Origin of the sequence: Neoalteromonas arenosi (assembly GCF_030362855.1) — a bacterium.
In the GTDB taxonomy this organism is placed as follows: domain Bacteria; phylum Pseudomonadota; class Gammaproteobacteria; order Enterobacterales; family Alteromonadaceae; genus Alteromonas_E; species Alteromonas_E arenosi.
Genome location: NZ_JAUCBP010000007.1, coordinates 1 through 461,373 on the forward strand (window position 1 = coordinate 1; position 461,373 = coordinate 461,373).

General features: G+C 45.6%; 391 protein-coding genes, 3 tRNA genes, 1 rRNA gene, 1 other RNA gene, 1 pseudogene and 1 other annotated feature (1 of these 398 only partly in view). Of the genes and pseudogenes, 240 read left to right on the forward strand and 157 right to left on the reverse strand.

Translation table 11 applies throughout. The features are described 5' to 3' along the window. The 11 genes from rrf to QTP81_RS06555 all read left to right on the forward strand — a co-directional run. Positions 1-109 (forward strand): 5S ribosomal RNA (gene rrf, locus QTP81_RS06505); the annotation flags it as partial. An 814-nt stretch (positions 110-923) separates the two neighbouring features. Beyond that, positions 924-4,046, forward strand: a complete 3,123-nt coding sequence (locus QTP81_RS06510) for an efflux RND transporter permease subunit (RefSeq protein ID WP_289364523.1) — start codon at positions 924-926, stop codon at positions 4,044-4,046. A 17-nt stretch (positions 4,047-4,063) separates the two neighbouring features. Beyond that, positions 4,064-5,158, forward strand: coding sequence for an efflux RND transporter periplasmic adaptor subunit (locus tag QTP81_RS06515; protein ID WP_289364525.1), 1,095 nt, complete (start codon positions 4,064-4,066; stop codon positions 5,156-5,158). Positions 5,159-5,313: 155 nt separating this feature from the next. Beyond that, positions 5,314-5,796, forward strand: coding sequence for an HvfA family oxazolone/thioamide-modified RiPP metallophore (locus QTP81_RS06520; protein WP_289364527.1), 483 nt, complete (start codon positions 5,314-5,316; stop codon positions 5,794-5,796). An 88-nt stretch (positions 5,797-5,884) separates the two neighbouring features. Further along, the gene (locus QTP81_RS06525) at positions 5,885-6,727 is read left to right on the forward strand and encodes an HvfB family MNIO-type RiPP peptide maturase (protein ID WP_289364528.1); all 843 of its coding nucleotides are present in this window, start codon (positions 5,885-5,887) and stop codon (positions 6,725-6,727) included. Continuing rightward, positions 6,724-7,464 (forward strand): HvfC family RiPP maturation protein, encoded by a 741-nt coding sequence (locus QTP81_RS06530; protein ID WP_289364531.1) that lies wholly within the window; start codon positions 6,724-6,726, stop codon positions 7,462-7,464. Before QTP81_RS06525 ends, QTP81_RS06530 begins: the two co-directional genes overlap by 4 nt. 115 nt (positions 7,465-7,579) lie before the next feature. After that, positions 7,580-7,708 (forward strand): hypothetical protein, encoded by a 129-nt coding sequence (locus QTP81_RS06535; protein ID WP_289364532.1) that lies wholly within the window; start codon positions 7,580-7,582, stop codon positions 7,706-7,708. Between the two features lie 11 nt (positions 7,709-7,719). After that, a complete protein-coding gene (gene apt / locus QTP81_RS06540) occupies positions 7,720-8,256 on the forward strand; it encodes an adenine phosphoribosyltransferase (RefSeq protein ID WP_289364533.1) in 537 nt (178 codons plus the stop codon). Between the two features lie 8 nt (positions 8,257-8,264). Beyond that, complete coding sequence (gene dnaX / locus QTP81_RS06545; protein WP_289364534.1) at positions 8,265-10,445, forward strand: DNA polymerase III subunit gamma/tau; 2,181 nt, start codon at positions 8,265-8,267, stop codon at positions 10,443-10,445. A gap of 14 nt (positions 10,446-10,459) precedes the next feature. Next, the gene (locus QTP81_RS06550; protein ID WP_289364535.1) at positions 10,460-10,786 is read left to right on the forward strand and encodes a YbaB/EbfC family nucleoid-associated protein; all 327 of its coding nucleotides are present in this window, start codon (positions 10,460-10,462) and stop codon (positions 10,784-10,786) included. Positions 10,787-11,006: 220 nt separating this feature from the next. Continuing rightward, the gene (locus QTP81_RS06555; protein WP_289364536.1) at positions 11,007-11,573 is read left to right on the forward strand and encodes a biliverdin-producing heme oxygenase; all 567 of its coding nucleotides are present in this window, start codon (positions 11,007-11,009) and stop codon (positions 11,571-11,573) included. Here the strand turns inward: QTP81_RS06555 and QTP81_RS06560 are convergent. Further along, a complete protein-coding gene (locus QTP81_RS06560; RefSeq protein WP_289364537.1) occupies positions 11,570-14,578 on the reverse strand; it encodes an ATP-binding protein in 3,009 nt (1,002 codons plus the stop codon). The genes QTP81_RS06555 and QTP81_RS06560 overlap by 4 nt on opposite strands. Positions 14,579-14,993: 415 nt before the next feature. On the opposite strand from QTP81_RS06560, the gene recR reads away from it, so the two are divergent. The 4 genes from recR (at position 14,994) to QTP81_RS06580 (ending at position 18,870) form a co-directional block, all read left to right on the forward strand. After that, positions 14,994-15,599: a recombination mediator RecR gene (gene recR / locus QTP81_RS06565; RefSeq protein ID WP_289364538.1), complete on the forward strand. Its 606-nt coding sequence runs from the start codon at positions 14,994-14,996 to the stop codon at positions 15,597-15,599. Positions 15,600-15,726: 127 nt separating this feature from the next. Beyond that, the gene (htpG, locus tag QTP81_RS06570) at positions 15,727-17,649 is read left to right on the forward strand and encodes a molecular chaperone HtpG (RefSeq protein ID WP_289364539.1); all 1,923 of its coding nucleotides are present in this window, start codon (positions 15,727-15,729) and stop codon (positions 17,647-17,649) included. A 173-nt stretch (positions 17,650-17,822) separates the two neighbouring features. Beyond that, positions 17,823-18,467 (forward strand): adenylate kinase, encoded by a 645-nt coding sequence (gene adk / locus QTP81_RS06575; RefSeq protein ID WP_289364541.1) that lies wholly within the window; start codon positions 17,823-17,825, stop codon positions 18,465-18,467. Positions 18,468-18,471: 4 nt separating this feature from the next. Continuing rightward, complete coding sequence (locus QTP81_RS06580; RefSeq protein WP_289364544.1) at positions 18,472-18,870, forward strand: MAPEG family protein; 399 nt, start codon at positions 18,472-18,474, stop codon at positions 18,868-18,870. A 78-nt stretch (positions 18,871-18,948) separates the two neighbouring features. On the opposite strand, the gene QTP81_RS06585 is transcribed toward QTP81_RS06580, so the two are convergent. From QTP81_RS06585 to hisG, 12 genes are all read right to left on the reverse strand, one after another. Further along, on the reverse strand, positions 18,949-19,386 hold the full coding sequence (locus QTP81_RS06585) for an Hsp20 family protein (RefSeq protein WP_289364545.1): 438 nt from the start codon (positions 19,384-19,386) through the stop codon (positions 18,949-18,951). A 159-nt stretch (positions 19,387-19,545) separates the two neighbouring features. Beyond that, positions 19,546-20,181, reverse strand: coding sequence for a signal peptidase I (lepB, locus tag QTP81_RS06590; RefSeq protein WP_289364546.1), 636 nt, complete (start codon positions 20,179-20,181; stop codon positions 19,546-19,548). Positions 20,182-20,280: 99 nt separating this feature from the next. Continuing rightward, entirely contained in the window at positions 20,281-21,621 is a 1,341-nt protein-coding gene (locus tag QTP81_RS06595; protein ID WP_289364547.1) for an NAD(P)/FAD-dependent oxidoreductase, read from the reverse strand. A gap of 3 nt (positions 21,622-21,624) precedes the next feature. Continuing rightward, a complete protein-coding gene (locus tag QTP81_RS06600) occupies positions 21,625-22,236 on the reverse strand; it encodes a GNAT family N-acetyltransferase (RefSeq protein ID WP_289364549.1) in 612 nt (203 codons plus the stop codon). Positions 22,237-22,257: 21 nt separating this feature from the next. Then, positions 22,258-22,887 carry a bifunctional phosphoribosyl-AMP cyclohydrolase/phosphoribosyl-ATP diphosphatase HisIE gene (gene hisIE / locus QTP81_RS06605; protein WP_289364550.1) on the reverse strand — a complete coding sequence of 210 codons (630 nt, stop codon included), beginning with the start codon at positions 22,885-22,887 and terminating at the stop codon, positions 22,258-22,260. Between the two features lie 11 nt (positions 22,888-22,898). Beyond that, positions 22,899-23,687, reverse strand: coding sequence for an imidazole glycerol phosphate synthase subunit HisF (gene hisF / locus QTP81_RS06610; protein ID WP_289364552.1), 789 nt, complete (start codon positions 23,685-23,687; stop codon positions 22,899-22,901). Continuing rightward, entirely contained in the window at positions 23,669-24,406 is a 738-nt protein-coding gene (gene hisA, locus QTP81_RS06615; protein WP_289364554.1) for a 1-(5-phosphoribosyl)-5-[(5-phosphoribosylamino)methylideneamino]imidazole-4-carboxamide isomerase, read from the reverse strand. Before hisA ends, hisF begins: the two co-directional genes overlap by 19 nt. Next, complete coding sequence (gene hisH / locus QTP81_RS06620) at positions 24,406-25,017, reverse strand: imidazole glycerol phosphate synthase subunit HisH (protein ID WP_289364556.1); 612 nt, start codon at positions 25,015-25,017, stop codon at positions 24,406-24,408. The genes hisA and hisH overlap by 1 nt, the downstream gene beginning before the upstream one ends. Further along, positions 25,014-26,084, reverse strand: a complete 1,071-nt coding sequence (gene hisB / locus QTP81_RS06625) for a bifunctional histidinol-phosphatase/imidazoleglycerol-phosphate dehydratase HisB (RefSeq protein WP_289365603.1) — start codon at positions 26,082-26,084, stop codon at positions 25,014-25,016. The genes hisH and hisB overlap by 4 nt, the downstream gene beginning before the upstream one ends. Continuing rightward, the gene (gene hisC, locus QTP81_RS06630) at positions 26,081-27,163 is read right to left on the reverse strand and encodes a histidinol-phosphate transaminase (RefSeq protein ID WP_289364558.1); all 1,083 of its coding nucleotides are present in this window, start codon (positions 27,161-27,163) and stop codon (positions 26,081-26,083) included. The genes hisB and hisC overlap by 4 nt, the downstream gene beginning before the upstream one ends. Continuing rightward, a complete protein-coding gene (gene hisD / locus QTP81_RS06635; RefSeq protein WP_289364559.1) occupies positions 27,163-28,464 on the reverse strand; it encodes a histidinol dehydrogenase in 1,302 nt (433 codons plus the stop codon). The genes hisC and hisD overlap by 1 nt, the downstream gene beginning before the upstream one ends. A gap of 15 nt (positions 28,465-28,479) precedes the next feature. Then, a complete protein-coding gene (gene hisG / locus QTP81_RS06640) occupies positions 28,480-29,379 on the reverse strand; it encodes an ATP phosphoribosyltransferase (protein WP_289364561.1) in 900 nt (299 codons plus the stop codon). A gap of 38 nt (positions 29,380-29,417) precedes the next feature. Then, positions 29,418-29,531: a sequence feature (His leader region), on the reverse strand. A 243-nt stretch (positions 29,532-29,774) separates the two neighbouring features. On the opposite strand from hisG, the gene QTP81_RS06645 reads away from it, so the two are divergent. The 3 genes from QTP81_RS06645 to QTP81_RS06655 all read left to right on the forward strand — a co-directional run bounded on the left by QTP81_RS06645 (position 29,775) and on the right by QTP81_RS06655 (position 31,837). Continuing rightward, a complete protein-coding gene (locus QTP81_RS06645; protein ID WP_289364563.1) occupies positions 29,775-30,137 on the forward strand; it encodes a hypothetical protein in 363 nt (120 codons plus the stop codon). 92 nt (positions 30,138-30,229) lie between these two features. Further along, positions 30,230-31,399 (forward strand): GGDEF domain-containing protein, encoded by a 1,170-nt coding sequence (locus QTP81_RS06650; protein ID WP_289364565.1) that lies wholly within the window; start codon positions 30,230-30,232, stop codon positions 31,397-31,399. Between the two features lie 18 nt (positions 31,400-31,417). Beyond that, positions 31,418-31,837, forward strand: a complete 420-nt coding sequence (locus QTP81_RS06655; protein WP_289364566.1) for an ACT domain-containing protein — start codon at positions 31,418-31,420, stop codon at positions 31,835-31,837. Here QTP81_RS06655 and QTP81_RS06660 read toward each other — a convergent pair. The 3 genes from QTP81_RS06660 to QTP81_RS06670 form a co-directional block, all read right to left on the reverse strand. Beyond that, positions 31,831-32,433 carry a glutathione S-transferase family protein gene (locus QTP81_RS06660; RefSeq protein ID WP_289364568.1) on the reverse strand — a complete coding sequence of 201 codons (603 nt, stop codon included), beginning with the start codon at positions 32,431-32,433 and terminating at the stop codon, positions 31,831-31,833. The two genes, QTP81_RS06655 and QTP81_RS06660, sit on opposite strands and share 7 nt — an antisense overlap. Positions 32,434-32,435: 2 nt before the next feature. After that, a complete protein-coding gene (locus QTP81_RS06665) occupies positions 32,436-33,290 on the reverse strand; it encodes a TraB/GumN family protein (protein ID WP_289364570.1) in 855 nt (284 codons plus the stop codon). Positions 33,291-33,367: 77 nt separating this feature from the next. Beyond that, positions 33,368-33,613: a DUF6482 family protein gene (locus QTP81_RS06670; protein ID WP_289364572.1), complete on the reverse strand. Its 246-nt coding sequence runs from the start codon at positions 33,611-33,613 to the stop codon at positions 33,368-33,370. A gap of 100 nt (positions 33,614-33,713) precedes the next feature. On the opposite strand from QTP81_RS06670, the gene QTP81_RS06675 reads away from it, so the two are divergent. Continuing rightward, positions 33,714-34,628, forward strand: coding sequence for a pirin family protein (locus tag QTP81_RS06675; protein ID WP_289364573.1), 915 nt, complete (start codon positions 33,714-33,716; stop codon positions 34,626-34,628). A 21-nt stretch (positions 34,629-34,649) separates the two neighbouring features. Here QTP81_RS06675 and QTP81_RS06680 read toward each other — a convergent pair whose 3' ends face one another. Further along, positions 34,650-35,870 (reverse strand): saccharopine dehydrogenase family protein, encoded by a 1,221-nt coding sequence (locus QTP81_RS06680; RefSeq protein WP_289364574.1) that lies wholly within the window; start codon positions 35,868-35,870, stop codon positions 34,650-34,652. A 205-nt stretch (positions 35,871-36,075) separates the two neighbouring features. Between QTP81_RS06680 and QTP81_RS06685 the strand changes: the two genes are divergently transcribed. After that, the gene (locus tag QTP81_RS06685; protein ID WP_289364576.1) at positions 36,076-37,158 is read left to right on the forward strand and encodes a DUF2855 family protein; all 1,083 of its coding nucleotides are present in this window, start codon (positions 36,076-36,078) and stop codon (positions 37,156-37,158) included. On the opposite strand, the gene QTP81_RS06690 is transcribed toward QTP81_RS06685, so the two are convergent. Then, a complete protein-coding gene (locus QTP81_RS06690) occupies positions 37,155-37,667 on the reverse strand; it encodes a DUF2244 domain-containing protein (protein ID WP_289364577.1) in 513 nt (170 codons plus the stop codon). The two genes, QTP81_RS06685 and QTP81_RS06690, sit on opposite strands and share 4 nt — an antisense overlap. 104 nt (positions 37,668-37,771) lie before the next feature. On the opposite strand from QTP81_RS06690, the gene QTP81_RS06695 reads away from it, so the two are divergent. Next, positions 37,772-38,671 (forward strand): sulfite exporter TauE/SafE family protein, encoded by a 900-nt coding sequence (locus tag QTP81_RS06695; RefSeq protein ID WP_289364579.1) that lies wholly within the window; start codon positions 37,772-37,774, stop codon positions 38,669-38,671. Positions 38,672-38,678: 7 nt separating this feature from the next. On the opposite strand, the gene QTP81_RS06700 is transcribed toward QTP81_RS06695, so the two are convergent. Continuing rightward, positions 38,679-39,032, reverse strand: a complete 354-nt coding sequence (locus QTP81_RS06700) for a hypothetical protein (protein WP_289364580.1) — start codon at positions 39,030-39,032, stop codon at positions 38,679-38,681. Between the two features lie 145 nt (positions 39,033-39,177). Further along, positions 39,178-39,300: a hypothetical protein gene (locus QTP81_RS06705; RefSeq protein ID WP_289364582.1), complete on the reverse strand. Its 123-nt coding sequence runs from the start codon at positions 39,298-39,300 to the stop codon at positions 39,178-39,180. Positions 39,301-39,485: 185 nt separating this feature from the next. Between QTP81_RS06705 and QTP81_RS06710 the strand changes: the two genes are divergently transcribed. After that, positions 39,486-40,829, forward strand: a complete 1,344-nt coding sequence (locus QTP81_RS06710) for an alpha-amylase family glycosyl hydrolase (RefSeq protein ID WP_289364583.1) — start codon at positions 39,486-39,488, stop codon at positions 40,827-40,829. Here the strand turns inward: QTP81_RS06710 and QTP81_RS06715 are convergent. Beyond that, entirely contained in the window at positions 40,804-41,577 is a 774-nt protein-coding gene (locus tag QTP81_RS06715) for a DUF1330 domain-containing protein (RefSeq protein WP_289364587.1), read from the reverse strand. The two genes, QTP81_RS06710 and QTP81_RS06715, sit on opposite strands and share 26 nt — an antisense overlap. Before the next feature lie 99 nt (positions 41,578-41,676). Between QTP81_RS06715 and QTP81_RS06720 the strand changes: the two genes are divergently transcribed. From QTP81_RS06720 to QTP81_RS06770, 11 genes are all read left to right on the forward strand, one after another. After that, positions 41,677-42,552 (forward strand): LysR family transcriptional regulator, encoded by an 876-nt coding sequence (locus QTP81_RS06720; RefSeq protein WP_289364588.1) that lies wholly within the window; start codon positions 41,677-41,679, stop codon positions 42,550-42,552. An 86-nt stretch (positions 42,553-42,638) separates the two neighbouring features. Next, on the forward strand, positions 42,639-44,615 hold the full coding sequence (gene yoaA / locus QTP81_RS06725; protein ID WP_289364589.1) for a DNA repair helicase YoaA: 1,977 nt from the start codon (positions 42,639-42,641) through the stop codon (positions 44,613-44,615). Beyond that, a complete protein-coding gene (tsaB, locus tag QTP81_RS06730) occupies positions 44,602-45,312 on the forward strand; it encodes a tRNA (adenosine(37)-N6)-threonylcarbamoyltransferase complex dimerization subunit type 1 TsaB (RefSeq protein ID WP_289364590.1) in 711 nt (236 codons plus the stop codon). The genes yoaA and tsaB overlap by 14 nt, the downstream gene beginning before the upstream one ends. A gap of 137 nt (positions 45,313-45,449) precedes the next feature. Beyond that, positions 45,450-45,770 carry a hypothetical protein gene (locus tag QTP81_RS06735; protein WP_289364591.1) on the forward strand — a complete coding sequence of 107 codons (321 nt, stop codon included), beginning with the start codon at positions 45,450-45,452 and terminating at the stop codon, positions 45,768-45,770. 140 nt (positions 45,771-45,910) lie between these two features. Beyond that, positions 45,911-46,792, forward strand: a complete 882-nt coding sequence (locus QTP81_RS06740) for an alpha/beta fold hydrolase (RefSeq protein WP_289364592.1) — start codon at positions 45,911-45,913, stop codon at positions 46,790-46,792. A gap of 127 nt (positions 46,793-46,919) precedes the next feature. After that, on the forward strand, positions 46,920-48,572 hold the full coding sequence (gene fadD / locus QTP81_RS06745) for a long-chain-fatty-acid--CoA ligase FadD (RefSeq protein ID WP_289364593.1): 1,653 nt from the start codon (positions 46,920-46,922) through the stop codon (positions 48,570-48,572). A 9-nt stretch (positions 48,573-48,581) separates the two neighbouring features. Then, the gene (gene rnd / locus QTP81_RS06750) at positions 48,582-49,763 is read left to right on the forward strand and encodes a ribonuclease D (RefSeq protein ID WP_289364594.1); all 1,182 of its coding nucleotides are present in this window, start codon (positions 48,582-48,584) and stop codon (positions 49,761-49,763) included. After that, a complete protein-coding gene (locus tag QTP81_RS06755; RefSeq protein ID WP_289364595.1) occupies positions 49,760-50,074 on the forward strand; it encodes a YcgL domain-containing protein in 315 nt (104 codons plus the stop codon). Before rnd ends, QTP81_RS06755 begins: the two co-directional genes overlap by 4 nt. 1 nt (position 50,075) lies before the next feature. After that, positions 50,076-51,053, forward strand: a complete 978-nt coding sequence (locus QTP81_RS06760) for a lytic murein transglycosylase (RefSeq protein WP_289364596.1) — start codon at positions 50,076-50,078, stop codon at positions 51,051-51,053. Then, complete coding sequence (locus QTP81_RS06765; RefSeq protein WP_289364597.1) at positions 51,050-51,718, forward strand: fumarylacetoacetate hydrolase family protein; 669 nt, start codon at positions 51,050-51,052, stop codon at positions 51,716-51,718. Before QTP81_RS06760 ends, QTP81_RS06765 begins: the two co-directional genes overlap by 4 nt. A gap of 14 nt (positions 51,719-51,732) precedes the next feature. Continuing rightward, positions 51,733-52,242, forward strand: a complete 510-nt coding sequence (locus QTP81_RS06770) for a YcgN family cysteine cluster protein (protein ID WP_289364598.1) — start codon at positions 51,733-51,735, stop codon at positions 52,240-52,242. On the opposite strand, the gene dsbB is transcribed toward QTP81_RS06770, so the two are convergent. Beyond that, entirely contained in the window at positions 52,216-52,737 is a 522-nt protein-coding gene (gene dsbB, locus QTP81_RS06775) for a disulfide bond formation protein DsbB (RefSeq protein ID WP_289364599.1), read from the reverse strand. The genes QTP81_RS06770 and dsbB overlap by 27 nt on opposite strands. Positions 52,738-53,049: 312 nt before the next feature. Between dsbB and fadR the strand changes: the two genes are divergently transcribed. From fadR to QTP81_RS06790, 3 genes are all read left to right on the forward strand, one after another. Continuing rightward, the gene (fadR, locus tag QTP81_RS06780; protein WP_289364600.1) at positions 53,050-53,760 is read left to right on the forward strand and encodes a fatty acid metabolism transcriptional regulator FadR; all 711 of its coding nucleotides are present in this window, start codon (positions 53,050-53,052) and stop codon (positions 53,758-53,760) included. Between the two features lie 119 nt (positions 53,761-53,879). Continuing rightward, positions 53,880-54,239 carry a phasin-related domain-containing protein gene (locus QTP81_RS06785; protein WP_289364601.1) on the forward strand — a complete coding sequence of 120 codons (360 nt, stop codon included), beginning with the start codon at positions 53,880-53,882 and terminating at the stop codon, positions 54,237-54,239. Positions 54,240-54,369: 130 nt separating this feature from the next. Then, complete coding sequence (locus tag QTP81_RS06790) at positions 54,370-54,933, forward strand: hypothetical protein (protein ID WP_289364602.1); 564 nt, start codon at positions 54,370-54,372, stop codon at positions 54,931-54,933. Positions 54,934-54,984: 51 nt separating this feature from the next. Here the strand turns inward: QTP81_RS06790 and QTP81_RS06795 are convergent, their stop codons facing one another. Then, positions 54,985-56,340: a hypothetical protein gene (locus QTP81_RS06795; RefSeq protein WP_289364603.1), complete on the reverse strand. Its 1,356-nt coding sequence runs from the start codon at positions 56,338-56,340 to the stop codon at positions 54,985-54,987. Beyond that, positions 56,337-57,824, reverse strand: coding sequence for a DUF3336 domain-containing protein (locus QTP81_RS06800; protein WP_289364604.1), 1,488 nt, complete (start codon positions 57,822-57,824; stop codon positions 56,337-56,339). Before QTP81_RS06800 ends, QTP81_RS06795 begins: the two co-directional genes overlap by 4 nt. 206 nt (positions 57,825-58,030) lie before the next feature. Here QTP81_RS06800 and QTP81_RS06805 point away from each other — a divergent pair, with 206 nt between their 5' ends. From QTP81_RS06805 to QTP81_RS06815, 3 genes are read left to right on the forward strand one after another with little or no spacing between them, the layout of a single operon-like run. After that, positions 58,031-59,239: a DUF445 domain-containing protein gene (locus QTP81_RS06805; protein WP_289364605.1), complete on the forward strand. Its 1,209-nt coding sequence runs from the start codon at positions 58,031-58,033 to the stop codon at positions 59,237-59,239. A 9-nt stretch (positions 59,240-59,248) separates the two neighbouring features. Next, positions 59,249-59,890 (forward strand): TetR/AcrR family transcriptional regulator, encoded by a 642-nt coding sequence (locus QTP81_RS06810; RefSeq protein WP_289364606.1) that lies wholly within the window; start codon positions 59,249-59,251, stop codon positions 59,888-59,890. A 9-nt stretch (positions 59,891-59,899) separates the two neighbouring features. Then, positions 59,900-61,378, forward strand: a complete 1,479-nt coding sequence (locus QTP81_RS06815) for a wax ester/triacylglycerol synthase domain-containing protein (protein WP_289364607.1) — start codon at positions 59,900-59,902, stop codon at positions 61,376-61,378. 72 nt (positions 61,379-61,450) lie between these two features. On the opposite strand, the gene QTP81_RS06820 is transcribed toward QTP81_RS06815, so the two are convergent. From QTP81_RS06820 to QTP81_RS06835, 4 genes are all read right to left on the reverse strand, one after another. Beyond that, positions 61,451-63,403 carry an alpha/beta hydrolase family protein gene (locus QTP81_RS06820; protein WP_289364608.1) on the reverse strand — a complete coding sequence of 651 codons (1,953 nt, stop codon included), beginning with the start codon at positions 63,401-63,403 and terminating at the stop codon, positions 61,451-61,453. Further along, positions 63,403-64,332 carry a hypothetical protein gene (locus QTP81_RS06825; RefSeq protein WP_289364609.1) on the reverse strand — a complete coding sequence of 310 codons (930 nt, stop codon included), beginning with the start codon at positions 64,330-64,332 and terminating at the stop codon, positions 63,403-63,405. The genes QTP81_RS06820 and QTP81_RS06825 overlap by 1 nt, the downstream gene beginning before the upstream one ends. 142 nt (positions 64,333-64,474) lie before the next feature. After that, complete coding sequence (locus QTP81_RS06830; RefSeq protein ID WP_289364610.1) at positions 64,475-64,717, reverse strand: hypothetical protein; 243 nt, start codon at positions 64,715-64,717, stop codon at positions 64,475-64,477. 93 nt (positions 64,718-64,810) lie between these two features. Next, positions 64,811-65,539, reverse strand: a complete 729-nt coding sequence (locus QTP81_RS06835) for a DUF1439 domain-containing protein (protein ID WP_289364611.1) — start codon at positions 65,537-65,539, stop codon at positions 64,811-64,813. Positions 65,540-65,732: 193 nt separating this feature from the next. On the opposite strand from QTP81_RS06835, the gene QTP81_RS06840 reads away from it, so the two are divergent. Next, positions 65,733-67,349: a GMC family oxidoreductase gene (locus QTP81_RS06840; RefSeq protein ID WP_289364612.1), complete on the forward strand. Its 1,617-nt coding sequence runs from the start codon at positions 65,733-65,735 to the stop codon at positions 67,347-67,349. Here the strand turns inward: QTP81_RS06840 and QTP81_RS06845 are convergent. Then, on the reverse strand, positions 67,342-67,959 hold the full coding sequence (locus QTP81_RS06845; RefSeq protein WP_289364613.1) for a TetR/AcrR family transcriptional regulator: 618 nt from the start codon (positions 67,957-67,959) through the stop codon (positions 67,342-67,344). The genes QTP81_RS06840 and QTP81_RS06845 overlap by 8 nt on opposite strands. 82 nt (positions 67,960-68,041) lie before the next feature. Here QTP81_RS06845 and QTP81_RS06850 point away from each other — a divergent pair, with 82 nt between their 5' ends. Next, positions 68,042-68,914, forward strand: coding sequence for a crotonase/enoyl-CoA hydratase family protein (locus tag QTP81_RS06850; RefSeq protein WP_289364614.1), 873 nt, complete (start codon positions 68,042-68,044; stop codon positions 68,912-68,914). Positions 68,915-68,952: 38 nt separating this feature from the next. Continuing rightward, on the forward strand, positions 68,953-71,001 hold the full coding sequence (locus QTP81_RS06855; RefSeq protein ID WP_289364615.1) for an NADPH-dependent 2,4-dienoyl-CoA reductase: 2,049 nt from the start codon (positions 68,953-68,955) through the stop codon (positions 70,999-71,001). A gap of 19 nt (positions 71,002-71,020) precedes the next feature. Here QTP81_RS06855 and QTP81_RS06860 read toward each other — a convergent pair whose 3' ends face one another. The 5 genes from QTP81_RS06860 to QTP81_RS06880 all read right to left on the reverse strand — a co-directional run bounded on the left by QTP81_RS06860 (position 71,021) and on the right by QTP81_RS06880 (position 76,668). Continuing rightward, a complete protein-coding gene (locus tag QTP81_RS06860; protein ID WP_289364616.1) occupies positions 71,021-72,730 on the reverse strand; it encodes a hypothetical protein in 1,710 nt (569 codons plus the stop codon). Between the two features lie 48 nt (positions 72,731-72,778). Beyond that, complete coding sequence (traF, locus tag QTP81_RS06865; protein ID WP_289364617.1) at positions 72,779-74,080, reverse strand: conjugal transfer protein TraF; 1,302 nt, start codon at positions 74,078-74,080, stop codon at positions 72,779-72,781. Between the two features lie 216 nt (positions 74,081-74,296). Beyond that, positions 74,297-75,463, reverse strand: coding sequence for a retropepsin-like aspartic protease (locus tag QTP81_RS06870; RefSeq protein ID WP_289364618.1), 1,167 nt, complete (start codon positions 75,461-75,463; stop codon positions 74,297-74,299). A 12-nt stretch (positions 75,464-75,475) separates the two neighbouring features. After that, the gene (locus QTP81_RS06875) at positions 75,476-75,931 is read right to left on the reverse strand and encodes an acyl-CoA thioesterase (RefSeq protein WP_289364619.1); all 456 of its coding nucleotides are present in this window, start codon (positions 75,929-75,931) and stop codon (positions 75,476-75,478) included. After that, the gene (locus tag QTP81_RS06880) at positions 75,931-76,668 is read right to left on the reverse strand and encodes an FFLEELY motif protein (RefSeq protein WP_289364620.1); all 738 of its coding nucleotides are present in this window, start codon (positions 76,666-76,668) and stop codon (positions 75,931-75,933) included. The genes QTP81_RS06875 and QTP81_RS06880 overlap by 1 nt, the downstream gene beginning before the upstream one ends. A 115-nt stretch (positions 76,669-76,783) precedes the next feature. Between QTP81_RS06880 and QTP81_RS06885 the strand changes: the two genes are divergently transcribed. From QTP81_RS06885 to QTP81_RS06910, 6 genes are all read left to right on the forward strand, one after another. Continuing rightward, positions 76,784-77,368 (forward strand): elongation factor P hydroxylase, encoded by a 585-nt coding sequence (locus tag QTP81_RS06885; protein ID WP_289364621.1) that lies wholly within the window; start codon positions 76,784-76,786, stop codon positions 77,366-77,368. Beyond that, positions 77,358-78,512, forward strand: coding sequence for an ATP-NAD kinase family protein (locus QTP81_RS06890; protein WP_289364622.1), 1,155 nt, complete (start codon positions 77,358-77,360; stop codon positions 78,510-78,512). Before QTP81_RS06885 ends, QTP81_RS06890 begins: the two co-directional genes overlap by 11 nt. Further along, complete coding sequence (locus QTP81_RS06895) at positions 78,509-78,790, forward strand: YfcL family protein (RefSeq protein ID WP_289364623.1); 282 nt, start codon at positions 78,509-78,511, stop codon at positions 78,788-78,790. The genes QTP81_RS06890 and QTP81_RS06895 overlap by 4 nt, the downstream gene beginning before the upstream one ends. 138 nt (positions 78,791-78,928) lie before the next feature. Further along, the gene (locus QTP81_RS06900) at positions 78,929-79,555 is read left to right on the forward strand and encodes a FlgO family outer membrane protein (RefSeq protein WP_289364624.1); all 627 of its coding nucleotides are present in this window, start codon (positions 78,929-78,931) and stop codon (positions 79,553-79,555) included. 32 nt (positions 79,556-79,587) lie between these two features. Further along, positions 79,588-80,346 (forward strand): FlgO family outer membrane protein, encoded by a 759-nt coding sequence (locus QTP81_RS06905; protein ID WP_289364625.1) that lies wholly within the window; start codon positions 79,588-79,590, stop codon positions 80,344-80,346. 2 nt (positions 80,347-80,348) lie between these two features. After that, complete coding sequence (locus tag QTP81_RS06910; protein WP_289364626.1) at positions 80,349-81,095, forward strand: FlgO family outer membrane protein; 747 nt, start codon at positions 80,349-80,351, stop codon at positions 81,093-81,095. An 8-nt stretch (positions 81,096-81,103) separates the two neighbouring features. Here the strand turns inward: QTP81_RS06910 and mnmC are convergent, their stop codons facing one another. Continuing rightward, on the reverse strand, positions 81,104-83,140 hold the full coding sequence (gene mnmC, locus QTP81_RS06915; protein ID WP_289364627.1) for a bifunctional tRNA (5-methylaminomethyl-2-thiouridine)(34)-methyltransferase MnmC2/FAD-dependent 5-carboxymethylaminomethyl-2-thiouridine(34) oxidoreductase MnmC1: 2,037 nt from the start codon (positions 83,138-83,140) through the stop codon (positions 81,104-81,106). Between the two features lie 193 nt (positions 83,141-83,333). Here mnmC and fabB point away from each other — a divergent pair, with 193 nt between their 5' ends. Then, positions 83,334-84,545 carry a beta-ketoacyl-ACP synthase I gene (fabB, locus tag QTP81_RS06920; RefSeq protein ID WP_289364628.1) on the forward strand — a complete coding sequence of 404 codons (1,212 nt, stop codon included), beginning with the start codon at positions 83,334-83,336 and terminating at the stop codon, positions 84,543-84,545. 8 nt (positions 84,546-84,553) lie between these two features. Here fabB and QTP81_RS06925 read toward each other — a convergent pair whose 3' ends face one another. Continuing rightward, a complete protein-coding gene (locus QTP81_RS06925) occupies positions 84,554-85,252 on the reverse strand; it encodes a Crp/Fnr family transcriptional regulator (RefSeq protein ID WP_289364629.1) in 699 nt (232 codons plus the stop codon). A gap of 82 nt (positions 85,253-85,334) precedes the next feature. Between QTP81_RS06925 and QTP81_RS06930 the strand changes: the two genes are divergently transcribed. The 11 genes from QTP81_RS06930 (at position 85,335) to purF (ending at position 98,657) form a co-directional block, all read left to right on the forward strand. Then, on the forward strand, positions 85,335-86,084 hold the full coding sequence (locus QTP81_RS06930) for a class II aldolase/adducin family protein (RefSeq protein ID WP_289364630.1): 750 nt from the start codon (positions 85,335-85,337) through the stop codon (positions 86,082-86,084). Further along, entirely contained in the window at positions 86,084-86,974 is an 891-nt protein-coding gene (locus QTP81_RS06935; protein WP_289364631.1) for an alpha/beta fold hydrolase, read from the forward strand. Before QTP81_RS06930 ends, QTP81_RS06935 begins: the two co-directional genes overlap by 1 nt. A 25-nt stretch (positions 86,975-86,999) precedes the next feature. Continuing rightward, positions 87,000-88,163: a 4-phosphoerythronate dehydrogenase gene (locus QTP81_RS06940; protein WP_289364632.1), complete on the forward strand. Its 1,164-nt coding sequence runs from the start codon at positions 87,000-87,002 to the stop codon at positions 88,161-88,163. A gap of 31 nt (positions 88,164-88,194) precedes the next feature. Beyond that, positions 88,195-89,211: an aspartate-semialdehyde dehydrogenase gene (locus tag QTP81_RS06945; protein ID WP_289364633.1), complete on the forward strand. Its 1,017-nt coding sequence runs from the start codon at positions 88,195-88,197 to the stop codon at positions 89,209-89,211. Positions 89,212-89,417: 206 nt separating this feature from the next. Further along, on the forward strand, positions 89,418-92,768 hold the full coding sequence (locus QTP81_RS06950; RefSeq protein ID WP_289364634.1) for a FimV/HubP family polar landmark protein: 3,351 nt from the start codon (positions 89,418-89,420) through the stop codon (positions 92,766-92,768). Between the two features lie 71 nt (positions 92,769-92,839). Continuing rightward, positions 92,840-93,628, forward strand: coding sequence for a tRNA pseudouridine(38-40) synthase TruA (gene truA / locus QTP81_RS06955; RefSeq protein ID WP_289365604.1), 789 nt, complete (start codon positions 92,840-92,842; stop codon positions 93,626-93,628). A gap of 86 nt (positions 93,629-93,714) precedes the next feature. Further along, the gene (accD, locus tag QTP81_RS06960) at positions 93,715-94,557 is read left to right on the forward strand and encodes an acetyl-CoA carboxylase, carboxyltransferase subunit beta (RefSeq protein ID WP_289364635.1); all 843 of its coding nucleotides are present in this window, start codon (positions 93,715-93,717) and stop codon (positions 94,555-94,557) included. A 3-nt stretch (positions 94,558-94,560) separates the two neighbouring features. Beyond that, positions 94,561-95,853, forward strand: coding sequence for a bifunctional tetrahydrofolate synthase/dihydrofolate synthase (folC, locus tag QTP81_RS06965; RefSeq protein ID WP_289364636.1), 1,293 nt, complete (start codon positions 94,561-94,563; stop codon positions 95,851-95,853). A 31-nt stretch (positions 95,854-95,884) separates the two neighbouring features. Next, positions 95,885-96,502: an SPOR domain-containing protein gene (locus QTP81_RS06970; protein WP_289364637.1), complete on the forward strand. Its 618-nt coding sequence runs from the start codon at positions 95,885-95,887 to the stop codon at positions 96,500-96,502. Positions 96,503-96,637: 135 nt separating this feature from the next. Next, complete coding sequence (locus tag QTP81_RS06975; RefSeq protein WP_289364638.1) at positions 96,638-97,123, forward strand: CvpA family protein; 486 nt, start codon at positions 96,638-96,640, stop codon at positions 97,121-97,123. A 16-nt stretch (positions 97,124-97,139) separates the two neighbouring features. Then, on the forward strand, positions 97,140-98,657 hold the full coding sequence (purF, locus tag QTP81_RS06980) for an amidophosphoribosyltransferase (protein WP_289364639.1): 1,518 nt from the start codon (positions 97,140-97,142) through the stop codon (positions 98,655-98,657). A gap of 63 nt (positions 98,658-98,720) precedes the next feature. Here the strand turns inward: purF and QTP81_RS06985 are convergent, their stop codons facing one another. The 5 genes from QTP81_RS06985 to QTP81_RS07005 all read right to left on the reverse strand — a co-directional run bounded on the left by QTP81_RS06985 (position 98,721) and on the right by QTP81_RS07005 (position 106,307). Next, on the reverse strand, positions 98,721-99,320 hold the full coding sequence (locus tag QTP81_RS06985; RefSeq protein ID WP_289364640.1) for a Yip1 family protein: 600 nt from the start codon (positions 99,318-99,320) through the stop codon (positions 98,721-98,723). 222 nt (positions 99,321-99,542) lie between these two features. After that, positions 99,543-100,583 (reverse strand): glycosyl hydrolase 53 family protein, encoded by a 1,041-nt coding sequence (locus tag QTP81_RS06990; protein WP_289364641.1) that lies wholly within the window; start codon positions 100,581-100,583, stop codon positions 99,543-99,545. A gap of 125 nt (positions 100,584-100,708) precedes the next feature. Next, the gene (locus tag QTP81_RS06995) at positions 100,709-101,503 is read right to left on the reverse strand and encodes a LytR/AlgR family response regulator transcription factor (protein ID WP_289364642.1); all 795 of its coding nucleotides are present in this window, start codon (positions 101,501-101,503) and stop codon (positions 100,709-100,711) included. An 8-nt stretch (positions 101,504-101,511) separates the two neighbouring features. After that, entirely contained in the window at positions 101,512-102,660 is a 1,149-nt protein-coding gene (locus QTP81_RS07000) for a sensor histidine kinase (RefSeq protein ID WP_289364643.1), read from the reverse strand. Between the two features lie 167 nt (positions 102,661-102,827). After that, positions 102,828-106,307, reverse strand: coding sequence for a 1,3-beta-D-glucan phosphorylase, GH149 family (locus QTP81_RS07005; protein WP_491712951.1), 3,480 nt, complete (start codon positions 106,305-106,307; stop codon positions 102,828-102,830). A 385-nt stretch (positions 106,308-106,692) separates the two neighbouring features. Here QTP81_RS07005 and QTP81_RS07010 point away from each other — a divergent pair, with 385 nt between their 5' ends. The 7 genes from QTP81_RS07010 (at position 106,693) to miaE (ending at position 117,393) form a co-directional block, all read left to right on the forward strand. Beyond that, on the forward strand, positions 106,693-108,894 hold the full coding sequence (locus QTP81_RS07010; RefSeq protein WP_289364645.1) for a glycoside hydrolase family 3 N-terminal domain-containing protein: 2,202 nt from the start codon (positions 106,693-106,695) through the stop codon (positions 108,892-108,894). Further along, the gene (locus QTP81_RS07015) at positions 108,895-110,790 is read left to right on the forward strand and encodes a glycoside hydrolase family 3 protein (protein WP_289364646.1); all 1,896 of its coding nucleotides are present in this window, start codon (positions 108,895-108,897) and stop codon (positions 110,788-110,790) included. 20 nt (positions 110,791-110,810) lie between these two features. Continuing rightward, the gene (locus QTP81_RS07020) at positions 110,811-112,376 is read left to right on the forward strand and encodes a sugar porter family MFS transporter (RefSeq protein WP_289364647.1); all 1,566 of its coding nucleotides are present in this window, start codon (positions 110,811-110,813) and stop codon (positions 112,374-112,376) included. Between the two features lie 96 nt (positions 112,377-112,472). After that, complete coding sequence (locus tag QTP81_RS07025; RefSeq protein ID WP_289364648.1) at positions 112,473-113,228, forward strand: hypothetical protein; 756 nt, start codon at positions 112,473-112,475, stop codon at positions 113,226-113,228. Between the two features lie 39 nt (positions 113,229-113,267). Next, positions 113,268-115,694: a DUF305 domain-containing protein gene (locus tag QTP81_RS07030; protein WP_289364649.1), complete on the forward strand. Its 2,427-nt coding sequence runs from the start codon at positions 113,268-113,270 to the stop codon at positions 115,692-115,694. 29 nt (positions 115,695-115,723) lie between these two features. Then, positions 115,724-116,554 carry a phytanoyl-CoA dioxygenase family protein gene (locus tag QTP81_RS07035; protein WP_289364650.1) on the forward strand — a complete coding sequence of 277 codons (831 nt, stop codon included), beginning with the start codon at positions 115,724-115,726 and terminating at the stop codon, positions 116,552-116,554. A 71-nt stretch (positions 116,555-116,625) separates the two neighbouring features. Next, positions 116,626-117,393: a tRNA isopentenyl-2-thiomethyl-A-37 hydroxylase MiaE gene (gene miaE, locus QTP81_RS07040; RefSeq protein WP_289364651.1), complete on the forward strand. Its 768-nt coding sequence runs from the start codon at positions 116,626-116,628 to the stop codon at positions 117,391-117,393. Positions 117,394-117,434: 41 nt separating this feature from the next. Here miaE and QTP81_RS07045 read toward each other — a convergent pair whose 3' ends face one another. Continuing rightward, positions 117,435-118,232 (reverse strand): helix-turn-helix domain-containing protein, encoded by a 798-nt coding sequence (locus QTP81_RS07045; protein ID WP_289364652.1) that lies wholly within the window; start codon positions 118,230-118,232, stop codon positions 117,435-117,437. Between the two features lie 129 nt (positions 118,233-118,361). Between QTP81_RS07045 and QTP81_RS07050 the strand changes: the two genes are divergently transcribed. Beyond that, positions 118,362-118,673 carry a DUF2834 domain-containing protein gene (locus tag QTP81_RS07050; RefSeq protein WP_289364653.1) on the forward strand — a complete coding sequence of 104 codons (312 nt, stop codon included), beginning with the start codon at positions 118,362-118,364 and terminating at the stop codon, positions 118,671-118,673. Positions 118,674-118,757: 84 nt separating this feature from the next. On the opposite strand, the gene QTP81_RS07055 is transcribed toward QTP81_RS07050, so the two are convergent. Both QTP81_RS07055 and QTP81_RS07060 read right to left on the reverse strand, forming a co-directional pair. Continuing rightward, entirely contained in the window at positions 118,758-119,486 is a 729-nt protein-coding gene (locus tag QTP81_RS07055) for a UDP-2,3-diacylglucosamine diphosphatase (protein ID WP_289364654.1), read from the reverse strand. Between the two features lie 50 nt (positions 119,487-119,536). Then, the gene (locus QTP81_RS07060) at positions 119,537-120,028 is read right to left on the reverse strand and encodes a peptidylprolyl isomerase (protein WP_289364655.1); all 492 of its coding nucleotides are present in this window, start codon (positions 120,026-120,028) and stop codon (positions 119,537-119,539) included. 136 nt (positions 120,029-120,164) lie between these two features. On the opposite strand from QTP81_RS07060, the gene cysS reads away from it, so the two are divergent. Continuing rightward, entirely contained in the window at positions 120,165-121,541 is a 1,377-nt protein-coding gene (gene cysS / locus QTP81_RS07065) for a cysteine--tRNA ligase (RefSeq protein ID WP_289364656.1), read from the forward strand. On the opposite strand, the gene QTP81_RS07070 is transcribed toward cysS, so the two are convergent. The 3 genes from QTP81_RS07070 to gloB all read right to left on the reverse strand — a co-directional run bounded on the left by QTP81_RS07070 (position 121,538) and on the right by gloB (position 125,067). Then, the gene (locus QTP81_RS07070; RefSeq protein WP_289364657.1) at positions 121,538-122,572 is read right to left on the reverse strand and encodes an ion transporter; all 1,035 of its coding nucleotides are present in this window, start codon (positions 122,570-122,572) and stop codon (positions 121,538-121,540) included. The two genes, cysS and QTP81_RS07070, sit on opposite strands and share 4 nt — an antisense overlap. An 11-nt stretch (positions 122,573-122,583) precedes the next feature. Beyond that, a complete protein-coding gene (locus QTP81_RS07075; protein WP_289364658.1) occupies positions 122,584-124,176 on the reverse strand; it encodes a lytic transglycosylase in 1,593 nt (530 codons plus the stop codon). A gap of 99 nt (positions 124,177-124,275) precedes the next feature. Then, the gene (gene gloB, locus QTP81_RS07080; RefSeq protein WP_289364659.1) at positions 124,276-125,067 is read right to left on the reverse strand and encodes a hydroxyacylglutathione hydrolase; all 792 of its coding nucleotides are present in this window, start codon (positions 125,065-125,067) and stop codon (positions 124,276-124,278) included. 90 nt (positions 125,068-125,157) lie between these two features. Here gloB and QTP81_RS07085 point away from each other — a divergent pair, with 90 nt between their 5' ends. Together QTP81_RS07085 and QTP81_RS07090 are read left to right on the forward strand one after the other, a co-directional pair. After that, complete coding sequence (locus QTP81_RS07085; protein WP_289364660.1) at positions 125,158-125,904, forward strand: methyltransferase domain-containing protein; 747 nt, start codon at positions 125,158-125,160, stop codon at positions 125,902-125,904. 92 nt (positions 125,905-125,996) lie between these two features. Beyond that, entirely contained in the window at positions 125,997-127,040 is a 1,044-nt protein-coding gene (locus tag QTP81_RS07090) for a methyl-accepting chemotaxis protein (protein WP_289364661.1), read from the forward strand. Positions 127,041-127,100: 60 nt separating this feature from the next. Here the strand turns inward: QTP81_RS07090 and metG are convergent, their stop codons facing one another. Then, the gene (metG, locus tag QTP81_RS07095) at positions 127,101-129,149 is read right to left on the reverse strand and encodes a methionine--tRNA ligase (protein WP_289364662.1); all 2,049 of its coding nucleotides are present in this window, start codon (positions 129,147-129,149) and stop codon (positions 127,101-127,103) included. Between the two features lie 100 nt (positions 129,150-129,249). On the opposite strand from metG, the gene apbC reads away from it, so the two are divergent. Further along, entirely contained in the window at positions 129,250-130,362 is a 1,113-nt protein-coding gene (apbC, locus tag QTP81_RS07100) for an iron-sulfur cluster carrier protein ApbC (RefSeq protein WP_289364663.1), read from the forward strand. A gap of 87 nt (positions 130,363-130,449) precedes the next feature. Then, positions 130,450-131,040: a dCTP deaminase gene (gene dcd, locus QTP81_RS07105; protein WP_289364664.1), complete on the forward strand. Its 591-nt coding sequence runs from the start codon at positions 130,450-130,452 to the stop codon at positions 131,038-131,040. 120 nt (positions 131,041-131,160) lie between these two features. Here dcd and trhA read toward each other — a convergent pair whose 3' ends face one another. Then, the gene (gene trhA, locus QTP81_RS07110; protein WP_289364665.1) at positions 131,161-131,811 is read right to left on the reverse strand and encodes a PAQR family membrane homeostasis protein TrhA; all 651 of its coding nucleotides are present in this window, start codon (positions 131,809-131,811) and stop codon (positions 131,161-131,163) included. Positions 131,812-131,973: 162 nt separating this feature from the next. On the opposite strand from trhA, the gene QTP81_RS07115 reads away from it, so the two are divergent. Further along, positions 131,974-132,050: transfer RNA gene (locus QTP81_RS07115), tRNA-Pro, on the forward strand. A gap of 234 nt (positions 132,051-132,284) precedes the next feature. Here QTP81_RS07115 and QTP81_RS07120 read toward each other — a convergent pair. After that, positions 132,285-132,977: a CPBP family intramembrane glutamic endopeptidase gene (locus tag QTP81_RS07120; protein WP_289364666.1), complete on the reverse strand. Its 693-nt coding sequence runs from the start codon at positions 132,975-132,977 to the stop codon at positions 132,285-132,287. Between the two features lie 443 nt (positions 132,978-133,420). On the opposite strand from QTP81_RS07120, the gene QTP81_RS07125 reads away from it, so the two are divergent. Beyond that, positions 133,421-134,401, forward strand: coding sequence for a GGDEF domain-containing protein (locus tag QTP81_RS07125; RefSeq protein WP_289364667.1), 981 nt, complete (start codon positions 133,421-133,423; stop codon positions 134,399-134,401). A 436-nt stretch (positions 134,402-134,837) separates the two neighbouring features. Beyond that, entirely contained in the window at positions 134,838-134,966 is a 129-nt protein-coding gene (locus QTP81_RS07130) for a hypothetical protein (RefSeq protein ID WP_289364668.1), read from the forward strand. 36 nt (positions 134,967-135,002) lie between these two features. On the opposite strand, the gene QTP81_RS07135 is transcribed toward QTP81_RS07130, so the two are convergent. Both QTP81_RS07135 and QTP81_RS07140 read right to left on the reverse strand, forming a co-directional pair. Next, the gene (locus QTP81_RS07135) at positions 135,003-135,368 is read right to left on the reverse strand and encodes a toxin-antitoxin system YwqK family antitoxin (RefSeq protein ID WP_289364669.1); all 366 of its coding nucleotides are present in this window, start codon (positions 135,366-135,368) and stop codon (positions 135,003-135,005) included. A 342-nt stretch (positions 135,369-135,710) separates the two neighbouring features. After that, the gene (locus QTP81_RS07140; RefSeq protein ID WP_289364670.1) at positions 135,711-135,953 is read right to left on the reverse strand and encodes a hypothetical protein; all 243 of its coding nucleotides are present in this window, start codon (positions 135,951-135,953) and stop codon (positions 135,711-135,713) included. 592 nt (positions 135,954-136,545) lie between these two features. On the opposite strand from QTP81_RS07140, the gene QTP81_RS07145 reads away from it, so the two are divergent. The 4 genes from QTP81_RS07145 (at position 136,546) to QTP81_RS07160 (ending at position 141,458) form a co-directional block, all read left to right on the forward strand. Further along, complete coding sequence (locus QTP81_RS07145; protein WP_289364671.1) at positions 136,546-136,893, forward strand: copper resistance CopC family protein; 348 nt, start codon at positions 136,546-136,548, stop codon at positions 136,891-136,893. A 42-nt stretch (positions 136,894-136,935) separates the two neighbouring features. Further along, entirely contained in the window at positions 136,936-137,811 is an 876-nt protein-coding gene (locus QTP81_RS07150; protein ID WP_289364672.1) for a copper resistance D family protein, read from the forward strand. A 17-nt stretch (positions 137,812-137,828) separates the two neighbouring features. Next, positions 137,829-138,620 carry a DUF4198 domain-containing protein gene (locus QTP81_RS07155; protein ID WP_289364673.1) on the forward strand — a complete coding sequence of 264 codons (792 nt, stop codon included), beginning with the start codon at positions 137,829-137,831 and terminating at the stop codon, positions 138,618-138,620. A gap of 360 nt (positions 138,621-138,980) precedes the next feature. Continuing rightward, positions 138,981-141,458 carry a heavy metal translocating P-type ATPase gene (locus tag QTP81_RS07160; RefSeq protein ID WP_289364674.1) on the forward strand — a complete coding sequence of 826 codons (2,478 nt, stop codon included), beginning with the start codon at positions 138,981-138,983 and terminating at the stop codon, positions 141,456-141,458. 132 nt (positions 141,459-141,590) lie between these two features. Here QTP81_RS07160 and QTP81_RS07165 read toward each other — a convergent pair whose 3' ends face one another. After that, positions 141,591-141,950 carry a response regulator gene (locus tag QTP81_RS07165; protein ID WP_289364675.1) on the reverse strand — a complete coding sequence of 120 codons (360 nt, stop codon included), beginning with the start codon at positions 141,948-141,950 and terminating at the stop codon, positions 141,591-141,593. Further along, a complete protein-coding gene (locus QTP81_RS07170; RefSeq protein ID WP_289364676.1) occupies positions 141,928-143,475 on the reverse strand; it encodes a sensor histidine kinase in 1,548 nt (515 codons plus the stop codon). The genes QTP81_RS07165 and QTP81_RS07170 overlap by 23 nt, the downstream gene beginning before the upstream one ends. Positions 143,476-143,811: 336 nt before the next feature. Here QTP81_RS07170 and QTP81_RS07175 point away from each other — a divergent pair, with 336 nt between their 5' ends. Next, entirely contained in the window at positions 143,812-144,270 is a 459-nt protein-coding gene (locus QTP81_RS07175) for a globin family protein (protein WP_289364677.1), read from the forward strand. Between the two features lie 127 nt (positions 144,271-144,397). On the opposite strand, the gene QTP81_RS07180 is transcribed toward QTP81_RS07175, so the two are convergent. Then, positions 144,398-146,587 carry a TonB-dependent receptor plug domain-containing protein gene (locus tag QTP81_RS07180; RefSeq protein WP_353059719.1) on the reverse strand — a complete coding sequence of 730 codons (2,190 nt, stop codon included), beginning with the start codon at positions 146,585-146,587 and terminating at the stop codon, positions 144,398-144,400. Between the two features lie 176 nt (positions 146,588-146,763). Between QTP81_RS07180 and QTP81_RS07185 the strand changes: the two genes are divergently transcribed. Beyond that, the gene (locus tag QTP81_RS07185; protein ID WP_289364679.1) at positions 146,764-147,300 is read left to right on the forward strand and encodes a YfiR family protein; all 537 of its coding nucleotides are present in this window, start codon (positions 146,764-146,766) and stop codon (positions 147,298-147,300) included. Next, the gene (locus tag QTP81_RS07190; RefSeq protein WP_289364680.1) at positions 147,297-149,528 is read left to right on the forward strand and encodes a response regulator; all 2,232 of its coding nucleotides are present in this window, start codon (positions 147,297-147,299) and stop codon (positions 149,526-149,528) included. Before QTP81_RS07185 ends, QTP81_RS07190 begins: the two co-directional genes overlap by 4 nt. 598 nt (positions 149,529-150,126) lie before the next feature. On the opposite strand, the gene QTP81_RS07195 is transcribed toward QTP81_RS07190, so the two are convergent. After that, on the reverse strand, positions 150,127-150,825 hold the full coding sequence (locus QTP81_RS07195; RefSeq protein ID WP_289364681.1) for a hypothetical protein: 699 nt from the start codon (positions 150,823-150,825) through the stop codon (positions 150,127-150,129). Positions 150,826-151,096: 271 nt separating this feature from the next. Here QTP81_RS07195 and QTP81_RS07200 point away from each other — a divergent pair, with 271 nt between their 5' ends. Continuing rightward, complete coding sequence (locus tag QTP81_RS07200; RefSeq protein ID WP_289364682.1) at positions 151,097-151,378, forward strand: hypothetical protein; 282 nt, start codon at positions 151,097-151,099, stop codon at positions 151,376-151,378. On the opposite strand, the gene QTP81_RS07205 is transcribed toward QTP81_RS07200, so the two are convergent. Then, on the reverse strand, positions 151,347-155,093 hold the full coding sequence (locus tag QTP81_RS07205) for a two-component regulator propeller domain-containing protein (RefSeq protein ID WP_289364683.1): 3,747 nt from the start codon (positions 155,091-155,093) through the stop codon (positions 151,347-151,349). The two genes, QTP81_RS07200 and QTP81_RS07205, sit on opposite strands and share 32 nt — an antisense overlap. A gap of 190 nt (positions 155,094-155,283) precedes the next feature. Here QTP81_RS07205 and QTP81_RS07210 point away from each other — a divergent pair, with 190 nt between their 5' ends. The 3 genes from QTP81_RS07210 (at position 155,284) to QTP81_RS07220 (ending at position 159,672) form a co-directional block, all read left to right on the forward strand. Further along, positions 155,284-156,552, forward strand: a complete 1,269-nt coding sequence (locus tag QTP81_RS07210) for a threonine synthase (protein ID WP_289364684.1) — start codon at positions 155,284-155,286, stop codon at positions 156,550-156,552. A 20-nt stretch (positions 156,553-156,572) separates the two neighbouring features. Beyond that, entirely contained in the window at positions 156,573-157,955 is a 1,383-nt protein-coding gene (locus QTP81_RS07215; RefSeq protein WP_289364685.1) for an NAD(P)-binding protein, read from the forward strand. Positions 157,956-158,025: 70 nt separating this feature from the next. Further along, on the forward strand, positions 158,026-159,672 hold the full coding sequence (locus tag QTP81_RS07220; protein ID WP_289365605.1) for a sodium:solute symporter family transporter: 1,647 nt from the start codon (positions 158,026-158,028) through the stop codon (positions 159,670-159,672). Here QTP81_RS07220 and QTP81_RS07225 read toward each other — a convergent pair. Further along, positions 159,635-160,936: an amidohydrolase family protein gene (locus QTP81_RS07225; RefSeq protein ID WP_289364686.1), complete on the reverse strand. Its 1,302-nt coding sequence runs from the start codon at positions 160,934-160,936 to the stop codon at positions 159,635-159,637. The genes QTP81_RS07220 and QTP81_RS07225 overlap by 38 nt on opposite strands. Then, entirely contained in the window at positions 160,933-162,351 is a 1,419-nt protein-coding gene (locus QTP81_RS07230; protein WP_289364687.1) for an amidohydrolase, read from the reverse strand. The genes QTP81_RS07225 and QTP81_RS07230 overlap by 4 nt, the downstream gene beginning before the upstream one ends. 239 nt (positions 162,352-162,590) lie before the next feature. Here QTP81_RS07230 and QTP81_RS07235 point away from each other — a divergent pair, with 239 nt between their 5' ends. Continuing rightward, complete coding sequence (locus QTP81_RS07235; protein WP_289364688.1) at positions 162,591-163,034, forward strand: hypothetical protein; 444 nt, start codon at positions 162,591-162,593, stop codon at positions 163,032-163,034. Positions 163,035-163,219: 185 nt separating this feature from the next. On the opposite strand, the gene QTP81_RS07240 is transcribed toward QTP81_RS07235, so the two are convergent. Both QTP81_RS07240 and QTP81_RS07245 read right to left on the reverse strand, forming a co-directional pair. Further along, the gene (locus tag QTP81_RS07240; protein WP_289364689.1) at positions 163,220-166,330 is read right to left on the reverse strand and encodes a glycoside hydrolase family 16 protein; all 3,111 of its coding nucleotides are present in this window, start codon (positions 166,328-166,330) and stop codon (positions 163,220-163,222) included. A gap of 220 nt (positions 166,331-166,550) precedes the next feature. After that, positions 166,551-167,261, reverse strand: a complete 711-nt coding sequence (locus QTP81_RS07245) for a DUF6445 family protein (protein ID WP_289364690.1) — start codon at positions 167,259-167,261, stop codon at positions 166,551-166,553. A gap of 256 nt (positions 167,262-167,517) precedes the next feature. On the opposite strand from QTP81_RS07245, the gene QTP81_RS07250 reads away from it, so the two are divergent. From QTP81_RS07250 to QTP81_RS07280, 7 genes are all read left to right on the forward strand, one after another. Continuing rightward, positions 167,518-169,608: a tetratricopeptide repeat protein gene (locus QTP81_RS07250; protein ID WP_289364691.1), complete on the forward strand. Its 2,091-nt coding sequence runs from the start codon at positions 167,518-167,520 to the stop codon at positions 169,606-169,608. Between the two features lie 210 nt (positions 169,609-169,818). Next, complete coding sequence (locus tag QTP81_RS07255; RefSeq protein WP_289364692.1) at positions 169,819-172,797, forward strand: TonB-dependent receptor; 2,979 nt, start codon at positions 169,819-169,821, stop codon at positions 172,795-172,797. A 69-nt stretch (positions 172,798-172,866) separates the two neighbouring features. After that, entirely contained in the window at positions 172,867-174,423 is a 1,557-nt protein-coding gene (locus QTP81_RS07260; protein WP_289364693.1) for a tryptophan halogenase family protein, read from the forward strand. 2 nt (positions 174,424-174,425) lie between these two features. Continuing rightward, complete coding sequence (locus QTP81_RS07265) at positions 174,426-175,145, forward strand: SapC family protein (RefSeq protein WP_289364694.1); 720 nt, start codon at positions 174,426-174,428, stop codon at positions 175,143-175,145. Further along, positions 175,146-176,168: a cupin-like domain-containing protein gene (locus tag QTP81_RS07270; RefSeq protein ID WP_289364695.1), complete on the forward strand. Its 1,023-nt coding sequence runs from the start codon at positions 175,146-175,148 to the stop codon at positions 176,166-176,168. It abuts the gene before it with no gap. 21 nt (positions 176,169-176,189) lie between these two features. After that, on the forward strand, positions 176,190-177,683 hold the full coding sequence (locus QTP81_RS07275; RefSeq protein WP_289364696.1) for a tryptophan halogenase family protein: 1,494 nt from the start codon (positions 176,190-176,192) through the stop codon (positions 177,681-177,683). A gap of 115 nt (positions 177,684-177,798) precedes the next feature. Continuing rightward, positions 177,799-179,697 carry a S9 family peptidase gene (locus QTP81_RS07280; protein WP_289364697.1) on the forward strand — a complete coding sequence of 633 codons (1,899 nt, stop codon included), beginning with the start codon at positions 177,799-177,801 and terminating at the stop codon, positions 179,695-179,697. 134 nt (positions 179,698-179,831) lie between these two features. On the opposite strand, the gene QTP81_RS07285 is transcribed toward QTP81_RS07280, so the two are convergent. Then, the gene (locus QTP81_RS07285) at positions 179,832-181,742 is read right to left on the reverse strand and encodes a propionyl-CoA synthetase (RefSeq protein WP_289364698.1); all 1,911 of its coding nucleotides are present in this window, start codon (positions 181,740-181,742) and stop codon (positions 179,832-179,834) included. An 85-nt stretch (positions 181,743-181,827) separates the two neighbouring features. Then, positions 181,828-182,811 carry an acrylyl-CoA reductase (NADPH) gene (gene acuI / locus QTP81_RS07290; RefSeq protein ID WP_289364699.1) on the reverse strand — a complete coding sequence of 328 codons (984 nt, stop codon included), beginning with the start codon at positions 182,809-182,811 and terminating at the stop codon, positions 181,828-181,830. 188 nt (positions 182,812-182,999) lie between these two features. Between acuI and nhaD the strand changes: the two genes are divergently transcribed. After that, a complete protein-coding gene (nhaD, locus tag QTP81_RS07295) occupies positions 183,000-184,895 on the forward strand; it encodes a sodium:proton antiporter NhaD (protein ID WP_289364700.1) in 1,896 nt (631 codons plus the stop codon). A gap of 19 nt (positions 184,896-184,914) precedes the next feature. Here nhaD and QTP81_RS07300 read toward each other — a convergent pair whose 3' ends face one another. Then, complete coding sequence (locus QTP81_RS07300; RefSeq protein WP_289364701.1) at positions 184,915-187,029, reverse strand: alpha/beta fold hydrolase; 2,115 nt, start codon at positions 187,027-187,029, stop codon at positions 184,915-184,917. A 168-nt stretch (positions 187,030-187,197) separates the two neighbouring features. On the opposite strand from QTP81_RS07300, the gene QTP81_RS07305 reads away from it, so the two are divergent. The 3 genes from QTP81_RS07305 to QTP81_RS07315 all read left to right on the forward strand — a co-directional run bounded on the left by QTP81_RS07305 (position 187,198) and on the right by QTP81_RS07315 (position 190,820). Next, a complete protein-coding gene (locus QTP81_RS07305; protein ID WP_289364702.1) occupies positions 187,198-188,433 on the forward strand; it encodes a TMEM143 family protein in 1,236 nt (411 codons plus the stop codon). A 619-nt stretch (positions 188,434-189,052) separates the two neighbouring features. Further along, positions 189,053-189,703 (forward strand): CPBP family intramembrane glutamic endopeptidase, encoded by a 651-nt coding sequence (locus tag QTP81_RS07310; protein ID WP_289364703.1) that lies wholly within the window; start codon positions 189,053-189,055, stop codon positions 189,701-189,703. Between the two features lie 406 nt (positions 189,704-190,109). Beyond that, on the forward strand, positions 190,110-190,820 hold the full coding sequence (locus tag QTP81_RS07315) for a LamG-like jellyroll fold domain-containing protein (RefSeq protein WP_289364704.1): 711 nt from the start codon (positions 190,110-190,112) through the stop codon (positions 190,818-190,820). A 775-nt stretch (positions 190,821-191,595) separates the two neighbouring features. On the opposite strand, the pseudogene QTP81_RS07320 reads toward QTP81_RS07315, so the two are convergent. The 3 genes and pseudogenes from QTP81_RS07320 to QTP81_RS07330 form a co-directional block, all read right to left on the reverse strand. Beyond that, a pseudogene (locus QTP81_RS07320) lies at positions 191,596-192,424 on the reverse strand (IS256 family transposase); the annotation flags it as partial. A 96-nt stretch (positions 192,425-192,520) separates the two neighbouring features. Beyond that, positions 192,521-192,934, reverse strand: a complete 414-nt coding sequence (locus QTP81_RS07325) for a DUF6326 family protein (protein WP_100644601.1) — start codon at positions 192,932-192,934, stop codon at positions 192,521-192,523. Between the two features lie 19 nt (positions 192,935-192,953). Continuing rightward, complete coding sequence (locus QTP81_RS07330) at positions 192,954-193,427, reverse strand: hypothetical protein (protein WP_100644600.1); 474 nt, start codon at positions 193,425-193,427, stop codon at positions 192,954-192,956. A 164-nt stretch (positions 193,428-193,591) separates the two neighbouring features. Here QTP81_RS07330 and QTP81_RS07335 point away from each other — a divergent pair, with 164 nt between their 5' ends. Beyond that, complete coding sequence (locus QTP81_RS07335; protein WP_289364705.1) at positions 193,592-194,638, forward strand: helix-turn-helix domain-containing protein; 1,047 nt, start codon at positions 193,592-193,594, stop codon at positions 194,636-194,638. Between the two features lie 234 nt (positions 194,639-194,872). On the opposite strand, the gene QTP81_RS07340 is transcribed toward QTP81_RS07335, so the two are convergent. The 4 genes from QTP81_RS07340 to QTP81_RS07355 all read right to left on the reverse strand — a co-directional run bounded on the left by QTP81_RS07340 (position 194,873) and on the right by QTP81_RS07355 (position 201,753). Beyond that, entirely contained in the window at positions 194,873-195,358 is a 486-nt protein-coding gene (locus QTP81_RS07340) for a PIN domain-containing protein (protein ID WP_100644598.1), read from the reverse strand. A 14-nt stretch (positions 195,359-195,372) separates the two neighbouring features. Beyond that, positions 195,373-196,530, reverse strand: a complete 1,158-nt coding sequence (locus QTP81_RS07345) for a helix-turn-helix domain-containing protein (RefSeq protein ID WP_100644597.1) — start codon at positions 196,528-196,530, stop codon at positions 195,373-195,375. 239 nt (positions 196,531-196,769) lie between these two features. Continuing rightward, on the reverse strand, positions 196,770-199,844 hold the full coding sequence (locus QTP81_RS07350) for a tetratricopeptide repeat protein (RefSeq protein ID WP_289364706.1): 3,075 nt from the start codon (positions 199,842-199,844) through the stop codon (positions 196,770-196,772). Positions 199,845-200,115: 271 nt separating this feature from the next. Next, positions 200,116-201,753, reverse strand: coding sequence for a serine hydrolase (locus tag QTP81_RS07355; RefSeq protein WP_289364707.1), 1,638 nt, complete (start codon positions 201,751-201,753; stop codon positions 200,116-200,118). Positions 201,754-201,995: 242 nt separating this feature from the next. Here QTP81_RS07355 and QTP81_RS07360 point away from each other — a divergent pair, with 242 nt between their 5' ends. After that, a complete protein-coding gene (locus tag QTP81_RS07360) occupies positions 201,996-202,943 on the forward strand; it encodes a hypothetical protein (RefSeq protein WP_289364708.1) in 948 nt (315 codons plus the stop codon). Continuing rightward, positions 202,933-203,625, forward strand: coding sequence for a toll/interleukin-1 receptor domain-containing protein (locus QTP81_RS07365; RefSeq protein WP_289364709.1), 693 nt, complete (start codon positions 202,933-202,935; stop codon positions 203,623-203,625). Before QTP81_RS07360 ends, QTP81_RS07365 begins: the two co-directional genes overlap by 11 nt. Positions 203,626-203,652: 27 nt before the next feature. Here QTP81_RS07365 and QTP81_RS07370 read toward each other — a convergent pair whose 3' ends face one another. Continuing rightward, on the reverse strand, positions 203,653-203,964 hold the full coding sequence (locus QTP81_RS07370; RefSeq protein WP_289364710.1) for a hypothetical protein: 312 nt from the start codon (positions 203,962-203,964) through the stop codon (positions 203,653-203,655). A 113-nt stretch (positions 203,965-204,077) separates the two neighbouring features. Continuing rightward, on the reverse strand, positions 204,078-205,319 hold the full coding sequence (locus tag QTP81_RS07375) for an aspartyl protease family protein (protein WP_289364711.1): 1,242 nt from the start codon (positions 205,317-205,319) through the stop codon (positions 204,078-204,080). A 154-nt stretch (positions 205,320-205,473) separates the two neighbouring features. Here QTP81_RS07375 and QTP81_RS07380 point away from each other — a divergent pair, with 154 nt between their 5' ends. The 5 genes from QTP81_RS07380 (at position 205,474) to QTP81_RS07400 (ending at position 211,915) form a co-directional block, all read left to right on the forward strand. Next, positions 205,474-206,196 (forward strand): ABC transporter ATP-binding protein, encoded by a 723-nt coding sequence (locus QTP81_RS07380; protein WP_289364712.1) that lies wholly within the window; start codon positions 205,474-205,476, stop codon positions 206,194-206,196. Then, complete coding sequence (locus QTP81_RS07385) at positions 206,189-208,687, forward strand: ABC transporter permease (RefSeq protein WP_289364713.1); 2,499 nt, start codon at positions 206,189-206,191, stop codon at positions 208,685-208,687. The genes QTP81_RS07380 and QTP81_RS07385 overlap by 8 nt, the downstream gene beginning before the upstream one ends. 69 nt (positions 208,688-208,756) lie before the next feature. Beyond that, positions 208,757-209,887, forward strand: coding sequence for a type 1 glutamine amidotransferase domain-containing protein (locus tag QTP81_RS07390; protein WP_289364714.1), 1,131 nt, complete (start codon positions 208,757-208,759; stop codon positions 209,885-209,887). 45 nt (positions 209,888-209,932) lie between these two features. Beyond that, the gene (locus tag QTP81_RS07395; RefSeq protein WP_289364715.1) at positions 209,933-210,628 is read left to right on the forward strand and encodes a response regulator transcription factor; all 696 of its coding nucleotides are present in this window, start codon (positions 209,933-209,935) and stop codon (positions 210,626-210,628) included. Between the two features lie 18 nt (positions 210,629-210,646). Then, positions 210,647-211,915: a sensor histidine kinase gene (locus QTP81_RS07400; protein ID WP_289364716.1), complete on the forward strand. Its 1,269-nt coding sequence runs from the start codon at positions 210,647-210,649 to the stop codon at positions 211,913-211,915. Here the strand turns inward: QTP81_RS07400 and QTP81_RS07405 are convergent. Further along, a complete protein-coding gene (locus QTP81_RS07405; protein WP_289364717.1) occupies positions 211,905-212,630 on the reverse strand; it encodes a hypothetical protein in 726 nt (241 codons plus the stop codon). The two genes, QTP81_RS07400 and QTP81_RS07405, sit on opposite strands and share 11 nt — an antisense overlap. A 125-nt stretch (positions 212,631-212,755) precedes the next feature. Here QTP81_RS07405 and QTP81_RS07410 point away from each other — a divergent pair, with 125 nt between their 5' ends. After that, positions 212,756-213,595 carry a cation diffusion facilitator family transporter gene (locus QTP81_RS07410; RefSeq protein WP_289364718.1) on the forward strand — a complete coding sequence of 280 codons (840 nt, stop codon included), beginning with the start codon at positions 212,756-212,758 and terminating at the stop codon, positions 213,593-213,595. An 11-nt stretch (positions 213,596-213,606) separates the two neighbouring features. Here the strand turns inward: QTP81_RS07410 and QTP81_RS07415 are convergent, their stop codons facing one another. Then, entirely contained in the window at positions 213,607-214,191 is a 585-nt protein-coding gene (locus tag QTP81_RS07415; RefSeq protein ID WP_289364719.1) for a peptidoglycan DD-metalloendopeptidase family protein, read from the reverse strand. Positions 214,192-214,233: 42 nt separating this feature from the next. Further along, on the reverse strand, positions 214,234-215,055 hold the full coding sequence (locus QTP81_RS07420; protein WP_289364720.1) for a class I SAM-dependent methyltransferase: 822 nt from the start codon (positions 215,053-215,055) through the stop codon (positions 214,234-214,236). 209 nt (positions 215,056-215,264) lie between these two features. On the opposite strand from QTP81_RS07420, the gene QTP81_RS07425 reads away from it, so the two are divergent. From QTP81_RS07425 to QTP81_RS07465, 9 genes are all read left to right on the forward strand, one after another. Next, on the forward strand, positions 215,265-215,546 hold the full coding sequence (locus tag QTP81_RS07425; RefSeq protein ID WP_289364721.1) for a hypothetical protein: 282 nt from the start codon (positions 215,265-215,267) through the stop codon (positions 215,544-215,546). 27 nt (positions 215,547-215,573) lie between these two features. Next, positions 215,574-215,984 (forward strand): hypothetical protein, encoded by a 411-nt coding sequence (locus tag QTP81_RS07430; protein WP_289364722.1) that lies wholly within the window; start codon positions 215,574-215,576, stop codon positions 215,982-215,984. Between the two features lie 125 nt (positions 215,985-216,109). Further along, positions 216,110-217,282, forward strand: a complete 1,173-nt coding sequence (locus tag QTP81_RS07435; RefSeq protein WP_289364723.1) for an iron-containing alcohol dehydrogenase — start codon at positions 216,110-216,112, stop codon at positions 217,280-217,282. Then, a complete protein-coding gene (locus QTP81_RS07440) occupies positions 217,279-217,713 on the forward strand; it encodes an acyl-CoA thioesterase (RefSeq protein WP_289364724.1) in 435 nt (144 codons plus the stop codon). Before QTP81_RS07435 ends, QTP81_RS07440 begins: the two co-directional genes overlap by 4 nt. Before the next feature lie 98 nt (positions 217,714-217,811). After that, complete coding sequence (locus QTP81_RS07445) at positions 217,812-218,144, forward strand: metalloregulator ArsR/SmtB family transcription factor (RefSeq protein WP_289365606.1); 333 nt, start codon at positions 217,812-217,814, stop codon at positions 218,142-218,144. A 17-nt stretch (positions 218,145-218,161) separates the two neighbouring features. After that, complete coding sequence (locus tag QTP81_RS07450; RefSeq protein ID WP_289364725.1) at positions 218,162-218,632, forward strand: arsenate reductase ArsC; 471 nt, start codon at positions 218,162-218,164, stop codon at positions 218,630-218,632. Further along, positions 218,632-219,348, forward strand: coding sequence for an arsenical resistance protein ArsH (gene arsH, locus QTP81_RS07455; protein WP_289364726.1), 717 nt, complete (start codon positions 218,632-218,634; stop codon positions 219,346-219,348). Before QTP81_RS07450 ends, arsH begins: the two co-directional genes overlap by 1 nt. A 10-nt stretch (positions 219,349-219,358) precedes the next feature. Further along, positions 219,359-220,375, forward strand: coding sequence for an ACR3 family arsenite efflux transporter (gene arsB / locus QTP81_RS07460; protein WP_289364727.1), 1,017 nt, complete (start codon positions 219,359-219,361; stop codon positions 220,373-220,375). 134 nt (positions 220,376-220,509) lie between these two features. Further along, the gene (locus QTP81_RS07465) at positions 220,510-222,687 is read left to right on the forward strand and encodes a M3 family metallopeptidase (RefSeq protein WP_289364728.1); all 2,178 of its coding nucleotides are present in this window, start codon (positions 220,510-220,512) and stop codon (positions 222,685-222,687) included. 31 nt (positions 222,688-222,718) lie between these two features. On the opposite strand, the gene QTP81_RS07470 is transcribed toward QTP81_RS07465, so the two are convergent. Together QTP81_RS07470 and QTP81_RS07475 are read right to left on the reverse strand one after the other, a co-directional pair. Further along, positions 222,719-224,122, reverse strand: a complete 1,404-nt coding sequence (locus QTP81_RS07470; protein ID WP_289364729.1) for an endonuclease/exonuclease/phosphatase family protein — start codon at positions 224,120-224,122, stop codon at positions 222,719-222,721. A 109-nt stretch (positions 224,123-224,231) separates the two neighbouring features. Continuing rightward, on the reverse strand, positions 224,232-227,450 hold the full coding sequence (locus tag QTP81_RS07475) for a S41 family peptidase (RefSeq protein ID WP_289364730.1): 3,219 nt from the start codon (positions 227,448-227,450) through the stop codon (positions 224,232-224,234). A 290-nt stretch (positions 227,451-227,740) separates the two neighbouring features. Here QTP81_RS07475 and QTP81_RS07480 point away from each other — a divergent pair, with 290 nt between their 5' ends. Next, positions 227,741-228,346: a ZrgA family zinc uptake protein gene (locus QTP81_RS07480; protein WP_289364731.1), complete on the forward strand. Its 606-nt coding sequence runs from the start codon at positions 227,741-227,743 to the stop codon at positions 228,344-228,346. Positions 228,347-228,354: 8 nt separating this feature from the next. Next, complete coding sequence (locus QTP81_RS07485; RefSeq protein WP_289364732.1) at positions 228,355-228,762, forward strand: MerC domain-containing protein; 408 nt, start codon at positions 228,355-228,357, stop codon at positions 228,760-228,762. Here the strand turns inward: QTP81_RS07485 and QTP81_RS07490 are convergent. Genes QTP81_RS07490 through QTP81_RS07500 form a run of 3 tightly spaced genes read right to left on the reverse strand, consistent with a single transcriptional unit; the run spans position 228,759 to position 230,499 of the window. Then, on the reverse strand, positions 228,759-229,427 hold the full coding sequence (locus QTP81_RS07490; RefSeq protein ID WP_289364733.1) for a DUF3299 domain-containing protein: 669 nt from the start codon (positions 229,425-229,427) through the stop codon (positions 228,759-228,761). The two genes, QTP81_RS07485 and QTP81_RS07490, sit on opposite strands and share 4 nt — an antisense overlap. A gap of 28 nt (positions 229,428-229,455) precedes the next feature. Further along, on the reverse strand, positions 229,456-229,905 hold the full coding sequence (locus tag QTP81_RS07495; RefSeq protein ID WP_289364734.1) for a hypothetical protein: 450 nt from the start codon (positions 229,903-229,905) through the stop codon (positions 229,456-229,458). A 6-nt stretch (positions 229,906-229,911) separates the two neighbouring features. After that, a complete protein-coding gene (locus QTP81_RS07500) occupies positions 229,912-230,499 on the reverse strand; it encodes a DUF3299 domain-containing protein (protein ID WP_289364735.1) in 588 nt (195 codons plus the stop codon). Positions 230,500-230,597: 98 nt separating this feature from the next. Between QTP81_RS07500 and QTP81_RS07505 the strand changes: the two genes are divergently transcribed. Together QTP81_RS07505 and QTP81_RS07510 are read left to right on the forward strand one after the other, a co-directional pair. After that, positions 230,598-231,278, forward strand: coding sequence for an ABC transporter ATP-binding protein (locus QTP81_RS07505; RefSeq protein WP_289364736.1), 681 nt, complete (start codon positions 230,598-230,600; stop codon positions 231,276-231,278). Positions 231,279-231,280: 2 nt separating this feature from the next. Further along, positions 231,281-232,519: an ABC transporter permease gene (locus tag QTP81_RS07510; protein WP_289364737.1), complete on the forward strand. Its 1,239-nt coding sequence runs from the start codon at positions 231,281-231,283 to the stop codon at positions 232,517-232,519. 74 nt (positions 232,520-232,593) lie between these two features. Here the strand turns inward: QTP81_RS07510 and QTP81_RS07515 are convergent, their stop codons facing one another. After that, positions 232,594-235,119 carry a TonB-dependent receptor gene (locus QTP81_RS07515; RefSeq protein ID WP_289365607.1) on the reverse strand — a complete coding sequence of 842 codons (2,526 nt, stop codon included), beginning with the start codon at positions 235,117-235,119 and terminating at the stop codon, positions 232,594-232,596. Positions 235,120-235,471: 352 nt separating this feature from the next. Between QTP81_RS07515 and QTP81_RS07520 the strand changes: the two genes are divergently transcribed. The 3 genes from QTP81_RS07520 to QTP81_RS07530 all read left to right on the forward strand — a co-directional run bounded on the left by QTP81_RS07520 (position 235,472) and on the right by QTP81_RS07530 (position 238,758). Next, positions 235,472-236,845, forward strand: a complete 1,374-nt coding sequence (locus tag QTP81_RS07520; protein ID WP_289364738.1) for an alkaline phosphatase PhoX — start codon at positions 235,472-235,474, stop codon at positions 236,843-236,845. Further along, complete coding sequence (locus tag QTP81_RS07525; RefSeq protein ID WP_289364739.1) at positions 236,842-237,891, forward strand: CobW family GTP-binding protein; 1,050 nt, start codon at positions 236,842-236,844, stop codon at positions 237,889-237,891. The genes QTP81_RS07520 and QTP81_RS07525 overlap by 4 nt, the downstream gene beginning before the upstream one ends. A gap of 156 nt (positions 237,892-238,047) precedes the next feature. Continuing rightward, positions 238,048-238,758, forward strand: a complete 711-nt coding sequence (locus tag QTP81_RS07530) for a hypothetical protein (protein WP_289364740.1) — start codon at positions 238,048-238,050, stop codon at positions 238,756-238,758. Positions 238,759-238,831: 73 nt separating this feature from the next. Here the strand turns inward: QTP81_RS07530 and QTP81_RS07535 are convergent, their stop codons facing one another. Then, complete coding sequence (locus QTP81_RS07535) at positions 238,832-242,377, reverse strand: glycosyl hydrolase (protein WP_289364741.1); 3,546 nt, start codon at positions 242,375-242,377, stop codon at positions 238,832-238,834. A gap of 129 nt (positions 242,378-242,506) precedes the next feature. Next, positions 242,507-244,135 (reverse strand): HAD family acid phosphatase, encoded by a 1,629-nt coding sequence (locus QTP81_RS07540; protein ID WP_289364742.1) that lies wholly within the window; start codon positions 244,133-244,135, stop codon positions 242,507-242,509. 191 nt (positions 244,136-244,326) lie between these two features. Between QTP81_RS07540 and QTP81_RS07545 the strand changes: the two genes are divergently transcribed. The 3 genes from QTP81_RS07545 (at position 244,327) to QTP81_RS07555 (ending at position 246,808) form a co-directional block, all read left to right on the forward strand. After that, positions 244,327-244,983 carry a protein-tyrosine phosphatase family protein gene (locus QTP81_RS07545; protein WP_289364743.1) on the forward strand — a complete coding sequence of 219 codons (657 nt, stop codon included), beginning with the start codon at positions 244,327-244,329 and terminating at the stop codon, positions 244,981-244,983. 51 nt (positions 244,984-245,034) lie between these two features. Further along, positions 245,035-245,469, forward strand: a complete 435-nt coding sequence (locus QTP81_RS07550; protein ID WP_289364744.1) for a hypothetical protein — start codon at positions 245,035-245,037, stop codon at positions 245,467-245,469. A 106-nt stretch (positions 245,470-245,575) separates the two neighbouring features. After that, positions 245,576-246,808 carry a multifunctional CCA addition/repair protein gene (locus QTP81_RS07555; RefSeq protein WP_289364745.1) on the forward strand — a complete coding sequence of 411 codons (1,233 nt, stop codon included), beginning with the start codon at positions 245,576-245,578 and terminating at the stop codon, positions 246,806-246,808. 34 nt (positions 246,809-246,842) lie between these two features. Here the strand turns inward: QTP81_RS07555 and QTP81_RS07560 are convergent, their stop codons facing one another. The 8 genes from QTP81_RS07560 to QTP81_RS07595 form a co-directional block, all read right to left on the reverse strand. Then, entirely contained in the window at positions 246,843-248,078 is a 1,236-nt protein-coding gene (locus QTP81_RS07560; protein ID WP_289364746.1) for a tellurite resistance TerB family protein, read from the reverse strand. Between the two features lie 20 nt (positions 248,079-248,098). After that, on the reverse strand, positions 248,099-249,517 hold the full coding sequence (locus QTP81_RS07565) for an ATP-binding cassette domain-containing protein (RefSeq protein WP_289364747.1): 1,419 nt from the start codon (positions 249,515-249,517) through the stop codon (positions 248,099-248,101). Between the two features lies 1 nt (position 249,518). After that, positions 249,519-250,862, reverse strand: a complete 1,344-nt coding sequence (locus QTP81_RS07570) for an ABC transporter permease (protein WP_289364748.1) — start codon at positions 250,860-250,862, stop codon at positions 249,519-249,521. 51 nt (positions 250,863-250,913) lie between these two features. After that, entirely contained in the window at positions 250,914-251,342 is a 429-nt protein-coding gene (locus QTP81_RS07575) for a hypothetical protein (protein WP_289364749.1), read from the reverse strand. 20 nt (positions 251,343-251,362) lie between these two features. After that, entirely contained in the window at positions 251,363-252,160 is a 798-nt protein-coding gene (locus QTP81_RS07580) for a hypothetical protein (RefSeq protein WP_289364750.1), read from the reverse strand. 33 nt (positions 252,161-252,193) lie between these two features. Beyond that, entirely contained in the window at positions 252,194-252,985 is a 792-nt protein-coding gene (locus QTP81_RS07585) for a hypothetical protein (RefSeq protein WP_289364751.1), read from the reverse strand. A 139-nt stretch (positions 252,986-253,124) separates the two neighbouring features. Then, positions 253,125-254,396: a tetratricopeptide repeat protein gene (locus tag QTP81_RS07590; protein WP_289364752.1), complete on the reverse strand. Its 1,272-nt coding sequence runs from the start codon at positions 254,394-254,396 to the stop codon at positions 253,125-253,127. A 1-nt stretch (position 254,397) separates the two neighbouring features. Then, positions 254,398-254,820 carry a hypothetical protein gene (locus QTP81_RS07595; RefSeq protein WP_289364753.1) on the reverse strand — a complete coding sequence of 141 codons (423 nt, stop codon included), beginning with the start codon at positions 254,818-254,820 and terminating at the stop codon, positions 254,398-254,400. Between the two features lie 393 nt (positions 254,821-255,213). On the opposite strand from QTP81_RS07595, the gene QTP81_RS07600 reads away from it, so the two are divergent. From QTP81_RS07600 to QTP81_RS07625, 6 genes are all read left to right on the forward strand, one after another. Further along, positions 255,214-256,314 carry an efflux RND transporter periplasmic adaptor subunit gene (locus tag QTP81_RS07600; RefSeq protein ID WP_289364754.1) on the forward strand — a complete coding sequence of 367 codons (1,101 nt, stop codon included), beginning with the start codon at positions 255,214-255,216 and terminating at the stop codon, positions 256,312-256,314. Continuing rightward, on the forward strand, positions 256,307-259,408 hold the full coding sequence (locus tag QTP81_RS07605; protein ID WP_289365608.1) for an efflux RND transporter permease subunit: 3,102 nt from the start codon (positions 256,307-256,309) through the stop codon (positions 259,406-259,408). The genes QTP81_RS07600 and QTP81_RS07605 overlap by 8 nt, the downstream gene beginning before the upstream one ends. A 96-nt stretch (positions 259,409-259,504) precedes the next feature. After that, positions 259,505-260,737, forward strand: a complete 1,233-nt coding sequence (gene moeA, locus QTP81_RS07610) for a molybdopterin molybdotransferase MoeA (RefSeq protein ID WP_289364755.1) — start codon at positions 259,505-259,507, stop codon at positions 260,735-260,737. A 558-nt stretch (positions 260,738-261,295) separates the two neighbouring features. Further along, on the forward strand, positions 261,296-262,354 hold the full coding sequence (locus QTP81_RS07615) for a CmpA/NrtA family ABC transporter substrate-binding protein (protein ID WP_289364756.1): 1,059 nt from the start codon (positions 261,296-261,298) through the stop codon (positions 262,352-262,354). A gap of 158 nt (positions 262,355-262,512) precedes the next feature. After that, the gene (locus QTP81_RS07620) at positions 262,513-262,674 is read left to right on the forward strand and encodes a hypothetical protein (protein WP_289364757.1); all 162 of its coding nucleotides are present in this window, start codon (positions 262,513-262,515) and stop codon (positions 262,672-262,674) included. Positions 262,675-262,843: 169 nt separating this feature from the next. After that, entirely contained in the window at positions 262,844-264,046 is a 1,203-nt protein-coding gene (locus tag QTP81_RS07625) for an alginate export family protein (RefSeq protein WP_289364758.1), read from the forward strand. Positions 264,047-264,253: 207 nt separating this feature from the next. Here QTP81_RS07625 and QTP81_RS07630 read toward each other — a convergent pair whose 3' ends face one another. From QTP81_RS07630 to QTP81_RS07640, 3 genes are read right to left on the reverse strand one after another with little or no spacing between them, the layout of a single operon-like run. Next, entirely contained in the window at positions 264,254-264,619 is a 366-nt protein-coding gene (locus QTP81_RS07630) for a hypothetical protein (RefSeq protein ID WP_289364759.1), read from the reverse strand. 60 nt (positions 264,620-264,679) lie between these two features. Then, positions 264,680-266,296: a GGDEF domain-containing protein gene (locus QTP81_RS07635; RefSeq protein ID WP_289364760.1), complete on the reverse strand. Its 1,617-nt coding sequence runs from the start codon at positions 266,294-266,296 to the stop codon at positions 264,680-264,682. After that, positions 266,289-267,782: a bifunctional metallophosphatase/5'-nucleotidase gene (locus tag QTP81_RS07640; RefSeq protein WP_289364761.1), complete on the reverse strand. Its 1,494-nt coding sequence runs from the start codon at positions 267,780-267,782 to the stop codon at positions 266,289-266,291. The genes QTP81_RS07635 and QTP81_RS07640 overlap by 8 nt, the downstream gene beginning before the upstream one ends. Before the next feature lie 203 nt (positions 267,783-267,985). Here QTP81_RS07640 and QTP81_RS07645 point away from each other — a divergent pair, with 203 nt between their 5' ends. Both QTP81_RS07645 and QTP81_RS07650 read left to right on the forward strand, forming a co-directional pair. Continuing rightward, positions 267,986-268,450 (forward strand): (2Fe-2S)-binding protein, encoded by a 465-nt coding sequence (locus QTP81_RS07645; protein ID WP_289364762.1) that lies wholly within the window; start codon positions 267,986-267,988, stop codon positions 268,448-268,450. 3 nt (positions 268,451-268,453) lie between these two features. Further along, a complete protein-coding gene (locus QTP81_RS07650; RefSeq protein ID WP_289364763.1) occupies positions 268,454-270,622 on the forward strand; it encodes a xanthine dehydrogenase family protein molybdopterin-binding subunit in 2,169 nt (722 codons plus the stop codon). On the opposite strand, the gene QTP81_RS07655 is transcribed toward QTP81_RS07650, so the two are convergent. Continuing rightward, a complete protein-coding gene (locus tag QTP81_RS07655) occupies positions 270,619-271,524 on the reverse strand; it encodes a LysR family transcriptional regulator (RefSeq protein ID WP_289364764.1) in 906 nt (301 codons plus the stop codon). The two genes, QTP81_RS07650 and QTP81_RS07655, sit on opposite strands and share 4 nt — an antisense overlap. Before the next feature lie 110 nt (positions 271,525-271,634). Between QTP81_RS07655 and QTP81_RS07660 the strand changes: the two genes are divergently transcribed. The 10 genes from QTP81_RS07660 (at position 271,635) to QTP81_RS07705 (ending at position 283,685) form a co-directional block, all read left to right on the forward strand. After that, positions 271,635-272,015 carry a BON domain-containing protein gene (locus tag QTP81_RS07660; protein WP_289364765.1) on the forward strand — a complete coding sequence of 127 codons (381 nt, stop codon included), beginning with the start codon at positions 271,635-271,637 and terminating at the stop codon, positions 272,013-272,015. Between the two features lie 85 nt (positions 272,016-272,100). Further along, entirely contained in the window at positions 272,101-272,478 is a 378-nt protein-coding gene (locus tag QTP81_RS07665; RefSeq protein WP_289364767.1) for a DUF2750 domain-containing protein, read from the forward strand. A 76-nt stretch (positions 272,479-272,554) separates the two neighbouring features. Continuing rightward, positions 272,555-274,735: a S46 family peptidase gene (locus tag QTP81_RS07670; protein WP_289364768.1), complete on the forward strand. Its 2,181-nt coding sequence runs from the start codon at positions 272,555-272,557 to the stop codon at positions 274,733-274,735. A gap of 248 nt (positions 274,736-274,983) precedes the next feature. Continuing rightward, positions 274,984-277,368, forward strand: coding sequence for a TonB-dependent receptor (locus QTP81_RS07675; protein ID WP_289364769.1), 2,385 nt, complete (start codon positions 274,984-274,986; stop codon positions 277,366-277,368). Positions 277,369-277,779: 411 nt separating this feature from the next. Further along, positions 277,780-279,066 carry a ribonuclease J gene (locus tag QTP81_RS07680; RefSeq protein ID WP_434532970.1) on the forward strand — a complete coding sequence of 429 codons (1,287 nt, stop codon included), beginning with the start codon at positions 277,780-277,782 and terminating at the stop codon, positions 279,064-279,066. Between the two features lie 143 nt (positions 279,067-279,209). Beyond that, positions 279,210-280,886, forward strand: a complete 1,677-nt coding sequence (locus tag QTP81_RS07685) for an AMP-binding protein (RefSeq protein ID WP_289365610.1) — start codon at positions 279,210-279,212, stop codon at positions 280,884-280,886. 262 nt (positions 280,887-281,148) lie between these two features. Continuing rightward, positions 281,149-281,574 (forward strand): phosphate ABC transporter substrate-binding protein, encoded by a 426-nt coding sequence (locus tag QTP81_RS07690; protein WP_289364770.1) that lies wholly within the window; start codon positions 281,149-281,151, stop codon positions 281,572-281,574. A gap of 15 nt (positions 281,575-281,589) precedes the next feature. Further along, positions 281,590-282,723: a topoisomerase IV gene (locus tag QTP81_RS07695; RefSeq protein ID WP_289364772.1), complete on the forward strand. Its 1,134-nt coding sequence runs from the start codon at positions 281,590-281,592 to the stop codon at positions 282,721-282,723. A 20-nt stretch (positions 282,724-282,743) separates the two neighbouring features. Continuing rightward, entirely contained in the window at positions 282,744-283,163 is a 420-nt protein-coding gene (locus QTP81_RS07700) for a type 2 periplasmic-binding domain-containing protein (protein WP_289364773.1), read from the forward strand. Between the two features lie 138 nt (positions 283,164-283,301). Then, the gene (locus QTP81_RS07705; RefSeq protein ID WP_289364774.1) at positions 283,302-283,685 is read left to right on the forward strand and encodes a hypothetical protein; all 384 of its coding nucleotides are present in this window, start codon (positions 283,302-283,304) and stop codon (positions 283,683-283,685) included. Between the two features lie 43 nt (positions 283,686-283,728). Here the strand turns inward: QTP81_RS07705 and dut are convergent, their stop codons facing one another. After that, complete coding sequence (gene dut, locus QTP81_RS07710) at positions 283,729-284,184, reverse strand: dUTP diphosphatase (RefSeq protein WP_289364775.1); 456 nt, start codon at positions 284,182-284,184, stop codon at positions 283,729-283,731. A gap of 340 nt (positions 284,185-284,524) precedes the next feature. On the opposite strand from dut, the gene recC reads away from it, so the two are divergent. The 3 genes from recC to recD are packed head-to-tail and all read left to right on the forward strand — an operon-like array spanning position 284,525 to position 293,527. Continuing rightward, positions 284,525-288,007 (forward strand): exodeoxyribonuclease V subunit gamma, encoded by a 3,483-nt coding sequence (gene recC, locus QTP81_RS07715; RefSeq protein WP_289364776.1) that lies wholly within the window; start codon positions 284,525-284,527, stop codon positions 288,005-288,007. Next, on the forward strand, positions 288,000-291,650 hold the full coding sequence (recB, locus tag QTP81_RS07720) for an exodeoxyribonuclease V subunit beta (RefSeq protein ID WP_289364777.1): 3,651 nt from the start codon (positions 288,000-288,002) through the stop codon (positions 291,648-291,650). The genes recC and recB overlap by 8 nt, the downstream gene beginning before the upstream one ends. After that, entirely contained in the window at positions 291,647-293,527 is a 1,881-nt protein-coding gene (gene recD, locus QTP81_RS07725; protein WP_289364778.1) for an exodeoxyribonuclease V subunit alpha, read from the forward strand. The genes recB and recD overlap by 4 nt, the downstream gene beginning before the upstream one ends. Here the strand turns inward: recD and QTP81_RS07730 are convergent. Together QTP81_RS07730 and QTP81_RS07735 are read right to left on the reverse strand one after the other, a co-directional pair. Then, on the reverse strand, positions 293,473-294,588 hold the full coding sequence (locus QTP81_RS07730; protein ID WP_289364780.1) for a M14 family metallopeptidase: 1,116 nt from the start codon (positions 294,586-294,588) through the stop codon (positions 293,473-293,475). The genes recD and QTP81_RS07730 overlap by 55 nt on opposite strands. 2 nt (positions 294,589-294,590) lie before the next feature. After that, a complete protein-coding gene (locus QTP81_RS07735) occupies positions 294,591-296,045 on the reverse strand; it encodes a glutamate-cysteine ligase family protein (RefSeq protein ID WP_289364781.1) in 1,455 nt (484 codons plus the stop codon). A 265-nt stretch (positions 296,046-296,310) separates the two neighbouring features. Between QTP81_RS07735 and QTP81_RS07740 the strand changes: the two genes are divergently transcribed. After that, entirely contained in the window at positions 296,311-298,629 is a 2,319-nt protein-coding gene (locus QTP81_RS07740; protein WP_289365611.1) for a zinc-dependent metalloprotease, read from the forward strand. A 44-nt stretch (positions 298,630-298,673) separates the two neighbouring features. Here QTP81_RS07740 and QTP81_RS07745 read toward each other — a convergent pair whose 3' ends face one another. Then, a complete protein-coding gene (locus QTP81_RS07745; RefSeq protein WP_289364782.1) occupies positions 298,674-299,792 on the reverse strand; it encodes a M14 family metallopeptidase in 1,119 nt (372 codons plus the stop codon). A gap of 186 nt (positions 299,793-299,978) precedes the next feature. On the opposite strand from QTP81_RS07745, the gene QTP81_RS07750 reads away from it, so the two are divergent. From QTP81_RS07750 to QTP81_RS07790, 9 genes are all read left to right on the forward strand, one after another. Beyond that, the gene (locus QTP81_RS07750; RefSeq protein ID WP_289364783.1) at positions 299,979-301,214 is read left to right on the forward strand and encodes a cytochrome-c peroxidase; all 1,236 of its coding nucleotides are present in this window, start codon (positions 299,979-299,981) and stop codon (positions 301,212-301,214) included. Between the two features lie 107 nt (positions 301,215-301,321). Continuing rightward, complete coding sequence (gene moaB, locus QTP81_RS07755; RefSeq protein ID WP_289364784.1) at positions 301,322-301,843, forward strand: molybdenum cofactor biosynthesis protein B; 522 nt, start codon at positions 301,322-301,324, stop codon at positions 301,841-301,843. A 2-nt stretch (positions 301,844-301,845) separates the two neighbouring features. Then, the gene (gene moaC / locus QTP81_RS07760; RefSeq protein WP_289364785.1) at positions 301,846-302,325 is read left to right on the forward strand and encodes a cyclic pyranopterin monophosphate synthase MoaC; all 480 of its coding nucleotides are present in this window, start codon (positions 301,846-301,848) and stop codon (positions 302,323-302,325) included. Next, on the forward strand, positions 302,322-302,570 hold the full coding sequence (gene moaD, locus QTP81_RS07765) for a molybdopterin converting factor subunit 1 (RefSeq protein WP_289364786.1): 249 nt from the start codon (positions 302,322-302,324) through the stop codon (positions 302,568-302,570). Before moaC ends, moaD begins: the two co-directional genes overlap by 4 nt. Before the next feature lies 1 nt (position 302,571). Next, positions 302,572-303,021 (forward strand): molybdenum cofactor biosynthesis protein MoaE, encoded by a 450-nt coding sequence (locus QTP81_RS07770; RefSeq protein ID WP_353059720.1) that lies wholly within the window; start codon positions 302,572-302,574, stop codon positions 303,019-303,021. Between the two features lie 2 nt (positions 303,022-303,023). Then, a complete protein-coding gene (gene modA / locus QTP81_RS07775; RefSeq protein ID WP_289364788.1) occupies positions 303,024-303,809 on the forward strand; it encodes a molybdate ABC transporter substrate-binding protein in 786 nt (261 codons plus the stop codon). Next, a complete protein-coding gene (gene modB / locus QTP81_RS07780) occupies positions 303,809-304,477 on the forward strand; it encodes a molybdate ABC transporter permease subunit (RefSeq protein ID WP_289364789.1) in 669 nt (222 codons plus the stop codon). The genes modA and modB overlap by 1 nt, the downstream gene beginning before the upstream one ends. Next, positions 304,468-305,550, forward strand: a complete 1,083-nt coding sequence (locus tag QTP81_RS07785; protein ID WP_289364790.1) for an ATP-binding cassette domain-containing protein — start codon at positions 304,468-304,470, stop codon at positions 305,548-305,550. The genes modB and QTP81_RS07785 overlap by 10 nt, the downstream gene beginning before the upstream one ends. Before the next feature lie 23 nt (positions 305,551-305,573). Continuing rightward, positions 305,574-305,930, forward strand: a complete 357-nt coding sequence (locus QTP81_RS07790) for an MmcQ/YjbR family DNA-binding protein (protein WP_289364791.1) — start codon at positions 305,574-305,576, stop codon at positions 305,928-305,930. A gap of 103 nt (positions 305,931-306,033) precedes the next feature. Here the strand turns inward: QTP81_RS07790 and QTP81_RS07795 are convergent, their stop codons facing one another. Together QTP81_RS07795 and hemN are read right to left on the reverse strand one after the other, a co-directional pair. Further along, positions 306,034-306,885 (reverse strand): alpha/beta hydrolase, encoded by an 852-nt coding sequence (locus QTP81_RS07795; protein WP_289364792.1) that lies wholly within the window; start codon positions 306,883-306,885, stop codon positions 306,034-306,036. Positions 306,886-306,942: 57 nt separating this feature from the next. Then, positions 306,943-308,283, reverse strand: a complete 1,341-nt coding sequence (gene hemN, locus QTP81_RS07800) for an oxygen-independent coproporphyrinogen III oxidase (protein ID WP_289365612.1) — start codon at positions 308,281-308,283, stop codon at positions 306,943-306,945. Between the two features lie 212 nt (positions 308,284-308,495). Between hemN and QTP81_RS07805 the strand changes: the two genes are divergently transcribed. The 4 genes from QTP81_RS07805 to QTP81_RS07820 are packed head-to-tail and all read left to right on the forward strand — an operon-like array spanning position 308,496 to position 312,466. After that, positions 308,496-309,194 (forward strand): histidine phosphatase family protein, encoded by a 699-nt coding sequence (locus tag QTP81_RS07805; protein ID WP_289364793.1) that lies wholly within the window; start codon positions 308,496-308,498, stop codon positions 309,192-309,194. Between the two features lie 22 nt (positions 309,195-309,216). Next, a complete protein-coding gene (locus QTP81_RS07810) occupies positions 309,217-310,443 on the forward strand; it encodes an acyl-CoA dehydrogenase family protein (protein ID WP_289364794.1) in 1,227 nt (408 codons plus the stop codon). Between the two features lie 3 nt (positions 310,444-310,446). Continuing rightward, on the forward strand, positions 310,447-311,478 hold the full coding sequence (locus tag QTP81_RS07815) for a phosphotransferase family protein (protein ID WP_289364795.1): 1,032 nt from the start codon (positions 310,447-310,449) through the stop codon (positions 311,476-311,478). A gap of 10 nt (positions 311,479-311,488) precedes the next feature. Next, entirely contained in the window at positions 311,489-312,466 is a 978-nt protein-coding gene (locus QTP81_RS07820) for an NADPH:quinone oxidoreductase family protein (protein ID WP_289364796.1), read from the forward strand. A gap of 114 nt (positions 312,467-312,580) precedes the next feature. Here QTP81_RS07820 and QTP81_RS07825 read toward each other — a convergent pair whose 3' ends face one another. The 3 genes from QTP81_RS07825 to QTP81_RS07835 all read right to left on the reverse strand — a co-directional run bounded on the left by QTP81_RS07825 (position 312,581) and on the right by QTP81_RS07835 (position 314,858). Next, positions 312,581-312,976: a DUF3718 domain-containing protein gene (locus QTP81_RS07825; RefSeq protein WP_289364797.1), complete on the reverse strand. Its 396-nt coding sequence runs from the start codon at positions 312,974-312,976 to the stop codon at positions 312,581-312,583. A 184-nt stretch (positions 312,977-313,160) separates the two neighbouring features. Then, the gene (locus tag QTP81_RS07830; protein WP_289364798.1) at positions 313,161-313,928 is read right to left on the reverse strand and encodes an SDR family NAD(P)-dependent oxidoreductase; all 768 of its coding nucleotides are present in this window, start codon (positions 313,926-313,928) and stop codon (positions 313,161-313,163) included. A gap of 15 nt (positions 313,929-313,943) precedes the next feature. Beyond that, on the reverse strand, positions 313,944-314,858 hold the full coding sequence (locus tag QTP81_RS07835; RefSeq protein WP_289364799.1) for a haloalkane dehalogenase: 915 nt from the start codon (positions 314,856-314,858) through the stop codon (positions 313,944-313,946). Between the two features lie 236 nt (positions 314,859-315,094). Between QTP81_RS07835 and QTP81_RS07840 the strand changes: the two genes are divergently transcribed. The 5 genes from QTP81_RS07840 (at position 315,095) to QTP81_RS07860 (ending at position 321,999) form a co-directional block, all read left to right on the forward strand. Beyond that, the gene (locus QTP81_RS07840; RefSeq protein WP_289364800.1) at positions 315,095-317,194 is read left to right on the forward strand and encodes a 3-hydroxyacyl-CoA dehydrogenase NAD-binding domain-containing protein; all 2,100 of its coding nucleotides are present in this window, start codon (positions 315,095-315,097) and stop codon (positions 317,192-317,194) included. Between the two features lie 40 nt (positions 317,195-317,234). Then, on the forward strand, positions 317,235-318,416 hold the full coding sequence (locus QTP81_RS07845) for an acetyl-CoA C-acyltransferase (protein WP_289364801.1): 1,182 nt from the start codon (positions 317,235-317,237) through the stop codon (positions 318,414-318,416). A 15-nt stretch (positions 318,417-318,431) separates the two neighbouring features. Next, on the forward strand, positions 318,432-320,231 hold the full coding sequence (locus tag QTP81_RS07850) for an acyl-CoA dehydrogenase C-terminal domain-containing protein (RefSeq protein ID WP_289364803.1): 1,800 nt from the start codon (positions 318,432-318,434) through the stop codon (positions 320,229-320,231). A gap of 7 nt (positions 320,232-320,238) precedes the next feature. After that, positions 320,239-321,180 (forward strand): alpha/beta fold hydrolase, encoded by a 942-nt coding sequence (locus tag QTP81_RS07855; protein WP_289364804.1) that lies wholly within the window; start codon positions 320,239-320,241, stop codon positions 321,178-321,180. A 141-nt stretch (positions 321,181-321,321) separates the two neighbouring features. After that, complete coding sequence (locus tag QTP81_RS07860) at positions 321,322-321,999, forward strand: hypothetical protein (protein WP_289364805.1); 678 nt, start codon at positions 321,322-321,324, stop codon at positions 321,997-321,999. 107 nt (positions 322,000-322,106) lie between these two features. Here QTP81_RS07860 and QTP81_RS07865 read toward each other — a convergent pair whose 3' ends face one another. Then, on the reverse strand, positions 322,107-322,502 hold the full coding sequence (locus tag QTP81_RS07865) for a DUF3718 domain-containing protein (protein ID WP_289364797.1): 396 nt from the start codon (positions 322,500-322,502) through the stop codon (positions 322,107-322,109). Between the two features lie 147 nt (positions 322,503-322,649). On the opposite strand from QTP81_RS07865, the gene QTP81_RS07870 reads away from it, so the two are divergent. Next, positions 322,650-323,087, forward strand: coding sequence for an SRPBCC family protein (locus QTP81_RS07870; protein ID WP_289364806.1), 438 nt, complete (start codon positions 322,650-322,652; stop codon positions 323,085-323,087). 158 nt (positions 323,088-323,245) lie between these two features. After that, a complete protein-coding gene (locus QTP81_RS07875) occupies positions 323,246-323,425 on the forward strand; it encodes a DUF3012 domain-containing protein (protein ID WP_289364808.1) in 180 nt (59 codons plus the stop codon). Positions 323,426-323,463: 38 nt separating this feature from the next. Here the strand turns inward: QTP81_RS07875 and QTP81_RS07880 are convergent, their stop codons facing one another. Further along, entirely contained in the window at positions 323,464-324,366 is a 903-nt protein-coding gene (locus QTP81_RS07880; protein WP_289364809.1) for a LysR family transcriptional regulator, read from the reverse strand. A 139-nt stretch (positions 324,367-324,505) separates the two neighbouring features. On the opposite strand from QTP81_RS07880, the gene QTP81_RS07885 reads away from it, so the two are divergent. The 11 genes from QTP81_RS07885 to QTP81_RS07935 all read left to right on the forward strand — a co-directional run bounded on the left by QTP81_RS07885 (position 324,506) and on the right by QTP81_RS07935 (position 337,805). Continuing rightward, a complete protein-coding gene (locus tag QTP81_RS07885) occupies positions 324,506-324,967 on the forward strand; it encodes a MaoC family dehydratase (protein ID WP_289364810.1) in 462 nt (153 codons plus the stop codon). Positions 324,968-325,171: 204 nt separating this feature from the next. Then, complete coding sequence (locus QTP81_RS07890) at positions 325,172-327,853, forward strand: TonB-dependent receptor (protein ID WP_289364811.1); 2,682 nt, start codon at positions 325,172-325,174, stop codon at positions 327,851-327,853. A gap of 110 nt (positions 327,854-327,963) precedes the next feature. Continuing rightward, on the forward strand, positions 327,964-328,266 hold the full coding sequence (locus QTP81_RS07895) for a 4a-hydroxytetrahydrobiopterin dehydratase (RefSeq protein ID WP_289364812.1): 303 nt from the start codon (positions 327,964-327,966) through the stop codon (positions 328,264-328,266). 127 nt (positions 328,267-328,393) lie between these two features. Then, positions 328,394-331,378: a ligand-binding sensor domain-containing diguanylate cyclase gene (locus tag QTP81_RS07900; RefSeq protein WP_289364813.1), complete on the forward strand. Its 2,985-nt coding sequence runs from the start codon at positions 328,394-328,396 to the stop codon at positions 331,376-331,378. 128 nt (positions 331,379-331,506) lie between these two features. Then, positions 331,507-331,583: transfer RNA gene (locus tag QTP81_RS07905), tRNA-Met, on the forward strand. 370 nt (positions 331,584-331,953) lie between these two features. Then, positions 331,954-333,279, forward strand: a complete 1,326-nt coding sequence (locus tag QTP81_RS07910; protein ID WP_289364814.1) for a methyl-accepting chemotaxis protein — start codon at positions 331,954-331,956, stop codon at positions 333,277-333,279. Positions 333,280-333,848: 569 nt separating this feature from the next. Then, positions 333,849-335,057: an NAD(P) transhydrogenase subunit alpha gene (locus tag QTP81_RS07915; protein WP_289364815.1), complete on the forward strand. Its 1,209-nt coding sequence runs from the start codon at positions 333,849-333,851 to the stop codon at positions 335,055-335,057. 2 nt (positions 335,058-335,059) lie between these two features. Beyond that, entirely contained in the window at positions 335,060-335,347 is a 288-nt protein-coding gene (locus QTP81_RS07920; protein WP_289364816.1) for an NAD(P) transhydrogenase subunit alpha part 2, read from the forward strand. 9 nt (positions 335,348-335,356) lie between these two features. Continuing rightward, positions 335,357-336,727, forward strand: a complete 1,371-nt coding sequence (locus tag QTP81_RS07925; protein ID WP_289364817.1) for an NAD(P)(+) transhydrogenase (Re/Si-specific) subunit beta — start codon at positions 335,357-335,359, stop codon at positions 336,725-336,727. Positions 336,728-337,022: 295 nt separating this feature from the next. Then, positions 337,023-337,319: a hypothetical protein gene (locus QTP81_RS07930; RefSeq protein WP_289364818.1), complete on the forward strand. Its 297-nt coding sequence runs from the start codon at positions 337,023-337,025 to the stop codon at positions 337,317-337,319. A gap of 21 nt (positions 337,320-337,340) precedes the next feature. Then, on the forward strand, positions 337,341-337,805 hold the full coding sequence (locus tag QTP81_RS07935; protein ID WP_289364819.1) for a hypothetical protein: 465 nt from the start codon (positions 337,341-337,343) through the stop codon (positions 337,803-337,805). 41 nt (positions 337,806-337,846) lie between these two features. Here QTP81_RS07935 and rtcR read toward each other — a convergent pair whose 3' ends face one another. Further along, a complete protein-coding gene (gene rtcR / locus QTP81_RS07940; protein WP_289364820.1) occupies positions 337,847-339,451 on the reverse strand; it encodes an RNA repair transcriptional activator RtcR in 1,605 nt (534 codons plus the stop codon). 145 nt (positions 339,452-339,596) lie between these two features. Between rtcR and QTP81_RS07945 the strand changes: the two genes are divergently transcribed. The 17 genes from QTP81_RS07945 to rpsO all read left to right on the forward strand — a co-directional run bounded on the left by QTP81_RS07945 (position 339,597) and on the right by rpsO (position 359,671). Further along, the gene (locus tag QTP81_RS07945) at positions 339,597-339,773 is read left to right on the forward strand and encodes a hypothetical protein (protein WP_289364821.1); all 177 of its coding nucleotides are present in this window, start codon (positions 339,597-339,599) and stop codon (positions 339,771-339,773) included. Next, positions 339,753-339,824 (forward strand) — tRNA-His (locus QTP81_RS07950). The genes QTP81_RS07945 and QTP81_RS07950 overlap by 21 nt, the downstream gene beginning before the upstream one ends. Positions 339,825-340,086: 262 nt before the next feature. Then, positions 340,087-341,262, forward strand: a complete 1,176-nt coding sequence (locus QTP81_RS07955; protein WP_289364822.1) for a slipin family protein — start codon at positions 340,087-340,089, stop codon at positions 341,260-341,262. A 67-nt stretch (positions 341,263-341,329) separates the two neighbouring features. Then, positions 341,330-342,109 (forward strand): nucleotidyltransferase domain-containing protein, encoded by a 780-nt coding sequence (locus QTP81_RS07960; protein WP_289364823.1) that lies wholly within the window; start codon positions 341,330-341,332, stop codon positions 342,107-342,109. Between the two features lie 27 nt (positions 342,110-342,136). Further along, positions 342,137-343,330, forward strand: a complete 1,194-nt coding sequence (locus QTP81_RS07965) for an RtcB family protein (RefSeq protein ID WP_289364824.1) — start codon at positions 342,137-342,139, stop codon at positions 343,328-343,330. 112 nt (positions 343,331-343,442) lie between these two features. Further along, on the forward strand, positions 343,443-344,633 hold the full coding sequence (locus QTP81_RS07970) for a PcfJ domain-containing protein (RefSeq protein WP_289364825.1): 1,191 nt from the start codon (positions 343,443-343,445) through the stop codon (positions 344,631-344,633). Positions 344,634-344,757: 124 nt separating this feature from the next. Beyond that, complete coding sequence (locus QTP81_RS07975; RefSeq protein ID WP_289364826.1) at positions 344,758-347,328, forward strand: EAL domain-containing protein; 2,571 nt, start codon at positions 344,758-344,760, stop codon at positions 347,326-347,328. A gap of 112 nt (positions 347,329-347,440) precedes the next feature. Then, on the forward strand, positions 347,441-348,076 hold the full coding sequence (locus tag QTP81_RS07980; RefSeq protein WP_289364827.1) for a YiaD family glycine zipper/OmpA-like lipoprotein: 636 nt from the start codon (positions 347,441-347,443) through the stop codon (positions 348,074-348,076). Between the two features lie 132 nt (positions 348,077-348,208). Next, positions 348,209-351,280, forward strand: a complete 3,072-nt coding sequence (locus QTP81_RS07985) for an efflux RND transporter permease subunit (RefSeq protein WP_289364828.1) — start codon at positions 348,209-348,211, stop codon at positions 351,278-351,280. Positions 351,281-351,319: 39 nt separating this feature from the next. Then, positions 351,320-352,327, forward strand: a complete 1,008-nt coding sequence (locus tag QTP81_RS07990) for an efflux RND transporter periplasmic adaptor subunit (RefSeq protein WP_289364829.1) — start codon at positions 351,320-351,322, stop codon at positions 352,325-352,327. A gap of 42 nt (positions 352,328-352,369) precedes the next feature. Then, positions 352,370-352,894, forward strand: a complete 525-nt coding sequence (locus QTP81_RS07995; RefSeq protein WP_289364830.1) for a hypothetical protein — start codon at positions 352,370-352,372, stop codon at positions 352,892-352,894. Positions 352,895-353,198: 304 nt separating this feature from the next. After that, the gene (rimP, locus tag QTP81_RS08000; protein ID WP_289364831.1) at positions 353,199-353,657 is read left to right on the forward strand and encodes a ribosome maturation factor RimP; all 459 of its coding nucleotides are present in this window, start codon (positions 353,199-353,201) and stop codon (positions 353,655-353,657) included. A gap of 37 nt (positions 353,658-353,694) precedes the next feature. Then, entirely contained in the window at positions 353,695-355,191 is a 1,497-nt protein-coding gene (gene nusA, locus QTP81_RS08005; RefSeq protein WP_289364832.1) for a transcription termination factor NusA, read from the forward strand. 24 nt (positions 355,192-355,215) lie between these two features. Beyond that, entirely contained in the window at positions 355,216-357,825 is a 2,610-nt protein-coding gene (gene infB / locus QTP81_RS08010; RefSeq protein WP_289364833.1) for a translation initiation factor IF-2, read from the forward strand. A gap of 78 nt (positions 357,826-357,903) precedes the next feature. Continuing rightward, the gene (gene rbfA, locus QTP81_RS08015; protein ID WP_289364834.1) at positions 357,904-358,311 is read left to right on the forward strand and encodes a 30S ribosome-binding factor RbfA; all 408 of its coding nucleotides are present in this window, start codon (positions 357,904-357,906) and stop codon (positions 358,309-358,311) included. Continuing rightward, complete coding sequence (gene truB / locus QTP81_RS08020) at positions 358,311-359,282, forward strand: tRNA pseudouridine(55) synthase TruB (protein ID WP_289364835.1); 972 nt, start codon at positions 358,311-358,313, stop codon at positions 359,280-359,282. The genes rbfA and truB overlap by 1 nt, the downstream gene beginning before the upstream one ends. 122 nt (positions 359,283-359,404) lie before the next feature. Beyond that, positions 359,405-359,671, forward strand: coding sequence for a 30S ribosomal protein S15 (rpsO, locus tag QTP81_RS08025; protein ID WP_289364836.1), 267 nt, complete (start codon positions 359,405-359,407; stop codon positions 359,669-359,671). Positions 359,672-359,751: 80 nt separating this feature from the next. On the opposite strand, the gene QTP81_RS08030 is transcribed toward rpsO, so the two are convergent. The 3 genes from QTP81_RS08030 to acnA all read right to left on the reverse strand — a co-directional run bounded on the left by QTP81_RS08030 (position 359,752) and on the right by acnA (position 364,926). Further along, positions 359,752-360,498: a hypothetical protein gene (locus QTP81_RS08030; protein ID WP_289364837.1), complete on the reverse strand. Its 747-nt coding sequence runs from the start codon at positions 360,496-360,498 to the stop codon at positions 359,752-359,754. A gap of 87 nt (positions 360,499-360,585) precedes the next feature. Then, positions 360,586-362,082, reverse strand: a complete 1,497-nt coding sequence (locus tag QTP81_RS08035) for a GNAT family N-acetyltransferase (RefSeq protein WP_434532976.1) — start codon at positions 362,080-362,082, stop codon at positions 360,586-360,588. Between the two features lie 117 nt (positions 362,083-362,199). Further along, positions 362,200-364,926 (reverse strand): aconitate hydratase AcnA, encoded by a 2,727-nt coding sequence (acnA, locus tag QTP81_RS08040; RefSeq protein WP_289364839.1) that lies wholly within the window; start codon positions 364,924-364,926, stop codon positions 362,200-362,202. Between the two features lie 133 nt (positions 364,927-365,059). Here acnA and QTP81_RS08045 point away from each other — a divergent pair, with 133 nt between their 5' ends. Beyond that, positions 365,060-366,334 (forward strand): RNA polymerase sigma factor, encoded by a 1,275-nt coding sequence (locus QTP81_RS08045; protein WP_289364840.1) that lies wholly within the window; start codon positions 365,060-365,062, stop codon positions 366,332-366,334. A 30-nt stretch (positions 366,335-366,364) separates the two neighbouring features. Here QTP81_RS08045 and QTP81_RS08050 read toward each other — a convergent pair whose 3' ends face one another. From QTP81_RS08050 to QTP81_RS08070, 5 genes are all read right to left on the reverse strand, one after another. Next, complete coding sequence (locus tag QTP81_RS08050) at positions 366,365-366,724, reverse strand: YciI family protein (protein ID WP_289364841.1); 360 nt, start codon at positions 366,722-366,724, stop codon at positions 366,365-366,367. Between the two features lie 88 nt (positions 366,725-366,812). Beyond that, positions 366,813-367,226 carry a group I truncated hemoglobin gene (locus tag QTP81_RS08055; protein ID WP_289364842.1) on the reverse strand — a complete coding sequence of 138 codons (414 nt, stop codon included), beginning with the start codon at positions 367,224-367,226 and terminating at the stop codon, positions 366,813-366,815. Between the two features lie 8 nt (positions 367,227-367,234). Then, the gene (locus QTP81_RS08060) at positions 367,235-368,044 is read right to left on the reverse strand and encodes a DUF3034 family protein (RefSeq protein ID WP_289365613.1); all 810 of its coding nucleotides are present in this window, start codon (positions 368,042-368,044) and stop codon (positions 367,235-367,237) included. Between the two features lie 32 nt (positions 368,045-368,076). After that, a complete protein-coding gene (locus QTP81_RS08065; protein WP_289364843.1) occupies positions 368,077-370,398 on the reverse strand; it encodes a putative bifunctional diguanylate cyclase/phosphodiesterase in 2,322 nt (773 codons plus the stop codon). Between the two features lie 8 nt (positions 370,399-370,406). Beyond that, the gene (locus tag QTP81_RS08070; protein ID WP_289364844.1) at positions 370,407-371,054 is read right to left on the reverse strand and encodes a methylamine utilization protein; all 648 of its coding nucleotides are present in this window, start codon (positions 371,052-371,054) and stop codon (positions 370,407-370,409) included. Between the two features lie 476 nt (positions 371,055-371,530). Between QTP81_RS08070 and QTP81_RS08075 the strand changes: the two genes are divergently transcribed. Next, positions 371,531-372,943 carry a TonB-dependent receptor gene (locus QTP81_RS08075; protein ID WP_289364845.1) on the forward strand — a complete coding sequence of 471 codons (1,413 nt, stop codon included), beginning with the start codon at positions 371,531-371,533 and terminating at the stop codon, positions 372,941-372,943. 222 nt (positions 372,944-373,165) lie between these two features. On the opposite strand, the gene QTP81_RS08080 is transcribed toward QTP81_RS08075, so the two are convergent. From QTP81_RS08080 to QTP81_RS08090, 3 genes are read right to left on the reverse strand one after another with little or no spacing between them, the layout of a single operon-like run. Continuing rightward, on the reverse strand, positions 373,166-373,633 hold the full coding sequence (locus QTP81_RS08080; protein WP_289364846.1) for a periplasmic heavy metal sensor: 468 nt from the start codon (positions 373,631-373,633) through the stop codon (positions 373,166-373,168). 8 nt (positions 373,634-373,641) lie between these two features. Further along, on the reverse strand, positions 373,642-374,079 hold the full coding sequence (locus tag QTP81_RS08085) for a hypothetical protein (RefSeq protein WP_289364847.1): 438 nt from the start codon (positions 374,077-374,079) through the stop codon (positions 373,642-373,644). Positions 374,080-374,084: 5 nt separating this feature from the next. Next, the gene (locus QTP81_RS08090) at positions 374,085-374,627 is read right to left on the reverse strand and encodes an RNA polymerase sigma factor (RefSeq protein WP_289364848.1); all 543 of its coding nucleotides are present in this window, start codon (positions 374,625-374,627) and stop codon (positions 374,085-374,087) included. A 176-nt stretch (positions 374,628-374,803) separates the two neighbouring features. Between QTP81_RS08090 and QTP81_RS08095 the strand changes: the two genes are divergently transcribed. The 7 genes from QTP81_RS08095 (at position 374,804) to QTP81_RS08120 (ending at position 383,464) form a co-directional block, all read left to right on the forward strand. Further along, positions 374,804-377,575, forward strand: a complete 2,772-nt coding sequence (locus QTP81_RS08095) for a DUF5060 domain-containing protein (RefSeq protein WP_289364849.1) — start codon at positions 374,804-374,806, stop codon at positions 377,573-377,575. Between the two features lie 715 nt (positions 377,576-378,290). Continuing rightward, positions 378,291-378,554 (forward strand): helix-turn-helix transcriptional regulator, encoded by a 264-nt coding sequence (locus tag QTP81_RS17190; protein ID WP_353059721.1) that lies wholly within the window; start codon positions 378,291-378,293, stop codon positions 378,552-378,554. 446 nt (positions 378,555-379,000) lie between these two features. Further along, positions 379,001-379,366, forward strand: a complete 366-nt coding sequence (locus QTP81_RS08100) for a hypothetical protein (protein WP_289364850.1) — start codon at positions 379,001-379,003, stop codon at positions 379,364-379,366. A gap of 267 nt (positions 379,367-379,633) precedes the next feature. Further along, positions 379,634-380,083 carry a helix-turn-helix domain-containing protein gene (locus QTP81_RS08105; RefSeq protein WP_289364852.1) on the forward strand — a complete coding sequence of 150 codons (450 nt, stop codon included), beginning with the start codon at positions 379,634-379,636 and terminating at the stop codon, positions 380,081-380,083. Between the two features lie 181 nt (positions 380,084-380,264). Beyond that, on the forward strand, positions 380,265-381,959 hold the full coding sequence (locus QTP81_RS08110) for an ATP-dependent nuclease (protein WP_289364853.1): 1,695 nt from the start codon (positions 380,265-380,267) through the stop codon (positions 381,957-381,959). Positions 381,960-382,044: 85 nt separating this feature from the next. Next, complete coding sequence (locus tag QTP81_RS08115; RefSeq protein WP_289364854.1) at positions 382,045-382,620, forward strand: GIY-YIG nuclease family protein; 576 nt, start codon at positions 382,045-382,047, stop codon at positions 382,618-382,620. Positions 382,621-382,717: 97 nt separating this feature from the next. Then, complete coding sequence (locus QTP81_RS08120) at positions 382,718-383,464, forward strand: restriction endonuclease (protein WP_289364855.1); 747 nt, start codon at positions 382,718-382,720, stop codon at positions 383,462-383,464. Positions 383,465-383,586: 122 nt separating this feature from the next. Here the strand turns inward: QTP81_RS08120 and QTP81_RS08125 are convergent, their stop codons facing one another. The 6 genes from QTP81_RS08125 to QTP81_RS08150 all read right to left on the reverse strand — a co-directional run bounded on the left by QTP81_RS08125 (position 383,587) and on the right by QTP81_RS08150 (position 388,791). After that, a complete protein-coding gene (locus tag QTP81_RS08125) occupies positions 383,587-384,405 on the reverse strand; it encodes a hypothetical protein (protein ID WP_289364856.1) in 819 nt (272 codons plus the stop codon). A 673-nt stretch (positions 384,406-385,078) separates the two neighbouring features. Beyond that, positions 385,079-385,849 carry a HEPN domain-containing protein gene (locus QTP81_RS08130; RefSeq protein WP_289364857.1) on the reverse strand — a complete coding sequence of 257 codons (771 nt, stop codon included), beginning with the start codon at positions 385,847-385,849 and terminating at the stop codon, positions 385,079-385,081. A gap of 126 nt (positions 385,850-385,975) precedes the next feature. Then, positions 385,976-386,311 carry a hypothetical protein gene (locus QTP81_RS08135; protein WP_289364858.1) on the reverse strand — a complete coding sequence of 112 codons (336 nt, stop codon included), beginning with the start codon at positions 386,309-386,311 and terminating at the stop codon, positions 385,976-385,978. A gap of 2 nt (positions 386,312-386,313) precedes the next feature. Then, complete coding sequence (locus QTP81_RS08140; RefSeq protein WP_289364859.1) at positions 386,314-387,567, reverse strand: integrase domain-containing protein; 1,254 nt, start codon at positions 387,565-387,567, stop codon at positions 386,314-386,316. 189 nt (positions 387,568-387,756) lie between these two features. Continuing rightward, positions 387,757-388,116: a transfer-messenger RNA gene (gene ssrA / locus QTP81_RS08145) on the reverse strand. 36 nt (positions 388,117-388,152) lie between these two features. After that, the gene (locus tag QTP81_RS08150; protein ID WP_289364860.1) at positions 388,153-388,791 is read right to left on the reverse strand and encodes a DUF642 domain-containing protein; all 639 of its coding nucleotides are present in this window, start codon (positions 388,789-388,791) and stop codon (positions 388,153-388,155) included. Between the two features lie 189 nt (positions 388,792-388,980). Between QTP81_RS08150 and QTP81_RS08155 the strand changes: the two genes are divergently transcribed. Further along, positions 388,981-390,237 (forward strand): NADH:flavin oxidoreductase/NADH oxidase family protein, encoded by a 1,257-nt coding sequence (locus tag QTP81_RS08155; RefSeq protein WP_434532977.1) that lies wholly within the window; start codon positions 388,981-388,983, stop codon positions 390,235-390,237. A 27-nt stretch (positions 390,238-390,264) separates the two neighbouring features. Here the strand turns inward: QTP81_RS08155 and smpB are convergent, their stop codons facing one another. Further along, positions 390,265-390,735: an SsrA-binding protein SmpB gene (gene smpB / locus QTP81_RS08160; protein WP_434532971.1), complete on the reverse strand. Its 471-nt coding sequence runs from the start codon at positions 390,733-390,735 to the stop codon at positions 390,265-390,267. A gap of 121 nt (positions 390,736-390,856) precedes the next feature. On the opposite strand from smpB, the gene QTP81_RS08165 reads away from it, so the two are divergent. After that, a complete protein-coding gene (locus tag QTP81_RS08165; RefSeq protein ID WP_289364862.1) occupies positions 390,857-391,291 on the forward strand; it encodes a type II toxin-antitoxin system RatA family toxin in 435 nt (144 codons plus the stop codon). Beyond that, the gene (locus QTP81_RS08170; RefSeq protein ID WP_289364863.1) at positions 391,288-391,656 is read left to right on the forward strand and encodes an RnfH family protein; all 369 of its coding nucleotides are present in this window, start codon (positions 391,288-391,290) and stop codon (positions 391,654-391,656) included. The genes QTP81_RS08165 and QTP81_RS08170 overlap by 4 nt, the downstream gene beginning before the upstream one ends. Here QTP81_RS08170 and ppsR read toward each other — a convergent pair. Continuing rightward, a complete protein-coding gene (gene ppsR / locus QTP81_RS08175; RefSeq protein ID WP_289364864.1) occupies positions 391,653-392,465 on the reverse strand; it encodes a posphoenolpyruvate synthetase regulatory kinase/phosphorylase PpsR in 813 nt (270 codons plus the stop codon). The two genes, QTP81_RS08170 and ppsR, sit on opposite strands and share 4 nt — an antisense overlap. Before the next feature lie 181 nt (positions 392,466-392,646). On the opposite strand from ppsR, the gene ppsA reads away from it, so the two are divergent. Further along, on the forward strand, positions 392,647-395,019 hold the full coding sequence (gene ppsA, locus QTP81_RS08180; RefSeq protein ID WP_289364865.1) for a phosphoenolpyruvate synthase: 2,373 nt from the start codon (positions 392,647-392,649) through the stop codon (positions 395,017-395,019). Positions 395,020-395,159: 140 nt separating this feature from the next. Beyond that, positions 395,160-397,169 (forward strand): putative bifunctional diguanylate cyclase/phosphodiesterase, encoded by a 2,010-nt coding sequence (locus tag QTP81_RS08185; protein WP_289364866.1) that lies wholly within the window; start codon positions 395,160-395,162, stop codon positions 397,167-397,169. On the opposite strand, the gene QTP81_RS08190 is transcribed toward QTP81_RS08185, so the two are convergent. Then, entirely contained in the window at positions 397,166-397,387 is a 222-nt protein-coding gene (locus QTP81_RS08190) for a PGPGW domain-containing protein (RefSeq protein WP_289364867.1), read from the reverse strand. The genes QTP81_RS08185 and QTP81_RS08190 overlap by 4 nt on opposite strands. 195 nt (positions 397,388-397,582) lie before the next feature. On the opposite strand from QTP81_RS08190, the gene ydiJ reads away from it, so the two are divergent. Both ydiJ and QTP81_RS08200 read left to right on the forward strand, forming a co-directional pair. Then, positions 397,583-400,624 (forward strand): D-2-hydroxyglutarate dehydrogenase YdiJ, encoded by a 3,042-nt coding sequence (ydiJ, locus tag QTP81_RS08195; RefSeq protein ID WP_289365615.1) that lies wholly within the window; start codon positions 397,583-397,585, stop codon positions 400,622-400,624. A 7-nt stretch (positions 400,625-400,631) separates the two neighbouring features. Further along, positions 400,632-401,039 (forward strand): DUF4826 family protein, encoded by a 408-nt coding sequence (locus tag QTP81_RS08200; RefSeq protein WP_289364868.1) that lies wholly within the window; start codon positions 400,632-400,634, stop codon positions 401,037-401,039. A gap of 44 nt (positions 401,040-401,083) precedes the next feature. On the opposite strand, the gene QTP81_RS08205 is transcribed toward QTP81_RS08200, so the two are convergent. From QTP81_RS08205 to QTP81_RS08230, 6 genes are all read right to left on the reverse strand, one after another. Further along, the gene (locus QTP81_RS08205; RefSeq protein ID WP_289364869.1) at positions 401,084-402,220 is read right to left on the reverse strand and encodes a cupin domain-containing protein; all 1,137 of its coding nucleotides are present in this window, start codon (positions 402,218-402,220) and stop codon (positions 401,084-401,086) included. A gap of 68 nt (positions 402,221-402,288) precedes the next feature. Continuing rightward, on the reverse strand, positions 402,289-403,479 hold the full coding sequence (locus QTP81_RS08210) for an adenylate/guanylate cyclase domain-containing protein (RefSeq protein ID WP_289364870.1): 1,191 nt from the start codon (positions 403,477-403,479) through the stop codon (positions 402,289-402,291). Between the two features lie 62 nt (positions 403,480-403,541). After that, complete coding sequence (purB, locus tag QTP81_RS08215; protein ID WP_289364871.1) at positions 403,542-404,915, reverse strand: adenylosuccinate lyase; 1,374 nt, start codon at positions 404,913-404,915, stop codon at positions 403,542-403,544. 13 nt (positions 404,916-404,928) lie between these two features. Next, entirely contained in the window at positions 404,929-405,555 is a 627-nt protein-coding gene (hflD, locus tag QTP81_RS08220) for a high frequency lysogenization protein HflD (protein WP_289365616.1), read from the reverse strand. A 1-nt stretch (position 405,556) separates the two neighbouring features. Beyond that, the gene (mnmA, locus tag QTP81_RS08225) at positions 405,557-406,699 is read right to left on the reverse strand and encodes a tRNA 2-thiouridine(34) synthase MnmA (protein WP_289364872.1); all 1,143 of its coding nucleotides are present in this window, start codon (positions 406,697-406,699) and stop codon (positions 405,557-405,559) included. 137 nt (positions 406,700-406,836) lie between these two features. Then, positions 406,837-407,400, reverse strand: a complete 564-nt coding sequence (locus tag QTP81_RS08230) for an rRNA large subunit pseudouridine synthase E (protein WP_289364873.1) — start codon at positions 407,398-407,400, stop codon at positions 406,837-406,839. Positions 407,401-407,573: 173 nt separating this feature from the next. Between QTP81_RS08230 and QTP81_RS08235 the strand changes: the two genes are divergently transcribed. Next, positions 407,574-409,805 carry an NADP-dependent isocitrate dehydrogenase gene (locus tag QTP81_RS08235; RefSeq protein ID WP_289364874.1) on the forward strand — a complete coding sequence of 744 codons (2,232 nt, stop codon included), beginning with the start codon at positions 407,574-407,576 and terminating at the stop codon, positions 409,803-409,805. Positions 409,806-409,865: 60 nt separating this feature from the next. Here the strand turns inward: QTP81_RS08235 and cspD are convergent, their stop codons facing one another. Continuing rightward, positions 409,866-410,084: a cold shock domain-containing protein CspD gene (gene cspD, locus QTP81_RS08240; protein WP_289364875.1), complete on the reverse strand. Its 219-nt coding sequence runs from the start codon at positions 410,082-410,084 to the stop codon at positions 409,866-409,868. A gap of 208 nt (positions 410,085-410,292) precedes the next feature. Between cspD and clpS the strand changes: the two genes are divergently transcribed. Further along, the gene (clpS, locus tag QTP81_RS08245) at positions 410,293-410,613 is read left to right on the forward strand and encodes an ATP-dependent Clp protease adapter ClpS (protein ID WP_289364876.1); all 321 of its coding nucleotides are present in this window, start codon (positions 410,293-410,295) and stop codon (positions 410,611-410,613) included. A gap of 15 nt (positions 410,614-410,628) precedes the next feature. Further along, positions 410,629-412,899: an ATP-dependent Clp protease ATP-binding subunit ClpA gene (clpA, locus tag QTP81_RS08250; RefSeq protein WP_289364877.1), complete on the forward strand. Its 2,271-nt coding sequence runs from the start codon at positions 410,629-410,631 to the stop codon at positions 412,897-412,899. A gap of 72 nt (positions 412,900-412,971) precedes the next feature. On the opposite strand, the gene infA is transcribed toward clpA, so the two are convergent. From infA to trxB, 4 genes are all read right to left on the reverse strand, one after another. After that, positions 412,972-413,190 (reverse strand): translation initiation factor IF-1, encoded by a 219-nt coding sequence (gene infA / locus QTP81_RS08255; protein ID WP_289364878.1) that lies wholly within the window; start codon positions 413,188-413,190, stop codon positions 412,972-412,974. A 76-nt stretch (positions 413,191-413,266) separates the two neighbouring features. Beyond that, complete coding sequence (locus tag QTP81_RS08260) at positions 413,267-413,965, reverse strand: arginyltransferase (protein WP_289365618.1); 699 nt, start codon at positions 413,963-413,965, stop codon at positions 413,267-413,269. Then, positions 413,965-414,690 carry a leucyl/phenylalanyl-tRNA--protein transferase gene (gene aat / locus QTP81_RS08265; protein WP_289364879.1) on the reverse strand — a complete coding sequence of 242 codons (726 nt, stop codon included), beginning with the start codon at positions 414,688-414,690 and terminating at the stop codon, positions 413,965-413,967. The genes QTP81_RS08260 and aat overlap by 1 nt, the downstream gene beginning before the upstream one ends. Before the next feature lie 36 nt (positions 414,691-414,726). Beyond that, positions 414,727-415,692: a thioredoxin-disulfide reductase gene (trxB, locus tag QTP81_RS08270; RefSeq protein ID WP_289364880.1), complete on the reverse strand. Its 966-nt coding sequence runs from the start codon at positions 415,690-415,692 to the stop codon at positions 414,727-414,729. A gap of 286 nt (positions 415,693-415,978) precedes the next feature. On the opposite strand from trxB, the gene yfbV reads away from it, so the two are divergent. Beyond that, a complete protein-coding gene (gene yfbV, locus QTP81_RS08275; protein ID WP_289364881.1) occupies positions 415,979-416,425 on the forward strand; it encodes a terminus macrodomain insulation protein YfbV in 447 nt (148 codons plus the stop codon). Here yfbV and QTP81_RS08280 read toward each other — a convergent pair. From QTP81_RS08280 to QTP81_RS08290, 3 genes are all read right to left on the reverse strand, one after another. After that, entirely contained in the window at positions 416,409-416,930 is a 522-nt protein-coding gene (locus tag QTP81_RS08280; protein WP_289364882.1) for a SprT family zinc-dependent metalloprotease, read from the reverse strand. The genes yfbV and QTP81_RS08280 overlap by 17 nt on opposite strands. A gap of 52 nt (positions 416,931-416,982) precedes the next feature. Next, positions 416,983-418,848 carry a signal peptide peptidase SppA gene (gene sppA / locus QTP81_RS08285; RefSeq protein WP_289364883.1) on the reverse strand — a complete coding sequence of 622 codons (1,866 nt, stop codon included), beginning with the start codon at positions 418,846-418,848 and terminating at the stop codon, positions 416,983-416,985. A 116-nt stretch (positions 418,849-418,964) separates the two neighbouring features. Continuing rightward, a complete protein-coding gene (locus QTP81_RS08290) occupies positions 418,965-419,159 on the reverse strand; it encodes a hypothetical protein (protein ID WP_289364884.1) in 195 nt (64 codons plus the stop codon). 59 nt (positions 419,160-419,218) lie between these two features. Here QTP81_RS08290 and QTP81_RS08295 point away from each other — a divergent pair, with 59 nt between their 5' ends. Beyond that, positions 419,219-419,836: an HvfX family Cu-binding RiPP maturation protein gene (locus QTP81_RS08295; protein WP_434532972.1), complete on the forward strand. Its 618-nt coding sequence runs from the start codon at positions 419,219-419,221 to the stop codon at positions 419,834-419,836. A gap of 78 nt (positions 419,837-419,914) precedes the next feature. Beyond that, positions 419,915-420,466 carry an NAD(P)H nitroreductase gene (locus QTP81_RS08300; protein WP_289364885.1) on the forward strand — a complete coding sequence of 184 codons (552 nt, stop codon included), beginning with the start codon at positions 419,915-419,917 and terminating at the stop codon, positions 420,464-420,466. 5 nt (positions 420,467-420,471) lie between these two features. Here the strand turns inward: QTP81_RS08300 and pyk are convergent, their stop codons facing one another. Then, entirely contained in the window at positions 420,472-421,908 is a 1,437-nt protein-coding gene (gene pyk, locus QTP81_RS08305) for a pyruvate kinase (RefSeq protein ID WP_289364886.1), read from the reverse strand. 207 nt (positions 421,909-422,115) lie between these two features. Further along, positions 422,116-422,964 (reverse strand): MurR/RpiR family transcriptional regulator, encoded by an 849-nt coding sequence (locus QTP81_RS08310; protein ID WP_289364888.1) that lies wholly within the window; start codon positions 422,962-422,964, stop codon positions 422,116-422,118. Between the two features lie 263 nt (positions 422,965-423,227). On the opposite strand from QTP81_RS08310, the gene zwf reads away from it, so the two are divergent. From zwf to QTP81_RS08335, 5 genes are read left to right on the forward strand one after another with little or no spacing between them, the layout of a single operon-like run. Further along, complete coding sequence (gene zwf / locus QTP81_RS08315) at positions 423,228-424,721, forward strand: glucose-6-phosphate dehydrogenase (protein WP_289364889.1); 1,494 nt, start codon at positions 423,228-423,230, stop codon at positions 424,719-424,721. Between the two features lie 9 nt (positions 424,722-424,730). Next, on the forward strand, positions 424,731-425,423 hold the full coding sequence (pgl, locus tag QTP81_RS08320; protein ID WP_289364890.1) for a 6-phosphogluconolactonase: 693 nt from the start codon (positions 424,731-424,733) through the stop codon (positions 425,421-425,423). A gap of 10 nt (positions 425,424-425,433) precedes the next feature. Continuing rightward, positions 425,434-427,260 carry a phosphogluconate dehydratase gene (edd, locus tag QTP81_RS08325; RefSeq protein WP_289364891.1) on the forward strand — a complete coding sequence of 609 codons (1,827 nt, stop codon included), beginning with the start codon at positions 425,434-425,436 and terminating at the stop codon, positions 427,258-427,260. Beyond that, on the forward strand, positions 427,257-428,219 hold the full coding sequence (glk, locus tag QTP81_RS08330) for a glucokinase (protein ID WP_289365620.1): 963 nt from the start codon (positions 427,257-427,259) through the stop codon (positions 428,217-428,219). Before edd ends, glk begins: the two co-directional genes overlap by 4 nt. Next, entirely contained in the window at positions 428,216-428,860 is a 645-nt protein-coding gene (locus QTP81_RS08335; protein WP_289364892.1) for a bifunctional 4-hydroxy-2-oxoglutarate aldolase/2-dehydro-3-deoxy-phosphogluconate aldolase, read from the forward strand. The genes glk and QTP81_RS08335 overlap by 4 nt, the downstream gene beginning before the upstream one ends. A gap of 38 nt (positions 428,861-428,898) precedes the next feature. Here QTP81_RS08335 and QTP81_RS08340 read toward each other — a convergent pair whose 3' ends face one another. Continuing rightward, positions 428,899-429,747, reverse strand: a complete 849-nt coding sequence (locus tag QTP81_RS08340) for a D-hexose-6-phosphate mutarotase (protein WP_289364893.1) — start codon at positions 429,745-429,747, stop codon at positions 428,899-428,901. A gap of 94 nt (positions 429,748-429,841) precedes the next feature. After that, positions 429,842-430,837 carry a type I glyceraldehyde-3-phosphate dehydrogenase gene (gene gap, locus QTP81_RS08345; RefSeq protein WP_289364894.1) on the reverse strand — a complete coding sequence of 332 codons (996 nt, stop codon included), beginning with the start codon at positions 430,835-430,837 and terminating at the stop codon, positions 429,842-429,844. A gap of 215 nt (positions 430,838-431,052) precedes the next feature. On the opposite strand from gap, the gene malQ reads away from it, so the two are divergent. Genes malQ through msrB form a run of 5 tightly spaced genes read left to right on the forward strand, consistent with a single transcriptional unit; the run spans position 431,053 to position 439,546 of the window. Then, a complete protein-coding gene (gene malQ, locus QTP81_RS08350) occupies positions 431,053-433,251 on the forward strand; it encodes a 4-alpha-glucanotransferase (RefSeq protein WP_289364895.1) in 2,199 nt (732 codons plus the stop codon). Between the two features lie 15 nt (positions 433,252-433,266). After that, on the forward strand, positions 433,267-435,450 hold the full coding sequence (gene glgB / locus QTP81_RS08355; RefSeq protein ID WP_289364896.1) for a 1,4-alpha-glucan branching protein GlgB: 2,184 nt from the start codon (positions 433,267-433,269) through the stop codon (positions 435,448-435,450). Positions 435,451-435,466: 16 nt separating this feature from the next. Beyond that, positions 435,467-437,515, forward strand: coding sequence for a glycogen debranching protein GlgX (gene glgX, locus QTP81_RS08360; RefSeq protein ID WP_289364897.1), 2,049 nt, complete (start codon positions 435,467-435,469; stop codon positions 437,513-437,515). Between the two features lie 49 nt (positions 437,516-437,564). Beyond that, positions 437,565-439,112, forward strand: coding sequence for an NADP-dependent phosphogluconate dehydrogenase (gene gnd, locus QTP81_RS08365; RefSeq protein ID WP_289364898.1), 1,548 nt, complete (start codon positions 437,565-437,567; stop codon positions 439,110-439,112). 44 nt (positions 439,113-439,156) lie between these two features. Continuing rightward, positions 439,157-439,546: a peptide-methionine (R)-S-oxide reductase MsrB gene (msrB, locus tag QTP81_RS08370; protein ID WP_289364899.1), complete on the forward strand. Its 390-nt coding sequence runs from the start codon at positions 439,157-439,159 to the stop codon at positions 439,544-439,546. Positions 439,547-439,636: 90 nt separating this feature from the next. On the opposite strand, the gene QTP81_RS08375 is transcribed toward msrB, so the two are convergent. Next, positions 439,637-440,461 (reverse strand): DUF2989 domain-containing protein, encoded by an 825-nt coding sequence (locus QTP81_RS08375; RefSeq protein WP_289364900.1) that lies wholly within the window; start codon positions 440,459-440,461, stop codon positions 439,637-439,639. 194 nt (positions 440,462-440,655) lie between these two features. On the opposite strand from QTP81_RS08375, the gene QTP81_RS08380 reads away from it, so the two are divergent. From QTP81_RS08380 to QTP81_RS08415, 8 genes are all read left to right on the forward strand, one after another. Further along, on the forward strand, positions 440,656-442,110 hold the full coding sequence (locus QTP81_RS08380; RefSeq protein WP_289364901.1) for a glyceraldehyde-3-phosphate dehydrogenase: 1,455 nt from the start codon (positions 440,656-440,658) through the stop codon (positions 442,108-442,110). 115 nt (positions 442,111-442,225) lie between these two features. Next, positions 442,226-442,738, forward strand: a complete 513-nt coding sequence (locus QTP81_RS08385) for a TlpA family protein disulfide reductase (protein WP_289364902.1) — start codon at positions 442,226-442,228, stop codon at positions 442,736-442,738. Positions 442,739-442,815: 77 nt separating this feature from the next. Continuing rightward, entirely contained in the window at positions 442,816-443,943 is a 1,128-nt protein-coding gene (locus tag QTP81_RS08390) for a M14 family metallopeptidase (protein ID WP_289364903.1), read from the forward strand. A gap of 45 nt (positions 443,944-443,988) precedes the next feature. Further along, positions 443,989-445,650, forward strand: a complete 1,662-nt coding sequence (locus tag QTP81_RS08395) for an alanine/glycine:cation symporter family protein (RefSeq protein WP_289364904.1) — start codon at positions 443,989-443,991, stop codon at positions 445,648-445,650. Between the two features lie 156 nt (positions 445,651-445,806). After that, positions 445,807-446,130, forward strand: a complete 324-nt coding sequence (locus QTP81_RS08400; RefSeq protein WP_289364905.1) for a zinc-ribbon domain-containing protein — start codon at positions 445,807-445,809, stop codon at positions 446,128-446,130. A 12-nt stretch (positions 446,131-446,142) separates the two neighbouring features. After that, on the forward strand, positions 446,143-446,430 hold the full coding sequence (locus QTP81_RS08405) for a YeaC family protein (RefSeq protein WP_289364906.1): 288 nt from the start codon (positions 446,143-446,145) through the stop codon (positions 446,428-446,430). Then, positions 446,420-449,254 (forward strand): DUF349 domain-containing protein, encoded by a 2,835-nt coding sequence (locus QTP81_RS08410; protein ID WP_289364907.1) that lies wholly within the window; start codon positions 446,420-446,422, stop codon positions 449,252-449,254. The genes QTP81_RS08405 and QTP81_RS08410 overlap by 11 nt, the downstream gene beginning before the upstream one ends. Beyond that, the gene (locus QTP81_RS08415; RefSeq protein WP_289364908.1) at positions 449,244-449,462 is read left to right on the forward strand and encodes a hypothetical protein; all 219 of its coding nucleotides are present in this window, start codon (positions 449,244-449,246) and stop codon (positions 449,460-449,462) included. Before QTP81_RS08410 ends, QTP81_RS08415 begins: the two co-directional genes overlap by 11 nt. Positions 449,463-449,503: 41 nt before the next feature. Here the strand turns inward: QTP81_RS08415 and QTP81_RS08420 are convergent, their stop codons facing one another. The 3 genes from QTP81_RS08420 to ansA form a co-directional block, all read right to left on the reverse strand. Then, positions 449,504-450,337 carry a class I SAM-dependent methyltransferase gene (locus QTP81_RS08420; RefSeq protein WP_289364909.1) on the reverse strand — a complete coding sequence of 278 codons (834 nt, stop codon included), beginning with the start codon at positions 450,335-450,337 and terminating at the stop codon, positions 449,504-449,506. Positions 450,338-450,450: 113 nt separating this feature from the next. Next, a complete protein-coding gene (locus QTP81_RS08425) occupies positions 450,451-450,858 on the reverse strand; it encodes a hypothetical protein (protein ID WP_289364910.1) in 408 nt (135 codons plus the stop codon). A 39-nt stretch (positions 450,859-450,897) separates the two neighbouring features. Then, positions 450,898-451,905, reverse strand: a complete 1,008-nt coding sequence (ansA, locus tag QTP81_RS08430; protein WP_289364911.1) for an asparaginase — start codon at positions 451,903-451,905, stop codon at positions 450,898-450,900. A 178-nt stretch (positions 451,906-452,083) separates the two neighbouring features. Between ansA and QTP81_RS08435 the strand changes: the two genes are divergently transcribed. From QTP81_RS08435 to QTP81_RS08445, 3 genes are read left to right on the forward strand one after another with little or no spacing between them, the layout of a single operon-like run. Further along, positions 452,084-452,875 carry an SAM-dependent methyltransferase gene (locus tag QTP81_RS08435; protein ID WP_289364912.1) on the forward strand — a complete coding sequence of 264 codons (792 nt, stop codon included), beginning with the start codon at positions 452,084-452,086 and terminating at the stop codon, positions 452,873-452,875. A gap of 14 nt (positions 452,876-452,889) precedes the next feature. Then, positions 452,890-453,120 carry a hypothetical protein gene (locus tag QTP81_RS08440; protein ID WP_289364913.1) on the forward strand — a complete coding sequence of 77 codons (231 nt, stop codon included), beginning with the start codon at positions 452,890-452,892 and terminating at the stop codon, positions 453,118-453,120. A gap of 47 nt (positions 453,121-453,167) precedes the next feature. Beyond that, entirely contained in the window at positions 453,168-454,910 is a 1,743-nt protein-coding gene (locus tag QTP81_RS08445) for a GGDEF domain-containing protein (RefSeq protein ID WP_289364914.1), read from the forward strand. 24 nt (positions 454,911-454,934) lie between these two features. Here QTP81_RS08445 and lipA read toward each other — a convergent pair whose 3' ends face one another. From lipA to mrdA, 7 genes are all read right to left on the reverse strand, one after another. Continuing rightward, a complete protein-coding gene (lipA, locus tag QTP81_RS08450; protein ID WP_289364915.1) occupies positions 454,935-455,897 on the reverse strand; it encodes a lipoyl synthase in 963 nt (320 codons plus the stop codon). After that, a complete protein-coding gene (lipB, locus tag QTP81_RS08455) occupies positions 455,890-456,558 on the reverse strand; it encodes a lipoyl(octanoyl) transferase LipB (RefSeq protein WP_289364916.1) in 669 nt (222 codons plus the stop codon). The genes lipA and lipB overlap by 8 nt, the downstream gene beginning before the upstream one ends. A gap of 3 nt (positions 456,559-456,561) precedes the next feature. Beyond that, positions 456,562-456,825, reverse strand: a complete 264-nt coding sequence (gene ybeD / locus QTP81_RS08460; RefSeq protein ID WP_289364917.1) for a DUF493 family protein YbeD — start codon at positions 456,823-456,825, stop codon at positions 456,562-456,564. A 23-nt stretch (positions 456,826-456,848) separates the two neighbouring features. Further along, complete coding sequence (locus tag QTP81_RS08465; RefSeq protein ID WP_289364918.1) at positions 456,849-458,009, reverse strand: serine hydrolase; 1,161 nt, start codon at positions 458,007-458,009, stop codon at positions 456,849-456,851. Positions 458,010-458,174: 165 nt separating this feature from the next. Then, positions 458,175-459,047, reverse strand: coding sequence for a septal ring lytic transglycosylase RlpA family protein (locus tag QTP81_RS08470; protein WP_289364919.1), 873 nt, complete (start codon positions 459,045-459,047; stop codon positions 458,175-458,177). A gap of 4 nt (positions 459,048-459,051) precedes the next feature. Beyond that, a complete protein-coding gene (rodA, locus tag QTP81_RS08475) occupies positions 459,052-460,167 on the reverse strand; it encodes a rod shape-determining protein RodA (protein WP_289364920.1) in 1,116 nt (371 codons plus the stop codon). Beyond that, on the reverse strand, positions 460,164-461,373 hold the 3' portion of the coding sequence (gene mrdA / locus QTP81_RS08480; RefSeq protein ID WP_289364921.1) for a penicillin-binding protein 2. Its footprint extends 695 nt past the window's final position; 1,210 of the gene's 1,905 nt are visible here — the last part of the coding sequence; its start codon lies beyond the right edge, outside the window; the stop codon is at positions 460,164-460,166. The genes rodA and mrdA overlap by 4 nt, the downstream gene beginning before the upstream one ends.

Consider the following 461,373-nt stretch of genomic DNA (forward strand, 5'->3'; position numbering starts at 1 on the left):
ACAATAGCGACGTGGTACCACCTGACTCCATTCCGAACTCAGAAGTGAAACACGTTAGCGGCGATGGTAGTGTGGGGTTTCCCCATGTGAGAGTAGCACATCGCCAGACTCCTATTTAAAGTGAAGAGGCCACCCAATCGGGTGGCCTTTTTGCTTTATGTACGATGTTTATCAATGGGCTGCTCGAACGAAGTGACTAAAACCTGGATGGCCAGCCCGCACGAGAGCGTTTTAGAACATGCTTTAGAATGGCCCGAATCGGTAACCGCGAGGGCGAGGGCAGGACTGCCCGAGTAAAGTAGCACATCGCCAGACTCCCAATAAATACAAAGAACCCAGCTTAAGGCTGGGTTTTTTGCTTTTAGCAGCATCTAAAGATGCTACACCGCAGGGAAACCAAACCCATCAAGGTGTCATGCAAATAACCACTCCATAGCAGAAAGATAGATGTCACACATCCATGTGGCGGCGTCCAGCCGTTCATCCGTGAACGTCGTTCAGTCGGGCGAAGCAGTGCTTCGCTGTCAACTGGCTTCACCCGTGACGGGCGCGGCCCCATGTGAGTACAGTGCTTTTAGTGAGTGCTAAAAGTAAGTTACCGTCATCCCCGCGCAGGCGGTGACCTTCTTGGCACATAGCTATCTATCTACGCAGAAAAGCGGAGATCCAGTATCAAGTACGGGGTAACTTCAACTTGTTCTGGGACCACCTTGCGCGACAAATATACAAAGTACGTCCAAGCGTTCAAGCGATAGAAAACAGGATATAAGAGACCAATAAACGCAGTTGTGACACACTTTGTAACACCTCACTACTTGTGTGGTTATTGGACTCGTTTATTGGTGTTTTTGCGGTTTTAAACTTTTTCGAATTCTACGACGACTTATAGTTAATGTATAAGAACGTTACCGCAGAATTAAAAAATGGACATTACACGCTCAGCAATAAAAAACGCAGCTGGTGTTGGTATAGTTGTAGCAATTATCAGTGTAATTGGCTTGTACAGCTTATTTAACCTTCCAATTCAGCTATTCCCAGATATCGAACGCCCGCAAATTTCAATCCAAACGTTTTGGCGCGCCGCATCACCACAAGAGATAGAGTCAGAGATTATCGAGCCTCAAGAAGAAGTCCTGCAAGGTATCCCTGGACTACATAGCATGACGGCTTGGGCAAACCAAGGAAATGCGTGGATCAACCTTGAATTTGGTTTAGAAACCGACATGCAGCAAACGCTGATCGAAGTCATAAGCCGTATGAATCGAATTCCACCCTTACCCAGAGATGCACTGTCGCCTAACATTATGCTTGGAGGCTGGGGAGGCGGTACGCCAGCGTTAACCTATTTCTTTCTACAAAAGCTTCCCGGTAATACCGGCAATATTGACCAATATGTCACGTTTTTCGAAGAAGAGGTTCGCGCTGAACTTGAAAGTATACCGGGTGTCGCTCGTGTTCGAATGGAAAGCGGTATTGGTGGCCCACAAGAGTTCCAAATCGTGTTTGACCCATTCCTCGCCGCAGAGCTAGGTATCGACTTAACTAATATTACCCGTATGCTGGGGTCATCAACCGATGTGTCTGGGGGTTTTGTCGAAGTTGGACGACGCCGATATACCATGCGATTTGAAGGGCGTTATTCACCGGATGAAATGGGTGACATGATTTTAGAGTGGCGGGATGGAAGTCCAATTCGCTTAAGAGATATCGCCGATATCCGCATCCAACGTGCAGATGGCTCTAACTTTAGTATCCAAAATGGTAACACGGCGATTTCTATTCGCATTGATCGCGAAAACAACGCTAACGTACTCACAACACTGGAAGCGGTTAAAGATAAAGTCAGCGAACTCAATACCGAGTTGTTGGCACCTCAGCAGTTGACTATGGTGCAGTCCTTTGACGCATCAGTATTCATCTACCGCGCAATAAACTTAGTATCGAGCAATTTGTTTATCGGTGTATTGCTATCCATTGGCGTATTGTGGTGGTTTATGCGCCAAATGCGCGCAACAGTAATTGTCGCCTTAGCTATTCCGGTATCGCTGCTTAGCACATTTATCGTGCTACAGATAACCGGGCGTTCGCTGAATGTTATCTCACTTGCTGGTTTGGCATTCGCTGTCGGGATGGTGCTAGACGCTGCCATTGTCGTGTTAGAAAACATTGTCAGGAATAGAACCAGTAATAAAGATCAAAAGGAAGCTGCAACTGTAGCGACTTCACAAGTATTTGGCGCATTGATGGCCTCTACTGCCACAACGGTGGCTATCTTTATCCCGGTTATGTTTTTAAGTGATGTCGAAGGTCAGCTCTTTGCCGATCTAGCCTTAACAATTGCAATAGCTGTTAGCATTTCCTTCATTGTTGCAGTGACCGTACTGCCGGTCATCGCCAGCCGTTTTCTTAAGGGGGAACTGCCTAAAGATCGATTATCGGGCGTTTGGTCGAAAATGGCGGGTTTCGTGATGCGTTTAAGTGCGACTAACAGACGCCGTTGGACAGTTGCTGTTGTTCTTATGTCGATTCCGGTAGTCGCGACATTCTTGCTAATACCAAAGCTCGATTATTTACCGCCAGTTAAACGCGACGCTGTTGATGCGTTCTTCAATTTCCCCGCCGGCGCCAGTGAGCAATTCATCGAACAGGAAGTTATGTCGTTAGTGGTTGAGCGTTTACAGCCCTACATGGATGGCGAGAAACAACCAGCACTGAAGAATTACTACATAATTACCTGGCCGAATGGCGGAACCATCGGCGTGCGCGTCCAAGATCAAACCCAAGTTAAAGTGCTAGAGGATTTAATGCGCAATGAAATCCTTAAAGATCTACCTGATACCCAAGCATTTGCCATGCAAGGTAACTTATTCGGTGGCTTTGGCAATGGCCGCTCAATAGATGTGAGATTGCAGGCGATTGATCAAGATGGTTTGACTCAAGCAGCCGCACAAGGACTTGATCTGTTACGAGCAGCATTTCCTGGCGCTAACGTTCGCGCTAATCCGAGCTTGGAGCAAGCTGAACCTGAGTTGCAGTTCTATCCCAATGATTCACGCATTATGGAAGTGGGCTATGACCGCCCGCGCGTTGCTAGTTTGGTTAGAGCGATGGGCGATGGCGTTTATGTTGGGGAGTATTTCGACGGCATCAAACGCATGAATATCATCCTGCGCTCACAAGATTGGCAAACCCCTGAGCAATTGGCCACAACGCCACTGATGACTCCGAGCGGTGAAATTGTGCCATTGGGGGATTTGGTAAACGTTACTCGTGCAGTCGGTCCAAGCCAGATCCAACGTGTCGAACGCAAGAGAACGCTGACATTAAGCGTCAACCCGCCGGATGATATGACCCTCGAAGAAGCCATGAATATCATTGAGCAAGAAGTCGAACCACAGTTATTAGCTGCTATGCCAGTAGATGGCAATATTAGCTATGCGGGCAGCGCCAATAGCCTGAATCAAGCGATCACGACTATGAGTCAGAACTTTCTATTTGCTATGGGTCTTCTGTTTGTTCTGATGGCAGGACTGTTTAGGTCAGCGAAGGACAGTTTACTAGTGGTCCTTGCGATTCCACTGGCAACAGTCGGTGGTGTCGTGGCCATTCGTTTATTGAACCTTGTGACTTTCCAACCATTAGATTTACTGACAATGATCGGCTTTATCATTTTACTTGGTTTAGTCGTAAACAATGCGATTTTACTTGTACATCAAACGCGTCAAGGAGAGCGAGCTGGTCTCAATCGTACCGAAGCGGTTGAGCAATCATTATTACTGCGTTTACGTCCTATATTCATGAGCACTATGACATCTATCTTTGGCATGTTGCCACTGCTTTTAATGCCAGGTACCGGCAGTGTTATCTATCGTGGCCTAGCCGCAGTAATTGTTGGGGGCATGATTGTCAGCACGATATTTACCCTAATTTTATTACCTACTTTATTGCAACTGAACCTGCGTTGGCGGCCACGTTTGACAACAAGTGCCGTGCCAGTAGGCAGCTTAGCGAATGCTAAGCATTACAAGCATCCCGACCAGATTTAATATTACGGACTATCACTATGAAAATGCTAACGTCTTTACAATTCGCACTTCTTGCAAGCTGCTCTCTTTACGTAGGCTCAGGTATCGCTCAACAAGCACCAGCACCTGAAGCTGCACTGGTAGAAGTTCAACAAGTTTTAAATGAGTCAATTGCAGATCACATCTGGTTGCCCGGTACAGTCATGAGCCGCACTGACTCGCAAATCGCCGCAGAAGTATCAGGTCGTCTAACGTGGTTGGCAGATGAAGGCGAGATTATTCAAGCCGGTGAAGTATTAGCTAAGCTCGATGATACGCGCTTGCAGCTCTTACTTGGACAGAACCAAGTCAATATCAATAAACTCCAAGCGCGGGTTGATTTACTGACGCGTCGCTCTGAGCGTTTTATCCAAATGGCAGCACAAAACGCCACGTCCAAAGATCAACTGGATGATATCAATATGGAGTTGGAAATGGCCAAACAGGACCTAGCAGAGGCTGAATATACTCTGCAATTGACACAATACCAGATCGCGCAAAGTGAAGTAAAAGCGCCCTTTACCGCAATGGTGGTTGAGCGTTTGCAATCTCCGGGTGAATTCACCGCTGTTGGGCAAAACTTGATGCGCATAGTCGATACACAAAATGTAGAAGTCAGTGTCCGAGCTCCTTTAACCGCCATCCCCTATATCCAAAAAGGCATGATTGTCACCATTGATCAGCAGGCGGCACGAAGCGAACAACCCATTCGAGCGATAATTCCTATCGGCAACGAGCAATCGCGGATGATGGAAATAAGAGTTAGTCTAGATCCGACTGAGTATGCCATTGGCAGTGCGGTAAGAGTTGCTCTGCCGCACAGTGATTTTCACGACGGCCTGACCGTGCCCAGAGATGCATTGGTATTACGCAAAAGTGGTACATTTATCTATCAAGTCAACGCAGATAACGAAGCATTTCGGGTTCCGGTTGAGACTGGTATTGGGGTAGATGAGCGAATCGAAGTGTTCGGAAATATTGAAGATAAAATGCCTGTTGTTACGCGCGGTGCTGAACGATTGAGAGAAGGACAAAAAGTGCGTTTCGAGACTGATAACACTATACTCACCGCTGGAAATAGCAATGCTTTCTAATAAGAAAGAGAATTAAAAAGTATTAATTACAATAACCTACTGGCGTATAACTCAAAAAAAATGTTTTTTTGAAATGTTTTTATAATGTCTTAGGTCTATGTATTCGAGTGTGGCAGACACACAAAATACTCACAATTGTTAATGGGAACAAAAATATGAAACAGATTAAAAAATCATCTATCGCTACTGCTTTAGGCGCAGTTGTAATTGGCTCACTAGCAACTGTGAGCTTACAAGCTAGCGCGACTCCGTTTGGCGCCCAGCAGCTAGATGCTGGTTACATGACACTTGCTGCGGAAGGTAAATGCGGTGAAGGTAAATGTGGCGGTGACAAAGAAGGCAAGTCCACCGAAGGCAAATGCGGCGAAGGTAAGTGTGGCGGTGATAAAGCTGCGAAGGCTACTGAAGGTAAGTGTGGTGAAGGCAAATGCGGCGAAGGTAAGTGCGGCGGTGATAAAGCTGCGAAGGCTACTGAAGGTAAGTGTGGTGAAGGCAAATGCGGCGAAGGCAAATGTGGTGGCGATAAAGCTGCAAAAGCTACAGAAGGTAAATGTGGCGAAGGTAAGTGTGGTGGCGACAAGTCTGAAAAAGCAAAAGAAGGTAAGTGTGGTGAAGGCAAATGTGGTGGCCAAGCATAACGCTTAACTAAATTTTGCAAAAAAAGCCGGTTTAGTTGCCGGCTTTTTTATCTCTATAATTAGATAAAAATACGCCGAGGGCAGAATCGTGAAGAAGTTAGCGGGTGCGGGTTTAGGTTTACGCCGTGAAATGTTAGATGAGCTTATAGAACAGGTACCGAGTGAAGTTGACTTTTGGGAGGTGGCTCCTGAGAACTGGATTCCTTTAGGTGGCAGCTATGCTCGTAAATTTGCGCAACTCACAGCAGGCAACACTTTTACAACCCACGGTTTGTCATTATCCATCGGCAGCACAGACCCTCTCGATCTCGCGTTTGTCCAGCAAGTAAAAGCGTTTTTAGACGATCATGGTATAGAGTTTTACAGCGAGCATTTGAGCTATTGTTCTAGCCAAGGCCATATGTATGACTTGATGCCCATTCCTTTTACCACAGATGCTGTAAAGCATGTTGTTGAGCGGATCCAGCGCGTTCAAGATGTCTTAAAACGCCCACTTATTCTCGAAAATGTATCGTATTATGCAGCGCCAGGACAAAACATGTCCGAAATTGAGTTTACTCAGGATGTGCTGCAGCAATCAGGCTGTGAATTACTCTTAGATGTAAACAACGTTTACGTTAATTCCATTAACCACGGTTATGACGCTAAAGCGTTTATCGAGGCTATGCCAACCGGTAAAATAGTTTATGGTCATATTGCTGGCCATTACGATGAAGCCGATGATTTAAAAGTAGACACACATGGTGCCGACGTGAAAGATGAAGTCTGGCAACTCTTGCGGCACGCCTATCGAGTACACGGTGTATTTCCCACATTGCTTGAACGCGATTTTAATATTCCGAGTATGGTTGAGCTCGTAAACGAAGTTGAAATTATTAAGGGGATTCAGCGCGAGTATAGCAATATTGAGCAGCAAGGATTAATTGCATGAGTGACTTTGCCGATATTCAGCAACAATTTGTCGCACATATTAAGGAACCCAACCATCATGAATTTGATCATGATATAGAAGATCGCCGCTTAAAAATCTATCGCGAGTTGTTTTTCAATAACATTCTCGGCTTCTTAGATAACGCGTTTCCGGTTCTAAAATCGATTTATTCAGAGCCGTCTTGGCAAGTACTTGCGCGTCGATTTTTCTCTGAACATCATTGTCGCTCGCCATATTTTGTCGATATCAGCAAAGAATTTGTTGAATTTCTCGCCAATGAATACACTAACACTTCTACGGATCCGGCATTTCTTCAAGCATTGGCACATTATGAATGGCTGGAACTAGACGTATCTGTGCGCAAAGGTCAACTTGTAACCTCTGCTATTGAGGATTTGTCGGAAACATCCACTATTTACTTTTCCGAGTTAGCGTCATTGGTCAGTTACAACTTTCCGGTTCATCAAATCAGTCCAGACTTTCAGCCGACTGAAGAGAGCGAGCCGGTATATCTAGTGGTGTATCGAGACTCCACAGAAGCGGTGGAGTTTACATTGGTTAATCAGGTAACTGCGTTCTTACTGGATTTATTGGAGCAAAACGACGGACTGGCATTGCCACAGGTACTTGAGGTTCTGCATCAGGCGATGCCACAAATGGCATTTGCTCAATTACAAGATGCAACGATTGACATCCTTAAGCAATTTATCCAAAAACAGGTTTTGTACATCGAGTAACGCAACTCCTCCTATGCTATTTGTGCACGATCAAGTCCGATTTACGCTATCAATTGTTGTCACATTCAAGTACCATTTGCGGCTGTTTTTATGCTCTACGAATAGGTAATCTCAAATGGCAGATAACTCAGAATTTAAAGAAGTTTATAACTGGTGGTACTTCCTTGCCGCGCTAGGCACGTTAGTAGCGTTACCGCTTATGCACATTGTGCTAGGTTGGATCGTATTTTTCTTTAGCCACTAGAAGTCATAGCTGTGAGTACTGAGTATATTAAATCGGTTGTTAAAACCATCCCCAACTACCCAAAACCGGGTATTCAGTTTCGCGATGTAACCAGTGTTTTAGAGGATCATCAGGCCTTCTCTAGCTGTATTGCATTAATGGTCGAAAAATTTGGCCCGATGAACTTTGATAAGGTTGCAGGTACTGAAGCGCGCGGCTTCTTATTCGGCGCACCCTTGGCTATTGAGTTAGGGATTGGCTTTATACCTGTACGTAAGCCAGGAAAGTTACCGCGTGAAGTTATTTCCGAAAGCTACGAACTTGAGTACGGTATGGATACAATGGAAATCCACAAAGATGCAGTTAAGCCTGGTGAGCGCGTACTCATGATTGACGATCTGCTCGCGACGGGTGGCACCATGGTTGCAACAGCGAACTTGATTAAGAGCCTCGGTGGTATTGTCGAGCATGCCGGTTTTGTTATCTCTCTACCTGATATTGGCGGTGCAGCTAGATTGGCAGAGCAGGGGATTTCTAGCTTTGCACTTTGTGAATTTGAAGGCGAATAATTAATTGCATGAGTTACCAAGTCCTAGCCCGAAAGTGGCGTCCGCGAAAATTCTCTGAACTGGTTGGTCAGGAGCACGTTGTCGCGGCGATTTCGAACGCGCTGGATAACAATCGCCTGCACCATGCCTATCTGTTTACTGGCACGCGAGGTGTTGGTAAAACAACAATAGCGCGAATCTTTGCTAAAAGCCTTAATTGCGAAACTGGTCAAAGTGCCAACCCTTGCGGGAAGTGCGGGACGTGTCTAGACATTGAGCAGGGGCGTTTTGTCGACCTGCTTGAAATTGATGCGGCATCTCGCACTAAAGTCGAAGATACGCGAGAACTGCTCGACAATGTACAATATCGTCCGACTAAGGGTGACTACAAAGTTTATTTGATTGACGAGGTTCACATGCTGTCTAAGCATAGTTTTAATGCTTTGCTTAAGACACTGGAAGAGCCTCCGCCACACGTTAAATTTTTATTGGCGACGACTGACCCGCAAAAATTACCCATTACAATTTTGTCGCGCTGTTTGCAGTTCAATCTAAAAGCACTGTCTAGAGAGCAAATAAGCCAGCAACTAGCGCACGTGTTAGGGGCTGAGAATCTTAATTTCGAAATGCCGGCATTGAATTTAATTGCACGGGCAGCGCAAGGCAGTATGCGTGATGCCTTGAGTTTAACTGATCAAGCGATTGCACAAGGTGACAATCAAGTTACTCAAAGCGTTGTCACCGATATGCTCGGTTTATTGGATCGCAACCACATATTACGGCTCGCCCAGAGTTTAGCCACTAAACAAAATCAGCAAGTATTGGATATCGTTGCCGAGCTAGCTACCCAAGCGCCTGACTTTGCGCAAGTGTTGAACGAACTCAATGCGACTTTGCATCAAATTGCTTTGACACAAATTGTCCCAGACGCATGTCGATTAGAGACTACCCATGCGAAAGCGATTTATCAGCTAGCCAAAACGTTTACACCGGAACATGTGCAATTACTCTACCAAATGGGGGTTGAGGGTTTACGCACGTTAAATTACGCACCGGATCCGCAATCTGGAGTGGAAATGGTGTTGATGCGCATGTTGGCGTTTTCACCCAGTGCTGAGCTAGCCAATGTTGAGCGGATTATTCAGAACCCTCCAGCACAAAATTCGAGCGAGCCTCGAGTCCTGACTCGCGAACCTGAGTCAGTATCTGATAGCGTCGATACTCACCCTGAGCATATACACCCAGGTGAGCAATCAAATTCAGAATTTAACGCGAGTTCTGATACAAGTGATATTGACGTGGCAGCGCACGACGATTTAATTGGCCAACAGCATGCGATCGAGCAGCAGGCTGAGCAAATGCGGCAGTCTGCTGAAGTCGCACGGCATGATTCGATGGCACAAGCCAATGAACCAGTAATGCAATCTGAGCCAATACAGCCAGAGCCAACAGTGCCGAAAGAGCCGAGTCAAGACGATGCGAATTTAGCGCGCACTAAAGCAATGCTAGAAATGCAGCAACGTATGATGCGCGGTTTAGAACAAGAGGCGCCAGATAATTCAAAAAAGTGTGAACCTGAGGTTGAACCCACGCCCGAAGCTAGCGTGGATTTCAGTGCGAATATGCTCGAAGAGCAAGCGCCTCAGGTTGATTCGGAAGAAGAAAAACAAATGGCTTGCGTGCCTCAAGAACACGTTGAAGATGTCGTTGAGCCACAATCGGCTGCTGCGGACGTCGTTGAAGACGTTGTTAATGACCCTACAGAACAAGAGACGGTGGCCGCAAACGAGGATATTCAGCCGTTTTTATCTAATGGCGATAAGTTAACGTCAGCCGGCCAAATTGACCGTTGGTCCGCAACTATTAGCGATCTTGATGTGGCAGGTTTAGTTAAGCAAATCGCGATTCATTCGAGCTTCGTACAGCAAGGTGATTCAGTAACATTGACGCTAGACAATGAGCAGCAACACTTACTGAGTGATAGTGCTAAAAATCAACTAGCGCAAGCCTTGCGCACAAGGCTGAACGCGCCCATAGTGTTATCAATAAATGTGGGCGAACCAGAACGAACACCCTTTACCATTCAAAAATCAATCGATCAGATGCGTCACCAATATGCCTGTGAGATCGTGGATAGTGATCCTGCCATCGAGCAATTGCTCAGTGCATTCAACGGCACAGTTTTATCTGACAGCATCGAACCACAATAGTTAGGAGATACAAAATGTTTAAAGGCGGTATGGGCAACATTATGAAACAGGCCCAACAAATGCAGGAAAAAATGCAAAAGGCCCAAGAAGAACTACAATCTATCGAAGTCGTAGGAGAGGCTGGTGCAGGCATGGTTAAAGTCACTATGACTTGCAATCACAATGTGCGCCGCGTAGAGATTGACCCTAGTTTGATGGATGACGACAAGGAAATGATCGAAGACTTGATGGCGGCCGCTACCAATGATGCAGTGCGTCGGGTGCAGACTACGAGCCAAGAAAAAATGTCAGCGGTAACTGGCGGTATGCAAATGCCTCCTGGCTTCAAGATGCCATTTTAGTTTTACTCCAGAGAATTTGAAGCCTGCAGCAATTGTAAATATTTTGTATTGATGAATACGATGCTAGTTTGCTCATCTACTTAACCGTGGCTGGGATGCGCTCTTTTTGGGCCAGTTGAATATTGATTTCGTTACTAAGCGCGACTTCTCGAAACTTAAATTATTGGTGGCGATTAATAATCTAACAATAAATTCAGCCTCTTAATAAAGGTAATGTAACTTGACCCTTTTAGAAAGACTTAGAATTGAAACACATGAGCTTCACAAAGAGCTAGAGTCAAAATACCCATTTAATCGATTACTTTCAAAAGAGCTTTCTGCACGGGATTACGCTTGTGTTCTTAGATGTTTGAACGCTTGGTATGAAGAAATCGAACCTGAGATTCTCAAGGTCTGTGAGTTGGATGTGAATGTCGTAACAAAGTACGAGGCGTCAACGCCGTTTCTGCATATGGACCTCAAAGCCTTAGGTGAAACTCCACAAAAACAATTATCAGCGTTGCAGGCACTCCCCCTTAATTCAGAGCTTGTACTCGGCTACCTATATGTTGTGCTAGGAAGTGCTAACGGGGCGACTCAAATTAAACGTCATATGCAAAAGAATAACATGAAGCTGCCGGTTAACTTTTACACAAAAAGTGTCAACGATATATTAATTTGGAAATCTTTTGTCGAAGATTTAAAAGTGAGAGATAAGACTTTCACTGAACAGCAAAAGAAGGATGTGATTCAAGGCGCTAGTAGTGCATTTGAATCATTGATTAATATCAATTCTCTTTTGAGCTAATTTTGATCTGATTGGCCACTTTCGAATATCTCTGACAAGTCTTTCAGAGAGAATGGTTTATAGAGTAGTCTGTAGACATGGACCCCTCTTTTACGAAGAGAACCATTGTCTTTTGTCACATCCCCAGTCATCAATATCACTTTGGTTGATATTCCTGCTGGTATTTCTAAAATCACATCCTCGCCAGATTTTCCGGGCATTTGCGAATCTATCATCAGATAATCAAAGTGATTAGACTTAAGAGTCTGAATAACTCTTTGGCCTGAAGACAGCGTTTGAACTTCAAATCCGAGGGTCTCTAGCTGCATAGCTACCAACTCTCTTATTTCCTGTTCGTCATCAACAATTAGTATGTTGCATGTACCCGCTTTGTTAATCGGTGACTTTGTTGGTTTGATTACTTTTTTAGGGTTTTGGGCAGTCTCTATGGTCAGAGATACAGTGGTGCCTTTGCCTCTCTCAGAGCGAATATTTAACTCTCCTCCGTTATCTGACAATAGGCGCTTAGATACGGTAAGTCCTAACCCAGTTCCTTCACCTCTAGGTTTAGTTGTATAAAAAGGATGAAAAACCTTCTCTAGATTCGATTGGGATATACCTTCTCCTTTATCAACAATGTCGATGGTAAGTTTGTTTTTTTTAATTCCCTGTTTTATTTCGACATGTTTATACGGTGAATCCTCAAGTGCGTGTATGGCGTTTGTAATAATATTTACCAACACCTGTTGTAAAACGCTTTTATCAATTGCACACCAAGCTACGGCTTGATCGGTTTCGTAATGTAAAGTGAAACCTTTAGGGCTATATAACTCTCTCATGAGTTCAACAATTTCATTAACTGCTTCGTCAATGTTGCATATGGCCCCAGTAGTTGATTCCGCGGTACGTCGACTAATACTTTTTAAACCGGCAACAATTTTTTTAATCCTCTCGCTAGCGGCCCTTGCTCTCTCATTATGTTTACGAGCGACTTCAAAAGTACCAGCAGATTCCAAGAGCTCATGTGATTGTAACTCTAAGCTGTTCATTATTATTGCCAGAGGATTATTGATTTCGTGACCCACCGTTGCCGCCATTTCGCCCAAAGATATTAATCTACTGTGTTCAACTTGCGTGGTATCCTGGGCGATGTCAGAATTTAGGTTCCATACTTCATCAGTAATATCGATATTCGTGCCAACGATTTGCAGAACTTCTCCGGATTCAGATAATACCGGTTTTGCATGCGCTCTTATTAGGCGCACCCCTTTTCGTGGATGTCTGATATGAAAACTTGCTTGAAAGGGCTTTTTTTCATAGACATTTTTCTCAAATCTTGATGCGGTGTGTTCTCTATCCTCTTCTAGCAAAGCACTTCTCCACGCATCATACGTTCCACTAAAGTTACTTTTGTTGATCCCGTAAATGCGGAACATTGATTCATTCCAGAGCAATGAGCCATTTTTAAAGTTAAGCCACCAGAGGCCAATATCGCTTGTTTCCGAAATTAACTCTAATTCATGCTGTCTTCTCTTTTGGACCAGTATTAAGTACGCTTCTTTTAAACGTTCACTGAGTAAGTGAATTACTTTTTTATCGGCTTCAGTCCACTCTTTGGACTCTGTGTCCATTTTTTCTTGCCACAGTGCAAAAGAACGTCGTGGTGACAGGGTCTCCACATCATTTAGTTTTGTGAATTCCTTCGTTGTTGGGTTGCCTGCCCAATTTACGATACTTGTGACCACATTTCTAAATAGAATTATGTAAGCTGTACTGTCTTTATTTTGAGGCGTCGTATTATTGGTTATGGGTATTACACAAACACCAGCACAACGATTCAACAATTTACTGTCATTTGAAATGTGCCCAATATTTTCAGAAGTAATCCAAGTGTTTTCAGGGCACGTTAACTCAAATAATTTACCAAAAAGCTTTTCTGACGTTGTATTACCGAACTTTTGTATATTATTCCCGATAATCAACGCAGCTCCGTCAGATTCAGTTAATCTAAGCAATTCAGATACAAAAGCATCTGCAGTGTCAGGACTTTCAATTATCTTCAAAAGACGGTCTAACGCTAAAAAGTCCACAGCTCGTTGCTGTTTCTTTGATACGGCTAAGTTTTCTAGTTTTTCAATATATAATGATGTAATCGATGCTAGTGATGAACATAATTGTCTTTCGTTAAAGTTAAGAATCTTTGCGCCTGAATAATGATGGCATGCAATAAGTCCCCACAACTTCTCTTCAACCATGATCGACATGACTAAAGTCGCCTTAACCCCCATGTTTTGGAGGTATTTTATATGCATAGGTGAAATACTGCGTGAGTCGACCAATGTTAAATCAATAGGCTCTAAAATATCGGAGTGGGTGATAATCACGGATGGTATATAGTCGACATCTGCAATCAGGCGCGTTAGCTTTGTTGAGTAAAGTTTGCGCGCTTGAGCTGGAATGTCGGTATGTGGATAGTGTAGACCTAGAAAAGCTTCAAGATGATTGAGTTTACTCTCAGCAACAACCTCCCCATTCCAATGCTTGTCGAATCGGTAAACCATGCATCTATCATATAGAGTGTACTTTCTAATATTATTTGCGATGCAAGTAAAAATTTCTTGCGGAGTGGAGCACTTTTCATACGACTCGATGAAGTTCTGAACGAATGGTTCATTGCTCTGCACGTGATGTAAATTATGCGATGCGGATTCAAGCTCTAGACACAGCCTGTTGTGAGGAAGCTCTGTGATATTAACAGAATATTTATGCTTATTAATTACTACTTCTGTTTGACTGGTATTTGAAGATAATATGTCGAAAGAAGAAAACACCGTTAACTCAAATAGCTTCTTACCAAGGAAATGTTTAGGGGGTTTGTCAATTAGTGCTGGGAAATTATCAGAAAATCCACATATCTTTTTTTTACTATCCAGAATGATAATGAAGGCGTGAGGTTGAATTGCGCCGGGAATATGTATCGGTTCTTGGTCACAATTGTCGATAGTTACCTGTTTTCTGATGTTCATAGGGTTGGGCAGCCACAAATATAAGCATTTCTCACATCGTCTGGCCAAAGTATAGTCTAAAAAACAATATGTCCAGTTAATACCGTTCGCGTACTTTTAGGAATCATATACGCTGCGTTAAAAGGGACTTACTATTTTTTGTTCAAAGTAAGTGCCAGCGCGCGAAAGAGCCCGACTAACGCGTTGGTCCTTACTTATAAAACTTTTTTCACTATTTAAAAATAAGATCGTGGATTTATTCTTGTTGCTTAAGGCATACTTCTTTAAAATAACGCATGAACTTCCTGAAATTGATACTGAGGATGTCACGTGATACAAAGTTCATGACCCTCCTTACTGCTAAGGGCATCACTTTGTTTATTAACGATTACATCGCATCGTTTGGTTTCAAAATTCTGTTTTCATTGGACTACGCATGAGCAAAAGTTTTAGTCCGTTACTCAGTGAGCTAATCGAAGCGCTACGCGTTCTACCCGGAGTCGGTGGCAAAAGCGCCCAGCGTATGGCGTTTAGTTTATTGGAACGCAACCGCGACGGTGCTTTGCGATTAAGCAAAGTGTTGCACGATGCTATGGAGCACATTGGCAATTGCACCCAATGCCGCACCTTTACAGAGAAAAACTTGTGCGACATATGTGCTCACCCCACACGAGGTAGTGCCGACACCATCTGTATTGTCGAGGCTCCTCAGGATGTGTTGGCAATTGAGCAAACCTCACAATTCAAGGGGCGTTATTTCGTTTTAATGGGGCATTTATCACCGCTTGATGGCATCGGTCCTGAACAGATTGGGCTTGATGTATTGGCTGAGCAGCTTGATGCCGGTGGTGTGAACGAAGTTATCGTGGCTACTAACCCAACCGTAGAGGGCGAGGCAACATCACATTACATTGCGGAGATGTGTCGCAAACGCAGTATTAGTGCTTCGCGTATTGCGCACGGGGTGCCCGTTGGTGGTGAACTTGAGTACATCGATGGCAATACACTTGGACACGCGCTGTCTGGCCGAAGAGGAATTTAGGCCAACTCGGCGTTTTTATCACTCTTACCCTAGCGAAAAAATCCTCAACCGAGGTTGAAAAATTTCTCCTTGACCACACTTACTTCGCATACGTAATTCCATACTGTTGTTAAGGAGATTAGGTCTTATGTCGCAAGCGGCACACCCAGAGACTCACGGTTTTCAGACTGAAGTAAAACAGCTGTTGCAGCTGATGATCCATTCATTGTACTCGAACAAAGAAATATTCTTGCGCGAACTCGTATCAAACGCGGCTGATGCAGCCGACAAGTTGCGTTTTAAAGCATTGTCAAATGATGCGTTATACGAGAATGATGGTGACTTGAACGTCAAGCTAAGCGTAGATACTGACAAAGGCACGATCACAATATCGGATAACGGTATTGGTATGACACGTGATGAGGTCATTGAAAACCTCGGTACTATTGCGAAGTCTGGCACCAAAGACTTTTTCAGTCAGCTGACGGGTGACCAAGCCAAAGACTCCAAGCTCATTGGCCAATTTGGTGTGGGTTTCTATTCAGCGTTTATTGTTGCGGATCAAGTAACCGTGCGCACGCGAGCTGCCGGTGCTGATAAAGCCCAAGGTGTAGAATGGAGCTCTGCAGGTGAAGGTGAATTTACTATCGCCGATATCGAAAAAGAGGATCGTGGAACTGAAATCACATTGCATGTGCGTGAAGAGGAAAAAGAGTTTGTTAACGATTGGAAGTTACGCTCAATTGTCGGCAAATACTCTGATCACATCAGCATTCCAGTACTTATGTGGAAAGCGCCTACCGAAGAAAGAGATGGTCCGGACGGCGAAAAAATCCCAGCACAACCAGGCGAATGGGAAGCGGTAAATAAAGCGACAGCGCTTTGGACGCGTGATAAATCAGAAATCACTGATGAAGAATATCAAGAGTTTTACAAGCATGTGTCACATGACTTTGCTGATCCTCTAGCGTGGTCTCACAATCGCGTAGAAGGTAAAACTGAATACACTAGTTTGTTGTATATTCCCAGCAAAGCGCCATTTGATATGTGGAATCGCGAGCACAAGCACGGCTTGAAGCTGTATGTTCAGCGCGTATTTATTATGGATGATGCTGAGCAGTTTATGCCGACGTACTTGCGTTTCGTCAAAGGCTTACTCGACAGCAATGATTTACCACTCAATGTCTCGCGCGAGATATTACAAGACAATAAAGTATCTCAAGCATTGCGCCAAGGCTGTACTAAGCGCGTATTGCAAATGCTAGAGCGTATGGCGAAAAACGATGCTGAGAAGTATCAGGCCTTTTGGACTGAATTTGGTAATGCCCTAAAAGAAGGTCCTGCGGAAGATTTTGCTAATCGTGAAAAGATTGCTGGACTATTGCGGTTTGCATCGACAGAGAATGACTCGAGCGTGCAAAATGTATCATTAGATGACTACATTGCGCGCATGAAAGAAGGTCAGGATAAAATTTACTTTGTCACAGCTGACAGCTATCAAGCGGCCAAGAATAGCCCGCACTTAGAGATCTTCCGCAAGAAAGGGATTGAAGTGTTGTTATTGTCTGAGCGTATTGATGAGTGGTTGATGTCACACTTGACTGAGTACAAAGAGAAACAACTACAGTCGATTGCACGCAGTGACGTAGATTTATCAGCACTTGATGATGACGAAAGCAAACAAGCGCAAGAAGAAGCCGAAAAAGAAGTAGAAGGCGTTCTAGAGCGCCTTAAAACCGCTTTAGGTGATAAAGTTATCGATACTAAATTTACTCATCGTCTGACTGATTCGCCAGCAGTTATTGTGGCTGACGACAATGGCATGACGACACAGATGATGAAGCTTATGCAAGCTGCGGGACAGCCTGTCCCAGAAGTGAAGTATCATTTCGAAGTCAATCCAGAGCACGCATTAGTTAAACGGATTGCCGAAATACAGGACGAAGAGGCATTTGCTCAATGGGCTAATGTACTGTTTGATCAAGCCGCACTATCTGAGCAGGGTAGTTTGGAAGATCCTTCTGCATTCGTGAAGAATCTGAACAGCTTGTTAATGACACTATCTAAATAAGCGCTAATTAACCTTCAAAAGGCGAGTCTTAAGACTCGCCTTTTTTTGGCTTTGATTTTAAGCGTATGCGCAATTAGTCTAATGAATACAGATTATCCGGTGTCTTTCTTGTGTTGCTGGATATGAATGTGTAAAGTGCTCGCAGTCAAAAAAATAACGATGGAGAACGCAGTATGCGGATTATTCTTCTTGGCGCTCCAGGCGCCGGAAAAGGAACTCAAGCACAGTTCCTAATGGGGCGTTACAACATTCCTCAAATTAGTACCGGTGATATGCTTCGCGCCGCGATAAAAGCAGGTACAGAGATGGGGCTTGCAGCTAAAAAAGTTATGGATGCCGGTCAATTAGTCTCAGATGAGATTATCATTGGTTTGGTTAAAGAGCGTATTGCACAACCCGATTGTCAAAACGGCTTTTTACTTGATGGCTTTCCACGCACCATTCCGCAAGCAGAAGCAATGGATACCAACAATATCAATGTTGACCACGTTATAGAGTTTGACGTAGCCGATGATGTTATTGTTGACCGCATGGCGGGACGTCGAGTTCACCCTGCATCAGGTCGTGTTTATCATGTAGTTTACAACCCACCCAAAGTTGAAGGTAAAGACGATGAGACCGGCGACGAGTTGATCGTGCGCGACGATGATAAAGAAGAGACAGTGCGTAAGCGCCTAGATATTTATCACGAGCAAACCAAGCCGCTGGTGGATTTTTATCAAGCCGCCGCAGGTGAAAACAAGTGTCAATACCATAAGCTGGATGGTACGCAACCGGTAGAATCGGTTAGTGCACAATTGGCTGAGCTACTAGGGTAGGACTATGCACGCTGCACTCGTTGAAATTACCGGCTTCTATGCCAGCTTATTAGCGATTTGTTACCTTTACCTGTCGGTTTTGGTCATTCGCTCTCGCCGTTCTGCGAAAGTAAGCCTCGGTGATGGCGGTGATTCCACCTTGCAGCAATTGTCCAGAGCACATGCGAATTTTGCTGAATATGTACCGATTACACTTATCTTGGCGTTTTGCTTGGAATTAAATACAGACTTTACGCTCGTTGTGCATATTGCATGTGTTTTGCTCCTATTTGGACGGCTAACTCACGCTTATGGTTTGCGTCATCATATTGGTGCTAGCTGGCAACGCGTAGTCGGAATGCTGTCAACCTTTGCTGCAATTGCGCTTCTAGCGGTGTTTAATCTAGTATGGTTATATTTTTAAACACTCAGCGTTTACTATGAAAAACGGCGCCGTAAGGCGCCGTTTTTCGTGACAGGGAGTTTCCAGTTTAATCGAAGATTATTTGTTTTCGATTAATTGACTGCCAATCTCAATTTTACGAGGTTTTTTCGCCTCTGGGATCACGCGTTCAAGGTCAATGTGCAACAGACCGTGTTCCATATCTGCGGCTAGCACTTTTACGTGGTCACCGAGCTGAAATTTGCGTTCAAAATTGCGTTCTGAAATACCTTTGTGCAAGAATTTTTGCTCGGTTTTCTTCGCTTCTTTAGAACCCATGATCGTTAAAGAATTCTCTTGTACCTCAATGCTGACGTCGTCTTTGCTAAAACCAGCGACTGCCATCGTGATGCGATATTTGTCATCGCCAATTAATTCGATGTTGTACGGCGGGTAAGCGCTTTGTTTTTCAGCACGAGTTGCAGCGTCAACGAGAGACGCTAAGTGGTCTGAACCGATGAATGAACGGTAAAGTGGAGATAGATCGATAGTACGCATAGTCATATCCTTTATATTAAGCAATATGTTTAAAAAGTTGCCCCGATAATCGGCGGCGGTTTTATCGGCCTCTCATGAGCACCGATAAAACATATATGAGACTACCCAACTATTTTTCAAGAAAAAAATTCAAATTAATTTTTAAGTTGTTGAAAATATTTAAATTATTTCTTCAAACCAACGATCTTTTCGAGGAATATAATAATTGTCTAAGTCCAGGGATGTGATAACGCGCGTGGCTTTACCCGTGATTTCTGTTTCAGGAATAAAACCGTAAACACGTGAGTCGGCGCTGTGATTACGGTTATCACCTAATACTAAGTAATGACCTTCGGGCACAGTGACGAGAGCAAAGTTGTCCATACCGCTGGTAACCTTCGTCAATTGGATTGCATGGGGGGGATCTGACAGTTCTTCAATCAGTATGTCGCCCTGTTGGCGATAAGTTACCGCTTTTCCATTAATAAATAACTGATTGTTAACCATGGCGATCTCGTCGCCTGGAACACCAATTACGCGCTTAATCAATCGATTGTCCGCTTTACTCGATTCAAACGTCACAATATCACCGCGCTGTGGCTTATTGCGCTGCATAATTACTATATCTGTAAAGGGCACGTCTAAACGGTAAGCCATTTTATCCACTAATACGCGGTCACCTTCAATAATGGTTGGCAGCATTGAACCGCTGGGCACATGATACCAATCTGCGATACTGCTACGTGTGGCAAACAGTACGAAAATAAACAGGATAAAACCAATATTGTCTTTAATTAAGCTGGCCAAATAACGCATGAATCTACTCTCTCAACTCGATGTGGGTAGCATACAATGATTGACAGTTTACCGGCACCCTGAACTTGTAAAATATTGTGATCAGCGAGCGGTAAAAGGTTAGTCCAAGCCTACGACTCGCTTTAGGCCTTCCCACCAATAGAGTGTGTGTAACACTGTGCGGCGCATTGGCGCCACTGGGTATTTTTTTAGCGGTGTCTGGAAATAGGGAAGTTTGGGTAGAGTCTCTGGCTCATACAGTTGCTGCGCAAGGCGTTTACCCGCTTGTATGGAAAACGCTAGCCCAGCGCCACAATAGCCAGCGCTGTATGATGTTGCGGTTGCCTTATCGTGATAAATTCGTGGGTAATCATCCATGGAAATATTGACCCAGCCGCTCCAAAACTGCCCAATTTTGACGTTACCCAGCTCAGGAAAGGTCATTTTCAATCCGTTGAGAAGATTTTGCTTACTCTTAACAGAATCTGCATTACGACCAGCAATAGCACCGCGCCCACCAAACAACAGTCGTCCATCAGCTAGGATACGGTAGTAGTATTTTAGCGAGCGTGTATCCATCACCATCAAGCCATCGCGCACCTGTAGCTTGTCCAATTGCTCTTTCGTAAGCGGTTGAGTCACTAAGATACTCGACATCACTGGAAAGTTGCGATTGTAAAGTGATGCGTGCAGTTTATTGGGTCCATAGGCATTGGTTGCGAGGATTAGCTGATTGGCTTCAACATTGCCATTAGGTGTATAAATCAGGTGCTTACCATTGCTGAACTCAGTATTTAAGACTGGTGTATTGCCAAAAATTCGTGCACCGCTGACCGCAGCGCGCTTTGCCAGTCCATGTGCCAGTTTCCAAGGATTAACACCAAAGGCATTAGGGTGATATATGCCACCATATTGTTCCGTACTTGCAATATACTCTGCGGCAACCTGAGCTTGGCTAAGCGGAATTATTTTATCATTGTAGGTGTCGCTAAAGACGCGTGCTTGTTGATGCAATTGCTCGGTCTTTCGTTGCGTGTGGGCGAGTTTTAAATAACCGCCTGCTTGCACGTCACAAACAATGCCCGCATCGATAAATGCCTTTACCGTATCTACCGAGGCCAAGTTCTCTGCGTAGATCCCAGCGGTAGTCTCTTCCCCCCAGCGCTTGTGCATTTGCGCAACGCTCAACCGTCCTGTACCTGGCAATACAAAGCCGCCATTGCGGCCGCTGCAGCCCCAACCGGGTTGATTGGCTTCAAACAGTGCAACATTAACACCGTATTGTTCAACTAGATGGAAAGCGGCCGAAAGTCCGGTAAACCCGCCACCGATAATGGCAACGTCAATATTAATATCTTGTGTGAGTTGGGGATAACTAGGCTGCGCCTGATCCTCGGCCCAAAGACTCGTAGGTGCCCGTTGATCAGCGGGTATAGTGTTGTCTAGCAGAGGGTCATACATTGATTATTTAAACGTCAGCATCATTTCCGCCGCTGTGCATTCGCAAAGATCAGTACAAACGGGGCATTGGTAATTGTCTTCAATACACAAATGCTGCCACTTATTTGGATGTTCAGCAATGAGCTTAGCGCCATTTGCTGAAAAGTAGCGGTATGCAGAGTTGCCAGGACTGGCTAACCATATATGCGCTAAACCACCTAACGCACCTTGTTGTTTAGCGCTTTGTATCGAGTGCTGTAAAAGCGCTGAGCCCACCCCCTGGCCGCGCATCACCTCATCAACCGTATTGCATTTGAAATAGCACACACGCTCGCTGGGATGCGGCCACATGTCGGTGCTGCACCATTTGTCTATGGTCCAATTCTGTGCCGCTAATGTCAGTCGAAAACCCACCAAATATCGGTCGCCGACTTGTTGAGCGGTGTATCGTTCATTACTTGGGATTTCATCGTGGCCGACCAATGCCACATAGCTAGCGTTAATGTTTTTATGCCAGCTCGCATTGCCAATCGCAGTGAGTGAGTCTGGATCAAGATAATTATCACCGTGCACACGATTACCCAAGGCAATAATCGCAGAATAGAATTGCTCACTTAGTGGTAAATACTCGACCATAACGATTAACCGCTAAGTGCGTTATTTGCCAGCATGGCGTTGGCGCAATACATCGACAACACTGGTCAAATTGGTATCACTGGCTTGCAATAGTACGATTAAGTGATACAAGAGATCGGCTGCTTCGTTATGCAACTCGTCTATGTCTTTAACCGTTGCTGCAAGTGCAGTTTCAACACCCTCTTCGCCCACTTTCTGCGCGATACGCTTAATCCCTTTGGCATACAACGAGGCGGTATAACTTGAGTCAGGATCTGCGCTTTTACGCGCTGCTAGGGTGCGCTCTAGATCAGCAATAAAGGTCATGTCTGGAATATTGGCTTGTGACCAGCAGCTTTCTGTACCTGTATGGCAGGTGGGACCGGCTGGCGTGGCCAAAACCAAAATTGAATCCGCGTCACAATCAACACTCATATCCACTAGACCTAGTGTGTTATTTGATGTTTCGCCTTTGGTCCACAGGCGCTGTTTAGAGCGGCTGAAAAACGTTACAAGACCGGTATCAAGCGTTTTAACCACGGCCTCTTGGTTCATAAAGCCTTGCATTAAGACTTTGCCACTGAAGGCGTCTTGCACGGTCGCTGGTAGCAACCCGCCCATTTTATCCCACGCGATATCAGCTATATTGTCGGTGCTAATTTTAGTTGCCATTGTCTGTCCCGTTACGCTGATTGAAAGTCACTGCGAATACTCACGGATTCAGCGCGTAAGTATTGCTTGAGTTCTCGTATATCGATGATCGATTTGTGGAACACTGATGCAGCGAGTGCGCCATCTACGTCAGCTTGCTTAAATGCAGCGCTAAAGTGTTCCATTGCACCGGCGCCGCCAGAGGCGATCAACGGTACGTCGCATACAGCTCTGACTGCGCTAAGCTGTTCAATATCATAGCCTTTGCGCACGCCGTCTTGGTTCATGCAGTTCAACACTATTTCACCGGCACCACGGCTCTGCACTTCTTTAACCCAATCCAAGGTCTGCCATTGCGTCTGCTGGGTACGAGATTCATCACCCGTGAATTTATAAACTTCGTACTGCCCAGTATCAGCGTTGTAAAAGCTATCTATACCAATCACAACACATTGCTGACCATAGATATCATGCAATTGATTGATCAAGTTAGGGTCAGTCAATGCGGGCGAGTTGATCGAGATTTTGTCAGCGCCCATTTCAAGTATGCGTCCCGCATCTTCAACGGACTTAATGCCGCCCGCTACACAAAATGGAATATCAATCACTTGCGCAATGCGGCTAACCCAGCTCTTGTCGACCACACGTTGGTCACTGGATGCGGTGATGTCGTAAAACACCAACTCGTCGGCACCTTCCTGTGCATAACGCTCAGCCAAGGGCACGATATCGCCAATAATTTCGTGATTGCGAAATTGTACACCTTTAACAACTAAGCCATCTTTAACGTCTAAACAGGGAATTATGCGTCTTGCCAGCATGCGATAGCCTCCTGCACATTAAACTTACCTTCCAATAGCGCGCGTCCTAAAATTACCCCACTAACCCCCGTTGGCTTGAGCACTTTAATATCTTGCAATGACCCAATGCCACCTGAAGCTTGCCATGCAACCTGGGGAAAGCGTTCAGCCATTTCCTGATACAGCTGGTGGTTAGCGCCTTGTAAAGTGCCATCACGACTAATATCGGTACACAGTACATGCTTTGCACCTGCGTCTAACAAGTCTGCTAATAGACTGTCTAGAGCAACGCCGCTGTTTTCTTGCCACCCGTGAGTAGCAATTAATTTATTCCCATCTTCATCAATGTTCACATCAAGCGCTAATACAATTTGTTCGCCGCCGTAGGTACGTAACCATTGCTTAATGAGTTCTGGTTGTTTAACCGCTAGTGAACCGATCACAACGCGTTTAACGCCGATGTCGAGTAGTTGTTTTACATCGTCTTCACTGCGAATCCCACCACCGGCCTGAAATTGCATACGCTGGGTATCAACCATTTTTTTGATCAATTGCAGCTGACGTTTACTGGTGTCTTTGGCACCGGTTAAATCAACAATGTGCAGCCATTGGGCGCCTTGATCAGCATAGTCGTTAACCACGTCTACAGGGTCGAATGCGTAATCAGTTTGTTGTGCGTAGTCACCTTGAAACAAGCGCACAACTTTGCCATCAATTAAATCTATCGCTGGAATAATCATTACAAACTCACAAAATTTTTGAGTAATTGTGCGCCGGCATCACCGGAGCGCTCAGGGTGAAATTGCACGCCAAAGAAGTTGTCTTTGTTAATCGCTGCTGAAAACGGCATACCGTACTCGCAAGACGCGAGCGTGTGAGCAAAGGGCTTGACCGCAAAACTGTGCACAAAGTAAAAATAGCTACCCGCGTCGATACCTTTAAATAAGTCATTTGGGTGGCTTGGCGTAACGGTATTCCAACCCATGTGAGGTAAACGCAAGTCTCCTACTTGCATCCGTTCAACACTGCCCGGAATCAAATCTAAGCAGGTGGTGCGTTCGGCTGTACTTTCGGCCGACCAACTCACCATGAGCTGCATACCCAAACACACGCCTAGCACCGGTTGTGTTAGACCTAGAATAACACTCACAAGGCCTTTTTGTTCGATGCTCGCCATTGCAGCATTGGCGCTACCTACACCGGGTAAGATGACCTTATCTGCACACGTGATCAGTTCGGGCTGATCGCTGACCGTGACATCAACACCTAAACGATCGAAGGCAAATTTCACTGAAGATATGTTGGCACAACCGGTATTAACGATAACGATTTGCTGTTTCGCTAAACTCATAATGCACCCTTACTACTCGGCAATGTATCGCCTTGTTTGCTGATCGCTTGACGCAAGGCGCGACCAAAGACTTTAAACAGGCTTTCTACTTGGTGATGAGCATTACCTTCAGTCGTGCTCAAATGCAAACTCAACCCCATGGATTGAGCCATTGAATAGAAGAAGTGTCCAACCATCTCGGTCGCCATTTCACCAACAGTTTCTCGCGTGAAATTGGCGTTGAACACTAAATGCGGTCTATTCGAAATATCCATAATACATTCCGCTCGGCACTCATCCATTGGCAGGGCAAAACCAAAACGTCCAATACCACGCTTATTGCCGAGTGCTTTCTTCAACGCTTCACCAAGTGCCAGTGCAGTATCTTCGACGCTGTGGTGATCGTCGATATGCAGGTCGCCATTAACTTTCACTTGCATCTCAAAACCGCCATGCGTCGCAATTTGGTCGAGCATATGGTCGAAAAAGCCGATACCAGTTTGAATGTCTGATTTACCTGCTGAGTCTAAGTTAACACTGACGCGGATATCGGTTTCTGAGGTTCTACGTACCACGGTTGCCGTGCGAGTTGAATTCAATAGTTGTTTTTCTATCGCCGCCCAATTGTTGGTCTCACGGTCATACTGAATGCCGGGGATCCCCATATTTTCGGCCAATTGAATATCGGTGATGCGATCACCAATCACAAACGAACGAGTAAAGTCCACGCGACCTTGCTGTAAATACTCTTTCACCAAGCCTAATTTAGGCTTGCGGCACTGACAGTTGTCTTCTTCAAAGTGCGGACAAATCAATACGTCTTCAAATACCACGCCTTGGCTGCTGAAGATATCCATCATTTTGTTGTGTGGTAGCTCAAAATCTGCCGTTGGAAAACTATCTGTGCCCAAGCCATCTTGATTGCTGACCATAACTAGCTGAAAGCCAGCTTGTTGCAGCTTGAGCAAAACGGGAATAACGTTGGGTTCAAATACCAACTTTTCTAACGTATCGAGTTGCTTGTCGATAGGAGGTTCTTCAACTAGCGTCCCATCGCGATCGATGAACAGAATTGCATTTTGCATCAGGCAACATCCTCGGCTTGATAAAATTGTTTCATAAGAGAGATTAAACGTTCGTTTTGACTTTGCGTGCCAACTGATATGCGCAAGCAATTCGCCAGATGTAATTGCTTTGATTGGTCGCGAATCAGCATGCCTTCAGAGACCAAGTAGGTCATTAGAGCGTCTTTGTTTGCGGTGCGAAATAAAATAAAGTTAGCGCGCTGGTCACCGACTATTTCTACGTCACTAAATGCTTGTAACGCAGTACATAACCATTCGCGTTGACTGCTAATCTCGGCAACTTGCTGCTGCATGCGCTTAAGCGGGTTTGGCGCAAGTGCCTGCGCTGCAATCTGTGCGACCGGTTCGGCAATTGGGTAGGGCGCGATCACTTTTAACAAAGTGTCGATAACCTCTTTCGATGCCAAAGTAAAACCGCAGCGCAACCCAGCAAGGGCAAACGCTTTTGATAAGGTTCGCAATACAACAAGGTGTGGATACTGAGCCAGTTTAACTGCCCAGTTATCTGCATAAGCAAATTCTATGTAAGCTTCGTCAACTACCACTAGCGCACGGTTAGCAAATAGCTCAAGTGCGGCCTCAATTTGTGCTTGGGCTACAGTATTGCCGGTTGGATTGTTGGGCGAGCAAATAAATACCACACTGACGTTGTTGGCATTGGCCTGCATTGCGGGTAAATCAAGCTCGAAGTCAGCAGTTTGCGGTACGCTAACAACGTTAACGTTACACGTCTCGGCACTAATCGCGTACATGCCATAGGTTGGCGGACAGATCATTATGTGCGTTTTTTGTGGCTCGCAAAAAGCGCGGATCAGCAGCTCGATACCTTCATCAGCACCGCGTGTCACCAATACTTGGTTTGTATCTAGTCCAGCATAAGCTGCATAAGCTTCAATCACGTTTTCTGGCTGACACGCTGGATAACGATTTAAACGGCTATCATCAATGCTGTATGGATTGTTATAAGGTGATTCATTGGCGTTTAACCAATCTTGGCCGCCGCTATACAAACGACGTGCAGATTCGTACGGCTTAAGTGCAAGTATATTGGGGTTGGTCAATCGCGCTACGAGATTACTCATTAGTTATTCTCCGCAATAGCATCAAGACGCAAAGAAACGGCTTTGCCATGTGCATCAAGGCCTTCAGATGTTGATAGTGTTATCAAGGTTGGCGCGAGGGCTTCAAAACCGGCTTGAGTTAATTCTTGCACAGTATAGCGGCGCATAAAATCGAGCAAACCTAAACTTGAATACATGCGTGAGTAGCCATAAGTTGGCAACACGTGATTTGTGCCACTGGCGTAATCACCGGCTGATTCTGGCGACCATGGACCAACAAAAATTGAGCCAGCATTAGTAATTTTAGACAACCAACTGCTGGCGTTTTCCGCTTGGACGATAAGGTGTTCTGGCGCATATTGATTGCTGACCTCGACCGCTTGAGCAAAACTCTCAGTCAAAATATAACGACTGTGTTGCATCGCTGCAGTGGCAATTTCATTGCGAGAGAGCTGCGCTAATTGCTTCTCAACTTCGGCGATAACACGGTTGATTAGTGTTTCACAGTTAGACACTAAAATCGCCTGAGAGTCCTTGCCATGCTCAGCTTGAGAAAGTAAATCTGCAGCAACAAAAACCGGATTGGCGCTTGCGTCTGCTAAAACCAATACTTCCGATGGACCAGCAGGCATGTCGATAGCAGCGCCGCGTGGCATAGTACTAACGCGCTGTTTTGCCGCGGTAACAAAGCTATTACCCGGCCCAAATATTTTATCGACTTTAGGGATCGAGTCAGTGCCAAACGCCATTCCAGCGACTGCTTGGGCGCCGCCGCATAAGAAAATCTGGTCAATGCCACATAAGCTTGCCGCATAGCGAATTTCCGCAGCGATTTCGCCATTCTCATTCGGTGGTGTGCACAACACGGCCATTTTACATCCCGCTACTTGAGCCGTAACCCCGAGCATTAAAACTGTCGAAGGCAGTGGTGCTGTGCCGCCAGGTATATACAATCCGACTTTTTCAAGCGCGACTGTGTGCTGTTCGCAGCGCACACCTGGCATAGTTTCGACGACCACGCTTTGAGGGCGTTGTGCTGTATGAAAGGACTTAATGTTGGCATAAGCTCGGTCGATTGCCGCAATGACGTCCTCTCTAAGCTCTCCTTTGGCGGCATCAATACGCTCAAGCGGACAGCGTAAACTGTGCAATTTTGCGCCATCAAACCTTGCCGTAAGGTCGAGAATTGCCGCATCGCCGCGTGCAATAACGTCGTTGATGATTGTATCAACTGCGTCAAATAGCTTAGCACTGTCGGCCAGAGCCGGTCGCTCTAACACTTGATTTTGTGCTTGCTCGTCGAGCAAATTCCAATTAATCATAGCCTTTGCCTTTACTTATCCCATCATCTTTTCAATTGGCATCACTAAGATTGAGCTGCAGCCAAGTGCTTTGAGTTTTTCCATTGTTTCCCAGAATAGAGTCTCAGGACTTACGACGTGTACAGCTACAATGTCGTCGCTGCTAGCCAGCGGCAGAACCGTCGGATTCTCCGCTCCGGGTAACAGGCTTTTCACTTGTTCTAGATACGCTTTAGGTGCGTGTAACATGATGTATTTACTTTCTTTCGCCTGTGTCACGCCATCGATACGCGGTAATAAGCGATTGATTAGCTCTTGTTTTTCATCGCTCAGCGGTTTGGCGCTTTGAATCAATACGGCGCGAGACACAAATACCTCATCTTTTTCTTGTAGGCCGTTAGCTTCTAGTGTGGCGCCGGTTGATACCAAGTCACAAATTGCATCGGCAACACCAGCGCGTGGGGCGACTTCTACTGAGCCGGTCAGCATAACGGCTGATGCGTTAACATTGTTGCTCTCGAAAAAGCGCTCCAATAGATATGGGTAAGTTGTCGCAACCTTTTTGCCTTGTAAGGACTGTACAGAGTCGTAACTCATTTCATTGGGCACAGCAATAGATAGGCGGCAGCCGCCATAATCCAGTTCACGCAGTGTTTTAAAGGCGTATGGGCGATTAGATGCTTGGCGTTCCAACATTTTTTCTTCGAGTTCATTTTGGCCGATGAAACCCAAATCAACGACACCATCCATTACTAAACCGGGAATATCGTCATCGCGGACCCGCAAAAGATCGACAGGCTGATTGGTAGAATGAGCAATCAATAGGCGGTCGCGAATTTGTAGCTTAATGCCAATTGCTTTTAACAGGGCAATACTGTCGTCGCTCAGTCGTCCTGATTTTTGAACAGCTATTCGTAGCCTTGATGCATCACTCATTATCATTCCTCGTATTCGATAAAATTTTTGCTAGCCCAAATAAAAAACCCCCGGAAGGTCCTTCCGAGGGTATTAACTTTTTACGCCGCCGGAAGACCAATAGACCTTCCAGCACAAACCTGAAAGGTTATGCTTTATGATGGTGATGAGCAGCGCGTTTGAAATTCATTAACTATTCTTTCCTATGTCGGCCGTTGCCGATTACGGGGCGAAACGATAGCGAACTGGCAATGATTTTGCAATGGGTATGCCGCTAATAAAGCTATAATTAATTGGAATAATCGCTATTAAGTAAAACTTTTGGTTATATGGTGCATCTAACACTAGTGCAAGCAGACTTATTTATTTACAAAAGTGGATGGTGATATTGCGTAATATCAATAGGTAATAAAACGATGAGTAATGATTTACTTTTTTCTGTGCTACCTCGACGAGGCACCGTGCCGGTCAAGTCTGATCGTGGTGAGGTCAAAAAAGTTGACAAAAAGTCGGCACTTCACCCATCGCCACAGGATGAAAATCACCCTGTAATTCAAGAAAAGCCGGATCGCCAAGAGCAACAACCCGATCAACAGAGCAAGGATTACAGCGATGAGCATATTGGCTTAATTGTTGATACCACTGATGAAAATGTTGAAGCTGACGAGCAAGAAATTGTCCACAACAAGCAAGAATTTCTCGACGAAAATAGCGTTTCGCATACCGAAGACGACGATCCTGATAAGGACGACCGAGTTCACCTCGATATTACCGTTTAAATTACTAACTAACCCTATGACATTGTTGGTTTTATGTTAAGCTTTTGGCTAACGAGATAAGCTAAACTTTTACCGCACGGAAGCACTGGCTCATGGACATCTTTACGCTCACAGTTTGTACTGCGCTGTTAAGCGCAGGTATGGCGGTGACTTTTACCACGCAACTCATCACTTCTCGACGTGAAACTTACCTATATGACTGGATATTCGCTGCGGGTTGCTTTCTAAGCTCGAACATTATTGGTTTGTGGCTACTTAAAGATAGCAGCGATAGCATAAACCCAATGTTTGCTAATGCATTTTACGTAACTGCACACGCTGCTATTTTTAGTGGTACTTCGCGATTGTTATTCGGGCAGTCTATGTACAAAGTCGTTGCTCTAGCTTTCGTAGCGACATTGATTTTGCATCAGCTACCTATTGTGGCGACCTCAGTAGAGAGTCGAATTATCGTCCATTATTTGATTATCATTGCATTTAATGCGGCAACGCTTATGGCATTAATCGCGAAGCGGAAATCTAAACGCGAGGGCAAGGCATATTGGTTATTAATTTTTGCTTTAGCACTATTCATCGTGCAGTTATTGATTCGTGGCACAATGATGGTGAGTAAAGATTTTGAGCTGATGTTAGTCGGGAGCCACTTTACTCAAACCTCGGGTACATTGTTATTGATGTTATACGTGTTTGCTCTTACGGTGGGGGGCTCCGCCATAGTGATGTGGCGCAAAGAGCTCTCGCTTAGAGAGCTGGCTCTCACTGATGAGCTCACCGGTTGGCTAAACCGCAAATCACTTGAACAGGTAGCGAACAACGAGCTGCGCAAGAGCGAACGCAAAGGCACGCATTTAGCTATTTTGGTCATTGATATCGATCACTTTAAACAGGTCAACGATTGCTATGGCCATGCAGTTGGCGACAAAGCCATTCAGTTTGTCAGCGGGATTATCAAGCAACAGAGCCGAGATTATGATCATCACTTTCGTTTGGGGGGAGAAGAGTTTGTAGTGTTAGCTGCGGAGACTTCGCCTAGTGAAGCTAAAACAGTCGCTGAGAGGATCCGTATAGCCGTAGAGTCCACGACAATGCGGCACAACAGTGAGTCTATTCCCCTAACTGTTAGCGTCGGTGTAGCATTGTCACAACACGGTGAGCTGGATTGGCAAGGGTTACTCAATAGGGCCGATATGGCACTGTATGCATCAAAATATGATGGCCGTAACCGTGTATCTGTAGATAAGATGGAACACGTTGCTATTTAAATTAACAGAGAGTGAGCGATGAGCGGCGAACGGGATTTATCCATCTTACTAGCAAGCATGGCACCAGCGTTGGACCCTGATAAATACGTCTTTTGCACCATTGCGGTAAATCGAATTCCTACTCACATTCAAATAAAAGGCAGCTTTGCAGAATCAGAGGGGATGACGCTGATCGTTACGAAGTCTGAGGCAGAAAAACACGGTTTGGATTATTCGGGAGTGTTTCGCTGTATCACATTAACTGTCCATTCAAGTTTAGATGCGGTAGGTCTCACCGCAGCAGTAGCGACGACACTCGCGGCTCAAAATATCTCGGCTAATGTCGTCGCAGCTTTTTACCACGACCATATTTTTGTTGGTCAATCTGACGCAGCGCAGGCTGTTGAGGCGCTAACAGCTTTAGCGCGCAAACAGGCGAGTATCCTGCGTAGTCAGTAATCCATCGTCACAAAGTTAGGAGAACTTTGTACGCGCTCTATCCACGCCTCCACGTTGGGAAAGTCTGCCAATGAAATTCCGCCTTCATCTGCCTTATGCGTATAGGCAAATAAGCTAATATCAGCGGTCGTTAGGTTTTCACCTGCAAAAAAAGGCATTTGTTGCAAGGCCTTCTCCATAACTTCAAGGGCTTTATAGCTCCCCACAACTTTATTCTCGTATTCTGCTTGGCGGTTATCGGGCAATCCTTGGTAAAGCTTAATAAACCGCGCGACAGCAATATTCGGTTCATGGCTGTATTGCTCATAAAACTGCCATTGCTGAATGGCCGCTTGAGTAAATTTATCGACCGGATACAGGGGGCTATCATAAGCAAGAAAGTTACAAATTGCGTTGGACTCACTTAAGACTCGTCCATCAGCAAACTTTACGATGGGGATTTTAGCTGCAGGGGACAGCTGTTTGAAAGCTGCTGACTGGCTTTCACCGTGCATTATATCGACGTCAATCCAGTCGTAATTGAGATCTAGTAGCGCGCAGGTAAGCTGTATTTTATAGCAATTACCCGAGCGCTTATCGCCGTATACCGTAAACATGTTTAGAGTTTCTCAACGGTGTAACCAGCTTGCTCAAGCATCGTCAACACACTATCTGGACCAGCAAGATGAAGCGTGCCGACCAACACAAATTCGATTTCCGGTGTATTAAACATGGCTTTTATTTGGGGAATCCAATTATGGTTGCGTTCAACCAATAAGTCTTTGTAAACAGCTGGGAAATCTCGCTTCATTTCAACTATCTGTGAGTCAGACAAGCCATTCATATCACCAGCTAACCATTGTGTTCTAAATTCTTCTAACCACGCACCTAAAGTACTTATGTCATCCAGCGTATAGAGTAAAAGCTCATCTTCTTGTCCTTTTCCTAAATTAGCAAGAAATTCTAATTGTTGGTCTAAGCTTTCCAGCCACCCGATAGGTTTTCCATCACTTGTTGCCAGCTTTGCGAAGTGTTCATCAATACCCTCTGCAGTCAAACCCGCGAGTTTAAGCTCGGTTAGCGCGATAGAGATGCTGAGGAATGACGGTTTATAAGGCAGCATGCTTTGCGGCGGGATACCGCGGGATAGTAGGTGCTGTTCAACCGCCTTCGATACTTGCGGTGATAATTCGTCTCTAAACGTTCGACCGTCTTGGTAGGTCACCTTTGCAATCATTTTTTGTAAGAATTCGGGGTTGTCAAGTGACATGACATCGGTTTCAAGAATCACTTTATGGGACGCTTGATAGGCCCTGCTGTATTCCTTAGGTAGCGGGTAATCAGTTTCGCTAAGCATATGGATCGTGCCGCCGACGTAAACGGTGTCCTTGCCGTTACTCACTTTCCAGACCGATGCTGCATGGCTTAGTTGGCTAAGACAAAAAAATACAGCGAAAAGAACAATGCGTTTCATATGTGATTCCCTACAGTGAAATTCCCAATTCACCATAGGCTAATCGGATGGCCTAAAATCACAAGTGTTTTATGTGCTTACCACTCTAATTCAATTTCGAGCGCCTCTGCGCCGGAATCTAACCCACACATTTCATCGTAAGGTGTTGATTGCTTTAAGGTAACACGTTCAAACTGCAAACCCGATAAGTGCTCGCGAATTTCATTAAGGCAATGGAAAGCCTTTGGTTTGCTACTATTGTCACGAACGAAATCGCGATCGCGACCATCGTCAAGCGCTGCTAAGTATGTACCGCCTTCAATCGATTCAATAAATAGATTCATAGCTGATTCTCCGTTGGACGAAATTTAAACGCAGACAGGACTGGAAAGATCACTCCAGATGCGTCAGGCTTTTCATTAACTAACTAAAACAGGCCTTATCATGAGTTTAGAAACTACCGTTCAAGCGGATGCGCCCTGCCAATCTGCACAGTGTTCTTCTATTCGTTTCATAATCACGCCAAAAGATAAAGATCTAGGTGGGTTCTCGGTGCGTCGAGTATTACCTTCCATGCAGCAACGCATGGTTGGGCCTTGGTTGTTCTTCGATCATATGGGGCCCGCTGAATTTAAAGCTGGAGACGGGATTAACGTGCGTCCTCATCCCCACATTCACTTGGCTACGGTGACCTACTTATTCGAAGGTGAAATCCTGCATCGCGATTCATTAGGTTCTTATCAGCCGATTCGTCCCGGCGACGTCAATTTGATGGTGGCGGGAAAAGGTATTGTGCATTCAGAACGCGAGCGCCCAGAGGTTACCGCTATTGATCATCAGTTACACGGCTTGCAATTATGGCTAGCATTGCCGGAGGAACAACAGAATCGCGATCCCGCATTTTATCACTACCCTGACCATGAAATTCCACAGACAACGGTCGACGACGTTCCTGTTAGGGTGATTATGGGTGATGCTTATGATCTGTCCTCACCGGTTATGACGTTTGCAGATACGCTTTATGTAGAAGCCGCGCTGCAACCCGGTCAAGTATTGACCTTACCAGATGCGCAGGAGCGAGCTGTTTATATGGCTTCGGGTAGCGCCATGATTGATGCAACAGAGATTCAAGAACATCAAATGGCAATCATCAATCCAGATGCGAGCACCGCTATCACGGCAAAAACAGCCTGTAGATTAGCCATTATTGGCGGCGAACAAATGTCACCTCGACGTATGTTTTGGAATTTCGCATCGACCGATACAGAAAGTATTGAGCAAGCCAAACGCGATTGGGAAGAGGATAAGTTTCCGGTCATTCCCGATGACAACGATGAAAGGATCCCATTGCCGCGATGATTGCGGCAATGGCATTAGGCCCTAGTTTAAAACATCAAAGGTTAAACCGGCCTTGCTAGTCAATCGCTCAATTAGTGTATTACCGTAGGCCACCGCTGGCGTTAAAAAACCTCCAGGCACAGCTTGCATGGCGTCATCAAGGGCCAATGAAATAGCTGCTTCACTAAGCATTTTGGCCGTAGACCCATAACCAGGATCGCGGTCGCCGGTTACCTTGACAGTGATTTTTTGATTGTCTTTGGTAGTACCGAATATGCGGTAATCGAAGAAACCATTGCGCTGTTCTTCCTCACTCGGACCTTCGCCTGGTTTGGGTAACACGGTGTTCTCCAACAGCCAACGAGTCGGGGGGATTGCGGCGCCAATCATGAGTCCGGAGAGCATTACGGTAACAGTCCAGCCCATCATTCCGCCTTTCATCGAGCGCCCGGTCATCATCGCTTCGTCGTAGAGGAAGCGCTCTCCGTATTCGGCGTCAAACAATGCATTAGAGCGATGTACAATCCGTGTATTGATGCTAGCCATTACGAACGGTGCAATCCAGCTGCCAGTTTCTTCCTCGTACTTAGCATGGGCTAAGTTTGTTTGATAGGCCGAAAAGTTATGCCCCTCAGGACACAATGCATAAGGGTTTGCCAGTAATTTGCGCAATGCTGGGTCTTTTGCAGCCTGCTTGACGACATTAATAAGTGATGCAACTGTGCCGCCAGAGGCGCCGCCCTTCATTGCCTTCACGCGTGTTTTTACCACGTTACAAGTTTGGCCAAAGCGCTCTTTGGCGTGTTGCTGTAAAAAGTATACGCCCAGATCTGATGGGATTGAGTCAAACCCACAGCAGTTGATGATGCGAGCGCCGGACTGTTGAGCGACCTCTTGATACTTTTCTATCATTGCGTGTATCCACTGAGGCTCGCCGGTTAAGTCAACATAATCGGTGCCGCTGTTAGCACAAGCCTTTACCATCGGCTCACCGTAGAGTGCATAAGGTCCCACAGTGCTAATAACGACTTTCGTTCTCGCAACTAGTGCATCGATAGAGACCTGGTCGTCGGCATCGGCCAGGATTTGTGGGATGGACTCAATCGCCACATCTTTCGCTAACGCGTCTAGCTTACTTTGCGAGCGAGCAGCAACTGCCCAACGGATAGCGCCACTTGGATAGGTGTCGCGTAAATATTGACAGACAATCTTGCCGACAAAGCTGGTTGCGCCAAAAACGACAATATCAAACTGTTCGCTCATAAAATTTTCTCCAATTTTTACTCTACAAGGTCTGGGGCCCACAACAGGACGTAACAAAACCGAGCGTATTACACTCGGTTGATAATAGGCTGATCTGTTGTGTAATTCGAATAAATTCAGTTAGCGAGCAACTATTCATAAAAATGAGTCAAAAGGCCATATTTATAGCCTAGGATTATAGAAACTCACTTTTATAGAGACCGCTATGCAGCCAATTCATTGTACGACGATCGAAATTCAAAAAGATGCACTGGTAAATGTTCGCCAAGTAGAAACAACCATTCATCTGGATGAAAATCCTAATGCTGTGTTACTCGAAGTTGAGCAGTTTGGGCTATCGGCGAACAATATTACCTATGCGCTGTTAGGTGAGCGGTTTGGTTATTGGGGCTTTTTTCCAGGCTCAAAAGGCTATGGCATTATCCCAGTATGGGGATTTGCTAAGGTAGTAGAATCAAATACATCAGCGTTGACTGTTGGTGAGCGCGTATACGGATATCTTCCCATGGGGTCACACTTATTGGTCCATGCCGATAAAATAACCGCCGCAGGTTTTAGCGATAATCATCCGCAGCGGCGTTCGATTTCACCGGTTTATGATCATTACATGCGATGTAATGCCGATCCGAGTTTTTCTGAGGCAGCGATGGCTTGGATATTAACCTTCCGCCCATTATTCACAACATCGTTTGTTCTTGCCTACGCATTAGTGGATAAATTAAGTACTGATAAAGACAAGGTTTGGTTGACTAGTGCGTCGAGTAAAACGGCATATGGGACTGCGCAAATTCTTAAAGCACTTAAACCTGAACTAACGGTGATCGGCGTTACATCACCACCACAGCGTGAGTTCGTCACTCAGTCAGATTGCTATGATGAAGTTAAAACCTATGATGAAGCCTCTCAAGGTGGTATAGAAAACGCAGATTGGATACTCGACTTTGCGGGCGATCAAAAACGCCTAATCCAATGGCGAGCGGGGCATGAAGATGCAAGTGCGAAAACCATATTGATTGGTGCGACTGATATTCAGGCGCAGGGGCTAAGAGAAAAAACGTCAGTTGGCCATGTGTTTTTCGCACCTGATGAAGTACGAAAATACAACAAAGAGTGGGGACCGGAAACATTCCAAAAACGCTATGCTGAGCACTGGCAAGATTTCGTAAAACACTTTTCAACGTTGCTCCATACACAACAGCACCACGGTGCGCAGGCGATCGTACAATTGTATCAGCAGTTCCTAGAGGGCAATATCAAGCCAACGGATATGCATGTGTTAGATTTCTAATCCTGCTTCCACCAATGGGTTCGGCAGTTAGGTAATCCACAGTTGCGCAACTGCTTCGCAAGTTGCTTGCGGTCTGACAAGTTTAAGAAGCCACCAACACGCAGACTTTGGGTGTTGGTAACAATGCGGATGTCAGGCAGATGCCAATCATTTTCAGTTTCGATGATTTCCACGTGCACGTCAGACCGGTTAAATGTGTATGATTCACGGTAGTTGTGGAGTGGAAGTTTACCGCGCATCACTTCGACAGCATCTGGACTGATTTTAATGACTTCTGAACGATAAGTTGAATGACACACCCGATACATTATATAAGCCAGAAGTCCGACTTCGAATCCGGCAAAAGGTAATATCACCCAGGCACCGACAAACGCCCATGCAATCGCAATGACCATAACGAAGAATATCATTGCCGCCATAAGTAGTTTTGTACTGGCCCAACTGGCTGAGCGATTAGGTAGTAACGTAATCACTGTATTGGGGCTTGCTTGTTGCTCAACTTCGACCATGAGGTTTATACCCTTGAATTTGAACAAATGATCAGCACTTTACGTATTGGCATGCAAGTTTTTCTTTGGCACAGTGCGTGCGTGACTTAAAGGCAGTAAAAAATTTGAAAACCCTTCTTGTACGACACCCGGTGCGCTTATTGTTGTTAGTGAGCTGGATTGCTCTTCTAATTGCTTTGCCGAATACAGCAGAGTTACTCAACGGCTATGGTGGTTTCAGTGCGTTGGGTATAACAGGCGCAATCTTCGCAAACGCAACTGGAGCGGGTGGTGGCGTTGTATTCGTGCCATTTTTCAATCATCTCGGATTTTCAGCAATTACCATAGTTGCGACAAGTTTTGCTATTCAGTGTTGCGGAATGACAGCAGGCGCTGTGACATGGTTTCGTTTTTATCGACAACATCACCGTCATGACGGTGACTGGGGCCAGATGGGTAGAGTACTAGCGTTCAGCGTACCTTCGAGTATTTTGGGGATCTGGACGGTTCAGATCGTTGAGTATCAGCAGTGGTTTAGCCTACACGGTGACGGCGTTGAGGCACTGCATCTTTGGTTCGGTATATTTTCAATTCTTCTGGCTATTGCCATTTACGGCTCAATTCCTCTGCTCAAGCGCACGGAGTTTAACCAATTGCTCGAGCGTACAGACCTATTGGCTCTGGGACTGATTGGTTATTGTGGTGGTGCGATAACAGCTTGGTTATCTGTAGGTGTCGGAGAACTCGTGGCCGTTTATTTAATTATGCGCGGATTCAATGTGACTTTTGCGATAGCCTGTGCCGTTATTCTCAGTGCGTTTAGTGTGTGGGGTGCGATTGGTTATCACGGTTTTATCACAGATGCGATTTATTGGCCTGTTGTGCTCTTTGCCGGAGCCGGAGCAGTGATCGGAGGCATTATTGCCAAGCGGGTGGTGTTATTGTTCTCGCCAACTCATTTAAAAGTATTTTTCGCATCCTGGGTGTTGCTGTTGGGTATGAGTGGACTGCCGAGTATTGCCTAACGTCAAGCTATACTCGATTTGCAACTAATGAAGCGACTACCAACAACATAAAAATCGCGAAGGCTATTACATGCCCTGTGCGACGATTTACGGCTGAACGGTTCAATACATTATCGTTCAGAGTACGCCACTCTTTGTTTGCCATAAACGTGTTATAGCGAAGTGCTTGCTCGGCTTCTTCATCATGGCGATTGACGTAACGCTCGTTCATGGTGTATCGAGTAAATGTTTTTGGTCTCCCAAGAGATTGGTAAAGATCAGGGTAGTTGCGTTTAAGATGTGCTAAGAAGCGATTGTGGTTGGCAAATGCCATCACAACACACAGAAGGTTGAGTACAAACAATACTACTAAAACAATCATTTTTTGCACCAATTCAAAAAAGTTACCGCTTAAATTACCTCTCCCTTGTAGCTTACCTCAGTTTGGTATTCATAACCTAATCAGTCTTTCAACAAATCGACGAATAGGGTTTTCATATGCGTCTAAGCGAACTTTTTTAGATAAACTACAATGGGTTATCGTTATTAAGAACTTCTTCTCGCTCGCGTTGGTAGGTATCGAAATCTTTCTGATACCGCGCTTCGCACTCCTCGCGTTGCGCACCGTAAAGCTTGCTGCACTCTCGCATGCGATTCTCTTGCGCCGCATTGTATAAATCCCGCGAACTGCAGCCTCCGATTATTACAACAGCGCAGATCAGTAACCAAACGAACTTTTGTAGCCTAATAACCCTTGCCATTTTATTCCATTTGAAATTGTTCTTGATACTGTCAATATGACCGTATTGTTGCCAAAAAGTTTCAGCTACCGACTATGCCTTCTACTCGATTTTCGCCTGCGCAATACAGCCATGTCAAACATCCACAATGGTCGCGGGATGCTGCTATTTATCAAGTAAACACACGTCACTTCTCAGCTGAGGGTGACTTCAAAGGAGTGCAGCGGGACTTGCCGCGTATAAAGAGTCTAGGTGTTGACATCATTTGGTTGATGCCGATTCACCCAATTGGTGAGGTGGCACGGAAGGGGACATTAGGCAGTCCTTATGCAGTTAAAGATTACTTGGCTATCAACCCAGAGTTTGGCAGCCACGAAGACTTACATAGCTTGATTGCAGCGGTACACGATCTAGATATGAAAGTAATTATTGACTGGGTAGCCAATCACAGTGCTTGGGATAATCCACTTACGCAATCTCATCCCCAATGGTACGCGCGCAATCATCGCGGCGAGTTTAGACCATCTCCTTGGTGGGATTGGAGCGATATTATTGAGTTTGATTACAGTCATGCGGATCTGCGCGAATACATGATTGAGGCCATGTGTTACTGGGTTGATGAATTCGACATCGATGGTTTTCGCTGTGACGTGGCCGGCTATGTTCCGAATGATTTTTGGCGCCAAGCGCGGACCGAGCTAGAAAAATTAAAGCCGGTGTTCATGCTGGCAGAATGGGAAGCGCGAGATATGCATGAGTACGCGTTTGATATGACTTATGCGTGGTCTTGGAACGAGATTATGCACGGTATTGCTCACGGCAAATTATCATTGGATAAACTGCGCAAATATTACTCATGGAATGAACGCGCATGGCCTAAACAGGCCTATCGAATGACTTTTGTCAGTAATAACGATAAAAACGCTTGGGATGGTACGCAATTCGAGCAATTTGGTGACTGCTTAGACAATGCCATCGTATTGTCTTCTCTGGGAGAAGGAATGCCGTTAATTCACAATGGTCAAGAAGCGGGTGAATCGAAACGATTGCAATTTTTTGAATGCGATCCGATTGAGTGGCAAGCACACTACATTGGAGATTTATATCGGCAGTTGTTGGATCTGCGCAAACGATTCACAGCGCTCCACAATGGTGAGTTTGGCGCGACGATGTTACAAGTTAATACCGATCATGCTGATAAGGTCTTTGCATTCGTTCGGCGCAATGGTGAGCATGCTGTATTAGTTATCCTCAACTTTACCGACATGATGCTGAAGGTGGAAATGCAAGCAGATTTAATCGCTGGCGATTGGCAAGAGCAGTTTCTGTTATCGGCCACTCACCAGAGTGGAGCCGGCCAACTCTGCAAAATTGACCAGCCGATGAGCCTAGACGCATGGAAGGCGAGAGTGTTTATTCAGCAAACGCCTTGGGTCTAATAACGTGCAAGTCGAGCTGTGTAACACCTTGATTTAGCAAGGCTACAATTTCCTGGTATTTGGGCATTGCTCGGAGTCTTGCGAGGGCACCGGCGTCAGGCCACTCCACAAATGTTATCTGATCGGGCGCTGGCGTATTGGGTTGGTCAGACTCAATCTTGGGGTGGCGGATCTTAAACATAAATCGGGCACCTATTTCAGTTAGCAGTGGCTCTACGCTGTCCAAATATTGGTAATAATCGTCAGGTCGCTCGGTATTGACCCATGCGAACGCAACTGTGTAGCTTTTATCTGCCGAGAAGGACATGTTCTGTGGTTGATCTACCTCACCATTGTACAGGCGAATGTCTTGCCAAGCAGCGCTGCGGTTGCGTTTGAGCTCTGGCCATCGGGGTTCCTGCTCAAAAGCCGATATTGCCATGGGTGAAGGCCATGATCCGATAATAATTGTAGGGGGCTTAAAGTTGCCTAATATCGTTCTTTCGACCACAAGTTGACCGTGATTAGTAAATCCGTACTGTTCAGCCAAAGGTATTGCATCGCGATAATACTGGCGGCGCAACGGTAAGGTTTCTGGAGACGTTACGGGAGCGATCAACTGTACAACTTGTCCTGGTTTAATATCAACCGCCCAGTGTTGGGTATTGGCAAATACGCCCAGTGACATTGTCGATAAAATCAGGATTGCGGCAATTAAATTTATATTTAACAGTTGCTTAAGTGTGTATTTTGATTGTGTTACAAACATTGTTCCGAGTCCTTGCGAGAGCTTTTTATGGCACTTTAGCGAGCCTTAAAACACGAATCGAGGCTTGTTTTTTGTTTTTGTTGGTGCAAAATCGTTCCAATGGAAGATTGGAATGATTATTTATTGATTCTTGCACTGCATCGCGCGGGTACACTGCGCGGCGCTGCAATGACATTGGCGACTACACACACAACGGTGTCGCGACGCTTAGAGCAATTGCATCGCAGGCATCAAGGTAATGTATTTGAAAAGAGTGTTGGCGGTTATCAAATTACTGCATTTGGCGAGCCATTATTAGCACTTGCGCGCCGCATGGAACAAGTGGTTGTGAATGCGGAGCGGAAGGTTTCAGCGGCTGATGATGCGCTGGCGGGGAAACTAACCCTGTCTATTGGCGAACCTATGGCGCAATATTTATTACTCGATGAGCTTTTTGCCTTTACGCAGCGCTATCCGCGTATTCAGTTACATATCAATAGTTCGACTCGGTTCGCCGATCTGGATAAATCAGAAGCTGATGTCGTTATTCGCGCGGCGCGCAAACTGCCGGAGCATTTAGTGGGGCATCGATTGTTTCCCTACAGTATTTGCTACTACGCCAATCCCGAATATCTAGCGTCTACACCACGTAACGAATTGCGCTGGATCGCCCCCTCACAGGCCGAGCAATGGTCAGACTTAGTTGACGGTTCACCTTACCCAGAAGCGCCTATTGGTATCACGATTGATGATATTGTTACCCGTTTTATTGCGTTGAAGCGCGGACAAGGGTTGGGGCGCACCGCCTGTTTTCTGGGTGACGGTTGTGCTGAACTAATCAGATTGCCCAACACTATACCCACACCACAAGTGGATATTTGGGTGTTGACTCATCCAGATCTGAAAGATACACCGCGCGTAAAATTGCTGATGCAGTATTTAACCCATGCATTGCGAGAAAAACGCGCACTTATTCAAGGCGAAATAAGCCGTTAGTTACTGGGTATCTATAGCAAAATGACAGGCGATATCTGAAAAATTATTTGGCATAATTACCGAATTAGTCGCAATAGAAGTTTTCAATGTCAAAAATCGCCGCAATATTCTCCGCTGACGGTTTGCTTGCGGAGCATATCACTGGCTACTCGCCGCGCCAATCACAAACTGAAATGGCCAATGCCGTTGCGAATACTCTCAAAGACAAAAGCGCTTTGATTGTGGAGGCGGGCACGGGTACCGGCAAAACCTTCGCCTATTTGGCGCCAGTGTTAGTGGGGCAACGCAAGGTGATCATCTCCACCGGCACTAAAAATCTTCAAGAGCAACTCTACCATCGCGATTTGCCTGTTATCCGCGAGGCACTCAGTGGCGAGCGACAAATCGCCTTGTTAAAAGGCCGAGCGAATTATTTGTGCATTCATCGTTTAGCCCAAAACACTCGCTCAACTACGCTGTTAGACGCGGAAACTCTCGAGCAAATGACGCATGTAAAACAGTGGTCAACTGCAACCAAAACTGGGGATGTCGGTGAACTTACAGCAATCCCCGAGGATGCCAAGGTTTTGCCGTTAGTCACATCTACAGTGGATAATTGCGCCGGTAAAGATTGTCCCGAATACTCAGACTGTTACTTAGTGAAAGCGCGTAAAAAAGCGCTTGAGGCAGACGTCATTGTGGTCAACCACCACTTATTTTTTGCTGATATGGCGCTTAAGGACACCGGGTTTGGTGAGCTGATCCCCGAAGTTGACGCGGTTATCTTTGATGAGGCGCATCAAATACCGGAAATAGCCAGTGAGTATTTTGGTGAGTCATTATCTAGCCGACAATTGTTTGATATGTGCAAAGATATCTCACTGCTCTATCGAACCTCGTTGAAAGATGCTCAGCAACTGGATCGCGCAGCAGATAAGTGTAGGCAGTTATTGCAAGACTTCCGCTTACTTTTTCCTGAGTCTCCGCAACGTGGAGATTGGCGCAAAGCACTTAATCGCGACGATGTTGAAACGGCGATTTTCCGCTTAAAAGATGCGTTAGGCGTGTTGCATCAAGTGATGAAACTACACATTGGCAGAGACAAAGATCTCGACAACATGTTCGAGCGCTTGTCGATAAGTCGAGAGCGCCTTGACGCGATGTTAAACCTCGACAAAACAGGGGTTAGTTTATGGTATGAAACTACACCAAGACACGTGGTTTTGCATTTAACGCCTCTATCAATAGCGAATAAATTCCGTGAATTTGTTGAGGGAGATGACAAAGCCTGGATATTTACCTCTGCGACATTAATGGTCGACGGTGGGTTTAAGCACTTTCAGGCACGTATGGGATTGGAATCTGCAGACACACTGCTGCTAGATAGCCCGTTTGACTATCAGCAACAGTCAATGCTCTGCGTTCCGAGATTCTTACCCGAAGCCAATTCACCGCAGCGGATAACGCGTTTGGTTGCGATCGCCGAGCGTGTTATCGAGGCGAGTAATGGGCGCTGTTTTTTACTGTTTACCAGTCATGCAACCCTGCGCGCAGTTGCTGAAGCACTGTTGCAAACCAGTACGCGAACGATTTTAGTGCAAGGTACGACATCCAAACGCGCACTGCTCAATGCCTACCTGACCGATAAAAACGCAGTTTTACTGGGGACTGGAGCATTCTGGGAGGGCGTTGATGTGCGCGGTGATGACTTGATTTGCGTGATGATCGACAAGCTACCATTTGCTGCACCCGATGACCCCTTGCTACAAGCGCGCAGTGAAGATTGTAAGCGTCGAGGGGGCAATCCATTTGCACAAATTGCGATTCCGCAAGCCGTTATTGCGCTAAAACAAGGCGCAGGGCGGTTGATCAGGGATGCGAGTGATTCAGGTGTACTGATTATCTGTGACCATCGCCTAGTGACTAAGGACTATGGTAAGATCTTCTTAAGTAGTTTACCGCCAATGCGTCGCAGCAGAGATTTGCAGGCCACGCTCGACTTTTTAACTCAAATAAGAACGCCAAAACCTTCTGAAGTTAGTGAAGCGACTCACTTAACGGAACAATCCGATGTTGAAGCATAAACCAGAACAAACATTACTAGTCTTAGACACTGCGACAGAGTCTTGCTCGGTGGCGCTATGGCATAACCAGCGTGTTTATTCGCGTTTTGAAATTTGTCCGCAGCAACACAGCCAACGCATATTACCTATGATTCAATCGGTGTGTGATGAAGCCGACATAACCTTGAAAGACTTGGATGTTCTCGGTTTCGGTCGAGGTCCTGGAAGTTTCACTGGTGTTCGCATCGCCATTGCAACTATACAAGGGTTGGCATTTGGACTGAACGTTCCTGTGGTCGGAGTCTCAACCTTACTGGCTTTGGCTCAAGAAGTTTCGGCTAACACGGATAAGGATGATATTTTAGTCGCAATAGACGCGCGCATGAATGAGGTTTATTTCGCTCATTATAAGCGGGTTGGAGAGGTATTGGAGATACAAGGTCAAGAGTGTGTGGTTGACCCACAGATTGCTCAGCAGCATGTGCGCAACGCAGATGATCCCGAATTTGCAGGGACCGGGTGGCAAGCCTACGAAGCACTAAGCACGTTTATACCCGAGGGAACTACAGAGCTATCGGTTACATTGCCAAACGCTAAATTCATGCTACCTGAAGTGGAGCAAGCGATTATCGAACAGCGCCTCCAATCGATCATGGACGTACAGCCCGTGTATTTGCGAGACACAGTGACATGGAAGAAGTTACCTGGACGTGAATAGCAAAACGAATTTTCACAACATCAACAGTGCTTTACTTTTGACCTGCTAAACTGACAAAACAACCAATAGTTTACAAAGCTGGAACGGTTATTGAATCGCATCCAGGTTTGTAGCCAATTAAGTAAGGTCTGTAGTACGTGGAAATTGAGTCGTCGATAGTCGCCTCACAAAATGCTCTCATCATTAACCCTGCGCAACGACAACCTGAGCGCGAGGCGGAAGCGCGCGCCCAGCAACAGCAACGCCAACAGACTGAGCTACCAGTAACACAAACCGTATCTCGACAAGCAAATGCAGAGGCATTTGAGCAAGCCGAGCGCTTCCGTCAGCAACGGCGCAGCAACTACGATGCGCCTAACCCGCAAACTCAAGCGGCTTTAAACACCTACCAGAGCTTACAAACCGAACAGCGCAGAGAAGAAATAAGAGGTCTGCTAGGTATCGATATTTACGCATAATAATGGGTTGTTATTTGCCACGTTGTGGCAATATTATTCCCGCTAACGGCAACAATTTGCCGGCTTTTTCAGCGCAACAACATTGCAAAATGAGCGGTTAACGGGTTTACTGTCTAAACAGCCGGAAGTGGTAAGACATTATGCCTAATCATTTAGTACCGATAGCGTTTGAACTACCTCATATTACCTTGCGAGGGTTAACCAATAACCTTACCCATAAGCCCCTTATAGTAGCGTTACACGGCTGGTTAGATAATGCCGCTAGCTTTATACCTCTATTAACCGAAGTCACGGATTATCACATTATTGCACTCGATTGGGCAGGGCATGGATTATCTGATCATCGTCCACCAGGCACAGATTATCAGCAGTTTGATTACATCGACGACTTACATCAGTTGCTCACAGAGCAGAAGTGGGAAAACGTAATACTTATGGGGCATTCTATGGGCGGGATTCTATCAAGTATTTACGCAGCAACTTTTCCTGAAATGGTAAGAGCCGTCGTGTCGATTGACGCAATGGGGCCAATCACTACGGAAAGTTCAGTAGCGGAAAATCTGCGCACAGGCGTATTAAGTCGGCATCAGCGCCGCGCCAAACGATCGATAGCCAGTCCTGTGCCTCTGACACAACTGATAGATAAACGGCAACAACATACGGAGTTAAGTGGTGAACTGGTAGAGTTATTGATCAAAAGAGCTACTCGCCCGGTGATTGTTGAGGCTGGAGATGGTGGTACTCAGGTTGTGTGGCGCACCGACAGCCGTCTGCGCAATGCTTCTTTGATTCGCTTAACTGAGCAGCAGGCGCAAGAGTTGATGACCGAGTTGAGCTGTCCGATGCAAATTATTATTGCCGATGACGGTTTACTGGCTAAACGCGGTCTCTGGCAACAGCGCGAGCAGTGGTTTGGCAGTGCTGAAATTGTTCACCTGACAGGAGGTCATCACTTACATATGTATAACACCGAGCAGATTTGGGCACCGATCGCAGCATTTTTGCACAATATAAGTACATGAAATTAACATTTGTAGCTTCGCATCATTTAACTTTGTGTTACCTTTATACAAGATGCCTTGTTGCTGATACCAACCGCTATCAGTGATATGTAACGATAAACAAATAATAAATAAAGCTGGAAACACCATGGAAAAAGTTTGGCTGCAGCATTACGACCCTCGCATAGAACCTGAAATTAACCCCGACATCTATTCTTCGCTCGTCGACGTATTTGAACAGTCGGTGGAAAAGTACAAAGATAAAACCGCTTATATCAATATGGGGCACTCCATGACCTTTGGAGAGCTTGACCAGCTGTCAAAGCAGTTTGCCGCGTATTTACAAAACTCAGGTCTCAAGCGCGGTGACTCTGTGGCTATTATGATGCCAAACATGTTGCAGTACCCAGTCGCGATATTCGGTGTGTTGCGTGCTGGAATGGTAGTCGTTAACGTTAACCCCCTTTACACACCACGCGAACTGCAACACCAGCTTACCGATGCTAACGTCAAAACGATCGTTATCGTTGAAAATTTTGCAACGACCTTAGAGCAGGTAATAAATGACACGCCTGTCGAGAACGTTTTGTTAACATCCATTGGCGATATGCTGCCCGCACCCAAACGCTGGATTGTGAATTTTGGGGTCAAATACCTTAAAAAAATGATTCCGGAGTACAATCTGCCAAATGCGAAGCGATTCACGCAAGCGTTAAAACAAGGTGAGTCGCAAAAATACGAACGACCAGAGATTAAAAATACAGAATTAGCTTTTTTACAGTATACCGGCGGTACGACAGGGGTTTCTAAAGGTGGGATGTTGACTCATCGTAACTTGGTTGCCAATTTAGAGCAGGTTTCTGGTATCTTGGCTACAGCAATAACACCTGGTAAAGACCTCGTGGTTACGGCACTACCGCTGTACCATATTTTTGCTTTGCAGGGCAGCTGCTTATTGTTTATGAAGTTTGGTTGCCCGAACTTATTAATTACCAATCCTCGTGATATGCCCGGTTTTGTTAGCGAATTAGCCAAATATCCATTTGCTGTTCTTCCTGGTGTAAATACCTTGTTTAACGGCTTACTTAATACACCTGGATTCAGTGAGCTTGATTTTAGTAACTTTAAGTTTGGCCTTGGAGGCGGTATGGCTGTGCAGCGCCCCGTCGCTGAGAAATGGCAAGAAGTAACCGGCACTGTATTATTAGAAGGCTACGGCCTGACAGAGTGCTCGCCGGTGGTAACTGTAAATCCTCCGCAACTTGAGGCATACAAAGGCAGCATCGGTATGCCTGTACCGTCAACAGATATTAAGTTGATGGATGATGACGGTAACGAAGTGGCGCCTGGTGAAGTAGGGGAAATGTGGGTCAAAGGCCCGCAAGTTATGATGGGGTATCTAAACCGACCTGAGGCCACTGCTGAAATACTCAAAGATGGTTGGTTAGCCACCGGTGATATTGCTAAGGTTGATGAACAAGGGTATTTCTACATTGTTGATCGCAAAAAAGATATGATTCTGGTTTCGGGCTTTAATGTGTTCCCCAACGAAATCGAAGAAGTCGCTGCAATGCATGATATGGTGCTTGAGGCGGCTGCTGTTGGCGTCCCTCATGAGGTTTCAGGTGAGGTAGTTAAACTCTTTGTCGTTAAGAAAGACGAGGGTCTCACTGAGGCAATGGTAATTGAGCATTGCCGCTCTCATTTAACCGGTTATAAAGTGCCTAAACACATCGTGTTTAAAGACGATTTGCCGAAAACTAATGTAGGCAAAATTTTGCGCCGAGAGCTGCGTGATTAAGCATCTTTAATGCAGCCTGAAGCGACCCAAGAATATCAATTAGTTGAAAGCCAAAAAGACTTTGAAGTATTGTGTGAGAGACTCTCGCACAATACGGTCTTGGCATTAGACACAGAGTTTGTAAGGACCCGAACTCTGCTTCCGCAGTTGGGCCTTTTACAGGTCAATGATGGTGATTCGACATACTTGATTGACCCTATACATCTCGAAGATTTAACGCCCTTTGCACAGTTACTTGCAAACGAGAGTATTGTTAAAGTATTACATGCTTGCTCAGAGGACTTAGAAGTCTTTCAGAGCCACCTTAAGGTTACCCCTTCACCTATTTTTGATACGCAATTTGCCGCCAATGTGCTGGGGATGGGGCCGACATTGGGCTATGCAAAGTTGGTCGAGTTAATTTGTAATACACAGATTGATAAAGGCGAATCACGCACTGATTGGCTTGCCCGTCCACTCACGAATAAACAATTGCACTATGCCGCAAACGACGTGATCTATTTGTTTCAGTGCTATTCAGATTTAGCCATGAAAATAGACGCGAACAATCAGCGGGCAATGATTTATCAGGAGTTAGCGGTACTGGCAGCAAAAAAAGCAGCAATGGTACCAGCTGACTATGCGTATTTGACATTTGGTAATGTATGGAAGCTCAATGAGCAACAACGCTATGTTTTGAAACGCTTGGCCGCATGGCGTTTAACATTAGCTCGCGAAACCAATACAGCAATAAATTTTATTGTTAAGGAGCAGCATTTATTGAGCGTTGCTATGCATTTGCCGCGCAGTAAATCTAAGTTATCTGGATTGCGCGTGTTATTGCCGCAAGAGATTCGCAAACGTGGAGATCAACTCATCGGCATAGTGAATCAGGCAATTAATGCGTATAATACCAACCCAGATGCTTGCGCTGTGCCACGAGTTAAAAGACTGGCAGATATTCCTGCCTACAAGAAGGAATTGGCAGGCCTTAAGGCGTTGTGTCAGCAGATTGCGACCGAACACGCAATCGCGGTTGAATTGTTGGCGTCTAAAAAGCAGCTTAATCAGTTATTGAAGTGGTGGTGGTTCGAGTTAGATGAAACGGCCGTCACCGGCATGCTGCCCGATTTATTAATGGGTTGGCGCAGACCGTTGTTTAAACAAAGCCTCCTGTCCCAACTCGGTAAACCCATACGAGAGATTGAATGAGTACACCCAGCCTCCTTTGCAGTGTGTATAAAACACGAAAGAAAGACGGTATGTTTTTGTATGTTCCACAGGCGGATAATTTCGATGCCGTTCCACAGGCCCTGATGGAGCGCTTTGGGCACCCGCAACTGGTTATGCACATTCCTTTAAAGACCAGTAAAACCTTGCACAGTGTAAGCAAAGACGCATTATTGAGCGCATTTGAGCGCGATGGATTCTATTTGCAAATGCCGCCACAACAGGAAAACTGGCTTGCTGAACATCGCGAATCTTTAGGGCTGGCTCCACAGCCTCCCAAGGCTGACTACTAGTATGGTTAGATTTATCAGTATCGCGTTATTTGTGTTGACCGCGGTAACAGTGCATGCCAATGAACAGCAACAGGCTTTTGATGCATATGTACAGGGCTTAAAGAGCGAGGCTCTGAGTCAAGGGTATTCTGAGACTTTTCTCGAACCGGCCTTTGCAACGATTAAAATGCGCGAGCGAGTAATAACACGTGATCGCAATCAACCTGAACGCAAAATAACCCTCACTGAATACTTACAAACTCGCGTTCCAGACTGGAAGGTCAAGCAAGCGGTAGAATTACTTAACAAACACTTTGAACTGTTAGAAGCTGTAGAGCGCCAATTTGGTGTACAAAAGCGCTTTATCGTTGCGCTATGGGGTAATGAAAGCAATTTTGGACGCATCCAAGGCAAGGTTCCCGTGCTGTCTGCCCTAGCAACTTTGGCGTTTGAAGGCCGACGCGAAGCGTTATTTCGCAAACAGTTCTTTGATGCTTTGGCGATTCTCAAGGCCGGTCATGTAGAACTGGATAGTTTTACTGGCTCTTGGGCCGGTGCAATGGGACAAAGCCAATTCCTGCCTAGCTCATTTCTAACTTACGCCGTAGATTTTGATGGCGATGGCAAAACCGATATATGGCGTTCAACGGCCGATGTGTTTGCATCAATTGCTAATTACTTAGCTAGCGAAGGGTGGAACGGTACGCAAACGTGGGGGCGCCAAGTAAGCCTGCTTGACCCTGAGTTGAGTAGACTGGCAAGCTTAAATCGACAAGCGGCTAAAGACTTATCCGATTGGCAAACACTTGGGATCCGCCGTTTTGATGGTCGAGATTTACCGCAAGTGACGATGACTGCAAATTTGGTTATGCCAGACGGGGCACAAGGGCGTGCCTACTTGGTATACAATAATTTTCAAACACTGATGAAATGGAACCGCTCAAGCTACTTTGGTATTTCGGTAGCCTATTTGTCCGAGCGGATTAAAAAGGGGTCATGAGTTACCAACACAAGTGGCACCATGGTGCGTTAGTCGAGCACAAGCCCGGCAAAGTGGTGTGCGTGGGACGCAATTACGCTGAGCATGCCCGTGAATTAGGGAATGACATCCCGGGCGAGCCGGTGCTATTTATCAAACCAGCAACTGCATTACAGAGTTTTGAGCGCGGCGTGTGTTTGCGGCATCGAGACGAGCCTTATCACTATGAACTTGAGATAGCCTTGTTGATCGGGGAAAAAACTGCACATTTAGCTAGTGATTCGAATTTATCCGCTGTCATTGGTATGGGACTCGGGTTAGATTTAACCCTGCGAGCGACGCAAGCGAAATTGAAAGCGGCTGGGCACCCCTGGGAGCGTGCTAAGGCATTTGACGGAAGCTGCCCAATGACACCTTTCGTTCCCATAGAAGAACTCAATGGGGATTGGATGCAAGTATTCTCGCTGGCGATTAATGGTGAGCTGCGTCAATATGGCAACCCGCATGACATGCTGTTTGGTTATGCAGAGCTGCTGCGAGAGATTCAAAAAAACTTCACATTATTACCAGGGGATGTAGTCCTCACAGGCACGCCAAAAGGCGTGGGCGAAATCGACAATGGCGATAACCTCATATTGCGGCTGGGTAAGCATATGTCCTATGCTTCGAATGTGATTATTGAGTAACGATGAGCTCGAACATGGCAGAAACACCCTTTTGGGAAACCAAAACATTGGCAGAAATGACACCGCGGGAGTGGGAGTCGATTTGTGATGGCTGCGCAAAATGCTGCCTGCATAAGTTTATTGATGACGAGTCTGAAGAACGCTCAGTATACGAAGTAGATGGCAGCGAGGTTATTCATGATGGCGAGCAGGTACACTTTACCAATATCGTTTGTGAGCTGCTCAATACCAAAACTTGCAGTTGCACAGACTATGCAAACCGCACAACGTTGGTGCCCGAATGTGTGCAGTTGACCAAAGACAACTTGGAACAAATCTATTATATGCCACCGAGTTGCAGTTACCGCCGCTTACAAGAGGGTAGAGGATTGCCGAGTTGGCACCCATTACTCAACGGCAATAAAAAATCGGCAATGCATAAGGCAGGAATGTCGGTGCGCGGTAAGACCGTGTCAGAGGCAGACGTATACCTTGATGACTTTCAGCAATATATCGCGTTATGGCCGCTTGAAGATGTGGATTAAGCGTGCGGCCAGCACTACCACTAATAATGCAACGTAGAAACCGAAGATAACCATCATCCACTGCGCCATGCCCATGCCGGCAAATTGCCATGTATCATCTAGGCAGTCGCCAGTTGCGGCAAAAATATCAGGCAGCCATTCATGCAATGGCATCCAGCTTGGAAAGTTAGGAACTATTTCACAGGGTGCAAAGAATGGATTTGGGGCGCTGAGAATGTCTACATGTTCGTAGGCAATCATAAATCCCCAGACTGCCGACAATCCCCACACACCATACGCAACCAGGCGCGTTAAGCTGGTGTTGTGCAGCAAAGGTAATAATGCCGCAAACAGAATTCCAAACATTGCTGTACGTTGATAGATACACTTAATACATGGCTGAAGGCCCATAGCGTGCTGAAAGTACAAAGCCGTTAGCTCCAGCGCCAAAGCAGAAACGAATAATAAACCCCAACTTGAACGTTGCTTTGACCATTGACTTAACATTACGACCATAAAATTCTCTTGTTATTGTTGTTTAGGAATTTGAGCTAGCCCTGAGGGAATACTACTCGGTTGTTGAACATAATACCGAGTTTCCAATACATCGGGCAAATACTAATCATACGTTGAGCAGGAAAGTACTGGAATAATTTATGTAATTCAGAGGGTTAACCACTTAATATTGGTCTTGCGTACGGTTGTTTTTGGCTTCTTACTCTACGACTTATTGCTAATTGTTATTTTTATGTTTACGTGAGACTGGAATCTTGCCAATATTGACTGGTACAATCAGTCGTTAAAAATAAGAACACAGGTGCGTCGTACATGATTTATAAGGCCCAAAGTCCTGCCGGATTCGCAGAAGAGTATATCGTAGAGTCGATCTGGAGTGGACGTTTTGCGCCCGGTACGATACTTCCAGCAGAACGTGAGCTCTCTGAGTTGATCGGAGTCACCCGTACAACGTTGCGCGAAGTACTACAGCGACTGGCTCGGGATGGCTGGTTAACTATCCAACACGGCAAACCCACGAAAGTTAATAACTTTTGGGAAACCTGTGGTTTAAATATCCTCGAAACACTCGCTCGGCTTGATCAAGATGGTATTTCTGACTTAATAGATAACTTGCTCGCAGCTAGAACTAATTTGAGTGCTGTTTTCATTCGCGGCGCACTGCGCAATAACGCCGATAAGGCTGTAGAGATTATTAGTCGCTATACAGAAGTCCCTGAAGACGGCCCCGCATTCGCTGATTTCGACTATCAATTAAACCATGATCTTGCTCTTGCTTCTGGTAACCCAGTATTCGTGTTAATGATGAATGGGTTTCGCGGCATGTACTCGCGTATCGGCGGTTACTTTTTTTCGCATCAAAGAGCTCGCGATGTGGCCAAAGATTTTTACGCCAAATTGCTTGCCGCAGCCAAACAAGGCGATTATGAGTCTGTTCCCAATTTACTTCGTCAATACGGCATCGAATCAGGTGTGGTGTGGAGTGAAGTAAGAGAGTCAATGCCAAGCGATCTGGTCGATTAAATTCCTAATTAATTCATACGCTTAAAAAAGTTTTTCAAAAAAACCGCATATTAGTATGCGGTTTCTAATTGTCGTTTGTACTCTATATATGAAAGTTAAATCGGTCACTGGAGAACATCATGACTAAAACAGATCAAATTAAAGCTAAGTTCAACGAAGCAGAAGAGTTCGCACGTAAAATCTGGTTGGCAGGTTTAGGTGCATACGGTAAGAGCATTGACGAAGCTCAAGGTCGTTACGAGCAAATAAGCACTGAAACTCAAAAAATGTTTGAAGAGTTAGTGGTTAAAGGTGAAGCCCTTGAAGAAGATGCAAAAGGCAAGTTTAAGCAGACAACGTCAGAAGTTGAAGAGCGCGTTGCTGACGTGCGTAAAAAGCTGGGCTTAGATAATGATAATGCCGATCAAAAGATCGAAGAGCTTAGCGCAAAAATTGACGCGTTAACTGAAGCCGTTGCGAAGCTTGCAGCCGCTAAATAAAACCTAACGCACTCTTCGGAGTGCGTTTTCTTTTCCGTTGCTGACGATTAACTGCATCAAAAAATGTAGCGACATTACCAGTAACGACTACACTGAAAAGCACAGCAAAAAATCGATTGAGGGAAGTGAAATGTCTACAACCAGCAAAAATCCATTTACTAGTTTTGTTAACGCATACTGCGGATTAGTGGCGAATCAAGTTAGTGACTTATCGACTCAATTTGATAATGCTGTGTCTAAATCAAATGCTTTATTCAACGATCTTGCAAGTCGAGGGGAGGCTGTTGAAGCTGACCTGAAAAAAGCCATGCCGCGGAGTGATAAAATGAACAAGACAATTAAAAACTGGTTTGATGCTTTGAGTTTTGGCAGCGCGCAACGCGAAAAGCAGTTGGACCAGCTATCAGGTAAGGTCGACAAACTCATCGACCAAGTAGCATTACTCGCTGAACAGCGTGCAAAAGAAGCTGCGGCTGCAAAGAAAACTCAGACACGCAAGGCACCCGCGAAGTCAACGGCCACAAAAACTGCCGCCGCGGCGAAACCCGCAGCGAAAAAGCCTGCGGCAAATAAACCGGCAGCTACCAAAAAGCCCGCAGCTAAAAAGCCGGCAACAACAAAAAAGCCAGCAGCTAAAAAGCCCGCAACAACAAAAAAGCCAGCAGCAAAAAAAACGGCACCTAAAGCTGAATAAGACAGGCGTTTAAGCCATTAGCAAAATAAAAAAGGAGTTCAAGCTCCTTTTTTATTGGCGTTGCCAAATAGCCCGCCAGTCGTGAAATGCGTCACTCGCTAACCAACTAGGTTCGATTGTATCGGTTTGTTTAACCAAGGTGTCTATTTGTTCATTTTCGCTTGGCGTGAACTGTTTACGAGTCTCACTGAAGTAATAGTTTTCTATTTTATGTGCGACTTGCGGTGATTCTGCTAATGGGTAGCCGGCTTTAGCAAATAGCGGCAATACGTTGGGTTCGTGTTGCTTACGTGGATTTAGCCCTAAAACAATTCCCGAATATTTGGTTGTGTTTATCCCAAAACCTTGTGGAAATACGCCGGTTATCGCATTAAAAGCTTCGGCAAGTTGGCTATTGAGAACACCTTTTTTACCTAGTTGATCAATTAGAGCACAACCTTTAGGCACGTCCACACGTGAAAAATCGGGTTTGGTTGATAGCACAATTGAGGTGTAAATCTGCGGGATTTTCAATATCTGACCTATCCCAGACTTAGGCTTGTATGCATCTTTAACCAGCTCTAGCACGGTTGCATGAGCTATCACTTGTTGTTCTGGTGTTGCGTAATCAGTGGCATAGTCAACGCCCAAACCTAAAGTTACGTAATCGACACTAAAGCGATAGTTCATTTTGAGTAATGACTGGCGCTCGTCAGCTTCTAGTACTCTAAACGGGTTGGCATTGCCATCTGCACCGTTAAGTAATTTAAGTGCTAACGGGTGTTGCAGACCGGCATCTTGAAATAATGCAGCAATCATTGCAGGTGTAGCGACAGTTGCATACCAGAGCTTGCGAGTCTCGATATCTTCATTGTAGCGCGCTTCGGGTTGACGGAATGATTGCCAATTTGGCACTTTACATATTTGCTTGCGAATCACTTCGTCAACCAAACGCAACGTCAGTGCCATCTTGTACGGCACTTTGAGTTTTTGGTGGATCGTTTGGTGTGATGCTTCAGATTGTTCTGCAATTAGCCACAATGCAGCCAAGAATTTGGCTGTCTTTTGTTGTGTTTCTGGATATGAGTTACCTTCGCAACAATCAAATACCATTTGACACAAGCGCCGTACTTTCGCTAGTCGACGATTGCGCGACGTATCATCTGCTTGTTTGGCCTCATCGAGTTTCGCTATCGCATCTTGTAACTCTGCATCAGTCGCACTATCCGCACCCTCAGCCAACTTATCCTGTAAAACCGAAATTGCAATTTTAAGATCTAATTGCTGTCGGGTACTCTTGGCATCCCCAACGAAAAACGCGGTGATATCATCAAAAACCGAATCAACCTCGTCGTTTTCTGAAGAGATAAGATCAACGATTTCTAATACCTTTCTTATATACGGATCGCCGGCAAATGCCTTATTCATGCAGTTTTCGATTCCACTAAACGTAAATTTTGTGCTTGTCCAAGAACCCGAGCTTCGCGCTCTTTGAGTTGTTTCAAATAGCGGCGTAACAACTGGCTGATATGCGTACTGCGCTCAATATAATCAAGTTGTGGCCAAGTCGCTTTCTCACCATTGCGAATTAATTCCGCGATACTCTCAACGGTAGGATTGGACCATAAATGAGCCAAACTGCGCATGCCGCGCTCGGGTAAAATATTGATGTCCCCAACATATTGTTGATCGATTACCGAACGCAATTTGTGAATGGCTAATTTCGCCGCGCGATTACCTACTGCTGACTCCAATACATCAAACGCATAGATACTATTCACTTTGGCCAGATTGGTAATGTGACGCATGGTAATACTCGATACACTATTGGCGTCTTTGCGATTACGCGACAAAAATGGCACCGCTAACGGGTTGGTCTGACTGACAATACTATGGTTTACACCGTACAAGCGCGCTAGACGCTCGAAAGGTAAATCAGCCATCAACGAGCCGTCAGCAAATCGGCGATTCGGTATGTATGGGACAATTTCTCCTGCGGCGTTTTTAGCCCGTAACTGCACCGGACTGAACACAATTGGCACCGCACATGAAGCACGCACTGCTTGGGTAATAATCGCATTGGGCGATGTTTTTGCGTTCAGCAAACGCGAAAACTGATGTAGATCGGCAGGTGAAACCGTTATCGTAATGTGTAAACCCGTGCGTTTAAAGGCCTCTTCAAACGTCATTACATCAAACATTTCAATCAGCGCATTTTCGAGTTGCGTACTGTCAAACATGCTTTTGCCGGTAACGCCTTTAAACACTCGCCAATTGCGGAATTTATTGTATATAAACTCCGCATTCAAAACATCGATCAATTCATCGCGTGTGCGAGTGCCGAGCATTGCGGCAATGATTGAGCCAGCGCTTGCACCTGAAATTACACCGGGTAGTAAATCGCGTTCATTCAACGATTTAACCACACCGCAATGAAAGAATCCGAGGCCTGCACCACCGCTTAGCATTAAACAGCTGCGGCCAAATGCATGTGCAGTTTCTTCGAAGAATGATAATTTTTCGTAGAAGTCTACTTCTGTTTCATTGGCAGCGTATATATCGTCAAGTGCGCCAGCGACTTGTTGATTGAATTCTTCAATCAAATGCTTGGTGCCAAGCTTAGATTGATGCTGCAGCACGGGATTGGCAATGTTGCCTAGATTACCGTGTAAGCCTTCATGGAGTATCGACATCAGGCTTAAAATATCACCTTGACCGCGGGCCAACTTTATCCGTTGTACCCGTTTACGGATCAAACGATAATCGTAATCTCGGCAGGGGTCTTTTGCTTTCCATTCGTTGGCACCAGAGAGCTCGTCGTGTTCGGCACACGCTTCGCGATACTCCCCATAGGTCTCTGCATGTTCAATGGCATCATCCAATTGCGCCAATCGATTGTTAAACAAAGGCATACATCACCTTTAAAAGCTATTTATCTTGAATCAGTGTAAACAAAATGTTTAGAAACCACTACCCAATTTATTGAGTTAACGTATTGTGGCTAATACCCAGCAATAATCATCAAATTAGGCGATGTTTGGTGGTTACGCCGACAAAACTTTAGGTTACACTCTGATATTGTAGTAATTCACGATAAAACAAGGCGCAAATCGTCGCTATGGAATGGATCCTCGCCAATCTGATGCTTTTCACCATCCCACTGGTTAGTGCGGTGGTGGGCTGGTTCACTAATTTTTTAGCCGTAAAAATGATGTTCTATCCCATCGAGTTTTTTGGCATCAAACCGATATTTGGTTGGCAAGGCTTGATCCCTGCCAAACGACGAGAGATGGCAGAAATAGAAGTAGAACTAGTACTTGGGAAGTTATTGAGCGTAGAAGAGCTTGCCGAGCGTCTCGACCCTGAAGAGCTAACTAAAGCTATACAGCGGCGTCTCAAACAAGTCGTGAAGAAAATCGTCAACGAAGTTATGCGCGAATCTGCACCGCATTTGTGGGCGGGGTTGCCGGCTGCAGGCAAAGATTTGGTCTACGCGCGGATCGAGGCAGATATTCCCAATGTCGTACACAAGCTAGTCAATGACTTTCAACACAACGTAAACGAAATTCTCGACATCAAGGAGCTCGTGGTCGAGCAATTGGTTAGCGAGCCCGAATTGATCAATGAAATTTTCTTGAAATCGGGAGAGAAAGAGTTTCCGTTTATCGTAAAATCTGGATTCTATTTTGGCTTCTTATTCGGTTTGCCAACAATGCTCTTTTGGTACTTCTATCAAACATGGTGGATATTGCCTTTGGGGGGATTGTTAGTGGGGTACGCCACAAATTGGATTGCGATAAAAATAATCTTTGAGCCCAAACACCCCGTCAAGCTTGGTCCAGTCAAAATCCAAGGCATGTTTCTCAAACGACAAAATGAGGTGGCTCGAGTTTACTCCGATATCATTGAACAAAAGCTGATCAACTCAAAAAATATCACCAATATGATTTTACATGGATCTGGCTCACAGCAGTTGTTAGAGCTTATTGAACTACACGTAAACGATGCTATCGAGCGCTATGTGTCTATCGCACAGCCTTATTTTGCGCTGGGTGTTGGTTCAGAAAACTATTTCCAAATGAAAGAGCTCGCGGTTAAGCAAATTTTCTTAAACTCGGACAAGTACCTCATGTATGCTTATGATTATGCTAATAAAGCTTTACAAGTGGGGGATGATTTGTGTGCGCGAATGCAAGAATTGAGTCCGGAAGAGTTCGAAGGTGTGTTGCGTCCTGCATATCAAGCAGATGAATGGAAGTTAATTGTTACAGGTGCTGTACTAGGAGGCATTGCCGGGGTTGCCCAGCTTTATTTTGTCTTCGGTTAGGAGGAGTACATGAAAACTGCAGAACGGGTCCTTGCTACATCGTTGGAGTTGTTCAATTATCACGGCGAGAGCTCGGTGACCAGTGTAGATATTGCCAATGAAATGGATATCAGTCCAGGCAATTTGTACTACCACTTTAAAGGCAAAGAACTTATCGTTGACGCCTTGTTCGATATTCATACCCATCAATTTGACCGTCTCCTTGACGTACAAAACATTGATAAGCTTACGTTAGAAGAGTACTTCTATTACCTTTACCTATTGCTTGAGCATATTCATCTTTATCGTTTCTTATATCGTTCGCCCATGGACTTGATGGAAAAATACCCTAAGGTCGCGAAAAACTTGGTGCGTTTGGTAAAGCGTTTGGAAGCTAAATTAGAGTCAGTTCTCACATTGGCGCAACAACGTGAATTGCTGAGCCTGACAGACAATGAATTGAAATCGCTAGTAGAGATGATGAGTTTAACCATCGTTCAGTCCAGCCAGTATTATCAAATGAAAGGCGATGTGGATGATGATCACCAAATTTATAGTACACTGGCACTGTTGTTGACATTATTGACACCAAGAATGCGCGTGCCGGTGGAAAACTTAACCGAGCTGCAACAGCAATTGTCATTACATGCATTTACCCGCGGAAACACATAGGCAGACGCAATGAATAAGCGAGCAAAAGCGAAGACGTTAACGTTTTTGGATAAAACATTTTGGCTGACGGAATCCGTTGATAACCCGAAACATGTAGCCAGTTTGCAACTGCTGAAAAAACCAGAAAGTGCAGCGCCCGACTATGTGGAAGCTTTGTACAACGAAGTCAGCCAATACGATAAAGCGTCGGCGCCGTTTAATTGTCATGTGAGGAGTTTTCTCGGCTTTCCACTGCGCTTAGTACCCAGTACACGTCTAGACATGCACTATCACGTGCAAATACACAAAGTGGATGATATGTCAGATAGACCTGCACTCGATGAGTACATCGCAAAAATGCACGAAGTGATGCTCGATCGCGATAAGCCTCTTTGGCAATTTCACTTTATTCACGACGGTAAAAGCGATGTTTACGGTATATACGTCAAAGTCCATCACATGTACGGTGACGGTGCGACGCTAGTCCGCTGGTTTCAACAGGGGTATCACACCGAATCCACGACCGAGAGCTTTATTCCGGTTTGGGCGGTCAAGCGCAAGCGCAATAAAGGTCCCAGAGTAAAATTTTGGCGCAAGATGTTACGTCAAACCTGGAGTCTGTTAGTTGCTACCAAAGACCTATTAGTTATTTTTATTCGTTTGTTTTTCAAGATTATTTGGATTAATCGGCACTATATGCCAATCCCATTTAGCGGCACCAGAACCGTCCTTACTGGACAAGTTAAGTCTGGACGCGCCGTTGCAACGATGGATATTGATTTTGAGCGCGTGCGAGTTGTCGGAAAAAAGACGCGTGCTTCAGCAAATGAAATCCTGTTATGCGTCTTCGATATTGCAATTCACCGTTTTTTGCAGGATTACGGTCACACCTTTGAAAAAGCCTTGTTTACAAATATGCCAATTAATTTACGCAAACCCGGTGAGCAGACTTCAGGTAATAAGATTGCCATTGTGCCGGTCGAGCTTGCCCATGGCGAAACAGACCCATATGTGCGTTTGCGACAAATTATTGCCAATCACCGCATTGTGAAGCATGCGGCGCAACATGCTAGTCCCGGTGCATTTAGCTATTACACTGTGGTAATTCAATCGTTTGCGCTCATTTTTGAAGTTTTGCGTTTGTCGAATGTGACTCGGCCGATTGCAAATTTGTTAGTTTCAAATGTACCGGGCCCCGCTGAAAAACGTTATTTAAAAGACAGTGAACTCATTGCCAACTATCCGGTTTCAACCATGACGCCGGGGGGCGGTGTTAACATCACCTTGATGACCTATTCAGGCGTCGCGAATATCGGCATGGTGTGTTGCAATAAAAACATTAAGACATTACAACCCCTCGCAGAATACTGTGCGGAGGCATTTGACCTACTTGAAAAGAGCATTGATGATCCGACAGTCAATATTGCTGATATCGGCGAGCACATTGCGGAAATGCCAGTGTCAATAGTGACCGAAACCTTACACACAGAGAGCAAACAGGCCAGTTAACCGTAGTTTAGCTAATTCAACAAAAACGCCGAGTAATTGCTCGGCGTTTTTGTTGCAGTATAAATGGAAAGACTATTCCGCTGTTTCTGATGTCCGATGCACAGCAGGTTTTTTCAAGTGTTTATGGAAAAACGGCATTACCCACTCGTACATCTGTTTCACTTCATCGGTTGAAGTAAAAGAGTGACCTGAGTTACGCATTATTTCGCGCCTGTGCTCAATACCATACATTGAAAGCATGTGACTCATGCGCCATGTATGTTCAACATCTACGATACGGTCCTTAGTACCGTGAATGAGCATGATGGGGGTTTGAATATTCTGCGCGTTGTAAACCGGTGAATATGATTTGAGCTCTTCCATCTGAACACTCGGATCGCCAATGATTTCTTTGAGTTTTTCAGTTAGGAGCTCGTTGTTCTGTACAGAACTAGTGTTAAATAACAAGGGTAAGTCCATTACACCCGCAAAAGAAACCGCGCATTTGTATGTGTCTGGCTCCCTTAGAACACCCATTACCGCTGAGTACCCTCCATAGCTACCACCAAATAAACATACACGGTCTTGATCTAAAGCTGCGTATGATGAAAAAGCATTTTGCACAGCGGCGTTAATATCATCTTCGATAGCGCGCCCCCACTGTTGCATGCCTTGCTGTTCAAAATCCCGACCATAGCCACCGGAGCCACGGTAGTTGACTCGTAAGACGGCATAGCCATTATGCACGAGCCATTCAACATCCCCTGTGAGGTATTGGGTGTCATACACACCAATTGGCCCGCCGTGCGGCATAATGATCAGTGGTACGCTATTGGCATCATTTAAATCAATATGCGCAGGATAAGAGAGAAAGGCTTCAATTGAGTATTGGTCATTGATCGCCGTTTCGAAAACGACCTTATTTGACAGTGTCACATCATCTAACCAAGGAAACAGTGATTCAAATGCATTACAGGCCTGCCCATATTTGGAACAGTACAGCAGCTGGCCTGGATTATTGTCGCCGTAACGTGCGATGATCATTGAGCTTGCATCAGCAGAGCTATCAAAAACGGTATGATTTAACGTTTCTTCTTGGGCTGCAATTACTTCGTATACGCGCTGAGCTTCAGGATCGATAAAGTATCGATTTAATCGCCCCTGCTCTAAGTAGGTAACTGCTATTGGGGCTTGTCCGTCACCCGCCATAACAATTGATCGCACATCCCGTTCCGGATGCTCGTATATCACTTCTGTTACGCTGGCACTGGCCAGATCAAATACCACCGCAGCCCGCTTGTCACGTTGATAGTCGGTTATAACCCATAGCTTAGTATTGTTCTCATCAACGCCATAAATATTGAAATAAGTATCTTCGTCGCCCGTCCAGATTGATTTCATCTTGCGTGAACTTTCTCGTTGGCGGCTCCATAAAATTGGTTTGTTGTCTTCATAGGAAATACCAGCGCGAAGACGACTACCTTGGTCGGTGACCCACTCTATGATCTTGCCGCTATTGGCATTGAATTTACTGCGTTTTTGAAAGCGATAAGGCTTATCAGCAAACAGGGGATACTTGTGTACATCACTGAAGACCTTGTCATCATTCCAGCGGTACTGAGCAAAAAGAATCGCGTTAGGTTGGTTAGGCAGGCGATCAACGATGTATCCTTGCACATCGATAAAATCACGCCGTACTTCAGTTACACCTGACTCATCATAAGCCAACTCAAGAATCATGGTACCAATCTTGCCACTGGATTTATTGCGCGTTTGTATGGCGAGGACGTCCTCCGAGAGCCACTCCAAATGCTGAATGTAAAATCGATTATTAACACCATACACGTCAGTGTAGGGTACAGTTTGACTGCCGACATAAACAGACCCAACCTTCTCATAAACTAACATGTCACCACTAGGGCTCAATATCGCTTGACCCACAACAGGTCTGCGAAAAAAGTCTTCCACAGGTAATTTTTCCTGTTGCGCTTGCAGTGTAAAAGTGATGCTTGAGAAAACGACGCTAAATAATAGATACCACTTCATTATTCTGCCTCCTGATGATAGCGCTGCTGGTAATAGTGTGACAAAAATGGATCAGAGGGCATTAATGCGTTATGCCACTCATAGCGGTGCAGCAAGTATGGATATTGTTCCTCAAGTAGCTTGATAGAAATTGCTGAACGATCATGTAGGTCGGCTCTGGCACCATGGTTAGTGCTTTCAAATATAAATACTCCAGCAAAATTCAGTCGTTTCGGCGTTACTGTAAAGACCATGGCGTCATCGGTAAAATCGTAAAATGTGTAGCTCGTAGAGCCTGCAACATCAATGTTGCTGTCTTGTAATGCAAACCCATTGAAACCAAGTTCAACTCTATCCCAGCGGTATGTGCCTTTATCCAAAGCGCGCACTTCAAAGTGTTGGTCGTAGACAAGTGGGCCAATCTTGAAGCTACTTAATACACCTTCACCGACAATTGAAATTTTGGGTGCAACGCCATAAGAATACGCAGACACTATGGTCAGCCCTTGAGTGTCATCTACCGTTTCTAACTCAACGCGAGCGTCAATGCGTTCCTCTAATCGACCGAGTAGTTTCTCGTAAGTGTCAACACGACGCTCTAGCCAGTTTTCGATAGTGTCTTGATCTTTACAATATTTTTGTGTTTTGGGGTCGGTATTGAGGTTGGTCGCAACGGCTAAGATTTCATGTGTAAAGCGCTGATAGTGTGTATCGTAGTCAAACTGTGACTTCCACACATCGGCGACCATTTCGAAGGTAAATTCAGGGTCGACTTGATATTTAAGGTATTTGCGTTTGTGTGACGCAAGTGATTGATCAAAATCGTCCTGTAACGCTTGTATATCACTTTTGTAATCAGCCGCTAATTCAGCTGCATACTTATCACAGCGATCGGCTAAGGCATCCGCACTTAATGCGCACAATAAGGGAATTAAAACCAGTTTTTTCATACTAACTTCTTGTCTTGTTACTACGGGGATGACAAGAAATATCTAGGCGTGAAGCAGTTCTGAGGCTCTTCATTAAGCCAAAAATCACTAAGACGTCAACATTCCTTGTCCGGTGCCAGTATGCTATGGAGTCATACTGTGCTCAAGATGTATTTGTATTGCGTTTTTGCGCTTCGCGCTTTACCCAAATAAACGTGAGATACATTTTGGTTGGCAGTGAAAGCGCCATGCCGACAGCGACACAGACGGCACTGATGATAATGCCCGTAACACCCATTGACTCCATGGTTTCGCTAAAGTTGTGCAAATAGATGCCAAGTAGAATTAACAATAAACCGAAGCACATGACAACTTTTAGAAGCGTAATGATTTGTTTATCGGTCATTTAACTCACTTTTAATACGCATATTCTTCGTTTAATGCGTAGCATACGGGTCATTGCTAAATGTTGACTTGATCGAGATCAGGCACGTTGGTACTAAAAGTAAAAACGCAGTTCGCTTTGTTCCACAACCACGTGTTTACCCAATCGAGAAAATAAGTTCTGTCGCCATTCTGCCGGGTCTAAAGTAAAGGTTAAATTGTTTTCAGCGATAGCTTGAATAACATGGTTTTCGATTTGTGGGCGATGGTAATCTAGAATCTTTTGCTTGCTGCCACCAATGTAGAGCTGCAAATAGTTGATCGCTTGATTTGATGTACCCGCGGTAAGAATGTTTAATGCCGATTTCATCGGGGTTGCCAAAAGACCGGATAATTGCACCGGCGAGAGTGAATCAATAATTTTACTCGTATCCGATAGTAACGCGTATTCATCGTTTATCAGAGCAACTTCATCAACCCGAATATTCTCTATTGTCAGTGTTACATGCTGACTTAAATAATGAGGGTCGGCTGAGACGATCACCACCAAGTGCGCGCGATATATGGGGTTAGCCAGTACTCTTATTTCTAAACCACATAGTAACTGGAGCTGAATGCGGTTGGTACTCTGTGGCATGCTGATTTCGCCCTCTAACAACGTCAGTTGGCCTTTGCCGATAGGCACGGGAATGTCTAGTGTTTGTGGGAAATAGGGAACGATTAAATCATTGAGCTCCTGCTCAGTGAATTGGTCATATTTAAGCTTGCCCATTTTCACCATTATCATCGCAATGAGAACTTTCATGCGGTCAGCAAAAGACAGTGGGCGCCAGAGGATCGACACAGGAGCTCAGTTCACGTTATTTAGTTTGATTGGTGCAAATAATGAAGTGCCACGCGATACTGTCAAGAAGAAAACCACATTATTGCAATAAATTTTCGGAATTTTAACATTCTGCTAACCCCATCCAGCGGAAGTTTGGTACACTGGTACGATGACTGAAATCGTGATTTTTTGCAGTAGGTAAGCAAAGTTTATGCAAACAACATCAGAGTCTTTTGATTACATTATTGTCGGAGCTGGGTCGGCCGGTGCTGCACTAGCAGCGCGCTTGAGCGAAAATCCCGCTTGCAAAGTTTGTTTGTTAGAAGCGGGAGGGCGTGATCGCAATCCGTTGATCCATATCCCTTTTGGTTTATCGCTGTTGTCACGCGTGGAAGGCATAGGTTGGGGATACCACACGTCGCCTCAAACCTTTCTAAATGACCGTGAAATGTTCTGGCCGCGGGGTAAGACACTCGGTGGCTCAAGTTCAATCAATGCGATGTGCTACATTCGTGGTGACATTCAGGACTATGAAGACTGGGCTGCTAGTGGTGCCGTTGGTTGGGGCTGGGATGATGTATTGCCGTATTTCAAACGCTCTGAAAACAATATGCGCGGCGCTGATGAGTTTCACGGCACAGGCGGGCCGTTAAATGTAGATGACTTGCGTCACAAAGACACATTGTCCCATCGTTTTGTCGACGCAGCAGAAAGTGTCGGGTTTAACATTCTGGAAGATTTCAACCGCGAAGAACGTGAAGGTTTAGGCTTTTACCAAGTCTCGCAAATCGGCGGTCAACGCTGCTCAACGGCGAAAGGTTACTTAAAACCTGCACTTCAGCGTAATAACCTTACTGTCATGACCGGGGTAATGGTTGAGCGTGTATTACTCAAAGATAATGTTGCAGTCGGTGTGCAAGCGCGAATTGGTGGTAGAGTACAGCGAATCAAAGCGACTCAAGAAGTGATTTTATGCGGCGGTGCAATTAACTCGCCGCAATTGTTAATGTTATCGGGCATAGGTCCTGCTGAGCATCTTCGCGATAAGGGCATTCACGTTCAAGTTGACTTACCGGGGGTGGGGCAAAACCTGCAAGACCACCTCGATGCTATAGTGCAACACACCACTAAAGTGCGTGAGGGATACGCCGTTGCGCCAACAGCGCTACCTAAATATATAAAAGCCACATTCCAATACTTGTTTAAACGCAAAGGTATCTTCTCGTCTAACATAGCCGAGGCGGGCGGGTTTATGCGATCGTCTTTGGCCGAGAAAGGACCGGATATTCAGTTTCACTTCTTACCTGCTATTTTGGAAGACCACGGTCGCCATTCAGTTATCGGTTATGGATTTGGCGTTCACGTGTGTTGTCTGTATCCAAAGAGTCGTGGTGAGATTCGTTTACAGAGTAGCCATCCAGCCGACCACGCGCTGATTGAGCCAAATTATCTATCTCACCCTGACGATCAAAAAGTGATGATTGAAGGCATTCGCAAGGCTCGTGAAATACTGGCTTCAGAAGGTTTTGAAGAATTTAATAGCACTGAGCAATCTCCTGGTGAAGATGCGCAGTCTGATGAAGAACTTCTCGCCTTTATTCGCGAGAAATCAGAAACCATATATCATCCAATAGGTACCTGTAAGATCGGTGCTAAAGACGATCCTATGGCTGTCGTTGACGAGCAGTTGCGCGTGTATGGTGTACAAAAATTACGCGTGGTAGATGCTTCTGTTATGCCATCTTTAGTGGGGGGCAATACTAATGCGCCCACTATTATGATTGCTGAGCGCGCAGCAGATTTCATTCAGCAAAGCGCGGCTATTTAAGTGTACTGTGCTGGGTAAATAAGTGGGTGGCGCACTCGCACATTTCATCAATGTGCGATCGATCGGCATATATTCCGTCGATCAATAGCCGCGCAATGCCATGCATCGTACCCCAGGTCACTTGTGATAGCCGCAATGTGTCTTCTGTGGCCGGCAAAACCCCAAGCTTTTGCCACTTGCGTGTCATTTCTACTTGGTGTTGAAAGCTTGGATAAGCGACGGCTTTTAACTCATCTGTAGGCTGCGCATTTTTCCAAATCGTGCGGCCAAACATTAACTCATACAGTTGTGGGTTGTCAGCCGCATAATAGATATAATCGCGCACAAATTGACGGAGCTTCTCAGTATTACTTAACGCATCTTGCGCGAATATAGTCTCAGCCTGTGCTCGCCAGCGCACAAAGCCTTGTTCAGCGATCGCACATAGCAACGCATTTTTATCTTTAAAATGATGATATAGCGCAGTTCTGGAAACACCTACCGCGTCGGCGAGCTTGCGCAGCGATAACCCTTCGATCCCCATTTCTTGCAACATGAGAGCAGCCTGCTTTACAAGGCTTGCGCGCAGATTGCCATGGTGGTAACTATTTTTCGCTGATATTGCTTTCATGTGCGTAGATTATGATCTCAATCTTGACAGTGTCAATATAAGGCACTATCTTGACACTGTCTAGTTTTGTGAGATCCATAACATGCATAATAGTAATACTCTCGATTTTAAAGGGTTAGAGACATTAACCGTCGATATTGAAAACCACATCGCACAGATTCAATTAGCTCGCCCTGAACAGTTAAATAGCATGATCCCAGTGTTTTGGCGTGAGTTACCACAAACCGTGCGCCGCATCGATGAATATGCAGCTGCACGCGTAATTGTGATTTCATCACAAGGCAAACACTTCAGTGCAGGAATGGATCTCAGCGTGTTTCAAAACATGGCGAAAGACTTTGGTGGTGAGCCAGCGCGCCGAGCAGAGCGCATGCGCCGCATGGTTTTGGAATTACAAGACGCATTTAATGCACTCGAAGAAATAAGGATTCCAGTACTAGCAGCAGTGCAGGGGGGCGCCATTGGGGGCGCGGTGGATATGCTCAGTGCTTGCTGCAGCCGATACTGCACGGCTGACGCGTTTTTCTGTATTAAAGAAACGGCCATCGGAATGACAGCTGATGTAGGAACGTTACAGCGTTTACCCCATTTAATGCCTCAAGGCCTAGTCCGAGAGCTTGCCTATACTGGTCGCAATTTAGGTGCCGATGAAGCCTTGCGGAGTGGCTTTGTCAATCAAGTGTTTGCCGATCAAGCGACTATGCTTGCAGAAGTGATGAAGATAGCAGCCAGTATTGCGCAGCATTCACCTATGGCAGTGCACGGTTGTAAACACATGATCACTTACACACGTGATCACAACGTCAGTGATAGTTTAAATCACATGGCGACATGGCAGTCAGGTATGTTCCAAATGCCTGATATACAAGCGGCGATGCAAGCTCAACAGCTCAAGCAAATGCCTGAGTATGACGATCTGCACCCTTTGTCATCGCGTATGCAAGATAAGCAATAATAAATACCCTACAAGACATTTTCAGGACCATTAAAATCATGCAACAAACAGCTAATAATTCGGCGCCACATGCGCATTATCCACACCTTTTCAGGCCACTCGACCTTGGTTTTACAACCCTAAAAAATCGTGTGTTGATGGGTTCAATGCACACTGGCTTGGAAGAATTGCCTAATGGCCACAAACGCATGGCTGCATTCTTTGCTGAACGCGCCCGCGGCGGAGTTGGCTTAATTGTCACCGGCGGTATTGGTCCAAATGATGAAGGGGCTACGCATGCGGTAACCCGTCGACTCGATTCAGAGCAGGCAGTGATTAATCATCGAGAGGTTACCGATGCGGTGCATGCAGCTGGCGGTAAGATTTGTATGCAAATCTTGCACACCGGTCGCTATGCCTATAACAAAGACTTGGTCGCTCCAAGTGCTGTGCAAGCGCCAATCAATCCGTATAAGCCTAAGGCATTAGACGCTGAAGGCATTGAAAAACAGATCCAAGACTTTGTGTATACGGCTAAACAGGCGCAAAAGGCGGGTTACGATGGTGTGGAAATCATGGGATCTGAAGGATACTTCCTCAACCAGTTTATCGCTGCTCGCACAAATCACCGTGATGATGAATGGGGGGGAAGTTACGAAAACCGCATTAAATTACCTATTGATGTAGTGCGTCGTGTGCGCGAGGCCGTTGGCGAAAAATTTATTATTATTTATCGCTTGTCGATGCTTGATTTGGTCGAAGGGGGTTCGACGTACGAAGAAGTTGTGATGTTGGGGAAAGCGATAGAAAAAGCGGGTGCCACCATCATCAATACGGGCATTGGTTGGCACGAGGCGCGCATTCCTACTATTGCGACTAAGGTACCAAGAGCAGCATTTACGTGGGTCACAGCGAAGTTTAGAGAAGCCCTTTCGGTGCCTGTTATTACCTCAAACCGAATCAACATGCCAGATGTCGCCGAAGCTGTTTTGGCCAGAGGCGATGCCGATATGGTGTCTATGGCTAGACCATTCCTCGCTGATGCCGACTTTGTCGCGAAAGCGGATCAGGGAAGAGCGGATGAGATCAACACCTGTATTGGTTGCAACCAAGCCTGTCTCGATCATGTTTTCGACGGCAAGATGACCAGTTGTTTGGTGAATCCACGCGCTTGTCATGAAACTGAGTTATTGATACAACCAGCTACCGAAACTAAACACATTGCGGTGATTGGTGCAGGCCCCGCAGGATTAGCTGCTGCCACTACGGCAGCTTCGCGTGGCCACAAGGTCACCCTGTTTGATGCCGATTCTGAAATCGGTGGGCAATTTAATATTGCCAAACAAATCCCAGGTAAAGAGGAGTTTTATGAGACGATTCGTTACTTTGGTAAGCAGCTTGATATCCACAGTGTTGATGTTCGCTTGAATACGCGAGTTTCGGCCGCAGATTTAAATGATGGTGATTATGATGAAGTTATTCTTGCCACTGGTATTTCGCCTCGCACGCCGGCAATTGAAGGGGTTGAGCACAGCAAAGTACTGTCGTATTTGGATGTAATAAAGCACAAGAAACCGGTAGGTAAAAAAGTGGCCATCATCGGTGCAGGCGGCATTGGCTTCGATACATCTGAATACCTGTCTCACGGTGCAAAAACACCCAGCACAGATATCCCTACCTTTATGGAAGAGTGGGGCATTGATATGACTCTCCAGTCGCGTGGTGGCGTAGAAGGCATGCAGCCACAACCAGAGGCTTCGCCTCGTGAGATATACCTTTTGCAACGCAAGTCCAGTAAAGTCGGTGCCGGTTTAGGCAAAACCACCGGTTGGGCACATCGCGCAGGCCTTATGATGAAAGGGGTGCATATGCTCGCGGGGGTGAGCTATCAAAAAATTGATGACGCTGGGTTACACATTATTATCAATGATGAGCCACAAGTACTGGATGTGGACAATGTGATCATTTGTGCCGGACAAGAACCTCTGCGTGAATTAGTGGATGGTTTGGCGAAACCGCATCATTTGATTGGTGGCGCGGACGAAGCCGCTGAGCTGGACGCAAAACGCGCGATCGATCAGGGAACAAGGCTCGCAGCCACTTTATAGGCTGCGAGACTCATTATCTTTACAAGCCAACGCGAGACGGCAAGCGGGCTTCACATTCAGCGTTATTGGTGGGGATAACATCGGTAGTTTGCAACCAATCCGTGCTGTGGAACTCGCGAAATTCGCCGTCCAGGTCAAAACGAGCCACTGTGTAATCGATGTTATCGATAGTCGCATTGCCAGCGGGTTTTAAAATCGCCTGATACGTAGTCTCTAAAAAGGTGATAGTAAGCAGTAAGTTAAAACTTTCTGCATTGTCTGAGGTACTTCCGAGTAATGACCAGAAACCATCAACGAGTTCACCTCGTGTATTGCCATCACCGAGCTCACCGGTAGAGGCATTAGCATCATCGATAAATTTGACGCAAGCGCTAAAACTGCCGTCTATAGCATCAGTGTCGCCCATGAAATAGAACTCGACTTCTGAATCATCGACACTATTGGGTGCGGTGCCCAGATCTAAATCAGACACACGCAATGTCATGCCACTTAGTTGGCTAAATGGTTCAGCATCATCTGGCAACTGTGCTGCTTGAGTAATCTCTTCTGCGCTGTCAAAATCGCTGCCACTAAAGTCATTTTGCACCAATGCTGAAACGTCAGCTAAATCAGTAGATACAGCGTCAACAAGAACACTTACCAAACTATCGTCAGCGGAAGCAAAAAAGTTAACCATCGATTCAATAGTGCTATCGTTATTGCTGCGTTCTTGCAGTGCTTTGACTGTTAGTACTTCGACCAACCGAGCACTACCGGTGGCGGTTTCCATATTGGTATCCACTGTGGGCGGGATTAACTGATCAGTAAGAGAGGCTAAGTTATCTGTGATGCCGATTACCCGATTAAACGCAGTCTGCTTTTGTTGTTCAGATTCCGGCGGCAGTGCATATTCTTTGCGCTCATATAGCGCGATAACCTCATCTTCAGCGCTTTGGATCACGCGTGCGAGTGCGTTATCCGAAGCTAATATTTCATTGAGGGACGAACCCGATTGCACAATTTCTGCGGCCAGGCCGCGATAAATAGCTGCAGTTGCGTCGTTAGGTGTATCAAATTCATTACCAACTTCAGTGTATATGTCGGTCAGTCTATCCGAAAGTATGGTGACTGCTTTGTGGATCTTAATCGCCGTGTTGAGTAATTGTGAGTCGATACCCGTGCCAGAAGTCGTGGCTAAATAATCTAGGTCTATATCAGCAGCATTGATATCGAGCGACTGCAGCACACTGTCTCGCTGTGACGATTCAACATTGGTAAGAATACTGGTGATTGGCGATATAATGACGTTTTCAACATTACCTTCACTGGGTGTTGAAATTCGTCGGCTAAGTTGTCCGCTGAAAGGTTCGCCTGTCAATGTATCGTAGCCACTGTCAATTCGCAGAACCGCGTTACTGAAACCTGTACTACTGGTTAAGCAATATTGCGCTTGCTGCTCCGATGCATCGCTAGTGCAATAGTCAGTGTCAGTGAGCGGGTTGTATGAAAAATAGCCTTGATTGTCAGTAAAGGCCCATACCTCCCAAGCATCGCGAGTACCGTTGTTATTACTGTCGATAAATACTGTTGCACGAGCGATGTAGCCGTCGATAGCGCGGCCTGTAAAGACTTGATTGCGTTCACTGATCACGCCTTGGTCTTGAACATCTGAGCCACAGCCTGCAAGCATCAGCATAGAAGCCACACATGCTGATGATAATTTAGAAGGACTGAAATAGCGTTTGTTCATTTTGTTTTTCCGTTTATTAACTTTCACGTTAGCGGTTAGCGATGTCATTTAAAATTGTTCTTCAATGCTGAGCGCAAAGCCAAAGCGTCGAGGCGCAGTACTTCCGTCTACGACCACATCTTCTAAGCCGTATTCAAAGTCGAGATTCACACTGTCAAATAAGGTAAATCCGAGCGTGGCGCTAGAGATTTCTGTGCCGACTAAATTAGCGTGGTAACCCGCGCGCAGAGATGATAAAAACGGCCAATCCGTTTGGTAGTCGATACCAGCGTGTATCCACTGATGTTGAGCACCGATGTAATCGTTGTATTCGGCTAGGTCAACCGCAGCGCTTAAATAAACCCCGCCCCCTGGCGTAATTAAGCCGTCCAGTCGTGCCTTGACGTCTTTAGTATGAATCTCGCGCTGGGCTATCTCACCGCGAACTTCGCTAAAGAATCGCGCAGCCTCACAGTTTGAGCGTGAAGGGGTGTTTTCAGGGATCGCATCGCAGTTTACGCCCACATCACCAAATTCAAATTCAGGAGAGTTGAGATCTTCAAAGGTAAGCCCAAGGCGATAGCGCGGCGCATCCCATACAAAACCTACATCTAAGCCAAAATCGCTGGAACGATTTTGATTTTGATCGTACTCATCTTCAATGAGATCACCTAAATCAGCATTGGCAAGCTGAACAATCGGTAATACTTGTTTGCTCAAATCAATTGTCATGTATTTGACTTTGATGCCGCTATACAAATTTCCCCATTTGTGCTGATAAATCTCCCGTCCATAGCTCACGCCAAAGGTCGCCTCTACTCCCGATTTGATATATAACGAGGTAGCAGTACTAAACGACTCATTTTGATTATCAAAAGACAATTCCGAGTCGAGGATACTTAAGCCACCGACTGTCGCAAACGATAAATCTATACCCACTGTGCCTTTTAGCGTTTCAGAATAAAAAAACCATGGTGTGAGCGGCAATTGTGCTTGACCACCAAATCGCACATAACCATCTGCTCCAGCTCGCAATAACACATCATTGAAGCGGTCGAGGATCACGCTAGCGTCGTCATCAGTGGAACTTGGATCATCAATAATATCTGCGAGCTCTTCCAAATCATCGGCAAAATTATCAACGGGGCCTGCTTCCACCGCGAAACCGAATGATGGAAAGTAGCCCATGCGCATTGATTCACCATCACTTAATAAAAAGGAATTCATTGCGGGATTGTGTTTCGCAGCTGAAAACGAGTAGGGAGATGACGATGGTCCTGTGGTCAAGCCTGCACCACTACTGGCCGTTGGACCAGATGCTAGAGCTGTTGAGGAGGCTGAAATCAGTACTGCCAGTAACGGCTTATTCATTCTTGTTCCTTAGTCTGTAAGTATGCAATTGAATTTTTATATGGACTCAATTTGAGCGCTTTTGGGGCGACAATTTTAACGTTGTGAAAAGTACAGTAAAGCCGCGGATTTGCGTCTACGTATGAGTATAGATAAGTATGGCAGATTATAGAAATTAGTAATTGTAGCGATTGTGTGGATATGCACTGCCCATTGACTAAAGAGCAATGGTAATTACTATCGCGGACTCAGCAGCAAGGTAGCATTTTGCTGATCGATTTGAAAATTAAATTGACTGAGAATATTCATCCCCAACAGTCCTTGGGGGGAGCGTTCAGGGTCATCGCCCATCATCCTCGACGGAATAACCATTACCGATACGTCTTCAAACTGTAAAGGTCCCATACTAATTGACTTGATGGTAAACATAGGTGCTTGAATAAAACCTGCCGCAGTATTGACTTTGAACACACCGATAAATTGCGATGCAACGCGTGAACTAATTCGAGACCACGTGCGGGTAGTGACTGCGGTAGTCGATGCTCCAGTGTCAATCATTAAGCGCACAGGTCGATTATCAAAACCTAATTCAAGCGTATATTGATTGCCAATGCGGTCGAGTGGAATACGAGTGATGTTGGATTGTTTATCCGGGCGAGTAAACGCATCTAATTGAGCAACTTGCTCATCGCGATCAGGCTGATCAATTTGACGTTGTAATATCTGTCGAATAGAAGCTATTGCAGGATCGTCGTAACGTAGTCCCGCCAGTACATTTTCCATTAAAACTTCGTTGGCTTGTTGCGCATAAGCTTCTGCCAACAAAATCAGGTACCGACGTTCATCTGGCTCAATTTGGATTAGCGGCTCGATCAGCTCAGCCAATAAATCCCATGCCCGATCAAAGCGCAATTGCTCAGTGGCATTTTCGAACAGCTGCTGGATTTTTTCTCCAATGGCTTTGCGCGTTTCAAATTCAAGCGGCAATTCCAGCAAGGCATAATAATTGACCAGGGCGATACCTAAGGGTTCTGTGCGAGCAACTAGTTCAGCTTCGATTAAAAGTGCTTCGTTATTGTCAGGGTTGGCTCTAAGAAATTCTTGCAAGGAAACAGTCAGTTGCGGCCAATCTTCATCACGGAGTAGCTGACGGAGTTGGTCAATATCATTGCTTGCAATGGATTGTTGCAAAGAGCTTTCATCTTGCCCAGAGACAATCGAGGGTATAGGCTCCGGTGTGTCAGTTAATGGTATAGCATTTGTTCTGTCGTCAGGCACTTCAACGAGTTCGATTTGCTCTGCATGAGTCGATAATGGCACAGGAAGTTGTCGCCACAAAAAAACGTTCAACCCCAACGACGCGATTAATAACAGCCATGGAAGTTTGAATTTAAAAAAAGCCATGGTGCTTACCGGTTACGCAATCTCATTGTTAGACAATAACGCATCGCCATAAGTTTTGCTAAAAACTTCTGGCATGCGTTTCGGCAAGCCGCTACTGAGTGCGATGCAGACAAATTCAGTGCGCGCTTGGAATACTGTCTTTTGTCGCTGCGTGCAAATAAATTGAAATTGCCGGGTCAAATTCAAACGCTTATCGCAGTGAATTATCCACGTCGCACAAGCAATGGTTTGCCCTTCGTGACAGGCTTGTAAGTAATCAACCTCATGACGCTTGATCGCCATGCCGCGATCTAGCGCTTTGTATTGCTCTATGGTCAATCCCAGTGTATTGCTGTGAGCCCACGCGAGTCGCTCGATTTGACTGATGTAGGCAACATTATTGACATGACCATAGTGGTCAATAACATCACGTTCGATAGTCCAAAGCTGGATAAAAGGGGTTGGTAGATGCCAATTGAGTTCAGTCATTAGGCCATCTCTTGCGGCAGTGGGTTGTTTTTCAGTTGAAAATCACTGGCAAGTAATGCTTGCATAATTGCCGTTTCGCGGCTGATGATGGGATCGAGAAATAGGCGTACATCGCCTAACTGCTTAAACGCAGAGAATCCTTCCGCCAGAAATTCGTGCAGTGTTAATACCCCCGCCAATTCCGCCGGCTTGCGCGCCATCTTAATCAGCAAGCTGATACCGCGCACGTGCACTACATCCGCCAGTTGTAAGCCCAATTGCTCAACGATGGCTATTTGCTCTACACGCTCAGCTTGGCGATTTACCTGACGATAGGCCTGAGCATACAAATCAGCATTAATCGCTGAGGCTTGCAGAGTATCGGCGTCAATTAGCTGTAAAAGGGCTTCTACCATTGCTGAATCTAAGTCAAATGAAAGCGCGTTTAAGCGTAGGGCATCATCCAATGCACGCAGTGCTTTTTCGGGTAAAACAGCTGCTAATTTGGGGATGACTCTGGTTAAGTCTTTGTCGCGTTGACTAAAATCTTTCGGCCCATAAAGCTCGTCCACAAAGAAACGCATTGCGTCGGCAAATTCGGGTTGAGCGTTTAAGTCCTGATGGGTCGTCAACAAACGTTGGCATTGCCATTCCTGCAATGCTTGTATTGAGTCCAAACGGCCCATTTGTAGCGCCAAATCACGCCGCGCATTAACGGTGTAGATATGCTGAATAATCTGATCAGCGTTTATAGCCATAAAAGTATTAATTTTTACAATCACTGTTACCAATAGATTGTCGCAAGTTGAACAGCATTACAAGCCGCATGAAGTTTCTGGTAAACTGCGCCGCAATTCAAACTCGATAGTACAAATGAGCATGTTTTCTGGCGTAGCGGCCGATAGTCACGAAGAGCGACAGGTGGATCAGTTGATCGCTTTATTTGATGATACATTTAAAGCATTTAATACACGTTTAGTGCGCGGCACAGACGAGCCTATTTATCTGCCAGCGGATCAATCCTGCAGCCATAATCGTATTGTATTTGCGCACGGTTATTTCAGTAGTGCTTTACATGAAATTGCCCATTGGTGCATTGCGGGTAAGGCGCGCCGTAGGGAAATCGACTACGGTTATTGGTACTGTCCAGACGGTCGAGACGCACAGCAACAAAGTCGGTTTGAAGTGGTCGAAATTAAACCTCAGGCACTTGAGTGGGCCTTTAGCGTTGCTGCCGGGCGAACCTTTGGCGTGAGCACCGACAACTTAAATGGCGTACAGCCCGATCGGCACGCATTTGCGCAGCGGGTCTATGTACAGCTACAAACCTACTGCGCAACTGGCTTTCCCGCCCGTGCAGCACAATTTATCAGCGTGTTGAATGAGTTCTATCAAGCGCCAATGTTAACGCCACAACAGTGTTTGTCTTTGAGTAAGGATTTAAACCATGCCGCGTAAGTTTCGTTTAGGCTTAATTGTTAATCCCTACGCCGGCATCGGCGGGGCAACTGGATTTAAAGGCAGTGATGGGGCAGAAACACGGCAACAGGCATTGGCCAAAGGCGCAAAGAAATTAGCTAATGAAAAAACTGCTCGGGCCTTGGCTCATATCCAAGCGTACAAAGAGCAATGCACAGTTGTTACAGTGGCTGGTGAAATGGGGGCTACAACAGCTTCACATTTGGGATTTCACGTTGAGGTAGTTTACACACCTCAAGCGCACCAGACAGAGGCCATCGATACACAAAATGCAGCAGAAATTATGCTCGAGCAGCGGCTAGATGCGTTGGTATTCGCCGGCGGTGATGGTACAGCAACCGATATCTATAATATTGTCAGTGACAAGGTACCTGTGCTGGGTATTCCAGCAGGTTGCAAGATTCACTCTGGGGTCTACGCCGTATCGCCTAATACAGCAGGTAAAGTCCTTGCCATGATGATTCGCGGTGAGTTGGTAACCGTGCGCAATGCTGAAGTTCGCGATATCGACGAAAGTGCCTTTCGCAAAGGCGTTGTGGTTGCGAAGCACGTCGGTGAAATGCAAGTACCCCAGGAGTTGCGTTATATCCAAGCGGTGAAGATGGGCGGGAAAGAAAGTGACGAGCTGCTGTTACAAGATATGGGCGATCATCTTGCCGAATTGTTCGATGAATATGACGACACTATGTTTGTTATTGGCTCGGGCTCCACTATAAAGGGCGCCATGCAAGCCATCGGTTTAGAAAGCACATTGCTGGGCGTTGATTTAGTTTTTCAAGGACAGGTCGCTGGCGCTGACTTAAGTGCTGACGAACTTCTGCACCGCTGCCAAGATAAGCCGGTTAAGATAGTGGTAACAACCATCGGTGGTCAGGGGCATATCTTTGGTCGTGGAAATCAACAAATAAGTCCTACTTTAATTCGTCAAGCTGGGCGTGAGAATATCATTGTCATGGGCAGTAAGGGTAAACTTCAGGCATTAGACAAACGTCCGCTTGTAATAGATACCGGTGATACTGAACTCGATGCGATGCTAAGTGGCAGTATGCCGGTGATTACCGGTTATCACGATGCGGTTTTGTATCCTATTTCGGATTTAATCAGTGAGGATGTTGACACATGACAGGTTTTATTGACCAGGTAAATCACATGGAGCAGCAATTGCATTCGGTGGTTGATACTGGAGATGATCAAGCGTTATTCATTGCGAGCTACTTACACGGGCATTTTGACGTAGTAGTAAGTCAAATTGAGAAAACGCCAGATCCGAGCATTGCGGCTCTGGATAAAGCGATGGCGCAAAGTCTAGACAGCGCGTTTGCCAACGCGGAATTAGAATCCAGTGATCAGTATCAAGTGACAGCACTTTGGCAAACTTTGGTGGCATCAGTTAACTCATAGCGGCAACCCATTGCCTCATCTGAAGGAAAAAGAGCCTCTTACATGTCGCAAACCCATAGCTAACCCTCCTTTAAAATTCTTGGCGAGATTCTTGCAGCATTCGAACGGGAGATTAACCTTCGAATAGAGACTCAGGCCATGACAATTTTAACGCCGCGCAAATACTCTTACTTGTTGGTCGCAAGTATACTGAGCTACGCGCTGATCGGTTGCTCACAAACAGCGGATAGCCAACAAGTACAAAAAGCCCCTTCATCCCCCTCGTCGGCCTTGGGTAATGTTGAATTACACACTCATCAATTGGCTAATGAATTGTTTGCCAGATATCGCGGAAATCGCAATGCTCGCTATGCGGTTGTTGGCTTTGTGCCGGTTGATACTTTGCAATATGACGGTAATCAACAGCACCCGCTTATGCTATTGGGCCATCAGTTAGAGCAGGGACTAATGACTGAGGCCGCACGCAGAGGTTATACGACTCAAGAGTTTAAGATTTCAAACGATATAATGATTAATACAACCTCTGATCGCGTATTAACTCGTGATGTAGAGAAACTGCCAGGGCTTGAAGCGATTGATTTCTACATTACAGGCACCCTTGTTTATCAGCAGGAAGGCGCAGTAGTAAATGCTCGAATTATTGACGCGAGAAATAAAGAAGTCGTAGCTGCTGCAACGCGTTTTTTCCCAGCTGAACTCTTTTGGCAGAGAGAACAAATGACGTCTCGAAACGGCAAACTGTATCGGACTAGCCCTGAGTTGTGATACAAATTTTAACTTTTATAAACGGTAATGACATGAAAAAAACCTCGCATATGATTTTAACACCACTGGTGCTAAGCGCTTGGTTGTCGGGTTGCGCAATGTTCGAAGATGAGCAGCAAAGCGTAACGATGCAGCCGGTTAACGATACTTTGCCAACCATGCAAGTCATCGATATTACCGGTGCAGAACCTTTGCCTGAAGTGTCGCAAGAAAGTCAGGACGACACGCGAGCAGATAGTTTCGGTGCGTTCGGTCAACCTCCCCAATATTCGAGTGTGCAAGGCGCATATAAGGGGCGACCTTTAGCCAAGCATGTCGGTGATTATGTTAAAAATCTCACCCAAGATTTGATCAGTAATATGGAATATGTAAATACGCAAACGCCCGTTGCTGTGACCCACTTCGCGTTGCTTGACAGCAATTTGCAAGAGACCAATCTACTTGGTCACCAAATGGCTGAGTCATTCGTTCACGAGCTACACAAGTTTCGTATTCCAGTACTAGATTATAAAGCGACTGATTATATTCGTGTAACCGATAGTGGCGACTTTATCCTTACGCGTGATTATTTAGAGCTCAGCGCCAACTTGCCGATGGAATATGTGTTGACCGGTACACTGACCAAGCATCAGGGAGGGTATTTAGTTAATGCACGTATTTTAGGTCTTAACTCTAAAGCAGTGGTGGCAAGCGCACAAACACTGATACCGTTTTATGTTGTTGATGCGTTAATTCCCAGTGAGCGTAAAACCGACGAAATGCGCGATGGCGTGCGCTTAACAAGGGGTTAAGCATGGGTAAATTCTTGTCGGGTCTAATTGTCATTGGCGGGTTAACGACCGCCACAGGTTGCACAGTTACAGAAACTATTGATCAATGGCTACAGCCCGCGGAGCAAACCAAGGCTCCGCGCAATCGCAATCAACCCGATTTTGAGCCGCCCCCGATCCCTGCAGCTCTAGCCGATCGGTATCGCCAGGACTCGCGCGATATGTTGTTGGAAAAGCGCAGTGAGGCAGGGGAACAAACCCTTACGGTTGATACTTCGATGCGCGACAGAATACCGACCTTGTATGAAACACAACGGACACACAAAAGCCTAAGGGATTACGCTGCTCAATTGGCTATGGCGTTAATGGACCGCGCAATTCGACTTAATCCCGATGACCTGATCGGAGTCGTTTCCTTCGTAGATTTTGATGATGAGCTGACTAATTCAAATCCGGTTGGCAATCAGCTGTCGGAATACTTTATTGGTGAGATCCAACAGTTTGGCGTCAGTGTAGTTGACTTTAAAGTCACTGAGTCTATTCAAGTTGGGCCACGTGGCGATTTTGCATTAAGTCGAGATGCCGAGCATTTAGTCGACCAACTTGCAATGGACCACATACTGACCGGGACATTGATTTATCGCAGTCAGGGGGTTTCGGTTAATGCTCGAATCGTCGAGCTGGAAACCCGTCGTGTTGTAGCAACTGCGAATGTTATGATCCCCGATTTTATCGTCGCGGAAATCGACCCGTATCTTTCCCAGCGCTAATCAGGACATTACCCCTCGCCGCGTTTTAAGCTGCGCAGTAAAAAGCGGTTAGGGTTAATAGTGGCCAGTAATTCATGACTTAACGGCGCTGCTTCGGCAAACATTTGACTCGCCAATACCTCCGCCATTAATGGGGCGGTAGTAAAACCACGTGAACCCAATCCAGTCAATACAAAAGTATTTGCGTAAACGGCTGGCTCTTGCGGCAGTTCTCGTCTGCGTTTTTCCATAAAGCCGTTATATTGCTGTTGTTGTTGCTTGCAGTTAGGTATCGCGCCTACTAGCGGTAAATGATCCGGCGTGGAGCAGCGCACCGCCGCACGACCAACGCCATCGTGCCGGAGTGTTTGTGCCCAGTCACAGGCCGCCATAGACTTCGCTTGAGTGGCTAGGTTTTGGATACTCTCGGTTTCGCGATAGTCGCTATTGGTGTCTTGTTTGACATAAGTTGAACCCAATGCATGACGCCCATTTAACGCAGGTGTTAGGTATCCCTTATGGCATAACACAGTACGCAAAGCTGGCAAAGGTGTTTGACTATTGATTGATTCGACTTGTCCCCGGGTTAAAGACATCGGTAACTGATCGAGTAAAGGCAATTGTTGACTGGAATGTCCAGTAGCGAAAACTACGGCATCAAATTGCTGCACCTTTTCATCACCAGTTTCTGTTCGCACATGAACGTTAACACTATCCGAATCGGTATGCTCTATCCCAATGACGCGAGTGTTAAACGACACATTGACCATCGCTAATTGACGGGCTGCATCCATAACTGCTTGAACGACCTCAGCGGGTACCAACCAACCCGCATCGGGAATAAACAAGCCTGCATAAGGTAAATCGACGCCTGTAATATCAGCGACTTCTTGCTGACTGACTGAATAAATCAGGCTGTTAGGCCAGATTTCGTTGTCGATGAGCTTTTCTTGGCGCTGTTGCACAGTCTCTGAAAAACCAATTTGCAACACGCCACACCAATCGTGTTGAAAGTTTGCGCCCGATTGAGCTAAGTGGATATAAAACTGTTTGCAATAGGCAAAACTGGCAACCTGAATTTGACTCAAGTAGCTGGGTTGTGCATTGAGCTGAGGATACACTGCTGCTTGAGGGTTACCTGACGCTGCATCGGCAAGTGCGTTGCCTTTAGTGATCATGGTTACCTCAGAACCGCGCTTAGTCAGCGCATAGGCCATACAAGCTGCAGCTATGCCACCACCGATCACCGCGATATTGGGCGTATTAGAATGACTGCATTTAACTGCAGCACGTTTTAGATATGGTGTGTCCCGCATTGGAGGGACTGTGTCGCATGTGCTGAAGTTGCCTGCTAGCATGTCGCGTTTGCGACCAAAGCCTGGGCGCTTTTCAACGTTGAAGCCGGCCGTTTGGAGGCCACGCTTGACAAAGCCTGCGGCGGTAAATGTCGCGAATGTAGTCGTCGAGTGACTAAGTCGGGCCATTTCTGCAAATAGCTCTGCTTGCCACATACCCGGGTTTTTACTGGGGGCAAATCCGTCCAAAAACCATGCGTCTATTGGCCCTGCTTGCTCGTATTGAATGTTGGGCAATTGCTCTAGTACATCACCAATCCAAAGGTCCAAAGTGAAATGCAGCTCTTGATAGCTAAATGTAAATCGCTGACAACCTGCTACGGGATAGACTTTGATGGTACCGAGTGCCTCGCAAAGCGCTAAGTGTCGAAAAGGTTGCAGCGCGCGCTGCCAGTCGAGCTGCGGCAATGGGTACTTTTCGGTTGAAACAAAGTGTAGATGGCGCAATTTGGTTTGCGGCGACTGCTGTAAAACCTCAATCAATGTTTGGGCGGCAAGTAGAAAATTTAATCCTGTACCAAACCCAGTCTCTCCAATGGTAAACCTGCGCGTCCGCCAATTTTTCCAACGCTCAGGCAATTGATTGTTGGCAATAAAGACATAGCGAGTTTCAGCTTCAGCATCGTCTTTGGAAAAATACACATCGTCAAAATGCTCGGCGATGGGCGTACCATTTTCATTAAACTGAACTTTTGCGTAAGTTTGCGGCACAGAAAATTCTTTGAATCGTCACACTTTAAAAGATAGGGCTATGATACCGTGTTAACTAGGAAAAAGCTCAGTTTCATACAGGTTGTCGCGATCGGTGCTGTACATACATCAGCAATTGCACCTAGTATAAAGAGCAGACCACTTTACGCAGTGAAATCTATACTATATGCGCGTTAATTCAATTGGGTGAACTATGAGAAGAGCAGTTATTACTGGTATCGGTATTGTTTCAAGTATTGGTACTGACCAGAACGCAGTTACAGAATCTTTACGCAACGGCACATCGGGAATTACATTTTCTGAGCAATTTGCAGAAATGGGCATGCGCAGTCAAGTGTGGGGTCAAGTTGACATTGACCTTAAAGAGCACATTGACCGCAAGGTCATGCGTTTTATGGGCGACGCCGCAGCCTATGCATATATTGCGATGCAACAGGCGGTGGCTGATTCTGGTTTAACAGAAGAACAAATTTCTAACCCGCGTACTGGCATCATCGCCGGTTCAGGGGGGGCGTCCTCAGTCAACCAAGTAGCGTCAGCTGACATTTTGCGTGAAAAGGGCGTTAAGCGGGTGGGTCCTTATATGGTCACGCGTTGCATGGGGTCTACGGTTTCTGCGTGTTTAGCGACACCATTTAAAATTAAAGGCATTAACTACTCAATTTCATCGGCATGTGCGACCAGTGCACACTGTATTGGTAACGCGTTAGAAATGATTCAACTCAATAAGCAAGATGTTGTATTCGCCGGTGGCGGTGAAGAGCTGCATTGGACACTATCAAGCCAGTTTGACGCCATGGGCGCTTTGTCCACTAAGTACAATGATAACCCTGCAGTAGCGTCGCGTACCTACTGTGCTGAGCGTGACGGTTTCGTTAGCTCAGGTGGTGGCGGTATGGTTGTTGTTGAAGAACTCGAGCACGCATTAGCGCGCGGTGCGACGATTTATGCCGAAGTGACCGGTTATGGTGCCACATCCGATGGTTATGACATGGTTGCGCCATCAGGTGAGGGAGCTATTCGCTGTATGGAAATGGCGATGCAGAATATTGATGCGCCAATTGACTACTTGAATACTCACGGAACCTCTACACCAGTTGGTGATGTGCAAGAGTTGAAAGCGATCCAAGCTGTTTTCAAAGAAAACTCGCCCCCGATCAGTGCGACTAAGTCACTTACCGGTCACGCATTGGGCGCAGCCGGTGTTAACGAAGCCATCTATAGCTTGTTGATGATGAAGCACGGTTTCATTGCGCCATCGATCAATATCGATTCAATGGATCCTGCTGCAGAAGGTTTAGATATCGTGACCGAGAAGCGCGATGCAACACTTAATACCATCATGTCGAACAGTTTCGGCTTTGGTGGCACTAACGCAACACTGGTTTTCTCGCGTTACAAGTAAGTGCAGCGTTAACCATCCCATTCGCACAGTTGTTTTAACTGTGCAATGTCCAGCAAGGTGATGCGCCCATAATGCGTGCGCAAATACCCTTGCTGCTCCATTTCCTTCAGTAAGCGGTTAATAGTTTGTCGCGATGAGTTGATCATCATGGCAAGGGTTTCTTGTGATGCGGTAATTTCAATTAAGTTATGTCCCGCCAAGCGTTGGCCAAAATTACTGCTGAGCAATATTAAGCGCTTAGCCAGTTGTTGCTTCAAACTTAAACCCGCCGTCGAGTCGATAAAGTTAAACGTAGTTCTCAAGCGCTGACACAGCAACTGAGTGAAATAGTGATAGGTCTCCGGGTATTGATTTAACAGGCGATGAAAGTCAGCGCGACTAATAAACGCCAACACAGCGTCAGAATCAGCATGGGTGTCATGCGAGCGACCCAAGCCATCAAACATCGATATTTCACCAAACCAACTACCGACATCAAGATAGGCCAGTACCATCTGTTTACCGCTACTGTGAATATTACTGACTTTAACCCGGCCTTCGAGCACGCAGTGAAAGCCAGTTCCAACATCGCCTTTGGCATAGAGTTGGCTGCCCTTGCTCAGTTTTTGTAGTTTGATTACGCCCATAAAGGCATCTTGCACGGCTACGGTCATGGCATTAAACCAGACGGTAGAACGCAAAAGGGTTTGTTGAGGAATTGATAACATTTTTTATACAATGTCGTATTGGCGACAGTTGGTGGTCAATCATACGCGTATATTGTTGATGTGCAATATAGAGGACTAACTAATGAACGTTAAAGACCAAGTGTCAGAACAAGAGTGGCAAATGCGCGTAGATCTGGCTGCGTGTTATCGCATGGTAGCCCATTATGGTTGGGATGATTTGGTGTTTACCCACATCTCTGCGCGTATTCCAGGCCCAGAACATCACTTCTTAATTAATCCCTACGGCATGCTGTTTGAAGAAGTCACAGCATCGAGTTTGGTCAAAGTCGACTTGCATGGCAACAAAGTCATGGAAAGTGAATTTGATATCAACCCAGCGGGCTTTACTATTCACAGCGCGGTTCACGAAGCGCGAGACGATGCTAAGTGCGTGCTGCATTTGCATACCAATGCTGGTATCGCAGTATCTGTGCAAGAAAAGGGGTTACTGCCATACAGCCAGCAATCACTATTTGCTTTAGCATCTTTGTCCTACCATGACTACGAAGGTGTAGCTCTTAATCCCGATGAAAAACAGCGCCTGGTGGCGGATTTAGGTAATACTAATTTCATGATCTTACGCAATCACGGTTTATTGACGTGCGCTGAAACCATTGCTGATGCGTTTTTGGGCATGTTTATTTTGCAGCGCAGCTGTGAAATCCAAATTCAAGCGCAATCAACGGGCGTTGAGTTGCGTCCTATTCCCTCACCTATTTTGGCGGGTATCCGAGCTCAGGCAGAGCAGGTGACACGCTCGATGGGTGGTATGTTGGCTTGGCCTGGGATTTTGCGTAAGCTAGACCGCGATTGTCCGGACTATAAAAACTAATGCCCTACGCCGACTTAAACGACTACAAATCTCACGTGCAGTACAAACAGCTGCAAGGCCACAAGGTCGCTGTTTGGCACCATGTAAATGCTAACCCAGAAGCTGCAACACTGGTATTCATTCACGGTTTCCCGAGCGCTGCATGGGATTGGCACAGTCAATGGCAGGCGTTTAAGTCGGATTACAACTTAGTGGCATTGGATTTATTGGGTTACGGTTTGTCAGATAAGCCGCACCCGCACAAGTACAGTCTTGTCGAACAGGCCGATATTATTGAGCAGTTACTCGCTGAGTTGGGATTAACGCAAGTGAGCATCGTCGCGCATGATTACGGTGATTCTGTCGCCCAAGAATTACTCGCACGAGTGACCCTGGGTGCGGCTGGGTACACTATCAATCACTTAATCTGGCTCAATGGCGGTTTATTTCCTGAAAGCCACCGACCGTTAATCACACAAAAGCTGTTACATAGCTGGGTTGGGCCGGTATTAGCAAGGCTGTTAAGCAAAGCCACGTTGAAGAAAAGCTTTACGCGCATTTTTGGTCCCCAAACACCGCCTAAAGACAATGACATAGACGTGTTATGGGAGTTGATGAAGCATAACAGGGGGCGGCGTGTGATTCCCTCAATGCTGGATTATCTAGATGACCGTATTCGCTATCGCGATCGGTGGGTGTCAGCGATGCAGGAGGCGGCAGCGCAGGACACTACAAAACTGATGTTTATCAATGGCACTTACGACCCTATTTCAGGGCAGCACATGCTTTCCCAGTTTCAGCAATTACTTCCCAAAACACCCACTAAAGCTCTACCGGTCGGTCACTATCCACAGTTAGAAGCGCCCGAAGACGTCAATCAGATTATTTCTGAAATTATCAGTGAGAAGTGAGCTGGCAGCAGGTAAACTCTGCCAGATGAAAATTTTATACGACGACAATATGCCTTTTGCTGAGCAGTGTTTCTCATTGCTCGGCGACGCTATGCCTTTTAGTGCAGGTGATATCAACCTTGAAGTATTGGGTAGTGCTGATGCGTTAATGGTGCGCTCAACAACAAAAGTGACTGCCGAATTACTCGCGCAAGCACCTGAACTGCAACTGGTTGCTACCGCTACAGCGGGCTTCGACCATTTTGATTTAGCTGCGCTCCAAGCTGCGCAAGTGCCTTATTACGTATCTGCTGGTTGCAACGCTATAGCCGTAGCTGAGTATGTGCTCAGTGGCATATTCGCCTACGCAGAAAAACGTCAACTCAATCTTGCTGATCTACGCAAATTGCGTATTGGGGTCGTTGGCGCGGGTAATGTTGGCTCGGCGCTCGAATCTAAATTACGCGCACTCTTATTCGATTACTGCCTGTGTGATCCACCTTTAGCTGAATCGAGCGATACCCGCGAGTTCGTAGATTTAGATACGGTATTGGGGTGTGACATCATATGTTTGCACGTCCCCCTTATTGAGGACGGAAAGCATCCTACGCGACATTTGTTGGGAGCCAACCAAATACAGCAGCTCAACGCTAACCAATTGGTCATCAATGCCTGTCGCGGTGGTGTCATCGATGAATCTGCGTTTCTAACACAAGCTGAGATACGCAAAATGCCAGTGCTAATTCTCGATGCTTGGGAAAATGAACCGGCTATTAATCGTGCCATGTTACCCCACTGTTTGTTTGCAACGCCGCATATTGCAGGGCACACATTGGAGGGTAAGGCTCGCGGTACATTTATGAGTTACGGGGCCTTGTGTAACCACATGGGGCGCGATGAAGAAATATCCATGAACCAAGTCTTACCGTCACTGCCTGTGGTTGATTGGCGGAGCGAAGGTAAGTGCGATGAAAGTCTCATTGGAGCAGCGATTTTTTCGCTATATGATATTAGACAGGACGATAGGATTTTTCGCCAAGCAATGGCACAATCCAGCGACGTTGGTCGTACATTTACGCAATTGCGCAAAAACTACGCCCAGCGGCGCGAATTCGCGGCACAAACAATTGTATTAAACGAATACAGCGCGGATGATCCGATTCGACAGCAATTGCAAGGTCTCGGTTTTGATACGCTGTGTACGGAATAATGTAAAAATTCAAACGGGAGTAAAACAACTCATGTCACAAGCCTTTGATGTTGCGGTATTAGGCGCAACAGGTCTGGTTGGAAAAACTATGATCGAAATTTTGGAAGAGCGCAATTTTCCTATTGGTACTCTTTATCCACTCGCCAGTGAGCGTTCTGCCGGTGGTACCATTTCATACAAAGGTAAAGACATTGAAGTTTTAAACGCTGACACCTTTGATTGGCAAAAAGTGCAATTAGGCTTCTTCTCTGCGGGGGGGAGTGTTTCGGAAAAGTTTGCTCCTATCGCTGCTGAGGCGGGCTGTGTGGTTATCGACAATACCTCGCAATTTCGTTATGAGCCTGACATTCCATTGGTCGTACCTGAAGTTAATCCGCACGCGCTGGCAGATTTCCGCAATCGCAATATTATTGCTAATCCTAATTGCTCTACAATTCAAATGGTTGTCGCATTAAAACCCATTCACGATGCTGTGGGTATCGACCGTATTAATGTGTGTACTTACCAATCGGTTTCAGGTGCAGGGAAATCAGCTATCGATGGCTTAGCACAGCAGACCGCGTCATTGATGAATGGTCGTGAAGTTAATACCGAAGGCTTTAGTCGCCAAATTGCGTTTAACGCTATTCCGCAAATTGACGTCTTCCTTGACAATGATTACACCAAAGAAGAAATGAAGATGGTGTGGGAAACACACAAGATCTTGGGGGATGACACGATTCGCGTGAACCCAACGGCTGTGCGTGTGCCAGTATTTTATGGTCACGGTGAAGCGGTTCATATCGAAGCCCACCAACCGATCGATGCTGAAGATGTCAAACGCCTACTAAGCGAAGCGGATGGAGTAACGGTTTACGAAAATCCTGAAGACTTCCCAACTCAAGTCAGTAGTGCCAGTGGCAACGACAGTGTGCATGTAGGCCGGATCCGCAATGATATTTCTCACCCGAATGGTGTAAACTTATGGATAGTGTCTGACAACGTTCGCAAAGGCGCAGCAACTAACAGCGTACAAATCGCTGAGGTTTTGGTTAGAGATTATCTTTAAGTCTTTATATTGACTTAAATTTATCCTAATTCGGCCGATAACCTTAGAGTAAAATTCGGTGCTCTCGTTTATACTTACGGTATAGCAGAGCACGATTTATTCGCTTGTGATGGTTTGTTTGTTACATAAAGTGCTGTTTTAAGCCTGATTGGAACGGCACTTGCAGGCTTTCTGAGTTCAACAAAAAAAATAGATAAAGGAACGCAATGAGACTGAGCCGTTGGTTAATGATGAGTGTAACGTTCGCCATCGTTTTTGCCGTGGTCAGCGAAACCTCTGCGCAATCAACCAGCATTCAAATCAAAGGTCCGCGCGATGCACAGGGGCAATACTCTGGTGCTGTGTATGGGCCGATTGACGCTTCCGATACTCTGTGGCGCATTGCTTCTCGTTACCGTCAAAATTCTGATCTTACTGTTTATCAGGTGATGGTCGCTATCTATGAGCTCAATCCGGACGCCTTCGAGCAGCAAAACCTTAACTTACTCGTCGATGGTGCCACATTGCGTCTGCCATCAGAGCGATATATTGCTCGTATTGATGCAGAGCAGGCACGACTCAAAGCTGAAAGTGATGAGCAAGCGCTTGCATCTCTTAGCCCCACAGCTGAACAAGAAGCTGAAACCAATATTAAGCCTCCCGGCGAACTCGTTAAAAAGGCCGACCTAGACGAAACAACGTCGCAAATTGAAGAGCGCCTAACCCAACTAGACCAACAACAGTTGGAGCAATTTGATATTTTACGGCAACAATTTGCCGCCTCTATCGATAACGTTCAGGCATTGATAGATGAAAACCGCAAGGTGATTGAAAGACTTGATGGCGTTAATCAGGATATCGAAGACTTACGAGGGCAAGTCCAAGAGCAAGTCCAGCCACAGTTAGATACTCAATTGCAGTTGCAGCGTGAACTGATTGAGGAATTTGAGCGATTTAAGCGGGACCAGCGCGAGAAAGAACAAGCATCGCTTTTACAGCAATTAACAGGTCCGATGGGCATCATTATCGGGTCCACACTGTTAACACTATTGTTTTTGGCTAGTCTCGTTTGGTTTTTTGTCAAGCGCAGTAGACCCGCCGACGCAAGCGCTGTAGACGCGACACAATCGATAACGCCTCCCCCAGCAGCTGCTTCACAACCCGCCATGGACGACCTCAGTGACTCACTGGTCGACGATTTGGCGACACCGGATGTTGAAGAAGACTTATTTAATGATGATGAGCTACTCGACGATGTCCTTTCAGAGGAACTCGAGGAATCTCTTGATGATGCCGTAGAGAACGAATTAGAAAGTTATGCCGACCTCAGCGATGAGATGCTAGTACCTGAGCTAGACGGCGATGACAGCTTGTTTGAGGATGATGAAGAGCTACTTAAAGAGCTGGATGATATCGATGGTATAGACCTTTCAGCCGATGATGATATTGACTTATCCGATGCACTAGAAGACGACGTTGATGAAGCGCTCGCAGCAGAAATGGAAGACGTTGATATTGAGGATGATTCACTTGACGAACTTTTTGAAGAAGAAGAACTCAGTGACGTTGACAGTGAGTTGGCTGCCGAGCTTAGCGAAGGAGACGAACTTGAGGCAGCACTTGACCAGGATTTAGACGCAGAGCTGGCAGAGAGTGAGTTCTCTGAAGAGGTATTAGCATCGGAAGCCGAGCAAGTACTCAGTGCAATTGAAGATGAAGAAGATGATGAAAAGCCGGAAATCAGTATTGATGAATTGCTTGAGCAGCCGGAGCAAAAAAGTGATATTCCAGCGGGTATCGATGTTGATGTAGAAACCGGTGTTTCCAATCAAATGTTGGAGCAGTTAGAGGATGAGGTTGCTGCGCAAAATGAAGCATTAGACAAAGTCACTGATGAAATCCTTGGCGAGCTTGAGCAGCTTGAAATGATGCAAGGCATGATGGGCGACACTGATTTCGATGACGATGAAGACGACAGTGAGAGTGCTCAGGCTGAGGACGGTGTACCGCAAACGCAACACGATATCCAAACCTTAGATGAGTTTGCCAACGACCTTGATATCGATGACTTAAGCGAGCTTGAAGATCCGTTATCAGAAGACTTAATTGCCGAATTACAAGCGGAAACTGAAGCACAAGAGTCTACCGATGCCTCTGAAGAATTAGCCAATGAACTCCTTGCGGAGCTAGAAGCGGACGTCGTTGATGAGACTGAAGAAGGTGCCATACAGGAAGAGGACGTTGACGCTGATTCTGATGCGAGTGATGCACTTGCCGATGAGTTGTTGGCCGAGCTTGAAGCTGAAGTGGAGGAATCTGACGAGAATACTGATACGTCAGACAGCGATGCAGGTGATGCATTAGCCGATGAATTGTTAGCTGAACTCGAAGCGGATAGTGATGACTCTGACAGCTCAATTGAGTCAGCCGAGGTAACCAACGAAAGCGATGCAAATGATAATTTAGCCGACGAGCTACTCGCAGAGTTAGAAGCCGATATCGATACCACTGACGAGGCATTAGGTGAGTCGATCGCTGAAGATGACGAACTGGCTAGTGAGGGCGAAGACGTTGATGATACCGTTACAGATGAATTACTCGCAGAGTTAGAAGTAGCTGACGCTGAAGATACTGAAAAAGTTGCAGCGGAAGAAAGCCAAGCGATTGATGAGTCTGTGACCGATGAGTTGTTAGCTGAGTTTGATGCGAGTGACGATGATGAGTTCGAAGGTGAAGAAAGTCCAGATACTGAGACGTTTGAAAGCGCAGATGAAGCAGAAGAACTAGAGCTAAAAGAACCAGATTTAGTTGATGACGAAGCGGCGTTAGAACCAGACATTGACGTCGAAGAAAAGGCCGAAGCTGATGCTGGCGAGTTTGCTATGGAAGAGAGTTTTGAACTCGATGATATTCCAAGCATTGGCGATAGTGATGATACTGACTTTGATGATTCGTTATTAGATCAAGAATTTGACGAGTTCTCCCTTGATGAGGGGCTTGAAGATGACGCCAACGAAGAGTCTCAAGACTCGCCTGATGCTAAGGCTGCAAGTGATGAACCCGACGACCTGAAGGATTTACCCGGATTAGGTGATTGGCTGAATGAATCTGGCGATAATGAAGACTCTTTGGTACTTGAAGAAATCGAAGGTTCCGATTTTGATGAACTACTCGATAGTATCGATGCTGAGGTCGAGGGTAAGTCTGAATTAAAACTAGATAATCCGGATCTTGATTTAGAAGCTTTGTTTACTGAAGAAGCACCGCAAAGCGAAGAACAAGATTTTGTAGATGTTGACACATTGTTGGCCGAAAGTCAGGCCGATGACGGGTCTGCGGTAGATGATAGCAACCTCAATTTAGACGTTGCCTTAGCCGAGTTCACTGGCGTCAGCGATGACGATGTGGTGGTTGATGTCGATGATGGTGGCGCACAAGCAGCCAATCTCGATTTGGCCCGAGCCTATATTGAAATGGATGACAATACGGCAGCAATAGAGTTATTAGAAGAGGTCGCTACTGAAGGCACCGAAGAACAACAGCAAGAAGCTAAAGCGCTATTAAACACACTGAAGTAACGCCGGTGGTTGTGCGCTGTTACCCAGTTGGGCTACACTTGCCGCCAGTTTCGCAAGTCTAAAAGGTAATTCTGTTGCGCATTGCTCTTGGGATTGAATACGACGGTTCAACTTTCTACGGTTGGCAACGTCAACAGCAGCTCAGTACCATTCAATTATCACTGGAAAACGCGCTAACGAAGATCGCCAATACAGCGATCGAAGTGCAATGCGCAGGCCGCACTGATGCGGGCGTTCATGCTACTAATCAAATTGTTCATTTTGATACTGACGTTGAGCGTCCCGAGCGAGCGTGGACAATGGGCGTGAACACACATTTGCCGGATGCGATAGCAGTGCACTGGGCGAAGAGCTTTAATGACGACTTTCATGCCCGCTATTCTGCTACTGCCCGTCGTTATCGATACGTCATTTACAACGCTAAACTGCGACCGGGCATTTTGCGTGGTGGCTTGACGCACGAGTACCGGCCGTTAGATGCTGCCAAAATGCATGCAGCAGCGCAGTGCTTGATTGGTGAAAATGATTTTAGTGCATTTCGCGCTGCTCACTGTCAGTCAAAAACGCCATTTCGCAATTTGCATGCTATCAGTGTTGAACGGCGAGGTCCGTACGTTATTGTTGACGTAACGGCTAACGCCTTTTTACACCACATGGTGCGCAACATCACGGGCTCACTTATTCTGGTGGGCTGTGGAGAGCAACCGATTGAATGGATAGCCGAGCTGCTGGTGAGCAAAGATCGGACGCGAGCAGGTGCTACAGCAAAACCTAATGGCTTGTATCTCGTGCACGTTGAATATCCACAAGTATTTGGTATTCCAAAGACCCCAATGGGGCCTTTGTTCTTACCGGACTGACTTCTAAGACCAGTTTTGTTTTTATCCTAACGCCGGACTATGCTCTAATAACGCCGGTTTAACGCATAGCAACAGGAAAATAATTAATGAGTTGGATTCAAAAAATACTGCCTAGAACTCAAACTTCAACTAAGGGGAATGTTCCTGAAGGCGTTTGGACTAAGTGTTCTGAATGCAGTGCAGTATTGTATAAGTCCGAATTGGAAAAGCAGCTAGAGGTCTGTCCTAAATGTGGCCATCACATGCGAATTAAGGCGCGCGCTAGAATCGAAGGCTTACTTGATGCTGGCGATAAAACTGAATTGGCCGCCAATCTTGAACCTCAAGATGTGTTGAAGTTTAAGGATTCTAAGCGTTATAAAGATCGTATTACTGCCGCTCAAAAAGCCACTAATGAAAAAGATGCACTGGTTGTTATGCGCGGCAAATTAAAAGGCATGCCCGTTGTGGTAGCGTGTTTTGAGTTTAGCTTTATGGGGGGCTCGATGGCTTCCGTTGTTGGCGCGCGATTTGTAGCAGCGGTCAATGAGTGTTTGGAACACAATATGCCGCTAGTGTGCTTTTCTGCCAGTGGCGGAGCGCGCATGCAGGAGGCGTTGTTTTCCCTGATGCAAATGGCTAAAACCAGTGCTGCATTAGCTAAAATGAGCAAACGAGGATTACCGTTTATCTCAGTGTTAACTGATCCAACGATGGGCGGTGTATCGGCAAGTTTAGCAATGTTAGGCGATATTAATATTGCAGAACCAAAAGCGCTTATTGGTTTCGCTGGACCGCGAGTGATTGAGCAAACAGTGCGTGAAACATTACCGCCAGGGTTCCAACGCAGTGAGTTTTTGTTGGAGAAAGGCGCGATCGATATGATTGTTGACCGCCGCGAAATGCGCGATACACTGCACAGCATTCTGAGTAAATTACACCGCCACTAATAAATGAACAACACTGCTGAGTATCCAAAGACCACACAATCGTCGTGGTCTTTGGAGCAATGGCTTGCCTATTTGATGGCAATCCACCCCACTGAAATTGACATGTCGCTGGGGCGTGTTAACCGTGTCTTCAACCGTTTAGCATTAGATTTTTCCTCAACCCGCGTTGTAACTGTGGGTGGCACTAACGGCAAGGGCTCAACATGTCGGTTTTTAGAATTAGCACTCCTGCAATTAGATAAGAGTGTAGGGGTTTACAGTTCACCACATTTGATTAGCTTTACTGAACGCGTTCGGCTTAATGATACAAGCCCAGGCGAATCACAATTCTGCCAAGCACTATTACACATAGAGCGTATGCGCGGTAATGATTCACTGACGTATTTTGAGTTTAGTACGCTAGCTGCTTTGTGGCTCATTGCTCAGGCTAAGCCTGACTATTTAATTCTAGAAGTGGGCTTAGGGGGACGGCTAGATGCAACCAATATTGTGGATAACCATTTAGCGGTGATCACGTCTATTGCTCTTGACCATCAAGAGTACCTTGGCGATACGCGTGAATCAGTAGCGTACGAAAAAGCCGGTATCTTTCGTGTAAACAGTCCTATTGTGCTAGGCGAGCGAGATGTACCAGACGTGATGTTGAATCAAGCGCAACGTTCATCCGGTGAAGTATTATGGAAAGGCCGAGAATTCGACTTTGATGATAACCACCAACCAGTATGGGACTGGCGTGGACCAAATTACGAGTTGCGCCAATTACCGAAACCGTTATTACCGATAGATAATGTCGCAACTGCCCTTGCAGCATTAGCGGTATTAGGAGAGCTGGATGAGTTAAATGCCAAACCAGCGTTATTGTGGGAGCTTGTCCGCACTGCCGCTTTACCCGGAAGGTTCCAACGATTGAGCTTTAAACCCGATTGGATTGTTGATGTGGGACATAACCCTCATGCTGCGGCGCTTGTGGTAAAACAATTACAGGCATTGAACTGGGATAGGCTGTTTATCATTGTCGGGATGATGCGTGATAAAGCGATGCATGAAACACTGGCAACTTTTGCACCCTTAGCACCGTTGTGGATACCGGTTGGGTTGCCAACAGAACGCGCTGCCAGTATCGCTGATTTGCACAAGGCCCTAGCGCCGCAAGAAATATTAACTTCTGCAAAATCAGTGGCTGAAGGGGTAAAGTCTATATTGCCACAATTGTCAGAACGGGATGTGGTGTTGGTCTTTGGTTCATTTGTAACAGTCGCTGAAATGTTGACATTTAACACACAACAACGCCTATAATACGCAATCTTCTTTGTTGTGGAGACTGTATTTGTCTAGTGCGTTAAAAAATCGTTTGGTCGGTACTATTATCGTCGTTGCGTTAGCCGTCATCTTCTTACCTGATTTATTGGACGGCCAAAAGGCAGATCAACAGGTTGCATTGGTTTCAGTACCAGAAGCGCCTGTACGAAAACCGTTAGTGCAGCCGCCGACATTTCCTACTGAAGAAGTGGCAGCCGCAGCTTCACGCCCGATCGAAATTGTCGAAGAACAACCAGTAGACGAAGTATTCGAAGAGCAAAGCGATGAAAGCGAGCAGCAGGATACAACCACTCCTGATCCTGCAGACGTCACAAGTGAAGAAGCGGACCAAGCAAGTTTAGCTGAACAGACTGTTATCGATCGACCCATTGAAGATGACTTACAAAATTCCGGTTGGGTTATTCAGCTCGGTAGTTTTCGGCATCAAAAAAATGTCCGAGAATTGCTGGATAAGCTTGAAAATGCAGGCTATCGGGCATTTAGTCGGCCAGTACAAACTAGTGCGGGTCAACTGACTAAAGTATTTGTTGGTCCAGACTTGGAGCGCGGGAACTTAGAGAATTCTTTGGCGCATTTACGTGAATTGACGGGATTGTCAGGTAAGATTACTCAATTCAAAGTGTAAACTAACGTTACGCTGTTGACTTTGTCATCGATCAAATTTCACTGACTCTGTGTTTGGTATTCAGTAACGCTTCTGGTAGAATGCGCGCCATTCAAAAATGGTATTTATTACCAGCAAAACGACAGCAAAGCACGAATGAATTGGTTTGACTTCGCCATCATTGGCATCATCGCTTTATCAACCATCATTAGTTTGATCCGTGGTTTCGTCAAGGAAGCAATTTCACTCGCGGTTTGGTTTAGTGCTTTATTCGTAGCCAGTCAATTTTATCCTGACATTGCTGTTTATCTTACGCGAATTTCTGATGAGTTATTGCGCAACGGTGTTGCAATAGCCATTTTATTTGTAGCAACGCTGATTATTGGTGCACTTGCTAACTATGTCTTCAGTCAACTGGTTAAAGCGACAGGCCTCAGTGGTACGGATCGCGCATTGGGCGCTGTTTTTGGTGCTTTACGCGGTGTTTTGATCGTCAGTGCTTTATTGTTTTTTATGGATACTTTTACCCCCGCAGCCTCAAGTGAATGGTGGCAAACATCGTTATTGCTGCCAGAATTTGCGGTCATAATTGAATGGTTTTTTCAATATATGCAGGGTAGTTCAAGCTTTTTAACTTCCTGATAGGTAGGTAATTTTCATGTGTGGTATTGTTGGAATTGTTGGTAAGGCCGGTGTAGCACAGTCGCTGTATGACGGATTAACGGTGCTACAACACCGCGGTCAGGATGCAGCCGGTATCATGACTATTGACAATAATATGTTCAACTTGCGCAAAGCTAACGGGCTGGTGCGCGACGTATTCCATACGCGCCATATGAAACGCCTGACTGGTAATATGGGAATAGGTCACTGTCGTTACCCCACCGCTGGAACTTCAAGCTCTGCAGAAGCACAACCGTTTTATGTAAATTCACCGTTTGGGATAGCCTTTGCTCACAACGGTAATTTGACCAACGCGGTAGAGCTGCAGCAAGAAGTTTCGCGGATTGCCAGACGCCATATTAATACCACATCAGACTCTGAACTACTTCTCAATATATTGGCTCATGAACTGCAAAATTGCACGGAAAGCACATTAACACCTGAGCAGGTGTTTCAAGTGGTTGCGCGCACTCATAAGAAAATACGCGGGGCTTATGCGGTGGTGGCTGCGATTATCGGGCACGGTATTCTAGCTTTCCGTGACCCATACGGTATTCGTCCATTAGCGTTGGGTAAACGCACAACTGAATTGGGTGACGAGTATATGGTTGCCTCTGAAAGTGTTGCACTGGATGCGGTAGGGTTCAAATTTGTTCGTGATGTAGCACCAGGTGAAGCCGTGTATATTACTGAGCAAGGCCAGCTCTTCACGCAGCAGTGCTCAGAAACTCCGACTATGTCACCGTGCATTTTTGAGTTCGTTTATTTTGCGCGCCCTGACTCATTTATCGATGGCATATCCGTTTACGCATCCCGCGTGAATATGGGTAAAAAGCTCGGTGAGAAAATCAAACGTGAATGGGCGGATAAGGACATTGATGTTGTGATCCCTATTCCGGAAACGTCGATGGATGTGGCTTTACAAATAGCGAATACTTTGGAGCTGCCTTATCGACAAGGTTTTGTAAAGAACCGCTATATTGGCCGAACCTTCATCATGCCCGGCCAGACGATGCGTAAGAAGTCCGTACGTCGCAAATTGAATGCTATATCTTCCGAGTTCAAAGGCAAAAATGTTTTATTAGTTGACGATAGTATTGTGCGTGGAACTACGTCAGGCCAGATTATTGAAATGGCACGAGAATCCGGTGCTAAGAAAGTGTATTTTGCGTCTGCTGCTCCAGAGATTCGCTTCCCTAACGTGTATGGGATTGATATGCCTTCGGCCAATGAGCTAGTCGCATATGGGCGTGAAATAGATCAAATCAGTGATTTAATCCAAGCCGATGGATTGATTTTCCAAGACTTAAGCGATTTGGTTGAAGCTGTTCGCGAAGAGAATGAACAGATTGCACGCTTTGAAACATCCGTATTCGATGGCGATTATATTACGGGTGACATTGACCAATCTTATCTCGAAGGTATCGATGCCGCTCGAGGGGAAAAGGCAAAGAAAGCCCCAGTGGTGCAAGCGGAGTTGAGTAATCTCGACTTACATAACTTTGACCAGTAGCCTGCCCCAAAAAAAAGCCAGCAATCGCTGGCTTTTTACTTTCAACATGGCGGCTTGTATTGGTTAGTGCGTGTACACAGGCCCAATACCAGCGCTCCATAACATCACAGTGGTTACCATTAAGATGACCAGTAACACCAGGCCGCACGTCACCACTGAACTCGAATATATAAACCCTTTTTCTTCTGGGATATGCATCATAATCGGTACGCCGGAATACAGCAAATAGACCGAATAAGACAATCCCACTAAGCCGACAGCCATAATAAACCACAGTACCGGATAAAATGCCGCAAAACCGACCATAAACAATGGTGTAGCGGTATATGCCGCTAATTCTAGCGATTGGGTGTAGGTTGGATTAGAATCGAACGCTTTAGCTAATTCGTGGGCTAGGATTGCCAGAGCAACGACACCTGCTATCAGGCCAAAATACATAGCGATGCTCATCATGAGTGCGCTTTCATGGGTTAGGCGAATAACGTCACCTACACCAATGCTCCATCCCAATTGGGCAGCAGAATAATATCCCATCACTGCCGGGATTAGTGCAATTAAACAAATGTGACTCAACGCGTAAAAGTAACTCTCATGGCGTTCGTCAATGCTGTGCCATTCTTCTTTTGGGTGCGCATATATTCCCCATAGGTGATTCAAAATCATAATTTTATCTCCAACTAACGACTGTTTAGGTCGAACGCTTTATTATTGGTTGATTTTTGATCGTATATGTAAAATTAAAATTAAATATTTACAAATATTTAACAGTCATTTTGCGTGATGGACAAAAAACCGTCAAGACTTTAGCTATTTATTTGTGCTATTCAGATAGTTAGCTACATTCACTTTAGTGATGAGCATATTTGTTTTATGAATGATTCAAGGCTATTTATTCTTGCGATTGGTCAGGTGCGGACGAATAAACTCAGTAACAACCTGCTTGGGTGAGCGGTCTACGTAGAACAATCCCCAATGTTTTTCTGCGCCGTTTAGTTTGTTTGGATCGCCTTTCCACGGCTCATCAAAAGCCTCAAAAAATAACACTGTCGTATTGCTGGTTGTGGCCCAATGGAGTAGCTGTTGATAGTAAGTTGTTTGATTGCTAGGGTTTGCTTGAACACTAAACTCATTCGCGGTTGTTGCCCAACCGGCTTCTAAGATCACGATAGGCTTATTGGGAATAGCACGATGCACTTTTTCTATATTGGCGACGGTGTAAGCCAATGATTCTTCAATCGTCTTGCCTTCCCATATGGGATAGGTATGGACACCGATAAAATCGAGTTCTTGCGCAAGTTCATAACCCGATTCTGCCCACCACTCGTAGTTGTCTGCAACCGTTACGGCAACATCGGTTTGTTGTTTAACCATCCTTACATAGTCAATGACAGCGTCTACGCTCACCATATGATCGTTCCACTCCACTAATGCTTCGTTACCCACGTTAACCGCAACAATGATATCTGGATACTGTTTCACCAGAGCTATGGCTTTTTGTGTTTCTGCCACATTGAGGCGTTGATTAGCGTTTAGTTGAGCAACTGGAATAGGCTCATCTAACCATGGGCAACCTTCGTGATTACTGATTTCTGCACGTAACCATATCCCTTGCACCACTTTAATCGGCAATTTGTGTTTTGCGATAAGACGCAACGTTGCCTGTGAATTTTCATCTGTGTCGTAAAGTCGAATAAGATTAAAGCCATGGTCGACAAGTATTTGAAGGTCTTCTAAAACTTCGGCTTCAGAAGGGTTGACGGCCCCATTACCGCGGTCAGGATGTTGTCCTTCTCGAAACCCGCTGTATGCGACCCCCATGACTTCACCAGCGACCAGGCTGTCTGCTGACTGTTGATAACCTGCTGCTCTAGGGATCGTTATCCATAGGACAACCAGTGTGATTACAAAAATGCGTAAGAGTAACATTTACCGGATTGAGTTTGAGAAGCCATACCACTAAATAAACCGTTATCCTGATAATCTGTACAGTGACCTGCGATGAAATGGGTTGTTTTAGCGTTGTTGCGGATTGCAGGGGGGATAAGACGGCGTTATGCACCGTCTTGTAGGTAATCTTTGATCACATTGCGATAATTGCGACTGACCTTGATTTTGTGATGCTCACCGAGGATTAGAAAAAACTCTCCCTTGGTATGCGGTACCACTTTTTCAATATAGTTTAGATTAACGATAGTCGAACGATGGACCCGCTTAAACAGTGTTGGATCTAATTCATTGAGAAGCTCTTTTAATGTGGTGCGCTTGATATGGGTTTCACCATTAGCATGTACACATACATAATCGCCTGCAGCTTCTAACCATGCTATATCCGGCTGATTGAGTAAGGTGATTTCTTCTCGATCGCGGATAACAATTTTACGTTTTTCATTAAAGCTAACGTTTTCGGTATCCGCTTGATGCGCGTTCATTGAATTAATGGCATTGAGAATGCCGGACTTAAACTGTCCGTTTTCTTCTTTGTCGAGTCTCTCTATAGCGCGTTCTATAGCGCGGTCGATGCGCTCTTGATCAATGGGCTTCAAAATATAATCGACCGCATGTAAGTCAAATGCATTGATGGCATATTGCTCAAACGCAGTGGTAAACACAATCAGCGGCATTTCGTCAGATTGTAATTGCTGAACTACGTCTAAGCCATCCAGTCCAGGCATCTGTATATCCAAAAACATCAAATCTGCGCGGTGGCTGAGTGCGGCATCTATTGCCTCACGACCATTTCGACATTGACAGACAATTTCAATGTTTGGGTTTTTACTTAGCTTTGACTTTAACAAACCCAGCGCAAGTGGTTCGTCATCGACAATAATTGTTTTTATAGTAGTCATTAAAATTATTATTCCACAGAAGCCGTTGCTTCAATAGGTTCAAAAGGCACGCGAATTGTGGTTTTTAGACCACCATTTTCAGATGTCGACAAATCGAAACTAAAAGCCGTACCGTAAAGTACTTTAAGTCGCTCGTCAGTGTTTTTCAATCCAACACCTCTGCCAATTACACTTTGCAGTTTACTTTTACCAATTTTAATCCCAGGGCCGGTATCAGCAATATCAATCACTAGTTGCTCATTGACAATATGCGCACCGATAGAAATCGTACCGCCGTCTTCACACTTGGCAATCGCGTGCTTCATTGAGTTCTCGATAATTGGCTGCAATAACAAGCTAGGTAATTGCGCCTGTTTAGCTGCGGGCTCGATATCAATATTGAGTTTTAATCGGTCTTCAAATCGAATTTTCTCAATATCTAGATACAGGTTCAATGCGTTGATTTCATTTTCTAAGGTTATTTTCGAATTGGGTATATTGTCGAGTGAGTGACGTAAAAATTGACTCAGTTTAACTGACATAATTTGTGCCTTTTCACTTTCTTCACATTCGATCAGCGCATTTATTGCATTTAGTGTATTGCACAAAAAATGAGGATTGAGCTGGTAGCGCAACATCTTCATCTGTGCATCACGAGCCGTGGCTTGCGCGTGCATTCGCTTTAACTGCTGATTTCTAGCTTCTGCCTCAGCCCGCAACATAATGCGGTGTTCTCGTTGCAACAAATCGTAATACTGCACACCGAAAAACAGTGACGCCCAACTAATAAATATAAATATTCCGCTAAAATACCAACCGCCAAACTCGCTCCAAATATGTTCTTCACCAGTCATGGTTTCAAACAAATACATACGCAGCACAGTCCAAAGTGAAGAAACGGCTACGACTAGTCCAATACTTATAAGCGCTTTGAATATTAGCGAGCGATGCCACGTGAACAGTAAAATACGTTCCATGACAACAGTTAAGATGAGACCTAATATTGATTGCGAAAGGATAGGTGCGATATAGGTCCATGACGGCTGGCTGTACCAAAGCGTCAGGGTAAAAAAGCTAACGACGCATAAAAATGCCCAAAATGCCAATTGCCAGTAAACGAAAGGGGCATTGGGTTCGGGGTAGTCTTGAGGATTAAAATCGTAACTGCTTGAACTCATAATAATCGTGACATCAGACAGAAAATCAAAGTATTACACAGTTTAAATAGCATTACAGTTTTTTAACATCTACTGACTTGGGTATCTGGTAGGGGGCTTGATGCGGGAAGCAATACGGTCGAGATAAATAAAAAAAGGGCTCCATCGGAGCCCCTTAGCAATGATAATTACGCGGGCTGATATAAGTCAGCACGACTCAGAACAACCTCTATCTGACTGATCTCACCGGTACGATGAAACAGAATACGACTGTCATCTTGGTCTAAAGAGCTTCCCGAGATAGTGCGTTGGCTGCCATCGTGTAGGTGAATGTGTGTTTTTCCAGCTGAGCTATCATCTAAGGTGAAGATAATAGGCACCTGACACCAAGTGAAACCCAACTGATTTGCTGCAAGTTCAATGCTTTGCCACTGGTTTTGCAAATCTAGGTAACGGAATGGTGTTGGCTCTTGTGTAAACTCAACTTCGCGCAGTAAGAACGGCTGAAAATTCACTTTACCGGAGTCAACCCAACAACCAAGTTCACCCATTCGCGTAATCACTTCTTCTTTCACTTGACCTGTCATGCCAGGTTGCTGAGCGCCCGCATGTTTAGGGGTATGAGAGTAGGGATCCGCCGGGAAAGCCCCGTATTCGGATGGCGATTTATTAAAGCCGATTCCTTCGCGTACATCATAGTAGCGTGCAATTAGACGCTGCGTGACAGACTCGTCTTCACCGCTACGGAAACTGTCAACCGCTACTTCTTGCACAGCCAGAAGCAGTTTAGAAACCATATGCCAGTATATACAGCCGAGCCCCTCAAAACCGAACATACCGCCTGAGCGCCCGGTGAAGGCACTGTGATTAAATACGCTTTCATAGACTTCAAGTAGGTTTTGAAGTGAAGACTCTGTCGCTAAGTTTGGATAGTCTTCGGTTAACTCTGGCCACACAGCTTTGATTGCATTGGCATTAGTTAAAGCACTATTGAACCGGTAGTCGCCGCGTAAATCGCGTTTTACTAATCGGTTGTCACCGCGAGCTTGCATTTCCACTACTAACGGATCCTCATCGACTAAGCCACTGGGGATTGTGTTCTTATCGAGGAAGCGCTGTTGCGTCCGATCGGGATAAAGCATAAAGGTTTTTTGGTCGGGACGATAAATGTCGCTAGCAAATAATTGGTCGATGATTTCTATCGATTGCTGCGCAGATAGCGCTCCAGAACTTAGGGCTGCAACTTGTCCTTCCAGCATATCGTACAAATGACCGACGCTGAGTGATTGCTGATCAATACGCAGGATATTGTAAGCGTGATAAAGACCTGAATCGCTTAAGTTTGCATGAACACTTCGCAATATCAGTTGCTTGGCTGGGGCTAACAGCGACAATATCTTACTGGTTTCGACTGAGACTTGAGTGAAATCTCCGTTGTGCTGGTACATATTGGCGCGGTACTCAGTGGCTAGTTCACCCAACGCTTTCAGTGTGTCGAAACGGACTGCATTGATATCTTGCTGTGCGTTGAGTTGCTCAGCCGCCTGGGACAAAATTTCGGTGGTCTGTGTCAGCCAATTAGCAACTTCAGTGGTAAGCGTAAACTCACTGTGAGTAGTCTGAATACCGGAGAACAACGACTCCATAAAGTCAATGTAACGGTTCATGTAGTAAAGCGTTACCATTGATAGACCTTGGCCAACCAATGCATTGTTTGCGTCGTTCCACTCAGGCCGTTGCGTATTCAGCCAAATGCCGCCATCAATTACTAAGTTGCTCAATTTGGTGAGAAGTGGCACCAATAACTTTTCGGTTAACGTAACGCGGTAAACGTCGTGCTCACTGGTCAACACTAGCTTGCCATCAGCTCCTATGGTTGCCACGCGTTGCTCTATTTCGCTTGCTAATTCATTATCATAGAGGACCGTTGCCTTAGGGTCTTTGACCATTTCGGCATAGGGTTTCAGTCGATAAGGTACATTGGCATAACTAAATGCTTGCTGCGTTAACAACTGCTTCAGCTTACTGGGGTCAAACTTGTTCGAAGACTCAAGTAATTTAAGTAAATAGATAATTTGGTGGTCACCCCAGTAACCGATGTAACTCCAAGGGTCATCGGGTTCTTCAACTTCCCAATCAATCCCTTGCTTGGTAATGCGATAGGGGTTGTAGCCATCTACCGTAGAAGCGTTGACGAACTTTGCAATCACCGACTCGATGAATGATGGATAACTTAGAGTCAGTGCTTCCCAGTTTTGGAAAATATCACGCCAATTGCCCTGGTAGGACAACAGTGGTTGATTATTACTATCTTTAAGCTCGATCGCAAACTGGTTCCATGGACGGCTTGGATCACCGTGGCGTCGACCAAAGGTGATCGGTAAGTATTCATAAATCAACCGACTTAACTGCATGTCTTGCTCTTGTTCAGCAAATTGCAGTAAATCTTCAAATTCAATCCACTCGGGAAGTAAACGAATGGCTTCCGCATGGGCGGCGTAAACCTTAGCATTGAAATGTTTAATTGTTTGCAGCAGGTCGCGCCGCGAAATCTGGTACTGATTGGCAAAAATACCGCCACGTAGTACGTTAAACAGTGTATTTGCATAGTGATGTAATGAAACATCTGGCTGACCGGTAGCTTGAAAGCCATCTGCACGAGCCATGATTCTGGCGAGATTATCGCTGCCTGCCTGAATAGATTCAGTCAGCTTTTGCGCTAACGCATCAATATTCGTCAGCTCGGATTGTAGCGCAATGACCGCTGCTTGGTCTTTTTCCAAGTCAGCTACTATCGTCCAATCAGCCTTTTCGCCTGCTGCTAAGCTTACTGCAGCATTAATCAAATAATGGCTGCGAACTCCACGACTGGTATTTTTAGATGCTGCCGTTTGACCAGTTTTAAACGCATCAATACTGGCGTTATCCAAGTGAACTTTGGCGTCAGCCAAACCAAAGTGGAATACGGTATTTGCGTGTAACGCTTCAACGGGCTCAGCACGGTCGGTAATTGCAGAATAGAGTGTGTAAAGCGCCAGACCATTCGACTCATCTAACTCAGTCCACTTATATGCATCAACCAAGTTACTTGATTGTGCCTGCGTAAAACGCGGCGTGCCCGCTGGTAAGATATTCTGTAATCCGTCGATGAATTCAACGGTTTGTGAAGCTGATGCTGTGTTGGTCAGCTGTGCTTCTCTGACAATGCCAAACTCACCGGAGAATCGCCAGGTATACTGAAATTTTAAGTTCAAATCGTAATTGATTTCTTCAAAACACAATGCATTTCCAAGTGTGTTTTTATATAGGTTGCGCTCGATGCTATAGCGGTCGTCATGCTCTGCGTTATACGGTTCCCAGTAACGCACTTGATTGTCTGTAGTCACTCGGAAAATAGATTTCGGCCCGGTATGGGGGGAGCTTTCGTAAACTTTATCGACGGTAACATAAGGGAATAAGGCTGTATCAGGTGATACTCGGCCTGTTGTCAATCCACCGGTTGAACCGGCGAACAACCAATGATCTTGATCAGAAACGACACTGACAAAAAAAGCCGGCATCTGATCAACGTTTTTGATTTGATAAAATGTTTCACCACCCATTTCAATGTAGGCGCCTTCAACGCCCTTTAGCGCGGATGAGTGTGTGTGAGTATTCATACTGTTCATAATTTAATTCTCGTTAAACAAGTATTTTTTTATTATTTTTATCATTAAAAAAATCGCATCTCGTGCGCTAATCGGTGCAAACTAATCATTTGGAACGTTAATACAACACAAACGAGGTAAGGTGGACTTCAATCACGACCAGCAGGGTTTACGAAATCACCTGTCTCATTTACGTTATTTTTACAATCTTTAGAGCATAAACCAATCTCGGAAGATAATAGTCCACTTTATCGCGCCTATAGTCCCTTCTGGATGAAATGGCGCCTAAGCAGTTAACAACTGTGTTACATCTACGCTCATAATTCCGATTTTAATTTGCGTGTTAGACAAGTAGGGGCGGTGACCTGACCCGACGCCGTTCTTAAGCGCAACTATGAGAGTGTAAATGACCACCACTAGCCCGTTAAACGAGCCAGAATTGCAACGTGCCAAAGACTTGCTAGACCAAATGTCCGTAACGCAAAAGTTGGGACAAATGCATCAAGTCAATGGCGCCGGTGGTGTTGTAACAGAACAACTTGCACACGATGTCCGCATGGGTAACGTCGGTTCTGTGATAAACGAGGTCGATGCCGAAGTTATCGCACAATTGCAGAGCATTGCGGTAAATGAAAGCCCACATGGCATCCCGCTGTTGATTGGACGGGACGTTATTCATGGGTTTAAGACCGTTTTTCCACTACCTATCGGACTGGCCTCGACCTGGTGTGATGAAACCATCGAGCGCAGCGCTCGACTCAGTGCGATTGAAGCCTCTGCGGTGGGCATAAATTGGACATTCTCGCCGATGATAGATGTATCGCGCGACCCACGGTGGGGGCGTATTGCCGAGTCTTTTGGTGAAGATCCCTTACTCAACGCTCGCATGGGAGCGGCAATGGTACGTGGCTATCAAACGGAAGATCCTAGTCAGACAACGGCAATAGCCGCCTGCGCAAAGCACTTCGCAGCCTATGGAGCCAGTGAAAGTGGCCGAGATTACAACACGACTAATGTCAGTGAGCACGAATTACGACACGTATACTTGCCGCCGTTCAAAGCGGCATGCGAGGCTGGCGTACTTTCGGTAATGACATCGTTTAGCGACTTAAATGGTGTACCGGTTAGTGGCAACGAGTGGTTATTGACTGATGTGTTGCGCCATGAGTGGCGATTTAATGGTGTTGTGGTAAGTGATTGGGGCTCTGTGCAACAGTTGACCGTTCACGGCGTTGCTGAAAATGATAAAGCCGCGGCGGAGCAAGCGATTAACGCCGGTGTTGAAATTGAGATGGTCAGTGGCACGTTTATCAATCACGCAGAAGCTTTGTTACACAGCGGTGTAATTACAATCGAAAAATTAGACGCTGCCGTGTTAAACATTTTGGCGATGAAGATTAGATTGGGGCTATTCGAGCAGCATTATCTTCAAGGCGCCACTTCACCTTATAACAGCGAAGAGCATACTAAAGAGGCCTATGAAGCGGCGGTAAAGTCTTGTGTCTTACTCAAAAACAACGGTACATCACTGCCCATTGCTTGCGATCAAAGAATCGCTCTACTCGGTCCATTAGCTGATGATGGTTATGAGCAATTAGGTACCTGGGTTTTTGATGGTGATGTGAGTATCAGTCAGACCGTACTCGATGGTTTCAGGCAGCGTCGTGTAGAAGTGAACTACTTGCCGGTGTTTGCTAGTACTCGTGACCATGATAACAGTCGTATCCCTCTGGCTTGTGACGCGGCAGCGGCCGCAGATGCAGTCGTTTTGTGTTTAGGCGAAGAAGCGATTCTCTCTGGCGAAGCACATTGCCGAGCAGAGCTCGACTTACCCGGCGCACAAGAAGAGTTAATTCGAGCGGTGAGCCGGACGTTACGAGGGCGTAATGTACCTATTATATTGGTGGTGCTAGCTGGTCGGCCACTTGCACTTGAGTGCATTGAACCTTTTGTTGACGCTATCCTTTATGCATGGCACCCGGGCTCCATGGCGGGGCCTGCAATCGCTGATCTTGTGCTAGGGGAACGAACGCCCTCAGGGAAGTTGCCAGTTAGCTTTGTGCGCAAGGTTGGGCAAATCCCCCTTTATTACGGCCAAAAACCAACCGGTAGGCCAGTGACGCACGATAATTATGTCCATATGGACCAATTCCCGATGCGTGCAGAGCAAACATCACTAGGTATGGCGGCATCGCATATTGACACACACTTTACACCGATGTATCCGTTCGGGTATGGCTTGTCTTACACTCAGTTTGAATACCGCAATCTCCAACTAAGTAGCCATGAGGTTAGTGCCACAGAGCGATTAGACGTAACTGTAGAAGTTGTCAACTGTGGCAAAATAGATGCAGACGAAGTGGTGCAACTTTACATCCGCGATAAAGTTTCGAGTGTTTCGCGTCCTGTTCGAGAACTTAAAGGTTATCAAAGGATTAGCATTCCAGCGGGCCAGTCACGCCTAGTCTCTTTTTCACTCAGTCGAGCAGATTTAGGTTTTTATAATCAGCGCAGTCAATATGTGGTTGAGACAGGCACATTTACCCTATGGATTGGCGGTGATAGCACGTGTGACTTATCAGCTGAGTTTAATTGGATCAGTCAATAAATGAATGATACGCAATATTCTCTTTATCAAAAGCGCGCACGGCAGATGCTGCGTCGTATGTCTTTGTTAGAGAAAATTGGTCAAATGACGCTGGTTGATCAATCCATGTGCGAACCGAATGATGTCGCCAATCATGCGTTTGGTGGCGTTATGAGCAGTGCTGGGAGTTGCCCAGGGAATAATCGTGCTAGCGATTGGCGACAGCGTATCGATGCGTTTTGGCATGCCGCAAAAAATCGCAAAGACAATGCTATTCCCATTTTATATGGATTGGATGCAATCCACGGTAACTCGAATGTATCTGGCGCAACAGTATTCCCACATAACATCGGGCTCGGGGCAACCCATAGTCGTAGGGCGGTTGAAAAGGTCGCGCAAATTACGGGGGATGAAATCAGAGCCATTGGCGCTGATTGGATATTTGGTCCAAATCTCGCTATCGCGCAACACTATCATTGGGGGCGCACGTATGAGAGTTTTTCCGCAGACCCAAAACAGGTTGCTGATTTTGCTCAACACTACATTACAGCCTTAAATGCAGACCGACTGGAATACCCAATATTGACCTGCGCTAAACACTGGATTGGTGATGGCGCTACTGAACACGGCGTCGAGCAGGGGGATACACGAATATCTGAGCGTGCACTAGAGCAACATATTTTGCCCTTTGAACGCGCAATTAAACACGGTGCGATGAGTGTCATGGTATCGTTTAGCAGTTGGAACGGTGATAAGTGCCATAGCCATAAATACCTGATCACTGAGCGTCTTAAGAAACAACTTGGGTTTAAGGGGTTGGTGCTCTCAGATATGCAGGGCATTAGTTATGTCAACGACGACTACTACACTGCGATTGAGCAAAGTGTTAATGCTGGGATAGATATGTTCATGATCCCCTCGAACTGGGCGCAGTTTATTGATCTGCTTGCTCGCCACGTTGAGCTGGGCAGCGTAGCGATAAGTCGCATTAATGATGCTGTCGAAAGGATTTTGATCGCCAAACAATCGATTGGACTGTTTGAGCAAAAAGCGCCCAGTGAACGCAGTCAACCTTATCACAACTTGTTGGGAACGCTCGAACACCGAACGGTGGCCCGAAATATCGCTGCGCAGAGCTGCGTTTTAGTAAAAAATGATAACAATATTCTACCCTTGGATTGTACTCAGAAGGTCTTGGTTACCGGCAAAAACTGTGACCATGCAGGGCGTCAATGCGGTGGTTTTACTATTGAGTGGCAAGGCGCTGGTGCGCGAATGGACGGGGCGACAACTATTTGGCAAGGATTAAAACAACAGTTTCCCGATGCAAAAAAAATCTTACCCAGTCGGATCCGACAAAGTAATTTAAGCGAATTTGATGTGGCTGTAGTCGTTATCGGGGAGCGTTCATATGCTGAGGGTTTGGGCGACATACGTTCATCAGATCGTTTGCTAGTGCAATCTAGCTTAGGGATTGATGGCAATGTAGCTATCCACAAGCCCTATGGGAAAAGTGCTGCATTACAGGTGTTGCATCCAGAGGACATTGCATTGCTAAATGCGCTGCGTGAACACAAAATACCTATTGTTACCGTCCTGCTGAACGGTCGCCCCTTGATAGTGGAAGATGAAATTAACTTGTCAGATGCTTTCGTAATCGCTTGGCTCCCCGGATCTGAGGGGGAATGTATTGCCGATTTACTCGCAGGTGAAGTTAACTTCACCGGGCGTTTAGCATTTAGTTGGCCAGTATTGGCTAAGTCCCACGACACAAGCCAAGTGCCACTGATTAATCGCATGCCGTATGCGCAAGCGTGGCCACCGGGCTTCGGTTTTTCCTATACTGAACCGAACAGCCAAGGCATACTGCAACACACTAATGAAACGAGTGCGCGTACGCACTTTAAGCCCAATTAAAATAACAATAAGGACCATTCATGTTCGCCAACAAAACCGTCTTGTATTACACCTTAATCGTATCGATGGGGGGCTTTATTTTTGGCTTTGATGCATCGGTAATTTCTGGCGCTGTAGGGTTTGTAACGACCGAGTTCTCATTGACTGCATGGCAGCAAGGATTTGTGGTCAGCTCGCCAACGCTTGGCGGTATTATCGCCACGATAACGGCTGGCGCAATATGTGACGCTTTTGGACGCCGAAAAACACTCATAATTATCGCTTTTTTATATCTAATTTCGGCACTTGCATCAGCGCTAGCAGTTGATTATTGGATGTTAATTATTGCCCGATTTATTGGCGGTATGGCATTTTGTTCGTTGATGATTGCTCCGATATATATCGCAGAAATCAGTCCAGCCGAACACCGTGGCAAGATGGTTTCAGTCAATCAATTCAATATCGTTTTGGGGTTTTCTGTTTCCTATTTCAGTAATTTTTATTTCTTGCAGTTGAGTCAAAGTGATTTAGCTTGGGTGGTGCAATTGGGCATTGAAGATAATGTTTGGCGCTGGATGCTGGGGATGGAAATTATCCCAGCGTTATTGTGGTTTGTTTTACTGTTTACTATTCCACGCAGTCCCCGCTGGTTAATCATGAAAGGCTATGAACAGGAAGCGGACTCAGTACTGCGCAAAATCTTTGATAGCCATCAGGTTGTACAACAAATCGAATCCATTAAGGCGTCAATGAGCGAGCAAAAATCAACCCTCACGAATGGTTTGAAATTGCTGTTTAGCAATCGCATGAAGTGGCCTATTTTTATTGGGCTTATTGTTGGTATCGCGCAACAAATTACCGGTATTAATGTGATCTTCTTCTACGCCCCCACAATTTTCGAACAGAGTGGCGTCGGCACTAATGCTGCCTTTATGCAGGCTGTGTTTATTGGCGTGGTAAATGTTATTTTCACTATCGTAGCGATGATCACAATTGATAAATTTGGACGCAAACCTTTACTCATTATAGGCTTAAGTGGTGTCATTTTATCGATGTCAATTTGTGCCTACGGTTTTAAACAAGCGAGCTATATTTTGACGCCAGAGCAGGTCGTTCAATTAGCTGCCGAGCATGACGACTTGAAGGTTGAACAATTTACGCATATGCAGGGGCAAACCTTCAACTCTGACGTGGAATTCAAGCAGGCATTACAGCAAAATATTAACGAGCAAACCTACAACAAGCATCAAGGTCAGCTATTGGAGCAAGCAACGAACATCAACGCTACATTGATTTTAGTTGGGATCATCGGGTTCGTAGCTTCATTTGCGATGTCACTCGGCCCTGTAATGTGGGTCATGTTTTCAGAAATCTTTCCCAATCAGATCCGCGGTCTTGCTATTTCTCTAGTAGGCGTAGTGAACAGTGCGGTGAGCTTTTTGGTGCAACTGGTATTTCCATGGGAGTTAGCTACCTTGGGTGCGGCAATGACGTTCCTAATCTACGGAATATGCGCTGCCATTGGTCTCGTATTGGTTATGCGGTTCTTGCCCGAAACCAAAGGCAAATCACTTGAGGAAGTTGAGCGCAGCTTTGCTCGTATATAAAGTCAGCAAATCTCTGTCATTACGCAGTTGTCCGACAACGGACAATTGCGTTAATCTTGATCCCACAAACATAAACCAATAGCTAGTAAGGGAATTATGCCCAAGTTCGTGAGGTTCTTGGTAGTGTTCGCCACCGCTTCATGTTGGACACTTAGTAGTAGCGCGGCCGAACAAGATGCATATATTATCGGCGTAAACGACGTTTACGCTGACTCGCAAAGCCGCGCCATCATACAGCGGCTATTTGACGATATGTATGCGCCACTGAGAATTACCCCTGAACTGCGCTTTTATCCATCGCGTCGCGGCCTGCAACTGGCCGATAGGTTAGAAACTGATGCTGAAGCAGGACGCGTCTTACAAGTTGCTGAGCAATACCCAAATCTAGTCGTTGTGCCTGCCGCAATGTTACACCATCCAATCCACTTCTTTTGTATCGATGCAAATCGTTGTAACCGTTCACAAGAACATTTATTTGCCATTGTAGGCGGCTTTCAGGCAGGAAAAGCCTATTGTGATAAGTTTGGCTTGGACTGTTTTTTTGACCAAAGCCTGACGTTTTTGAAAACCGCGTTAACCAATGGTGCAGTCGACGTTTTAGTCGGTAGCCCACCAACAATCTTGAACTTATTTTGCCAAAGTGCATTGGAACAAGTTTACGTTCGGCGAGAATCGGAAATGGAAATTATCAGTTATCACCTAGTCAATCGACTGCACAATGATAAAGTACCTGCGCTTCAGGCTTCCATCGAGCGCATGCACCGTGAAGGTGGGTTCGACGAGTTTAAGCGCCATATTAATCAACTACCCGTTAACTGTGGTATCGAAATAGTCGAATTGAAAAGATTATAAGCCTCAGAGGATAGAGGACATTCTAAGGAGTTAGTAAGCGTGAAAAACAATAAAAGACCATTAATCTCTGGTTTAACCCTATTAGCCATAGCTGTAAGTAGCGGTCTGGCCGTAGCGCAAGATGCACCGATAGTGCAACCTGGAGCGCCGGGACAAGAAACACGAGATTTGAGCGCTGAGCAAGCGATTCAACTGAGTAAAACGCGCTATACCCTAGCCGACGTCAGCTTTATGCAAAACATGATACCGCACCATGCTCAAGCGGTAGAAATGGCAGAACTGGTTGCCGAGCGCACCAATAACGAAAAAATTATTGATATTGCTGGCCGGATTCAAAAATCCCAGACTGACGAAATTGGATTTATGCGCGACTGGTTACAAGAGCGCGGTGAAGCGATTGAATCACCTCATCACATGCACATGGATCATGCCATGATGGGGATGGCGACAGCTGCACAAATGCAGCAATTAGCTGAATCAACAGGCGTAGACTTTGATCGTCAGTTTCTCGACTTAATGATACCGCATCACGAGGGCGCGGTGCGTATGGTCAATGATTTGTTGAGTAAAGACGGTTCCGCTTATGACCCGTTGTTGTATGATTTTGTGAATGATATTGTCAATGATCAGAACGCAGAGATTACCCGCATGAATGAGATGTTGGCGGGTTTGTCTGGCGATCCGCGCGTGGGGTTAGTAGCCGGCTTACACGACGCCGGCTCTGCAATCATGAATTTAACATTGACGCATTCGCTGCCCAAGCCGAGAGGATTTTTCGACCCAGAAAATCCAGCTAATCTACCGCCAGTCAAGCCAACGGAAGAGAGCGATGAAGCTAGTAATGAATCTCGTGACGAAGATTTAGAAGGCGGTGACGTTAAAACCGAATGGGGAGAGCGCTGGCCACTATTGAGTTTTTGGAATACGGATATGGCATTTGCTAACGATGTGCTAGTGGCTGGTAATTATCACGGTTTCAATGTGTACAAAATCAGTAATGACGCAGCGCCACAACTTATGAGCTCGATTGTTTGCCCAGGTGGTCAAGGCGATGTGTCGATCGTAGGAGATTTACTCATCATGTCGGTGGAGCAAACCCGAGGTCGCATTGATTGTGGGTTACAAGGTGTAGATGAAGATGTGAGTGACGAACGTTTCCGCGGTTTACGCATTTTCGATATCTCTGATCTTACGCGTCCACAACAAGTGGGGCTGGTGCAAACCTGTCGCGGCTCTCACACCCATTCAATTGTATCCGCCGATGATGAGCGCGTTGTGGTGTATAACTCCGGGACGGCCGGTGTGCGCGATGAAGAGGAGTTAGCCGGTTGCGTAGGCGATGTACCTGGCGATGAGCGCACGGCATTGTTCAGAATCGATGTTATTGAAATACCAATTGATAATCCCGCCGCGGCTAAGATCACGTCAAGTCCAGCAGTATTTGCTGATCCGGAAGGGCGCGTTGCTGGGTTGTGGCTTGGAGGTGATCATGGTGACGATACTCAAACCACGCGTCGTACTGATCAGTGCCACGACATAACCATATTCCCAAGCGCCAATTTGGCGGCAGGCGCGTGCTCTGGAAATGGCATTATCTTGGATATCAGCGACCCGCTCAATCCACAAAGAATTGACGAAGTTACGGATCCTGGATTTGCGTATTGGCATTCAGCAACCTTCAACAATGACGGTACGAAAGTGTTGTTTACGGATGAATGGGGCGGCGGTATTCAACCGCGTTGTCGCGCATCGGATCCCAAATCGTGGGGCGCTAATGCTATTTATGAGATTGTTGATGGCAAGCTCGAATTCCAAAGCTACTATAAAATCGATGCGCCACAATCTGAACAGGAAAACTGCGTCGCCCATAACGGCTCAATCATTCCGGTTCCCGGTCGCGACATTTTTGCTCAAGCGTGGTACCAAGGTGGTTTATCAGTGATTGACTTCACGGCTACAGAGCCGGTTGAAATCGCGTATTTTGACCGTGGCCCAATCCACGAAGAGCGCCGGGTCGTTGCCGGTTATTGGTCGACGTACTGGTATAATGGAAAAATTTACGGTACCGAAATTATTCGTGGTTTAGATGTGTTTGATTTACAGCCAAGTGAGTACTTGAGCGCGAATGAAATAGCTGCCGCAAAACTGGCAGATATGGGCGATGTATTCAACCCACAACAACAATTGCCAGTCACTTGGCCTGACGTACCCGTTGTGGCTTTGGCATACCTTGACCAGTTAGAACGTCACGGTTTGTTTGCCAACGGTCAACGCGATGAGATTGACGCTTTGTTATCTCAAGCAGATGAAGTTTTGCAGCGCGGTGAAGGCAATCTTAGTTTGTCGCGCAAGTTAGCTACAGTCACGGCGACGCTTACTGCAACGCAAACTGACACAGCGGCGCAATCGATTATTCGTCAACTTGAGAAGACACTCATTGGAATTATGAGTAAGCTAGAAGCCTAACCCTTTTAGCGCAGTACAGGGATGTAAATATGTTAACGCTTCAACAGCAACGACACTTCGAGTCAAAAGGCTACGTGGTGCTTGAGCAATTGTTTAGCGATGCACAGATGGCAGCACTAAAAAGTGCTGCTATGGACATCGTAGATCAGTTTGACCCGGACTCAACGCGGGCAATCTTTTCGACGCATTCGGAATTTACCGATCGCGACCAGTACTTCCTAACGTCAGACGATAAAGTGCGCTGCTTTTTCGAAGAAGATGCTTTTGCACCTGATGGCACCCTGACGCAAGCAAAGCATTTGAGTATTAACAAAATTGCCCACGCGCTGCATGTGCACGACCCAGTGTTCAAGGCATTCAGTACCGCCGACTTGATTGCTGACATAGCAAAGGATGTAGGCGTTGTTGAACCAGAAATTCGCCAATCCATGTACATTTTCAAGCAACCCAAAATCGGTGGAGAAATCCGCTGGCATCAAGATGCGACGTATTTTTATACTGCCCCAATTTCTGTCGTTACTTTTTGGTTTGCTATTGAAGATGCAACCCTGCATAACGGTTGTTTGCAAGTGGCTGCGTCTGGTGCCAATTTTCCGTTGAAAGAGCAGTTCACACGCGATGAAAATGACCATACCGAGCTCCATACATTGCACAGTCAACCTTGGCCAAGTGACGAGGAAGCGGTGGCGTTAGAAGTCAAGGCTGGCTCACTGGTAGTGTTCAATGGTTTATTGCCCCATTTCAGTGCCGCGAATCAGTCTGACCATTCAAGGCATGCATTTACATTGCATATCACCTCGGGCACGAGTCAGTATGATCCGCGAAACTGGTTGCGCGCAGCGCCAGTAAAACTCGATTAATTTTTGCCAGCCACAAACTAATAAATTTGCTACACTAGCGCGGTTTTTCACTAGTAATAAGGTATTGCGTTTTGAACGCGCTGTTACAACCCATTCACGACTTTTTACACTGCGAGACACCTGATGCATGGATTGAGGCAGCAACGCAGCCTGAAAACCTACCTGTGCTGTTGGTGGATCATGCCAATTGTGAATTGAAAGCTGCGCAAACAGCTATGCTGTTGTTACGCCGTTATGCAGTGGATAAGAGTAGCGGTGAGGCACTGCTAGAGTGGCTAAAGCCGTTTGAAGATTTCGTGTATCGCAAAATTGGAACAGGGGATTTTAGCGCTCACGTCAACTTATCTAAGAAGTTGATTAGTAAATCTGATTTTGTCCATGGCGATGAGTTGATTGACAAAATGGTGCTGTTGATTAAAGAGGAATTACATCACTTCCAGCAGGTTCTTGAAATCATGCAAGCACGGGATATTCCCTATACAACCTTGAATGCTGCGAGGTATGCTCGCGGTTTGATGCAACACGTGCGTACCCATGAACCTGCCAAGCTAATCGATACACTGATATGCGGTGCATACATCGAGGCGCGCTCGTGTGAACGCTTTGCAAAATTAGCCCCATTTTTAGATGCAGAGCTAGAAAAATTTTACGTGTCTTTATTGCGCTCTGAAGCACGTCATTTTCAAGACTATTTAACTTTGGCTGAAAAGATTGAAGGCGGCGATATTTCGGCTCGTGTACAGTTTTTCGGTCAGAAAGAGTCAGCACTTATCGAAGCGAATGACGGGCAGTTTCGCTTTCACAGCGGTACACCTGAGTGCACAATGGCGACCGCCTAAGCAGTACCATGGCTTGTAATTTTGACTCTTGTATTTAGCTGTTACTTAGTCGTTTTAAAAAACTCACTAGTTGCATCATCTGCAGGGAAAAAAGTTTCTACCTTTAGCTCAGAAGCGGTAACGTCTAACGCCGTCCCAAAAGACGAAATCATGCTGAACATTTTCAGCTCCACATCACCGAGTTGTAAATTCAAGCTCATAACTGGCGCGACTGTTGCTGAGATATCTGCGGCTGTATAGTCTTGTGCGTTGGCTAGCTGTTGTGCTTCTTCTAATAAGTTAACTAGAAATGTGTTTTGCGGATCATCACTGACTTCACGTTGTAATCGCAATAAAAGGGGATTCGCGATTTCAGTCCAGTTTGATATGAAGGGCCGCAAACCTTTGTCACTAAAGGTCAAGCGATAGATATTGAGTTTACCGTCATCTAACAGGCTGGGATCAGGCTCACCAATAATGCTGATCAACTTATTACTGGCTTGATTGGCCATGTAGAGATTCCAGCGTCTATCGACTACAACGGCAGGAAAGGGCATATGGTGCTCTAGCGTCATATGCAATGCATTTTGCACAGTGATCATCGTGGCGTCATCAAGGGCGCGTTCTTTATAAATAGCGCCAAAGCCCGCACTGTTGAGCATTTGATTGCGGTCACGAAGTGGCATTTTAAGCGCTTCAGCTAAATCAATAATGGTATCTTTACCAGGACGAGAGCGGCCAGACTCCAAGAAACTTAGATGACGCTGGGATATACCGGCTTCCAGTGATAAGTCTAGCTGCGAATATTTACGGACTTTACGCCAGCGTTTTAATGTGGTTGAAAACGGCGAGTCGCTCATGAGTTGATCTTAAATGATTTTTTAACGGCTAATAATTTATCCTAACCGTAAATTGCGACAATTACCTAACAGGTAATTGCTGTAACTATCTTCGCTTCTACAATGTGACCAAACATTTAGGAGAAAACTATGAACGTACGTCTTATTCTACTACTGGTTACTTTGGCTTTGTTTGGTGCTTACTCTGGTTGGTTACTGCTAGATGTGGGTTATATAGCCATTTGGCAGGCAGGCTTTGCTAACCCATCAAGTCTGCAAATCCTAATAGATTTGGTGATTGCTTGTTTGATCATCACAAGCTGGATGATTGGCGATGCAAAAGCGCGGGGTATAACGGTGTGGCCTTGGATCGTTGCAGTCCTGACCACAGGGACGCTGGCGATATTGGTTTACTTAGTGGTACGTGAATTAGCGAAAAAGCCAAAGTTACAAACGGCTTAAACACCTATAAAAAAGCTCTGGCAATGCCAGAGCGATTTGTATTTTTCTGTATGGCGTTGGTATTGTTAATGGTTAACTACTGTACTATTGCCTAAATTGTATGTTTTCAAGGGTTAGCCCCTCCGGTGTAGCCACTAACATACTGCCTTGTTCATACCAATCACCTAACACGATGCGAGTTGCTGGCTTGCCGTTGGCTTCCAAATGGTGCATATCAGGGCGATGGGTATGACCGTGGATCATTTGCTGAACATTGTGATTTTCTAATGCTTCAATGACCGCCTGAGGTGTCACATCCATAATATCAGCGGCGAGTTGCATCTTATTCGACTCACTATTTTTGCGGCCCCGTGTAGCCAGATAACGGCGCAAGCTTAACGGCAGCGCTTTAACCATGGTTTGCCACCAACGAGAGCGCGATTTGCGGCGAAACTTCATATAGGCAATGTCGTCAGTGCACAATTCATCGCCGTGCAGCAATAGGGTAGGCGTACCGTAGAGGTCGATAACGGTTTGCTCGTTGAGGATTGTAAAGCCCGCTTTGTTTGCGTAACGCTGCCCGAGCATGAAATCCCGATTGCCGTGAATAAAAAAGACCGGGGTATGTTCAGCAACTTGTTTAAAAACAGCTGCAATGTGCTGATTAAAGGGCGAATTATTGTCATCGCCATACCAAACTTCAAATAAGTCTCCCAATACGTACAAAGCTTCGGCATGGGGGGCTTTTTCGCGCATGAACACTTCAAAACAGCGCGTTATTGCAGGAAAATCTTCGCCGAGGTGAAGATCAGAAATAAAATAGGTAACAGACATAAAATATCGGCGGAAGGCACAAAGGCCCTCCGTTCAGTGTGCGGCTCGGCTTAAGCGACCGAAACCTTTTCAATAATAATAGGTACGGTTGGCACGTCAGCATGCATCCCGTGGTTGCCGGTTTTGACACCAGAGATTTTATCCAGCACGTCTAAACCTTCAACGACTTCGCCAAACACACAGTAACCCCAGCCACTGGGTGTTGGGCTTTTAAAATCCAAGAAATCATTGTCAGCGGTATTGATGAAAAATTGTGACGTGGCACTATGAGGATCGTTAGTGCGTGCCATTGCGATGGTTCCGCGCTTGTTCGCGACACCATTATCAGCTTCATTTTCAATCGGTGCGTTGGTGTCTTTTTGTGTCATATCAGCTTCAAAACCACCACCTTGGATCATAAAGTTAGGGATCACACGGTGAAAGATAGTTAAATCGAAGAAACCACTGTCGACATAGGCTAAAAAGTTTTCGACAGTTTTAGGTGCTTTATCAGCAAAAAGTTCTAGCTTGATATCACCCATTGTTGTTTGGATAGTGACCATTAAAGTTGTCCTCAAATTCAAAGTAGGCGCAGTGTAACAGCAAACGCAGACTAGACCAATGCAGACGTGAATTACTGTACTCTTGGCTGCAATTTGCTACACTGCGCGCCGAATTTTTTAATAAGGTTGGTAAACCATGTTGCAATTATTTAATACCCGTACGCGCCAAAAAGAGACCTTTACACCTCGTGTAGATAATAAGGTTGGCATCTACGTGTGTGGTATTACGGTTTACGACCTGTGTCATATGGGCCATGCCCGCACTTACATCAGCTTTGACATACTTGTTCGCTATCTGCGCTCGCGAGGCTACGATGTTACCTATGTGCGCAATATCACTGATGTCGATGACAAGATCATCAAGCGGGCCAATGAAAATAATGAAACGCCCGATCAGTTGACCGAGCGCACCATTGCTATGATGCACGAAGATTTTGCGGCGATTAACTTACTTGAGCCGGACGTTGAGCCACGTGTGACAACGCATATGGCCGAAATTATCGCCGTAATCCAGCGTTTGATTGACAAGGGGCATGCATACGTTACCGAATCCGGTGATGTGCTGTTTGAGGTGGGTACCTTTGCCGAGTACGGTCAATTGAGTAAGCAAGACTTATCGCAGCTAAATGCAGGCGCACGCGTTGATGTGGATGAACAAAAGCGCGATCCGATGGACTTTGCATTGTGGAAAGCGGTTAAGCCGGGAGAGCCGAGCTGGTCATCACCTTGGGGCGATGGACGTCCCGGTTGGCATATTGAATGTTCGGCGATGAATCACAAACACTTGGGTGAGCATTTCGATATCCACGGTGGTGGTTCAGATTTGATTTTCCCGCACCATGAAAATGAAATTGCGCAGTCTTGCTGTGCGTTTGATACACCGTACGTGAACACTTGGATGCATGCGGGAATGGTGCAGGTCGACAATGAGAAAATGTCTAAGTCATTGGGCAATTTCTTCACGTTGCGAGATGTACTGCAACAGCACGATTCAGAAACGTTGCGCTTCTTTTTGATTTCGGCGCACTATCGCAGTCAGCTGAGCTATTCTGAAGACAACATCATTCAAGCCCGAGGAGGGTTGGAGCGTTTGTATACAGCCTTGCGCGGTGTCGAGCCCAATCCTCACACTGCGAATGATTTTGGCGGCTATTTGGCAAAATTCAATGCGGCGATGGACGATGACTTGAACATGCCTGAAGCAATTGCAGTGCTGTTTGAAGTAGCGAAAGACCTAAACAAAGCCAAAGCTGAAGACGGCCGTAGCGCTGAGTTAGCGCACGTATTGGTGCATCTCGGTAGTGTTTTAGGTGTATTACAACTCGCGCCAGAAGCCTACCTGCAAGGTGGCAGCGATGATGACAATGCGGAGATTGAAGCGTTGATCAAGCAACGTAATGACGCGCGCGCCAGTAAAGATTGGGCCGCAGCTGACGCCGCTCGGGATGCACTCAAGGCGATGAATATTGAGCTAGAAGACGGCCCGCAAGGTACGACTTGGCGTCGGATTTAAATCTCAGTTTGTTTTGCGGCAGCGCGCGCTTCTTTGTGCGCTGCCAGTTCAACCTTCCAGCGTTTTTCACCTACGTGGTGTTTCACCAGCTCAAGTACTTCATTAACGACTAATAATACTTCCCTGTCCAACGCTTGTTCTTCCTCACTTTCATGGGTGAGGCCGTGCTTGATGAACTCTTCGATTTGTGCGGCGCTTAGATCGTTGAGTAAGTTGATGATAGATTGCGTCACAATATCGGTGACAGCTGCTTCTAGGGTGCGTTCGATCGTGCTACCAACAACTGGGACTATCTTCATCGCATTAACGTGAACGTTGCCTCGAATAGCTTTGCCTACACTGTTTAGTACATGCTCGCGGATCACTTTGCCATGTTCAGGATCCATGATTGATGTGCCCAAATGGTTTAGCGTTGAGGCTGCCCACTGGGTAATAATAGGGCGGCGCGGCATTAAAACGTCATGGGTGATAGCATCGATGAGCGGTGACCCGGCGGCAATGTCTTTTTGTGCATCCGACAATACTTTAACTACGATTCGGTCGCTGAGCTCTTCCACAAACACGTCATAGTAAAAAGCTAAAAAGCGAAATAAAGCCGTTTCGTTTAGGTCGATTATTTTGAATTTATGCAAGCGGTGCAAAATCGAAATGATGCGTAAAAAACGGAAAATACGAGTTGCAGCCAGCGGTATGCAGCCGACTAAGTCATACCAATGTACGAAGGGAAAAAAGTACCAGCGCAGGTAGGTGTTGCGGACAACAGCAGCTATCCAACGCACAACAAATTCGGTCAAAAAGACCGCGATAAACCCCAGCTCAACAAATAAAAAGTTATCGTGCACCGGTTGATAGGCGAGGGTCATGGTAGGAAAAACATCATACAGCCATGCGAACACTGCATCGGTGCCGTATAGTGCGTCAAACAACAGCCAGAGTAAATTGAAAAACAATACACCCAACATGATCATGTCGAGGAATAACCAAGGGGCCTCGTGACTGGCTTTTAGGTTTTCTCGATTGATCTTTAACACAATAATAAGCCTTAACTGGCAACCTCAGTAACATCAACAATAACCGTTAATTTTTGGCCCGGCTGCAAGTACTTTTGATTGGACAAACTGTTCCATTGCTTGAGTTGAGACACGCGCACTTTAAACTTTTGCGCAATGCGCGACAGAGAATCACCGCGGCGCACTGTGTAGGTAACCTTGCGCGTGACTTGAGTCAAATGGCGGCTATCGCCGTCTAGCCAAATTACTAATTTTTGACCGGGCTTGAGCATATCTTTGGGGGCCATGCCGTTCCAGCGAGCAATTTGTGCTGAAGAAACATCGTAGTGACGAGAGAGGTCCCAAAGCGTGTCGCCAGACGCAACCGTATGAGTTATCTGATGACCCTGGCGCTGTCGACTTTGAATCGTCTCTAAACGCTGTTCGTTGGATAATACATATTCATCTAAGGAGCGCAGGGCGACCGGAACAAGTAGATGTTGACCGGCACGGATCATATTGCCGTTGAGCCCATTGACCTGCTTTATAACATCGACAGTGGTGTGATATTGCTTGGCAATTTTCAGCAGGCTATCGCCTGAGCGAATTTGATGGCGCTCCCAATTTAAGCGCTGTGAGTCGTCCGCTTTGGCTATTGCATTAGTGAATGTGGTTTGCTTATCAATCGGCAACACCAATTGGTGTGGGCCATCTGGATCGGTTGCCCAACGATTAAAGCCTGGGTTCAGTGCTGAGAGCTCTTTCACTGTCATGTCGGCAAATCCAGCTGCTACGGCTAAATCAATTTGGCTGTCGACGTCGACTACTGCGATAGCGGGTGAATTATCAATACTGGGCCAGGCAAAATCATATTGCTCGTGGTTGCGCAGAATATCTGCTAGCGCCAACAATTTAGGCACATAGGCGCGAGTTTCGCGGGGTAATTCTAGTGACCAAAAATCGGTCGCTTTGCCGGCACGCTTGTTTTTGCGGATCGCATTGCGCACCCGGCCTTCGCCACTGTTATATGCGGCTAATGCATGCAACCAGTTACCATCAAAAAACTGGTGCAGATAAGTTAAGTAATCCAATGCTGCTTCGGTGGATGCAATCACATCACGGCGACCGTCGTACCACCACGACTGGCGCAAACCAAATCGTTTACCGGTGCCTTCAATAAATTGCCACATGCCAGCAGCACTGCCGTGGGAGTAGGCAAAGGGGTCAAAAGCACTTTCCACGATAGGTAAAAGCGCCAGTTCCATCGGCATTCCGCGCTCTTCAATGCGCTGAATAATATGATACAAAAATGGCTTGGCGCGCTTTGATACACGACTCATGTAACTGGGGTGGCGTAAGTACCAATTGCGCTGCGCAACTAAACGGGGGTTGTCAGTCATTTCAAAGGAAAACTGCGCGGCAGCATACATCCATAGGTTAGGTTCAATTTCTGGCTCTACCGGTTCAACCGGCTCACTTAAATTAAATTCAACGACGTCTACCGGGTGGATGATTTCAACCACTCCCTCGTGCTCAGATACGGCCTCTGGCTCGACTTCGGCAATTGGCTCAACGGACGCTGTGGTCACGCAACCACCTAAAGTAAGAGATAAAACAATGCCAGCACTGGCGACAACAGACTTCATATTGAGCGTACAACCTTCCCTAAAATAAAAAGCGAAACAACAAGCACTTCAGTTTACTCTGTTTCGAGTCTTGGCACCAATCGCTGTGTGTTCACGGTTTTAGTAGTTATCTTTCCAGCGTCTGACCGCAGTGAAAACTGCAAGTTCATCGTCGAGCGTTTGATTGGCGTTTTTTTCTGCGGTTTGTTTAACTTCTATAGAACTGGCTCTGACAAATGGATTAACGCGTTGTTGGATACCAATGGAGCTAGGTAACGTGGGTAAATCATTGGCGCGTTGTCGCCTTGCCCACTGCGCATAGTCTTGTAAGTCACCATTGTTTGGCTCTACATTGAGCGCAAAATCAATATTGGCTAGCGTATATTCATGCGTGCACCACACTTGGGTATTGCTCGGCAGCGCCATTATTTTCGCCAGCGACTGTTGCATTTGAGCAGGAGTGCCTTCAAATAATCGACCACAACCACAACTGAACAGCGTGTCGCCGCATAAGATCCCACCATGGCCGATATAAGCAATATGGTCAAGGGTATGACCGGGTACTTCAATGACGTTGAAGGTTAGATCGAGTGCCGGGATAGTGATTGAATCACCTTCGCCAAGATGCTCGGTTAATCCTCGGATCTGGCTATTGTTGGGGCCAAACACTGGAATGTCTGGAAACTCCTCACACAGTTTTGCAATTCCACCTGTGTGGTCGGCATGATGATGGGTAATTATTATCGCGCTAAGAATGAGGTTTCGCTGGCTACAGAAGTCAAGAATAGGTTGGGCATCGCCCGGGTCGACGACCACGCAGCTAGACGCGTTGAAAAACGTCCAAATATAGTTGTCAGTAAACGCTGGTACTGGCGTTAACTCGACATTGTCAGGAAGTTTAAGCTGTGACATCAGGTTAATTCTCTTTCGAGCCAATCTGTGCTGTACTATAAGGCAAGGTTTACTAGGTAAGCAACGCTTTAACAGGAGTCACTCGCGCGAATGAAAGCCGCTTTAAAGCGAGAGCATTCTGAATATCCCCAGTCTTGGGCGGCATTGACCAGTGGATTGGCATTACAGCAGATTATTGCGAACGCCTGTGGCCCGAGTCTGCGCATGTGTTTTGGTTATCACTTTTTAAAACTGGGTAATTTGAGTGCAGAGATCAAGTGTGATGAATGCACAATTAACCACAAAATTGCGATAACTGCTAGACAACAACCTTATTCTTCCATCGTCGCAAAAGCCACTGATTTACCGCTGACAGAAAATAGCATCGATGCAGTACTGCTGGCCAATGAGTTAGATTTTAGCGCCGATCCACACCAAATTTTGCGCGAAGTCGACCGAATTATTACGCCTAACGGCCACGTGATTATCACAGGCTTAAACCCGTTTAGTCTAGATGGTCTGCTACACTTACTCCCCATTAAACGTCGCAGTTTGTTGGCCAAAGCGCGTTATTTTCGACAAGGCCGCGTAAATGATTGGCTACAATTATTGGGGTTTGAGATTATCGAGCAGCGCAAGCTAGCACATTTCTCGTTATTTCTGAATCGAAGTAGTGCGCCGATGCGTTGGTTAAACCGTTTTTGTCAGCGTTATTTACCGTGGAGTGGGGCTGCTTATGTGATTGTTGCCCGAAAACGTGAAATTCCGCTATCCTTAGTGAAGCCATCTTGGCGACTTAAACCGAAATTTTCAGCCGTTGGAGCTAGTGTGCGAGTTGCGAAAGCGACTAAAGCATAAAATGTTATCTCCGGTTGTGAAGAAATTGGTTTGCATGTCGATACAGATAATGAAGATAAAAATCATAAACAATTTGGGTGAGTATACGTTCAATGTTTGCCAGAAAATCGAAAGCTGAAGACCTAGAGAAAATTAAATCGTTAGAACAGCGTAATGCGGCGCTTGAAGCCAGCATCACTGATCTACAAAATCAACTGAATGCCGAGTCTGAACAGGCCGCACAGTTTCAAAGTCAATACGAGGCAGCTAAACGACTGGTAGCTGCTGTAGCCCAAGCGGGCCATTCGGTTGCCAGTGTGAGGGATAAATTAACCCTTTCTTCTCACTCACTTTCTGAGCAGAAAGCCAAGCTGAAAGCGTCTGACGAGGTGTTTACCGGTTCTTCAGAAGTGCTGGATGAGACAGTGGCGGGCTTGAGTCAGATCGATGAGATCTCATCGCGAGGCGTTAAGCATGCTGGCGAGTTGTCGGGTTTAGCAAGCAGTATTAGCAACTTTGTGGTGGTCATCAACTCAATCGCCGAGCAAACCAACTTACTTGCTCTAAACGCAGCCATTGAGGCGGCACGTGCAGGTGAAACCGGTCGAGGCTTTGCCGTTGTTGCTGAAGAGGTGCGTAATTTGGCGATGCGTTCTTCTGAATCAACTCAAGAAATCAATAATTTGGTGGCAAAGATTGAAGAGGGTACTCGCAATATTGAAACGAATATTAATGAAGTATCGGAGAAATCACGCGAATTAGTGGGTAAAACCGGTGATGTTAGTCAGCGCGTGTCAAACATTTTGAGTCTGGCCCGGAATATGCGGGCAACTATCGATGCTTCAGCGACAGATGGCGTATTGTCTGCTTCACAGTTGGAAGTATTGGCGCTGAAGAGCGCTGTTTACGAAGCTCTCGCGCAAGGTCAGGCGCACAGCTTGCCAGGCTTCAGTGATTCACAGTTTGCTCACCTAGAGGAAACGGTGGGTGCAGATATGCGCGGACTGGATACTTTATATCGTCAGTTTGCGGATGCGGCGACTCAACTATTGTCCAAGAGTCAGGCAAACGGTGCGGTTGATAGCTCCGGTTTGGAGCGTTTCGAAAACAGCGCCAATAAACTTTTAAGCAAACTTGCGGAAGTAGCGGAAGTATAAACAGGCCCTATAAGTAGCAAGAAAAAGCCCAGCAAGTGCTGGGCTTTTTTCATGGTTGTTTTATTTTACGCGCATACCAGCCGTTGCACCTTCGTGCGGCTCTAGAATGTATAAGTCTTTACCGCCGGGACCCGCCGCCAATACCATACCTTCAGACATACCAAAGCGCATTTTACGCGGCGCTAAGTTAGCCACCATCACGGTGTGTTTACCTACCAGTGTTTCGGGGGCATAGGCTGACTTAATACCGGCAAACACCTGACGCTGCTCATCGCCAATATCCAAGGTCAAACACAATAGCTTGTCAGCACCTTCTACATGCTCTGCGTTAACAATCTTAGCCACGCGTAAGTCAACCTTGGCGAACTCATCAAAGCTGATGGTTTCGGCGATTGGGTCGGTCGTACGCTCTGCTTGTTTGGCCGGCGCCTCAGCGTTAATGGTTTCTTTTGAATCTTCAATCATCGCGTTGATTTTATCCATCTCGATGCGCTGCATCATTGGTTTAAACTTGTTGATAGCATGGTTGTATAGCGGCTGTTGAGCACTGTCCCACGTTAATGTGTCATTCAAGAATGCTTCGGCTTGCTCGGCCAACTTTGGCATAACTGGCTTTAAGTATGTGACCAAAATACGGAAACAGTTGATACCTAATGAACACACATCGTGAGTTTCGGTTTGCTTGCTTTCGTCTTTGATCGTGACCCATGGCGCTGCCGCGTCAATATATTGGTTTGCGCGATCAGCCAAGGCCATAATTTCTCGGATCGCTTTGTTGTACTGACGTGACTCGTATAACTGGGCAATGGACTCTGATGCACTTGTAAACGCGGCCAATAAGTCTTCATTCGCACATTGTCCAGATAACTGACCATCAAAGCGCTTAGTGATAAAGCCGGCACAACGACTAGCAATATTGACCACTTTGTTGACTAGATCAGCATTAACTTTTTGCGCGAAGTCTTCGAAGTTTAAATCGATGTCTGTAACCGAATCATTCAATTTAGATGCAAAGTAGTAGCGTAAGTATTCTGGATTTAAGTGATCAAGGTAAGTACGGCCTTTAATAAAAGTCCCGCGCGATTTTGACATTTTCGCGCCGTTTACCGTCACGAATCCATGCACATTTACACCTGTTGGCTTGCGGTAGCCCGCGCCTTCTAACATAGCTGGCCAGAACAAGCAGTGGAAGTAAGTTATATCCTTACCAATGAAGTGATAAAGCTCAGTGTTTGACTGCTCTTGCCAGAAATCGTCAAAGTTAAGACCGACTTGATTACACAAGTTCAGGAAACTGGCCATGTAGCCTACGGGGGCATCTACCCATACATAGAAAAATTTATTCGGTGCATTGGGAATTTCAAATCCAAAGTAAGGCGCATCACGACTGATATCCCATTGTTGCAGACCTTGCTCAAACCACTCTTCGAGTTTGTTGGCCATTTCGTTTTGCACTGCGCCACTGCGTAACCAGCTTTTCAACATGCCTTCAAATTGTGGCAGGTCGAAGAAGTAGTGCTCTGAGTCTTTTAATACAGGGGTAGCACCAGACACAGCTGAACGCGGATTTTTGAGTTCCGTTGGGCTATAGGTTGCTGAACATACATCACAGCTATCGCCGTATTGGTCTTCAGCGCCACAGTTAGGACAGGTGCCTCGGACGAAGCGGTCTGGCAAGAACATTTGCTTTTCCGGGTCAAACAGCTGACTGATGGTTTTTGTACTAATATAGCCATTGGCGTGCAGACGATTATAAACCTCTTCACACAATTGTTTATTTTCTTCGGAGTGAGTTACGTAGTAGTTATCGTATTCAACGTGAAAGTCGAGTAAATCCTGATGGTGCTCTTTACGCGTTTGCTCAACCATTTGCTCAGGGGTAATACCGAGCTCCTGAGCTTTAAGCATAACGGGTGTGCCATGCGCATCATCTGCACAAACGCTGTAACACTCATGACCACGCATACGCTGGAAACGCGCCCAGATATCAGTTTGGATGTGCTCAAGCAAATGCCCTAAGTGGATAGAGCCGTTTGCATACGGCAATGCGCTGGTAATTAAGATTCGACGCCTATCTGCGGCGGAGTTTGGTGTTGCGTTTGTTGGCATGTGGAGAATAGTCAATTAGGATTATAAAAATGGCTGCAAATACTAGCGTAAAAGGGCTGGGTTTGCATCCGTAAATTCGTCTTACACGAGGATTAATTGGATGAAACTGTTTGGGAGTAAAACGCCAGACTTGTCGGCGCAAATTGAAGCACTGGTTACCTTGTTAATTGAGTATTTCGTTGTTGAACCGAATAAGGCACAGCGTTGGGTAAAGCAGCATGGCGATGAACTTGAAATTGGTTTGCCGTTCGCAGCGAAGTCTCAGATTGCCATTATTCAAGACCACCTGGAAACTGAGTTTAAAGCTCGCTTTGGCGATTTATCCGCACCCAAAGTGAGAGTGTCCATTGATATCCCAATTATGCACAGTGCGAAAACTCCCATTACCAATGTTAAAAATATCATTGCTATCGCCTCCGGCAAGGGCGGTGTTGGCAAATCGGCTACGGCGGTTAATTTGGCATTTGCTTTACAACAAGAAGGCGCACGAGTGGGGATTTTGGATGCTGATATTTACGGACCGTCAGTCCCCATCATGCTGGGGACTCAAGACGAAAACCCCGTCAGCGCCGATAATAAGCATATGCAGCCCATTGTGAGTCATGGCGTGGTGTCCAATTCGATTGGCTATTTAGTACCTGCTGAAAATGCCACAGTGTGGCGGGGGCCAATGGCAAGCCGCGCTTTGGGGCAGCTCATTAATGATACACAATGGCCAGTATTAGACTACATGTTAGTGGACATGCCGCCAGGCACCGGTGATATTCAACTGACGATGTCTCAACAGGTACCTTTGACTGCAGCTGTAGTCGTTACGACCCCCCAAGATATCGCGCTTGCTGATGCGACGAAAGGTATCGCGATGTTTGAAAAAGTCGACATTCCGGTGTTGGGGCTGGTGGAAAATATGAGTTACTTCCAATGCAAAAAATGCGGTGAGCGGGAATACATCTTCTCTGTAGATGGGGGCCAGCGCTTGGCTGATCGACATAACGTCCCATTACTGGGTAGTTTGCCATTGGACATTCAAATCCGCGAGCACGCTGACAATGGCAATAGTCTTATCATCGACCAGCCTGATTCGCCACTCACCGAGGCATATTTGCATGCGGCGCGAACCTTGTCGCAACAATTGGCATTTAGCTTAGACGAACACAGCGAAGCACACGGGGTCGTAAAAGGCGATCCTATTGCGATTGTGACGCCTTCATAATTCTGTCTAAATAGTTGCCAGCTGTGGATTCGCGCCGCATAATAGCGGCGCTTGGCAGACCTGCCAGTTTCTAAGGGAGAAGTATTCATGCGATTGTCCGACCGCGATATCTATCGCTACATTCAAGATGGTAAAATTGCTATTTCGCCAACGCCAGATTATGAGCAAATTAGCGGTGTAACAGTTGATATTCGTTTAGGTGACAAATTCCGTGTATTCAATGATCATCAGGCTCCCTACATTGATTTAAGTGGCAAAAAATCAGACGTAGAAGAAGCACTGAATTCGGTAATGAGTGATGAAATACTCGTACCCGAAGGTAAGTCATTCTTCCTTCACCCCGGCGAATTGGCGCTAGCGGTTACACACGAATCGGTTACGCTGCCAGCCGATATTGTTGGCTGGTTAGACGGTCGTTCATCGCTTGCGCGTTTAGGTTTGATGGTGCATGTAACTGCACATCGTATCGATCCAGGTTGGTCGGGAAAAATCGTGTTAGAGTTTTTCAATAGCGGTAAGCTTCCTCTAGCCCTCAAACCCGGCATGAAAATCGGTGCACTGTCTTTTGAAGTATTATCAAACCCGGCTGAGAAACCCTACAATGCAAGAATCGACGCCAAATACAAAGGCCAAGATGGTGCAATTGCTAGCCGCATAAGCTCAGACAGTAAAGGTTAACCATAGCTCGCCTAGCCACGCAGCGGGGCGATAGACCCAACACCCGCTTAGAGGCTTTCGAAAACGGCACTCATGACTGGAAACCAGGGCTCAAAGCTGTGGTTGTCTGCTCTTTAGTGCCTAGATTACGTGCATGTAAATGGCAAAGAAATGACACGCCGCGCCAGCTACAACAAATAAGTGCCAAACGGCATGCGTGTAGTGACGAGACTTCAACATGTAAAAAGGGATACCTGCGCTGTAGCACAAGCCACCCGCAAGCAATAATGCAAAGCCACCAGCTGTCAGTGATTGATAGATGGGGTAGATCAGTAAAATAGCTAGCCAACCCATCACCGCGTAAGTGATGACGCCGATTTTCGGATAGCGATGACCTATTGTGGTTTTAAATACAATACCGCCAATACCAATAGCCCAAACGACAATCATTGCAATAGTGCCAAGCGTGCCACCAACAGACAACACCAGAAACGGTGTATAGGTCCCCGCAATCAGCAGATAAATGGCAGTGTGGTCGATTTTGCGAAGCACCTCGCGAACATTGATTTTGCGCACGGAATGATAAACCGCTGAAGAAAGAAACATTAATGCGAGGCTTGATGCATATATCCATGCACTGACATTTTCGGCGACAGAGTCGCTTTTGATGACAAGCGCGATTAAACCCACAACGGCAAGGCAAAAACCGATTGCATGGGTACCCGCATTGAGCCACTCTTCAACGGTGGAATAAGATGCGTGCTCTTTGATAGATGATTTTTTAGAAAACATAATGACGAAAAACTTGCTTAAGGAATGTACATTGTAGACTTTCAGCGTACAAGTGTACACTGAAATGGGGCATCGAAAGTTCATAAAAACAGCAACTAAGAGACTAATTCGTCATATTATCTTTGCAATAAAAGGCAAAATAAGTAGAATGCGCGCTTCGGTCGGTGTGTGGCGCAGCTTGGTAGCGCACTGTCATGGGGTGTCAGGGGTCGGAGGTTCGAATCCTCTCACACCGACCAATCAAACCAATAAACTAAACCACTAGTAATATAAAACGAATACAGTGCAATGTTTTTTTCACCCCTTATTTCCTAATTTTTTTGTCTACTAACCGCAATTCCTTTTCATTCTGACCGCGAAGCCGTAATCTCAAGTTGAAGATATGGGATTGCGTTAAAATCTGTGATTTTGACTTTTTCTTTTGTTGTAGCGGTAAACTGTCAAATCAAAAATTTAAAAACTCCGAATATATTTTATTGAACACCAAAATATAAAATCGTGAATCGCATCGTATTTAAGAATCCATGTGCAATGATTGGAATCCATAGATTTCGTCCGGTTTTAACAAATATCCAGCCAAAAAATATTCCGAAAGATGCATTTGATAGAATTCCCACGGCACCTTCACTAAAATGAATCAGCCCGAATAGTATTCCCGCAATAACTGCTGCTTGCCATTCTTTTATTGATGAATTACCCAACATGCGAGTAATCAGAAAAGCTCTGAAAAACATTTCCTCGCCAAACGCAATAGTAGTCCACGCTAGTGCCAACATTAACAAATAGAGTTCAGTATTATTATTGATAGGGTTGAACCGACTTTGGTCAATTTCTTGAGGATTCATACCGAACAAGCTGATAACGGCAATAAAAATAATTTGGACAGCAATAAAAAGCAGTAGAGCGCCGACAAACGCTACCACGCCGAGAAAGAGCGTTTTCGCCCAGCTATTGGGAAAGGCTAACCCTAGCGACGACCAACTGCTTGATTGACGTTTTAATATTATTGCTCCGAATAACATCATCATGACATAACCGATATTTATTACGGTGCCGCCCAATATCGATTCGACACCAATAATGCTTCCAATTATCCCTAATAAAATAATTGGAGAACCAACAATCAAGACGTCGCGAAGCACGTTCGGTTTATTTAACTTGCCCATTGAACTATTTTCCGCATCTCAACACTGATTTTAAGTTTAGCATTTGACATGCGATTAGATAATTTGCTGATTATTCCGACATCAATTCGACCTTGCGCTTTTTTAGGCTTACTAGACGTCCATTCTGGTCAGTCGCGTTCCCGCCATGTAGACATGCTTTGCCTGGCAATAGATGAAGCAATAGGGTTGCTAAGATAACGGTTCAGTCAGAATGACTCTTTGTCATTCGACATGAAATAAGTAATACGAACGGTATGAGCAATTTAATGGCAGTCCGTTAAGCCTACGTGACAAAAAAGTATTTTTCCGAAGGAGGATAAAAAATTAAAGGTATAGGTAATCTTGAAACAGATCAAAGACCAGTCATTCTGCGTATTGATTTAGGTTAAAGAGGACAAGTCAGAAACTATACTTACATGAGTAGTTCCACACGAGATAGTTATGTGAAAAAATTTAACGAAAAAATCCCTAACTTTGTTGTAAATTCAACAAAAAATATTGCCTTGATATCCAGTGTGATTTTGTTCCCATTTTTGGTGGTTGACGTAATCCAAGGACAGTATTTAATCGCAGCAGGCATCGCAGCTTTAATGAGCCTCTACGTCTTAGCTGCCTATCGTTGTCACCGCGGCAAATACAGTCTTAAGCTCAGCCTGTTTGGGATCGCTCCTGTGATCACTGTACTTTCGATTTACTCTCTGTATAAGTTGGGAATCTCAGCATCATTTTGGTCTTTTGCAGCGGTATTCGTACTTTACTTCGCTCTCCCTTTGAGGCTCGCAGCGTCGATCAATGTGGTATTCATCATTATCGTTACACCCTTCGCCTACAAGGTAATGCCATCAAATGAATTTTCTCGGTTTTTTTTAGTTCTCATTGGTACCAGTGGGTTTTTGTTCATGTGTGTTCGGGAAATTTACAGTCAAAACCGATTGCTGATAAAACTTTCTTTTACTGATGCGTTAACGGGTCTTAAAAATAGAGCAACGCTGACTGATGCACTGCTACATGCAATCAACATTAACCAACGTTATAGAACGCCGATGACGATTTTGATGATCGATATTGATAATTTCAAAACGATTAACGACCTATATGGTCATATCACGGGTGACAACACGCTTAAAAGTATAGCTACGTTGATGCGTGATAATTTTCGCGAGCCTGACACTCTGTACAGAATAGGTGGCGAGGAATTTTTAGTCGTACTTCATGATACTCCTGCTGAATCGGCGCAACCTATAGCGGAAAGGTTTAGGTTAGCGGTGGAGAATGCCAGTCTAATTGCCAATCACAAAGTCACGGTTAGTATTGGCGTTTGTGAACTAACTGTCGAGAAATCGCCGCAGAAATGGATATCACTGTGTGACAAACGGCTTTATCGGGCCAAAGCCCAAGGGCGAAATAGGATTGTGTGCATGTAGTTATCGCTCCTTCGTGACACGTTTTGCAATGTTTTCTGTCAGCATTGAGATCCTAAAGCGAACCTCAACTACACGAATAACTCAATATAGCCTGATCGTTAATATGTAATGAAATCTCAGAATTTCACACTTTAATGCTCAATTAGACGAGCGTATCAAAACGTTGGTAATCGTATCTCTCATGAGCAAACACTCATTGCCAAGGGGTCTAAAACTAATAATGTCCGCTAAACACATAGCAACGTTTAAGAGCATCGCTGTTTAATCGCCTAACTCGTATCAATCACTGGGTATATTGAACAAAAATATTTCTGCCTAGCTTGGTCAGATAAACTTCATATCTTCACAAACCCACACAATTTCTGTGTATATCAATTGTGCTCGATATCCAAAAGGGCTAGGCGCACTGTATTTAACTCTGGCTTGTCTTTATTTTATGTCTGCTAATAGTCACACCCGATTTAAGCAAGCGATGATGGACTTGAGTAATGCGACTAAGCAATTATTACAAAATGCTTTTCCGATGCTTAGAGATGACCCCATCGGTTTACTTAACGTTTCTTAATTTTATTCATTCGTCGATCTTAATTTATTGGCGAACTTATTTGTAAAATTCTATTTTTAAAATTTCCCCCGATTCATCCCAATGAATCCATCGGGCGACTAGGTAACCTTTGTTGAACGTTCCTAGAGCTTTTTTCTGCCCATTGCGGTGCCAAAACACCCATTCGCGTGACGGAAGACCCGCAATATATTCACCCTGTTTCAAGCTTTCACCATTATCATACCAAAACTGCCAAAAACCATGACGTTGTCCATTCAAGTATTCACCTTGCGCCTCGAGATATCCGTTCTCATGCCAGTGATCCCAAAGCCCGACATCTTTGCCATCAACATGCGGCCCCTGGCTTTGAATTAGACCATTGGGATAGTAAGTCGTTTTTATTTGGTTATAAATAGTGTACAAAAACCGCACCTCTTGTTAATCCTTGTTTATTAAAGCATCACTTTGAGCTCTTGAATATCTTGAGGAAATATATGCGATAAATTGTTTTGCTCTGAAAGGCCTTCAAAAAAAGACTCAAAAGGGCTGATGAATTCGGAAATAATAAACGCTACTAGGGGCCTACCATGAAATCAAAACGCTTATTAGTAGAGCGAGCACTATCTGCTATTTAACAACACTAAGCCAGTTTCAATATTGCCAAGTTTTGGAGAAAATGGAGATTGTGGAAGGCGCCAATTAAGCATAAACGAAGAGCTATACGGGCCTTGAATCTGAACCAGGTGTTAGATTAGATAATAAACGCTAAAACTTAACGGCAATCTGGCTAAAGAGTAGATCTTTGGAACCCCGTATTGCAGCGATAATTTGCCAAGTCTGTCTGGTGGAGACTATCAACGTCATCTCATCAATGTTCATCGTCTCGGCGACTAAAATACAATTCATATCAAAAGGTAGTGCTATTTGCGTATCTTCTTCAGTTAGCGCTTCAAACCCTTCTTTAATTTGCGCTTTCATGCGCGCCTCGTTAATTACTTCTATTAACATACACTCTCTCGTGTATTGATAGCTAGGCAGGACTGTGTGCGGTTGAAGAAACAATGGTATTTCGGGGCTAGGTATTCGCTTAGGCATCGAAAATGTGTACCGTGTGAAAGTTAACTCCTTCAATTGTTTTCCTCCCAAGTTTAAACGCATGGACAGAATGTCTGTAATCACAAGCAACTGCCCAAGGGCACAGTATTCCAAAACGATAGAGGCTCTTAATACACTAGTAAACGTTATCACAATTTACTGGCGACTTACGAAATAAGAGCCAAGGTGACAGATTGTTGGACCTTGTGAAGATAATGCCGTTGTTAAACGATTTTTCGGCACTTTCTGCACCACTGGCTGTTAAAAGTACCTCAGCCAGTACGTGAGCATATGAAAAATGAAGTAAACACGTATTTGCGCTATTCCAACATATAGTGCTTTTTTGCCGATAATGGTACTTTATTATCAATCGAGTATAAGCGAAATTCCTTATGAGAAGTATCCGGATTTAGTTGTGCAGAACATGATTTAATTATGGGTTTATGCAGTGCAAATATGGAATCACAACACTTATCGAAGATTCACAGCGTAGTTAAGGGTATTTATGAAATATTTAGTTAAATTTACACCAGTATTAGCTTTCTTTTTTTCAAGTGTTTTACTTGCTCATGTGCAGCTCCAAAATAGCGAACCTACTAACAATGCGATGTTAGCAAGCTCACCCGAACGGCTATCTTTAACGTTCGGCAATGATGTGCGACTACTTAAAGTTACTTTCTCAGATTCAAAAGGTGAGGAAGTTAATTTTGGCTTCAAACCAGTCAAAAATTCAGGTGATAACTTTTCATGGGGTTTACCCCAACTTGCTACTGGAAATTATGTAGTAGAAATGATTTTCTTTGGCGAGGATGGTCATAAAATGAAAGAACGTATTAACTTTATGATTCACTGAATCTGGCCGAACAATATGGAAATGTACATATGGAACAGTGTGGTGATCGTATCAAAATTAATCTTTTATCTCGGTTTTGTAGTCGCTACCGGACATGCTTTGTTTGCTTACGGCAAATCCTTCAACAGTACACTATTCATAAACAATTCGATTGTTGACTTCCATAAGTTAACGCTCAGTTTCGTCCTGATTGCAGTATTCGCTGTTATCGTTTGGTTCTTTGCGACCATTGGGCTAATGGCAGAGGATGGGTTTTTAGGCGCATTTGACCCAGTTCTCGCTGCGATGATGTGGAGCAGCGTAATTGGCGAGAGCGCATTGTATCGCGGGGGAGGATTGATTGTAGTAGCTCTGCTCGTGATGGTTTCCTGGAAGTTTAAATTGAATAAGCTTCTGAGCAGTAGCGTGCAACTTTTGATGATCGTTACTGTACTTTTATTGTCTTACTCGTTCACTAAATTGGGCCATATCTCTGAACTCGAGGTCACAGACCAATTACTGCTGATATTCCATGTTTGTATCATGGCCTGGTGGTTTGGAGCCCTGTATCCGCTTAAGCTTGCTTGCCTGTCTTTGGATGACGACAAGCTTATTGAAACGATGGAGTGTTTTGGGAGACACGCTTTCGTGATGGTAACTTTATCGTTGATGGTTGGAGTCCTTCTTGCCGTAGAGCTGATTGGAAGTGTAGAAGCACTTTTCAATACGAGCTACGGTCTGATTTTGTTGGGGAAAGTGAGTCTGGTCGTGATTATTTTATGTGTTGCAGCAAGAAATAAATTGAGATTTGTTCCTGCTATACGCGGCAGTAATGGTCGTGCGTTGCTTTCGAAATCGATTTCGATTGAAATAATAGTGGCTTTATCTATTTTGGTGGTCACGGCTATATTGACAACCGTTGTTGGTCCAACCCCTTAAAAATAAGAAGGGTGAATATGAAAAAAATACAGATACAACAATTGATTATCCGCTGGATATGTTTGTTTAGTAGCATAATCACTTTAGAGGCGCTTGCTCATGATACGTTTCTACTGCCTGTGCAAGAGAACTACCCAATAGGTAGTAATGCAGAGATAAGGATATCCAGTGGGTTAGCTTTTCCAGAACAAACTTGGGGTATCGATGAAAGTCGAATTGAATTCACCTCTCTCAAGTTGAATGAAGAAATAATAAATTCTCCAACGTTTGCACTCAGTAAGGAGTATTTATCAATAGGGTTTACAGCACCAAAAAGTGGCTTAGTGACAGTCGCGCTCAGTACCAAAGTTCGTTCAGGCGCTATCGATAATGAAAATGTAGATGGATATTTAGAGGAAATCGGTGCGTCGGCACGCTTGAGAGAGGCATTTCATGCATTACCAGGGAAGCCGGCCTTGCAAAGAAGCTATGTCAAACATACCAAGACGTTTTTGTGTGTCGAGTTGTGCGACGCTCGCTTAAAATTTATGGCTAAACCTGTCGGACAAAAATTAGAGTTTGTAGGAACGAGAGAGTCCGAAAGTATTTTTGTGCTTGTGTATGAGGGCAAACCTCTTTCGAATCACCCGGTGGAGGTGAAGAACGTGGCAAAAGAAACTATCACGCTGATTACAGACCCAAACGGAAAAGTTAATATAAGTGGAACATTTTCTGGGACTTTGATGCTTGCAGCCATTGCACTTTCTGTGACCGATGAACCCGAAGGTCCATATCATAGTGATCAGGCCACACTAGTTTTATTACGTTGACGTATATTTTTCTGGTCAACTAATATCAGATAGAGCGGTATGTTCAGTAAAGGCAGAAGTGGATTTCACTATTTTTACACATAAGATGTAACGCTATTACTACCAGATCAGACAAGTAAAAAAACTTTTCACAACGAGTAATTCTTTTCGCATATGAAACAGTCGCTCACGTCTTCTAATCCTACTACGGGTAACATTGTTAGATAATATTGTTTGCCAAACAGCCTTGTTTAACTTAACTGTTCCTGTGAAATTTGCGCTTTCAGTGCTCACTGTAGCTGGTGGACGCTTGACCTTAGAGTCGCTTTAAGGATTATATTGAACTCATTAGATCTAAATCGTAGCTAAGGAGTGAGTAACGTGTCAGAAAGTACTTCGAAAGTGCAGCAGCATATTATTCTACCAATAGAAGGAATGAACTGCGCTTCGTGCGTTGGACGTATTGAATCAGCGCTAGCAAAAGTACCTAATGTTAGCCGAGCGGTGGTCAATCTTGCTACGAGTCAAGCAAACGTATCTTTTGACAAACGGCCTGATCAGCAAGCACTCGTCGATGCAGTGGAAAAAGCGGGTTACTCTGTCATGCCAAGTAACACCGTGCTCGCAATTGAGGGGATGACGTGTAGCTCTTGTGTTGCTCGAGTAGAGCGGTTACTGGCCAACGTGTCAGGGGTAAGCAAGGCAGTGGTAAATTTTTCAAATCATAGGGCGACTGTGACGGGCTTTGCAACGATCGAAGACCTGGTCAATGAAGTTGAAAAAGCCGGATATTCAGCACGTCATATTGAATATGAGCCTCCGGGACACGAGGCTGTAGCCCTCATTGAAGATCAAGAGCACGTAAAATTAAAAAGGGATTTAACGTTTGCCGCTGTGCTTACCCTGCCGGTTTTTGTCCTGGAAATGGGCGTCCATCTCGTGCCCTCACTCCACCATCATATCGCTACAACGATAGGGACGCAGATGAACTGGTATATTCAATTTATTCTGGTGTCTGTCGTGCTAGCTGTTCCGGGACGTCGCTTCTTCAAACAAGGCGTACCTGCGCTGCTGCGAGGAGTGCCAGATATGAACTCACTAGTTGTAGTAGGAACATCGTCAGCCTGGATATACTCTGTAGTTGCAACATTCCTTCCTGCTATTTTACCAGCGGGAAGCCGAAGTGTTTACTTTGAAGCTGCTGCAGTCATTATTACACTTATTTTGTTAGGTCGAGTATTTGAAGTTAGGGCAAAAGGTAAAACTTCTCAGGCTATACAACGCCTGATGGGGCTACAAGTCAAAACCGCGTCGGTCATACGTGACGAGCAGCGTATTCATATACCAATTAGTGAAGTGCAAGTTGATGATATTGTAGAGATCCATCCAGGCGAGAGCATTCCTGTGGACGCAGAAGTTATTAATGGATGCGGCTATGTCGACGAATCGATGGTGACTGGAGAATCAGTTCCTGTCGAGAAACATGTTGGAAGCTTAGTTGTTGGTGGGACTATAAACCAAACTGGTGCATTGACCGTTAGGGTTGCAGCAATTGGTACAAACACTGTTTTGGCTAGAATAATTCGCTTGGTCGAGGGCGCACAAGGCGCCAAATTACCCATCCAAAGTTTGGTAGATAAAGTCACAATGTGGTTTGTTCCTGCTGTAATCGGTTTATCGGTCGTGACGTTTTTTGCCTGGTTGATTTGGGGACCTCCTGGCAGTATTAGTCTCGCGGTTGTTAATGCCGTCGCGGTACTAATAATAGCGTGTCCCTGTGCAATGGGATTGGCTACGCCGACGTCCATCATGGTTGGCACAGGAAAGGGCGCAGAGTTGGGCGTACTATTTCGTAAAGGTGAAGCATTACAGCAACTTAAAGATACAAAACTGATCGCCATGGATAAAACGGGAACTCTGACAAAAGGTCGCCCCGTGGTCACTGATTTCTATGTGCACGATAACTTTATCACTGATCAGACGTTAGCGCTTGTTGCGGCAGTGGAAGCTAAATCAGAACACCCTATTGCTCAAGCCATCGTGGAAAAGGCAAAGTCGCATGAATTGGATCTCCCCGCAGTCTCAGCTTTTGAATCTTTGACAGGCTTTGGGGTTAAAGCAACGGCTGCAGACGTGCGGATAGAGATTGGTGCCGATCGTTTGATGGCTCAACTTGGCATCGACATATCATGCTTTGCAGATGCGGCAAATCGGCTGGGTAATGAAGGTAAATCGCCCTTGTATGCGGCATTCAATGGCAAACTCGCTGCTATCATCGCGGTGGCCGATCCCATCAAAGAAGGGGCTGCGGAAGCCGTTCGCAATCTGCATCAACAGGGGATTCAGGTGGTAATGCTTACCGGAGACAACCAGCGTACTGCAGAGGCAGTAGCACGCCAGGTTGGTATTGACCATGTTGTTGCTGAAGTTATACCAGAGGGGAAGCTCAATACGTTGAAGACGCTTAGGGAGAAATTTGGAAGTGTTGTTTTTGTCGGTGATGGTATCAACGATGCCCCAGCGTTAGCCGAAGCAGATGTCGGTATCGCCATAGGATCAGGCACTGATATTGCAATCGAGTCCGCCGACGTGGTGCTTATTTCTGATAAATTGGACGGTATCGCAAATGCGTTAGCGCTATCTGTGGCGACTATCCGCAATATCAAACAGAATTTATTTTGGGCGTTCAGCTATAACACTATTCTTATCCCTGTTGCAGCGGGAATTCTGTTCCCTGCTTATGGCGTGTTACTTTCGCCAGGATTGGCAGCCGGTGCAATGGCGCTATCATCATTATTCGTGATTGGAAACGCATTAAGGCTAAACAAATTTAAACCCAATCAGCAAGTCGATTTCTGAGTTTACTTCAGCAGGCGGACAGGCTTTTATGGTTTCACTGTGACCAAACAATTATTGAAAAGCTGTTTAGCGAATTTCTACAATAACACGTTATTTTAAATAGGGTCTTACCACACACTCGTGTGTGAGGGGTTATTTTTTAACAGCGTCAACACATGCATGTAACTCTTCAAACTTGATGGGCTTATACAATATCTTAGTAATCCCCATTTTTTCAGAATTTATCTCATCAACTAACTTATGATACCCTGTTACCAGAACGATGTCCGCGCCGTATTGCAATTCATTCAACCGATTTATGAGTTCGATTCCATCCATTTTGGGCATTTTTCCGTCCGTGAAAATTAAGTCAAAATTAACTTTCATGCACAAGTCAACCGCTTCTATCCCATTAGTAGCTGTTGATATAACGCAATCAGCGTAATGATATTTCAAATCCATCTCGAAAAGTTCAACGATTAACGGATCGTCATCTACGAAGAGAATTTTCATCGATACTCTTTATCCTCAGAATAAACATTACTGCTTCATTTGTTTGTTCAAACAACAATGCGGCATTCATTTCTTCTGCCAATCTACGAGAAAGAGACAAACCCAAACCAGTTCCTTCTCCCACATCCTTTGTTGTAAATAGAGGTTCAAACATTCGTTCCTTAACCTCCTCTTTAATTAAAGGCCCATTGTTTATAATTTTTATAATTATATCGCAATGGTCTCGTTCGACTTTAATTATTAACGATTTATCGTTTGTTGAATTGCTGTGCAGTGCGTCAATGGCATTTGATAGCAAGTTGTTTAATATTTGGATTAAGTTAACCTCTATTGTTTGCACATACGCGTTATCACCGGTCTCATAAACTTCTATTAATTTGATGTCTTTAAGTTTTATTCTTTGCTCATATAGTTGGACAGTTTTTTTCACAACGTTGTTAACATCAACGGAATCAATTTTTCCGGTTTCATTGCGCGATAGTCGCCTGAGGTTATCAATTATTTGACTTATTTTCACTACTGTAGAATGAATGTTCTTTAGGCATTTAGCCCCGACGAAATCCTCTGAACTTACCGAGTTCTGCAACATCTCAGCACTACCACTTATTATCTGAAGAGGGTTATTAATCTCATGTGCTACAGCGCCTGATAATTCACCCAAACTAATTAACTTTGAGTTGTTGATTGCATCTAACTTTAAATTTTCCCGTTCCGTAACATCTGTAAAGTAAACTAGAAGAAAATCCATATCAGGTTTTTTAAAGCTCACTACCCTAAAATATTTGTTAAGTGTTCTATTATAAATGGGATCCTCTATCACTTGCTTATCATTCATATATGCGTCTATTGCAGAGTCGAAGTGGCCGTTTTCTGCGAAGTCAGGGAAAGCAGCTAACATTGATTTGCCTACATCTTGATCATTTTTCGCTATACCGTCTACAAGACTGGCTTTATCAAAGACTACGGTACTGTGAAAATCCACGATATTACCGTTTTCTAGTTTAGGCTCATATTTAACAATTGAACCGGGATATCCCTCTACTAAAGTTTCTAAAAGAGTGTTTTGTTTAGTAATAAGGGCTGTTCTATTTTGAACTTCATCTTCCAATTGACTGTTTAGTGTTTTTAACTCTTCAATAAGTTTTAGGTGTTGTTTAGGGGATGGCAGATTTATGATCTTAGGTAATACTTTAAACAATGTGTACGCGGTTAAAAGACTAACTACAGCTGTAGCAACCTTTACAAACATTGCGAGAACGTATTCGCTATGCCAGTAATTGTATGCTGAAATTAAATGAGTGATCCCACATAGCTGTATGAAAAAAAAGAATAAGAGTAATATTTTTTTTGAATCTTTATCGAGGTCAGGTCTATTTCTATGGAATCTGAAAATTGCTATAGGTATTGACGTGTATGCAATAAAAATCATGATCTCAGAAAGCACGATTGGGAACAGCAATTCAGGTTTCCAAAGTATACAATGACCATGCGGCATGAAAGCTGAAGTATCAATTTCAAAAAACATAATTTCTCTCTAGTGTGAAGCGTATATTAATCTGGTAGTAAGCTGCTCGATTTAAGTTACATAGCACACCTCACGCCCAAAATCGCTACGGTCATAGTAGGGTACTAGCCACGAAATGGCCAATAGCGATTAAATATTTATGCCCTTAGCTAACATTGTAAAATGTATGCTGTAGCTACCAAGTACTGACTTACACAATTCTACTGTTGAATAACGGTTAATATCTCTTCTTAAAAATTATGCACGTGCATTCTCCTTGTTGATTTAAAATCTGGTAAAACGAATTGCGTCGACTATACTTCCGGTCTAAACACCCAAATTTAGGTAACCAGTAAAGTGTCTTTAACTGAACGTCAAGTCTTTTTGATCCAGAGTAGTTTTGAAAAAGTCGCCCCCATTTCAGAGACAGCAGCTACCTTGTTTTACGGCAAACTATTTGAGTACGACCCTAGTTTGAAGCCGCTTTTCAAGAATGATATGAAGTCTCAAGGAAAGAAACTGATGATGACTCTTGGTACCGCTGTAAAAGGCTTGTCAGATCTTGATTCTTTGGTTCCTGTCCTGCAAAAGTTAGCGATAAAACACGTCGAATATGGAGTCAAAGTTGAAGATTATACTCCAGTGGGGAATGCTTTACTGTTTGCATTGAGCCAAGGGCTAAAGACTGATTTTAATCAAGAAGTCAAACAGGCTTGGATAGATTTATACAGAGTCGTCGCTGAAGTGATGAGAAGTGCGGCGTATTCGAATTACAATGCCACTACTTTTCAAAACACTAAGCGGTATAATAATTAGGCCAAATTGTTCTTAAATTGTACATCCTCCATAACATTAAACACACTGTCATTTCCCTTGACGACAATGTCACATTGCGTCGCATAGTTACCTAAATATTGTCGAAAGTGGTTACTGTATGGGTTGACTAAAAACGTATATTAAGACTAGCGCTTATTGATGCAGCTTCTATGCGATAACCTGCCATCCGAGCATAAAAGTTGTTTTTATTTAATTCCTTATCTGCCCACCCAAGTGCATTATGTGCGTGCAACCCCACGGTGATTCTCGGAGATAATGAATAGCTCACCCCCAAGTTCAGTCTCGCGCTGGTATCAAATGCGTTTGTTTCGCCCTCAGACTGACTTCGATTTGATGCCATTAAGACTTCGTTGTTGTAACGTGTATAGTCTTCCGCGCCAGGAAAGCCCCAATAGATAACCAACGAACCATTAAATTTCCAGTTTTCTGAGCCATGCCACACGAAGTTAGCCTTACTGATGTGTGGAGACCAATTAGCTAAATCATCTCCATAACCGTAGGGCTCAGCAGTTTGAACCTGATTACGTAACTCGTCAAACTTCAACTCAAAGTTATGTAATTGAGTGTAGCTATGAGAAATATTCCAATCTAAATGGTGAGCTTTAGATGCGAACTCAATTTCCAAACCATTTACATTCATCGTTCCAATCTCAGCTGAGGTTCCTTTCTGAGGTAGAAAACCCAATAAATCGTGTTTATATCGAAATGCTGTAATGTGCAGTTGTTTTTGTCTATCTAAATATCGTGAATATATCAGTTCCTGCGACATGATTTTTTCGATATCGGGAGCAATGTTGTCATCAACCTGATTACGCAGAACTAACTCTTCGCTTTTTCTAGTTCCACGGTTTAAGACAAGTTTAAAATCGGAATAGATGTTTGGACTGTAAACCAATGAAAGTTTTGGAGAAACCATCCAACTAGCTAATGAATGATAATCTATCCGCGCCCCGACGAATAACCTCCAATCATCAGTCGGGATGTATTGATATTCTGTCGCAAGGCCGTAGGTAACCGTACTGAACGGCTTTAACTCATTTCTAATATTGTGCGGTGGATCGTCAGACACTAGTTGTGCGGACTCTGAAAACCTGCCGTATTTCGCCTCAAGTAATGCGGAAAAAGAGTGATGGTCATCTATCTTTGCGTCAATCTGGGTTGCAATGGTCGCTCTGCTTTCGCCGCTTGCGGCAGTGTTTTCGTAGTCCGGCGATGTTAAAACATCGAATGAGTCAGCGTCTTGCACCACGTCAAACTGATCAAATGTAACGCGGAGATTAATCGCAAGGTCATCGCTATAGTGAAGTTGGTTATCCAGCGCAGCAGTAATATGATGATAGCCAATACCTCGTTTACTTTGTTCAAATGAACCCATACTTTCGAACCGATGCCGGACGTCTACATACTGTGTCCCAGCCTTTACACTCCTAAGCCACGCCTCGCCAGTAGCCCAAGAAGCTTGTACATGAACTTTGTGCCGTATGTGTTCATTTCGAGAACTATTATCATTAACTATAGATGCCGAGCTGTTGTGCTCTCCCGCGGAAAAAAAACTTGAGCTTTTACTATAAACCACCGGGGCATCATCGGCAGAGGCCCCATGATAATCATCTATGCTTACACTCATAAATAAAGATAGGCCATCGTTAACGTCAACCGTTTTACGGAACTCTGACATCCAAAAGTTTTCTACTTCACCTTTTTTCACGACTACCTCATTGCCAGCGAAGGTTTTCGCTGAAAAGGTGCGTATGTGAATAACACCGCTTATTGCGCCAGGACCAAAAATGGCAGAGCCAGGACCGCGTGCTACTTCAATTGATTCAATATCACCGAGCATAGACAAATAACGCTCGGAAATAGCGCCATATGTAGCGAGATGATTAGTTACTCTGCCATTGACCAATATCAGCAATTTATTATCTAAATCGCTGATAATTCCCCTAATGCCCAAATGCACACCAGTCGCACCATGTTTGGAGCGCTGTAAGTTTGGCACATAAATTTCAAGTAACTCGTCAAGGTTTCTTGCTCCTGATTGTCGGATCATTTCACTGGTAATGATTGTAGTTCGTGCCGGGACCTTGTTTGGAGGGGTTGGGGTCAAAGTGGCCGATGAACTTAGCTCAAAACTAAGTAGCTCATCGAGACTTTTATTAAAAATAGACTCCTCTTGTGTGAGAGCTTCACCGCTGTAACAAGAAATAATGAACACGAAAACAAGAGGCAGTCTGCTTCGGAATCGATAGCGCTTATTTACATGGCATTTTGTTGTGATTTGGCACATATGACACATAGAGCTTTACTTATTTTCAAACTTATTAAATAGGTTATAGCTCATTAAAACGTAACAGGTGTTTTTAATTTGGCAAAAAACGTGAAATAGACCACACTAATATCAAGCCATTAAAAATCTTTTTCTCGTTTTGACCAGACAAATAGATCTATTCATCCGAGGGTAACCGACTAATCATGTCTATTGTGAAAGCTCCAATCATGATTGTTTTGACCATCTTGATGTGTAATTCGGTCAGCTCTCAGCTTGACGTGGATGATGAAGAAATAAAGGCGGCACTGGTCTTAAATTTAATCCGTTTTATTGAGTGGCCAATTAGCAGTTTTGAAAACGAAAATACGGCACTAAATATCTGTATTCTTGGTTCGAAAACGAGCGACAGCAAGTTTACAAAGCTCAATAAAATGACGGTTAAACAACGACCAATAGATGTAATCTATATTCAGAGTTTAGCGGATGCTAATCCCTGTCATGTGATGTATTTTATGGACCATCACATTGAGGTTCTGCGGCCTTATCTTATTTCTACATTCAATGAACCAACATTGACCATTGCGGACGTTAGAGGTTTCGTTCACGAGTATGGGGTAATTGAATTCACATATGGCAGTGATAATAGAATCAATTTTAATGTAAACCTTAAGTTGGCTCGTGAAAAAAATCTTCGTATAAGCTCTAAACTTCTGGAAGTTGCACAGGAGGTGAACATATGAGCTTGATGCTGCAACTGGCCAAACGCTCGATAAAGTTCAAGATAATGTTCATTGCAGTAGCTTGTACATCAATAACATTATTCATATTCCTTTTTATTAGTATTGGCTATCAGTTTTTGGATGAAAGAACGCGTATTGAGAAAGAAACTAGTGGACTGGCGGCTATTCTCGCAGATAGAACTGTGGCCGCTATTCAATTCCAGGATAATGAACTGGCTGAAAATAATCTGGAAGTGTTATCACATATTCAATCCGTCGTGTCCGGATGTATTATTGATTTGCACGGCAACCTGATAGCTACATATCAGAGAGACATTACAGACTTCACTTGCCAAGGTCATGCTTTGCGGGGGGAGGGAGAGAGCCATACGCTGATTTCTGTTCAACAACCGATAACGTTAGATGAGAGTATTATCGGGACGATATTTATTTATTCTGACTTAATAGTTTTGTCTGAAACGTTGCAGCGTCAGTCTCTGGTTAGTTTTTTACTGGTATTACTCGCGATAGGTTTTTCAATCCTGTTAGCCTCCAAATTACAAGGCGTCATCTCAAACCCCATTAAAACTCAGATAGAAGCAATAACAAGCATTAAGGATTTTTCAAGTTTTTCCAATACGCTGGAGGTAACAGGGAGCGATGAAATTTCCAATTTAGGTCACGCCTTTAATAAGATGCTAGAGAGATTGCGTGACTACGGTGAGATGCTTTACAAGAGTGAACAGGACTACAAAGAGCTTTCACAAAACTTACAGGAAATCATGGACCACTCTCCAGCAGTTATCTATGTGAAAAGTATTAACGGTCAATATCTTTTTATTAATCAGAAATACTTAGAAATTTTTCAACTGAATAAAGAGGATGTAATTGGATATACCGATTTTGATATCTTGCCCTATGAAACCGCCTTGAAAGTAACCAAAAACGACGAAATGGTAGCATCATCTCGCGTACCACATGAACTTGAAGAACACATCCCACGAGATAACGGCGTTAACGTATACATTTCTGAAAAGTTTCCTCTATTTTCTCATTCGGGTGAAGTTCGAGCTGTATGCGGCATCTCGACCGATATTACCGATAGATTAGCGCAAGAGGAGCAACTCAGGCGGACGCAGAAAATGGATGCGCTTGGAAAACTAACAGGCGGGGTAGCCCACGACTTTAACAACTTATTAGGTATCATCAGTGGTTATGTGTCTATTCTCGAATTATCTCACCCCGAACTTTCTTCAATTACTACAAAATTAGCAGCCACATGCGATAGAGGGAAGAAACTTACGTCGAGATTGTTATCTTTTTCAAAATCGCGAGCTATGGAAGTTTGTACCTGTAATTTAAATGACATCTTAAAAAATAACCATGAAATGTTGCAAAAAGCGGTAACCGTCAGTGTGACAATAAATTTGGAATTGGCCGATGACTTATGGCTCTGTGACATTGATATTGCAGACGCCGAAGATGCTATTCTGAATCTGGTACTGAATGCAGCATTTGCAACTGACGGTTGTGGCACGATTGTTTTAAGAACACAGAACATAACAGCGAATAATAACAAGGTTGTATTAAATGAATCTTTGGCTAAGACCGGTTCAGTCTTACTGGAAGTAGTGGATAATGGTTGTGGGATGACAGATGACATCAAGCAACAGTTATTCGAACCTTTTTTTACAACCAAAGGACAGCAGGGAACGGGGTTAGGATTGAGTCAGGTATATGGCTTCGTGAAACGTAGCTACGGCGATATCACAGTCGATTCAATTCCTGAAAAAGGGACATCATTCAAGCTACTTTTTCCTAAAAGTAACCATTATTCAGATACAGAAAACTCACCGTCTGCCGAGTTGATGAACAGTGATGTAAACAATAAAGGTTCAATTCTTATCGTCGATGACGAGCCAGAATTAACTGAGATACTGATAGAGATACTCTCTGAAAGTGGCTATAATGTGAGCGGTTGTGGCAACGTAAAAGATGCTCTCGAACTACTCGCAGATAATCAATATGATTTAGTGATTTCTGATATTATCATGCCTGGCGAGAGTGGTATTGATCTTGCCAACTTCATTTCAAGTAATTACCCCAATACAAAAGTTCAACTGGTTAGCGGATACACATTTCAAAAACTAGAACAAACGCAGTTAATCAATAAATCGATAAGTGTAATGAAAAAACCATACAAAATTTCAGACTTATTATCTCAGATCAGTCTTCATTTGAACTCATAGCCACACTGAATCAGTAAACGGATTGTTTCTTGTTGATAAGGCCTGCAGTAGCAGCTCAATGACTTTACTTAAGCGTACTTCTGCACTTTACTATACGCACAAACTCATATCTGATTACGTGCAACTGTTACCTAATAATGGCAATCATATGTTGCCTTTGAGATACGTAGGGCCGAGTCTATTGCGCTTAAAAGTTACTAACGGATAGCCAAATAGAAGTTCTTTATGGAGGCCCGTGAGTGGCCGCATTAAGCCTCATTTCGCTGACTATCACCATGAGCAGCTGTTGATTTAGTTCGTTTGTAATTTGACTAAAATGATATAGAGACTAGTTGAATTGCTGCCCGTGAATTACTCTATTACAGCTTTTCTCCCAAGCTTTCCGACGCATCCAGCTGTGTCTGAATCGATCACTACACTAACGATTCCGAGACGTGTTTATAATGACTGGACCTTGCTCCTCTTTGATATGAGCTCTCAATGGTATCGCTCGCTGTTGCGCTGATTTGTGCGCAAATAAAAGAAGCTAGTACAAACAGCTTGTCGTTAGTCTTTACTTCAGCTCTCTCGTTAATATGAGCCGGGGAGCGCTAAAAAATTAATCATCTGCGTTTTGCGTAGCCCTCAAAGCCTCAATCATCTCGGCAATTTCCTGTTGAGCTGAGTGGAGGTTTCTTAAGCGAACAGCTGTTTCATTCCAGGCAAATCCCAACATGTTTTTGAATATTGGCTGTGTGAGTATGCTGGGGTCGATGAGCTTGTTTTCAATCATATCGGCGTGACGCACCCACATAGGGATGAATTCATCATCTAATCCTTGTAAATAGTTTTGCTGTAAGGTTTTTTGGAGTGCGTAGCGGCGATTAAGTTTGAGTAAATCTCGCTTTACTTGCTCGTTGGTGATTAGTTTAAAATCACCACTTTCTCGCATTGATATAAACGTGAAATCTTGCGGCGTAAAAAAGTGATAATTGTTTACCACGCCAGCTGTTTGCACTGCCATTTCTTCAGCGTCTCGCGTTGCTAATGAAGAATCCTGTTGAATAAAAAACTGTATTGCATCTCTCAATGCTTGCTCTTTGGCCTCTAGCGCGCCGATAAGCTCTTTTATGTGGGTTTGATCGACTAACAAGTCCTGTTCCAGTTGATACAGATAATCTAACTGTTTCTGGTGATTGTTCCATTGTTCAACTTTGTTTTCAGTCCAAAGGGCGAGATAAATACCCAGAACAAGTAAGACTAAATCTTTCCAAAAGTGTGCAAACCCTTTCAACAGCTTGCTAATAGTTTTGTTCATGATGCAGTGAATCCATGGTTATTCTTTGTGCAGATAGTATTGTCTTAGTCGCACTGTCAGTGTCAATCGTTTAAAGGCGGTCGTAATTATGTACAAATGTGTCTAATTGCAGACGAAATGACGCTACACGCTGATTAAAAATGAATCAAAATGTTTCGAGTGTTACTAGTCCGTAAAACTGGCTAAGTTATCGACAATGATGCAACGAAAGTGTCTTGCAAACCTACTATATAGGTGTAGTTACGCGAATATATACAGTGAGGACACCGATATGAAATTTTCAACTAAACTTTTTGCAGCAGCGTTGTTGACCGCTGCCAGCTCAACCACGTTTGCAAATGACTTTAGCGAAACTAACTTAAACGAGTCAGTCAATATTTCCTTGGCAGCTGAAATGGCAACCGTCAGATATACATTGGCCGCAGATACAGTGCAAGACGTTATTAATGACGTAACAGAGTTTTGCCAAAGCATACAGTTGGCGTTTGCGCCTGACCAAGGCATGTTGGCAGCAAAGCCGGTTATTGCGACTGAGCAGCAATTAAGTGAGTAACGTCGACGTCTAGTTGCGCAGGTAGTTTTATGATTATCTGCGTGCCTACTCCGATCTCGCTCTTGCATTTGATTTTGCCGTGCAAGACGTGGGTCACTTGGTTGTAAACGATATGCATACCTAAACCGAGATTGTCGCCGCGATTGGTGGTGTAAAACGGATCAAAGATACGTTTAGCCATTTCTTTGTCCATGCCTTTACCGTTATCTTGTAATGTAATGATGATTTCGTCTTGCACTTGTGAAACAGTAATGAAAGCGTGGAAATCTTCGATACGATCGTAAGCGTGTTTGGCTGCGTTCTCCAACAACTGAACAACAATAGACTCCAAAGTGCTACTGTAAGTCCTGATTTGGATATCTGTGGTCGCGTCAAATACAATGGAATCTGAGGCTAGCGTATACCTCATTTGCATATCAGAAATGGCTTGCAGCAAGATCTTGCTCACATTGTTAGCGCTAATCACATCGTTGGGTTGCATTGTTGCCACAGATTTAAAGGTTTCGACGATTTTGGCGGCTCTCTCAAGGTTTTTTTCGACCAAAGCAACGCTCTCATTGGCATCGCTTTGGAATTGTTCAAATTTGGAACGTGACAAAGAACCATCTTTGACCAACTCATACAACGCTGATAGCTGAGACTGGAGAATGGAAAGGGCTGTGGTTGAAATTCCAAGAGGAGTATTCAGCTCATGCGAAACACCGGCAACCATACTGCCAAGAGAAACCATTTTTTCTGACTCAACCAGCTGTTTTTGCGCGCGTTTGAGGAAGTTATTGGTTTTTTGTAGTTCTTTTGCAGTATCTTCAAGCGCTTTTGTGCGCTCTTGTACTCGATTTTCCAGTTCGATGTTCAAATTCAAAAGTGCGGTCTCGGTGGCTTTGAGCTGTTGAATATTTTTTGTGGTACCTGTAAATACCAGTGGGGTTCCATGAGAATCGGTTTTTGTTACTCTACCGCGGTCCAATAACCATACCCACTCGTTATCTACTGTTCTTTTTCTATACGCTAGTTCAAGCTCTTGTTGCTCACCGTCCTTGATCAACTGTATTGCGCGTTGGTTAAATGGTTTATCTTCAGGGTGAATTTGCTCTAACTGAGCATCATTCCAATCGTCTATTTCAGCGTGATTTAGCTCGGTCATGGGGTTGCGTCTAAAGATTTTATTTAGCGCCATGTCGACTTCCCAAAACTCGTCACCGCTACCCCATAAGGCCAACTCGAGACGCTTACTTGCGCGTAATTTCTGTAAATGTTGTGAGCCTAAAAATAATAATAAAAGAAATGCAGCCAAACTGTAGAAGAAATAGGCGAGTGGGCTTCTCCAAGGCGCTGGCAAAATAGTGATATTAATAGAACGAGTAACGTGGGCAGCGTTCTCTTGGTTGTTCACCACTTTAACGGTAAAGGTATAGGTGCCAGGGTCTAAGTTTGTATAGGTGGCAAGCCGGTTTGAGCTTGGAGGACTCCAGTTTTCATCAAACCCTGCCAGTTTATACGAGTATTGATCATCTTCACTATTGCGATAATTCAACTCCACAAAGCCTATTGAAAACACCGAGTGCTCGTGTGTCAGTGTAATTTCATCAATATAGCCCAATGCTTTCGGCAGCACGGAGTCACTGGCTATCGTTACACTTTCATTGAGTACTTGGAAATCGTTAAAAACTAACGGCGGTGAAACGCGCTGACTGGTTTGCGCATCAGGGTCGACGATGGTTAAACCGTCAGTACTACCAAAGGCTAATTTGCCACTTGACAGATGTGCATATGCAGGTCGATTAAATACATCTCCCGCGAGCCCGCTAGACTTGTAAAAATTAAAAAACTGTTCCGTTTCAGGATTAAAACGGCTTAATCCATTTGCCGTAGCGAACCATATATTGCCATTCTTATCTTCAACGATCCCATAGACCACATTGTCGGCGAGGCCATGCGACATATCATAAGTGGTAAACGAGTGAGTGCTAGGCGATTTCTTGTTAATGCCACTGCCATGTGTGCCAATCCATAAGTGGCCTTGTGCATCTTCAATGATGCTTGTAATGTGGTTGCCTTTGATACTGTCAGGGCGATTCGGATCTTCAACAAAGAATTCAATGTCGCCGGTGTCTCTATTTAGTAAAGCCAATCCAAAGTAGGTGCCTACCCAAAAGTTACCTCGGCTGTCTTCTAAAAGCGCACTGACCCAATTGGCACCAGCATCTGTTGCCGGATCATTGCCAGTCGGGTAGTGGATAAAATCATTATTCTCGCGATCGTATTTGTTTAATCCCGCAGTTTCTGTGCCTATCCAAAGATCGTTGTTACTGTCCTCATACACCACCCAGATATGGTCACCGCTGATGCTCTTCGAGTTTTGACGGTCGTGCTGGAAATACGTAAAGGTGCCGGTTTCTTTATCGAGTAAACTCAGGCCACCGCTCCACGTACCAACCCAAACACCATCACGAGTTTTTTCTATTGCCAGAGCCGGAGGCGCTGGGAGCGATGTTTGATCTAGAGGATCATGCATAAAGCGTTGGGTATCGCCTGAATCTAAATCGACGAGATTTAGGCCGTTTTCCGTACCAACCCAGATAACACCCGGAGATTCTTCGGCTATCGCGAGCATTGAATTATCACTCAGTGAATTTTCATCCAGCGGGTTGTGACGGTAATGGCGAAAAGCGATTGCTTGTCGATCGAGTTTGGTTAAACCAAAGGGGAAGTGTCCGAACCATAGATTGCCAAAAGCATCTTCGTAAATACTGCGTATTTTGTCGGACCTAAGGCTGTCCATCATACCGGGTTGATGTTTGTATGACTCAAAACGACCATTTAAGCGGTCAAATCTACTCAAACCACCACCGTCGGTAGCGATCCAAAAGTTACCTTGGGTATCGTCGTAAATTCCACGGATAAAGTTAGAGCCAATACTGGTGCTATCTTGTGCATTGTGCTTGAAATGGGAAAACGATTCTGTTGTTTTATCAAAAAGGTTCAGGCCACCGCTAGCTGTACCAATCCACACAGAGCCTTGGCGGTCAACATGCATAACAACCACTGATGGCCCACTTAAGCCAGAGTTGTCGTCTTCATTGTGAGCAAAGTGTGTGACTTGTTGGTTGGTTGGATTGACTCGAAAAGCGCCGTTTGCTGCAGTGCCTATCCACACATTATCAGAGTCATCTTCAACAATATCACGCACATCGAGGTTGTCTGGCAGTGCTGAGATTTCATCGACCGTAAAAGATTTTGTGACCGGATCAAAAATCGCTATTCCAATTGAAGTACCTAACCAAATGCGACCATCTTGTGCTTGCATGATACTGCGAATGTCATTACTGACTGACTCTTGAGTATCATCGACGGTATAAGACGTGAAACTTTCGTATTCGGGATCAAATTGGTTTAATCCAAATGATGTTGCCACCCACATGACGCCGTCGCGGTCAATAATAATGTCATAAATCAAATTGGAACTGATGGAGCTTGGGATTTCTGCATTGTAGCGAAAGACTTTAGCTGAATAGCCGTCAAACCTCGCCAGTCCGTTGTCTCCGCCGAACCACATGTAACCTTGTTTATCTTGAATTGTAACGCGCTGAGCGCCGATTAAGTTGGTATCAGTGTTGTTGATGACCGTGAACGCGATGTGTTCACTGGCAGCCAATACAGTTGTTGTATTGCAACACCACATCAGAAAAGTAACAAGCAATCCTCGAATGATCACAATCCCAATTAAGCCTTCTTTTTTGTAGAGACAACCGTCCGTGCGGCTTCTATTACTGCCGATAATTCATAGCTTAGTCTATCCAGTGCATGGTGTCTAAGCATTCGCTGTTCGTACATGGATTTTCCTAAGTACTTAAGACACAATGGTTTTGAAAAATCTATGTAACCAATAGGGCGTTCCATACCCAATGCAATACGTCAAATACTTTCAATGCACGGAGTGCGGTAGTACCTACGATACGACAGAGCCGATGAATTTGTGTCCACGCGATAATCGACCGGTTCGACTAGTTTTGGATATCGCGTTGATTAAGCAAGACTATCCCGATATGTCTTGGTACCGCCCCGATGAAAAAAGCATGTGGCGTTTTGGTCCACTGCTACCCTTCAACAAAGCAACACAGCCTGACAAGGTGGTTAGTTTAGGCGAGGGTTTTACGCCAGTGATTGATATCTCAGATTTTCCATTGTGTCAGTCGCTTAGCTTAAATGTCGCGGTTAAAGATGAGGGGCAGCCTTACGAGGGTTATGGTGCAAATCCCACGGGTAGCTTCAAGGACCGCGGTATGTCGATGGTCGCAACGATGGCTAAACACTACGGCCTGGAAAAGCTTACCGTGCCGACGCAAGGTAATGCGGGGGATTCATTAACGGCTTATGGTTTATCACTCGATAAGCGAGTTGCCGTCGTCATGCCCGACGATACGCCGCTTAATATAATGGGGAGTGTAGCGGTTGCAGCGCTCAAACACGACAACATCAGCATTGATTTAGTCAAAGGGACTATCCGTGAAGCGGGCGAATTTATGAAAGAGCATTACGTACCTGATGGCTTTTTCAATTGCGCTACATTTCAAGAACCGGGTTGGCGGATTGAAGGTAAAAAAACCATGGGGTTGGAGTTAGCCGAGCCTTGGCCAGGATTAAAAGATGAGTGGGGATTACCTGATGTCGTGTTTTATCCCACTGGCGGTGGAACAGGCATTTTAGGCATGTGGAAGGCATTTGATGAGCTGGAAGCAATGGGGATTATAGACCATCACCGGCCGCGCATTATTGCAGTACAAAGTGAAAATAATACGCCCATAGTACATGCCATTGAGCACGATTTAGACGATACAATACCCACCGATGGCGGCGATACAATCGCCACCGGCATAAACGTACCTGGGGGTGTTGGACACAAAGCCGTACTAGCGATTCTACGCGCTAGTGAAGGCAGTGCGATAGCGGTATCTGAGAAGGCTATTAGTGATATCAGTAGAGCTATTTTTACTCAATATAAAATGTGGATAAGCCCTGAAGGTGCGGCATGTATCGGTGCATTAGAAGAGGCCAAAGCTAAAGGTTTGGTTGCTAGCACTGATCGCATCGTGTGTTTTAATACCGGGAGTGCAGAGAAGTATCTGGATAATTTGCACGACATCTTTATGCAGAAACAAACAGTCTCTACATAAACTAACGAGGAGCTTTGGCCATGAAAACACTTCATGTGGATTATTTGATAGTTGGCGCAGGCGCCAGCGGGATGGCCTTCGCCGATATCGTATTATCTGAGTCTGACAAAACGATTGCGCTGGTTGACCGTCAAGATAAGCCTGGAGGGCACTGGAATGACGCTTATTCGTTTGTGACTTTGCATCAACCGTCGTCGTTTTATGGGGTTAGCTCCAAGGAGCTAAGCAAAGGCAACATAGATCAAGTCGGGTTAAACAGTGGTTTTCATGAACTTGCGTCAGGTACAGAAATCCTTGCGTATTACGACGACCTTATGCGCGAAGTGTTTTTACCCAGCGGCAGAGTGACGTTCTTATCTAAAAGCGAATATTTAGGTGATGGCAGAGTACGCAATTTACTCACGGGTGAAGAAACAACGATTCGCTACAGTAAAATTGTTGATGCGACGTATTACAAGACCGCAATACCGGCTACCCACAAACCGGCCTTTTCAATTGACGCGGCGCTAACGTGTATTCCGCCCAACGCATTGCCTAAACAAACCGAAGTAGCAGGCGGTTTTGTAATTATCGGTGCAGGTAAAACAGCGATCGATACAGTAATTTGGCTATTACAACACGGTGTAAAACCTAACATTATTACTTGGATTATGCCGCGTGATGCATGGATGTTAAATCGCAAGACGACGCAGCCTTCCAATCAGTTTTTTAACGACACCATTGGTGCGCAAGCGGCTCAAATGGAGGCCATTGCGGCTTGTGACTCGGTTGAAGACTTGTTTTTGCGACTCGAAGCTGCCGGTATAATGCTGCGTATAGATTCAGCTATATTTCCTCCGATGTTTCACGGAGCGACGATCAGTGAGCAAGAGCTTGCTGAGATTAAGCGGATAAAGAATATCGTTCGAATGGGGCGTGTTGTTGCGTTAACCGAAACTGAAATAATACTTCAACAGGGCACCATTCCCACCTCTACCGATGTTGTTCATGTGGATTGTAGTGCAAGTGCAATTACCAATTTAGCTATATCAACGGTATTTGTTGACAATAAGATAACGCTACAAACCATTCGAGCCTATCAACCGGTGTTTAGCGCCGCGCTTATTGCCCATATTGATTTAACCTATAATGACTTAGAAAAGAAAAACCAACTGAGCAAAGTCGTTCCGTTGCCTAATCACACGCAAGATTGGGTCAAGATGACGTATAAAAATATGATGAACCAGTATTTTTGGTCAAAAGAACCGGGGCTTAAACAATGGTTACTGAATAACCGTTTGGACGGTTTTATGTCAATGGTCAGTGGTGTACGTTTTTATCAATTAGACAAACTGCAAATACTGAATCGAATGCGCAAAGCAGCCAAGCCTGCGGTTGCAAAACTCAAGCAATTATCCGCTTAAAAATCTCAACGCGCTTTCGCGTTTTCTTTCACCCATTGCCAAGTGGTTGTTATTTAGCCATGCTAGGCCTATGAACTTCCTCGATTATTCAATTATCGGAGCGTATTTGCTCGGTTTACTGTGCATGGGCTTTTTGCTTAAGCAACAAAATAGCAAAGCCGACTATTTTCTCGGTGGCCGCACAATAGGCTGGAAACCGTTGTCGTTGTCAATCATGGCGACACAGCTGTCTGCGGTCAGTTTTATTTCAGCGCCGGCTTTTGTTGGTCTGCGCGAGGGTGGGGGATTGATATGGCTCTCCTATGAGTTGGCACTGCCATTGGCCATGCTATTTTTGTTATTGACCCTCTTGCCGTATTTGCATCGCAGTGGCGTCGTAAGCGTATACGATTACCTAGAGCTGCGATTTGATCGTTCCTCGCGGCTCATCATTAGCTTTGTTTTTCAGCTCAGTCGCGCATTTGCTACCGGCATAATGGTGTATGCGATCTCAGTGATTTTACAAGGTACGATGGGCATAGCGCATTGGCAAAGTGTGCTATTAATAGGTGGCGTCACCATTGTCTATTCCTTACAAGGGGGAATGAAAGCCGTTGTCTACGGCGACGCACTGCAAATGCTATTAATTGTCCTCGGTACAGCCGCGTGTCTAGGTTTTGGGCTGTATGAGATTGGTGGTTTTGACGCGTTCTGGGCGCAAGTAGACAGTCAACGCTTGAGCACGCTTAATCTTGCTTCGAATGGGTTCGATGGCGACGGATTCGGTTTGTTGCCCATGTTATTCGGTGGCTTTGTGCTTTATGCCGCCTATTACGGTTGTGATCAGTCAGAAGCGCAGCGCTCACTCGCGGCGCACGATACCAATGATCTCAAGAAAATGATTTTGGCGGCTAGTTTACTCCGCTTTCCAATAACTTTTTTGTACTGCAGCGCCGGCTTAGTCATTGGTACTCTAGTACTGGCTACGCCTTCACTGCAAGCACAGATCCCCGACGGCAATCCGGATTGGATGATCCCTGTTTTTATCATTAATCACCTGCCCAATGGTGTGATAGGTTTATTGCTGGTGGCTATCTTCGCTGCGGCTATGTCTTCGGTAAGCTCGGCGATTAACAGTTTGTCTGCAGTAACCGTTGAAGACTATTGTCGCCTGAGCGGCAAAGCGTTAAGCGACGAACGTTACCTGTCTTTTGCACGTATTACTGGCTTATTTTGGGGCGTTGTGACGCTCGCTTTGTCATTTTTTGCGGGAGATATCGCACCAACCATCATTGAGGCTATAAATAAGGTAGGTTCAATTTTTTACGGGCCGATTCTAGCCTGTTTTGTATTGGGATTTTGGGCAGTAAAAGTAGGTGCACGCCACTTAAATATCAGTTTGGGTTTCGGGGTCTTGAGTAATATCGTATTGTGGCTATTCGTTGAACAGGTCTTTTGGTTCTGGTGGAACTTATCCGGCTTTGTTGTAACCGTATTGCTGTCTCATATTCTCGCTCATTTAGACCCTACGGCTGACATATCTGAGAATGCGAAGGTGGTGCATAAATCAATTTTAAGTAAAGCAGAAATCACCGTTTTTGTGGGCTGGTTCTTCGTAATTTTTACTGTGTGTGCAGCGCTAAATGGGTTGGGGGGGGGTAACGTCATCCCGCAAAAGCTAGATGACGTTACGTCAGGGTTTACGGCCTTACGTGCGTCATTGGTTTATCGCTATTGAGGTTCATGTATCTATCGCGCAGTTTGTGCTGACGTGTATCAGTACTCATTTGCTCACCTTCAATAAATACAGCCTCAGCATGACTAGTTACCTCTAGTGGATCGCCAGACCATATGACTACATCGGCTTGTTTGCCAGGCTCTAAACTACCCAATAGTTCATCAACACCGTAGATGCGCGCTGGGTTTATTGTCAGCGATGCTAAACCGGCCTGCCAAGGTAGACCATTTGCCACAGCATTACCCGCGTGCTGAGTAGCCAAGCGGATATTGTGAGTTTCCATGCCGATAGACACTTGTACACCAGCCTGATGTAAACGCGCTGCATTGGTTAACGTAGCGCCTATCTGATCAAACCCGCCAGGTAGATTGTTTTCGGGGTTCAAAATCACCGGAATACGGGCTTCAGCGAGTGCCTCAGCAACGCGCCAACCTTCTACCGCGTTGACTAATACAACATCAACAGTTGGATTGCGCTTTTTAAACGCAACGACCTGCATAATATCCGCAGCCCTGTCCGCAGTGAACAACAGCGGCATTTTACCATTAAGTACATGTAGCAGGGCCTCTGCATCAGGGCGAGTTGTCATACCATGCCATTCCATTCTCGGCATATAAGCGGCAAAGCCTGTTACTTGACGAATTGAAGCCGCTTCAGCGAAGGATTGCTCTATCGCTACCCACAGTGCTGCGCGGCTGCCGCCATGACTGTCTGATACATTGCTGCTCACATCAACGTGCATAAACGCATTGGCTCTGATCAGTGAATCAAACTCACCGCTGAGTGACGCAACAGCACCTTGGCCGTTGAACATGTAATCGCCATAACTAATGCCGGTGGCAGCTGCCGTTACGCCTTCAACACGTGAGATAGGGATAAGCGTTGAATCAGGGTTAAACCCGTACTGTACGTCTAGCGCAGCACCTACGCTCGATACTGGGTTTTCGCGCTCTTCTCCATGTACCACTGAGCTGTCAACAGATCCCGCCGACATGCCCACCTCCACTAAACCTAAAGATGTCAGTGCGCCGAATAGACCGGGCGTTACGATTTTACCGGTAGCATTAACCTGGGTATAGCTACTGGGTACTGCATCAGCACTCACAACCGATACAATTTTTCCATCATTGATGAGTACTGCACCGTTTTCGACCGTACCCATCGGACCCATGGTGTGAACAGTTCCACCAACAATCGCAGTTTGCTGTGCTGCTGCGATAGATGAAAGTAACATTGCGCCTATGGCGAGTATCTTTTTATTCATTTTGCGTCTCCTTCACCTACTTGGCCTAATTCGAAATCACTCACCGGCCAACCGGCGGGGTTCGCGCGATCGTAGATCAAACCACCATCAATATAGACTCGTTCCGCTTGTGTATACGTGGAGAACGGGTCGCCGCTCCACAAAACCAAATCGGCGTATTTACCGCTTTCTAATGAACCTGTTTGCTCAAAAATTCCTAAAGATTTAGCTGGATTCGCTGATAACCACTGCCATGCTTCCGCCTGGCTAATATCGATGCCTGCGCGTATTCCGTCCGACCAAGCTTTTGCGGCTTCTTGATTTAAGCGCTGAATACCCAGGTCACTGTCAGAATGTACCACCGCACAGGCACCAGCAGCGTGAACCATTGGAATGTTTTCTTTGACTGTATCGTAAGCTTCCATTTTGAAGCCCCACCAGTCAGCCCACATAGAAGAACACACGTTATTTTCGGCTAGTTTGTCGGCAATTTTATAAGATTCTATCGCGTGGTGAAATGAGCCGATTTGGTAATTGAACTCTTGCATGACATCCATCATGACAGTCATCTCATCAGCTCGGTAACAGTGCATATGCACAATAATCTCACCTTCTAACACGCCCACTAACGTTTCGAGTTTAAGGTCGCGTTTTGGCACCTTAGGATCTTTGCCGGCTTCATAATCGGCATAGTATTGCTCCCAGCTGCGTTGATAGTTTTGCGCATCTGACCATGCCTGACGATAGCCTGCAACGTTACCCATGCGGGTCATTGGGCCGCCTTTACTGCCATAAACGCGCTTGGGGTTTTCACCACAGGCCATCTTAATGCCATAGGGTGCACCGGGAAATTTCATGTCTTGCATCGTGCGATCCGGTACGTTTTTCAGCGTAACCGTACGACCGCCGAATAAGTTTGCCGAACCTGGCAGTATTTGCATCGCGGTTACACCGCCGGCCAGCGCGCGTTGAAACCCAGGATCGTGAGGCCAAATCGCATGTTCAGCATGTACTTCAGCCGTTACCGGCTTGGTCATTTCGTTACCGTCTGAATGTGATTGAACTGAAGGTGAGGGATAAACGCCTAAGTGGCTATGAGTATCAATAATACCTGGTGTGACCCATTTGCCCTGACCGTCAATGACCGTAGCGCCATCGGGTATGTCGACACTTTCACCAAGTGCAACAATTTTACCGTCACTAAAATACACACTGCCGTTGTCAATTTTGCCACCGATACCATCAAGAATGGTTACATTGGTGATCACTGTTGCTTCGCCCGGCACCGGGTGATAAGTACTAGGGTAGGGGTCTTTATCGATTTCAAACATAGGTTTTTGCGTCTTGTCTTCATTTTCACTTCCGCTACAACCGGTGAGCATAGCGGCAGATAGCAATGACAAGATCAACACATTCCGGGAAATTGAGGTGGTCATGGAGTTTCCTGTTATCGTTATTTTATTCGGCAGCTCAAGCATTTATGACTCTTAGCCGCACTTATTTAACGTATAAAGGCTAGCAAGCGATCAGCGGTTTGTCAGTTATTGATACAAAAAGACTAGATAAATCTTGCTGGTTTCAAAAATGTCGCTGGACAGCGGTAGCAAAAACCGCATTACGATCGTTAAACAATGCTAAACTTTAAGGACTTAGGTTTTAAAGTTTGTAGCAATCGATGTCATTTGCAAGTCATGGTGAATTAGAACTCTGGGTTAAAGACAACATTGTCTTTATGGAGATATCCGGTGGTTGGAATCTCGAAAAAGCTAAAGAGTTTACCCATCGATTAAATACAGAAATCTTACCTTTGATTAAAGCACCGTATGCTGCGATAGGTATTCTTCACGATGATTGGATGCCCACTGCTGATGCCGTTCCGCATCTAAATCGGGCGACCCTTTATGCCATCAAAGCTGGGATGGTAAAAGAAGCCTACGTATCTTCCTCCGCATTATCTTCCAGAGTAACCCAAAGTTTAGTCTTACCGGCGGATTGCCAACACTATCAAAGCAGGGAGTTTGACACATTAGAAGAGGCGATTAATTGGGTTAAAGAGTCGCTTGAAAGAGATAGTGTTACTAGCGAAGGCCGAAAACTCATTGGCACCTCGAATACTTAGTAGCTAAGTGTACTGGTAGCCTCCCTAGCGCAAACATAGACTGACGCCTAGTTTATACCGCGTTCATACATCGCAAAGGCCTATATCTTCCTTACAAAAAAAAGCCCCAAACTTTCGTTTGGGGCTTCACACAGTTAAAGGAACAAGGTGGCTGGTTGGGACTAAGCCACCCGGGACTTATTCCTCTATTGCTTCTCCATGATAAATCGCCACCAGACACCTGTTCCGGCTTCAATATCAACAGTCATGCGCGTGTCGTTGTCAGTGAATTCAACCATGTAAACCGTGGTTGCGGAGACTGTTCCACCATTACCGAGTTCGCCATTATTCACTGCTTTAGGGATACCTAAGTAGCCACCGACACCGTTAATTGTGATGGTGCCTGCGTCCATATCAAGGTCCCAAGTGTATTCACCTGCACCATCGTGCGGAGCCACAGGAGTACCACACTCTTCACCTGTTACACCTTGCCACGCTTCTAACCAAGTATCATCGCCAAGTACGTTGTCAAAGGTACCGTCTTCCATGAACACATAGTCATCATCGTAGAAACAAGCGCGTGTTGTTACACCAGCATCATCGATTGCCCACCAGCTGATATCGCCAAGTGCTGGACCCACACCGAGTGAGTTAGCTTCAGGAGCAACACGCCAAGTACCGACTACTGGACTTACTTCAACAGGTGCAGGTTGTACCGTTTTGATCATTCTGTATCTCCACCATACGCCAGGGCCAGCTTCGATATCAATAATCACAGTATTGTCATTTTCCCACGTCACTTCATAAGTTACGTTAGCTGGGACTGATACTGCAGGTAATTCTCCAGCGTTAACCGCTTTCGGAATACCCATGTATCCACCCAAACCGTCGATCAACAGTGTGCCTGTATCTTCAGTCGCTTCAGTGTAGGTCCAGGTGTAATCCGCTGCGCCGTCGTGTGGTGCAACTGGAGTACCACATTCTTCGCCGGTTACGCCTTGCCATGCCTCTAGCCACGTATCGTCACCAAGTACGTTATCAAAGGTACCGTCGCGGTCGAACACGTACTCATCATCATAGAAACATGCACGCGTCGTTACACCAGCATCGTCAATTGCCCACCATGAGATATCGCCACGTGCAGGACCAACACCTAATGATCCGGCCACGGGTTCTACTTGCCATGTACCTGCGAAGGTACGCTCTGGAGCAGGACCTGGAGTACCGAAGCTTTCCAGTTTCTGCATCACGAACTGCCACCAGATACCCGTACCTGATTCCACAGTAACGATCATGCGATCATTGCCAACTTCTTCGATGTTGTAAGTTACGTTTGGTGGGGTTGGTACACCTGGTAATTCACCAGCGTTAACCGCTTTAGGAATACCGACGTACGAACCGAAGCCATCGATTAGCAATGTGCCAGCGTCGCCGTCATAGCTCCATGTGCCAGCAGTCATGCCATCATGTGGTTCAACTGGTGCGCCACAGGCTTCTGGATTACCGCTTTGCCACTCTTCTAACCACGTATCATCACCGAGTACGTTTTGGAATGAACCGTCTTCGTTGAATACATAGGTGTCGTCGTAGAAACATGCACGGTCAGATACACCTTGATCGTCAATTGCCCACCAAGAGATATCGCCAGGCGTAGGACCAACACCCAATGAGCCCGCTTCTGGTGCTACTGCCCAAATACCAGCCATTGCAAATGGACCTTCAATAGGCGGTGCAGGAGGCACTGGCGCTGAAATACCACAGCTGCCTGGGGCACCACAAGAAAGGGTGATATTGTCGATGAGTACATCAGCTGCACCGGTAGGCTCGAACACGAACATGCTTTGGATACTGCTGGTATCAAGCGGCATAAAGCCATCACCACGGAACGCCAGTAGGTCGTTCACTTTAACGCTTACAGTTGTCCACGTATCACGCGGGAAGTTGTCTGCAGCTAGTGCGACTTGGCCAAGCGCTGGATAACCACTGTCCATCTTCACGAGGAACGTGCTTTCAGCGTCTGCACTGCGAACGTAAATATCGAAGCGCAATTCACCCGCGTGTAATTCCCAGAAGTTAGGGTTGTTACCCATACCGAATAGCTCAATCGGCTCAACAGTTGGGTTAATTGAAATGTTACCGCTGTTGGAGGTAATAACTTCAATCACGTTGCCGCGGTCACCTGCGTCTACTTCTGCAAACGTCAATGCACCATCGTTGTTCCAGAATGAATTGAGTGCGAGAGGACGGTCATACGTTTCGCCGTTGATTGTCCAGCTATACAGCGCTGGTTCGTCAATGTAAATATCGAACGACTCTTGTGCTGGACGCAGTGGATCAGGCGTCTCTAGGTCTGGATTGACGTTCGAATTACAGCCTTTTCCGTCTGCTCTGCCGTACGAACAGCTGTAAACACGCACATAATCTACTTCTAGCTCACCTGGAAGCGATGCGTCGTCAACGGTATTACCCGTTAAGTTACCACCGACAGCAAGATTCAAAATCAAGTGGAAGTCGGTGTTGAATGGTGCACCATCAACGGCTAACTCATAACCTTGATTTGCTTCGTTATAGAAATACGAATAATAACTTTCAGACGTAATTGTCTTGAAGTGAATATCGTTTACGAGGAAGCGAATTTCATTTTGTTCCCACTCAACCGCATATTCGTTGAACTCGGTAGGATCAACGTCAGCTGGGAATGCTTCAGAGATAGACTGTTGTAGTGGCCATGGGAAACCGTGGAAAATGGTAGAGCCATAATATTGGGTATCTACGCCAGGGTTTGCTGCTTCCATGATATCGATTTCACCTGTTGCAGCCCAACCATCAGAGCCATACGGCGAATCGCTGGACAGCATCCAGAAAGCGCCCCAGAGGCCTTGGCCTGAAGAGGTACGTAGGCTTGCTTCAACGCGACCGTAGGTAAAATCTAGTTTGTCGAGAGTCGTGATCCGAGACGACGTATAAGGGAAGCCATCCTGCACCGACTCAGCGCGGGCAGAAATCTTGAGCGTACCGTCAGACACCGAAGCGTTTTGATCGGTATACCACTGCTGCTCGTTGTTGCCCCAGCGCTCTAGTCCTCTATCAGAACCATCGCCGAGGTCATAACCCCAATTGGCAGTGTTTAGTGTGTCGCCATCAAACTCATCGCTCCACACCAACTCCCATTCCTCTTCAGGGGCAGGGAAAAACGGCGGAGTTTCCGGTGAGTCCTTGGTGTCACCCACTGAATCGCCACCGCCACAAGCTGATAGAAACAGCCCGGTGGTTGCGAGTAGTAACACGTGTTTGAGTGTTCGTCTACGGTAAGTCATTTTTGTCCTCGTTTCCGATTTTTATGCGTGCAACAAAAGTAAAGATTTTGTTAATGGTCGAATATATGAGGATGTAATTTAATTGTTAATACCCCAATCTCTTATTTGCGGTCAAAAGGGACTGGCAAGCCGTGAAGCGGACTGATTGAGTCGTAGGTGGTTCGAAAATACGAATTTTTTATTCTTTGACCATTACGCTAGCGTTGAGAAACGCCAACGCTTACATGGGGTGACGAAAGTTGATGAACATATTGGCAGTTAAGCGCCCAGTATTAGGGCTCGCGTCAATATCTGTCGCTGGATTGATAACGCCAGAATGGAGTAAGTTGCCCGGGTAAATCGCCATTCGATTCTGGCTAAAAGGGATCTCTCCTATTTTGGTAAACTGTGAATCGGTATCGGCAATGTACTGACCTTTGGGCCCGCCGTTTTGTTCAAACTGACGACTCACGGATGATAAAAACTGCTCTACGTTTGCCTCGAAAACGCGCTCTGTTTGGCTGGCGTTGTGGCGATAAAAGGCGGTGCCACCGTGCGGGTGCGGATTTAAATAGTGCAATAAAGCGAAGCGAAATTGTTCAGTTCCATCAAAGTGAGGGATTTGTTGTTCTATTGTTAATTCATGCGGCTTTCGAGTGACCAACGAATAATAACTGTCGAAGAATTCTACTTGATAATCAGCGGGTATCCCATAGATCTTGTGAAGCAAAGGCACGAGCGCTTTCGCTACCGCAATCATATACTCGTCTGGCAGCTTGGCGCGAATGCCAGGATAGTATGTTGGCGCCTGGTCAAAGCTCAGTTGGTCCAGATTACTCAGCAGCGTAGGCGTTAAATTTTCAAGAAAGTTATCCAGTATAAACACCGGGGTTTGTTCCTGACCCACCTTGCTAAAATAGGGGGTCGCTGCGCGGTTAACACTGATTTCCATGAGGTTTTCTACTTTTTTTACTGGATGCTTGCCAAACTCGGCAGTGATTTAGCGATCAGACTAACGGATTTTTATTCGGCTGTCAGGATACTTATACACTCACTTTTTACTTCAATCCCATACTCTTCATTGAGCTAAACCATAGAAATGGTTGACTCGCAACGAATGCATGGACTAACGTAATTTACGCAAATCGCAATGCTCAATAAAGTTTAAAAAAACCACTTTGTTTTCAACCGGCCGTGGAACTCACATTATGTTACCAGCTAAAAAAATTGCCTTTTCATTCATTGCAATAGTCGGGATCCCCGCGCTGTTCTTTTTAGCTTTGGAAGGTATTTTGCGAATCAGTGGTGTTGGCACTGATTATGACTATTTCCACTCGGTAGAAATTGACGGGGTTGAGCATTTTCAAGATAACAAAGCGTTTGCAAATCAGTTTTATCCCGCCTCTTTGGGTGTTGCACCGTTAAACAACACAATAACTGCGCAACGCGACGATGATGTTGTCAGGGTATATGTATTAGGGGGCTCTGCTGCGCAAGGTTTTCCCCACGTTAATCACGGCTTAGACCGTCACTTAGGGGCGCATTTAAGCGCAGCTTTACCCGGTAAAAAGATTGAAGTGATCAATACCGCTATGACGTCAGTGAACTCTCATGTTGTCTATGAAGTTGCGCGAACGCTACCTGCTAATTCGGCCGATTACGCCGTAATACTTATGGGTAACAACGAGGTTGTGGGGCCCTATGGACCCAGCACGTTTAACCAAAACTTTTTGTCTAGCATGACTATGATTCGGACGCTTCAATCGCTCAAGCGCACACGCACTTGGCAGGCGATAGAAGCATTGGTGCAAGCTGCTCAGCCAGCATCGGCAGGAGAAGAAATGGAATGGGAAGGCATGCAAATGTTTTCCGGTTTCAGCGTCACCCACGACGATCCCCGACTTGAACATGTTTATAGCCATTATGAGCGCAATTTGCGCGATATCATCGAGCTTCTTCAAGATAAAAATATGCATGTAATACTGTCTTCCGTACCGGTTAATTTGCGCCACTCTGCGCCTTTTGGTTCGGCACACAAGACAGGGCTCAGCGAAGCTCAGTTACAGCAGTGGCAATCACTTAACAGCGCCGCGAAGCTGTTATTTGCAGAACAAGAATGGGCAGCAGCGGTTAAAGCATATCAAGAATTGTTAACAATCGATGATGAATACGCTGATAGTCATTTTCGATTGGCCACAGCGTTAGAAAACATGAGCGAGTTCAACCTCGCTAAAACACACTTTGAAGCGGCGTTGCGTTTTGACACCAAGCGCTTTCGAACTGATGGGGTACTCAATGCAATAGTGGCCAAAGTCGGGGCTGAAGAAGCCGGCGAGTCACTCACCTATGTAGACAGTGTGGCATTATTTGATGGGGTCAAACGTGGCTATGTGCCAGGCTGGGATCTACTCCATGAGCACGTGCATTTTGATTATGACGGAAACTATTATCTTGCGCGCGAGTTTACGCAAGCTATCATGGCTGACTTGCAGCCTTCACAGCGCTATACCCGGCTGTCAAAACAGCGCGCCGCAGAACGTATTGGATTCCCTAATCACGAAACCAACCAAGTAATGAACCGCTTATTGGGCATGGTGAAGAAATCGCCATTCACTGAGCAAAGCAATGCCGCTGAACTGGAAGCCTTTACCACTGCAAGGCGCGATGAAATCGTCGCTGAGGTGGGCAGTCCGGCTGATGCAGTAGCACGCCGTCAGCCATTAGTTGAACAAGGTTTAGCAGATTGGAAAATCCATTATGAGTTGGCTGAATTAAATCGCTTCTTGCGCAATAAAGACGCGACTTATTTCCATTTAACAGAAGTCATAAGGCTTTATCCACACAATCATGAAAGTTATATAAAACTCGCAGAATACTTATCAGCTGAAGGACAGTTGTCTCAAGCGAATGAACATCTTAAACGATCGCTTCACTACACGCGCAATGATGAAACCAAAGATACCCAAGCACTGGGCTGGATTGGTTTAAATTACATGAAAATGAACGATTATGAGCAAGGCAGTGATTACCTAGAGCAGGTGATTGATGACTATTCCGATCAAATCGGCGCTACGATCCGGGCTTACGGTGCTCTGATAAAGTATGCGAGAGAACGCAACGAGCATGACGATTTTCAGAGTTATCTCGCCGGAGTGAAACGCTACGCCAAAGGACTCATTGAACAAGATCGAGTAGCAGAATTTCCTTTGTTATATCGTCGTATGGCACAAATAATGACCATCGCAGGGGACACTGCTGAAGCGGAACGCTGGCAGCAAATGCAGGCAGAAAACACTTAATTGCATTGTCTGTAAATTGAACGAAATGAAAACGCAACTTTTATGTGGCGTTTGCTCTCGTCGCTAAGGCTTTTGCGAATAATCCGCTTTGCCGCTCCGGCAAACCATCTCACCGCAACCTGGTTTCGTTTGTTAACAACCTATGCGAAGTTAAATTACGAAATATTTTTATAACAAGCTGATAACAAACGTAATCGGGGACACACGTCTATGCAAAACAAGAACCGTCTTTTTAGCCCTGTCGCGCGGGGAGTTTCACTTGCCTTAGGCGTGAGTTTAATGGCGCCAATCTACGCGCAAGATGCGGCTGATGGGACAACCGCCGAGGACCAGGATGTAGAAGTCATTCAGGTCTCGGGCATTCGAAGCAGTCTAGTACGCGCTATGGACACCAAACGCGAGTCGGTGGGTGTTGTTGACGCTATTAATTCAGAAGATATCGGTAAATTCCCAGACACAAACTTAGCGGAATCTCTGCAACGTATCACCGGGGTCTCAATCGACCGTCAAAATGGTGAGGGCTCTCGCGTCACGGTGCGGGGCTTAGGACCAGACTTCAACCTAGTTACACTAAACGGTCGACAGTTGCCAACCAACTCAGGTTTTGGGCGTTCGTTTGACTTTGGTGATTTGGCGTCTGAAGGTGTTTCAGGTGTCGAAGTATACAAAACAGGTAAGGCGTTCGTTCCTTCTGGTGGTATGGGGGCAACGATTAACATCTTGTCATACAAGCCGTTGGAAAATCCTAACCTCAATGCTAGCTTCGGTTTGAAAGCTGTTAACGATACATCAACTATCACTGGCGAAGAATTTACACCGGAGTTTTCTGGTTTGTTCAGTGAAACCTTCTTGGATGATACGTTGGGTATAGCTATCGTTGGTAGCTTCCAAGAGCGTAACAATGGTGCGCAGTCTGCAACCACCAACTTCTTCGCCGAAGTAGACGGTGGCACTGTTCGTGACGGTGTGAGCGTTGACGGTACACAACCGTCTGAAGGTGACATTGTTGGTTTACCGCGTAACATCGTTTACAACTTAAGTGAGATCGAACGTACGCGTACTAATGCACAAGTGACCTTGCAGTACGAGCCAATGGATGACCTTACCATCACGTTGGATTACACCTATGCTGAACAAGAAGTGTCTACTAGCTTTAACGACGTTTCTTACTGGGTCGCACAGGTGCCTGATCAAGTACTTTGGTCTGAAGGTCCTATCGTATCGCCATTGGTATACACTGAATTCCAACGTGAGCCTGATTTCCCACACGCAGCTGGTGGTGGTGGTTCACGCAATGAGTTGAACTCCGTTGGTATTAACTTCGAGTGGGCGGTTAACGATTACGTAGAACTAACGTTAGATCACCATGACTCTGAGTCACTGCGTGAGCCTGATGACATGATCCGCGGTACTAACTCATTCTTGACGGTTGCCGGTCTGCGTGGTGTAAGCCGTGCCTCAACCACTATTGATTATCGCGGTGATATTCCGGTTACGACCACTACTGCAAATGACCCGTTATCACCAGATGACATGCGTCTGACAGGAAGCGTGTTTGGTAACTCGTGGGCGAAGATGAATATCGAGCAAACGCAGTTTTCTGGTAAATGGTATGTTGATGACGACCAAACCATCGATTTTGGTGTAGGGTTGTCTAAAGTCGCCAACTTTGAAGCATCGAGTAACGTTCAGCGTAACACTTGGGGTCAAAACCAAGCCAGTGCGCTCGGTTCGATGACCGATCTAATGACACCTGCTAGTTTGTCTGGCGTGTTCGATTCGTTCGACTCAGGCGGTGATATTAACAACAACTTCTTCTTGTTCGACTACACAGCAGTAGCCGCACGAGCAGTATTTTTAGAGTCGTTAGACCCTTCAAACCCACTATATTTGGCTCCGTACACAGAAAATGGTCAGCGTGTAGTAGGTTCTTGTGGGCACGGCTTCTGTCCAGATTTTGATCCGGGCTTTGGTAACAACTTCCAAGAAGACACGATTTCTGCATTCTTGCAGTATCGCTTACTAGGCGATTGGGGTGATTATCCGTTTAGCGTTTTGCTAGGCTTGCGTTACGAAGAAACTGACGTTACTTCAAGCTCAGCGTCGCGTAACTACACCCGCGTAGACTGGGTAGGTGCAACCGAGTGGATTGCAATAGACGATGGTACAGAAGTACCGTCAGCGCTTGAGGCTACCTACGATAACTGGTTACCAAGTATCGATATCGATGTCGATATTCATTACGACATGAAGTTGCGTTACTCGTACAGCACAACAATTGCTCGAGCGGGTTACGGTGATTTACGTGGTAACCTGGACATCTCGAACTTTATCCAGTACAACTCGTCGGGCTTATACCGTGCAACGGGTAGTATTGGTAACCCAGGTCTATTACCTTATGAGTCAGAGAACCATGATTTGTCGTACGAGTGGTACTATGACGATGCGAGCTATTTCTCTATTGGTTACTTCAGCAAGTCAGTATCGAACTTTATTACGCGATCTGAAGTTGAAGACGTTCCAATCTTCCCAGACTTAGCGTTCCCAGGATTTGGTCCGCTGTTTGAAGAAGCGGTTGCAGCATTGGGCGGTACACCATCAAACCAAGAGATCCGCGATTGGATTTTCACTAATCGTCCGGATGCACCTGGGGTAGATGCCGAAGGTCAAATTATTACTGGTGTAGTCGGTCGTGATGGCCCAGCAACCTTTGATTTGAGTACTATCATTAACGGTACTGATGAATACAATCTAGACGGTTGGGAAGTGGCAATTCAGCATGACTTTGAGGATACTGGTTTTGGTTTCATTGCCAACGCGACCTTCGTAGACTCAGATCAGCAGTTTGACCGCTTTGTGAACGACATCCAGTTTGCTGTTCCTGGTTTAAGTGACACTCGTAACCTTATTGTTTACTACGATAAAGACGGTATTCAAGTTCGTGTGGCCTATAACTGGCGTGACGAGTGGTTATCCTTTGCGGGTGGCCGTCAACCGGGTTACGTTGCTGCATACGAGCAAATCGACTTAAATGCGAGTTACGACTTTGATAATGGTCTGGTTGTTTCGTTTGAAGTGATTAACTTGACTGATGAAACAACTCGTGGCTTTGCACGTGACTACCTACAGGTTGCAGGTGTAACGCAAACAGGTCCTCGTTATAACGTTGGTTTCCGTTACAGCTTCTAGCGGAAAACCTAAATAAAACATAAACTCACCATTGACTAGTGCAATGGTGAGTTTTTAAATTTAGGGTCTATGAATTCTGAAATCAGTAATATCGTAATTGTCGGTGGAGGCACTGCCGGCTGGTTAACCGCAGCGGTTCTTGCCGCGCATTTCGATACTCAATCCAACTTTACTATTCGCCTGATCGAATCCCCCAACATCAAAACTATTGGTGTAGGTGAAGGTACGTGGCCCACGATGGCTGCGACTTTGCGACGTATCGGTTTATCTGAAGCGCAGTTTATCAGTGAATGTGACGCCAGCTTTAAACAAGGTTCGCGTTTTATCAATTGGCACCGTGGTGAAGGTGAGAGCTACTATCACCCATTTTCACTGCCGATTGGCTATAACGACATTAATATCGTCGATCACTGGTTAGAATCGGGTGCACAACAGCCGTTTGATGAATTTGCAACGACTCAAGCAGCGGTCTGTAATCAACACCTAGCACCAAAGCAGGCAAAAACCCCCGAATACGCCAATGTGGTTAATTATGGTTATCATTTAAACGCCGGCAAGTTCGCCAATTTATTGCGTGAGCACTGCGTTAACAATTTGGGTGTAGAGCATATTTCAGCCGATGTTACCGCAGTCGATGCGCCAAATGGTGAGATAATTCAGTCGGTTACTTTGGATGATGGTGCCCAGATAAGTGGTGACTTGTTTATTGATTGCACGGGCTTTAAACGCTTACTTATTGGGCAGAGTTTGGGGGTGCAATTTAACAGCATTAAAGATGTGCTATTTAATGATAGGGCGATGGCGTTTCAGGTGCCCTATGCCGATGATAACGCTCCCATTAATTCAACTACCCATGCCACTGCGCACAAAAACGGCTGGATTTGGGATATTGCCTTACCTACGAGGCGCGGAATAGGGATTGTATATTCGTCTAAATATGGCGATGAGCAACAAGCCTATGATACCGTTGAGGCTTATATTCAAGAGCATATGCCACATGCCAATTTTGCCGATTTAACACCTAATAAAATCACCTTAGATCCTGGGCATCTAGAAACGTTCTGGAAAGGCAACTGTGTAGCGATTGGTTTGTCTGCTGGCTTTATCGATCCGCTCGAAGCGACGGCCATGATCCTGATTGAATTTGGCGCAAAATTTTTAAAGGATCACTTGCCGGCTCGGCAGAGTGACCTAGATGTCTTGGCGAATAAGTTTAACCAACGCATGAATCTGCATTGGCGCAATATTATAGATTTTATCAAACTGCACTACGTGTTATCTGAACGCGACGACAGTGACTATTGGCGCGATCATCGCCACGCAAGTACGATACCAGAGCCGTTACAACGCTCCTTAGCGATGTGGCAATATCGTGCGCCTTGGCATGCTGATGTGGAGGTCGCAGAGTCGATGTTTCCACCTGCCAGTTATCAATTTATTTTGTACGGCATGGGCTTTAAAACACAGTGCACCTTAAACAATAGACGTTTGGCAGAAAGGGAGCGCGTTCACCTTGCCAATTTACAGAAAAACAAACACACTGAATTACAAAAATTGTGTCAACACCTTCCAACCAATCGGCAGTTGTTACATGATATTAAACGCAGTTGGAACAACAGGTTGTAATAATGTCGAAAATTGAAATGTTAAATAACGCCGCTCACGCGAACGTTAAGATAAAACTTGACCGCGCGCCCGCGCTTGGCGATGACGTCATGTTTTGTATGACGTATCCGTTTGAGTTTCGCTTGGTGTTGTCGCACTACCCAATTGTGGTGTACCGCGACAAAGCTAACAATACTGCGTTCCCAGTTGCGTTATTTGGATTTGAAGAAGGTGAGAACTTATTTTTGGATAACTCGGGTTGGAATGCTCGATACATTCCTATTATGGTGCAGCGCCAACCATTTTCTATCGGCTCGCAACAAATCAAAGGCAGTGACGAGCGCCAGCAGGTGATTGCATTTAATCCTGCGCATCCACGGGTAAATACGACTGAAGGTGAAGCCGTTTTTGATGAGCAAGGCAACTACACGCCTTATCTCGAGAAAGTGATTAAAATGCTGGAGTCGATCGATATTGGCCATCAGCAGAATAAACTATTAGTTGAAGCGTTAGATAAATACGAGTTATTAGAAGAAAGCACTATTGCTATCACGCTTAAAGACGGCACCAGTTACGAGCTAGTCGGTTTTAGTACAATAGCCGATGACAAATTTGAAGCGCTATCTGCAGAAGCGCTGAAGGATTTAAATGACCAGAAGCTGTTATTACCCATTACTATGATCATGGCATCCATGTCGAACCTGGGTAACCTGGTTGATATCCGCAACGCCAAATTAGGTTAAATGGATAGCGTGACAAGCACTGAATTTGGCGCGCCGATGGCTGAACTAGCATGTTCCTCCGGTATTGTGCCCGAGGGCGTCCTCAATGGTGCTGAACCGGTGGTTCTGCGTGGTTTAGTCGCGCATTGGCCGATAGTACACGCTGCCAATGAATCTAATCGAGCGGCCGTCGATTATCTTACGCGCTTCTACAATGGCAAACCGGTTAACGCGTTTTTGGCTACGCCTGAAGCCAATGGGCGGATCTTCTATAACGAAACTGTCGATGGATTTAACTTTGCTCAGTCGCAGGTGTATCTCGATGATGCGCTGAATAAAATTATCGATGTTGCCGACCAGCCCAATCAGCCAACTTACTATGTAGGTTCACTAGAGATTCCTCAACATTTGCCCGGCTTTGATGCTGAAAATGCGCTTGATTTAGGCCAAACAAGTGTGCGTGAGGGGATATGGTTAGGCAATCAATCGGTGGTTGCGCCGCATTTTGATTTCCCAGATAACATAGCCTGTTGCATTATCGGCGAACGCACTTTTACATTGTTTCCGCCTGAACAACAGGCAAATCTGTATGTGGGACCACTGGATTTTACTCCAGCCGGTCAGCCGATCAGTATGGTCGACATGAATAATCCGGATCTGGATAGATTTCCGCGTTTTGCCGAAGCGATGAACGCTGCCATAACTGTGACGCTTAAGCCTGGCGATGCGATCTTTGTCCCGAGTATGTGGTGGCACAGTGTGGCGAGTAAAAGTGCGCTGAACGGGTTGGTTAATTATTGGTGGCGCAGTACACCGGCATATTTAGGCGTGCCTACCAATGCGTTGCTTCATGCTATTTTAAGCATTAAATACTTACCTAAAGAGCAGCGTGAAGCCTGGCAGGCGCTGTTTAATCACTACGTATTTGAACAACCTGATGATATGTATGATCACTTGCCTGCGCCCGTGAAGCAGAAACAGAATCAAATGTCTGAGTTAACGGCGCGTAAACTAAAAGCGCTGTTAAGCAGTAAACTCAAATAGCAATGATTGAGCTTGTGTAGCATGAGTACAAATAAGTTAGTTAATAAAGTAGTCATTGCCGGTGGTGGAACCGCTGGCTGGATGGCTGCGGCAACCATTTCTGCGACCATTGGGCGACGATTGGACGTTACCTTGATCGAGTCCGATGCGATCCCAACTGTTGGTGTGGGTGAAGCGACAGTACCTTCGCTACTGACTATTCACCAACTGCTTAAAATTCACGAGGCAGATTTCCTCGAGGCGACTAATGCTACCTACAAGTTAGGGATCATGTTCGAGAATTGGACTCGCTTAAATCACAAGTATTTTCACTCGTTTGGCAATTCCGGTATGTCATGTTGGGCAGCGGGATTTCACCACTTTTGGGTGCGCGCTCAGCAACAAAAGATGGCCAAGGATTATGCAGATTACAGTTTAGAAACACTGGCGGCAGAAAAGGGCAAGTTTGCCCATATGCAAGATCCCAATCTCAATTACGCCTATCACTTAGATTCAAGTAAGTACGGCCAATTTCTACGAGGTATCGCCGAAAAGCACGGTGTTAAGCGGGTTGAAGGAAAAATTGATAACGTCAATCTCGATCCGCAGTCCGGACATATAGAATCAATTCGGATGGAATCAGGTCAAGTGATCGACGGTGATTTGTTTATCGACTGTACCGGTTTTCGCTCATTGTTGTTGGGCGAAGCTTTAGGCGTAGGGTACAATGACTGGAGTGAGATGTTGCCGGCCAATGCCGCATATGCAGTACAAACACAGTCGCATCGTCCTGCAGTACCCTATACTCGCTCTATCGCACTGGATGCTGGCTGGCGCTGGCAAATTCCATTACAGCATCGCGTCGGCAATGGCGTGGTCTTTTCGACCAATTTTAAAAGTGAACAAAGTGCGCTTGATGACCTTTTACAAGGTATTGACGGCGAACCCATTACCGACCCAAGATTAATTCGTTTTACCACCGGACAACGCAAAGAGTTTTGGCATAAGAACTGCGTATCTGTGGGCCTTTCCAGTGGTTTTATAGAGCCGCTCGAATCGACCAGTATTCACCTTATTCAGCAGGCGATCATTTGGTTGATCAGTTTGTTTCCAACTGACGGTATTGATACCAATCAGGTTAATCGTTTTAATCAGCAGATGACCGTTGAAACCGAAACGATCCGCGACTTTATTGTGTTGCATTATCACCTGCAAGAGCGTGATGATCACGAGTTCTGGCGCTACTTACGCGAAATGAAAGTCTCCGATCGCCTACAGCAAATCCTCAATCTCTTCCAAAACAACGGAACGATAGTAGAAGAGCAAGATGACCTATTTGCCGAAAACTCATGGGTGCAGGTAATGATGGGACAAGGCTTAATACCCAAGCAATATCACCCCATCGTCGACATGATGGGTGACCGTGATTTGAATATGTTTATGCGCCAGCAAGAGAACGTGGTGCAACAAACGGTCTCGCGATTACCTTCACATACACAGTTTATTCAACACTTTTTGAATCAGCCAAGAGCGTAAATAGAACTGGCCGCATCTGTTTACGCTTGGAGCTCCTAATACTTTTGATCACGCCTATTATCTCTGTTGTGATTTATGTACTCTAAATCAGTACTAACTATGGAGATAAAACACAATGTGGAAACGTCTTTTCGTCGCCGGTGTAGGCTTATCGCTTACTGCGGGCGCAGTTGCCAGTGAGGTAATGACTCCAGAGAAACTCTGGCAGTTACAGCGCGTTAGCCCGCTGGGATTAAACCAAGCGCAAACGCATGTTATCTATCGCGTTACTACCCCAAGCATTGAAAACAACGATTTCAGTAGCAAGGTATATCAAGTGCCATTAGCTGGCGGCGAAGCGCAGCTACTAGAGGCTTATCAGGGCATTTTAATTGATGACAAGATCTCAGCCGACGGCCGTAAAAAGCTTTTCCATGAATCGGTCAATGTAGAATCAATTCTTGCTACCGATATACATGCAGACCTAAGCGACGCCAATGCTTATGTTTATGATGACTTGAATTACCGTCACTGGGATACATGGAATGATGGCACGGTAAAGCATGTGTTTTATCAAGACTTGGTGACTGAAGAAAAAATCGACATCATGGCTGGCCAGCCTTACGACAGCCCAACTTCACCCTTTGGTGGCCCAGATGATTACGTGTGGGGACCCAAGGGCGAAAACATTTACTACGTGAGCAAAAAGCTGACAGGTAGCGACTATGTTTCAAGTACCAACACGGATATTTATCGCTATAATCTAGCCAGTAAAGAAACCACTAATCTGACCGCCAGCAACCTAGGCTACGACAATCACCCTGAGTTTTCTGCAGATGGCACGATGGCCTGGTTGCGCATGGACAAGCCAGGCTATGAGGCTGATAAAAACGATATCATGGTTATGCTCGATGGCAGCGAAGTTAACTTAACCGCCCACTGGGATGGCACGGTTTATGGCTTTGAGTGGAGTGCAGACGCCAAGTATATCTATTTCTACGCACCGGTCGATGGCACTATACAATTGCACCGAGTCGCTGTAACTAAACGTGGTAAGCCTAGCATTAAACAACTGACTGAAGGCATGTTTGATGTCAACGGTATCGTTGCCGCTTTAGAAGACCACCTCATAGTTACGCGCAATAGCATGAACAGCGCTCGCGAAATCTACCGTTACGATATTGATGACAACGCTCTAGTCGCGTTGACTAACGTCAATGAAGCCACCTATGCAGCGCTTGATTTACCCGCAGTGAAAAAGCGCATGGTGAAAACCCAAGACGGCAAAGACATGCTGGTATGGGTGATTTATCCGCCTAATTTTGACGAGAGCAAGAAGTATCCAACCTTATTGTATCTTCAAGGCGGCCCACAATCTTCGCTATCGCAGTTCTACTCGTTCCGCTGGAACTTCCAAGTTATGGCATCGCAAGGCTACATTGTAGTCGCACCGAATCGTCGTGGTATGCCGGGGCATGGCGTTGAATGGAATGAAGCGATCAGCACTGATTGGGGCGGCAAAGCGATGCAAGACTACCTCGATGCTATTGATGACGTGGCAAAAGAATCTTATGTAGACAATAATCGCATTGGCGCTCTGGGTGCCAGCTTCGGTGGGTATTCAGCATTTTATTTAGCCGGTAACCACGAGGGCCGGTTTAAAACCTTTATTTCACATTGTGGCGTGTTTGATACGCGCAGTATGTACGGTACAACTGAAGAAATGTTCTTCGTGAATCATGACTTTGGCGGCGCGTATTGGGAAACCGATAACGCCGCGGCGAGTAAAGCCTACGCCGAGTTTAACCCGATCACATACGTCGATAAGTGGGATGCCCCTATGTTCGTGATCCACGGTGGCAAAGATTATCGCGTGCCGTTAGGTCAGGGTATTCAAGCGTTCCAAGCGGCTAAATTACGCGGATTAAAGAGTCGCTTCTTGTACTTCCCTGAAGAGAATCACTGGGTGTTAACCCCGCAAAACGGCATCGTTTGGCAACGTGAATTCTTTAAGTGGTTAGAAGAGACGTTGTAATCGAAGCTAATCTGGCGCTGCCGCTCTGCGTAGCGCCACTTATACCTCTAATAAAACAAACGCACCCAAGCCAATAGTGAAAATAAAGCTGCCCCATAGTCTGGTGTATTTTATGACAGGACTTGGTGAGGTATTTATTCCCTAACAACTAACCCATTTTCTTCCATGATCCCCGCGAGCTCGTCAACGCTTGCGGGATCATCGATGGTCGAAGGAATTGTATAAGGCTGTGCCTCCGCAATTTGCCTTAATAGCTTGCGTAAGATCTTACCCGAACGAGTTTTGGGGAGCCGCGGTACGATTAACGCTTGTTTTAAACAGGCAACGGCGCCGATATCACGACGGATCATCGAGACTAACTCGCTTTGCAATTCACTTTGTTGAATTTCAGCGCCGTTTTTAAGTACCGCTAAACCTACCGGGACTTGGCCTTTTAAGCCATCGGGGACACCAATTACGCTACACTCCGCAACTGCGTCATGCGCGGCCAATACTTCTTCCATTTCACCGGTCGACAACCGATGGCCAGCTACGTTAATTACATCATCAGTACGGCCCATTACAAATAGATAACCATCTTCATCGATGTAGCCACCGTCGCCGGTGCAGTAGTAGCCTGGGAATTGGCTTAAGTAACCCTCTTGGTAGCGCTGGTGGTCACCCCAGATGGTATTTAAGCAACTCGGTGGTAGTGGCAATTTGATGGCAATGGCACCTTGCTCGTTAGCACCGAGTTGCTCACCATTTTCATCCAAAATTTGGACATCAAAACCTGGTACCGGACGGGTAGCCGAACCTGCTTTAACTGGCAGTAACTCAATGCCGGTGAGATTTGCTGCGATTGACCAACCCGTTTCGGTTTGCCACCAATGATCAATGACCGGTTTACCGGTTTTGTTCTGGGTCCATTCCAGTGTGGGCGGATCCAAGCGCTCACCTGCCATGAAGATATTTTTAAGCTGACTAAGGTCGTAATCTTGAATCAGTTCGCCGTTCGGATCTTCTTTGCGAATGGCGCGGAAGGCGGTAGGAGCAGCAAATAAGGCTTTGACTTTGTACTTCTCGGCAACCCGCCAGAAAGCGCCTGCATCCGGCGTTTTAATCGGCTTTCCTTCGTAAACGACAGTAGTGCACCCCTTCAGCAGCGGCGCATAGACAATGTAGGAGTGACCAACTACCCAGCCCACATCAGACGCCGCCCAAAACACATCGCCGGGTTGCATATCGTATACAGCGCTCATTGAGTAGTGCAAGGCAACGGCATGTCCAGCGTTATCTCGTACTACCCCTTTGGGCTTACCCGTAGTACCAGAGGTATACAGGATATAAAGCGGATCAGAGCCCGCAACGGGAACGCATTCGGTAGGCTCGGCGGTTTGCATGGCCTGCTGCCAATCAATATCACGGTTAGCAACTAACGCTGCCTGACATTCTGCGCGCTGCAATATCACCACCGACTGCGGTGGGGACTCGGCCATTTCAATGGCTTGGTCAACCATGGGTTTGTATTCAATGACTTTGTTGATCTCAATGCCACAAGAAGCGGTTACCAAGGCTTTGGGTTTGGCATCGTCAATTCGTACCGCTAGCTCTGCAGCAGCAAAGCCTCCAAAGACAACAGAGTGAACAGCGCCCAGCCTGGCGGTGGCGAGCATAGCAACCACGGCTTCAACAATCATTGGCATGTAAATAACCACGCGGTCGCCTTTACTCACCCCTTGTTGCTGCAAAACATCCGCAAATTTGGCAACCCATTCTTGCATTTGTGCATAGCTGTACTGAGCTTTTTGCCCGGTTACGGGGGAATCGTAAATGACTGCAACTTGATCACCTCGGCCTTGCTTGACGTGATGATCCAGTGCCATATAGCAAGTATTTAGCTTGGCATCTGCAAACCACAATTGCTGGCCGTTTTCGTCGGTAGTGAGTTTTGCTGAAGGGGCCTTGAACCAGGGCAGGGCGCAGGCCTTATCTGCCCAGAAGTCGACCGGTGAATCCACCGATGCTTGATATTCAGATTGATAAGTAGGGTTAGTAGTTGTCATGCTCTGGCTCTTGCGTTATCCAGTTTGAATTACTCAACACTAGCCCATCATTGCCAAAAGTGATATGCGACTTAAGCCGCATATCCTAGCTGTTTACATTAACAACAACCCGTCCTTTAACCTTGCCAGCTAGGAGGTCTGGCGCGATATTGACCGCATCTTGAAGGTTAATTTCGTTTGCTACATCGTCAAAAGTTGTTGAATCTAACAGCTTGGCAAGCTTATCCCACGCTTCTATGCGATCGGTCAGTGGCCGCATCACACTGTCAATCCCTACCAACGTCACACCGCGCAGAATAAAGGGCATAACTGTGCCTGGTAGATCAAAGCCTTGGGCTAAGCCACAGGCAGCAACAATACCGCCGTATTTGGTGCTAGCACATGCGTTTACCAAGGTATGGCTACCAACCGAATCAACTACGCCTGCCCAACGCTCTTTTGCCAACGGACGACCAGGTTCAGACAGCGTATTGCGGTCAATCACAGAGACTGCACCCAAGCTCGTTAAATAATCAGACTCGGCGACGCGACCGGTTGAAGCAACAACGGTAAAGCCCAATTTTGATAACAATGCAATTGCGTAACTACCAACGCCACCATTTGCACCGGTGACCAGAATCTCACCTGATGCCGGCGTCAGACCGTGTTTTTCCAACGCAATCACACAAAGCATTGCCGTGTAACCTGCAGTACCAATTGCCATGGCTTGTTTGGGTGAAATTGATTCAGGTAATGGGATTAACCAATCGCTTTTTAGTCGCGCTTGTTGGGCTAGGCCACCGCAGTGCACTTCGCCAACGCCAAAACCGTTGAGTAACACCTTATCACCGGGCGTAAATTTGCCTGATGAGCATTGTTTAACTGTACCCGCTAAATCTATCCCAGGGATCATGGGAAAGCTACGTACCACCGGGGACTTTCCAGTAATGGCCAGTGCGTCTTTGTAATTGATGGTGCTGTAATCAACGTCAATGTCGGTATCGCCATCCATCAACGCACTCTTATCTAGATCCTTAACACTAGCGCGGTAGCCTTGCTCATCTTTTTCTATCGATATGCCTTTAAACATTTTTTCTCCCAAAGGTATCGCCACGATTACCACATAATAGACGGTTTTGAGGGAGTAAGAATAAGCGGATGGTCGTAGTGAATAGAACTAGCGTCATCTACACCCAAAGTAGCATGGTGAAGGATATGGGGCGATGGTAGTTTAGCTGGCGATTTATGGCACAAACTTATTTATCAACGGACACCCCTATGCGATCTTCGGCTTCTCCGCATCGATTCACTTTGTCACGCAAACACGCATTTTTTACTTTTCTCATCTTATTGCTTTTGCCGTTTTCTGCCGTAGCAGAAACGAGCGCGGCATTAGCTCAAATGCCCAAGCTTAGCGGTACCTTTTACGGTTACGCGAGTGTGGCGATTTTCGTATTGGCTTACGCCCTTGTACCTCTGGAAAACAATATTCACCTCCTTAAAAGTAAGCCGGTGCTATTCGCAGCAGGGATTATTTGGGTATTGGTGGCACTGGCCTTTAACGATATTGGCGCGTCAGAGCAGGCACATTATGCAATCCGCCATGCAATTATCGAGTACGCCGAACTGTTCCTATTTCTGCTGGTAGCGATGACCTATATCAATGCCTTGGAAGATCGCAATGTGTTTCAAGCCTTGCGCGCATACTTGGTCTCAAAAGGCTATTCGCTGAAAAAAGTGTTTTGGGTAACGGGCGCATTATCCTTTGTGATCTCACCGATAGCAGACAACTTAACTACAGCACTGTTAATGGGCGCAGTTGTGATGGCCGTTGGTGGTAAGGATGTAAAGTTTATCTCGATTGCCTGTATCAATGTGGTGATCGCCGCTAATGCCGGTGGTGCGTTTTCACCCTTTGGCGATATCACTACGCTAATGGTATGGCAGAAGGGCAAAGTTGAATTCTTACAGTTTTTGCCCTTATTTGTGCCGTCGCTAGTTAACTGGCTGGTGCCCGCATTAATCATGAGTTTTGCCTTGCCCGACGGTATACCGCAAGCAACTAAGGAAAAGGCGCGGATGAAACGCGGTGCCCAGATGATGATGGCGTTATTTTTAGCCACTATTGTTACTGCGGTTAGCTTTCACAGTTTTCTGCACCTACCGCCAGCGGCTGGTATGATGTTTGGCTTGGGCTATTTGGGCTTGTATTCGTTTTATTTGAAGCGGGTGGAAGGCCGCACGGTGATGGCGGATTCAATCTTTGGTGGGCGCAGTGAAGCACATAAGAATCCGCTTAGTGTCTTGCAATCCTACGGTAAACATATTGGCGCACATCTTAACGATCAACCGTATCCGGCGTTTATGCTGAATACCGAGCATGAAGTAACGCACTGGAATCAGGCACTAGAGGCATTAACCGGTATAAAAGCAGCTGATGTAATTGGTACAAAAAACCATTGGCAGGCGTTTTATAAAAGTGAGCGTCCAACCCTTGCCGATGTAATGCTTGATGATGAATCGAGTGTGGCTGTTCGTCAGCACTACGGCGGCTTATATCGTGATAACCCGCTGGAGGGCAAAGCCTACGATGCGGCGAATTACTTTGAAAATATCGGTCAATCTGGTGCCTATTTAATGTTTAGTGCTGCACCAGTGACCGATGAAAATGGCAAGACGATAGGTTCGGTCGAGCTATTTGAAGATATGACTGAACAGCGCGCCGATGTTAAAGAATTCGATGTAATGGAGCGGGTGTCACGTGCCGAATGGGACACCTTGTTATTTTTTTATGGCGTGATCATGTGCGTGGCAGGGTTAAGTCAGTTTGGTTATATGGCGATGATTTCTGAGCTAATGTATAACGATTTGGGCGCCATAGGGGCCAATGCATTAGTGGGTTTGTTATCCGCTATTGTCGATAATATTCCGGTGATGTTTGCGGTCTTAACTATGGATCCGGTGATGCCGCTGGAGCAATGGCAATTAGTCACGTTAACCGCTGGTGTGGGCGGCAGCATGCTTGCCATTGGTTCTGCGGCGGGCGTGGCATTGTTGGGTACCGCGCGAGGCGTGTATACCTTCGCCTCGCACTTAAAATGGACGCCAGTAATTGCCTTGGGCTACGTGTCGAGCATCGGCGTCCACTTGTGGTTAAACGGCAGTGGTTTGTAACCACTGCGCGTTTACTTCGCTAAAATGGACTCAACCCCCACGAAGCTAGGTAGACGAACAACAATGCGGTGCTAAGCCCTAATAGCGGTAAGCCAATTAAAGTCCTGCGGCGCAGTGTTACTTGACGACTTGTACGGATCGCAGCATACATAGCCCATAAGCCAACCGCTGCTGACAGCAGCAATACAATAGTACCGAAGTGCGCAGGTGGCGCTAAACCGGCCAAGAAACTAATCGATGAGATATCGGCCGCTGCTTTTGCTCCTGCTCCAATAAAGCCTAAGCCAACCAATGATAAAGTAACCGCAGCAAAGGCAAGTAAACGTGGCGTTTGCGGTCCTACTCCAAAATTAGCCTGCGGATTATTCGAAACCCGCCGGGCAATCGCGCCGCAAATAATAGCGATGAAGCCACTGACAATAATTAATACCAAGGTTCCTATATACATGGCTGGAGCCACAAGGTTTTTCTCATCTTCGGCCGCTAGAGCCGCAATGCGCAGGGTAGCATCGGTTTTTAAGTAGGTTAAAAACTCAGGGGCATCTGCGCCTGCTTCCAAACAACTCGCATCTAAATCAGCAAGGTCTTGTGTTGGTGCGTCGAAGAAGTCGTTCATCACTTGTGTGGCACATTCCGACATCGAACGCGTTGGACCGTGGCCCGCATAGGGCACAATAATCAATCGGCCATTGCTAAACCCCGGTGCAATGCGCTCAGCCAATGGCGTCGGGGTGATCGGATCCCAATCGCCATTCACGATAAGGGTGGGGATATCGCTTTGCACCAACTGATAATGTTTGCGGTCTTTCAGTGTTAGGCCAGACTCCACGCAGGCGTCGGCAATCAGCTGCGCGCCTTCCACCGTAAACACGCCTTGGTTAAAGCCAAAGTTTTCATTTAAATCTTCGGCGGCTACTTGTGCTTGCGCAGCGAAGTAGCCATCGTTACAGCGGATTGCATCACTCATGCCTTGCGATACACCACCAAAAGGGCTCGCCGCGGCTGCTAAGCCTTTAAAAATACTTTCATCGCCTGATTCTACAAAGGAGCTCAGTGCGTCCATTACCGCGGGAATAGCGGGATGTTCGTCTTGCTCATACTGCATCGCAAATGGGGCAAAGCCAACAATCAATGAAGGTACGGTGACGTTTCCTGACGGGAACAGCTCTTCGTCGTAAGCTTCCACAGTGATAGGGTTTTCAACCAGCGAGTTATATGCTGCATAAAAACGCTCGCGCAGACCTTTACAGATATCGGCGTCTTGTCGTTCGCATTCGTTAAAAATAAGCTCGTGGTTACGGCCTATCCAGCGGTGAATGCGCATTAAATCGCCCAAATCATTGGGTACTATGGCATCGAGGACGAGCGCTTTAATACCCTCAGGGTCAACTTGGGTGAGCATTTGACCTAAATGACTACCGTAACTAATACCCCAAACGTTCCACTGGTCAAAGCCTAGTGCCTCGCGCAGTGATTTTACGTCGCGGGCATTTTCATAAGTGTTATAGGCGGTTAGATCCACGCCACTAGCGGATGCCGCCGTGAAACAGGCTTGCATACGCTCAGCCGTTTCAACTTCATTTTCAGCCAAGGTAACCGAGATCATATTCTCGCGGCTGGTGGCTGAGTAGAAGCGGCAGAATTCATCTGAAAAGCCAATACCGCGTTGGTTAAGAATGTACATGTCGCGCGTTTTGGTTAAGTCATGATCTAAGAAGCGCTCTACATAATATTCTATGCCAACACCAGGACCACCGGTTAAGTAAGCAACCGGATCTTCACGTACCTCAAGTGGCTCTTCCTCATCGCTTTCTTCAGCCTCTTCGTCTGGATTACGGGCAGAGGCAATGATATGTGCGTAGGTCAGACGGATCATTCGACTATTCGGATCATCGCGATTCTCAGGCACTGACAACATGCCGCAGCGCAAGCGCTCAGGCTCATAATCAATTTCGTCTTTAAATGGGCAGACAACAGTGACTAGATTGGATTCTTCCATCAACTCGCTGATAGCTTCGCTCTGTTGGGCATTTGCCGTGGCAGTAAATAAGAGTTGTGTAAACAGAATGGCTGCTAGCGACGTAAAGGTAGTGCGCGCGCGCAAAGCACGATAAAGGCGTAGGGTGGTAAGCATCTGACGTTTCTCGTTATTTTTGTCAGAATCTACGCTAGCAAACAATCAAGCGTTGAGCAATTTTCCCTAGTTGAGACTAGCAGCGCCTTTTATAACAATGGGTGTAATGCTTATCTGCATGGATTAGGATAGTGGGTACGCTTTTATCTACCCGTTGTTGTACCCTTTATGTCAAGTGACCGCTTTATCCCGTTTTTGAAAAAAGACATTGTGCAAATGTGTGCCGAACGCCTCAATCAACATGGCGATAACACCGAGTTTGCCACATTTTGTACTTTGCTGATCAATCGCATTCACTATGAATATCATCAAAAACTGGAAAGTTTAAAAGATCACTACGCACCTTTTGACCCCGATAAAGTCACGCGCAATCTGCGCAGTGTGACACCAGAAGATAAAATAGCCAGTCAAAAAGCCTTCGCTAAAGAATTTGCCGAGCTACTAGACTCAGCTAATTTTGAGCAGATAACCGATGCCGACTTGCAAGATGCGCTTACCGAAGAGTCGTTGTTCAAAGTGCGCCTTGAAGTGTCGTTTAGCGACTTTGCTGAAGTGGTGTTTTACCGCCGCGGTGAATCCAAGAAAACCGAAGTGCTGCGCAGCTTTTGGGGGCTTCGCAAAAAGCCACTGACGTTCACCAACTACGATCGCGTAGCGGTTTATATCACCTTTAAGGACGAGGCTTACTTTAAAGCGCAAAGTAAAACGCCGTTTGGTTTTACCCCCGGCTCAACTATTGTGAAGCTATTTCAAAACGTACCCAAAGCTGATTTGGAAATGCTATTTCCCAACAGCGAAGTGCGCATGCGTCCCATTGATAAAGTGGTTATCGGTAGCTCGGCGGCAATCGGTGGCGTAGTGGTGTTGGTGACCAAATTAGGCGCTTCGATTCTTTTGCTCGCATCGCTATTTGCCTTTTGGTTGGGCTTAAAAGATGAGGCGGTAGAAGTTACTACCCAGCACTTAATCACGCTAGGCATCGGCTTAGGTGTATTCGGCAGCTTTATTTTTAAAGAGTGGAGCAAGTTTAAGAACCGCAAAATCAAGTTTATGAAGGCACTGTCAGATAACTTGTACTTTAAAAACCTCGACAATAACTCTGGTGTGTTCCACACCTTAATCGATGCCGCCGAAGAAGAAGACTGCAAAGAAGCCATCCTAGCCTACACCTTTTTACTTCAAGCACCGAGCGAAGGCTTAACCGACGAGAAAATCGACCAACAAATCGAGCAGTGGTTTAAAGACAAATATGACTGCGAACTCGATTTTGACGTAGCCGACGCCCTAGACAAGTTAGTGCGAATGGAGCTCGTCCACTACACCGGCACACACTACACACCACGCCCAATAAATGAGGCCGTGAAGGTGCTAGACGAGTATTGGGATGGGTTGCACGAGTTTTAGGTGCGAATACAGATAAAATAACATTTTAAGCTTCAATCAGTTGGCAATTTAACTATGCTCATCACGAAATCAGCAAACAGCCTGAGGCAAAAGTGTATTTAACAATAGGGTGAGAGTTGAGAACCTTTTATTGCGTCTTTGCCATTCGATGCTTTACATTTTTGTAATGTGTAATACGAAGTTTTTGCCACGCAATTTAGTCTTGTGGCTTTATGGCCAAGTTTTTTAGTTAATCAATTTCAGCTATTTTTTGTTTGAACGGCTTAAAATTTGGTCAAAATAATCATTTATTTGTTAGTGTAAGCGGCTAAACCCCCTATAACTGCTTAAATTTCCTTGGAATATTTTTTGCAAAAGGTAATTAGAATTACCTAACAAAAAAACAAGGAATAAAATGAATAATAAGTTGAGAACGGTATTTTTTAACACCGAGAATAAACTTCGAAATGGATGGTGGATTGCCATCTTTCTATTGTTAATTGCAGCTACCCGACCTATCTATAAGCCAATCAAAACGACACTAAGTGAATTCGGTTTACATGAACATGTTCTCGAAATGCTTGCCCCACTTCTCATTTTAATAGTAACTGCGATATGTTTGCGTCTTCGAAAAGAGAGCATGAAATCGGTTGGTTTAAAAATCGATGGACGTTGGTTCAAACAATTGAGTATTGGCATTCTTGCCGGCTCAATGATGATTGTTGCACTGTGCAGTATTGTTTTTATTGGTGGCGGTGTTAGTTTTCAAATCAATCAAAGCTTTAATTCGTCGATACTTCTCAATAGTTTTTACTTGTTTTTTGTGGGGGCTTTTATGGAGGAGCTGCTGCATCGAGGTTTCTTGTTTCAACGTCTGATCGATGGTTTAGGGTTTTGGACCGCTCAATTACTCATAGCTACAGTATTTGCCGTTGGTCACTGGACTAATCCTGGAATGGAGGGCGTAGGCCAAGTTATTGGTTCTTTAGACTTATTTGTTGGCTCCTTATTGTTCGGTTTAGCTTATTATAAGACTAAGAGTTTAGCGCTACCAGTTGGGCTGCATTTGGGCTGGAATTGGTGTATGGGAAATGTATTCGGGTTCAATGTTAGTGGTCATTCAGCGACAGGAATATTAACGCCGCAATTGAACGACATGCCCAGCTGGTTTACCGGTGGAAACTTCGGCCTTGAAAGTAGTGCAATTTCAGTTTTGATAGGCATTTTTGCGCTAGTCATAATGTGGCGCTGGTCTGGGATGAATGAGGGGCGGGCACTGGCTGCCAGTTAGGTAGTGTTAAAAAGCTAATTCAAAATTAATAGGAAGTTGGCAGCAGAACCTAAAATGAAGTGTTCATTTAAGCTAAAGGGTTCTGTTGCTGCAGTAAACATTTTAAACCCTGCGACCTCAATGCCGGCGAGGGGCCGCTCTGTACGTATAGCTGACACTCGCACTTAATCATTAGTAAGCGGCAAGAAATGACTTTTAAGAGGTCGCTTGAGCTACGTCAATTGCTATTAACCTTAAAGAGGATTAGCAGTTCGAATGAATACAGTGTCAAATTTTTTTACAGTATATTTTTTTTGAAAATGCATTATAAGCAAGACACCTTTAAGGTATTGATATTAAATGGTTTATATGAATATGGTGCAAGATTTGCTTGTCGGTGTTAGATGTAATTATTGACGAATAAGTAATGCGATATATTCCTGTACTTTTAATTTTATCCTTTATTTCACTAAACGCTTCTGCTGCGTTAATCCATTCATACACGTTTGACGGCTCTAGTGTTGTTGATAGCACGGGCTCGGTCGATGGTACCTTATTAGGTGGGGCAACGGTCTCAGGTGGAACATTAAATTTGGACGGTATTGACGATTTAGTGCAACTAGACGGCGCAATAATTCCATTACTCGGTAGTTCTTTTTCTGTTCTTATCGATGCACAACAACTTTCTCCTCAAAGTGCTCTTTTCGTAGAACTAATTTCACAAGGATTCAGTGGTGGCGGTTTCTATATTGGGCATGATAGAAATAGAGACATCAGACTTGGTGACACAATCCTTAACACAAGTCTTAAATTTCCAAGTGATAACAAATTCCACTCTTTTGCTTTAACAACGGGCGATTCATTTACAAGGTTTTACATTGATACGCAGTTAGTTTATACGGCGAATTACAACATTGGGCCATCAGCTGGAGGTTCTGATACAAGGTTTGGCGCTCAGTTTGCACCATTTGGGGAGTTTTTCCATGGCAAACTTGACAACATCTTTATATATAACGAAGTTTTATCTCTTGAAGAGATAAAGGAAATTCAAGGAGCAAATGAGGTTCCAGCACCACAAACAATTGGTTTATTGCTAATTGGATTTGCATGTTTATTCGCTAGAAAGATTAAGTCTTGAACAATTTGGCTCTCATTATTTTGAAACAGAAAAATGAATAGCGGCACGTCAAGAAAAGGGTTTGTTGTGAAGTGACCCCATAGAGTTGGATTCATTTCTAAGCGCCGGCCAAGGCCTGATTTCGATTTTGTATCGGACTCGGGCTTTTTATTTTAAACATCTTAAGTACCACCAAAAACGATAGTTTTGTAATTGCATTTTTGATGCAAATCGAACGACCGTTAATTGTCTTTTATTGCCAGACAAGGCCTTTTTTCAATTGCGTACGTATTTCAGCTGTTCAGGTTTGATTGGTAGTCAACGGCAAATGCAGCTTAAAAGCAACTATTCAATTTTTTCAGCACGGCAGTTAGCAAGCCTTACAACGAAGCTGATTCGTGCTAGCCTCTTAGACTCGGTATTACTAACATCGGAAAAGTTAGAAATGCGTTTAACGGTGATAATAATCAATAACCTTGGCATCATAACGTTAATGTAAAAGAAATAAGAATAAGGCAATCATAATTCGCAATACATCAATACTGATTCTACTGAGCTTTTTTATATTCGCATGCACGTTTCCTAATAACGCATACGCCCAAGTAAAGAAAAGCACATCGGGCATATGTCATGATTCGTCGAGTGCATCCTATAATCGAACCATGAATTTCGAAGCCTTTAGTACTCTTGAAACTTGCCTTGAAAGCGGTGGCCGATTATCCAGAGCAAAATCGGCATATCAACAAGCGGAAAAAGAAGCAGCAAGCGAAGGTAGAGCTTTTACCTCTGACTATGACAGGACCAGCTCCGCTTCAGCTAGTGAGGCCGCGCCGTAAATACGTTTCAGGTCAGCGGCAATGACCTTGCGCTGTTTCCAGTTCACATAGCGCAGCGAGTGGCGAATTTGATGTACAATACACAGTTGTATCTGTGTTTTCGGGTAAAACCGCCTCGATGGCTTCAGGGAAGCCTTTTAGGCCATCGCAGCAAGCAAAGAAGATATCCTGTCCGCCACGGCTCTTAAGTTCGTTCATCACAGACAACCAGAACTTAGCGCCTTCGGTTTGTGCCATCCATAAGCCAAGTAACTCTTTTTCACCATCGGTGTTGATGCCGAGCTCCAAGTAAACCACAGGATATAATGCGTCCAGTGGACGTCGCTGCCATTGCTTTACCTCATCCAGCTCTTCATTGGTAACTTGTGAGATAAAGGTTGGTGAGACTTCTACGCCGTAAGATTCTTCGAAATGCGCCTGAATATCACGGGTTGTCATGCCTCGCGCATACAGCGAGATGATACGGCCATCGAAACCATTGAGCTGCTTGTCGCCTTTCTTGACCAGCTGCGGCTCGAAACTGCCATTGCGGTCATGTGGAATATCCAGCTCGATTTCACCGTGCACAGAGCGCACCTTCTTACTGGATTTACCGTCACGGGAATTGCCGGAGTTTTTCCCCTCTGGTGCATGTTTGGCGTAGCCAAGATGTTGTTCCACCTCAGCACTCAACGCTCGCTCAGCAACCTTCTTGGTCAGTTGCTTAAGTAATCCGGCTTCGCCGAGAATATCGTCAGGGGAGTTACAGCCATCAAGAAGCTGTTCGATAAGTTTGTTTGATATTGGCATTCTGCATTCCTTTCAACAGGTTAAGAATGCCACTTACACAGATCTTTTTACACTCTCACGCTGGGAGAGTTAAAAAAAGTATCAACTCCCCTCTTACTAAACGCTACCTTCTCTCGGCCAATGCCACGCGAGCCAAATTATCAACGCCGTGAGTATTGTCTCAAAACCGGCGTACATTTTGTAAAAATACCAACCATCAGCATAACAAATTAATGCCATCATCACCGTCATTATTGTCCCGACAACAATATTGAGTAGCCTATTCATTTTGGGTGGCAAAAGGACCGATAAACAAATCATTAAGCTTGTTACCAGCAATATTGAGGATAGTCCCAGAACTATCCCTTGACTCATGCCGCCGAAAAGCGCAGTACCATCCATCATAGACTCCAGTTTTCCGGGTCTGTACAAATCAAAATAATCACAATAGATATATAAAGACATGACAGTTCCCCAAATGGCACTGAGCTTTAATTTGATGTTGATATCAAAGTCACAAAGTTTTGTCATGGCGCCTCCTGCTAAACCGTTAATACTTGTTACTATTCTCTTGCTTCTTTCTTCTCCACGGTTCTATAGGTTGAGTGACGTATTTCCACCAAACGTATCTCCATGGGATCACAAGGCATATTAAACAAATCCCAATTAACGATCCTTTTGCACTGACAATGGCAGGGATCTCGTCTCCAGCCAGAAATGGAGGCATTGCAACCACCGTCAGCCAAATGGCTTTCCACACCACCTCGTAAATCATAAGGGGTAAAAACGCTAATGGACGCAACAGCCCCCCTATTGCAAACAGGGAAAGTGCGAACAACATTGAATGTCCTAACCCTCTCCATGGCGTCCATTCAGACGCACCGTCTAAAATATAAAGTAACTGATTTTTACCAAGAACAACCACCATTCCAGCAAAAAACAATCGCAGCCCCCATGTTTTCCAAAGAGGTACTGAAGGCGCCCCGTTTTCTTTTTCGATATCTACAACTGATTTATTTTGCATATGCATGCCTCGTTTTCTAAATTCGCTGCTATGCTGCCATCAACAAGGGCTCCAGAAGCATCAAATTTGAAAATCGATCTACGAAATGCACAAATAAAGAATAAGATTTTCGAAATTGAAAAAGTTTGATGTAAAATTGCGGTAGGTTTGAAGAGGAATAAGAATTGGAATTGTTACATATAGCACAACTCTTTGTCATTGTACTCGCTGTTGTGCTAGCTATCATTCATTATCAACTCCGAGAAAAGAACCTTTTTCACTTAGCGTTCGCCTTTTTCTGTGCATCATCTTCTATGCATATGTCATATATATTAACCAGTGACTTTTGGGCACCCTACCACCATTTGATAGGCTCACTCGGTTTTGCCACCTGCAGTGGATACTGGATATTTGCTCGAGCGTTTTTCCGTAAATCTAACTCAATCAAACGTCATCATCTGGTTTTTGTCGGGCTGCTAGCCGCAGCAATCATATTCAGGCACCTTTTGCGTTTTATTGAACAAATGTGGTTGGCAAATACAGACTGGATCCCCGTGTTAACCACTATTTTATCTGAAGCGATTACTCTTTTATCTTCTGGAATGCTCATCCTCGCGTTTTGGGAAGGGTACCGAGTACTGCAAAATGCAACTGCAATACAGCGCAAAATATCCATTATTTACTTATCGACACTCATTGCAGGAATTGTCAGCGTTGTGTTTATTGCCTCTGCGCTTCCAGCTCATTTCTTAGCTGGCGCAGGACGAGACTGGCTTGTCGTTTTTTCTTATACCCTGATATTAACAAGTACCTACGCGCTGATTCGATTTCGCAGACAACAGGTCGACTTACAAGAGCAAAATGGCGAACCCTCCGCTCAGGAAGCAGATGTACTCGCCGAAAAAATTCATACTTTGTTTGTAGAAGAAAAACGCTTTTTGGAATCGAATTTGCGGGTTGCCGACATTGCTCGCGACTTAGATGTGCCTGAATATCGTATCCGAGCCATTATGCTCAATCACTTTAATGCCAAAAACTTTAATCATTACATTAACCAAATGCGCGTTGAGCATGCAAAGACGCTGTTAAGTGCGGACGACAAAAAAGACTGGCCAGTATTAGTTGTTGGTATTGAAAGTGGCTTTGCTTCTTCGGCTCCGTTTACACGAGCGTTTAAGGAATTTACAGGCTTAACACCTGGTCAGTACCGCAACCAACAATTGGCCTCTTAACAAAAGGCCATTAAACCTGAGTCATGTAGATGGTACCAGTCGGCGGACTTTGATTGGTCGCCACGCGATGGGCCGACACTCGGACGGTGCACACTCGCGGGCGGCGGATTTTGAATCCGTCATGCCAACCAACTCTGCCGTTCTGACTTAGGCATCAAGACAGATTAGTTACTGTTAGTGCATGTTAAAGGTAACTAGTAACCATATGCAGATCGTCGCGGCTTTCACCATGAGTCACCCGATAAGACGAATAAAATCCTCTACCACGCCTTGGTGAATATGAAGCGGATTGCACTCGTGTATTGCGTAAACCGTACCAATGGCTTCGTCTTTCGAAATAAAACCTTGTTCGGCGAGTTCAAGTAACAGCTTCAACCCTCGCTTCGTTGGTATGTTATCTTCCTCGCAAAATTTCAGGAGTGCTTTCTCGTTTGTAATACAAGTTATATCCCCAATGCTCTTTGCTAAATACAAGCAAACCTTGTCTTGAAAAGACAAGGGCCCATGTTGTGCATTTGATGCTTCAAAAAGAACTTCTAGATCCTCTTCAACTACGTCAAATCCATACTGCAAACAGTCATCATGACTAAGTTGCTCAACTTCACCTAGAATAACTGAAGGTATAACAACTCTTTCAATCTTCTCTGAATATAACGCCAGCATCATTATATCGGCATCGGCATAGTCAATGAGGACATTTGCATCTGTTATTACTGGCACTATTTATTCCCGAATTAACCAACCCATGAAGACGCCAGTTGACGCATTTCTTTATTCTGCAGTCTCAGTATTTCTGCCCCTCGTGAAAGTGAAATATTGCCACTCTCAACTGCCTTTCTTACAAGGAATGGTAAGCGATCTTCCCTAAAATCAAATACATCAAGATTGAAGGGCTCGCTTGCAGTGGTATACCTATGGTTAATCCTGTAATGGTCGCTTTCAATGCCTACCGGTTCAGTATGCTTCTGAAGAGATTTACGGTAACGATGTTTAAACTCGATATTGAAATTCATCCAAAGCTTATTTTTCTTTTCAGACGGCATATCTTCAGCGTATCGATAAAGAACAGTCCTCCAACTGACTTTAAAGACTTTTTTTACCTTTAAGACACGATCCACAAAACTCAAGCCGGCCGCTTCATTCCATTCTCTTTCAAAGGCGTCTTGTGGCATAAGGAAATGTGATGCAAATTGATCAGCTTCTGCCTCTTGTTCTTCAATCTCGGTAGTTTGGTCAATATCATATGCATTTAGATGCATCAGGAGGTGACCGAGTTCGTGGGCTGCGCTAAATATCCAAGTTTCTACCGGCAGTCTCTTCCAAGTATTAACGATAACAGCGGGGCCGCCTTCTTCTTGCTCACTAACTGACAACCCTAAAAATGAATCAGTTTCCACTTCAATAGAGCGGACCTTAATTCCTCTTGCTTCGAGAAGTCCACAAATATCCATGACTGGCTCCTTGGGACCCAATCCAAACTTACTTCTGCAATAGTTTGCAAGCTCAGGTATTCCGCAGGTATTACTTTCCTTGTAAGCGTAAAACTCTTGTAAATCGGCTACTTGCTTGTCTTGAGTAAGCTCTTCTAGAGAATTAAAGTCATACAACCAAGTAACCACATCAGAAATAATTTGTTCCCTAGTTTTAAGCCTTTTGAGAGACCTAAACCGAATATGCTTAAGAGGCTTCACTTCAGCCAGTATTTCTTGAATTGGTACTTGTAGAGCTTGAGCTAGAGCTTTGATCGACTCGGCTCTCGGAGTAGCCTTTCCACGCTCAAGTTTTTGGTAACCACTAAGAGACATACCAGCCTTTTCAGCTAGATCTGACTGATTGTATCGCGCGTTTGAGCGCAATCGCTTTAGATTGTGAGCAATAGCTTGATTGTTCATTGCGGTCTCCTTTAGTAATCATAATAACAAATTATTTAATAATAGCTACTTTATTGAATCGAGGAGGCTCGCTATGAACTGTTCAATGGATAATAAGTATTGCGCTAAAAACCAATAGGACCTAAGGAGCAAAATAATTGCTGTTAATGACCACAGAAGACATTCAGACTCACCAAGATAATAGTCAGAAATAGCTCCACGTTAAGAAGGGCTTAAAGCAGACAGTCAATACATGCTTTTCAGTTGTAGTTAGCTAGTCGACTTCTGACTATTTCAATGAATCGGACGTCATCGACTTGGAGCGTGTCATTACTCTGCATTAATAACAGTTGCTCAAGGCACTGTTGCCATAAATCCTTAGCCTCTTCATGTTTTTCTAAGCTCTCTAGGGTATCTGCCAATTTCCACAAACTTACAAACAAATTACGCTGAAAACCGGCATTTTGCGGGTCTTGTGCAACAAGTTGTTCTCTAATGGTCAACGCCTGCTGATAGGCCTCAAGGGCGGTATTGGTATTGCCTAAGCGCAGCTGGGTATCGCCAACCTTGTTATACGATACCGACAAATCACGCTGAAAACCGGCATTTTGCGGGTCTTGTGCAACGAGTTGTTCTCTAATGGTCAACGCCTGCTGATAGGCCTCAAGGGCGGCTTCGGTATTGCCTAACCGCAGTTGGATATTGCCATTCTTATTATACGATACCGACAAATCACTCTGAAACCCGGTATTTTGCGGGTCTTGTGCAATGAGTTGTTCTCTAATGGTCAACGCCTGCTGATAGGCCTCAAGGGCGGCTTTGGTATTGCCTAACCGCAGTTGGATATCGCCAACCTTGTTATACGATACCGACAAATCACTCTGAAACCCGGTATTTTGCGGGTCTTGTGCAATGAGTTGCTTAGCTATAGTCAACGACTGCTGATAGGCCTCAAGGGCGGCATTGGTATTGCCTAACTGCAGCTGGATATCGCCCAACCTTTCATACGATACCGACAAATCACGCTGAAAACCGGCATTTTGCGGGTCTTGTGCAACGAGTTGTTCTCTAATGGTCAACGCCTGCTGATAGGCCTCAAGGGCGGCTTTGGTATTGCCTAACCGCAGTTGGATATCGCCAACCTTGTTATACGATACCGACAAATCACGCTGAAAATCGGTATTTTGAGGGTCTTGTGCAACGAGTTGCTTCGCAATGGTCAGCGCCTGCTGATAGGCCTCAAGGGCGGCATTGGTATTGCCTAACCGCAGCTGGATATTGCCATTCTTATTATACGATACCGACAGGTTGCGCTGAAACTCGGAATTTTGCGGGTCTTGTGCAACGAGTTGCTCTCTAATGGTCAACGCCTGCTGATAGGCCTCAAGGGCGGCTTCGGTATTGCCTAGCCGCAGTTGGATATCGCCAATCTTTTCATACGATACCGACAAATCACGCTGAAAATCGGTATTTTGAGGGTCTTGTGCAACGAGTTGCTTCGCAATGGTCAGCGCCTGCTGATAGGCCTCAAGGGCGGCATTGGTATTGCCTAACCGCAGCTGGATATTGCCATTCTTATTATACGATACCGACAGGTTGCGCTGAAACTCGGAATTTTGCGGGTCTTGTGCAACGAGTTGCTCTCTAATGGTCAACGCCTGCTGATAGGCCTCAAGGGCGGCTTCGGTATTGCCTAACCGCAGTTGGATATCGCCAACCTTGTTATACGATACCGACAAACCACGCTGAAAATCGGTATTTTGCGGGTCTTGTGCAATGAGTTGCTTCGCAATGGTCAACGCCTGCTGATAGGCCTCAAGGGCGGCATTGGTATTGCCTAACTGCAGCTGGATATTGCCATTCTTATTATACGATACCGACAGGTTGCGCTGAAACTCGGTATTTTGCGGGTCTTGTGCAACGAGTTGTTCTTTAATGGTCAACGCCTGCTGATAAGCCTCAAGGGCGGCATTGGTATTGCCTAACCGCAGTTGGATATCGCCCACCTTGATATACGATACCGACAGGCCATTCTGAAAACCGGTATTTTCTGGGTCTTGTGTAACGAGTTGTTCTCTAATGGTCAGCGCCTGCTGATAAGCCTCAAGAGCGGCTTCGGTATTGCCTAACCGCAGCTGGATATCGCCCAACCTTTCATACGATACCGATAGTGCTTGTTGATAGCTGGTTTCCTTCGGGGAAGTCGCAGCGAGTTCTTTTTTAATCGCCAGCGCTTGTTGATACAGTGCTAGTATTTGCGACAAATCCGCTGTATCACTCTGTGCGAGCAAATCCGCTTTTTGAGTTAAAGCAACGGCTTTTTGAAAAAGGTCTTCTTTGCTTTCCATGCTGTAGGCATCTAACTGAGCCAATATAGCATCGATTTGTTCACTGACTTGTAAGCGTTGCTCAGTGGGGACATAAGCTCTAAGCACGTCACGCAACTCAAAGTTCATAAACTGTAAATTGCTACTTAATGAGCCAAGCACTTCATTCGCTTTAGTGTATTGTTGATAAGCAATGGTGCCGGCAATTCCTGCCAGTACGAATAACACGCCAAAGACACCGGCTACAATGCTGACTTGGCGCGTTTTCTTGCGCGCTAGTTTTAATTGGTGAACTTTGTCTCGGGTTGTCAGCTGCTCAAGCGATACCCCGAGTATCCCTGCAATGATTTTCAGCTTGGCATTCGCCAATTGCTCTTCATACAGTGTGGCTAAATGCTCTGCTTGCTTGCGGCTTTTGCCTTGCTCAAGTAAGTGTTTTTTATATGCCGAAGGATTGGTTAAACCTTTACCACCACCGGGCAGGCGAAAATCAGCCGCAATGGGCTCGGTTTGAGAGCCTTTATTTAGATTGCCATCGGCGTCTAAGTGATACTGCAAGGCTTCAGGGAAGCACTCCAGTGTAGCTGCACTTTCGGGGTCTTCTATTTTTGATTCATCAATCGACGCATTCGGCTCACCGAGTAATAGGGCTGCCATGATACGGTCTTGCTTGCCGGTTTGTTTAAAGTGCAGGATTTCTTGATTCACGTATTTGGATTGTGTGGCTCGGGGCGAGCATAACACCACCATAAAGGCAGATTTATCTAACGCGCTGGTAATAGAATTACTTAAATCGGCATCAGCCGGTAGCGATACCTCGTCACGAAACACGGGGTAAATCCGCTCAGGAATGACTTCACCACGAAGGTTTGTGGTACCAATTAACTCAGGCGGTACATCATACACTTCCAGCTGCTGATGCAGCCACGTGGCCCATTGCCTATCTTGCTCAGTATTATCCGCATGCCGATAGGATATAAAGGCCATGTAAGTATTTGGTGACTGCATTGTGTCGTATTGGTTGCGAACTCAAACTTCATTGTTTGCGTTTCAAATCAAGTTGTCAAATTGGAAACTGTATAGAGTTACCCCTATTTCCATTTCAAAAAATTTCCAATGTTTGAAACCCCAAAATGCGAACGTCGGCTCCTTGTCTAAAAGAGCCATTCCTAACTGAACAAGAAACCTCTAATCTAACTAGTGGTGATTAATGTATTTGGTGTGGTGCTAGCCTCAAATATCACCATGCCATTTTGATAACTGTGTAAGGTCTAGTTATTTACGCGGGTCTTTTACGTTTCTGGATGACAAGAAAAATAATCAGCAAGATCCCAGCTCCCAGAGCAGCAACAACGGGGAACAACCATTGTTTAATCGCAATGGTTTGCTTTAAACCGTTGGCTTGTTTGTGATCCGAATCATATTTAAGTGCTTCATCGACCATCTCTTTGGCTTTTGCTTTATCACCCATAGCCATATAGATCCTTGCCATATTGGTATAAGCCATCGCTGAGTATGGTTGCATAACCAGCACTTCTTTGACCCAATTTAAGGCTGTATCCAAATCACCTTGTTGTGCGGCAAGAGCCGCTCGAAGGTAAAACAATCGGGGGGTTCTAAAGTCAATGATCTGATTATTGGCATTTAGACTAACTTCCACTGGCTCTTGTCGGTCGATAATGGTGAATTGATTATCGGTAATATAACTTAGCTCTAGCTTGCCGGTGCCTAAATCAACAAACATATGTTGGTCATCTGAATTCAAGCTAACCACTTGGCCATTCTCAAGCGAGATGTTCAACTCTTTGTGTTGAAAGCGACTCGGTAAGGCTTGAGGAGTGGCTTTATTATCCTCTCGTATTGTCAGCATTGGCTGGCTCGCTGGCTTACCTTCAGAAGCCGATACAATACCTTCGAGTATTTTCCGAATTGCGCGTGCAGAAACAGAGTGCTCGAGATAAGTATTTGTGCGCAATACAACCACTAGATCACGTTCAGGGTAAACGGCTAACGTATGCCCGCCAACACCTCTGGCGCTGTAGCTACCATCATCATTTACCCACCACATGTAACCGTAATGAGGCGGGAATTTATTGCCCATATTAGTTTCGCTAACCGCGCGGGTACTGGCATTAATCCACATTTGGGGGATCAATTGTTGCCCTCGCCAATTGCCATTGCGCAAATACAACAGTCCGAGTCGTGCCAGATCGCGTGAAGACATGCGGAACTGATCGGCTTGGTGCTCTGATCCGCTCGTTACGGCATAGCCATCAAAGTCGCGAAAGTCTTGCATTTGCAAGGGCTCGGCAAGATGACGGGCGAAAGCTTGAGGAATTGCTTCACCGGTGAGCTGAGTATAAATAGTGCCGGCGACATTGAAATCCCAGTTGTCGTAGAACCAATGAGTCCCTGGGGAATATTGGCCGCGTTCGGGCTTGTTATCTAACATTTGCCCGCCTTCTGCGGCAGCAGGCAAATATACGCCTGAACGAGATGACAGAATATCTAATAGAGTTGCAGAGCGCTCTTCAGCTGTAAGAGCGCCGTTGTCGTTTATCTCTATATCCTGCAAGGTCGCTCGCAGGTTAATATCTGCAGAATGCACACCATACAGCGCACTTAGCATGCTTTTGCTGATCGAGTGAACTAGAAATCTGCGACTGTTTTCGCCCCAGTCAACGGCTATGGCACCATCTTTAACAATCAAGAGCCCAGCAAACGCTCGCCGGTTGTAAAACTTCTCAACCTTTGCCAAGCGTTCAGGAATAAACCCAGCTTGCTCTGGCGAGGCATAATATGACCAGTATTGATTAGGGTAGGTGAGCTCCATGTCAGTTTGCGCAAATGACTGGCCAACTAAAACCCCTATTGAAAGAACTGCTAAGCAACACTTGTGAAGCATTGTTTTAAACATAGCTGCATCTAAATCCATTATTTTCACAGGCGTAGTCTTACAGATAATGACAGCTTGCACAGCTTAACAAATGTAAGGAAATATAATGGGCTACACACAAATATTATCGTTGTAACCCTTATGCATATTAGCGCACCGAATATCCCATAATCTCCTCACTCGTCACTCTAAAACACTGTGCGTCACGGGTAGAGCTAATCGCAGTTCATTTAGAAAGGCTTTGTAACCTTGAATTAACTAGTATGATAACCTCAAAAAATATTTGTCCGGTCAAACTGAACTGTTTACAAAGTAAATTAATATTATTTGATAAGTATACCTTGACGATAGTGAGTTCATATATGCGCCCATCAATCTTGATAATGCTATTTTTATCATTACTAGTTGTTAGCTGCGCCGCTACGCATAATGCAGCAAACAATGGCGTTAATAGAGAAATTGTAGAGCCTGTGGTTCCGCAAAAGCCCAAGCGCCCAGGTGGCCAGCAACGGGATATTAACACTCCACCTCCGTCTGGAATATTTGGGGGCGGGGATGACCTGGCTGCGGCGAATCAATATACCTCTAATCCGAGATTTCAATGGCCACCCCCAAGACCTTCAGCGTACACTTTGATTCCTATTTCTGAACTTAGCTTGGAGAATGAAACTAAAACTCTTGGTGGCTTGGATAAGACTTTGAGAATCTTACTAGAGCGAGGACAGTATTTTGATATCGGTTATTATTCGATACCCCAACAGCCTGATGGGTTTGTTATGGTCACTAGGTTGGAAAAGATAAGCGAAGATGGTGAGCCATTCCCACCTTCCGAGCGCTGGGCCGTGAGGGTAAATGAAGGTCGGCAGTTTTCCATAGCTGACTATTTATCATCTCTTTTTAAGGCTGAAAATGGGTATTACAGGGTGATCGTATTCATAATAAGCGCACATGATTTCCCGGGATGGAGCAATGATGCCACTATCGCCGAGCAAGCTGAATTGTGGATTTCGCAGGGTAACCCTGCAATAGATAATAGAGCGGCAAATACGGCTTTAACCGACAACCATAAAGTGTATGCGCTAATTTATGAATTTGAGAAAGGCTGTGAAAATTGTGAGCGGACTGAAGGAACTAATATATCGCAGCTTATTCCTGGTAGATTGCAATCTAGGCAACATCTCTTAAAGGCCAGAATTTGGAATGTTAAATAAAGAAAAAAAAACCAAACGTATATTTATCAGTTACAGGCGAGCCGATACGGGATCGGTAGCCGGTCGGATTAAGGATGCTATTGAGCGTTATCTTCCCAACGTAAATGTCTTCATGGATGTTGAAACGCTTAAAGAGGGGAAGCGGTTCAAACAGCAAATCATAAAATCCATCGATGAGTCAGATTACGTCTTTGTGCTTATTGGCCCTAAATGGTTGGGAGAAGCAGATAAAGAAAATCGTTTACTGAGTGACGATGATTTTGTTCGTCTAGAGGTGGCTCAAGCTCTTCGCGCTAACAAACGCGTTTATCCAATCCTTATTAACGACGCCAAAATGCCTAGCACTCAAGAGTTTCCTGATGATGCACTTGCGATCAGTCAAATACATGCGCTAGAAATACGTCATTCTCGGTTCAATGATGACTTAAAACATTGCTTAAAAAGTATCTTTGGCCTCAATGACAGCCACTTTAGCAAATCAGGTCTTGGGGATAAAATTAAGGCTATAGGTGCGGGGCTATTGAGCGCCATTGGGTTCTTTGTTTTTCTAGATTTTGTTATTGGATTATCAATCGGGGGGGCGTTAGGTAAATTCTTCGGCAGCCCAATGCTCAGTGGGGCACTTTTTCTATTGGCATTTTTTGTTTTTTCTAACCTATTTTGGCAACGATGGGTCAGATAGCGTCCCTGCGTCACGGTTTTTTGTGATCTAACTTATTTTCTGTTTAACACTTTCTATGTCGATCCATTTAGGAGAGGTCGCTCTGTAGTATGAGCCGTTATACAGGTATGGCAACGACTTTAGATAGTCTTCCGGTCTCTCACTCGGAACGATCTCTGCGTGTACTTCATGGTGAGGTGAATAAATCGGACGGTTGAACTGTTCTTCTAAAGCGTCGGTTAATGCATGGTCACCGACGGGTAGATTTATTAACTTACCGTCGGCTATATAGATATAGTTACAGATTACCTGACCGTCCTCTGTGGTAAATAGCATTGTTGACGCATAAATTTGTGTCATGAATATCTCTCTTTGTGCCAGTGCCTGAAGGTATATTATCATTAAACATGGCACTTCCAGTTATACTAATCGACATTAAGCTCCAATCAATGATTGATTTAACTAGTAGCCTTTCATTTGGACTTGAGCGAATACCCTGCAATTTCTTCAGTAATCACGTTAAAACAAAGCCCATCGCGGGAAATACACAATTTGTGTTGGCCTGCTATTGAGGCAATATCGTTGTATTCGCTAAGCGTTATAAGTGCTGCTGGCTTACCATCGATTTGCGTGACAATATCGCCGACCTGAATGTCAAAGTGGCTGGACGGCAGGTTAGGGAAGACGTAGCGTACGACAAATTCACCACTGCGGATTTTGCGTAGCTCAAGACCGAGTAGGTTGTAGTCGGTGACGTAAGGTTCTTGCGGTACTAAATAAAACGCATCGTTAGTGTAATCAACAACCGTCTTAAACTGATTCATCAGCGCATTGCCCAAGATCCACCAATCATCTTCATCGTCACTGGGGATAAGGTTGACTTTTACATGCTCAATGGCGATATCACCAAGTGTTAACTGCGGTAGGCTAACGCGATCGTGCTCGACTTTACCACTTAAACCAAAGTCAGCGGCGCGCACGCGGGTACCGGTAATGGCAATATCATTGGCCTCAGGATAAGCGGTGCTTAACTTAACATAATGGCGGCTGCCGGTATCGATAATAAATGATTCAGTCACGGTAACATCGTCGTTAAACGCGAGTGTGCCAGTAACCGATACTTTGCTCATAAAGCTGCTCATCTCAAGCATTTGTGCATTTTCCTCGGGCTGGTAAGCATCTGCAGAGAGATAAATGGTATTGGCGTTGGCATCAAACTCCCAAGCGAAGTGACGCATCATATCGTGGCCAATTACGCCATCGTATATCGCTTCATCCTCGCGTAAATAATAGTTGGTTTGAGAAACTGGGATCATCGCCGCTTTCATCCCGTCAAAGGCAACACCGCCTAAGTCAATGCGCTGGATTTCAGTTTGATAAGCCTGACTTTTACCGTCCTGGCCCCAACCACTCAATGCCAAGTCAAAGCCGCGCGGTAAGTCCAAACGTTGTACCTTAGGAGTATCCATTAAAATCAAAAAACGAGCGCCAGTATCTAATAAGAACAACAGTCTTTCGCCGTTAACAGTTGCGTACACATAAGGCTTTTCACCGGCATAAAGCGCTTCTAGTGCGACGCGTGATTGTCCGCTGAACTGCGGCTGAACATTTGAGTTTATTTGCATCATGCGCATTGAATTAACAACATTACAGCCACTTAAGCTGCTGCAAAGTAGCGCAAAAACAATCAATAAAAACAGTTTGGATTTAAACATAGGCGATCCCTTTGAAACGTCTGAATTCTTTACTTGTCGGAATGCTAAATGAAAAGCTGTGAAGCAAATGTGAAATGAACGAGTGTTGGCTTTCACATCTATTTCACTTGCTTCGTCTTAGTCTTGTTGCCACGCTAGAAAAGGAGCAAGATTTATGTCATCGCACAGCCATTCACTGATCGAATTACACCAGGTCGGTCAATCATTTGTTACCCATCAACACAGCGTGAGTTTATTTGCGGACTTAACTTTTTCGATTGAGCAAGGTCACTCTTATGCGATTACCGGGCCCTCTGGCTCAGGTAAATCGAGTTTATTGATGCTTGCTTCAGGTCTAGAACAACCAACTGCTGGTGAAGTTGTGTACAGCAATCAAGGGCACATTCAACCAATTAGCCACATTCGTTCTGAGATTGGTTTTATCTTTCAGCAGTTTCACTTACTCCCTGAGTTCGATGCGTTAAATAATGTGGCGTTGCCACTTAAGTTACGCGGTCATAAACAGGCGTTGGCAATTGCCAAGGAGTGGCTCGACAAAGTTGGATTGGGTCACCGGCTTAAGCACAAACCCGCCGAGCTAAGTGGCGGTGAACAGCAGCGCGTAGCGATTGCCAGAGCGTTGGTTTTTAATCCTAAATTTATTTTTGCCGACGAGCCAACAGGCAACTTAGATGCTAATAGTGCCGGTGAAATTGCTGATCTATTGTTTGAATGCTGTCGCGACAAAGGTGCTGGCTTGGTGCTGGTAACTCATAGTGACTCGTTAGCCCAACAAACCCAACACCAGTTGCGTTTCAATGCGGGAAAATGTGAGAGGGTGAGTGCACAGCAAAGAGCAGAGCACACTGTTGAGCGCGGGAGTAAGCGTTATGCATAAACCTATTTTACCCTTGGCTTGGCGGCTGTTTTTAGAAGATGGCCGTACCGTAAATCAACGCGTATTGCAGGCCACTCAAACTATATTGATGGTATTCATTGTTACGCTCACATTAACCAGTCAATCAGTACAACAGCAACTTGAGCACAATATGGCGAATCTGTTGGGCGCTGATGCTGTGGTAACTCACACCGGTGCATTAAGTGCAGATGAGTTTGCTTATTTGCAACAAACCAGTAGTGCAGTGATTTATACTCAGAGTTTAAAAACAACCTTAACCCATGCTGACAAATGGCAGCGAGTATCTCTTAAAGCTGTCGATGAAAATTACCCGTTGCAAGGACAGGTACAAGTTTCTAATAGTCAAAGTGAGGCCTCTTATAGCGCTGAATTTGCGCCAGCCCCCGGTGAAATTTGGCTAGATCCTCGCCTATCGTCAGGGCTTGCAATTGCCGTTGGTGATATCCTGACAATTACTGATACTCCGCTAACCGTGACCCACATTTTGCATCACGAGCCCGACCGCCTAATGGAAGGGCATAACGTGGATATGCGCGCATTGGTAAATCGTCAAGACTTTACTCAGTTGGGATTTGCCGACGATACTATTGATTACCGTTATTTGCTGAATGCCGATAAAGCGCAAATTGATCAGCTGTTCACCTGGCAGCAACAGCAATTGCCTAGCGCGGAGTTCCGTCATCGCCAAGGCTCGCATCCGCTGGCGCTTTTTTGGCAGCGCACGGAAAACTTTATCGGTTTGGCATCAGTGATATTACTGTTTATGGCGGCCATTGCGATTTACCAAGTCTCGCGTATTCAAATTCGCAAAGAACAGCACTTTAGTGCGGTTTGTATGAGCGTTGGTGCGTCGCGTTTTGAAGGTCTCAAAGTGTCTATTTATAAGTGGTTGATGCATATTGCGTCGTTGTTGCCGATAGTCTTGGTGATTGCTACTTTATGCCATTTTGCGATTGTGGATTGGTTATCGGCGACGCTGAGTAATCTTACTTGGCAGCCTAATTTTGCAACGGCTGGGCTGGCCTTTGGCGCTTGTGCACTATTGTTGGCGGTATTTCAGTTGCCGGTTTGGTTGTCGCTCAAGCAAGCGTCGGTTAGGCAGTTAGTGTTTAACTTACCGCATCCACAGCGTGCTATTGTGTCGCTAGGCAGTGCTATTGTCGTTTTAATGGTAGTCACGGCAATATATTCCGACAATGGCTTGTTAACAACCATGGTGTTGGGTTCAATGGCGGCGTGTGTAGCATTGATTGCGCTGGTGAGTTGGCTGAGTTTAACTCTAGGTGAAAAGCTAACTCAGCGATACTCAGGTTTATTTTCTTTTGCGACCTTCATGATGCGTCAGCGCATAGTGAGTAAGTCTACGCAAATTATGGGCGTTGGCTTATGTGCATTTTTGCTGCTTTTTACGCTGATGCTGCTGCGTGACTTGGGCAATACCATGCACAAATATCAGCGTCAGTACGATGGCAATTTATTTGTTTCACAAGCCGACAGCACGCAAATGCAGGCCGTTGAGTCATGGGTCTTGAAGCAAGACGGCGAAATGCGCCAGCAAAAACCATTTATGTACGCCAAACTCATACGCGTAAATCAGCAATCGTTAGATGAATTTGCAACTCGCCCGAGTGAAAGTTTAGCCACGTTCAAGCGTTCAATTAGATTGCATTGGACCGATGTGGTGCCGAGTAATAATCGCGTGATCAACGGGCAGTGGTGGGGCATAGCTCCCCAAGAAACGCAAAGGTCACAGAACTGGCAACAGATTTCGGTTGAGCAAGAGGTGATGACCGACATAGGCTTAACGATTGGCGATCAGTTGACCTTTATGGTGGGCGAGCAAGCGGTTAATTTTACAATTGTTGCTAGCCACGCCTACAAGTCAGGCGCAGGCTCAATTACCTTCTGGGTGCAAATGCCCACAGCGGCTATCGAGTATCTGCGTGCGCCGCATTACTATATGGCCAGTATTGAAACCAATGAAGACAGCTTTTCTACGTTGGGACATTTGTGGCAGCAACATCCGACGTTACGAATGGTGTCTATGCGTGAAATGATGGCGCGTTTTGACAATACCTTGACCTTGGTTACGCAGATTATTAGCGGCTTTGCAATGATGATCATTTGTTTGGCGAGTATTGTAATTGTGTCGTCGGTATTGGCTTATGAGCGCCAAGAGCGCAAGAAGAATAGTGTGATCATGAGCTTTGGTTTACCCAAACGCACCTGTTTACACATTAACCTCATTGAGTGGGCGCTTACCGGAGGGATCGCCGCCTCTGGTGCTATGTTTGGTACCTGGTTGGCGGGGGTACTGATTTATCAATCACAGTTTTCGCTCCCTTACGCACCTGACTTTATTTGGTTAGCGGGGACGCTGTTAGTGATCATGGTGATAGTAATAGCCATTGGCCATTTGGCCAGTCGCAACAGCTTGAGCAGTTCGGTCCGCGAATTATTGGCAGAGTAGAAGCCCATTTCACATTCGTTTCACGCACCGTCGCATAGAGTAAACCTGTACTAACAAAGGAGATACTTTATGCGACATTTCATTACCCGAGTGTTGGCGCTTGTTACGCTACTCAGTGCCAGTTTTACTCAAGTTTATGCTACAACCAATACACAACAAGACACTACTGTGCTTATGGTGGTGAGTGGTTATGGGCAATCACAAGGCGAGGAGCAACCCGGCTATGAATTTGATGAATTTGCCAAAGCTTATTTAGTCTTTAAAGCGCATAACCTAGCCGTAGATGTAGCCAGTCCCCATGGTGGCGCGGTAGAAGCTGATCAATACGATCCGAACAAGGCGTTTAACGCCCAAGTGCTGGCAGATAGCGCGATTATGACCAAGCTGAACAACACGCTTGCGATTAGCTCGCTAGATGCCAACGACTATGACGCAGTATTCGTAGTTGGCGGCAAAGGCGCAATGTTTGATTTACCAAAAGATACTGCCTTGCAGCAAATCATCGCTGACGTGTATGAACAGCAAGGAGTTATTGCTGCTGTATGCCATGGCCCCGCTGCATTGGTGGATGTTGAGCTTTCTAATGGCGAATATTTGGTTGCCGGTAAACGCATTAATGGTTTCACCAACGATGAAGAGCAATTGTTTGGCAAGAAGTGGTTGCCACACTTTGAGTTTTTGCTGGAAGATAAACTGACCGAGCGCGGTGGTGTGTTCCAGTCGTCTGATATTATGCTCGAACATGTAGCCGTTGATGATCGCTTAGTGACAGGCCAAAACCCCTCATCCACTGTAGGTGTGGCTACAGCAATGCTTGAAGCTATGGGGATTGCTGTGCAACCTGTGGAACGCTTTAGTGACGATTTGACCCTAGCACAGGTCGCAGAGTTTTTGAGCGGTGATGAAAAGGCGCTGGAGCAACTGAGCACAGATCCAGAGCGTTATCATTTGGCATTGGCCGGCATGTATGGATTTTATTACCTCAAGCAAGCTGAGGATGAAAAACAGCAACAACAAGCGCTGGCATTGATGTTGGTGGCACAAGAGGCTATTAATAACCCTAACCTTGATATTCAGATTGCTAAAACTCAGCAGCTATTGGGTGATACCATTGCGAGCCAGAAGACTGCTGAAAAAATTCTGGCCCAACATCCAGATTTTGAACCCGCTCAGCAATTGTTGGCGAGCCTGAAACAGTAAGTTTAATCGGTAAGTCAGGATAGAAGCCTTAGATAGGATTGCAGGATGACAGAGTCAAACGGTTTACATGTACTTTTGGTCGAAGACGAGGTCAATATCGCCAAAAATATTGCCGAATACATGGAGCATAAAGGTCACATTTTTGATTTCGCTATGCGCGGTGATCAAGGCTTAGACTTAGCGCTAGAGAGCTACTACGACTTAGTCATCCTCGATTTAAATCTGCCCGCCATGGACGGTATAGAAGTCTGCTGTGCCTTGCGCGAGAAAGCAGACCGACATATTCCAATCTTGATGCTAACTGCACGCGACAGTATTGATGACAAAGTCACCGGTTTTAAGGTTGGCGCGGACGACTATTTAACTAAGCCGTTCTCTCTGCAAGAGCTTGAAGTGCGTTGTTTAGCCTTATCGCGACGTCACCGGTTGCAAACCAGTGACCAGTTAACCTTGGGGCCTTTAGTGATCGATCGTAAGCGCAAGTCTGCTAGTCGCGATGGCACTGCGCTGGCTGTCAGCAGTATGGGCTTTAAAATCTTAACGATACTGGCCGAAGCTTATCCGCAAGTGGTTAGCCGTTCAGAGCTTACGCAAAAATTATGGGGTGATGAACCAACTGAATCTGACGCATTGCGCTCGCACGTGTATCAACTGCGAGCGGTGATTGATAAGCCGTTTGCTAAGCCTTTAATTAAGACCGTATTTGGCGCTGGCTTTACCCTCGCCATTGATGAAAACTGATCAACAGGCATTGATACTATGACCCGAGCAGTACCTAAGTTTCACAGTTTAAGCCGCCGGATTATTTGGCGGTTTTGCTTGTTTACCCTCATTATTTCCGGCATTTACGGGCTGATTTCGCTGTCGCTGATGTACACCTTAGAAGATACCTTTATTGAGCGAGGGGTGGTTCAGGAAGCGGATTATTTGACGCAAGGATTTAGCGAGACGGGGCGTTGGCCAACACCGAGAAGCGCGAATATGCAGCTGGTTTTTGCGTTGGATGATTTACCTGATGACTTTCGCGCTATTGCGATTGAAGAGCCGCAACGCAAAGAATTTTTCGGTAACGAAGGTTTGCACTATCATCTGTATCGATTCAAGGAGCACCCCAACACCTTTTTAGTGGCTGAAGTCAGCGAGCAGCTACTAGTGCGGCCTATTCGCGGCGGTATTATCCAGTTTTTAGTGATCAGCGGTGTGATAGTTACCGTGATTGCTTGTTTAATCGCATGGCTTATTGGTCGACGTACCACACGACCATTACATCAATTGGCGAGCCTGGTTAATGGCGTAGCGTTAGATACTTTGCCGAAAGATTTTGCTAACGATTTTCCGAGGAATGAAGTCGGTATTTTAGCCCATGCGCTGGACCATACATTGGGGCGAATTGCCGCGGCGATGGAGCGTGAGCGCAGCTTCACTCGCGATGTAAGCCATGAGTTACGCACACCATTGGCGGTGATTAAAAATGCTGTTGAAGTCGCTCAACTCAGCGCCGGTAAAGATGAGAGCCAACCACTGCAGCGCATTTATCACGCCGCCGAACAAATGGAGCAAACGGTACAAACACTGCTCATGATTGCAAGGGAAGAGCATGGCGCACTAAATGCTCAGTCTATAGATTTATTACCGATTCTAGAGCGCACAGTTCTGGATAATCGCCTGTTGCTTGAAGACAAAGCCATAGACGTGGAGATTGACGATAGTTGCCAAGTTCAAGTGCTGGCTGAGCCCAACGTACTAAAAGTGATTTTAGATAACGTGATTGGCAATGCGTTTAAGTACACCCTTGAAGGGCAAGTATCGATTTCATTTAAAGACCAAGCATTACTCGTGAGCGACACGGGTCCGGGGATCCAGCCCGATATCTCAGCATCTGTGACTGAGCGCGGTGTTAAAGGTGAGCAAAGCACCGGTCTGGGCTTTGGTTTGTCGATCGTTAAGCGCTTGTGCGAACACCAAGGTTGGCAGTTAGAGGTGCAAAGCACCTCAGGCACACTGGTGAGTTTACATTTTAGCAGTTAAGGCAACTGCCGATAAATTGATAGTCTGAATAGACATCTGATGACACTTCATCTATCTCAGTAAATAGCGCGAAACTGCCTTGCATTTCAAGCTCTACACTTTGGGTTAATATCGATTGATTGATTTTCACAAACGCTAGATTAAGCTCAAGCATATCGATGGTGGCGGCAAACATCGGCGAGAAACTATTGGTGTTGGTGATCGTAATCTGTTCGATAAACTCGCCATCTTTGGCAAACGCCAAAATACCTTGTAGGTATTCTGATGCATCAGCGCCAAGCCGCTCTAGGTACACATCAAATGAAGCTCTAATATAGGCGTTATCTTCAGAGATTACAGTCAAACTATCTGTCTGAATCAGTTCTCTTAATTGCAATGAGATATTACTATTGGAATCTTGCTTACGCTGCTGAAAATCGCGTTGTTCATCAGCGCTGGGAGCGCGATTGTTGAGCGCAAGTAGTTGCCATTGCGACGCGTTTACCCGTTGCGGGTTAAAATGTTCGATACTGCTGGTCTCATCACCTTCTTCATTTTCATAACGGCTGACTTGGAACGACCATTGATTCAGTTGGGTCGCTTCAAAATTACTGATCGCTTGGTCGATGGTGGTTTTAAACTGATCTACAGCAAGCTGTGATTCGGTCACTGCATTGACAACTGCTGAAGGCGCAACGCTTACGCATATGGCTAAAAGTTTTAGCGAAAATCTCATGGATAAATCTCTTACTGATTAACGGTATCAATGATTTTGCTTTGGCTAGTGTGAAACTGATGTGAATTGGTTGGCTTCTTTTATGTGCTAATCTGAAAGGAGTAGGGGTATGGAGCTCGTTGTACGTGAATGTAGCTAAAGTATTGGTAATAGAGGGCTTGGTTAATGCCTTCGTCACAACCGCAAAAACAATTGTGGGGTTGCACACAGGATCTATGGCCATTCTGGCTGACGCATTCCATTCTGCTACCGATTTAATCAATAACCTCATCACCTACTTACTGCAGCGAATTGCGAATAAACCCGCAGATTTGGACCATCCCTATGGCCATCGTAAATTTGAATTTCTCGGTATTTTTATTCTTGCCGTGCTGTTATGTGCGGTAGCGATTGAACTGCTGATCAACACCTTTACCATCGATAACGAGCCGGTGGAGCAAAGTGTTCTTGGGCTTTGGATCATGCTTATTAGTTTCGTCGCTAGTGTTGGTATCAGCCTGTTTGAGCGTTATTGGGGAAGAGTGCTAAATTCGAAATTACTGCTTGCAGATGCTAAGCACACCTATGCTGACTCATTGACTACCCTTGCAGCTATTATTGGTTGGCAAGCCGCAATCATGCACTTTGGCTGGATTGATAAAGTGGTTGCTGTGGTGATCGTCATTATTGTACTAGGTATGGCTTACAAGCTGTTTGTGCAGTCGATCCCCGTATTGGTGGATCAAGCGGTAGTGAGCCGTGATGCCGTGCTGGATACGGTATTACCAATAGACGGCGTGGAGACTGTAAGTACCGTGCGTTCGCGCTCTTTGGGGGAAGAAAAGGTGGTGGAAATTACCATCACCGTGGACCCAACGCTGACTACTCAGGTGTCACATAAAATTGCAGATGAAGTCGAGCGGGTATTAGCCAAAAAGCTAGAGGTTCAACGCGTGTTAGTGCATGTAGAGCCGCAACCCAACTAGCCTGTTGTAAATTAATAGAGTTTACCTAACACTAACTGTGGATCCGGGTATTTGGCTAGCATCTGCGGTAAATCTTCTGCACTAACCACTCCAGGCATATCGCATACGTCAGGGTTTTCGTAACTCAATTGCAAATGCAGGTGAACTGGCCATCCGCCGTTTTCCTGCGGGTTGCCCATCCATGCAAACACTTCACCTTTTTTAACTACTTTCCCGGGTGGATTATGCTCATATGAAGCTTTACTTAAATGACCGTAGAGCGCATAGAGTTTGGTGGCACCGAGGTCATATTCGACGATCAGAGTATGCCCGTAATCAAGGGGCAAATCGTTATAGGCACGCTGGCTTATTACGCCGTCGTAAAAGCTGCGTATTTCGGTATTTTCTGGTGCAAAGATATCGATGCCAATGTGGTTATCGCGTACCCCTTGGTACTGACCTGCATTGTAGATGTCCGGGCGGTGCTCGTTGTATTTGCCAATTGCATATTCGGTTGCAACTGGTAATTCCATCGGGCCTTTAGACATATCTAGCACTGCGTAGTCTGCAGGCAATCGCACTACTTCAGCAAATTCAAATGATTCGAATGCGATCACGCGCAGACTCCTTGTGAAATAGGGCCAACGGCCCCTAATAATTTATTGCTTAACAAACTTTAAGGTAAAACGATCGCTTTCACCAATTTGACGGTTGCGCTCTTTTTGTGCGTCGTCATCAACGTTTAGAGACGGAGGTAATGACCACACACCGTTGGCGTGATCCGCAGTGTCATTTGGATTGGCGTTCACCTCAGAGGCTTCAACAAAGGTCAAACCATTTGCTTCAGCTATTTCGATAACCCAGCTTTGCTTTACGTACCCAGTGAACACGCTGTCATCACCGTCTTCAGGTAATCTATGACCAACGATGCCGAATACACCGCCCGGCTTAAGTACTTCATGCACAGATTTAACGACATCAGCAAAAACGCCATCCCGCTTCCAGCCGTGAACGCTGCGAAAAGATACTACCATATCAGCTGATTCAGGCTCACCTAAGCTGCTTTTCACCGGTGGGTCAAAAGGTAAAATAGTAATCTCACCAAACCGTTCTTTATTGGCAATGCGCTTTTGATACGCCGCCATCGCACGCGCGAAATAACCAGGTGCGTTTTCACGTTCCATATTAAAGTGTCCGGCAATCAACTGGCCTTCTTCGGCTAAGTAGGGCCCGAGGATCTCGGTATACCAACCACCACTTGGTGCTAACTCAACCACAGTCATACCCGGTTTAATACCGAAAAAGTCGAGGGTCTCGTAGGGGTTTCTATACTGGTCACGCACACTCTCATCAGCGCGTTCAGGCGCGCTTATTGCGGCTTTGAGTTGATCATCAGCCAGTGCGGGGTTGGTAAAAGACATCAGCACTATGCAGCTGGCGGCAAGTGTCTGAGATAGACGCGCAGTGGTGTATTTAAACATAGATCCTCCGTTGTTTATTGTTGCTTTACTATGCGGTTGAAGTCAGTATCAATTGTTTGAAAAACGATACGTGAAAATGACGAGTTTCGGTTAACTTTTAGTGAAAAACAGCTCAAAAATTATTACTTTCATCGTTTTTACATTTCAATGGAACTGTTTACTAACTGTTGCAATCTTAGCAGTAGATAGTTGCGTTACATGGAATCCATATGTACCCACACAAACTCGGCAAGCTAACGACTCTTGGTATAGCTGTTGGCATTTTGTTCGTAACCAGCGGATGTACAACTGTCGACAGTTCAATATCTAATACAACATTGGACCGTGAAACCTGTGCTAAACTTGCTGCAAGGGGCGTGGATTGTCAAAACAATCAATCGCTCGGAACCGCAGCCCTTGCTCATGTTGAGTTTCATCAACAATTGCTGCCGATTCATCAACGAAACGATATTCTTGAAGCTGAGTTAGATGAGTATAGGGGCGAGCACTAAACGCTCATTAAGTACAAGAGATGGCCTATGACGACGCCCGCACCGACATTTACCGTACAAAAATCGGGTGATGTGCTATGGGTGAAGCTTAAAGGGCAATGGAATGTATCTGCCGACCTTAATTACCTAACCCAACTTTCGGCCAACATGGGGCGGATCCGCAATCAACCCTGGGGCATGATTATTGATATGCGCGAGTGGCTGATTACCGATCTAAAAGTCTCAGCTCCCGCTGTAGATATTGCCAGTATAGACCTCGACCGCCGCAATCAGGTTCTCGAGGCATGGTGGCAACGAGAAGTCGGGCAAGCTGATTTTTTGGCACCATTTGTAACGCGTCAAAAATCTATTGATTTTGTTCGCAGTCAAGATGAACAGGTGATTTTAACCAGTTATCAAAAACACGGCTTATCAAGTGAGCGGCCTTCTGGCTGGTAGCTGATTTTCTCATTCCCACACATCGTTATACATTGAATTTATAGTTCACAATTGGCAATCACAATAATTAGCTTGAATACCCTGAGCTAGGATAGTAACTAATCAATTTGTTTGAGTGGTTTGCAATGCTGAATTTTGAGTTCATTACCGTACCGAAAGTGATATGTGGCAGCGGCAGTTTGAAGCAGATAGTAGAGGCCTTAAATTCACTGCAAACTCGACGCCCGATGGTGGTGACCGACCAAGGTATCGTCAACGCAGGCTTGTTAGAGAAGCTCACCGAGCATTTATCTTCAAATGTTCAATTTGTTGTGTACGCAGATGTAATTGCTGACCCGCCAGAGCAGATCGTGCGAGATGCATATCAACTCGCTCAACAACAGCAGTGTGACGGTATCATTGGGTTTGGTGGCGGTAGTTCCTTGGATACTGCCAAGGTAATCGCGCGGTTAGCATGCACGCAAGTGCCCCAGGACGAACAAGACTTACGGGACCTCTATGGCGTCGAACAAGTCCGAGGTAAGCGCCTGCCATTAATACTTATCCCAACGACAGCTGGAACAGGCTCTGAAGCAACGCCCGTCGCTGTGATTACTACCGGTGAGACTACCAAGGCTGGAATTGTTTCGCCTCTACTGCTCCCCGATGTAGCTGTACTCGATGCGAGTCTAACGGTAGGTTTACCACGTCATGTAACAGCTGCCACGGGAATCGACGCCATGGTACACGCCATTGAAGCGATAACAAGTAGGCACAAACGCAATCCAATGTCACATGCTCTTGCCATTCAAGCATTGGAAAAGCTGTCGAGTCATATTGAGTTAGCCTGTGAAAACCCAGAAAGTCACTCGATTAGGCAAGCCATGTTACTCGGTGCTTTTTGGGCCGGTCAGGCATTTGCCAATGCGCCTGTTGGTGGTGTACACGCACTGGCATATCCGTTAGGTGGGCACTTTCATATCCCACATGGATTGAGTAACGCACTAGTGTTGCCTTATGTACTGCGCTTTAATACGCCCGCGGCCAAGCATGATTACCAAGCGGTTGCTGATATTATGGGAGTTAGCTGCACACCCAACACGTCAGGCGCTGCGCTAGCGGCTTATTTCTATGAACTGTCGGGTAAGCTCGGTATTCCTCAAACATTGCGCGACTGCAATATTCGAGAAAGTCACATCGATATGCTTGCCGATGATGCTATGTTACAAACGCGCCTGTTGGTTAATAACCCACTTGAAATCAAGCGAGATGATGCGATTGCTATTTACACCGCAGCGCTCAATGGAGACTTATCATGAGCAATACGAGTGAAGTTAGCAAAGGCGATTTCTCAACCTTTTATCCCGTGCAAACCCGCTGGGCAGATAACGATGTGTATGGCCATGTGAATAATGTGACCTATTACGCCTATTTTGATTCAGTTATTAATCGCTATCTGATCGAGGTTGGCGGATTGGATATTCACGCAGGGGATAGCGTTGGCTTTATTGTCGAGTCAAAGTGCCAGTTTTTTGCACCGATTGCATACCCAGAAGAGTTATTAGCCGGACTGAAAGTCACCGAAATGGGCAACAGTTCCGTTACTTATCAAGTTGCGTTATTCAAACAAGACAGTGAACAAGCGTGTGCACTGGGGCATATGACCCATGTGTTTGTAGATCGCAGCACCCAGCGACCAATTAGAATAGACGGGGCATTGCGTTCTGCGCTGGAGCTACTTAAGCACTAAATTTACCGTTTCAACAATAGTTGTTAAATCTCTTTTGTATTGACATATGGATTTTCACATATATGATAATTCACATATGTGGAATATCGAATGTGAAAATGTCTCCATTACAGTTTTTCAAATGTTTATCTGATGACACGCGCTTGAAGTCACTGTTACTTATCAGTCAGCTTGAAGAAGCGTGCGTATGTGACTTGATCGCTGCGCTAGAGCTAGATCAACCCAAAGTATCGCGTCACTTAGCTGAGTTGCGCAAATGCAATATCGTGCAAGATGAACGCCGCGGAAAGTGGGTGTATTACCGCTTGCATAAAGAACTACCCGCGTGGGCGCAAGGCGTCCTTTGCGACACCGCCAACAGTAACCCTGATTACTATGCCGCGGCGCTCTCTAAGTTAAAAGCGTTTAAGCAATCCATATCCTGCTGCTAAAACCCTAAAGGACTCTCATGAAAATCTTATATATATGTACTCACAATCGGTGCAGAAGCATTCTGTCTGAAGCGATCACTAATCACATAGCCGGCGCGCACATTGAAGCGCGGAGCGCGGGCAGCCAGCCATCAGGTGAAGTACATCCGCTATCGATTCAATACCTTGCGGAGGCGGGGATTGCTACTACAGAGTTGCGCAGCCAATCATGGGATGAGTTTGAAGACTTTGTACCCGATGTAGTGGTTACTGTGTGTGATTCTGCGGCTGGTGAGTCTTGTCCAGTGTGGTTTGGCAAGTCGGTCAGAGTGCATTGGGGGTTGGCAGATCCATCCAAACTTGAGGGGAGCGATGCTGAAAAAGCGGCGGCTTTTAAAGCCTGCATGGATAGCATCCGCCAACGGGTTGAACTGCTTTTACCGCTAGCAAACAAGCAACTATCGGGTAACGAACTCAAACGTGCACTTTATGAGCTGGGAGCGGAGTAATGATTCGAGACACTAGTTTACCTAATGTTGACGAGACTCAATTTGCAGCGCCTTCGTTCGAGCGTGCACAATCCATTGATTTAGCCCATGCACCACGGATTTTGTTGCTTTATGGCTCGCTTCGCGAGCGCTCGTTTAGTCGCTTGGTCGTAGAAGAATCAGCGCGTATTCTTGAGCGTATGGGGGCTGAGGTGAAAATATTTAACCCCGAAGGCTTACCCCAGACAGATACGACTGATGCTGATCACCCTAAGGTACAAGAGTTACGAGAATTAATGATGTGGTCGGAAGGGCAGGTGTGGTGTTCGCCTGAGCGCCATGGTTCGATGACGAGCATATTTAAAAGTCAAATTGATTGGGTGCCACTGAACCTTGGTGGTGTGCGTCCAACGCAAGGCAAAACGTTGGCAGTGATGCAAGTTTGCGGTGGTTCACAGTCCTTTAATGTGGTCAATCAATTACGCGTACTGGGACGCTGGATGCGGATGGTCACCATTCCTAACCAGTCCAGCGTAGCAAAGGCCTTTCTGGAGTTTGACGACAACGATCGCATGAAGCCTTCTGCGTACTACAACCGCATTGTTGACGTGATGGAAGAGTTAATGAAATTCACGTTATTGCTGCGCGGTAACAAAGACCATTTTGTCGACCGTTACTCTGAACGCGTAGAGTCGGCTGAGCAGGTGAGTCAACGCGTCAACCAACGCTCACTCTAGGGAGATAACAATGGGACTATTTGAACGCTATTTATCGGTGTGGGTCGGTTTAGCTATTATTGCTGGTATCGCGCTTGGAAGCTTTTTTCCCAAGGCATTTGCCGTTATCGCAACATTTGAATATGCGCATGTTAATTTAGTGATTGCGGCACTGATATGGTTGATGATCTATCCAATGATGGTGCAAATCGATTTTTCATCAATTAAAGATGTGGGGAAAAAGCCGAAAGGGTTAGCCCTTACGTTGGTGGTTAATTGGTTGATAAAACCTTTCACAATGGCGCTGTTGGGCTGGTTGTTCTTTAAAGGGGTTTTTGCCGACTGGGTCGATCCTCAAACGGCGACTGAATACATTGCCGGTATGATTTTACTTGGTGTTGCACCTTGCACGGCGATGGTATTTGTGTGGAGCCAGCTGACCAAAGGTGATGCGAATTACACACTGGTTCAGGTGTCGATTAATGACATCATAATGATCTTCGCATTTGCACCTATCGCGGGATTATTGTTGGGCGTGACGGATATCACAGTACCATGGGATACCCTGCTGCTGTCAGTGGTTCTTTATGTGTTGATCCCACTACTCGCGGGGGCATTCACCCGCAAAAAATTGGATAGAGCAGGCGACCATTCGCAGGTAAATAGCTTTCTGGCTACGCTAAAACCGTGGTCAATGATTGGCCTGATTGCAACCGTTACTCTATTGTTTGGCTTTCAATCGGAGACGATTTTGGCCAAGCCTGAAGCCATTGTTTTAATTGCAATACCTCTGCTCATTCAAACCTACGGTATTTTTGCTATCGCCTATTTCGTTGCCAAGCGCATGAAGTTACCGCATAACGTAGCAGCTCCCGCGTGTATGATCGGCACGTCGAACTTCTTTGAGCTGGCCGTAGCCGTAGCAATATCACTTTTTGGCTTACATTCAGGAGCTGCGCTGGCCACCGTGGTAGGCGTACTAGTCGAGGTACCGGTAATGTTGTCACTGGTGTGGTTTGCTAATCGCACCCGGCATTGGTTTGCGTAATCCTATGCAATTCATCGCACCCAGATTAAGTTTATCGAAAACTGATGTTTCCTCGATTATTACGTTATAACATTGAGCAGTTCACAAGCGTCGATTAAAGCGCGCAGAAAATAAAGTACTAACGAGGAAATAAAATGCCGAATAAACCTTACCGTTTATTGGCTACAGCGTCAGTTATTAGTGCTGCCCTGTGGCTAGGTGGGTGCTCCAAGCAACCTGAAACTACTCCGGAAGATACACCGGCGGCGGCAGATACTGCACAAGCTGATACTGTAGCTGCGGATACCAATCCATTTTTTACTGACTGGGATACCCCCTTTGGTGCACCTCCGTTTGGTGAGATTAAAACTGAACATTTCATGCCAGCATTTGAAAAGGCCATGGCGATGCATATGGCGCAAATCGACGCGATTGCCAATGATGATAGCGTACCAAACTTCGCCAACACCATCGACCAAATGGAACTGGCGGGCGCTGAGTTAACCCGCGTCGCACGCGTCTTCTTCAACTTAACGGGGACTGAGTCGAGCCCTGAATTGCAAGAGCTACAGCGTCAAATATCACCGATGTTGACTCGCCACAGCAATCAAATTCAAATGAATGAAGCGTTATTCAAACGCGTTAAGGCAGTCTATGACGCGCGTAACGATTCAGACTTATCCGCTGAACAAATGCGTCTTATTGAACGCTTGTACGATGGCTTTGTGCGCACTGGTGCCAACCTTGAAGGTGAAGCGCGCGAGCGTCTAGCCGCTATTAACGAACGCATCAGTGCCTTGACCACAGAGTTTGGTCAAAACATGCTCAACGATTCACGCGAATTCATTTTGGTATTGGAAGAGTCAGATCTTGACGGTCTACCCCAATCCGCCATTGACGCAGCAAAAGCGCAAGCTGAGTCGCGAGAAATGCCTGGTAAATATGCGATCACATTGAACCGTTCTAGTGTTGAGCCGTTCCTGCAGTTTTCTGCGCGCCGCGATTTACGTGAAAAGGCGTTCAAAGGCTGGGCGCTACGCGGCGATAATGACAACGAATTCGATAATAAAGAAAACGTTGAAGAAATTGTGCAATTACGCGCCGAGCGCGCCAAGTTATTGGGTTACAAGCACCACTCAGACTACGTGTTGACCAATACCATGGCTGAAACACCAGAAGCTGCAATGGAGCTACTCGAGAAAGTATGGGCGCCGGCAGTTGCTCAAGCTGAAAAAGAGCGTCAGTGGATCCTTGAGCTAATGGCTGAAGAAGGCGCAGACTTTGAACTTGCACCGTGGGATTGGCGTTACTATGCGGAGAAAGTGCGCAAAGCCCGCTTTGACCTTGACCAAGCGGAAGTCGCAGCATACTTCGAATTGGAGAACATGATCGAAGCGAAATTCTACGTGGCAAACCGTTTGTTCGGTTTGACGTTCGAAGAGCGCAACGATATTCCGGTATACAATCCTGTCGTTCGTGTATGGGAAGTGAAAGACGCTGCGGGTAACGCAATCGGATTGTTCTACGGCGATTACTATGCGCGTCCTACTAAGCGCACAGGTGCTTGGATGAGCTCATTCCGCAACCAGCAGAAACTTGCGGGTGATGTGAAGCCATTGATCATCAACAACATGAACTTAAACAAGCCGGCTGAAGGTGAAGCAACGCTCATGACTTTCTCTGATGCGGTTACCTTGTTCCACGAATTTGGTCATGCATTACACGGTTTGTTGTCCAATGTTAAATATCCAACGCTTGCTGGTACTAATGTGCCGCGCGACTGGGTAGAGTTCCCAGCGCAGTTGTACGAACACTTTATTGAACAACCCTATATGCTTGAAAAGTTTGCACGTCACTATCAAACGAACGAGCCTATGCCTGCAGAACTGCTACAGCGAATTAAAGATGCGGGCAACTTTAACCAAGGTTTTGCTACCGTTGAATACACTGCATCAGCATTGGTTGATATGGCCTATCACCGCATGGAAGACGTTGGTGAAATCGATGTTCGCGCATTTGAAGATGAAGTGTTAACCGCATTAGGTAAGCCTGAGGAAATCATCATGCGTCACCGCAGTACGCATTTTGGTCACATCTTTGCCGGTGGTTATGACTCAGCCTACTATGCCTATATGTGGTCTGAGATCCTCGACGCTGACGGTTTTGACGCTTTCTTAGAAGTCAATGATATCTTTGATGAAGAGACGTCAAAGCGTTTGTATGATTACATCTACAGTCGTGGCGACACACTTAACTACCTTGATGCGTATACCAACTTCCGTGGTCGCGCACCAACAACCGACGCGCTGCTGAGAAACCGCGGTTTCAACTAAACAAAAGGCCTGCAATCGCAGGCCTTTTTTCTTATAGCGCTATGGTTACCCAGACCAGTCGGTGGTCAGACGATACCTCTTTATCGGTACCGCGTTTACCAATGCGGGCATCGTTCATCAGTAAGCGCCCTGGCTCGCCTTCTGCAGGCCAATACACACCAGTCTCAACGACCGTCAAATCTGCTGAAGGCACTGCATAGTCAGCTTTACTGCCAAAGGTTGCTGTACGCATCGGCGGGAAGGGGTGGTCACGGCGATTTGGCTCTTCAGTTGCTCCGCTTGAGGTCGGTAAAAATTTGCCATCAATGCGGATAACCTCAGGGTGAATATAGGGTTGATTGAGCAGCTGCTGTATGCCATTAAACCGCGAATCCGTAGTGCGGCCCCAAACGGTATCGGCATTTAGATCCCCCATAATTACAAAGCTGTCACCACTAAAACCACCAAATTGGCCTTTATCGTCATAGATACCGGCAAAACCATCGATGTAGTAACGCCAGAATTGATTCTCAGCACTGTTGCGATACTTATTGTTATCGGTAACGGTATCAAACCCAGGCGGTGTTGGGTGCGCTAATAGTGCGTGTATTACTTTATCGCCGTTGGCTGTTGGAATACGGATTGGCGCATCGACGTGATTTTTTGATGATAACCGGATGGCTTGCCATTCGTCATCGCTAAACCAGTTATCGCCGCATTGCATGCCGTCTGGGATCTGCCGACTACCATCACACACATTAATGGTGGGATTAACAGCTTGGGGCAAATCTTTGCGCTTAAAGGTTTGGAAAGTACGTGTATTGGCAGTATCAATTTCGTATTTCGACATCAAGGCAAATGCGTAGTGCCCGTGGTAAAACCCAAAGCCGTAGGCATCATTAGGGTTGGTTGGCGAGTAACCATTATTAGCTAAATCCATACCCGACGGTAGGCCAGTATTGGTGGCGTAGTTGGCAACAAATGGGTAGGTGATAGGCGCTAAGCTTTTGCCACCATCTACGCTATCGAGATTTTGGCTAATACTTAGATAATTAGCTTGAAAGCCTTGCAACGCTTGATAATTCTCACCGTAGCCGTCGTTGTTAAATTCGTTAAGCAGTAGCACATCCGGGCGCACAATTTGGATAATGGCCGCGACATTGCGGATTTGAATGATGCGTTCTGCGAGGCGGTGATCCGCCTCGTTAAGGCTCTTCGTTCGCCAACCGTCAATCAACGCATCCTGTTGCGCAACCGACATATTCATAAATTCAATCCACTGAGCAAAGTTTTCAGTGGGATCACCATCGTGAGCAAATGACACATTAAACTGGGCGAAAGTCACAGATTCTGGTGTTGTTTCTACAACCTCTTGTTCGTGTTTGGCCACCGAGCAGGCAAATAATATGGATGAAAGCACGCTAACGACAGCGACTTTAACGGCAGAATTGAACATAAATCTTCTCAACTTAATAAGAACTAGAGATATTAACTATCAGGATAAAACAAAAACGGCGAATTCCAATAATAGAATTCGCCGTAACTAGCGTTCGCGTAATAAACCGTTAGAACTCAGACGGAGCGTCTGGCACAGTCAATTCGCGCTTGGGATTGCGCTCAAGCTCTTTGAGCAATTCCTCGACTGCACGTTCTAGCGAGGGATCCTGTCCTTTGTACACCAACTCTGGACGGTCAATAACTTCGATGTCCGGCACCACACCTTCATTCTCTATGATCCAGTTACCTTCGTTATCCAAAATGCGGAATGTCGCCGCGATAACTTGGCCGTTATCAACCAGTGATGGGTTACCCGAGATACCGATTAAGCCACCCCACGTGCGGGTACCAATCAGTAAACCTAAACCGGCTTGTTTAAAGTAATACGGCAGCGCATCGCCCCCCGAACTTGAATAGCCATTTATCAACATCGCTTTAGGGCCGTCATGAGCAAGCTGCGGTGTTTGTGTCGGCTCAACACCACGGCGCTTCCAGTAGTTCAGCGGCTTGCGCGCTAACCAAGTGAGCATATGCTCTGGAATAAAACCACCACCGTTGTAGCGATCGTCGATGATTAACGCGTCTTTAGTGGTTTGCGGCATAAAGGTTTTAAATAGCTCGCGGTGACCATCTAAATGCGTATTCGGTAAATGTACATAACCAATCTTGCCGCCCGATAGTTGGTCAACATAGTCCATTCGTGATTTAACCCACTGGCGATAACGCAAGCCTTGCTCACTGGCAATGGGCTTAACCAGCACTGTCCACGTATCCCGTTCGTTGGGAGAACTGCTCAGTATCAGCTCAATGGTGCGGCCTTGGGTGTTTTCGAGTAGCTCGTAAACATTGTCAACGTCTGCCGTGCTCTGGCCTTGGATCGCAATAATATAATCACCGGCACTGGCTCTTACGCCTGGCTCATCAAGTGGTGAACGGAAGTTCTCATGCCAATTTTCACCTTCAAATATACTCGCAATTTGCGCATATCCAGATCGATGTTTGACTAACTCTGCACCAAGTAAACCGTGTTTTTTGCGCTCGGCTTTGGGCATATCACCCGATTGAACATAGATGTGGCCAGCGTTGAGCTCACCAGCAATTTCACTGAATACATAATCAAGGTCGACACGATGTGCCACTGCTGCAGCCAGTGGTGCATAGGTGTCGCGGATCGCTTCCCAATCTTGACCGTGATGGTTTTCATCATAGAACCAATCGCGCAGCGTTCGCCAACCTTCGGTGTACATTTGCGCCCATTCTACACGAGGGTCAATTTTGAGCATCATGTCATCAAGCGCGATCTTGTTTTTATCAAGATCTTGATTTTCTTTCGCTTCAACAATGCTGTACTTATCACCTGAGCGGACTAGCACGTGGTCGGTATTCGCTGATACCACATAAGCATTTACACCATTGGCAACGGTCTGGACTTTACCTTCTCTGCCTGTGCTGATGATATGTAAAGTTGACCCAGACATTGCCAACACACCATTGTTGGTGCCTGTTAACGCACGATAATCTCCCGCAGGGGCGGCGAGAACTTCAACGCGCTGTGCAAAACGATCAGCTTGAACCGCATTACTCAACGCGCTCTCACTCTTTTCGTCAGTTGTACCTGCAATCGCCACCTCATCACTTTGCAAACCGTTAAGAGCTGGCACATTGTCGTTAACCGCAACACCATAGATGCGCGTGGCTTTGTTATATAAATAATCGAACTCGTAACTGCCAAAAGTGAGATTGAAATCACGCTCTGAGGTGAAGAATAAATAGTTACCGTCGGGTGAGAAAGTAGGATTACGCTCTGAAGTCATGCTGTCGGTAAGGCGCATCACATTGCCGCTATCTAGGCTATACAACCACAGTGAGCTATAACGGTTTTCATCGTTTTTAACATAGACCACATCATTGCTATTGGGCGACCATGTATATTCAGTTAACCCATCCTCGTCAAAGCGCGCGGTATCAATTTGAGTTTGTTTGGCAGTCTCAATATCCAACACCCACAAAATGTGATTGTGATCAGAAAAGAGCAGTTTTTTGTTGTCCGCTGACCAGATAGGTGTATGGCGCCAAATCGTGCCGTTGCTAGTTAATTGGCGGCTCTCACCGTCGTTGAGACGATCTTTTAGGTAAATCTCATATTCGCCAGTGGCATCGCTTAAGTAGGCAATGTACTGACCATCAGGCGACCAACTCGCTGCAATCTCGCGACTGGCAGGGGAGTGTGACAAGTTGCGCGTGACACCATTGCTTTTGGGTACTGAAAATAGCTCCCCACGCGCGGTGAATAACGCGCGCTTGCCGCTGTTATCAACACTCATCGAATCAATAAAGCCACTCGCGTTAAGACTGTAAGGCTCTGCGTATTGACGCACGCCAGGGATGTTAATGGTTAACTGAGTTGTCTCATTAGTTTGCGGGTCGAATCGATACAGGTAGCCACCATTTTCATACACAATAGCGTTAGGACCTGCTGAAGGCCAAAGCACATCGAAAGTCGAATGGTTAGTCAGTTTTACGGGCTCACCGCTGCGTTGGTACTTGTACAAGTTGAGCGTAAATTCGCGGTCGGAAACGAAGTAAATGTTATCGCCGACCACTGTTGGTTGCTGATCGGTAGCGCGATGCTCAGTGAGTTGCTCAGATGTATGGTTTTCTAAATCGTAAACCCAAACATCTTGAGCACGGCCACCGCGTGTGCGCTTCCATGTTCGAAACTCACGGTCAATCGGCGTGTAAACAAATTTAGTGCCATCCGGTGTTAGCATACCTCCACCTGTTTCAGGGATGGGAAGTGGTTCTTCCATACCGCCATTTACCGATACTTTATACGGCTGTCCCATGCGCACGCCCCAAGGCAAACGGTTGGCTCTAAATACGATGTACTGTCCATCGGAGGTCCAGTCTAAGATACGGTAATCGAAGCCACCGCGTGGTGGCATTGGGCCGACATCGTTATAAAACGTCAGTTGTTTTACACCCGAGCCATCAGCGTTCATTACATAGACTTGGCGACTGCCATTGTATTCAGCTGAGAAGGCGATTTTAGAGCCGTCAGGTGAAAACTTAGGAAACACTTCATAACCAATATGGTCGGTTAAGCGTTGACTTTCGCCAGTAGTGTAGTCGGCAATGTAGATATCGCCAGCATAAACAAATGTAACTTTGTCTTGGTGAATGTCAGCAAATCTAAGCAGGCGCGTGTTTTCTGTCGAGTAACTGTGCGCGTTACCTGCTATGAACGCGAGTAGTAGGGTGAGTATTTTATAGTGTTTTAATCTCATCTGTCATTCCGTTATCAGTGATATCGCTTGAGTTGCAAGGCGATAAATATAGTGCACTTAGCCATAAAATGGCGAGTGCTTTTCAACGATCTGTTGAGTTGATGTTCGATGATAGTCGGTTGTTTACAAAGTGCTATGTCATCGGTCTTGTTAATCGCTTTATTTGACCTAACGCTTATTTAACACACTAAATAAGTTATGTTTTTTTAGCTGTCACAAGATCTACCTTTGCGTTGTTAGTATGTTATAATATCACGCTATAAGATTTTCACCGATGGAAAAGTGCGTCAATGAAAGTTGTTTTGAATAGGCTAATTCCAATGTGTACCCTGTGCTTGCTTGGCTCAGCTACAGCTATCGCACAGCAACCGCATGTGCATGGCGCTGGCAAATTATTCGTTGGTCAAGAAAATCAAACCTGGGAATTGATGTTCGAAATCCCGGCAGCAAACGCGATTGGTTTTGAGCACTTACCGACGAGTGATGCGGAAACTGCACGTATAAAGACTTACATCAACGCGGTAGAAAACAACAAAGCCTTGGTGATAGCAGAAGCAGGTTGTCGTTTACGAGGGGCTGAACATGCAATCGATGAAGTGTTTTTAAGTGCAGTTGATGAGCATCACGAGCATGACCACGACCACGATAAGCATGCTCATCACCACCAAGATAAACACGAGCATCATGACCATGACGGTCATGAGCATCATGGTGAACATTACAGCGTCGAATTTACACTGACGTTCACGTGTGAAAACGCGACGAATGAATTCGTTATCAATGTGTTTGACGGTGCGTTTGGTCTGAATGAATTAAATACCGAGTGGTTTACCGAGAGTGGGCAAGGTGCAACGACCTTAACACCAGCGTCTCGAACCTTGAAGTTTGATAATTAGGAACTTTAATGCGAAAAATTGTTGATGCGGCAGATAAAACAGCGATCAGTCTGTCGATCCTTTGTACGTTGCAATGTTTACTGTTACCCGTTGTAATGGTGCTGGTACCTGCTATTTCGGGATGGCTGGTGTTTGATGATGAAATTTTTCATCTTTGGCTATTGTTTTTTGTTTTGCCAATTAGCACATTTGCCGTAATTTTTGGTTTTTATCATCACCGCAACGCCCGTGTTGCAACGATCAGCTGTGTTGGCATGGCACTACTAATCATCGCTGCAGCATTTGGTCATGATATCTTTGGTGAGGTGGGTGAAATTGGCCTTACAGTGGCAGGCTCTTTGTTTATCGCATATGGTCATCTGAAGAACTTTTCACTGCGTCGCAGACCTGCGTGCGTGATTACCGAAAGTGCCTAGTGCGAACGAAAATCGTCTGGCTGGCCGATAAACTCATTTATTTCAGACACCGCTAATTCATATGCTGAGGTTCCTAACGGGTCCTCGTATAAGCCTTGATTGAGAATTCCAGAAAACAGATATGCCTCGCTCAACGCTGGCAGTTGAAAGCCCGGGGAGAGTCGCGCGAAAATAATCTGATTGGGTGGCGGTGGTGGAAAATGAATACACGCACCGTAATACGGCACAATAAAAACCAAACTGGGCGTTTGGTCAGGGTGAAACTCAATTGGCACTACAAACCCCGGAATACTTACCGCTTTCCCATCAAAGTCACTCACGGTTTGCGTAGAGCGCATGGCTGCTTGATAGTCTAAATCACTGCTGGCTTCAATCGAACGGAGAATTTTTTCAGTCAGATCAGAAACAGTTTCGGGTTGCTTAGTTTGATATTCACTGAGTATCTGTTTTTCATACTCGGGAAGCAGCTGTGACCACTGGATGTCGATTCGGTCTGAGTGTACGTATTGAGCTAAGAGGGCTTGGTCATCAGTGGTATAAACGCTACCAGAATCAAAGCTCAACATGACTTGCAATGCGCTATCGTTATTGATGACGATATAGCTAACAATCATGCCGAATAACAAAAAAATGAATGTGAACGGCAGCAGTAATTTATTGCGCATGAAAGCCTTAATTCAAGGGCTAAAACAATTAAAAAGCAACAACCTTTACTTGTTGCACATAGGTGTACGGGGCGCCATTGCGCTCAGCTGAAACACGAATCTTAACGTAGTGCGTACCTTTGCTTTGCGCTGAGAAATTCAACGAATACTCGCCGTCTAACTGGCCAATGGCTACTGGCGCGTCAGCACCTAAACGCAAATCATCCTGGCTGGAGAACTCCAACTGCGCATCGCGATAATCTAGCGGCAACTGATAGTTGATTTTCACCACACCAGGCTCATTGACTTTAATCGCCATGGCACGCGGGTGTTTGAGTACGAACCCCTCTTCGTTTGTGGGCGCCTCGGCTTTACTCATCATCGGGTGATTGGCACCGAATGCGCCAAACATTGGAGTGTCATGAAATTCGCACGCAAATGTTGCGCTTGTGGCAGCTAGAAAAACTAGCGCAGTTGACGATGTCATTAAGCGTTTCATTTCAGTCTACTCCTCGTACAATTGCAATGAATCAAGCATAAGTCGATACGCAGATATACCAAGATCAGTTTCACTTTGCTCGATTTTTAATGTGCCTTCAAACCAAAAGGGTTGCTGTAGTGAATCTAATTCGAAACCTTCGTCGGTTTTTGAATACAGGATCTGATTGGGTGCAGGTGGCGGCAGGTGCAAACAAGCGCCAAAGTAAGGAACTACAAAAAACTCAGTGACTAGATTGTTTTCATCATTGGCCAACGGCACAACGAAACCAGGGATACGAATCGCTTTATTCTCAAGTTCACTCACCACTCGATCAGATTTTAACACTTCATAAAAGCGCTTGGTGTCTTCGTCAACGTCTTTCAGATCATTTAAGGTCGACATATTGTCCATCGATGATCCGTCTTCAATGCCACTCAATAATTCCGGAGGATTTAAATAGACATTGAGGTCATCAATAGGAAGTAGCTCAATCCATTCAATCGTTTGATATTCGACCTTATCTTCTGCTTGGATGTTAAACGAAAACAACAAGACAACGCTAAATGCGGCAAATGATGTAAGCAGAAACTTACGGAAAGCTTGTAAACTCAATGCTCTTTTCCCCCTGAAACGGTGTATGTATGTTATAACATCAGCCTTATCAATGAAATATATTTGGCCTTTAGCAGTTTTTTAAAGAGTGAATCGCAGTGACTAACATAGCTATTGATATTCAAAACCTTCATTATCAATATCGCGGTAAAAATAAACACAACCCGTTATTCCACATTCCTAAGTGGCAGGTCGAAGCCGGGGATACTGTATTTCTACACGGCAAATCTGGCACCGGCAAGTCTACAGTGCTGAATTTACTGTCGGGCATATTAAAGCCCCTTAATGGTGATTTGCATTTATTGGGCGAAAACTTCGGTGCTATGAAAGGCGCTGCAACGGATGCGTTTAGAGCAAAGCATATCGGTGTAGTTTTCCAAGTGTTCAATTTGATTCCGTATTTACCTGTGCTTAAAAACATAGAACTGGCCGGTTACTTCGCTAACAACAAAACAGACATAGAGTCTGTCAAAGCAATGCTAGCAAGCTTGGCATTACCTGAAGAGGTTTTGATGCAGCCGGTTAGTCAACTCAGCGTTGGTCAACAACAAAGGGTGGCTATTGTGCGAGCCTTGATCAATTCCCCCGAAATCTTATTAGTTGACGAGCCTACTTCGGCACTGGATAGCTCGGCACGCGATGCCTTTATGCAGGTTCTGATGGATGTAGCAAAGCGCAAGAATACGACGATGATATTCGTCAGTCACGACCAATCGTTAGCGAAATACTTTCATCAATCGTTAGATGTTGCATCACTGTTTGCAGTAGAGGAGCATTAATCATGTTGCTGACTGTTGCCAAACTGAGCTTAATTAGCCGCAAGAAAACCGCAATTCTGACGTTTTTATCGTTAACTATTAGTCTTTTAGTGTTGTTCAGTGTTGAGCACACTCGACTTGAGGCCAAAAACAGTTTCAATCGGTCGATATCTGGCACTGACTTGATTGTTGGTGCACCGAGTGGACAGCTAAATTTACTGTTGTACTCAGTATTCCGCTTGGGCTCACCGACTAATAATATCAAATACAGCAGTTATGAATTATTAGCGGAAAATCAATTGGTCGATTGGGCTATTCCCATATCCTTGGGTGATTCTCACAAGGGGTTTCGCGTGGTAGGCACCAATAAAAGCTACTTTGAGCACTTTCGCTATGGCAGTGACCGCGCCTTAACTATCGAGACGGGTGAGGCTTTTAGCGGCCTATTTGAAACCGTCATTGGCGCTGATGTAGCTGAAGAGCTCGGATATAAAGTTGATGATGAAATAGTCATCGCCCACGGTATTGGCGCGACCAGTTTTAAAAACCATGACCAAGCACCATTTCGCATCGCGGGTGTTCTTAAGCGGACGGGAACGCCAGTAGATAAAACTGTGCATGTGAGTCTCGAAGCGATTGAAGCGATTCACTTACCGGTCTCAAAGTTACTTGAATTGGTTGACGATCCCAACGCAGTAGAACTTGAGCCAGCGACAATCACAGCCGTGTTATTGGGGCTCAATTCGCGCTTAGCGACTTTTCGTTTACAGCGAGAAATCAATAACTATCCGAGCGACCGCTTAATGGCAGTACTACCCGGTGTTGCGATGACCGAGTTGTGGTCATTGGTGGGAACAGTTGAAAATATTCTGCGTTTCATTGCTGTGTTGGTATTAATATCAGCCTTATTTGGCTTGTCGACGATGTTGCTCGCGTCCATGCATGAACGGCGCAATGAGATAGCGGTACTGAGAATTTTGGGGGCGGGACCCAAGACGATTGTGACGCTCATCTTATTGGAAGCGTTATTGCTGGCAATATTGGCAATAGTTTCAGCGATTGTGATCTTGACCGGTGCACTATTTAGCCTAAATGAGTTTTTGGCCGCTGAATATGGCCTGTTCTTAACCTGGAATATATTTACGCTGGAACTCTTGTACGTCAGTTTGGGAGTGATTACAGCGACAACTATCACAGCAGCGTTACCTTGTTATGAGGCGTATAAAAGCGCGATCTTGCAGCAGTTGTCGAATACACGTTAAGAGCCGTTAGGTAAAACGCTAAAAAAAAGAGCATCGTTGTTGCCAACGATGCTCTTTTTCTGTCAGGGAGTTGCTTAGAAAGTACCGCGAATACCCAGAACTAAGTTACGACCTGGACGAGGTGCCAAGTCTTTGAGGAATGACGTATGCACACGCGCCTCTGTATCGCCAAGGTTTTCACCTTTAAAGTAAACCTCCATGGATTGATTCATCACCGGTAGCGTGTAAGCCACGTCTAGATCCACAAGGGTGTAACCATCAGTAGCCGTTTCGAACTCGGCAATGCGGTCTTGCGACTGGTAACGAGTGATATCCAGGTTGGCGGTTAAGTCTGAGGTTTGATACGACAAACTTGTCCCAAAACGCATGGGTGACGTACGCGGTAGGTCGCCACCGTCTTTTAAACGGGCTCTTACGTAGTCAGCGAAACCAGACAGAATAAACTCGTCATTCATCTGCCAGCTAACTTGCGCTTCAAAACCGTTTAATATCACATCGTCACGCGCGAATCGCAAAACGGGCAATTCACCTTCATGCTCGTGCTCATCTTCGTGCATCTCGTCGTCATGCATGTCTTCTTCATGTCCATGCTCTTCTTCGTGATCATGTCCATCTTCGGCATACAAACCGGTATCTAATTGATAGTAATAGTTATCAATCTGGTTGTAGTACAAATTGAAGATGAAGCCAACATCACCTTCGGTTTTACGCCAAGTAAGATCGATATTGGTAGAGGTTTCTAGCTCACCGAAATCAGCGTTAAATTCAAATTCCGTCTCGCCATCGTGCTCTTCAGGTACAAATAGCGCGCCAATTTCATACGTACCTGTACCGATGTGCGGACCGAACGACAGCAATTCTGCAGAGGAGGGCGCGCGCTCTGAACGCGATAGGGCAAAACCAACGTTGTAACCGGGTTGGTAATCCCATACAACACCAGCCGATAAGCTAATCGGTGTGAAGCTTTCGTCATAGGAAAAGAGCTGTGACTCATCGTGGTGTTCGCCTTCATGCTCTCCTTCATGCTCATGCGCCTCATCGTGGTCGTCTGCGTCGTGCTCATCGTGTCCATGTGACTCGAGTTCCGGCAGAGGCACTGCATCGGCGGTGATATTAACGTGCTCGATACGCGCACCAAATTGGAACAAGAAATCACCGAAGTGGCGTTCTTCTAAAAGTGCAAGTGCGAGCATTTCTGTTTCTGACGGCGGGGTAAAGGCTTCTTCGCCTTCAGCGACAAAGTCACTGTTTTTATAATGCAGACTTAAACCACCTTTGAAGTCGTTAATGCTGCGGTGGAACCCGTCTAAGCGAAATTCGACAGTTTCATTTTGGAATACGGTACCGATTTCACCCTCTTCAATTTCAGCGTGCTCGTAATCGGTGTAACCTGCGCGCACGTTAACTTGGCGAAAGAAACCATCAGCAAAATCGAATTGTCCTTGAATTTGAACGCGCGTTTGCTCAAGGTCGGCATAAACCTCCTCGCCGTGCTCGTGCACACCTTCTTCGTGCTCCTCGTCATGCTCGTCTTCATGGCCGTGCTCTTCTTCTCCGTGGCTGTGACCCGGGATGCCATATTCACGATTAAATTGCTCGATTGATAAACCAATATAGCCGTTATCCATCAGGTAGCTAGTGCCGAAAGTAAATCCACTGGACTCTTCCGCGCTATTTTCAACGATACCGTCACCGCCGTGCTCGCCTTCGTGATCATGTTCGTCTTCATGATCTTCGTCATGCAGCTCAGCTTCGCCAGGGATCTCGTAATCTTCAGAGTCGCGGTAGTAGCCATCAAAGTAAAAGGCCAGACTATCGGTTCCAGTAGTAAAGTTAAACGCGCCAAGTTTCTCGTCATCGACAGTGCCAGTTTGAACTAGCCACTCACCTTGAGTTTCGTTAGTTTTGGGCACGCTCTGATCGACAACATTAACCACACCGCCTATCGCGCCGCTGCCGTAAAGCAAGGTCGCGGGGCCGCGGAATACCTCAATCTGTTGTGCGGTAGACGCTTCTGAAGCGACAGCATGGTCAGGACCAACGCGCGATACGTCACTGACATCCAAACCATTTTGCGCGATTAACACCCGAGGGCCACTGAGTCCGCGGATAACCGGGGTACTTGCGACTTTGGCATGAAAATTAGAATGAACACCGGGAAGGCTTTCCAGCGTATCACCGAGCGTAGCCGCTTGTTGGCGGTCAAGCTCTTCGCCACCAATTACGCTGACAGGTAGGGCGGATTCCATCGCTGACAAGTGAATCGGAACAGCCGTAACATCGATGATTTCAATGGGGGAGCGCTTCAATACAAAGGTCAAGCTTTCGCGGTCTGTATTGTCGAGTTCAACATGGGTGTGTAAATGGCTATAACCCTGAGCTTTAAAATGTAGCTCATTCAATCCAATCGACAAGCGGTCGAAAGTAAACTTGCCTGACTCATCTGTTTTTACTTCGATATTGCTACCTTCTAACACAATATGAGTATTTGGGATTGGCTCGCCTTTTTCATTGACCACTGTGCCTTCCAGTGACTGGGCATTCGCCTGCATAGCAAATGCCGCGCTTAACAATAATGCTAGCTTTGTTTTTCTCATGATATCCGCTTAAATTCCAAAAGATTGGTAATGTTATATTGTAACTAAATTTATGGATTGGTATGTTATATTGTCACAATTGCCAAGTAAACACATTGAACGGAAAAAATGTGCATCCCATCGCGTTAAACCGCCATTTTTCCTGTGGTGGTGAGGAATAGAGCTTTATTTTTGACCCAGTTTACTGTCGCGATAATTTTCCAAATACACGGTAGATTGAGTCGGGAAATCTGAAAAAAGCGTGTAAACTGATTTTACAACAGTTCTGTGTACCTATTGTATCGGCTTGATTATTGCGACGCAGGGTGTGTGGTTTAAAAGAATGAGAAACGTACAGAAGAATTAGAGAATAAACATGGTTACCAGACGACAGTTTAATCTTGGTATGGCTAGCCTGGCCTTTACTGGATTATTTACCCATTTCAAAGCACTTGGCGCATCACCTTCGCGCATCGCCATGGCCGCTGAGAAAGCGTACGGCCCGCTCTTGCCCGATCCCAACGGTATTTTGGACTTGCCTGCTGGTTTTAGTTATCGCGTTATTTCAAAGTTAGGCGATATGATGAGTGATGGCTTACCTGTGCCCGATCGCGCCGATGGCATGGGCTGTATAGCCATTGATGAAGAACGGGTAGTGCTAGTGCGCAATCATGAGATTGCACCATCAAAAGACTTTGCAGAACAGCTCAAGCATTTACAGCCATTCAAAAATCAAGCCTACGATAGCATTAACGGCGAATATCCTTTGGCAGGTGGCACGAGCAACATCATATACAACACTAAGACGGGTCAAATTGAAGACCAATTTATGTCATTGCTTGGCACGATTAGAAACTGTGCCGGTGGCACTACACCGTGGGGCAGTTGGTTAACATGCGAAGAAAACGTCGCAACGGCATCTGAACATCTAGGTAAAGATCACGGTTTTGTATTTGAGATACCGGCATCCGCTACTGGTTTGGTCGACCCCATTCCGCTTAAAGATATGGGGCGATTCAATCACGAGGCCACTTGCATCGATCCCAGTACCGGAATCGTTTATTTGACTGAAGATCGGCCTGATAGTTTGTTTTATCGTTTTATCCCCAATAAGCCGGGCCAACTGCAAAAGGGCGGTATTTTACAGGCGCTGGCAGTGAAAGGTCAGCCACAATTTGATACGCGCAATTGGTCAACACCACAAATGCCAATGCTCCAAGCGTTTGACAGTGAGTGGATAACGCTTGATGACGTATATTCAAAGAATGACGACCTTCGTGAGCGTGGTCACGCAAAAGGCGCTGCCGTGTTTGCGCGTGGCGAAGGTATCCATTTTGACAATGGTGAGATGTATTTCTGTTGCACCAGCGGTGGTGCTGAGGAACTTGGACAAATCATGCGCTACGTGCCTTCGTCGGCTGAAGGTACACCAGCCGAAAAAGAAGCGCCGGGTCAATTGAGTTTGTTTTTAGAGAGCCCCGATAAAAGCACGTTTAATTACGGTGATAACATCGTTATTGCACCCAATGACCACTTAATTGTGTGCGAAGACCAATATTCCGATACGGTAAACAACCATTTGAAAGGCGTCACCCAAGATGGACAAACCTATGATTTGGCCGCAGTGCGCTGGCAGACTGAACCTGCAGGCGTATGCTTCTCTCCCGACGGCTCGACATTATTTGTGAATCTGTATTCACCCACGGCAACCATTGCCATTCAAGGACCATGGGAGCAGTTTAAGGCGTGAGTAAAGTGCAAGCCGTTCCAACTAACATCATAACCGGAGCCTTAGGTGTTGGTAAAACGACGCTAATCCTTTCGTTACTGACGCAAAAACCAGCAAACGAAAAATGGGCAGTATTAGTTAACGAATTTGGTGAGGTTGGCATTGATGGCGCCTTAATGAACGCGCCTGATCAGCAAGTATTTATTCGTGAGGTCCCGGGTGGATGCATGTGCTGTACATCAGGGCTCCCCATGCAAATTGCATTAAATCAATTACTCGCCACGGCAAAGCCCGACAGGCTTTTGATTGAGCCCACAGGGCTGGGGCATCCAAAAGAAGTATTACAAACGCTCTCTGAGTCCCATTATCAAGAGGTTCTGAAATTACAATCTACGCTTACGTTGATCGATGCGCGTAAGTTGCGCAGTCAGCGCTGGCGCGAGCATCCAACGTTTAGAGAGCAGCTGGAAATTGCCGATGCTATTGTGGTGACTAAATCAGAACATTACGAACCACAAGAAAATCACAATTTAATCGCGCACCTCAAAGAGGTTGGTGTTAGTGATAAGCCTCGTGTGTACACGCATACGGAGCCGCTCGCGTTATCACTTTTGAACGATTTAGAGCGCCAGTCAGAGCAACTCAAACTAAATGCTCAAGAATATGAGCACCACCAAAACCATAGCCATGACCACAGTCACCATCATAAGCTCGAAGACCATTATTATCAGCCTTCACCGATTGAACTGGGTGAGGGCTCTCAAGATGTCTATAAAGTGGCCAATCATGGGCAAGGGTTCTTTTCCTATGGCTGGATCTGTTCTGGTCAACGCAAATTTGAATTAGATAAATTGAAAACCTTATTTGGCGCTATCGATACCGAACGATTAAAGGCGGTGATGCAAACTGAGCAGGGCACCTATGGCTTTAATTTAGCTGATGGCTCATTGGAAGTGACTCAACACACCTATGATAAAGACTCGCGGATTGAGTTTTTAAGTGATGATGAACAACAGGCAATTAAAATTGCTGACCAAATTGAAATTGAGTTAGGTTTACGAGTTTAAATTCCCGTCGATAAGTGTCAGGTTATTTTACAATACTGATTTTTGTTATTGTAAGTAACAGATAAATATATGCTTTTTATTTGGCTTTTATCTTGCTTGAAATTTAAGTGAATACAACGAAATTTCAATATGTAGAAGTTAGAAGTGAGTAGTAGTATGAAAAAAGTAGTGTTGTTTTTATGTATTAGCGGCTTGCTATCTTTGGCTAATGTCGCACATGCCGCATTAATTTCTGTTAATGCCTACAGCATGGTCAACGGTAACACCGGAAGTTACACCTACCATGACGATGATTACAGCGGCAGCGGTAATCCGCTACTTAACGGTAGTTTTTTGTCGGGTGGCACTGGTAAGTTGACCGATGGCGTTATCGCCAACGATCTGTGGTGTAACACCGAGAGTACAGGAGTGTGTGGCACTATTGGCTCGGATATCAACGGATTATATGTAGGTTGGTTATATACCGCCCCAACAATTACCTTTTCATTTGACCCAGGTACGCGAATTGATCGAGTGGTCATATATGCTGATGATTCAGAATTTAACCGTGCAACGAATGCGGTGCAACCTGGTGCATTTGGTTTTGGTGGTGTTGCCGCACCTGCAGCCGCGGAAATCTTCGAGTTAGGTCAAACGTTTAACTTAGGCAATGTAGCCAACGGTGGTCCAAATCGTTATGTTATTGATTTCAATGCGATTATGACCAGTGCATTGACGTTGCGTTTAACTGGCCTGAGTCCTTGGATTTTTGTCAGTGAAATTCAATTCGAAGACACATCACTGCGCGTTGATGCCAATGCACCAGCAACAGCGGGTATTTTTGCGTTTGCACTTGCCATATTGGTTTGGCGTCGCAAAAAAAGCTAGATCAGACGCTAATTTATAAGTACAAAAAAGCGGGGTTAGCCCCGCTTTTTTTATAGCCGTTACTCTTGCTACATCACTGTTGCGTAATCGCAAAGCTGTTGGCTTCAGCTACAACTTCAACACCATCACTGAAAGTCACCGTGCGCTGCGCCGCACCATAGTTATACACTACGTAGGTCATTACACCGTTATTGTTAAATGCTACCGCAGCAGGATAATCAGCGGTTAGCGCGCCGGTTCCCATTGCCATTTGACCTAACTGCTCGAAGGTGTGGATCCAATGGTAGGTATGAGCTTTGGTTTCACCGGCTTCTGGCTCATACGGCGCAGCACTTTCATAGTCTTCAATGCTGCTTGTCGCATCGGTCATCGCCCAAATATTCCACCAAATATCACGCCATTGATCATCGATTAAACCCGACGGGCGGCCATTGTTGGATTCTTCCAGTCCCAATGTTACATAGTCGCTGAGATAATCCGCATGCACACCTATGTGGAGGTTTAATGCGTTGGTAGGCAGACCTTGGATCCCTAGTATGTGCGCGTAAGCACCACTGAACCAGGTAGAGAATACCGCTCCGTCACCCCAAACAATGGATGTAGTAATACGTTCATAGCCAGCTGGGAAGTTATCGTTTTCAACGTTTCCGCCTAAATAGCCATCAATATTGTTCCAGTATTGCCAGTAGGCTGCTGCGGTTGATGCGTGCAGATAAATACCGCGTTCTTTGATGGCCTCATCACCGGTGATCAACCCAAACAAGATCATTGCACCATAGGCATTGGCGGCTTCTGATGTCGACTCATTGTTATTGCCGCGAACAAAATTGACGTTACCAGAGGCCCACGAAAAGCCATTGGTAGGGTCGAAGTGACGCAGGTAAGGGAACATGGGATCGTCGCGGTCACCGGCGTAGTCTCGGATTAATAGTTTGACCATTTGGCCGTATTGATCGTCGCCGCACCATGTGGGCTCATGACGGCATATCTCAGCAGCGGCGCGCACAAAATAACCGTAGTGAAAGTGGTGATCATTCAGTTGTTGGTGCGAGGCGAACGATTCTTCCATGCCGAGTAGGGTGTTCCAAGTCTCGTCGTAGGCAAAATATTTATCGACATCGAGATTATCGTCTGTTTCGGCGGTAAACCAATCTTCAAGCTCCCCTTTTAGCCAGTCGAGCAATTGTTGCTTGCGGGTGGTTAAGTTGAGGGCATCGGTAATAGCAATGAGCTCAGACACTTTGCCATAGTTTTTACCTGTCCAATAGGTGTCACGACGGGAATTCCATTGGTCGCTTGGTACAGCCAAAAACTCATCGACTAGCGCGGTAACAGTGGCAACATCAATATCATCGCCAAAGGTTGGTAGTGCTGGTAGGACTCCTACATGCGGAAGTCGATAGGTGAAACTATCTTGCGCAGCGAACTTAGTAATACCACGCGCACTGCGAATTTGGTAACCCGAGTCATTTAACGTCGAAGTAATATGCTTCCAATGCAGAGGTTGTAGGCCTGCCAACGTGGTCACTGGAGTGCCATTGGCACCGAGGTAACTCTGGGTGATATCAACGGCTTGACTAGCACTATCAACAGCGTATTCGACGCGCACACTGGCAATCTTTGTGCGTGCGTGTTGCTCAAACAAATCAATCATTGCTTGCGCTGGATTAGACTGTGTTGGCAGCAGAGCGACAGTGTATGACTTCGTCGGGTTTGAAACGCCAATTACATTGCTATTTGGATTGCTAAAGGTTGTAGCACCATCGCCAGTCACGAGAAAATAATTTGTGTTGCCAGCAACGCTAGTCCAGATCCCTAGACTGTTGTCACCTTCGAAAAACACCCCTTTCTCACCACCGTCTTCACGCAGCGTTTTAAGTTGTAAGTCGCCATTGAAAACATCGACAAACACATAAGGAGAGCCGTGGACAAATGTCGCCTCCATAACGGCTTCACCATTGTTTTGCCATTCCACGGTGACGCTGCCGTCACTGTGTGATTTAGCATAAGCTTGCAGCGCATTAAAGCTACTGTTGCCAATGGCAATACCGTCAAATACTTCGGCAAATGGGTCGGGGATACGGTAGCCGAAATCAATGCCATAAACATTTAGGCCTCCAGGGATCCCCATCATTCTGAAGCCTGTGTTATTGACGCGAGCGGTAATGGGGTCAGGTGTGATATAGCCTGCACCGTTTGGATCACCGATAGCCATTTCACCAATAAATGCTACTGAGCCCCACCAACGGTGAGCCGCCATGGGTTGCTCTGCAGCTGCACCAACGACTTGAGGAATCAGTGGGGTTGGCTCGCCAATAGGCGTACCGGTAGATGTATCACAATCGGCAATACCAGGGGCGACAACACCCGCACTGTAAATCCAGTTGCCAAAGTCAAATACGCAGCGGTAACTCGCGGGGTTAATAGTATCCGAATAACTCGCCGCGCCAAGTTGGGTTAAGTTGTACTCCACCTCGTTTGGCGGTGGGGGGGCGGGTGAAATCGACGACTCGCCGGTGTAACTTGTCTCAAAGCGCACGTTATCGACTCTAAATTGGTTACTCGTGTGCGCTGTGGCCCAGATAACGATGCCTGTGTTGATTTGCGCTAAGTTTAGACCTGCTTGTTCAAGGTCAGCTAAAGGCACTGTGATAGCGGTCCATTCGCCGTCAACTGCAAAATTAATTTGCTGATCGCCTGACGTACATGGATACACGCAATCCAGCTTCATCGTATACATGCCATCACCAGCGATGGTTTTTAAGTCAAATAACAACGCACCTTGACGATAGTTTGTCATATCAATAGGCGTTGAAGACTTTACAAAGAATCCGGCAAATGAGCCGCTGTCGGCGTGTTGAATTTCAAGCACGTCGCCGCGTTCAGCATCGTCAACAGTTTGCCAGCTAATGCTCGGGCATGCGGCGCCACCATCATTACTGCATTCGGAATAACCAATCGCTTCGTCAAACGCGTTTAGACCACCGTCCCATGGCTCAACGGCAGCGCCTTGACTAAGCACGCTGATACTTTCTGTGTTGCTGGAGTCTTGCACTTGGACGAGGCGATTTACAGTTGCGCTATTACCGGCAGCGTCAGTTGCGGTGTAATTCAGCGTGTAATTATTGACTGTCTGCGTATCAACCGAACCAGTGATGACAACATCCACGGCACCATCAACTACGTCTTGCGCAGTTGCACCGGCTTCGACGTATTCGCTACCGATTTCCAGCGCGACGACTGGTTCGCCTAATAACGTCACTACCGGCGCTCTTGTATCGGCGACGATTACGGTACGCTCTACCGACGCTGAATTACCTGCGCTATCGCTAGCTGAATAGGTTAGGGTATAAGTTCCAGCAGAGGTGCCTACACTACCGGTAACCGTTACTGATACGTTACCGTCAATGTCATCGTTGGCAGTAGCGCCAGGATCAGAAAACGTTGTACCTTGTTCATGATTAAGAGTGGCTGAGCCATTGAGCGTTATAACCGGGGCCGTTGTATCGGGAGCTGGCGTTGGTGTCGGATTGGGCGTCGGTGCTGGACTATCAGAGCCGCCACCTCCACATGCAGTTAAAACAATGGAGGCACAAAAGGCCGCGAGCAGGTGGCGCATAAACAATCCCTAAACTGTAAACAATGTGCTAACAGACACTTAAAAGTCTGTTAACACAAGTTCAATGCGCTAGGGTGGGCGCTATAGCTGCTAAAGCGGATTGTAATGCACTTTCAATCGATACTTCTGCTACCAAGAACCATACATTGGGTTAGGCAACAAGAAGTACTCTTCAGAGTGATTGTCTAGCAATAGATCGATATCTGCACTGTGTTGAAGGACACCGGTAAAGTCTTCGATATTGTCGCCTATTTGCATAATAATCTGGGTTGCAGGGAAGTTGCTATGGCGTTTGCCATCGGGTGAGTAACAACTCGCTGTGCCAGCGGATAGCGCTTGGCGACGACGATCTTTATCGTTCAAAATCGTGGTTTGATTGATAGCTGACTCGTCTTCTTCCACTTTCCCAATCAGGCACGTATTGTTGACGTTAACATCGAGACCGAGAGCTTTAAGGTTACGCCATGTGTTAGCGTCCAAAGATTGCTCTCTATTGGTGACTAAGGCTACAGAACCGCCGCGGTCATAGACTGCGCGAATAAAGTCTGCCGCACCTGGTACAAACGTCGCTTCTTCACGTTGCACCCAATCGTTCCAGCTTGCTGGCGAGTAGCTGGCACCTGATTGGTCGAGCTCTACCTGATATTGGCTGTTGTCTAATACGGTTTCGTCGACATCCAAGACGACTATCCACGGGCCTTCAGGTAAGCTTTTTGTTGCTAGTGCTTGCTCGGCCTGTCGGTAGGTTCGACGCGTGAGTAATTGGTATTCACTACTCGTTGTTTGCCATTTTACCGCACTGGTTAGCGGCAATGATTGCATATCTAAACTGAGCGTAATTGCACAATGATCGCTAAGCATATTGTCGACCGTCATGTCGTCAAACGGATGCACAGTCACTTGAGTCTGTAGCGCTGAATGTTCTACGCCACCTAGCAGTAAATGGTCGATAGGCGCAGGGTAGTAGGGATGGCAACTTATTATGTCGGCCGTGGTGATACTGAGGGTCGACGCTGAACCATTAGAGTTGGTGGTGAGCTCACGCGTCAAATGGTTATAAGGTGCAGAAAGGCGATGATTAAAATCACCCAGTACAACATAGGGTTTACCTGCGCTTTCTTTACTCTCAATCCAAGCGTCTAGAATGGGGGCTTGGCGCGCGAACGTTTTACACGAATCAGAATCTGCGCGAGAGTAGTTGTCGACGAAGCAACCACTTTTCATATGCAGGTTTAACACGGCCACCGGACCAAGTTCAGTTTCTACCACTATTTCTAAACCGTGACGTAAGCCGCGCGAATCTAACCCAAAATCTGCAAGCGAATCCACACTCAATACATTTAACCCTTTGCGCACGGCATAGGCGACTTTCTGCTGGGTTGAGGTAAAGCCATTCTGACGACAGGTATAGGGATCACTATCGGGACGGCCTGACATAATGATCTGCCAATCACTTGCTGGGAATAATAATTGCGCCGCCTGTGCAGAACCAATTTCCTGTAAGCCAATGATGTCAGCGTCCAAACGACTTGCATAAATTTGCAGTTGCTCTAGCTCAGCGTCTGTGCGCGGTTTACACCCTTCGGTAATTGGGAAGGCAAGGTGCTCAACGTTCCACGTTGCGAATGTTAATGAAGAGTCTATGTTGACTGGTGCAACGACGTCGGCAACAGGCGCATTGGCAACACTTTGACAACCAAATGCGCTGATAGACAAAACACCCGCGACTAGCGGCTTTAGAAAACGATGTTTAGGCATAAAAATTAGCAATGTTAATTACGAAATAAAATGTGCTGCTAAGTTATATATTACGCTGACCAAAAGCAAGTGATCCTATTATTACAAGGCGTCGATTTAGCTCGATTTTGCCGAGGTTATTGCATGGGGTTTTCCACCGCGATATAAACATAACCTACCTAATCAGCGTAAAGAGGCAAAAGATGGAAGATATGGATGAGAACAGTCTCAAACTTGGCCAAAAGATCACTGCATTGCTGAACCAAACGAGTCTTTATCAGTTTGAAGAGGAAATTGCAGCGCTGATTCAGGAAACGCAGCAATGGTTGGCTACCAATCCGGCGAGTAAACGCGAACTTGGCTTACCCTTGAGCGAGTTGCGCAAAGCGCAGCAAGCCATTGCGGCTAATCCGATTCATTGGGTTAAAGTGCTGGATGGACGGCTGGCGATTGGGCCACGTCCAAAAGAAAAAGTTGTTCAACGAATGCATTGGTATGGCGTTACCCATATTTTCACGTTGCAGGCGCAAAGTGAAAAAGCCGAAGTGATCGGCAGTATGGCACAGGCACGCGGATTAGATTGGTTGTGGTTTCCCATGGCGTCAGCTGTGCCGCCCGAAGAAGCCCGTGAAAATGAGTTGCGTCGATTATTTGAAACGGCCCAAAGTGTCTTACAAAGAGGCGGCGGGATCTATCTGCACTGTGCTGCCGGCATTCATCGCACCGGAATGATGGCCTACGCGCTCCTGCGTTTTATTGGGCAGTCCCATGATAAAGCTATGGCAACCCTTGGCGAGTGTCGCACTGAAACCTTTGAAGGGGTTGGCGCTGAGCGAATTGCTTGGGCTGAGCGGTTTGGACGTGGGTAGACTTATATTACTCTCAATCGCGACAGATGTATTTCAGAATGGAGACCAGTGATGAGAACACAACTTTACATTTTGATTTTCACTTTTATTTTTTTGACATTTCTAACCAAACCTTTACATGCATCAGACCATGGTTGGCAGGTTGTAAATGATGGTGAAGGCTTTGCACTGATGAAAGGGGCGGAGAAATACCCTATTGACTTTGACGTCGGCACACCGCGGTATTTGGAAACGATTCAATTGAATGAAAACTTTCACGCAGTTGTGTATGCGAGCGGAGATGTTGGTACCTCAACAATCATTCGTATCCAGCGCGCTCTGCTATTTAACGGCGAACGGTACCTAGACAATGTACCTTATCTGTATATCGATCTGCGCACTCAGAGTGAGCTTGGACCTAAATGGGAAATATCAGCAGACAAGATAGTGATTACAGACCACGAATTAGGTGGGAAATGGGTGTTTGAGCATCAACAAAATAACTAACTATGCAAATTCAACACTTTTCCCTAAGGTTTTATGATTAGTGCTGCACTTTTATCGGGCAGCAATGGTATTCTTTGTTCTTTGAAATCAGCTTAAGTAATCTCCAGTGAGTTTAAACGTATACCTCGTCGGCGGTGCCGTACGCGACCAACTAATGGGCAAAGATGCCCACGATAAAGACTACGTTGTGGTAGGGGCGACGCCTGTGCAGATGAAAAAGCTCGGCTACCAGAGCGTCGGCGCTGACTTTCCCGTATTTTTGCATCCAGAAACCAAAGATGAATATGCGCTTGCCCGTACTGAGCGTAAAAGTGGTCGGGGTTATCACGGATTTGTGGTTGATGCGAGTGAGTCGGTTACTCTCGAAGAGGATTTAGCGCGGCGCGATCTAACCATTAACTCGATGGCTCAAGACGCTAGCGGCAATATCGTTGATCCATTTAACGGTCAGCAAGATTTGGCAAACAAAGTCCTCAGACACACCACCGAGGCCTTTTGTGAAGATCCGGTGCGAGTGCTGCGTGTCGCACGCTTTTTAGCTAGATTTGGTGATGACTGGAGCATCCATGCTGATACCTTGGCATTAATGCAGCAAATGCAAATTGACGGTGAATTAGATCACTTAGTTGCAGAGCGCGTTTGGAAAGAAATGGAAAAAGCCTTAGGCGAGCCTCATCCAGACTTATTTTTTAAAACCTTGGATGGCTTGGGCATATTTCCTGAGATTGAAGTCATGCATGGTGTTGAGCAACCACAGCAATATCATCCGGAAGGCGATGTATTTATCCATACCATGCTGACTCTGCGTCGCGCTGCGGAACTGGGGTTTTCGCGCGAGACGGTATTTGCGTGTTTGACTCACGATTTCGGTAAGCCAGTTACCTATCAAATGCACGGAAATTTGCATGGCCACGAACAAGCCGGTGTATCTGTGGTTGAAGCGTTTTGCGAGCGTTGGCGGGTACCCACCCGATATAAGCAGTTAGGCATGCTCACCAGTGAAAATCACACCCGACTGCACCGTATGTTTGAATTAACACCGAAGAAACTGCATCGGTTAATCATTACCTCAATGAACGCACTCGAGCATCCTGAACGGTTCGAGCAGTTTGTGCAAGCCTGCCAGTGTGATGCGCAAGGTCGTGGCGAAACACTGCGGGAAAAGCCTTATAAACAAGCAGACTTTGCTCGAACTCTTGTCAATGATATGAAGGCTTTTGATAAAAAAGCCGCGGTGCAAGAGGCATTGAGCCGCGGTCGAACCGGCCCAGCAATTGGGGAAGCGGTGCGGGTATCTGAGATTGATTGGATCCGGCAGTACATAAAGCAAAAGGCATAGTAGGTCCGATTGACCTACTATGCATCGACTTTTGTTATTCCTGCATGCTATCGATAATGGCTTTAAATTGAGCCTCTGTTAAACCAAGCCCGGCAGCGATTTGATTGATAGCCTGAACTTCTGAATCGTCTGCTTGCCCATCAGCCCATGCGACCATCAGGGCTGTTTTAATCACTAACGCTCGGCCTTCGTCACTCAGGTAGTGACTGGCTTTAGCCGCAAAATCTAAGATATTAAAGTCCGAGCTAAGTCCTTCTATTGCAGCTTGTACTGCTTGGGTGTCAACGTCTTCACCCGTGACCTTGCCGCACAAATCAGCGATAGTATCTATTTCTTCTTGCTCAACCACACCATCCGCTTTCGCCATATGACCGAGTATGGTGAGTAGAATTTGTTTCACTTCCATTTCGGCAGGAATTTCGACGCTGGGCGCGTTACTTGAATCCTGCACAAACTCGTGAATAGCTTGGTCAACAACAAGGTCTTCAACCAGGGTCTTCTGATCGATTGATAACTTGTCTTTTTCGATCTTACGGATATTTTTACGCAGTGAAATAGCATGTGTTTGGCCACATTTTTTACACCACTCTTCATCAATTGAATAGTGCTCTCCAGCCTGATTGACCTCATGAGCGGTAACCGGTAGAGCGTCCTTGATAAAACTTAAGTCACCTTGCAGAAATTGATTTTTCATAGCCGCTTCATCATCCGCATTGAACAGCATCAAGTTATTGTCTTCCTCTGCCCAGTTATTGCAGTTTTCACAATAGACGCGACTTGAAGAATAGGTATAGGCCATGTAAATCGGTGTCACTATCAAACCCAAAGCTTCTAAACCCCACGCGATCCATAGCATGCCTCCGTCAAAGGTAGAGCCTTTGACTTCAAAGTAACCAACCTCGGCGATGTAATTGGCTGACTCCCACAAAAAGATGGGATTTAAGGCGAACTCTGCAATAGTGTAATCAGATAATTCAGCATAGAGTTCTGCGTGCGACATATAGGTAACACTTATGCCTAAAAATGCACCAATCAGTAAGCTAAGACCGATATTCCGGACATGTCCTATAACTATCATTTGCCGTGCCAACCAGCCTAAACCGAAACTCGCGCCAGCGAAAATAACTAAACTTAGATAAATGATGGGGTTAATGAATAAGGCCATGGTATAAAGCCAACTGACTAACAAGGCGCCAACAATAGCAACTGGAATGACAACAAATGATTTAGGGCCAATCTTGCCGGAAGGTTTGTATACTGCGTAGCTCATGCTTTTTCCTATTTTTATCGTTATTGATTTGAATGGGTTTTTTCAACATATCGCTGATAATATTCAGATGATTTAAACCGCTCATACCACTGCTGGGGTTCAATCAATCGCTTCGAAATATCGTTTTCGTCGGTCATCTCTAATATGTCAAATATGACCTTGGGAGAGTGGTGCGGTGAAATACGTTTTTCTGTGAAATACTCGATCGCGTCAGGTTGTGATGGACCGTAATAGGCCATATAACCACCGGTGTCCAAGACCAATAAATAATCCATCATTGCCAACGATTCAATATCAGGGGTATGAATCGTTAATACTACGCCCGTGCCATTATCAGCTAGAGTGCGAAAGACCTGCATAATTTTGCTCGTATCCCCTGCGGAAAGGCCAGAGCAACATTCATCAGCAAATAAGAACTTAGGTTCCAGTACCATTTCCATCGCAAGGTTTACACGTTGGCGCTGGCCTCCACTAATAACATTGGCTCTGTGGTTTACTACGTGTGTTAAGCCAACCATTTGCACAATTTCCAATGCACGTTTCGTAAGTGCTTCATTTGGCCATGAGATTGGTAACCGTAGCTTACTAGCGTACTCAATATTTTCGAGTACGGTTAAGTAGTCTTGGACAACATCGAACTGTGGTACGTATTTTAATTTCCGGCTTAAGGTCTGGTTCTTGAGCAATGACCGACCATTCAAATGGAGTTTACCCTCACTTGGTTCTTTTAAACCGCATAAAACCTTCATTAATGTTGATTTACCAGCACCGCTTGGGCCAATAATTCCTACAAAAGAACCTGAATGTAGCTTTAAATTGATGTCATGTAAGATGCTTCTGCCAGACTCTGTTTTGACAGATAGTGCTTTTGTTTGCAAGACGTCATTTTCCGCGACACACACTTCGAGTTCATTATTGCTGGCATCAAGTGAGAAATCATACCTGTCAATGCGGATGGTTTTTTCACTCAAAGTTTTGCTTGGCCGGTCATTCATCGATATTTGCCAACTCTTGTCAAAGCTGATGCTGCCGGCCAGCCAATCAAGCGTCGGGGAATTCAATTGGATATCGCACTGAGGATTAGCTCCGAGACTGTACCTTCTAGACGGCTCGAGTTTATAGTAATGAACATTTTTCTTTGAGAAATTGGAGGTCAGATCTTTACGACCCTGCTCAAGCGCTTTTTCAATATCTTTTATACAAAAGCTGACTTTTTCAGACCCTAAACACAACTTTCGAGTTTTATCGACTCTAGCAACCGAGACAGTTTGTCGATTGACTAACAATATACTTGTCTGACTGATATCGCGGACCAAAAAAGAGCCATCATCTAGCTTCATAATTAAGACATGCTTTTCTGCGACCAGATGATGATCAATTTGAAATAAGTTTTCAGCACTACTGCCTATAGTAAAGCTTGCTGGTAACGAATCCCCCATGCTAGCAACCTTCAGATAATCGTTTAGAGGTAATCATTAAACCTACTTTTGTAATTAAGAGACCTAAAATGCAAATAGCTAACAATGCAACATAACATTTCCACAAATGATAATGAGTGAACAACAGAGGCCTGCCTTCAACATTGGCTAAGAAGTCTTGCCATAAAGCGAGCCTGACTCCCGCGAGATGTTGACCTTGCTTGACATCTTTGACGATTGACTCAACATTTCGCCTAAAATTTTCATTAATTTTGCTTACAATATTTGTAGTAGTTCTCTCATCTAATTGCTCGAGTAATTGGACAGCTCTTGCTTTATCTGTCGACTGTAGTGCAGATAAAATATCTCTATAAAGAGGATTTTCAGGGCGGAAACGTAAGCTATTACTAAGATGTGTGATGATAACTTTACTCGCGGTGGGATAGATTACACTATCGCTGAGTAAGTACTCGAATGAAGCTTCATCGGGTACCTTAACCTGAGCATAGTCATATTCCAAAAGCTCTTGTGTGAGACCATCTGTTAACTTGTTACCATTTTGTGCAAATGCGCTATTGTTTGTATCTATCGCGACACTATCAACTAAGACGCGCTTCAGATCACTCGTCATCAACTCGTACCCCCAACGCGAAGAAGTAATACTTGAAATGTTGTATACAAGATTATTCATTTCAACAGCCGGTTTAATTACCGAGCCTGATAGTAAGATTTGTAAAATGAGGTAAAACGGCAGAAATGCACTCGCTGCCGACGGTGTAGACATGAAGCTTGAAATAGCTAATGCAAGCGCCACGCTGGCAAGGCTGATTAACACCATATTACTAATGATGAATATAAATACATCCAGACGCAGAACGGCATATAACCCAAGCTCTGTTGCATCATTGCTGGTTAAGCCAGATGCCTCTGGAGCATTGACTGTTGGAAGAATGATAAACAGTAAATGAAACACTACGGCAAACAAAACACATTGCATTACCGCAAGCATACCCAGATAAATAAATCGAGCAGTCACAAAATCGAAATCGTGTAAAAAACTGATACGCTCTTGAAGATACAGTCGCCAATAGCTTGGTATCTCAAGCATCGCTTTAGACGTTCCAAACCAAACTGCAGACAATACACTCAGAAATAATACTGTTTGAGAAGACTCTAGTTCAAAGAGATGTCTTGAATGAGCGAATGTGCCTTGATGCTCAGTAAATACCAAATAGAACGCTATTGCTAATAGCGGCGCTTGGACAAGAGAAATGCGAAGATCACTTTTATTCCGCACAAATCCAAGCAAGCTTCGTTGCAGCTGGGCATTGATTTGGTTGATGTGAAATTGAAAAAATCTGAGCATCACATAGCTCCAGTTTAACAGCTGGGCTGCATCCGTGCATTCCCGTTCATGCTATCGATAACAAACTGCAAAATTAGAATAACCATACCCCGAGTACATTTTTACACGAACGTAAAAAGTACCTGTCCATCTTGGAGTAACCTCCACGATTGGAAGTGCATCAGTCTGAGTGTCTTTGTCAATTTCATTCCAGTCTTCGTCATACAAGATGATGTCCAAATCATCAACAGAGTAGTCGCCAGCTGCAAAAATATAGTACTTGTTGCCTTCGTATAACGTTGTTGAATAGGTATATTTTTGGCCTTGTGATAATCGCTCACCTCGAGCTCTATCACGACAACTGACACCGTATTCGTATTGTATAAAATTTGCCAAGGTGCGCAGTCGCTCCATTGATTGAGCGTCCGACGCTATAACAGAAGCAGAGGGCATGCTGATAGCCGCAGCGAATAAAGCGGTTGTAATAAATCTCTTTAACATGATTTGTTCTCCCTTTCCTTCTAACTATAAACAATTGCGAGTGCGTCGCGGATTAAGATGATATCGGCTTTCGTTATCTCTCCACGCGCTTTAGCTAGAATTGGTTGGATAGCGTTTAGAGAGGCGATTAATTCAGCGGTCTGAGGTTGTTTTGCAAATTCAGCATTGGCTTTATTTGTAAAGTAGTCAACAAAGTAACTCGTAATCGTAGACCAACGAAACAAGCCCAATTGCTGAGCCGTTGGCTCATCGATCTCGGCGACTGATTTAGCCCCCAAGTACATTACCTTAAAGGTCGCTGCGGCCAGTGCTAGATTAGCTTCATCTTTAATGTCTTGGTTATCTCTGAGACGAGGAAACACTTCACTGGTCAGGCTGTCTAGTTCACGCTGCAAAGCTTGAGTGTCTAATTTATCCGACTCAATAAGTCTTTTCATCCGATCGAGTCGACCTTTCATCTCGGGACTGTTGTCTAATGCCAAAATAGCGGAACTTGCTTCTGCAAGAGTTTCGTCAGAAGGGGATTTACCATCATCCAATGAAGTAATAACAAGCGCGACATCAGATAGTGTAGTGCCCACTTCAAAAGCACGTTCAGCGCCGCTCATTGAGCCGTAGTTTTTGCTCTCTATTTCGATCGAACTAGCCCAACCATTATTTATATTCATCCTAGAGGCTATTGAATAAAGTTCATTTACGGACGGCAAATATTCCAACACCGTTTCATTGTCCTGAGATAGCGCTGGTGGTGCTATCAGCATAGTAGTGAGAGCCAATACTCCTGGCGAAATTTTCAGTTTTATCAGATCTTTAATCATTGTGATTAATCCCTACGATATTGCGTTTTAGAATTATTCTGCTTGTTGACTTCGCAGAAAGTTTTCGAAGCTTTGCTGTTTTAGCATCGCAATGTTTTCAAGTTGCTCAGCTTGCGCATCGCGCAATGCCAAACGCCGAGAAATTTTTCTCAAATTCTTCACTTCAACCAGAGATAGTTCGTCATCAGCAAGTGCGACACGAACTGCATCGCAATAAATCCACGCTTGAAAAAATACAAAGTCGTCTAACTGACGCATTTGTTCGTCAGATATTTTTTGATGGCTACTATTAAGACGACAAAGAAGGTAATTGGCGACCTCATGAGGAATATCAGGTTGGTCGAATCCCACAGTCTCACTTGATGTGGGAACAGCGAGATTGAACAAGCTGAATCCTATCGATTTTAAAGTGTCATGCTCTGTCACTGGGGACTTAAATTGGGAGGGGGGCACCGGTATAAAACGAAGATGATTGGAGCGATTGACAAAAACATTGTCGATACTATGAATTAAAACGCCCTCTAGATGTTCCTTCATATATTGCAATAGGTGGATTAGACGCGTTAGAAGAATTAGCTTTTTTATGGTGGCAACGTGCTGTATTTTATCGATCAGTGGAGCGTACTCATCTGAGTCTACCTGAAGCTCCACAGTTACTCCGCTTTGCAAGAAAGAGCTTTGAGTGATAGTGAAGGTATAATTGCAGTCGAGCTCTGCGTATTGTCGAACGTAGGCTTCATACAGATTGCCACAGCTTGCATCTGAGTTGATACGCAACGAGTGTCTAGAAGGGGTCAGATTCCATCCATTTGCAGCACTGATCAAGTAAGCGTTCCCTATTGAAAATCTTCAAAACTGAGTTTAAGACTAGTTGATTTTTAACCAGTTGCAAACTTGCAACACTTTCACTTAGCTAAAGCGAGCATCTAATGCAAGTGATTGATTAACTGCATGAATAAGCCTGCTAATTAAGCATACCAAAGGTCGCCGCAACCGCGTCATCAGTACAAAAACTACTACCGCTAGCGCCTTCGGCAGCTTGTCGATTTGCTACTTCAGTATTGTATAGCGTCGTTAAATACTGCCAAATATCCTGACGAACGTAATGGCGCATAGAAGAGTCCGGGTTACCGCCGTTATCGACCCATTGGCCAATAGAACATTTGCGCATATTTTCATTCTTGAGTTTACCTGCGGCGATAGCCCGTACCGACCAATTCCACGTGCTGTTCGGATAAATTTCAGCGACAAATCTAGAGTTTTCGATCGCTTGCTTCCAGCTCGACTCCTCGAGGTAAATCAAACCAATATTTTCCAGCGCAGAGGCTATTTCTTCATCATTTACCGATACGTTTACCGCCCGATCAAAGTCGCGACGGGCGAATTTGACTTCACCCATGCGTAGTAATACCAAACCTCGACGACGAAATACCGTGGGATACTTAGCATCCTTGGGCAGCTCATTCTCATATATCGCGATAGCCGCTTTGTAGTCAGCCAAGGCATTGTAGAGATTATTTTCTATCTCGGTTAGACGGACCCAAGTAAGGCCGCGGTCGACCAATACGCCAAAGCGAATGCTGACATCAGCGCTATTCATAGCACTGTTAAACGTGCTTAAAGCCAGCTCAAATTGCTTACTATCAAGGTATGTTCGCGCCAACCCCCAAGTGGCCAAGTCTTGAGTTTGTTGTTCCGACTGGGCGATTTTGAATTGGGTGATGGCCGCATCGTACTCATCCTTGTCTAGGTATTGAATACCTTTTAACAGCGTGATGACAGAGTTGTCCTCATTACTGCTGACAGCGGTTTCCTTGATGCGCTGCTCCTCGCTCGTTAAGGGGGATTTTTGCAGCCATTTTTCAGCTACGTAAAGCGCTTTTTCGGTAAGGTCTGTACGTTCAGTTAGCGCTTCCATTGAATTGCGCAACACACTGATATCATTGAGTACAGCATTAGTCCGAATGCGGAACGATTTAGTTTCTGATTTCAAAATTTCTGTTTCAGCACGCAGCTTTTCAGTCTCCTGTTGTAACGCAAGCGTGTTTTGTTCCATGCTAATGACCAGTTGTTGCACGTCTTCAAGCTGTTTTTTATTCTCCGAATACTCCAGTGCTGCAAAATAAAACGCGGCGGCAATAACCGCTACCGCAGCAAGCCAAAAGAATATTGCAAACTTCGCTTTGCGCTGGCTTTCTTCTAAATGGGCAACCGCATCTTCTAGTTCTTTTTGCATCTTATTCGGTTCCTTTAGCCGCTTTTACGATATCAGTAGTTTTGTCACAAAATTGTAGGAAAGTTTTTATTGCATCACCGCCACAGCTAACTTCGGAGATGCTCTCTAGAAACACTTGTTTATCATCAACGACTATTGAGCATATCGTTAGTTTTGAAACGCACTTTTCCGACGTGTTAATAATTAAAAACACCAGTAAAACAGTAATTAGTACCAGTATGATAAGAACAACAAACAACCAGGGCTCTGTAGAGCCTTGCCAAAAGAAGATTGAGAAAGTAGCGGTGATGAATACGAACATCGCAATACAGACAAACCGAATCAAGAACTTTTGATTGCGTAAGTTCATCGCGATGATATCGTTTTTTACGCGCTCATATCGCTCCGATATTTTGTGCGCGTCCCAGTGACCTCCATGCGCCATAGATGTCTCTCCGTGGGTTGTTAAGCCTCAAAGTTAGGTGGGTACAGCCTATCTTTCGCTTTTTTCTTTATGTTTACTATAGAGCAAAAAATGAACAGTTGAGGTTTTTTTTAGAGTAGTGCCGCTAATAAATGACGGAAAGCTGGTACTCACCGTTCAATGCCGGTCTTTGAACGTCGCTCTGTTTGTGATGCACCCCAGGGATATCTGTGTAGCGCTATTTGCACCGCAAGTCGTGATTTTTTTATCTAATACAGTTCACTGCCATCGTTAAGTTGCCAGCACTAATGTAACGAAAAGTTGGCGTCCATACGCAGTGTTTACTGTTAAAAGTGAACAAATTGTCAGTTTGAAACGTTTAATTTCTACCGAAAAGTCAATCCTTGGATACCGATGTTTAGCAATATCCAAACGAGTAGAATTAAATTCTTTAGTTTATATCTCGGACTGCTGTGCCTATTTGCCGCAACGCCGTCCATAGCCCAGTGGCAAGGTGCTGACCGGCCCAAACTAGTCGTCGTTGAACCCTTGAGTTTTGAGTTTGAGCGCACCCAAATTGAAGCCGTTGGCTCTGCACAAGCAAGGCGCTCTGTTACGTTGTTTCCCAGTGTCGCCGATGAAGTAGTTGCAGTTTACTTTGTTCCGGGTCAGAAAGTGTCCGCCGGTCAAAAGCTACTTGAACTTGATAGCCGCTTGCAAAATGTGGCTATCAAGCGTGCCGAAATCCAGCTCAAAGAAGCACAGCGAAACTACTCGAGAGCGCGGCAGAGTCTTGCCAAGGGCGCAATTACCCAGAGTGAAGTCGAAGTTGCAGAGACGCAGCAACAATTAGCGGAAGTGGCATTGCAAGAAGCACAAGAAAATCTTGCCGATCGTATAGTGCGAGCGCCGTTTGCTGGTATTGTGGGTTTAACAGACATCGAAGTGGGTGACCGTATTACACCGCAGACACCTATTACGACCTTGGACGATCGCAGCGAATTGTTCGTCAATTTCGTGGCCCCTGAGATGGCGGTTCCTTACCTTATTAATCAACCTGAAGTGGTATTACAGCCTTGGACAGATAGAGCGCTGCAGCTGACCGCACAAATTGCCGAGGTTGACACGCGAGTGGATACTAGCGACCGTACTATTCGCGTTCGAGCGCTACTTAATAATGCGTCAGATACGTTTCGACCCGGCATGAGTTTCCGCGTATCACTTAATGTGAGAGGCAATCGCTATGTCTCAATTCCAGAAGCGGCATTATCATGGGGAGTCACCGGTGCATACGTTTGGTTAGCGCAGGATAATAGCGCTAAACGCGTGTCTGTTGAGGTGGAACAACGCTTGCGGGGCAGAATCTTGGTTAGCGGTGCGCTAAGCGATGGACAAACGCTGATAACGGAAGGTATTCAGGGGCTGCGAGAAGGACAATCATTGCGTATTCAAAATAGCCAAAATGCAACCCTTAAACGCGAACAAGACGACAGCGGAGCCAACGCCAATGGATGATCAGCAGAGCTACAAGGACGATTTACCGTCACTGTCGGTTCGTCGCCCAGTTCTCGTGTTGGTGTTAAATCTCCTGATCATCATTGCGGGTATCGCGGCAGTATTTGGACTCGAAGTCCGAGAGTTACCTGATGTTGACCGTCCCATTCTAACTGTAACGGCTAATTACCCTGGTGCTTCACCTGAAACTGTCGATGCTGAAGTGACTAGTCGTTTGGAAGGCGCTGTAGCGCGTGTCAGCGGGGTCAAGTCGATTCGTGCGCAGAGTGAAGAGAACAACACGCGGATTAGGGTAGAGTTTCGTCCTGGCGTCGACATTGAGGACGCCGCTAACGAGACTCGAGAGTCAGTTGCCAGAATACAGCGGCGCTTACCAGAAGATGTTGAACAAGTCGCCATTGTTAAAGCCGATAATGATGCTCAGTCCGTGGTCAACATTGCAGTTGCGAGCGATCGCTACGACTTGGAAACGCTGACAGACATCGTGGAAACGGATCTTGCACCGTTGTTTTTGAATATTCCTGGGGTTGCCGATGTGCGCCTCGATGGCGATCGCCAACGCGTGCTGCGCGTTAGCGTTGATAATCTGCGCTTGACGAGTTTCCAACTGTCTATTTCAGATGTTGCCGCAGCACTTAGTACCGCACCGTTTGATGTGCCAGCTGGCAGTATTCGCTCTTCCGATCAGCAACTCATTGTGCGAGCAGATGCAACTTCGGTTAGTGAGCAAGATGTGCGTGATATCGTAATCACTGGCGATGTGCGGGTGGGAGATGTCGCCAATGTCTATTTTGGGCCTGCAGATTCTCAAAGTATTGTACGTCTAGATGGTGTGCCGGTGATTGGGTTAGGAGTCATTCGTCAAGCCCGTTCCAATACGATCGAGATTTCCGATGAGGTATTGAAACTGGTCGAGCAGCTTGGCAAACGTTTCCCTGAGCTTGCACTGACTGTTACCTCGGATGATGCTGAGTTTATTCGTGACTCGGTTGATGAAGTGTTGCAATCACTGATGTTTACTATCGCGCTAGTGATTGTCACCTTGTGGGTATTTATAGGTCGATTCAGAGCAACCTTAGTGCCTGCGTTAGCCATTCCGGTGTCGTTAATTGGCTCACTTGCGTTGTTGTGGATGTTGGGTTTTTCTATCAATATTCTGACATTACTGGCTTTGGTTCTAGCGACAGGATTAATCGTCGATGACGCAATTGTGGTGTCAGAAAATATTCAACGCCGACGCGCAATGGGGATGGGAGCCAGAGCCGCTGCTGTTATCGGAACGCGAGAGGTGTTTTTTGCGGTTGTTGCAACTACCGCTGTTCTGGTTGCTGTGTTTGTACCCATAGCCTTTTTACCGTCTACCGCAGGTCGCTTGTTTCGAGAGTTCGGCGGCATCCTCGCTGGTAGCGTCATCATCTCTTCATTTGTGGCCTTATCATTAGTCCCCGCGATGACCGCTAAAATGCGGCACAGAACGAAGCCTTCAGCTGTCTATACTCGTCTTTCATTGATTGGCCGTTGGTTTGCCCGAGGCTATGAAAAGTCATTGTATGGCATACTCAAGTTCCCAAGTGTCGTGGTTATTGCATGTCTACTCACTGCACTCGGTGCGTATTTCACTTATGCCAACTTGGAAAATGAGCTGTTGCCGGCTGAAGATCGCGGAGTCATACGTGTGTTTGCACGAGGACCGGATGGAACGGGTGTTAACTTTATGGATCGCCAGGCAGCAAAAACTGAAGAAATCTTGCTACCGAGCTTAAGCCAAGGTGAGATCGAGTCAATTTATACGGTCGTCGGTCGCTGGGATCCAAACATCTTGTTTATTACCGTTCCACTGGTTAATTGGAGCGAACGGGAGCGCTCTCAAAATGAGATTATTACTGAGCTGAGACCGGCATTAAGTCAGGTTGCCGGCGCGCCCGGGCGCGCTTTTGGGGGGAATAGTTTAAACTTACGCGGTTTCGGTGGCGGCATGGAAATGGCGCTAACTGGTGACAGCTACGCCAATATCTATGCTGCGGCATTAGAGTTTTCAAAGTTAATTGAAGATACACTGCCTGAGCTCGGGCGAGTTGATATCTCTTACCAGCCCACGCAACCGCAGATGAGAGTCGTTATTGATCGTCGTCGAGCCGAAGAGCTTGGCGTAGCGTTAGATGATGTATCCCAAGCATTGCGAGCTGCGATTAATGGCGATGATATCGTCGACTTAAATGTAGGGGATCAAGCTATTCCTATTATTTTGCAGGCCGAAAACCGCAATTCACTCGATCCTGCAAATCTGTTGAATCTTTATGTCAGTTCAGACAATGGCTCATTGGTGCCACTTTCGAGCGTCGCTTATGTGACCGAAGAAGGGGTTGCTGCCGAGCTCGAGCGTCACGCTCAGCGCCGGGCGATCGAACTTGAAATGGATTTGCCGCCAGAAGTAACCATTGAACAAGCGGTAACTGCGATACGAGACTTGGCTAATGAGAATTTACCCGCAGGCATAGGATTAGTCTTTTTGGGTGAAGCGCAGACGTTTGAAGAAACCAATCAACAAGTACTACTGACCTATGTTCTAGCCTTTTTAATTGTAATGCTAGTTCTTGCGGCTCAGTTTGAGAGTTTTAATAGTGCCTTGGTCGTGATTTTAACTGTGCCATTTGGTATCGCTGCCGCAATATACGCATTGTATTTAACTGACACGTCGGTAAATATCTATTCGCAGATTGGCTTGGTTATGTTGATTGGTTTGCTCGCCAAGAACTCTATATTGTTGGTTGAGTTTGCCAATCAACTGCGCGACCGCGGCACTGAGCTAAAAGCCGCTATTATTGAAGCGGGTAAAGTGCGTTTGCGCCCTATAATGATGACTTTAGTGTCAACTATTCTTGGCGGTTTACCACTGATTTTGTCAACCGGGGCAGGTGCAGAGGCGCGTAATGCGATTGGCTGGGTAGTGTTTGGTGGACTTGGCTTAGCGGTTGTCTTTACCTTGTTCTTAACACCCGTTTTGTACTACGCAATAGCGCGATTTACAAAACCGCGTGCTGACGAAGCAAAGCAGCTAGATAACGAACTAAAAGCGGCGCAAACTCAGGTATAAGCCTTCTCGGGCCTTGACCGATACGCCGATGCGATTGAGCTTGGCATGCTTACTCGAGCATGGTAGTTTGCCGAAAATTTTGTTGAGAGTTGCATTTTGACACAACTACAAAATCCGAAATGGCTACCGCTCGCTGAAGCGTTAGAAAAAATGGCTGAGGTTATCGAGCCCATTAGTGACGTTGAGACCATAGCTATCAGTGAGGCTAAAGGCCGAGTTGCAGCACTAGATGTGGCATCGCCAATCAACGTACCACCTTTTGCCAATTCTGCGATGGATGGTTATGCCATTCGATTTGCTGATGTTGAGCATCGGGAACCGCTTCAGGTCATAGGTAAAAGTTTTGCGGGCGAACCTTTTACTGGCAAAGTCGGGCCACGGCAATGCGTGCGGATAATGACAGGAGCTGCACTACCAGCAGGCGTCGATACCGTAGTAATGCAAGAAAATGTCAGCGTCGAAGGCGATACAATTCAATTGACTGGTAGTGTTCGATTTAAAGAAGCTGTTCGACCTGTCGGAGACGATATCAAGCAACACAGTACGATACTTGTTGCCGGTAAGAAGATAGCGCCAATCGATATTGGTTTGCTCGCTTCATTGGGCATTGCACAAGTAACAGTAAAGCGACAACTAAGAGTAGCTATTTTTTCCAGTGGTGATGAGCTGACTTTGCCCGGGTACCCGCTAAAAGAAGGTCACATCTATGACTCAAACAGATTCGCACTAATAGCGATGCTAGAGGCATTGGATTATGACGTGATGGATTTGGGGATTGTGCCAGATGAAATGGATGCTTTGCGTAGCGCCTTTGCAAAAGCCGATGAGAGCGCAGATTTAGTGTTGTGCTCTGGTGGAGTATCAGTAGGAGACGCTGACTATACCAAAGACGTACTGGCGGAAATGGGCCAAGTAGAATTTTGGAAACTAGCAATTAAGCCTGGAAAACCACTAGCATTAGGTCGTTTACCAAATAGTATTTTTATTGGTTTGCCCGGAAATCCGGTCTCGGCAGTAGTGACTTTTATACAGGTCGCTCAGGCAGCACTAGGGATGCTATCTGGGGAATTGCCTAAGCAGGACTTGGCGTTACCTGCAGTAGCCGCAGAGCGTTTTCGCAAGCGCCCGGGCCGACTAGACTTTCAACGCGCCTATTGTTGGACAGATGAGTCCGGGCAATTATTGGTAAGACCGGCAGGTAAACAAACCTCTGGTGTGTTGTCATCGTTTACACACAGTAACTGTTTTGCCTGTTTAGAGCTGGAGCGTGGCCCAGTAGATGAGGGGGAGAAAGTAAACCTTTTGTTGTTTGATCATTTGCTTCAATAAGTGTCGGACTTTTGTCACTGCGAAGATGCAAATTGCATTGAGTTGGTGCAACCGCTGGATTGTTGACTAGGCTTGAATTTATTAACCTATTGAAAATATTGATAAATATAGTTGGCACTAATCCTGTATTAACGATCATCAGACGCGACGTTCAAAAATAGACTAGTGAACCTTATAACGTCGTTATAACTACATCAAATGCTTGGATCGCAGTGCTGTGATTCGGCAAATTAGCAATGAAGCCCGTAACTAAAGTTTCTTTTGGAAACCTACGTTGCGGGTTTTTTTTGCGTAAACGCACCATCGATGTGCATAAATGCGAAGATGCGCATTTTGCCTTTCATAGACAGTTGGTTTTTATAAAGGAAAACATTAGGTTAGGCTGTGGGATACGCTGGCAGGTGTTTTGCTTCAATGTTTACTTGTCAAGGTGGTTTTGCATTGAACGCTGATGAATCAGTCCCATAATTGCTCTATTCTGATACTGAGCTTAGATGGAAGTCGTCGCCAAATTTATTATTTCCTTGTAACTAATATGTCGGTGAAGGAGAAAAGCTCATGAGTCTACAAGCTACTGTTGGGTATATTCCTTTAACTGATTGTGCGCCTTTGGTGATCGCGAAAGAGCTTGGCTTTTTTCAACAGTACGGCGTTAATGTTGACTTGCAAGCACAGCGCTCTTGGGCGACTTTACGCGAAAAATTACATGCTGGTGTTTTAGATGCAGCGCAAGTATTAGCACCTTTACCTTTTGCCAGTCAACTTGGCTTAGATACTGTAGCAACAGATGTGATAGCCCCTATGGTTCTGAGTCTCAACGGTAATGCCATCACACTTTCAAACTACCTGTGCACTGAAATTAAGTCAGCTAACAGCATTAAAGACATAAACTTACCAATGGCTGCTTATTTGCTTGAAAAAGTCATAACGCGTCGTAAGCGTAAAGGAGCGTCTAAGTTAAGATTTGCAAGTGTGTTTCCATACAGCTGTCATTTCTACCAATTGTGTGAATGGTTAAAGTCAGGGGGAGTTTCAATGTCTGATGTTGATCTCACGATTGTTACTTCTGACAGCATGATAAGTGCATTGCACAATGGCGAAATTGATGGCTATTGCGCAGGAGGTCCGTGGAATGCAAAAGCTGTTCGAGCAGGACTAGGTACCACAGTTTTAACATCCTATGATATTTGGCGTGAATCACCGGAGAAAGTATTAGGTTTGCTCGGGAGTTTTTATCGTCACAATCCCGCAACCGTGTATGCCATTTGCCGAGGATTGAAACAAGCATGCCAATGGTTAGCAAGCATACCAAACAGATTTGAAGCGGCTTGTATATTGAGCCAGAGCAAGTATTTAGATGCTCCCATAGAAGTTGTAGCTCCCTCCTTACTCGGCAGTTGCTTAATCGATTTAAAGCACTCACCTAGGGAAGTGCCAGACTACAATCAATTTCATTCTAAATTCGTTGATATAAACTCCCCGACGCAGAGCAGTAGAGATTGGTTGCTTCAGCAAATGTTGACTACCGGTCAAGTATCTCAAGCGCAGGTGGATTCGCTGAAAGTAGGGCAAGTGTTTCGAGCGGATATCTATGCTGAAGCCATGCTAGGCTTGTGAGCAGGCAAATTAAGCACACAAACTGTGCAACCTCGCACCAGTATGGACAGTGCAACCGTACTTTACAGTGAATGCCCACCTCTAACATTATGAAATATATGGAGATTTAATGTTGGCATTTATGATGCTAATAGCTACGTGCTTCACTAATAATAATTATGTCTCTTAAAACGGTTGTTCCAAAACAAACCATCGAGACTGATAACAAAGTGCGCAACGACAGCAATGTTGTAAATAACAAGTATCCATTTGAGAGTATTGCTACTCGACTTTGGAAAGGCAATGTCACCCACTTAGGCGCTATGTGTCCGGATGTCTAAGTGGGTTTTTTTTAAATAGCGTGCAGCCACCAAACCTACCATTCCATATATTACTCAACCAAACGCAGCAGAAAGCAAACTTATAAATTTAAACTACACTGCGTATTAGTTACAGTTTTAGCAGTGACGGGTTGCCAGCGAGCCAGTAAAGCTTTTAGGGAGCATATACATGAAGAAATGTAATTTACCGGTTGCAGTAGCAGCTATACTGTCCTCTTTAGGCAGCAGTTATGCCAGTGCTGACGAGTTCTACAAGGCTCTCTCTGAAGGCGAAGTATTTGGTAATTTCAATTTGCGTTATGAAGCGGTCGAACAAGACAACGCGCTCGAAGACGCTAGCGCTTTCACACTGCGGACGCGCTTGGGTTATAAGTCAGGTAGTCTTGATGGTTTTTCATTTACGGTAGAAATGGAAGATAACCGAATTGTGTTAGGTGAGGGCGACTATGCATCTCCACCTAACGGTTACAATACCGGTATCTATTCGGTAATTGCTGACCCGGAGCATACTGAGCTTGACCAAGGGTTTATCCAATACAAGAACGATAATTTAACCGTTAAGGTAGGTCGTCAAGTGATCACTCATGATGGCCATCGTTTCATTGGTCATGTTGGTTGGCGTCAGGACCGGCAGACGTTCGATGCGGCAACGGTTGTATATGCGCCAAATAAAGACCTTAAGTTAACCTATAGCTACATTGGCAAGCGTAATCGAATCTTTGGCGAAGATGCTGATCTAGATGCAAAAGATCACTTGTTCCATGGCTCTTATAAAACTGAGTTTGGTACATTGGCTGTATATTCATATTTGCTCGAAGTTGATAACGATACTGACAATGCGTTAGATACTTATGGCATTCGGTTCGCGGGAAAACGTAAAGTCGACGATTTCAGTATTGTTTATCACCTCGAGTATGCGTCACAAAGCAATGAAACAGCCGCAAGTGACTTTAACACTGATTATCTCTTTGCGGAAATAGGTGCGGTATTCTCTGGCGTGACAGCTAAAGTAGGTTATGAAGTGTTGGGCTCAGATGATGGCATGATGGGTTTCCAAACACCGTTGGCGACGCTTCACAAGTTCAACGGCTGGGCAGACCAATTTTTAGGTACTCCTGCACAAGGCCTCGAAGATGTAACATTTACCTTGACCGGCGCAGTAGCAGGAGGGAAATGGCTTGCTGTTTATCACGACTATTCTGCTGATGAAGCAAGTGCCACTGTTGATGACTTAGGTAGTGAAATCAATCTTCAATACTTGAAAACTTTTAATAAGCACTACAAATTTGGTGTTAAATACGCCGCTTACTCTGGAGAGAGTGGTCGTGTTGACACAGACAAATTGTGGTTATGGTTAAACGTTGGTTTCTAGCCTAAGTCAATGCTATACAAGACATGGAGCAACCAACAGCTCTAAAAGTCTTCATAAAATTACCAGCGATGCTCAGTGTGGATCTTTATTCTCAAGATTTCCGCAGCTCCTTTGCGGTTACAAGACCATGATGAACTGATTAACTGCAACACCCAAGTTGATTGGCGTTGTGTTTTAAATCATCGGCTTTCAGTATAAATCGTTTGCTTATGCAGCTTGCTTGTCGGCCTTAGTCATTGACGTGAGCTGTGCTGCTAGTTTGTCACACGCATCATAGTACTTACGCGTATTCTGGAAATACACTCTTTCTACTACTTTACCGCTGACATCAAGAATAAAGCATGCGAGTGGTTTACCGGTTTTGGGGAGCGAGAAACAATGCAATGTCCATTGAGAATACAGCGGTGCCTGGAATAGAAACCGATTAATGCAAAAGGGAAGCTGTCCCCATTCAATGCTCGGCGTTTCGCCGCCGTAGCAGTGTTGAGTATGCTGAAATTCATTGTCACATGAAAGTGCACTGATGCCATGCTTTTTCACTAGCTGATCGATAATTGCTATGCCAAAACTCATAAATCACCCCTTAAAGCTGTTTATGTATACAGTATTGTTTAAATATACAGCAATTGCAAGCTATGATGAATGCGAATATTTACAGACTTGATTACGTCCTTGGGTTTTTGCGCGATACAGAGCGGTATCCGCGCGTTGGATCAGTCGTTCTATCGAGTTTTCGTTGACATCCGTTTCTGTGTGCAGGCCAATGCTGACTGTTACTACATCTGCGGCAACACTTTCCGAATGTGGGATCGCAAGCGCACGTATATCGTCACAGAGTTTTTCAGCAAACTCATAAGCTTGGGCTTCTGTATGGCCTAAAATAGTACAAACGAACTCCTCGCCGCCATAGCGAGCCACAAAATCCGTGCCGCGCCGGGCATTCTGTTCGATCACTTGCGCTACTTTATAGAGGCACTCATCACCTTTCATGTGGCCATAGGTGTCATTGAATTGTTTGAAACAGTCAACGTCTATAAGTAACACCGAAACCGAAATTTTATTGCGTTTTGAAATGGGAATTATCTGCTCAATATGTTCATTAAATGCACGTCGATTCCCGACTTTAGTGAGGCTGTCCACAAAGCTTAGTTTAGTTAGCTCTACTTTTTGCTTATCAATGACTTCAAACTGTTCGGCAATGGTTCGCGCTAAAGCGCCAATTTCATCATTCGATTTCTCACCGTAATGACCAGTATTATCGGTCTTACTGGAATTTAGGTAGTTGTTCAGACCAATAATACGTGAAACAACGCGTGATTTGATAAATAGGATAAGGGCCAGACCAATGGCGAATGTCGCGGCATAGACCATCAATGTGTAAGAGTGCTTGCGTGCAGCATCACGGGCAAATTCAGATGCGAGCGCAGATTGTTGCTCGGCAAATTGATAAGAGCTGAATTCAGCACCTTTGGCTATATCGAGAATAAAGCGACGCAAAAAATTACTTTGCCCAGCCGCACGGGCTCGCCCTCTTAATTGTAAAGCTTTGACACGACTTAACCCCTTATTACCAACGACTAAACTTTGTAGTTCGGTCAGGTACTGGTTTGTGTTCTGGGGAATTTGTGGGCTGCCGAGCAGCATGTTGAAGTTTGACTTTATTGCGCGTTCATAACGTCTCAAGTCGATCAGTTTTTCGGCTGATGAAAGCTGTGAAATTGCAGCCTCTAATGAGTAAATGGCTTGTAAGTTATCCTCAGTCATTGAGGTATCGATAACACTGTTTGCACGCAGCTGATTGACTTGCTCTATCAGCTGGCTTTCCTGTCTACTGTGTTGAAACGTCTCACGAGTGGAGACGGTCAACGCCGCAAATTCAGACTTAATGGTTTCTAGGTCAGAATGCAGTGGATTGTTATCTGCTAATAGACGCTCAATCTCACTGAGCTTTTCGAGTACTTGGCTCTCGTTTATTCTAACTTCTGGTAGGCTACTCGACTGGGCGAAATTTGAGACCAGAAAAGCGAGTGCTGAAATTTGGCTGTGCAACAGTCCACTGCTTGCTAGGGTTGGCAAAACCTCGCTACTGATCCGCTCATACGTGGCTTCAGTTTCTTTTAACTGGATGTAACTAAAACTACTCATTATGGCGAACAGTAAGATAAAAACACCCAGCAGGACGTTAGTTACACGACTAATTGAAATCAATGTATTGCGGAAAAACTTTCTAGGTCGCGCTACTTTAGTCAAACGTTATTCTTCCTTGCTCGACAAGGTTGACCCGATCAGCGCGCTGCATAGCACGACTGACCACCTCTGACACCAGTGGTGCTGTAGGCGCATTTTCGAATCGCCTTGTTGCGCCCTCAAACATGGTATAGCCGTCACCGCCACTGAAAAGATAGTCACTGGTAGCAAGGATATACGTCTTATCAGACTGCACCGGTGCACCATCGACACTAACATTGGTAATGCGCTGATTAACGGGGGCATTCACATCAATCGAAAAACTCAACCCAGACACCTGTGGGAACCGACCTTTGGTCACCTCGTATTGACTAACGCCATTTTCGAGTGCTGCGACGATGTCTTGTCCCGTTACCTCTATGACAACGAGTCTTGCTCGAAAAGGGAGTTCATGCAGCAAATCACGGCGTGTAAAAGGGTAACCAGCAGAGTAGGCTCTGTCACCGCGAATAACGCCGCTATTTATCAACGCAATGTCGGCTTGACCTTCTTTACGCATTGCATCTGTGATGAAATTACCAAATCCACTTTCTTTGGTTCGAACGGTTTCCCTCAGTGTATCAAAGGGCTCTGCGATAGTTGCGATCTGTTGCTTTAACTGAGTATTGAGTCGACTTTGATAGCGGTTAATGATTTGCGCTATCGCTGGATTTGGGACAAGTGACGCCAGTTCAATCGATTCCTTTTCGACAGTGACACGGCTGTTTTGTGCATCGTGACTAAAGTGAACTTCAATCACCGCAGCCGCGCCCAAGTCATCGAGTACTAATTGATTTGGGTGACGCTCATCAATCGGGATAACCTGAAGAACGTTATTGGGTTCACTCTGGATTGAAATGTCGATAATTCCTTGATCCAACGCTGGTTTGATAAAATCGAACATATCTGAGTGGAGCAGCACAATGGCGTCTGCGCCTTCTGCGCGTAGCTGCTTCGAGATATTCATCACTGCTTGCTCTGGCGAGGAAATCTCTAAGCGTTTGAGTAAGTATTCGGCAGTGATATTCTGGGAAACAATCGAAATAAAACCGATATTAGCATTTTGCTTGTTAACGATAAGGTCAGTGTAAATACCATCGAGCGGTTGCTCGGTTTCTTTATCCGTTGCATTGGACAGCAATAATGGGAATGCGGCTTCATAGCTGCGCAGAATGAGCTCGTCTTCGAAATAGCTAAATTCGCGCTTTGTGATACTCATCACATCGGGCTCTAGATTGTTGAGGATATCAACAATGTGTGAACCTGAGTCAAAAGAGGCTAAAGGACTCGGTGCTAAACTTGCGCCGCCAAATACAAACAGCAGGTTTTCGCGATTTGCGCCGCGTTGTTGCTCAAGCAAGGTTGCTAGCTCTGCGTAGTCACCGTGATTTGGCGCGCCAATAATGGGTAAGTCAGCGGCGTAAACCAGTGTTACTTGGTGTTCAGCGCTAACACAGCAAGCACTCAAGCATGAAGTGAGTGCTACAAATCCGAGGATTAACCTGCGCATGCTGCTATCTCATTAAGGTTGCATAGCGATATAGTATGCGCATGCACAAAAAAATTCTATACACTGAGAGAGTCAATCTGCTGATAAACGTGTTTGTTGGGTAGCTAAACTCAAAATTACTGCGTTTTGAGTTCAGCATTTCATACTGGCAAACTACACTTAAGTAATTCTCTGAAACCTTCAATTCGAAACAGGTGCAAAGCATGAGTTCAGTAACAATCAATGGAAAAGAGTACCCTATAGATGTGGCACCCGATATGCCACTGCTGTGGTTTTTGCGTGACAGGCTTGAATTAACCGGCACCAAGTTTGGTTGTGGTAGTGGCTTGTGTGGCGCGTGTACGGTTCATATCGATGGCACCGCAACACGTTCTTGTGTTATGCCAATTTCGGCGGTAGCCGGTCGCTCAATAACCACCATTGAAGGTTTGTCAGAAAATGGTGATCACCCCGTACAAAAAGCGTGGTTAAAGCATCAAGTGCCGCAATGTGGTTACTGTCAGGCTGGCCAGATAATGAATGCTGCGAGTTTTTTGGCAAACAACAAGCAGCCGTCTGAACAAGATATAGAGGCTGCTATGCAGGGAAATATTTGCCGTTGTGGTACATATCAACGCATCAAATTAGCGATTGCTGATGCCGCAGACGAATTGGCCAAGGAGGTATAGAGTATGGAACACGCAATTCAAAATCCAGCGCGTAGAACCTTCATCAAAGCGTCGGCACTAGTGGGTGGTGGCTTAGCGTTAGGTGTTTCTCTACCGAGTATGGCGCATCAACATCTAGGTAGTGATTTTAATCCCAGCGCTTTTATCCATTTATATAAGAACGGTGACGTCGTGTTGTTCTGTGGCCGTTGTGAAATGGGGCAGGGCATAAGTACGGCGCTACCCGCAGCAGTCGCTGACGAAATGGAAGCTGACTGGTCAAGAGTTACGGTCAAGCAAGGTGAAGGCAACGCTGAGAAATACGGTCCGCAAGCAACGGGCGGTTCAGCCAGTATCGTAACCATGTATGAGCCGATGCGACAAGCCGGAGCAACCGCGAAGCTGATGCTAATTGCTGCGGCAGCGAAGGTATGGCGAGTGTCGGCTGAAGAATGTGAGGCCAGCAATCATGTTGTAATTCATACACCGTCACAAAAAACACTTGGTTACGGTGAGCTAGCTGAACTCGCAGCGGTACAAGAGGTGGTTGAAGCGCCGACGCTGAAGGACAAAAGCCAGTTCAAGTATATTGGTAAGGCTTTACCCCGACATGACCAAAGTATGGTGGTGGTCGGTGAGCGTACCTATGGCGTCGACACTAAGGTCCCTGGTATGCGCTACGCAGCCATTGTGCATTGTCCCGTATTAGGCGGGAAATTAAAGAGCCTCGATGATACTGATGCTCGTGCTGTTGCTGGTGTTATTGATGTTGTCACTATCCCTAGATTAGATGTGCCTTTCGGTTCAGTGGGGGGGGTTGCTGTTGTCGCGGATAATTCATGGACAGCGCAAAAAGCGGTAAAGGCTTTGGTAGTTGAATGGGAATCTGGACCCAACGGTAACTACGATACTAAAGCCTATCGCGCACAACTCATTGCGAATGTAGAAAAGCCCGCGGAAAAAGTAGCTGAGCGTGGCGATTTGACCGCTGCTTTCGAAACGGCAGAGCACAAGGTGTCAGCAACTTATACCGGTGGCCACTTATGTCATGCACCAATGGAGCCAAACGCCTCAGTTGTATGGGTGAAAGACGGTAGCGCTGAGGTTTGGGCATCCACGCAAAGCCCGGAAGATATCCAAAATGTACTCGGTGACTATTTGGGCATTGAACCCAAAGACGTATATGTTCACGTAATGATGAGTGGCGGTGCATTCGGGCGTAAATTCAAATGTGATTACGTCCAAGAAGCAGCAGCGATTTCTAAGCATATCAATGCGCCAGTGCAACTCATCTGGACACGTGAAGAGGATATGCGTACCGGCTACTATCATTCCATTAATGCGCAGCATATCGAAGCTTCTATGGATGCGGATGGCAATGTTACTGGATGGCTACACCGCGCTGCATTCCCGTCAATTAGTTCGCTGTTTAATCCGGCTTTAGAACGCGCACCCGCCAATAGTCTGGGAGAAATTGAAAATCACCCCTTCGGCATCGCGAATTTGCGCAGTGAAACGGGTGAAGCACCTGCACACACACGGATCGGCTGGTACCGTGCCGTTTATGCTATTTTTTACGGTTTTGCTTACGGCAGTATTGCCGACGAGTTAGCGCATAAAGCGGGCATGGATACCGTTACGTTCCTACATAAATTGTATGACAATAATAAAAATCCTGAGCACAAAGAGCAGGTAGCGCGCTCTAAAGCGGTATTGCAGCTCGCCGCGGATAAAGCTGGCTTTGGCCGTAAATTACCCCCAGGCGAGGGGATTGGTATTGCTGTTCATCACAGTTTTAGAAGCTATGTGGCAATGGCAGTACATGTGCGAGTGACCGGCGATAAAATTGAGGTACTAAATGTCGATTGTGCTGTTGATTGTGGTCAGGTACTCAACAAAGACGGCGCCACCGCTCAGCAAGAGGGCGCGGTAGTTATGGGGATGTCACTGTCTTTGTATACAGAAATAGTGTTCAAGAATGGTGCAGTTGTGAACTCTAACTTTCATGATTATCCCGTATTGCGGATTAACGAAATGCCGAATGTTCGTGTTCATTTTGTTGATTCGGACTATCCACCCACTGGCTTAGGTGAGCCTGGCGTTGCGCCATTCCCGGCAGCACTGACTAATGCCATTTTTGCCGCCTCAGGGACCCGTCATCGCGACTTGCCGATCAAACCCATGGCAATTTAATCGCCGTGTTGCTGTTGATAGCGTTGCGTTACATAGTCGATCACTGCTTGCAGTTTTCGACTGTGTGACCGTTTCTGGTTAAACACAGCAAACATCTCTCGTGTTCTAGCACGCCAATTCGCTGATGTGATCGTCACCAGATCATTATGTGGACAAAACTTATTTAATACGATGTTCGGTACGTAAGCTAACGCGATGCCATTCAAGGCCGCTTGCAGTGCAAGCGTGAGATCATTGACTTGGATACCACTGCGCGGTGCAATTTGGATTGGTTGTCCTTCGCTATCAATAAAAGTCCAGCGGTTCTGTGGCGGTGCGATCGCACAAGGAAGTTGATGTAAGTCGTGGATGGCAAAGTTGTCTTGAGCGATGTCATGCTGCGCAATGAAAGCCGGTGCTGCAACTAAGCTAAAAGGAATATCCCAGAGCCGAATTGCGTGCATAGAGGAATCTGCCAAAGGACCAACGCGAAACGCGATATCAATATTGTCTTTAACTAAATCAACCAGCTCATTGCTTAATGATATGTTTAAATTTAATTGTGGATGCAACTTGGCAAAGTCGATTAAGTAGCCACCCATATAGTCCAAACCCACGCGTGTTGGCATTGATAGGGTAAGACTACCTTGTAATTCTTCTTCATCGTCTAAGGCATCTGACACCGCCCAATTGAGCTGATTGATCAGTGGTGAGCATTGTTCAAATAACGCTTGGCCCTTTTCGGTTAGACGCATGTTGCGTGTGGTTCGAATCAACAACTGTTGGCCGAGACTTTGTTCTAATGCCGCGATCCTTCTGCTGACGGTACTATGTGGTATCGCCAATGCGCGAGCCGCTTTGTAAAAGCTTTGGTGCATGGCAACGGTGCAAAATAAGCTGATGTCGTCAAATTGATTATGCATACCTATCCATCTTATTATCTCATATATGGAATTATGTTAACCGGATATGTCTATTTTTAAAATTCTTAAAAGTCGTATAGTTACTGCCAAGTCATCGGGAGGAAGTCACTGTGAGTCAGCCAATCCAAACAACGTTCGCAAAAATTATCGCTCAGTTTACAGTTGTACTGGTTTTAATTACCGGTCTACTTGCGCTGACAACAGAAGTAAAAGCAGAAACTCAACAGTTGGTCTCGGAACAAAGAATTGCTGGACAAGTACGCTCAAGTATTGCGTTTGAGCGCGCGTTTGATGATCAGCACATTAGTGTCCATGTGACTGAACAAATAATCACTCTGTATGGTGCGGTTGATAGTCCAAAGACCCTGCAATCTTTGGTGTTTTTTATGCAGGATTTTACCACTGATTATCAAGTGGATATTCAAGTTGCCGTACGTAAACAGCCTCAGCAGCAGACTAAACCTAGCCTTTTGCGCTTGATTAGTTTTTAAGCGAACACCGAGGAAAGACAAAATAACTGTGTACTCAATTGTGGTTTATCGCTAGCCTTAACTAAATTTACCAGCGTATTACCTGATGAATAACGATAAACAACACTCCCCAGACCTCAATGACATGCTTGCTGCGCAACCACAACAACGGGCGCAATTCTTCGACCGGTTAGTGAACCAGTATCAGCAAATTTGGATTTTGTGTGATGACGATGGTGCTGTGATGCTCACTTCTGAAGAGGAAGATTGCATACCTGTATGGCCCACCAAAGAAGCGGCAGAGCTTTGGCGTAATGACGAGTGGCAGAGTTGTGAAATTATGCCGATCAAACTTACCGATTGGTATGCACGCTGGACCGTTGGCATGCAAGAGGACGATCTCTGTGTTGCTGTATTCCCTGTGCCGGGTGAGGATGGCATGGTGTTGTTACCTGAGGAATTTGAGGCGCTACTAAAACACTAAAAGCGCGTTATTTTGTATCTTGTCATTGTGTGGCATAGTGTGGCCTGATTTTCACATCACGGAATGAAAACACCTAATGACAAAAATAAAAATATCTCTACTCACACTCGCTACGGGCTTGTTGGTTAGCGGCGCTATCGCAGCAAAAGAGGGTATGTTCACACCCGAACAGTTACCACTGATCAAGCAAGATTTGGTTGCAACGGGGTTAAAGCTCGACCCTGATACACTGACCTCTCTGACTGAATTTCCCATGGGAGCCATTGTTTCTCTTGGCGGTTGCTCAGCTTCATTCGTTTCTGAGCGAGGACTGGTCGTTACCAACCATCACTGTGCACGCGGCTCGGTACAGTACAACAGTACGGCCGAAAATAATTACTTAGAAGACGGGTTTGTCGCTACAAAATTTAGCGATGAATTACCTGCCGCACCTGGCACGCGGGTATACGTCACCGTTGATTTTAAAGACGTGACTGAACAAGTCTTGGGTGGCTTGAGTGATGAATTAAGTGGTCGGGAGCGCTATGACGCAATTGAGCGAGCGCAAAAACGCTTAATCGCCGAGTGTGAATCAGAGCCTGGTTATCGTTGCCAAGTGCCAGCCTTTTATCAGGGCTTGGAATATAAACTGATCAAGCAGCTTGAAATTCGCGATGTACGCATCGCGTATTCACCGGCCGATTCAGTGGGTAAATACGGCGGTGATATCGACAACTGGATGTGGCCACGTCACACCGGTGACTTTGCCTTCTATCGCGCTTATGTTGGCCAAGATGGTAAGCCCGCAGATTATTCAACCGACAATGTCCCCTTCGAGCCTAATCACGTGCTTACGGTTTCAGCTGCGGGCTTGCAGGATGGCGATTTTGTTATGGTTGCCGGATACCCCGGTCGCACGTCGCGTTATAAGCGACTCGTTAATGTTGAATACAACTTTGGCTGGCAATATCCGCAGTGGATTTCGACCATTGAAGAGTGGATTGCAACCATCGAAGAGACTGCACCGGAGGGTAGTGACGCAAGGGTTAAGTACGAATCATTGCTAGCTGGTTTGAATAACTACATGAAAAACCTCAAAGGCCAGATTGATGGTGCTAAACGCGTAGGTTTGGTTGATCGTCGTGCCGCGCGCGAGGCGGCGTTGTTGGCATGGGTTGAGAGTGATCCGAGTCGTGCCGGGTATAAAACGGCCATTGAGCAGCTTGACCAACTCAATGAGCAAATGACTGCCGATATGCAGCAAGCGTTTTTTTATAACAATATTAGTCGCCCAGCACTACTGGTAGTTGCTAAGCGCTTGTATCGTCTAGCAATTGAAAAGCAAAAGCTGGATGCGGACCGAGAGCCTGGCTATCAAGAACGCGATTTGCCGCGTATTGAACAGCAGATGCAACGCGTCGATCGCCGTTATGATCCAAGCGTCGACAAAGCGACATGGTTGATGTTTTTAGAGCAGTATGTGCAATTACCTGATGAGCAGCGCGTCATAGTTTTGGATCGCTTCTTGGGTATTGATAAATCATTTGACCCTGAGCAAGTAGCGAGTTTGCTTGACACTATGTATCAACAATCACAGCTGGCCAGTGAAAGTACTCGTTTGGCGTTAATGAATGCCTCGGTCGAAGAATTAGAAGCACTGGAAGACCCATTTATGCAACTTGCTGTGGCAACGTTTAAATACGATATGCAACGCGAAGCGGTTGAAAAAGAACGTGAAGGCCAATTGGCGCATTTACAAGCACAGTACATGGAAGCGATTATTGCGTGGCAGGCGTCGCAGGGACAGTTGGCTTATCCTGATGCTAATTCAACCTTGCGTGTAACTTACGGTACAGTTTTCGGCGGCTCGCCCAAAGATGGTTTGATTTACGAACCATTCACACGCCTTGAAGGCATTGCGGAAAAAGATACTGGCGAAGCACCGTTTAATTCGCCCCAGTCGCAATTGGATTTAATTGCGCAAAAGCAATACGGCCCTTATAAAGACGACACGTTAGGTACAGTGCCGGTAAACTTTTTGTCTGACCTTGATGTTACAGGCGGTAACTCTGGGTCGGCAACGCTTAATGCCAATGGCGAGTTAGTTGGGTTATTGTTCGACGGTACGCTTGAAAGTGTAAATTCAGATTGGGATGTAGATCCTCGGACGACGCGCTCAATTCACGTGGATTCGCGCTATATGCTTTGGATTATGGAGTATGTGGATGGAGCTGGCCACCTTATTGATGAAATGCATGTAGTGGGCATCGAACGTTAATCACGGCCGATTTTGTATATAAAAACCCGCTTTTAAGCGGGTTTTTTATGTTGGTAAAAATATCTGTTTACAAAATACTAAAGCCAAAGAAAGGCTTTAGCTTGTATGTTGTTGTTTTTATGCTAAACCAAAGGTAACTGATGGGCGTATACCCATTAGCTTTACTATAAGCGCGTCCTGAGATAATGACGTTGAACGGTAGTCATGCGGTGTTCAGGACGAAAATAATAAACACAAGGGAAACACATATGAATACTACGCAAAAAGGCTTCAAACGAAGCGCCTTATGCGTTGGCATTGCCTGCGCCATTAGTACTCCAATAATCGCCCAAGAAAGTGATGATCAAGATATTGAACGCATCATGGTAACGGCGACTAAACGAGCCACCACACTTCAAGACGTACCATTTTCGTTAAACGCGCAAACGCAAGATGACATTGAACGTGCTGGCGCTACAAACTTAGAAGAACTGACCCGCAACGTTGCCGGTGTTTCAATTCAAAACTTAGGGCCGGGTCAAAGCCAAGTGGCTATCCGTGGCGTCTCGGCAGGCCAAATTGTGCGTGACCAACCGGGTGTAAAAGAACAAGTTGGTGTGTATCTCGATGAAAGTGTAATTTCGTTATCTCTGTTTACACCCGATTTGGATTTATACGATCTAAGTCGTGTTGAGACACTCCGTGGACCGCAGGGCACTTTGTTTGGTAGTGGTTCAATAGGCGGTACGTTGCGCTATATCACCAATCAGCCTGAACTGGGTATTACAGAAGCATCTGTAGAAGCTAACTTAAATACAGTTACCGATGGCGATACTGGAAATCATTTAAAAGGAATGGTCAATGTACCACTAACTGACGATAGCTTAGCATTGCGGGCGGTAGTCTATCGGACTGATTATGCAGGTTTTATTGATGCATTGAGTGAAGACGGATTTAGAGCGAAAGATGTTAATGATGGTGAGCGCACTGGCGGCCGAGTTGCGCTGAAGTGGCAAGTAACCGATGATTTAGTTATCACACCGCGGATTATTTTCCAAGAAATCGATATGGGTGGTTTCAACCGTCAGGAAGTGTTTAATTTATTTGCCAATCCGTACACGACAACACGACCGGCCATTCAATTACAAGAGCGCGAGCAATATTTACTATTAAACGAAGCGTTCGAAGACGAAACGACTATCGCTGATATCACCGCCGAATATGCGATGGACGAGGTTGATTTTACTTTTGTGTATAGCTACACCGATCGCGATATTCTTGTCAGCCGCGACGCGAGTGCATTAACTGGCTCGGTGAGTGTCGATTTGGGCTATCCCGATGAGGCGGTTACGTTACCCTCTAACTTGCAAGATCGAACGCAAGTCGAACAAGATACCATTGAGTTGCGCGCCGCATCGAATAATGATTCAGATCTGCAATGGTTAGTTGGTGTATTTATGTCTGATACCCAACGCACATACTCGCAGCGACTGCCAACACCTGGATATGATGCATTTACTGACGCCGTATTAGGAGCGGGCGTTTCGGCCGCAACAGCAAATGGCTTTGGTTCAGACTCTCCGTACAACGCTGACCTACCTTACGATTTAGAACAGTTAGCGGTATTTGGTGAGGTAACCTATGACGTAAACCAAGATCTTGCCGTGACAGCCGGTACACGCTTTTACGATTACGAGGAAGAGCGTCGTTTTACAACGGGTGGACTGTTTTCGAATGGCGATGATCAAGTGGATTCAACCGCATCAGATGGTTTTACTTCTCGGGTAATCGCGAACTACCGAATGAATGAAACGGTCAACTTGAACGCTCAAGTATCACAGGGTTTCCGGTTAGGCGGTGTAAATGATCCGCTTAACGAAACGCTGTGTAACGCGTCGGATCGCGCAGTATTTGGCGGGTTCCAAGACTATGACGATGAAACCTTGATCAACTATGAATTCGGTATGAAAGCGGCAAGTCGCGGCTGGACCGCAAACGTCGCAGCGTTCTATACCGATATCGAAGATCTGCAAGTCACTTTGGATGCAGGGTCATGCTCATCGCGTATTTCATTCAACGTTGATAAGGCTTTCACTCAGGGGATTGAGTTTGAATTGACACGTCAAGCAACTGAAAATGTGTTCTTCAGTTTTGCTGGGTCGATAATTGAAGCCGAATTTGATTCAACTGTACTAGACAGTGATGGCAACGTGATTGGTGGTGTTGAGAAGGGCAACCGTTTGGCCTCTGTACCAGAGTTACAGTTTGCCTTTGCGACCACTTATACGTTTGACTCCCCTTTGTTTAATTCGAGCAGCACCTATGTGTCAGCATCGTATCAATATGTCGGTGATCGTATCACTCAGCCGAGTGATCAGGTTGCTGGTGCCGGAAGCTTTACGTCGGGCTTACCGTTTGGTGGAGCAACTGGCAGCGAGACAACTAACCTGGATTTAGAGTTGGATGCTTATCAAACACTGAATCTCAGTATGGGTTTTGAATATGACAATTGGGAAGCGTTGTTATATGTCAATAATGCCCTAGATGAGAATGCTAACTTGTCGTTTGACCGCGAACGCGGTGGACGAGCTCGACTTGCATATCGGACCAATCAACCGCGTACCATCGGTTTGACCTTCCGATATTTCTACTAGGCAAGTGGCGTTGTAGGTGAGCCATGCGGCTCACCTATACATTTTGCACAATCTTTATATTTTATAACACTTCACTGACGCTATACTTGCCATACTAGACTCTCTATTAACCTTGATTGGAGTTGAAAATGGCCCCCATACTTAGGCGTTTGATCGCTACTTCACTTATCGTGTTTTGGCTTGTATCTGTGTTGGCTTTGCTGCCTACGATTTAGCGTACATCGCGAGATCTAAACATTTCGTCGTTTCACTAATCTTTATCAATTGGCATCCAGTATTATTTTTATATGCCATTGAATTTGACATTATTCTCGCGTGAATGACGTCAACCGATAGGAGACGATTATTACGTTACTTCCAAATGCCGAACAATTGTGGTTTCTACCACTTGGTGGAACTGGTGAGATTGGCATGAATATGAATTTGTTCGGCCATGATGGCCAATGGTTGATGGTTGATTGTGGGATAACGTTCGACGAACCTATCACTCCCGGTAGCCGCGACATATTCCGCGTTGTGGCGGCAGACCCTTCATTTATTGCTCAGCAAAAAGAGTCACTAGCCGGCATCGTTATTACCCATGCTCATGAAGATCACATTGGCGGTTTGGCGCATCTTTGGCCGCGCTTAAAGGCGCCTGTTTATACGACGCCATTTACAGCTGAAGTCTTGCGTCGCAAGCTGGCTGAGGTGGGATTGGTTGGCAAGGTACCGATCATTGAAGTGTCGATAGAAGAGAGTATTTCTATTGGCGGATTTACTGTCAGCTGGGTGCCTATCACGCATTCTCTTCCCGAGCCGCACGCATTGCTAATTGAGACGCCTGTGGGCAAGATATTTCATTCGGCAGATTGGAAAATTGACCAACGTCCCGGTGTTGGTAATGGTTTTGAGCAATGGCGTTTCGAACGCCTCGGTGAAAGCGCAATTACAGCAATGACATGCGACTCGACAAATGCACTGAAAGCTGGCCATTCATTGTCTGAATACGAGTGCTTTCAAGGTTTACTTCAAACTGTAAAAGCGACGCAAAATCGTGTGGTTATTACGTGTTTTGCGAGTAACGTCGCGCGCTTGATCGCCATTGGAAGAATTGCACAAGCTACAAATCGCTACTTAGCCGTCTACGGTCGTTCGCTACAAAACATGATTGGTGTCGCACGAGTTACCGGCCACTGGCCAGAAGATATTGAGATAATCGACAATGCACACGCTGGATACCTACCCAAGAATGAAATTTTAGCAGTAGCCACCGGTAGCCAGGGCGAGCCCCAAGCGGCATTGGCGAGAATGGCCAATGACACGCATAGAGATATCAATCTAGATACGGGGGATACTGTTATCTTTAGCGCAATGATCATCCCAGGAAATGAAATTGAGGTTGAGCGTTTACTACGTCAGTTTAAAGCTCGCAAAATAACAACGATATTATCTGAATCAAGTGAGCATCCAATACATGCCAGTGGTCACCCGAATAAAGACGAGCTGCGTCAGATGTATCAATGGGTCAAGCCGCAAATAGCGATTCCAATCCACGGTGAAGCTGAACATATTGAAGCCAATGCAAAATTGGCAAAATCTGTAGGCGTAGCTAAGTATTTTACAGGTAAAAATGGTGACCTGTATCAACTCGCACCGCAACCAATGCTGAAACGCGGTGCAGTGAAGGCCGGGAGGATTGTAATTCGCGCTGAATGATAATCAAGAATAAGTGACGATAGCTTAACCATTGCTCGAATAAACGTGACTTATACGTCGAGTTATTAATATTGAATTTGGCATTGGAACAAGTCTTAATTAGCCTATGTAAATGAAGTGTTAATTGGTCTAACATTATGAACATGCCCCTACAACAAGAAGCCACTATGAGCCTAACTAAAAATCCGACATCTCCTTTATCCATGTTATATAGCTGGGAGCGTGAAAGCCCCGACACGGTTTATTTGAAGCAGCCTGTTGAAGGTGTCATCGCAGAATACACGTGGAAGCAGTTTGCAACCTTGGTGCGCAAAGCCGCAGCAGCGCTGCAGCAGAAAGGTTATCCCAAGGGTAGTCGAATCTGTATTTTGGCGAAAAACAGCATGGAATGGTTTGTCGCTGATATGGCAATCATGATGGCAGGGTACGTTTCTGTCCCTATATTTGCCACGGCAGGCCATAAAACCATTGATTACGTACTAAAGCATTCTGACTCAAAGTTGATCTTCGTCGGTAAGTTAGATGACACTGAAAACCAGATAAAAGCGATCCCCGATGATATTGATTCTGTAGCTTTCCCTTATCCGGGAATCAATGTCAAAGAGCAATGGAGTGATTTTATTGGCGTTGAACCACTGCAAGGTGAGCCCAACGTCGATATGGATGACATGGCGACCATCATTTATACCTCAGGTAGCACCGGTACGCCTAAAGGTGTAGTGCACACGTTCAACACGATTTGTTGGGCAGCCGAAAATTCGTTAAATGCGCTGTCGGTAAATCAAAATGACCGCATTGTAAGCTACTTGCCGCTGGCACATATCACCGAGCGTGTACTGGTAGAGTTAGCGAGTTTGTATTCGTCAATGCAGATTAATTTTGTTGAATCTCTCGATACCTTTCAGCGCGATGTTGTGGCATGCCAGCCGACATTGTTTATTTCAGTACCGCGTTTATGGACCAAGTTTCAGATGGGAATTTTGGCGAAGATGCCACAGAAGAAACTCAACCTGTTGCTCAGTATTCCAATTGTCAAAGGGCTGATCGCGCGTAAAATCAGACAAGGCTTAGGTATTGACCAATCTCGCTTGTGGGCCAGTGGTTCAGCGCCATTAGCGCCAGCTACGATTAAATGGTTTGAGCGCATAGGGATAAAAATCAGCGAGGGATGGGGGATGACGGAAAACTGTGCCTATGGCACCAGTAGTGTGCCGTATCGCAGCGATAAGATTGGTTGTATTGGTCATGCGTATGACGGCGTTAACATACGCATTTCTGATGAAGGTGAAATTCAAGTGCAGTCACCGTGCAATATGAAAGAATATTATCTAGAACCAGAAAAAACAGCGGAAACATTCACTGAAGACGGCTGGTTAAGAACAGGTGACAAGGGCACGATTGATGCAGATGGCTATGTTCGCATCACCGGACGCTTAAAAGATATCTTCAAAACAGCGAAAGGCAAATATGTTACGCCGGCTCCTATCGAAGCCAAAATCATGGAGAACCCGATTGTCGAGCAGGCCTGTGTGACGGGCACTAACTTACCGCAACCGATTGGCTTGGTAGTGCTCTCTGAGGATGCACGCCAACAGCCCAAAGACGAAATAGAGGAGTCAATTGCAGAGACTCTCGAAGGTATTAACGCGGGTCTGGAAAGTCATCAGCGATTAGACCGGATTGTACTGATGGCCGACGAGTGGACGATCGAGAATGACCTGCTAACTCCAACACTTAAAGTTAAGCGTCATGTCTTAGAAGAACGTTATAATGACGTTATTCAGAAAAAATATTCTGGCAAGGTTGTCTGGAGTGACTAAACTATTGATTAAGAACAGGGTTTAGTTCTCTGTGGTGCCACAATGGGATGCGGCGCTACCAAGCATGGATTGAGTTGTATTTAAGAGGGAGGCAAAAGCCTTCCTTTTTTGTTTCAAAGCTTTATAGCGCGAAATCACTCGGTTATAAGTTTAAGTACTTGCGTATGAATTAATATACTCATTATTGGTTGTTTAATAGTCAATACACAAATAGAGTTCGCGCCGCTAAAAATTGATTAACACTCAAACCACGAGGAATGCCATGTTGAAAAAGCATTTGTTTAGAGGGTGTATAGCACTCATGGTGGCTTTGTCAGCCCATGTTGCTATGGCCGATGTAGTAATGGTTGTTCACCCTAGTAACAGTGACGCAATTGACGCCAAAGTCGTTAAGCGTATTTTCTTAGGTAAAGAAAAGAAATTCCCCGGTGGCTCTGATGCCACACCAATTAACCAAGTTGCGGAGTCGTCCGTGCGTGGTGAGTTCGATGACAGTGTCATCGGCAGGAGCTCTGCTCAAGTATCAGCTCACTGGTCAAAGCTCGTATTTACAGGTAAAGGCGTTCCGCCAGCGGAAGTGGCTGATGATGCGGCTGTTATTGCTGCCGTCGCGGCAGATCCGACGGCTATCGGTTATGTTGATAGCGCATCAGTTACTGGCGCTGTTAAAGCAATTCAAGTTCAATAAATGGTGGGGAAGACTATGAAAAAAATTATAGCTATGAGTGCAGTTGCATTGGCAGTTAGTTCAGGTGTACAGGCAGATGTGCGAATCAACGGCTTTGCGAATTTAGTTGGCGGTATTACCAGTAGTGACGATTCTTTGTATGGCTACGACGACAACGTTAGCTTTAGCCCAGAAAGCTTGTTTGCTATTCAGGTTAGCGGCGATATTAATGAGCGCATGACCGCAACTGGTCAGCTGGTTGCGCGTGGTGAAGACGATTATGACGTTGCCTTTGAATGGGCTTACTTAACATTTCAAGCCACTGACGATACCAGTATCTCAGCGGGTCGTCTGCGCATGCCGCTGTTTCGATATTCAGCGTCTCTCGATGTGGGTTACTCATATCATTGGGTAGTCGCACCTCAATCAGTGTACAACGTACCGTTTAACAACATCGATGGTGTTCGTGTTGACTTTAATGGCTACAGTGATGATTTGGAATATACATTTCAGTTAACTGGGGGCAAAGTCGAAAACGATTTTACACTTGCCGGCCAATCGGCAAGGTTACAAATCAACAACGTGATTGTTGGTACGGCTGAGTTCACATACTTAAATTGGAAATTTCGCGGTGTAGCTGCGCGTGGTGATGTCACCTTTGATATTCCTGCATTAGAACCCGCGTTTGCGCAATTAGGTCAAATAGATTCAGGACTACAATCGTTGTTAGAAGCGAATGACGATTCTGGCTTGTTCTATGGCGCCAGTATTGAGTACGATGCATTCGATTGGTTTGTCGCCGCAGAGTTTACTGGTGCTGAGATTGAAGATAGTTTTTATCCAGATGAAACAAACTTCTACGTTACAGCCGGTTTGCGTTCGGGCAAATGGACGCCATTTATTACCTACGAAAAATCGGATTTAAATGATGGCCCTAAATTTGTTGACCGCATTGCCGGCTTTCCAGCCCCGTTGCAAGTGCCGCTTACTCAGTTAGTTATCGGGATTCAGCAGCCTGCAATTTCCGAAAATGATACAACCTCTGTGGGCGTTCGCTACGACTATGACACTAACGTAGCGTTGAAAGTAGATGTAAGTAAGTACAGCGATGATCTAGATGAATCGCAAGATGCAACGTTGGTTCGTTTCGCTGTGAACTACGTCTTTTAATCCTAACGAGGGTTAGTCGAATGAAAGTTTTACATTTTATTGCTAAAGGTGCTGTTCTGCTTATTTTGTCTTGGCAAGCAATTGCTGAAACAGTGGTAATCGTCCACCCAAGTAACTCAGCACAAATCGACGCTAAACAAGTACAGCGGATTTTTCTTGGTAAGGAAAAAAAGTTTTCTGATGGCGCCGAATCTATTCCGGTGAATCAGATTGCAGATTCCAGTGTACGCAGCGATTTTGATACGACAGTGCTTGGCCGAAGCTCTTCACAGGTGTCAGCATATTGGTCAAAACTTGTCTTTACGGGTAAAGGCGTGCCGCCCAAGGAGGTTACAAATGATGCAGAAGTTTTGGCGTTAGTAGCCAAAAACCCGAGTGCTATTGGTTACGTGGATGCAGCATCGGTGGACAGTTCGGTAAAAGTAGTTCCACTTGACTAGTACTGTTTCTTGTAAATCGCTATCCTAAAGTATGCTTAAGCCAGACTGAAATCCAGTCTGGCTTTTGTATTTGTGCTTGTAGGCACGCGTTAATTAAGCTACTGTTTGATTAAAAATTAACCACGGATGGGCGTTTAAATGACCTCTAGAGCCTTCGCGACAGTCTCTGTCGCTCTGTTAACAACAATCACACTGTCTTTACCTACCCAGGCGAATACTTACGAAAAGTTAGCCAAAGCATCAGCAGCAGCCTGTGAAAATTTCAAAGCGTGTGCACTACAAGAAATTGAAGGAGATGCGAGTATTACCCCTGAAATGCGGCAAATGGTCGAAGGGATGGTTTCTGGTGTTTGTGAAAACATGATTGGTTTTACACAAGCTGACCAGCATGAGTCGCTTCATGAGCCGGCGATAGCGTGTTTAAATTCAATGGCGAACCTGAGTTGTTCAGAGCTACAAGATGGTGGTGAAACCGCTGCGTGCCAAGAGCTTAATCAGTTATTAGAGAATTACGAATATTGAAAAGCTGGACGTTAAGTCCAGCATCTAACTTCAATGCGCTAAACTAACCCACGCCGGTGGAACCAAACCCACCTTCACCGCGGGCACTGTCGCCAAATTCGTCGACAATAGAAAATTCAGCCTGAACAACAGGGATAAACATTAACTGAGCGATTCGATCACCCGTTTCAATGGTGAACTCAGTATTACCGCGGTTCCAGCATGAAATAAACAATTGACCTTGGTAATCGGAGTCTATCAAACCAACTAAATTACCCAACACAATGCCATGTTTATGGCCTAGCCCAGAGCGCGGTAATATTGTAGCGGCAAGTTGGTTATCGGCAATGTGGATTGCAATACCCGTAGGGATTAGCTGCGTATCGCCGGGTTTGAGCGTAATTGCCTCATCGAGACATGCGCGCAAATCAACCCCTGCAGAACCATCTGTAGCATAGGTGGGTAAGGGTATAGTGTCGCCAATTCGGGGATCTAACACTTTGAGTTCGATAGCTTTCATAGAGTCCGTATCTTGATAAAAATAAGTGCTCAAGTGTACTGATTTTTCCCTCCTGTGCAAAGCTAAAGGCGAGTAACTACAACGTCATTAGTTGTATTGCACAGTACTTGAACATTACTGCACCAGCAGTAGGCGAACACTTGATCAAAACAGTCGGTTTAAATCTTAACATTATGATTTATATGGAATTTGTGAACTGGTATCAATTATGCTGGATAAAACTGTTAAGTGAGTTTTATGCAGTGTTGAAAGTCATAAATGCCAGGCAACGTTTGTGCACCGGAGCTGCTTAAGACAGCGTAACTTACCCATGTGAATTTCTCTGTGTCCAGATATTCACATGGGCTTTTTCCTACTGGGTTTTGCTCGAACATTAACGTACTATGCAAGAAAAAGTATTTTTCTGCTTGTGCTGCGATTATATCCGTCAAACAAACTTGAACATTTAGCTGAGTTACTAGGGGCTGTTATGCGCAGTCACCAAGCGTCTTCAGCAGTGTCTAATCCTTTGGCCCCAACAACGATTCTAGTTGAGAGCTTGGGCATGCAACATTGGTTAAATATGACACTTGCAACGCAGCAGGGTGTTGCGATGAACTTTACCTTTCCAATGCCTACGCGTTTTATGTGGAATACGGCTCGAGAGGTTTTAGGCGATAACACGGTTCCCCAACAGTCACCCTACAAGCGCGAAGTCTTAGTATGGCGGATTTATGCTTTATTAAGTGCGAATGAGTGCATAAATCATCCGGATATGGCACCCGTTAAACAGTATTTAAGTCAACTGGTCAATCGCAACGGTACCGTTAATCAGGCGGAGATATTTGAATTCTGTCGCAGCATTGCCGATGTATTTGAGCAATACATGCTGTACCGACCTGATTGGCTAGCGAATTGGGAGCAAGGCAAAAACCGCGATACCAAACTCGAGGGCAGAGCCGAGAGTATTTGGCAAGCGCACTTATGGCGTCAGCTCCACCTCCAACAACCCGATCATCCCGCGAGTCTTCACCAACGAGCAGTTGAAGCCCTGCAACGTTGTGATAGTCACCAGTTAAGTGTACCTGAACATGTTTACGTTTTTGCTTTAAACACGATGGCGCCACAGTTAGTGGAATTTTTAAACGCGGTAGCACAACATCGTGAAATTCACATTTTTCATTTAAACCCCTGTGTTAACTATTGGGGAGATATACTAACCCATAAACAGCGAGCGAGAGCTGAGCAACTAGCGACCTGGGTTGATCAAGAAGTAAACAATCCGCTGTTGGCCAATCTCGGCCAGCAAGGCAGAGATTTATTTAACTTATTGCAACAACAGCAAACCTTTGAAATCAGTGCATTTGATGCGCCTTTGCCCGAAGCTCAACAATCGATAGCCTCAGAAAACCTCCTTCAACATGTACAGCAAGCTATTTTTGCCGGTGAGGAGAATGCAACAGAATTTATTTGTGCATCGCCCGATGAATCTATTGTTATTGCCGAAGGGCATAATGCGATACGAGAATTACAAGGATTACACGACTTTTTACTTGCGCGATTTGAACAAGACCCAGAATTAAAACCGCAAGATGTGTTGGTTATGTGTCCGGCAATAGAGAACTATTCACCGTACATTGCCAGTGTTTTTGCACAACGTGGAAAAGGCCATCACACGCCGGTAATTCCCTTCTCAATTGCAGATAGAGCACCCTTAGATAGCGTGCCAGAAATCGCAGCGTTTTTAAGCCTTTTACACCTACCAGATAGTCGCTTTCAGGTCTCGATAATTGTTGAGTATCTGCGTCTAGAAGTCGTTCGCGAGCACTTCGAACTGTCTAGTGACGACTTACAATTGATAACACAATGGCTTAAGTCCGCCAATGTGCGATGGGGGTTAGACAGCGAACATCAGCAGCAAGTTTTGGCTGGGCACGCCGATCAAATTATTGCTGGTGGCGCTAACGATTCGACAGGGCGATACAGCTGGCAATGGGGCCTTAAACGCTTGTTGATAGGCTTAGCACATGTCGATCAAATGACATTAGTTCAAGACGTCGCTACAGTACCCGATGTGGAAGGCCAACAAGCTCGTGCATTAGGCCAACTTTGTTTAATTGTTGAGCGGTTACAGCAGCATCGAGCCTTACTGACCAAGTCTCGAACCATCGCGCAGTGGCAGTCATACTTACATGAGCTTAAACTCAGTGTGTTTGGAAGTTTGCAGCAACAAACCGTTGTTGCGAGTAAATTTGACCAAGCAATAGCTGAACTGATTGAAAACACCGAATTAGCGGCTTTTGAAGGCGAAGTATCCCTGCCAATTATCCGTGATGCCTTAACTCACAGTTTTTCAATGCCAGATGCTGTGAATCAGTTTATGACTGGGCAAGTGACTTTTTGCTCAATGTTACCCATGCGCAGTATTCCATTTAAAATTATCGCAATGTTGGGCATGAATGATGGTGAATTTCCGCGTTTGAGTAGCAATTTTTCTATCGATTTAATGCAGTATACGCCGCGTCGCATTGGCGATCGTTCACGTCGAGGAGACGACCGTTATTTATTCCTGGAAGCTATTATTTCAGCCCGTTCTGCGCTTTATATTAGCTATCAAGCGAAGTCGATTACGGATAATAGTGAACGGCAACCTAGTATCGTATTACGAGAGTTTTGCGAATACTTAAACACCCATTTTGCTGCACCTAATCGGGCAACTGGTGAAACGACCTATGTATTAAAACACTTGCCGTTACACCCTTTTTCGGCTCGTCATTTTACGTCTGGTAGTGACGTCCACAGCTATAATCAAGGTTGGTTGCGATTGGCTAAGATGGTGCAGGGTAACCGCAATGGCGAAGCGGATGATGAGGGGGACGTCAATGATGCGGATATCGCGGTGGTAATACCCAAGGAATTCACCAGTTTACAATTAGCTAATGCATTAGACGATCCCCTGAAGTATTACGCTAATATGACGCTGGGAATGTATTTAGAGGATACTTCTCCATTACTAGAAGATAGTGAGCCATTTACAATTGATGCACTAACGCGCTACCAGGTTTTGCAAGCCTTGGTCGACATAGGTCTAGAAAAGGGGACCGAGGAGCACATTCAGGACTTTTTAGCGCTGCAAGAAAATGCTGGAATGCTCCCTCAAGATACGGTCAATCAAGGGCTTGTTAGCGACTTTGTTGAGGAAGGGAAGCGCTTGATTGAAAGTGTCGCGAGCGAACCACTAACCTTGGAAAATGTGCAAGCCGATGTCAGTGGGATCAGGTGTCACTGTCGTGTTTTAGCTGGTACCGACAATAGTGGAGAGCGACCCGAGCAGGTCTTGAAATTTTATCGCGTCAGTGAATTCCGCACGGTACATCGTATTCAACACCGTATTGAGCAGGCCTTATCTGCCGTTGCGAACAATACTACGGTTAGCGCTAGCGGTGTGCAAATCGTACACAAAAGTGGTGCGGCTAAATTAGAGGAAGTAAATTACCCTGACATGTCTCCAGCTGAGGCCAACACATTACTCATCAACACTATTGATGCAGTACAAGATATACTGCGTAGGCCATTGCTTATTCATGCCAGGATTGGCGAAGTAGTGACAAAGCACTTTGAACCTGACTTATCGATTAATGAAAATTACCCATTGCGTCAAGGATTAGAACGCCTGCTAGAAGAACAAATGTATAAACCTTCGTTACTCAGTAATCCTTATGTCAACTACTTCAAACCAGAAGTCGATATTCTCAATGATATAAATATTGGTCATATACAAGAGCTCTACGCTCCTCTGCTAAATGTGGATACAAATAAGCGCAAAGGACGCAATAATGGGTAAGCCAACCCCCCTCGATGTCAATGCAATGATTTTATCAGGCTCTCACTTGATAGAAGCCAGTGCGGGCACAGGTAAGACCTACAATATAACGCGTATTTACCTGCGATTAGTAATTGAGCGGGGCTTATCGGTTACCCAGATCCTAGTGATGACGTTTACCAACGCCGCCACGCAGGAGTTGCGTGGGCGCTTGGCTGATACCCTACAAGAAGCATTGCATTATTGGCAAAACCCAACCTACAGACAAACGAACAATGATGCCGTGATGGCGAATTTGCACGCTAACTGTGACCAACAAGAAGCGGTAAAACGAATCAAGTTGGCACTGTTAGAGTTGGATGAGGCTGCGGTATTTACCTTGCACGGTTTCAGTTATCGGGTATTGACCGAAATGGCATTTGCAGCGGGTAAGCCGATGAGTGAAACACTTGCCCACAACCATGAACCTTTGTATTTACAAGCATTACAAGATTGGTTTCGCATTCATCGCAACAATAACGAACTCATGGCGTCTTTAGGGAGTCACGGCTGCTATACACCAGAGTCATTTTGGCATAGTTTCAAGTCACTTATTTACACCGACGAGTCGGTCAAAGTATTTACTGAGAAAGAAATTACTACCGACTTTGACAATAACATGCGGGCCTTGCTTAACGAACATGAGGCAGATCTAAACGAAGCGACTTCACAATTGTTAGCTCATAAAACAATGATTTTTGCCGAGCTAATCGAAGGTCATAAGCAACAAAGTGCACGTGAAGACGAGTGGCAGGTGTTACTGGATTGGCTTGCGAGCCCCAATTTGCTTGAGCCACCTAAAGCCGTTAGCGCTTTTCTTCACGGCAATCGCTATTCGCGGAAAGACTCAGTGAAAGAAGTTTTGAAACCAGTCTCTGAATTACGCAAAAAGCTTACTGATGAAGCCAGGAAACTGGATAAAACACGTAAAGATCTACTCGCAGAAATAGACCAATGGCACGTAGTGTTGCCTATTGTCGAGTGGGTTAAACGCCACGTGAGTGCTGAAAAAAGGCGACTGCGCGAGGTGGGGTTTGATGATCTGATAAAGAACCTCGCGGTTGCTACGAGTCAATCGCGTAGTTTTGCCCTTCAGATCAGGCACGAATTTCCAGTGGCGTTGATCGATGAGTTTCAAGACACTGACAGCCTGCAATATCAAATTCTTAGCAATATCTATCGCACTAGCACAGATCTGGTTAGCGATTCAGAGCCACCGCTATTAATGATGATCGGTGATCCTAAACAGGCCATTTATGGTTTTCGCGGTGGTGATATTTTCACTTACTTACTTGCACGCGATGATGCTGACTATCAATGGGTGATGGACACGAACTGGCGATCGGTCGCAGGCATGGTGACAGCCTATAACCGATTGTTTTGGGGGACTGACTTAAGTGCCGAGGCGCGCGATGTATTTGGCTACTCTATTGCGTATGAACAAGTTAAGTCGACACCTTATGCAAGCGCCGCCAAACAGCGTTTTGTTGACCCGCTGGCTGACAGTCGGCAACCCTTAACCTTCTTTGCTGCAAGCACTCCTGATAGCGAATTGAGTAGTGCTGACAAAAAGCGTGCCAGCCAACGTGAATTAACTCATTGGTGTGTTGCTGAAATCCGTCGATTATTAAATCAAGTTAGGGTCGACGATAAACCGCTCAAGCCTGCTGATATCGCAATATTAGTGCGAACAGGACGCGAGGCTCAGCGTATCAGTGAAGCACTTCGTTCAGTTAATCTGAGTGCAGTTTATTTAAGTGACAAAAGTTCTTTGTTTACCAGTGCTGAAGCACTCGAGTTATCACGAGTACTCACTGGAATATGGTTCTACCAACAAGACCGCCACGCGGTCAGAGCTGCAAGTAGTCACTTATTTAGTTTGTCGCAGAGATGCCTATTGGCAATGCAGCAAGATCCACAGCACACGAGCTGGAGTGAGGTGAGAGCGCAATTAGCTGCCTACCGCGAGCAATGGCTAAAACATGGCTGCTTATCCGTTATTACGGATTTGTTGTGCACACGCTTCAGTGCCGGGTATGAACAGGAGCGCGCAATCACTAATTACATGCACTTGGCTGAGATGTTACAACAGGCGAGTCAGACGAATTCACATCCATTACAATTGTTAGAGTGGCTTAAAGAGCAGATTGCTGATCCTGCGGCAACAGAAGAATACCAACAGCGGCTGGAGTCAGATGCAGACTTAATCAAGATTGTTACGCAGCACAAATCTAAAGGGTTGGAATACCCAGTTGTTTTTGTACCTTACGCCAATGAATACCGTGATCCGGTCAAAGTAGGTAACTCATATAGCTCGATCTATCATTACTTTTGTCCTGAACAGGATTGCCGTGTGCTACAACTAGGACGCACGGATCATGCCGTGGAGCACACGCGTAAGCAAGGACATGCGGAGAATATGCGGTTATTGTATGTTGCCATAACTCGCGCAGCACAACGCTGCTATTTAGGTGTTGCTGAGAGCGATGATTGTGAGTTATCAGCGCTTGATGCGGCACTGTATGAATCTGAATCTAGTCATTCTCTGCCTTGGTATGAACGACTGCGGGCTGCAGTCGCTAGCTGCCAATATTGGTCATTGTGCAGTACTCGCCTGGATACTGAGGCCGGCGAACAACTGGCTACCAGTGTAAAGCCACTACAACTTACTGCAAAAGTATTTAGTGGACACATAGATAGTGATTGGCGCTTGCACTCATTTTCAGGCCTAACCAAAGACTCGCACAATACCGACATTAGCAGTCGTGAAATCGAAGTTTTCTATTCACAATCGGATGCTATGTCTTCAGCAGCGGCGAATAGTCAAGCTTGTGCCATGCCTTTTGAAGACAGTCGTTTCAGCTTTTTAAAGGGCGCGATGGCAGGTAATTTTTTGCATGATGTTCTAGAACATATGGATTTTTCCCAACCACAATTGACGGATTTGGTGGAGCGCTTTAACCGGCAGTATAGTGTGGTCCAAACACAACAACAGCAAGCACAGTTGATTAAATGGCTTGAACAAGTTTTAGCCGCGCCTATCAATGTATCCAGTTCTGAACGCGTGAGTTTGAGCAACTTTTCAATGCAGCACACACTTCGAGAGGCAGAATTCTATTTCCCTCTTGAGCGCGTCAATACTGACACAGTGACTCACTGCTTACTGCGTCATCGTCAGCAGTTACAAGGTATTGGGCTCCTTGAGTCTGATGATATCAACGCCGAGCTGCATTTGAGCAGCAAGGTCCTAAGTGGCATGATGCACGGTTTTATTGATTTAATATTTTGTCATCGGGGTAAGTACTTTGTCGCTGACTATAAATCTAATCACCTTGGTGATGCAATTGCTGACTACACACCTAAATCATTGGCGCAGAACAATTTACTACACAACTATGATTTACAATATTTAATCTATTCCGTCGCGTTGCACCGTTATCTTGCGGCGCGAATAAACAACTATAACTTCACCCAACATTTTGGTGGCGTTTGTTATCTGTATTTACGAGGTATGCATGCAGAGAACCAAGCCTCGGAGGGCGTGTTCTTCCAGTCGCTTGAACAAAGTTTGATTCGCGACTTAGACCAATGTTTTGCAAACGTCGAAGATGAGGCGCAAAAATGATAATCAAGTCGCCTACATTTAACGCAGTCTGTCAGCAGTGTCATGATGTTATCGCTTTGGATTATTTCTTTGCCAAAGCGTTGCTCGAGCAAGCTGGGCACAACATGACTGAAGAGCAATTAGACCAAGCATTCGAACTGCTGCTGGCCCTGAGTTGGGCCCAACGCCAAGGACATAGCTGCCTTGCGCTAGCCGAAGTAAGTAATGTCAGACTCTGGCGGGACGCCGCGAGTGATAAGTTGGGGATTAAATTTGCTGACCAAGAGACATTATTAGGAATTGCTCGAAATTTAGTTACGGCGTTGCCAAATCCTAAAGCTTTGGTGCTTGATAACCTTTTGTTATACACCGCAAGGGCCTACCATTTTGAACAGAATTTGCAGCAGCAATTGCGGCTGCGCTTAAAGCACAAACCGGTTAGTGAAGAAGCCATTACTCTGTTATCTCAAGGTAGCTCGCCCATATGGGGTAAGTTATTTCCTCACACTAACACGCAAGATCAAATCAATTGGCAAGGCGTGGCTGCTGGGCTAGCACTGACTCAGCCATTATTGATTTTAAGCGGCGGTCCAGGCACGGGCAAAACCTATACCATAGCGCGAATGCTGATCGCCTTATTAGTCGCTGCAAATCGACCACTTAAAATAGGCCTAGCAGCACCCACGGGCAAGGCTGCGCAGCGACTAAATGAGTCACTAAGGCAGAGCTTGCAGGCATTTGAGGATGACCCACATATTGCACCATACCTGTCGAGTGTGCCGGATTCAGCATCGACGATTCATCGAATGCTAGGTTTACGGGAGGGTACGGTAAATGCGCTCTATAACGAGCAAAATCCACTGTCACTTGACGTTTTGATTATTGATGAGAGCTCAATGCTCGATTTAGCTTTGTTTGCTCGTATCGTAAGAGCCGCTAAACCTGATTGCCGATTAGTTTTTGTTGGTGATGCACACCAGTTACCTGCAGTTGAGGCTGGAAATGTATTACCTATGTTGATGTCGAGAACTGTCAACAGGCTGTCTAATCAGCAACAGCACTATTTAGCACAGTTAGGGTTTGAGTTTTCATTGCCGCCGACAAAGCATGCCGGTTATTGCATAGAGTTACAACATACGCATCGCTTTAACAGTCAGTTAGGCGAATTCGCCAACGCCTTAAAGTGCGGGGTTAATAGTAAAGCTGATGCGGAGCGGGCTTGGCAAAGCTTTATCCAGCTATGCGCTGACCCCAATGTCCCATTTACCTGGGTAGAGTACGAGCTCATCAATCAGCAATTGGAACATTGGGTTAGAGATCACTTTTTACCTATTGCTAAACAGTCGAATGTCAGTGATGCGTTATTGTTTGCCAGTCGTTTTCGGATATTGACAGCACTGAAGAAGGGAGAATTCGGGAGTGAAAACCTCAATAATCTGATTGAACAAAAACTCAAACGGCTCCTCGGTATATCAACTCAGCAGCAGTTTTATCATGGGCGACTAGTTATTGTTACGCGCAACGCGCCGGCACTGAATTTATTTAATGGTGATGTTGGTGTGGTGTGGCAAGAGGGATCCCAGTTAAATATATACTTTGAATCGAGCAAATTAGGCGAATATAGAGTGATAAGCTCTCAGCGCTTCAGTGATATTGATAGCGTTTTTGCGATGACTATTCACAAATCCCAAGGCTCAGAATTTGACCACGTGGCTGTTGTTTTACCCGATACTGGTGGTGAGTCATTATTATCGAATGAGTTAATTTATACCGCAGTAACTCGAACAAAGAGAGCACTCTCTATCGTTACCAATGCTGAACGATTCCGAACCTCAATAAGTTATCAGACTTCGCGTTGGTCGGGAATTAAGCCCCTCGATAGTGATTTTATTGGATAATTTGTATCTTCAATATCAGTCTCTTCAGCGGCCAAATGAGTAACTTGTGAAGCATCAACGAAATAGAGTAAACAGTCGCTTTTGGCTATTTCTGCGTGACTGGTTGCCATGAATATTTTTAGCGGTACTTTGGCGCGCAGTTCTCCTCTGTAATTATAAAAAAAGTCATCGATTTCAATTGACTCGTCGTCGCTATCGATAGCTAAATGTCGGAATCCATCACTATCGGTCCATCCAAGTTGTGTGTCCGCTTCTGTGGTACCAAAGTTAAACCGTTCAATATCATGGCGCAGTGTTAACATGGCACCAAACACAGGCCGCTCTGAAAAACTGATCGAAACATTTGGCTGAATCTTAAGGCGTGAAGGATGATGCAGAAGACTAATGCTTTGTTGAACAGCGAATACATCATCGGTGCTCAGTAACGACTGCAAACCGCTCGTGGCATTGTCATTCGCGCGTTTATCTCCGGCTCCTCCAGCTTCCACGGTTATAATGGGCGCGGTAAAAGGAACCTCCATAATCGACCCTAATGCTAGCTCCGTGTGAACTAACCAAGGCGAAAAATAGGACGCGAGTGCGATGTGTTCTCGTTGATAACGCGTAGAAACACAAAATGCTGGTCCACTGCCTGATGTATTGTGTACGTCGATAATGCACTGCGGTTTTAATGGGACGATAAAATCAATAATTGATTTAGCCAATAGGCCATTGCAATCGAGGTAAGGAGGGCGAAAGCATCGGTTCAAATCACGTTCATTTGGCAATTGGCGATGACTAAAGGTTGGTGGGATCTGAGCAGCAGCAACTGATGCAACGATAATATAGGTGTCGAAAAAAGGTTTGAATTGAGACTTTAACAGGTGGTGTAACGCATGGATCCCACTGGGCTCATTGGCATGAAGAAGGGTTGTCACTACACGACAGTTTCCTGAGTGATGACCACGCAAAAGAAAAATCGATGGCCCTTTTAAAGAGAATAGGAAGGCCTCGACTGAGTCGGGTATGTCAGCGACTTTGGGATTATCAATCAGGTTAAGAAGCGATGAGTTGTTTGACATCTCTAGTCCCAATCGGCAACCGGATAACCGGTAATATTGTTAAGCGTATATTGCTCGACCAAGGCTGCTAATTTCGCTATTGGGCTAAGGCTATCATCGACTCGTTCTAGCATTGATAATTGCCATGAAGCTCCCGTTTGTTGTGCAGCAAGGCGACGTTCAACAACGGTTAAATAACGGTCAATATCCTGCTGGTCGACGCCAATAGAGCGCAAACCATCAGCAGCTAATGGCAGCACATCAGCAATGACATCGATAACTCGGCGTTCGGTTAGCTGGTGTTGATGTTGTTGCGGCCATAATACTTTTGCATTTAAGCCAGCTTGAGCGCAGCGGTAAAAATTAAATTCAGCGTACTGAAAGGGCAATTTGGCAATTGTCTGATTAACGGTTTCACTTAGTGCCAGAGTAAGACCAATTAAAACTGCTGTATTGGCAATCATGTCAATATTTGTAGGCCCAGCAGGTAGAGTTCTAAACTCAATCCGCAAGTGCGGGTCATTCCCCGTATCGAGCACTGGGCGATTCCAGGCCCAAATAGTTCCTTGGTGTAACTGCAGTGCTTTGCACTTGCTGAGTTCATCGCAATCGGGCATTTGCGGCAGAAGGGGCGGATACAACGCCACGTTTTCGGCAAACAATTCATAGACTGAATTGCGTAACCAACCTTGGCCAAAGTTGACTCTAGCGGGTTGCCGCCATGGCGTATCTAAGTGGTTTCGACTGTCGATACTTTGTTTAAACAGCGCAATTCGGGTTTCGTGCCACAGGCGCTTACCCATAAAAATTGGGCTATTTGCAGCTAACGCTAGCACTAGTGGCGTGACCAATTGGGCAGCGTTAAAAATGTCGACAAAACGCGACTGCGGTACACGCAAATGTACTTGAAAGGATGTATTAGCACCTTCAAGTGTCACCTCATTAGAACGCATTTGTAAATGGTCTTGACCATTTATATCGACTTCAAAAGCCCCCTCGCGCATCGCCGCTAGTTGTTCAGCGAGTACGTGATAACGGGGGCGGTCGGTTAAAAATTCAGAATCCAGGTGATATTCGGTGAGTGTTGGAAGAATCCCAATAGGAACGACGCGAGCGTTTTTACTCATCATCAACGAGCGCAACAGTGCGACCTCTTGATCCAGTTGCTGTTGCAGCGCACTGAGCGATTTTCCAGCACTGGCAACCGGTGCTAGGTTAAATTCTAAGTTGTAACGATTGAGCTCGGGTTGCAATAAAGGATTGTTTCGTTGATCGAGTAACCATTGATTTTTCGGAGTAGGCAACCATTCTGCATCGACTAAATAAAGCTCTAATTCCGCCCCTATTGATGAGACTTCGCGATCGAGTGCAGGGTTAGTAAGGTACTCAGGTAGCAGGCACAACTCATCTTCCAAGCGCTGATTGAAGCGCGCGTACTGGTCGGCAGTAAATGCTTGTTGGTGAATGGAATGACCCATAAATTCATCGCTGCAAGTAATTTATCACTAGACTAGGGTATCCAACGAAAAAGGCGTTGACATAGATCAAGATGCCGCAAAACAACGCAACCTCGTCGTCACACACATATTTTCACTGTTTACCGCACTTAACTTTTGCTACGGTGTTACGTGAACCTTTCGCTATAACATTGGGGGAAACGTGAAAAAACTATCAGGCTTATTGTTTTGGCTGCTGCTGTCGCCGTTGGCGTTGGCACAAAATATCTCAGAGTTTACAGATGGGATGAGCAAACAAGAGGGGTTGATTCCAATCTTTTATGATCGTTCTGAAGATAAAGTTTATTTGCAGCTATCAGAATTTGAGCAATCCCTGATTTTCCAAAGTAGTTTGCCTCAAGGCGTCGGTTCAAATGACATTGGCTTAGACCGCGGCCAGCTTGGTGAAACACGTCTGATTGAGTTTGAGCGTTATGGCAACAAAGTCTTATTGAAGCAACTGAATACTCAATATCGCGCTGTTTCAGCCAATGTGGCTGAACAAGCTTCAATTGATGAAGCTTTTGCTGATTCGGTTATTGCCGGACTACCTGTGGTGGCGGAAGATGCAGGCGCAGTGTTAGTCGATTATACGGATTTTTTGTTCAGTGATATTCATGGTATTGCTGTACGTTTAGAGCGCACTAAACAAGGTAATTACAAAGTGGATACGGTGCGCAGTGGTGTGTATTTACCTCGTACCAAAGCGTTCCCGAAAAATACCGAACTTGAAGCATTGGTGACTTTTGCCGGTAGTAAGCCGGGTACCTATGTAAGTCAGGTCAGTCCAGAGCCTGAGTCAATCTCTGTGCATCTGCATCACAGCTTCATTGAATTACCTGACAATGAATACCAACCACGCCGTTTCCATCCGTTTTCAGGGTTTTGGAAGCACAGCTATATGGATTATTCGGTCCCAATTGATCAACCGATGGAGCAAAAGCTGATCCCCCGCCATCGATTGAACAAGTTAGACCCATCGGCGAGCAGCAGCCCAGCTGTTGAACCGATTGTATATTACCTCGACCCAGGCATTCCTGAACCGGTAATGAGTGCATTGCGCGATGGTGCATTGTGGTGGAACGACGCCTTTGCCGCGATCGGGTATGAAAATGCTTTCCAAGTCAAGATACTGCCGGCAGATGCAGACCCAATGGATGTCCGCTACAACGTTATCCAATGGGTACACCGCGCTACGCGTGGGTGGTCTTATGGCACATCAGTGGTGGATCCACGTACGGGAGAGATTATCAAAGGTCATGTTACCTTGGGCTCATTGCGTGTGCGTCAAGACTATTTGATTGCTTTGGGGTTAACGAGTCCATTCGCCGATGGCAATACCGATACCTCAAAGCAGCAAGCCATGGCCTTAGCGCGCATCAGACAATTGTCTGCCCATGAAGTAGGGCATACCTTGGGTATTGCGCATAACTTTGCCGCTAGCGAAACAGGGCGTGATTCAGTGATGGATTATCCACACCCGAAAATTCAAATTGTGCGCGGCAAAGTATCATTAGAAGGGGCGTACGCTGTGGGTATGGGACGTTGGGATTTACACACCATTGCCTATGGATATCAAGACTTTGTTAATGCTGAAGCGGAAACTGCTGGGTTAGCTCAAACCATCGCGGCTGCCTATGACAGTGGTATGCGCTATAAGTCTGATCCGGATTCTCGTTCCGGTCGTCACCCCAGTGCAGATGGGCACCTGTGGGATAATGGTGCAGACCCGATCGCAGAGTTTGAGCGGGTAGCTGCAGTGCGTCACTACGGGCTGGCAAGGTTTGGTTTAGATACTATTCCAGAGGGAACCCCTTTATCTGATCTGGAGGAATTTTTAGCTCCCTTGTACTTTGCGCACCGCTATCAGGCCGATGCAGTAGCCAAGCTTATTGGTGGGATAGACTATCAATACGAAGTGAAATCTGAGCGTCCTATTCAAGGTCAGACCGTAGTGTCACCAGAGCGCCAAAATAGAGCACTACAAACCCTGCTAAGCAGTTTGACGCCGGAATTTTTAGCCCTACCGAACAGTGTTACGCAGCTTATCATTCCCAAAGTGTACGGCACCAGTCGTAATCGCGAATCTTTTGCCGGTCGCACTGGGCGTATGTTTGATCCGCTGAGCGCCGCGGAGGCTTCGGCGGCCAACACTGTAGGGTTATTGTTGCATGCCGAGCGTCTCAACCGATTGACGTGGCAGCGAACTTTGGACGATGAACATCTGAGTGTGGTTGGGGTGTTGAATCAACTATTGGATAAAACTTGGAAGGCGCGCGCATCTGGTACTGATGGCGTAAGTGAAGGCCTAGCTGAAAGTATTAATGAGCGAGTAAAGCTTGTCGTGTTGCATGCGGTGATGGACGCAATCAAGGCGGATAGTTTAAGCCCGGAGAACCGTTTAGCGATGATGGGGGCACTGCAGCAGTTTACTAAATGGCTAGCGCGTAACGACGACACCTACGTTGACAAAGCTCTTCTGCAGTTACTTGACACATACTGGCAAACCGGCGAATGGCATGGCACCTTCAAGCCAGTGAGTATGCCGCCGGGTTCACCTATTTAAGTGAATCTGGCTGGGTGCTGCTCAAGTTACAGAGCAGCACTTCTTCACAGCTGATGATAGTTGGTTAAACATTTATACAATTGCGTTCCGCTGAGCACTGAAGCCGATGGGAAATGCAGCACTGGGATCAAATCGCAGGGTGCGGTGATCAGCTCTACTGCACGTTCGTTATCGAGTTCGTCAACATTCAAGACTTTTGCTAGGCACTCACCATGATTGACCGGAACGCCGGGTTTCGCACAATACTCAACAATGCCACCAGTCTGAGTAAACAGCGTGCGGTAGTCTTTAAGTTTAGAGGCATATCGCAGCATAGGTGCGGGGCCTATGCTTGCGTCTACCAACACATCACGGCCATTTAAATAACTTAAAATACCTTCTGCGTCTTCCTCGCCCTCGGCAAAATTAACAACTTCTTGTGACCCCATTTCAACGGTGAATGCCTCAATGTTGAAGTTAAAATCGCGCTGATATTTTTTGGTTAAATTCTCTGACAGTGTCCACCATGGACAAAAGGTTGCCTCGTCGAGCGCGCCCGCAAACAGATTAGGAATAAAAATTACGTGTGGAATATTAAACAGCTTTGCGGCATCAGCAGCGTATTCAGGAACGTAAATATGGCGACTAGACACTGGCCCATTATGCAAATCTAATACGATATCAGCATTCATCGCTAATGTTTGCAACTTGAGGTTAAGTTGATTGGCAAGCCCGAGTCCCCAGTCAGCGTTTAAGCGCTGGTGTAAGCCTTGTTGTAGTACTTGTCGAAAGCGCTGCTTAATGGATTCGACCGACTCTTCTGGTCCAACGGTACGGGCAAATTTCAATACGGCGTCGCGATCATAGTAATAGCCGCGATTCCAATTCGTTCCATTCACAGGATCAAAACGGCCAAGCGTATATTCACCCGCTTTGATATTGGTACCCACCGGATTACAGTTAGGCACCAAGGTAATCTCACCGCGGATAGGAATGCGCTTTAACCATTGAATGAGGTGATAAATAACCACGTTGCCCTGAACTTCGGCCCCATGGATGGAACTTTGAATATAGACTTTCGGACCCTGTTGTTGACCGCGAAAGCGATAGATGGGGACTTGCATGTTGCGCCCAGATGCGTTTTGGGCGACGACCAGGTATTCCTTCGAAAAGCTATTACTCACAAAATTTCTCTTAGTGATGCTAGTGATGCATAGTCTACTTGGCTTTGGTTAAAGCGTCACCTTTACTCAATCTTTACACTCCAGTGACAGAACTTTACGTGCGTACCAGTAGACTCAATGACATAAATTCGATGCAAATATCTAAGCATTTGCTCGCGGAAGAATTAAATAAGGTTGTACGCACAAATGAAAAAATTTATACAGACAGTTATTTTTATCGTTCCATTTGCTGGTGTGGTCGCTTGTGGTGGGGGCAACAGTGATTCTGAGTCCGTAGTTGTTGAAACGCTTGCACCTGAACCGGTTCAGCCCGATCCTGTGCAGCCTGCTCCTGGGTCGACCAGCACAATCGATTTACCTGACGTACCATACGATTACGAAACGCTTGATTTGCCCGCGCACTATACCATGGACGTACCTGGACAACGATTGCCAACATCGGTCAATGGACTCGACAATACTCCCGCGAACAACCCGGTTACCAATGATGGTGCGACGCTCGGACGCGTGCTCTTTTACGATAAAAGTCTTAGCGCGAATGGCGAGGTAGCTTGTGCATCGTGTCATATCCAAGCCTTGGGCTTTTCAGATGATGCAACCCTAAGTGTTGGCTTTGAGGGAGGGCAAACTGCGAGACATTCAATGACGTTAATCAATGCGCGCTATTACCAACGCGGTCGCTTTTTTTGGGATGAGAGAGCGACTACCCTAGAGGAGCAAGTACTGCAGCCATTTCAAGATCCCGTAGAGATGGGAATGAGTTTGGATGAGGTTGTTGCTGCGGTTGCGGCACGTGACTTTTACCCCGAACTTTTTACTAATGCATTTGGCAGTAGTGAAGTAACCTCCGAGCGAATAGCATTGGCTCTCGCTCAGTTTGTCCGCAGTATCGTGAGCTATTCCAGTCGTTATGATGAGGGCCGGGCGATGGCCAATGCGCCAGGTGACGACTTTTTTAATTTTACTGCACAAGAAAACCTCGGTAAAAACTTGTTCTTGCAAAATATACCCAATGGCGGGGCAGGCTGTTTTGGTTGTCACACCACTGAAGCCTTTGTCAGTGCAAATCCAGGACCAATGAACAACGGCCTCGATTTGGCGACGACTGACGAGGGAGCTGGTGCAGTGTTTAATAACCCGATATTTGAGGGGCGCTTTAAAACATCGAGTCTACGCAGTATTGAACTAACTGCTCCTTATATGCACGATGGTCGTTTCGCGACTTTGGAAGAAGTGGTCGAGCACTATAATAGTGGGGTTCAAGCACACCCAACACTCTCACCGGCTCTGACTGATCAAAACGGTGACCCTATCCGGTTAAACCTCACCGATGAGCAAAAAGCCGCACTCGTCGCATTTCTAAAAACGCTCACTGATGAGAGTATTAGTCGTGAGGTTAAATGGAGCGACCCGTTCATATAAACTTAATGTCATTAACATCGCAAGATCTGTTTAATTCACCCAACTCACCTTGAGCTTGTGTGCCGATTGCGATACAACGGGGCAAAGCGTTGTGAAGGAGAGACTAAGTGGCCGCAAAGGCATTAAATGTTGCAGTGTTAACTGTCAGTGATACCCGCGACGAGGATACCGATACTTCGGGCATGTTCTTACAAACAGCTGTACAAGATGCTGGACACGTATTATTGGCCAAAACCATCGTAAAAGATGACGTTTACCAAATGCGTGCTGTTGTATCAGAATGGATAGCTAAACCCGATATTCACGTTATTCTAGTAACTGGAGGAACAGGGTTTACTGACCGCGACTCCACGCCTGAAGCACTTACGGTGTTATTTGATAAACAAGTAGAAGGGTTTGGCGAATTGTTTCGTTATCTTTCATTTCAAGAAATAGGTACCTCAACCGTGCAATCACGTGCGTTCGCCGGCTTAGCTAACCATACCGCTATTTTTTGCATGCCAGGCTCTACAGGGGCTTGTCGCACCGCTTGGAATGGGATTATCAAAGAGCAGCTCAATAGCGAACACCGGCCTTGCAACTTTGTTGGCCATTTAACAAGTCACCTTTCTGACAATGCTGGGAAATAAGCATGGCGTTTTCACATTTGGATAGCCAAGGCAATGCCAATATGGTTGATGTTTCAGCCAAGCAGGATACACAACGCACTGCCATTGCTGAGGGTTTCGTTTACATGCAGCCAGAAACCCTCGCGCAAGTGCAACAGCAATCATTAGCCAAAGGCGATGTGCTTAGTGTTGCGCGTATCGCAGGTATTCAGGCAGCGAAGAAGTGTTCCGATTTGATCCCACTTTGTCATCCGTTAGCTTTAACCAAAGTCGGTGTTGATTTTGAGATCCAAGCAGAACAAAACCGCATCCGCATTGAGGCCATGTGCCGCTTAACCGGCAAGACGGGTGTTGAAATGGAAGCGTTAACTGCAGTTAGCGTTGCTGCGCTTACCGTTTTTGATATGTGCAAAGCGCTAGAGCCGGCAATGCGTATTGACGGAATTCGCGTGCTCGATAAACAAGGTGGCAAGCACGGTCATTGGCAGGCACAACAAGCATGATAACAGTAAAATTTTTCGCCCAATTCCGCGAGCTGCTGGGCACTGAGTCACTTGAGCTTGCCATTGGTGATGGAACGACAATAGCTGATCTGCGAACGCTTTTGGCTAGCGAAATTAGTGAGTTCGACAGTGTGGTTCGTCCCAACGAGTTCTTGTGTGCATTGAATCACACGCTCACAGATCAACATGCGGTACTTAGCGATGGTGATGAAGTCGCGTTTTTACCACCGGTTACTGGCGGTTAACGTGGACCGAATTAGTGTTCAAACCGAAGACTTTGACGTAGCTGAGTGCTATTCCGTGTTGCGCGAAGCCGAAGGGGATGGTGCGATTGTTACATTCACCGGTATCGTTCGAGAGCTTGCTCAAGAAGCGCGCCTTGCTGGTATTGAATTAGAACACTATCCACAAATGACCCACTTAGCCTTGGAGAAACTCGTTGCCGATGCGCGATCGCGTTTCACCTTAGGTGCAGTGACTATAATCCACCGGGTAGGCAAATTAGCCGCCCACGAACAAATAGTCTTTGTAGGTGTTACCAGTCGTCATCGACAAGCCGCTTTTGATGCCTGCCAATTTTTAATGGACATTTTAAAGCGCGACGTGCCCCTGTGGAAAAAAGAGTGGCACGAAGACGGTTCTGGGCAATGGGTAGCGGCAAAAGACAGCGATAAGAAGGCAGCTGCTAAGTGGTAAATGTGAAAGTTATAGTTGCTCGACGCATGCGAATGTTAGTCGTTTTGCTTTCCGCTATTTTGGTGCTACTGCATACCGCCCCTGCGGCAGCTAATGCGAGAGATAAGCTGCGAGTTGCTGTCGCGTCTAACTTTGCGCCAATGGCTCGTAAGCTTGCGAATCAATTTGAGCAGCAAAACGATATTGAGCTAAGTATCGTCGCAAGTTCTTCAGGTACTGCATTTGCGCAAATCGTGCAAGGTGCGCCCTATGATCTCTTTTTATCGGCTGATGCTTTTCGTCCTGAGCAATTGGAACAATTAGGTCATATTATTCAGGGTTCTCGTGCAACATATGCACGTGGGCTTTTAGCGCTGTGGGCACCTAATCAGCAGTTGCCATCTGTTAATGTAGATGCTCTAGCTGAATGGTTAATATCACAACCTAGATTGGCGATAGCTAATCCCTACACAGCGCCCTACGGAACTGCTGCAACACGTGTGTTGGCAACTTTGGGAATAGAGCATCAAGTCAAACCGACCACAGTTACAGGCAACAACGTATTTCAGGCCTTTCAATTTGTGCATACCGGCAATGCGGCGGTGGGATTTGTAGGGTATCACCTAGTGCAAGATGAAGCCGATGTATTGATTTTACCGACTGCGCTCTATTCACCCATTGAGCAGCAGCTAGTTGTGTTAAAGCGCAGTAAGCATGTTACCGAAGCTATGGCATTTCGCACATATTTATTAAGTCCAAATGTGCAACAGCAAATTACCCATGCAGGTTTCGCTCAAGGGGACAGTTAGTGGACTATGAGGCTATCTTTTTAACCCTAAAGCTGGCGCTGTTTACCAGTGTTATTTTGCTTGCGTTTGCTACACCACTTGCTTGGTGGTTAGCGCGTTGGCGTCACCCACTGCGGCCCTTAGTAAATGCAGTGATTGCTTTGCCATTGGTTTTACCGCCAACGGTTTTGGGGTTCTATCTGCTGGTCGCTTTTTCACCTAATCACTGGTTTGGTGCTACATGGTTAAGTACCACAGGCAGCACGCTTGCTTTTAGTTTTACGGGCATTCTTATAGGTTCGCTGATTTATTCCTTACCTTTTGCGGTACAGCCGCTCTACAACGCTTTTGAACACTTAGACAAACGATACTTAGATGTGGCTAAGACCTTCAACCTTAGCCGCTGGTTAACGTTTTGGCGTGTGATTTTTCCACTTACGCGTTCGGCGTTTATGACTGCGGTGGGCTTGAGTTTTGCTCATACATTAGGTGAGTTTGGTGTGGTATTGATGATCGGAGGCAATATACCTGGAGAAACGCGCGTTGTTTCTATTGCACTTTTTGACCACGTCGAGTCACTGAATTATTCAGCCGCACACCAATTGGCGTTTGTATTGTTGGTGTTTTCTTTCGTGATGCTGGCGATTTTGTATCGTCTTAATCGCAAGCAGTTAAGCTCATGGACTTAACCTTTACGCTCGAAAAAGATCGCAAACAGCTATTGGCGGTCGATTGTAGAATCCCCGCTGGGGTTGGTTGCATTGCAATCTACGGGCCGTCAGGGGCGGGTAAAAGTACATTACTGCGATGTCTTGCTGGACTTGAAGAGGACATGCGTGGTGCTCCTATACTGTGGGATAAACACGAGTTTTGCGGTGACCGCGTAGGTATAGTGTTTCAAGATGGTGTGCTGTTTCCACATCTAACCGTACGCGGTAACTTGTCTTTCGCTTTGCAGCATACGCCAGTGATTGGCCTGTCTCATCCACTTGCAGAGCATTCGATGTCATCATTGGTGAATATTTTCGAAATTGAATCACTGCTTGAGCTACCCGTAACAAAGCTATCGGGTGGCGAGGCACAACGCGTAGCGATTGTTAGAGCTCTGTTGAATAAACCCGATATATTGCTGTTGGATGAAGCGTTTTCTGCGCTGGATAAGCGATTAAAACGCAAGCTTATTCAATTTATTTCAGGGTTGATTAGCAAAGGCTTACGGGTCGTGGTTGTATCGCATGCATTGCGCGAACTAGCAATTTTAAGTGACTACTTTATTCATCTTGAGCATGGCAACGTCGTCAATAGCGGCAGTGCCGAAATGATGTTGCCGAGATTGCAGTTGGATGCAGATACCCTCAGTAGTGAGAGCTTAGGTGAACCTGTTTTCAGCCTGTTAGCAGTTGAGCCTGCACTCGGTTTATCAACCGAGCATGGCACTGATCCGATTAAGGAATTTATGCTTGGCGAAGTACGACTCTATGCATCCAGTTATTTTACAATTCATGATGAAATGAAAATCCGCGTAGATGCTAACCATATTGTGATAAGTAATAATGCCCCAGGTGATTCCAGTATGCTTAACCAGTTACCGGTATTCATAGAGCAAATTGAAAAGCGCACAGACGGTCGTTGTTTGTTGCACATGTTCACTCGCACTGAAGCTGCGCCACAACGTCTTTATGCAATTGTTTCTAGCTTATCAATCGAGAAGTTAAACCTTGAGGCTGGTCGGCATGTATACGCCAGTTTTAAAGCACACTAGAGCAATAAAAGGAGATACAAAGCATGGAGTTTGAGCAGTTAAAAGCCTATTTGTTAGCAAAGCCAGAAACAACACTTGGCTACCCATTTGGCGAAGATACCCACGTATTTAAAGTAAATAACAAGATGTTTGCGCTTTTTGGTCGTCACAATGACTTGCCAATGCTAAACCTTAAATGTGATCCATTGGAAGCGGCAGCGCTGTGCGATGTGCATAAGTCGGTCACGCCGGGTTACCACATGGATAAGCGACATTGGATCTCAGTTTATTTTGATGGCAGCGTTCCACAGTCTGAGGTGGAGCGATTAATCGATAATTCGTTTAGTCTCGTCGTAGCTAAAATGCCCAAGCGCGACCAAGCGCGCTTGTTAGCGGATTAACGATTGATTAAGAGTCATTGCTGAGTAAAAACAGCAGGGGAATATGCAGTCGGTTTTGCCATGCCGTTTCGCTGTGATCGGCACCAGGGTCGAAGTGTGTTTGCTAATTGGTCTGCTCATAACCGCGCGCAGTCATGATCTTGTCAACTTGAGCCTGAAGCGGTGGATAAATCGCATCTAAGGTCTGGTCGCCGTAATCGAAGTAGATTCTGTGTTCACCTGGTGCTGGAAAATCGTTTTTTAAGTAGTGCATAAACTCCGCGGTAATAGGATTTTCCTGAGACGTGGAGCCTCCCACCCAATGCGTTGATACACAAGCTGCGGCGCCAAAAACGTTTGGATATTCAGCCAGCGCATACATCGAGATCAATCCGCCCATACTTGACCCCATGATAAATGTATTGTGCTTGTCAGTGTGCACCGAATAGTGAGTATCGATATACGGTTTTAACTCTTCAACGATAAAGCGCAAATATTTATCGGACTCGATAATAGTACTGTAATCAGCGATGGGTTCGTTTGTCAGTGGCGTAAACAGTTTGACTTTCTGTTCTGCTGACAATCGCATGTAAGGCTTTTGTGGCAGATATTCTAAATAACGACGTTGGTCACCACCATTATCGATACCAACAACAATGAAGGGCCTAGTTTGTTGTTCGGCTTGGAGCTTGCCTGCCACTTCGTCTACACGCCATTCTTGGTTATTCCAGGTCGTTGTAGCGTCAAAAAGCATTTGCCCATCGTGCATGTAAATGACGCTGTATTTTGTTTCGCTGTTGTAGTTGTCGGGTCGCCATACTTGGATCCTGCGGCTGGGAATAAATGCCGACTCGAATGATCCAATAGTATCCAGCTGACCGCTACTGACTTGGTTTAACGGTCTGTCGATGTCGGCATGACTGAGTAGGGAGAACAGCATTGTAACCAATGCAAAAAAAGGGAGCCCGCGACGCATAAATTGTCCATAACTATTGTGATGTTCTGGATCTAGCCTAGCAGATCTATGCGCGTTTTAAATGACTCGTGAAAAGCGCTGATGATTTTTACTCAAGCCCATATAGGCATCAAACAGCATCGCAATGGTACGCACCAGCAGTCGCGCGTGAGGAACAACATAAATATTATCTTGGTCGACAGTAACCAGTTGGTCATCAATAAAAGGCTGCAGGGCAATGAGCTCATCGGCAAAGTACTCGTCAAAGGCAATTTCATAGTCGCGCTCTAATTGGCGTTTATCAATGTGTAAATTACACATAAGTGCCATGATTGCGGCGCGACGAATGGCGTCGTCATTGTTAATGCCTACACCTTTCTGCACGGTGGTTATGTGCTGATCTATACGCGAGTAATATTCATTCAAAGTTTTTACGTTTTGAAGGTACCAGTCACCAATGAAACTGATTGATGAAACGCCCAGACCCAGCATGTCGAGATCTTTATGGGTGGTATATCCTTGAAAATTACGGTGCAATTTTCCTTGTTGTTGGGCTATAGCTAAGTCGTCTTCAGGCTTGGCAAAATGGTCCATGCCAATCATCGTGTAGCCACTGTCGCACAAGCGTTCAATTGCGGTGCGCATCAAGCTAAATTTTTGCTTGGGACTGGGCAACCAGGCATCTTTTATTTTTCGTTGTGCGGCAAATCGAGCCGGTAAGTGCGCATAGCTAAACAGTGAAATGCGTTCCGGATCCATTGTGATTACTGCATCGATAGTCGCATTAAAGCTGTCGGTAGTTTGATGGGGCAAACCATAAATAAGATCCAAGTTGACTGAAGTGAAACCAATGGTTTTGGCATGGGCGACTAAAGCCTCGACGTGCTCAGTCGATTGCACACGGTTAATGGCTTGTTGTACATCTTCATTGATATCCTGAACACCAATACTTAAGCGGGTGAAGCCGATATCTCGCAAATTCGAGAGGTAATGAATATCGATTCTACGTGGGTCAACTTCGATGCTGATTTCGCAGTCGTCAGCTATGGTATACGCTTCGCGCAACAGCTCTATCAATAGCGTCATTTGCCGTTCGGATAAGAAACTCGGTGTACCGCCACCCAAGTGTAATTGCTTCACCACATGATGACGAAATGAGTGTTGATTAAGCGCTATTTCTTTTTCCAAGTACTCTAAATAGCGATCGGCTTTCTCCGGATGGCGGGTGACGACTTTATTACAGCCACAGTAGTAGCAAAGGCTGTGGCAGAAAGGAATGTGTACGTATAGGGAAAGACCTTCGCCTGCACTGGTTAGCGCCGCGTGATGCAATGGTGCGTCTGGCAATTCCTCATGAAATTCCAAAGCAGTAGGGTACGACGTATAACGAGGTCCCGACGTATTGTATTTATTAAGCAGATCAGTATCGAATAATTGGGTCATTGCAAATTGGAATAGTGGACTCTGCAGCGCAGTGTACGCGGGTATTGATATTGGTTTATTGATCTCAACCAATAAAGTGATACATCAAAAGTATTCGTATTGATAATGTAAACCTATTAGTAGAATCAATTACACTTATAGTTCACTTATTTTTAACATCTCACTATTGCAAACTTATTTGAGTACTTATGGCTGAGATACTTTTGGTGAGACATGGTCAGGCTTCGTTTGGTAAAGCGGATTACGACAAACTGAGTGATTTGGGCATTCAGCAGTCACAATGGCTCGGCGAGTTTTGGCGTTCAATTGATTTTTCATTTGATGCGATCTGGCGTGGAGACATGTTACGCCATCGCGAAACCGCTGATGGTATCTTGCACGGCTTATCAATAGGTGGTGAAGCGTCAGTCAAAAGTTTGCCAAGTGCCGAGGTCTATTCAGGCCTGAATGAGTTTGATTTTCAAGCGGTCGCCGATGCGTACGTCGCCATTGATCCGGCGTCACAACCTGCACCGGGGGCAAAGCCTGCCGAGTTTTACCGCTTATTGCGCAAATCCATGCTCGCTTGGTCGCAGGGTAAACTCGATGAAGACCGATTGCCGGAGTCTTGGCAAGGGTTTCGCTCGCGGGTAATGGACGTTCTCGATGCTGCGATCGCTAGCCCGCATAAGCGCATTGTTATGGCCACTTCGGGTGGTGCTATTGCCATGATGGTCAGTCAAATTTTAGGCGCAGATGCCGCTACCATGGTCAATTTAAACCTTCAGATCCGCAATACCAGCGTGTCGCAACTATTCGCCAATGCCCACAGCGTGCATTTACATCATTTCAACGCGGTGCCGCACTTAGAGCACCCCGACAAACGTAGCGCGATGAGCTACAGTTAAGCAGATATCACAAGGACACCCAATGAACTTTGATTATTCAGAAAAAACACAGGCGTTAATGGCTCAACTTGAGGCATTTATGCAAGAGCATGTATATCCGATTGAACAAGATTACATCCACGCAGTGGAAACCAACGCCAACCGTTGGCAAACACCTGCGATGATGGAAGAGCTTAAAGCCAAAGCGAGAGCGGCTGGGCTTTGGAACTTGTTTTTACCTGAAGAATACAAACCTTATGGCGCGGGCTTAACTAATCTGGAATATGCGCCACTATGCGAGATTATGGGGCGCGTACCGTGGAGTGCGGAGATTTTTAACTGTAGCGCGCCAGATACTGGCAATATGGAAGTACTGGCGAAGTACGGCAATGATGCTCAGCAAGAACAGTGGTTAAAGCCATTACTAAACGGTGAAATCCGTTCGGCTTTTGCTATGACTGAGCCAGCCGTTGCATCGTCTGATGCCACTAATATCGAAACTGCAATTGTGCGCGAAGGCGATGAATACGTGATCAATGGTCGCAAGTGGTATACCTCAGGGGCCATGAACGAAAATTGTAAGATCATGGTCGTAATGGGAAAAACTGATCCATCCGCTGCACGCCATCAACAACAAAGCCAGATCCTAGTGCCAATGAATACACCGGGCGTAACCGTAGTTCGTCCAATGGCAGCTATGGGGCATTACGATGAGCCAGTGGGCCATGCCGAGGTACTGTTTGAAAATGTGCGTGTGCCAGCAAGCAATTTATTAGTGGGTGAGGGTAAAGGTTTTGAAATTGCCCAAGGTCGCTTAGGGCCCGGCCGAATTCACCACTGTATGCGTCTTATCGGTGTTGCTCAGCGCGCGCTAGATGAAGCTTGCGTGCGCGTTGAAAAGCGTGTTGCCTTCGGTCAGCCATTGAGCAAACAGCAATCCGTAAGAGAAAGCATCGCACAAATGCATTGTGATATAGAACAGGCGCGATTGTTGACACTAAAAGCCGCAGATAAGATGGATAAATACGGCAATAAAGTCGCTCGTGACATCATTGCTGCAATAAAAATCGTGGCACCGAAAATGGCCTGTAAAGTCATCGACGAGGCGATCCAAATGCACGGTGCCATGGGTACAAGCCAAGATACAACATTGGCCGCAGCCTATGCTTATGCGCGAACGGTGCGCTTAGCTGATGGCCCTGATCAAGTCCATATGATGCAGTTAGGCCGTAACTTAATCGCTGAAACTGCCGCGAAAATGGTGAAATAAACTATGAGTCAATCATCTGAGTTGGTGCGGCTCGATGCGCTGAATCGCTATTTGCAGGAGCAGGGTGTCGATATTGGCCATGTGCAACGAGCAGATAAATTTAGCGGCGGGCAATCCAACCCGACGTTTAAAATTGCAACAGACAAAGGACAATACGTGCTGCGCCGTCAACCACCAGGGAAGTTGCTCAAGTCTGCCCACGCGGTTGACCGTGAGTTTCGGGTGATTGCCGCGTTACAAGACACCGATGTGCCTGTGCCTCAGGCAATACATCTGTGCACAGATACCGACGTATTGGGCGCCATGTTTTACATCATGGAATTCAAAGACGGTCGAATCTTTTGGCAAAGTGCATTACCCGAAATCACTGATGTAGTAGTTCGCACACAAATGTATGACGAAATGAATCGAGTACTGGCAAGTTTGCACAACGTTGATGTGGAAGCTGCCGGGTTGGAAGACTACGGACGTCCCGGGAATTACTTTGAGCGTCAACTGCAACGCTGGACTAAACAATACAGAGCAGCCGAAACCGAGCATATAGAAGATATTGAAGTATTAATGGATTGGCTGACCGTAAACCTACCAGAAGATGACGGACAGGTCTCTTTAGTTCACGGCGATTTCCGTCTTGACAATATGATGTTTGCCCCTGATGAACCAAGGGTTATTGCGGTATTAGATTGGGAGCTTTCGACTCTAGGGCACCCCTTTGCTGATTTAGCATATCAGTGCATGCAGCTGCGCTTACCCCATGATCTTGGCCATGCACCAGGGTTAGGTGGTTTGGATAGACAAGCGCTGGGCATTCCAAGTGAAGAAGAATACATCGCCAAGTATTGTGAGCGCCGCGGTATCGAACCTATCGATAATTGGCCGTTCTATTTGGCATTTAGCTTCTTCAGATTAGCGGCCATTGTACAAGGAGTGGTTAAGCGCGCCAAGATGGGGAACGCTTCGAATGCCAAGGCCGCAGCACTTGAATCGATGATGCGCCCTTTAGCTGCACACGCAGCAGCACTGATTAAAGATTAAGAGTAAAACTATGAAAGCAATTGTATGTAATGAGTTTGGTCCCGTTGATGATTTGGAATACAAAGAGTTATCTGCGTTAGAGCCGGGTAAAGGTCAGGTCGTTGTTGATATTGCAGCAGCCGGGGTTAATTTCCCTGATGGTTTATTGGTGCAAGGGTTATATCAAATGAAACCTGAGCGACCTTTTATTCCTGGTAACGAAGTAGCAGGGACAATTTCCGCTATCGGTGAAGGTGTAGAGGGATGGCACGTAGGTCAACGGGTAATTGCACTTTGCATGTTAGGTGGCTATGCCGAACAAGTTGTGGTGCCGCAAACCCACATATTACCGTTACCTGAGCAAATTCCATTTGAAGAAGCAGCAGCATTGGTAACTGCCCACGCGACGGCACATCACGCCTTAAAACAGCGCGCCAATATCCAACCGGGCGAGACGCTAGTAGTCACAGGTGCAGCTGGTGGTACAGGCTTGGCTGCGGTCCAGATTGGTAAGGAATTGGGCGCTACAGTTATCGCTGTTTGTTCTACGGCTGAGAAGCTCGCAACCGCTAAAGAGAACGGTGCGGATATTCTGATTAACTACACCGAAGAAAACCTTAAAGATGCAATAAAACAAGCGACCAACGGCAAGGGCGCAGATGTTGTTTACGAGTGTGTGGGTGGTGATACCTTCCATGCCTGTAGTCGCAGTATGGCTTGGAACGGTAGATTGCTAGTCATTGGTTTCGCCGGTGGTGAAATCCCAGAATTTCCAGTCAACCTATCCTTAGTCAAAGGATACTCAGTAGTGGGAGTGTTCTGGGGCTCATTTACTCAGCACCAACCGAAAGACTTTGCCGCGAATATGCAAGAGTTATTGACTTGGTATGTACAGGGTAAAGTGAAAGTCGTGGTCGATGAATGTTTGCCGCTGTCAAAGGCTAAACAAGCGCTTGAAAAAGTCATGGGCCGAGAAGTGCGCGGTAAAATGGTGCTTAAGCCTGATTAGTATTTGGTATTAGAAAGGCAAAAGGCTCCCAACAGGGAGCCTTTTTAGTTGCGAGTAAACAACTCGCGTACCATGTTGAAACATGGTGGTAGCCGAGGCTACCGAATTAGTTGCTTAGATGCGCTCAGCGACTACAGCGGCTACTGGATTGTCAGCAAGACCTTGCTCAGCGATCCACGCTTGTAGTGTTTTACCATCCTGCTCTGGCTCCGCTAAATCCTTTTTTGGCATTTTCTTAACCAGTAGAGTCCCGGCTTCTACAGCATTGTTAAGCAATGCAGTGCGAATAAGGCTGTTACCGCCACAGCTCACACCTGAGTAGTAATCTTGAAGCTTAAGGTTGTAGTCAGACTGAACCTTTTTCATTTTCTTACGCAATTGGCCTTTGTCGTCAGCTTTAACGATAGAGCAAATGTTTTGTAGGGCTTCGTTAACGTCTGCTTGCGCAGTACCTGTGAACATTAAAGAAGCAGCGGCGATAGCGATAGAAGTTTTAACTACTTTCAACATGGTTAATTCCTCGGTTAATAATTAGTTGATGCGTTTGAACGGTTTTAATTAAAGCCCAAGGCGAAAAAGAAAAAAATCTGTGGGTCGATACATAGGTATTTTAAATAATACCTATTGAGAGGCGTTAGCTTAAGAAGAAAATAGGGTGCACCGAATTTCAGTGCACCGCAGTGTGCTTATCGGCTTACCAGGCTGACACACCGCCATCAACGGCAATGGTTTGGCCGTTCATGTAGGTGTTGCCGGGTGATAGCATCATTAACATTACGTTGACCATTTCTTGTGGATCGCCCAAGCGTTTCATCGGGCTGCCCATTGCCATTCGCGCTCGGTCTTTTTCGGAGTTAAACCCATCAACATTAAGGATATTCGTTGGGCTAAAAAATGGACATATGGCGTTACAACGCACATTTAATCGACCATATTCAATTGCTGCGGTGCGTGTTAGGCCTGCAACTGCATGTTTAGCTGCTACGTAGGCACCGCCTTTGGGCGCACCGCCAATACCCGCCATAGAACTTACATTGAGTATATGGCCTTTACCATTCGCCAGCATGGCTTGGATCTGATATTTCATACCATACATTACGCCTTTGACATTAATATCAATTTGACGATCCAGAATCGCTTCAGTGAGTTCATGTATGGCAGCCGGATCATGCGCCACACCGGCATTGTTAACGGCACTGTCTAATTTGCCAAAAGTGTCGACGGCCGTCTTAACCATGGTCGCGCACTCAGCTTCAGAAGACACGTCATTTTTCATAGATGTAACGCGCTGAGCGGGGACATTGAGTTGTTTAACCGTTTCAGCCAAGCCTGCCTCGTCAATATCGCCCAAGACTAAATTGGCGCCACGGCTGGCTAGTCCAATTGCAAGTAAACGACCGAAACCGCTCGCGGCGCCTGTGATTAACACGGTGTGATCAGTAAAATCGAGTAACGGATCCATAGTTTTGCTACCTTGTTATTTAATCGGGTTTTGTGTGAGGAAATTTAAAATAATATTGGCAAATACTTCGCCTTGATCTTCTTGAACAAAGTGGCCACCTTGTTCAATGGTTGTATGCGCTTGGCCCTCACATCCCGGTATGAGTTTGCGCATAATTTTATCGCCTCCAGCCGTCACCGGGTCGGAATCACTAAAGGCGCATAAGAACGGTCTATTAAAACCTTGTAAGCCTTGCCACGCTTTGCGATTGGCATCACTGGCAGGATCATCTGGACTTACCGGCACTAAGGTGGGGAATTGTCGTGCACCTGCTTTGTACGATTCATCGGGGTAGGGCGCATCGTAGGCTGCATAAATTTCAGGTGTTAGCGGGGTTACCGTAGCACCTTTTATAATTCCGGCCGCAGGAAATACGTCGACCTCTTGAGAAAAAGCCTTCCATTTAAAGAACGCTTCTCCAGGAGGGTGATCGCCGGTCGGTAACATGGTATTAGACGCAACAACACGGGCAAATCGCTCAGGTTGCTCACCGACTAAACGCAGGCCTAATAAGCCTCCCCAATCCTGACAAACTAAAGTGATATCAGTTAGTTGTAGCTGATCAAGCAATTGAGTAACCCAATCAAGATGGCGTTGATAGGTATAATCAGATCGTTCAGTGGGTTTATCTGAGCGCCCAAAGCCAATTAGGTCAGGCACGATCACGCGATATCCCGCCGCAGTCAGTGGCGTAATCATTTTGCGATACAAATAGGCCCAGCTAGGTTCACCGTGTTGCATCCAGATTACTTCACCATCACGCGGGCCTTCATCGATGAAATGCATGCGTAATTGGCCGCCTTCAAAGTCGTCCACTTCGATGTAATGAGGCGTAAAATCGTACCCAGGTAAGTTACTAAAACGTTCGTCTGGAGTCCGCAGTGCTTGCATAGTTTGTTACTCACTTTTTGGCGTTCATACATTGCCATTAAACAAATAAGCTCAAGAGGGTCAATGAATTTAAATCAGACTAAAAGTACGGAAATATCCCTAGCCCGCATCGGTAAACGAATTGTTAATAGTATTGATTTAATTTATTCAGAAATATAAAACCAATAAACTTCACTGATTGGTGGACAGGTCATACCATGCTCTTCAATTAATGCATAAGTAGAAGAGTTTCGTTTATGAGCCAATCAGCTGTTGCCTATTCCGTTCAACAATCAGTCGCGTCGTTAATAATGCACAATCCACCGGTTAATGCGCTGGGTAAAGCCGTTCGAGTGGGGCTTGTCGAGGGAATTGAAAAAGCCCTAGCCGATGATGCGGTAAAAGTAATTGTGATCACATCAGATATTGGATTCTTTAGCGGCGGTGCTGATATATCGGAATTTTCTACGGGCGATTTCGAGCCAAACTTATCTACTGTGGTATTACACGCCATTGAACAATCGACTAAGCCTGTTGTGGCGGTATTGCCGGGGCCAGCGTTTGGTGGTGGTCTAGAGTTGGCATTGGCGTGTCACTATCGCATCACGCACAAGGCTAACAAGGTTGGGTTACCAGAAGTCAATCTGGGCATTCTTCCAGGCGCCGGCGGTACACAGCGTCTTCCTCGTTTGGTTCCGGTACAACAAGCGTTAGACATGGTTGTGTCTGGTCGTCCGCAATCAGTTACTAAGCTGCCAAGTGTTTTTGCAGAAATTGTCGATTCAGTAGAGCAACTTCCCGCTGCAACCCAAACCTTCATCGAGAACTTGGATTTAACCGCGGATATTCCACGTACATGCGACATCACCGTTGATTCAGCGAGCTTTGATCCTGCATTGTTTGAGCAATATGCCGAAGGTATTAAGAAACAAGCACGCGGTTTCTTTGCGCCATTTAACTGTATCAAAGCCGTACAAGCAGCTACTGAGCTACCATTCCCGGAAGGCCTACAACGTGAAGGTGAATTGTTCTTAGAATGCATGCAAACATCACAAGCACGTGCTCAGCAACATTTCTTTTTTGCCGAACGTGCCGCCGGGCATGTGCAAGACTACGACAAATCAACGCCTGTCCGCGACATCAAGAAAGTCGCTGTTATCGGTGCCGGTACCATGGGTGGCGGTATTGCAATGAACTTTGCTAATGCTGGCATTCCGGTAACTATGCTCGAACTTCAACCGGAAGCCTTGGAGAAAGGCTTAAGTGTCATCCGAGGCAACTACGAGCGCACTGCCAAAAAAGGTAAGTTGACAGCAGAAGATGTTGAAAAGCGCATGTCATTACTGACGGGTACAACCAGCTATGCGGATTTGGCCGATGTTGATTTAGTTATCGAAGCCGTATTCGAGAAGATGGAAGTCAAGCAAGCGGTGTTTAAATCGCTCGACGAAGTTTGTAAACCCGGTGCAATTTTAGCGACAAATACTTCAACACTCGACATTAATGAAATTGCTGCGGCAACAAGTCGTCCGCAAGACGTTATTGGCTTGCACTTCTTCTCACCTGCAAACGTGATGAAGCTGCTTGAAATTGTTAAAGCAGAGCACACAGCACCTGAAGTTATCAAGACTTGCATGCAAATGGCCAAAATCATTCGAAAAGTCGCCGTATTAGTGGGTGTGTGTTTCGGTTTTGTGGGTAACCGTATGATCGAAGCCTATGGGCGTGAAGCAAACCGATTGATGCTAGAAGGCGCAACACCAGAGCAGGTTGACAAAGTCATTTATAAGTTCGGTTTACCTATGGGGCCATTTACCATGGGTGATATGGCGGGCTTGGATATTGGCTATTTTGTGCGTCAGTCACGTAAAGCCTTTATCGAACACGATCCAAGTTATTGTGTGGTAGCCGATAAATTGGTTGAAGATGGTCGTGTGGGGCTGAAAGCAGGTAAGGGCGTTTATCTTTATGAGCCTGGCAATCGTCAACCCATTCCAGACGAGAGCGTGCTTGAAATAGCGAAGCAAGAAGCTGCGCGTCTTGGTATCGAACAACGCAAAATTAGCGACCAAGAAATCCTTGAGCGCTGCATCTATCCATTGATTAACGAAGGCGCTCTGATCCTCGAAGAGGGCATTGCTGCCAAAGCCAGCGATATTGACGTTATCTACGTGTATGGCTATGGCTTCCCAGTGTATCGCGGTGGCCCAATGAAGTTCGCTGACGAGATTGGTTTAGATAAAGTTCTCACAGCAATGAATAAATATCGCGAGCAATTAGGCGACTACGGTGAAGCGTGGTTTAAGCCTGCCCCCTTGTTAGAAAAGCTCGCTCAGCAAGGTAAAACTTTTAACTAATACATTTCAAGGCTTGAATCGAGCCTTACTAGGAGGACACATGCGTCAGGCAGTTATCGTATCAACCGCACGAAGCCCAATCGGGCGTGCGTATAAAGGCGCTTTAAACAACCTTGAAGCACCGTCACTAGGCGGGCATTCGATTGCCGCTGCAGTAAAGCGTGCAGGTCTTGAAGGGCAGGAAGTCGATGACGTGATTATGGGTTCAGCCTTAACCCAAGGTTCAGGCTCGATGAACATTGGTCGCTTAGCCGGATTAGCTGGCGGTTTGCCGGTTACGGTTTCCGGCATGACGCTTGATCGCCAATGTAGCTCTGGCATGTACGCCATTGCCACTGCTGCACAAAGCATTATGACAGGCAATACCGACATTATGGTTGCCGGTGGTTTGGATTCAATTTCATTGGTGCAAAACAAGCACATGAATACCTTCCGAATGACCGATCCTGCATTAATCGCGAAGCACAAAGATATCTATATGCCGATGCTGCAAACCGCCGAAGTTGTAGCGAAGCGCTATAACGTGAGTCGCGACGCGCAAGATGAGTATGGTTATCAAAGCCAGATGCGCACCGCAGCAGCACAAGCGGCAGGCAAATTTAATGATGAAATTGTACCGATCACCGCTAACAAGGCGATTGTTGATAAAGAGACGGGCGATGTAAGTTTTGCCGAGGTGACGCTTGCAAAAGATGAAGGCAATCGCGCCGAAACCACGCTTGAAGGTTTACAAGGGCTGAATGCGGTTATCGAAGGCGGCTGTATTACAGCAGGTAACGCCAGTCAGTTGTCAGACGGTTCAAGTGCGAGCGTTCTGATGAGCGATGTTGAAGCGGAGAAACGCGGTCTAGACCCGCTTGGCGCCTTTAAAGGTATTGCGGTTGCGGGTTGTGAGCCGGATGAAATGGGTATTGGTCCGGTCTTCGCAGTGCCTAAATTACTTAAGCAGCACGGGTTAACGATGGATGACATCGGTCTGTGGGAGCTGAATGAAGCCTTCGCGGTTCAGGTTTTATATTGCCGTGACAAGCTGGGTATTCCTGATGAGTTGCTCAACGTAAACGGCGGGGCAATCTCTATTGGACACCCCTATGGCATGAGTGGTGCCAGAATGGTGGGGCATGCCTTAATTGAAGGAAAACGACGTGGTGCAAAATATGTAGTGTGTACCATGTGTATCGGTGGCGGCATGGGCGCCGCTGGTTTATTTGAAGTGTTATAAAACGGTTATACGACGATGCAAAATTACAAAGCACCACAACGAGATACGTTGTTTACTTTATATGAATTATTGGGTTTTGAATCCCATTATGCAGATCTGGGCTTCGAAGAGGTCAGCAATGATCTTGTGACCGCTATTTTCTCTGAGGCGGCAAAATTTGCAGAAAATACTCTAGCACCAATCAATGCGGTTGGTGACGAGGAAGGTTGTGGCTTCGATAATGGCGTAGTGACTACACCTACAGGTTTCAAAGAAGCCTATCAGCAGTATGTAGAAGGCGGCTGGCCATCAATGGCGCACCCCGAAGAGTACGGCGGTCAAGCACTACCTTACTCACTGGCTACATCTATGGCGGAGTGGTTCTCAGGTGCTAACCACTCGTGGGCAATGTACCCAGGGTTGAGTCAAGGCTGTATGGAAACCTTGAAGGCGCACGGTACCGACAAGCAACGCGAGATGTTCTTACACAAATTGGTTGAAGGTAGCTGGACCGGCACCATGTGTTTGACTGAACCACACTGTGGCTCTGATTTGGGTATGCTTAAGTGTAAAGCAGAACCCAATGATGACGGCACGTACTCACTGACAGGCACTAAGATCTTTATCTCAGCGGGTGAACACGACATGTCTGAAAATATCGTGCATATCGTCTTAGCACGTTTGCCAGACGCACCGGCAGGCACTAAAGGTATCTCATTGTTTATTGTGCCTAAGTATCACGTTGACGAGAACGGCGAGAAAGGTGAACGCAATACAGTTGTTTGCGGTTCGATTGAACACAAAATGGGTATCAAAGGCAGCGCAACATGTGTGATGAACTTTGATGGCGCTAAAGGTCACCTGATTGGTGAGCCTAATCGCGGCCTCAATTGTATGTTTACCTTTATGAACATGGCGCGTATCGGCACGGGTATGGAAGGTTTATCAGCTATAGAAGCGGCATTCCAGGGGGCCTTGGCATACGCCAAAGATCGTTTGCAGTTCCGCTCATTAACCGGTCGTAAGAACGAATCAGGCCCAGCTGACCCAATCATCGTACATCCAGACGTGCGCCGCATGTTGTTGACGCAAAAATCATTACGTGAGGGTTGTCGCGCACTGGCCATTTATTGCATGAAAATGGTTGATGTGACCTTGTACGAAAAAGATGCTGAGAAGCGTCAGATTGCTGATGCTAAGTTGGCCTTGCTAACGCCAATCGTTAAAGCATTCTTAACTGAAACCGCCCAAGAGTGCACCAGCTATGGTATGCAGGTGTATGGAGGTCACGGCTACATTAAAGAGTGGGGCATGGAGCAACTTGCTCGTGATACACGTATTTGTACCATGTACGAAGGTACAACAGGTATCCAAGCGATTGACCTATTGGCGCGTAAAGTGGTCGGTAGTCAAGGCAAGTTGCTACAGGTATTCACTCAAGAGATCCGCACCTATTGTGCGAGCTTACGCGACAAGCAGCAGTTTAATGCGTGGGCTAACGCGGTAGAAAGTCATGTCGACGAGTGGGAGCAGCTCACTAACGACATCATGAAATCTGCCGCTAATAATCCTGATGAATTGGGTGCCGCGGCGGTAGACTACTTGATGTATTCTGGTTATGTATCAGTTTCGTATTTCTGGCTGCAAATGGCTGTCACAGCACAACAGAAGCTGGATGAAGGCAGCACAGAAGTTGACTTCTATCAGGCGAAGTTGCAATCAGCGCAGTTCTACTTTGATCGTATGCTTACTCGCACACGTTCATTGGTTTCAGCGATTCACTCAGGTGCTGACAACCTAATGAGTATGAGCGAAGAAGCTTTCTATCAAGGTTAATTGGAATATGCCTGAACATAGCGATATTCAATCTTGTTATGTTCAGGCGAAAGGTCTGCGACTGCATTATTTAATGCGGTCGCCCATTTCTACAGAAACGCAAACTCCAACACTTATATTTCTGCACGGTTTTCCTGAGTATTCAGGCGTTTGGCATCATCAACTCGACTTCTTTGGTCAAATAGCACGCGCTATCGCACTAGATTTACCAGGTTATAACCGTAGTGAAGGTCCTGGTGCGTTAGCTGAATTTAGCGTACCGAATTTAGTAGAAATAGTAGCCGAATTTATTCGTCAGGTCAGTGATGGTCAGCCAGTGGTGTTGGTGGCGCATGATTGGGGGGGAGCGCTGGCATGGCCGTTGGCTGCTCGCTATCCTGAATTACTCAGTCATTTAATCATACTCAACGCTGCACATCCGAGTACTTTTACCCGCGAAATGATGCAAAACCCAAAACAGCGTGCGATGAGTGATTACATTCATACGTTCTTATCAAGCGATGCTGAAAAAGCTCTGGCAGATGATGATTTCGCATTGCTCAAGCAACATTCGATAACGCATGTTAAGGGTGGCATCAGCCCCGAGTTAGAAACGGGTTATCGCGATTCTTGGCAATGCGACGGGGTCTTGACCCGTATGCTTAATTACTACCGCGCTATGCCACAGTTATTTCCGCGAGAGGGCAGCGACACGAGTAGCCTAGACAAGCAAAACGGCGGGCCAACCAAGCAGCTTGCTGATTTTAAAATCCCACAGATATATATTCGAGTTCCCACGCTTGTATTATGGGGCGAGCAAGATAGTGCGTTTGATATTAGCGTATTGGATGGATTATCAGAATACATTGATGACTACACTGAGCAACGCTTTCCAGATGCAACACATTGGCTGCACCATGAAGAGCCAGAAGCTATCTCATCAGCAATTAGCCAGTTTTTGGCACGCTGATCTTCTATTTTTTTAAAACGATTAAGGTAAATACTTTACAGATCTGATCAGTTCTGTAAACTCTCGGCGTGCGAGGATTTGCAGATTTATCGCGATGGATTGCAGTAAATAATAATAATGAATATACCCGGTGCGCAAAAAATGAAAACCACAATAGTAGTATCGCTATTACTGTTTGCCAGTAGTAATCTATTTTTAACTCGAACGGTCCATGCGGCTTTAATCACTTTCGATAACACCACAGCGTCGACCACAAATCCTTATTTGCGGGCGACGAAAACCTATTTAGAAGACGACTTTTTATTTACTTTTTTGGGTAAAGATACCAACTACCTGGACAGTAAATACGTTGGCTTCGATGGACTAACTGAATTCAATGGTGACGTTTTGCAATTTGGTTGCTGTCGCTACTCAACGGTTACTATCACACATAAAGACAATCTGGCGTTTAACTTAAACAGTTTCTACAGTGGGACAACAAAGTCGAGCCCAAATGACCAAGGCGACTTGTTTTTCAGAGCCACCTATAGCAACGGTAGCATTGTTGACAGTCAACGTTTTATTGCAAATCGGCGCATGCTACAAACGTTTGCACAATTGCAAAATATTACATCGCTGATTATTAGTCGAAATTTATACGATGCGGTAATTGAAAACAGTTTTCCGGTTATCGATGATTTAGATTTGAGTCTCTATACAGCACCGCGAATTGCAGCATTAAATTTTACGCCTCAACTCGCCATATCGAATGAACTAACCGAAGTGCCTGCGATGGCCATGATGTTAATCGGAGTTTTAGCGCTTCGACGGCGCAGGTAAACTAAGACCAAAAAGAAAGGCTCCCTTGCGGGAGCCCTTCGAGGAAGCAGATCGCTCTGCCGACCATGTTGAAACATGGTGGTAGCCGAGGCTACCGAATTAGTTGCTTAGATGCGCTCAGCGACTACAGCGGCTACTGGGTTGTCAGCAAGACCTTGCTCTGCAATCCACGCTTGCAGCGTTTTACCATCCTGCTCTGGCTCCGCTAAATCCTTTTTTGGCATTTTCTTAACCAGTAGAGTCCCGGCTTCTACAGCATTGTTAAGCAATGCAGTGCGAATCAGGCTGTTACCGCCACAGCTCACACCTGAATAGTAATCTTGAAGTTTAAGGTTGTAGTCAGACTGAACCTTTTTCATTTTCTTACGCAATTGGCCTTTATCGTCAGCTTTAACGATAGAGCAAATGTTTTGTAGCGCTTCGTTAACGTCTGCTTGCGCAGTACCTGTGAACATTAAAGAAGCAGCGGCGATAGCGATAGAAGTTTTAACTACTTTCAACATGGTTAATTCCTCGGTTAATAATTAGTTGATGTGTTTGAACGGTTTTAATTAAAGCCCAAGGTGAAAAAGAAAAAAATCTGTGGGTCGATACATAGGTATATGGTTTAATACTTATAAGAATTTGCTAACTGAATTGAGAAATGATTTATGTTTGACATTAAAGTAGAGCGCTTAGTCAAAAAACCAATTGAAGAAGTCTTTGCAGCACTCGCGGATCATGGCAACTATGCAAAATTTCCTGGTGTGGATGAATCAGAATTAATTACACAAGGCGAGCATGAAGCGAACGGCAAGGGAGCGTTGCGGCGCATAAAAATCAAGCCCTTTACCCTCTATGAACGCATCGTGGCCTTTGAACGTCCTAATCGTTTGCAATATCAAATAGAACAATCGTCGCCGATCACTTTTGAACATGAAATCGGTGAAGTTCGCCTAACTGAGGCTGAAGAAGGTACGCGCGTTGTCTGGATTTCTCGCGGTCACTTAAAGGTACCGATATTAGGAAGCTTAATATTAGACCCAATGACGCAAAAGCAAGGCGCTGCTGGTTTTGCCAGCATACTTAAAGCGATAGAACGTCAATAATTCATTCACTTTGTTTGTTAAGCGCAGCGCTGTGTCGAAATTTACTTGGACAGTATCGCTTGGATATATAGAAAAGAAAAAGTTCTAGAGCACGTTTAATTATTGCGCCATAGATTGAGCATAGTTATGCTGTTGTTGAATACACACAGGAGAATAAGATGAAAAAGGTACTTACAGTATTGGCGCTAGCATTATTTATCGGTGGATGTGCACCAGAAGTCGGCAGTAAGGAGTGGTGTGAAGATCTGGAAGCCAAACCCAAAGGTGATTGGACTGCAAATGAAGCCGGTGACTACACTAAACACTGCATCTTTGGCAGTGATGAAGACGAAGAGTAGGAGTCTGCTCAACGTCTCACGGTAAGCCTATGCACCGCTTAATGCGGTGCATAGGCTTTACAGACCTCACTTATTTGTTCACGCATCCACAAATGTGCGTGGTCGTGATCAGCACTAACGTGCCAATACAAAAAATACTCCACAGGCTGAATGTCGAACGGTAATTCAAATATCGATAAATCGTAATGTTTGGCTAAATGATAAGGTAAACAAGCGATAAGGTCAGTTTTTACGATCGCACTTGGTACGGTTAAGAAATGTTGTCCTCGCATTATTACTTTGCGTTTTTTACCTAATTTATCCAACTCAATGTCTATGGGGCCGGCGCCGCTTTTTCGGTGTGAGACATTAATATGACCAAGCCGCAGGAATGTCTCCAAATCTAAACCATTTTTAAGTGCTGGGTGGTTTTTCCGAGCAATAACAACAAATCTATCTGACGCAATCTTTTGTTTACATAGGTGTGGATCGGTGAAGCTAGAAGCATCGGCGAAGAAATCCAAGCTACCGTTAGCCATTGACGATACTACTTGACTGCGCGCAATTTCGTAGTTGGTGAGCGTGACATTGGGCGCCACATTTTGTAAGCGCACCATCAAACGCGGCATGATACTGACTTCGAGTAAATCGCGGCTGGCGAAGTTAAAGGCTTTCTCGGAAATCGCGGGATCAAAAGTATGGCTTTGTTGCACACTTTTGCGCAACAAGCCCAGAGCCTGACGAGCTGGAACTATAATATTCTGTGCAACAGGTGTCGGGGTCATGCTATGCCCAGTGCGCACGAATAAAGGGTCGTTCAACATTTCACGCAATCTAGCTAATGAGTTACTCACTGCCGGTTGCGTGATGCATAATACGTCGGCTGCTTTGGTTAGACTGCCGGCTGTATAAATAGCATCAAACACCGCGAAAAGGTTTAAGTCTATTCGGTTCAGGTTCATATTTAGCTTCTATTCGTATTTTGGTACAAAGGGAGTGTAGCGTCTTTTAATTATTAATCGCTATTATAGAATGTGATTTGAAATATTCAGTAAATTAATAGTATAAAAATGTAACTTTATCGCATTTAAGGACAATTTTATGAGTACTACGTTGATAGATTTAGCCATTGGAGACGCATTACCGGCGTCGGATTGGATACCTGTCACACAGCAAGCAATTGACACCTTTGCCGATGCAACAGGCGATCATCAGTGGATTCATGTTGATCCAAAGCGGTGCGCAACTCACAGTCCGTTCAAAACCACTATTGCGCACGGTTTTTTTTCAGCATCATTGATGCCAAAAGCATTTGAAGGTGTTGTTACCTCTCATCCAGATATCGCGTCAGTCCTCAATTATGGGATCAATTCACTGCGCTTTCTTGAACCGGTTCGAGTCAATGACCAAGTGAGATACATTTTCAAAGTAGCATCGATTGAGCAAAAGCCAACCGGACGTTTGTATACCTTTGATTGTGCGGTAGAAATCAAAGATCGTGAGAAGCCTGCATTGGTAGGTCAGTTTTTGATGCTAGCGATCATCCATTCCGTTTCTGGATGAGGATCTTTCCCCTAAGAACTCGCTGGTCAGACCATCCAAATAGCTAATATTTACATATAAGCAACATAAAATTTACATTTATTCGAGTTACGCCTACTATTTTCGAAGCGTACTCGAAAAGTGTATGCGTATAAAAATAACTGATATACCACTACAGACTAGCTGGGTTGTTTGCATGCAAACACCTAACATAGGGGACTCACAATGAAGTTATCCACTCGCAAAACGGCGCTCGCTGCCTGCGTAGCTGCTCAGTTTGCGCTCGCTCCACAACTTGCCATGGGGCAAGAAGATGATTCTCAACAAGCCGAAGAACAAAGTTTTGAACTGATTATGGTCACAGGTAGTTTTGTGCGCCGCAGTGAAAACTTCGAATCTCCCTCGCCGTTGGCGGTCGTTGACAGTGTGTCGATTGATTCAATCGGCGCGAAAAATATTGCTGACATAACGCAAACGCTAACGATAAATACCGGTGCGCAAAACAATCCGGATGCCTTTACTCAAAATGCAACTGCTGGTACATCCAACATCAACTTGCGTGGTCTTGGTGTTGCATCGACTTTGGTATTGCTTAATAACAAGCGCCAAGTAGTAAACGCACAGCAAACTAACGATGGTTTAAATTTCGTCGACACCAGTTCTTTGGTGCCGATGATTGCAATTAACCGCATGGAAGTGATTAAAGATGGTGCATCAGCATTGTACGGCTCTGATGCGGTTGCTGGTGTGGTTAACTTTATCACCAAGAAAGATTATGAAGGCGCTAAGCTGACCTTTGATTACCAAGATGGTGCGCACGGCAACAACAAAGAATACATCCTTCAAGGCTTATGGGGCGCAGTGGGTGATAACGGCAGTGTGATGGCAGCCATAAGCTATACCAATCGTTCACCTATGTTCTTATCTGATCGTCGCTTGAGTCGTCCACAAGACGATACCAGTGCATTAGGTAACCCGGGCTCTTACTTCTTAGGTGCCGTGCCGTTTATTGACCCGACGGGTTGTGCTGAGTTTGGCGGTTTCCCGCAATTGCTTGCACCTCCAGGCACAGTACCTGGCTTAGATATTGGTTTCTGTGGCTTTGACTTCGGTAATACCTATTCGTACGTACCAGACGAGTCACGCGTGACAGCGTATGTCAAAGCTGAGTATCAATTGACAGATGATATCAGTTGGTTGAACGAAATTAGTATTGCGCGCAATCGTGCAGAACGGGGGGGCTCACCCTCATTCCCAATTTTAACTTTACCGACGGTACCTGCCGATCACCCAAGTAACCCATTTGGTGCGCCAGTAGGGTTCTTTGGCCGTGCTGAGGGTAATGGTGTTCCGGGCGATCCAGCTGAGACAGAATCAGATACGTTCCGCTTCAATACCACGTTAACCGGTGAATTAGACAACGGTTTCTGGGAACTGAGTTACACCAATGGTACCAACGACTTCTTATTCCAAGTTGATGATGTCCTCAATACCGAGTTTAACCTTGCGTTAAATGGTTTAGGCGGTGCTGACTGTAACCCGCTTACTGGTACACCAGGAGTAGGTGCGTGTGAATACTTCAACCCATTTGCAACGTCATATACAGTGTTGCCAAATTCACAGTACGTTATTGATTCATTCACCGGTAAGCAAGTCATTGACTCAAAGTCAGATTTACAAGTTGTGGAAGGTTTTGCGTCGCTAGATGCGTTTGACATGGACGGCGGTACAGCGGGTATTGCATTCGGTCTGCAGTGGCGCGAAGAACGCTTGTCGCAAGACTATGACGCACTTTCTAACCAAGATAGTTTTACGTTTGTCATTGGTAACCCAGACTTTGACGGAAAGTTAGATGTTTGGGCAGCATTTGCCGAGATGGCGTTACCAGTTTCAGACGTATTAGATGTGCAGTTAGCCTTGCGCTATGAAGATTACGGCGGTGCCGTAGGTGACACCATTGATCCTAAGATTGCGTTCTCTTGGCGAGCAACGGATGACTTCTCATTGCGAGGTTCGTGGTCGTCGTCATTCCGAGCGCCAACAGTATTCTTGCGCAATGGTGGTGCAACGTCACTTCAACAATTATCAGATCCATTATTCGGTACCGCATTTGCAGCGGTGAGAACATCAGGTAACGAAGACTTGAAGCCTGAAGAATCTACCGCATATAACATTGGATTCTCATTTGAGCCAGTGGATGATTTGTCAGTGGAAGTCGATTTCTGGAACTTCGACTTTGAAGACCTCATTATTCAAGAAAACGCCCAGGCGATTCTAACGGCTTCACCGCAGGATACCTCTCGAGTTATTCGCGCAGGTGATCCGCTAAATGGTCCCGTGTTGCAAGTACTCAACACGTACGTTAACGCGAGTGAGTTAAGCACGTCAGGTCTAGATTTGGTAACGAGTTACAAAATCGAAACAGACATGGGTACCTTTACACCAAGCTTGAACGCGACCTATATCCTCGATTATGAGTTGAACGATCCACAAGCTGGTACGATTGATGGTGCTGGCCGCCGTAACTTCAATAACATCGGTACCTCGTCGCCTGAGTTGCGTGCTAACTTGGGAGTGAATTGGTCGCATGATATCCACAGTGCTAATGTGTTTGTGCGCTATATTAGTGCATACGATGATGACCAAAACTGTGCTGATGGCTCAGCGAACTCCGGTAGCTGTGCAAATGGCTTCTTTGAGATCGACAGTCATGTCACGGTTGATGCGCAGTACAATGTTAATTTAGGCGCTGTGTTTGAGACCGAAACTGACTACCTACTGACCATTGGTGGGATTAACTTATTTGATGAGGATCCACCTCAGGTATTCACCAACAGTGGTTTTGACTCAAAAGTTCATGACCCTCGCGGCCGTCAAATCTATGCGCGTATAGCGATTGAATTTTAATCGTTAGCGTTAGCATAAGTTGACAAGTAATCGCCCGGTTTTACCGGGCGATTTTATTACTGGTGCCAGAAATCTGGTGTAATGCCCCCAAATAACAAAGGAGAGTAGGCATGGCCGAAAAATACACGACTGAACAAATTGAATCAGCCTTGGACGAATTGAATGCTAAGTTAGCTGACGCTGAGCAATGGGCGATCGTAAATGACAAGCTCACTAAAGAATTTAAGTTTAAAAGTTTTATACGTGCTTTTGGTTGGATGTCTCAAATAGCCATCTGGGCTGAGAAACTCAACCATCATCCAGAATGGTTTAACGTTTACAACCGTGTCAAGGTTGAATTAACCACACACGATGTTGATGGTATTAGCGATTTAGACTTTAAATTAGCAACCAAAATGGAATTGTTTAAATAACGCCTACCACAAACGGAAAATTTGTCTATTTTTTCTAACTTTTGGCGTTAGTTAGCTATAGTTAAGAAGTCTTATTCAGTGCGGAAGTGAGACTTTTATTAAAACGTTCCGATTAGCATTATTGATCGTGGCTGTGGCAGTTTTGGAGCTGGCACAGTCAGCTAGCGCCTCCAGTCAGGTTGAGTCCCAACTGATCGTTCCCACCCACATGCGGCACTTTTCAGTTGCAGAGGGGCTATCACAAGTCACAGTGTCTGACATACTGCAAGATCGACTTGGGTTTATGTGGTTCTCTACGCAAAATGGACTTAACCGTTTTGACGGTTATGAGTTTGTACAGTACAGAAAAGATAAAACACAGGACGGGTTGGGCCCGATAGGTGAATTTGCCTATAAACTCGCGTTGGACAACATCACTCACGACATTTGGGTGGCTACCTCGGGAGGGTTGTCGCGCTACCTGTATGAGTCAGACTCTTTTCGTCATTACACGCTAATTGGTACCGATGGTCAGCAACGTTTTATTATCTCGACAATTACTGTTGACCGTCTTGGCGATATATGGGCCGGAAGCCGCTATGGGATGTTCAAATACAATCGCCAAGGTGACCAATTTCTGCCGGTATCCATTGATATTAATGAGACTACTCGTGTAATTGACATTGTGCGTCTCACTGAGGCCACTCTGCTCGTTGCAACAACCAATGGGTTATGGCGAATTGACCTTGAAAACGGGCAGAATAGCCGTTTGCTGATTGAAAATGATGAAATCACAGATATTGAATGGCTCGGTGATTCTCGACTTTGGGTTTCTACAATTGAATCGGGCATTTTTGAAGTTAGCCTTGCTCAACAAGTGATGATAAAGGCGTTACCACTTGATACCCCTCGTTTATCCAATAGCGGTTTTACAGCGATTAATCAGCTTAAAAACGGTGATGTGTGGTTAAGCTCTTACGCCGGGCTAGCTATTGTTAGACCTGACGATTTAGCGAGCGTGCGGGTGTTGTCGTTTGATAACGATGCTGTGAGTGTGTTGAGTTCTGCTCATATGACAAGAACGTTTGAAGCTGAGTCTGGCTTAGTATGGCAAGGCTCTTGGATCAGTGGAGTCTCCGTCTTTGACCCTAGCAGCGTCAATATTAAAGAGTTAAACGCCGAACCATTCACTACCGTACGCGGATTAACGCTGGACGATAGTGATGCCATTTGGTTTGGTACGCCAAATGGAGTGTGGCAACGAGACGTCTCGGGAAATCTTCAAGGCCCATGGTTACTCAATGATGAATCCCAAAGTGATGGCCAGTCCAATAGTAAAGTGATTCGGGCTATCGCATTCGATCAAGCACGACAAAAATTCTGGGTTGGCACAACAGGAGGCCTTTACAGCTTGTTACAGCCTGTCAGCCATTTAAGTCAAGAACCCGTGCTCAATGATGAAACTATCTTTCATTTAACAATGGATAGTAATAATGATTTATGGGTGGGTACCTTCAACGACGGTTTGTATTACCTCGATGGCGACACACTAGTTACGAAAAACCACTGGCCGCTGGCGACCGTCACCCACATAAACACCGACGATAATCAATATACCTATGCGGGTTCGATAGAGGGGTTGGTTCGAATTGACGCTATAACCGGTGAGATGATCAATTTACATACATTGTCGGACAACCCAAAGGAAAACAGCCCGCGTGTTGTTACATGGGTGTCTAGCGCGTCTGACGGGCATTACTGGCTAGGAAGTCAAGGTGCAGGCGTGTATAAAATGCAGGTCACGGGGCAACGTTATATATATACACAGTTAGTGCCTACAGAGCACCTGGCGAACCTTTCTATTGGTGGTGTGCAAGAAGATCGAAAGGGCAATCTTTGGGCTAGTACAACCGAAGGTATTGCTAAGATCAATCGTAATTATACTGATGTGAGTTATTACAATGAGAAAAATGGCGCAAAGTCAGAAGGTTATTATATAAATCACAGTGTAATGAAGTCAGATGGTGAGATATTGTTCGGTGGCCCTAAAGGCATATCTAGCTTTTACCCAGAGCATGTCAAACGTTCAGGGTGGAATCCCAATATTATCCTGACCAACTTATCAGTATTAAACAATACAGTGCGACCGTCGCCAGCTAGTGATCAGCAAAGTAAGCTTACCGCGCCTATTCACATTGCCAATCAAATCGAACTGGGACCACAGGATTTGGTATTTAGCGTGAGTTTTAGCGCACTGGCGTTTAGTTCACCTGAAAACAACCTGTACTCCTATCGGCTAGAAGGTTTTGATGCAGATTGGATATCCACATCAGCCAATAACCGAACGGCTACCTATACCAATCTTGACCCGGGTAGATACCGGTTAGTTGTAAAGGGGACTAACAGTGATGGTATATGGAGTAACAAGCAAGCAACGCTATTAGTTATAGTACATCCGCCATGGTACTGGACTGCATGGGCACAGTTACTTTGGGCATTCTTAGCCATTGGTTTAACTGTTGCAATTTATCATTGGCGAACGAGCGCATTGAAACAACGCTCAAGAAACTTACAGCAGCTGGTAGAGGCTAGAACACGAGAGTTAGAAGCATCAAACAAAAAACTGCAAAGACTCTCTACTATCGATGAACTAACAGGTTTGCGCAATCGACGCGATTTTAGACAGAGAGCCCAAGTAGAGCTTGAACGCCACAAACGCACTAGTATTCCATTCTCGATCCTGATGCTCGACATTGACTATTTTAAACAAATCAATGATCAGCAAGGCCACGCCTGTGGCGATAAAGTACTGAGAGAGTGCGCCACGAAGATGCAATCAATTATTCGGGAGAGTGACCTGCTGGCACGCTGGGGGGGGGAAGAGTTCATAATACTAGCGGTAGATACCGAGCTAGATGATGCGGTAATACTGGCAGAAAAGATCCGCAAAGAAATCCATCGACATACTATTTATTACAATGATCAAATCATTACCGTGAGCTTTACCATTGGGGTTGCTCAAATCGCGCCTGGACAATCACTAGATGAGTGCATCAATACTGCTGATAAAAGAATGTATGCTGGAAAAGTCAGAGGAAAAAACCAAACCCATTCTAGTACAAATGCTTATTAATAAGTCGTAACTGGTTGAATAGTGTGCAAACAGTAAAATAATCGCGAACTGTGCTTGCGTCGACTTAAACCATATGTATAATACGCTCCACTTAGCGAGGCAGCATAAGCCAGCTAAACCGGAACAAGCGCGGGATGGAGCAGTCTGGTAGCTCGTCGGGCTCATAACCCGAAGGTCGTAGGTTCAAATCCTGCTCCCGCAACCAAACATAAAGCCCTGATTTATCAGGGCTTTTTTGTGTCTGAAATACATCAAAAATTCCCTAATTTTTTGCTTTTGGGCACGCGGTGCCCAAAACGTGCCCATTTTGTGCCCTAGTAATTATCCAAGCGGCTCAAAAGTAATCTAAGTATTTAGTATCGAAGTACATCTCGCAGTGTAGCTAGCACATTGCGTTGAAGTAGTCCCCGAAACTCCCATAAAAACTTTATCCAAAAAAACAGTTCTGCAAATAACTCTTAACGTTAAACAAAAAATATCTAGGTCGAATAATTGAATATCTTGATTTTCAGACCTACTTTTATAAATAAAAATGAATATATTTACAAAAATACACCACTGAAGTGAGAATGAGTATGCTAAGTTTATTCCGCCGTTCTGCAAAAGGAGACGCAAATGAGATTAACATCAGCCCGTCTCAATTCAATGCACTTAATCATGCAGATGACATTGTGACCAGCCTCAAAAAATCACAGGCCTATATCGAATTCACCCCAAATGGAAAAATCATTGATGCTAATGATAATTTTCTTTCTGCTATGGGTTATCAGTTAGACCAAATAATGGGGCAACATCACCGTATATTTTGTGAGAAAAAATACTCAGGCTCTAAGGAGTATACGGAGTTTTGGCACCGATTAGCCAACGGCGACTCATTTACTGGGCGTTTTAAGCGTATAAAAGGCAATGGCGAACCTATATGGATAGAAGCCAGTTATAACCCGATTAGGGATAAAAGCGGTAACCTGGTCAGTATCGTCAAATTTGCTACAGATGTTACTCAACAAGAGTTAGAGAGTAGTCATTCACAACAGATATTTAGGGCCTTAGATAATTCCAGCGCAGTGATTGAATTTGAACTAGATGGAACTATTGTTCGAGCAAATCAAAACTTTCTTGACGCGACAGGCTATCAGTTAAACGAGATCGTAGGCAAACATCACCGTATGTTTTGTCCTGCGTCTATATCTTCAAGCGCAGAGTATAAAGAATTTTGGCGGCGTCTTGCACAAGGAGAGCATGTAACCGGTCTATTTGAACGTGTAAACGCAGCAGGTCAACCCCTGTTCTTAGAAGCCAGCTACAACCCGATAACAGATATAGATGGTAAAACTGAAAAAGTGATTAAATTCGCACAGGACGTAACTCAGCGTATCCAGCGCGAAAAGGATGCGACCGAAGCGGTTTATACGACATCCGTCGAGACTGAGCAAATCTCTCTGCAAGCTGACCAAGCACTTGAGGAAATGATCAGTATCATGCGCGATATGTCTTTGGACGTAAATACAGCGACAAAAGATGTGATTGCATTAAATGCCGCGAGCGAAAAAATTAACTCAATTGTTGATACGATATTAAGTATTGCCGAGCAAACAAACCTGCTTGCATTGAATGCTGCCATTGAGGCGGCCCGCGCAGGCGAGCAAGGACGTGGTTTCGCTGTCGTTGCTGATGAAGTTAGAAACCTAGCAAAACGCACAAGTGACTCAATCGCTGAAATAACGCATGTGGTGGATAACAATCGTGAACTGAGCAATAAAGTCGCACAAAGCATTGAAGGTACAGAGGACAAGGCCGCTAAAGCCGAAGAACTTATTGATCGAGTCAGTTCGGTGATTGGTGAAGTATCCAAAGCGGTCCAGCACGTGGTTGAATCGGTAGAGCGAAAGGCGGAGATTTAAATAATTTGTTGATTTAGCTTAGGTAAACGTCGTTATAAAAACCATAGCATCTCGTTTTGATGTATTGCAGATGTAGGACTTTTTAATAGTGCAAAGCTGGGTGTGGTTTTCGCGGCGTATACCGAAGTCAAACTTTCCTGCCTCACTTTTTAAAACAAATGCAGTAAAAGAACTGCAAACATTCTTAAGCTTAACTCAACGCATAGCTAACACCTAACCCCGAATCAACGGCTTCTAACTTGGTAAAGCAATCAAATATACCCCTGTCGCTTCCGCAGTTGATGGTTTTATAACCATCAGAAATAACTCGTAAAAATGAATGTTATTGATCTCATAAATTATCGGTATATGTCATACGTATTAGCCGATAGTCAAAATGTGGTGTATTTCTATACTGGTCAGACAAGTTGTGGCGCAATTTGGATGGATTTTACTCATAACAAGAAAAATAAAGATTCAAACGACAGTTACCACCGAACGAGTTTTTAGGTTTATTCGGTACAAAGCACGTCGTGATTATTAACAGTCATGATGATGCGGCGAATGATAATAAAATGGGAGAATGACCTGTGAAGATTGTTGTTTTAAAAGAGAGCGACGCTGCAGACTTAACCGACAACCCTACAAGTGCAGAGCGAAGATGTAGTGCTACACCAGCCACAGTGGCTAAGTATTCAGCCCTCGGTGCTGAGGTTTTGGTCGAAGCAAATGCTGGGGTGCTCGCTGGTTTCAGCGATACAGAGTACAACGAAGCAGGCGCATTAATAGTAGACGATCGCAATAAGCTATTGTCTCAAGCCGATATTTTGCTATATGTAAACCGTCCAAGTCAGGCCGATATCAATATCATGCAACCATCAGCGATTGTAATAGGCCATTTAGATCCATTCTTTGAGCAAGAGACTATCGAACAGCTGGTCGCAAAGGGCACAACTGCGTTGAGTGTAGAGATGATCCCGCGCTCCACGCGCTCGCAGAAAATGGATGCACTAAGTTCGCAAAGTAACCTAGCAGGCTACGTAATGGTTATGAATGCCGCGGCTGAATTAGACAGCATCTTACCGATGATGATGACACCCGCAGGAACGGTGAACCCGGCCAAAGTATTTATTATTGGTGCGGGAGTCGCTGGTCTACAAGCGATTGCCACGGCTAAACGTTTGGGGGCTCAAGTTACTGCGTTTGACACACGCCCCGTTGTCGAAGAGCAAGTAAAATCCCTAGGTGCCAAATTTCTCAATATTGATTTAGGTGATACTGGTCAATCTCAACAAGGCTATGCCAATGCACTGAGTGCGGAGCAGCAGGCGAAGCAAAAAGCAGGGCAGCACGCCGCAATAGCGGCTGCTGATATTGTAATTACTACAGCACAATTATTTGGCCGAAAGCCGCCACAAATCGTATCTGCTGAGGATATTCGCGCCATGAAGCCCGGTAGTGTTGTCGTAGATATGGCGGCTGAAAGTGGTGGCAATGTCGAGGGCAGTGTGGCCGGTGAAACACGGATTATCAACGGGGTCAAAATTGTGGGCACAGGAAATTGGGTTAACCAAGTACCAAAAGATGCAACGAATTTGTACGCCAATAACTTGTACAACTTAATCGAAGATTATTGGGATAAGGAGAGTAATACACTCAACCTCGATTTTACTGACGATATTCTTGACGCAAGCGTGGTTTGCCATGCGCGTGTTTTACGCAACGAGTTACTGCGGAAACAGTTTTCGAAAACTGATGAAAGTGCAGCGAGTACTGCAACACAAACTGAGGTGGCCTAACTATGGATTCTATCAACCTAATCTTTATTTTAATTTTGGCTGGCTTTCTCGGTTTTGAGCTGATTAAAAAAGTACCAGCAACGCTTCACACGCCTTTGATGTCAGGCGCTAATGCCATTTCGGGGGTAACGTTAATCGGTGCGTTAGCGGCATCTGGAAGTGATCAAAATGTCTTGACGACAATACTCGGTACTCTCGCGATCGTTTTTGCCACGATGAATGTCGTGGGGGGCTATATGGTGACTGATCGCATGTTAGCCATGTTCAAATCTAAGACTAACAACAAGTAAGGGGGCACTATGTCATCTGCATTAATGGTTAATGCCTCATATTTAGTTGCGGCAACCTGTTTTATCTTCGGCTTAAAGTTACTCAGCCATCCTTCGAGTGCTCGAAAGGGGAATTTGGTTTCAGCTGTCGGTATGCTCATAGCAGTATTGGTAACGCTGATCGACAAGCAAATTTTAAGTTATGAATGGATTGCTGCAGGCGTGATTTTTGGCAGTATTCCAGGCGTTTGGTTAGCCAAACGCGTCGAAATGACTGCGATGCCAGAGTTGGTTTCGATCTTTAACGGTTTTGGCGGTTTAGCCAGTTTGTTGTTAGGTGTTTCGTCGTTAACTCACTCCACTGGAACCATTACGCCGGTATTGAGTGTTCTAGCATACCTAGCTGTAATCATCGGTGGTGTAACCTTCACTGGCAGTATCATTGCCTGGTTGAAGCTGGGAGAGCATATGCCAACCCGGGCGATTATTTTCCCACTTCAACGCTGGTTGTATGGCGTTATTATTCTTGCGGTTGTCGTGTTGGCGCTGTTCGCTGCAATGAATCCCGGTTACTTACCGTATTTCTACGTAGCGATAGGCCTCGCGCTGTTGTTTGGCATTTTAGCAACCTTACCTATCGGTGGAGCTGATATGCCAGTGGTTATTTCGCTGCTAAATAGTTACTCAGGCGTAGCTGCAACACTGGCAGGCTTGGCGGTGAATAATAATATCTTAATTGTTGCTGGTTTATTAGTAGGCGCGAGCGGCCTAATCCTCACGCAAATTATGTGTAAAGCGATGAATCGATCACTGATGAATATTCTATTATCGGGATTTGCTAAACCTGCAGCGCGCGCCGCTAAAATCGAAGGAGAAGTACGCTCGATGACTGCACAAGATGCATATTATGTTCTGGAGGCAGCGAAAAGCGTCGTTGTGATCCCTGGTTACGGTATGGCTGTGGCACAAGCTCAGCATGCAGTTAAAGAGCTTCAAGCATTATTGGAAGACAACGATGCGACGGTGGCGTATGCCATTCACCCCGTTGCCGGTCGTATGCCGGGGCACATGAATGTATTGTTGGCAGAAGCTGACATTCCCTATGAGCAGCTGTATGAAATGGATGCGATTAATCCACGTATGGATAGTTTTGATGTTGCGATTATTATTGGTGCAAACGACGTAGTTAATCCCGCTGCGAAAGATGTCCAAGATAGCCCAATCTATGGCATGCCGATTATAGAGGCACATCGCGCACGCAATGTATTTGTGATGAAACGTTCCGCGTCTGCTGGCTTTGCCGGTGTCGATAATCCGTTATTTTTCAAAGAAAATACGCGACTGATATACGGTGATGCAAAAGATACGCTTAACAATATCATTCGAGAGTTCGGCGATTAGTATTCTGACGTCTTTCTTACACACCAGGAACCTCTGTTAGAACAGAGGTTTTTTTGTTTGTTTTAGTTTTTTTCCGACGCATTAATCCAGTGACACCCACTGTAAGACATCGTTTTCAGATGTGAAAAGAATTTTCAAGTGCCAAAACATACCGTTCACGGGAGTGCTTTAGGTTTATTTCAACCAAAATTCAAGATACTTCCAGCTTCTTTATGATACTTCCAAGATTTTTAATTGAGTAATGTGCGCCACAACGCGACTGTTACAAGGTCAATTGAACAGGAGAAGCAATGCAATGAAGCCACTTCCAATGGCCAACCAGTTAGGTCGATTAGGATTTGTCGTTTGTGTAACTGCGTTCACGTTAGGTTGCGTGAGTACACATGAGCGAAACTCATCTAAATATGCCAGCGATGGCACTGCAAATAATGATGACGGTGTGATTTGTAGAATGGAAAAGCGCACCGGCTCAAATATGATGACTCGCGTTTGTCGCACGGCTGAAGAGCGAGCTGTTTTAGAACAAGCTGGGCGTGAAGGTTTTGAGCGTTTACAAAGAACTGGTATCACCAGTAACGCTGATGGTCAGTAAATCTTGGGAATAGGTGGGAAAATGAATATGAAAAAAGCGTTAGTGGTCACCGCAGGTGCGGTGCTTTCTTACTCATTGGTTTTTGAAGTAATCGCTAATCAAAAGCTACGGTTAAAAACCGATGTCATCGCTACAGTGATTGAATCTAGTGGGGCTGATGATGGCGCTTGGCAGCGCGCGTTTCCAGAGACACTGACAATGACCCGAGGGATGGAGCGTGCAGGCGTTAAAGGTTGTGGTATTTTTAATCTGCAGGTTGATGCGCAAGGCAATGTACAAGATGTAGATACAGATATTGTCGTTCCCAGTTTTGGTATTCGACGCCACGCTAGAGACTACCTAGAGTCTTGGCAGTGGGAGCCTACGGGCCAAAGCGGCACGGTTAAAGTTCGTTTAGATTTCTGTATTGGTGGCGCTACCAATGATGAAGTTCGCGAAATTTGTGAATATCAAGCGACGCTACCTTGCAGCAATAAGCGTTCATAGTACATGCAGCTATCGGTTGCTAGTTGTGGGCTAGCAGCCGATCAGCTGTTTTTTATTTGCTTAAACGTTAGCCCAAATTTTTGTAAATACATCCGCAGACGGTGTGAATCATTCTGTGTTTGCTTGCGCAATCGACTCTTGTCAAACAAAGCGCGGCTCGCTTCGGCGGCAGTAGTATATTGTTTACACGCTTGAATGACGCTTTGCAGCTGCATTTGATCAAAGTAATCTAATTCTTCAATAACCTCTTTGTCTAACCACTCTGTAAGGTCTACCTGCTTGTTTTCGATTTGCTGCTGCCAGCGATTTTGTAAGCGCTGAATTTCACGCTCCACTGTATTGCGTTCGATGCGTCCTGATGGGCTGAGGGTCGCCATCCGTGTAACACTTGCATTTAGATCTCTAAAATTTGCAGCCCACGTTGCACTTGGACTTTTGGCGAAGCTCAAGTACTGCTCTTTGGCAGCCATACTAAAGCGTATATGGCGGTCTAACAGTCGAGCGCTCTGGTGCAGCTCAAATTCGAGATTAACTTCAAAGTCGTCCATTCGTTGTTTCAAAGAGGGGAGTCGCCACGACCAAATATCAATTCGAGCCAACAAATCCTCGCGAAAGCGACCCTGTTTAACTTCTTCTTGCAGATCTTTGTTGGTGCCGGCGATTAGCTGAAAGTCACTGTAAACTAAACTGTCAGCGCCTACGGGGTAAAACTCTTTAGATTCAATTGCATGCAGCAGCATGGCTTGCTCATCAAGGCCCAGCTCACCAATCTCATCTAAAAACAAAACCCCTTTATCGGCTTGTTTTAAGTAACCACTGCGCGGATTAATTGCGCCGGTAAATGCACCCTTAACATGCCCAAAGAGTGCAGACATAGCCCCTTCACCTACCAGTGTTGCACAGTTTACCGGTACAAAGCTGGCGGTAACTTCTTTGCGTGTGGCTTTTAACTCGTATATCCGCCGCGCTAATTGTGATTTTCCTGCACCAGTAGGCCCTTGCAGCAAAATTGTATCTCGTGAACTTATAGCGACCTGTTCAATTTCCTCTATCATTTGGTTAAAAGCTATGTCGCGAGTCTGAATTCCCGCCTTTAGGAATTCCGTTCCCGCTTGCGCCTGTTGTTGGAAGCGTTGCGATAGGGCATCGTACTTGGATAAATCTAAGTCAATTACCCGCAATATGCCTTTGGATTTTTCTTCGGGCGGCGCATTAAAGTCAGGGGAAACCTGAACCAGTCGAGCAGGGAATAATTGTGCTTCGCTGAGCAAAAACATACAGATTTGATTCACATGAGTGCCCGTAGTGATATTCAAATAGTAGTTTTCATTGTCTGTATCAAAGTTGTAATGCTGGCTAAACTCCAGTAGCCATGAATACACATCGGCAAAATCCCACGGATCACTCCACGCAGTTTCAACCAATGCAACTTGCGTGTGCGGCGATACTTGCTGTACATCTTCCATCACCCGCTTAGCTAGGCGCAAATAATCAGGCTCATAGAGCATTTCCATGCGATCGACAGGAAATTCCGGGTGAGATACTAAGCTAATTGTCGGACGCCACGCGTGCCAGCGCTTATGGCCACGACCTTTGGCATCTTTAATAACACCAAGAATATTTATGACCACATTTCTCTTTGTCATGGCTCACTACTCAAGATATCAATAAAAATACAAAGCTATCACAAATGATATAAATGTGGCTATTTTAAGTTGGTGTCACTTTTCTGTTTTTCAGCGATTAAAAATAAATAAGTAAATAAAAACATATAGATAGGGTTTTTATTTGATGTTTTTTCAAAACTTGGCACTGCGCTTGAAAACGATGTCGGCGTTAGTCGCTATTGATGTGTATGTTCTGCACACAGGTGCGTTAGGTGTTACCAATCGTATACCGCGAACTAACACCGACAGTTGTTCTGTCACCAGCCTTTCACGCTGGACGCTGTATGTAGCTCAGAGGTAGAGCTCGAAATTATGGATTTCGTGGACGTGGGTTCAATTCCCATCATACAACCAATGTAAAAACTGGATAAGACTTAGCTTAAGTCAACAGGTTCGAACCCTGTTATGAACAAACTGTAAATTTGTTTAAACCCGACTGAGGGCCGTACTAACCGCTGTTAGTTACTCGCCTAGTCAACATTGATACACATTGCCAGTTGCAAGGATGCAACGTTAAACAACCGGCGCCGTGTATTGACCTTGATTAGCGCCAGTAATTTTCAGGTTTGCTACCCCCGAAGTCACATAATGTAAGAGGAATATAGGAGGCTACGATGGCCCAAATCAAACAAGGATTAGTGTTCACCACAGTAGTTGTGACACAAAACGAATTAGCGCTGATGTTTCGCGATGAGCAATTTGAAGCGGTGTTAGCGCCAGGTAAACATCGCTTTGTAAACGCCAGTAAAGCACTTACTTGGCAAGTGTTTGATACTAAAGGCTTGTACTTCACAGATGCCAACGCCCAACGCTTGGTGCGTGAAAACGCTGAACTGCAAGAGCACATTCAGTTTTGGCAGCTAGCTAGCAATGAAGCAGGTTTGCTTTATGTTGATGGCCAAATGCGCGGGATTGTAGCCCCTGGGGATAAGTTGTTCTTGTGGAAAGCAGCTGGCGAGTTGCGCCTAGAGCGGATCAACTTAGACGAGCAGCTTAGTGTTAATACTGGCGTATTAACGGATATTAAAAACCGGGGTTTAAATGCAGCGACTAACTTAATTGCCAGTGCAGCAGTGGTGCGCAGAGTGCCTGTACTAGAAGCGCGGGTAATGGCGAATCATGTAGGGCTGTTGATGGTTGATGGCGCGTTACAAGAAGTATTGCAGCCTGGTGTTTACGGTTTCTGGCAGCTTAGCCAGCATGTGGAAGTGAAAGTCTTCGATTTGCGTAAGCAAACCCTAGAAGTCGCAGGGCAAGAGATTCTGACAAAAGATCGCGTATCAATCAGAATCAATTTGACAGCTACTATCAAGGTCGAAGACGCAGTATTGGCAGCAGAGCAAGTGGATGACATTAACGCGTTCATCTACAAAAGCGTGCAGTTAGCGCTACGGGAAGCTGTTGGTACCAAAACGTTGGATGATCTTCTTGCTGACAAGTTGTACGTCAATGAGACGGTAAGTGCATTAGTGAGTGATGAGTTACATCAAGTGGGTGTGCGGTTGTGCCGGGTGGGGGTAAAAGACATCATTTTACCTGGCGAGATCAAAACGATTTTGAACAAAGTGGTCGAAGCGCAAAAAAGTGCCGAAGCTAACGTGATCAAAAGACGTGAAGAAACCGCTGCAACCAGAAGCTTGCACAACACCGCGAAAATGATGGAAGGCAACACCACGTTGTTGCGCTTAAAAGAGTTAGAGGCGCTCGAGAAAGTCTCAGAGCGAGTAGGCAGCTTAAATGTTTACGGCGGATTGGAGCAATTATTGACCCAGACCGTCAAATTGAGCTGAGTTACTTTTGCTGCCAAGGATGGCGGCAGTTTTACATTCAGGGAACATTAATACAGGAGGGAGGACAATGACTGATGCAGTTAAGGCACGCATTGATGCCGAACTCAGCGCAATCGAAAGCAAGTACAAGGTTCGCGTTTTAATGGCGGTTGAATCGGGTAGTCGGGCTTGGGGCTTTGCCTCAAAAGACTCCGATTATGATGTACGGTTTTTGTATATGCGCGAGCCTGAGTGGTATTTGTCGCCTTTCGTTGAATCCAAGCGAGACGTGATTGAATTGCCCATTGAGGATGAGCTAGACATCAATGGTTGGGATTTGCGCAAAGCTGTTAAGTTGATGGCAAAGTCAAACCCAGCATTATTGGAATGGTTTAGTAGTGACATCGTGTATCGGGAAGAAGAGGGCTTTCGAGCCACGTTTGCGCCATTATTGGCTGCGTATTATTCGCCCCGAGCGGGATTTTATCACTACTTACATATGGCCAAAGGTAACTTTCGGGAGTATCTCAAAAGTGACTTGGTCAAGACTAAAAAATACTTTTACGTGTTGCGTCCCATACTGTGTATGCGCTGGATAGAGTCGCATAGCAGTATTCCACCGCTGTTTTTCGAAACACTGGTGGACAAAACGGTCGAAGACACCGAGTTAACAAACGCTATCGCCGAGTTGCTAGTGCGCAAAAAGGCGGGTTTTGAGACTGATTACGATCGACCGATACCGGTCATCAGTGCTTTTCTTAAAGCCGAACTGGCAAGACTCAGTGATTGTGCTGCGGCTATAGCCGTGAATCGCAAGTCTACCGATGACTTAGCTCGGTCCTTTGTACGTTATGTGGGAAACGCATAGCGCGTTGTAAAACAAAGAGGAATTACCATGCCTGTGGTAACGCTGTTGCAAGCGAAAGAGCAACAAAAGCCGGTCAAAATATGGACCGATGAAGTGGAGCATGAAGCATTGGCGCAAATGCGGCGAGTGGCAAGCTTGCCATTCATTTATAAGCACGTTGCGGGAATGCCGGATATCCACTTAGGGAAAGGTGCAACCGTAGGTTCGGTTATTGCGACTACTGATGCTGTGATCCCAGCTGCGGTTGGAGTTGATATCGGCTGCGGTATGAACGCAGTGCGCTTGTCCCTAAAGGCGAGCGATTTGCCTGACAACTTGGCGCGAGTTCGCGCGGCGATCGAAGATGTGGTGCCCTTAGGTGCTGGCGGATTTCATCGCAAAGAACAAATCCGCGGTGGCGATGCAATCGCGCGGAGCCTTGATGTTATTTTGGAAAAACATCCGGACATCAACAAACACGGTAATGCGCGCAAGTATGCGCATCAGATGGGGACTCTGGGTTCAGGGAATCATTTCATTGAACTGTGTTTGGATGAAAATGATGATGTCTGGGTGATGTTGCATTCGGGCAGCCGTGGGATCGGTAACATGATTGGTCAGTACTTTATTCGTTTGGCCAAGCAAGACATGCGCGTGCATCAATTGAATGTGCCAGACAAGGAATTGTCGTATTTACGCGAAGGAACAGAACACTTTGACGACTATGTCGAAGCGGTAGATTGGGCGCAAGCATATGCCATGTATAACCGTGAGCATATGATGAATGCAGTGCTAAGAGTCTTGGCTGACCATTTGAAGCGCTTTACGGTGACGAAAGAGGCTATTAACTGTCATCACAATTTTGTTGATCGCGAATGGCACGACGGCAACCACGTATGGGTTACTCGTAAAGGGGCAATTCGTGCGCGTGCAGGCGAGCTAGGTATTATTCCAGGCTCGATGGGCGCAAAGTCGTACATTGTTCGCGGTAAAGGTAATGCCGAGTCATTTTGCAGCTGTGCCCACGGTGCAGGGCGCAAGATGTCGCGTACCGCAGCAAAAAATCGTTTCAGAGTCAGTGATTTGGAGCGTCAAACGCAGGGTATTGAATGTCGTAAAGACAAAGGCGTGTTGGATGAAATTCCAGCGGCGTATAAGTCCATCGACAAAGTCATGTCACTGCAAACTGATTTGGTGGACGTTGTTCATCAATTAAGACAAATCGTAAATGTAAAGGGTTGATTAGATTGAATAATCATCAATTAAACAGGAGCGTTACGACACTCATCTAACACCTTATCTGGCGTTAGTTGAGTGTCAATTAACGCCAATATTGAAGTATAGGGTGAATGTGATGAAACATTCCGAACGAGTTCGGCTGCGAGAGCAAGCTGAACGCCTCGATTTTGAGCGCAAAACTTTGCGTATCAGTTCGCGTGTAGTGAGACAATGCCAGGAAGACGTGATTGCGCAGAACTTGGCGCGCAAGCCGAAAGTTTTTCGCCATTCGAATACCTTGGTTTGTAAAGTTGCCGATAAAGCGCCAAAACTGGTTAAGGACCAGCATAGCTTGAATGCGGTTGAACACATGGCGCGTATTGCAACCTATCGCGATGTTGACTCATGGCAGCCACAGGGCAAAGGCTACCGCACCTTGTTGGTGTCACTGGCTGAACACTTGTTTGCTGCTTATCCAATGCCAGAGTTTATCTGGAGCGTGTTTTGGGCAACGGCTGATCGGCAGATGATGAAGCAGGTAGCTCGTATTGCTTATGGCACCAGTGTTTTTGCTTTGTGTGAATCAGGTTCACTACCTGTGCCGCTAACGCGTCGACAGTGCCATGCACTTATGCAGTTACCAGCTTCATTGAATTTTATCGAAGCCATTCGTTATGTTCAGGTAATGAGCTGCGGTGGAAGCTACGCCTTGTTTCAAGCATGGAGCAAGTTGCGTCCCATTATGGTCATTCAAGAGCCAGCGATGGAGCAATTTTGGCAGCAAGTTTTACTCTGGTGCTGCAAACAAACGGAATTATCTGTTCAGGTGTTGCCTCAGCTCGTTGAATACTTGCGCGTTCGCAAGGGCGCTGATCGTCAGTTTGTGCTGCATAAACAAAGCTATAAAAATGTGCTTTATGCGATGTACGAATGGCAGCGACATGAGGCTATGCGCAAGAAAGCGAGTGGACAGAATTTGCCTGAATCTGGTTGGCTACCACTAGATTGGAAAGAGTCTATGAGCACCAAGCGCGGTCGCATTGTCACTCAGCAATGGCAGGTTGATGAGATCCTTTCAATCGAGCGTTTGCTCGCGGAGGGAATTGCCATGAACCATTGTGTTTATGGCTACCGCAATGCGATTAAGCGCGGCAATTGCTCGATTTGGTCGTTACGACATAATCAGCAGCGAGTAATTACAATCGAAGTTAACAATGCCTCTAGGCGAGTAGTGCAAGTGAAAGGTAAATACAATCGCGAGCCAAGCAATGCTGAACGACAAGCTGTTGTGCACTGGGCGGTGAGCAACAATTTGCGTCTGAATTAAGTGCATAGCGCAAAATAATCGACTAGACTAACCTTATGCCGAACGCCACGTTGTCTTATGCAACGTGGCTTTCGGCAACTCCAAAGGTTGAAGTTGTATAGTGCCATCGATAGAGAAGTTCGACTTGAGTTTAAAATCTTGTATTACCGCTTTTTTGTGGACGTTATTACTGTTAATAACTCAACCCACCTTGGCGGCTATGCCCAATACACAGTTTCATGACCAAAGCCATTTTCCGATTGCCCCAGCGTTCGATGTTTATATAGATGCAAACAATCAACTAGATATTCAAGCCGTTCGCGAGCTAGGTGATGACCAATGGCAACCAGAAACGCCAGCATCTGCAAGCTTCGGTTTCACGCAAGCGGCGTATTGGACTCGTCTTGAATTGGTCAATCAAAGCAGTCAAACCCAAAATTATGTGGTTGAAATAGACTACACCTTGCTCGACAGTGTGACCTTCTACCCGTTTAGAGCGGGGCTTGCACAACAATCGATTCAAACCGGCGATACGTTGCCCTTTTATCCGCGCGAGATAGATCACCCCAGTCAGTTATTAGGTCTGCAATTGGCGCCACAAGAACGAGTTGAATTGTACGTTCGGGTCGTAACGGATGGCTCTATGTTGATCCCCATGCGTTTGTGGGAGGAGCGTGCCTTTTTCGAATCTGCTGCCGTCGCGCAAAAGGTCCATTTTTTATATTACGGTGCAATATTGGTGATTGTACTTATCAATATTGCCGTGTTTGTAACCTTACGCGAGCGTTTGTACTTGTATTACGCACTGGCTACAACAGGGTACTGGCTATTTTTCGCGACCAGTAGAGGTTATTTCCAACAGCTAATACTGCCGGATAGCCCAGATATTAGTAGTCGTATATTTCTGATTTCCATGCCTGCTTTAGCGCTTTTTTCGCTGTTGTTTGCACGTCAGTTTTTAAAAACTGCGCAGGTCACTCCTCGATTTGATTGGGCGTTGAAAGCCATGATTGGCTTCGAAATGTTCAATCTTACCCTGGCAATTTTTGGCGACTACAACACGGTGGTCAAAGTGTCAGCCGTCGGAGCTGTGTTGCTATTTAGCGTTTTGTTTGTTGCTGGCCCCTTAGTGACACGAGTGCGGCGCACGGCTGGCTGGTATTTCACTGTTGCATGGACGCCATTGACTATTGGGTTTTTCGCGACATCAGGTCGCACATCAGGATTCTTGCCCAATACGTTTTTTACCGAGTATGCCATGCAAATCGGTTCAGGATTAGAGGCGCTCATCTTAACCTTAGCATTAGCGGATAGGCTCTACACCGAACGAGAAAATAAAATTAAAGCACAGGAAGCGAGTATTCAAACGGAGAAGGCACGTAGCGAGACCCAAATGCAATTGGCTGACGCGTTATCACGCGACCCTGTTACGGGGTGCTCTAATCGCAATCGCTTGGAGTTATTGATAGGTAAAACGATAAAACAATCCCCGGACAAAAAGTTAATCGTGGCATTGGTTAAGGTATCTAATTTTGACGACATCGCTCGAACTCTTGGTTTGTCCCGTGCTGAAGCGATTCTGAAAAAGTTTGCCCGTAAATTGAGTGAGCATCATCGAGATATTAACGGGGTAGTGACGGCAACGCGTTTTTCGGGTGAGACGGAATATATTTACCAAATTGCGCGCGACACATTTTGTTCAGTAATAGAGCAAGCCGCATTTGAAGAAAAACCAGAGAAATACTATCAGACTCTGGTGAACTTGGTCGAGCCGATAGGTTTGGACGGTATGCACATTGATATTTCGCCAGTGTATGGCTGCTCTCTCTATCCACAGCACGATGATGTGCCGTCAAATTTGATTAAAAAAGCCCTGATTGCGGCTAATCAATCGAATCTATCCGCAGGAACAATGACGCTTTATCACGATCGGATGGATATTTATGATGAGAACCAACTCACCATCGTCGGTTTGTTGCGGGATGCATTGCGCAATTCGTCATTGAACTTACTCTATCAACCCAAGTTTGATATCGCCTCTGGCAAAGTTGTAGGTATTGAAGCATTAGCACGTTGGCATCATGCAGATTTGGGCGATATTTTCCCGGATAAATTTATTCCCTTGGCCAAAAGTTCTGGGTTGATCCATGAGTTAACATTATGGGCCATCAGACAAGCGCTAACTGATTTGAACAGATTGAGTGAACTGGGTTTTGACGGCAGCATATCCATCAATATTTGTGCTCAAGATCTGCAATTTAAGCACTTTGGTCAAGAAGTTACCGAAATACTCAACAGCTTGGAAGTGGACGCTCAGCGGGTCTACTTAGAACTTACTGAATCCGATGCTATGGAAGACCCCAAAATTGGTATTGCGATGCTTAATCAACTAGCCAAAACTAAGGTTAAAATTTCTATCGATGATTTCGGGACCGGATACTCATCGCTGTCGTATCTTCACAAATTACCCGCCTCTGAAATAAAGCTTGATCGATCGTTGATACATGATGTTTCAACTGATACCAATACTGCGGTAATTGTCAGTACATCTGTCATGATGGCCCATGCGTTGGGCTATACGGTAGTTGCAGAAGGCGTGGAAGACCAATCCACTTTGGACAAACTAAAAGAGTTCGATTGTGACGTGTATCAAGGGTATTTCGGTGGTCGACCGCAGTCAGTTGAGCAATTGATTCAGAACTTTTTTCAAGCCTAATGTTCAATAGTAGGAGCGCAGGTCTGTATTGATGCATTACTGAGAGTGAAGTTGGACAGTTTTTTGCAATAGATTCACGGTATGTGTTTTTTGCACAAATTAGAGGAAGCGTATGAAAAAGTTACACAAATTAGGTACATGTGCATTATTGGCGTCTGTGCTTGTTGTTGGATGTGAATCAACTGGAAACAACACCCAAAAAGGTGCAGCGATAGGCGCGGTAATCGGCGCTATTGCCGGCAAAGGCACCGGCGATCACGATAAAAGCCGGTATGTTTGGGGCGCCGCATTAGGCGCAATAGTCGGTGGTGCTATTGGTGCATACATGGATGAACAAGAAGAGGCGCTTCGCGAGGAGTTGGCCGATTCTGGTGTGGAAGTGTATCGAGAAGGCGACACCATTCGACTGGTAATGCCGGGAAATATTACCTTTGCAACCAATAGCTCGGAAATTCAGCCCAGCTTTAATGAAGTACTCAACGATGTAGCATTAGTTCTGAATAAGTATGACAAGACGAAGCTGCAAATTGCAGGGCATACGGATTCAAGCGGTGATGCACAATACAATCAGCAACTATCTATTATGCGAGCAAATAGCGTTGCGGCTTACTTGGTTAGCGCGAACATGAACGAAGCGCGCTTGCAAACGGTAGGCTTTGGTGAAACTCAGCCCATTGCGAGCAATGAGACCGCCGACGGTCGAAGCCAAAATCGCCGCGTTGAATTACAAATTATTCCACTGACTTAAGTAATCCAATTAGTAAGTTTGCGTTTGCGGCAATCTATGATTGTCGCAACAAAACGACACAATTCCCTTATGTGTTATTCATTCGTCTTAGTGTAAGATCAGGTTAAGTTTGCACAAGGATTAGGGAAATTTGTGAAGTTAACCACCCAGAGTCTTAATAACCCAACGGCTGTGATCATTATTACCCTCATGGTAATTGTTTTGGGTGTTATTTCCTTACTTCGTATCCCCGCGCAGCTATTGCCAAACATTGAGAAGCCGGTTATTACGGTGATCAGTTCGTGGCCGGGCGCTTCACCCGCCGAAATCGAATCAGAACTAACTGTGCCGATTGAAGAAGTGCTCGTAGGCACACCAGGGATGACTGATATGTTGGCGTGGAGCATGTCAGATTTCGGTTTTATGCAGTTGGAGTTTGCACTTGAAACGGATATGACGCGGGCATTAATTGATGTGATAAGCCGTTTAAATCGATTGCGACCTTTACCGGCAAATGCTCAGCGACCACAGATAATGATGGGTGAGTGGGGTGACGCGAATGACACGTTGATTGACTACTTTATCCAAAATGACGCATCCGTCAGTGAGCAACAAAAGCAAGCCAATAGTAAGTTTATTCGCGATAATATTTTGCCTGAGTTGCAGGCGTTATACGGTGTATCGCGCATAGAGTTTGACGACGGTAGTTGGGGCGATGGTGAACAACTGCAAATTATCTTTGATATTTTCCGTGCTGCGGAACTCGGTATTGATATTGCCCGAGTACCTAGTTTAATCGGCCGGTCACAGGATATGTCGAGCGGCTTTGTCGATGTAGGTCGCAAACAATATACAGTCCGCTTTGAGGGCCGTTACGACGTCGATGAGCTTGCAGCATTGATTCTGGAAGAGCGCAATGGCGTGGAGATCAGACTTGCAGATATAGCCAAGATTGAAATCGGCCCCGGACGAGCCGGTGGATTTATCTATCAAAATGGCAATCCAGCGTTTCGTCTAGCCGTATCAAAAACCAATGACGCCAACGTGTTAAAAGCACTTGATGGCGTTAAACAAAAAATGGCTGAACTCAATGAGACCGTATTTGCCGAACGTGGTTTGAAGGCGCAGTACTCATTTGACCCTGGGCGCTACATCCAGCGCTCAATGGGCTTGTTGGGCAGTAATTTGGCGCTGGGAATGTTGTTTGCTGTTACCGTGTTATGGCTGTTCCTGCGCAAATGGCGAGCAACGCTGTTAATTGCTGTTGCCATACCGGTTTCCCTGTTAGCGACTTTCATCATATTGGGCCTAACTGGTCGCTCGCTCAACGTTATCTCACTGGCCGGTTTAGCCTTTGCCTCGGGAATGGTGCTGGACGCTGCGATTGTGGTGCTGGAAAACATTGTACGTCTTAGAGAGCGCGGAGAGGATATCGCTACAGCGAGCGATAAAGGAGCGACACAAGTGTGGGGAGCTTTGTTGGCATCAACAGCGACCACTGTTGCGATTTTTGTTCCCATAATGTTCTTAGAGGATGCTGAGGGTCAAATGTTCGCTGATTTGGCACTGACCATTGCTATTGGCATCAGTGTTTCTTTGGTTGTTGCTGTTACCTTATTGCCAACAGGGGCCAGATATTTACTCAAGGGCAAACACTCTTCAGCCCTGACATCCGACCCCAAACGTTGGGAAGCTCTGGCCGATGGTCTTATGCGGTTGACCAACTCTCAAGGTAAACGCTCATTTTGGATCGCAGGTCTGATCGTTATACCGATCACCTTAACCATTACCTTATGGCCAGATAGCAACTATTTACCACCGGTTAAACGCGATACCGTCGACAGTTTTTTGTTCTTCCCGCCAGGCACTAACGTAGCGACTGCCGATCGTGAAATTGCCCAAGTTATTGCTAAGCGATTAGAGCCACATTTAAATGGTGAGAAGCAACCCGCGGTGCGCGACTATTTTTTCTGGTCGTTTCCCGGTGGCTCAGGTGGGTGGCTAGCTTTAAACGGCGAGGACGGCACTGATTTAAATCAGCTCCAACAGACGATTCAAATGGATATCATCAGCGGCATTCCTGATATGTTTGGTTTTTCAATGCGTCGCAGTTTGTTCGGCGGGTTTAGTGATTCCAACAGTGTGCGATTGGAGATGACCAGTACGGATCTCGATGCAGTAAAACAAGCTGCAATGGCTGGAATGGGCATAGTCATGCAATCAATCCCCGGTGCCACAGCTAATCCAGAACCCGATCCCTTTTCGGACTCTACCGAATTGCGTTTTATTCCCAATGACAGTCGCTTGAAGGAAGTCGGTTGGGGCCGTGAAGATTTGGCCGTAGTCATTTCCCAGCTCGGTCAGGGCATGTGGATGGGTGAGTACTTTGATGGTGCCAAACGACTGGATATTTACTTAAAAACAGCGCGTTTTGAAACCCCAGAGCAATTGGCTGATCTACCCGTTATGACCCCGCGGGGCGGAATAGTACCATTGGCCGAGTTGGTTGAAATTGACATCGTTTTAGCCCCAAGTGCAATTGCCCGTACTAATCGCAAACGTGGCTATACACTGAGCATAAACCCACCTGAAGGGATGTCTCTAGAGGGCCTTATTAACGAATTAGAGGCTAAAGTTGAACCGGCATTGCGTGCACAATTACCTGCAGATGCGCAAATCAAATACAGTGGTAGTGCGGAAGATTTAGCGCGTGCTATTTCCACCTTGAGCGTGAATTTTGTCATGGCGTTTTTACTTTTATTGTTAATTATGGCGGGTTTGTTTAAGTCGCTCAAAGCGGCGGTACAGGTGTGTATTGCACTACCTCTTGCCTGTGTGGGCGGCGTGTTAGCATTGCAATTATTGGATATATTTAATCCGCAACCGTTAGATTTACTCGGCATGATAGGATTTATTATTTTACTTGGATTGGTGGTCAACAATGCCATTCTACTAGTGTCGCAAACCCGCGATGGCTTGAAATCTGGATTGGCAGTAGAAGAGGCTGTGCGCAATGCACTTAGCATTCGCTTGAGACCTATTTTTATGAGTACGTTAACCAGTCTGTTTGGCATGCTGCCACTTCTGTTATTCCCTGGGGACGGCAGTGATATTTATCGCGGCATGGCTGCAGCAATCGTCGGTGGAATGTCGGTATCAACCGTATTTACCTTGATTTTGTTGCCGTGTTTATTGCAATTTTCTTTTCAGCGTTCGAGGGCATAATTGTTGAAACAGCTACTTACCATCGTGGGATTGAGCTTAATGCTCCTAGTATCTACCGACCTACTCGCGAGGCAAATGCCACCCGCGGATGTTGAAGTCTATGAGATTAATGTTCGAGCAATGGCACCAACTATCGCTTTGAAAGGCGAGGTGGCGTCGTTGCAAGACGCAGTGTTATCAGCCGAAGTTGAGGGGCTGCTTGAAGACATTTTATTAGTGGGAGCAGTTGTCAAAAAAGGTCAGGTTATTGCGCAGCTCAATCGCGACCGGATGAGTTGGCAGATGCAACGCGCCGAAGCTGAGCTTGCCAGTTTACGTGCAGATTTGGCGTTTCGTCGCTCTGAGGTCGAGCGCTTTACTGTGCTTGCCAGCCAAGACAATGCATCAAAAACGCAGCTACAACGGGAGTTAGCTAATACACAAATGCTTGAACAGCAAATTGTACTTGCTCAAGTTAATCTGAATGAGGCGCAGCGCTTGCTCGCTGATACTGCGATTAAAGCCCCATTTGACGGGGTGTTGGCTGCACGTCACGCACAAGTTGGCGAGCTTATTCGCGTTGGCGATCCGTTGGTTAGATTAGTTAATACAGAGATCAAAGATATTGTTTTGCCAACACCAATCCAGTATCAAAGTTTTATTTCTGTAGGCACGCCGCTCTTGGTGGAGTACCGCGGAAAAACGTTAAACCTACCTATACGCCATGTTGTCCCTATCGGTGATCCCAATTCGCGTATGATAGAAGTACGTATTGATGCCAATAAGACGCCTTTGCTAGTGGGTGACGCTGTAACAGTATCGGTGCCTAAAGCGCATTCAAGTGATGAGCCCGCTGTACCGCGTGACGCGCTCATTATCAGAGGTGCTCAGACCTTCGTGTACCGGGTAAGCGCCGATCAGCAAGCAGAGCAAGTCTTGGTAAAGGTAAGATTTGCCGACGGTGACTGGATCGTAGTGGATGGGCCAATTAATGCGGGAGACCGTATTATTGTACGGGGGGCCGAGCGGCTTCAGCCAAATGCAAAAGTGAATGTGAAGAATCCATAAGTTGTTGTAGTTATCCAATCAAATCAACAAGGGTGACTTGAGATGAAAAAGAATTTAGTACTTACGACATGTTTAGCAGCAGGGCTTATATTTGGCGGTACAACTGTCAATGCATACGGTCAAACGGAAGCTGTTGAGCAAGACATCGAGGTAGTTTCAGTCAAAGGTCAGCGCTCTATTGAATATTACGTACGGGAATACGAGCGCGCTAAAGTGGCTATGTATGATGTATTTAATCGTATAAATACCGAACGTCAATTTGCGATTGATTGCCGAATCGTGAAACCGATTGGTACTCAAATTGCGCAACGAGAATGTCTACCGCGGTTTTACCGTGACGAAACCGCCTATCAAACGCAATTAGTGTGGTTGGGCGTAAGCAACAATTTCGTCGTTGATGGTGATCAGATTAACTTTTTGACCAAGGAGAAACAGGCAGAGTTTTACGCGCACATTGCTAAGTTGGCGGAAGATTCACCAGAGCTGCTGGCTCATTTGCAAAACATTTCGAGTAAACTCGAAGCGTTGATGGTCAGAAAGTACGGCGATCCAGACGCAATTGAGTGAAGTTTGAATCGTATGCAGCAAGCCTTATTAGGCTTGCAGGCGAAGGCTACAGAAGGTATACTACGCGGCAATTAGTGAGACGGGCTCCCTCTTCGGAAAGTAACGTTTCACGCGAGGCACTTGTTGTGAAGTCAACATGCCGATTCATTTTTGGAAAACTGGTGAGTTCACAAGTGTTTCCAGCCAGTATATGAGCCCCGCATTAGTCCGGGGTTTTTTGTTGGTAAATTTCAGTATCGGCACGTTGGTTGTAAAGTGCACTTCAGTTGGGCTATAGGCCCTTTTTTCGTATTTGGAGGTTTGTTTGTCGCAACTTGAAAAACGGCTAACAACAATGTTAAACGCGCCAGTTGAAGCGCTTGGTTTTGAGCTCGTCGGCGTAGAATTTGTCCGTGCGGGTAAGCATTCGATTATGCGTGTGTACATCGACCACGAAAACGGTATCAACGTGGACGATTGTGCCGAGGTAAGTCACCAGGTAAGTGCGGTACTGGATGTAGAAGATCCAATCAGTACTGAATACAACTTAGAAGTATCATCTCCTGGAATGGACCGCCCGCTATTTAAAGAGCAACACTATGCTGCCATTGTTGGTGAAGTAGTGAATGTTAGGTTGTCGATGCCAATGAATAATCGACGCAATTTTAAAGGAACACTTGTGGCCGTTGAAGACGGCGTTATAAGTGTTGAAGTTGATGGTCAAACGTTCGACTTGGCGTTTGCGAATATAGAAAAAGGGAACCTAGTTCCAACGTTTGATTAACAGCATCGAATCGCTGTAATTGTCAATGAGGCAAGAGATGAGTAAAGAAATTTTGTTAGTGGCGGAAGCCGTATCGAATGAAAAAATGGTTCCTCGTGAGAAGATTTTCGAAGCGTTGGAATACGCATTAGCGAGCGCCACTAAAAAGAAAAATGAAGGCGAGATTGAAGTGCGCGTATCCATTGATCGCGACACTGGTGATTTTGATACCTTCCGTCGTTGGTTAGTAACGCCTGACGATCAGCCGCAAGAAAATCCGTATGCAGAAATGACCTTATCTGCAGCACAGATTGACGACCCGGAAGTTCAAGTAGGGGATTACGTAGAAGAGCAGATTGAATCAATCGCGTTCGACCGTATTACTACGCAAACTGCCAAGCAAGTTATCGTACAAAAAGTCCGCGAGGCTGAACGTGCGCAAATGATTGCTGAATACGAAGATCGCGTGGGTGAGCTGGTTACGGGTACGGTTAAGAAAGTTAATCGCGACAATATTATTATTGACCTTGGCAACAACGCTGAAGGCGTTATCTTCCGCGACGATATGTTGCCGCGTGAAACGTTCCGCCCTGGCGACCGCGTACGCGGATTACTTTACGTCATTCGCCCAGAAGCACGTGGTGCACAATTGTTTATCAGTCGTACTCATCCTGACATGTTGGTTGAGCTATTCCGCTTAGAAGTACCGGAAATTGCTGAAGAAACGCTTGAAATTAAATCTGCGGCGCGTGACCCAGGTTCACGGGCAAAAATTGCAGTAAAAACCAATGACAAACGCTTAGATCCGGTAGGAGCGTGTGTTGGTATGCGTGGTTCACGTGTGCAAGCGGTTTCTGGCGAGCTCGGTGGTGAGCGCGTCGATATCGTGTTGTGGGATGAGAATCCAGCGCAATTCGTTATCAACGCCATGGCACCTGCTGAAGTGGCATCAATTGTTGTTGACGAAGATAACGGCAACATGGACGTAGCAGTAGAAGCTGACAACCTAGCACAAGCAATCGGTCGTAGCGGTCAAAACGTTCGCCTTGCCAGTCAATTGACCGGTTGGGAACTCAACGTTATGACAGTTGAAGATCTCAACAACAAGCACGCTGAAGAAAATGCAAAAGTGTTGGAAGTCTTCACTGCAGGTCTTGATATTGATGAAGACTTTGCCACGGTGTTGGTTGACGAAGGTTTTACGACGTTAGAAGAAGTCGCATACGTACCAGTCGGTGAGTTACTAGCGATTGAAGGTCTTGACGAAGAGACGGTTGAAGAGTTGCGTAATCGCGCACGTGCAACCTTGACTACTCAAGCACTGGCTAACGAAGAGTCGTTAGAAGCAAGTGAGCCAAAAGAAGAACTTCTTAACCTTGAAGGTATGGAGCGCCACGTGGCGTTTGTATTGGCAAGCCGCGGCATCACTGATCTTGAGTCGTTAGCCGAGCAAGGTACAGATGAAATCAGCGATATTGAAGAACTAGACGAAGAAAAAGCCGGCCAGCTAATTATGGCTGCGCGTAACATCGTTTGGTTTAGTGAAGAAGAATAAGGTCAACGAGAGGAAATTCCAGTAATGGCAGAAGTATCCATTGAAAAACTCGCCAGTGATATTGGCACAACGGTTGACCGTCTGTTAACTCAGTTCAAAGACGCCGGTATTACTAAAAGTGCGTCTGATAGCGTGACTGAAGACGAAAAGCGTCAGCTGTTAGACTTTTTAAGCAAGCAGCATGGCGGCACTGGCTCTGAAGCGCCCAAGCGCATGACATTGCAGCGCAAAACTACCAGCACATTAAGTGTTGGTAAGTCCAAAGCGGTCAAGGTTGAAGTACGCAAAAAGCGTACTTACGTCAAGCGTACCGAAGTTGAAGAGCAGCGTTTAGCTGAAGAGGAAGCGCGTCGCAAGGCTGAAGAAGCAGAGGCGCGTTTGAAAGCTGAAAAAGAGGCGGCTGAAGCAGCTAAGAAAGCGGCTGAAGAGAAGGCGCGCAAAGCGGAAGAAGCGCGTAAGGCACAAGAAGCTGAACGTGCAGCGCGCGCTGAAAAGGCAAAGAAAGAGGCGGAAGAACGCAAAGCAGCAGAATCGGCACTGACGCCTGAAGAAAAAGCTGAACAAGAAGCGGCACGCAAAGAAGAAGAGCGACTTAAGAAGCAGCAGGAAGAAGAAGCACAGCGCAAGCTTGAAGAAGACGCTAAACGCGCTGCTGATGAAGCACGCAAGCTAGCGGAAGAGAACGAACGTCGCTGGAAGGAAGAGGAAGAACGTCGTAAGCGCGAGGAAGCTGAAGAAGTTCACTTGCACTCCAACCGTTATGCTCAAGAAGCGGAAGACGAAGAAGACATGCAAGTTGAGCGCTCTTCACGTCGCCGCAAAAAGTCGCGCAAGAATGCCGGTGAAGACTTAAAACACAGCTTTAATAAGCCAGCACAACCCGTTGAGCGTGTTGTTAAACTGGGTGAAACCATCACTGTAGGTGAGTTGGCGAGTCGTTTGGCAGTTAAAGCGAACGAAGTTATCAAGACCATGATGAAAATGGGCGAGATGGCAACGATCAACCAAGTACTTGATCAAGACACTGCTGTACTTGTGATTGAAGAAATGGGTCACAAGTATGAGTTGGTGAATGACAACGCTTTAGAAGAAGAATTGATTGCAGATTCTAACTCGGGTGAGAAAACGACTCGTGCGCCGGTTGTAACCATTATGGGTCACGTTGACCACGGGAAAACGTCACTGCTTGACCATATTCGTCGCGCTAAAGTAGCAGACGGCGAAGCGGGTGGTATTACCCAGCATATCGGTGCATACAGCGTAGAAACTGATAAAGGTCGAATCGCATTCTTGGATACGCCTGGACACGCAGCATTTACAGCAATGCGTGCGCGTGGTGCTACCGCAACTGATATCGTTGTATTGGTTGTGGCGGCTGATGACGGCGTTATGCCACAGACTAAAGAGGCGGTTCAGCACTCGCGTGCAGCGGGCGTACCATTGATTGTTGCGGTCAACAAAATGGATAAAGAGACAGCTGACCCCGATCGCGTAAAAACCGAGCTTTCACAATTAGAAGTTATTTCTGAAGAGTGGGGCGGTGAGCACCAGTTCGTCAATGTATCTGCCAAAACGGGTATGGGGATTGATGAATTACTCGATGCTATTACCTTGCAAGCAGAGCTACTTGATTTACAAGCGGTTAGCAAAGGCGCAGGTCGCGGTATCGTTATTGAGTCACGCTTGGATAAAGGTCGTGGTCCAGTTGCATCGGTATTGGTGCAGCAAGGTGAGTTGCGTACTGGTGACATTTTACTGTGTGGCGAAGAGTACGGTCGTGTGCGTGCGATGCGCGATGAGAACGGTAAAGAAGTTAAGGTTGCAGGTCCATCAACGCCAGTAGAAGTACTCGGCCTTTCAGGCGTACCTATTGCTGGTGAAGACGCGTTAGTGGTACAAGACGAGCGTAAAGCGCGTGAAGTTGCCGCTAAACGTCACGCTAAACAGCGTGAGCTGAAACTAGCCAAGCAGCAAAAAGCGAAACTGGAAAACATGTTCGCTAACATGGAAGCCGGTGATGTGAGCGAGTTGAACGTTGTACTTAAAGCTGACGTTCAAGGCTCTGTAGAAGCGATTTCTGAATCACTTATCAAGCTGTCTACTAGCGAAGTTAAGGTTAACATCGTCGGTAGCGGTGTGGGTGGTATCACGGAAACTGACGCCAGCTTAGCTGCGGCTTCGAGTGCAATTATCGTAGGCTTTAACGTTCGTGCAGATGCTACAGCACGCCGCGTGATTGAAGCTGAAGAAATTGACTTGCGATACTACAGCGTAATCTACAACTTGATTGACGAAGTTAAGCAAGCGATGAGCGGTATGCTTGCGCCAGAGTTTAAACAAGAAATCATGGGACTTGCCGAAGTGCGTGATGTGTTTAAATCACCGAAACTGGGTGCCATTGCAGGTTGTATGGTTACCGAAGGTACGGTTAAACGCAGTAACCCAATCCGCGTATTGCGCGACAACGTCGTAATTTACGAAGGTGAACTTGAGTCATTGCGTCGCTTTAAAGACGACGTACAAGAAGTTCGCAACGGTATGGAGTGTGGTATCGGCGTGAAGAACTACAATGATGTAAAAGTCGGCGACCAGATTGAGGTCTTCGAGGTTGTTGAAGTTAAACGCGAAATCTAGCATTTCAATTGCCAAATAAGCGTTGAACGGAGGCATAAGCCTCCGTTTTGCGCTCTGAGAAAGATTTAGGAGTACACCATGGCACGCGAGTTTTCTCGAACTGACCGGGTAGGCCAACAAGTCCACAAAGAAGTGGCAAGTATTTTACAAAATGAAGTAAAGCATCGCATTCCCGAGCTGATTATGGTGACGGTTTCTGGGGTGGAAGTGTCGCGCGACCTTGCACATGCAAAGGTTTTTGTGACCTTTTACGACAACGACGAGAAGGTTGTTGAAGCAAACTTAAAGCTGCTACAGGAGCAAAAAGGTATGGTGCGTTCGTTACTGGCAAAGCGCCTGCGCATGCGCTCGGTACCGGCTATCCATTTCTTCCGTGATGCATCGCTAACCGAAGGGATCCGCATCTCAAATCTTGTTTCACAGACTATCGCTGATGATAAGCGCAGAGCCGGTGAAGAGCCAAGCGATACGGACGAACAAGACTAGTGGGGCGACGCAATAAGGGGCGTGCCATCCACGGCATGCTTATGTTGAATAAAGGCCTAGAGGTTTCCTCGAATGACGCCTTGCAACGCGTTAAGCGCTTATATAAAGCAGCAAAGGCAGGCCATACTGGTGCTTTAGACCCTCTCGCGACCGGCATGCTACCGATATGTTTAGGTGAGGCCACTAAGTTTTCCCAGTTTTTACTCGATGCCGATAAAACCTATGAAGTTGTTGCGACTTTTGGCGTTCGCACTACCACTTCAGATGCTGATGGTGAAGTTGTTGCAGAAGCTGACGTTGACCTAAGTGAAGAGCAGTTGAACCAGCTCATTGATGAGTTTAAAGGGCCCAGTAAACAAGTGCCTTCCATGTATTCGGCGTTAAAACACAACGGAAAACCTTTGTATTGGTATGCGCGACAAGGAATAACCGTTGAACGTCCTGCTCGTGATATCAACATTTTTGTATTGGAGTTATTGAGCTTTGACGGCACGAATGCCCATATGCGTGTGCATTGTTCTAAGGGTACCTACATCCGCACGCTAGTGGATGATATGGGCCAGGCGGCAGGTTGTGGTGCCTATGTCTCCAAGTTACATCGTGTAGCCGTTTCGCAATACAGCGCTGAACCCATGTATACATTAACTGAGCTTGAAGCCATGCAAAGTAGTGACGAGGGCGATTTTAGTGCGCTAGATCAGCTCCTTCTACCCATGGAGGCAGCAGCCATGGATTTACCGGCAATGGATGTTGACTTCGCACTAGGTGATAGGTTTTTACACGGTCAAAGCGTTCCGTGTTCGATTGCAGCTGAGCTCGGTCAGTTTGTGCGGATTTATCAACAATGTGAAGAAGGTGAAAAACGCTTTATTGGCGTGGGTGAACACATTGAAAAAGCCCGCGATCAATCGCCGCAACTATTTGACCGTTACACTTTTGTACGCCCAAAGCGGTTAGTGGTGTTCAATTAAATCGTTATTTACTACCAACTTTACTTGCGTTAAGCGGCGGCATCGCTATAATACGCGCTCTTTTGGAATGGGCTGAATTAGTGATTGGTCATTCCGGTATTTAAACTCATTAGGAGAATCCTATGCTCACTAAAGAACAAACAGCAGAAATCATTGCTGAATATGCAACTAAAGAAGGCGACACTGGTTCACCTGAAGTACAGGTTGCATTGTTAACGCACAACATCAACAAGCTTCAAGGTCACTTTGCGAGCAACAAAAAAGACCACCACTCACGTCGTGGTTTGTTACGCATGGTAAGTCAGCGTCGTAAAATGCTTGACTACCTTAAAGGCAAAAACGCTGAGCGTTACACTAGCCTAATCAAGCGTCTTGGCCTACGTCGTTAATCGACTGCCAAGTCCAAAAAAAAGCGCCATATCGGCGCTTTTTTTGTGTCTTTAACTTTCTGCTATGAGCTTTAACTAGCCTAAGGACCTGTACTCGCTATTTTAGTCGCTAAATTACGCACTTCAGTTTCAACCTGGTTGAGGCGGGTAACAAGTGCTGCATTGCGCTGTTCTAGCAGAGTTAGCCTTTCCGTTGCCGCTTGCAGGTCGCGTTGTGTGCTACCAGCGCTAACCGATGCGCGTTCAAGTTGAACGTTTAACGACAACACTTCACTGGCTAAGCTATCGACCTGAACTAATAGGTTATCAAGTGTCTGCTTGTTGGTTGTACCTGTAGATGCATTCGTGCTTGTGGTGGAGCGCAATGCTGCGACTTGCTCATCAACTTTAGTTGTCAGATCGCCGAGTTCTTTTTGGTTGCGACGCCACGCCGATGCCCATAATTTATCCATTTGCTCCCACAACTCATCGGCGCGATTGGAAAGCTCGGATACTTTTACTTGCAGAGCAACGGTTGACTCTCCCAGATCTTCGCCGGTTGCCGACAAGCGATTCTCTAAATCAGCGATCCGCGCTTCTGCATTTTGCGCTGCACCAAGCTGCGTTTGTAACTGCATATACAAGTAACCCGCTGCACCACCAGCACCCAACGCTAAGATCAGTGCAAAAGTCGCTAAACCGTTACCCCCTGAGCTATTGCTGGAACCCGCAGGGGCAGCGCTTGCTGTTGTTTTTCCTCTTGCCGGCGGAGTTTTCTGTTGATGACCGCGTCTATCCTCTTCATCAAGTTTGATTTGTGGAAAGTCATCATTGTTATTTGCAGCCATAAAATTCCAAACTGAAGTTACTAAAATTCATAAATCTGCGCTCATGATACCGTTTTCGAGATCCATATACCATGTACCGTATCGCCTTTATTCGTCGCTATTGCCAATCCATTCCACGCGATACAAGTCACGTCGCCTGTCGAGATAATTGCGTACCGAGCCTTCGTTTTGTAATTTGGTCAATTTGTCAAAATCCAAGTCTACAATTAAGGTCATTTCCGTATTGGGCGTCGTTTCTGAAACGATCGCATCGTGTGGGAATGCAAAATCTGACGGTGAGAAAACCGCCGTTTGCCCGTACTGAATATCGACGTTGTCAACTTTAGGTAGATTACCCACACTACCAGCAATTGCGACATAGCATTCGTTTTCGATCGCACGGGCCTGAGCGCAGCGACGCACACGCAAGTAACCATTTTTAGTGTCTGTCCAAAACGGCACAAAAAGCACCTGCATTTCTTGCTCTGAGAGAATACGCGCTAGCTCGGGGAACTCTACGTCGTAGCAGATAAGAATGCCAATTTTGCCGAAATCTGTTTCAAAGGCGGTCAGCTGATTGCCGCCTTTCATGATCCAGTCTTCTTTTTCATGCGGCGTTGGGTGTAATTTAGGTTGTTTTTCTACTTGGCCATCGCGATGACAGAGGTAGCTAATGTTGTATAACTCGTCATCCTCGATTACCGGCATAGAGCCAGCAATGATATTGATGTTATAGGACACCGCAAGATGTGACATCGCGGTCAGAATTTCTTCGGTATAAGTAGCCAAATGCCAAATCGCATCGATTGATGTGTCCGATGGGCTCAATCCCATCAGCGGCGCATTAAAAAACTCTGGGAACAGGGCTACATCACATTTGTAATCGCTCAATGCATCGACAAAGTATTCAACTTGTTGCAATAGTTCATCGACGTTTTCAAAGTACCGCATTTGCCATTGTACGCAACCTATTCGGGCGGTGCTTTTCACGCCACCAATTAAGTTGGGTTTTTCTGCGTCGTAATAAATATTGTGCCACTGTAAAAGCGTGGCATAACCCAACGAAGCCTTGTCTTCGGGTAAATAGGCTTTTAACACCTGTTTGACTTCAAAACCGTTAGAGATTTGAAAGGTTAGGGTAGGATCGTAAATATCTTTTGATTTTACCCGCTCGATGTATTCATACGGACTCATGTCTTGTGCGTGTTTTGAGTAGTTGGGGATCCGCCCACCAGCAATGATCGACTTTAAATTAAGGTTGCGACACAGCTCTTTGCGCGCCTCGTATAAACGCTGACCTAAGCGCATGCCCCGATACTCTGGGGAAACAAAAATATCGACGCCATACAACACATCACCATTGGGATCGTGGGTGGTTAAATAGGCGTCGCCAGTGACTTCATTGTAGGTGTGCTTGTCGCCAAATTGGTCGTAATCAACAATCACCGAAAACGCGGCCGCAACGACTTTACCTTTGTCTTCGATACAAATCTGTCCATCGGGAAACGTTGATATCTGGGCTTTGTATTCTTTCGGTGTCCATGCACCTCCCGCTTGTGCATATACGACATCCATGAGCTCCTTGATATCGGCAAAATCCTTCATGGTTAAATGTCGCAACTCTAGTATGTGTTCCGGAGATTCCTCCGCCGTTGTAATGTTATCAGTCACGCAATAATCCTATTTGGTTACTTCAATGGAGAATGACAATTTAGCCAAACACTATGACTTTGCTAGATTACGCAGTACGTAATGCAGGATGCCACCGTGTTGATAGTATTGCCATTCACTGGCAGTGTCGATGCGAATTTTTGTGGTGAACTCGATGGTGTTTCCATCTTCTTGTTCGGCAATAACCTCAAGTGCAGTTTGACCTTCAGTCAGCTCGCCAAAGGTAAAGGATTCGCGGCCAGACAAGCCTAATGAATCAGCACTTTCTCCCTTTTCAAACTGCAGTGGAAGCACGCCAAAACCGACTAAATTCGAGCGGTGGATCCGTTCGTAACTTTCCGCAATGACCACTTCAATACCGAGTAACTTAGTGCCTTTAGCCGCCCAGTCACGACTTGAGCCTGTGCCGTATTCTTTTCCGGCTAAAACCACCAGTGGTGTCTTGTCCTGTTGGTATTGCATCGCAGCCGCATAGATGCTTTGCGTTGTGTTCTCGGGGAAATAGCACGTAAAGCCACCTTCGGTGTCGGGCGCTAATTGGTTGCGCAGACGGGTATTACCAAAGGTGCCACGCATCATCACTTCGTGATTGCCACGCCGTGAGCCGAGGCTATTAAAATCTGCTGGTGATACACCTTCTTCCTGCAGATATTCGCCGACCGGACTATTTGACTGGATCGCACCTGCCGGAGAGATGTGATCGGTGGTAATAGAATCGCCAACTTTGACGATACAGCGGGCTTTTTCAATGCGCGGCAAATCTGACACTGCTGCTTGCATATTGTCGAAGAACGGCGGGTTTTTCACGTATGTTGATGCCGGCCAACTGTAGGTTTTACCCTCTGGTACCGGCAGGGAACGCCATTGTTCAGTGCCTTCAAACACTTCCGCATAACGACTTTGATACATGTTTGCGTCAAGGTTTTCGGCAACGATTTGATTAATTTCAGCACGGGTTGGCCAAATGTCGCTGAGCATTACTGGGTTACCATTGTTATCTTGCCCAAGTGGCTCCGATGTTAAGTCGAGTGTCATGGTGCCAGCTAGCGCATAGGCGACTACCAATGGAGGAGAGGCAAGATAATTAGCGCGCACGTCCTGGTGAATACGACCTTCAAAATTTCTGTTACCAGAAAGGACAGACGTCACGGTGAGGCTACCGCGCTGTATCGCCTCGCTGATTGGCGCGGGCAATGGACCAGAGTTACCAATACAGGTAGTGCAACCAAATCCAACCACATCGAAGCCGAGAGCTTCTAAATCATCTAATACACCGGCTGACTCCAAGTAGGCTGGTACCACTTGTGAGCCGGGGGCCAAGGATGTTTTGACCCACGGTTTCGGGCGCAAGCCTTTCTCACGCGCTTTTTTAGCGACTAAACCGGCGGCAATCATCACGTCTGGATTTGACGTATTGGTGCATGAAGTAATTGCAGCGATTACCACATCACCGTGCTTGAGGTGGTGCTTCTGACCATCGAGCTCAAACACCTCCATTCCTGAAGACGGTTGTTTACCGATTGCCGATGCTCCGCCTTCATCAGCGAAACGCGCAAGGGTCTCATTATTCAAATCGAAACCTTGCAACTGCATATGCTCAATGAAATTAGATTTTGCTTCTGTTAATGCAATTTTGTCTTGGGGCCGTTTAGGACCAGCAATACTCGGAATAACTGTGCTGAGGTCGAGCGTCAATGTATCGGTATAATCAGCGTGGGGCTGACCGTCATTACGCCATAAGCCTTGGTGTTTCGCATAGGCTTCAACTACGTCAATGTGCGACTGTTCACGACCGCTGAGTCGCAAGTACTTTAAGGTTTCATCGTCGATTGGGAAGATGCCACAAGTAGCCCCGTACTCTGGCGCCATATTAGCAATCGTTGCACGGTCGGCAAGCGGCAGGTTTGACAAACCATCGCCAAAAAACTCGACAAATTTACCGACCACACCTTTCTCTCGCAGCATTTGCGTAACGGTTAACACCAGATCAGTAGCGGTAGCTCCTTCGGGTAATGCGCCTTCAAACTTAAAGCCGATAACTTCAGGGAGTAGCATACTGATCGGTTGGCCAAGCATAGCTGCCTCGGCTTCAATCCCGCCAACACCCCAACCTAGGATCCCCAGACCATTGATCATCGTTGTGTGAGAGTCGGTGCCGACCAATGTATCGGGATAAAGCATTGTTTCTCCCGATTGTTCATTTTGCATCACCACTTGGCCCAAGTATTCAAGATTGACTTGGTGCACAATGCCCGTTCCTGGCGGGACAACACGGAAATTCGAAAAGGCTTTTTGGCCCCAACGTAAGAATTGGTAGCGCTCTTGATTACGCTCAAATTCTTTCGTTGTATTTTGTTCTAAAGCCTTGTCGGTACCGAAAAAATCGACCATAACCGAGTGGTCAATGACAAGGTCAACAGGCACCTGAGGGTTGATCTTGTCAGCCTCGCCCTCTAAGCCAATGATTGCATCACGCATGGCTGCCAAGTCGACAATGGCAGGCACACCGGTAAAGTCTTGCAATACCACGCGTGCAGGTGCAAATGCGACTTGTTCACTTGGCGTTGCATTGGGCTCCCAATTGATAACGGCTTCAATGTCAGTTTTGGTAACGTGAAGGTCATCTTCTTTGCGTAGCAAGTTTTCGAGTAATATTTTTATACTGAAGGGCAAGCGCGCAATTTTATCCTGCGCAGGAAGTGCGCTTAGTTCATAAATCGTATACGCTTCACCCGCAATATCAATTTGCTTGGCTGCATCAAAGCTGTTTAGGCTCATTGTTGTTCCTTTTACGCTGATCACTGAATTTTGTACGCAGCGAGCAAATATTTTGCTCACCGACGATAAAACTATTGTTTAATAAGGTTAAATTGTAGTCTAGACCAATGGTTTCACAACGCTGAGGGAGATTATGAGTGAAACAGTTTTGCACCAACGGATTGCTCAGGCGTTACAGCAGAGTCGTGGTCAATTAACCGGTGTACTCCTGAGGCTTGTTGGGCCGTCGAATTTAGACTTGGCTCAAGATATTGTGCAAGACACGTTCATTCAAGCGCTCGAGCGATGGCCACTTGATGGGATACCCCAACAACCGACCGCTTGGCTTACGACCGTAGCAAAGCGTAAAACACTTGATGCGTTGCGAGCGCAAGATGTCAGACTCAAGTATGCAGAGCGTTTAGCCGAGCCCCTAACCAGTGAGTGGACGGTTTCCAGTACGGTTGAAAAGGCGTTTGACGCAGCGGTTATCACCGATGATGAATTGCGTTTGTTGTTTTGGTTAAGTAGTGCTGATATGCCACAACACAATCGCTTACCTCTAGTATTAAAAACGCTGTGTGGAATGGACGCCAAGGCCGTCAGTCGCGCGTTACTGTTACCACTTGAAACCGTTAAAAAACGTCTAGTTAGAGCGAAACAAGCGATACAGTCCGCAGACTTTTCCATCCCCGAGGAAACACACTTACCTAATGCATTACATCACGTACATTTAGCGCTGTATTTAATGTTTAACGAAACGGTAAACCAAGCTGGACCAGATTTGGCGACCCGCGAGCTAATAGCCACAACGGTAAGAGGCTATTTACGAATTATCCTAGACCACAAGGAAATTGCCTCTTCCGGTAGTTATGCGCTAATGGCGATTATCCAGTTTCACATGGCTCGTTGGCCAGCACGGTTCGACGAACATGGTGAGATGGTAGCGATTGATGAGCAAAACCGTGCGATTTGGCATACGGGTCTGTTTATTGACGCTGCGAAGCTGTTAGAGCAGGCGCTTGATATGCCACAGACAGAAGCAAGTCAGCGCTTTCTATTGGAAGCATTGATCACCTATGAGCACAGTCGCGCTAGCTCATTTACGCACACACAGTGGTCATTGATAGTGGATTATTATCATAAATGGTACTTACTTGAGCCAACCCCGCCTGTTGCCATTAATTTAGCGGTTGCACAGGCTCAACATGGCGATATCAACGCTGCACTAGCGACTCTTGAGAATGTTGATAGCCGCTACTCGCCGGCGATTGCTGCGCGGGTTTTAGCGACTCAAGCGTTCGTGTCAGCGTTATCAAAAGATTCTATAAAGGCAAAGCTGTACCGTAACAAATGTGCTGCCGCCGGTTTACCCACAAAAGCATTGGCAGGTTTGGATAGGCAAATCAAAAAATTACTCAGCGACTAACCTGCGAAAGCTCGTTAGTCGCCGCGAGATTTAGTGTTCGCTTTCCAATTGCATGATTTCGCGAACTTCTACTTTGATTTTTGGATAGTTAAAGATTGGGCAGCGCTGGGCAATCTCTACTGCTTCATCAATACTGCTGGCAGCGATAATCGAATAGCCACTAACTAATTCATTAAACTCTGCCGCTGCGATATCGGTTACCACGTGGTCACCGTTGATGCGCTTGCCGGCATAGTGTAGGGGGTTTCCACCTGACACCAGCTGGCCTTTCTCTGCTAGCGCGTTCATCCAGTCTTCCCATTTTTGCATGACATTTTGAAAGTCTTCACCGCTCATATTGTCATGTGCATCGGGATCGCCACCTTGATAGATCAACATGTATTCTTGCATTGTTATTTCCTCTTTTAAGTGTTTTGCATTTGCTATGCATAACTATGACGGTTGAAGGATCCCATCGAGGACACTTGTTAGAAAAAAATTACAAATACAGCATTTCTTTTCGCGTCGGAGCAAGCGCATTGAGCACTTGGTTCTGCAAAGTATGCGGAACATCTGCGCGGTTCATCGCGTTAATTAATAAGTCTACAGTGCGGTTGAAGTCAGCTTCAGTGATATTCATCCCAGCGTGCACTTGTTCCATGGTATCGCCCGTGTACTCACAGGGCCCACCTGTTCGCTGGCAAATTTGCTCACTCAATTTGGTGACGAAACGATCAATATTTGCCCCTTCAAAATAGGCAAGGATAACGGGATCTCGTTCGATTTCTATGACGAAATTTTCAACAATTTCATTAACTTTTGAATGACCGCCCAATTGTTCGAATACGGTAGTTTGATTCAATGCACAGCCGCTCATTAATGCGACCAGTAGAATAAATGACAGAATTCGCATAGCCAGTCTCACCATAGTTGACCGTTGATGGATAAATACAACCCGTTTTGATCTTCTGCACCGGCGATGCTGCCGAGTTCAGCCCAGGCTAGCGTAAGAGCGAAGTGTTTGTTGGGTATGTAAGTAACAAAAAAGTCGACCCAATCATCTTCGCCCAAACCTAAATTATCAGGCTTCTGCCGATACTCCATGCCGACTGCAACGTGGCGAGAGAGTAACACGCCAGCAGACGCCTCTAGCATGACCTCATAATCATCGTTACGCGCACCACCAAAGCCCAAAAGGCCGAGTTCATTTGCTCGAGTAGCACGTGCGGTTACATTCCAAACCGCGTTGTAGCCGCCGATCGCGCCCAAATGCACCTTGGTAGCAGCAAGGTAAAAATCAGTGCCGCTCGATACAGAGTCGGCGCCTAATAATTGCGCGATGGTTTTGTCTTCCAAGCGCTTGTGTTGAAGGCCGGCACTGATTTGTGGCCAATCGGAATAAACCACATCACCATAGAGACGATATTTGACGCCAAAAACGTTTTGCTTGATATCACCGCCTAAGGTTTTTAAATCAAACCGGTGATGGGCGGCACTGATTTCAATGCGGTCATAAAACGAGGCAGATACACCCAATACGTTGAGCCGGTAGTCGTCAATATCTACTTGAGTTGACACTGCGCTGATGGAGATCTCATCTCTTGAGTCGTACCCGCTTAATGTTGCCCAGGGAACGATACCACCACCGCCGGTGCCCTCAATTTGCACTAGACCCGCAGTACCTATCAGTTTGCCTTCACCGGCGTGCGCTGATGAAAATGTTACGCTCATACAAAGCACAATACTCGTTATGCGCAGCAGGTTTAATCTGACCATGGCAAATCCTTATATTTTTGGATCCAAACAATTATCTCATTTAATGGCGCAGGACGACTAATAAAGTAGCCTTGGGCATATTCGCATTTCCAGTGGTTTAACAAGGCTAATGATGCTTTGTCTTCGACACCTTCGGCGATAACTTGCAAACCAAAACTGTGTGCCAAACCAATAATTGTTTGAACAATCTGTTGGTCACTTTCATTGTTCGCAAGTTTAAGCACAAAACTTTTATCAATCTTGAGATCGGTGACAGGCAAGTTTTTAAGGTACGCCATCGACGAATAACCCGTGCCAAAATCATCAATCGCGAGTGAGTAACCCGCTTCGCGATAGCGCGAAAGCTGCTGAATGGCCAATTGATGGTCAGCGACGAGATCACTTTCGGTAATCTCAAACGCGAGATTTTCGTTGGTAAGTCCTGCTTGCATTGATTTATCGATGATCATCGGCAACAAATCGTCATTTAAGATATCTGATGCGGCCAAGTTGATTGCAACACATACATTAACGCCTTGTTGCTTCATTGCTTGGACATCAGAAATTGCTCGGTTGATGACCCAATGGGTAACATCCTTAATCAGTCCTGATTGTTCGGCTACAGCGATAAATTCATCCGGCGGTACAAATCCCAAAGAAACGCTATTCCACCGTAAAAGTGCTTCTACGTGGGTTATGCTCAAGCTACTCATATGCAATTTGGGTTGATAAACTAAGGATAACTCGCTCCCGGTGACCAACGCTTCTTTCAACGCGGTAATTATCGTAATACGGCGGGTATACTGAGCTTCAAAGTCGGCGCAATAGCGAACCATGAGACTGGATTCGGTGCGTGCTTGGTCAAGCGTTATGGTGAGGTGCTTGAGTAATGTTGTTGTATCTGCACTGTCTGTTGGGCAAAGCACTTCGCCAATAGCCACCCGTAATTGTATTACCACACCTTCTACTTCTATGGGCTGGTGTAATTCTCGCTGAATTTCGTGTAATCGACGTTGAGATTGGATCTGTTCGGGGAGCCATAAAAACTCGCCACCGTTCAGTCGCGCAGCTTGACCACCAAGTGCTTGTAAGCGAGTCGCTATGACTTGCAAACAACTGTCGCCATTGTGATGACCAAAGACATCGTTAATGCCCCTAAACCCAAGAATATTGACGCCGATCACCTGAAACTCTGCGCCACTATCAAATTGTTGGTTAATGACATCATTGATCGCGTAGCGATTGAGCAGACCGGTCAGAATGTCGTGACTGGCTTGAAATTTGATCTGCGCTTCACGTTCTTTAATATTGCTTTGCATCGACATGAAAGAGCCGGTTAGGTCTGCAATCTCGGTCGTTCTAGAACGAATATCTATGGCTTGTTCATAATCACCAGCAGCGATTTTTTGACTGATCATTGAGAGTCGCAAAAGCGGGCGAGAGAGCCGTTTGGCCACGGCAGCACCGAAAAGTAACGATAAGGCAAGACAGGTTGCAGCAATAAGTGTGATGGTGATTTGTAGGTCATTAAATTCATTAAACAGTCGTTCAATGTTGTCGGAGAGTCCAATCGTAACTTGGTAATCTTCATCCGAAAGTAAGCTAAACTCTTGCGATACAAAATGATTGTTATTTAGGGTTACCAGCGACAACCACGACAGTGACTCTATGTCAGAACTAGTGCTTGTCACGGTTTGCAGATCGTTCAGCGTTGTGCGTCTAAACAGCAGATCATCGCCTTGTTTCACGCTCATAGTGGTTTCTAGTAACGTGATAGCTTTAAGACGTTCCAGAAATGCCATATCAAGTTCAAATCCAATCATAGCTATTGCAATAGGGCGGGGGGCATCTACCGTCAGTAGTAGAATTTGATACAGGCGTTGATTGATCAGTACAACGGATGTTGCTCCACCAACTTGTAACGTTTCCGCAATGAGTTCGCTCGACACCAAGGTGGTTTGTTGTTCGATATCATCAAGTGTCGCCTGAGTGACCATGCCATCGAGGCTTAATAACGCCATCAAATCAGCTTCAACCCGCGCACCGTGATTAAGCAGGACACTTTCTATAGTATTGGCATCGCCACTGGCTACTGCTTGCTTAAAGCCAAAATCATCGGTTAAAACACTCGCCGAATTGAATAATTGCTCTTCGCGATTCCCCATGATTTCGACAACAACGGATTGCGCAACTTCAAGGGTGTCACTCAGTTGCCGTTTGGCATGTTCAATTGTGGATGACCACACGCTAAACAAGATAGCTGTTGTGCACAACAGGACTAACCCCGCTGAGAGTCTAAAGATGTGTTTATTCAGTGTGTAGGAAGCCAATCTAGTTGTTATCCTTTGCCGAAGGTTCGGGAGCCAAAGGTACGTTTTTGTTCCTTGGATTGTGCTTCAATGAGTGTGACTTGAAGTTGCTGAAGCGCAGTGTCTTGCTGAACAGCGAAAGTTTCTTTAGCGAGATTGTCGATGGACATCTGAGCATGCCAGACAGTAACAGAGTCAGGTAGTGGTTGTGCAAATCTAGCGATACCGTCAACGTTGGTGACAGCCATCGTTTCGCCGTCAGACACGTATACATAGGCAACCATAGTATCGTGAATATTACAGCCTAATACACCAATACCTGCTTGTTCGAATTGTATCGGCGCAACATCACTACCTGAATACAGTTTAATTTCAAACACCTTGATTGGAGAAAAGCTATAAACGTGATGGCGAATATTATCGCTATTGGGAAAGCGTACTTTATCACCTTGTTGGATAGCCACCACAGTAGGTACAAAGCGCTTATCAATTTGGTCAACAACCGCGATTTTGTCGGTTGCAGGCACCACTGCATAAGCGCGATGAGCAACTACGGCGTTAGGCACGGGCTGTCCGTGCTGATCGATTACCTTAATCTCATATTCAGCGAGTGACGCAAACGACGCGCAAAGCATTAATAGTGTGCTAGCAAAAGCATATTTCATTCGAATCAGCATGTTACCTCTATTAGTATTAAAAATAGCAAACATTTTGCAGAATAAATACTGTTTACTGTTTACTGTTTAGGACGGGGATGCGGGGCATTTAGTCATAGATCGTAATCATTGCCCATATTCAGAATTCAAAACTTAGCCTAATCTAATAGCACGTTAGCCATAGACATTTTGTGCCTAACTCAGTTCGTCCTTTATCGACCGTTCGACGAATTATTTTCGCGCCAATTAAAAGCTGCATGATAGCGCTATGTATATGCTCCGATAGCTGTACGTTGTGAGTAATGTAAATCGCAATTGCACAGCGAGTTTGACCAAGTTTCTTGTCGTGGCTTTTTCTAATTTTTTCGGCGCTTCACTGTTTAATGCGATTAGTTTAAGAACTTCTGAAAAATTAGCGACTTAACTATTGGCAATTAAGGCATTCCATTGCGATACTATGCAAAGACGCGAATATAATCGGTTAAGTGAGAATTAGCATGGACAAACAAGTCAGCTCTCGAGCCACCAACGCCAAGGCTCTGCGCATCAATCTTGACGAAAAAAAGTACGGCACAATTGTCGAAATCGGTGCAGGTCAAGAGGTCGCTCGACAATTCTTTCTGGCCGGTGCAGCAGCCGGTACCATCGCCAAAACGATGTCAGCCTATGACATGAAGTTCTCTGATGCGATATACGGGGTTCAAGAAGATCGCCGCTACGTTAGCCGCGCACGCGTTAAAGCGATGATGGAACAAGAGTACGACCTAGTGTTAGAACGCATCGCCGATGTACGTCCGCGCTCTTCGCGGTTCTTCGCCTACGCGGCTACCGTCGCGGCGAAAAGCTTCAAAGGCAATAATGAGTGTCATGCGTGGTGTGGTATCCGTATTCAAATGTACCCGGGCGCAGAGCCGTCAGATATTATCGTGCACGTGCGAATGTTTGACGATAACGCTGAAGCGCAACAACAGGCGCTAGGTGTTCTAGGGGTTAACCTTATCTACGCCGCTTATTACTACTTTGAAGATCCGCGTAAAATTATCGATTCATTGACCGACAACATGAAGCCCAACCGGATTGAGATTGACTCGGTGGAGTTTCATGGTCCGTACTTTGAAGAGATTGATAATCGTGCCAAGAATATTCACTTGATTCGCAGCTGGAAAACCCGCGCGATTATGTTCCGCCCGGATGGCAGTGTCGCGGTACCTGCGGAAATGCTATACAAGAAAAATGTTATTACCATTCGCGGCTCATTCCGACCCGTAACCAAGCTCAATGAAGATATGATAGAGCAGGGCAAGAAGGCGTTTTTCGCTCAGAAAGGTGTAGATGAGTCAAATACCGTCGCGATCGCCGAGATATCGCTCAACGATGCTTACGGTAATGATGCCAACTTCCCAGAAGCCGATTTAATTGAGCGTGTGCAACTGTTAAACAAGCTCGGCTATAACGTGATGGTCTCGGATTACACCCGCTACTTTTCATTGCGTGCTTATTTCCGCCAATACACCAAGATGCACATCGGTATAGTGGTTGGCATGATCAATGTGAAGCAAATTTTTGATGAGAACTTCTACCGCGGTGTTGAAGGTGGAATTTTAGAAGGTTTTGGTAAGTTATTCCCCGATAACACTAAGTTGTTTGTCTACCCAGAGCGTGCCGCTGATGGAAAACCGACCAATTTCACCGAAGTAAAAGTACCTGAGCATTTGCGCTTCCTTTATCGCCACTTGCTTGAAAATGGCTTTGTGGCAGGTATCGAATGTAGCGACCCTGAATTGTTTAACATCTACTCGCGTGAAGTATTAAAACAGATCCCGACAGCGTCTAAAGATTGGCAACAACTCGTGCCAGAAAAAGTGGTAGAAGAGATCGTCAATCGCAAGTTGTTTGGGTATCGGGGGTAACACGACTCATTTGGCTCACTCCAACAAAAAAGGGCGTATTGAACGCCCTTGAATGTTTATTTGGTGGTGGGGCGGGACGCCGGTTTGGTTCCCACAATAGGAACTGAATTAGCCCCGCAATTACTTTAGTATGCTAATGCAGGTTAATGCTCACGCAGGAGCTTCGGAGGCTAAGTTGCCAGACACTAGTAGAATCTTTGTTGACACATTTTTAATAATAGTTTAATTGATGCCAAAAGGTTTTGCGCCCATCTTAAGTTGTTCTTTACGTTTTTCAATAAACATTTGTCGTTCTTCCAACGTAAGTAAATCCATTACGATTGCCCCCATCTCATAGGTTAATTGCCACTTACGCTGTTGAGCTTGAGCGGCTTTTTCTGCTGCGGCAAACGCTTGTTCAACATCGTAATCGGCTCTAGTTGCGATTGCTAACTGATATTCTCGATTGGCCTGTTTGAGTTCTCTAAAAGACTGACGCAACTCTGGTAACCTTTCACGTATCGTGGCTCTGACTTTATCTTTGGTCGCTTGTGGAATCTCATCAAGATGCAGTAACATCATAATGGGTTGGCCACTGTCCTTGTATTCTGCTGCAACTTTGATTTCTGGGCGCTGGATATAGAAAACGCCATATACCAGCACAAAGGTTAGCAGGATAAACAGTATTAGTTCTAATTTTGTGAATTTCATGTGCTGTCCTAAAATATTGAATCTGGTAATGCATGGGTGTATAGCATGAGTTCTTGCTCTGGAGGTAATGGCGGTAACTGAAAAAGCCCAACCACTATGGCTAGACTAGCACCGCAAGCCACTGAAGCAAGCAATTGTATAGTGCCTTTAGCAAAGTAGCCTTTTAGCATGCTTACCATGCGTTGACTGAAGGCTCCATTCGGCGTCTGTTTAATTTGCTGCATAATTTTGTGCTCAATATGTTGAGGCAGCAAAGGTTCGCCGGACGTTTTTAAGCAACTGTCTAGCCATTCTGCAGTCGCTTTGGCCGATACAACGCAAGGATCGTTCTGGGTTGAGCTGATCAAGCAACGTTTATCGTCAGGCCACTTATCGGTTGCAGCGCCATAAGTGTGGTAGCAATCCACTACCGATTGGATATCTTCAGCTTTCGGTTGTTTGTTCATACTGATTACCTCAAACCTGTTAATTGTTTACGTTCAAATAGATCGCTTAACGAGCGTCTTGCCCGAGCGAGTAAGGACTCGACCGCCTGTTCTGATACACTCATAATGGCACCCGCTTCGGCATTTGATGCGTCACAATAGATGTTTAATGTTATTGCTAAGCGCTGTCGCTCTGGCAAAGACATAAGCGCGGTTTGCACGTAGTGCGAATAATTTTCATTGATGGCGGTGGCTTCCGGGGATAAGGATTCACTTAGCAGGGCATCCACAGTTTGGTGCTGATTTGACAGTTCTGATTTTTTCCGCAGTTTGTCAATACAGGCATTCGCCGTGATACTTTTTACCCAAGATGCTACTGTACCTTTTTCAGCGTTGTAGCTGTGTGCTTTTTGCCAAATCTTCACGAAAACCTCTTGGGTTATATCTTCGGCCATACTGCTGTCCCCAGACATGCGCCAAGCGATTCGGAAGACACTTTGTCCATATGTCTGATAAAAGTCAGACATTGCCTGGTGGTTTCCTTGTGCCATATCCAAGACTTGGTTCACATGCCTGTCGTTTTCTGCCAATTGCAATAGCCTTTGTTTATCAATGTGTCGCTGTTGTTATTTGTACTACGAGACCACTCTTTAATACCGGTCGAAAAAACTTAAAAAAATTTCGACTGGTTTGACTGACACGCTGCGTAAAAGCCAATAACAACAATTTACTCAGGTAACTCAGTTTGAACGCAACAACTAATTTTCTCAACATAAGAATTATACTACTCAAGGCTATGTGTCTTCTGCTGTTAATAGCCTGTGGTGGAAGTTCGACTGAAGACCCCGACGCCGTAACAGTCGCGCCGCCAGAAACGCCGGTTGAGGATCAAGAGTTCGATCCCTATGATGGATTACACAAAAATATGACCATCGATATCGCAGGCGTTAATCGTGAATATCACTTGTGGTTACCAGATGACACTTACAATGCCCCGGTGGTATTTATTTTTCATGGCCATAATAATGATTACAACGGGATTATTGGCTTAGACGAAATGGGGAATCCGCAGCCGGTGAATACGTTTCCCTATAAAACTTGGCTAGAAGTTGCGCACCGTGAAAATATTATTCTGGTGGTTCCTAATGGGTTTAATGATGGCAACAACAAGGGGTGGAATGATTGTCGTGGCGACTCTGTGGGTAACTCGGAACAAGATGATGTGGCCTTTGTCAGCCAGTTAATTGATCATCTGGTTAGTGAGTATCAAGCCGCACCGAGACGCATTTTTGCTACCGGTACCTCAAATGGTGGACATATGAGTATCCGGCTAGGCCAAGAACTCACCGACAAAGTTGCAGCCTTTGCCGCAGTATCTGCTGCAAACCCTGTCAATACAGAGTGTACAGAATTAACAAAGCCTATTTCAGCGCTTTTTATGAATGGCACAGACGATCCTATTTTACCGTACCAAGGTGGGCAAATGATTGAAAACCGTGGTGAGGTGTATTCCACCGAAGCAACGGTTGCGTATTGGGTTGCCCGCAATCAGCTGAGCAATCAGCCAGTTGAAACGAACCTGCCTGATAGCTTTACTGATGATGCCTCCACTGTCACAAAGGTGCAATACAGCGACAGTGCTTCAGACACGGAAGTCGTTCTTTTTCAAGTTAATGGTGGCGGGCACGCAAGTCCAAGTCCTACGCAAAGGTTTGGAACGCCCTACGTACCGCATGTTTTGGGCGAGCAAAATGGAGACATAGAAATGGCCGAAGAAGTGTGGCAGTTTTTTCAAGATAAAGAGCTGACGGACAACTTAGCGACCAAAGTCTACCAAATATATGAAAAGACCTTTTATGCAGAAAATAGCTATAACAATCCCTATCTTGATGTTGATTTGTGGGTAATGCTAACTGGACCGGGTGTAGAATACCGCGTGCCGGCTTTCTGGGATGGCGGTAATACTTTTCGCGTTCGTCTGGTGGCAACTCACCCAGGTGCGTGGTTTTGGAGCACCGAGAGTGTGACGGGGGATGCGGGGCTTGATAACAAAAGCGGAAGCTTTGTAGCGACAGAATGGAACGAACAGGAAAAGCTCGATAACCCGAATAGGCGAGGGTTCCTTAAAGTATCTAACCGCGTATTAGAGTATGCCGATGGTACGCCATTTTTTATGACGGTTGATACCAAATCAACCCTTCTTACTGATATTTTTCGCTGGGACAGTGGAAATATTCAACCTGGATTAGCCGGCGTTTCTTTTCAAGATGCGGTAATACAGCGTAAATCGCTAGGTTTCAATACTTTTCAAGTTATTTCCAGTTTTCCTAGTGATCGGTTCGATGAATTATGGCAACAAGTGACTTGGTCGAAAAAGCACGCCGAAGACGGTAGTTGGCCGTTTAAATTTTTGGCAGCAGATCCCAGTGATGGCTTTGAACATCCCGACTTTAGCCGAATCAATCCGAACTATTGGCAACAGCTTGATCGTAAATTTCAGTTCATTACTGAACAAGGAATGATTTTCAATTTAGAGGTTTTACGTCGCTCAGAACAACAGTTTCTTGAAGCTGGGCCAGAGGTTGCGGCCGCTTTTATTCGTTATTTGTGGGCTCGTTACGGTGGTTACAACATGGTGTTCTCATGGATGCATATTGATGCCAGTATGACACCGGCATCATCGGAGCATGTGCAATTGGTCCATGACTATATAGAGTTGCTAACAAACATATACGATCGACTCGGGAATATGCCATTTGGTAATCCAAAAACGATTATGGTGCCTTGGGGCACCACTACTTCTGGACCATTATATGATCTCGCACTGGATCAAATAGCACCAAATTTTATTGATCTGAATAGTTACAGTAACACTGAACGTAAAGGCGGGTCTGTTCCAGCAATGCGAAATATCTTTCAGGCGTCTCCGTTACCTGTAATCAACCTCGAGCCCTATTGGCCGACACCCCATGCTTTCTTCTCGCAACATGACTTCTTAACAATGGAGCAACAAGCACAATTCTTAATGTACGCGAGCGTCCTTAACGGAGGAGCGGTTATGGGACATACTTGGGGAGATGGTTTTTTTACTGGGATAATTTCTGAAACAACACGTCTTGCCGATAATTTGGAAGCTTATCAAATAACAACCATGGGCCATTTGAAGCGATTTATGCAAGATGAAGGTCATGATTTTAGCGTGTTGATGCCGACACCTGAAAATTTAGACTACTCTATGTCGAGTCAGTCTTCGCTCGGAGGTGAGTCGGAGTTTCATTCCTTGGCAACTACGCCACAAAAAGACATCGCATTAGGCTTTATTGCTGCAACATTCGACTCGGTTGATTTGATTAATATGCAGCCTAGTACAACTTATTCGTTGGAATGGTTTGATATTCAAAGCGGGGAATGGCTTGCACAGATTCAGGTAGATTCTGATGATAATGGGAGACTGGAAATGCCAGCAGTTCCTAACAATGAACTTCGAGGTTGGGCTTTTCGTTTGAGTCAATATTAATGCCTTCAGAAAAATGTGGACCGTAATGAAATCAAGAAAATCTTTGAGTTAGCTTAAGTATTTTTAGATGAGGGTCCTCATTAACACTCAACTTCTGAAAGTAAAAATGCAGGTAATTAAAAAGCCCTAAAGGCCGGTGAGGGCTGATTAGGGCTTAAAAATTTGGTGGAGCTGGCGGGATTTGAACCATGTTTTTTAGCTATTGAAATATATGGGTAAATTACTTTTTATTCTGCTTCTGTGTTACTAATGGTGTTACTTAAATATGTTGTAGGTTCTTTAAATTGCTTCGATCTGGTTTTTAATTTAATCACTAATTTTTAAGCAAAAAAGTCAAAATAAAAAAGTAAATTTATATTGTTTTTACGAAACTTTTTTTCAAAAAAAAAGATTTTTGAATAATTTTTAGATGTCGAATTTGTAGATCTTGTACTTTTAACTTATTTCACATCAACACACACATCAACAAGTACACCAACACTCACACCAACACGCTGAAAGCCCGATTTTTCGAGCTTTAGCGGCTAAACACCAACACTCACATCAACACTAACGCCAACATTCACACCAACACAGATCATCACAGTTTTTTTAGTGTAATCGGTAGAGAAGAGTCTTTGATATTCAAAGAAAATCAAAGGGAAACTTTTACGGGTAATAATGCCAATTTATGTGTGGAAAATAAGGAGCTCCTTAAACAAAAATGGAGTCTTAAATGACACACAAGCACGCAATCTCATTCTTACGAAAAGCAGACGTAACTCATCGCCTTAAGGTTTGTAGAAATACTCTGAGAAGTATGATTAGCGATGGAATGTTCCCTCCAAGCGTACCTATAGGTCCAAGAGCAGTAGGGTTTATTGAATACGAAGTAGAGCAAACTCTGGATGCCATGATTTCTGGTAGTTCAACTGCCGAAATTAAAGCTCTAGTTCGGGCATTAGTTTTAAAACGGCAAGACAAGCGTGGAGGATGCTGAAATGAATAAAGATAAGGCAGCCCCATCTGCAAAGGGCCACCCCGCTAAGCAACTTAATAATATACAAAAACATCCACCTTTTAAAATTGAGCTAGTTTTGGAACTTGCTTTGAAAGTTGGTTTGAGGGGATTCACTCAACCAGAAGCGTACTCGATTTATCATGAAAGTTGCCTACACAGCAGTATTTCCGAGCTTCAAAATAGACATGGAATCGCTTTCAACAGGTGCCTAGATCCAGCCACCAGGGTACATTACCGACAATCGGCTTTTGCAAGATATTGGCTAGCGGACACTCAGGCGAGGTTGAAGGCTGAAGCGTTGCTAAATAAGTACAGAATGAAACGCGGTTTGATTCTTCCCATCTCATTTGACTGTAGGAGTGGGGCACTTTAGCCCCTGAAATGCTATGGGCAGTGCAAAGAAGAAAATGAAATCAAGGCGAATTATGGCTATCCCCAAGGATGTTATGGAGCATCCAGACTACTATGAACTATCTGGCAACGGAGTAAAATTGCTAAATGAAGTTGCAAGGCAATATACAACTTATAATAACGGCAAATTATGTATCGTCTGGTCACAGTTGAAAGAACGGGGATTTAACTCTCAAACTACACTTAACAGAGCAAAGAAGGAGCTTCTCGATAGAAATCTAATAATGCTCACTAAACGGGGCTATTTTTCTCAAGGCGCCCGCTTGCCAAATTACTATGCGCTGACTTGGGCAAGGATAGACGAAATATCGGGATTTGATATGGATGTACCACCATCAAGCAAAGCAATAAGACTCTTTAAACAAAATGTCCCACCTTAAATTTCGTAGCTTCATTTATTGGAGCTACTAGCTCCAATCTCAGCATCTATTAACTCCAGTTTTGGATTTGTCGTAGGCTTTACTACTCCAATTTCTGGAGTAAGAGAGATAGAAAGAATGGCGCAAATAGGGCGTTGAGAAGTTAGTAGGTACTAAGGGTAATACTCCAAATTCTGGAGTCCTATTAAGTATGCCATGTACTACTAAGTTTTTTAACGCACAAGTAATTGAGATACCGATAATTAGTAAAACCAAAGAGGTAAAAATATGCAAACTTCAGTAAGACGCTTATCAGCCGCTGAAAATCGATTAAAAGCGGTACAATTTAGAAGGCAGGGGATGACGCTAGAACAAATTGGTATTGAGCTAGGGGTCAGTACATCAATGGTTTATAAATATATTCACAGTGCGTTAATTGAGTTAGCTGAAAAACAGTATGAAGAAACTCAAGATTACCGTGCGTTGCAAATGTATCGACTTGAGGGGTTACTAAATATATCTTGGGACCAGGCCCAGCGAGGAGATTTAGCTGCGGTCGACAAGGCTATAAAGATAATAGATCAGCTATCCAAGCTAATGAATTTGTATGCGCCAATGAAAATAGCTCCAACCAATGTCGCTGGTGAAGACTTGCCTAACTCAGGTGTTATCGTTGTACCAGCTGTGGCCGGGTCAGTTGAGGAATGGTTAGAACAATACAAACTGCAAACCGAATAGTTCGAACGTCGGTCATTTTAGAGATATCAACAATACTAAACTAACGAATGTTGGTTGGCTCTCCGTCTCTTGCTACTTCGATATTTCAACAGGCAGAAAGAACAGAGCATAGTTTTTCTGTACAAACGAGTGTTAACATGAGCTAAAAGCAATCAGTTTTTACGATTTAAAGGATTAAATAGTGTATCAATTAGCAGTTAAGGTTAAAGGTTATAAGTGTTTCCATGATGAAGCTGGGTTTGATTCTATTCAGAGAGTGAATCTTATTATTGGGAGAAATAACTCCGGAAAGTCATCTCTTCTTGACCTAATTGATAAGGTAACGTCTAGAAATTACGAGTTTGATAGAAGTACCTGGAGGGAGAATCAGCCTCCTCAAGTGATATTTCAGGCTGAAATTAGTGAAAGAGCGGTTACTAATACATTTCCAAGACAAACTCACGGTGGTGAAATCAGCGGTAACCATAATGAATATGGTCAGAAATACATTGGAAAAACGATAAAGTGGTCCAAAAGAGGTGAAGGAAGAAACAATAATGCCCAGTTAATAGAATGTAATGATGAAGGTATTCAACCATCGCTTTTGAAAAGCGGGGGGTACCATGAAACCCTACCAAATAACATGTTAGTCCCATTAGAAGGAAAAAACTTTCGTAGACTATTGGCTGAAAGAGATATCCTACCTGAACCAGCGAATACGACCGACATTAATATCTCAACAAATGGTTCAGGACTAACAAATGCAATACAATGCTTCATCAATAAATCTGGCCTACCAAGTGAACTCGTTGAACAAGATATATTAGAAGGTCTAAACGAAATTTTTGCACATGATGCATGTTTTACAGACATTGTGTGTCAACAACACGAAAGCTTGGCATGGGAAATTTACTTAGAGGAAGAGCATAAAGGAAGAATCCCACTATCGCAGTCGGGTAGTGGATTGAAAACAGTCATGTCTGTACTAGCATGCTTGATTTTAGTACCTCATTTAGAGCACAGACCTTTAGGAAGTTATGTTTTTGGTTTTGAAGAACTTGAAAACAATATACACCCAGCTCTTTTGCGAAGACTTAACGAATATATATATAAGTCTTCAAAAGAACACGACTTTATATATTTTCTTACGACTCACTCAAACGTATTGATAGATCAGTTTAGCAAGCAATCAGATGCACAAATTGTGCATGTTACTCATAATCAACAATCATCTTTCTGTAAGACTGCACAAACGTATATCGAAAACAATGGAATTCTTGATGATTTAGATATCAGAGCAAGTGATATTCTCCAATCTAACGGTGTTATTTGGGTTGAGGGTCCATCAGACCGAATTTACTTGAATAGATGGATACACCTATGGAGTGATGGTGCTCTTAAGGAAGGGACCCATTACCAGATAGTATTTTACGGAGGGCGATTGTTGTCCCACCTTTCAGCTAGGAACCCCGATGAAGCATATAGTGGAATTTCGATACTAAATGCTAACAGAAATGCTCTTATACTAATTGATAGCGATAAGAGAAATAAGCAGTCAAGAATCAACGATACGAAAAAGAGAATCAGAGACGAGTTTGATAAATTGGGTGCATTTTGCTGGATTACCAGAGGGAAAGAGATAGAGAACTTTATTCCGTTGGAAGTGGTAAATGCTCGTTGGAGTCTTGAAGCAACACAACATGTCGGTATGTATGATAACTTCTTCGATTACCTTGAACAGCTTGTACCAGGCGAGGGCAAGAAATATAGCGGTAAAAAAACGCTCATGGCTGAAGAAGTAATCCCCTTTATGACGAAAGAGAATTTATCTGAAATATTAGATATTGATGAAATGATGCGGCGAACTTGCAGAGCAATTGAATCCTGGAATAGTTAGACATTTTGGTAAACGCATCTGCCTGAATGGGTCTCAGCTGCGTTACAATTTTCCACAAAATTGGGTGTTAAAATTAAGGGAAATAATGGCACAGAATCCATTTTATGTTTATGCCTTGAAAGATCCTCGGGAAAAGCCAGCTAGAACTTTCTATATTGGAAAAGGCACCGGGAATAGAGCATGGGAACATCAAACTAATGTTGATGACTCTGAAAAGGGATTGGTTATACAAGGTATTCATGATGCCGGTTTATCTGTCCTTCATACAGTAATAATTGACAACTTAACTGAAGAACAATCTCTGAAGATAGAGGCTGAATTAATTGCCGCTTTTGGCATTCGTTCTCAAGGCGGATTGCTCACAAATCGAGTTAAGCCGAACCCGAATAATATTTCAAAACGAATTAGGGTAAATATTCCAGATGGGTGCTACGAAAAGGCTCAAATGGGTTTGAATATTCTTAAGTCGGCGGTAATGGAGCTTGCTAAAGCCAACCAGGATGGAATAAAGAATTCAGACGCGGCAAAATATCTAGGTCTGCAATCGGACTATGGAGGTGGATCAAAAGACTATCTAAGCTACAGTATTCTTGGAGTACTAATGCGTGAAGGTAAAATCGAGCGAAACGAGAAAAAGAAGCATGTGGCAAAATCAGAGTAATGCAATTGAGCAGTGCATGCTTTTGAGCCTTTATTCTCCTGTGTTGCAAATCATTCAGAAGTTCGAGCGCTACGCCTATAGCTGGATAAAAATTTAAATGATTACTAACAAGGTACCTGATACATGGCAAGATCTGCAAAATGAAACTGCAAGAATATTAGCTGAATGCGGTTTTAGTGTGGAGGTTGAAAAAATAATTGATACTGCCCGTGGAAAAGTTGAAATAGATGTTTATGCCGAGGAGAAAGTTAAGGGTAGAAAATACACTATTCTTTGTGAATGCAAGCATTGGAAGGGGAGAGTCCCTCAGAATGTAATACATGGCTTTCGAACTGTAACAGCTGATATTGGTGCAAATGTTAGCTATTTGATTTCTCTCAACGGTTTTCAGGTAGGGGCGTTTTCAGCAGCCAAACATACCAACACTAAACTTGTTACTTGGGAAGAGTTTCAAAATCATTTTGAACAAAGTTGGTTTGATGAGTATTTATCTCCAAATATCGCAAAAAAACTAAACGCTATTATGACTTATTCAGAACCACTGCTTCCGTCATGGTTTGCTGCGCTACCTGAAGCAAAGAAAGCAGAATACGTTACTTTAAAAAATAAATATGACCTATTTGGTGCGTTAGTAATGGAGTTCACACCATATGCTAGAATGTTCGAAGATACAAAGAGGCCATCTTTACCCTTAATAAAGAGGCTTGATTTGCCCCCTAGTTTACTTGCAACGATTCCAACCGAGATTCTCGAAGCAATTAGCTATCGCGAGTTTTTTGAAAGCTGTCTGGATTATGGTTTGACTGCTATAGAAGAATTTAGGAGCGTACGCGATAGAAGCTAAGCATAAAAAAGTTTGCGATAAAAAAGCATTCGCTCATTTGTGCATTTAACCTCTGAACAAACAGTTGATACTTACTCACTACTCAATTGTTGCGTTCGCATATTAACTAACATAGTCTCCAACTATTTGATATGTAACAAAAAACGCAAGTAGCTAGCCCCCTGGCTAATGAACATTACTGCAAAATCAATGGAAGGTGCCTCTGTACTTTCAATTTTTTGGCCATGCCTGTACATGTGCGCCGCGTCAATCCAGTCGCAAAAACCATCGAGCAGGTGCTCAGTCGCATTTAACTCAACCGGTCTATCAGTTAGTTTAGCTTGGAACAGGCTTTTAAGGTTTTTCTGTACACCATGTGAGTTAAGCCTCTCTTTACCCTTTGCATTTATCAAATGCTTGTAAGTTATTTCTAAGGCCTCGAAAACTGCTCGAATAGCACTAGCCGTATCTGGTGGATCTCGGTCTAAAAGGGCATAGGATTTTTCAAAAGCTTCTTTTATGGCTGGCTGGCTATCGAGGCCCGCTAGAGTTGCATTTCGGCTACGTTCAAATTCTTCATCCTGGAAGAAGTGAACACCACCTAAATCATCTAATCGGTATCCCAGGCTTTCCTCTGAGAAAACCCTACTAACAAAAGCATGCCATTTAGACGCCTTATGAGAATTTACTGTCCCAAAGTGGTAATGTTGAAAAACAATCGTGACACTATCAAGCAAATCTCGAATATCGCAAGACTCAAAAAAATCTGAAAGGCTATAAGAGCCCGCAACAAACGGAACCTTTGCACCAGTTTCTATATGTATTTTTTTAACTAGTTCTTTATTCTCAGAAGTTAATAGGTCCCAGTATATTGCACTAAGTCGATTTCTCATTCGCAAACTGTCTTTAACCGTTGAATCAGCTTTCAGATAGACCTGACTAAATCTTTTTCCTCGGTTCATACATTCACTCCGTGTAGTCAAACGAGCCCGAAAAAGGCCGTCTCAATGATTATTTGGGCAAACCTATAAGCTTTCTTCAATTTGACTTAAACTTCATTCTCATTTTTTTCGCGATTCTTTTTAGTAGTAACAATGAAGCGAATATCATCAAAACATAACAAAAAAGTACCAACCCTACTAAGAATCCATCAAAGGTATTTTGATTCGCCCAGTTGACTAGAAATTCTGGCATGGCCTTAAGTATTGGCCTAAAGCTCTTAAATAAAAAGAAATCCAAAGCGGTGAGTAACACTGCTAAAAAACCAAGAAAGCCTTTGGATGGATGGTTGACTAATTTAGAAAACAACGAACCAATGAGGAACCAAAACTTATTCAAATTATTAAACCTAGACTTTAGCAAATCTTTGTTATTGTGGCTGTTTTCTGTTTTTCAACGAATACTAGCTTAAAAAGAATACGTATTTTTTACTACAGTGTTATAGGTTGATTATTTAAAGTTCCGCGTTGTCTTGTTTTTTACTCGGGATAGAATGATAAATCTTTGTGCGTCCAGAGTTGACTAAAAATACTTCATTCGCACTAGATTAAAGTTAAGGAAGATACTAGTAGTGTTCAGAAGTAAGTAGAAAAACTTGAACATTTGTATCATTAATTTGAGGTTGATGTATTAATTCTAGTCCTTTTGGAAAGACTTTTGGTGTTGCTGATTCACAACTTCATCAACACTGCTTACAAAACTATGTATGTGAGAAATGGCCGCATCAAGAGTAACTTTGTCTATATCTATTGGCTTGTTATTTTTATCCTTACCATTACGATGAACTAAATCGTGTCGATTGTTGACAATTTTTGTAATCATTGACTTGTCATAATCAATCTCGATTTCGAATACAGCCTTGTACATGTTCATGATTTTTATAATATTGTGATACATCTGCTCACTTAAAAATTCATCCAACTCTCGAGCGATAATATTAGTGTCAGCTAGAATAGCTCGGAGGGTAAATTTTTTTGTATTCAAACCTTCAAATTTATTCACTGCCCTTTCCATAAAAATTGGCTTAGAAAGTACAATGTTTTTCAATGTGTCGCCTAGATAAGTCTCAAGAAGTGTTACAGCATGTATGTATGCCATCTTATTGATTAGATTACTATTACCAGGATAGCTGGAACTTGTTACCAAGACCCCCTTTAGTTCTTCAATTGATGACAGAAAATATCTAAAGAAAGTAGTGTGGTTTTGCGATTTAAGCCAGTTTAGATGTTCTTCCATATAATCATTCCATTGCTCATATTTCTCATCATATTCGTCAGCAAGCTCATTCCAACCTTCTGTACTCTCAGTTGCCTCTGGGTTGCCAAGTTGGCTACGTATCCATTCTGAACGTTTGCACTCATAACGCTCTTCTTGAAGTGCTAAAAAGTGTTCTGTTGTAGAACTCATAGCTTGTTATCCTTAAGTTATCTTGACACATTTGTTAAATAGTCACATTGCTAACAAAACAATAGCGTTTGTTTAATTTCTAATAAATCAATTAACCAATCTGACGAAAATTTATCATCTGTATTTTTATTGGTAGCATTTATCAGCATCAGAGGCTCGATAATAGGCCTCCAACGAATACTGTAACCCTTGACCTATCCAGAAATCTTCGCATATGAAGCCACTAGACATTCCGCCTTTATCAAACTCTTTTATGAAGATTCCATTCTTTCTTTCCGAAGAGCTACTTGTAAGCTCGTCAAACGCCAATTTTATACATTCTTGAAAGGCTTCATCGGTTTTTGGAATAATCGTCCGCTTTTCATAAAAATGCTTGCGCATCGCTTCCCACAAATATCTATCGCCTCTCATACCCATTGAAGTCGGTGGTACAGCAAACAATTCAGAAACTAAACGTCTCAAAATTAACCTCGTTCATTCACAATTTGAATATGCTTAATGCCACTGGATAAGCTGAAGTTTCCTGTAGCTGATTGTTCTATGTGGTTGCTCCACCAATTCATCATTATTCGCCGGCGCTCTATGTATTCACTTCGATTGTATGCTCGACGAACTTCATTTTTGTCGATATGAGCGAGAGCGGACTCAATAATGTCAGAATCGAAACCTTGCTCATTCAATATCGTACTAGCAAGGGACCGCAACCCATGAGCAACAAGCTCCCCTTTATATCCCATTCGCTTTAATGCCATGTTCGCAGTTTGACTATTTGTGGGCATTGTTGGGTTTCTATCTCCTGGAAACAAATAGTCCCTATTCGCACTAATCGGAGTTAAAACTTTTACAATAGCAAGTGTTTGAGGAGTCAAAGGGACTGTATGTGAAACTCTCTTTTTCATTCTTTCGGCAGGAATAATCCAAATACCTCGTTCTAGATCGATTTCATCCCATCGCGCTCCTGCGGCTTCGCTGGGGCGGGTCATGGTATGAAGTTGCCATTCTATTAAGCAACGCGTGACAAACTTAATACTAGCCACACTAAGGGACTTCATTAAGTCAGGAAGTTGTGATGGCTTAATCGTCGCCATATTTTTTTTTGTTGGTGAAACAAAAGCCTTATTAATCTGCGCAATTGGATTGTGAGCCACTAGGCCAGTGTTTGTTGCAAAAACCATAACCTCGTTTAGGCGCTGACAAAGACGTTTCACCGTTTCTAAGTTTCCTCTCTCAGCAATTGGTTTAAGTACTTCTATTACAAGCGGTGCTGACAGTTTGTTGAGTGGTACGTCGGCTAAATTAGGGAATACATGATTATTAAGTGAGCGCCAAATATCCTCGGCATAATCTTTGGTTACTTGTTGCCTCTTAATTTCAAACCAACGTGCTGATACATTCTTAAGCGTATTCTCGCATTCCAGTTTACTAGCGCGAGATATCTCCTCTCGATGCTCTTGGGGATCGATGTTTTTCGAAAGTAATAGCCGGGCCTGTTCTCGTTCTTCTCGTGCTCTAGCTAGGGATATAGTAGGGAATGAACCGAAGCTAATGTTTTTGCGCTTCTTGCTTACCGGGTGGTAGTAGTTAAACAGCCAAGTTTTTGTCCCGTTAGGTTTTACCCTTAACATTAATCCCTGACCATCTGAAAGGTTGTATTCCTTAGCTTGAGCTTTTGCCTGTGCAATTTCTTTATGACTAAGTGGAAGTGTCTGCCGGGCCATTTTAGTAACACCAAATATTGTGAGAATTCATAAGTGTTACTAACGATGTTACTAAAGGAATTGATTTTTAACAATCAGTAATGAACATTAACGAACAAAGCGAAGCGCTCGATTTTGCGCTATCTCTTTGTTTTTAAAGGGTTGATTGTTGTCATTAAAGGGCAGGGCTGCCCAATAATGTAAAGTGTTTGGTGGAGCTGGCGGGATTTGAACCCGCGTCCAGAAAGTGTCTACCGTCGGTACTACATGCTTATTTTGTCTTTTATTTAACTACTTGGAACTCCGACAAACAGGATTTCCTTGCAGCTGGCCTGATACTATTTCGCGGTTCAACCTCAGACAAGTTTCCCTCGCTATTCTACTTAGATGACCTTCCGAATCCCCGCTAGTAGAAAGAGACTAAGGTGGAAGGGCCTATACCGGTTATTAAGCGGCTAGTGCGTAGTTTTCGTCGTTTGCGACTATTTAATTGCGGCTTTTTAAAGAGGCAAACCGCACCTCTGCATGCACCTAAAGCGTCTCAAATCCTGTCGAATCCTAATCAGCCCCAGAACTGTAATAGTATCATAAGGTTGAATAAGGGATCTATGCGCTTTTCACTACCTTTCGCTTAATTCGTAACCAAATGATTCCAGCTGCGCTAATTAATGCAAGTAACAGGGAACCTGGCTCGCTGACCGTCTGTGCTCCAACCACTCGAACGTCATCAATAAAGTTACCCACGGTTCCGGTGTACGGGAACACTGATGAAAACGATAACCGCGTTTGATTAGAAAACGCCACAAACTGGGTAGAAAAATAAGACCAACGACCCTTTACGTGGTCGTCCATAATTTGCCGAAAAATAGATTGCGCAGCATTGTCTTCTACATCGACTTGAAAGGCTTCTTTATTGGAGCGGCGCGCGCTGTAATAGAAACTTAAGTCGTAAATTTGACCGGCAGTAGTATCAAAGATCTGAGATATGGTAAATGGTCTACCGCGTTGCCCGTGGGCGTTAAGCTCGGCGAACTGACTACCATCAACAGCGTTAACTCGGCGAAAACTATTCCATATTTCAAGGTTACTTCCCTGCCATCCATTAACCTTGTCTGAAGCAAACCAGCGCCATGTGTTCGCGCGCACATCATTGTCTTCAAAGCTGCCATTAACGATCAAATTCGCATCGGCATTTGATGACCACACTGCAAGAAGTAATAAACTAAAGGCAATAAATTGCTTCATATAATCATGTTCCCACGCAAAAAATTCGAGCGATGATAGCAACTCGTTACTTATTTTTAGGTATCTAAATTCATAAGAAAGTATTGTAAATTGGTTGACCAGTTGCATTGGGTGGGCTGAATTTAGTGCTGGTCAATTATGCACTGATTGGCATAATGCGGACATTCTAGACTATTTATTCGAGGCAAGATTTTGTCAAACCAAACCCACGCCGCGTTTCAGCCATTTGCTACAGCATCGGGGTTAACCCTGAAAAATCGCATTGTGAAAGCTGTAATGGAAGAAAATTTGGCCAATGCTGATCAACATCCCGACAAAGCGTTGTGTAATCTTTATTCGCAGTGGGCATTCGGTGGGGTCGGTTTAATCATTACAGGGAATGTGATGATTGATCATTTAGCCATGACCGGGCCTGGTGGTGTGGCGTTAGAAGAGGGCGCCGACTTAACCCCTTTTAAAACGCTTGCGAATAAAGCCCAGCAAAATGATTGCAAAGTCATGATGCAAATCAATCATCCCGGTCGCCAAGTATTCAAAAAAATGGGCGGTAAAATTCTCTCGCCATCTGATGTGGCACTCAATATGGGCAAACACTCTAATTTATTTGCCCCACCTACACCGATGACTGAGCAAGATATTGCAGACGTTAAGCAGCGCTTTGTGACTACGGCAATGCTTGCGCAGCAAGCGGGTTATGATGGCGTTCAAATACACGCTGCCCATGGGTATTTATTAGCGCAGTTTCTATCGCCATTGACCAATAAGCGCAGTGACCAATGGGGCGGTTCGTTGGAAAATCGAGCTCGCTTATTATTGGATGTTGTTCGCAGCGTTAAACAGGCATGCGGTGAGCGTTTTGCATTATCCGTAAAACTCAATAGCGCTGACTTTCAACGTGGTGGGTTTGATGTTGATGATGCGAAAGCTGTGGTTGTAATGTTGGAGGAGATTGGTGTTGATTTTGTTGAGCTTTCTGGCGGAAGTTATGAGGCTCCCGCCATGCGAGGGCGCACTGCCGATGACCGAACATTAGCGCGTGAAGCTTATTTTTTGGAGTTTGCTGAGCAAATACTGCCCGCTACTGATTTAACTTTGATGACAACGGGAGGGATTAGCCGGTTAGCAACGGCCGATGCGGTAATTGATTCTGGTATTAGTTTAGTCGGTATTGCTAGTGCGCTAGCGATGAGTCCCGATTTGGTCAATCAGTGGCATGCGAATCCTAATACCCAAGGCTACATACCTAAAGTCACTTGGAAAGACAAAACTTTAGCTGGGTTGGCAACTATGGGGATTATGAAGCGTCAATTGCAAAGAATGAGTGACGGGCGCAAACCAAAACATAATGACACTGCGTTTTGGAGTCTAATCCTTTCGCAAATCAAAATGGCCAAATTGACCAAGCGCTATCGCAAGCGCTACGCCGATGAAGTGAATGATGTTTGATATGAAGCCATGCAGGAAGCGCAACGCCTAAGCACTGTGCTTCATCATGCGCTCTTTTTGCCGCGCCCAATCTCGGTCTTTAACTGTGTCGCGCTTATCGTGTGATTGTTTACCTTTGGCAAGATAGATCTCGACTTTTACCCAACAAGCCTTCCAATACATGGCGGTTGCCACAATTGAGTAGCCCTGACGGTCTCGCGCGCCCATGAGCTTATCCAGTTCACGTCGATGTAGTAGTAACTTTCGGTCGCGCGTGGGATCACACACCACATGGCTAGAGGCCTGATTAAGCGGCTGAATTGAGCAGCCCAATAAGTACGCTTCACCTTTATCAATATTCACATAGGTATCAGTAATACTGACTTTACCCTCGCGAATACTCTTGACTTCCCAGCCCTGTAATTCAAGCCCGGCTTCAAATTTATCTTCTAGGTGGTATTCGTGACGCGCTTTTTTATTTTTGGCAATAGTGCCTGTTGTTGGTTTATTCTTTTTCATCCGCGCTATTATAACGCAGTGTTTGTGCTTGTCTGCGAAAATTTCGTTTATTTGTGCGCTACTCATACGAGCCTTTCATGATAAACTACTGAATAGTTTAGAAGTTGTTTCAAGAGGTTACATGCCCAGTATCCAGCGCAGTGCTCTGGTCGCATTTAGTGCCGAGTCTATGTTTGAGTTAGTCAACGATGTTGAGTCGTATCCGGATTTCTTGCCGGGTTGTGCACAAAGTCGCATCGATGAGCAAACCGATACCACTATGCGCGCGTCATTGTTGATTGCTAAAGCTGGCGTCAAACAGTGGTTTACCACCAGTAACCATCTAACGGCTAACCAGCGTATTGATATGAAGTTAGTCGATGGACCCTTCAATCATTTAAGCGGTGGATGGGAATTTACTGCGTTGTCAGAAGATGCGTGTAAAATCGAGCTTAATCTCACCTTTGAGTTCAGTAGTCGCTTGGCCCAAGCGGCGTTCGGTAAAGTGTTTAACGCTATTGCTTCAAGTATGGTGGATGCGTTCACCCGTCGCGCAAAAGAGATATACGCCTCATGAGTGAAACCTTTACTGTAGAAGTTGCCTATGCGCTACCTGACAAACAATCATTGTTGAGTTTGGAAGTCTCACAAGGAACTACCGTAGAACAAGCGATTGTACAAAGTGGCATATTATCCAGCTATAGCGATATTGATTTAAGTAAAAACAAGGTCGGTATTTGGAACCGTGCAGCGAAGCTTAACGAAGTGTTGAAAGCTGATGATCGGGTAGAAATCTACCGTCCTCTGATTGCCGATCCTAAAGAAGTGCGCAAGCGTCGGGCTGAAAAAGCCAAAGAAGAGGGACGTGCCGATAAAGTGACCGGTGGTCGCCCCAATTCACTTAAGAAAGCAAAAGCCGCCGAAAATAAATCAGACGATTAGTATTTGCGCCGCTGCAGCCCTGTAGTGGCTAGGATCTTCGCTGAAATTTCTTCAATCGAATACTTCGTGCTGTTTAAAAACGGTATTTTTTCTTTGCGATACAGATTTTCGACTTCACGCAATTCCATGCGACATTGTTGGATTGAAGCGTAGCGACTATTGGCACGCCGTTCAGATCGGATTTGATGTAATCGATCAGCTGCGATGGTTAACCCGAATAACTTGTGTTTAAAGCGTCGCAATGCTGGTGGAAGCTTTAATATATCGCCCATATCTTCTTCCGTAAACGGGTAATTAGCGGCTTTGATCCCATACTGCAATGCAAGATAAAGACTGGTAGGAGTTTTGCCCGAGCGCGACACACCGGTCAGAATAATATCAGCCTCGTGATAGTCTTTAAGATTTGAACCATCATCATTTGCCAATGCATAGTTAACCGCTTCTATACGAATGTCGTATGTTGTTTCGTGAATACTGTGAGTACGATGCTTTTCTGGTTTCGACGGAACGCCTAATACCTTTTCTAAAGGCGCCACAAATTGGTCGAGAAAATTGTAATTAATGCCTACCGATGTGCTGATAATTTTCCTTACATCAGTATTTACGATGGTATAGAACACTAAAGGTCGTTCACCACTTTCTTGAAAACTTTCAGAAATTTTTGTTAACACTTCGTGGGCTTGTTCTTCAGTTTCAACAAATGGAATTGTGATGTGCGTAAGCTTTAAGGGGAATAATGACAGTAAAGCATGGCCGAAAACCTCAGAAGTAATGGCTGTGCCATCAGAAATATAAAAAGCTGTGCGCACAACATCTCCTTAACATTGTTGTAAATTAATTACAGAAAAAAATTAAATTTTACTTTGATATCAACGCCATTCTAAAATCGCATCGACAAAAAAGCTGGTAAACGTTTTTTAACAAAATGTACGGCAGCATTACTAAAAACACAAACCCTATGATTTAGCAAAACAGCCGGAGGCTAATCGAGTGCAAGAATACGTACTTTGGTATCAGCAGTTAGGTATGCATGATGTTGGTAGAGTTGGCGGTAAAAACGCCTCTCTGGGTGAAATGATTTCAAACCTAGCGAATGCTGGTGTACAAGTTCCAGGAGGTTTTGCAACGACAGCCTCAGCTTTTAACGAGTTTCTCGACCAATCCGGTCTCGAAAAACGCATCCATGACCTACTTGACGCACTTGACGTTGACGACGTGAACGCGTTGGCAGAAGCCGGTAAAACGATTCGCGACTGGATTATCGAAACACCTTTTCAGGCAACACTAGAAGACGCGATTAGAGAAGCGTTTGAAGAATTACAGGGTGATGCCGGTGACGAAGCGTCATTTGCTGTGCGCTCTTCTGCCACGGCCGAAGATATGCCAGATGCTTCGTTTGCAGGGCAACAAGAAACTTTTCTGAATGTGAAAGGTTACGATGCCGTAATGGTCGCGATTAAGCACGTGTTTGCATCTTTGTTTAACGACCGAGCAATTTCTTATCGCGTGCATCAAGGCTACGATCACAAGGGCGTCGCGTTGTCAGCTGGTATTCAACGCATGGTGCGCAGCGACATTGCCTCTTCAGGTGTTATGTTCACAATCGACACTGAAAGTGGTTTCGAAGATGTTGTGTTTATTACCAGCTCATATGGCCTGGGTGAAATGGTCGTGCAAGGGGCAGTCAACCCGGATGAATTCTATGTCCATAAGCCAACCTTAAACGCTGGAAACCCTGCGATTGTGCGCCGTAACCTCGGTAGCAAGCTAACGCAGATGATTTATTCAACTGACCTTGCGCATGGCAAGCAAGTTGAGATTGTCGATATTGAAAAAGCCAAATCTATGCAGTTCTCATTGACTGATGATGAAGTGATGGAGTTGGCCAAACAAGCGCAAATCATTGAGCAGCACTACAAGCGTCCGATGGACATTGAGTGGGCTAAAGACGGTGTTGATGGCAAATTGTACATTGTACAAGCGCGTCCAGAAACTGTGCGCAGTCGTGAAGACATGCAAGTGATCGAGCGCTTCCAGCTGAAAGGTAAAGCTGGTGTTGTATGTACAGGTCGTGCGATTGGTCACAAGATTGGTGCGGGTAAAGCGAAAGTCTTGGCGTCCATTGACGAAATGGACAAGATCCAGGCTGGTGACGTGCTTGTTACTGACATGACCGACCCAGATTGGGAGCCGATCATGAAAAAAGCCGCGGCCATCGTAACTAACCGCGGTGGCCGTACGTGTCACGCAGCGATTATCGCGCGTGAGTTAGGTATTCCTGCAGTAGTCGGTTGTGCCGATGCGACTCACTCAATCGAAAATGATGACATGGTTACTGTGTCTTGTGCCGAAGGTGACACCGGATATATATACAACCAAGCATTAGACTTTGATGTAGTGACATCACGCATTGACTCTATGCCTGATTTGCCTCTGAAAATAATGATGAATGTGGGTAACCCAGACCGTGCCTTTGACTTTGCGCGTTTACCTAGCGCAGGCGTTGGTCTTGCCCGTTTAGAATTCATTATTAATCGTATGATTGGTGTGCATCCGAAAGCATTACTTAACTTCGATGAGCAGCCTGACGAGCTTAAGGAAGAGATAACTGACATGATCGCAGGCTATGCGTCACCGGTTGAGTTCTATATCGAAAAACTTGTAGAAGGGATTTCGACCATCGGTGCTGCGTTCTCACCTAATAAGGTGATTGTGCGTATGTCCGACTTTAAGTCAAACGAGTACTTCAACCTTGTCGGCGGTTATCAATATGAGCCGGACGAAGAAAACCCAATGCTGGGTTTCCGCGGTGCTAGCCGTTATATTTCTGAAGACTTCCGCGATTGTTTTGCGCTAGAGTGTGAAGCAATTAAGCGTGTGCGCAACAAGATGGGCTTGACTAACGTTGAGATCATGATCCCATTTGTTCGCACCGTTGAAGAAGGCCGTCAGGTTATTGAATTGCTTGCTGAGCAGGGCTTAAAACAAGGCGAAAATGGATTGCGCGTCATTATGATGTGTGAGTTACCGTCGAATGCTTTATTGGCTGATCAGTTCCTCGATATTTTTGATGGTTTCTCAATTGGCTCGAATGACTTAACTCAGCTTACGCTTGGTCTAGATCGTGATTCAGGCCTTATTGCTCACTTGTTTGACGAGCGCAATGACGCGGTTAAAGCGTTACTTGCCATGGCGATTAAAGCAGCAAAAGCGCGTGGTAAATACGTTGGTATTTGTGGTCAGGGACCATCAGATCACGAAGACTTCGCCGCTTGGTTAGTCGAGCAGGGTATCGACAGCGTATCGCTGAATCCAGATACCGTGGTTGAAACTTGGTTGTATCTCGGTGAGAAACACGCTTAAGTAAAAAAGCTAATAAGAATTACAGCGCAGCTTTAGCTGCGCTTTTTTTTACGTAAATAGTGCTTAGTTTGCTAAACCAGCATTGATGATAAGGGCACTTTGCGCTACCGTGTCACCACAATAAAAGTCGCTCCATACACATGAAAGACGCCGCCGCTCACGACAATAACAGTGCGTTAGATACCAAAGAGCTAACCGATTATCTTTATCGTCAATCACTAACGGGATTACTCATAACCGCGATAGTGTTTGGCGCTTTATTACTGTTTTTCTCAGGTAATACTCCACCCGTTATCGTATATAGCTTGCTCGGTGGCATGTCATTGTTACTGGTTATTCGTTTGGCCGACTGGTTTAACTGGTATTTTCGCCCGCCATCTTTAACTCTTGCACTGCGTTATAATCGTCGTTTCAAAGCTTTGGCAATTTTAACCGGGATCCTTTGGGCTGTTTCTGCTTGCTGGTTATTTGGCTATCAAAGCCTCGAAGATAAATATTTTACAATGTTAGCACTAGGCTCAATGACCGGGGGCTCGGTGATTGTATTAGCAACCAGTCGCGTGCTCTCAATCGCATATCCATCGTGTTTGCTCTTACCGATTAGCCTTGTGGCAATCAACAGTAACGATGCTGCGCTGTTTAAAATTGGTATTCTCGGTTTGATTTATTGGTTATTGATGATGAATATTAGTCGTCGAGCCGCCGAGATTAGTAAACAATCAATTCGCTTTAAGAATGAACAAGTCATATTGCGTTCACAGATTGAAAATGAGCGCAACGAATTGGCACGCGCATACGCACGGCTAAGGGATGTCAATAACGAATTAGATCAAGCCAATTTAACCCTTGAAGATAAAGTCGCGAAGCGCACCGCTCAGATTGAGCGATTGTCTAAACTAGACACATTGACCGGTTTGTTGAATCGCTCTGCGTTTATAAGTGAACTCAATCACTCGATTAACACCTATCCAAACAGTCCGTTAGCTGTACTATTTGTCGATCTAAATGGTTTTAAATCCATTAATGATGCTCTAGGTCATCGAGTCGGTGATGAAGTATTGAGGACCGTTTCACAACGCTTGAGTAAAGCGGCACAAGATGCCTTATTGTGTCGTTGGGGCGGCGATGAGTTTGTCCTAGCGATTAATTACACCACTGAGCAGTCTACCCTCAAATACAGCAAAGATTTACTGAAAGAAGTGGCTGCACCCATTGATGTGGATGGCCATTTTTTAAAATTGGATGCCAGTATAGGTATAGCCATATACCCAGAGCATGCCAAGCTGCCAGCTGAGTTGGCAGAAAAAGCCGACGTCGCAATGTACAAGGTCAAAAAGCTCAAGGGCGAGGGGATCCAGACCTGCAATGATGAATTAAAAGCCGAGGTCGTAAACGAGCAGCGCTTGATAGCCGGTTTGCGGGAGTCGATTAAACAACATCAGTTATTTATTGTGTATCAACCCATTGTTGATAGTAAAACTCGTGAAGTTTGGGGCGTAGAAGCGCTAGTGCGTTGGCAGTTTCAAACTGAGTTGGTAAGGCCTGATCACTTTATCCCTCTGGCTGAAAAATCCGGCTTTATTTTGGAATTGGGGCTATGGGTGCTACAGCAAGCCTGTACCGAGTTTTTACTCCTTGAAGATTGTCAGAATAAACACCTTTCAGTTAATGTTTCAGCCTTGCAAATGCAAACCGAGAGCTTTTTCACCCACGTCCAGTCGGTATTAGAAACCACAGGTTTTGACCCGCACAAGTTGCATTTAGAAATTACCGAATCAGCGTTGATGACCGATGATCAGCAAGTCTTAGATTCCGTGATGTCGCTCAAAGCAATGGGGATCAGCTTGTCGATTGACGATTTTGGAACTGGCTACTCTAACTTGAGCCAATTAACCGTGCTGCCTGCCAATATCTTAAAAATTGACAAGAGCTTTGTTGATGCATCAGCCAAAGAGCGAGATGTGATTTTACGGGCAGCGTCTTTGATCGCCAGCGAGCTGAAATTCTTAACGGTTGCGGAAGGGGTGGAAACTGAAGCGCAAGTGAATGAACTTACCCTGCGCGGTATAGACTTACTCCAAGGGTATTACTTTGCCAAGCCGATGAACTTGGGTAAGCTTTCTCAATGGTTAAAGCAGCAAGCCAATTAGCGCGATTTGCGACGCAGTAGCCAGCTGTCGAGTTTGCGCGCACCTCTTGCTGCAGAATCTTGAGTGGCTTGTAACCAGCGTCTGGCAAACTTGTGATCAAAGCTGAGCAAAAACAATCCGGCGAGAATAAACAAGATCGAGCCCGGGATAATGGTAAACACAATTCCCAATGCGACTAGCGCAATTCCGGAAACGGTCCTGACACTTTTGATGACCATGAACAACCCATATTTGTTCTACTTACGTACAGTATACTCTACGGTACTGTGTTACAGCACTGCCGAATTGTATCTAACTATTTCAAATCCAAATTAGCGCCTATTAATGCTTGGTACATAGGTTTTTGGTGTTTGGTTTTCAGCCTGCAGACGCGTATACTTGCGGGCCTATTTAGACGAGGAGATCAGCAATTGATATTACCGGTAGTTCCCCCAGAAAGCGCAGTCGCAGCGGAATACCTTGAATACCTTGAAGCCTTGCGAGATTCCAATTTCAGCGGTGATATCGAACACAGTTACTCCAGTCGTCTGGCGGTGGCCACCGACAACTCAATTTATCAAAAGATGCCACAGGCGGTGATATACCCCAAATCAGTCGAGGATTTGACTGTAGTGGGTCAATTAGCGGCTTCGAGACCGGATATTCAGTTTTCTGCACGCGGCGGTGGTACGGGTACTAATGGTCAGTCATTGACCAGTGGCATAGTGGTAGATATCAGCCGTCACTTAAATAATGTGCTGGAAATCAATGTGGAAGAGCGTTGGGTTAGGGTTGAAGCCGGTGTAGTAAAAGACGCCCTCAATGACTTTTTGCGCCCCTATGGATTTTTCTTTTCACCGGATTTATCAACCAGTAACCGTGCAACGATAGGCGGCATGATCAACACTGATGCTTCCGGTCAAGGTTCTTTGGTGTACGGTAAAACCAGTGACCACGTGTTGGCATTAAAAGCCGTTCTCGCCAATGGAGAGGTGCTCGATACACAATCTATTGCATGCGCGGATGTGAAAAATATTGAAAACCAATGTGTGCAGACAATTTATGCACAGTTGGTTAAGTCTTGTATCCACAAACGCGACGCCATACTTGCCAAATTTCCCCGTCTCAATCGCTTTTTGACCGGTTATGATTTAGAGCACGCAGCCAGTGAAGACCTCAGTAGTGTCGATGCAACACGCATCCTCACCGGCTCTGAGGGCTCTTTGGCATTTATCGCTGAAGCAAAACTCGATATAACGCCTATCCCCAAGCACAAGGCGCTAGTGAATGTTAAGTACGACAGTTTTGAGTCAGCACTTCGCCATGCGCCAGCCATGGTCGCGGCCAATGCGACATCGGTCGAAACGGTTGACAGCAATGTACTGGATTTAGCGCGTACGGATATCATCTGGCACAGTATCAGTGATTTGATTACAGATGTTCCCAATAAGACACTGTTGGGACTCAATATGGTTGAATACAACAGTGAGGATCTAGACGAAATCGAGCAGCGAATAGCGACTTTAAGTGCGCGTTTAGACGCTGAAATAACGGCCGGTGAAACAGGGGTTATTGGTTATCAAGTTACCTTTGATACGGCGGATATCGCCAAGATTTATGCTATGCGTAAAAAAGCGGTTGGGTTGTTGGGTAAGACCAAAGGCAGTCGCAAGCCGATTGCGTTTGCAGAGGATACTGCCGTTCCTCCCGAGAACTTGGCAGATTTCATTATGGAGTTTCGCGCATTACTGGATAGTCACGATTTGCACTACGGTATGTTTGGTCATGTTGATGCCGGAGTATTACACGTGCGCCCTGCGCTCGATATGTGCGATCCAGAGCAAGAAAAGCTGATGCTTAAATTGTCTGATCAAGTGGTTGAGTTGGTCGCTAAGTATGGTGGCTTAATGTGGGGCGAGCACGGTAAAGGCTACCGCAGTGAATATGGGCCAGCGTTCTTTGGTGATGAACTCTTTACCGAGTTGCGCAAGATTAAAGCGGCGTTTGACCCGCATAACCAGATGAACCCTGGCAAAATTTGTACGCCCATTAATTCTGACGCGGGGTTAGTTAAAGTCGCTGACGCAAAACGTGGCCATCTGGATAAAACCATTCCGATCAGTTTTAAAGAGCCGTTTGAACCTGCCATGAGCTGCAACGGAAATGGTTTGTGTTTTAACTACGACACGACATCACCGATGTGCCCATCGAGCAAAATTACCCAAGACCGTCGCCATTCACCGAAAGGCCGCGCGGGGATGATCCGGGAGTGGTTGCGTTTACTCAATAACCAAGGTGTGAGTGTTAAGCGCCTTGAGGCGGAGAGCTTCTCAACGTCATTGTGGGAGCGTTGGATTAACACGCGTAAGACAGCTAAAACCGAAGATTTTTCCCATGAAGTATTAGAAGTTATGGATGGCTGTTTGGCGTGTAAGTCGTGTAGTAGTCAATGTCCGGTCGGTGTTGACGTACCCGATTTTCGAGCGAAGTTCCTATCGATTTACTATCAGCGTTATATGCGTCCATTCAAAGATTATTTTGTCGCCAATGTTGAATGGATGGCCCCATTGATGGCTAAAACGCCGCTACTTTTCAATACCATGCTTAAGCCCAAGTGGGCACGTTCGCTATTACAGAAAACCATTGGTTACGTAGATGCGCCAGTTTTATCAGTGCCTAATTTAAAACAGCGCGTTGAATCATTAGTCGATGATTACTCCTACTCACAACTTGCCAGTTTAAGTGACGCTGAGCGCGCCGAGTTTGTATTGATAGTACAAGACCCGTTCACCTCGTTTTATGATGCGGAAGTGGTTAAACATTGTATTGATTTAATTGCTGGTTTAGGTCTGAAGCCCGTTGTTTTACCGTTTAAACCCAATGGGAAGCCACAGCATGTGAAAGGCTTTTTAGAGCGTTTTGAGCGCACGGCAAAGTCAACTGCGGCGTTTTTAAACCAAGTCCATCAGTTGAACATTCCTATGATAGGTGTCGATGCATCACTGGTGCTGTGTTATCGTGATGAATACACCAAGACGTTAGCTGAGAAACGTGGTGACTTTAGCGTTAAAACAGTTCAAGAATGGTTAACAGAATATCTGGCCGAGCGCCAAGAGCCATTGCCGCAATTAAATGATGATAATACCTACGTGCTGTTGAGCCACTGTACTGAGAAGACTGCTTTGCCAGCCTCAGAACGACAGTGGCAGGCCATTTTCAGTGCGTTTAATTTGCAGTTAACTCCCACACCTGTGGGCTGTTGTGGCATGGCCGGTACTTATGGTCATGAACAGCAGAACTTAGCCAATAGTCGCGGTATTTATGACTTAAGTTGGCGCCCCGTATTGGCGAAAACCAAGGCGGACGTTGTTTTAGCCACGGGGTATTCATGTCGCAGTCAAGTGGCGCGATTTGAACAATATAAACCATTACACCCATTGCAGATCATTGCCATGCACCTGCAAGAAACTCACTAGGATAATTATGCAAGAACAACCTAAAAGCCAAGAAGAGCTTGCCCAATGGGCGAAAGAGCAATTTCAAAAAGCCAATCAGCACCTCGCTGAAAATGGTTACCTGTTTAAAAGTGTTATTACGGAAGAAAGCCGTTATTTGGCGCCATTTGTTGCTGTTTGGAAAATCAGTACCAATGACGGTAAGTTACTATGGGTGTTAAGCGGAGATTTACCGGTTGATTACGTACCGGCAGATGTTGCAGCAGACGCGCGCAGTGCACTTAAGCATTTTGCCTTGAAGTGGCAGCTAAAAGCGGAAAATATCCGCAACCAAGTAAGTAATGATAAGACGCAGATGGACTATGCTGCTTTACTAGAATCTCGCGCTGAGAGCTTGGCGGAACTAGAAGGCAACGACCAATTCTGGCAGGCATAGGACAATAGGTTAACTATGCCTTGGCAACCCGCCAAGGCATAGCGTTACTCAAACCAGTAATAACCCGCTTGGCATAAGGGCAGTAGCACTTTGGCTATGCCTTTTATTTGTTCACTAGGTATAGCGTTTGGTAACTCGGTGACGCTATTGTTCAATAACGGCACCAAACTATCCCAGTACGCCCTTGGGCATTGGAACGCTTCACCGTTCACGGCGAAGCACTGTTGAGGGTCATCGCTCACTAGGTACAGAGGTCTTAATCCTTCCAGTCGATTAAGCGTGTCAGTCGACGCTAATCTTTCAATAATAACCTGTAAATTAAATTCTTCTGTGGGGTACGGGGATAACTCTTGCTCACTCATTCGCACGATCAAATGATGCTGATAAGCTGCAGTATCAATGGCGTGCTTGAGCTGTTTAACAAGCGCATCTACTTCACGAGATGTTATTTCGGCAGGATGCATTGCGAAGTCGGGCGAGGCATCGGTATAGCGCTTATTTTCAATAAGGTTATTGCTTAAACCCTCGGTAAGAATGTCCGCAAGTAGCTCATTGTTCGGTGCGCGAAATCCTATGGAATAGGTCAGCGCACTTTCAATCGTTTGCCCTTTGTGAGGCCACCCTGGCGGGATATACAACACATCACCACACACAGTAATACAGTCAATCATTGGCTCAAATTCATCGACTTGACGCAAACCATTATTATTAAATTCAATGGACTGAAGATCGGGTTTGCCAACCTGCCAGTGACGCTGCCCTTTACCTTGAATGAGAAACACATCGTATTGATCAACGTGAGCACCAACACCTGCACCCATTGTACTGTAACTGATCATTACATCGTCTGTACGCCAGTACGGGATAAAGTCAAATGTTGAAAGTAGCTTATCGACGTCGCCAAAATAGCGCTCTGTGCCTTGCACCAAAAGCGTCCAACTTCCCGTGAACACTGCATCAAAATCGTCGAACGGACCGCTTGTTGTTTGCCAATGACCATGCTCGTCAACGCTAACAATACGACTATCTACCTCGGGCTCCTGTGCTAAGCCGGCTAAATCGTGCTCGTCGATTGGATCATGAAAACCGGGCATTAAGCCACGCAATAAACAGGGTTTTTTTTGCCAATACTTGGCTTTGAATTCTTTGACTGAAAACGTTTCGTTCAATATCGCGTTCACCAGGGCTCCAACCAAAATCACATAACATGATCATACGTTAACTAATCAGTAAAGGTGAAAACTTTCTGTTACCGGTCAAGTGTCAGTGAATAGACCACTCGAGTTCCCAGTCCCTGCAATTCCATGCGTCCAACGAGTTCACAGTGAAGTTGTTGGTTAATCGATAAGTATGTTGTTTCACAAATATTAATATGTCCAGCCACACAGTTCGATTCCAGACGGGAGGCAAGTAGCATTGGCAAGCCCCACAAGTCGTAACAGGGTTTAAACAAACCAATTATACCCGCTATCACTTTACCACTCGCTATACCGATACGGCTAAGCGAGTCAAATCCAAACCTATTAGCGATCGCTCTAAATTCCACTTCCATCTGTCTCGCGGCAAGACAAATAGCGACAGCAGGAGAATAATCATTGTTATGTTCGATTGTATAGGTTAGTGGCACGCCTGCTGCGGCTATGTACTGATCACCATTAGTTTTAATTCGTTCAATGCCATACATGGCACATATTTCATCGAACCGCCGATAGACCGCATCGAGCATTTGAATTTGTGCTAACGAATCGCGATTTGCGGCAAATTCCGTGTAGCCCCGCATATCAAAAAACAGCACGCTAACAGGTGAATAATGTTGCGGCTTTGGCTGCTGTGTTGAGGGCAATGGCGCTTGAAAACACTCAGGCAATACTCGATTTAATGCACTTTTGCGCGACGCTGATTCAGACTGAATAGCGCGCCAAAACTGAGATAAATGCCAGCGTATAAATACACCGATGAAGGTACAGCAGCTACTCATTAATAAGGCATTGAGATAGCCCTTGCTTTTTAGATAAGACTCATCAACGTCAGCACGCCACTGAATCCATTGATACTCTGCATGTAAAAAAAGCGCGTTGAATAAAACGACAACGCACAGAAGTAACAAAGGGGATTGCAAGCGAAATAAAAATACAGCTATTACGATACCTACTGGCAAGAACCAATGGGCTAAATAGTCGCCTTGCCACAGTGCACCACTCAGCACGATGAAGGACGCATACGTAATACACAGTAAGAGGTTACGGATTCCGATTGAGTGAGCTAAGCGCAAGGCGCTCAGGGCAAGGATGTGGAGGAAAATAAAACCCACAATAAATAGTTTATGGGTTTTATCAGCAACACTCGCTAGTGGAATTTGTACTATCAGCGCAATTAACAAGGCATATTGGACAGCAGAGCTTATTGATTGGCGCTGAACGTAGGCATGGGGAGATGACACTGGCTATTCCTAGCCGCAAAGTACGGCAAAATCCATTTGCCGCTAATACTAGATGGTGTTGTTTATTTGGGTAACTGATCTGTAAGACGGATAGCATCGCCAATATAGTTTGCAGGGGTTAATGCTTTGAGCGCGGTTTTAGCGTCGTCAGGTAATTCAAGCCCATCAATAAAATCCGCCATGATTGCAGCGTTAACCTTCTTACCTCTGGTTAATTCTTTGAGTTTTTCGTAAGGTTTTTCAATGCCGTAGCGACGCATAACAGTCTGAATCGGCTCTGCTAACAATTCCCAGTTGTCGTCGAGTTCCGCGGCGAGGCTAGCACTGTTCACTTCCAATTTGCCCATACCTTTGAGCGTTGCTTGATAGGCAATCATTGAATACCCCAAACCGACACCTAGGTTGCGCAATACAGTTGAATCCGTCAGATCGCGCTGCCATCGTGACACTGGGAGTTTAGCCGCCAAGTGAGCAAACATTGCATTGGCCAACCCCAAGTTACCTTCGGAGTTTTCAAAGTCGATGGGATTCACTTTGTGTGGCATCGTTGAAGAGCCAATCTCGCCCGCCACTGTTTTTTGTTTGAAGTGACCCAATGCGATGTAGCCCCATACGTCGCGGTCAAAATCGAGCAAGATAGTGTTGAAACGCGCGATTGCATCAAATAACTCAGCAATGTAATCGTGTGGCTCAATCTGAGTTGTATATGGATTCCATTCGACACCTAAGCTAGTCACAAATTGTTCTGAAAGTGCGTGCCAATCGATGTCAGGGTAGGCAGATAAGTGCGCGTTGTAGTTGCCAACAGCGCCGTTAATTTTACCCAGAATGCTCACTTCAGCGATTTGCTTGCGTTGACGGCTTAAGCGCGCAACAACATTGGCAAACTCTTTACCCATTGTGGTGGGTGATGCAGGTTGGCCGTGGGTTCTTGCCATCATTGGTATTTGCGTAAGTTGTTCGCTCAAGTCACGCATTTGCGCAATGATTTTATCTAATGTTGGCAATAGCACATCATCGCGGGCTTCGCTAAGCATAAGAGCGTGCGATAAATTGTTAATATCTTCTGAGGTACAAGCAAAGTGAATAAATTCGTTTACGGCATGGAGCTCTGCTACGTCCGCGACGCGTTCCTTCAAGAAATACTCAACGGCTTTTACATCGTGGTTAGTGGTTTTCTCAATGTCTTTTATGCGCTGGGCATCAGCGACTGAAAAGTTCTCAACGATAGCATCTAAGTGTGCATTCGCAGCTGCTGAAAACGCCGGTACTTCAGCAATTGCCGCAGTGTTAGAAAGCATTTGTAGCCAACGGACCTCTACGACTACACGATACTTCAATAAACCAAATTCACTAAAAATCGGCTGAAGTTCAGTGGTTTTGCTGGCGTATCGACCGTCAATTGGCGAAATAGCGGTTAAAGTTGAGATTTCCAAGGTTGACTCCGGTTTAGTTGATTATGCGCAATGCTTGTTGAGCAGCGCTAATGATAGACTTGCGTTTGAATAGAATATTGCGGCGCTTGCCACCCATTTGCCGCCACAAAACTGCAGAGCGCACGCCCGCTAATAACAGAGCTCGAACGCGTTGTTGGTTTTGCGGTTGATTAAGAAATTTTTGCTGCCCTGCGACTTGAATGCGCGGTGCTAAAGGGCTGACTACATCACTATATATGCTGGCGAGAGAGCCGATAATCTGGTGATTGTCAAAATCGATGTGATTGAGTTGTCTTTGCACGTGTGAAATGCGCTCACCTAGCTGTGATAACGCCTTCGGGTTCTTAGCTAACTTGCGCTCTAAGCCGAGTATGCTGGCAATATAACGGGTCAGCTCGGCATCTTTATTGCCGGGTTTATTGTGTAATTGCGCAACAAGCATTTGAAATCCAAGCTTGAGGTTGCTTAGTGAACCGTATACTTGTTGAGGATTATCCGGTGCCGTAACAAGAATACTGGATAAACTCGCTTCCGCTGCCACTTCGTCCAGTTCCCCTTTTCGAGCAACGTCTTGGACCAGGGCTGCGGCTTGACAGACGCCGGCAAGGGCTAATTGGTTTTCAATTTCTGGTGCTAACATCTTATCGAATATAACTCTCAATAATTCCGCCGCCTAAACACACCTCGTCCTGGTAGATAACTACGGATTGTCCCGGCGTTACAGCTTTTTGCGGTTGCTTAAATTGGACTTCTACGGAGCCATCGGCATTGGGTATTAGTGTAGCTGCTATGTCTTGCTGGCGGTAGCGTGTTTTAACCACAACATCCATTGGCTTGGCATGCGCTTCGCGGTCAACCCAATGCAGCTGGTCAGCGTTTAGGCCGATGGAATACAAACGCGGATGATCGGCACCTTGGCCGACGATTAATGTATTGTTGGCAACGTCTTTGTCTACTACATACCATGGTTCATCGCCATGATCGCGTAAACCACCAATATGCAAACCCTTGCGTTGTCCTAGGGTGTGATACATCAACCCTTGATGCTCACCTAACGTTTCGCCTTCGGCACTGACAATAGGACCTGGTTGAGCGGGCAAATACTGTTTTAAGAAATCAGTAAATTTGCGCTCACCAATAAAGCAAATACCGGTACTGTCTTTCTTGTCATGAGTTACCAAGTCAAGCGCCGCTGCAATCTCTCGCACTACAGGCTTTTCTATGTCACCAATAGGGAAAAGCGTTTTACCGACGTGTTCATGGCTTAAAGTATACAAGAAGTAACTTTGATCTTTATTGTCATCCAACCCGCGCAGTAACTGATACTTGCTGTCGACTAGACGGCGTCTAACGTAATGGCCAGTGGCGATAAAATCAGCGCCGAGGTCTTCTGCTGCAAACTCGAGAAATGCCTTAAACTTAATTTCCTTGTTACACATGATATCGGGATTTGGCGTTCGACCAGCGCGATACTCGGCAAGAAAATACTCAAATACATTGTCCCAGTACTCAGCTGCGAAGTTGATTGTGTGTAATTCAATGCCAAGCTTGTCAGCGACTTGTTGTGCGTCTGCAAGGTCTTCGGCAGCAGCGCAATACTCATCATTGTCGTCTTCTTCCCAGTTCTTCATGAAAACGCCTTCAACTTGAAAGCCTTGTTGCTGAAGAATATAAGCGGATACCGATGAATCGACACCACCGGACATGCCGACAATGACTTTTTTTGACGCTGGATCTGCAACGTCTGGCTGTGGTATCGCTACTGGTAAAACAATATCTGACATAGCTTGTATATAGACTAAAAATAAAGGCGCGGAGTTTACCAGAACGGCGAACTAAATTCGATAGGTGTAGGCGCGCTTATTTAGGTCAAAAGTTTCCATCTTATGCGCTACATGGGTGTGGTTACTGATGCCGGTTTTTAAACCTCTATTTGCTGATATTCACCGTTCTCTAAGCCATCAATCGTCCAACTGCCAATCCGGTAGCGGATCAGTCGCAACGTTGGGTGGCCGATATGCGCAGTCATGCGGCGCACCTGACGATTACGGCCTTCAGTGATCGTGATTTGCAGCCACGCCGTCGGAATACTCTTGCGCTCTCGAATAGGCGGCGTGCGCGGCCACAGCTGACTTGGTTCGTCGATCAATTTGACCTTTGCTGGGGCGGTCATACCGTCTTTTAATTCTAGCCCTTGCGCAAATGCGTTGAGTGCTGCTGGCGACGGGATCCCTTCCACTTGTGCCCAGTATGTTTTACTTGTTTTGGCTTTAGGATGGGCGATTTTGTGCTGCAGTTTACCGTCATTAGTCAACAGCAAGAGTCCCTCTGAGTCGCGGTCCAATCGGCCTGCCGCATAGACATCGGGTATGTTGATATAATCTTTCAACGTCTTGCGTCCCTCGCCATCAGTGAACTGCGAGAGAACATCAAAGGGTTTATTAAACAGCACTAGGGTGCGCGGGCGCTTGTTGTAGGTGACCATGTATGATTACTCCAGCATCGACAATAGGATACCGCAAACGCGATAAGTTGTGGTTTTTTTTCCTTCTACTACAAAGGTATGACTTGTTTAAACACGGATCGGCCATATACAATTGAGGGTTTAAGCAACTCCAATCTAATCCGGCTCCAAGAGCCATGCTGAAGAGGTTCAGAATGACGACATCGAAGTCTAAAATCATTTACACCAAAACAGATGAAGCGCCATTGCTGGCGACATATTCTTTGTTACCAATAATCGAAGCTTTCGCAGGTACCGCTAATGTTGATGTTGAACTTAGTGATATCTCTTTGGCAGGTCGTATTTTGGCGAACTTTCCGGAGTCTTTGGAAGAAGGTCAGCGTGTACCTGATGCACTGGCACAACTGGGTGAACTGACTCAGTTCCCGGACACCAATATTATCAAACTACCGAACATCAGTGCTTCGATTCCGCAACTAAAAGCTGCAATTAAAGAGTTGCAGAGCAAAGGTTTTGCAGTGCCTGATTTTCCGGAAGACCCACAGACGGATGCCGATCGAGAGATCAAAGAGCGCTACGGTAAAGTGCTTGGTAGTGCAGTGAATCCTGTGTTGCGTGAAGGCAACTCAGACCGTCGCGCACCCACCGCAGTTAAAAATTATGCGAAAAAACATCCGCATTCAATGGGGGCCTGGAGTCAGGCGTCACGAACTCACGTAGCGCACATGCGCGGTGGTGACTTTTATTCTGGTGAAAAATCCGTAACCGTTGAAAAAGCCGGTCATGTATCGATTGAATTCGTTGGCAAAGACGGCAGCAAGAAAACACTCAAGCCACGCGTTGACTTGCTTGCTGGCGAAGTGATTGACGGCATGTTCATGAGCAAGAAAGCGCTGTGTGAGTTCTTTGAAGAACAAATTAACGACGCACGTGAAACCGGCGTATTGTTCTCATTGCACGTTAAAGCAACGATGATGAAAGTATCGCACCCAATCGTATTTGGCCACTGCGTTAAAGTGTTCTATAAAGACTTGTTTGAAAAATACGGCGATTTATTTGACGAGTTAGGCGTTAACCCTAACAACGGTTTGGGCAGCGTATACGACAAAATTGCCGGGCTACCTGAGTCACAGCGCTCTGAAATTGAGCGCGACATCAATAAGTGCTATGCGGATCGTCCATTGCTAGCCATGGTTAACTCAGACAAGGGCATTTCAAACTTACACGTGCCATCTGACGTTATCGTAGACGCATCTATGCCCGCTATGATTCGTAACTCGGGTCAAATGTGGGGCCCAGATGGCAAGCCAGCAGATACCAAAGCGGTAATACCTGAAAGTACTTATGCAACTATTTATCAAGAGGTGATTAACTTCTGTAAGACGCACGGTGCATTCGATCCAACGACAATGGGTACAGTGCCTAACGTTGGTTTGATGGCTCAAAAAGCGGAAGAGTATGGTTCGCACGATAAAACCTTTGAAATGCACGCTGATGGCACTGTGAGCATCGTCGATCAGGACGGCAATGTGTTGATCCAACACGATGTTGAAGAAGGCGATATCTGGCGTATGTGTCAGGCCAAAGATGAGCCAATCCGCGACTGGGTTAAACTTGCAGTAACGCGTTCTCGTCAAAGTGGTATGCCAGCAGTATTCTGGCTAGATGATGAGCGTGCGCACGATGCACAGCTTATCAAGAAGGTCGAACTGTATTTACAGGACCACGACACGGCTGGCCTAGATATCCAAATTATGTCTCCGGTACGCGCTATCCGCTACAGCATGGAACGCGCTATTCGCGGTTTAGACACCATCTCAGTAACCGGTAACGTGTTGCGTGATTACCTTACCGACTTATTCCCAATTCTTGAGCTGGGTACTAGCGCTAAGATGCTGTCGATCGTTCCGCTTATGGCCGGTGGTGGCCTATTTGAAACCGGTGCAGGTGGCTCTGCTCCCAAGCACGTTCAGCAGTTTGTTGAAGAAGGTCACTTGCGTTGGGATTCTCTAGGTGAATTCCTAGCACTTGCAGTATCACTTGAAGACTTAGCGATTAAGACTGATAACAAGCGGGCTAAAGTATTGGCAGTAGCGCTCGACCAAGCCACTGAGCAATTGCTTAACAATGGCAAGTCACCACTGCGTCGCGCAGGTGAGCTCGACAACCGCGGTAGTCATGTTTATTTGGCATTGTACTGGGCAGAAGTGCTTGCTACACAATCTGATGACGCAGAATTGGCAGCGAAGTTTGCTCCTGTAGCAAAAGCGTTGAGTGAAAAAGTCACTGACATCCTTGCTGAAATTGATGCAACACAAGGTAAGCCGTCAGATATCGGTGGCTATTACATGCCGGATGAAGCATTGGTTAGCCAAGCGATGTCTCCAAGTGCGATATTGAAAGATATATTAGCCACGTTGAGCTAAATTTTTTCGTTCTAAATAAAAAAGCCCGGTTATAACACCGGGCTTTTTTGAATCTGCGATTTATCTTTCAGGGTTCTCTGGAATATCTATATTCTCAGCATGTAAACCTTTAGGACCTTCTTGAATATCAAAGGTTACCTCTTGGCCTGCCTTCAAAGAGCGATAGCCCTCCATTTGAATAGTGGAGTAGTGCGCAAAAATATCTTCGCCACCATCCTCGGGAACAATAAAACCGAAACCCTTCGCGTTGTTAAACCACTTAACCTTACCGACTGCCATACATCTACTTCCTCTTAATCCTTGAACTGGAACTTTTTAGACCCCATTATGTGCAATAGGAGTGGGAGATGTGCGTCACTTCACATCACCTTACATAAAATGTAGATATTTTAACCACAATATGTCAAGGCGAAACGTAAAAAAACGCGTTAACAAATGTTACTAACAAATGTTTCTGAAATTTTCATTCTGTGACTATTATTAAATTATGAGTAAAGACAACACCATTAGCATTGATAAACAGAAGCACTTGGAAGAGGTGCGCAAGAAAGCGCAGCCGCCGCCGATGTATAAAGTAATGCTGAATAACGATGACTACACCCCAATGGATTTTGTGGTGGAAGTTTTGCTGAAGTTCTTCAACATGGATAGTGAGAAAGCGAACCAATTAATGTTGACGGTTCATTATCGCGGTCGCGCTGTGTGCGGTGTTTACACAGCCGAAATAGCAGAAACAAAAGTAATGCAAGTTAATCAATATGCGCGCAAACACCAACACCCACTGATGTGCTCGATGGAGCCAGCGTGATTTTTTGGGGGAAGTATGTTAAATAAAGATTTAGAACAAACGTTAAATTCAGCGTTTGTATTTGCCAGAGAACATCGTCATGAGTTTATGACCGTTGAGCATTTACTGCTGGCGCTGTTAGACAATCCCGCTGCACAAGAGGCGTTAAAAGCCTGTGGCGCGGATATAGATATTATTCGCGGTGAACTAACCGAATTCGTCAAAGACACCACACCGTTGATTTTGGACGATGCTGACGGTGATCGAGAAACCCAGCCCACTTTGGGATTCCAGCGAGTATTACAACGCGCTGTATTCCATGTCCAGTCCTCAGGGAAAGAAGAAGTAACAGGCGCCAACGTATTGGTGGCTATTTTTAGCGAGCAAGAATCACAAGCTGTTTATATTTTGAAGAAAGCTGATGTGACCCGCTTAGATGTGGTCAACTTTATTAGTCACGGTGTTAGTAAGACTGAAGACGAAGGTAGTGTTAATTCAGAAAATAGCGAGGAAAGTACCGAGGGCGAGGCTAATGAGTCGGCGTTAGACAAGTTTGCAACTAACCTTAACTTGCAAGCTCAAGAAGGCAAAATTGACCCGCTCATTGGTCGCGACAGTGAAGTTGAGCGGTCGATCCAAATCCTATGCCGTCGTCGCAAAAATAATCCACTGTTAGTGGGCGAAGCTGGGGTTGGTAAAACCGCGATTGCTGAGGGCTTAGCTTATCGCATTGTAAACAATGAGGTTCCTGATGTTATCTCGGAAAGTACGGTGTACTCATTGGATCTAGGTGGTTTATTAGCCGGCACAAAATATCGAGGCGATTTTGAAAAGCGCCTAAAAGCCATCTTAAAAGAGCTTACAAAAGATAAACACGCGATTTTGTTTATCGACGAAATTCATACCATCATTGGCGCAGGTGCTGCGTCAGGCGGTGTTATGGATGCGTCAAATTTACTCAAGCCTAAATTGAGCAGTGGTGAGCTGCGCTGTATCGGCTCGACGACTTATCAAGAATATCAAGGTATCTTTGAGAAAGATCGTGCCTTGGCACGCCGCTTCCAAAAAGTCGATGTGGTTGAGCCTAGTGTATCGGATACCACCAAGATTTTGATGGGGCTGAAATCGCGTTATGAAGAACATCACAATGTACGCTTCACGAATAAAGCATTACAAGCTGCGTCAGAATTGAGTGCTAAATACATCAATGAGCGTCATTTGCCGGACAAAGCCATCGATGTAATGGATGAGGCAGGGGCGAGCCAGCGTTTGTTGCCGCAGTCTAAGCGTAAAAAGACGATTGGTGTTGGTGATATTGAGCATGTTATTGCGAAGATAGCGCGCATTCCAGAAAAGTCAGTTTCAGCCTCTGATAAGGAAGTACTGAAAAACTTATCGCGCAATCTGAAAATGGTCGTGTTTGGCCAAGATGATGCGATTGAAACTTTGACTAATGCGATTCACTTGTCTCGCTCTGGCTTGGGTAATGAGCAAAAACCTATAGGTAGTTTCTTATTCGCCGGTCCTACTGGGGTCGGAAAAACCGAAGTCACCCAGCAGCTTGCTAAAATTATGGGTGTCGAGCTTGTGCGTTTCGATATGTCGGAATATATGGAGCGCCATTCGGTGAGCCGCTTGATCGGTGCGCCTCCGGGTTACGTCGGCTTCGATCAAGGCGGCTTGTTAACTGATGCGGTGATTAAAAATCCGTACAGTGTAGTCTTACTTGACGAGCTAGAGAAAGCCCATAGCGACATTTACAACATTCTGTTGCAGGTGATGGATCACGGAACGCTGACTGATAACAATGGCCGTAAAGTAGATTTCCGTAATGTAGTATTGGTAATGACCACCAATGCCGGTGTGCAGGAGACTGTACGAAAATCAATTGGCTTTAAACAGCAAGACCACAGCCATGATGCACTGAGCGAAATTAACAAGATTTTTTCGCCTGAGTTTAGAAATCGCTTGGATGGCATTATTTGGTTTAATCACTTGGATTCTGAAGTGATTTTACAAGTGGTTGATAAATTTATCATCGAACTACAAGCTCAATTAGATGCAAAAGGCGTATCGCTTGAGGTCAGTAATGCGGCTCGAGCACATCTGGCCGAATTGGGTTATGACAAAGCAATGGGCGCTAGGCCAATGGCCCGTGTTATTCAACAAGAGCTGAAAAAAGAGTTGGCTAATGAACTATTGTTCGGTGAATTGAGTAATGGTGGCAGTGTAAAAGTTGGACTGAAAGGCAAAAAGTTCATCTTCAGCTTTAAGTCACTAGAAAAGTCCAAATCGACGACGCCGTAGCCTCGAACGTGCATGAAAAAGCCCGGTAATGACCGGGCTTTTTTTTGTATTGCGTTCAGTACGAGGCTGTTTCTAGCGCGCGCGATAAATAATGCGACCTTTAGTTAGGTCGTAAGGGGTCATTTCTACTGTTACTTTGTCGCCCGTTAAAATGCGGATGTAGTTTTTGCGCATTTTGCCAGAAATGTGAGCGGTAACAACGTGACCGTTTTCTAATTCAACGCGGAACATTGTATTTGGCAAGGTATCTAAGATTGTACCTTCCATTTCAATACTGTCTTCTTTTGCCATGTAAAGCAATAACCTCAATAATATCCAAAAAATTAGCCGCGCAGACTTTAATCAATAAGGTCGCCGCTGTAAAGCATTAGTCTATTTTTTTTACTATGCGATGCCATTTATTGTCAAAAAATCGCTCGTGGGGGAGAAACTCCTGTTTGTAATTCATCTTACGGCAAGCATCTACTTGGTAGCCTAAATATACATAGGGCTTGTTCTGCGCAACGGCATGACGGATGATCTGCATGATCATAAACTTACCCAAAGAGCGGTGCGCTAGATGCGGAGCAAAAAAACAATACAGCGCAGAATAGGCTTCTTCTAATTCGTCGACGATGCTCACCGCGACCAGTTCACCGTCCTGCCAGGCCTCAAAAAACAGCGGGGCATTCCATTCACAATCGATAAAATTAATAAATTGACTAATACTCGGTGGGTACATAGACCCATCGGCATGACGCTCTGTAATATAGGCTTCATAAAGCGAATAGTAATTAGCTTGCAGATTGCGGCGCACTTGTATTTCAACCGCACGGTTTTTACTTAAAATACGCTTTTGACTTTTCGATGGCGTAAACTCATCGCTGACCACACGAATACTCTGACAAGCATTGCAATGACGGCAGTGCGGACGATAGATTTGATCACCACTTCGGCGAAACCCCGCACGAATTAGTACACTGTATTGGCTACGCAAATCTTGATTGTCCTCGACGTAAACAAGCAGTTGTTCACTTTGGTCGGGTAGATAGCTACATGGAAAGGCCTGCGTCAGGCCAAACTTCATTAACAATTTATCTGTTGTGGCTGCCATAAATCTTCACTAACCCATTGTTTACGAGAAACTTTGAGCATTTCTAAGAACTCTCGTCTTGGTACGTTGCGACAGCCCAGAGAGCTCAAATGTGGATTATCGAGCTGGCAATCAATAACTGGAATTTGGAACTTTTGTAAGTGTTTAACTAGCGCAGCCAAGGCTAATTTGGACGTATTGGGTTTGCGGTGAAACATTGATTCTCCGGCAAAGTTGGCTCCAATGGATACTCCATACAAACCGCCTACGAGTTCGTCCTCTTGCCATACTTCTACCGAGTGAGCATAGCCGGCCTCGTGAAAGCGGTTATAGGCCTTGATCATACTCTCGGTTATCCAAGTCGAGTTTGAAAACGCTATCCCTGAGGCAGTGGTTTTCCGAGGGATCTTTGCACACTGTTGAATGACCTGCTCAAAGGCGTGATTTAATGTAATGCGGTACACATTTTTGCGAATTAATTTAGCTAAGCTTCGCGACAGGTGAAATTCATCACAGAATAGCAGCGCGCGAGGATCCGGTGACCACCATAAATAGGGCTCGCCAGGATTAAACCATGGGAATACGCCTTGAGCATAGGCTGCACACAGGCGGTCAACACTCAGATCTCCGCCATATGCGAGGAGTCCATTAGGCTCCGCTAACGCGGTATCTGGGGGAGGGAAGTAATGTTGTTCGTCTAATTGATATAATTGGATCATGCAAAGGCCTCAATCAGAGGCCTTCAGCATAACATGTTATTTTTCTAGTGCATCAAGAAATTTTTCGGCATCTAGCGCTGCCATACAACCGGTACCCGCAGACGTAATGGCTTGACGGTAGATATGGTCCGATACATCGCCAGCAGCAAATACACCTTCCACACTGGTTTGTGTGGCATTACCTTCCAGACCACTGTTTACCACAATGTAACCATCCTTCATCTCCAGCTGGCCGTCGAAAATGCCAGTGTTTGGACTGTGGCCGATAGCAATAAACAACCCCATGATGTCTACTTGCTCAATGCTGTCGTCTTCCGTTGACTTAATTTTGATACCCGTTACACCCATATCGTCACCGAGTACTTCTTCAAGGGTACGATTAAGGTGTAAAACGACGTTGCCGTTTTCAGCTTTGTCCATGAGACGGTCGGCCAATATTTTTTCACTGCGGAAACTGTCGCGACGGTGAATAACATGCACTTCTGATGCAATGTTAGACAAGTAAAGTGCCTCTTCGACGGCAGTATTACCTCCGCCAACAACGGCGACTTTTTGATTTCTGTAGAAGAAACCATCGCAAGTAGCGCACGCAGACACACCTTTACCCATAAAGGCTTGTTCAGTTTCTAGACCTAAATATTTGGCCGATGCACCTGTGGCGATAATCAATGCATCACAAGTGTAAACACCGTTATCACCGGTCAGTGTAAAAGGACGCTTACTTAAATCGGTCTCGTTGATGTGATCAAAAATAATTTCGGTGTCAAATTTCTCCGCGTGCTTTTGCATGCGCACCATGAGGTCAGGGCCGGTCAGTCCATCTGGATCGCCGGGCCAGTTTTCTACCTCTGTAGTGGTTGTCAACTGACCCCCTTGCTGGATACCCGTCAAAAGAACTGGCTCTAGGTTCGCGCGTGCTGCATAGACTGCTGCTGCATAACCAGCAGGGCCTGAGCCCAAGATTAACAGACGTACATGACGAGTGGCTTTTTCTGAAGACATTAAAAACTCCGCTAATAGGCCGGTCTACCCGGCTGATTCGTTCAATAAGTGGTAATTTAAGGACTAATGATCAACTTTCAACTGTCAGATGAATATTTAGCTGACTAGTATGTGCATGTTGGACAGGTTTGTTGCTCATTTTCATTCATTCTATGCTGATTTAACTATATTGTTAGCGTTGATTGCGACCAAAAGAAGGGTCTCTGCGTTTATTATAATAAATCGATATACTCAAAAGGCGTATCTTTGCGTATATTAAAGGGTGTAAGGCAACAAAGAAATCACTATGTCGTTATCAGTCGCAACAATGTTGAAGGATGGTCAATCCTACATGCAAACATGGCCAATGGAAAAAGCGCTCTACGCTCTTTTCCCCGAGTGTCGTGTGGTCGCTGTCACGCGCCTTATGGTGAAAGTTGCGCCGCCATTAGCGATTTTGAGTTGTGCTGCACTGCTACAGTATTACGGCAGTGGTTATTTACCTCAAGCGATTACTATTGCTGCATTCTTTCTTAGCTTACCCTTGCAGGGCTTAATGTGGCTCGGCCACCGTTCGAATCAAGAGCTACCCCCCGCACTCAAAGCTTGGTACTTAGAGATCCACGCTAGGATGCGTGAGCAGGGTTGTAAGTTACATGCAATTAAAGCCAAACCGCGCTACAAAGAGCTAGCGCAAATGCTGAAGACGGCATTTGAGGAACTTGACCGCGTGTTTACTAAAAATTGGTTTTAGTTGACTCACCGGACGCGAACCTCAACACTTCTCCACATCGACGGCATTGATACTTTTGCTTTTGCCGCATGACTTTGTTGTGTCTCCTTACCGTCAGCTCAACCGTACCGCAACTACACTGGTAAGGGAATGTTGTGCTCGTAACCAAGCTCGACTGCATGTGATGTGTCACCTGCGGGGGGCACTTAAATACCTCCTGCATGACCGTTTGCCACTCGATCCCGTGTGGTTTTACTCTGCCATATAATTGATGTACCACGATGTGTGCAATTTCGTGGGGCAATACCTGCTCCATATAGTGCTGCGGATTTTCAACCAGAAATAGGCGATTCAGATTGATATGATTCTTGTGTAAATGGGCGCTGCCACCGTTGCGACCAGCTGCGCGAAATCCAAGTGTCGGCGGTTTAATGGATTTCGCAGCCCATGTAGTGGCTAAATCAATTAACTCTATTACACGCGCCTGCAGAGCATCCTGAAGGGGTTGGGGGACGAACTTTGACATAATAAAAAAGGCGCTAGTACTACTAGCGCCGATATTAAGGGAAAAGCAACGCTTAATCTATTTCACAAGCAATACACATTGCGTACACCCCGCGAGGGTCGTTCAAACGTGCAACGCTGTCGAAGTCTTCTATAACCTCTTTGAATAAGCCCAATGCATAGCTTTGCTCATAACTAATACCGCTACCTTTGGCCATAGCAGCGGCTTGCCCGAAAAACTCTTTCCAGAATTTTTCTTTAGGTGACAATGAGCGCTCGACCACCCGAGTATCGTAAGATTCTAGATTCGCTAATTCAGCGGCAGCGGCTACTGCGTCGTCAAGCGAACCCAGTTGATCGACCAAACCAAGCTCCAGCGCGGTTTCACCAATCCAGACACGCCCTTGTGCAATTTCATCAACACGAGTCTCGGTTAATGAGCGTTCGCTCGCTACCAGTTCAATAAACTGTTTGTACGAATGCTCAATGCTACCTTGAATAATTTGTCCCACGCGCGGATCCAACGAGCGCGCCGCAGATATGCCGGCGACCTCCGTCGTGCCTACGCCGTCCACCGTAATGCCCAAGTAGTCCAGCGTATTCTCATAGGTCATAAACATGCCAAACACACCGATTGAGCCGGTAATGGTACTAGGTGAAGCAACGATTTTATCCGCGCTTGCAGAGATCCAATAGCCGCCTGATGCCGCGTATGTACCCATTTTAGCTACCACAGGCTTACCTGCTTGTTTGAGTAATTCAATTTCATTGCGTATCACTTCCGAAGCGAAAGCACTGCCGCCTGGAGAATCGACATGCAAAACAACCGCTTTGATTTGATCGTCAAGGCGAGCCTTGCGCAGCAACCGCGCGGTAGAATCACCGCCAATCGCGCCAGCCTTTTGATCGCCGTTTAAGATCACACCTTTTGCAACAACGATACCCACTTGATCCCCGTCGTTTTGCATGAACGCAGAAGGCATGCTGATGACGTCTAGGTAATTTTCATAGGAAACGGATTTGAAACCAAGGCGCGAGCTGTCCTGACCAACTAAGTCTTGTAGTTCGGTGCGTACTTGCTCACGGTTTTTCAACTGATCAACCCAGCCGTATTCCAATGCGTAGCGAGCAAAGTCACCATCGACATCAGCCATTTTGCCCGCTAATACGTCAAGCTTTTCATCAAAATTGCTCATTTCCATGTCACGGGCTTCAGCGACATCCGCTTTGTATTGTTGCCAATATACATCTAGCCATGCCGTGTTTGCTTCACGTGCAGCGTCAGACATGTCGTTGCGCAAGTATGGCTCTACCGCTGATTTAAATGTACCGACACGAAAAATATGCGTGGTCAGTTTGAGTTTTTCGAGTGCATCTTTGAAATACGTGCGATAACGACCGTAGCCTTCTAGCAGCATTCCACCCATTGGATGCAAGTAGACATTATCCGCATGCGCAGCAATGTAATATTGATCTTGCGTGTAGAAGTCGCCGACAGCGTAAACTGGTTTACCGGATTGTTTAAAGTCCTCTACTGCTTCGGCGATGACGCGTAGTTTATCCAAACCTCCGCCGTACATAGCCTGGAGGTCCAGAACTAAGGCCGTAATGCGATTGTCGCGTTTGGCATTTTCCAATACCATAACAACATCAGATACTAAGACCTCAGGGTTTTCTTCCTGCTGGTCAAAGGCTTCATTGACAAATTGCTCGAATGGGTCGACCGCAGTTTTCTCGATCACCAAGTTTCCACGCAGATTAAGCACCAAAGCACTGTCCTGCTCGATCACAATTTTCCCATCATCATCACCGCTTATAGCGATAAAGAAACCGACAATCAGTAAAAGAAAGATGGCGTTAAAAATTAACTTACGACTGAAATTAAGAACATTCCAGATCCCGACGAACAACGACTTCGTCCAACTACCACTGCTGGCCATGTAAAAGACACCTCTGCTATTTTTCTGTTTATATGGTAATCAAAGCCAGTTAGATCGCGAAATTTTAAATGTAATTAATTATGACAAAACAACCAATATACGTTTCGTATTGCGTATTAGTCAGGTTTTTCACTTAGCCAACGACTGATCACTTGTGCTATTGCTTTGTGATCACTCGCGCTTAAGCTCATCAATAAAGCTGATGTGCGTTCACTGCGTTGTGCCTTTTGTGATTGACGTTGATGCAACCGTGAAAAGGCACTTGGTTTGGCAGCAGCAGAGTTTCGGCTGGAATTTTTTTTCTGCGTCACTGAAATAATTTTCTTCTAAAAGCACTCTACTTAGTTAATCCTAAGCAGAGAGTATTATCGTGTTAAAAACAATCACTACAAAGTATCAGCAAGTTGTTGCATCTTCGCAAGTTGCAGACGGCATAGCGTCACTACTCATTCGGCTTTACCTTGCGCCTGTTATGCTGCAAGCGGGGTGGAACAAACATACCTCCTTTGACAACATTGTTGCTTGGTTTGGTAACACCGAGTGGGGATTGGGATTACCATTTCCTGAGTTATTAGCGTTTCTGGCGACTTATACAGAACTCATAGGTGGTGTATTCCTGCTTATTGGCCTAGCCACACGATTAATCGCAATTCCATTAGCGTTCACGATGCTGGTGGCCGCTTTTACAGTACATTGGGAAAATGGTTGGCTAGCGATTGCCGATAGCAGCAGCTGGCTAGCAGACGGCACGATTTTGCATAACCCTAGTGTTATGGAATCAGCGGATAAACTGGCTGCGGCGAAATCGCTATTACAAGAGCATGGCCATTATGATTGGTTAACCAGTAGCGGCAATTTCGTTATTCTCAATAACGGGATCGAGTTTGCTATGACCTACTTTGTTATGCTGGTTGCACTATTTTTTATGGGCGGCGGGCGTTTCTTTAGCCTGGACTATTGGCTTACCAAGCGAATATCTAAGGCATAAGTTTAAATATCGATGGCATTGAGCCGATCGCAATAAATGATATGATCGGTTCATCTTTCTTCGCAGTAAAGCTTTACTATGAATGCTATCGACTTATTACTAAACCGCCAATCTCAACCGCGTCTACAAGCGCCCGCGCCAGCAGGTGAAGCGTTGCAAATTATTCAACAGGCAGCACTGCGCGCGCCTGATCATGCGGGTTTAACGCCGTGGCAATTTGTCATTATTGAAGGCGACGGCTTAGAACGGCTGGGGCAGTTGTTTATAGAGTCTGTGAAAGCGCGTGGCGGCGACCAAGAGTCACTTGCCAGGGCTCCCCTATTGCCCAAAAGATCGCCGATGATTATTGCTGCGGCGACGCGCTACACCGATCACCCTAAAGTGCCCAGAGTAGAACAAGTTCAGTCTGCGGCGTGCGCGGTTCATGCGATGCAAATGGCGGCATTCGCGCAAGGGTTTTCAGGCATATGGCGCACGGGCAGTTATGCGCAGTGTGATGTGGTTAAACAAGGCTTAGGTTTTTCATCAGATGAAGAATTGGTTGGGTTTTTGTATCTAGGTAGCTCACCAATTTCTCCGCGTCAGCCGCCCAAACGCAGCGCCGATGACTATTTTAGCCATTGGCGCTAGTCATCTTAGTTGACGGTTACAATCTTACACGCGTTCGTCGCACCAACAGTTTCCATTTCATCGCCGTAGGTCATAATGAATTGGTCACCTGTCTTGACTAAGTTTTGTGCTTTGAGGACATCAATGACGTCCTGTTTTAATTGGCCTGGAGCACTTTGACGCGAATCAAAAAATACCGGTTGTACGCCGCGGTAAAGAGCCATAGTGTTTAGTGAGCCGACATGGCGCGAGAGGGCGATTATCGGTAAGCCAGTTGTAATGCGCGACATTAGCTTCGGCGTATTTCCACTTTCTGTCAGACCTACAATAGCCTTAATATTAGGAAGGTGATTAGCCGCGTAAACAGCTGACATCGCCATTGTCTCACTGACCGAGGTGAAAAACTCATCCAAGCGATGCTTGGATATTTTCACACTCGGATGCGTTTCTGCACCCTCACACACACGTGCCATGGCCTGCACGGTTTCTACCGGAAAGTTACCTGCTGCCGTCTCTGCTGAAAGCATTACTGCATCAGTTCCATCCAGTACAGCGTTCGCAACGTCCATAACTTCCGCACGTGTTGGCATCGGACTGTCTATCATTGATTCCATCATTTGCGTGGCAGTAATTACGACTTTATTGAGTTGCCTTGAGCGTGCGATCAGTTTCTTTTGAACGCCGACCAACTCTGCATCACCAATTTCGACGCCCAGATCGCCACGCGCAACCATTACTGCATCTGAAGCAGAGATGATATCGTCAATTGCGCTGTCGGATTCGACCGTTTCTGCGCGTTCGACTTTGGCACAGATCTTTGCTTCACAACCTGCTTGACGAGCCAGCTCACGAGCATAATTGAGATCTGCGCTAGAGCGGGGGAATGATACCGCGAGGTAGTCGACTCCGATTTCTGCAGCTGTAATTATGTCGCGCTTGTCTTTCTCGGTAAGTGCTTCAGCTGATAGCCCTCCACCTTGACGATTTATACCTTTATTATTCGAGAGTTTGCCGCCGACGGTTACTTTGGTAAATATACGACGCCCTTCGACGTTTTCAACTCGCAGTTGAATACGACCATCATCGAGTAAAAGAATGTCACCGTGACCGACATCATCGGGAAGTGCTTTGTAATCAATACCCACCTGTTGTTGATCGCCGGCATCTTTATCTAGTTCTGCATCGAGTATAAAGTCATCACCAACAGCGAGTTTAATCGACCCTTCTTTAAATCGAGATACGCGAATTTTGGGGCCCTGTAAGTCCCCTAATATAGCAACGTATTTCCCTAAGTTTTTGGCAGCCTGACGCACTTTCTTTGCACGCTCTATATGGTCTTCGGCATTACCATGACTGAAATTCATCCGCACAGTGTTAGCACCCGCAGCGATTATCGCTTCAATCATCTCTACACTGTCTGTTGCAGGGCCGAGAGTCGCTAAAATTTTTGTTCTTCTGGTCATTTGTTCCGCCGTCTAATCGAAGTAATCTGTTGGTGTTGGAATTTGATTACGTAATTTAATTACATTTATGGTAGTTCACAGCGAGCGTAATATGCAAATTTAATGCGGCATAATTACGTGTTTTTTAACCATAAATAGGTCTTACCAGTTGGGCGGGCAGCCGCATATACTGCGGCGGTTTGGCTTTAATTTTTAGCGGAAGATCAATTAATCGCGCTTGTCATAACGCGAGCCGCGAAGTGTGTCTTTCACGCGCTTTAAGTTTTCACGGAATTTATTACCTCGCCGCAACGTAAAGCCTGTTGCCAGGATATCGATAAGGGTGAGTTGCGCAATGCGCGACGCCATTGGCATGTACATATCAGTGTCTTCTGGGACCTCCAACGACAACACATAGTTACATTCTTTTGCCAGCGGACTGTCGGCTGAGGTAATGCCAACGACCGTCGCGTCATTGCTGCGTGCAATATTGGCTATCTCAACCAAACTCTTGGTGCGTCCGGTGTGTGATATCACCACCACCACATCATCTTCGCCGCAATTCATACAGCTCATCCGCTGCATTACAACGTCTTCGAAATACACGACAGGCACGTTAAAACGAAAGAACTTATTCAATGCATCATGCGCGACTGATGCTGATGCTCCTAATCCAAAGAATGAAATCTTTTGCGCTTGCGTGAGTAGGTCAACGACCCGGTTCACTGTGTTTATATCAATTGACTGGCGCGCCACTTCGAGAGACGCCATTGTCGACTCAAAGATCTTATTGGTGTACTCCTGAGGCCCATCGTTTTCGTCGACGTGGCGATTTACGTAGGGCGTTCCATTTGCCAGGCTTTGTGCGAGATGAAGCTTAAAATCGGGGAAACCCTTAGTATCTAAACGGCGACAAAAACGGTTGACCGTCGGTTCACTAACATCCGACATTTTCGCCAGAGTCGCTATACTGCTGTGAATTGCTGTCTGTGGATTGGCTAAAATCACCTCAGCGACTTTGCGTTCCGATTTACTAAACGCGCCTTTATTCTCGGATATTCTCTCAAGTATGTTCATACGACTGTGGTTTTTACTATACTGGTTTAGCGGATATCACAAATATACTACTAGATAAATGTAAAAAGACATCAAAACCTGTAATTTTTTAACAAATTTGATTGAAAAAGTGCCAAGCAGGAAGAAAGTAACCCGCAAAAAGACCCAGAAATCGCGTAATTAAGTTGTAAAATTACAACATTTAATGTTAACTTGAACTGTATAACCAAATGGGTAGGTTGTTGTCGACCAAACCATTACCCGCATAGTTAAGGTAAAAACAAATGGTATTCGAAAGTACGTCTGAACCCTGTGATTTTGTGCTCTTTGGAACAAACGGCGATTTAGCCCGCCGCAAATTATTGCCCTCCTTATATCAACTAGAAAAAGCTGAACTTATTCACCCTGATACCACCATTATCGGTGTTGCACGTCAAGAAACGTCGGTTGACGACTATATTGACTCTGTGCGCGACAACATCGAAAAGTTTTCAGGTGCTGAGGTCTGCGAAGAAACATGGGCTCGCTTAAAAGCACGCTTGGATTATGTGAAAGTCGATATGCGCGATGAGGCGAGCTACAGTGCGTTCAAAGAACACGTCAACCCCGACCGCATTATGGTGTGCTATTTAGCAACACCACCTTCTATTTATGGCGACATTTGTCGCGGTCTTAATGCTGCCGGCGTGATTGACCCGAGTGTTCGAGTGGTACTTGAAAAGCCAATTGGCCATGATTTGGCCTCATCATGTGTGATTAACGAGCAAGTCGCTGAGTTCTTCGACGAGAAGCAAATATACCGCATCGACCATTACTTGGGTAAAGAGACAGTACTGAATTTGATTGCGTTGCGTTTTGCCAATTCTATTTTTGCGACTAACTGGGATCACAATTGTATTGATCACGTGCAAGTCAGTGTCGCCGAATCAGTGGGTATTGAAGGTCGTTGGGGCTACTTCGATGAAGCGGGTCAGATGCGTGACATGGTTCAGAACCACCTGTTGCAGGTATTGAGCTTAATTGCCATGGAGCCACCTACAACACTTGATGCTGACAGTATTCGCGATGAAAAGCTGAAAGTTCTAAAAGCGTTGCGGCCAATCAATGCGTCGAATTATCAACAATCGACGGTGCGAGGGCAGTATATTAACGGCTTTGTGAAGGGCCAGGAGGTACCTGGATATTTAGAGGAACCCGATGCAAATACCGAAAGTCGCACGGAAACGTTCGTCGCACTAAAAGTTGAAATAGACAACTGGCGTTGGGCTGGCGTACCGTTCTACTTGCGCACCGGTAAGCGTTTACCGACAAAAGTCAGTGAGATCGTTATTTACTTTAAGCGTCAGCCACACAATTTGTTTGGTGATAGCTTTGCCAACCTTCCGCCCAACAAGCTGGTTATTCGTTTACAGCCAGACGAAGGTGTTGAAATTACAGTAATGAACAAAGTTCCTGGCCTACAAAGTTCGGGCTCGATGGACTTACAAAAATCAAAGCTCAACTTAAGTTTTTCTGAAGCATTTTCTGATGAACGCATTGCTGACGCATACGAAAAGTTACTTTTAGAAGTCATGCGCGGCAACCAAGCCTTGTTTGTCCGTCGTGATGAAATTGAACAAGCTTGGAAATGGGTCGATTCAATCCTGGCAGCCTGGGATGGAAGTAACGAGCCACCTGAACCCTACCAAGCGGGAACGTGGGGGCCTGTTGCCTCGATTGGGCTGCTTGCGCGGGAAGACCGGAGCTGGTACGAAAGCCGCACGACGAAGAAAAAGTAGGGGGCATCGATGGCTTTAACGGAACAGAAGTTCGCATCTCGCGAATCATTAAATGAACAGTTTGCAAAGCAAGTTGCCGGATTACTTAGCGATGCTATCGCCGCGAAAGGCAATGCTTCGCTAGCAGTCAGTGGCGGTAGTACACCATTGCCGTTTTTCCAGCAACTGTGTCAACAACCGATAGATTGGTCGAGTGTTGTAGTAACACTCGCCGATGAGCGCTGGGTAGATAACACCCATGCGGATAGCAACGAAAAATTAGTACGCGAGAATCTATTAGTTGATAAAGCTGCCGTGGCGCGCTTTTTCCCACTGAAAACCGGGCATGACAATGCATTTGATGCTGTGTCGACGTTACATGCTGATGATGCACAGCCTCGCTTGCCCTTCGATGTGCTGATTTTGGGAATGGGAGGGGATGCTCATACCGCTTCACTGTTCCCGTGCTGTGCGCAAATTGACGCTGGACTGGACCTTAATTCAGGGAATACGTTTATCGCCACTGAGCCTACAACGGCGCCGCATCAGCGTATGTCATACACCTTGCCCGCTCTAGTCAGCGCGAATAATTTATTTTTACATCTGACGGGCGATGAGAAGCTTGCTGTTCTAGAGCAAGCATTAACCGTTGCAAATGCGGCAGAGAAGCCGATTAAAGCCGTAGTCGAAAACGCAGACGTTACTCTCGTTTGGGCCCCTTAGGAGATAGCTTATGAATTCACAAATCCAAGACGTAACTGATCGAATTATTGAACGCAGCCAAGCGACGCGGGCTGCGTATCTACAAAAGATAGAACGCGCACGAAAGGATGGTCCGCATCGTGGTGCACTCTCATGTGGTAACTTAGCGCATGGTTTTGCTGCTTGTAATTCTGCAGATAAAGCCGATTTGCGCAGTATGACTAAAGCGAACGTCGCGATCGTATCGTCATACAATGACATGCTTTCGGCGCATCAGCCTTATGAAGGTTATCCTGCAATTATCAAGCAAGCGGTCAACGAGGTCGGCAGTGTCGCTCAATTCGCTGGCGGTGTTCCAGCCATGTGTGATGGTGTTACGCAGGGTAATCCAGGTATGGACCTGAGTTTGATGAGCCGCGATGTCATCGCCATGAGTGCTGCTGTTGCACTGTCTCACAATATGTTTGACTCCGCCATGATGCTGGGTATTTGCGATAAAATCGTGCCAGGGTTACTCCTTGGTAGTTTGAGTTTTGGTCACCTTCCGACAGTGTTCGTACCTGCCGGCCCCATGCCTTCAGGCTTGCCAAATAAAGAGAAGGCACGTGTACGCCAAGCATATGCGGAGGGCAAAGTAGGACGTGAAGAATTATTAGAAGCGGAATCTCAGTCATATCACTCAGCGGGTACATGTACCTTCTATGGAACGGCAAACAGTAACCAATTAGTGGTAGAAATGATGGGCTTGCATTTGCCGGGCTCGTCGTTCGTTAATCCGGGCACACCTTTGCGTGATGCGTTAACTAAAGCCGCTGCAGTACAGGCGACGCGCCTGACGGACTTAGGCGATAACTACACGCCGATTGGCCATGTTGTTGATGCTAAAGCTATCGTCAATGGCTTAGTGGCGCTATTAGCCACTGGTGGTTCAACCAACCACACCATGCACTTGATAGCGGTAGCTCGCGCTGCTGGCTACATCGTTAATTGGGATGATTTCTCTGATCTATCCAATGCGACACCACTTCTCACGCGTATATATCCCAATGGCCACGCTGATATTAACCACTTTACCGCGGCCGGCGGTATGGCGTTGTTGTTTAAAGAATTACTCGACAACGGCTTGTTGCACAACGACGTTAAAACAATCTGTGGCGATGGCTTAGATCAGTACACCAAAGAGCCTGTATTGGTTGATGGTGAGCTAGAGTGGCGCGATGGGCCTACAGAATCGTTAGATAAAGAAGTTGTTGCTTCAGTTGCAGTACCTTTTAAACCCGACGGTGGACTATCAGTACTCAGCGGTAATCTTGGGCGTTCTGTAATGAAAACGTCGGCGCTGCGTGAACCGCATTGTCACATCAAAGCACCAGCCGTTGTTTTTGAAGATCAATTTGAATTAGACGCAGCGTTCAAGGCCGGCGATCTCGATCGTGATTGCGTAGTGGTTGTGCGCTTCCAAGGGCCTGCTGCGATTGGTATGCCTGAACTGCATCGCCTGACGCCGCCTCTTGGTGTGCTGCAAGACCGCGGCTACAAAGTGGCCTTGGTGACCGATGGTCGTATGTCAGGGGCTTCAGGTAAGGTGCCTGCTGCTATTCACGTTACGCCAGAAGCCTACAAAGGTGGGCTAATTGCTAAAGTGCAAGACGGCGACATGATTGAAATTAATACGCAAACGGGTGAGCTTAAATTACTTGTTGAAGCGTCTGAATTGGATCAGCGTCAGCCTGCAAAAACGGATATAGCTATGCATCAGATCGGTATGGGCCGTGAAATGTTTGGCGGTATGCGGTCAACACTTACGGGTGCTGAAGAAGGTGCGTGTTCTCTGTTTGTTGAGCAGGAACAAGCATAATGGCAAGTTTCGTTGCAGATGTTGGCGGTACCAACATTCGGTTGGCCGTTATTGAAGATGGGCATTTATCACACATTAAGAAATACCTATGTGCAGATTTCCCAAGTATAGAGGCAGCTATTGAGCATTACTTCGCCGACATGCCTGATTTAATCTTCGATTGTGGATGTATAGCCATTGCTTGCCCTACTAACAATGACTGGGTCAAGATGACCAATCACACGTGGGCATTTTCAAAGCAAGCGCTGAAAGCGCATTTGCGTCTCAACTGGCTCGGTGTGATCAACGATTTCTCTGCGGTCGCCCATTCACTACCAGTTTTGCGGGCGGATCAAATTATCCAGTTGGGGACAGGCTCTCGCAGTGAAACCGGCAATATAGCAGTGTTTGGGCCTGGTACTGGACTGGGCGTTGAACACATGACCCATACTGCCGAAGGGTGGCAAACTCTCGATGGGGAAGGTGGTCACGTTGATTTTTCACCGTGTGACGAAACTGACGTTGTCATTTGGCGTTATTTACAAAAATTGCACGGCCGTGCGTCAGCTGAAGAAGTCATGTCAGGTCGTGGAATAGTGAACATCTACCGCGCTTTGGCCGAAGATCAGCAACATCCGGCTACCTTCACCGAAGCTGCTCAAGTCACTGCTGCCGCTCTCGATAATAGCTGCCCAATCAGCCGTCAAACGGTTGAGCAATTTTGTCGTATTTTAGGCAACTTTGCGGGCAATTTGGCACTGAATTTAGCAACTACTGGTGGCGTTTTTATTGGCGGTGGTATTGCTTTACGCATTATTGACATTCTTGAACATAGTGATTTCCGCAAGTGTTTCGAAAACAAAGGGCAGTTTGCTGACTATGTGAAACCTATTCCAACTTATTTAATCGCTGAACCTGATCACGGCTTATTAGGTGCTGGCGCTTATTTGAAACAACAAACAGCGAGTCTAAACGCATGATGAACAATTGGACAATATCCCCGGCTGAAGTGTTTGCTTCTGGCCCCGTAGTGCCAGTATTAGTTATCCACGATGTGGCGCACGCTATTCCACTTGCTGAAGCACTGATAGCTGGCGGCATTAAAGTACTAGAAGTAACACTTCGCACACCAGCAGCTTTGGATGTTATTCGTGAAATTGCGAACAAGGTACCAGAGGCAATCATTGGCGCAGGTACTGTTACCAATGCCCAGCAACTTAAAGAGGTTACTGAGGCTGGCGCTAAGTTTGCTATTAGCCCAGGTATGACCGCAGATCTACTCGAAGCTGGTGCACGCGGTACGATCCCACTGATCCCTGGTATTTCGTCTATATCAGATTTGATGAAGGCGAAAGACGCAGGTTATACCTATTTGAAATTTTTCCCAGCAGAGGCTTCAGGTGGTGTTAAAGCCCTGAAATCTATTGGCGGTCCATTTCCGGAGACGACATTTTGTCCAACCGGAGGTATTAGCCCAAGCAACTATCTGGAGTATTTAGCCTTACCCAATGTGAAATGTGTGGGCGGGTCTTGGTTAGCCCCAGACGAAGCGATAAAGTCAGGCGATTGGGCACAGATCACAGAGCTTGCAGCTACTGCGGTCAAGAACGCTACACAATAACTTCTTCGTTGCAGTACTTTCGTTAATGAAAGTACTGCTTATCGAATTACTTGTTCTAAAATATGCGTCTCATTCTGCGTAATTACATTCGCTTGAGTACGCGCAGTTTCAACACATAACATTGTTAAGTAGCTGTCATCGCTCATATCTATCATCTCCTTGCATCTGTCTTGCCAAGGGTTCCAAACCACTAGACTGTCATGTCCATGTGAATTGACAACAGTGCTAGCTTCACCTGATGTAATCGTTACGCTTGGCGTCGCACTAAGGTGAATTCTGTCGGTTTCCGATGTGAAACAGTATGGTGATGGCGCAGGGCATTGCGCCCAGTTTTGCAGCTTATCTATGTAGGGGGATGTTAAATCATGTAACTCAGTGTGATGAATATCAGACACTGCAAAATAGCTGTGTAGGGCTGCGTAATAACTGCGAGAAGCTCCACTGTTAGTCGTTCGCAAACGCACCGTTAATGTTTTTGCAATGACTAACTCTAGCTCGACATGCAGGTTGGGCAATAGATTGTTCTGCGCCTCAATAAGTGGTGTAAGTGTCACCGTGGTGGCATCAACAGACTCTTGAATGTGAACGACTTGCCAGTCACAGGTACGCACGTAGCCATGAGCGGGAAGTTCACCAAACTCATCAGTAAAATCTTGTGGCGCGGCTGCAAACCATGGCCAACAAACGGGTATACCACCGCGTATAGGTTTGCGTTTATCAAATTGTGCAAGCGAGCTCATCCACAAACGCTCGCGATTGTCTGTTTTTGGCTGAAACGACAATACGTGACCACCGAACAAACTAATCACGACACTTGCTTGGTTATTTTCAATGGTAACCGTTGCTACCTGATCACGACTACCGTGGGTAACTTTTGTATAAAGCATGAGTTGATCTCGCTAACAAGACATTTATGGAAAAGCGTTGTTGGCTAGTATAGCCAGATAAAAGTAAGGGCAACAGATGTTGCCCTTGAAGAGGTTATTTGGAAATATGAGCGACTAAGTCGAGAACTTTGTTCGAATAGCCCATTTCGTTATCGTACCAAGCAACGACTTTAACAAAGGTATCCGTTAATGCGATACCCGCAGTCGCATCAAACACTGAAGTTTGTGTTTCGCCGATAAAGTCTTGCGATACCACAGCGTCTTCAGTGTAACCCAAAACACCTTTAAGCTCGCCTTCTGCTGCTGCCTTCATTGCCGCACAGATGGCTTCATAGCTGGCTGGCTTAGCAAGGTTAACGGTTAGGTCGACAACTGACACGTTGGCAGTTGGGACACGGAATGCCATACCCGTTAACTTACCATTCAACTCAGGAATCACTCGGCCAACTGCTTTGGCGGCACCCGTAGATGATGGGATAATGTTCTGAGATGCACCACGCCCGCCACGCCAATCTTTTGATGACGGACCATCCACCGTTTTCTGAGTTGCTGTAGTTGCGTGGACGGTTGTCATCAAACCATCGACAATACCAAACTCATCGTTGAGGACTTTCGCTAACGGCGCCAAACAGTTTGTGGTGCACGATGCATTAGAGACAATGATTTGGCCTGCATAATCGTTGTGATTAACACCCATTACAAACATCGGTGTCGCGTCTTTCGAAGGTGCCGACATGACAACTTTTTTCGCACCAGCATCGATGTGCTTTTGTGCAGTTTCTTCAGTTAGAAACAAACCAGTAGCTTCGACCACCACATCAGCCGCAATCTCGCCCCATGCTAAGGCGGCAGGGTCGCGCTCTGCAGTAACGCGAATAGTTTTACCATTGACAATTAAGTTGCCGTCGACAACTTCAACAGTGCCATTGAACTTTCCGTGAGTGGAGTCATACTTAAACATATAGGCAATGTAATCAACGTCAAGTAAATCGTTAATGCCAACTACTTCAATATCCGTGCGTTGTGTTGCAGCACGTAATACTAAACGGCCTATGCGGCCAAAACCGTTAATACCAACTTTAATTGTCATGACTTTGTCTCAGTATGTAATATAATTACGAAAATTATGGATCAAAAAACGCTTTTTAGCAAAGTTTTAGCCGTAATATGATGTAAAATTACGTTTTAAGGGCCGATTTATCGGCTTGCAAACGTATTCAGGTGCGGCACAAACGTTCTTACACGATAATGTTAACAATTTATTTACGTTGATAAGTTTCAACTAGTTTTTTACGGACACAAAAAATGGCAGTAAACGCGCTCGATTCTCTCGTTGAAATGCGAGGTATTGAAACCCGATACGTTGACGCTTGGGGCAAACCCGCGCAAGTTAATGAATCTACTAAGAACAAGCTTTTAGAAGTCATGGGGCATGACATTTCATCGCCTGAAAGCATTGCACACGAAATACAGCAAAAAGTTGCTGATGCGTGGTTGAAGCCGCTAGATCCAGTCCAGGTTGTGCGTAGCAATGAGCACTTGGTGATCACCGTTAAATTGCCCATTGAGTTGGTTAATGATCCACATACATTGGCGATTCAATGCGAAGACGGCAGTGAGCATCAGCTCGAGTTTGTGCCGGTTGACGCAGATTTGATCGACGCTACCAATATTAACGATATTGAATTTCAGGCTTACGCTATTCACGTAGAAGCTGAACTACCATTGGGTTATCACAATGTGCAATTGCTCGCCGACGGTGATGATGTTTTGGCGAACATGCGGCTGATAGTTGCACCACTGCGGTGTTACACCCCGGAGCCGATTGCTCAAGGCAAGAAGATCTGGGGATTAAGTGTCCAGCTGTATTGTTTACGCAGTGAGTCTAATTGGGGCATTGGTGATTTCAGTGACCTAGCCTTTTTGGTAGAGAAGTCGGCTCAACGCGGCGCAGACTTTATTGGCCTTAACCCGATCCATGCATTGTACCCGTCAAACCCCGATGCTTGCAGCCCATACGGTCCATCTTCTCGTCGCTGGCTTAATTACTTATACGTTGATGTCACTAGAATCGAAGGGTACAACGATGACTCAGTACAAGCGTTAATCAACAATACAGGCTTCCAGCAACAGTTAAATCACGTAAGACAAATCGACTATATCGATTATGAAGCGGTAGCAAGTCTAAAGTTAGCCGCGTTAAGTCGCGTGTTTGACGTTTTTAATGCTAAATATCTGACCAAGAACACAAAAGTAAATAAAGCGTTTAAATCTTTTGTGGCTGACGGTGGGGAGAGTCTTGAAGTACTGGCAACGTTTGATGCGATGACAGAGCACCTCAAATCAGAAGGTAAGGAAAGTTGGGGCTGGCCGGTATTCCCGAGCAAATATGCTGATTTTTCCTCATCTGATGTTGCAAAGTTTAAAAAGAAATATGCGAATCGCATTAAGTTCTACATGTTTTTACAATGGCAGGCCTCATTGCAATTTGATGCTGCTAGCCAAAAGGCGTCGGATCTTGGTATGACCATAGGTTTGTACCGTGATTTGGCTGTTGGTGTGAGTGAGGGGAGTGCAGAAATATGGGGCAATAAAGACCTATATTGTACAGGTGCTAGTGTTGGCGCTCCCCCCGATATTCTTGGTCCACTTGGACAGAATTGGGGCTTACCACCGATGGACCCAGAAAAGTTATATGCCCAAGCCTATCAACCGATAATTGATTTGTTCGCATCAAACATGCATGCCTCAGGGGCATTGCGTATTGACCACGCGATGGCGCTATTACGACTGTGGTGGATCAAGAAAGGCGATCACGCCAAAGAGGGCGGTTATGTATACTACCCGGTTGACGATTTACTGGCTATTTTGGCGTTGGAAAGCCAGCGCAATCAAAGTTTAGTGATTGGTGAAGACTTGGGTACAGTGCCCGAAGAAATCCGCAGCAAATTGGCTGAAAACGGAATTTATTCATACCGTGTGTTCTTTTTCGAACAGGCCGAAGATGGAGGGTTCTTCTCGCCGAGTCACTATCCGATCCAGTCTATGTCTACGCTGACTACTCATGATATGCCGACATTAATAGGTTATTGGCATTGCTATGACCTTGAATTGGGCAAAGAGGTTGGTTTATATCAAGATGAAGACGTCCTTGCGACGCTGTATAACGACAGGCACGAGAATAAACAACAGATTCTTGATACGCTACACGGTCATTTGTCGGTCGATGAGAGTGTTGGACGAGACGTCAATCATACGCCCATGACTCAGAACCTGAATTACGGGATGCAAGCGCACATGGCCAGTGGTTCAAGTGCTCTACTTAGCCTACAATTAGAAGATTGGCTACAAATGGATAAACCAGTCAATATTCCTGGTACATTTAATGAGTATCCTAATTGGAAGAGAAAACTGTCTCGATCGCTCTCTACAATCTTTGATGATCCAAATATTATGTCTTTGGCTCAACGTATAGATAATGCGCGTAAACAAGCAGGTAGTTAACAGTAAGGAATTTTAATGCAGCAAATACCACTTTTGGCACGCGCCCAATGTGCGACACCTTTTGATTGTCTTGGGCCCCAGGTTGAAGATTCCGCAGTCACTGTTAACGCCTGGTTACCCGGTGCCAAAAGTGTTGAATTGATTGATTGGACATCTCGTGCACCGATCGAGAAAATGGCTTGCATCGAGGATTCTTCGCTGTATTCAGTAACTATTCCGCAAGCGGATTTACCGCAGTTGTACGGCTTTGAAATTACGACTGCAGAAACCACCTATCAGTATCTCGACCCCTATCAGTTTCAGGCACAAGCCTATCACGCAGTACATTACATCGATCATGCTCCAGAGAACTTGTATCAACAAGCAGGTGCACAGATCCTCACTGTTACTGATGTCTCTGAACACGCGATAGAAGGCGTTCGATTTGCCGTATTTGCGCCGAACGCCTCAGCTGTTTCTCTGATAGGAGAGTTTAACTTGTGGAATGGCAGTAGCCATCCAATGCAACGCACAGAACTGGGCTATTGGGTACTATTCGTGCCTTATTTGGGCTCTGGTACGCAATACAAGTACCAAGTTAAAGATGCACATGGTAACGAATTACCGCACAAGGCCGACCCTATAGGTTTTAGCGCAGAACAGTATCCCTCACATGCATCACGTGTTTATGATCACAGTCAATATGAGTGGCAAGACTCCGCTTGGATGAATCGTGAAACCAGTGATCCCTACACTCAACCAATGAGCATTTATGAGGTTCAGCTTGGTTCGTGGAAACGTCCCGACCACGACACTGGCGAGCGTTATCTTAGCTATCGAGAATTAGCCGCTGAGTTGATACCTTACTTGGTTGAGATGAACTACACGCATATTGAATTACTACCCATTTCAGAATACCCATTTGATGGATCATGGGGCTATCAGCCAGTCGGTATGTTTGCGCCTACAAGCCGCTTCGGTCACCCTGACGAATTCAAATATTTTGTCGATCAATGCCACCAACACAACATTGGTGTGATCATCGATTGGGTGCCAGCCCATTTCCCGGAAGACGGTCATGGTTTAGCGCGCTTTGATGGTAGCTGTGTATACGAGTATGAGGATCCACGTAAGGGGTGGCATCCGGATTGGAACTCCTGTATTTACGATTTTGGCAAAGACACCGTACGTCAATTTTTAGTGGCAAACGCCTTGTATTGGCTAGACAAATTCCACGTTGATGGGTTGCGTGTAGATGCAGTTGCATCAATGCTTTATCTTGACTATTCGCGCAATGACGGCGAGTGGATCCCCAATGTCGATGGGGGTAACCACAATTACGAAGCGATTAGTTTGTTGCAGTGGATGAACCAAGAAGTCTATAAAAAATTCCCGCGCGCTATGACAATCGCTGAAGAATCGACGTCGTTCGCGAAAGTATCGCGTCCGGTATTCGACGGTGGTCTTGGGTTTGGCTTCAAGTGGAACATGGGGTGGATGCACGACTCCTTGCACTATATCGCCAAAGATCCTGCCTACCGCCGTTATCACCATGGTGAAATCACGTTCTCAATGGTCTATGCATTTAATGAGAACTTTGTTCTGCCTATTTCCCATGACGAGGTGGTGCACGGTAAGGGCTCAATGTTACAGAAAATGCCGGGGGACGAGTGGCAACAAGCCGCTAACTTGCGTTGTTATGCGGCATTTATGTTTGGCCACCCCGGTAAGAAGCTCAACTTTATGGGAAATGAATGGGGCCAAGCACTGGAATGGAATCACGATGCACAATTACAGTGGGATTTGCTGCAATATGAAAAGCACGCTGGCATTCAGGCGTTGTACAAAGACTTGAATCAGCTGTATCGGGATATTCCGGCACTCCATGTGTTTGATTGTGATCCGCAAGGGTTTGAATGGATTGATCATGAAAATGCCGATCAATCGATTGTATCTTTTGTGCGCAAAGGGCCGACAAATCAGCCTAAAGTCTATGCAGTGTGTAACTTTACACCGCTGCCGCGGGAAAATTTTCGCTTAGGGGTTAAAGACGCCGGCAGCTATAAACTATTGCTCAATACCGATGACAAAGCCTACTGGGGCAGCGAGTATCCGGTTCAAACCGCAATGACTGCAGAAAAATTGGCGTGGAATCATCAAAGTCATTCAATTATTATAAATGTTCCACCTTTGGCTACATTATTTATAATCGCTGATTAATTTTTTGTGAACTCCTATGGCGCCGCGTAAGTTTCATTTTGGCCGAGCCAAGCCGCTAGGCGCTACCGTCTGCGATTACGGCTGTAACTTTGCCGTTTATTCCCCAAACGCTAAAGCGGTTACGTTGTGTTTGTTCGATGCCGATGAACAACCCATAGCCGAGTATCCCATGCCCGGGAAAACGGGAGATGTTTGGCATATTGGCGTCGCCGAAATCAAGCCTGGTCAGTTATATGGCTACCGCGTTGATAAACCACACCGCAACGATGATAGCCACGATAAGTTGCTAATTGATCCTTACGCCAAGGCGCTGAGCCGTCCTTGTAACTGGATTGCAGAGCGTTATCTAGGTGATAGTGCAGGCATGATGCCTAAATGTGTTGTAGTGCCGGAAGAGCCAAAGCGTGTAAGGCTGCAATTATTCGATAAAGAAGCCCCTCGCGTAATATATGAAGCACACATCAAAGGGTTGACCCAGTTACATCCCGATATCCCTGAAGATGAACGCGGCACCTATGTTGGTGCAGCTAATCCGGTCGTTATTCAGCACCTACGTCAGCTGAGTATAACCACGGTGCAATTTTTGCCCTGTGCGAGTTTTATGCCTGAGCCCTACATAACAAATTTGGGACTTACCAATTATTGGGGCTATAACCCGGTTAATTTCTTTGCCGTTGAGCCACGCTATGCCAAACAAGATGCTATAGCGGAATTTAAAGCCATGGTAGACACCTACCACGAAGCCGGAATTGAAGTGATTATGGACGTTGTATTTAATCACACCGCTGAAGGTGGCGAAGGCGGTACTATGCTGAGCTTTAAGGGGTTGTGCGAAAGCCAAGCGTATTTGTTTGAATACGACAAAAACGGTGAGCGACGCTACAGCAATAACTCGGGGTGTGGGAACAGTTTTAACACTGCACATCCGGTGATGTTAACGCTGATAATGGATGCGTTGCGCTATTGGGTTGAAGTACTGGGCGTTGATGGTTTTCGCTTTGATTTAGCCGCGAGCTTGGGACGCGACCAACACGCCTTTTCGACCGATGCCGCCTTGTTCAGGGCGATTCAGCAAGATCCGGTATTGGCAGACGTGTTGCTGGTGGCTGAGCCATGGGATATTGGCATGGGGGGGTATCAAGTTGGTAGCTTCCCACACGGTTGGCGCGAGTGTAATGATAAGTTCCGCGATACAGTGCGCGCGTTTTGGCGCGGAGACAAAGGTATCACCAGCGACTTTGCAACTCGAGTAATGGGGTCGCGTGATATTTATCACAAAGGCTCAAAACCAATTTGTACCTCAGTTAATCCTGTTACCTATCACGACGGTTTTACATTGCACGATTTGGTGTGCTACAGCGAAAAACACAACGACGCTAATTTAGAGCAAAATCGCGATGGCCACTCACACAACCTTTCGGCTAATTACGGGATCGAGGGGCCAACAACCGACAGCGCAATAAACAAAATACGCGAGCGTCAGAAGCGCAACTTGTTTACTACATTGATACTCTCGCAAGGAACCCCCCATATCTTAGGTGGCGATGAACTGAGTCGCACTCAGGGCGGCAATAATAATGCGTATTGCCAAGACAATCCGATCAATTGGTATAAGTGGGAGCTAGATGATACCCAGCGTGCTTTTTTATCTTTTTGTCGAGAAGTAATCGCGCTCAGGCGCAGCAGTCGTTTATTTAGTGAGTTACAACTCGAAGACGATAGCTATTACGCGAGTGGAAACATCGCGAAAGTAAATTGGTACAAACCCAATGGTAGCTATAAAACACCGCACGATTGGCACGAAAATGAAAACCAATCGTTTGTGGTAGAACTCAAATGTTTGTCAAGCTCCTCAGCATCAACACGGCCGGAGCATTGGTTGATTTGTTTCAATGCCAGTGATCATAGAGTGAAATTTAGATTGCCATTGTTAGAGCCGCAAGGAGGCTGGACGTTGCGTTTGGACACCCGCTATCAAGATATTGGTGAGCTGCCTAAAATTTGTGTGCAACGAACATTTAAGATGGCCAGTAAATCAATTGCAATTTTCACCTACTCCTATTAGGCGAGCTTTGGTATCATGCGCCCCCATCATCCGGTGGGGAATATAAACAATGCAAGCAACAGCCAACAACTCTAGTGATTCTTTGTGTGATATTGGTTTTATCGGCCTTGGTGTAATGGGGGGAAACCTAACACTTAATTTGGCCGATAACGGATACAAAATCGCTTGTTTTGATTTAGACCAAGCAAAAATTGACGCAATCATAGCGCAAGACACTGCCGAGCGTGGCGATGCAGAACCGCGCGTTATTGCATGTCGCTCATACACTGAGCTACTGAAAAACCTCAAAGCTCCGCATTTAATCATTCTATCCGTACCTGCCGGAGAGCCAGTTGATCACGTTTGTCATCACTTAATAGATGCAGGCATTGACGCCGATGATATTGTTGTTGATACCGGTAACAGTTTATGGACGGATTCGGTCGAACGTGAGAAGAAGTATAAAGGTAAATTTATTTTCTTCTCTACTGCGGTATCAGGTGGTGAAGTAGGTGCGCGCTTTGGTCCATCTTTAATGCCGTCAGGCAACCCTTATGCGTGGACTCGATTAGAACCCGTTCTCCATGCTATTGCCGCAAAAGTAGACCCTGACACCGGTAAGCCGATCGAGTCCAATACACCGGGACATCCAGTCAAGCACGGCGAGCCCTGTGCGACATACATAGGACCTGTTGGGGCAGGGCACTACGTGAAGATGGTGCACAATGGCATCGAATATGCCGATATGCAGCTGATTTGCGAAACCTATCACGTTATGCGCTACGCGCTAGCAATGACACCTAAAGAAATCGCTGCGGTGTTTCGCGACTGGAACGAAGGTGAACTCAATAGCTATTTAATTGAAATTAGTGCTGAAGTGCTAGAGCAAACGGACACCGAGACTGATTTACCATTGGTTGATGTCATTTTGGACCGCGCCGGTCAAAAGGGTACGGGTTTATGGACTGCCGTGAGTTCACTTGAAGTCGGTAGTCCAGCGCAAACCATAACTCAAGCGGTGTTTGCGCGAAGTCTATCTAGTTTAAAAGATGAGCGCGTGGCAGCGAGTAAAGTACTTGCGGGGCCGGCGTTGAAAGAATACTCCGCTAGCGAACGCGAAGAGATTGTCACAGCGCTAAAACACGCGCTCTACTGCAGTAAAATATGTGCCTATGCCCAGGGTTTCCAATTAATGGATATCGCGGCAAAAGAACATGGATGGAAGTTAGATTTCGCCGAAATCGCGAAAATATGGCGCGCAGGCTGTATCATTAGAGCCGTTTTCCTTCAGTCGATTACTCACGCTTACGAGCAAAATGACAATCTTGCGAACTTATTAGTCGACCCATTTTTCACGCAGCAAATCGTCAGTTATCAGCAAGATTGGCGTTCAGCGATTAGCCATGCAGTATTAAGCGGCGTGCCGTGTCCAGCAATGATGTCGGCTCTTGGATATTACGACTCGTATCGCATGGAAGTTTTACCGGCTAACTTACTACAAGGCCAACGTGACTATTTTGGTGCGCATACATTTCAACGCGTTGACAAGCCCGCTGGTAAGCGCTATCACATTGAATGGAGTGAGCCTAACCGGCCGCAAGTCAGTATCAAGAAATAGTTCTGCGAGTGATAAAATCACTCGCTTACTGAGGAGTGTTCACTATGCAACATGATGATAGTTATTGGCGCGAGAAACTAACCCCAGAACAGTTTCGCGTATGCCGCGAAAAAGGAACAGAAAGACCATTTACCGGCGAATTACTTGATCAGTTTGCGCCCGGCACTTATCACTGCACCTGCTGTGGTGCGGAATTATTCACCGCGCAAGCGAAGTTTGAATCGGGGTGTGGTTGGCCTTCGTTTTCTGCACAAAGTGAGGCGAATAACGTTGAATATCAGATGGACCTCAGTCACGGGATGCGACGAATAGAGATTGTATGCCGAGCCTGTGATGCGCATCTAGGTCACGTTTTTGATGATGGTCCTGCGCCAACGGGGAAACGCTACTGCGTAAATTCAGTCTCATTAACCTTTAATGAAGCAAGTGAATGACCGGTTGTGTGCCAGCATTGGGTTATAAAACTGAAAAATAATCGAAATTTGTCAATTTTTTGATACGCAAACGTGAAAGTTACTTTCAGTCTAACTCGAAAAATTGAAGTCACCTGACTCAATTCGGTCGTAAAGTCGGCGGGCTTCTCGCTGGACCTTATCGAGGTCTAAACCGGCTTGCGTAGCAATCGCCGCGAGCTCGCTTACGTCAACGTCATTTTCTTCGTACTCGCTACCGACATAGCCCCACAAAACAGCGCGTTCAATCTCGTCTCGCTGTTGATGTAAGGTATACAGGGATATGAAAATTTCCGGGTCTACAGCATCGTCATCCGTGTATAGGCTAAGCGCTGTATACAATGCATTAATTGCATGACCAGTATCGATTTTTGCATAGTATGAAGCCAAGCCAACTTGCAGAGCCGGGGAGTTTAAACGCCCTGCTTTTTGATGGGCAAGAAACCTCCGTAAGGCGTCTTCGTGACCATGTCTAGACCATTGATAATAAGCCAAATAGGGATTGTTAGAGTCTCGGGTGGCACGTGATAAGCGCTGCAATTCGCGCTGAGCAGTGAGCGCACCTTTCATGCGCCCAGATTCTTTTTCACGCAACTTGATATGGCGTATTTGTGCAGCTTTATCGATACACGTTTTATAGCTCTCAAACATTAACAATAAATCGTATTGGGCTTTTTCTGGCATCTCATTTAAGTGATCATAGCGATGCTTGATAATGTCAGCTTTTTCAGCCCGGCACCAATAGTCAGGATTGAGGTCGTTGCAAATTTCCGGATTTTCTTCACACATTTGTGCCACGGTTCGAGGGGCAAAACCATCACAGCCGCTGAGTGTTAGCAAGGTTATTAGAACAAGTATAAATGTGGGAAAATAACGTACAGAAACCAAATTTTTCATCCGTTTTTGACTAAAAGTGAAATTTTTCAACAATTTGGCGGAAGCCCATTCTATCTTTACAATAGCCGCCGTTTTTAGGCTGATGCTTAGCGATTCAAATATCAGTGTAGCGCAAATTCTCAAAGAATTTGAAGTTGCACCTCGGATCGCAAACGCACATTACGTATAGCTATTGATTACTATCTAGGTGGGGCATGAATCAACAATTCGAACAAGAGTTACAATCCAGTTGGCAGGAACGTCAGGAATACGCGGAAAAGATGTTACCGTTAATCGGCAGTCTTTATCGTGACCACGCAGTTGAAATTTCTATCTACGGTCGTCCTTTGTTGAACGCCAGTGCTATTGATGTGATCAAAGCACACCGCACTGTGCGTTTACACGAAGGCGTAAAACTCAGATTGCGCGAGAGCTGGCCGATTGTTGAAGCTTTAAGCAAGATGCAGTTGGCGCCAGCACAGATTGATGTCGGTAAGTTAGCGTTTGACTTTCATTATGGCAAAGCAGTCGATAATAATGACCTAGACGCATACTTACGTGACGCATTGAGTGAAATTGTTGATCGCAAAGATGAGCACGAACCACAAGATGTAGTGCTATACGGCTTTGGTCGTATCGGACGCTTGTTAGCGCGTTTGATGATTGAACGTCAAGGCAAGAGTAATAAGTTGAGATTGCGCGCAATTGTAGTGCGCGGTGGTCGTGATGGCGATTTAGAAAAGCGCGCGAGCCTTTTGCGTCGCGATTCAGTTCACGGTCCATTTAACGGCAGTATTACGATTGATCATGAGCGCAAAGCAATTAAAGCGAACGGATCATACATCCAAGTTATCTATGCAAATAGCCCTGAAGAAGTCGATTACACACAATATGGCATCAACAATGCGATTGTCATTGATAACACTGGCATCTGGCGAGATCGCGATGGCCTAGGTTTGCATTTGAAGGCAAAGGGCACGTCTAAGGCAATTCTAACGGCGCCGGGTAAAGGTGATATTAAAAATATCGTCCACGGGGTTAACGATGGTGATATCGAAGCCTCAGATACCATCTTATCTGCCGCTAGTTGTACAACTAATGCCATCACACCGGTATTAAAAGCGCTAGATGAGCAGTTTGGAATTGAAAACGGTCACGTTGAGACAGTTCACTCATACACCAATGACCAAAACCTTATTGATAACTACCACAAAGGTGAGCGTCGTGGTCGCAGTGCGCCACTAAACATGGTTTTGACTGAGACAGGTGCAGCTAAAGCTGTTGCTAAGGCCTATCCTAAGTTAGCAGGTAAGCTAACCGGTAATGCTATTCGGGTTCCAACCCCAAATGTTTCAATGGCAATATTGAACCTGAACTTGAAACAAGCGACTGATAAAGTGAGCTTAAACGAGTTCTTACGCGATACGGCATTATTCTCTCCGCTGCAGCATCAAATTGATTACACCGCGTCGACGGAAATTGTATCTACCGATTTGGTGGGGGCACGGGCAGCGGCAATTGTAGACTCACAGGCAACGATCGTGGCAGATAACCGCGTGACCTTGTACGTTTGGTACGACAATGAGTTTGGCTATAGTTGTCAGGTTATGCGTTGTGTTCGCGATATGGCAGGGATTGACTTCCCAACTATCCCAGGCGAAATTCGTTAATCACACATACGTGTCAAAAAAGCCTGCGTTTTAGCGGGCTTTTTTATTTTCACAATGAAATTTTCTGCTAGGGTAGGAGGTCTGATCTAGGGCGTATAAACAAGGTGTAATTGCAGTGAAGCTAGCTGGTCAAAAATGGACCCTTTGGGTTAGAGATATCGTCATCGGTGGGATTATTATCGCCGCAGTATTGGCCTGGCAGGGGCGCGATATGTTAGAGCAAGATGGCTCAGTTTCAATAGCACATCAAGTCTTACCCTCACTACAAGGACAGCCCTCTCCATTATTAAGTGATGAAACGCCAACGTTAGTGTATTTTTTTGCGCCGTGGTGTCAGGTGTGTCATTTGAGTATTGGCAACTTGGAATATGTGAATAACGACAACATCAAGATCGTTCGAGTCGCATTAGATTATGCCAATATTCAAGATGTAGAGGCATTTGCAGCCCAACATGAAATTAACAGTCCAATCCTGCTAGGCAATAATCAAATAAAGCAACAGTTTAATGTGAGTGCCTATCCAACCTACTATTTGCTTAATACGCAAAACGAAATCATCGGCGGATCGAAAGGTTATAGCACTGCAGCAGGTTTAAAACTCCGTGAGTTCCTAATCAACTACCAGTGATCAATGACATTCAATCATTGAGTCAACAGGGGCATAACGTTTACACTATGGGTATACCAACAACAAGATTGGATCCTATGCATATTTCAGCCAATTTCGACAGTGGCAACATTCAAATCATTCAAGCCGAAACGCCAGACGACATTAAACTGGCAATTAACCGTGATAACAATTCAGAGTTTTTTCAATGGTTCCATTTCAGGCTGCAATCAACGCCGTTTGAAACCCATAATTTTACGCTTACGGGCCTAGACAAGTCGGCATATCCTGGTGGCTGGCAAGGATATTCAGTCGCAGTGAGTTACGACCGTGAAGAGTGGTTCAGAGTCGATGCTGAATTTGATGGCCAAAGCTTATCGTTCAGTTTCACTCCAGAACATGACATGGTCTATTTTGCCTATTTCGCGCCGTATAGCTATGAGCGCCATTTAGACTTGATCGCCCAAGCGCAAACCAGCTTTGATTGCCGCCATAAGTTGCTTGGTCAAACCTTAGATGGTCGTGATATGTCTCTTTTGATCATTGGCGAGCCGCGCGAAGATAGAAAGTCAGTGTGGATAACGGCGCGCCAGCACCCAGGGGAAACGATGGCTGAGTGGTGTGCTGAGGGATTGATCACGCGATTGCTTGATGATCAAGACGGTTTAGCGCGAGCGTTGCTTGATGAAGCTGTATTCTACATTGTGCCTAACATGAACCCTGATGGTTCTGTGCGCGGGCATTTACGCACCAATGCTGTTGGTGCCAACTTAAACCGCGAATGGGCGACGCCCACTGCTGAACGCAGTCCAGAGGTTTTGTATGTGCTAGAAGAAATGCGTGCGACGGGTGTAGATATGTACCTCGATCTACACGGCGATGAAGCGTTGCCGTATAATTTTGTTGCTGGCAGCGAGGGCGTGCCCAGTTATGATGAGCGCATGCAGCACCTGGAGTCCATATTTAAACAAGCGCTGCTCAATGCTACCCCTGAGTTTCAAACGCAACATGGTTATCCAGTAGACAAGCCCGGTGAAGCGGATTTAACCATAGCATCTAATGCTGTTGCTGAAGGCTTCAATTGTATGGCATTTACCTTGGAGATGCCGTTTAAAGACAACGCTGATTTACCGGATCCAGCATACGGATGGTCACCGCAGCGCAGCATGCAGCTCGGTGAAGATTTATTGGTAGCAGTGCGTGCAGTTCTAGCGGAACTGCGCTAATCTTGGCTACTTTCGGACTTACAATAATAACAAGAGGGGAATACCTTGGAAGGGTTGTATAATTTTCTCGTCGATCTCGACGGTTTACTTGGCGGGGCGTTTTGGTTCCCATATGTGCTACTCGGCGTAGGTTTATTTTTCACAATCTACCTAAAGTTTCCTCAAATTCGCTATTTTAAACATGCCTGTAAAGTCATTACTGGTAAGTTTGATAAAGACAATGACCCTGGCGATACCACCCACTTTCGTGCTTTGACCACGGCCTTATCTGGTACTGTAGGTACAGGGAATATTAGTGGTGTGGCATTTGCTATTTTCCTTGGTGGCCCAGCAGCATTATTCTGGATGTGGGCAACGGCATTCTTAGGTATGACCACCAAATTTGTGGAAGTTACCTTATCGCACAAGTACCGGGTTAAAACTGAAGACGGCACTATGGCGGGTGGTCCAATGTACTATATGGATCGCCGCTTAAACATGAAATGGCTCGCGGTAGCGTTTGCTATTGCGACAGTTATCAGCTCATTTGGTACCGGTAACTTACCGCAAAGTAATGGTATTGCGACCAGTATAGAAGCGACCTTTGGTATCGAAGCTATATACGTTGGCGCAGGTTTGGGAGTTTTACTTGCCCTAGTAATTCTTGGCGGTATCCAGCGTATTGCTGCAGTAACTGCACGCATTGTTCCGATTATGGCTGTGATTTACTTAATCGGTGCGTTTGCTGTTATCTTTGCCAATGTTGAAAACATTGGACCTGCGTTTATGTCAGTGATCGGTGATGCATTTACCGGCTCTGCAGCTGCCGGCGGTTTCTTGGGAGCTACCTTAGCTTATGCGTTCAACCGCGGTGTTAACCGGGGGTTGTTCTCAAATGAGGCTGGCCAGGGATCTGCCCCTATTGCACACGCTGCGGCCAAGACTAAAGAGCCTGTATCTGAAGGAATGGTGTCTATTTTAGAACCCTTTATCGATACCATCATCATTTGCACCATTACTGGCTTGGTGATTTTGTCGTCAGGTGTTTGGAATGAAAAACACGAAAACGTATTTGATCGGTCGGATATGTTGTTTGTTAGTGGCCAATATACCGAAGCCGATGTTGAAAGCGTTAATCAGCTTTACCTATATCTCAACGATGTCGAGGGCAGCACGGTAGAAGCCTATAATGGTCAGATTTCAGTAGTTAATGGTGTAGCGGTCTCTGGTGGTTACACGCTGATCAATTCTCGGTCTATCGCTGAAGATGTCGTTTATAAGGTTAATAACGAAGATCTATTCTCGGGCATGCTGGAAATTAAAGACGGGCGTCCAGTGCGAGAAAACTTGCAAGTTTCAGGTAAATCTCTAGTTCACTCAGCACCATTAACAGCGATTGCATTTACCCGTGGATTCTTCGGTGACTATGGACAGTATATTGTATCGGTTGGATTGCTATTGTTCGCATTCTCAACGGCTATCGCATGGTCATATTACGGTGACAGGGCAATGACCTATTTGTTAGGTCCGCGCTCGGTGATGCCATATCGAGTAATTTATGTTGCAGGCTTTGTGTGGGCTTCGTTTTCCGACACGACCTTAGTATGGGCACTGTCAGCTGTCGCAATCGTAGTAATGACCTTGCCAAACTTATTTGGCATCGTAATGCTGCGCAAAGAGATGAAAGAGACAGTAGACGATTATTGGCAGCGCAACGCCGATAAATAACCTGTTATTTTCACTTCAAGGCACCAATACTCAATTGGTGCCTTTTGCTTTTTAAGCCCGCTCTAATTCGAGCAAACTAAATAGCGTTCGAAGGCGTAAAACAACTTATTGGCGTGTTGGCTTTTTTGCATACGCCACGCAGTAGAGGAAATTTTTATGGCATTGATCAATTGTCCATCGTGTAACAAGAAAATATCAGACAAAGCGCCTACATGTTCGCACTGTGGTTTTGCTGTAGGAAATGCTTCAGAAGAAGATATTTTGCGCAAGCAAGAAATGCAGCGTTTTAACAAGCGTCAAAGTCTGCAAAACCAATCCATGCTAGCGATGCTTCTGTTTGTTGGCGGTTTTGGAATGTGGTACTGGGGCGGAAGTCAACCTACGGATCTGCAACAAAATATTGCGGTTGGTTGTTCAGTGGTTGGTTTAGTGTGGTACTTGGTTAACCGCGTTCGACTTTTTATCATGAAGCGATTTTAGTAAGAGGTTGCCGTGCAAGTTGAATCTTTGATTACGTCGATGACGCCAGCGCTGTATGAGCGTGTGAAACAACTAGTGGAAACTGGAAAGTGGTTTGATGGCAAACCTATGTCCGAACACCAGCGCGACATGCTGTTGCAAGCCGTACTGGTGTATCAAGCAAAGGTCGAGCAATCAGGTGAGCATATGACGGTTGGGGCTGACGGCGAGATCATTCACAAGTCTCGTCAAGAATTGAAATCAGAGTTACAAATGCAACAAGATTCCCTCATTGCCAGGTTTAAGAAACATGATATTTAAGCGTCTATTCACGCCAAAACACTCCCATAAAGACCCCGCTATTCGCATTCAGGCTATCGAAAAGCTCAATCCCAATGTGGCGAGCGATAAAAGCAAGCTACACGAATTGGCTTTCAATGATGCGGACGGCCGCGTGAGCTTAGCAGCATTAGAACAGCTCAAATCCTTTCCTTTGTGGTTAAAGATGTCGCAAATAGCTGCAAATAGTGCGGTGAAAAGTCAGGCCCAGAAAAAAGTACTTGCGATTTTGTCTGATGAAAGCAGCGATCTAATAACTCCAGAGCTGAGACGGGCTACAGTTTTAGAATCCAAGGAAATCGTTATCTTAAAGCATGCGCTTGAACATACAGACATGTTTAACGATGAACCAGAAGTGGTCAGTGAGTTACTTCATCGTATTGGTGATAATACTTTTTCACGCCAGTTTATGCTGCAACACGCCAGTGAAAATGTGCGCGAGTTTTTAATTAGTCGACTGGACGACCTCGAAACACTAACAAAACTCAATCGCCATATAGAGCTTGCAGCACACCAAGAATTAATTGTGCAGCGTATTGAAACCCTGCGAGCTAAGGCCCTACGACCAAGTGAACTTAGTGAGTCATTGCGCCTAAACTTGAGCAAGCTCAAAGCACTCACGGATGGTCAGGATTACGCGGCTGTATCAGCATCAAGTACTCAGTTGCGTTTGCATATTGAGGCTGATATCGCAGAGTTGGGCGAATATGACGAGCAATCAGCTCAAGCCCTGCAGCAGAAATACGCGCTGATTAGTCAAGCCGTTGATCACACGCTTGCCCGTCTTTACCCGCAATACCAAGAACAACAAGCTGCATTGGCCAAGCGCGAACAGTTAAAACAATGGCGAGCAAAAGCAACAGAGCTTGCTGCACAGGCAAAAGCGTTGGTAGGTGAAGGTTTTGAGATCATTGATGATAACGTGCAGTTACGTATCGATGGACTAAGAGCGTCTATTGCCACATTAGTTAATGAGGCCGAACCTGCTAGCGCCGAAGATTCATTGACTCAACAATTACAAGTGTTGGCGACTAGGCTAGAAAAGCTACCTAGTTTTATTGCCGCGCAACAACAGTTAAATGCCATTGTGAAGAGCTTTGAAGAGAGTTATCAAGTCCCTCAGTCACTCAGCGAATACGACGCGAGTAAAACTGTCTTTGACACGTTAAAGCAGCAAGTCGGGACTGTGATCGGTCAAGTTGGTAATGAGCTACCAGAAGAGATGCAAAGCAATTGGTTAACTCTTCAGCAGCACTGGCAAAAGGCCTTAAACGATTGTCGTAAACAAGCTGATGAAACCATGCGTTTATGTCAAAGTAAGCTGCGTGCGGCGCAAGGCTTGTATAAACAAGGCAAGTTTAAAGCAGTATTAGCTATTGACAAAAAAGTGATTACAGCGGTAACGCAATTACCGGCGAGTTTCGTTATGCGGATTCAACGCCAGCTCGATGCGCATCAGGCGATGGTTGCCGAGCTCAAAGGTTGGCAATCATATGTTGCAGCTCCGCGATTACCAGAATTATTACAACAGATGCAGACTTTGGCCGCTGAGCCAGTGCGAGATATTGATGAGCGTCGGCAACAAGTTCAAGTGTTACGTCGGAACTGGAATAGTCTTCAAATCGGGGACCAACAACAAGCCGAGTCTCTCCAACAGCAATTTGATCAGGCGGCTGAGCAAGCTTTCGCCCCGGTACAACAGTTTCAGGCTGAGGAAAACGCCATGCGCGCGGACAATAAATCGCAGGCCGAGAGCATTTTAACTGAGCTGGAACAACTAAATCCAAACATGGAAGATGACAATGAGTTTGCCAAATTATTTAACCAGTTGAACCAACGCTGGTTTAAGCTTGGTGAGATCGGGCGGGCCGATTGGCAAGCGCTAAAGCGTCGTTATACGGCTTTGAGCAAACCACTCAAGCAACGAGTAGCTGCGGTGCACAACGAAAATGCAGAGCAGAAAAGACGTTTGATTAAGCGCGCAGAAGCGCTGTTACAAGATTCAACAAGTGATGTTGTTCAGCAAGTAAAAGCGCTCCAGAAACAATGGCAAGCAGTGGGTTTTGCGGGTAGCAAGCAAGATCAATCGCTGTGGAAAACGTTTCGCAGCGTCAATGACCGAGCGTTTGCACAATTAAAACAGCAGAAACAGTCGGTACAAGCCACTTTCGATAATGCGCTCGACGCCGCTGAGTCAACGCTCAACGGATTGCTAGAAAGTATCGAACAAGAAGGTATTTCGACGGGGCAACTCGATGTATTGGAGGAAGAGCTCGATAAAGTGATGCGCGATTTTAACTCAGCTGTCAATGATATAGATGAAAAGCTGGTGCGCAGACCAATGCAACAATTAAGGCGATTGAGTGATGATATTAGCAATCGAATTCGCGTTCAAAAGCGCGAGTTAAAGCTTGCGCTGTTTAACAGCCAATTGCAACAGTTGTTCGACTATTTGCCAAGTCGTGTGGATGAGGATGAGTTACTCGATCAACATGCACCCAATTTACCTGGCATTGCGTTGCGTTCGGTGGCGCAATCGGAGTCACTCACGCGTCAAGCAATCACTGTGCGGATAGAAATTGTCACAATGTGTCCATCACCCAAACACGACAGCGAATTGCGCAGTCAACAACAAGTGCAATTAATGAGTGAAAAACTCAGCAGTGGTGAACTACCCGATAAATGGCAGCTATTTGCTCAATGGCTTGCGACTGGTCCATTGCGTCGCGACGATTTGTCGTTGTTAGCGCGTGTAAGGGCTGCTTTGATGCCAGACACGGTGGAGGTTGCTAAACGTGTTGTATGAGGAAGTAGAGTTTAATTTCGATTCAGAGCCACAAGCTTATCGCTTCTTAAACTCCGTAAAAAATTGGCATCAACGCGATTTAAAGGCCGAATATGGTCGTGACTCTGCAAGTGTCAAAGTCACGTACTTACCTGCGGCTAACGCATTTGATGATACGGTATCTCGCCTTGACGATCTCGCCACTGAGTTAGGTGGTAAAGCACTCTAAACACTTAGCTTGGCCAAGCAATTACTTGGCCGGTGAGTGGTTCATTGTTTCTCAAATAACAATGTCATTCTATCTGACTCGCCAATCGCGTCAGCCGCTGCCCGCTTGTCGGCATCATCGCCAGCGCCGAAATAGGTCGGTGGTAGACGCCAAACGATATCGGCTTCGGTTGGATTATCGTTTTCGTTGGCATTCACTTCTGATTTAGCAACAAGCTTGAAACCTGCTTTTTCAAACAAGCTAATAACGGTTGATTGCTTTAAGTAACCGGCACTGCCATTCGCCCACGCATCATTAGCACTCTCTGGGGCTCGGTGTTGTACCACCCCAATTTTGCCGTCTTCTTTTAGCAGCATATGTGCCGCTGTTAGCGCATTCGTCATGGTTTGTGCTTCTTCTTCGAAGCGATTTAAATTGTGTAAGGCTCTAATAAACAAAATCCGGTCGGCCGTACCTTTGGCTGAATCAGGTACTGTTGCAAACGTAAAACCTTCGGCCGCGGGCGCATTTTCAGTTATCTCTGCAACCATACCAGGGAATTGGGTGGTTCGTTCAATCTGATCTTTGATTGCTTCTTCAGTAAAAAAGCCAAAACGTGCCCACATATCATCGTTGTAGTTAATGCCATACATCGTGCCTTCACTTCCAACAAGTGGTGCAATGATGCGCGTATACCAGCCACCGCCGGGCAATGCCTCGGCCACGGTCATTCCGGGTTGTACATCAAAAAACGTTAAAGTCTCAATGGGGTTGCGTTGATTATCGCGCTGTTTCATCTCGGCGGGTCGCGCATCGACAATTTCTTGTAAAGATTGCGCCTGTGCACCCAATAAAAAACCACCACAAGCGATGGCTAGCAGAGTTTTGCGGATCATTTTTACGCTCCTTTTAGTCCTAATAAGTTCGAGCCAGCATAGTCGGATAAATCATTATAAACGACTAATAAGTGATAAAACTTCGAGTTTATGTGATCAATGACAGTAGAGGACTAATTATTGGCGGCGATATTAAGTTGCTGATTACACCATCGCTGTGCCGCTTCAACGCTATCAAAGGCTTCTAAATTAAGCCCCGTTTGTTGCTTAAACTGCGCTAACATTTCACGCTGTAAAACAGTACTGCAGATTGAAGCAATTCCCACACAGCCATTTTCAATTGACCACTTATAACTGTTACCTATCACGTGCATGACTTCCATAGCTCCAAGGGTATCGGGATCCAACACGTCAATCCGCGCCCATTGAGAGACGTTTTGTTCGTTTGTACTATTGCGTAGCTGTTCAAAAGAGAGGGTAACACCTTCAACGTTAAAGGGACCGTGTACGTGATTGTGCAAAACGTTATTCTGCCAAGTAAGTACCACATTGCCATGCGGTTTTAAATTGCGCTCAACCAACGATCAAACTCCCAATAGCCCCTCGGTATAAGCCTAACACTAAATACTCAGTTCGCCACTGATATTCGCTTGCAGGTGTGCGCGGATATCGTCATAACTCAGTGGTTGGCTGAGTAAATAATGCAGTTTTGCCAATGCTGCTTCTGGCGTCATGTCCGCACCAGACACGACGCCGACGTCTAATAGCGTTTGACCGTTTGCATAACCGTGCATATCGACTTTCCCGTGAGTACACTGGGTGCAATTTAGGACTACAACTTGGCTATCTCTGGCACGTTTCAATTGCTCGAGTAGGGCCGCTGACTGCGGCGCATTACCAACCCCATAGCTCAGTAATATGAGAGCTTTTACAGGCTGTAATAAGGTGTTTTTAATCACATCTGCAGAGATGCCCGGGTAAAGGCTCACTAAGCCTATTGGTTGCGCCTGAATATTTTTAATCACTAGCTGCGCGTTGGTGTCTACCTTGCGATGTTGGTTGGTGACTTTTATGTCAATACCCGCATCGATAAGAATCGGGTAGTTGGGTGATTCAAATGCATCGAAGCCATTTGCGTCAAGCTTGCGCGCTCTATTACCCCGCATTAGTTTGTTATTGAAAAACAAGGTAACTTCAGGAATGGGGTAATTAGCGGCAATATATAGGGCGTTGAGTAAGTTTTCTTGCCCGTCTGAACGTAATTCGGCTAAGGGTATTTGTGAGCCTGTTACGATTACTGGCTTACTGAGACCTTGTAACATAAAGCTCAATGCCGACGACGTATATGCCATTGTGTCGGTGCCATGTAAAATTATAAAACCATCGTAGTCATCGTAGTGCTCGGCAATATCATCAGCCATCTGCTGCCAATCATTGGGTGACATATCGGAAGAGTCGATTAAGTTAGCGTATTCATTGATCGTAAATTCTGGCATTTCAGGCCGATTAAATTCTGGCATACCCGCTAGTGTTTCAGACAGAAACCCAGGAGCTGGCACATAACCACGCGTTGAAGGTCGCATACCAATGGTGCCGCCAGTGTAGGCAATGTATATTTTCTTTCGCATCTTCAAATAGGCCCAATGCATTGTTTGACGTAACTCTAATCGAAGTTCGGTTTTGTGCAACCTGTTTTGCGTAAAGAGATGGAATAAAGCCTTGCTAAACAGTAACCTTACTAGGCAAAATCGATAATCAAAGCCCATGTGAAAACAAGCACGTAAAATTTAGGGAAATCTAACTACAATGGCAAAACCACAAGGACAGATAGTGTGTGTAGGGATGGGTATGATTTTGGGTGCGCATATGGCTCCGCGTTGTCGAAGTTATATTGAACAAGCGGACATCGTTTACAGCAGTTGTCATCACTTGATGCAAAGGTGGTTAGAACAGCTCAATATCAATAGCCATTCTTTGCAGCCCTTATACGGTAAATATAAAGACCGCCGCGAGACCTATGCAGAAATGATTGAAATCATGCTCGCCTCCGTGCGCGCTGGTAAGCGTGTTGTAGGCGCGTTTTATGGTCATCCCGGTGTTTTTGCACAAGTACCGCATCGCGTGGTCAAACTGGCTTTAGAGGAGGGCTTTGATGCGCATATGGAGCCAGGAATTTCAGCTGAAGCTTGCCTATATGCCGAGATGAATATTGATCCCGGTGAACTCGGATGTCAGCATTTTGAAGCCAGTCAATTTATGTTCTATCAACGGATTATTGATCCTTATGGCTACTTAGTGCTTTGGCAAATTGGCCTTGCGGGTGACTTAACCCTAACATCCAAGATTAGCACTACGCCACAGCGACAATTGTTGTTGGACAAGTTATTCGAGTATTACCCCCCAGACCACCAGGTTGCTATTTACGAATCTAAGACTAATGTGATGGAGCAGTCTCGCATCGAATGGTTTGCATTGAGAGACCTAGTCGATATGCCATTAACGATGATTTCCACATTAGTGTTGCCTCCAGCTAGGCAAATGCCCGTAGATCGGGATATGATGGCTAGCTTACATAAAATAACGCCGCGTAATTATTAAAAAGGACATAAAAAATGACGCAAAAAAAATTGACCGAAGCAGAGTTACTGTCCATTGTAGACCGATTAGGCAAGGATCCTTCCTACACATTTGGTGATTTGGAGCCTGGTGTACAGGAGCAGTTGTTGGAATTGCAGCAGCAAAGCGATGAAACTAACCCGATATTAGTCATTCAAGAACCCAAAAAGCCTGATGATGAGTCAGAGGATCAAGATTCACCACCTGATAGTCCAGCGAAAGAGTGATGGGCTAGCACATACAGCCAATCATCTAGTTAACGTGACCGATTAAATTGCTGAAGTTTAAGTTCATACCCGTTTTACTCATTATCGCTTTCAGTGCCGCAGTGTGTTGCCCGTGGGCAACACTTGCTGATGATAGTCTTCTCGATCAGGCTGAAGCGTTGCGCAACGCTGATCCTAGCCAAGCGAAGCGTATATTAGAGTCAATTGATATTGCTTCGCTGAATAGTGCTCAGGCAAACCGCTATGAGTATCTCGATATATATCTGATGGCATTTTCAGGTGACTTCAAAACGATGCTTAAGCGCTACCAAGCATTAGTCCCTGGAATTGAGTCGGACATACTGCGTTTCAAAGTGTACTCAGGCATGATGCTGTCATATCAAGCTGCAAGCAATTGGGTAGACGGTCTATCGTTAGCGAGTATCATAATCGAAGAGTTTGAACGGTCAGATTCAAAAGCGACACTTGCTCCTTACCTTTTCGCCCTAGCGGGGTTTTATGCGGCTGTAGATGAGCACCAACTGTCTAACGATTACTTAGATTTGGCTCTGCAATACCCGCAAACTGATGGTTTTAAGTGCTCAGCTTCTTTGCAGAAGGCTCATAACCAGCTAAAAACGGTTGCAATTGAGCAGCTCTCAAAAAATGACTTTGAAAGAGTAATCGAGCTTTGTAAGAGTTCAAAAACAGCCTTGTATGTCACCCTTGCCGAAATGACCTATGCAAAGTACCTGCTGGCTATCAGTGAGACGAACCTCGCGCTGCAGATATTAAATGAAAATGAAGCTGAGCTTATGAATACGGGCTACATCCAGGGCAAGTTATCTTTCCTACAAATCAAAGGAGATATTTACGAGACTGTTGGTGAATTGAGCAGCTTACAGAAAATCGTAGAGCGAATTTTAACTTTTGAAGGGCGGGAGCAATATCGAACGGCATTAGAAAGCGCCTACCGATGGCAGTCACAGTTAGCTGCTGAACGCGGAGATTTTCAACTCGCCTATGAAGCTTTCCTTAACTATGAGGAGCTGCGCCAAGAACAGTTGGATACAGCAGTACTAAAACAAAAAGCAGTGCAACAATCACGCTTTGAATCAATGGAAAAACAAGCACGCATTGAGTTGTTAGACAAAGAAAATCAACTGCTAAAGACGGAAGCTGAACTATCTGCTGAGCGAATTGAGAATAGTATACTCGCCTTTGTATTATTATCCGGATTGTTTACTGGGCTGATGATTTGGTCCTATCGCAGCCGCCGTCTGCGTAAGCGTTTCGAGCGCTTAGCCAATATTGACGGGCTTACTCAAATATATAATCGGACTGCTTTTATCGAGCGAGCTCAACACTTACTTGAAAAAAGCCACAAGCGTTTTATTCCAGTCGTGTTGATATTTTTTGATTTGGATAAGTTTAAACATATCAATGATAGTTTTGGTCATCAAGCGGGGGACTGGGCGCTGAAGAAAGCTGTTAATACTGTCCAAACAGTCCTTGACGATAACGTGTTATTTGCTCGCATGGGTGGTGAAGAGTTCGCACTTCTCAAAGTGGGGCTAACACAACAAGAGGGGGCGATGTTTGCAGAAAAAATGCGCGCTGCTTTAGAGAATCTCAACACGTTAGAAAGTGGCCACAGCTTTAGTCTGACCGCGAGCTTTGGTGTAAGCGACACAACACTAGCAGGGTACAAGTTGGATACGTTAATTGCGTCGGCAGATCTTGCATTGTATCAAGCGAAAAAGCGCGGTCGAAACCAAGTGTTTCAATACAATAAAGGTGCGCTCAATTAAGCGCACCTTTCGGTTTAATCCGCTTTACTTAACCTCTTCGCCCGCGGCTTGCTTGTCGGCATGGTAACTTGACCTCACCATTGGTCCGCACGCGGCGTGACTGAAGCCGATCTCTTTTGCGTATGCGCCTAACTGATCGAATTCATCCGGATGCACATAGCGCTTAACTGGATAATGATGTTTACTCGGTTGTAAGTACTGTCCAAGCGTCAGCATATCAACATCGTGGGCACGCAAGTCGTCCAATACCGTTTGAATTTCCTCAGCTGACTCTCCCATACCCATCATCAGACCAGATTTGGTTGGAATGTCAGGGTGCTGTTGTTTGAACTTTTTAAGTAAGTCCAGCGACCACTGATAATTGGCACCTGGGCGACATTCGCGATACAGACGCGGAATGGTTTCTAGGTTGTGATTAAACACGTCTGGCACGCCGTTTTTGAAAATTTCTAAGGCGCGATCCATACGACCACGAAAGTCAGGAACTAACACTTCAATCGTGGTGGATGGACTGTGTTCACGAATAGCATTAATGCAATCGACAAAATGTTGTGCACCACCGTCGCGCAAATCATCGCGATCAACTGAAGTGATCACGACATAACGCAGATTCATTTCTTTAATGGTGGTGGCTAGCTTGAGTGGTTCTTCAGCCGATGGTGGCAGTGGTTTACCATGCGCTACATCACAAAACGGGCAGCGTCGGGTGCAAATATCCCCCAAGATCATAAAGGTAGCTGTACCCTTGTTAAAACATTCCGCAAGGTTGGGGCAGCTCGCTTCTTCACACACACTGTGCAGTTTGTTTTTGCGCAATGTTTGCTTAATCTGATCAATTCTGTCAGTTGTGCGAGGCAGTTTGATCTTGATCCACTCCGGCTTACGCAGCATCTCTGCCTTTTCGGTAGGGATAATAGTTACAGGAATATGTTTTACTTTTTCATCGTCGCGTAGCTTTACGCCAGCTTGAGGTCGCGCGTTAGTCATCAAAACCTTCTCTGATTTGTTTCTCTGATATACCCACTTGGTCGCAAAAATGATCAACGAGGGGCATTGCCGCTTCGCTGAGCGATTGTGGGCCATTTAAGCCGGCACAATCAACCATTTCTAGACCGGCATAACCACAGGGGTTAATGCGCTGAAACGGGGAAAGATCCATATTAACATTTAATGCTAGCCCGTGGAATGAGCAGCCCTTGCGGATCCGTAGTCCCACAGAACACACTTTTTTCTCGTCAACATACACACCAGGTGCATCTGCTTTGGCGTATGCTTCAATATCGTAATCGGCAAGCAATTTTACAATCGACTGTTCTAATGCGGTGACTAAATGACGCACACCGAGTTTTGCTCGTTTAATATCAAGTAACGTATACAGCATTTGTTGCCCTGGCCCGTGATAAGTTACTTGACCGCCGCGATCAACGGGCACAACAGGGATATCACCGGGCATCAAGATATGTTCTTCCTTTCCGGCTTGCCCCTGCGTAAAAACAGGCTGATGCTCGATTAACCAGATTTCGTCGGCAGTGGTTTCATCGCGACTATCAGTAAAGTCTTGCATTCGTTGCCAGATAGGCAGGTAGGACTGAGCCGAGGCGACTTGACGAACAATGGGTGTCGGACAACTTGAAAAATTACCAGCCATTAATTACAGCACAACTCTGACTAATTCTAATTTAGACAGTTCGGTATAAATCGATTCCATGTGCTCTTTACTGGTCACTTTGACACTCAAAGATAGCGAGTGATAATTACCTTTACTACTCGGTTTAACCGTTGGTGCATAGTCGCCGGGCGCGAGTTGTTGTAGACGGTTGATCACTACTGCCGGTAGACTTTCATCCGCCACGCCCATTACCTTAAAAGTTTGGTAGCACGGAAATTCAAGTAGCTCATCAAAACGGGTATCCATAACAACTCCTGATATTCTTGGGATTAACTATCGAATCCCAACTGCAATTTAATATAGTCAATTGTGCGGTCAAAAAAACCGCCTTCATTCACTTCATGCAAAGCAACTAGGGGATATTGAGCGATGTCTTCGCCATCGAGTTGTAAATACAGGGTACCGACAACTTCACCTTTAGCCAGCGGGGCTTCGAGGTTTTGGTCTAAAACAAAATTCGCTTCGAGGTTTTTGGTTTGGCCGCGTGGAATGGTAATTGGGGTCGATTGATTAATTCCCAAGTCTACGGTTTCGCGATCGCCCATAAAAATTCTGTGCGCAACAAAACTGTGACCCGCTTGATAGGGCGTTACCGTCTCGTAAAAACGGAATCCATAACGCAATAATTTACTGTTTTCTTGCTTGCGCGCACGTTCACTTTCTGTGCCCATCACCACTGAGATTAGGCGCATATCACCCTGTGTCGCAGACGTGATTAAACTGTAACCCGCTTCAGACGTGTGACCGGTTTTAATACCGTCAACATTGAGGTTTTTGTCCCACAACAAGCTATTGCGGTTGTATTGCTTAATATCGTTATAAGTAAACTCTTTTTCGCTGTAGATAGCGTACATTTCGGGCACTTCATTAATCAGCGCAGCAGATAAAATAGCCATATCGCGAGGTGTCGTGTAGTGCTCTGGATCATGCAGTCCGTGGCTGTTTACGAAGTTAGTTCCCGTCATACCCAAATTCATTGCATGGGCATTCATCATACTGGCAAACGCACTCTCGCTGCCGGCAATGTGTTCGGCCATTGCCACGCAGGCATCATTACCCGATTGCACCATAATCCCGCGCAATAAGTCCGATACTAATACTTCGGTACCTGCCTCAATAAACATGACTGACGATCCTGGAAAGTTTTTCGCCCAAGCATTCTCAGAAACCATTACTTTGTCGTTGACTGTGATATTGCCCGCTTGCAACTCTTTACCGATAACATAGACCGTCATGATTTTTGTCAAACTAGCCGGCGCAAGACGCATGTCTGCATTTTGCTCAGTAATGACGGTGTTAGTGGCTGGATCAATCAATAAGTGACCCTCTGCTGCAACTGACGGCGGCGGTGGGATCACGACGGCAGCATGTGCAGAAGGAACAAGTAACGCGCAAAGCACAAAAGAAAAACTACGAATTTTGGAAAGCATGTATTTACCGTTAATTTATGATTTTAGTTGGAGTAAACCAGCATGGATTGCGTTTAATGGTCATCCGAAGGATTGCTATTTTATCGCAAAACCGGCCCTATCGACCAGTTTATGACAATAAAAAATACCAAAAGTTGTCGTTAGGTAGCAGTAATTCAACGAATTTTATGGGGCAGGGACCGTAAAAGCCTCTGGGTAACCATTTCTGCGTAATTCATCGAGTAATAAATCCGCGATGTGTTCGCTATGAATCGGACCCAGTCGGAGACGATTAATGTTGTTATCCGCCTCAATGGATGCAGGTACTTGATACAACTCACTTAGCACCTCAGATAAGTTTGCGACTCGCTCACTGTCACTCAGTGCTGCGACTTGAATAAAAAATCCGCTTATTGGTGAAGGTTCAACTACAGGAAGAGAGTCATTCACAGCGGGGGGCTTAGGCACTTCAAGCCCCGCATACTCAGCGTAACTAACCGTTGGACCATTCCCCACAGTTACCCGGTTTTGCTCGTCGAAGTGTATCACCTCCACTTTTACCGGGGCTGTACCTGTCGACAGATAGTCCAATTTTTTCGCTGCAGCGAATGATAAATCGATAATACGGTCGCCGTGAAATGGCCCGCGGTCATTAACTCGCACAATCACACTTTTATTATTAATAACGTTTGTCACTTTCACAAACGAGGGCAGTGGTAAGGTTTTATGCGCCGCTGTCATGCCATACATATCATACACTTCACCATTTGACGTGAGGTGACCGTGAAATTTTTGTCCGTACCAAGAAGCTTCGCCTTCCTCAACAAAACCTTTGCCCGTGGCTAATGGGAAATATTGTTTACCGAATACAGTATAAGGACGACTATTGTGCTCTCGATAAGGCTCGTAATGCGGAATTGCGCTTTCACGCGCAATACTGTCAGGTACTTTAGTTGGTGCTGAATCATGCCGCTGGCTGTAACGACCGCCATACTGACAGCCAGTGAGACTGATGATTAACACTGTAGCAATAATAATTATTGTTATTTGATTGCGCATAATATCACCGTGACATGAGACGAGCCTGTGTGCTAATTGCCATTAGAATGCCAAATCCTGCTAGCAGTGTCACCATTGATGTACCACCATAGCTCACTAAAGGCAAAGGTACTCCTACAACCGGTAGTAACCCAGAAACCATGCCGATGTTGACAAATACATAAACGAAAAAGGTCAATGTAATCGCACCTGCTAAAAGCTTGCTAAAGGCATCTTGGGCACGGGCGGCTATCCACATCCCACGCATGATTATAAATCCGTAAATACCAAGTAGCCCAAGTACACCTAAGAGTCCAAATTCTTCACTAAATACCGCAAAGATAAAATCAGTGTGGCGTTCAGGCAGAAACTCGAGTTGTGATTGCGTACCTTGTAACCAGCCTTTGCCATCGACTCCACCTGAGCCAATCGCAATTTTTGATTGAATAATGTGGTAGCCGGAACCCAATGGATCGCTTTCCGGGTTGAGAAAGGTCAACACGCGTTGTTTTTGATAATCTTTCATTAGGAAAAACCACATAATTGGCGCAAATGCACTGGCTAATACACCGACTATGGATATTAACCGCCATGTCATACCGGCTAAAAATAGTGCGAAGATCCCCGAACTGGCAATTAGTAATGATGTACCTAAGTCAGGCTGCTTAGCGATAAGCACAGTTGGAATGGCAACCATTACAAAGCCAATGATTATATGCTGTGTACGTGGGGGAAGGGTAAACTTGCTGATGTACCACGCGACCATCATGGGGACTGCGAGTTTCATTATCTCAGAGGGTTGAAAGCGCATAAAACCGAGATCTAACCAACGCTGGGCACCTTTGCCCATGACCCCAAACAACAGCACCCCGACTAACATTAGGAGCCCAATAATGTAAAAATAAATCGCCATACCGCGATACATCATTGGCGGTATTTGGGCTAATACCACCATCACAACCAAAGCCAAGCCGAGACGAATGACTTGACGCTGAATTAAATCTGCATCTTGGCCACCGGCTGAATAAATAGTAACTAAGCCAACCGCCATTAAGGTTAACAATCCAATCAGTAGCACTCCGTCGATGTGCATGCGACGCAAAAAACTGGTGGGTTTAGGATTAAAAGTCGCTGAATTCATCGCGAACCTATCGCTGTAGAATTGTCGAGGTTTCCATCTTTATCAAACCGATGGTGACGAAAATAAAAGTCCATAATATCGCGCGAAAGCGGGGCCGCATTTGAACTACCTCCGCCCGCATTTTCTAAAACTAAAGCTACGGATATTTCCGGCTCGTTATAGGGAGCGTAACCGACGTACATAGCATTATCGCGTAAGTGTAAGGCAACTTCTTCCTCGACGTATTCTTCATCTTGTGCAACTGTAAACAACTGCGCAGTGCCGGTTTTTCCAGCAGCGATGTAAGGAGTATTAGCATAGGCGAGCCGAGCGGTACCATGTTCGCGATTCACAGTGCCATACATAGAGTCCAAAATCATATCCCAGTTCTTAGCATTATTTACATCGATGGGCCGTGCCGTTTTTACGCCTTCATCAACCACACCCGATGTCGTTTGGACACCCTTTAATATTTGCGGTAAGACTTTTTCACCGCGATTGATCAACATATTAATCGAGGAATTAATTTGAATAGGCGTGGCTGTCCAAAAACCCTGACCAATTCCCACTGGAATTGTATCACCGATATACCAAGGTTCATTCATTTGTGCGCGCTTCCAGCCACGCGTTGGCATATTCGCATCTGACTCTTCGTGAATATCAATACCAGTGTAATCGCCGAAACCAAATTCCATCATCGCGCTACTAATTGCGTCGATTCCCAAATTGAACGCAAGATCGTAAAAAAATGTATCGCACGACACCTCAACGGCTTTAATAACGTCAACGTCGCCATGACCACCGCGTTTCCAATCACGCCAAGTATGTGAAACATTTTCAATCTGATACCGACCACGGTCTTGCATAATGGTTTCAGGAGTGATCACAGATTGCTCTAAACCAACCAGTGCCAAATGTGGCTTGATGGTTGAAGCCGGTGGATATTGCCCTTGTGTTACACGGTTTATCAGCGGCCTTTCCGTTGAATTTAATAGCGCATTGTAATTGCGGCTGCTAATGCCATGGACGAATAAGTTCGGATCATAGGATGGATTAGAATACATCGCTAACACCGCACCATTGCGAGGATCTGTCACAACCACAGCGCCACGGTTTTCAGCCATTAATCGCTGAATTTCCAGCTGTAGTTCGATATCGATGTTTAAGACGAGATCTTCTCCGGGTATCGGCGGTTGGAAATCTAAAGTCCGCAGAATTCGACCTTGG

Excerpts from the sequence above, each read along its gene's own strand:
- QTP81_RS07655 (WP_289364764.1), bottom strand. The coding sequence starts at position 271,524 with ATGCATAATCAATTTGACGACATCAGCTTATTTTGCACCGTTGCCATG.
- QTP81_RS07360 (WP_289364708.1), top strand. The coding sequence starts at position 201,996 with ATGATAACCTCAAAAAATATTTGTCCGGTCAAACTGAACTGTTTACAA.
- QTP81_RS07890 (WP_289364811.1), top strand. The coding sequence starts at position 325,172 with ATGAAGTTATCCACTCGCAAAACGGCGCTCGCTGCCTGCGTAGCTGCT.
- rbfA (WP_289364834.1), top strand. The coding sequence starts at position 357,904 with ATGGCACGCGAGTTTTCTCGAACTGACCGGGTAGGCCAACAAGTCCAC.
- QTP81_RS07825 (WP_289364797.1), bottom strand. The coding sequence starts at position 312,976 with ATGTTGAAAGTAGTTAAAACTTCTATCGCTATCGCCGCTGCTTCTTTA.
- QTP81_RS07965 (WP_289364824.1), top strand. The coding sequence starts at position 342,137 with ATGCCTGTGGTAACGCTGTTGCAAGCGAAAGAGCAACAAAAGCCGGTC.
- QTP81_RS07820 (WP_289364796.1), top strand. The coding sequence starts at position 311,489 with ATGAAAGCAATTGTATGTAATGAGTTTGGTCCCGTTGATGATTTGGAA.
- QTP81_RS07350 (WP_289364706.1), bottom strand. The coding sequence starts at position 199,844 with ATGCAGTCACCAAATACTTACATGGCCTTTATATCCTATCGGCATGCG.
- QTP81_RS07750 (WP_289364783.1), top strand. The coding sequence starts at position 299,979 with ATGAAAAAATTTATACAGACAGTTATTTTTATCGTTCCATTTGCTGGT.
- arsH (WP_289364726.1), top strand. The coding sequence starts at position 218,632 with ATGATTCGAGACACTAGTTTACCTAATGTTGACGAGACTCAATTTGCA.
- QTP81_RS07980 (WP_289364827.1), top strand. The coding sequence starts at position 347,441 with ATGAAAAAGTTACACAAATTAGGTACATGTGCATTATTGGCGTCTGTG.
- QTP81_RS07385 (WP_289364713.1), top strand. The coding sequence starts at position 206,189 with ATGCATAAACCTATTTTACCCTTGGCTTGGCGGCTGTTTTTAGAAGAT.
- QTP81_RS08375 (WP_289364900.1), bottom strand. The coding sequence starts at position 440,461 with ATGAAAAATTTGGTTTCTGTACGTTATTTTCCCACATTTATACTTGTT.
- QTP81_RS06905 (WP_289364625.1), top strand. The coding sequence starts at position 79,588 with ATGAAAAAAACCTCGCATATGATTTTAACACCACTGGTGCTAAGCGCT.
- QTP81_RS06680 (WP_289364574.1), bottom strand. The coding sequence starts at position 35,870 with ATGAGCGAACAGTTTGATATTGTCGTTTTTGGCGCAACCAGCTTTGTC.
- QTP81_RS06670 (WP_289364572.1), bottom strand. The coding sequence starts at position 33,613 with ATGAATCTATTTATTGAATCGATTGAAGGCGGTACATACTTAGCAGCG.
- QTP81_RS08260 (WP_289365618.1), bottom strand. The coding sequence starts at position 413,965 with ATGAAGTTTGGCCTGACGCAGGCCTTTCCATGTAGCTATCTACCCGAC.
- aat (WP_289364879.1), bottom strand. The coding sequence starts at position 414,690 with ATGATCCAATTATATCAATTAGACGAACAACATTACTTCCCTCCCCCA.
- QTP81_RS07595 (WP_289364753.1), bottom strand. The coding sequence starts at position 254,820 with ATGGCGCATGGAGGTCACTGGGACGCGCACAAAATATCGGAGCGATAT.
- QTP81_RS07700 (WP_289364773.1), top strand. The coding sequence starts at position 282,744 with ATGAAAGTTTTACATTTTATTGCTAAAGGTGCTGTTCTGCTTATTTTG.
- QTP81_RS07695 (WP_289364772.1), top strand. The coding sequence starts at position 281,590 with ATGAAAAAAATTATAGCTATGAGTGCAGTTGCATTGGCAGTTAGTTCA.
- QTP81_RS07445 (WP_289365606.1), top strand. The coding sequence starts at position 217,812 with ATGTCTCCATTACAGTTTTTCAAATGTTTATCTGATGACACGCGCTTG.
- QTP81_RS07545 (WP_289364743.1), top strand. The coding sequence starts at position 244,327 with ATGGATGAGAACAGTCTCAAACTTGGCCAAAAGATCACTGCATTGCTG.
- QTP81_RS07380 (WP_289364712.1), top strand. The coding sequence starts at position 205,474 with ATGTCATCGCACAGCCATTCACTGATCGAATTACACCAGGTCGGTCAA.
- QTP81_RS06600 (WP_289364549.1), bottom strand. The coding sequence starts at position 22,236 with ATGGTCGAGTATTTACCACTAAGTGAGCAATTCTATTCTGCGATTATT.
- QTP81_RS08235 (WP_289364874.1), top strand. The coding sequence starts at position 407,574 with ATGACGACATCGAAGTCTAAAATCATTTACACCAAAACAGATGAAGCG.
- QTP81_RS07930 (WP_289364818.1), top strand. The coding sequence starts at position 337,023 with ATGAAGCCACTTCCAATGGCCAACCAGTTAGGTCGATTAGGATTTGTC.
- malQ (WP_289364895.1), top strand. The coding sequence starts at position 431,053 with ATGGCAGTAAACGCGCTCGATTCTCTCGTTGAAATGCGAGGTATTGAA.
- pyk (WP_289364886.1), bottom strand. The coding sequence starts at position 421,908 with ATGACCAGAAGAACAAAAATTTTAGCGACTCTCGGCCCTGCAACAGAC.
- hisH (WP_289364556.1), bottom strand. The coding sequence starts at position 25,017 with ATGAGTTTAGCGAAACAGCAAATCGTTATCGTTAATACCGGTTGTGCC.
- QTP81_RS06850 (WP_289364614.1), top strand. The coding sequence starts at position 68,042 with ATGCATAATAGTAATACTCTCGATTTTAAAGGGTTAGAGACATTAACC.
- QTP81_RS06815 (WP_289364607.1), top strand. The coding sequence starts at position 59,900 with ATGAATAAGCGAGCAAAAGCGAAGACGTTAACGTTTTTGGATAAAACA.
- QTP81_RS06760 (WP_289364596.1), top strand. The coding sequence starts at position 50,076 with ATGGTTAGATTTATCAGTATCGCGTTATTTGTGTTGACCGCGGTAACA.
- QTP81_RS07860 (WP_289364805.1), top strand. The coding sequence starts at position 321,322 with ATGAAAACCACAATAGTAGTATCGCTATTACTGTTTGCCAGTAGTAAT.
- QTP81_RS06665 (WP_289364570.1), bottom strand. The coding sequence starts at position 33,290 with ATGAAACGCATTGTTCTTTTCGCTGTATTTTTTTGTCTTAGCCAACTA.
- QTP81_RS08115 (WP_289364854.1), top strand. The coding sequence starts at position 382,045 with ATGGCACAGAATCCATTTTATGTTTATGCCTTGAAAGATCCTCGGGAA.
- clpA (WP_289364877.1), top strand. The coding sequence starts at position 410,629 with ATGTTAAATAAAGATTTAGAACAAACGTTAAATTCAGCGTTTGTATTT.
- QTP81_RS07465 (WP_289364728.1), top strand. The coding sequence starts at position 220,510 with ATGCCGAATAAACCTTACCGTTTATTGGCTACAGCGTCAGTTATTAGT.
- pgl (WP_289364890.1), top strand. The coding sequence starts at position 424,731 with ATGGCTTTAACGGAACAGAAGTTCGCATCTCGCGAATCATTAAATGAA.
- QTP81_RS06895 (WP_289364623.1), top strand. The coding sequence starts at position 78,509 with ATGACAGGTTTTATTGACCAGGTAAATCACATGGAGCAGCAATTGCAT.
- QTP81_RS07895 (WP_289364812.1), top strand. The coding sequence starts at position 327,964 with ATGGCCGAAAAATACACGACTGAACAAATTGAATCAGCCTTGGACGAA.
- ybeD (WP_289364917.1), bottom strand. The coding sequence starts at position 456,825 with ATGGATACCCGTTTTGATGAGCTACTTGAATTTCCGTGCTACCAAACT.
- QTP81_RS07955 (WP_289364822.1), top strand. The coding sequence starts at position 340,087 with ATGGCCCAAATCAAACAAGGATTAGTGTTCACCACAGTAGTTGTGACA.
- QTP81_RS07605 (WP_289365608.1), top strand. The coding sequence starts at position 256,307 with ATGGATGATCAGCAGAGCTACAAGGACGATTTACCGTCACTGTCGGTT.
- QTP81_RS07250 (WP_289364691.1), top strand. The coding sequence starts at position 167,518 with ATGTTACCAGCTAAAAAAATTGCCTTTTCATTCATTGCAATAGTCGGG.
- QTP81_RS07185 (WP_289364679.1), top strand. The coding sequence starts at position 146,764 with ATGTCTATTGTGAAAGCTCCAATCATGATTGTTTTGACCATCTTGATG.
- QTP81_RS07880 (WP_289364809.1), bottom strand. The coding sequence starts at position 324,366 with ATGAACCTGAACCGAATAGACTTAAACCTTTTCGCGGTGTTTGATGCT.
- QTP81_RS07520 (WP_289364738.1), top strand. The coding sequence starts at position 235,472 with ATGGTTACCAGACGACAGTTTAATCTTGGTATGGCTAGCCTGGCCTTT.
- QTP81_RS07680 (WP_434532970.1), top strand. The coding sequence starts at position 277,780 with ATGAATATGAATTTGTTCGGCCATGATGGCCAATGGTTGATGGTTGAT.
- QTP81_RS07050 (WP_289364653.1), top strand. The coding sequence starts at position 118,362 with ATGAACGTACGTCTTATTCTACTACTGGTTACTTTGGCTTTGTTTGGT.
- QTP81_RS06795 (WP_289364603.1), bottom strand. The coding sequence starts at position 56,340 with ATGAATAAGGCATTTGCCGGCGATCCGTATATAAGAAAGGTATTAGAA.
- QTP81_RS07440 (WP_289364724.1), top strand. The coding sequence starts at position 217,279 with ATGAGCAATACGAGTGAAGTTAGCAAAGGCGATTTCTCAACCTTTTAT.
- QTP81_RS06950 (WP_289364634.1), top strand. The coding sequence starts at position 89,418 with ATGAGACTGAGCCGTTGGTTAATGATGAGTGTAACGTTCGCCATCGTT.
- QTP81_RS08105 (WP_289364852.1), top strand. The coding sequence starts at position 379,634 with ATGCAAACTTCAGTAAGACGCTTATCAGCCGCTGAAAATCGATTAAAA.
- QTP81_RS06710 (WP_289364583.1), top strand. The coding sequence starts at position 39,486 with ATGCCTTCTACTCGATTTTCGCCTGCGCAATACAGCCATGTCAAACAT.
- QTP81_RS07960 (WP_289364823.1), top strand. The coding sequence starts at position 341,330 with ATGACTGATGCAGTTAAGGCACGCATTGATGCCGAACTCAGCGCAATC.
- gloB (WP_289364659.1), bottom strand. The coding sequence starts at position 125,067 with ATGTCACAGCTTAAACTTCCTGACAATGTCGAGTTAACGCCAGTACCA.
- QTP81_RS07805 (WP_289364793.1), top strand. The coding sequence starts at position 308,496 with ATGGCTGAGATACTTTTGGTGAGACATGGTCAGGCTTCGTTTGGTAAA.
- QTP81_RS07645 (WP_289364762.1), top strand. The coding sequence starts at position 267,986 with ATGAGTTCAGTAACAATCAATGGAAAAGAGTACCCTATAGATGTGGCA.
- QTP81_RS07535 (WP_289364741.1), bottom strand. The coding sequence starts at position 242,377 with ATGCGCCACCTGCTCGCGGCCTTTTGTGCCTCCATTGTTTTAACTGCA.
- QTP81_RS07665 (WP_289364767.1), top strand. The coding sequence starts at position 272,101 with ATGAATAACGATAAACAACACTCCCCAGACCTCAATGACATGCTTGCT.
- QTP81_RS07830 (WP_289364798.1), bottom strand. The coding sequence starts at position 313,928 with ATGGATCCGTTACTCGATTTTACTGATCACACCGTGTTAATCACAGGC.
- QTP81_RS07285 (WP_289364698.1), bottom strand. The coding sequence starts at position 181,742 with ATGACAACTACTAACCCTACTTATCAATCTGAATATCAAGCATCGGTG.
- dsbB (WP_289364599.1), bottom strand. The coding sequence starts at position 52,737 with ATGGTCGTAATGTTAAGTCAATGGTCAAAGCAACGTTCAAGTTGGGGT.
- infB (WP_289364833.1), top strand. The coding sequence starts at position 355,216 with ATGGCAGAAGTATCCATTGAAAAACTCGCCAGTGATATTGGCACAACG.
- QTP81_RS06995 (WP_289364642.1), bottom strand. The coding sequence starts at position 101,503 with ATGACTACTATAAAAACAATTATTGTCGATGACGAACCACTTGCGCTG.
- QTP81_RS06660 (WP_289364568.1), bottom strand. The coding sequence starts at position 32,433 with ATGTTTACGGTATACGGCGATAAGCGCTCGGGTAATTGCTATAAAATA.
- QTP81_RS07395 (WP_289364715.1), top strand. The coding sequence starts at position 209,933 with ATGACAGAGTCAAACGGTTTACATGTACTTTTGGTCGAAGACGAGGTC.
- trxB (WP_289364880.1), bottom strand. The coding sequence starts at position 415,692 with ATGTCTTCAGAAAAAGCCACTCGTCATGTACGTCTGTTAATCTTGGGC.
- QTP81_RS07220 (WP_289365605.1), top strand. The coding sequence starts at position 158,026 with ATGAACTTCCTCGATTATTCAATTATCGGAGCGTATTTGCTCGGTTTA.
- QTP81_RS07935 (WP_289364819.1), top strand. The coding sequence starts at position 337,341 with ATGAATATGAAAAAAGCGTTAGTGGTCACCGCAGGTGCGGTGCTTTCT.
- recR (WP_289364538.1), top strand. The coding sequence starts at position 14,994 with ATGAGCAAAAGTTTTAGTCCGTTACTCAGTGAGCTAATCGAAGCGCTA.
- QTP81_RS07015 (WP_289364646.1), top strand. The coding sequence starts at position 108,895 with ATGAATGATACGCAATATTCTCTTTATCAAAAGCGCGCACGGCAGATG.
- QTP81_RS07190 (WP_289364680.1), top strand. The coding sequence starts at position 147,297 with ATGAGCTTGATGCTGCAACTGGCCAAACGCTCGATAAAGTTCAAGATA.
- acuI (WP_289364699.1), bottom strand. The coding sequence starts at position 182,811 with ATGTTTAAAGGCATATCGATAGAAAAAGATGAGCAAGGCTACCGCGCT.
- QTP81_RS07925 (WP_289364817.1), top strand. The coding sequence starts at position 335,357 with ATGTCATCTGCATTAATGGTTAATGCCTCATATTTAGTTGCGGCAACC.
- QTP81_RS08390 (WP_289364903.1), top strand. The coding sequence starts at position 442,816 with ATGCATATTTCAGCCAATTTCGACAGTGGCAACATTCAAATCATTCAA.
- QTP81_RS07945 (WP_289364821.1), top strand. The coding sequence starts at position 339,597 with ATGTTTTTTCAAAACTTGGCACTGCGCTTGAAAACGATGTCGGCGTTA.
- arsB (WP_289364727.1), top strand. The coding sequence starts at position 219,359 with ATGGGACTATTTGAACGCTATTTATCGGTGTGGGTCGGTTTAGCTATT.
- QTP81_RS06810 (WP_289364606.1), top strand. The coding sequence starts at position 59,249 with ATGAAAACTGCAGAACGGGTCCTTGCTACATCGTTGGAGTTGTTCAAT.
- QTP81_RS07475 (WP_289364730.1), bottom strand. The coding sequence starts at position 227,450 with ATGAGATTAAAACACTATAAAATACTCACCCTACTACTCGCGTTCATA.
- QTP81_RS07020 (WP_289364647.1), top strand. The coding sequence starts at position 110,811 with ATGTTCGCCAACAAAACCGTCTTGTATTACACCTTAATCGTATCGATG.
- QTP81_RS07055 (WP_289364654.1), bottom strand. The coding sequence starts at position 119,486 with ATGTCTGTTACCTATTTTATTTCTGATCTTCACCTCGGCGAAGATTTT.
- lipA (WP_289364915.1), bottom strand. The coding sequence starts at position 455,897 with ATGACTAACGCGCGACCTCAAGCTGGCGTAAAGCTACGCGACGATGAA.
- QTP81_RS07255 (WP_289364692.1), top strand. The coding sequence starts at position 169,819 with ATGCAAAACAAGAACCGTCTTTTTAGCCCTGTCGCGCGGGGAGTTTCA.
- dut (WP_289364775.1), bottom strand. The coding sequence starts at position 284,184 with ATGAAAGCTATCGAACTCAAAGTGTTAGATCCCCGAATTGGCGACACT.
- yfbV (WP_289364881.1), top strand. The coding sequence starts at position 415,979 with ATGTCGTTATCAGTCGCAACAATGTTGAAGGATGGTCAATCCTACATG.
- QTP81_RS07000 (WP_289364643.1), bottom strand. The coding sequence starts at position 102,660 with ATGAGTTCAAGCAGTTACGATTTTAATCCTCAAGACTACCCCGAACCC.
- QTP81_RS07370 (WP_289364710.1), bottom strand. The coding sequence starts at position 203,964 with ATGACACAAATTTATGCGTCAACAATGCTATTTACCACAGAGGACGGT.
- QTP81_RS07590 (WP_289364752.1), bottom strand. The coding sequence starts at position 254,396 with ATGCAAAAAGAACTAGAAGATGCGGTTGCCCATTTAGAAGAAAGCCAG.
- QTP81_RS08185 (WP_289364866.1), top strand. The coding sequence starts at position 395,160 with ATGAAAGACGCCGCCGCTCACGACAATAACAGTGCGTTAGATACCAAA.
- QTP81_RS07560 (WP_289364746.1), bottom strand. The coding sequence starts at position 248,078 with ATGAGCTACGCAGTATACAAACCTTCCGGCAAGATTGGCCCTAAATCA.
- QTP81_RS06890 (WP_289364622.1), top strand. The coding sequence starts at position 77,358 with ATGCCGCGTAAGTTTCGTTTAGGCTTAATTGTTAATCCCTACGCCGGC.
- QTP81_RS08470 (WP_289364919.1), bottom strand. The coding sequence starts at position 459,047 with ATGCGCAATCAAATAACAATAATTATTATTGCTACAGTGTTAATCATC.
- QTP81_RS06765 (WP_289364597.1), top strand. The coding sequence starts at position 51,050 with ATGAGTTACCAACACAAGTGGCACCATGGTGCGTTAGTCGAGCACAAG.
- QTP81_RS07575 (WP_289364749.1), bottom strand. The coding sequence starts at position 251,342 with ATGTTAAAGAGATTTATTACAACCGCTTTATTCGCTGCGGCTATCAGC.
- QTP81_RS06925 (WP_289364629.1), bottom strand. The coding sequence starts at position 85,252 with ATGTTATCAATTCCTCAACAAACCCTTTTGCGTTCTACCGTCTGGTTT.
- QTP81_RS08340 (WP_289364893.1), bottom strand. The coding sequence starts at position 429,747 with ATGCTTTATACAAAAGTTACCCACGGTAGTCGTGATCAGGTAGCAACG.
- rnd (WP_289364594.1), top strand. The coding sequence starts at position 48,582 with ATGCAGCCTGAAGCGACCCAAGAATATCAATTAGTTGAAAGCCAAAAA.
- accD (WP_289364635.1), top strand. The coding sequence starts at position 93,715 with ATGAGTTGGATTCAAAAAATACTGCCTAGAACTCAAACTTCAACTAAG.
- QTP81_RS07405 (WP_289364717.1), bottom strand. The coding sequence starts at position 212,630 with ATGAGATTTTCGCTAAAACTTTTAGCCATATGCGTAAGCGTTGCGCCT.
- QTP81_RS08130 (WP_289364857.1), bottom strand. The coding sequence starts at position 385,849 with ATGAGTTCTACAACAGAACACTTTTTAGCACTTCAAGAAGAGCGTTAT.
- glgX (WP_289364897.1), top strand. The coding sequence starts at position 435,467 with ATGGCGCCGCGTAAGTTTCATTTTGGCCGAGCCAAGCCGCTAGGCGCT.
- hisF (WP_289364552.1), bottom strand. The coding sequence starts at position 23,687 with ATGCTGGCAAGACGCATAATTCCCTGTTTAGACGTTAAAGATGGCTTA.
- QTP81_RS06880 (WP_289364620.1), bottom strand. The coding sequence starts at position 76,668 with ATGGCTATAAACGCTGATCAGATTATTCAGCATATCTACACCGTTAAT.
- QTP81_RS07275 (WP_289364696.1), top strand. The coding sequence starts at position 176,190 with ATGAGTACAAATAAGTTAGTTAATAAAGTAGTCATTGCCGGTGGTGGA.
- QTP81_RS06690 (WP_289364577.1), bottom strand. The coding sequence starts at position 37,667 with ATGGTCGAAGTTGAGCAACAAGCAAGCCCCAATACAGTGATTACGTTA.
- QTP81_RS08165 (WP_289364862.1), top strand. The coding sequence starts at position 390,857 with ATGCCCAGTATCCAGCGCAGTGCTCTGGTCGCATTTAGTGCCGAGTCT.
- QTP81_RS06510 (WP_289364523.1), top strand. The coding sequence starts at position 924 with ATGGACATTACACGCTCAGCAATAAAAAACGCAGCTGGTGTTGGTATA.
- trhA (WP_289364665.1), bottom strand. The coding sequence starts at position 131,811 with ATGTTTTCTAAAAAATCATCTATCAAAGAGCACGCATCTTATTCCACC.
- QTP81_RS08420 (WP_289364909.1), bottom strand. The coding sequence starts at position 450,337 with ATGATCCGCAAAACTCTGCTAGCCATCGCTTGTGGTGGTTTTTTATTG.
- QTP81_RS07530 (WP_289364740.1), top strand. The coding sequence starts at position 238,048 with ATGAAAAAAGTAGTGTTGTTTTTATGTATTAGCGGCTTGCTATCTTTG.
- QTP81_RS06580 (WP_289364544.1), top strand. The coding sequence starts at position 18,472 with ATGCACGCTGCACTCGTTGAAATTACCGGCTTCTATGCCAGCTTATTA.
- QTP81_RS07140 (WP_289364670.1), bottom strand. The coding sequence starts at position 135,953 with ATGTTAATAGAAGTAATTAACGAGGCGCGCATGAAAGCGCAAATTAAA.
- QTP81_RS08170 (WP_289364863.1), top strand. The coding sequence starts at position 391,288 with ATGAGTGAAACCTTTACTGTAGAAGTTGCCTATGCGCTACCTGACAAA.
- QTP81_RS07600 (WP_289364754.1), top strand. The coding sequence starts at position 255,214 with ATGTTTAGCAATATCCAAACGAGTAGAATTAAATTCTTTAGTTTATAT.
- QTP81_RS07010 (WP_289364645.1), top strand. The coding sequence starts at position 106,693 with ATGACCACCACTAGCCCGTTAAACGAGCCAGAATTGCAACGTGCCAAA.
- QTP81_RS07280 (WP_289364697.1), top strand. The coding sequence starts at position 177,799 with ATGTGGAAACGTCTTTTCGTCGCCGGTGTAGGCTTATCGCTTACTGCG.
- QTP81_RS07025 (WP_289364648.1), top strand. The coding sequence starts at position 112,473 with ATGCCCAAGTTCGTGAGGTTCTTGGTAGTGTTCGCCACCGCTTCATGT.
- QTP81_RS06645 (WP_289364563.1), top strand. The coding sequence starts at position 29,775 with ATGAGTAATGATTTACTTTTTTCTGTGCTACCTCGACGAGGCACCGTG.
- QTP81_RS07735 (WP_289364781.1), bottom strand. The coding sequence starts at position 296,045 with ATGGGTCATTCCATTCACCAACAAGCATTTACTGCCGACCAGTACGCG.
- clpS (WP_289364876.1), top strand. The coding sequence starts at position 410,293 with ATGAGTAAAGACAACACCATTAGCATTGATAAACAGAAGCACTTGGAA.
- QTP81_RS07495 (WP_289364734.1), bottom strand. The coding sequence starts at position 229,905 with ATGAAACGCTTAATGACATCGTCAACTGCGCTAGTTTTTCTAGCTGCC.
- QTP81_RS07355 (WP_289364707.1), bottom strand. The coding sequence starts at position 201,753 with ATGTTTAAAACAATGCTTCACAAGTGTTGCTTAGCAGTTCTTTCAATA.
- QTP81_RS07855 (WP_289364804.1), top strand. The coding sequence starts at position 320,239 with ATGCCTGAACATAGCGATATTCAATCTTGTTATGTTCAGGCGAAAGGT.
- QTP81_RS08125 (WP_289364856.1), bottom strand. The coding sequence starts at position 384,405 with ATGAACCGAGGAAAAAGATTTAGTCAGGTCTATCTGAAAGCTGATTCA.
- QTP81_RS08310 (WP_289364888.1), bottom strand. The coding sequence starts at position 422,964 with ATGAACATACTTGAGAGAATATCCGAGAATAAAGGCGCGTTTAGTAAA.
- QTP81_RS08030 (WP_289364837.1), bottom strand. The coding sequence starts at position 360,498 with ATGGCTGCAAATAACAATGATGACTTTCCACAAATCAAACTTGATGAA.
- QTP81_RS07400 (WP_289364716.1), top strand. The coding sequence starts at position 210,647 with ATGACCCGAGCAGTACCTAAGTTTCACAGTTTAAGCCGCCGGATTATT.
- QTP81_RS08140 (WP_289364859.1), bottom strand. The coding sequence starts at position 387,567 with ATGGCCCGGCAGACACTTCCACTTAGTCATAAAGAAATTGCACAGGCA.
- QTP81_RS06675 (WP_289364573.1), top strand. The coding sequence starts at position 33,714 with ATGAGTTTAGAAACTACCGTTCAAGCGGATGCGCCCTGCCAATCTGCA.
- QTP81_RS06560 (WP_289364537.1), bottom strand. The coding sequence starts at position 14,578 with ATGAACATCAGAAAACAGGTAACTATCGACAATTGTGACCAAGAACCG.
- QTP81_RS06705 (WP_289364582.1), bottom strand. The coding sequence starts at position 39,300 with ATGCGAGAGTGCAGCAAGCTTTACGGTGCGCAACGCGAGGAGTGCGAA.
- QTP81_RS07170 (WP_289364676.1), bottom strand. The coding sequence starts at position 143,475 with ATGTTTTTTGAAATTGATACTTCAGCTTTCATGCCGCATGGTCATTGT.
- lipB (WP_289364916.1), bottom strand. The coding sequence starts at position 456,558 with ATGGCTGGTAATTTTTCAAGTTGTCCGACACCCATTGTTCGTCAAGTC.
- QTP81_RS08190 (WP_289364867.1), bottom strand. The coding sequence starts at position 397,387 with ATGGTCATCAAAAGTGTCAGGACCGTTTCCGGAATTGCGCTAGTCGCA.
- QTP81_RS08230 (WP_289364873.1), bottom strand. The coding sequence starts at position 407,400 with ATGGTCACCTACAACAAGCGCCCGCGCACCCTAGTGCTGTTTAATAAA.
- QTP81_RS07345 (WP_100644597.1), bottom strand. The coding sequence starts at position 196,530 with ATGAACAATCAAGCTATTGCTCACAATCTAAAGCGATTGCGCTCAAAC.
- QTP81_RS07265 (WP_289364694.1), top strand. The coding sequence starts at position 174,426 with ATGTCGAAAATTGAAATGTTAAATAACGCCGCTCACGCGAACGTTAAG.
- QTP81_RS07155 (WP_289364673.1), top strand. The coding sequence starts at position 137,829 with ATGAAAAAAATACAGATACAACAATTGATTATCCGCTGGATATGTTTG.
- hisIE (WP_289364550.1), bottom strand. The coding sequence starts at position 22,887 with ATGGCAACTAAAATTAGCACCGACAATATAGCTGATATCGCGTGGGAT.
- QTP81_RS06860 (WP_289364616.1), bottom strand. The coding sequence starts at position 72,730 with ATGAACAAACGCTATTTCAGTCCTTCTAAATTATCATCAGCATGTGTG.
- QTP81_RS07130 (WP_289364668.1), top strand. The coding sequence starts at position 134,838 with ATGTCTGCTAATAGTCACACCCGATTTAAGCAAGCGATGATGGACTTG.
- QTP81_RS08075 (WP_289364845.1), top strand. The coding sequence starts at position 371,531 with ATGGACAAACAAGTCAGCTCTCGAGCCACCAACGCCAAGGCTCTGCGC.
- QTP81_RS07090 (WP_289364661.1), top strand. The coding sequence starts at position 125,997 with ATGTTTGCCAGAAAATCGAAAGCTGAAGACCTAGAGAAAATTAAATCG.
- QTP81_RS07305 (WP_289364702.1), top strand. The coding sequence starts at position 187,198 with ATGTCAAGTGACCGCTTTATCCCGTTTTTGAAAAAAGACATTGTGCAA.
- QTP81_RS06870 (WP_289364618.1), bottom strand. The coding sequence starts at position 75,463 with ATGGCTTTTTTTAAATTCAAACTTCCATGGCTGTTATTAATCGCGTCG.
- QTP81_RS07785 (WP_289364790.1), top strand. The coding sequence starts at position 304,468 with ATGGACTTAACCTTTACGCTCGAAAAAGATCGCAAACAGCTATTGGCG.
- QTP81_RS08035 (WP_434532976.1), bottom strand. The coding sequence starts at position 362,082 with ATGAAGGATTTTGCCGATATCAAGGAGCTCATGGATGTCGTATATGCA.
- QTP81_RS07120 (WP_289364666.1), bottom strand. The coding sequence starts at position 132,977 with ATGGGCAAGTTAAATAAACCGAACGTGCTTCGCGACGTCTTGATTGTT.
- QTP81_RS06845 (WP_289364613.1), bottom strand. The coding sequence starts at position 67,959 with ATGAAAGCAATATCAGCGAAAAATAGTTACCACCATGGCAATCTGCGC.
- QTP81_RS06685 (WP_289364576.1), top strand. The coding sequence starts at position 36,076 with ATGCAGCCAATTCATTGTACGACGATCGAAATTCAAAAAGATGCACTG.
- QTP81_RS06530 (WP_289364531.1), top strand. The coding sequence starts at position 6,724 with ATGAGTGACTTTGCCGATATTCAGCAACAATTTGTCGCACATATTAAG.
- QTP81_RS07540 (WP_289364742.1), bottom strand. The coding sequence starts at position 244,135 with ATGCCTAAACATCGTTTTCTAAAGCCGCTAGTCGCGGGTGTTTTGTCT.
- QTP81_RS07470 (WP_289364729.1), bottom strand. The coding sequence starts at position 224,122 with ATGTTCAATTCTGCCGTTAAAGTCGCTGTCGTTAGCGTGCTTTCATCC.
- QTP81_RS06945 (WP_289364633.1), top strand. The coding sequence starts at position 88,195 with ATGTCACAAGCCTTTGATGTTGCGGTATTAGGCGCAACAGGTCTGGTT.
- QTP81_RS07620 (WP_289364757.1), top strand. The coding sequence starts at position 262,513 with ATGTCTCTTAAAACGGTTGTTCCAAAACAAACCATCGAGACTGATAAC.
- nusA (WP_289364832.1), top strand. The coding sequence starts at position 353,695 with ATGAGTAAAGAAATTTTGTTAGTGGCGGAAGCCGTATCGAATGAAAAA.
- QTP81_RS08380 (WP_289364901.1), top strand. The coding sequence starts at position 440,656 with ATGAATCAACAATTCGAACAAGAGTTACAATCCAGTTGGCAGGAACGT.
- QTP81_RS07390 (WP_289364714.1), top strand. The coding sequence starts at position 208,757 with ATGCGACATTTCATTACCCGAGTGTTGGCGCTTGTTACGCTACTCAGT.
- QTP81_RS07225 (WP_289364686.1), bottom strand. The coding sequence starts at position 160,936 with ATGAATAAAAAGATACTCGCCATAGGCGCAATGTTACTTTCATCTATC.
- QTP81_RS07420 (WP_289364720.1), bottom strand. The coding sequence starts at position 215,055 with ATGTTTAAATACACCACTGCGCGTCTATCTCAGACACTTGCCGCCAGC.
- QTP81_RS07005 (WP_491712951.1), bottom strand. The coding sequence starts at position 106,307 with ATGAACAGTATGAATACTCACACACACTCATCCGCGCTAAAGGGCGTT.
- gap (WP_289364894.1), bottom strand. The coding sequence starts at position 430,837 with ATGACAATTAAAGTTGGTATTAACGGTTTTGGCCGCATAGGCCGTTTA.
- hisD (WP_289364559.1), bottom strand. The coding sequence starts at position 28,464 with ATGATTAATTGGAATTTGCTCGACGAGCAAGCACAAAATCAAGTGTTA.
- QTP81_RS07490 (WP_289364733.1), bottom strand. The coding sequence starts at position 229,427 with ATGCGCAATAAATTACTGCTGCCGTTCACATTCATTTTTTTGTTATTC.
- QTP81_RS06840 (WP_289364612.1), top strand. The coding sequence starts at position 65,733 with ATGCAAACAACATCAGAGTCTTTTGATTACATTATTGTCGGAGCTGGG.
- QTP81_RS07510 (WP_289364737.1), top strand. The coding sequence starts at position 231,281 with ATGTTGCTGACTGTTGCCAAACTGAGCTTAATTAGCCGCAAGAAAACC.
- QTP81_RS06550 (WP_289364535.1), top strand. The coding sequence starts at position 10,460 with ATGTTTAAAGGCGGTATGGGCAACATTATGAAACAGGCCCAACAAATG.
- QTP81_RS07230 (WP_289364687.1), bottom strand. The coding sequence starts at position 162,351 with ATGACCACCTCAATTTCCCGGAATGTGTTGATCTTGTCATTGCTATCT.
- QTP81_RS08060 (WP_289365613.1), bottom strand. The coding sequence starts at position 368,044 with ATGAGCGTAACATTTTCATCAGCGCACGCCGGTGAAGGCAAACTGATA.
- QTP81_RS07375 (WP_289364711.1), bottom strand. The coding sequence starts at position 205,319 with ATGTTTAAATCCAAACTGTTTTTATTGATTGTTTTTGCGCTACTTTGC.
- QTP81_RS07625 (WP_289364758.1), top strand. The coding sequence starts at position 262,844 with ATGAAGAAATGTAATTTACCGGTTGCAGTAGCAGCTATACTGTCCTCT.
- rtcR (WP_289364820.1), bottom strand. The coding sequence starts at position 339,451 with ATGACAAAGAGAAATGTGGTCATAAATATTCTTGGTGTTATTAAAGAT.
- dcd (WP_289364664.1), top strand. The coding sequence starts at position 130,450 with ATGCGATTGTCCGACCGCGATATCTATCGCTACATTCAAGATGGTAAA.
- folC (WP_289364636.1), top strand. The coding sequence starts at position 94,561 with ATGAACAACACTGCTGAGTATCCAAAGACCACACAATCGTCGTGGTCT.
- QTP81_RS08085 (WP_289364847.1), bottom strand. The coding sequence starts at position 374,079 with ATGAACAAACAACCGAAAGCTGAAGATATCCAATCGGTAGTGGATTGC.
- nhaD (WP_289364700.1), top strand. The coding sequence starts at position 183,000 with ATGCGATCTTCGGCTTCTCCGCATCGATTCACTTTGTCACGCAAACAC.
- QTP81_RS07270 (WP_289364695.1), top strand. The coding sequence starts at position 175,146 with ATGGATAGCGTGACAAGCACTGAATTTGGCGCGCCGATGGCTGAACTA.
- QTP81_RS08280 (WP_289364882.1), bottom strand. The coding sequence starts at position 416,930 with ATGTCAAAGTTCGTCCCCCAACCCCTTCAGGATGCTCTGCAGGCGCGT.
- QTP81_RS08055 (WP_289364842.1), bottom strand. The coding sequence starts at position 367,226 with ATGCGAATTCTGTCATTTATTCTACTGGTCGCATTAATGAGCGGCTGT.
- QTP81_RS07570 (WP_289364748.1), bottom strand. The coding sequence starts at position 250,862 with ATGCTCAGATTTTTTCAATTTCACATCAACCAAATCAATGCCCAGCTG.
- recC (WP_289364776.1), top strand. The coding sequence starts at position 284,525 with ATGGGCTTTTTCCTACTGGGTTTTGCTCGAACATTAACGTACTATGCA.
- QTP81_RS06755 (WP_289364595.1), top strand. The coding sequence starts at position 49,760 with ATGAGTACACCCAGCCTCCTTTGCAGTGTGTATAAAACACGAAAGAAA.
- QTP81_RS06935 (WP_289364631.1), top strand. The coding sequence starts at position 86,084 with ATGCCCTACGCCGACTTAAACGACTACAAATCTCACGTGCAGTACAAA.
- QTP81_RS07425 (WP_289364721.1), top strand. The coding sequence starts at position 215,265 with ATGTACCCACACAAACTCGGCAAGCTAACGACTCTTGGTATAGCTGTT.
- QTP81_RS07180 (WP_353059719.1), bottom strand. The coding sequence starts at position 146,587 with ATGTGTCATATGTGCCAAATCACAACAAAATGCCATGTAAATAAGCGC.
- QTP81_RS06655 (WP_289364566.1), top strand. The coding sequence starts at position 31,418 with ATGAGCGGCGAACGGGATTTATCCATCTTACTAGCAAGCATGGCACCA.
- QTP81_RS07480 (WP_289364731.1), top strand. The coding sequence starts at position 227,741 with ATGAAAGTTGTTTTGAATAGGCTAATTCCAATGTGTACCCTGTGCTTG.
- fadR (WP_289364600.1), top strand. The coding sequence starts at position 53,050 with ATGATTTATAAGGCCCAAAGTCCTGCCGGATTCGCAGAAGAGTATATC.
- QTP81_RS06975 (WP_289364638.1), top strand. The coding sequence starts at position 96,638 with ATGAATTGGTTTGACTTCGCCATCATTGGCATCATCGCTTTATCAACC.
- QTP81_RS08400 (WP_289364905.1), top strand. The coding sequence starts at position 445,807 with ATGGCATTGATCAATTGTCCATCGTGTAACAAGAAAATATCAGACAAA.
- QTP81_RS06515 (WP_289364525.1), top strand. The coding sequence starts at position 4,064 with ATGAAAATGCTAACGTCTTTACAATTCGCACTTCTTGCAAGCTGCTCT.
- moaC (WP_289364785.1), top strand. The coding sequence starts at position 301,846 with ATGGCGTTTTCACATTTGGATAGCCAAGGCAATGCCAATATGGTTGAT.
- QTP81_RS06990 (WP_289364641.1), bottom strand. The coding sequence starts at position 100,583 with ATGTTACTCTTACGCATTTTTGTAATCACACTGGTTGTCCTATGGATA.
- cspD (WP_289364875.1), bottom strand. The coding sequence starts at position 410,084 with ATGGCAGTCGGTAAGGTTAAGTGGTTTAACAACGCGAAGGGTTTCGGT.
- QTP81_RS06930 (WP_289364630.1), top strand. The coding sequence starts at position 85,335 with ATGAACGTTAAAGACCAAGTGTCAGAACAAGAGTGGCAAATGCGCGTA.
- QTP81_RS07145 (WP_289364671.1), top strand. The coding sequence starts at position 136,546 with ATGAAATATTTAGTTAAATTTACACCAGTATTAGCTTTCTTTTTTTCA.
- QTP81_RS07045 (WP_289364652.1), bottom strand. The coding sequence starts at position 118,232 with ATGAGCGACTCGCCGTTTTCAACCACATTAAAACGCTGGCGTAAAGTC.
- QTP81_RS08410 (WP_289364907.1), top strand. The coding sequence starts at position 446,420 with ATGATATTTAAGCGTCTATTCACGCCAAAACACTCCCATAAAGACCCC.
- QTP81_RS07910 (WP_289364814.1), top strand. The coding sequence starts at position 331,954 with ATGCTAAGTTTATTCCGCCGTTCTGCAAAAGGAGACGCAAATGAGATT.
- mnmA (WP_289364872.1), bottom strand. The coding sequence starts at position 406,699 with ATGTCAGATATTGTTTTACCAGTAGCGATACCACAGCCAGACGTTGCA.
- QTP81_RS07615 (WP_289364756.1), top strand. The coding sequence starts at position 261,296 with ATGAGTCTACAAGCTACTGTTGGGTATATTCCTTTAACTGATTGTGCG.
- QTP81_RS06650 (WP_289364565.1), top strand. The coding sequence starts at position 30,230 with ATGGACATCTTTACGCTCACAGTTTGTACTGCGCTGTTAAGCGCAGGT.
- yoaA (WP_289364589.1), top strand. The coding sequence starts at position 42,639 with ATGTCAAAAATCGCCGCAATATTCTCCGCTGACGGTTTGCTTGCGGAG.
- QTP81_RS07565 (WP_289364747.1), bottom strand. The coding sequence starts at position 249,517 with ATGGGGGATTCGTTACCAGCAAGCTTTACTATAGGCAGTAGTGCTGAA.
- QTP81_RS07690 (WP_289364770.1), top strand. The coding sequence starts at position 281,149 with ATGTTGAAAAAGCATTTGTTTAGAGGGTGTATAGCACTCATGGTGGCT.
- QTP81_RS07580 (WP_289364750.1), bottom strand. The coding sequence starts at position 252,160 with ATGATTAAAGATCTGATAAAACTGAAAATTTCGCCAGGAGTATTGGCT.
- QTP81_RS06535 (WP_289364532.1), top strand. The coding sequence starts at position 7,580 with ATGGCAGATAACTCAGAATTTAAAGAAGTTTATAACTGGTGGTACTTC.
- QTP81_RS06770 (WP_289364598.1), top strand. The coding sequence starts at position 51,733 with ATGGCAGAAACACCCTTTTGGGAAACCAAAACATTGGCAGAAATGACA.
- QTP81_RS07845 (WP_289364801.1), top strand. The coding sequence starts at position 317,235 with ATGCGTCAGGCAGTTATCGTATCAACCGCACGAAGCCCAATCGGGCGT.
- QTP81_RS07260 (WP_289364693.1), top strand. The coding sequence starts at position 172,867 with ATGAATTCTGAAATCAGTAATATCGTAATTGTCGGTGGAGGCACTGCC.
- msrB (WP_289364899.1), top strand. The coding sequence starts at position 439,157 with ATGCAACATGATGATAGTTATTGGCGCGAGAAACTAACCCCAGAACAG.
- QTP81_RS07485 (WP_289364732.1), top strand. The coding sequence starts at position 228,355 with ATGCGAAAAATTGTTGATGCGGCAGATAAAACAGCGATCAGTCTGTCG.
- QTP81_RS07870 (WP_289364806.1), top strand. The coding sequence starts at position 322,650 with ATGTTTGACATTAAAGTAGAGCGCTTAGTCAAAAAACCAATTGAAGAA.
- edd (WP_289364891.1), top strand. The coding sequence starts at position 425,434 with ATGAATTCACAAATCCAAGACGTAACTGATCGAATTATTGAACGCAGC.
- glgB (WP_289364896.1), top strand. The coding sequence starts at position 433,267 with ATGCAGCAAATACCACTTTTGGCACGCGCCCAATGTGCGACACCTTTT.
- QTP81_RS07865 (WP_289364797.1), bottom strand. The coding sequence starts at position 322,502 with ATGTTGAAAGTAGTTAAAACTTCTATCGCTATCGCCGCTGCTTCTTTA.
- QTP81_RS07215 (WP_289364685.1), top strand. The coding sequence starts at position 156,573 with ATGAAAACACTTCATGTGGATTATTTGATAGTTGGCGCAGGCGCCAGC.
- QTP81_RS07365 (WP_289364709.1), top strand. The coding sequence starts at position 202,933 with ATGTTAAATAAAGAAAAAAAAACCAAACGTATATTTATCAGTTACAGG.
- QTP81_RS07705 (WP_289364774.1), top strand. The coding sequence starts at position 283,302 with ATGACCTCTAGAGCCTTCGCGACAGTCTCTGTCGCTCTGTTAACAACA.
- QTP81_RS06940 (WP_289364632.1), top strand. The coding sequence starts at position 87,000 with ATGAAAATTTTATACGACGACAATATGCCTTTTGCTGAGCAGTGTTTC.
- QTP81_RS07310 (WP_289364703.1), top strand. The coding sequence starts at position 189,053 with ATGAAATCGGTTGGTTTAAAAATCGATGGACGTTGGTTCAAACAATTG.
- tsaB (WP_289364590.1), top strand. The coding sequence starts at position 44,602 with ATGTTGAAGCATAAACCAGAACAAACATTACTAGTCTTAGACACTGCG.
- QTP81_RS06885 (WP_289364621.1), top strand. The coding sequence starts at position 76,784 with ATGAGCATGTTTTCTGGCGTAGCGGCCGATAGTCACGAAGAGCGACAG.
- QTP81_RS07200 (WP_289364682.1), top strand. The coding sequence starts at position 151,097 with ATGAAATTTTCAACTAAACTTTTTGCAGCAGCGTTGTTGACCGCTGCC.
- QTP81_RS06805 (WP_289364605.1), top strand. The coding sequence starts at position 58,031 with ATGGAATGGATCCTCGCCAATCTGATGCTTTTCACCATCCCACTGGTT.
- QTP81_RS07430 (WP_289364722.1), top strand. The coding sequence starts at position 215,574 with ATGACGACGCCCGCACCGACATTTACCGTACAAAAATCGGGTGATGTG.
- QTP81_RS17190 (WP_353059721.1), top strand. The coding sequence starts at position 378,291 with ATGACACACAAGCACGCAATCTCATTCTTACGAAAAGCAGACGTAACT.
- QTP81_RS07630 (WP_289364759.1), bottom strand. The coding sequence starts at position 264,619 with ATGAGTTTTGGCATAGCAATTATCGATCAGCTAGTGAAAAAGCATGGC.
- QTP81_RS07245 (WP_289364690.1), bottom strand. The coding sequence starts at position 167,261 with ATGGAAATCAGTGTTAACCGCGCAGCGACCCCCTATTTTAGCAAGGTG.
- QTP81_RS06720 (WP_289364588.1), top strand. The coding sequence starts at position 41,677 with ATGGAAGATTGGAATGATTATTTATTGATTCTTGCACTGCATCGCGCG.
- QTP81_RS06820 (WP_289364608.1), bottom strand. The coding sequence starts at position 63,403 with ATGAAGTGGTATCTATTATTTAGCGTCGTTTTCTCAAGCATCACTTTT.
- QTP81_RS08465 (WP_289364918.1), bottom strand. The coding sequence starts at position 458,009 with ATGCTTTCCAAAATTCGTAGTTTTTCTTTTGTGCTTTGCGCGTTACTT.
- QTP81_RS07450 (WP_289364725.1), top strand. The coding sequence starts at position 218,162 with ATGAAAATCTTATATATATGTACTCACAATCGGTGCAGAAGCATTCTG.
- acnA (WP_289364839.1), bottom strand. The coding sequence starts at position 364,926 with ATGAGCCTAAACAGCTTTGATGCAGCCAAGCAAATTGATATTGCGGGT.
- QTP81_RS07435 (WP_289364723.1), top strand. The coding sequence starts at position 216,110 with ATGCTGAATTTTGAGTTCATTACCGTACCGAAAGTGATATGTGGCAGC.
- moaD (WP_289364786.1), top strand. The coding sequence starts at position 302,322 with ATGATAACAGTAAAATTTTTCGCCCAATTCCGCGAGCTGCTGGGCACT.
- hisG (WP_289364561.1), bottom strand. The coding sequence starts at position 29,379 with ATGAGTGATGCATCAAGGCTACGAATAGCTGTTCAAAAATCAGGACGA.
- QTP81_RS06790 (WP_289364602.1), top strand. The coding sequence starts at position 54,370 with ATGTCTACAACCAGCAAAAATCCATTTACTAGTTTTGTTAACGCATAC.
- QTP81_RS07330 (WP_100644600.1), bottom strand. The coding sequence starts at position 193,427 with ATGCAAAATAAATCAGTTGTAGATATCGAAAAAGAAAACGGGGCGCCT.
- QTP81_RS08045 (WP_289364840.1), top strand. The coding sequence starts at position 365,060 with ATGAGTGAAACAGTTTTGCACCAACGGATTGCTCAGGCGTTACAGCAG.
- QTP81_RS07685 (WP_289365610.1), top strand. The coding sequence starts at position 279,210 with ATGCCCCTACAACAAGAAGCCACTATGAGCCTAACTAAAAATCCGACA.
- QTP81_RS07920 (WP_289364816.1), top strand. The coding sequence starts at position 335,060 with ATGGATTCTATCAACCTAATCTTTATTTTAATTTTGGCTGGCTTTCTC.
- QTP81_RS07810 (WP_289364794.1), top strand. The coding sequence starts at position 309,217 with ATGAACTTTGATTATTCAGAAAAAACACAGGCGTTAATGGCTCAACTT.
- dnaX (WP_289364534.1), top strand. The coding sequence starts at position 8,265 with ATGAGTTACCAAGTCCTAGCCCGAAAGTGGCGTCCGCGAAAATTCTCT.
- QTP81_RS06520 (WP_289364527.1), top strand. The coding sequence starts at position 5,314 with ATGAAACAGATTAAAAAATCATCTATCGCTACTGCTTTAGGCGCAGTT.
- QTP81_RS08200 (WP_289364868.1), top strand. The coding sequence starts at position 400,632 with ATGCAAGAACAACCTAAAAGCCAAGAAGAGCTTGCCCAATGGGCGAAA.
- QTP81_RS08435 (WP_289364912.1), top strand. The coding sequence starts at position 452,084 with ATGGCAAAACCACAAGGACAGATAGTGTGTGTAGGGATGGGTATGATT.
- adk (WP_289364541.1), top strand. The coding sequence starts at position 17,823 with ATGCGGATTATTCTTCTTGGCGCTCCAGGCGCCGGAAAAGGAACTCAA.
- QTP81_RS06785 (WP_289364601.1), top strand. The coding sequence starts at position 53,880 with ATGACTAAAACAGATCAAATTAAAGCTAAGTTCAACGAAGCAGAAGAG.
- QTP81_RS06825 (WP_289364609.1), bottom strand. The coding sequence starts at position 64,332 with ATGAAAAAACTGGTTTTAATTCCCTTATTGTGCGCATTAAGTGCGGAT.
- QTP81_RS07640 (WP_289364761.1), bottom strand. The coding sequence starts at position 267,782 with ATGCGCAGGTTAATCCTCGGATTTGTAGCACTCACTTCATGCTTGAGT.
- rpsO (WP_289364836.1), top strand. The coding sequence starts at position 359,405 with ATGCTCACTAAAGAACAAACAGCAGAAATCATTGCTGAATATGCAACT.
- QTP81_RS06715 (WP_289364587.1), bottom strand. The coding sequence starts at position 41,577 with ATGTTTGTAACACAATCAAAATACACACTTAAGCAACTGTTAAATATA.
- recB (WP_289364777.1), top strand. The coding sequence starts at position 288,000 with ATGGGTAAGCCAACCCCCCTCGATGTCAATGCAATGATTTTATCAGGC.
- QTP81_RS07835 (WP_289364799.1), bottom strand. The coding sequence starts at position 314,858 with ATGCAAGCACTGCGGACTCCAGACGAACGTTTTAGTAACTTACCTGGG.
- QTP81_RS08335 (WP_289364892.1), top strand. The coding sequence starts at position 428,216 with ATGATGAACAATTGGACAATATCCCCGGCTGAAGTGTTTGCTTCTGGC.
- fabB (WP_289364628.1), top strand. The coding sequence starts at position 83,334 with ATGAGAAGAGCAGTTATTACTGGTATCGGTATTGTTTCAAGTATTGGT.
- QTP81_RS07990 (WP_289364829.1), top strand. The coding sequence starts at position 351,320 with ATGCTCCTAGTATCTACCGACCTACTCGCGAGGCAAATGCCACCCGCG.
- QTP81_RS07815 (WP_289364795.1), top strand. The coding sequence starts at position 310,447 with ATGAGTCAATCATCTGAGTTGGTGCGGCTCGATGCGCTGAATCGCTAT.
- QTP81_RS07675 (WP_289364769.1), top strand. The coding sequence starts at position 274,984 with ATGAATACTACGCAAAAAGGCTTCAAACGAAGCGCCTTATGCGTTGGC.
- ansA (WP_289364911.1), bottom strand. The coding sequence starts at position 451,905 with ATGCGAAAGAAAATATACATTGCCTACACTGGCGGCACCATTGGTATG.
- QTP81_RS07840 (WP_289364800.1), top strand. The coding sequence starts at position 315,095 with ATGAGCCAATCAGCTGTTGCCTATTCCGTTCAACAATCAGTCGCGTCG.
- fadD (WP_289364593.1), top strand. The coding sequence starts at position 46,920 with ATGGAAAAAGTTTGGCTGCAGCATTACGACCCTCGCATAGAACCTGAA.
- QTP81_RS06595 (WP_289364547.1), bottom strand. The coding sequence starts at position 21,621 with ATGTATGACCCTCTGCTAGACAACACTATACCCGCTGATCAACGGGCA.
- QTP81_RS07195 (WP_289364681.1), bottom strand. The coding sequence starts at position 150,825 with ATGAACAAAACTATTAGCAAGCTGTTGAAAGGGTTTGCACACTTTTGG.
- metG (WP_289364662.1), bottom strand. The coding sequence starts at position 129,149 with ATGCCAACAAACGCAACACCAAACTCCGCCGCAGATAGGCGTCGAATC.
- zwf (WP_289364889.1), top strand. The coding sequence starts at position 423,228 with ATGGTATTCGAAAGTACGTCTGAACCCTGTGATTTTGTGCTCTTTGGA.
- traF (WP_289364617.1), bottom strand. The coding sequence starts at position 74,080 with ATGAATAAGCCGTTACTGGCAGTACTGATTTCAGCCTCCTCAACAGCT.
- QTP81_RS06910 (WP_289364626.1), top strand. The coding sequence starts at position 80,349 with ATGGGTAAATTCTTGTCGGGTCTAATTGTCATTGGCGGGTTAACGACC.
- QTP81_RS07165 (WP_289364675.1), bottom strand. The coding sequence starts at position 141,950 with ATGAAAATTCTCTTCGTAGATGACGATCCGTTAATCGTTGAACTTTTC.
- QTP81_RS07075 (WP_289364658.1), bottom strand. The coding sequence starts at position 124,176 with ATGAAGTCTGTTGTCGCCAGTGCTGGCATTGTTTTATCTCTTACTTTA.
- cysS (WP_289364656.1), top strand. The coding sequence starts at position 120,165 with ATGTTGCAATTATTTAATACCCGTACGCGCCAAAAAGAGACCTTTACA.
- QTP81_RS06700 (WP_289364580.1), bottom strand. The coding sequence starts at position 39,032 with ATGATTGTTTTAGTAGTATTGTTTGTACTCAACCTTCTGTGTGTTGTG.
- QTP81_RS07850 (WP_289364803.1), top strand. The coding sequence starts at position 318,432 with ATGCAAAATTACAAAGCACCACAACGAGATACGTTGTTTACTTTATAT.
- QTP81_RS07995 (WP_289364830.1), top strand. The coding sequence starts at position 352,370 with ATGAAAAAGAATTTAGTACTTACGACATGTTTAGCAGCAGGGCTTATA.
- QTP81_RS07060 (WP_289364655.1), bottom strand. The coding sequence starts at position 120,028 with ATGGTCACTATCCAAACAACAATGGGTGATATCAAGCTAGAACTTTTT.
- smpB (WP_434532971.1), bottom strand. The coding sequence starts at position 390,735 with ATGAAAAAGAATAAACCAACAACAGGCACTATTGCCAAAAATAAAAAA.
- gnd (WP_289364898.1), top strand. The coding sequence starts at position 437,565 with ATGCAAGCAACAGCCAACAACTCTAGTGATTCTTTGTGTGATATTGGT.
- QTP81_RS06855 (WP_289364615.1), top strand. The coding sequence starts at position 68,953 with ATGCAACAAACAGCTAATAATTCGGCGCCACATGCGCATTATCCACAC.
- QTP81_RS08050 (WP_289364841.1), bottom strand. The coding sequence starts at position 366,724 with ATGCAAGAATACATGTTGATCTATCAAGGTGGCGATCCCGATGCACAT.
- QTP81_RS06875 (WP_289364619.1), bottom strand. The coding sequence starts at position 75,931 with ATGACTGAACTCAATTGGCATCTACCAACCCCTTTTATCCAGCTTTGG.
- QTP81_RS07730 (WP_289364780.1), bottom strand. The coding sequence starts at position 294,588 with ATGTCAAACAACTCATCGCTTCTTAACCTGATTGATAATCCCAAAGTC.
- QTP81_RS08440 (WP_289364913.1), top strand. The coding sequence starts at position 452,890 with ATGACGCAAAAAAAATTGACCGAAGCAGAGTTACTGTCCATTGTAGAC.
- hisC (WP_289364558.1), bottom strand. The coding sequence starts at position 27,163 with ATGAGTAATCTCGTAGCGCGATTGACCAACCCCAATATACTTGCACTT.
- QTP81_RS07550 (WP_289364744.1), top strand. The coding sequence starts at position 245,035 with ATGAGAACACAACTTTACATTTTGATTTTCACTTTTATTTTTTTGACA.
- QTP81_RS07740 (WP_289365611.1), top strand. The coding sequence starts at position 296,311 with ATGAGCAAACAAGAGGGGTTGATTCCAATCTTTTATGATCGTTCTGAA.
- QTP81_RS07210 (WP_289364684.1), top strand. The coding sequence starts at position 155,284 with ATGCAATACGTCAAATACTTTCAATGCACGGAGTGCGGTAGTACCTAC.
- QTP81_RS06985 (WP_289364640.1), bottom strand. The coding sequence starts at position 99,320 with ATGATTTTGAATCACCTATGGGGAATATATGCGCACCCAAAAGAAGAA.
- QTP81_RS06900 (WP_289364624.1), top strand. The coding sequence starts at position 78,929 with ATGACAATTTTAACGCCGCGCAAATACTCTTACTTGTTGGTCGCAAGT.
- QTP81_RS08080 (WP_289364846.1), bottom strand. The coding sequence starts at position 373,633 with ATGAAATTCACAAAATTAGAACTAATACTGTTTATCCTGCTAACCTTT.
- QTP81_RS07240 (WP_289364689.1), bottom strand. The coding sequence starts at position 166,330 with ATGACTTACCGTAGACGAACACTCAAACACGTGTTACTACTCGCAACC.
- QTP81_RS07970 (WP_289364825.1), top strand. The coding sequence starts at position 343,443 with ATGAAACATTCCGAACGAGTTCGGCTGCGAGAGCAAGCTGAACGCCTC.
- QTP81_RS06740 (WP_289364592.1), top strand. The coding sequence starts at position 45,911 with ATGCCTAATCATTTAGTACCGATAGCGTTTGAACTACCTCATATTACC.
- QTP81_RS07650 (WP_289364763.1), top strand. The coding sequence starts at position 268,454 with ATGGAACACGCAATTCAAAATCCAGCGCGTAGAACCTTCATCAAAGCG.
- QTP81_RS07235 (WP_289364688.1), top strand. The coding sequence starts at position 162,591 with ATGTCATTTGCAAGTCATGGTGAATTAGAACTCTGGGTTAAAGACAAC.
- QTP81_RS08070 (WP_289364844.1), bottom strand. The coding sequence starts at position 371,054 with ATGCTGATTCGAATGAAATATGCTTTTGCTAGCACACTATTAATGCTT.
- QTP81_RS08100 (WP_289364850.1), top strand. The coding sequence starts at position 379,001 with ATGGCTATCCCCAAGGATGTTATGGAGCATCCAGACTACTATGAACTA.
- QTP81_RS07875 (WP_289364808.1), top strand. The coding sequence starts at position 323,246 with ATGAAAAAGGTACTTACAGTATTGGCGCTAGCATTATTTATCGGTGGA.
- apbC (WP_289364663.1), top strand. The coding sequence starts at position 129,250 with ATGAAACTGTTTGGGAGTAAAACGCCAGACTTGTCGGCGCAAATTGAA.
- QTP81_RS07085 (WP_289364660.1), top strand. The coding sequence starts at position 125,158 with ATGAAAGCCGCTTTAAAGCGAGAGCATTCTGAATATCCCCAGTCTTGG.
- QTP81_RS07885 (WP_289364810.1), top strand. The coding sequence starts at position 324,506 with ATGAGTACTACGTTGATAGATTTAGCCATTGGAGACGCATTACCGGCG.
- QTP81_RS07790 (WP_289364791.1), top strand. The coding sequence starts at position 305,574 with ATGGAGTTTGAGCAGTTAAAAGCCTATTTGTTAGCAAAGCCAGAAACA.
- QTP81_RS08150 (WP_289364860.1), bottom strand. The coding sequence starts at position 388,791 with ATGAAGCAATTTATTGCCTTTAGTTTATTACTTCTTGCAGTGTGGTCA.
- QTP81_RS07035 (WP_289364650.1), top strand. The coding sequence starts at position 115,724 with ATGTTAACGCTTCAACAGCAACGACACTTCGAGTCAAAAGGCTACGTG.
- QTP81_RS07315 (WP_289364704.1), top strand. The coding sequence starts at position 190,110 with ATGCGATATATTCCTGTACTTTTAATTTTATCCTTTATTTCACTAAAC.
- QTP81_RS07670 (WP_289364768.1), top strand. The coding sequence starts at position 272,555 with ATGACAAAAATAAAAATATCTCTACTCACACTCGCTACGGGCTTGTTG.
- infA (WP_289364878.1), bottom strand. The coding sequence starts at position 413,190 with ATGGCAAAAGAAGACAGTATTGAAATGGAAGGTACAATCTTAGATACC.
- QTP81_RS08300 (WP_289364885.1), top strand. The coding sequence starts at position 419,915 with ATGAATGCTATCGACTTATTACTAAACCGCCAATCTCAACCGCGTCTA.
- htpG (WP_289364539.1), top strand. The coding sequence starts at position 15,727 with ATGTCGCAAGCGGCACACCCAGAGACTCACGGTTTTCAGACTGAAGTA.
- QTP81_RS06800 (WP_289364604.1), bottom strand. The coding sequence starts at position 57,824 with ATGCCTTTGTTTAACAATCGATTGGCGCAATTGGATGATGCCATTGAA.
- purF (WP_289364639.1), top strand. The coding sequence starts at position 97,140 with ATGTGTGGTATTGTTGGAATTGTTGGTAAGGCCGGTGTAGCACAGTCG.
- QTP81_RS06830 (WP_289364610.1), bottom strand. The coding sequence starts at position 64,717 with ATGACCGATAAACAAATCATTACGCTTCTAAAAGTTGTCATGTGCTTC.
- QTP81_RS07795 (WP_289364792.1), bottom strand. The coding sequence starts at position 306,885 with ATGCGTCGCGGGCTCCCTTTTTTTGCATTGGTTACAATGCTGTTCTCC.
- hisA (WP_289364554.1), bottom strand. The coding sequence starts at position 24,406 with ATGATTATTCCAGCGATAGATTTAATTGATGGCAAAGTTGTGCGCTTG.
- QTP81_RS08120 (WP_289364855.1), top strand. The coding sequence starts at position 382,718 with ATGATTACTAACAAGGTACCTGATACATGGCAAGATCTGCAAAATGAA.
- QTP81_RS07325 (WP_100644601.1), bottom strand. The coding sequence starts at position 192,934 with ATGACAAAACTTTGTGACTTTGATATCAACATCAAATTAAAGCTCAGT.
- recD (WP_289364778.1), top strand. The coding sequence starts at position 291,647 with ATGATAATCAAGTCGCCTACATTTAACGCAGTCTGTCAGCAGTGTCAT.
- lepB (WP_289364546.1), bottom strand. The coding sequence starts at position 20,181 with ATGCGTTATTTGGCCAGCTTAATTAAAGACAATATTGGTTTTATCCTG.
- hflD (WP_289365616.1), bottom strand. The coding sequence starts at position 405,555 with ATGTTAGCACCAGAAATTGAAAACCAATTAGCCCTTGCCGGCGTCTGT.
- QTP81_RS06585 (WP_289364545.1), bottom strand. The coding sequence starts at position 19,386 with ATGCGTACTATCGATCTATCTCCACTTTACCGTTCATTCATCGGTTCA.
- rodA (WP_289364920.1), bottom strand. The coding sequence starts at position 460,167 with ATGAATTCAGCGACTTTTAATCCTAAACCCACCAGTTTTTTGCGTCGC.
- sppA (WP_289364883.1), bottom strand. The coding sequence starts at position 418,848 with ATGGCCAGCAGTGGTAGTTGGACGAAGTCGTTGTTCGTCGGGATCTGG.
- QTP81_RS07300 (WP_289364701.1), bottom strand. The coding sequence starts at position 187,029 with ATGCTTACCACCCTACGCCTTTATCGTGCTTTGCGCGCGCGCACTACC.